421 protein-coding genes, 5 tRNA genes, 2 other RNA genes, 8 pseudogenes, 1 riboswitch and 1 other annotated feature are annotated in these 445,921 nt (G+C 55.0%); of the genes and pseudogenes, 173 read left to right on the top strand and 263 right to left on the bottom strand.

Annotated features, from left to right (window positions below; all coding sequences use genetic code 11):
- Positions 1–158: 158 nt before the first annotated feature.
- Positions 159–329: pseudogene (locus NUX24_RS05485) on the bottom strand (nucleotide pyrophosphohydrolase); the annotation flags it as partial.
- The gene (locus NUX24_RS05480; RefSeq protein WP_211137603.1) at positions 295–1,158 is read right to left on the bottom strand and encodes an HNH endonuclease; all 864 of its coding nucleotides are present in this window, start codon (positions 1,156–1,158) and stop codon (positions 295–297) included. The gene NUX24_RS05480 and the pseudogene NUX24_RS05485, both read right to left, overlap by 35 nt.
- 648 nt (positions 1,159–1,806) lie before the next feature.
- Here NUX24_RS05480 and NUX24_RS05475 point away from each other — a divergent pair.
- Positions 1,807–2,076 carry a hypothetical protein gene (locus NUX24_RS05475; RefSeq protein ID WP_211137604.1) on the top strand — a complete coding sequence of 90 codons (270 nt, stop codon included), beginning with the start codon at positions 1,807–1,809 and terminating at the stop codon, positions 2,074–2,076.
- A 165-nt stretch (positions 2,077–2,241) separates the two neighbouring features.
- Here the strand turns inward: NUX24_RS05475 and NUX24_RS05470 are convergent, their stop codons facing one another.
- A complete protein-coding gene (locus tag NUX24_RS05470) occupies positions 2,242–2,442 on the bottom strand; it encodes a hypothetical protein (protein ID WP_211137605.1) in 201 nt (66 codons plus the stop codon).
- 101 nt (positions 2,443–2,543) lie between these two features.
- Here NUX24_RS05470 and NUX24_RS05465 point away from each other — a divergent pair, with 101 nt between their 5' ends.
- Complete coding sequence (locus NUX24_RS05465; protein ID WP_213751274.1) at positions 2,544–2,906, top strand: hypothetical protein; 363 nt, start codon at positions 2,544–2,546, stop codon at positions 2,904–2,906.
- A gap of 349 nt (positions 2,907–3,255) precedes the next feature.
- On the opposite strand, the gene NUX24_RS05460 is transcribed toward NUX24_RS05465, so the two are convergent.
- The 4 genes from NUX24_RS05460 to NUX24_RS05445 all read right to left on the bottom strand — a co-directional run bounded on the left by NUX24_RS05460 (position 3,256) and on the right by NUX24_RS05445 (position 4,926).
- Positions 3,256–3,699, bottom strand: a complete 444-nt coding sequence (locus NUX24_RS05460) for a hypothetical protein (RefSeq protein ID WP_211137607.1) — start codon at positions 3,697–3,699, stop codon at positions 3,256–3,258.
- Positions 3,700–3,771: 72 nt separating this feature from the next.
- On the bottom strand, positions 3,772–4,233 hold the full coding sequence (locus tag NUX24_RS05455) for a lysis protein (RefSeq protein ID WP_211137608.1): 462 nt from the start codon (positions 4,231–4,233) through the stop codon (positions 3,772–3,774).
- On the bottom strand, positions 4,230–4,724 hold the full coding sequence (locus NUX24_RS05450; protein ID WP_257830168.1) for a lysozyme: 495 nt from the start codon (positions 4,722–4,724) through the stop codon (positions 4,230–4,232). Before NUX24_RS05450 ends, NUX24_RS05455 begins: the two co-directional genes overlap by 4 nt.
- Positions 4,702–4,926, bottom strand: a complete 225-nt coding sequence (locus NUX24_RS05445; protein WP_014884012.1) for a class II holin family protein — start codon at positions 4,924–4,926, stop codon at positions 4,702–4,704. The genes NUX24_RS05450 and NUX24_RS05445 overlap by 23 nt, the downstream gene beginning before the upstream one ends.
- A 241-nt stretch (positions 4,927–5,167) precedes the next feature.
- Between NUX24_RS05445 and NUX24_RS05440 the strand changes: the two genes are divergently transcribed.
- Positions 5,168–5,452: a hypothetical protein gene (locus NUX24_RS05440; protein WP_257830167.1), complete on the top strand. Its 285-nt coding sequence runs from the start codon at positions 5,168–5,170 to the stop codon at positions 5,450–5,452.
- Between the two features lie 42 nt (positions 5,453–5,494).
- Here the strand turns inward: NUX24_RS05440 and NUX24_RS05435 are convergent, their stop codons facing one another.
- The 11 genes from NUX24_RS05435 to NUX24_RS05380 all read right to left on the bottom strand — a co-directional run bounded on the left by NUX24_RS05435 (position 5,495) and on the right by NUX24_RS05380 (position 12,112).
- On the bottom strand, positions 5,495–5,686 hold the full coding sequence (locus NUX24_RS05435; RefSeq protein ID WP_257830166.1) for a hypothetical protein: 192 nt from the start codon (positions 5,684–5,686) through the stop codon (positions 5,495–5,497).
- Positions 5,687–5,879: 193 nt separating this feature from the next.
- Positions 5,880–6,713, bottom strand: a complete 834-nt coding sequence (locus NUX24_RS05430; protein ID WP_257830165.1) for an antitermination protein — start codon at positions 6,711–6,713, stop codon at positions 5,880–5,882.
- On the bottom strand, positions 6,713–6,850 hold the full coding sequence (locus NUX24_RS05425; RefSeq protein WP_000801961.1) for a YlcG family protein: 138 nt from the start codon (positions 6,848–6,850) through the stop codon (positions 6,713–6,715). Before NUX24_RS05425 ends, NUX24_RS05430 begins: the two co-directional genes overlap by 1 nt.
- Positions 6,847–7,203, bottom strand: coding sequence for a RusA family crossover junction endodeoxyribonuclease (locus NUX24_RS05420; protein ID WP_047363575.1), 357 nt, complete (start codon positions 7,201–7,203; stop codon positions 6,847–6,849). Before NUX24_RS05420 ends, NUX24_RS05425 begins: the two co-directional genes overlap by 4 nt.
- Positions 7,200–7,481 carry a DUF1364 family protein gene (locus NUX24_RS05415; RefSeq protein WP_032642058.1) on the bottom strand — a complete coding sequence of 94 codons (282 nt, stop codon included), beginning with the start codon at positions 7,479–7,481 and terminating at the stop codon, positions 7,200–7,202. The genes NUX24_RS05420 and NUX24_RS05415 overlap by 4 nt, the downstream gene beginning before the upstream one ends.
- Positions 7,482–7,483: 2 nt before the next feature.
- The gene (locus NUX24_RS05410; RefSeq protein WP_071957454.1) at positions 7,484–7,684 is read right to left on the bottom strand and encodes a hypothetical protein; all 201 of its coding nucleotides are present in this window, start codon (positions 7,682–7,684) and stop codon (positions 7,484–7,486) included.
- Positions 7,685–7,689: 5 nt separating this feature from the next.
- Positions 7,690–8,292 (bottom strand): DUF1367 family protein, encoded by a 603-nt coding sequence (locus tag NUX24_RS05405; protein ID WP_257830164.1) that lies wholly within the window; start codon positions 8,290–8,292, stop codon positions 7,690–7,692.
- 389 nt (positions 8,293–8,681) lie between these two features.
- Positions 8,682–8,906 (bottom strand): DinI family protein, encoded by a 225-nt coding sequence (locus NUX24_RS05395; RefSeq protein ID WP_059294633.1) that lies wholly within the window; start codon positions 8,904–8,906, stop codon positions 8,682–8,684.
- Between the two features lie 358 nt (positions 8,907–9,264).
- Positions 9,265–10,125 (bottom strand): SMP-30/gluconolactonase/LRE family protein, encoded by an 861-nt coding sequence (locus NUX24_RS05390; protein WP_072255650.1) that lies wholly within the window; start codon positions 10,123–10,125, stop codon positions 9,265–9,267.
- Positions 10,126–10,226: 101 nt separating this feature from the next.
- Positions 10,227–10,700: a DMT family transporter gene (locus NUX24_RS05385; protein WP_149323846.1), complete on the bottom strand. Its 474-nt coding sequence runs from the start codon at positions 10,698–10,700 to the stop codon at positions 10,227–10,229.
- 14 nt (positions 10,701–10,714) lie between these two features.
- Positions 10,715–12,112 carry an amidohydrolase family protein gene (locus NUX24_RS05380; protein ID WP_149323847.1) on the bottom strand — a complete coding sequence of 466 codons (1,398 nt, stop codon included), beginning with the start codon at positions 12,110–12,112 and terminating at the stop codon, positions 10,715–10,717.
- A gap of 130 nt (positions 12,113–12,242) precedes the next feature.
- Between NUX24_RS05380 and NUX24_RS05375 the strand changes: the two genes are divergently transcribed.
- Positions 12,243–13,160: a LysR family transcriptional regulator gene (locus tag NUX24_RS05375; protein WP_059294509.1), complete on the top strand. Its 918-nt coding sequence runs from the start codon at positions 12,243–12,245 to the stop codon at positions 13,158–13,160.
- Between the two features lie 696 nt (positions 13,161–13,856).
- On the opposite strand, the gene NUX24_RS05370 is transcribed toward NUX24_RS05375, so the two are convergent.
- The 5 genes from NUX24_RS05370 to NUX24_RS05350 all read right to left on the bottom strand — a co-directional run bounded on the left by NUX24_RS05370 (position 13,857) and on the right by NUX24_RS05350 (position 17,049).
- Positions 13,857–14,306: a carboxymuconolactone decarboxylase family protein gene (locus tag NUX24_RS05370; protein ID WP_014832179.1), complete on the bottom strand. Its 450-nt coding sequence runs from the start codon at positions 14,304–14,306 to the stop codon at positions 13,857–13,859.
- 276 nt (positions 14,307–14,582) lie between these two features.
- Positions 14,583–15,269: a replication protein P gene (locus tag NUX24_RS05365; RefSeq protein WP_045343100.1), complete on the bottom strand. Its 687-nt coding sequence runs from the start codon at positions 15,267–15,269 to the stop codon at positions 14,583–14,585.
- The gene (locus tag NUX24_RS05360; protein WP_045343098.1) at positions 15,266–16,183 is read right to left on the bottom strand and encodes a replication protein; all 918 of its coding nucleotides are present in this window, start codon (positions 16,181–16,183) and stop codon (positions 15,266–15,268) included. Before NUX24_RS05360 ends, NUX24_RS05365 begins: the two co-directional genes overlap by 4 nt.
- Positions 16,184–16,267: 84 nt before the next feature.
- A complete protein-coding gene (locus NUX24_RS05355; RefSeq protein WP_149323850.1) occupies positions 16,268–16,819 on the bottom strand; it encodes a toxin YdaT family protein in 552 nt (183 codons plus the stop codon).
- Positions 16,820–16,821: 2 nt separating this feature from the next.
- Positions 16,822–17,049: a helix-turn-helix domain-containing protein gene (locus NUX24_RS05350; RefSeq protein ID WP_257830163.1), complete on the bottom strand. Its 228-nt coding sequence runs from the start codon at positions 17,047–17,049 to the stop codon at positions 16,822–16,824.
- A 72-nt stretch (positions 17,050–17,121) separates the two neighbouring features.
- On the opposite strand from NUX24_RS05350, the gene NUX24_RS05345 reads away from it, so the two are divergent.
- The 10 genes and pseudogenes from NUX24_RS05345 to ttcA all read left to right on the top strand — a co-directional run bounded on the left by NUX24_RS05345 (position 17,122) and on the right by ttcA (position 26,401).
- On the top strand, positions 17,122–17,535 hold the full coding sequence (locus tag NUX24_RS05345; protein ID WP_073397240.1) for a helix-turn-helix domain-containing protein: 414 nt from the start codon (positions 17,122–17,124) through the stop codon (positions 17,533–17,535).
- A 122-nt stretch (positions 17,536–17,657) separates the two neighbouring features.
- The gene (locus tag NUX24_RS05340) at positions 17,658–18,599 is read left to right on the top strand and encodes a hypothetical protein (protein ID WP_257830162.1); all 942 of its coding nucleotides are present in this window, start codon (positions 17,658–17,660) and stop codon (positions 18,597–18,599) included.
- A gap of 321 nt (positions 18,600–18,920) precedes the next feature.
- Positions 18,921–19,076: pseudogene (locus tag NUX24_RS05335) on the top strand (hypothetical protein); the annotation flags it as partial.
- Positions 19,069–19,233: a YdaE family protein gene (locus NUX24_RS05330; protein ID WP_065102426.1), complete on the top strand. Its 165-nt coding sequence runs from the start codon at positions 19,069–19,071 to the stop codon at positions 19,231–19,233. The pseudogene NUX24_RS05335 and the gene NUX24_RS05330, both read left to right, overlap by 8 nt.
- A 140-nt stretch (positions 19,234–19,373) precedes the next feature.
- A complete protein-coding gene (locus NUX24_RS05325) occupies positions 19,374–22,511 on the top strand; it encodes a RecE family exodeoxyribonuclease (protein WP_257830161.1) in 3,138 nt (1,045 codons plus the stop codon).
- Positions 22,512–22,520: 9 nt separating this feature from the next.
- On the top strand, positions 22,521–23,606 hold the full coding sequence (locus NUX24_RS05320) for a RecT family recombinase (protein WP_257830160.1): 1,086 nt from the start codon (positions 22,521–22,523) through the stop codon (positions 23,604–23,606).
- 38 nt (positions 23,607–23,644) lie between these two features.
- Positions 23,645–23,887, top strand: coding sequence for a DUF4060 family protein (locus NUX24_RS05315; protein WP_020882485.1), 243 nt, complete (start codon positions 23,645–23,647; stop codon positions 23,885–23,887).
- A 76-nt stretch (positions 23,888–23,963) separates the two neighbouring features.
- Positions 23,964–24,176: an excisionase family protein gene (gene xisR / locus NUX24_RS05310; protein WP_014884030.1), complete on the top strand. Its 213-nt coding sequence runs from the start codon at positions 23,964–23,966 to the stop codon at positions 24,174–24,176.
- A gap of 1 nt (position 24,177) precedes the next feature.
- Positions 24,178–25,416 (top strand): site-specific integrase, encoded by a 1,239-nt coding sequence (locus NUX24_RS05305; RefSeq protein ID WP_257830159.1) that lies wholly within the window; start codon positions 24,178–24,180, stop codon positions 25,414–25,416.
- Positions 25,417–25,465: 49 nt separating this feature from the next.
- Positions 25,466–26,401 carry a tRNA 2-thiocytidine(32) synthetase TtcA gene (gene ttcA / locus NUX24_RS05300; protein WP_047741809.1) on the top strand — a complete coding sequence of 312 codons (936 nt, stop codon included), beginning with the start codon at positions 25,466–25,468 and terminating at the stop codon, positions 26,399–26,401.
- A gap of 42 nt (positions 26,402–26,443) precedes the next feature.
- Here ttcA and dbpA read toward each other — a convergent pair whose 3' ends face one another.
- From dbpA to NUX24_RS05285, 4 genes are all read right to left on the bottom strand, one after another.
- Positions 26,444–27,817, bottom strand: coding sequence for an ATP-dependent RNA helicase DbpA (dbpA, locus tag NUX24_RS05295; RefSeq protein WP_257830158.1), 1,374 nt, complete (start codon positions 27,815–27,817; stop codon positions 26,444–26,446).
- A 27-nt stretch (positions 27,818–27,844) separates the two neighbouring features.
- Complete coding sequence (locus tag NUX24_RS21825; protein ID WP_305089335.1) at positions 27,845–28,018, bottom strand: hypothetical protein; 174 nt, start codon at positions 28,016–28,018, stop codon at positions 27,845–27,847.
- 282 nt (positions 28,019–28,300) lie between these two features.
- Positions 28,301–29,284: a zinc transporter ZntB gene (gene zntB, locus NUX24_RS05290; RefSeq protein ID WP_257830157.1), complete on the bottom strand. Its 984-nt coding sequence runs from the start codon at positions 29,282–29,284 to the stop codon at positions 28,301–28,303.
- 155 nt (positions 29,285–29,439) lie between these two features.
- The gene (locus NUX24_RS05285; RefSeq protein WP_257830156.1) at positions 29,440–30,582 is read right to left on the bottom strand and encodes a methyl-accepting chemotaxis protein; all 1,143 of its coding nucleotides are present in this window, start codon (positions 30,580–30,582) and stop codon (positions 29,440–29,442) included.
- Positions 30,583–31,038: 456 nt separating this feature from the next.
- On the opposite strand from NUX24_RS05285, the gene NUX24_RS05280 reads away from it, so the two are divergent.
- The 4 genes from NUX24_RS05280 (at position 31,039) to NUX24_RS05265 (ending at position 35,489) form a co-directional block, all read left to right on the top strand.
- Positions 31,039–33,168, top strand: coding sequence for a bifunctional diguanylate cyclase/phosphodiesterase (locus NUX24_RS05280; RefSeq protein ID WP_257830155.1), 2,130 nt, complete (start codon positions 31,039–31,041; stop codon positions 33,166–33,168).
- A gap of 92 nt (positions 33,169–33,260) precedes the next feature.
- Entirely contained in the window at positions 33,261–34,493 is a 1,233-nt protein-coding gene (locus NUX24_RS05275; protein ID WP_257830154.1) for a sensor domain-containing diguanylate cyclase, read from the top strand.
- Between the two features lie 74 nt (positions 34,494–34,567).
- Positions 34,568–34,708: an Ecr family regulatory small membrane protein gene (locus tag NUX24_RS05270; protein ID WP_021240268.1), complete on the top strand. Its 141-nt coding sequence runs from the start codon at positions 34,568–34,570 to the stop codon at positions 34,706–34,708.
- 217 nt (positions 34,709–34,925) lie between these two features.
- Positions 34,926–35,489 carry a DJ-1/PfpI family protein gene (locus NUX24_RS05265; protein ID WP_033145709.1) on the top strand — a complete coding sequence of 188 codons (564 nt, stop codon included), beginning with the start codon at positions 34,926–34,928 and terminating at the stop codon, positions 35,487–35,489.
- Positions 35,490–35,554: 65 nt separating this feature from the next.
- On the opposite strand, the gene NUX24_RS05260 is transcribed toward NUX24_RS05265, so the two are convergent.
- Complete coding sequence (locus tag NUX24_RS05260) at positions 35,555–37,171, bottom strand: ABC transporter substrate-binding protein (protein WP_047647590.1); 1,617 nt, start codon at positions 37,169–37,171, stop codon at positions 35,555–35,557.
- A gap of 185 nt (positions 37,172–37,356) precedes the next feature.
- Between NUX24_RS05260 and mpaA the strand changes: the two genes are divergently transcribed.
- Positions 37,357–38,070, top strand: a complete 714-nt coding sequence (gene mpaA / locus NUX24_RS05255; RefSeq protein WP_257830153.1) for a murein tripeptide amidase MpaA — start codon at positions 37,357–37,359, stop codon at positions 38,068–38,070.
- Here mpaA and ycjG read toward each other — a convergent pair.
- Entirely contained in the window at positions 38,061–39,026 is a 966-nt protein-coding gene (ycjG, locus tag NUX24_RS05250; RefSeq protein ID WP_214575917.1) for an L-Ala-D/L-Glu epimerase, read from the bottom strand. The genes mpaA and ycjG overlap by 10 nt on opposite strands.
- Before the next feature lie 107 nt (positions 39,027–39,133).
- On the opposite strand from ycjG, the gene tpx reads away from it, so the two are divergent.
- Entirely contained in the window at positions 39,134–39,640 is a 507-nt protein-coding gene (gene tpx, locus NUX24_RS05245) for a thiol peroxidase (protein WP_023335907.1), read from the top strand.
- A gap of 275 nt (positions 39,641–39,915) precedes the next feature.
- Positions 39,916–41,124 (top strand): aldose 1-epimerase family protein, encoded by a 1,209-nt coding sequence (locus tag NUX24_RS05240; protein WP_257830152.1) that lies wholly within the window; start codon positions 39,916–39,918, stop codon positions 41,122–41,124.
- Positions 41,125–41,160: 36 nt separating this feature from the next.
- Here the strand turns inward: NUX24_RS05240 and tyrR are convergent, their stop codons facing one another.
- The 3 genes from tyrR to NUX24_RS05225 form a co-directional block, all read right to left on the bottom strand.
- On the bottom strand, positions 41,161–42,702 hold the full coding sequence (gene tyrR, locus NUX24_RS05235; protein ID WP_257830151.1) for a transcriptional regulator TyrR: 1,542 nt from the start codon (positions 42,700–42,702) through the stop codon (positions 41,161–41,163).
- 112 nt (positions 42,703–42,814) lie between these two features.
- A complete protein-coding gene (locus NUX24_RS05230; protein WP_045400123.1) occupies positions 42,815–43,867 on the bottom strand; it encodes a YcjF family protein in 1,053 nt (350 codons plus the stop codon).
- Entirely contained in the window at positions 43,864–45,261 is a 1,398-nt protein-coding gene (locus NUX24_RS05225; RefSeq protein WP_214575919.1) for a YcjX family protein, read from the bottom strand. Before NUX24_RS05225 ends, NUX24_RS05230 begins: the two co-directional genes overlap by 4 nt.
- 155 nt (positions 45,262–45,416) lie before the next feature.
- On the opposite strand from NUX24_RS05225, the gene NUX24_RS05220 reads away from it, so the two are divergent.
- Positions 45,417–46,427 carry a LacI family DNA-binding transcriptional regulator gene (locus NUX24_RS05220; RefSeq protein WP_047651088.1) on the top strand — a complete coding sequence of 337 codons (1,011 nt, stop codon included), beginning with the start codon at positions 45,417–45,419 and terminating at the stop codon, positions 46,425–46,427.
- Positions 46,428–46,461: 34 nt separating this feature from the next.
- Here NUX24_RS05220 and NUX24_RS05215 read toward each other — a convergent pair whose 3' ends face one another.
- The 15 genes from NUX24_RS05215 to pspA form a co-directional block, all read right to left on the bottom strand.
- Positions 46,462–47,376, bottom strand: coding sequence for an OmpG family monomeric porin (locus NUX24_RS05215; RefSeq protein ID WP_257830150.1), 915 nt, complete (start codon positions 47,374–47,376; stop codon positions 46,462–46,464).
- 66 nt (positions 47,377–47,442) lie between these two features.
- Positions 47,443–48,525, bottom strand: a complete 1,083-nt coding sequence (locus NUX24_RS05210) for an ABC transporter ATP-binding protein (RefSeq protein ID WP_126328699.1) — start codon at positions 48,523–48,525, stop codon at positions 47,443–47,445.
- Between the two features lie 13 nt (positions 48,526–48,538).
- The gene (gene pgmB / locus NUX24_RS05205; protein WP_047651091.1) at positions 48,539–49,204 is read right to left on the bottom strand and encodes a beta-phosphoglucomutase; all 666 of its coding nucleotides are present in this window, start codon (positions 49,202–49,204) and stop codon (positions 48,539–48,541) included.
- Complete coding sequence (locus tag NUX24_RS05200; RefSeq protein ID WP_257830149.1) at positions 49,194–51,473, bottom strand: glycoside hydrolase family 65 protein; 2,280 nt, start codon at positions 51,471–51,473, stop codon at positions 49,194–49,196. The genes pgmB and NUX24_RS05200 overlap by 11 nt, the downstream gene beginning before the upstream one ends.
- Positions 51,467–52,525, bottom strand: a complete 1,059-nt coding sequence (locus NUX24_RS05195; RefSeq protein ID WP_257830148.1) for a Gfo/Idh/MocA family protein — start codon at positions 52,523–52,525, stop codon at positions 51,467–51,469. The genes NUX24_RS05200 and NUX24_RS05195 overlap by 7 nt, the downstream gene beginning before the upstream one ends.
- Positions 52,526–52,536: 11 nt before the next feature.
- On the bottom strand, positions 52,537–53,325 hold the full coding sequence (locus tag NUX24_RS05190) for a sugar phosphate isomerase/epimerase (protein WP_257830147.1): 789 nt from the start codon (positions 53,323–53,325) through the stop codon (positions 52,537–52,539).
- A gap of 17 nt (positions 53,326–53,342) precedes the next feature.
- Positions 53,343–54,395 carry a zinc-binding alcohol dehydrogenase gene (locus NUX24_RS05185; protein WP_257830146.1) on the bottom strand — a complete coding sequence of 351 codons (1,053 nt, stop codon included), beginning with the start codon at positions 54,393–54,395 and terminating at the stop codon, positions 53,343–53,345.
- Between the two features lie 28 nt (positions 54,396–54,423).
- Positions 54,424–55,266 (bottom strand): carbohydrate ABC transporter permease, encoded by an 843-nt coding sequence (locus tag NUX24_RS05180; RefSeq protein WP_257830145.1) that lies wholly within the window; start codon positions 55,264–55,266, stop codon positions 54,424–54,426.
- On the bottom strand, positions 55,253–56,134 hold the full coding sequence (locus NUX24_RS05175; protein WP_257830144.1) for a carbohydrate ABC transporter permease: 882 nt from the start codon (positions 56,132–56,134) through the stop codon (positions 55,253–55,255). Before NUX24_RS05175 ends, NUX24_RS05180 begins: the two co-directional genes overlap by 14 nt.
- 22 nt (positions 56,135–56,156) lie before the next feature.
- On the bottom strand, positions 56,157–57,449 hold the full coding sequence (locus NUX24_RS05170) for an ABC transporter substrate-binding protein (protein WP_214575929.1): 1,293 nt from the start codon (positions 57,447–57,449) through the stop codon (positions 56,157–56,159).
- A 14-nt stretch (positions 57,450–57,463) separates the two neighbouring features.
- The gene (locus NUX24_RS05165) at positions 57,464–59,161 is read right to left on the bottom strand and encodes a sugar phosphorylase (RefSeq protein WP_308280934.1); all 1,698 of its coding nucleotides are present in this window, start codon (positions 59,159–59,161) and stop codon (positions 57,464–57,466) included.
- 197 nt (positions 59,162–59,358) lie between these two features.
- Positions 59,359–59,583, bottom strand: coding sequence for a phage shock protein PspD (pspD, locus tag NUX24_RS05160; protein WP_023312043.1), 225 nt, complete (start codon positions 59,581–59,583; stop codon positions 59,359–59,361).
- Positions 59,584–59,595: 12 nt separating this feature from the next.
- Entirely contained in the window at positions 59,596–59,955 is a 360-nt protein-coding gene (gene pspC / locus NUX24_RS05155; RefSeq protein WP_047651099.1) for an envelope stress response membrane protein PspC, read from the bottom strand.
- Positions 59,955–60,179: an envelope stress response membrane protein PspB gene (gene pspB / locus NUX24_RS05150; RefSeq protein ID WP_023312045.1), complete on the bottom strand. Its 225-nt coding sequence runs from the start codon at positions 60,177–60,179 to the stop codon at positions 59,955–59,957. Before pspB ends, pspC begins: the two co-directional genes overlap by 1 nt.
- 49 nt (positions 60,180–60,228) lie before the next feature.
- A complete protein-coding gene (pspA, locus tag NUX24_RS05145) occupies positions 60,229–60,897 on the bottom strand; it encodes a phage shock protein PspA (protein ID WP_033145729.1) in 669 nt (222 codons plus the stop codon).
- Positions 60,898–61,063: 166 nt separating this feature from the next.
- On the opposite strand from pspA, the gene pspF reads away from it, so the two are divergent.
- The 7 genes from pspF to NUX24_RS05110 all read left to right on the top strand — a co-directional run bounded on the left by pspF (position 61,064) and on the right by NUX24_RS05110 (position 68,512).
- A complete protein-coding gene (pspF, locus tag NUX24_RS05140; RefSeq protein WP_047651101.1) occupies positions 61,064–62,041 on the top strand; it encodes a phage shock protein operon transcriptional activator in 978 nt (325 codons plus the stop codon).
- Between the two features lie 88 nt (positions 62,042–62,129).
- Positions 62,130–63,770: an ABC transporter substrate-binding protein SapA gene (gene sapA / locus NUX24_RS05135; protein ID WP_257830142.1), complete on the top strand. Its 1,641-nt coding sequence runs from the start codon at positions 62,130–62,132 to the stop codon at positions 63,768–63,770.
- Entirely contained in the window at positions 63,767–64,732 is a 966-nt protein-coding gene (gene sapB / locus NUX24_RS05130) for a putrescine export ABC transporter permease SapB (RefSeq protein ID WP_047651103.1), read from the top strand. The genes sapA and sapB overlap by 4 nt, the downstream gene beginning before the upstream one ends.
- A complete protein-coding gene (gene sapC, locus NUX24_RS05125) occupies positions 64,719–65,609 on the top strand; it encodes a putrescine export ABC transporter permease SapC (protein WP_032656751.1) in 891 nt (296 codons plus the stop codon). The genes sapB and sapC overlap by 14 nt, the downstream gene beginning before the upstream one ends.
- Positions 65,609–66,601 (top strand): putrescine export ABC transporter ATP-binding protein SapD, encoded by a 993-nt coding sequence (sapD, locus tag NUX24_RS05120; RefSeq protein WP_008501228.1) that lies wholly within the window; start codon positions 65,609–65,611, stop codon positions 66,599–66,601. The genes sapC and sapD overlap by 1 nt, the downstream gene beginning before the upstream one ends.
- A 1-nt stretch (position 66,602) precedes the next feature.
- Complete coding sequence (gene sapF / locus NUX24_RS05115; RefSeq protein ID WP_023312051.1) at positions 66,603–67,409, top strand: putrescine export ABC transporter ATP-binding protein SapF; 807 nt, start codon at positions 66,603–66,605, stop codon at positions 67,407–67,409.
- 161 nt (positions 67,410–67,570) lie between these two features.
- The gene (locus tag NUX24_RS05110; RefSeq protein ID WP_257830141.1) at positions 67,571–68,512 is read left to right on the top strand and encodes an ATP-grasp fold amidoligase family protein; all 942 of its coding nucleotides are present in this window, start codon (positions 67,571–67,573) and stop codon (positions 68,510–68,512) included.
- Here the strand turns inward: NUX24_RS05110 and NUX24_RS05105 are convergent.
- A complete protein-coding gene (locus NUX24_RS05105) occupies positions 68,493–69,557 on the bottom strand; it encodes an ATP-binding protein (RefSeq protein WP_257830140.1) in 1,065 nt (354 codons plus the stop codon). The two genes, NUX24_RS05110 and NUX24_RS05105, sit on opposite strands and share 20 nt — an antisense overlap.
- Positions 69,554–70,258 (bottom strand): response regulator, encoded by a 705-nt coding sequence (locus tag NUX24_RS05100; RefSeq protein WP_047651105.1) that lies wholly within the window; start codon positions 70,256–70,258, stop codon positions 69,554–69,556. Before NUX24_RS05100 ends, NUX24_RS05105 begins: the two co-directional genes overlap by 4 nt.
- A gap of 247 nt (positions 70,259–70,505) precedes the next feature.
- Here NUX24_RS05100 and NUX24_RS05095 point away from each other — a divergent pair, with 247 nt between their 5' ends.
- The 9 genes from NUX24_RS05095 to osmB all read left to right on the top strand — a co-directional run bounded on the left by NUX24_RS05095 (position 70,506) and on the right by osmB (position 82,352).
- Positions 70,506–70,916, top strand: a complete 411-nt coding sequence (locus tag NUX24_RS05095; RefSeq protein ID WP_257830139.1) for a transporter — start codon at positions 70,506–70,508, stop codon at positions 70,914–70,916.
- A 95-nt stretch (positions 70,917–71,011) separates the two neighbouring features.
- Positions 71,012–74,107: a multidrug efflux RND transporter permease subunit gene (locus NUX24_RS05090; protein ID WP_257830138.1), complete on the top strand. Its 3,096-nt coding sequence runs from the start codon at positions 71,012–71,014 to the stop codon at positions 74,105–74,107.
- Positions 74,108–74,377: 270 nt separating this feature from the next.
- Positions 74,378–75,166, top strand: a complete 789-nt coding sequence (gene fabI, locus NUX24_RS05085) for an enoyl-ACP reductase FabI (protein WP_003856831.1) — start codon at positions 74,378–74,380, stop codon at positions 75,164–75,166.
- Between the two features lie 153 nt (positions 75,167–75,319).
- Complete coding sequence (locus NUX24_RS05080) at positions 75,320–76,306, top strand: CMD domain-containing protein (RefSeq protein ID WP_257830137.1); 987 nt, start codon at positions 75,320–75,322, stop codon at positions 76,304–76,306.
- A gap of 88 nt (positions 76,307–76,394) precedes the next feature.
- A complete protein-coding gene (locus NUX24_RS05075; protein ID WP_257830136.1) occupies positions 76,395–78,329 on the top strand; it encodes an exoribonuclease II in 1,935 nt (644 codons plus the stop codon).
- Positions 78,330–78,652: 323 nt separating this feature from the next.
- A complete protein-coding gene (gene pdeR / locus NUX24_RS05070; protein WP_047651108.1) occupies positions 78,653–80,644 on the top strand; it encodes a cyclic di-GMP phosphodiesterase in 1,992 nt (663 codons plus the stop codon).
- A 247-nt stretch (positions 80,645–80,891) separates the two neighbouring features.
- Entirely contained in the window at positions 80,892–81,074 is a 183-nt protein-coding gene (locus NUX24_RS05065) for a hypothetical protein (protein ID WP_024907126.1), read from the top strand.
- Positions 81,075–81,117: 43 nt separating this feature from the next.
- Positions 81,118–81,870, top strand: coding sequence for a DNA-binding transcriptional regulator YciT (locus tag NUX24_RS05060; protein WP_257830135.1), 753 nt, complete (start codon positions 81,118–81,120; stop codon positions 81,868–81,870).
- Positions 81,871–82,133: 263 nt separating this feature from the next.
- On the top strand, positions 82,134–82,352 hold the full coding sequence (osmB, locus tag NUX24_RS05055; protein ID WP_008501216.1) for an osmotically-inducible lipoprotein OsmB: 219 nt from the start codon (positions 82,134–82,136) through the stop codon (positions 82,350–82,352).
- A 105-nt stretch (positions 82,353–82,457) separates the two neighbouring features.
- Here osmB and yciH read toward each other — a convergent pair whose 3' ends face one another.
- The 5 genes from yciH to pgpB all read right to left on the bottom strand — a co-directional run bounded on the left by yciH (position 82,458) and on the right by pgpB (position 86,107).
- Positions 82,458–82,784, bottom strand: coding sequence for a stress response translation initiation inhibitor YciH (gene yciH, locus NUX24_RS05050; protein WP_257830134.1), 327 nt, complete (start codon positions 82,782–82,784; stop codon positions 82,458–82,460).
- Entirely contained in the window at positions 82,784–83,521 is a 738-nt protein-coding gene (pyrF, locus tag NUX24_RS05045) for an orotidine-5'-phosphate decarboxylase (protein ID WP_047651188.1), read from the bottom strand. The genes yciH and pyrF overlap by 1 nt, the downstream gene beginning before the upstream one ends.
- 185 nt (positions 83,522–83,706) lie before the next feature.
- Positions 83,707–84,876 carry a lipopolysaccharide assembly protein LapB gene (lapB, locus tag NUX24_RS05040; protein WP_023335944.1) on the bottom strand — a complete coding sequence of 390 codons (1,170 nt, stop codon included), beginning with the start codon at positions 84,874–84,876 and terminating at the stop codon, positions 83,707–83,709.
- 6 nt (positions 84,877–84,882) lie between these two features.
- Positions 84,883–85,191, bottom strand: coding sequence for a LapA family protein (locus tag NUX24_RS05035; RefSeq protein WP_023312067.1), 309 nt, complete (start codon positions 85,189–85,191; stop codon positions 84,883–84,885).
- Positions 85,192–85,339: 148 nt separating this feature from the next.
- A complete protein-coding gene (gene pgpB / locus NUX24_RS05030) occupies positions 85,340–86,107 on the bottom strand; it encodes a phosphatidylglycerophosphatase B (RefSeq protein WP_032656731.1) in 768 nt (255 codons plus the stop codon).
- A 197-nt stretch (positions 86,108–86,304) separates the two neighbouring features.
- Between pgpB and ribA the strand changes: the two genes are divergently transcribed.
- Positions 86,305–86,895: a GTP cyclohydrolase II gene (ribA, locus tag NUX24_RS05025; RefSeq protein ID WP_008501210.1), complete on the top strand. Its 591-nt coding sequence runs from the start codon at positions 86,305–86,307 to the stop codon at positions 86,893–86,895.
- A 37-nt stretch (positions 86,896–86,932) separates the two neighbouring features.
- Here the strand turns inward: ribA and acnA are convergent, their stop codons facing one another.
- From acnA to topA, 5 genes are all read right to left on the bottom strand, one after another.
- Positions 86,933–89,608, bottom strand: coding sequence for an aconitate hydratase AcnA (gene acnA / locus NUX24_RS05020; RefSeq protein ID WP_257830133.1), 2,676 nt, complete (start codon positions 89,606–89,608; stop codon positions 86,933–86,935).
- A gap of 161 nt (positions 89,609–89,769) precedes the next feature.
- Positions 89,770–89,868, bottom strand: coding sequence for a small membrane protein YmiC (gene ymiC / locus NUX24_RS05015; RefSeq protein ID WP_032623144.1), 99 nt, complete (start codon positions 89,866–89,868; stop codon positions 89,770–89,772).
- 311 nt (positions 89,869–90,179) lie between these two features.
- On the bottom strand, positions 90,180–90,320 hold the full coding sequence (locus tag NUX24_RS05005; protein ID WP_213327741.1) for a YmiA family putative membrane protein: 141 nt from the start codon (positions 90,318–90,320) through the stop codon (positions 90,180–90,182).
- 338 nt (positions 90,321–90,658) lie between these two features.
- The gene (gene cysB, locus NUX24_RS05000; RefSeq protein ID WP_008502814.1) at positions 90,659–91,633 is read right to left on the bottom strand and encodes an HTH-type transcriptional regulator CysB; all 975 of its coding nucleotides are present in this window, start codon (positions 91,631–91,633) and stop codon (positions 90,659–90,661) included.
- Positions 91,634–91,820: 187 nt separating this feature from the next.
- The gene (topA, locus tag NUX24_RS04995) at positions 91,821–94,418 is read right to left on the bottom strand and encodes a type I DNA topoisomerase (protein ID WP_047651111.1); all 2,598 of its coding nucleotides are present in this window, start codon (positions 94,416–94,418) and stop codon (positions 91,821–91,823) included.
- Positions 94,419–94,817: 399 nt separating this feature from the next.
- On the opposite strand from topA, the gene NUX24_RS04990 reads away from it, so the two are divergent.
- Positions 94,818–95,069 carry a YciN family protein gene (locus tag NUX24_RS04990; RefSeq protein WP_023312072.1) on the top strand — a complete coding sequence of 84 codons (252 nt, stop codon included), beginning with the start codon at positions 94,818–94,820 and terminating at the stop codon, positions 95,067–95,069.
- Positions 95,070–95,103: 34 nt separating this feature from the next.
- On the opposite strand, the gene sohB is transcribed toward NUX24_RS04990, so the two are convergent.
- Complete coding sequence (sohB, locus tag NUX24_RS04985) at positions 95,104–96,150, bottom strand: protease SohB (RefSeq protein ID WP_126328718.1); 1,047 nt, start codon at positions 96,148–96,150, stop codon at positions 95,104–95,106.
- A 251-nt stretch (positions 96,151–96,401) separates the two neighbouring features.
- Between sohB and NUX24_RS04980 the strand changes: the two genes are divergently transcribed.
- Positions 96,402–97,163, top strand: a complete 762-nt coding sequence (locus tag NUX24_RS04980) for a YciK family oxidoreductase (protein WP_047651113.1) — start codon at positions 96,402–96,404, stop codon at positions 97,161–97,163.
- The gene (cobO, locus tag NUX24_RS04975; RefSeq protein WP_023312075.1) at positions 97,160–97,750 is read left to right on the top strand and encodes a cob(I)yrinic acid a,c-diamide adenosyltransferase; all 591 of its coding nucleotides are present in this window, start codon (positions 97,160–97,162) and stop codon (positions 97,748–97,750) included. Before NUX24_RS04980 ends, cobO begins: the two co-directional genes overlap by 4 nt.
- A 35-nt stretch (positions 97,751–97,785) precedes the next feature.
- On the opposite strand, the gene rluB is transcribed toward cobO, so the two are convergent.
- The 3 genes from rluB to rnm all read right to left on the bottom strand — a co-directional run bounded on the left by rluB (position 97,786) and on the right by rnm (position 100,256).
- Positions 97,786–98,661 carry a 23S rRNA pseudouridine(2605) synthase RluB gene (gene rluB / locus NUX24_RS04970; RefSeq protein ID WP_023312076.1) on the bottom strand — a complete coding sequence of 292 codons (876 nt, stop codon included), beginning with the start codon at positions 98,659–98,661 and terminating at the stop codon, positions 97,786–97,788.
- 96 nt (positions 98,662–98,757) lie between these two features.
- Positions 98,758–99,378, bottom strand: coding sequence for an L-threonylcarbamoyladenylate synthase (locus NUX24_RS04965; RefSeq protein WP_003856793.1), 621 nt, complete (start codon positions 99,376–99,378; stop codon positions 98,758–98,760).
- On the bottom strand, positions 99,375–100,256 hold the full coding sequence (gene rnm / locus NUX24_RS04960) for an RNase AM (RefSeq protein WP_134866108.1): 882 nt from the start codon (positions 100,254–100,256) through the stop codon (positions 99,375–99,377). The genes NUX24_RS04965 and rnm overlap by 4 nt, the downstream gene beginning before the upstream one ends.
- Before the next feature lie 139 nt (positions 100,257–100,395).
- On the opposite strand from rnm, the gene trpL reads away from it, so the two are divergent.
- The 9 genes from trpL to NUX24_RS04915 all read left to right on the top strand — a co-directional run bounded on the left by trpL (position 100,396) and on the right by NUX24_RS04915 (position 109,154).
- A complete protein-coding gene (trpL, locus tag NUX24_RS04955; protein WP_071524153.1) occupies positions 100,396–100,440 on the top strand; it encodes a trp operon leader peptide in 45 nt (14 codons plus the stop codon).
- Positions 100,417–100,510, top strand: a sequence feature (Trp leader region). Its footprint overlaps the gene before it by 24 nt.
- A gap of 23 nt (positions 100,511–100,533) precedes the next feature.
- Complete coding sequence (locus NUX24_RS04950) at positions 100,534–102,096, top strand: anthranilate synthase component 1 (protein ID WP_047651116.1); 1,563 nt, start codon at positions 100,534–100,536, stop codon at positions 102,094–102,096.
- On the top strand, positions 102,096–103,691 hold the full coding sequence (gene trpD, locus NUX24_RS04945; RefSeq protein WP_257830132.1) for a bifunctional anthranilate synthase glutamate amidotransferase component TrpG/anthranilate phosphoribosyltransferase TrpD: 1,596 nt from the start codon (positions 102,096–102,098) through the stop codon (positions 103,689–103,691). The genes NUX24_RS04950 and trpD overlap by 1 nt, the downstream gene beginning before the upstream one ends.
- 3 nt (positions 103,692–103,694) lie before the next feature.
- Positions 103,695–105,053 carry a bifunctional indole-3-glycerol-phosphate synthase TrpC/phosphoribosylanthranilate isomerase TrpF gene (trpCF, locus tag NUX24_RS04940; RefSeq protein WP_047651118.1) on the top strand — a complete coding sequence of 453 codons (1,359 nt, stop codon included), beginning with the start codon at positions 103,695–103,697 and terminating at the stop codon, positions 105,051–105,053.
- A 10-nt stretch (positions 105,054–105,063) separates the two neighbouring features.
- Positions 105,064–106,257 carry a tryptophan synthase subunit beta gene (gene trpB / locus NUX24_RS04935; protein WP_257830131.1) on the top strand — a complete coding sequence of 398 codons (1,194 nt, stop codon included), beginning with the start codon at positions 105,064–105,066 and terminating at the stop codon, positions 106,255–106,257.
- Positions 106,257–107,066, top strand: coding sequence for a tryptophan synthase subunit alpha (gene trpA / locus NUX24_RS04930; RefSeq protein ID WP_257830130.1), 810 nt, complete (start codon positions 106,257–106,259; stop codon positions 107,064–107,066). The genes trpB and trpA overlap by 1 nt, the downstream gene beginning before the upstream one ends.
- 181 nt (positions 107,067–107,247) lie before the next feature.
- Complete coding sequence (gene yedE, locus NUX24_RS04925; protein ID WP_257830129.1) at positions 107,248–108,459, top strand: selenium metabolism membrane protein YedE/FdhT; 1,212 nt, start codon at positions 107,248–107,250, stop codon at positions 108,457–108,459.
- Positions 108,456–108,689: a sulfurtransferase-like selenium metabolism protein YedF gene (yedF, locus tag NUX24_RS04920; RefSeq protein WP_003856774.1), complete on the top strand. Its 234-nt coding sequence runs from the start codon at positions 108,456–108,458 to the stop codon at positions 108,687–108,689. Before yedE ends, yedF begins: the two co-directional genes overlap by 4 nt.
- A 126-nt stretch (positions 108,690–108,815) precedes the next feature.
- Positions 108,816–109,154: a hypothetical protein gene (locus NUX24_RS04915; RefSeq protein WP_032666617.1), complete on the top strand. Its 339-nt coding sequence runs from the start codon at positions 108,816–108,818 to the stop codon at positions 109,152–109,154.
- Between the two features lie 46 nt (positions 109,155–109,200).
- Here the strand turns inward: NUX24_RS04915 and ompW are convergent, their stop codons facing one another.
- On the bottom strand, positions 109,201–109,833 hold the full coding sequence (gene ompW, locus NUX24_RS04910; protein WP_023312086.1) for an outer membrane protein OmpW: 633 nt from the start codon (positions 109,831–109,833) through the stop codon (positions 109,201–109,203).
- A gap of 282 nt (positions 109,834–110,115) precedes the next feature.
- On the opposite strand from ompW, the gene NUX24_RS04905 reads away from it, so the two are divergent.
- The 4 genes from NUX24_RS04905 to yciA all read left to right on the top strand — a co-directional run bounded on the left by NUX24_RS04905 (position 110,116) and on the right by yciA (position 112,384).
- Positions 110,116–110,520 carry a YkgJ family cysteine cluster protein gene (locus NUX24_RS04905; RefSeq protein ID WP_047651122.1) on the top strand — a complete coding sequence of 135 codons (405 nt, stop codon included), beginning with the start codon at positions 110,116–110,118 and terminating at the stop codon, positions 110,518–110,520.
- Positions 110,521–110,545: 25 nt separating this feature from the next.
- Positions 110,546–111,289: a YciC family protein gene (locus NUX24_RS04900; protein WP_047651123.1), complete on the top strand. Its 744-nt coding sequence runs from the start codon at positions 110,546–110,548 to the stop codon at positions 111,287–111,289.
- 55 nt (positions 111,290–111,344) lie between these two features.
- A complete protein-coding gene (locus NUX24_RS04895; protein WP_023312088.1) occupies positions 111,345–111,884 on the top strand; it encodes a septation protein A in 540 nt (179 codons plus the stop codon).
- Between the two features lie 104 nt (positions 111,885–111,988).
- Positions 111,989–112,384 (top strand): acyl-CoA thioester hydrolase YciA, encoded by a 396-nt coding sequence (gene yciA / locus NUX24_RS04890; RefSeq protein WP_008502796.1) that lies wholly within the window; start codon positions 111,989–111,991, stop codon positions 112,382–112,384.
- A gap of 38 nt (positions 112,385–112,422) precedes the next feature.
- Here yciA and tonB read toward each other — a convergent pair whose 3' ends face one another.
- Complete coding sequence (gene tonB / locus NUX24_RS04885) at positions 112,423–113,145, bottom strand: TonB system transport protein TonB (protein WP_257830179.1); 723 nt, start codon at positions 113,143–113,145, stop codon at positions 112,423–112,425.
- A 220-nt stretch (positions 113,146–113,365) separates the two neighbouring features.
- On the opposite strand from tonB, the gene NUX24_RS04880 reads away from it, so the two are divergent.
- Both NUX24_RS04880 and NUX24_RS04875 read left to right on the top strand, forming a co-directional pair.
- A complete protein-coding gene (locus NUX24_RS04880) occupies positions 113,366–113,662 on the top strand; it encodes a YciI family protein (RefSeq protein WP_023327637.1) in 297 nt (98 codons plus the stop codon).
- Positions 113,663–113,770: 108 nt separating this feature from the next.
- Positions 113,771–115,987: a phosphoglycerol transferase I gene (locus NUX24_RS04875; protein ID WP_257830128.1), complete on the top strand. Its 2,217-nt coding sequence runs from the start codon at positions 113,771–113,773 to the stop codon at positions 115,985–115,987.
- A 45-nt stretch (positions 115,988–116,032) separates the two neighbouring features.
- On the opposite strand, the gene leuE is transcribed toward NUX24_RS04875, so the two are convergent.
- Positions 116,033–116,668 carry a leucine efflux protein LeuE gene (gene leuE / locus NUX24_RS04870; RefSeq protein ID WP_023312092.1) on the bottom strand — a complete coding sequence of 212 codons (636 nt, stop codon included), beginning with the start codon at positions 116,666–116,668 and terminating at the stop codon, positions 116,033–116,035.
- A gap of 109 nt (positions 116,669–116,777) precedes the next feature.
- Positions 116,778–116,951, bottom strand: a complete 174-nt coding sequence (locus NUX24_RS04865; RefSeq protein ID WP_086379783.1) for a YciY family protein — start codon at positions 116,949–116,951, stop codon at positions 116,778–116,780.
- A gap of 157 nt (positions 116,952–117,108) precedes the next feature.
- Here NUX24_RS04865 and cls point away from each other — a divergent pair, with 157 nt between their 5' ends.
- Together cls and NUX24_RS04855 are read left to right on the top strand one after the other, a co-directional pair.
- On the top strand, positions 117,109–118,569 hold the full coding sequence (gene cls, locus NUX24_RS04860) for a cardiolipin synthase (protein ID WP_028013424.1): 1,461 nt from the start codon (positions 117,109–117,111) through the stop codon (positions 118,567–118,569).
- Positions 118,570–118,602: 33 nt separating this feature from the next.
- Positions 118,603–118,932, top strand: coding sequence for an HI1450 family dsDNA-mimic protein (locus tag NUX24_RS04855; protein WP_006810881.1), 330 nt, complete (start codon positions 118,603–118,605; stop codon positions 118,930–118,932).
- 31 nt (positions 118,933–118,963) lie between these two features.
- Here NUX24_RS04855 and NUX24_RS04850 read toward each other — a convergent pair whose 3' ends face one another.
- From NUX24_RS04850 to NUX24_RS04820, 7 genes are all read right to left on the bottom strand, one after another.
- A complete protein-coding gene (locus NUX24_RS04850; protein WP_047651155.1) occupies positions 118,964–119,833 on the bottom strand; it encodes an ion transporter in 870 nt (289 codons plus the stop codon).
- Between the two features lie 14 nt (positions 119,834–119,847).
- Positions 119,848–120,852 carry a murein tripeptide/oligopeptide ABC transporter ATP-binding protein OppF gene (oppF, locus tag NUX24_RS04845; protein WP_023312094.1) on the bottom strand — a complete coding sequence of 335 codons (1,005 nt, stop codon included), beginning with the start codon at positions 120,850–120,852 and terminating at the stop codon, positions 119,848–119,850.
- Positions 120,849–121,862: an ABC transporter ATP-binding protein gene (locus tag NUX24_RS04840; RefSeq protein WP_023312095.1), complete on the bottom strand. Its 1,014-nt coding sequence runs from the start codon at positions 121,860–121,862 to the stop codon at positions 120,849–120,851. The genes oppF and NUX24_RS04840 overlap by 4 nt, the downstream gene beginning before the upstream one ends.
- 11 nt (positions 121,863–121,873) lie before the next feature.
- The gene (oppC, locus tag NUX24_RS04835) at positions 121,874–122,782 is read right to left on the bottom strand and encodes an oligopeptide ABC transporter permease OppC (RefSeq protein WP_023312096.1); all 909 of its coding nucleotides are present in this window, start codon (positions 122,780–122,782) and stop codon (positions 121,874–121,876) included.
- Positions 122,783–122,796: 14 nt separating this feature from the next.
- Positions 122,797–123,717, bottom strand: a complete 921-nt coding sequence (gene oppB / locus NUX24_RS04830) for an oligopeptide ABC transporter permease OppB (protein ID WP_257830127.1) — start codon at positions 123,715–123,717, stop codon at positions 122,797–122,799.
- Between the two features lie 84 nt (positions 123,718–123,801).
- Positions 123,802–125,433, bottom strand: a complete 1,632-nt coding sequence (oppA, locus tag NUX24_RS04825) for an oligopeptide ABC transporter substrate-binding protein OppA (protein ID WP_126328756.1) — start codon at positions 125,431–125,433, stop codon at positions 123,802–123,804.
- Between the two features lie 771 nt (positions 125,434–126,204).
- Positions 126,205–126,852: a YchE family NAAT transporter gene (locus NUX24_RS04820; RefSeq protein ID WP_021240330.1), complete on the bottom strand. Its 648-nt coding sequence runs from the start codon at positions 126,850–126,852 to the stop codon at positions 126,205–126,207.
- Positions 126,853–127,330: 478 nt separating this feature from the next.
- Here NUX24_RS04820 and adhE point away from each other — a divergent pair, with 478 nt between their 5' ends.
- On the top strand, positions 127,331–130,009 hold the full coding sequence (gene adhE / locus NUX24_RS04815; RefSeq protein WP_047651158.1) for a bifunctional acetaldehyde-CoA/alcohol dehydrogenase: 2,679 nt from the start codon (positions 127,331–127,333) through the stop codon (positions 130,007–130,009).
- A gap of 67 nt (positions 130,010–130,076) precedes the next feature.
- Here adhE and tdk read toward each other — a convergent pair whose 3' ends face one another.
- Positions 130,077–130,691, bottom strand: a complete 615-nt coding sequence (tdk, locus tag NUX24_RS04810) for a thymidine kinase (protein ID WP_047651159.1) — start codon at positions 130,689–130,691, stop codon at positions 130,077–130,079.
- A 549-nt stretch (positions 130,692–131,240) separates the two neighbouring features.
- On the opposite strand from tdk, the gene hns reads away from it, so the two are divergent.
- Positions 131,241–131,654, top strand: a complete 414-nt coding sequence (hns, locus tag NUX24_RS04805) for a histone-like nucleoid-structuring protein H-NS (RefSeq protein WP_008502781.1) — start codon at positions 131,241–131,243, stop codon at positions 131,652–131,654.
- Positions 131,655–131,855: 201 nt separating this feature from the next.
- Here the strand turns inward: hns and galU are convergent, their stop codons facing one another.
- The 3 genes from galU to rssA form a co-directional block, all read right to left on the bottom strand.
- On the bottom strand, positions 131,856–132,764 hold the full coding sequence (galU, locus tag NUX24_RS04800; protein ID WP_047651160.1) for a UTP--glucose-1-phosphate uridylyltransferase GalU: 909 nt from the start codon (positions 132,762–132,764) through the stop codon (positions 131,856–131,858).
- Positions 132,765–132,964: 200 nt separating this feature from the next.
- Positions 132,965–133,978 (bottom strand): two-component system response regulator RssB, encoded by a 1,014-nt coding sequence (rssB, locus tag NUX24_RS04795; protein ID WP_047651161.1) that lies wholly within the window; start codon positions 133,976–133,978, stop codon positions 132,965–132,967.
- A gap of 91 nt (positions 133,979–134,069) precedes the next feature.
- A complete protein-coding gene (gene rssA, locus NUX24_RS04790; protein WP_029741684.1) occupies positions 134,070–134,972 on the bottom strand; it encodes a patatin-like phospholipase RssA in 903 nt (300 codons plus the stop codon).
- Between the two features lie 114 nt (positions 134,973–135,086).
- Between rssA and NUX24_RS04785 the strand changes: the two genes are divergently transcribed.
- From NUX24_RS04785 to NUX24_RS04760, 6 genes are all read left to right on the top strand, one after another.
- Positions 135,087–135,545 (top strand): YchJ family protein, encoded by a 459-nt coding sequence (locus NUX24_RS04785; RefSeq protein ID WP_047651163.1) that lies wholly within the window; start codon positions 135,087–135,089, stop codon positions 135,543–135,545.
- A gap of 46 nt (positions 135,546–135,591) precedes the next feature.
- Positions 135,592–136,434 carry a formyltetrahydrofolate deformylase gene (purU, locus tag NUX24_RS04780; protein ID WP_023312104.1) on the top strand — a complete coding sequence of 281 codons (843 nt, stop codon included), beginning with the start codon at positions 135,592–135,594 and terminating at the stop codon, positions 136,432–136,434.
- Between the two features lie 156 nt (positions 136,435–136,590).
- Positions 136,591–136,675, top strand: a tRNA-Tyr gene (locus NUX24_RS04775).
- 35 nt (positions 136,676–136,710) lie between these two features.
- Positions 136,711–136,795, top strand: a tRNA-Tyr gene (locus tag NUX24_RS04770).
- 45 nt (positions 136,796–136,840) lie between these two features.
- A non-coding RNA gene (locus tag NUX24_RS04765) (RtT sRNA) lies at positions 136,841–136,971 on the top strand.
- 45 nt (positions 136,972–137,016) lie between these two features.
- A non-coding RNA gene (locus NUX24_RS04760) (RtT sRNA) lies at positions 137,017–137,147 on the top strand.
- 108 nt (positions 137,148–137,255) lie between these two features.
- Here the strand turns inward: NUX24_RS04760 and NUX24_RS04755 are convergent.
- The gene (locus NUX24_RS04755; RefSeq protein WP_257830126.1) at positions 137,256–137,699 is read right to left on the bottom strand and encodes an Lrp/AsnC family transcriptional regulator; all 444 of its coding nucleotides are present in this window, start codon (positions 137,697–137,699) and stop codon (positions 137,256–137,258) included.
- Between the two features lie 107 nt (positions 137,700–137,806).
- Here NUX24_RS04755 and NUX24_RS04750 point away from each other — a divergent pair, with 107 nt between their 5' ends.
- Entirely contained in the window at positions 137,807–138,703 is an 897-nt protein-coding gene (locus tag NUX24_RS04750; protein ID WP_257830178.1) for a DMT family transporter, read from the top strand.
- On the opposite strand, the gene narI is transcribed toward NUX24_RS04750, so the two are convergent.
- From narI to NUX24_RS04725, 5 genes are all read right to left on the bottom strand, one after another.
- The gene (narI, locus tag NUX24_RS04745) at positions 138,700–139,377 is read right to left on the bottom strand and encodes a respiratory nitrate reductase subunit gamma (protein ID WP_115875462.1); all 678 of its coding nucleotides are present in this window, start codon (positions 139,375–139,377) and stop codon (positions 138,700–138,702) included. The two genes, NUX24_RS04750 and narI, sit on opposite strands and share 4 nt — an antisense overlap.
- Positions 139,377–140,087, bottom strand: coding sequence for a nitrate reductase molybdenum cofactor assembly chaperone (gene narJ / locus NUX24_RS04740; protein ID WP_257830125.1), 711 nt, complete (start codon positions 140,085–140,087; stop codon positions 139,377–139,379). The genes narI and narJ overlap by 1 nt, the downstream gene beginning before the upstream one ends.
- Positions 140,084–141,619 carry a nitrate reductase subunit beta gene (narH, locus tag NUX24_RS04735; RefSeq protein WP_257830124.1) on the bottom strand — a complete coding sequence of 512 codons (1,536 nt, stop codon included), beginning with the start codon at positions 141,617–141,619 and terminating at the stop codon, positions 140,084–140,086. The genes narJ and narH overlap by 4 nt, the downstream gene beginning before the upstream one ends.
- Positions 141,616–145,359, bottom strand: a complete 3,744-nt coding sequence (locus NUX24_RS04730) for a nitrate reductase subunit alpha (protein ID WP_047651169.1) — start codon at positions 145,357–145,359, stop codon at positions 141,616–141,618. The genes narH and NUX24_RS04730 overlap by 4 nt, the downstream gene beginning before the upstream one ends.
- Positions 145,360–145,740: 381 nt before the next feature.
- The gene (locus NUX24_RS04725) at positions 145,741–147,138 is read right to left on the bottom strand and encodes a NarK family nitrate/nitrite MFS transporter (protein WP_149323982.1); all 1,398 of its coding nucleotides are present in this window, start codon (positions 147,136–147,138) and stop codon (positions 145,741–145,743) included.
- A gap of 309 nt (positions 147,139–147,447) precedes the next feature.
- Between NUX24_RS04725 and narX the strand changes: the two genes are divergently transcribed.
- Together narX and narL are read left to right on the top strand one after the other, a co-directional pair.
- Positions 147,448–149,244: a nitrate/nitrite two-component system sensor histidine kinase NarX gene (gene narX / locus NUX24_RS04720; RefSeq protein WP_257830123.1), complete on the top strand. Its 1,797-nt coding sequence runs from the start codon at positions 147,448–147,450 to the stop codon at positions 149,242–149,244.
- The gene (narL, locus tag NUX24_RS04715) at positions 149,237–149,887 is read left to right on the top strand and encodes a two-component system response regulator NarL (RefSeq protein ID WP_008499531.1); all 651 of its coding nucleotides are present in this window, start codon (positions 149,237–149,239) and stop codon (positions 149,885–149,887) included. The genes narX and narL overlap by 8 nt, the downstream gene beginning before the upstream one ends.
- A 3-nt stretch (positions 149,888–149,890) precedes the next feature.
- Here narL and NUX24_RS04710 read toward each other — a convergent pair whose 3' ends face one another.
- From NUX24_RS04710 to nasR, 7 genes are all read right to left on the bottom strand, one after another.
- Positions 149,891–151,297 (bottom strand): YchO/YchP family invasin, encoded by a 1,407-nt coding sequence (locus tag NUX24_RS04710; protein ID WP_257830122.1) that lies wholly within the window; start codon positions 151,295–151,297, stop codon positions 149,891–149,893.
- A gap of 47 nt (positions 151,298–151,344) precedes the next feature.
- Positions 151,345–153,870: a nitrate reductase gene (locus NUX24_RS04705; RefSeq protein WP_257830121.1), complete on the bottom strand. Its 2,526-nt coding sequence runs from the start codon at positions 153,868–153,870 to the stop codon at positions 151,345–151,347.
- The gene (gene nirB, locus NUX24_RS04700) at positions 153,867–157,853 is read right to left on the bottom strand and encodes a nitrite reductase large subunit NirB (protein ID WP_257830120.1); all 3,987 of its coding nucleotides are present in this window, start codon (positions 157,851–157,853) and stop codon (positions 153,867–153,869) included. The genes NUX24_RS04705 and nirB overlap by 4 nt, the downstream gene beginning before the upstream one ends.
- Before the next feature lie 13 nt (positions 157,854–157,866).
- The gene (locus NUX24_RS04695; RefSeq protein WP_257830119.1) at positions 157,867–158,655 is read right to left on the bottom strand and encodes an ABC transporter ATP-binding protein; all 789 of its coding nucleotides are present in this window, start codon (positions 158,653–158,655) and stop codon (positions 157,867–157,869) included.
- A 9-nt stretch (positions 158,656–158,664) separates the two neighbouring features.
- Entirely contained in the window at positions 158,665–159,543 is an 879-nt protein-coding gene (gene ntrB / locus NUX24_RS04690) for a nitrate ABC transporter permease (RefSeq protein ID WP_257830118.1), read from the bottom strand.
- A 2-nt stretch (positions 159,544–159,545) separates the two neighbouring features.
- Positions 159,546–160,793 carry a CmpA/NrtA family ABC transporter substrate-binding protein gene (locus NUX24_RS04685; protein ID WP_257830117.1) on the bottom strand — a complete coding sequence of 416 codons (1,248 nt, stop codon included), beginning with the start codon at positions 160,791–160,793 and terminating at the stop codon, positions 159,546–159,548.
- A 227-nt stretch (positions 160,794–161,020) separates the two neighbouring features.
- Positions 161,021–162,205 (bottom strand): nitrate regulatory protein NasR, encoded by a 1,185-nt coding sequence (gene nasR / locus NUX24_RS04680; RefSeq protein WP_257830116.1) that lies wholly within the window; start codon positions 162,203–162,205, stop codon positions 161,021–161,023.
- Between the two features lie 72 nt (positions 162,206–162,277).
- On the opposite strand from nasR, the gene NUX24_RS04675 reads away from it, so the two are divergent.
- The 3 genes from NUX24_RS04675 to NUX24_RS04665 all read left to right on the top strand — a co-directional run bounded on the left by NUX24_RS04675 (position 162,278) and on the right by NUX24_RS04665 (position 164,955).
- A complete protein-coding gene (locus tag NUX24_RS04675; RefSeq protein ID WP_126328771.1) occupies positions 162,278–162,631 on the top strand; it encodes a DsrE/DsrF/TusD sulfur relay family protein in 354 nt (117 codons plus the stop codon).
- Positions 162,632–162,737: 106 nt separating this feature from the next.
- Positions 162,738–164,522 (top strand): methyl-accepting chemotaxis protein, encoded by a 1,785-nt coding sequence (locus tag NUX24_RS04670; RefSeq protein ID WP_047651178.1) that lies wholly within the window; start codon positions 162,738–162,740, stop codon positions 164,520–164,522.
- Positions 164,523–164,715: 193 nt separating this feature from the next.
- Positions 164,716–164,955, top strand: coding sequence for a DUF1883 domain-containing protein (locus NUX24_RS04665; protein ID WP_010432930.1), 240 nt, complete (start codon positions 164,716–164,718; stop codon positions 164,953–164,955).
- A gap of 30 nt (positions 164,956–164,985) precedes the next feature.
- Here the strand turns inward: NUX24_RS04665 and NUX24_RS04660 are convergent, their stop codons facing one another.
- Together NUX24_RS04660 and chaB are read right to left on the bottom strand one after the other, a co-directional pair.
- Positions 164,986–165,681, bottom strand: coding sequence for a gamma-glutamylcyclotransferase (locus NUX24_RS04660; protein ID WP_126328772.1), 696 nt, complete (start codon positions 165,679–165,681; stop codon positions 164,986–164,988).
- A 178-nt stretch (positions 165,682–165,859) separates the two neighbouring features.
- The gene (gene chaB, locus NUX24_RS04655) at positions 165,860–166,090 is read right to left on the bottom strand and encodes a putative cation transport regulator ChaB (RefSeq protein ID WP_023312121.1); all 231 of its coding nucleotides are present in this window, start codon (positions 166,088–166,090) and stop codon (positions 165,860–165,862) included.
- A gap of 270 nt (positions 166,091–166,360) precedes the next feature.
- On the opposite strand from chaB, the gene chaA reads away from it, so the two are divergent.
- Positions 166,361–167,461 carry a sodium-potassium/proton antiporter ChaA gene (chaA, locus tag NUX24_RS04650; protein ID WP_023312122.1) on the top strand — a complete coding sequence of 367 codons (1,101 nt, stop codon included), beginning with the start codon at positions 166,361–166,363 and terminating at the stop codon, positions 167,459–167,461.
- 88 nt (positions 167,462–167,549) lie between these two features.
- Here chaA and kdsA read toward each other — a convergent pair whose 3' ends face one another.
- The 6 genes and pseudogenes from kdsA to hemA all read right to left on the bottom strand — a co-directional run bounded on the left by kdsA (position 167,550) and on the right by hemA (position 172,594).
- Entirely contained in the window at positions 167,550–168,404 is an 855-nt protein-coding gene (gene kdsA, locus NUX24_RS04645; RefSeq protein ID WP_029741601.1) for a 3-deoxy-8-phosphooctulonate synthase, read from the bottom strand.
- Positions 168,405–168,440: 36 nt separating this feature from the next.
- Positions 168,441–169,250 carry an invasion regulator SirB1 gene (gene sirB1 / locus NUX24_RS04640; protein ID WP_023312124.1) on the bottom strand — a complete coding sequence of 270 codons (810 nt, stop codon included), beginning with the start codon at positions 169,248–169,250 and terminating at the stop codon, positions 168,441–168,443.
- Between the two features lie 41 nt (positions 169,251–169,291).
- Positions 169,292–169,381: pseudogene (locus NUX24_RS04635) on the bottom strand (siroheme synthase); the annotation flags it as partial.
- 2 nt (positions 169,382–169,383) lie between these two features.
- Entirely contained in the window at positions 169,384–170,214 is an 831-nt protein-coding gene (prmC, locus tag NUX24_RS04630) for a peptide chain release factor N(5)-glutamine methyltransferase (protein ID WP_126328773.1), read from the bottom strand.
- Positions 170,214–171,296, bottom strand: coding sequence for a peptide chain release factor 1 (prfA, locus tag NUX24_RS04625; protein ID WP_021240360.1), 1,083 nt, complete (start codon positions 171,294–171,296; stop codon positions 170,214–170,216). Before prfA ends, prmC begins: the two co-directional genes overlap by 1 nt.
- Positions 171,297–171,337: 41 nt before the next feature.
- Positions 171,338–172,594, bottom strand: coding sequence for a glutamyl-tRNA reductase (hemA, locus tag NUX24_RS04620; protein WP_023335999.1), 1,257 nt, complete (start codon positions 172,592–172,594; stop codon positions 171,338–171,340).
- 201 nt (positions 172,595–172,795) lie between these two features.
- On the opposite strand from hemA, the gene lolB reads away from it, so the two are divergent.
- The 4 genes from lolB (at position 172,796) to dauA (ending at position 177,150) form a co-directional block, all read left to right on the top strand.
- On the top strand, positions 172,796–173,407 hold the full coding sequence (gene lolB, locus NUX24_RS04615; RefSeq protein ID WP_047651182.1) for a lipoprotein insertase outer membrane protein LolB: 612 nt from the start codon (positions 172,796–172,798) through the stop codon (positions 173,405–173,407).
- Positions 173,404–174,273, top strand: a complete 870-nt coding sequence (ispE, locus tag NUX24_RS04610; RefSeq protein WP_257830115.1) for a 4-(cytidine 5'-diphospho)-2-C-methyl-D-erythritol kinase — start codon at positions 173,404–173,406, stop codon at positions 174,271–174,273. The genes lolB and ispE overlap by 4 nt, the downstream gene beginning before the upstream one ends.
- A 125-nt stretch (positions 174,274–174,398) precedes the next feature.
- Positions 174,399–175,346: a ribose-phosphate diphosphokinase gene (gene prs / locus NUX24_RS04605; protein ID WP_003856663.1), complete on the top strand. Its 948-nt coding sequence runs from the start codon at positions 174,399–174,401 to the stop codon at positions 175,344–175,346.
- A gap of 124 nt (positions 175,347–175,470) precedes the next feature.
- Positions 175,471–177,150, top strand: coding sequence for a C4-dicarboxylic acid transporter DauA (gene dauA / locus NUX24_RS04600; RefSeq protein WP_257830114.1), 1,680 nt, complete (start codon positions 175,471–175,473; stop codon positions 177,148–177,150).
- On the opposite strand, the gene NUX24_RS04595 is transcribed toward dauA, so the two are convergent.
- Positions 177,136–178,194, bottom strand: a complete 1,059-nt coding sequence (locus tag NUX24_RS04595; protein WP_257830113.1) for a MerR family transcriptional regulator — start codon at positions 178,192–178,194, stop codon at positions 177,136–177,138. The genes dauA and NUX24_RS04595 overlap by 15 nt on opposite strands.
- 120 nt (positions 178,195–178,314) lie before the next feature.
- Entirely contained in the window at positions 178,315–178,590 is a 276-nt protein-coding gene (gene ychH, locus NUX24_RS04590) for a stress-induced protein YchH (protein ID WP_023312132.1), read from the bottom strand.
- Between the two features lie 274 nt (positions 178,591–178,864).
- Here ychH and pth point away from each other — a divergent pair, with 274 nt between their 5' ends.
- Both pth and ychF read left to right on the top strand, forming a co-directional pair.
- Positions 178,865–179,449: an aminoacyl-tRNA hydrolase gene (pth, locus tag NUX24_RS04585; protein ID WP_023336005.1), complete on the top strand. Its 585-nt coding sequence runs from the start codon at positions 178,865–178,867 to the stop codon at positions 179,447–179,449.
- A gap of 126 nt (positions 179,450–179,575) precedes the next feature.
- Positions 179,576–180,670, top strand: a complete 1,095-nt coding sequence (ychF, locus tag NUX24_RS04580) for a redox-regulated ATPase YchF (RefSeq protein ID WP_010432886.1) — start codon at positions 179,576–179,578, stop codon at positions 180,668–180,670.
- Between the two features lie 59 nt (positions 180,671–180,729).
- Here ychF and NUX24_RS04575 read toward each other — a convergent pair.
- The 44 genes and pseudogenes from NUX24_RS04575 to NUX24_RS04370 form a co-directional block, all read right to left on the bottom strand.
- A pseudogene (locus tag NUX24_RS04575) lies at positions 180,730–181,017 on the bottom strand (YciI family protein); the annotation flags it as partial.
- A 99-nt stretch (positions 181,018–181,116) separates the two neighbouring features.
- A complete protein-coding gene (locus NUX24_RS04570) occupies positions 181,117–181,482 on the bottom strand; it encodes a hypothetical protein (protein ID WP_257830112.1) in 366 nt (121 codons plus the stop codon).
- A 16-nt stretch (positions 181,483–181,498) separates the two neighbouring features.
- Positions 181,499–181,879: a hypothetical protein gene (locus NUX24_RS04565; protein WP_257830111.1), complete on the bottom strand. Its 381-nt coding sequence runs from the start codon at positions 181,877–181,879 to the stop codon at positions 181,499–181,501.
- Positions 181,880–181,963: 84 nt separating this feature from the next.
- Entirely contained in the window at positions 181,964–182,440 is a 477-nt protein-coding gene (locus tag NUX24_RS04560) for a hypothetical protein (RefSeq protein ID WP_257830110.1), read from the bottom strand.
- Positions 182,441–182,466: 26 nt separating this feature from the next.
- On the bottom strand, positions 182,467–182,949 hold the full coding sequence (locus tag NUX24_RS04555; protein ID WP_257830109.1) for a hypothetical protein: 483 nt from the start codon (positions 182,947–182,949) through the stop codon (positions 182,467–182,469).
- A gap of 466 nt (positions 182,950–183,415) precedes the next feature.
- Positions 183,416–183,631: pseudogene (locus tag NUX24_RS21895) on the bottom strand (RHS protein); the annotation flags it as partial.
- 855 nt (positions 183,632–184,486) lie between these two features.
- Positions 184,487–184,915, bottom strand: coding sequence for a hypothetical protein (locus NUX24_RS04550; RefSeq protein WP_257830108.1), 429 nt, complete (start codon positions 184,913–184,915; stop codon positions 184,487–184,489).
- Positions 184,916–184,975: 60 nt separating this feature from the next.
- Positions 184,976–185,044: pseudogene (locus NUX24_RS21890) on the bottom strand (type IV secretion protein Rhs); the annotation flags it as partial.
- A gap of 367 nt (positions 185,045–185,411) precedes the next feature.
- A complete protein-coding gene (locus NUX24_RS04545; protein ID WP_257830177.1) occupies positions 185,412–185,732 on the bottom strand; it encodes a hypothetical protein in 321 nt (106 codons plus the stop codon).
- A 5-nt stretch (positions 185,733–185,737) separates the two neighbouring features.
- On the bottom strand, positions 185,738–190,138 hold the full coding sequence (locus NUX24_RS04540; RefSeq protein WP_257830107.1) for an RHS repeat-associated core domain-containing protein: 4,401 nt from the start codon (positions 190,136–190,138) through the stop codon (positions 185,738–185,740).
- A gap of 3 nt (positions 190,139–190,141) precedes the next feature.
- Positions 190,142–190,582, bottom strand: a complete 441-nt coding sequence (locus tag NUX24_RS04535) for a DUF1795 domain-containing protein (RefSeq protein ID WP_257830106.1) — start codon at positions 190,580–190,582, stop codon at positions 190,142–190,144.
- Between the two features lie 75 nt (positions 190,583–190,657).
- Positions 190,658–191,035 (bottom strand): hypothetical protein, encoded by a 378-nt coding sequence (locus tag NUX24_RS04530; protein ID WP_257830105.1) that lies wholly within the window; start codon positions 191,033–191,035, stop codon positions 190,658–190,660.
- Positions 191,036–191,160: 125 nt separating this feature from the next.
- Complete coding sequence (locus NUX24_RS04525) at positions 191,161–191,601, bottom strand: hypothetical protein (RefSeq protein ID WP_257830104.1); 441 nt, start codon at positions 191,599–191,601, stop codon at positions 191,161–191,163.
- A 135-nt stretch (positions 191,602–191,736) separates the two neighbouring features.
- Positions 191,737–192,291 carry a hypothetical protein gene (locus tag NUX24_RS04520; RefSeq protein WP_257830103.1) on the bottom strand — a complete coding sequence of 185 codons (555 nt, stop codon included), beginning with the start codon at positions 192,289–192,291 and terminating at the stop codon, positions 191,737–191,739.
- Positions 192,292–192,367: 76 nt separating this feature from the next.
- The gene (locus tag NUX24_RS04515; protein WP_257830102.1) at positions 192,368–192,862 is read right to left on the bottom strand and encodes a hypothetical protein; all 495 of its coding nucleotides are present in this window, start codon (positions 192,860–192,862) and stop codon (positions 192,368–192,370) included.
- Positions 192,855–194,777 carry a type VI secretion system Vgr family protein gene (locus NUX24_RS04510; protein WP_257830101.1) on the bottom strand — a complete coding sequence of 641 codons (1,923 nt, stop codon included), beginning with the start codon at positions 194,775–194,777 and terminating at the stop codon, positions 192,855–192,857. The genes NUX24_RS04515 and NUX24_RS04510 overlap by 8 nt, the downstream gene beginning before the upstream one ends.
- A gap of 59 nt (positions 194,778–194,836) precedes the next feature.
- On the bottom strand, positions 194,837–195,274 hold the full coding sequence (locus NUX24_RS04505) for a hypothetical protein (RefSeq protein ID WP_257830100.1): 438 nt from the start codon (positions 195,272–195,274) through the stop codon (positions 194,837–194,839).
- Positions 195,275–195,619: 345 nt separating this feature from the next.
- Positions 195,620–196,000 (bottom strand): immunity protein Tsi6 family protein, encoded by a 381-nt coding sequence (locus NUX24_RS04500; RefSeq protein ID WP_257830099.1) that lies wholly within the window; start codon positions 195,998–196,000, stop codon positions 195,620–195,622.
- Positions 195,993–197,255: a polymorphic toxin type 46 domain-containing protein gene (locus NUX24_RS04495; RefSeq protein WP_257830098.1), complete on the bottom strand. Its 1,263-nt coding sequence runs from the start codon at positions 197,253–197,255 to the stop codon at positions 195,993–195,995. Before NUX24_RS04495 ends, NUX24_RS04500 begins: the two co-directional genes overlap by 8 nt.
- Positions 197,256–197,257: 2 nt before the next feature.
- The gene (locus tag NUX24_RS04490; protein WP_257830097.1) at positions 197,258–198,052 is read right to left on the bottom strand and encodes a DcrB-related protein; all 795 of its coding nucleotides are present in this window, start codon (positions 198,050–198,052) and stop codon (positions 197,258–197,260) included.
- A gap of 11 nt (positions 198,053–198,063) precedes the next feature.
- Positions 198,064–199,992, bottom strand: a complete 1,929-nt coding sequence (locus tag NUX24_RS04485; RefSeq protein ID WP_257830096.1) for a type VI secretion system Vgr family protein — start codon at positions 199,990–199,992, stop codon at positions 198,064–198,066.
- Positions 199,993–200,080: 88 nt separating this feature from the next.
- Entirely contained in the window at positions 200,081–200,512 is a 432-nt protein-coding gene (locus tag NUX24_RS04480; RefSeq protein ID WP_257830095.1) for a hypothetical protein, read from the bottom strand.
- Positions 200,496–201,299, bottom strand: a complete 804-nt coding sequence (locus NUX24_RS04475) for a hypothetical protein (RefSeq protein ID WP_052119558.1) — start codon at positions 201,297–201,299, stop codon at positions 200,496–200,498. Before NUX24_RS04475 ends, NUX24_RS04480 begins: the two co-directional genes overlap by 17 nt.
- 20 nt (positions 201,300–201,319) lie before the next feature.
- The gene (locus tag NUX24_RS04470) at positions 201,320–202,738 is read right to left on the bottom strand and encodes a serine/threonine-protein kinase (RefSeq protein WP_257830094.1); all 1,419 of its coding nucleotides are present in this window, start codon (positions 202,736–202,738) and stop codon (positions 201,320–201,322) included.
- A 24-nt stretch (positions 202,739–202,762) separates the two neighbouring features.
- A complete protein-coding gene (gene tssH, locus NUX24_RS04465) occupies positions 202,763–205,378 on the bottom strand; it encodes a type VI secretion system ATPase TssH (RefSeq protein ID WP_257830093.1) in 2,616 nt (871 codons plus the stop codon).
- A 38-nt stretch (positions 205,379–205,416) separates the two neighbouring features.
- On the bottom strand, positions 205,417–206,460 hold the full coding sequence (tssG, locus tag NUX24_RS04460; RefSeq protein WP_257830092.1) for a type VI secretion system baseplate subunit TssG: 1,044 nt from the start codon (positions 206,458–206,460) through the stop codon (positions 205,417–205,419).
- Positions 206,457–208,328 (bottom strand): type VI secretion system baseplate subunit TssF, encoded by a 1,872-nt coding sequence (gene tssF, locus NUX24_RS04455; RefSeq protein ID WP_257830091.1) that lies wholly within the window; start codon positions 208,326–208,328, stop codon positions 206,457–206,459. The genes tssG and tssF overlap by 4 nt, the downstream gene beginning before the upstream one ends.
- A 2-nt stretch (positions 208,329–208,330) precedes the next feature.
- Entirely contained in the window at positions 208,331–208,894 is a 564-nt protein-coding gene (tssE, locus tag NUX24_RS04450) for a type VI secretion system baseplate subunit TssE (RefSeq protein ID WP_047652264.1), read from the bottom strand.
- Positions 208,887–209,699: a type VI secretion system accessory protein TagJ gene (locus tag NUX24_RS04445; RefSeq protein WP_257830090.1), complete on the bottom strand. Its 813-nt coding sequence runs from the start codon at positions 209,697–209,699 to the stop codon at positions 208,887–208,889. Before NUX24_RS04445 ends, tssE begins: the two co-directional genes overlap by 8 nt.
- A gap of 9 nt (positions 209,700–209,708) precedes the next feature.
- Positions 209,709–210,707, bottom strand: coding sequence for a hypothetical protein (locus tag NUX24_RS04440; RefSeq protein ID WP_257830089.1), 999 nt, complete (start codon positions 210,705–210,707; stop codon positions 209,709–209,711).
- A 16-nt stretch (positions 210,708–210,723) separates the two neighbouring features.
- Positions 210,724–211,521, bottom strand: a complete 798-nt coding sequence (locus NUX24_RS04435; RefSeq protein ID WP_023336024.1) for a PP2C family serine/threonine-protein phosphatase — start codon at positions 211,519–211,521, stop codon at positions 210,724–210,726.
- The gene (gene tagH, locus NUX24_RS04430) at positions 211,518–213,281 is read right to left on the bottom strand and encodes a type VI secretion system-associated FHA domain protein TagH (RefSeq protein WP_257830088.1); all 1,764 of its coding nucleotides are present in this window, start codon (positions 213,279–213,281) and stop codon (positions 211,518–211,520) included. The genes NUX24_RS04435 and tagH overlap by 4 nt, the downstream gene beginning before the upstream one ends.
- A gap of 87 nt (positions 213,282–213,368) precedes the next feature.
- Positions 213,369–213,785 carry a hypothetical protein gene (locus NUX24_RS04425; protein WP_257830087.1) on the bottom strand — a complete coding sequence of 139 codons (417 nt, stop codon included), beginning with the start codon at positions 213,783–213,785 and terminating at the stop codon, positions 213,369–213,371.
- The gene (locus NUX24_RS04420) at positions 213,779–214,768 is read right to left on the bottom strand and encodes a hypothetical protein (protein WP_047652270.1); all 990 of its coding nucleotides are present in this window, start codon (positions 214,766–214,768) and stop codon (positions 213,779–213,781) included. The genes NUX24_RS04425 and NUX24_RS04420 overlap by 7 nt, the downstream gene beginning before the upstream one ends.
- A gap of 246 nt (positions 214,769–215,014) precedes the next feature.
- Positions 215,015–215,497, bottom strand: coding sequence for a type VI secretion system tube protein Hcp (locus NUX24_RS04415; RefSeq protein WP_008502640.1), 483 nt, complete (start codon positions 215,495–215,497; stop codon positions 215,015–215,017).
- 345 nt (positions 215,498–215,842) lie between these two features.
- Positions 215,843–217,342, bottom strand: a complete 1,500-nt coding sequence (gene tssC, locus NUX24_RS04410; RefSeq protein WP_023336028.1) for a type VI secretion system contractile sheath large subunit — start codon at positions 217,340–217,342, stop codon at positions 215,843–215,845.
- Between the two features lie 3 nt (positions 217,343–217,345).
- Positions 217,346–217,870, bottom strand: a complete 525-nt coding sequence (gene tssB / locus NUX24_RS04405) for a type VI secretion system contractile sheath small subunit (protein ID WP_008502644.1) — start codon at positions 217,868–217,870, stop codon at positions 217,346–217,348.
- Positions 217,871–217,945: 75 nt separating this feature from the next.
- Positions 217,946–218,962, bottom strand: a complete 1,017-nt coding sequence (gene tssA, locus NUX24_RS04400) for a type VI secretion system protein TssA (RefSeq protein ID WP_047652272.1) — start codon at positions 218,960–218,962, stop codon at positions 217,946–217,948.
- Positions 218,963–218,973: 11 nt separating this feature from the next.
- Positions 218,974–219,690 carry a type VI secretion system-associated protein TagF gene (gene tagF / locus NUX24_RS04395; protein WP_023312158.1) on the bottom strand — a complete coding sequence of 239 codons (717 nt, stop codon included), beginning with the start codon at positions 219,688–219,690 and terminating at the stop codon, positions 218,974–218,976.
- 16 nt (positions 219,691–219,706) lie between these two features.
- On the bottom strand, positions 219,707–223,327 hold the full coding sequence (gene tssM, locus NUX24_RS04390) for a type VI secretion system membrane subunit TssM (protein WP_257830086.1): 3,621 nt from the start codon (positions 223,325–223,327) through the stop codon (positions 219,707–219,709).
- A gap of 2 nt (positions 223,328–223,329) precedes the next feature.
- Positions 223,330–224,568 (bottom strand): DotU family type VI secretion system protein, encoded by a 1,239-nt coding sequence (locus tag NUX24_RS04385; protein WP_033145801.1) that lies wholly within the window; start codon positions 224,566–224,568, stop codon positions 223,330–223,332.
- Between the two features lie 17 nt (positions 224,569–224,585).
- Positions 224,586–225,929 (bottom strand): type VI secretion system baseplate subunit TssK, encoded by a 1,344-nt coding sequence (gene tssK, locus NUX24_RS04380; protein ID WP_214576421.1) that lies wholly within the window; start codon positions 225,927–225,929, stop codon positions 224,586–224,588.
- Positions 225,930–225,957: 28 nt separating this feature from the next.
- Positions 225,958–226,461 (bottom strand): type VI secretion system lipoprotein TssJ, encoded by a 504-nt coding sequence (gene tssJ, locus NUX24_RS04375; protein WP_047652274.1) that lies wholly within the window; start codon positions 226,459–226,461, stop codon positions 225,958–225,960.
- Positions 226,462–226,484: 23 nt separating this feature from the next.
- Positions 226,485–226,979, bottom strand: a complete 495-nt coding sequence (locus tag NUX24_RS04370) for a hypothetical protein (protein WP_032658425.1) — start codon at positions 226,977–226,979, stop codon at positions 226,485–226,487.
- 1,002 nt (positions 226,980–227,981) lie between these two features.
- Between NUX24_RS04370 and NUX24_RS04365 the strand changes: the two genes are divergently transcribed.
- Positions 227,982–230,270 carry an FdhF/YdeP family oxidoreductase gene (locus tag NUX24_RS04365; RefSeq protein WP_257830085.1) on the top strand — a complete coding sequence of 763 codons (2,289 nt, stop codon included), beginning with the start codon at positions 227,982–227,984 and terminating at the stop codon, positions 230,268–230,270.
- A gap of 22 nt (positions 230,271–230,292) precedes the next feature.
- Positions 230,293–231,189 (top strand): LysR family transcriptional regulator, encoded by an 897-nt coding sequence (locus tag NUX24_RS04360; protein WP_257830176.1) that lies wholly within the window; start codon positions 230,293–230,295, stop codon positions 231,187–231,189.
- Here the strand turns inward: NUX24_RS04360 and NUX24_RS04355 are convergent.
- Positions 231,168–231,926 (bottom strand): phosphate/phosphite/phosphonate ABC transporter substrate-binding protein, encoded by a 759-nt coding sequence (locus NUX24_RS04355; protein WP_257830084.1) that lies wholly within the window; start codon positions 231,924–231,926, stop codon positions 231,168–231,170. The two genes, NUX24_RS04360 and NUX24_RS04355, sit on opposite strands and share 22 nt — an antisense overlap.
- Positions 231,919–232,890, bottom strand: coding sequence for a fatty acid desaturase (locus tag NUX24_RS04350; protein WP_257830083.1), 972 nt, complete (start codon positions 232,888–232,890; stop codon positions 231,919–231,921). The genes NUX24_RS04355 and NUX24_RS04350 overlap by 8 nt, the downstream gene beginning before the upstream one ends.
- A gap of 149 nt (positions 232,891–233,039) precedes the next feature.
- On the opposite strand from NUX24_RS04350, the gene NUX24_RS04345 reads away from it, so the two are divergent.
- The gene (locus tag NUX24_RS04345; RefSeq protein ID WP_257830082.1) at positions 233,040–234,020 is read left to right on the top strand and encodes a GlxA family transcriptional regulator; all 981 of its coding nucleotides are present in this window, start codon (positions 233,040–233,042) and stop codon (positions 234,018–234,020) included.
- Positions 234,021–234,098: 78 nt separating this feature from the next.
- Positions 234,099–235,109, top strand: a complete 1,011-nt coding sequence (gene gap / locus NUX24_RS04340) for a type I glyceraldehyde-3-phosphate dehydrogenase (protein ID WP_126330083.1) — start codon at positions 234,099–234,101, stop codon at positions 235,107–235,109.
- Between the two features lie 40 nt (positions 235,110–235,149).
- Here gap and NUX24_RS04335 read toward each other — a convergent pair whose 3' ends face one another.
- Positions 235,150–236,337, bottom strand: a complete 1,188-nt coding sequence (locus NUX24_RS04335) for an MFS transporter (RefSeq protein WP_214576428.1) — start codon at positions 236,335–236,337, stop codon at positions 235,150–235,152.
- 115 nt (positions 236,338–236,452) lie between these two features.
- Between NUX24_RS04335 and NUX24_RS04330 the strand changes: the two genes are divergently transcribed.
- Positions 236,453–237,409, top strand: coding sequence for an AraC family transcriptional regulator (locus NUX24_RS04330; RefSeq protein WP_214576429.1), 957 nt, complete (start codon positions 236,453–236,455; stop codon positions 237,407–237,409).
- A gap of 102 nt (positions 237,410–237,511) precedes the next feature.
- The gene (locus NUX24_RS04325) at positions 237,512–239,197 is read left to right on the top strand and encodes an alpha,alpha-trehalase (protein WP_257830081.1); all 1,686 of its coding nucleotides are present in this window, start codon (positions 237,512–237,514) and stop codon (positions 239,195–239,197) included.
- A 62-nt stretch (positions 239,198–239,259) separates the two neighbouring features.
- On the opposite strand, the gene NUX24_RS04320 is transcribed toward NUX24_RS04325, so the two are convergent.
- Together NUX24_RS04320 and NUX24_RS04315 are read right to left on the bottom strand one after the other, a co-directional pair.
- Positions 239,260–241,362: a TonB-dependent siderophore receptor gene (locus tag NUX24_RS04320; protein ID WP_257830080.1), complete on the bottom strand. Its 2,103-nt coding sequence runs from the start codon at positions 241,360–241,362 to the stop codon at positions 239,260–239,262.
- Positions 241,363–241,475: 113 nt separating this feature from the next.
- Positions 241,476–241,730: a GlsB/YeaQ/YmgE family stress response membrane protein gene (locus tag NUX24_RS04315; RefSeq protein ID WP_257830079.1), complete on the bottom strand. Its 255-nt coding sequence runs from the start codon at positions 241,728–241,730 to the stop codon at positions 241,476–241,478.
- A gap of 207 nt (positions 241,731–241,937) precedes the next feature.
- Here NUX24_RS04315 and NUX24_RS04310 point away from each other — a divergent pair, with 207 nt between their 5' ends.
- The gene (locus NUX24_RS04310) at positions 241,938–242,669 is read left to right on the top strand and encodes a flagellar brake protein (RefSeq protein ID WP_023312174.1); all 732 of its coding nucleotides are present in this window, start codon (positions 241,938–241,940) and stop codon (positions 242,667–242,669) included.
- A 37-nt stretch (positions 242,670–242,706) separates the two neighbouring features.
- Here NUX24_RS04310 and emtA read toward each other — a convergent pair whose 3' ends face one another.
- On the bottom strand, positions 242,707–243,318 hold the full coding sequence (emtA, locus tag NUX24_RS04305; protein ID WP_047652285.1) for a membrane-bound lytic murein transglycosylase EmtA: 612 nt from the start codon (positions 243,316–243,318) through the stop codon (positions 242,707–242,709).
- A 107-nt stretch (positions 243,319–243,425) separates the two neighbouring features.
- Between emtA and ldcA the strand changes: the two genes are divergently transcribed.
- Both ldcA and NUX24_RS04295 read left to right on the top strand, forming a co-directional pair.
- Complete coding sequence (gene ldcA / locus NUX24_RS04300; protein WP_257830078.1) at positions 243,426–244,340, top strand: muramoyltetrapeptide carboxypeptidase; 915 nt, start codon at positions 243,426–243,428, stop codon at positions 244,338–244,340.
- 97 nt (positions 244,341–244,437) lie between these two features.
- Positions 244,438–246,171, top strand: a complete 1,734-nt coding sequence (locus NUX24_RS04295; RefSeq protein WP_126330095.1) for a potassium/proton antiporter — start codon at positions 244,438–244,440, stop codon at positions 246,169–246,171.
- 43 nt (positions 246,172–246,214) lie between these two features.
- Here the strand turns inward: NUX24_RS04295 and dadX are convergent, their stop codons facing one another.
- Both dadX and NUX24_RS04285 read right to left on the bottom strand, forming a co-directional pair.
- The gene (gene dadX, locus NUX24_RS04290) at positions 246,215–247,285 is read right to left on the bottom strand and encodes a catabolic alanine racemase DadX (RefSeq protein ID WP_257830077.1); all 1,071 of its coding nucleotides are present in this window, start codon (positions 247,283–247,285) and stop codon (positions 246,215–246,217) included.
- A 9-nt stretch (positions 247,286–247,294) separates the two neighbouring features.
- Positions 247,295–248,593 carry a D-amino acid dehydrogenase gene (locus NUX24_RS04285; protein WP_032658462.1) on the bottom strand — a complete coding sequence of 433 codons (1,299 nt, stop codon included), beginning with the start codon at positions 248,591–248,593 and terminating at the stop codon, positions 247,295–247,297.
- A gap of 321 nt (positions 248,594–248,914) precedes the next feature.
- Here NUX24_RS04285 and NUX24_RS04280 point away from each other — a divergent pair, with 321 nt between their 5' ends.
- Entirely contained in the window at positions 248,915–250,447 is a 1,533-nt protein-coding gene (locus NUX24_RS04280; RefSeq protein WP_100170101.1) for a SpoVR family protein, read from the top strand.
- A 72-nt stretch (positions 250,448–250,519) separates the two neighbouring features.
- Here the strand turns inward: NUX24_RS04280 and fadR are convergent, their stop codons facing one another.
- Positions 250,520–251,239, bottom strand: coding sequence for a fatty acid metabolism transcriptional regulator FadR (fadR, locus tag NUX24_RS04275; protein ID WP_023312180.1), 720 nt, complete (start codon positions 251,237–251,239; stop codon positions 250,520–250,522).
- Between the two features lie 200 nt (positions 251,240–251,439).
- Between fadR and nhaB the strand changes: the two genes are divergently transcribed.
- Both nhaB and dsbB read left to right on the top strand, forming a co-directional pair.
- On the top strand, positions 251,440–252,978 hold the full coding sequence (gene nhaB, locus NUX24_RS04270) for a Na(+)/H(+) antiporter NhaB (protein WP_047652290.1): 1,539 nt from the start codon (positions 251,440–251,442) through the stop codon (positions 252,976–252,978).
- A 143-nt stretch (positions 252,979–253,121) separates the two neighbouring features.
- A complete protein-coding gene (dsbB, locus tag NUX24_RS04265; protein ID WP_047652291.1) occupies positions 253,122–253,652 on the top strand; it encodes a disulfide bond formation protein DsbB in 531 nt (176 codons plus the stop codon).
- Between the two features lie 124 nt (positions 253,653–253,776).
- On the opposite strand, the gene NUX24_RS04260 is transcribed toward dsbB, so the two are convergent.
- The 3 genes from NUX24_RS04260 to NUX24_RS04250 all read right to left on the bottom strand — a co-directional run bounded on the left by NUX24_RS04260 (position 253,777) and on the right by NUX24_RS04250 (position 255,293).
- Positions 253,777–254,217 carry a YcgN family cysteine cluster protein gene (locus NUX24_RS04260; protein ID WP_047652292.1) on the bottom strand — a complete coding sequence of 147 codons (441 nt, stop codon included), beginning with the start codon at positions 254,215–254,217 and terminating at the stop codon, positions 253,777–253,779.
- A 93-nt stretch (positions 254,218–254,310) separates the two neighbouring features.
- Positions 254,311–254,970, bottom strand: a complete 660-nt coding sequence (locus tag NUX24_RS04255) for a fumarylacetoacetate hydrolase family protein (protein ID WP_126330103.1) — start codon at positions 254,968–254,970, stop codon at positions 254,311–254,313.
- Positions 254,971–255,017: 47 nt separating this feature from the next.
- On the bottom strand, positions 255,018–255,293 hold the full coding sequence (locus NUX24_RS04250) for a YcgL domain-containing protein (protein ID WP_029742143.1): 276 nt from the start codon (positions 255,291–255,293) through the stop codon (positions 255,018–255,020).
- A 123-nt stretch (positions 255,294–255,416) separates the two neighbouring features.
- Between NUX24_RS04250 and minC the strand changes: the two genes are divergently transcribed.
- Genes minC through minE form a run of 3 tightly spaced genes read left to right on the top strand, consistent with a single transcriptional unit; the run spans position 255,417 to position 257,233 of the window.
- Positions 255,417–256,124 carry a septum site-determining protein MinC gene (gene minC, locus NUX24_RS04245; protein WP_023312186.1) on the top strand — a complete coding sequence of 236 codons (708 nt, stop codon included), beginning with the start codon at positions 255,417–255,419 and terminating at the stop codon, positions 256,122–256,124.
- 23 nt (positions 256,125–256,147) lie between these two features.
- The gene (gene minD / locus NUX24_RS04240; RefSeq protein ID WP_029742160.1) at positions 256,148–256,960 is read left to right on the top strand and encodes a septum site-determining protein MinD; all 813 of its coding nucleotides are present in this window, start codon (positions 256,148–256,150) and stop codon (positions 256,958–256,960) included.
- Positions 256,961–256,963: 3 nt separating this feature from the next.
- On the top strand, positions 256,964–257,233 hold the full coding sequence (minE, locus tag NUX24_RS04235) for a cell division topological specificity factor MinE (RefSeq protein WP_008500504.1): 270 nt from the start codon (positions 256,964–256,966) through the stop codon (positions 257,231–257,233).
- A gap of 75 nt (positions 257,234–257,308) precedes the next feature.
- On the opposite strand, the gene rnd is transcribed toward minE, so the two are convergent.
- From rnd to NUX24_RS04210, 5 genes are all read right to left on the bottom strand, one after another.
- On the bottom strand, positions 257,309–258,436 hold the full coding sequence (gene rnd / locus NUX24_RS04230; protein ID WP_214576435.1) for a ribonuclease D: 1,128 nt from the start codon (positions 258,434–258,436) through the stop codon (positions 257,309–257,311).
- Between the two features lie 71 nt (positions 258,437–258,507).
- Positions 258,508–260,193 carry a long-chain-fatty-acid--CoA ligase FadD gene (gene fadD, locus NUX24_RS04225; RefSeq protein WP_075204798.1) on the bottom strand — a complete coding sequence of 562 codons (1,686 nt, stop codon included), beginning with the start codon at positions 260,191–260,193 and terminating at the stop codon, positions 258,508–258,510.
- A 203-nt stretch (positions 260,194–260,396) separates the two neighbouring features.
- A complete protein-coding gene (locus NUX24_RS04220) occupies positions 260,397–260,978 on the bottom strand; it encodes a Slp family lipoprotein (RefSeq protein ID WP_047173205.1) in 582 nt (193 codons plus the stop codon).
- Between the two features lie 37 nt (positions 260,979–261,015).
- On the bottom strand, positions 261,016–261,711 hold the full coding sequence (tsaB, locus tag NUX24_RS04215; RefSeq protein WP_257830076.1) for a tRNA (adenosine(37)-N6)-threonylcarbamoyltransferase complex dimerization subunit type 1 TsaB: 696 nt from the start codon (positions 261,709–261,711) through the stop codon (positions 261,016–261,018).
- Between the two features lie 66 nt (positions 261,712–261,777).
- Positions 261,778–263,688 (bottom strand): ATP-dependent DNA helicase, encoded by a 1,911-nt coding sequence (locus tag NUX24_RS04210; protein ID WP_257830075.1) that lies wholly within the window; start codon positions 263,686–263,688, stop codon positions 261,778–261,780.
- A gap of 134 nt (positions 263,689–263,822) precedes the next feature.
- Between NUX24_RS04210 and NUX24_RS04205 the strand changes: the two genes are divergently transcribed.
- A complete protein-coding gene (locus NUX24_RS04205) occupies positions 263,823–264,167 on the top strand; it encodes a RidA family protein (protein ID WP_257830074.1) in 345 nt (114 codons plus the stop codon).
- Positions 264,168–264,173: 6 nt separating this feature from the next.
- Here NUX24_RS04205 and NUX24_RS04200 read toward each other — a convergent pair whose 3' ends face one another.
- A complete protein-coding gene (locus NUX24_RS04200) occupies positions 264,174–264,365 on the bottom strand; it encodes a YoaH family protein (protein WP_033145823.1) in 192 nt (63 codons plus the stop codon).
- A gap of 61 nt (positions 264,366–264,426) precedes the next feature.
- Here NUX24_RS04200 and pabB point away from each other — a divergent pair, with 61 nt between their 5' ends.
- The 4 genes from pabB to NUX24_RS04180 all read left to right on the top strand — a co-directional run bounded on the left by pabB (position 264,427) and on the right by NUX24_RS04180 (position 269,615).
- Positions 264,427–265,752: an aminodeoxychorismate synthase component 1 gene (gene pabB, locus NUX24_RS04195; protein WP_257830175.1), complete on the top strand. Its 1,326-nt coding sequence runs from the start codon at positions 264,427–264,429 to the stop codon at positions 265,750–265,752.
- A 6-nt stretch (positions 265,753–265,758) separates the two neighbouring features.
- Positions 265,759–266,337 (top strand): CoA pyrophosphatase, encoded by a 579-nt coding sequence (locus tag NUX24_RS04190; protein ID WP_047652298.1) that lies wholly within the window; start codon positions 265,759–265,761, stop codon positions 266,335–266,337.
- A gap of 184 nt (positions 266,338–266,521) precedes the next feature.
- Entirely contained in the window at positions 266,522–267,886 is a 1,365-nt protein-coding gene (gene sdaA, locus NUX24_RS04185; protein WP_257830073.1) for an L-serine ammonia-lyase, read from the top strand.
- Between the two features lie 130 nt (positions 267,887–268,016).
- Positions 268,017–269,615 (top strand): cyclic diguanylate phosphodiesterase, encoded by a 1,599-nt coding sequence (locus NUX24_RS04180; protein WP_257830072.1) that lies wholly within the window; start codon positions 268,017–268,019, stop codon positions 269,613–269,615.
- 6 nt (positions 269,616–269,621) lie between these two features.
- Here the strand turns inward: NUX24_RS04180 and yoaE are convergent, their stop codons facing one another.
- Positions 269,622–271,181 carry a CNNM family cation transport protein YoaE gene (gene yoaE / locus NUX24_RS04175; protein ID WP_033145827.1) on the bottom strand — a complete coding sequence of 520 codons (1,560 nt, stop codon included), beginning with the start codon at positions 271,179–271,181 and terminating at the stop codon, positions 269,622–269,624.
- Positions 271,169–271,327 (bottom strand): hypothetical protein, encoded by a 159-nt coding sequence (locus NUX24_RS21885; protein ID WP_372587060.1) that lies wholly within the window; start codon positions 271,325–271,327, stop codon positions 271,169–271,171. Before NUX24_RS21885 ends, yoaE begins: the two co-directional genes overlap by 13 nt.
- 317 nt (positions 271,328–271,644) lie before the next feature.
- Here NUX24_RS21885 and manX point away from each other — a divergent pair, with 317 nt between their 5' ends.
- The 5 genes from manX to mntP all read left to right on the top strand — a co-directional run bounded on the left by manX (position 271,645) and on the right by mntP (position 275,799).
- Positions 271,645–272,610, top strand: a complete 966-nt coding sequence (gene manX / locus NUX24_RS04170; RefSeq protein ID WP_032658500.1) for a PTS mannose transporter subunit IIAB — start codon at positions 271,645–271,647, stop codon at positions 272,608–272,610.
- A 46-nt stretch (positions 272,611–272,656) separates the two neighbouring features.
- Entirely contained in the window at positions 272,657–273,457 is an 801-nt protein-coding gene (gene manY, locus NUX24_RS04165; RefSeq protein WP_008500490.1) for a PTS mannose transporter subunit IIC, read from the top strand.
- A gap of 12 nt (positions 273,458–273,469) precedes the next feature.
- Positions 273,470–274,321: a PTS mannose transporter subunit IID gene (locus tag NUX24_RS04160; RefSeq protein ID WP_006810994.1), complete on the top strand. Its 852-nt coding sequence runs from the start codon at positions 273,470–273,472 to the stop codon at positions 274,319–274,321.
- A gap of 54 nt (positions 274,322–274,375) precedes the next feature.
- Positions 274,376–274,834 carry a DUF986 family protein gene (locus tag NUX24_RS04155; RefSeq protein WP_045404374.1) on the top strand — a complete coding sequence of 153 codons (459 nt, stop codon included), beginning with the start codon at positions 274,376–274,378 and terminating at the stop codon, positions 274,832–274,834.
- 198 nt (positions 274,835–275,032) lie between these two features.
- Positions 275,033–275,161, top strand: a riboswitch (yybP-ykoY riboswitch).
- A gap of 71 nt (positions 275,162–275,232) precedes the next feature.
- Complete coding sequence (gene mntP, locus NUX24_RS04150; RefSeq protein ID WP_047652722.1) at positions 275,233–275,799, top strand: manganese efflux pump MntP; 567 nt, start codon at positions 275,233–275,235, stop codon at positions 275,797–275,799.
- On the opposite strand, the gene rlmA is transcribed toward mntP, so the two are convergent.
- The 7 genes and pseudogenes from rlmA to mgrB all read right to left on the bottom strand — a co-directional run bounded on the left by rlmA (position 275,796) and on the right by mgrB (position 281,028).
- Positions 275,796–276,611: a 23S rRNA (guanine(745)-N(1))-methyltransferase gene (rlmA, locus tag NUX24_RS04145; protein ID WP_257830071.1), complete on the bottom strand. Its 816-nt coding sequence runs from the start codon at positions 276,609–276,611 to the stop codon at positions 275,796–275,798. The genes mntP and rlmA overlap by 4 nt on opposite strands.
- 65 nt (positions 276,612–276,676) lie before the next feature.
- The gene (gene ftsI / locus NUX24_RS04140) at positions 276,677–278,395 is read right to left on the bottom strand and encodes a peptidoglycan glycosyltransferase FtsI (protein WP_214576443.1); all 1,719 of its coding nucleotides are present in this window, start codon (positions 278,393–278,395) and stop codon (positions 276,677–276,679) included.
- Between the two features lie 219 nt (positions 278,396–278,614).
- Positions 278,615–278,824: a transcription antiterminator/RNA stability regulator CspE gene (gene cspE, locus NUX24_RS04135; protein WP_001062678.1), complete on the bottom strand. Its 210-nt coding sequence runs from the start codon at positions 278,822–278,824 to the stop codon at positions 278,615–278,617.
- A gap of 13 nt (positions 278,825–278,837) precedes the next feature.
- Positions 278,838–278,982 (bottom strand): annotated as a pseudogene (locus tag NUX24_RS04130) (DUF2627 domain-containing protein).
- Between the two features lie 525 nt (positions 278,983–279,507).
- Positions 279,508–280,497 (bottom strand): MBL fold metallo-hydrolase, encoded by a 990-nt coding sequence (locus NUX24_RS04125; protein ID WP_257830070.1) that lies wholly within the window; start codon positions 280,495–280,497, stop codon positions 279,508–279,510.
- A gap of 22 nt (positions 280,498–280,519) precedes the next feature.
- A complete protein-coding gene (locus NUX24_RS04120) occupies positions 280,520–280,810 on the bottom strand; it encodes a YebO family protein (RefSeq protein ID WP_008500484.1) in 291 nt (96 codons plus the stop codon).
- Positions 280,811–280,884: 74 nt separating this feature from the next.
- Positions 280,885–281,028 (bottom strand): PhoP/PhoQ regulator MgrB, encoded by a 144-nt coding sequence (gene mgrB, locus NUX24_RS04115; protein WP_006175995.1) that lies wholly within the window; start codon positions 281,026–281,028, stop codon positions 280,885–280,887.
- A gap of 161 nt (positions 281,029–281,189) precedes the next feature.
- On the opposite strand from mgrB, the gene NUX24_RS04110 reads away from it, so the two are divergent.
- Positions 281,190–281,429: a YobH family protein gene (locus NUX24_RS04110; protein ID WP_023312207.1), complete on the top strand. Its 240-nt coding sequence runs from the start codon at positions 281,190–281,192 to the stop codon at positions 281,427–281,429.
- 68 nt (positions 281,430–281,497) lie between these two features.
- Here NUX24_RS04110 and kdgR read toward each other — a convergent pair whose 3' ends face one another.
- Positions 281,498–282,289, bottom strand: a complete 792-nt coding sequence (gene kdgR / locus NUX24_RS04105; protein ID WP_257830069.1) for a DNA-binding transcriptional regulator KdgR — start codon at positions 282,287–282,289, stop codon at positions 281,498–281,500.
- A 179-nt stretch (positions 282,290–282,468) separates the two neighbouring features.
- Between kdgR and NUX24_RS04100 the strand changes: the two genes are divergently transcribed.
- A complete protein-coding gene (locus tag NUX24_RS04100; protein WP_257830068.1) occupies positions 282,469–283,842 on the top strand; it encodes an MFS transporter in 1,374 nt (457 codons plus the stop codon).
- A gap of 50 nt (positions 283,843–283,892) precedes the next feature.
- Here NUX24_RS04100 and htpX read toward each other — a convergent pair whose 3' ends face one another.
- From htpX to NUX24_RS04080, 4 genes are all read right to left on the bottom strand, one after another.
- Positions 283,893–284,774, bottom strand: a complete 882-nt coding sequence (gene htpX / locus NUX24_RS04095) for a protease HtpX (RefSeq protein WP_014884290.1) — start codon at positions 284,772–284,774, stop codon at positions 283,893–283,895.
- Positions 284,775–284,967: 193 nt separating this feature from the next.
- Positions 284,968–287,016: a carboxy terminal-processing peptidase gene (gene prc, locus NUX24_RS04090; RefSeq protein WP_029741991.1), complete on the bottom strand. Its 2,049-nt coding sequence runs from the start codon at positions 287,014–287,016 to the stop codon at positions 284,968–284,970.
- Positions 287,017–287,035: 19 nt separating this feature from the next.
- Positions 287,036–287,722: an RNA chaperone ProQ gene (proQ, locus tag NUX24_RS04085; RefSeq protein WP_014884292.1), complete on the bottom strand. Its 687-nt coding sequence runs from the start codon at positions 287,720–287,722 to the stop codon at positions 287,036–287,038.
- 96 nt (positions 287,723–287,818) lie between these two features.
- Entirely contained in the window at positions 287,819–288,316 is a 498-nt protein-coding gene (locus tag NUX24_RS04080; RefSeq protein ID WP_047652307.1) for a GAF domain-containing protein, read from the bottom strand.
- 132 nt (positions 288,317–288,448) lie between these two features.
- On the opposite strand from NUX24_RS04080, the gene yebS reads away from it, so the two are divergent.
- The 4 genes from yebS to NUX24_RS04060 all read left to right on the top strand — a co-directional run bounded on the left by yebS (position 288,449) and on the right by NUX24_RS04060 (position 294,200).
- Positions 288,449–289,732, top strand: a complete 1,284-nt coding sequence (gene yebS, locus NUX24_RS04075) for a membrane integrity lipid transport subunit YebS (protein WP_023312213.1) — start codon at positions 288,449–288,451, stop codon at positions 289,730–289,732.
- The gene (locus NUX24_RS04070) at positions 289,701–292,334 is read left to right on the top strand and encodes a PqiB family protein (RefSeq protein ID WP_047652308.1); all 2,634 of its coding nucleotides are present in this window, start codon (positions 289,701–289,703) and stop codon (positions 292,332–292,334) included. Before yebS ends, NUX24_RS04070 begins: the two co-directional genes overlap by 32 nt.
- A 77-nt stretch (positions 292,335–292,411) precedes the next feature.
- Positions 292,412–293,854, top strand: coding sequence for a 16S rRNA (cytosine(1407)-C(5))-methyltransferase RsmF (gene rsmF, locus NUX24_RS04065; RefSeq protein WP_374693100.1), 1,443 nt, complete (start codon positions 292,412–292,414; stop codon positions 293,852–293,854).
- A gap of 106 nt (positions 293,855–293,960) precedes the next feature.
- Positions 293,961–294,200: a YebV family protein gene (locus NUX24_RS04060; protein WP_008500472.1), complete on the top strand. Its 240-nt coding sequence runs from the start codon at positions 293,961–293,963 to the stop codon at positions 294,198–294,200.
- Positions 294,201–294,234: 34 nt separating this feature from the next.
- Here the strand turns inward: NUX24_RS04060 and pphA are convergent, their stop codons facing one another.
- Complete coding sequence (gene pphA / locus NUX24_RS04055) at positions 294,235–294,879, bottom strand: protein-serine/threonine phosphatase (protein ID WP_257830066.1); 645 nt, start codon at positions 294,877–294,879, stop codon at positions 294,235–294,237.
- A gap of 166 nt (positions 294,880–295,045) precedes the next feature.
- Between pphA and NUX24_RS04050 the strand changes: the two genes are divergently transcribed.
- The gene (locus NUX24_RS04050) at positions 295,046–295,987 is read left to right on the top strand and encodes a VirK/YbjX family protein (RefSeq protein ID WP_257830065.1); all 942 of its coding nucleotides are present in this window, start codon (positions 295,046–295,048) and stop codon (positions 295,985–295,987) included.
- 175 nt (positions 295,988–296,162) lie between these two features.
- Complete coding sequence (locus NUX24_RS04045; protein WP_257830064.1) at positions 296,163–297,059, top strand: benzoate transporter; 897 nt, start codon at positions 296,163–296,165, stop codon at positions 297,057–297,059.
- A 440-nt stretch (positions 297,060–297,499) separates the two neighbouring features.
- Here the strand turns inward: NUX24_RS04045 and NUX24_RS04040 are convergent, their stop codons facing one another.
- The 3 genes from NUX24_RS04040 to yobA are packed head-to-tail and all read right to left on the bottom strand — an operon-like array spanning position 297,500 to position 299,097.
- Positions 297,500–297,838 carry a YebY family protein gene (locus NUX24_RS04040; RefSeq protein WP_257830063.1) on the bottom strand — a complete coding sequence of 113 codons (339 nt, stop codon included), beginning with the start codon at positions 297,836–297,838 and terminating at the stop codon, positions 297,500–297,502.
- Between the two features lie 16 nt (positions 297,839–297,854).
- Positions 297,855–298,724, bottom strand: coding sequence for a copper homeostasis membrane protein CopD (gene copD / locus NUX24_RS04035; RefSeq protein WP_257830062.1), 870 nt, complete (start codon positions 298,722–298,724; stop codon positions 297,855–297,857).
- 1 nt (position 298,725) lies between these two features.
- Entirely contained in the window at positions 298,726–299,097 is a 372-nt protein-coding gene (gene yobA, locus NUX24_RS04030) for a CopC domain-containing protein YobA (RefSeq protein WP_257830061.1), read from the bottom strand.
- A gap of 137 nt (positions 299,098–299,234) precedes the next feature.
- On the opposite strand from yobA, the gene NUX24_RS04025 reads away from it, so the two are divergent.
- The 3 genes from NUX24_RS04025 to exoX all read left to right on the top strand — a co-directional run bounded on the left by NUX24_RS04025 (position 299,235) and on the right by exoX (position 300,913).
- Positions 299,235–299,465, top strand: a complete 231-nt coding sequence (locus NUX24_RS04025; RefSeq protein WP_008500465.1) for a DNA polymerase III subunit theta — start codon at positions 299,235–299,237, stop codon at positions 299,463–299,465.
- Positions 299,466–299,575: 110 nt separating this feature from the next.
- Positions 299,576–300,226, top strand: a complete 651-nt coding sequence (locus tag NUX24_RS04020; RefSeq protein WP_126330137.1) for a carbon-nitrogen hydrolase family protein — start codon at positions 299,576–299,578, stop codon at positions 300,224–300,226.
- A 24-nt stretch (positions 300,227–300,250) separates the two neighbouring features.
- Positions 300,251–300,913 carry an exodeoxyribonuclease X gene (gene exoX / locus NUX24_RS04015; RefSeq protein WP_257830060.1) on the top strand — a complete coding sequence of 221 codons (663 nt, stop codon included), beginning with the start codon at positions 300,251–300,253 and terminating at the stop codon, positions 300,911–300,913.
- Here exoX and ptrB read toward each other — a convergent pair.
- On the bottom strand, positions 300,910–302,970 hold the full coding sequence (ptrB, locus tag NUX24_RS04010; protein ID WP_257830059.1) for an oligopeptidase B: 2,061 nt from the start codon (positions 302,968–302,970) through the stop codon (positions 300,910–300,912). The two genes, exoX and ptrB, sit on opposite strands and share 4 nt — an antisense overlap.
- Before the next feature lie 85 nt (positions 302,971–303,055).
- Positions 303,056–303,703 carry a tellurite resistance TerB family protein gene (locus tag NUX24_RS04005; protein ID WP_257830058.1) on the bottom strand — a complete coding sequence of 216 codons (648 nt, stop codon included), beginning with the start codon at positions 303,701–303,703 and terminating at the stop codon, positions 303,056–303,058.
- A 170-nt stretch (positions 303,704–303,873) separates the two neighbouring features.
- Between NUX24_RS04005 and purT the strand changes: the two genes are divergently transcribed.
- Entirely contained in the window at positions 303,874–305,052 is a 1,179-nt protein-coding gene (gene purT / locus NUX24_RS04000; RefSeq protein ID WP_257830057.1) for a formate-dependent phosphoribosylglycinamide formyltransferase, read from the top strand.
- 41 nt (positions 305,053–305,093) lie between these two features.
- Here purT and kdgA read toward each other — a convergent pair whose 3' ends face one another.
- From kdgA to zwf, 3 genes are all read right to left on the bottom strand, one after another.
- Positions 305,094–305,735: a bifunctional 4-hydroxy-2-oxoglutarate aldolase/2-dehydro-3-deoxy-phosphogluconate aldolase gene (gene kdgA / locus NUX24_RS03995; RefSeq protein ID WP_257830056.1), complete on the bottom strand. Its 642-nt coding sequence runs from the start codon at positions 305,733–305,735 to the stop codon at positions 305,094–305,096.
- A gap of 39 nt (positions 305,736–305,774) precedes the next feature.
- Complete coding sequence (gene edd / locus NUX24_RS03990) at positions 305,775–307,586, bottom strand: phosphogluconate dehydratase (RefSeq protein WP_047652320.1); 1,812 nt, start codon at positions 307,584–307,586, stop codon at positions 305,775–305,777.
- Between the two features lie 232 nt (positions 307,587–307,818).
- Complete coding sequence (zwf, locus tag NUX24_RS03985) at positions 307,819–309,294, bottom strand: glucose-6-phosphate dehydrogenase (RefSeq protein ID WP_023312228.1); 1,476 nt, start codon at positions 309,292–309,294, stop codon at positions 307,819–307,821.
- Positions 309,295–309,650: 356 nt separating this feature from the next.
- Here zwf and NUX24_RS03980 point away from each other — a divergent pair, with 356 nt between their 5' ends.
- Together NUX24_RS03980 and pyk are read left to right on the top strand one after the other, a co-directional pair.
- A complete protein-coding gene (locus NUX24_RS03980) occupies positions 309,651–310,520 on the top strand; it encodes a MurR/RpiR family transcriptional regulator (RefSeq protein ID WP_023312229.1) in 870 nt (289 codons plus the stop codon).
- 139 nt (positions 310,521–310,659) lie between these two features.
- Positions 310,660–312,102 (top strand): pyruvate kinase, encoded by a 1,443-nt coding sequence (pyk, locus tag NUX24_RS03975; RefSeq protein ID WP_257830055.1) that lies wholly within the window; start codon positions 310,660–310,662, stop codon positions 312,100–312,102.
- 45 nt (positions 312,103–312,147) lie between these two features.
- On the opposite strand, the gene lpxM is transcribed toward pyk, so the two are convergent.
- The 3 genes from lpxM to znuA all read right to left on the bottom strand — a co-directional run bounded on the left by lpxM (position 312,148) and on the right by znuA (position 315,520).
- The gene (gene lpxM, locus NUX24_RS03970; RefSeq protein WP_257830054.1) at positions 312,148–313,119 is read right to left on the bottom strand and encodes a lauroyl-Kdo(2)-lipid IV(A) myristoyltransferase; all 972 of its coding nucleotides are present in this window, start codon (positions 313,117–313,119) and stop codon (positions 312,148–312,150) included.
- A 121-nt stretch (positions 313,120–313,240) separates the two neighbouring features.
- Entirely contained in the window at positions 313,241–314,560 is a 1,320-nt protein-coding gene (mepM, locus tag NUX24_RS03965; protein WP_045326742.1) for a murein DD-endopeptidase MepM, read from the bottom strand.
- A 15-nt stretch (positions 314,561–314,575) separates the two neighbouring features.
- A complete protein-coding gene (znuA, locus tag NUX24_RS03960; protein ID WP_126330301.1) occupies positions 314,576–315,520 on the bottom strand; it encodes a zinc ABC transporter substrate-binding protein ZnuA in 945 nt (314 codons plus the stop codon).
- Between the two features lie 77 nt (positions 315,521–315,597).
- Here znuA and znuC point away from each other — a divergent pair, with 77 nt between their 5' ends.
- Complete coding sequence (gene znuC, locus NUX24_RS03955) at positions 315,598–316,353, top strand: zinc ABC transporter ATP-binding protein ZnuC (RefSeq protein WP_023312233.1); 756 nt, start codon at positions 315,598–315,600, stop codon at positions 316,351–316,353.
- Positions 316,350–317,135: a zinc ABC transporter permease subunit ZnuB gene (znuB, locus tag NUX24_RS03950; RefSeq protein WP_126330153.1), complete on the top strand. Its 786-nt coding sequence runs from the start codon at positions 316,350–316,352 to the stop codon at positions 317,133–317,135. Before znuC ends, znuB begins: the two co-directional genes overlap by 4 nt.
- 59 nt (positions 317,136–317,194) lie before the next feature.
- On the opposite strand, the gene ruvB is transcribed toward znuB, so the two are convergent.
- From ruvB to aspS, 6 genes are all read right to left on the bottom strand, one after another.
- Positions 317,195–318,205, bottom strand: coding sequence for a Holliday junction branch migration DNA helicase RuvB (gene ruvB / locus NUX24_RS03945; RefSeq protein WP_023312235.1), 1,011 nt, complete (start codon positions 318,203–318,205; stop codon positions 317,195–317,197).
- An 8-nt stretch (positions 318,206–318,213) separates the two neighbouring features.
- Positions 318,214–318,828, bottom strand: a complete 615-nt coding sequence (gene ruvA, locus NUX24_RS03940; protein WP_023617042.1) for a Holliday junction branch migration protein RuvA — start codon at positions 318,826–318,828, stop codon at positions 318,214–318,216.
- Between the two features lie 80 nt (positions 318,829–318,908).
- Positions 318,909–319,430 (bottom strand): crossover junction endodeoxyribonuclease RuvC, encoded by a 522-nt coding sequence (gene ruvC, locus NUX24_RS03935; RefSeq protein WP_003859749.1) that lies wholly within the window; start codon positions 319,428–319,430, stop codon positions 318,909–318,911.
- 34 nt (positions 319,431–319,464) lie between these two features.
- A complete protein-coding gene (locus NUX24_RS03930; protein WP_008500447.1) occupies positions 319,465–320,205 on the bottom strand; it encodes a YebC/PmpR family DNA-binding transcriptional regulator in 741 nt (246 codons plus the stop codon).
- 27 nt (positions 320,206–320,232) lie between these two features.
- Positions 320,233–320,676 (bottom strand): dihydroneopterin triphosphate diphosphatase, encoded by a 444-nt coding sequence (gene nudB, locus NUX24_RS03925; protein WP_047652324.1) that lies wholly within the window; start codon positions 320,674–320,676, stop codon positions 320,233–320,235.
- Position 320,677: 1 nt separating this feature from the next.
- Positions 320,678–322,450 (bottom strand): aspartate--tRNA ligase, encoded by a 1,773-nt coding sequence (aspS, locus tag NUX24_RS03920; RefSeq protein ID WP_257830053.1) that lies wholly within the window; start codon positions 322,448–322,450, stop codon positions 320,678–320,680.
- Positions 322,451–322,713: 263 nt separating this feature from the next.
- Here aspS and NUX24_RS03915 point away from each other — a divergent pair, with 263 nt between their 5' ends.
- From NUX24_RS03915 to cmoB, 5 genes are read left to right on the top strand one after another with little or no spacing between them, the layout of a single operon-like run.
- Positions 322,714–323,280, top strand: coding sequence for a hydrolase (locus tag NUX24_RS03915; protein WP_257830052.1), 567 nt, complete (start codon positions 322,714–322,716; stop codon positions 323,278–323,280).
- The gene (locus NUX24_RS03910; protein WP_257830051.1) at positions 323,277–324,095 is read left to right on the top strand and encodes a DUF72 domain-containing protein; all 819 of its coding nucleotides are present in this window, start codon (positions 323,277–323,279) and stop codon (positions 324,093–324,095) included. The genes NUX24_RS03915 and NUX24_RS03910 overlap by 4 nt, the downstream gene beginning before the upstream one ends.
- Positions 324,096–324,146: 51 nt before the next feature.
- Positions 324,147–324,542, top strand: coding sequence for an MAPEG family protein (locus NUX24_RS03905; protein ID WP_021240443.1), 396 nt, complete (start codon positions 324,147–324,149; stop codon positions 324,540–324,542).
- Positions 324,543–324,582: 40 nt separating this feature from the next.
- Entirely contained in the window at positions 324,583–325,326 is a 744-nt protein-coding gene (gene cmoA / locus NUX24_RS03900; RefSeq protein WP_193806461.1) for a carboxy-S-adenosyl-L-methionine synthase CmoA, read from the top strand.
- Positions 325,323–326,294 carry a tRNA 5-methoxyuridine(34)/uridine 5-oxyacetic acid(34) synthase CmoB gene (gene cmoB, locus NUX24_RS03895; RefSeq protein ID WP_045887969.1) on the top strand — a complete coding sequence of 324 codons (972 nt, stop codon included), beginning with the start codon at positions 325,323–325,325 and terminating at the stop codon, positions 326,292–326,294. Before cmoA ends, cmoB begins: the two co-directional genes overlap by 4 nt.
- A 175-nt stretch (positions 326,295–326,469) precedes the next feature.
- Here cmoB and cutC read toward each other — a convergent pair whose 3' ends face one another.
- Complete coding sequence (gene cutC / locus NUX24_RS03890) at positions 326,470–327,213, bottom strand: copper homeostasis protein CutC (protein WP_045355966.1); 744 nt, start codon at positions 327,211–327,213, stop codon at positions 326,470–326,472.
- Positions 327,214–327,291: 78 nt separating this feature from the next.
- Positions 327,292–327,852: a VOC family protein gene (locus NUX24_RS03885; RefSeq protein WP_257830050.1), complete on the bottom strand. Its 561-nt coding sequence runs from the start codon at positions 327,850–327,852 to the stop codon at positions 327,292–327,294.
- A 240-nt stretch (positions 327,853–328,092) separates the two neighbouring features.
- Here NUX24_RS03885 and argS point away from each other — a divergent pair, with 240 nt between their 5' ends.
- The gene (argS, locus tag NUX24_RS03880; protein ID WP_045404452.1) at positions 328,093–329,826 is read left to right on the top strand and encodes an arginine--tRNA ligase; all 1,734 of its coding nucleotides are present in this window, start codon (positions 328,093–328,095) and stop codon (positions 329,824–329,826) included.
- A gap of 35 nt (positions 329,827–329,861) precedes the next feature.
- Here the strand turns inward: argS and NUX24_RS03875 are convergent, their stop codons facing one another.
- The 5 genes from NUX24_RS03875 to flhB all read right to left on the bottom strand — a co-directional run bounded on the left by NUX24_RS03875 (position 329,862) and on the right by flhB (position 336,463).
- Positions 329,862–331,001, bottom strand: coding sequence for a glycoside hydrolase family 105 protein (locus NUX24_RS03875; RefSeq protein WP_257830174.1), 1,140 nt, complete (start codon positions 330,999–331,001; stop codon positions 329,862–329,864).
- A gap of 4 nt (positions 331,002–331,005) precedes the next feature.
- Complete coding sequence (locus NUX24_RS03870) at positions 331,006–332,589, bottom strand: MFS transporter (RefSeq protein WP_257830049.1); 1,584 nt, start codon at positions 332,587–332,589, stop codon at positions 331,006–331,008.
- A 262-nt stretch (positions 332,590–332,851) separates the two neighbouring features.
- Positions 332,852–333,244: a flagellar protein FlhE gene (locus NUX24_RS03865; protein WP_047652334.1), complete on the bottom strand. Its 393-nt coding sequence runs from the start codon at positions 333,242–333,244 to the stop codon at positions 332,852–332,854.
- On the bottom strand, positions 333,244–335,322 hold the full coding sequence (gene flhA / locus NUX24_RS03860; protein WP_193806452.1) for a flagellar biosynthesis protein FlhA: 2,079 nt from the start codon (positions 335,320–335,322) through the stop codon (positions 333,244–333,246). Before flhA ends, NUX24_RS03865 begins: the two co-directional genes overlap by 1 nt.
- Entirely contained in the window at positions 335,315–336,463 is a 1,149-nt protein-coding gene (gene flhB, locus NUX24_RS03855; protein ID WP_047652336.1) for a flagellar biosynthesis protein FlhB, read from the bottom strand. The genes flhA and flhB overlap by 8 nt, the downstream gene beginning before the upstream one ends.
- A 467-nt stretch (positions 336,464–336,930) precedes the next feature.
- Between flhB and NUX24_RS03850 the strand changes: the two genes are divergently transcribed.
- The 4 genes from NUX24_RS03850 to NUX24_RS03835 all read left to right on the top strand — a co-directional run bounded on the left by NUX24_RS03850 (position 336,931) and on the right by NUX24_RS03835 (position 342,096).
- Positions 336,931–337,545 (top strand): fimbrial protein, encoded by a 615-nt coding sequence (locus NUX24_RS03850; RefSeq protein WP_308280933.1) that lies wholly within the window; start codon positions 336,931–336,933, stop codon positions 337,543–337,545.
- A gap of 137 nt (positions 337,546–337,682) precedes the next feature.
- Entirely contained in the window at positions 337,683–338,375 is a 693-nt protein-coding gene (locus tag NUX24_RS03845; RefSeq protein WP_257830048.1) for a molecular chaperone, read from the top strand.
- Positions 338,376–338,384: 9 nt separating this feature from the next.
- A complete protein-coding gene (locus NUX24_RS03840) occupies positions 338,385–340,925 on the top strand; it encodes a fimbria/pilus outer membrane usher protein (protein ID WP_257830047.1) in 2,541 nt (846 codons plus the stop codon).
- A 4-nt stretch (positions 340,926–340,929) separates the two neighbouring features.
- Entirely contained in the window at positions 340,930–342,096 is a 1,167-nt protein-coding gene (locus NUX24_RS03835) for a fimbrial protein (RefSeq protein ID WP_257830046.1), read from the top strand.
- A gap of 48 nt (positions 342,097–342,144) precedes the next feature.
- Here the strand turns inward: NUX24_RS03835 and cheZ are convergent, their stop codons facing one another.
- From cheZ to NUX24_RS03780, 11 genes are all read right to left on the bottom strand, one after another.
- Positions 342,145–342,789, bottom strand: coding sequence for a protein phosphatase CheZ (gene cheZ / locus NUX24_RS03830; protein ID WP_023312251.1), 645 nt, complete (start codon positions 342,787–342,789; stop codon positions 342,145–342,147).
- A gap of 10 nt (positions 342,790–342,799) precedes the next feature.
- Positions 342,800–343,189 (bottom strand): chemotaxis response regulator CheY, encoded by a 390-nt coding sequence (cheY, locus tag NUX24_RS03825; RefSeq protein ID WP_008500431.1) that lies wholly within the window; start codon positions 343,187–343,189, stop codon positions 342,800–342,802.
- Between the two features lie 17 nt (positions 343,190–343,206).
- Entirely contained in the window at positions 343,207–344,256 is a 1,050-nt protein-coding gene (locus NUX24_RS03820; RefSeq protein ID WP_008500430.1) for a chemotaxis response regulator protein-glutamate methylesterase, read from the bottom strand.
- Positions 344,253–345,119: a protein-glutamate O-methyltransferase CheR gene (gene cheR / locus NUX24_RS03815; protein WP_014884342.1), complete on the bottom strand. Its 867-nt coding sequence runs from the start codon at positions 345,117–345,119 to the stop codon at positions 344,253–344,255. Before cheR ends, NUX24_RS03820 begins: the two co-directional genes overlap by 4 nt.
- A gap of 19 nt (positions 345,120–345,138) precedes the next feature.
- Positions 345,139–346,740 carry a methyl-accepting chemotaxis protein IV gene (gene tap / locus NUX24_RS03810; protein WP_257830045.1) on the bottom strand — a complete coding sequence of 534 codons (1,602 nt, stop codon included), beginning with the start codon at positions 346,738–346,740 and terminating at the stop codon, positions 345,139–345,141.
- Between the two features lie 44 nt (positions 346,741–346,784).
- Positions 346,785–348,452 (bottom strand): methyl-accepting chemotaxis protein II, encoded by a 1,668-nt coding sequence (gene tar, locus NUX24_RS03805; RefSeq protein ID WP_257830044.1) that lies wholly within the window; start codon positions 348,450–348,452, stop codon positions 346,785–346,787.
- Between the two features lie 84 nt (positions 348,453–348,536).
- Positions 348,537–349,499 (bottom strand): spore coat U domain-containing protein, encoded by a 963-nt coding sequence (locus NUX24_RS03800; RefSeq protein ID WP_257830043.1) that lies wholly within the window; start codon positions 349,497–349,499, stop codon positions 348,537–348,539.
- Positions 349,496–351,880, bottom strand: a complete 2,385-nt coding sequence (locus tag NUX24_RS03795; protein ID WP_257830042.1) for a fimbria/pilus outer membrane usher protein — start codon at positions 351,878–351,880, stop codon at positions 349,496–349,498. The genes NUX24_RS03800 and NUX24_RS03795 overlap by 4 nt, the downstream gene beginning before the upstream one ends.
- Positions 351,856–352,611, bottom strand: coding sequence for a molecular chaperone (locus NUX24_RS03790; RefSeq protein WP_214576499.1), 756 nt, complete (start codon positions 352,609–352,611; stop codon positions 351,856–351,858). Before NUX24_RS03790 ends, NUX24_RS03795 begins: the two co-directional genes overlap by 25 nt.
- Before the next feature lie 16 nt (positions 352,612–352,627).
- A complete protein-coding gene (locus tag NUX24_RS03785) occupies positions 352,628–353,176 on the bottom strand; it encodes a spore coat U domain-containing protein (RefSeq protein WP_058841407.1) in 549 nt (182 codons plus the stop codon).
- Positions 353,177–353,188: 12 nt separating this feature from the next.
- The gene (locus NUX24_RS03780; protein WP_045404424.1) at positions 353,189–353,761 is read right to left on the bottom strand and encodes a spore coat protein U domain-containing protein; all 573 of its coding nucleotides are present in this window, start codon (positions 353,759–353,761) and stop codon (positions 353,189–353,191) included.
- A 429-nt stretch (positions 353,762–354,190) separates the two neighbouring features.
- Here NUX24_RS03780 and NUX24_RS03775 point away from each other — a divergent pair, with 429 nt between their 5' ends.
- Positions 354,191–355,456: a dicarboxylate/amino acid:cation symporter gene (locus NUX24_RS03775; protein ID WP_033145875.1), complete on the top strand. Its 1,266-nt coding sequence runs from the start codon at positions 354,191–354,193 to the stop codon at positions 355,454–355,456.
- 104 nt (positions 355,457–355,560) lie between these two features.
- On the opposite strand, the gene cheW is transcribed toward NUX24_RS03775, so the two are convergent.
- The 6 genes from cheW to flhD form a co-directional block, all read right to left on the bottom strand.
- A complete protein-coding gene (gene cheW, locus NUX24_RS03770) occupies positions 355,561–356,064 on the bottom strand; it encodes a chemotaxis protein CheW (protein ID WP_023312262.1) in 504 nt (167 codons plus the stop codon).
- A gap of 19 nt (positions 356,065–356,083) precedes the next feature.
- Positions 356,084–358,120, bottom strand: coding sequence for a chemotaxis protein CheA (gene cheA / locus NUX24_RS03765; protein WP_257830041.1), 2,037 nt, complete (start codon positions 358,118–358,120; stop codon positions 356,084–356,086).
- 4 nt (positions 358,121–358,124) lie between these two features.
- Complete coding sequence (gene motB / locus NUX24_RS03760) at positions 358,125–359,054, bottom strand: flagellar motor protein MotB (protein ID WP_257830040.1); 930 nt, start codon at positions 359,052–359,054, stop codon at positions 358,125–358,127.
- Positions 359,051–359,938, bottom strand: a complete 888-nt coding sequence (gene motA, locus NUX24_RS03755) for a flagellar motor stator protein MotA (RefSeq protein ID WP_008500417.1) — start codon at positions 359,936–359,938, stop codon at positions 359,051–359,053. The genes motB and motA overlap by 4 nt, the downstream gene beginning before the upstream one ends.
- Before the next feature lie 123 nt (positions 359,939–360,061).
- On the bottom strand, positions 360,062–360,640 hold the full coding sequence (flhC, locus tag NUX24_RS03750; protein ID WP_013096051.1) for a flagellar transcriptional regulator FlhC: 579 nt from the start codon (positions 360,638–360,640) through the stop codon (positions 360,062–360,064).
- A 2-nt stretch (positions 360,641–360,642) separates the two neighbouring features.
- Positions 360,643–360,993, bottom strand: coding sequence for a flagellar transcriptional regulator FlhD (gene flhD / locus NUX24_RS03745; protein WP_008500415.1), 351 nt, complete (start codon positions 360,991–360,993; stop codon positions 360,643–360,645).
- A gap of 794 nt (positions 360,994–361,787) precedes the next feature.
- Here flhD and uspC point away from each other — a divergent pair.
- A complete protein-coding gene (gene uspC / locus NUX24_RS03740) occupies positions 361,788–362,216 on the top strand; it encodes a universal stress protein UspC (RefSeq protein ID WP_033145878.1) in 429 nt (142 codons plus the stop codon).
- Between the two features lie 15 nt (positions 362,217–362,231).
- Here uspC and otsA read toward each other — a convergent pair whose 3' ends face one another.
- From otsA to araF, 5 genes are all read right to left on the bottom strand, one after another.
- On the bottom strand, positions 362,232–363,656 hold the full coding sequence (gene otsA / locus NUX24_RS03735) for an alpha,alpha-trehalose-phosphate synthase (protein WP_126330189.1): 1,425 nt from the start codon (positions 363,654–363,656) through the stop codon (positions 362,232–362,234).
- Entirely contained in the window at positions 363,631–364,434 is an 804-nt protein-coding gene (gene otsB, locus NUX24_RS03730; RefSeq protein ID WP_257830039.1) for a trehalose-phosphatase, read from the bottom strand. Before otsB ends, otsA begins: the two co-directional genes overlap by 26 nt.
- Positions 364,435–364,610: 176 nt before the next feature.
- Complete coding sequence (gene araH, locus NUX24_RS03725; protein WP_023312268.1) at positions 364,611–365,597, bottom strand: L-arabinose ABC transporter permease AraH; 987 nt, start codon at positions 365,595–365,597, stop codon at positions 364,611–364,613.
- Positions 365,598–365,611: 14 nt separating this feature from the next.
- The gene (gene araG / locus NUX24_RS03720) at positions 365,612–367,126 is read right to left on the bottom strand and encodes an L-arabinose ABC transporter ATP-binding protein AraG (RefSeq protein ID WP_257830038.1); all 1,515 of its coding nucleotides are present in this window, start codon (positions 367,124–367,126) and stop codon (positions 365,612–365,614) included.
- 69 nt (positions 367,127–367,195) lie between these two features.
- Complete coding sequence (gene araF, locus NUX24_RS03715; RefSeq protein ID WP_003859687.1) at positions 367,196–368,185, bottom strand: arabinose ABC transporter substrate-binding protein AraF; 990 nt, start codon at positions 368,183–368,185, stop codon at positions 367,196–367,198.
- Between the two features lie 787 nt (positions 368,186–368,972).
- On the opposite strand from araF, the gene NUX24_RS03710 reads away from it, so the two are divergent.
- Positions 368,973–369,476, top strand: a complete 504-nt coding sequence (locus NUX24_RS03710) for a non-heme ferritin-like protein (protein ID WP_047652355.1) — start codon at positions 368,973–368,975, stop codon at positions 369,474–369,476.
- A 591-nt stretch (positions 369,477–370,067) separates the two neighbouring features.
- Entirely contained in the window at positions 370,068–371,411 is a 1,344-nt protein-coding gene (locus tag NUX24_RS03705; RefSeq protein ID WP_257830037.1) for an anaerobic C4-dicarboxylate transporter, read from the top strand.
- A 42-nt stretch (positions 371,412–371,453) separates the two neighbouring features.
- Here NUX24_RS03705 and NUX24_RS03700 read toward each other — a convergent pair whose 3' ends face one another.
- Together NUX24_RS03700 and azuC are read right to left on the bottom strand one after the other, a co-directional pair.
- A complete protein-coding gene (locus NUX24_RS03700) occupies positions 371,454–371,705 on the bottom strand; it encodes a DUF2766 family protein (protein ID WP_008500405.1) in 252 nt (83 codons plus the stop codon).
- Positions 371,706–371,812: 107 nt separating this feature from the next.
- A complete protein-coding gene (gene azuC / locus NUX24_RS03695; protein ID WP_014884364.1) occupies positions 371,813–371,896 on the bottom strand; it encodes a stress response protein AzuC in 84 nt (27 codons plus the stop codon).
- Positions 371,897–372,130: 234 nt separating this feature from the next.
- Between azuC and NUX24_RS03690 the strand changes: the two genes are divergently transcribed.
- The 3 genes from NUX24_RS03690 (at position 372,131) to tyrP (ending at position 374,634) form a co-directional block, all read left to right on the top strand.
- Positions 372,131–372,469 carry a YecR-like lipofamily protein gene (locus NUX24_RS03690; protein WP_257830036.1) on the top strand — a complete coding sequence of 113 codons (339 nt, stop codon included), beginning with the start codon at positions 372,131–372,133 and terminating at the stop codon, positions 372,467–372,469.
- Between the two features lie 204 nt (positions 372,470–372,673).
- A complete protein-coding gene (gene ftnA / locus NUX24_RS03685) occupies positions 372,674–373,171 on the top strand; it encodes a non-heme ferritin (protein ID WP_023336146.1) in 498 nt (165 codons plus the stop codon).
- Between the two features lie 251 nt (positions 373,172–373,422).
- Positions 373,423–374,634: a tyrosine transporter TyrP gene (tyrP, locus tag NUX24_RS03680; RefSeq protein ID WP_257830035.1), complete on the top strand. Its 1,212-nt coding sequence runs from the start codon at positions 373,423–373,425 to the stop codon at positions 374,632–374,634.
- A 30-nt stretch (positions 374,635–374,664) separates the two neighbouring features.
- Here tyrP and NUX24_RS03675 read toward each other — a convergent pair whose 3' ends face one another.
- Positions 374,665–375,333, bottom strand: coding sequence for a YecA family protein (locus NUX24_RS03675; protein ID WP_047652366.1), 669 nt, complete (start codon positions 375,331–375,333; stop codon positions 374,665–374,667).
- Positions 375,334–375,758: 425 nt separating this feature from the next.
- On the opposite strand from NUX24_RS03675, the gene NUX24_RS03670 reads away from it, so the two are divergent.
- The 5 genes from NUX24_RS03670 to NUX24_RS03650 all read left to right on the top strand — a co-directional run bounded on the left by NUX24_RS03670 (position 375,759) and on the right by NUX24_RS03650 (position 380,765).
- A complete protein-coding gene (locus tag NUX24_RS03670) occupies positions 375,759–376,880 on the top strand; it encodes a branched-chain amino acid ABC transporter substrate-binding protein (RefSeq protein WP_257830034.1) in 1,122 nt (373 codons plus the stop codon).
- Positions 376,881–376,979: 99 nt separating this feature from the next.
- Entirely contained in the window at positions 376,980–377,894 is a 915-nt protein-coding gene (locus tag NUX24_RS03665; RefSeq protein ID WP_257830033.1) for a branched-chain amino acid ABC transporter permease LivH, read from the top strand.
- Positions 377,895–377,905: 11 nt separating this feature from the next.
- Positions 377,906–379,180, top strand: a complete 1,275-nt coding sequence (gene livM, locus NUX24_RS03660) for a high-affinity branched-chain amino acid ABC transporter permease LivM (RefSeq protein ID WP_257830172.1) — start codon at positions 377,906–377,908, stop codon at positions 379,178–379,180.
- Positions 379,177–380,052, top strand: coding sequence for an ATP-binding cassette domain-containing protein (locus NUX24_RS03655; protein ID WP_257830032.1), 876 nt, complete (start codon positions 379,177–379,179; stop codon positions 380,050–380,052). The genes livM and NUX24_RS03655 overlap by 4 nt, the downstream gene beginning before the upstream one ends.
- Complete coding sequence (locus NUX24_RS03650; RefSeq protein ID WP_257830031.1) at positions 380,049–380,765, top strand: ABC transporter ATP-binding protein; 717 nt, start codon at positions 380,049–380,051, stop codon at positions 380,763–380,765. Before NUX24_RS03655 ends, NUX24_RS03650 begins: the two co-directional genes overlap by 4 nt.
- Before the next feature lie 82 nt (positions 380,766–380,847).
- Here NUX24_RS03650 and NUX24_RS03645 read toward each other — a convergent pair.
- The 6 genes from NUX24_RS03645 to uvrY form a co-directional block, all read right to left on the bottom strand.
- Positions 380,848–380,934: transfer RNA gene (locus NUX24_RS03645), tRNA-Leu, on the bottom strand.
- A 12-nt stretch (positions 380,935–380,946) separates the two neighbouring features.
- A tRNA-Cys gene (locus NUX24_RS03640) sits at positions 380,947–381,020 on the bottom strand.
- 46 nt (positions 381,021–381,066) lie between these two features.
- Positions 381,067–381,142 (bottom strand) — tRNA-Gly (locus tag NUX24_RS03635).
- Positions 381,143–381,294: 152 nt separating this feature from the next.
- A complete protein-coding gene (gene pgsA / locus NUX24_RS03630) occupies positions 381,295–381,843 on the bottom strand; it encodes a CDP-diacylglycerol--glycerol-3-phosphate 3-phosphatidyltransferase (RefSeq protein ID WP_028019572.1) in 549 nt (182 codons plus the stop codon).
- Between the two features lie 56 nt (positions 381,844–381,899).
- Positions 381,900–383,732 (bottom strand): excinuclease ABC subunit UvrC, encoded by a 1,833-nt coding sequence (gene uvrC, locus NUX24_RS03625; protein WP_126330206.1) that lies wholly within the window; start codon positions 383,730–383,732, stop codon positions 381,900–381,902.
- Positions 383,729–384,385, bottom strand: a complete 657-nt coding sequence (gene uvrY / locus NUX24_RS03620; RefSeq protein ID WP_013096026.1) for a UvrY/SirA/GacA family response regulator transcription factor — start codon at positions 384,383–384,385, stop codon at positions 383,729–383,731. The genes uvrC and uvrY overlap by 4 nt, the downstream gene beginning before the upstream one ends.
- A 466-nt stretch (positions 384,386–384,851) precedes the next feature.
- Here uvrY and NUX24_RS03615 point away from each other — a divergent pair, with 466 nt between their 5' ends.
- The gene (locus NUX24_RS03615; RefSeq protein WP_008500345.1) at positions 384,852–385,076 is read left to right on the top strand and encodes a DUF2594 family protein; all 225 of its coding nucleotides are present in this window, start codon (positions 384,852–384,854) and stop codon (positions 385,074–385,076) included.
- Between the two features lie 66 nt (positions 385,077–385,142).
- Here the strand turns inward: NUX24_RS03615 and sdiA are convergent, their stop codons facing one another.
- From sdiA to NUX24_RS03545, 14 genes are all read right to left on the bottom strand, one after another.
- Positions 385,143–385,865: a transcriptional regulator SdiA gene (gene sdiA, locus NUX24_RS03610; protein ID WP_257830030.1), complete on the bottom strand. Its 723-nt coding sequence runs from the start codon at positions 385,863–385,865 to the stop codon at positions 385,143–385,145.
- Between the two features lie 221 nt (positions 385,866–386,086).
- A complete protein-coding gene (gene tcyN / locus NUX24_RS03605) occupies positions 386,087–386,839 on the bottom strand; it encodes an L-cystine ABC transporter ATP-binding protein TcyN (protein WP_252040214.1) in 753 nt (250 codons plus the stop codon).
- A complete protein-coding gene (gene tcyL, locus NUX24_RS03600; RefSeq protein WP_014884380.1) occupies positions 386,836–387,504 on the bottom strand; it encodes a cystine ABC transporter permease in 669 nt (222 codons plus the stop codon). The genes tcyN and tcyL overlap by 4 nt, the downstream gene beginning before the upstream one ends.
- A 21-nt stretch (positions 387,505–387,525) precedes the next feature.
- Complete coding sequence (dcyD, locus tag NUX24_RS03595) at positions 387,526–388,512, bottom strand: D-cysteine desulfhydrase (protein WP_214576519.1); 987 nt, start codon at positions 388,510–388,512, stop codon at positions 387,526–387,528.
- Positions 388,513–388,619: 107 nt separating this feature from the next.
- The gene (gene tcyJ / locus NUX24_RS03590; protein ID WP_047652374.1) at positions 388,620–389,420 is read right to left on the bottom strand and encodes a cystine ABC transporter substrate-binding protein; all 801 of its coding nucleotides are present in this window, start codon (positions 389,418–389,420) and stop codon (positions 388,620–388,622) included.
- An 86-nt stretch (positions 389,421–389,506) separates the two neighbouring features.
- A complete protein-coding gene (gene fliZ, locus NUX24_RS03585; protein ID WP_008500339.1) occupies positions 389,507–390,058 on the bottom strand; it encodes a flagella biosynthesis regulatory protein FliZ in 552 nt (183 codons plus the stop codon).
- 54 nt (positions 390,059–390,112) lie between these two features.
- Positions 390,113–390,832, bottom strand: coding sequence for an RNA polymerase sigma factor FliA (locus NUX24_RS03580; RefSeq protein WP_014170714.1), 720 nt, complete (start codon positions 390,830–390,832; stop codon positions 390,113–390,115).
- A 101-nt stretch (positions 390,833–390,933) separates the two neighbouring features.
- The gene (locus NUX24_RS03575) at positions 390,934–392,058 is read right to left on the bottom strand and encodes an FkbM family methyltransferase (protein WP_214576521.1); all 1,125 of its coding nucleotides are present in this window, start codon (positions 392,056–392,058) and stop codon (positions 390,934–390,936) included.
- A gap of 22 nt (positions 392,059–392,080) precedes the next feature.
- Positions 392,081–393,196, bottom strand: coding sequence for a Gfo/Idh/MocA family protein (locus NUX24_RS03570; RefSeq protein WP_126330214.1), 1,116 nt, complete (start codon positions 393,194–393,196; stop codon positions 392,081–392,083).
- Positions 393,197–393,206: 10 nt separating this feature from the next.
- A complete protein-coding gene (locus NUX24_RS03565) occupies positions 393,207–394,373 on the bottom strand; it encodes an acetyl-CoA carboxylase biotin carboxylase subunit family protein (protein ID WP_047652377.1) in 1,167 nt (388 codons plus the stop codon).
- The gene (locus NUX24_RS03560) at positions 394,370–395,530 is read right to left on the bottom strand and encodes a DegT/DnrJ/EryC1/StrS aminotransferase family protein (RefSeq protein WP_047652378.1); all 1,161 of its coding nucleotides are present in this window, start codon (positions 395,528–395,530) and stop codon (positions 394,370–394,372) included. The genes NUX24_RS03565 and NUX24_RS03560 overlap by 4 nt, the downstream gene beginning before the upstream one ends.
- 64 nt (positions 395,531–395,594) lie before the next feature.
- Positions 395,595–398,936, bottom strand: coding sequence for a bifunctional class I SAM-dependent methyltransferase/glycosyltransferase (locus NUX24_RS03555; protein ID WP_257830171.1), 3,342 nt, complete (start codon positions 398,934–398,936; stop codon positions 395,595–395,597).
- A 45-nt stretch (positions 398,937–398,981) separates the two neighbouring features.
- Positions 398,982–400,376, bottom strand: a complete 1,395-nt coding sequence (locus NUX24_RS03550) for a hypothetical protein (RefSeq protein ID WP_257830029.1) — start codon at positions 400,374–400,376, stop codon at positions 398,982–398,984.
- Between the two features lie 202 nt (positions 400,377–400,578).
- Positions 400,579–401,415, bottom strand: a complete 837-nt coding sequence (locus tag NUX24_RS03545) for a flagellin (RefSeq protein WP_047652381.1) — start codon at positions 401,413–401,415, stop codon at positions 400,579–400,581.
- 353 nt (positions 401,416–401,768) lie between these two features.
- On the opposite strand from NUX24_RS03545, the gene fliD reads away from it, so the two are divergent.
- The 4 genes from fliD to amyA all read left to right on the top strand — a co-directional run bounded on the left by fliD (position 401,769) and on the right by amyA (position 405,524).
- Positions 401,769–403,187, top strand: a complete 1,419-nt coding sequence (fliD, locus tag NUX24_RS03540; protein WP_126330222.1) for a flagellar filament capping protein FliD — start codon at positions 401,769–401,771, stop codon at positions 403,185–403,187.
- Between the two features lie 13 nt (positions 403,188–403,200).
- Complete coding sequence (gene fliS, locus NUX24_RS03535) at positions 403,201–403,605, top strand: flagellar export chaperone FliS (RefSeq protein WP_023325565.1); 405 nt, start codon at positions 403,201–403,203, stop codon at positions 403,603–403,605.
- 5 nt (positions 403,606–403,610) lie between these two features.
- Positions 403,611–403,973 (top strand): flagella biosynthesis regulatory protein FliT, encoded by a 363-nt coding sequence (fliT, locus tag NUX24_RS03530; protein WP_047652383.1) that lies wholly within the window; start codon positions 403,611–403,613, stop codon positions 403,971–403,973.
- A 63-nt stretch (positions 403,974–404,036) separates the two neighbouring features.
- Positions 404,037–405,524, top strand: coding sequence for an alpha-amylase (amyA, locus tag NUX24_RS03525; RefSeq protein WP_257830170.1), 1,488 nt, complete (start codon positions 404,037–404,039; stop codon positions 405,522–405,524).
- Between the two features lie 102 nt (positions 405,525–405,626).
- Here the strand turns inward: amyA and yedD are convergent, their stop codons facing one another.
- Together yedD and fliE are read right to left on the bottom strand one after the other, a co-directional pair.
- Positions 405,627–406,040 (bottom strand): lipoprotein YedD, encoded by a 414-nt coding sequence (gene yedD / locus NUX24_RS03520; RefSeq protein ID WP_023312299.1) that lies wholly within the window; start codon positions 406,038–406,040, stop codon positions 405,627–405,629.
- Between the two features lie 74 nt (positions 406,041–406,114).
- Complete coding sequence (fliE, locus tag NUX24_RS03515) at positions 406,115–406,429, bottom strand: flagellar hook-basal body complex protein FliE (RefSeq protein WP_008500329.1); 315 nt, start codon at positions 406,427–406,429, stop codon at positions 406,115–406,117.
- A 228-nt stretch (positions 406,430–406,657) separates the two neighbouring features.
- Here fliE and fliF point away from each other — a divergent pair, with 228 nt between their 5' ends.
- From fliF to rcsA, 14 genes and pseudogenes are all read left to right on the top strand, one after another.
- Entirely contained in the window at positions 406,658–408,337 is a 1,680-nt protein-coding gene (fliF, locus tag NUX24_RS03510) for a flagellar basal-body MS-ring/collar protein FliF (RefSeq protein WP_193806396.1), read from the top strand.
- Complete coding sequence (fliG, locus tag NUX24_RS03505) at positions 408,330–409,328, top strand: flagellar motor switch protein FliG (RefSeq protein WP_023312301.1); 999 nt, start codon at positions 408,330–408,332, stop codon at positions 409,326–409,328. The genes fliF and fliG overlap by 8 nt, the downstream gene beginning before the upstream one ends.
- Positions 409,321–410,028, top strand: a complete 708-nt coding sequence (fliH, locus tag NUX24_RS03500; protein ID WP_023312302.1) for a flagellar assembly protein FliH — start codon at positions 409,321–409,323, stop codon at positions 410,026–410,028. Before fliG ends, fliH begins: the two co-directional genes overlap by 8 nt.
- Complete coding sequence (gene fliI, locus NUX24_RS03495) at positions 410,028–411,398, top strand: flagellar protein export ATPase FliI (RefSeq protein ID WP_023336182.1); 1,371 nt, start codon at positions 410,028–410,030, stop codon at positions 411,396–411,398. Before fliH ends, fliI begins: the two co-directional genes overlap by 1 nt.
- Before the next feature lie 21 nt (positions 411,399–411,419).
- Positions 411,420–411,863: a flagellar export protein FliJ gene (gene fliJ, locus NUX24_RS03490; protein WP_023312304.1), complete on the top strand. Its 444-nt coding sequence runs from the start codon at positions 411,420–411,422 to the stop codon at positions 411,861–411,863.
- Positions 411,860–413,095 (top strand): flagellar hook length control protein FliK, encoded by a 1,236-nt coding sequence (gene fliK / locus NUX24_RS03485; protein ID WP_257830028.1) that lies wholly within the window; start codon positions 411,860–411,862, stop codon positions 413,093–413,095. The genes fliJ and fliK overlap by 4 nt, the downstream gene beginning before the upstream one ends.
- 106 nt (positions 413,096–413,201) lie before the next feature.
- The gene (gene fliL, locus NUX24_RS03480; protein WP_023312306.1) at positions 413,202–413,672 is read left to right on the top strand and encodes a flagellar basal body-associated protein FliL; all 471 of its coding nucleotides are present in this window, start codon (positions 413,202–413,204) and stop codon (positions 413,670–413,672) included.
- 4 nt (positions 413,673–413,676) lie between these two features.
- A complete protein-coding gene (gene fliM, locus NUX24_RS03475) occupies positions 413,677–414,681 on the top strand; it encodes a flagellar motor switch protein FliM (RefSeq protein ID WP_023312307.1) in 1,005 nt (334 codons plus the stop codon).
- A complete protein-coding gene (fliN, locus tag NUX24_RS03470; RefSeq protein WP_023312308.1) occupies positions 414,678–415,091 on the top strand; it encodes a flagellar motor switch protein FliN in 414 nt (137 codons plus the stop codon). Before fliM ends, fliN begins: the two co-directional genes overlap by 4 nt.
- 2 nt (positions 415,092–415,093) lie before the next feature.
- Positions 415,094–415,468 carry a flagellar biosynthetic protein FliO gene (fliO, locus tag NUX24_RS03465; protein ID WP_047652385.1) on the top strand — a complete coding sequence of 125 codons (375 nt, stop codon included), beginning with the start codon at positions 415,094–415,096 and terminating at the stop codon, positions 415,466–415,468.
- Entirely contained in the window at positions 415,468–416,205 is a 738-nt protein-coding gene (fliP, locus tag NUX24_RS03460; RefSeq protein ID WP_024909733.1) for a flagellar type III secretion system pore protein FliP, read from the top strand. Before fliO ends, fliP begins: the two co-directional genes overlap by 1 nt.
- A 9-nt stretch (positions 416,206–416,214) precedes the next feature.
- Positions 416,215–416,484 carry a flagellar biosynthesis protein FliQ gene (gene fliQ / locus NUX24_RS03455; RefSeq protein WP_008500315.1) on the top strand — a complete coding sequence of 90 codons (270 nt, stop codon included), beginning with the start codon at positions 416,215–416,217 and terminating at the stop codon, positions 416,482–416,484.
- Between the two features lie 7 nt (positions 416,485–416,491).
- A pseudogene (fliR, locus tag NUX24_RS03450) lies at positions 416,492–417,293 on the top strand (flagellar biosynthetic protein FliR).
- 278 nt (positions 417,294–417,571) lie between these two features.
- Positions 417,572–418,195, top strand: a complete 624-nt coding sequence (rcsA, locus tag NUX24_RS03445) for a transcriptional regulator RcsA (protein ID WP_008500313.1) — start codon at positions 417,572–417,574, stop codon at positions 418,193–418,195.
- A 101-nt stretch (positions 418,196–418,296) separates the two neighbouring features.
- Here the strand turns inward: rcsA and dsrB are convergent, their stop codons facing one another.
- On the bottom strand, positions 418,297–418,485 hold the full coding sequence (gene dsrB / locus NUX24_RS03440; RefSeq protein ID WP_013097741.1) for a protein DsrB: 189 nt from the start codon (positions 418,483–418,485) through the stop codon (positions 418,297–418,299).
- Positions 418,486–418,614: 129 nt separating this feature from the next.
- Here dsrB and yodD point away from each other — a divergent pair, with 129 nt between their 5' ends.
- Both yodD and NUX24_RS03430 read left to right on the top strand, forming a co-directional pair.
- Positions 418,615–418,842 carry a YodD family peroxide/acid resistance protein gene (gene yodD, locus NUX24_RS03435; protein WP_008500310.1) on the top strand — a complete coding sequence of 76 codons (228 nt, stop codon included), beginning with the start codon at positions 418,615–418,617 and terminating at the stop codon, positions 418,840–418,842.
- A 301-nt stretch (positions 418,843–419,143) separates the two neighbouring features.
- Complete coding sequence (locus NUX24_RS03430) at positions 419,144–419,944, top strand: mannosyl-3-phosphoglycerate phosphatase-related protein (protein WP_257830027.1); 801 nt, start codon at positions 419,144–419,146, stop codon at positions 419,942–419,944.
- On the opposite strand, the gene dgcQ is transcribed toward NUX24_RS03430, so the two are convergent.
- The 3 genes from dgcQ to NUX24_RS03415 all read right to left on the bottom strand — a co-directional run bounded on the left by dgcQ (position 419,929) and on the right by NUX24_RS03415 (position 422,874).
- Complete coding sequence (gene dgcQ, locus NUX24_RS03425; protein WP_047652388.1) at positions 419,929–421,629, bottom strand: cellulose biosynthesis regulator diguanylate cyclase DgcQ; 1,701 nt, start codon at positions 421,627–421,629, stop codon at positions 419,929–419,931. The genes NUX24_RS03430 and dgcQ overlap by 16 nt on opposite strands.
- Before the next feature lie 72 nt (positions 421,630–421,701).
- Positions 421,702–421,884, bottom strand: a complete 183-nt coding sequence (locus NUX24_RS03420; protein WP_023312315.1) for a YodC family protein — start codon at positions 421,882–421,884, stop codon at positions 421,702–421,704.
- 78 nt (positions 421,885–421,962) lie between these two features.
- The gene (locus NUX24_RS03415; protein WP_257830026.1) at positions 421,963–422,874 is read right to left on the bottom strand and encodes a DUF808 domain-containing protein; all 912 of its coding nucleotides are present in this window, start codon (positions 422,872–422,874) and stop codon (positions 421,963–421,965) included.
- A gap of 178 nt (positions 422,875–423,052) precedes the next feature.
- On the opposite strand from NUX24_RS03415, the gene yedA reads away from it, so the two are divergent.
- Complete coding sequence (gene yedA, locus NUX24_RS03410) at positions 423,053–423,967, top strand: drug/metabolite exporter YedA (protein WP_257830025.1); 915 nt, start codon at positions 423,053–423,055, stop codon at positions 423,965–423,967.
- On the opposite strand, the gene NUX24_RS03405 is transcribed toward yedA, so the two are convergent.
- The 3 genes from NUX24_RS03405 to NUX24_RS03395 all read right to left on the bottom strand — a co-directional run bounded on the left by NUX24_RS03405 (position 423,939) and on the right by NUX24_RS03395 (position 426,589).
- Positions 423,939–424,430, bottom strand: a complete 492-nt coding sequence (locus NUX24_RS03405) for a very short patch repair endonuclease (RefSeq protein ID WP_257830024.1) — start codon at positions 424,428–424,430, stop codon at positions 423,939–423,941. The genes yedA and NUX24_RS03405 overlap by 29 nt on opposite strands.
- The gene (locus NUX24_RS03400) at positions 424,411–425,826 is read right to left on the bottom strand and encodes a DNA cytosine methyltransferase (protein ID WP_308280932.1); all 1,416 of its coding nucleotides are present in this window, start codon (positions 425,824–425,826) and stop codon (positions 424,411–424,413) included. Before NUX24_RS03400 ends, NUX24_RS03405 begins: the two co-directional genes overlap by 20 nt.
- Positions 425,827–425,887: 61 nt before the next feature.
- Entirely contained in the window at positions 425,888–426,589 is a 702-nt protein-coding gene (locus tag NUX24_RS03395; RefSeq protein WP_257830022.1) for a phosphohydrolase, read from the bottom strand.
- Between the two features lie 284 nt (positions 426,590–426,873).
- On the opposite strand from NUX24_RS03395, the gene ompC reads away from it, so the two are divergent.
- Entirely contained in the window at positions 426,874–428,040 is a 1,167-nt protein-coding gene (ompC, locus tag NUX24_RS03390) for a porin OmpC (protein ID WP_214576533.1), read from the top strand.
- 57 nt (positions 428,041–428,097) lie between these two features.
- Here the strand turns inward: ompC and NUX24_RS03385 are convergent, their stop codons facing one another.
- Positions 428,098–428,961: an N-acetylmuramic acid 6-phosphate etherase gene (locus tag NUX24_RS03385; RefSeq protein ID WP_257830021.1), complete on the bottom strand. Its 864-nt coding sequence runs from the start codon at positions 428,959–428,961 to the stop codon at positions 428,098–428,100.
- A 164-nt stretch (positions 428,962–429,125) separates the two neighbouring features.
- On the opposite strand from NUX24_RS03385, the gene NUX24_RS03380 reads away from it, so the two are divergent.
- On the top strand, positions 429,126–430,742 hold the full coding sequence (locus NUX24_RS03380; RefSeq protein WP_029742130.1) for a sensor histidine kinase: 1,617 nt from the start codon (positions 429,126–429,128) through the stop codon (positions 430,740–430,742).
- Positions 430,739–431,458 carry a two-component system response regulator DcuR gene (dcuR, locus tag NUX24_RS03375; protein WP_032658686.1) on the top strand — a complete coding sequence of 240 codons (720 nt, stop codon included), beginning with the start codon at positions 430,739–430,741 and terminating at the stop codon, positions 431,456–431,458. The genes NUX24_RS03380 and dcuR overlap by 4 nt, the downstream gene beginning before the upstream one ends.
- On the opposite strand, the gene NUX24_RS03370 is transcribed toward dcuR, so the two are convergent.
- Positions 431,439–432,401, bottom strand: a complete 963-nt coding sequence (locus tag NUX24_RS03370; protein ID WP_257830020.1) for an FAD:protein FMN transferase — start codon at positions 432,399–432,401, stop codon at positions 431,439–431,441. The genes dcuR and NUX24_RS03370 overlap by 20 nt on opposite strands.
- A 94-nt stretch (positions 432,402–432,495) precedes the next feature.
- On the bottom strand, positions 432,496–435,276 hold the full coding sequence (locus NUX24_RS03365; protein WP_257830019.1) for a flavocytochrome c: 2,781 nt from the start codon (positions 435,274–435,276) through the stop codon (positions 432,496–432,498).
- 604 nt (positions 435,277–435,880) lie between these two features.
- Between NUX24_RS03365 and NUX24_RS03360 the strand changes: the two genes are divergently transcribed.
- From NUX24_RS03360 to NUX24_RS03345, 4 genes are all read left to right on the top strand, one after another.
- Positions 435,881–437,389: an anion permease gene (locus NUX24_RS03360; protein WP_257830018.1), complete on the top strand. Its 1,509-nt coding sequence runs from the start codon at positions 435,881–435,883 to the stop codon at positions 437,387–437,389.
- A gap of 55 nt (positions 437,390–437,444) precedes the next feature.
- Positions 437,445–439,094, top strand: a complete 1,650-nt coding sequence (gene fumA / locus NUX24_RS03355; protein WP_126330248.1) for a class I fumarate hydratase FumA — start codon at positions 437,445–437,447, stop codon at positions 439,092–439,094.
- A 283-nt stretch (positions 439,095–439,377) separates the two neighbouring features.
- Positions 439,378–440,691: an MFS transporter gene (locus NUX24_RS03350; protein ID WP_257830017.1), complete on the top strand. Its 1,314-nt coding sequence runs from the start codon at positions 439,378–439,380 to the stop codon at positions 440,689–440,691.
- Entirely contained in the window at positions 440,688–441,476 is a 789-nt protein-coding gene (locus NUX24_RS03345) for a substrate-binding domain-containing protein (protein WP_257830016.1), read from the top strand. The genes NUX24_RS03350 and NUX24_RS03345 overlap by 4 nt, the downstream gene beginning before the upstream one ends.
- Here the strand turns inward: NUX24_RS03345 and NUX24_RS03340 are convergent.
- The 3 genes from NUX24_RS03340 to NUX24_RS03330 form a co-directional block, all read right to left on the bottom strand.
- Positions 441,451–442,350, bottom strand: coding sequence for a LysR family transcriptional regulator (locus tag NUX24_RS03340; RefSeq protein ID WP_047652402.1), 900 nt, complete (start codon positions 442,348–442,350; stop codon positions 441,451–441,453). The genes NUX24_RS03345 and NUX24_RS03340 overlap by 26 nt on opposite strands.
- Before the next feature lie 92 nt (positions 442,351–442,442).
- A complete protein-coding gene (locus tag NUX24_RS03335) occupies positions 442,443–443,972 on the bottom strand; it encodes a cryptochrome/photolyase family protein (RefSeq protein WP_257830015.1) in 1,530 nt (509 codons plus the stop codon).
- On the bottom strand, positions 443,969–444,115 hold the full coding sequence (locus NUX24_RS03330; RefSeq protein WP_071789391.1) for a DUF2256 domain-containing protein: 147 nt from the start codon (positions 444,113–444,115) through the stop codon (positions 443,969–443,971). Before NUX24_RS03330 ends, NUX24_RS03335 begins: the two co-directional genes overlap by 4 nt.
- A gap of 215 nt (positions 444,116–444,330) precedes the next feature.
- On the opposite strand from NUX24_RS03330, the gene mtfA reads away from it, so the two are divergent.
- Positions 444,331–445,128: a DgsA anti-repressor MtfA gene (gene mtfA / locus NUX24_RS03325; RefSeq protein WP_047652404.1), complete on the top strand. Its 798-nt coding sequence runs from the start codon at positions 444,331–444,333 to the stop codon at positions 445,126–445,128.
- Here the strand turns inward: mtfA and NUX24_RS03320 are convergent.
- Positions 445,125–445,921 (bottom strand): MFS transporter (locus NUX24_RS03320; protein ID WP_257830011.1); only part of this gene is annotated, 797 nt, incomplete at its 5' end. The two genes, mtfA and NUX24_RS03320, sit on opposite strands and share 4 nt — an antisense overlap.

Raw genomic sequence — 445,921 nt, 5'->3', positions numbered from 1 at the left:
CGCGATCAATAACCTGTTTGACTGCTTCAATTTTAAACTCTTCGGGATAACGTTTACCGCTCATGGGCACCTCTCTTTAAGTCATCTTAAATGACTCCGAAGTGTCTGTTAAACCCGTGGCGATTCACCTCTTCAGCTCTTAACTGCTGCTTTTGAGTTAAAGATCGACTCTCTTCCTCAGTTAGCCACTGAAAAATTTCAACTAACTCTCCGGCCTCTACAGACATAGCCATCGATAAGTTTTTGGGAGAATGAAACTTGTCCCAGTCTCGTTCAGAAGCAAATTCTGCGAGATTATGTTGAAGCTTGGTCAGCTCGTTGCTCTTCATAAATTTTCTTGAGTCCATCAATCGTTAACCATGGCCGGCGGCGATGAAGCATCCTGTGACAGTTTGCACAAACTATAGCCAGGTCTTCAAGCTTTGTTTCTTGGTTGTCGTCACGCAAACTCAAGGGACTCTTGTGGTGGCACTCGGCAAATCCTTGGCCTAGTTCGCCATAGGTATTTTTGAAGTCAACTGAACATATTTCACATGCCAGCTTTCCAGTCTTTTCGAACACCGACTGTTTCTTTTTCTTTACTAAAGAAGGATCTCGTTCTCGGGAAAGATGAAGCCGGAGGATAGGCCGCCCCTCACTACCGGTTACTGGCAGTTCTTCTTCCGTATCTTCAACCTTGACCAAAGAAAGGTCCGAGATGGTTTCTATGCTCGATGCTTGTGTGACTGAACCCTGCCTACATGCTGAATATCGTACAGCCTCAACAAAATCAGGATTAAAAAATTCGGTTCCAAAAAAAACATCCGTGCCGTACGTGGTTACATTATCGAAGTCAAAGCGGTGTGGATAATCATCATCTGGCCACACCTTTTGTTGAGAGGTGTAATAGGATTTACTAACTTTAGCCAGGGTGATGCTTTGGACCGCACCTCGAAATTTTTCAAGGTCATTTTTGCTGACACGCGAAAAACCCTTGGGCGGTGGTCCTTCTGCCTTTAACCAAGAAATGGAGTAAACGAATGCAACCAGATCGCCTTCGGATACCTTTTCGATTGTTTCTTTCTTTGTTTCCTTAACACCCCAGACCTTCTGATCTAGCCCAATTCTAAAGTTCTTCTTCGAATGTGGTTTATCAGAGACGTATATGACCCAGATCATACCTTAGACCTATGCAATAATGTTCATAGGGGCATTGTAACGCTCAGAAGACTAAGATAAAAATGATTAGATACAAATATATGGGTGTAAGCCATGTCAACATTTACTTTCAACAGCGAACTTCAACAAGAAAGCGAGTCTGCCTACCGGCATTGGCTGAACGATAATCCTAATGGGTTCGTAGTCAACACGCTCAAACACTCGAAAGGGCTCGGCACTCGCACTGATGCTCGGTTTACGCGAATACACAGGGTGACCTGTAAAAGCATTAATCCTCATAAGCGTAAAGAGGATACAACAGGATTTACTACTGGGCGGTATCAGAAAATCTGCGCACTAAGTCTTGAGGAAGCTTGCAATGAAGCCATGCGCACTTCAGGATTAAAAATAATCAAATTTTGTCCATGCGTATGACTTACCTCATGTTTTTTTCATTCTTCTCACTAACTCATTGCATTAAGCTTTGTAATTATTAATCCTTAACAAGGTGCTAGGTTCGGCAGTTGTCGGAGGCCATAAAGTTGCTGTCTTTGCGCTGTGCCCCGCCCGAATTGCCGCTTACGTGGCGATTAAATCGATGAGGTACTCGCGACAGAACATTCTTGTTTGTCGGTAAGTGACATATTTTATCCAAAAAAGGAGATATCAATGAAAGTGATTGCAAATATGTTGGTAGTAGTGCATGGAAATGGAGTTCATACTATTTTGCATAAGGAGATTGATACTCCCCTGATTCCAGTGACTGGCATGGAGTATGAAGACTCAACTTTCAACAATCCTGTCAAAATCATCTCGGTAACATGTAATTTTGATGAGCATTATTACTACGTTACACTACCTGCTATTGAATGCCACAGCGAAGATGCAGCCAAGGATTATGTAGATATGACGCTGCTCCATGGTTGGGAAAAACCATAATTTTTTCATGATTGAAACTGCCCAACATTGCGCTTGCAGCAACTATCATAATTCTTAATAACTGTTTTACTTCAGCAGGCGCTTTCATTAGCGCCTATTAAAGATCACACTAAACCCATATTTCCCTATGGTCCCGCACATAACTAAACAACTTCATTCAACCCATTATTTCTCGGCTGGCACACCGGTAGTGGTAGACGGTAACTGCACGCGCTTCACATCGGCTGGAGCAAAATACAGCCACTCGCCCGTCTCTGTCGCCAGCGGAACAAAGCCATTAACAAGCTCAGTCTGACTCCTGGTCATCTTTCCGGTGTAGGTTTCGCCTGTTTGGGTAGTGAGGGTGATTTGGTAGATGTCGGACATTGAGAGCTTCTTTCTCCGCAGGTGGGGATATCGCCATTACGATGAGACAGCACATGGTGATGGCAATAATATGTTATCCTTGGCAAAACCAAGGAGGTGGTATGTTTTCCTTTCTCAACACATTCAAACGGCTCATAAGCAAGCAGCAGACGGCGCTGACCGTCGAGCAAGAGTATTCAGATGTACAGCTTCTTCAGTGGGCTACTGGGTGCATGTTAGAAGGTTTGCCAGACCAGTTTTACGAGGCAAGGATTTCCTGTTTCCGTAATATTGACAATGAAGGACGCACCGCAATCGCTTCAATACATGACGTCAAGTTGACTATCGAAAGCGAATACACTTCTTTCTCTCCACCCGATAATCTTTACGCCACACACTGCATAGAGAAAATTCTTGCTGGAAAAAACTGGAGCCAAGCCACCATAACTTTCACCCCACAAACTACACGATTCATGTGGGAATAAAAAAACGCCCTGAGGCGGTTAAACTTTGTTGAATGCTACGCACTGTATCCAGAGGTTTTCTCTCAAACCCTATTTTTCAGCCATTAAGGACTCGAATATTTCAGATGAGGATAGTCCGCCATCGCAACTGTAGACTTCACCATACGAATACGCCGGTAAGTGATCCCATGTGGTTGCATCGTAAGCATTCCATGAAAAAAACCATTGCTCTTTCTCTTTCATAACCCCTCCATATCAGGAGGAGTTATTGTGCATTATCACAGGCACTCAGTGAATGCCTGCTGTAATGCCAAGTAGTTGAAATCATGGGCTACTAGCTTCAAGCCAAAGGAGCCCCTTGATATTTGATTCACCCCTTCAGCTTCTTTGCTTTCACTTCTGATGCCCACCTCTTTAGTTCACCAGGTTCAGCATGATGCTCAATCACGAGCATATCAATACCCTCCCCGAGGGTTTTAGTTAAGGTTTCAATCTCTACTAGTTGAGGAATAATGACCAAAAATACTTTTTCCGGGAAAGTTCTATGTGATTTAACACTCCCAATCCAGCTAGCCGAAAACTCGATGCCTTCAAGTTTTATTATTTTAGCTTTGCTATCACACAATCTATCCGCAAGGTCATTGCCCAAAGCTTCACTGAGAAATTGACTGTTAGCTGTTTGCATGGATGGGAAAAGCACCCTAACGTTACTATTAGCTAGTTTTGCTAATTTTAATGCATGGTCAAACCCCAATCTGTGGTTATCAATTGCAGCCGAATAATCATTAACACCCTGAACCAAATAAAATCCCATATGCCCTCCATAGATTTTACAAAATGATGGGGGCATCGAATGGCTGTTTCAAGGGTATTTTTTATTATCCACCTACTTCAAGCACTGCTGCTTAATGTAATCCTGCAACCCAGCAATCATTTTCCTGCTGGTTTCGATTCGCTCTCTGAGGGTGAAATAATCCCGTTCAGCGGACTGAGTAAGTCTGGCGGTGGAAGCATCATCCATGCCGGGGGAGACGGTCGCTCCATTCTCGGTACATCTAGCGTTGAGCTGCAACCGCTTACGGCCAGCAATGACATCGCTATGCAGACGCTCAATGGTTTCTTTCGCATCAGCCAGTTCTCCGGTGTATTTTGCATCGAGCGCAGCAACATCGCGCTGGCGGGTCTGCATATCTTTAATGAGGGCGTTCGCCATACTTAGCTGTTTAGTGGCCCTATCGCGCTGGTTTTTATAAGCGATGGCATTGCCGCGGTAGTGGCTAACCGCCCATGTCATGGAAACCAGCAGACAGATAACGGCAGCGCAGATGATGGCTGTTATTCGACTCATTTCTGGCCCCACTCGCAAACTTTACGCTCAATCTCACGCCGAGTGATCAGCCCCTTCCACTGCTTTCCACCGGCATACGTCCAGCGCTGCAGTTCTTTGCATGTACCCGGAACGTCGCCGGAATTTAATTTTTTCAGCAGCGTCGATCTGCTAAACGCTCCAGCTCCTACGTTGTAGGTGAAAGAGTAAAGTGCGGCACGAGTGGTTTCGGGAATATGGACTTTAATCAGCGGGTCGATAGCTGCAGCTACCTTGCGCAAGTCGGATTGAAGCAAAGCATCACATTCTTTATCGGTGTATCTGTGACCACGGCGAATGTCAGCGCTGGTATGCCCATCGCACACAGTCCAGACACCAACGACGTCTTGATAAGCGTAATAGCGTCTTCCTTCAAGTCCATCCGCATTGCCCAGCATCACAGCTGCAATAGTGATTGCGCTGGCTCCGCCAACAACGGCGCCCACCAGCTTATTTCGGAGTGTCGGGTTCATCTCGGCTCCTGCTGCGGCGGTTGTCTTCGCGGATTTTGAAATAGAGATTCGTCAGATACGTCAGTACAGCGATGATGATGCCCACCAGCACGCCGATAGCGTTCCACTGTTCGGGACTGTAGGCATTCAGCATGCCGTTTAGGATGCTACCGGCTGAAGCGCCGTAAGCAGCACCGGTGGTTAGTTTGTCCATGCGATACATACTCTCACCTCGCGTAGTTAGCGGGTGCTGTGTGTTTGAAAAGGGTCAGTCAGTCGGGACGATTTAACAAGAAGGCTTGTCGATGATGGTTCCCGGAGCCTGAAATCAAAAAGCCAGCGACAGGCTGGCAATCTGAGGGTAAGGCAATGAGCAGGGTATTATTTAGAAGCAAGAGACCTTTAAGCTAGCTAAACAGATGGCATTTGTGTAAAAAGATGGCATCAATCAGCAGGTGTTCATCGTGAAATACATTCGGCTAGTTTTAAAGCTCATAACAGCATCACTATATGTGTTTCTGGTTGTTTTTGGCTCTGGATTTGTAGGTTCGAGTACGGCCAATGCAATCAATCTTGAAACGCTTAACCTAAATTATTCATTAATCGCAAAGGACTCGGCGGTATACGCAACCTGCGCAACCGGTGCGACCTTAGTTGTTCCGCCTGCCCTATATTTAATCCAGCATTATGTCTGGCCAGTGTTGAAGTTTATCGGCTTGAAGATTCGCTACTTCTTCCATGGATACTAAAAGCCTCGCACAGTAACGAGGCTTCACTTAATTTTTATCCTGTTACAGCTTTGGCTCTTCAATACGTTCGCTTAGCACTTCGACCTCTCCATTGTTGGCGAGATCATCTCCACGAGTCACATACCATGCGCCGTAAATAGTTTCATCCGACTCTAAATCGTCGATTTTTTCGTGCACGTAGTAAGCGATCTGCCTGCTACCATTGTACTGAATCCAGTAATAGCCTTCTCTCATTATTCCTCCCCTCTCCGATATAGAAAGTATAAGAGGCAATGAATAGTGATGGTTTTAGAAATTCTTAAATCGCTATTAAGCAAAAAGCCCCACGGGGTTAACCGCAGGGCTTTAATCGAAGGCAATAACCCATCGTTAGAGCAAAATTACCACAGATTCGGGAAAAGTAAATAGCTCACGATAAATTCACACCCTATTTTGTTATCCTCTTGAGCTGTGCTTCTGCCCACGCCTCTTCGATATCAAACTTCGTAATTAGCTGATCGTAAAATGGCTTAACAGACTTCTTCCAGGTATCGAGGCTGATTGCATCCGTTATCTGGCACATCGCGGCGTAAGCCTCAGTTGATGGAATTCGTTCATACCCGCGCCCGCTGCAGCGCTTACAATCGGTCAGAACCGGAACGCCCTGCCGTTCTGTAAGAGCCTGATTAACGGCTTTCCCGCGTCCATGGCAATCTTTACAGGCGCAACTAACAACCTTCTTACCCTTACACTGAGGGCATAGAACGCGCGCTACCTCCCTGACCTGCCTCCGAACCTGATACTCAGAAGGTCGAATATCTTCGACACCCATACTCAGCGACATCTTCCCGAATTTCTTCTCTTTTGCCGGAGTGTGGGACTTCATGCTGAAAACCTCAGCGTCAATAAACCCTGCCCCTTTGCAGCCATCGCACTGTTTCACGCTGGCGGCGCTGCGAGAATAATCCTCAAAAGCGAAGGCGGCCAGTTGGCGCATTACCAGTGGCTTAACCGCATCGTCCAGCTTGCGCAGTGCAGCAACCCGGTCGCACTTGGTCAGTGCGTACTGGGCCAGCAATTCGATCGCCCTTGCCCGATCGTTGTAACTGATGCCCATCTTGCCGAGGAAGGCACTGTATCCCATGGCGGCGCGTTCCTGCGTCATGCCCATAGCGGCCATGATATCCGTTCCGCTTAATGAGTCTGACGCCGTAGCGCGCGGAGAGTCGCTAATAAGCGTCGACTTGGCGAAGTGGTATTTCACGGTGTTTTCGAGGTTCATTAGGCTGCTCCTGCTGAATGATAGATACGAACAAAATTACGAAGAATGCGGTAATCCACCAGCACCGATCCCCGGTAGCGGTAAATGCGAAGGCGCTGCCAGCGCGCCCGGAGTATCTCAAGCGTTTCTGGCTTCATCTGGCCTCCTCGATAATGATCTGCCCTGTTTCTCCCCAGATTTTGGTAACCCGTCCGTCCCAGACATGGCTATCCTCGTCAAACACTGCATCCAGCAAAGCTTTTTCCAGGTTGTCTTTGTCCGGCTTTTGTTGATGAGGCTGGCCGACATATTGCGCCCGCTTTGTCTTGCTCCAGCTCTTTGGCATGGGGATGACAAACGTGACGTGATATCCGGACTCTGGCAGGCGGATGCCCAACAGCCTGACCTGTTCTTTGTATGCCCAGTACGCTGCTGTTGCTGGCCGTTTATGCCATCGGTCACGCTGAGTCATTCGGGGCTTGCCAATCGGCGTAATTTCGTAAATTTTCATGCGGGCACCACCAGCCCGCGGCGGGCAACTTCAATCACTGTCAGAACAATCGCACGGTCCATAAGATGCCGGCGCTCTTCCCTGTTCAGCTTATTCCCGTTATCAATGCTGTCATGACAGCAAACGCAGAGCGCAGCTGTCGCACAGTCATCAGTTTTTAATCCCATGCCTTTTCCTTCGTTCCGGTGTGCCACCTGCGTTCCCCATGCTCCACAAAGAACACAACGCTCAATCTGCCCGACGGCGGCGAGCCATTTTTTGCTGCGATAAATAGCCATGCTCACCCCCACATCCGGTTTCGCCAGCGGCTATCAGGGCGCGCTGGTGTATTTGAGGTTGGAAGGAATGCACTGACAGTCCAGGTCACGTAATCCGGGTTAAGGCTACGCTCAACTCGTACCCCGCGCGCTTTGTAACGCTTAACCAGTTCGTCGGCCTGTTCGGTGCTGCAGTCGGTATGATGGAACCAAGAATATTTCATACCCGTCACCCCACGAAGCCAAGCAGCTGCGCGGCGACATTTTCTGCCTCATCACAACTGCGGAATGAACGGGACAGGACCCACCGCCAGAGGACATCGAGCGCAGCTTTATAGAGCTGCTGAAACTCGAGTTCGTCCATGTTGGCGAATGAGATGCTACGAGGATGCTTTTTGAGTGTTCCGTCTGGGAGCTGAATGGCATCAAAGTGCCCTGCCTCGACGATCACCCAAGAGCGGTAAGCATCGAAGGATTTGCACAGGCTAATGCCATTCGTGACGCGCCGGGAAGCAACCTGCTCAAGATACTGCTCAGCAGCATCGATCAGCGCGCCCTCATTCCCGCCGTAAGATGCCAGGAACTTGGCGTAGCCGCAGATCAGCTTCCGCTCGTTACTCGAGATAGCCCCGCCGGTTGGTTCCCAGTATTCAAAACCGAGATTGAGAAGCGCGAAAAAGCGCCGGTGAAATGCCGGGTTTCGTACCCGCCTGAACTCGGCAACAAGAACATCGCCGAGCCGAGTTTTGGATTGCAGGATATCGCTGGTCTCGGGCGTAGCCGGGATCAGTATTCCTGAATGGTGTTTGATAAGTTGTAATTCTAGCGCCATAGTTCTCTCCGTGGCGCATCAGGTAAAGGTTGTTCAGGCCTATGAAAGAATAATATCAGACGGTGGTGTAATTCGGTACCCAAGCCGTTTTGCAAATTGCATAAACCCGTTAAGAGTGAATATTTCTTCCTCTTCGAGTAACGGTCGTAATGAAACTATTCCATTTACTCGATAAACCAGATATCTCCCTTCCGCCGGGAAGCTATAGATAACTGCTTTATCGGCCCTTCTGACCACGTCGTACCATTGATCATCTGCATTAAAGGCATCTGCACTACACACTATTTTCCCCCAGAGCGACTTATTGACGCGGTAAACAGTAATCGGGAACAGCCAGGGGAACGCGAACAGCGATACTCTTTGAAACTGCTCCAGTGAAATTCACGCGATTAATAAAACCACTCGTCCGCGCTTTCCCAGGTCTCCCGCACGATATGTTCGACCTCTTTCTTGTCGCCCCCGAAAACAGTCAAACCATCACTACTGGCACGCCTAATCGTAAGCTGGCATTCATCGAACTGTTTACTGAGTCTCTTGAGCAGTTCTGACTCGAGCGCAGGTATAGCTCCATCAGGAAGTTTCTTCATGCGATCAATAGTTAACTCAATTTTCATTTTTCCCTCCGCAATGAATTACTGTATGTATATACAGTATATTTATAAACATATCTCACGGATTTTGCAACGGTTTAAAAGCACGCATGTAGATAACTGGAATTAAGTACCGTCTAAACAAACTACAGGCTACTTCTGGAAAGGAGACTTAAAAATTGTGGACTGAAGGTCTGAGGGCGTAAGAAAGAATGAAGTTTAATTTGCAGTAAGACTCGCAAGCGTCGTGTCATAACATGAAAGTTACTAAATCTACTTAAGCCAATATCTGAATAAAATGGGATGTCCGCTTTATGCCAGAAGCGGACGCTAACGACAGTACTTGTGATTAAGGCACGTTTACGGATGAAGGGCAAGACTGTTACATTTCATATGTTGAAAACCGACTCTCAGGTAAACCGGAAAATACTGCTGAGTTAGCCTTTAACAACGCGCCATCATGTTTTGATGGTTCAGGAAGGCCCACGCTTGCGCTAGTGCAATAAAGCGTTGTGAATTCTTCACCTGCCAGGGTGGGACAGGTGCTCTGGATTCCGGGGGAAGGCAGTATAGCATCAGTCGTTCCATCGGGCTTGTAACGGACAAGACGATTTCCTCCCCATTCGGCATTCCATAAATAGCCCATTGCATCCACACATGACCCATCAGGCGCCCCTTTACCCTCTGTTTCTGTAAACACTCGCTGGTTGTTTAGAGAGGGGTAGTCGCAACAGAATATACGGCCCTGCATAGAGTCGCTGTAATACATTGTGCCGCCGTCAGGGCTGAAACAAATACTGTTGGGGATAGCCACCCTTGGTAGGGAAAGTGTCTCGATACTCATTTTTACCGAATTGAGTCTGTGAAATTGACCGACGGCTTTAACAGGATAACTATCATCCATGGTTCCAAATATAAAATTACCAAAACGGTCGCACCGACCATCACCTATACGAGTGCCCGAATCCCCTGGAGAGTCTGCAACTTTAGTGAAACTACCTGTACTGAGTTCATAGAAGCCAAGCCGGGATGCAAGCCCCATCAATAGCACATCATCTTTTTCGGTAAAAGCAAAGGATCCTAGTCGTTCAGGTAGAGACCATCGCATCACAATACCTGATCCCTCCTCTAAGGCGAGAAGTTCACTGCCTTCGATGTCGGTCCAATAAACTCTGCGTGTTCTTTCACACCAGAGGGGGCACTCACCTAGCGAATTCCTGACATTAGCTGCAATTGAAAACATTTTTTCTCCAGTGTGGAAACAGTACGTGTTGCGTTTAGAAAAATATATAAGGACGTCTGCAACAGGGCTGACGCCCTCAACGAGCAAGTCATTTCATTCTTTTAATTCATGAAACGTTCAGAAAGTCGATCGCCAAATAGCATAATGGCGAGACCGGCCAGCATGATCAGCATACCTCCCAGTTTTAGCAACGAGACTGGCCGCCTTACCGCGCCCAGTAGGCCAAAATGGTCGATCACTTGAGATGAGAGTAGCTGTCCGACAATCGCCAGCCCGAGCAGGGCTGAAAAACCGATTTTCGGTGCCAGTACAACATAACTAAATAATGCACAGGCACCGATCAGTCCGCCCGCCAGGCTCCATACAGGCTGAGAAGGAATGGCGGCAAGTGAGGTGAATAACCCTCCTCGCAGCAATGAGTAAATTCCGAGGCTGAACGCCCCCGCCGTAAAGGAAAACAACGCGGCGGTGACTGGATCCCCGCCGAGCCCTTTTGCAAGCTGACTGTTCAGTGTCGTCTGCAGGGTAATACCCAGACCTGCTGCAAAAGCTATTACGTAATAAATCGCGCTCATGCTGTTCGTCTCTGTCAGTTTGACTGAATAATCGGCAGGAATTTTTCCGCAAAGATGTCTGGCTCATACCCTGCCGCCGCAAAAAGGTGTTCGCGTGATTCATCAATGGCTGCGCGAAGGCGCTCGCTGTCCACACCCAGCACTTTGCCGTTCTGCTTGACGATGCGCCCGCCAATCATCACGGTATCGATGTTGCTGCGTTCAGCAGCATGCACCACCGTGCCAAACGCATTCCCGTTTGGATAGAGATTGAGGTCAGCCACGTTAATCAGGATCAGGTCGGCCTGTTTGCCTGGCGTCAGGCTACCCACTTTATCCTGTAGCCCAGCACAGGTCGCACCATCGACGGTCGCCGACTTCAGCAACTGCGCTGCCGGGAGCGTTGCTAGTGAATGCCCTGAATCACAACAGTGCTGCTTATGCATACCCATTACTCGCTGCAGATAGAACGCCACGCGCATTTCCATAAACATATCTGTGCTGTAAGACGTTTCGTTATCCACGCTCAGGCCAGGATTGATGCCATGGCGCTGTGCGGCCTCAATGGCAAACATCCCGCTTTCAATGCCATAGTGCGAATCTGAGCGCGGACAGACGTTCACCCGTACGCCGGCTTCACGCAGGATTTCCCAACCCTCATCTGGCAGTGCGGTACAGTGGTTGAATATATTGTCCGAGCCCAGCAGGCCCTGCTGATGCAGTGATTTAAGCTCTGAAGCCATTTCAGCACCAAAGAATTCAGTGATGATAGGTAGCCCGAGTCGACGGGCTTCGTACCATAATTCCGGCTCAAGCTGTGCCATGACTGCGAGAGACACCAGGCTTTCAGGGTTGTTCCGGAAATACTTATCCTGCAGTCTTTGCCAATTACCCGGCCAGTGTGCTCTGTCCCATTCTCCTGATACCGGGGCACCTGAGGCATGAATGGCACGAATGCCTGAATCAAGCAGGGCCTCCACGGCGGCGTCCGAGTGTTCAGCAGTGCGGCTGTTGTGCGAATTATCAATGATGGTGGTGATACCTGCATCAATGGCACCGAGAGCAGTCAGCAGGTTACCGACATAAATGTCAGACGGGCGATAGTATTTCGCAAACGAAAAATGCGTGGCGTTGCTGTAGTCGTCCAGACAAGTGGCATTCGGGTTGATGCGGCGCAACTGTCCTTCCCAAGAGTGGCGATGAGAATCCACCATGCCCGGCATAGCAATCATGTTCGTGGCATCAATGATATGTGCATCCTGTACGTCAAGATTCTTTCCCACCGCGGTTATGTTTGAGCCCGTGATAAGAATATCACCGCGTTCAATGTTACCGATGCTTTCATCCATGCTCAGCACCGTTGCACCACGAATCAAGGTGGCTGGCGGTGTTATAGTGTGTTTTTTAACAATATTTCTGATGTAATCGGTCATTATCGTTGCCTCATTCCTGAATGATGGGGAAACGATACGTCATGGCATTTAACCCAAAAAGATGCTTAAACTGTTTTCATAATTCATAATTCACGAACAATAAAATTCACACTTTGCGCGGAGTAGGACAATGGATCGGATACAGGCGATGCAGGTTTTTTTACGTGTAGCTGAAGCCGGAAGCTTTGTACGCGCAGCAGAAACACTGTCGCTACCTTCATCCACCGTCACCAGCACGATTAAAAATCTTGAGAAGTATCTGCAGGTGCGTCTGCTTAATCGGACGACAAGACGAGTGAGCCTCACCCCTGAAGGCCTGCAGTACCTTGCCCAGTGCCGTGAGATCTTGTCGTTAATTGAACACACGGAATCCAGCCTGACCAATTCTATCAGGCGACCTCAGGGTCGATTACGGGTGGATATGCCAGGTGGGATCGCTCAGTTCATCGTGATGCCAAATCTTAAAGACTTCTACCGGCTCTATCCGGATATCTATCTGATGATTGGCGTAAGCGACCGGCAAGTTGACCTTGTACAAGAAGGCGTGGATTGTGTTATCAGAACCGGCGAATTAACCGACTCCACGTTGGTTGCCCGTCCGCTTGGAAGGTTTCGCTGGATAACATGCGCCTCTCCAGAGTACCTCAGTAAATACGGGATTCCCGGAACACCTGATGAGTTGATAAAGCATCGGGCGATCCATTACTTTTCCGCTTCGGGAAGACGAAAGAATGAACTGCGTTTTAGGCGCGGTACTGAGATGCTTTCCGTCCCAGTTAAAGGTGATGCGGCCGTTAACGAAACGGGGCTTTATATCAAACTGTGTCTTGAAGGTTTCGGGCTTGCGCAGCTTGCTGAGAATATTGTCTCTGAACATCTGCAGAGGGGAACGCTGGTAGAGGTTCTGGTTGAATGGCAGCCGGCTTCAGTCCCGGTTACCTTGCTTTACCCGCATCAGCGCTTCCTTTCTCCCACAGTCCGAGCATTTTCTGACTGGATAGCCAAGATTTTCACAGATGGCGCTGGAGATATAAATTCCTCGTTGTAATGAATCAGCATAAGCGGGAGGAAACTTTGTGAAACATCCACGTATAACTGATTAAAGAGAGGAAAAATTCTCCTTCTGTCATATGTACGAATTCAGCCCCGGGTACAGATTCAGGGAACTCGTTTCACCGGACAGCCATTCCGGTGCAGGCTCCTGTAAATCCCTAATCTACATAGTTAAGCCTGCATCCCCTTTCCCCTTACGATGTTAATTCTGTCAACACATTCCCTTAATGCTTTAACTTGCTCCGTAGAGAGCTCAGATTCATCAATTGTGGCCAGAAGTGCGTTGAGGGAGCGCTCAATATCGTTTTTAGTCAATCGTAAACAGATAACCTTAACCCAACGTGGCGAGAACTTGCTGAGGCCGATTGCTCTTGTGACACGTAGTTTCATGAGATGCCTCTTAACCGCCAGTGGTGGCGATTTGAAACTCGTTTATAACACACGTGGAGAAGACTTATGTGACTATTTCGCCTTAGAAATTTCTAAGGGTCGTTTAGCCAGGGTAATCAGGCTTTCAGTAAACGCCTAAATTGGTTTTCCAGCATGTCACACAAGCGCCTCGTCATAACCCGATGCGGCTTATCAAGTGAAGGTAGTTTTTACGGTCATGCACAGGCTGGGATGTCATTTGTGTGCCAGAAGCAGACTTTAATATAGCTCCAGAGTCCCTTATGGGAGCTATTTACATCTGTCAAGCTTTAGCAAGCGGCTTCATTCGAAAACTAATACCCATACGATTAATGGCATTCATGGTGGCAATAACAATGGTAAGTTCAACCAAATCTTTTTCACCGAATACAGAAAGCGCTGCGGAATATGCTTCATCGGAAGCATGTGTTTCACTAACACGGGTAACTTCTTCCGCCCATGAGAGGGCAGCTTGCTCTATATCCGAGAATAAATAGGTAGCTTCTCGCCAGACAGGCACCAATACAATCTTTTCGACGGACATGCCACTCTTGATAAGATCGCGAGTATGTATATCTATGCAGTGTGCACAACCATTGATCTGGGAAACTCTTAAAAAAATTAAATGGATCAGCTCGGCAGGTAAACCTGTACCAGTAGTGGCGTAATGATGGAGCGCTGCTATAGCCTTGCCACCTTTATCGGAAACTTGAAACCAGTTTGGACGCTTCATCGTTATTTCCACCTTTTTGAGTTGTTTAAAATAAAAAGATGCCTCACAGAATCGCTACGACTGAATGACAGAATTTAAATTAGTACGTCTGCTCAGACGTTGTAATCTTAACCATTGATGTCATAGATAAAAGAGACAAAAAATGAGTAAAACGGTAGGACAATTATGGGATACCTCATGCAGTAAAACTGGATAACAATTTTTAAAAGCAATCCCTGAGTGTTGATAAAATCCACGGTAGAGTCCGCTTCTCGCTCATAACAGACCATTTCCTCACTATGCCCTGCCATCTGCTTTCATCCGCTGATATTTAGCTTTCAAAAGCTCCGCCGGTGTCGGCCCTTTCGGATCAACTGGCGCAGCCAACGCCCGACGAATAGGCGGAATCGGCTTTCCGGCCAGCACCCGCTTTTCCCACATACCCAGTATTTCTCCAGCTTCACGCTCAAGCTCTTTGTTGCTCAGTTGGCCATCAGTTCCGCGGCGACGCAGCTCAAGGCAGATGTGGTAATAAACCGGCTTCGGCCACGGATATTGCTCGCTGCTCGGGTACCGAAACACCAGCTTGCGCCACTTCCAGTATTCGGCCATCACATCAGCGACGGTGATCCCCAGCACGCAGCGCCCTTCCCTGCACCACTTGATGAACTGGCCTGGCGAAGGCAGGTATGGGCGTTCCTGACGGCGCACCATGCGCATGCCGGCTTCAACCTGCTCCAGAGTGGTGATACCGTTTTCTTTGAAGGCCAGCACCCACTGACGGCGGATCTCGTTCACGTCTTCCTGGCTGCGATTAACCAAGCTTGCCGGGAACGCGGCTGCCAGCTGTACGAACAGCCTGTTGATAATCTGAGCCACCTGCTGCGTTTGTTCGCGTTCGGTGTACTGCTCAGGCATGTTGTGCGCCACGCGGCGAGCCTGTTCCCTGTCAAAATTGCGAATGCTCTCGGCAAGATTTTTCATTCCAGCACCCCGTCAATCCAGTCGGTGTTATGCAGGTCAACGCCGCCCCGCGATGACTTTGCCGCCCCGGTTGCGCGCAGCCGTTTGGTTGTGAGTTGATCCCACTGCTTGCGCAAACTCGAAGGGCTCAGGATATTGTCTTTCCAGAATTCATCCCTGTTGGCCCACTGGAACAGGTCGCAGATTTCGTAGTGAGTACGATTGTCCTGAACACGCATCAGCCTGATGGTGTTTGCCCATTCAGCCCAGTTTGGTTCGGATAGCGAAGCGTTGACGGTGAGAAGCCTTTCGTAAATCCAGCGAGCGGCCTTGAGGTCGTCAGCGGATCCCCATGATTTACCTGCAGGGGTGTATATCCCGGCGGCAGCTTCAGGATGGCGAGAGAGAAACTTTTGAGTTTTCTGGTTTCGGGATTCGTCAGAATTCCGAGACGAGGATATTTTAATATTGTTTTTGTTATAGTCTTGGGTGTCTACCGTTTCCGGGAAGGTTTTTCCCGTTTTCGGTAACACTTTTCCCGATTTCGGGAAGACTTTTCCCGTTTTCGGTTTGTCTAAAACCCAGGCGGAAAGGTCAGTATTTATACCGACAGTTTTCATCACTCCCTGCTTTTGACTGAAGATAATTTTGCGTTCTGCGAGCGATTTGAGCGCATCAGAAACATGCGAATCACTCAGCCCTGTAAGCTCAGCGATCACCGTGTTCGTAACGCGGTCCTGTTTCTTGTTCCAGCCGTAGGTAAGCCAGATCACCGCCTCAAAACACTGCCACTCCCGGCCTGACATTCTCAGACGAGGCTTGAGCTGTTGGATTTCGTTAGCGACCTTGGTATACCCGTTCGACAGGTCGGCCATACGACCTCCCGGTTGTTCGGTTCTGTGGGGGAAATTGATAATTTCAGCTGTGTTTGACATACTTAGCTCCGCAATTACACTCCGTTTTTGCACCTGAAAGTCGGTTCTGTTAGCGCAGACCGGCTTTCGCCTTTTCTGAAGTCTTCACATTGCCCCCAGCATGGTTGTGACCATCGCCAGCAGCGGCGCAGTAAGGTCCGGATCGACACGGAACATCTCAAAAATCCCCTCTCCTAACTCCTTCAGCTTTTCCTTCTTCGGTGCATCGAGCATCAGAGCTTGCTTCGCCTCACTTACCTCTTTTTCTAATCTGGCCATCCGGTAGGCAAAGGAGTCGTTTTTAACGACGCGGTCGCGGTACCGAAGCGGTAATACAGACATGATCGCGGGCACCAACTGTTCGACGTTCTTTCGGTAAGATGCGGAGTCTTCTTTGTTGTCCAGCCAGCGGAACAGCTTCACGTTCCAGACATCGGCCTGGCCTGAGAAGTCCACGCCATTAAGCTGAAGTTCTTCTGCAGCGTCTTGGATTTGAAGCGCAACAGATACGCGCCCTTCTACCGCTGCCCACGCCCGGACTGCAGAACAAATATCGCGGTGATCAATATCCTGCTCTGCCGATTCGCTTTGATGACACGGGAATATCATTGGATTAGAGGAAGCTCTGCTACTCTGTTGAAATGAAACAGCTTGCATTGTTAAGACTCCTGTTTAGGTAAACCATCAGTTGGGTTTGGATAGAGGTCGGGGCGCAGCTCGTGGGGAGTTACGCCTGTCATTTTGAAAATCGGGAAGATATAACTTGGTGGGACGATCCCTTGGTCACGATTCTTCCAATGACTTACAGACATACTCGTCACACCAAGCGCGATGCTGAGCTTTCTGGCTGAGCCAGCGGCTTTAATTGCTTTATCGAGTGCGGACATGTGCTTCTCCTGCTTATTGATAGCAGAAGTAAACCACAGATTTATACATCATGCAAACTATGGATTTATTGTGTGTATAAACCAAATATTTACAATGAACCTATGAGAAAAGAAGAACCCAACCTCGTTCTGGTAGAGCGCCTTACTGAGATCACTGATCGCGGCGTTACAAAAGCAGACATGGCACGAATAGCTGGAGTCACCCCTCAGGCCGTAAACGGCTGGTTCAAAAAAGGTGTGATTAGTAAGAAATCGGCACTGGCCATAGCCGACGCTGTAGGCATTTCTGTCGCATGGCTACTTGGTGAGGACGTTGGAGAAAAAGACGGACTTAAGCCAGACGAACAGCGCTTGCTGGAGCTCTACCGCCAGTTACCCGAAGAAGAGCAGCAGAACATGCTCCGCATATTCGCGATTCGCCTGAAAGAACTGGATGACCTGTATGAGAAGTACATGAAGGGGCGGATCCGGTCGCAGGAGGATTGATAACCGGCAAACGTACAATTGACTCTTACAATCGAGAAGCGGTAGGGATTTCCATCCGGCATCAAGCATTGTGTCGGGGTAAAAAGTAAATTTACTGTATATGCGATCAGGTGAGTGCCATAATGGATGCAGGCAGCAATTCGGAAACTAATGATATGAAGTTCAGGATAGTATACGACGGACCAGCATTGGAGACGCACGAAATGAACGTGCGTGACCTTGCCCCTGCACTCCTATCCCTGTCAGATGCATTAGAGGAAGCCGGAAAAACCGTTTATGGTAACAAGACCGTTGTTTCAGTAAAGGTTAATGCATCATTCAGAGCTGGCTCATTTGGAATAGATCTGATTGCCTCATCGACATCTTGGTTCAAACAGGCAGTTGATTTCTTTTCGGGCGATTCCGTAACAGCCGCCGCTAATCTTATTGCTTTAATTGGTTTTTGCCCTGGTCCCAGAGAAAAAATTTGCAAGGGTCTGATCCAATTAGTTAAATGGATCGGACCAAGAGAAATTAAAAAGTTACACAATCTGCCTGATAGCAACATTGAAGTCTTTGTTGATGACGAAAGTGAAATTTTCGATAGCAAAGTAATCGAACTGTTTAGAAACATTAAACTTCGTTCTTCATTGCAAGAAGTTATATGCAAGCCGCTAGAGCAGGAAGGTATCGACAGTTTTGCTTCCACTGTCGATGATGGACTGACGTTCATGACGATCGATAAACAAGAGGCGCATTATTTCAAAGTTGAGCTTCCTGCTGAATCAATAATCTCGGAGTCCACGGTAGAGAAAGCCCTTCAGATTAAGAACATTTCTTTTAATGAAGGCAGCCGATGGAGATTTTCGGATGGAGCCAGTAGCTTTTTGGCTGAGATTAAAGACCAGAAGTTTATCAGTGATATTGATAACAACACCCTAAACTTTTCTAAAGGCGATATGTTGCTTGTTGACCTAAAGGTAACCCAATACATGATTGGTGATACTATAAAAACCTCATTCGAAATTGAGCATGTAAAAAAACAGCTGAATCCACAGAGACAAATAGACCTCCCATTCGAATAAATGCATCCGGCCACTGCGCCGGTTTTTTTCTACCCTCCCCCTTCAACTCTTCCGCCAAACTAACGCCCAGAACGCTCCATCCCGACCTTTCCGTCGGGATTTTTTTGCCTGCGATTCGGCAGACACGTCACGAAAACCAGCAATATAAACCTCAGATTTACAATTGCCATTAACCTTTAGTTGACACACGCATAAACCAGTGATTTAATCTAACTAACCAAGACGCACCACGAACCACCAAGGCAGGACGCCCACGAAGTAGCCGCCGACGGCATACGAATAGTCGGATGAGGTGGAGAGATTAACGCGCATCAGGTGTAAACGTTCCGCTGGCCGGCGATAAGGCAAACGAGGGTGAGAATGATTGATTTCGCACGCAAACCAGGACGGCAGCAGGCAGTAAAGCTGAACTTCATCGAGGTGATTCTTCGCCGCTTGTGCTACTTGCTGGCGCAAAAGGGGAATCCAGATGTGTGACTCAACAAAATGCGGGTACTGCGGCAAGCCGGTTGAACCGGAGGAAGTAGTCAAAAGTACCCTTCTCTATCGCAACGGCTCACAGCTGGCGCGCAAAGAAAAGGAATACTGCTCTGAACGTTGTGCTTCGTACGACCAGATGGCGCACGAGGCATAACGTAAAAGCCGCGCAAGGCGGCCCGTACGTCCGGTGCTCCCGACCAAAGTTACACCGGAAAACTACTTAAAAAACCAAAGTTCACCAAATGGGCGCTATCTCTGGCCCGGGGATCTTACATCCAAAAAAGAGGATCTCACATGGAATTTTTCTATGTAGTTAAGGCTACGCAGAAATCTGGCAAAGAAGACGCAGTGATTTGGTTCACTGCGAAATCAGAAGCCCGTGCAAACCTGCAGCTCGATGTTGAGCTGGAAGATGCTGGTATTGAAACCGGACGCGGTAAGGATTACGCCAAACCAGTTCGCACCGATTTCCCTGTTTACAACGATCTGCCTGAAGAAAGCACCGTGGATTACACCTGGTGCAAACGCTACGAACTCCAGGACGATGGACGCACCTGGCTACCAAAGGCTGGCGCTGAGTCTACTGAAGCCGTTGACAACATTGCCGCACCGGAACCGACCGTTAAAGTCGAAACTATCGTCGAGAGTGTCCCGCTTGAAAACCGCACTCCAGCGGTTCGTTTTGCCGTCCACCTGACCAGCGACAAATACCAGTCATACATCACTAAAGAGCAGCAGCTGGCTGCCAGCGAAATGTCACTGGATGAACGCAACACCTATCTCCAGAACCTGCTGCTGGCGAAGAGCGACATCCCTGAAGTTGCCGAACTCAGCCTGAACGCTGAGTGGAAACTGGTTCAGGCGATTAAGCAGGTATTCGCGCCAGATGAAGCGCACGAAACTGAAATTATCGCTGCATTCATGGCTGACTGGGCGAGAGCAGATGCCGGCGACCGCAATCAGTTAGTTGAAGAGTGGAGAAGCGGAAAGCTTTCTCTTCTCGAATCAGAAAGCACTAACGACATCGATGTTACAACCGGTCAGGATCCAGAACCTGAAAACGGTCTTCAGATTGACGAGAATGATGACGAAACCACTCGTTATCCAGTCGTGCGTATGCCGTTCCGGAAGCAGCTACTCGCCCAGTTCACCGCCAATGAACTGCGCCACCACTTAACCCGCGAAGAGTACGAAGCTATCAGCGCGCTGGAGATGGACACTGACAACAGCTATGTCCAGAACCTGCTGCTGGCGGCAGAAAACTGCGAAGAGGTGAAGGGTTACGATACCAAAGACCTTTGGCGCTATACCGACGCCATTCGCAAGGTGTTCAGCCAGGAGAAGCGCCACGAACTCGCTTTGGTTCTCCGTTTCACCAGAATCTGGGCGGCGACTAATTATATTGACCGCGGCATTCTCGTTCGCGAGTGGGCAGCGGGTAATCGCATCAGTAATGTTCAGCGCACCGATTCTGGTACTAATGCCGACGGTGGCTATGTAACGGATCGCGGCGAAGGTGCGCACCACACTCTGGACACTCTCGATCTTGAAATTGCCTGTGCCCTACTGCCTATGGACTTCCACCACTTCGAAATTCCTTCGAGCGTATTACGACGTGCCAAAGAAATCGTGGCTAAGAAAGAAGAACCATGGAAATCATGGAGCGCCATCTTGCGTAATCAGCCGGGCGTACTAGCGGTGAACCGTGCGGCAATCTTCAATCTGATCCGCATCGCACCAGAAAACATTCATCACACGCCAGCGGCTCATCTTGAGTTTGTGAATAAAACCATGACGGCTGAGTTTAACTCTGCTGTGGAGGTACTGCCGTTGCCTACTCCTGCAGTTGAGACTGAAGCCCCTGTTGAACAACCGCAGGTTGAAAATCTCGGCAGTGGAGTGTTCTCCATCGATGGCCTGATGGGTGGAAATACCGCCCCGGTCATCGATATCCCCTCAAATGAAGTCGAAAAAACGGAAAACACAGCGGAGACCACCAACGATGTGCAGATGGAAACGGCTAAGCCAGAGAAAAACGAAGATCTTGGTTCGGTACCACCGTGCGAGAGCACTGATGCAGTTAGTTCGCAGACAGATTCCGTAGCGTTGGAAGAGCAGCAGTCAGAGCCAGTAATCGAATACCCGGCTTACTTCGAGCCTGGCCGCTACGAAGGTCTGCCGAATGAGGTTTATCACGCAGCAAACGGTATTAGCTCAACCCAGGTAAAAGATGCCCGCGTCAGCCTGATGTACTTCAACGCGCGCCATGTGGCTAAAACTATCCCGCGCACAGCATCCAAAGTGCTGGACATGGGAAACCTGGTGCACGCCCTTGCATTGCAGCCGGAAAACCTCGAAGTAGAGTTCAGCGTAGAACCGGAGATCCCTGAAGGTGCGTTTACGACCACCGCAACTCTGCGTGAGTTCATCGACACGTACAACGCCAGCCTGCCGGCACTACTAAGCGCTGACGAGATTAAAGCGTTGCTTGAAGAACATAACGCATCCCTTCCTGCTCCAGTGCCGCTTGGCGCGAGCCTGGAAGAAACGGCTCAAAGCTATATGGCTCTCCCAGCTGAGTACCAGCGTATTGAAGAAGGCCAGAAGCAGACAGCAACAGCAATGAAGGCATGCATTAAAGAGTACAACGCCACCCTGCCCGTGCCGGTTAAAACCAGCGGCAGCCGTGATGCGCTACTCGAGCAATTAGCGATCATCAATCCAGACCTGATGGCGCAAGAAGCGCAGAAACCGTTGCCGCTGAAAGTCTCCGGCAGCAAAGCAGACATGATCCAGGCAGTTAAGTCGGTTAAGCCCGATGCCATCTTTGCCGACGAACTGCTGGATGCCTGGCGCGACAACACTGGCGAAAAGATTCTGGTTACCCGCCAGCAGCTGGCCACAGCGCGGGCAATTCAGTCCGCACTACTGGCGCACCCGACCGCTGGCATGCTGCTGACACATCCAAGCCGCGCCGTTGAAGTGAGCTATTTCGGTTTCGATGACGAAACCGGATTAGAAGTGCGTGTACGCCCTGACCTGGAGATTGAACTGGACGGCGTGCGCATCGGTGCGGACCTGAAAACCATCAGCATGTGGAATGTGAAGCAGGAAAGCCTGCGGGCCAGGCTGCACCGGGAAATCATTGACCGGGACTACCACCTCAGCGCGGCAATGTATTGCGAGACCGCGGCGCTGGACCAATTCTTCTGGATTTTCGTCAACAAAGACGAGAACTACCACTGGATCGCCATCATCGAGGCGTCAACCGAACTGCTGGAACTGGGCATGCTCGAGTACCGCAAAACAATGCGCGCCATCGCAACCGGATTCGACACGGGCGAATGGCCAGCGCCGATCACTACCGATTACACCGATGAACTGAACGACTTCGACCTGCGCCGCCTCGAAGTGCTGCGCGCTCAGGCTTAAGGGGGATTTATGCATAACACAAACGTTACCGTTGCTGACCAGAACACAGTTATTAACTCCAATGTGGCTCTGTTCGATTCCCAGTATCTGAACGCCATCAGCACATTTGCGCAGATTATGGCCCAGGGCACCGCTACTGTTCCTAAGCACCTGCAGGGCAATCAGGCCGACTGCATGGCTGTAGCGATGCAATCGGCACAGTGGCAGATGAATCCCTTTGCCGTGGCGCAGAAGACGCACCTGATTAACGGTGTGCTCGGGTATGAAGCACAGCTCGTTAATGCCGTCATTTCACGTAGCGGCGTGCTGGCCAGCCGGTTTGAATATGAATGGTACGGGCCATGGGAAAAGGTCGTTGGAAAATTCCACATCCGTAAAGGCGACAAAGGCGAGTACCGCGTCCCGGGCTGGACCCTGGCTGACGAAGCCGGGATCGGCATTATTATCCGCGCAACCCTGAAAGGTGAAGATCAGCCAAGGGAACTCGATTTGCTGCTGGCTCAGGCCCGTACCCGAAATTCTACCCTCTGGGCTGACGACCCTCGCCAGCAACTGGCGTACCTGGCCGTCAAACGCTGGGCGAGGCTGTTCTGCCCGGATGTGATTCTGGGCGTCTACACCCCGGATGAACTCGATGATCGCCGTGAAGAACGAGAGGTAAACCCCGTACCGGCGCAGCACGTAAGCCTTGCAGACATTTCAGGTGACAACGTCACTACCACTCAAACGGCTCAGGAATCAGCTCAAAACATCGATGCACTTGCTGATGATTTTCGTGATCGCATCGAGGCGGCTCAGGATGTGGATAGCGCTAAAGCTCTGCGCGCAGATATTGAAACCGTCAAAGCAACGCTGGGTTCTGCCCTGTTCACTGAGCTGAAAAACAAGGCCGTGAAGCGTTATTACCTGGTTGATGCACGGAACAAAGTCGAAGCAGCCATCAATTCCTTGCCACCTTCAGATGAGCCCGATGCAGCTGAGCGGTTCGCAGAAGTAGAGCGCGTTCTTGCATCGTCGAAACGCCATCTGGGCGACGAACTGCATGGTCAGTTCAGCATCACCCTGGCGGATATGAAACCGGAATACGTGGACTAACGAGATCGGGAGGGGAAACCCTCCCTCAAGGAGAAGAAATGCGACTGATTAATCGAGGCAGTAAGCAATCCCCTTTGGCTCGCCAGGCATGTGAAATCGCACTCGCAGCCCACCAGCAAAGATATGGTGACTATGGGCGCAGCAAGATGAAAGAGACCTATACGGTAAGAGTGGAAGGCGTGAAGGTCTGGGTTGAAGTGGTCAACTGCAAGGCAAGCTACGTGGCCACAGCAATGACCGGCATGCGCCGACTGCGTTCCCTGCCCGGCCAGGCAAACTGAAACTGAAACTGAAACTGAAATATCAACGACTACAGACCGGCATATCTATACTCATGCCGGTTACCTGAGGTGAACCATGTCGCAGGTAATTTTTAACGAAGAATGGGTTGTTGGCGCAAGACTCACAGAAAAAACAGGCCTGACCGAACGACAGATTGAGAAGTATCGCCAGGGCTGTTGGGTGGAAGGTGTCCATTTTAAACGGGTATCCCCATCTGGAGAAAAAACCTTGCGTGGCACAACCTGGTATAACTATCCGAGAATTAATCAGTTAATAAGGGATGCGTAAGATGGCAGCTTTGCCTACAGGTGTCGAAATCAGAAACAATAAGATTTGTATCTGGTTTATGTACCGGGGAAAGCGTTGCCGCGAAATTCTCAAAGGTTGGATTAACACCCCGGCGAACATCAAAAAAGCCGGGAATCTTCGGGCTGTGATCGTTAGTGAGATCAACCTTGGAGAGTTTGATTACCACCAGCGCTTTCCTTCATCGTCCAGAGCGAAAAAAACCGTAACCACTGTTTCAGTTCAAACCTTTTCAGAGCTGTGTGAACTGTGGACGAGCATTAAAGAAACCGAAATTAGCGCGAATACCATGCGTAAGACTCGCTCACAACTCGGTACGTTAATGCACATCATTAACGGAGATACGCCTGTTTCAACTATACGCCACAGTGACATTCTTAAATACAGGAAGGAGCTCTTGAACGGTGAGACACTTTACCTGGCAAATCCCAGAAGTAACAAACAGGGACGCACTGTGCGTACCGTGAACAACTATATATCGCTTCTGTGTTCCCTTCTTCGGTTTGCACACAAATCTGGCTTTATCAGTGGCAAACCCTTTGAAGGGATCAAGAAACTACACAAAGGGAAAGTAAAACCGGATCCTTTAACGAAGCAGGAGTTTAGTTTGCTTGCGGCATCCGAGCGTGGCCAAAGCCTCAATATGTGGACGTTCGCAGTTTATACTGGTGTCCGTCATGGAGAGCTTGCAGCTCTTGCCTGGGAAGATATCGACTGGGAAAAAGGTACGGCTCATATACAGCGCAACCTTAATGCGCTAGGAATGTTCGTCCCACCAAAAACCGATGCAGGTGATCGAGTTATCACTCTATTAGAGCCAGCACTAGAGGCCTTGAAGGCACAGCGTACGCTGACCTCGTTTCAGCCCAAAACCGAGATTGTGTTTCATCACCGAGAGTATGGTGCGATGGAATATCAGAACCTGCGGTTTGTTTTCATGCCCAAGATGCGCAAGGGCATACAGAAGGCCTACTACTCTTTATCGAGTATCGGCTCCAGATTTAAGGCAGCTGTAAAACGTGCTGGTATTCGCCGCCGGAATCCGTACCATACGCGGCATACTTTTGCCTGCTGGCTTTTATCTGCCGGCGCTAACCCGTCTTTCATAGCCAGCCAGATGGGGCATGAAAACGCGCAAATGGTTTATGAAGTCTACGGTGCGTGGATTGAAGAAATGAATGGCGAACAGGTGCTGATGCTTAACGATAAGCTGGCACGCTGAAAAATTTTTGCCCCTATTATGCCCCTATTGGCTCCGAAGGTAGTAATAAATGCAAGAAAATCAATCAAATACAAAGAAAGAGCAATACAACCTGAATAAACTGCAAAAGCGACTGCGCCGTAACGTGGGCGAAGCCATTGCAGACTTCAACATGATTGAAGAAGGCGACCGCATCATGGTTTGCCTGTCAGGGGGTAAAGACAGCTATACCATGCTGGAGATCCTGCGTAATCTTCAGCAAAGCGCACCGGTGAAATTTTCCCTGGTGGCGGTCAACCTTGACCAGAAACAGCCGGGCTTCCCGGAGCACATTCTGCCGGAATACCTCGAAAAGCTGGGCGTTGAGTATAAAATCGTCGAAGAAAATACCTACGGCATTGTGAAAGAGAAGATCCCGGAAGGGAAAACCACCTGCTCACTCTGTTCTCGTCTGCGCCGCGGCATTCTGTATCGTACCGCGACGGAGCTGGGCGCGACCAAAATTGCGCTGGGCCATCACCGCGACGATATCCTGCAAACGCTGTTCCTCAATATGTTCTACGGCGGCAAGATGAAAGGCATGCCGCCTAAGCTGATGAGCGATGACGGCAAGCACATTGTGATCCGCCCTCTCGCCTATTGCCGCGAAAAAGACATTGAGCGTTTTTCTCAGGCTAAAGGTTTCCCGATCATTCCATGTAACCTGTGCGGCTCTCAGCCGAACCTGCAGCGTCAGGTAATTGGCGACATGCTGCGCGACTGGGATAAGCGTTATCCAGGGCGTATCGAAACCATGTTCAGCGCGATGCAAAACGTTGTCCCTTCCCATCTCGCGGATGTGGAGCTGTTCGACTTTAAAGGCATCAACCACGAGTCAGAAGTCGTGAACGGCGGGGACCTGGCGTTTGATCGGGAAGATATTCCCATGCAGCCAGCGGGCTGGCAGCCGGAAGAAGATGACAATCAGTTTGAAGAGCTGCGTCTGAACGTGCTTGAAGTGAAGTAAGCGATTAGCGTCTCAGAAGGACCTTCTGAGACGCTCCATTCGTTATTTCAGCAGACGTACGCGACAGGTTTTACCCTTAATTTTCCCGTTTTGCAGCTGCTTCCATGCCTTATGGGCAACCGCCTGGCGAACCGCTACGTAGACATGCGCCGGATGGACCGCAATCTTGCCGATATCCGCCCCGTCCAGACCCACATCCCCGGTCAGCGCCCCTAATACGTCACCTGGACGCATCTTGGCTTTTTTACCGCCATCAATGCACAGCGTCGCCATTTCAGCCTCCAGCGGCACAAGGCTGGCGCTGGCCGGTGCATTCATCCAGTTCAGCTTAATCTGCAGCATCTCAGAGAGAATATTGGCGCGCTGCGCCTCTTCCGGTGCGCAGAAGCTGATCGCCAGACCGCTGTTTCCCGCACGCGCGGTACGGCCAATACGGTGCACGTGCACTTCAGGGTCCCACGCCAGCTCATAGTTCACCACCAGCTCAAGGGATTTAATGTCCAGACCGCGCGCAGCGACGTCGGTTGCAACAAGAACGCGGGCGCTGCCGTTAGCGAAGCGGACCAGCGTCTGATCGCGATCGCGCTGCTCCAGATCGCCATGCAGCGACAATGCGCTCTGGCCGGCGGCATTCAGGGCATCACAGACCGACTGACAGTCTTTTTTGGTATTACAGAACACCACGCAGGACGCAGGCTGATGCTGACTCAGCAGTTTCTGCAGCAGCGAAATTTTCCCCTGCTGCGAAGTTTCAAAGAACTGCTGCTCGATAGCAGGCAGCGCATCTACGCTGTCGATTTCAATGGTGAGCGGATTTTTCTGCACGCGCCCGCTGATGGCGGCGATGGCCTCCGGCCAGGTCGCGGAGAACAGCAGCGTCTGACGACCGGCCGGGGCGAAACGGATCACCTCGTCAATCGCATCGCTGAAGCCCATATCCAGCATCCTGTCTGCCTCATCCATCACCAGCGTTTGTAACGCATCCAGCGAGACGGTGGCTTTTTGCAGGTGATCCAGCAGGCGGCCGGGCGTTGCGACAATGATGTGCGGCGCATGCTGGAGTGAATCACGCTGCGCGCCGAACGGCTGTCCGCCGCAGAGGGTTAAAATCTTGGTGTTGGGCAGGAAACGCGCCAGGCGACGCAGTTCACCCGCGACCTGGTCTGCCAGTTCGCGGGTCGGGCACAGCACCAGAGACTGGGTCTGAAATAGCGCCACATCGATATGCTGCAACAGGCCAAGGCCAAATGCCGCCGTTTTCCCGCTGCCCGTTTTCGCCTGCACGCGCACGTCACGGCCCTCAAGGATGGCTGGCAACGCGGCCGCCTGAACAGGCGTCATCGTGAGGTAACCCAACTCGTTGAGGTTATCGAGTTGGGCGGCGGGCAGAACATTCAGGGTAGAAAAAGCGGTCACAGTAGTCTCTCGTGGTCATCTTTGCGGTCAGATGGCGCGTATCCTCGCAGATCTCGCGGTTCGATGCGACAATTTAATCGGTTCTTGATCGGGCGGCGGGTCGGGCATCGGCTGCGGACGCGGGATGGGATCGGGCATTGGCACCGGATCGGTGGGGACGGGATCGGATTGACGCGATTGTTGCAGTAGCAGAGCGTTCAGGATGCTCATCATTTTCTCCAGAATTTGCTGTCGTCCCTTTTAGGGTAGACGCTGAGAATCAGGAGGCAAAAAAAAGCCGACTATGAAGTCGGCGTCGTACGAATCAATTGTGCTATGCAGTAATTCAAAAAAGGAAGTAAGACAATATGGAGCGCAACGCCCATCGCTTGACGTTGCATTCACCTGCGGGAGTCATATTGCACCTTACGGGGTAGATGTTTATTGACTTCGCTCAATTAAAAGAGCGTTTTGATCCCGTTGAAAGCTGAAAAAAGCGTAAATTTACAGCCATTTACTACGATGCAACCACCATGCAACACCACCAATCAAAACAACTAACATCACGCAAAAGGCGGTAAAGCCGTAGCGATAAGCACCACCCGGAATTCCCCCCAGATTCACGCCAAACAGCCCGGTAAGAAACGTGCTGGGTAAAAACACCATCGCCATCAGGGACATCGTATAGGTTCTTCTCGCCAGCGACTCCTGCATCACCTGCGCGATTTCGTCCGCCATCACCGCCGTTCTGGCAATACAGGAATCAATCTCGTCCAGCCCGCGCCCCAACCTGTCGGCAATATCCTGCATTCTGCGTCGCTGATCGTCATTCATCCACGCGAGCCTTTCGCTGGCAAGACGCGCGTAAACGTCGCGCTGCGGCGTCATGTAGCGGCGCATCACAATCAGCTGCTTACGCAATAAGGCCAGAAAACCGCGGGGCGGGATCTGCTGATCGAGCAGGTTATCTTCCAGGTCGATGATTTTGTCGTGCAGTTCTTCAATAAATTCACTCGCATGATCGGTCAGCGCGTCACAGACGTCCACCAGCCAGCTGCCGCAGTCGACAGGCCCGGTGCCCTCTTTCAGATCGTTGACGATGTCATCCAGCGCCAGAACCTTTCGCTGGCGGGTCGACACAATGAGCCCGTCGTCCATGTAGACCCGCATCGCAACCAGCTGATCCGGGCGTTCATCCGTGCTGCCGTTAATGCAGCGCAGGGTGATCAGCGTCCCGTCACCCATTCGACTCACGCGGGGCCGCAGGCTTTCACCCGCCAGCGCATCGCGCACGTTATTGGGCAGGAGCGGCGTCGAGGCCAGCCAGTCAGCGCTGTCCGGGTGGGTGTAGTTCAGATGTAGCCAGCAGGGATGCGCACTATCGATCGCATCATTATCTTCCAGCGGTCGCGCACCGCCGCGACCATCCAGCACCCACGAAAAAACTGCGTCCGGAACGTTAAGTTCAGATCCTTTAATGCTTTCCACAGCGCCTCCACCTTTTTAGCTCTTTCGGTGTCAGTCTAGCTTTCATCAGGGGTTAAGCAACAACTATGTATCCCATCGCGCTGAAATCGCTCAGGAATTGTACATACCAGGCGGAGGCGTAAAAAAAGCCTGGCATGCCAGGCTTTGAGGTGCTGTCAGAGAGAGTGCTCTGGCCGCTGGAGGAAGGATGGCGAGCCGCCAGGTGATGCGGACAAGGATGACCGATCGAGCCTGAAATTACGCGTTCGGGTCTGCAGCTCAATCACCTGATTACGCAGTACATCAGACGAACCGTTGAGCTCCTCTGCCATTGCCACGTTACTTTGCGTAACCCGCTCCAGCTCCGATAGCGCCAGGGTAATCTGAGAAATGCCTTTCTCCTGCTCTGAGGTTGACGCGGAAATATCGTCCATTAAGCGGCTGACATTTCCCGAGCCGGTCACGATTTCATGCATGTTTTTCTCTGCCTGTGACACAACGCTGGCTCCCTGCGTGACGTTACTGCTGGTGACTTCAATCAGCGTTTTGATATTCTTCGCGGCTTCCGCGCTGCGGTGTGCCAGGTTTCTTACCTCTTCCGCGACCACAGAAAAACCCTTGCCATGATCGCCCGCCCTTGCCGCCTCAACGGCCGCGTTGAGCGCCAGAATATTCGTCTGGAACGCAATGCCGTCAATGAGCGAAATAATCTCCGTCATCTGCTGCGCGCATTCGGTAATGGACTGCATATTGCTGGCGACCTGCCCCATCAGCTCGCCGCCCTTGCGCGCCTGTAACGTCGCCACATTTGCCTGCTCGCTCGCCAGGCGGGTGTTATCGGCATTGTTTTTAGTGCTCGCGGCCATTTGCTCCATGCTGGCTGCGGTTTGCACCAAAGACGCAGACTGCTGCTCGGTTTTCACCGATAGCTGAGCGCTACGTGCCGAGAGTTGATCCGATAAGGTCATGGCGGTTTGTGATGATGCCCTGATCTCACGCACCAGCGTCGCAATATTGCCGGAAAGGCTGTTTATCCCGGGAATGAGTCGGCCCGCACAGTTATTGCCAAATTCAGGGATAGAGACGCCAAGGTTGCCTGCGGTTACCTCTTCAATACTTTTCTTCACCGTATTGATCGGCGTCACAAGATACTTCGTCATATAGACCCAGAGCAAAAATAGCGCAACGAAATTGATGACATTAAGCGAAATAAAGAGAGACGTATTGCTGGAAAATAGAACAACGACACCTGCACTTACCAAAAAAAGAGAGAAAAGGAACCCGATAATAAAGGTCCTTACACTAATATTTTTTAGCATGATAATACCCACGTTTTATATTTTGGTCGGCACTTAGACTTATAGCATTGGCCCGGAAGTTTTTCATCGCAAACGACGCTTGTTTTTTGTTTCGCCGTTAGCATCCTGAGATTTACGTTAAGTCAGATAAAAAGAGCGTATTAGTGAAAATGTTCTGCTCAGCATGCTGTGATACTGGTCTCCCGCCATCTTAAGCGATAGTATCGCCCGCGGTGAGACGACACGATCGCCTTCATATTTAAGGAGCTTTGCTACTGTTATTGGTTCTTGTTTAGCAATGCTTAATATATTAACAAGAGAATATATTTTATATTCTTAATAAGTTTTAGAGTATTAATATGACTGGTCATTTTTCACGATAAATAACTAATATGGTTTGAATGCGCATGTTCGTTGCCCGATAAAGATGTACCCGGCAGGCGAAATCGGTAACCCTCTCAGGCGTGGGATTGCATAATGCTCAATATATCGTGGGACCCTGTGTTAATCGCTATCTCTTATCTGGTGGCGTTTATCGCCTCCTTTGTGGCGCTGGACAGCGCCGGCAAGATCCCCCTCTCCAGCCGAAAGGCTGCCCTGTTCTGGCGCATTGCCGGTGGGGTCACGCTGGGCATTGGCATTTGGTCGATGCACTTTATCGGCATGCTGTCGATGCAAATGCCCATGATGATGAGCTACGACCTCTGGTTAACCCTTGCGTCACTGGGCGTCGCGGTGGTTGCATCGGCCACGGCACTTAATATTGCCGTCGCGGGCCAAAAACTGTCTCCCTTTCGACTGATCTTTGCTACGGCGATCCTGAGCGCTGGCGTGGTGTCTATGCACTACATCGGTATGGCGGCCCTGATGCTGGATGGCAGCATCATCTGGGATCGCCGCCTCGTGGGGTTGTCCGTGGTTATTGCCGTTGTTGCCTCCGGCACGGCGCTGTGGCTGGCTTTCCGTCTTCGGGATAAACGCAAAGGCGTCTTTATCAATCGCATTCTCGCGGCCTTCGTCATGGGTGCCGCCATTTGTGCGATGCACTATACCGGCATGAGTGCCGCTCAGTTTCAGGAAATGGCGCACACCCTGCCGGGCGGCATCGGCGAGCTGGGGTTATCCATCTGGGTTTCGGTCACCACGCTCTGCCTGCTCGGGGTGATGTTAATCATTTCACTTATCGACTCTCACCGGCGCACTAACCGGCTGACGGATAATCTGCAGCAGCTCAACCGCCAGCTTGAGCTACAGGCGCGTTTTGACGCGCTCACCGGGCTCGCAAACCGCCACCAGATGGATCTCCGCATGCAGGATTGTCTGCGCAGCGCGCTGCTGAGCAAGAAGCCATTTGCGGTGATTTTCCTGAACGTCGATCTCTTCAAACGCGTTAACGATACGTGGGGTCACAGCGTCGGTGATGAGCTATTGATCACGGTCGCGCAGCGCATCACGGCCCGGCTCACGCGTGAGATGACTCTGGCAAGGCTGGGTGGCGACGCCTTTATCCTGCTGGTGCCGGAATGTGACGACGACAGGCTCAACGTCCTGCTCACCGCGTTGCTCGAGGATGTGCGACGCCCTCTGTCTGTCTGCGGGCATACGTTAAGCACGACGATCAGCGCAGGCGTCAGCCTCTATCCGCAGGATGGCGAAACGCTGCATGAGCTGAAGCTCAAGGCGGATGCAGCCTTACATCGCGTCAAGGAAGATGGCCGCAACGGCTGGGCGATTTACCGGGCCGAGATGTCAACGGCGATCCCGGCGAAACCCGGTTTCCTGCAGGAGCTCTCTCAGGCGCTTGAACGCGATCAGTTTGAACTGTGGTACCAGCCAACCTGGCATGCGGGAGAAAAAACCATTCACGGTTTTGAAGCCCTTCTGCGCTGGCGGCATCCTGAGCAAGGCGTTGTGCTGCCTAATCTGTTTATCCCCACGCTGGAACAGACGGGCTTAATTATTCCGGTAGGTAACTGGGCCATTGAAGCGGCATGCCGACAGCTTCATTTCTGGACTGAACAAGGTTTCAGCCAGTGGACGCTGTCGCTCAACCTATCCCCCATCCAGTTTGAACAGCCGGACATTTTCCAGATCATCTCGTCGATGCTGGAAAAATATAGCCTGTCTCCGTCCCGGCTGATCCTGGAGGTAACGGAAAGCACCGCGCTTAAAAATCTCGACCGCAGCATTGAGTTACTCAACGCGTTTAATCACGCGGGGATCGTCGTCTCGATTGATGATTTTGGTACGGGCTATTCCAACCTTCTGATGCTGAGCGTGCTTCCGGCAAAAGAGCTCAAGATCGACAGAAGCTTTGTCACGTCGATGCTGGAAAATGAAAAAAGCTACAAGCTGGTTGAAACTATTATCAGTATCGCCCGGACCATGGAGATGAATGTGGTGGCAGAAGGGATCGAGACGGAAGAACAGCAGGCGGTTCTCACCCGTCTCGGCTGCGATTACCTGCAGGGATATCTTTTCTCCCGGCCCTTACCCGCCGAACAGGTACCGTGGCTACTGCTGCAGATAAACTCAGACAAACAGATTATACCCATTAATAAAATTCAAACGGATCCCGCATTTATTTCTCAAAAAAATCATGCCTGACGGGGTTAAGTGGAGTATGTTTCAAAGGATTGCACGCGAGTCAATTCTGTCATGATTGTCAGGCACATGTTGTCGATGAACAGGAAACGCCTATGTCGCAACCTTGTTTTGATGCGTTGAATGTAATTAAAACACCCGTGTGGCTCGTTTCACCCGTGTCGGAAAAGATCGTTTTTGCGAATGTGGCAGCAACGCAGATCATGGGAGATAAAACGCTCAATGACCTGCGAAAAGGGATTTATTCAGCCAGTGCGCAAACCGTCCTGTCGATGTATGTATCTGAACTGAAAACAGAGCAGGAGATCGTCGAAATCTGGACAACGAACCGGGATGGACAGGATACGCCGTTAAGCTGTCGCCTCTCGCTTGCCCACTACGTGCCCTGGGGAGATGTGATCGTTTTCGAGGGCGTCTCCCAACCAATACTCTCAGGATTGAAGGCCAGCCGTTCCGCCACCTACCGGCGGAAAAAGCAGGGTTTTTATGCGCGCTTTTTTCTGACCAACAGCGCCCCGATGCTGCTAATCGATCCGGCCCGCGACGGTCAAATCGTCGATGCGAATCTGGCCGCGCTCAATTTTTATGGTTATTCACATGATGACATGTGCAGTAAGCATACCTGGGAAATCAATACGCTGGGGCGAGATGTGATGCCCATTATGACTGCAATTGCCGCGCTGCCCGGCGGTCATAAGCCGCTCAATTTTGTTCACCGCCTTGCCGATGGATCCACCCGCCACGTTCAGACGTATGCCGGGCCCATTGAGATCTACGGCGACAAGCTGATGCTGTGCATCATCCACGATATCACCGAGCAAAAAAGGCTGGAGCAGGAGCTGGAACATGCGGCGTTGCGTGACTCCATGACGGGGTTACTCAACCGGCGCCAGTTCTACGCGATTACCGATCAAAGCAGCCTGAATAAACTTCCTGCGCAGCAGCAATTTAGCCTACTACTGGTGGATACAGACCTTTTCAAAAACATTAATGACCTGTTCGGCCATCTGAAAGGCGATGAGGTGCTTATCGCCCTTTCCCGGACGCTGGAAGCCTGTAGTCGGGAGGGCGACATGGTGTTCCGCTGGGGTGGCGAAGAGTTCGTTATCCTGCTGCCGCGCACCTCTCTCGACACCGCGTTGCAGATTGCCGAGTCAGTCCGCGCAGCCGTTGCCCGCATTACGATTCCAGGCTTGCCACGGTTCACCGTCAGCATCGGCGTAGCGCGGCACAATCAGGGTGAAAGTATTGACGAGCTGTTTAAGCGTGTGGACGATGCGCTGTATCGCGCTAAAAATGACGGCCGCAATAAAGTCCTTGCTGCATGAAACTGGAGTATCCGGAAAAGCCCCGCTACAATGCCCACCTCGAATGAATTAGCGTCAGGTGGGTAAAAGCCGCAATGGGAAAAACAGAAATAATACTCACCTTAATTATTTTACTCCTTATTATATTTGGCTTCTGGTTTATTTTTAGCGGAGAGATCTGGTATCTGGTCGAGTTTCTTGAAAATAGCCTTTACCCGACCTTCGACGCACCGTAACGCACGTTTAATCGCTTGTTTCACCTACCGAATATGTCAGGTATCTGCTTCCCTTACAGCCGCGTAAAATACGCGGCGTTATCCTCCAACAACGTTGATAACGAATCACTTATTCATTTGCTTATGTTGCCCGTGCTCTGACGGGCTTTTTTATTTCCGGCAATTCAGCCAGGCCAGGCTATATCTTAATCATCTTTATTGATAGAGGTGAGGAAAGATGAGCAAGAAGATCCTGATGCTGGTTGGCGATTACGCCGAAGATTACGAAACCATGGTGCCTTTTCAGGCTTTGCAGATGATTGGCCATCAGGTGGATGCGGTCTGCCCCGACAAACCGAAGGGCGACTACATCATGACGGCAATCCATGACTTTGACGGTGCCCAGACCTATAGCGAAAAGCCCGGTCACCGGTTTACCCTCAACGCCGATTTTTCCGCCGTTAAGGAGCAGGACTACGACGCGCTGCTCATCCCCGGTGGGAGAGCGCCCGAGTATCTGCGGCTAAATGAGGACGTGTTAAAGCTGGTGCAGGCATTTGACGCCGCGCGTAAGCCGATTGCTGCGGTGTGCCACGGCCCGCAGCTGCTTGCTGCCGCGGGCATCCTGAAAGGACGAACCTGTAGCGCCTACCCTGCCTGCGCGCCTGAAGTACGTCTCAGCGGGGGACACTACGCCGCTATCGGCATCGATCAGGCCCATGTTGACGGCAACCTGGTGACGGCTCCCGCCTGGCCCGCGCATCCGCAGTGGCTGGCGAAGTTTAACGCGCTATTAGAATAACAACGGATGAAGCGTTACCGCGTTTTGCAGACCTGGCGCGAGAGTGCGCCAGGTCTCATAAAACATCAGTGCTTCTCGATATACATCGTCCGGCTATACGCCACGTCTTCTGGGTTATTAATCGGATACCCTTTCACCCACGGTTTAATAAGACGACCGTTGGTGTACTGGTAAATGGGTGCGATAGGCGCTTTCTCCATGAGGATTTTCTCCGCCATGTTGTAGTCCGTATTACGCGCTTTCGCCGTGGTTTCCAGCGTCGCCTGGTGGATAATTTTATCGTAGGCCGGCTCATTGAAACGCGAGATATTACCGCTGTGGGTTGAGGTCAGCAGAGACAGGAAGGTCGACGGCTCGTTGTAATCGCCTACCCATGACGCGCGGATCACATCAAAATTGCCGGTATTACGGCTGTCGATATAGGTTTTCCACTCCTGGTTTTGCAGTTTGACGTCCACACCGAGATTTTTCTTCCACATAGACGCCACCGCAATGGCGATTTTCTGGTGGTTTTCCGAGGTGTTGTACAGCAGGGTCAACTTCAGCGGACGCTGAGGACCGTAACCGGCGGCCTGGAGCAACGTTTTCGCCTGAGCGTTCAGCTCCTGCTGGGACATCTGCTCGAACGGAGAAGGTTCAGGGGTGAAACCCGCCGTCACGTCAGGGGTGAAATGCCAGGCCGGCTTCTCGCCTGTACCTAATACCTTTTCTGCCATAATGCGGCGATCGATAGTCATGCTCAGCGCAAGACGCACCCGGGCATCGGCCGTCGGACCCTTTTGCGTGTTAAACGCATAGTAATAGGTCCCGAGCTGAGGCGGCGTATACACCTGTCCCGGAATGTCCTTCAGGAGCTTCTGATACATGTTTTTCGGGAACGATTCGGTGATATCAATATCTCCCGCCAGATAGCGCTTAGTGGCGGACGATTCCTGATTAATCGGAATGAAAGTCACTTTTTGCAGGACAGTTTTCGCATTGTCCCAGTAGTGTGTATTCGGTACGACAACCAGTTTTTCATTCACCACGCGGTCGTTCAGGACGTACGCGCCGTTACCCACCAGAGCGCCCGGACGCGTCCACTCTTTCCCGCTTTCAACGTTCGCTTTTTGCACCGGATAGAAGGCAAAGTTCGCCGTCAGGTTGCTAAACCACGGGAGCGGTTTATCCAGCTGGACGCGTAAGGTTCTGGCATCCACCGCCGTCACGCCCAGGGTATCTGGCGCCGCTTTGCCATCAATAATGGCCTGCGCGTTGTTGATGCCTGCCAGCGCCGCAAACCAGGCAAACGGAGAGGTGGTTTTCGGGTCAACCAGACGCTGCCAGCTGTAGACAAAATCCTGCGCGGTGACGGGCGTACCGTCAGACCATTTCGCGTTATCGCGCAGGGTGAACGTCCAGATACGGTTATCGTTGCTCTGCCAGCGAGTCGCCACGCCCGGGGTCAGCTCCCCTTTTTCGTTCTGATTCACCAGCCCTTCGAAAAGATCGCGAATCACCTGAATCTCGGGTAATCCCACCGCTTTTGCCGGATCGAGCGAAGCCGGCTCGTCTTTAATATGCCTGACCAGCTCCTGTTTTTGCGCCAGTACCGTGCCCTGGGGCACATCAGCAGCGTACGAGAGTGTAGAGAGTCCGCACAGGTACAGTGCAGCGCAAAGACGCGAAACAGGATGCTTCATAAGATCCCCTTTGATGAATTCAGGTAACAAGCAGATGCGTAATTATTTGTTTCGAAAAAGAGAAATGCAAATACCTTACGCCCGAATAGTGATTTAAGGCAATTCTCAAGCGTTACGGAAACTATTTGATTAACAGCGGGTTTTGCACAACACTGCCAGTAGAGACTTCTTTATCAGGATTTCGTATGGCAACCACCCGACCACGCGCGGAGCGCGGCGCCTTTCCGCCGGGCGCTGAGCAATATGGCCGCTCATTTTTAGGCGCATCGCTGATCTGGTTCCCAGCGCCCGATGCCGATCGCAACAGCGGTTTGATCATTGCCGGCACGCACGGAGATGAGAACTCGTCCATGGTCACGCTTTCCTGCGCGCTGCGGACGCTGACGCCTTCATTGCGACGTCACCACGTCATTCTTGCCGTCAATCCGGACGGCTGTCAGCTTGGATTACGGGCGAATGCGAGGGGCGTTGACGTGAACCGTAATTTCCCGGCGGCAAACTGGCGCGCCGGCGAAACGGTTTATCGCTGGAACAGCTCCGCCGAGGAGCGGGACGTGGTGCTGCTGACGGGAGACAAGCCCGGCTCCGAGCCGGAAACGCAGGCGCTGTGCCAGCTTATCCATAAGATCCACCCCGCCTGGGTTGTCTCCTTCCACGATCCGCTGGCCTGTATTGAAGATCCGCGTCACTCCGACCTGGGCGCTTGGCTGGCGCAGGCTTTTGCCCTGCCGCTCGTCACCAGCGTGGGCTATGAAACACCCGGATCGTTCGGTAGCTGGTGCGCCGATTTGAGCCTGCCCTGCATCACCGCTGAATTCCCGCCAATTTCCTCCGACGAAGCCAGCGAAAAATACTTAAACGCGATGATGGAGCTACTGCGCTGGCAGCCTCAAAGATGAAGCACGCCGCTGGTAAAATTAAGCGCCGGTGAAACGTCAACCGCCAGCCACGTCGGGCCATCCAGATCGGCGAAACGGACCTGATTGACCAGCGGCAGCGCCGCGCCGATCGCCCGGGATGTGCAGAGCATGCATCCCAGCATCAGGGAAAAGCCCTGCGCCTGCGCTTCCGCCGCCAGGGCCAGCGCTTCTGTCAGCCCGCCGGTCTTGTCGAGCTTGATATTGACCATCTCATAGCTGCCCTTAAGCGCGCTCAAATTCTCGCGGGTATGACAGCTTTCATCCGCACAGACGGGCAGCGGATGGATAAAATTCTTCAGCGCCGCATCATCCTTCGCTGGCAGAGGCTGTTCCAGCATCGCCACGCCCAGGTCGGCCAACAGCTGGCATCGGGCGGCAAGCCCCTCGGGATGCCACGACTCGTTGGCGTCAACAATCAGCGTGGCCGAGGGAACCGCCGAGCGAATGGCGACCATCCGCTCGCTGATCAGGCGATCGTCGAGCTTCACTTTTAACAGCGTGGCCCCGGCGTCATAGAGCGCTTTTGCGCTGGCGGCCATCTGCTCCGGCTCACCGATCACGACCGTTTGCGCCGTCACGACGGACTCCGGCAGCGCCACACCCAGCAAGGACGTCAGCGATTGTTGCTGCCTGGCGGCCTCAAGGCTCCATAGCGCGCAGTCGATGGCATTACGCGCTGCCCCGGCGGGTAAACGCTGCTGTAACGCCTCGCGCGTGAGCCCCTTTTGCAGGTCAGGCACCAGGGTCATGATATGCGCCATCACCGACGCGACACTTTCTCCATAGCGCGGGTAAGGCGTACATTCCCCGACGCCTTTAACCCCCTCCTCTTCGATTTCAACCACGACCACGCTGGCTTCACTTCGGCTGCCGCGGGAGATCACAAACGGGGTATGCAATGGCCAGGCTTCTTCATAGACCTTAACGCTTCTCATCACTGACTCCTTGCGGCCCGGAAAGGCGAAAAATTTGGTTTGCCGTGTTATCCGCTGATGGCATACACTAGCCCCGACGTTAACTATATGTAAACAGGAAGATATCTATGTCACAACTCGTTCATTTCCAGGGCAACCCGGTTGCTGTTGCAGGTTCCATTCCGCAGGCTGGCAGCAAAGCGCAGGCTTTTACTCTGGTGGCTAAAGATCTGTCTGACGTCACACTGGCTCAGTTTGCGGGTAAACGCAAAGTACTGAACATTTTCCCAAGCATTGATACCGGCGTTTGTGCCGCGTCCGTGCGTAAATTCAACCAGCTGGCGACTGAAATGGACAACACCGTTGTGCTGTGCATTTCCGCTGACCTGCCGTTTGCCCAGTCCCGTTTCTGCGGTGCCGAAGGCCTGAGCAACGTTATTACCCTCTCCACCCTGCGCAGCGCAGATTTCCTCGAGAAATACGGCGTCAGCATCGCGGAAGGCCCACTGAAAGGTCTGGCAGCACGTGCCGTACTGGTTCTGGATGAAAACGATACCGTTGTCTTCAGCGAACTGGTTAACGAAATCACCACCGAGCCGGACTACACTGCCGCGCTGGACGTGCTGAAAGCATAATAAGTACTTAGCATTCTATACAACTTAATCTCAACCTCGCCGCGGCGGGGTTTTTTATTGCCTTAAAGCTGAATCGTTAAAGCTAAAATGAACACAAATCACATTAATCATGCAATAACTAAGACAATATGTAACGCTATCGTGATCAATAGCGCATAATAATCGTTAAAATTCTCTATTTTCGACCGCAGTGAAGCACATCACATTTCCCTTTTTGCCTAAACATTAGATTTGCTTACGAAAGAAAATAATCGTTTCAGCAAAAAGGATAAAATATGAAGATTAAATTCGCTTTTACGCTCCTTGCGGTACTGATTTCTGGCCATGCAGCGGCCAAAACCTGGGTGCTGACAAGCGCTGAAAGCAGCGTAGAGAAGGGAAACTGGAAGATTTCCAGTGATGAGCTGAAAGTTAAAGATCAAACGTTCAGCATTGAGCAAAAAGTCTTACACGGTGGTAAACAGGAAGGCAGCAAAGTCATCATAATTAGCAGCAAAGATGGCCTGACGATTACCCTGAGCCCGACTCGCGGGATGAACCTTCTGCATGTAGAAGGCTTTGGAACCCGACTGGGGTGGAATTCGCCCGTTAAAGAGGTCGTTAATCCGTCATATATCAATCTTGAGAGCCGCAACGGTCTCGGCTGGCTGGATGGTTTCAACGAGATGATGGTGCGCTGTGGCTATGAGTGGACAGGACACCCGGTCACTGCGGATGGGCAAATTTACACCCTGCACGGCAGGGCCGGTAATACCCCCGTTTCGCAGGTCGAGGTTGAAATCGCCGATGCTGCTCCGCATGAGATCCGCGTTCGGGGTTTGATCAAAGAGAGCACGTTTAAAAAATCGGATCTGCAAACCATGACCGAACTGCGCTACGTTCCCGGAACCAACCAGTTCAGCCTGCATGATGTTCTGACCAACCATGCGGATTACCCTCATGATTACCAAATCATCTATCACAGCAACTTCGGCACGCCGATCCTCGAAGAAGGCGCGCGTTTCCTTGCGCCGGCGGCGAGCGTGAGCCCGTTCAATGACTACGCCAAAGCGGGCGTTAACGACTGGCAAACCTATGCCGGGCCGACAAAAGGCTTTGATGAGATGGTCTTTAACATTAAACCGCTCGCGGACAATAACCACGAAACGCTTGCAGCGGTGGTCAATAAAGCCGGAGATAAAGGCGCGTCAATCCAGTTTGATACCCGCCAGCTGCCCGTGCTGACCTTGTGGAAGAACACCGACACGCTGAAGCAGGGCTACGTCACGGGCATTGAGCCAGGCACCAGCTACGCCTACCCCGTTACGATTGAACGCGAGCAGAAGCGGGTTAAGCAGCTGCAGCCCGGTGCCAGCGCGCAGTTTGACTTGACCTATACTCTGCTGCACAGCCCGCAGCAGGTGAAAGAGGTCGAAAACAGGATTGCGTCGATTCAGGGAGAGACAAAAACAGAAATCGTTAACACGCCGATGGCGAAGGAATAACCATAAAGCAAAAAGCCTCTTTACAGAGGCTTTTTGTTATTCGTCACCTTTCTTATGATTCAATCCATACTCACGCAGCTTGTTCGCGATCGCGGTATGCGAGACGCCAAGACGTTTTGCCAGCTTGCGGGTGCTGGGATAACTGCGGTACAGCTGCGTCAGCACGGAGCGCTCAAAACGGCTGGTGATTTCATCCAGCGAACCCTCCATCGCCTCTTCGCCGACCGATACCGTCCCCGCGTCGTAATCAGGCAACAGAATATCCTGCGGACGCAGTTCATAACCTTCCAGCTGGGTCAGCGCTCGATAAACGGCGTTTTTAAGCTGGCGAATGTTGCCCGGCCAGCCGTAGCGCATGAGCACCGTGCCGAGATCGGCAGACAGCTTCGGACGCGGCACCCCCTGCTCGTCGGCAAAGCGGGCGACGAACAGCTCCGTTAGCGGTATGATGTCCTGTGGACAATCGCGCAGCGGGGGAATATTCAGCGTCAGGACGTTGAGGCGGTAATAGAGATCCTCGCGGAAGATCCCCTTTTGCACCAGCTCCACCAGATTCTTCTGGGTGGCGCAAATGACGCGCACGTCCACATGCACTTCGTGATCCTCGCCGACGCGGCGGAAGGTTCCGTCGTTCAGGAAACGCAGCAGCTTAGCCTGCATGCGCGGCGACATTTCGCCGATTTCGTCCAGCAGCACGGAGCCACCGTTAGCCTGCTCGAAGAACCCTTTCTTGCCTTCCGGCGCGTGGCCAAACAGCTCGCTTTCAACGGCATCTTCCGGAATTGAGGCGCAGTTAAGTGCCAGATAAGGCTTGGCCGCACGCGGGCTCGCCAGGTGCACCGCGTGAGCCAGCAGGTCTTTCCCGGTGCCGGTGTCCCCGGTAATCAGCAGCGGTGCGGTCAGGCTTGCGAGCTTGCGCGCCTGATCAACCACATGGCGCATTTTCGGGCTAACGGCAATAATCTGGCTGAACGCGCCAACATCCTGGCTGGAAATGTTTTGCAGCTGGCGACCCATGCGTAACGTCGAGCGCAGCATGATCACCGCGCCAGTCAATACTCGGGTATTCCCTTCCCCTTTCAGATAGACCGGCGTGATCTCCATCAGGAAGTTCTGCCCGTTAATCACCACGTGCTCGCTAAGCGTGTTCTGCGGATTGCTGTCCAGCCAGCGCTGGAAGTTAAAACCGGGGATCAGCTGCGCGGCATTATGATTGCTGAGCTTCTCCTGGCTCTGCGCGAAAAGCTGGCAGCTCGCGTGGTTAACGCGCTCAACTTTGCTTTTCAAATCCAGGGAGAGGAACGGCTCTGGCATGGCTTCCAGCAGCGCGCTCAGCGCCAGGTGCTCACGCTCAGAGGGCATCCAGGGAATGGTGCGTACATCCGTAACGCCAGCGATACGGCGGATTTCCGCCATCAGGCTGCTGAAGGTATTAAATTCAATTTCGGCAAAATTGAGGTAAATTCGCCCGACAGGATCGATCTCAATGCCACGTAAATCAATGCTACGTAAAACAAGAAGATCGAGTAACTCGCGGGTCAGACCGAGACGGTCTTCACAGAAGACTTCAAGACGCATGGGAAATTCACCGTTTTAAGCCAATAACAGTAAAATGATATGTCAGAACACGGTGATCGGGAAGATGGCTGTCAACAAATATTGACAGCCAGCACGATAAGTGAACAAAACCTCACGGAGCCGGTTTTTTATTGAGCGTCTCTTTGAGCTGGCCGATCAGCTCGCGCCTGAAATCCCCCAGCCGGGGCTTATCGCCGTCAATCCACGGCAGCGGACGGCAAACTTCCATCGCTTTAATCCCCAAACGCGCCGTCAACAATCCCGCGCCGATACCCTGGGCGGCTCGAGCAGAAAGACGCGCCGCCAGATCCTGCGACATCCAGTCCATGCCCACTTCGCGCACCAGCTCACTCGCCCCGGCAAACGCGATATTGAGCAGGACCAGCTTGAACAGCCTGAGCCGACTGTAATAACCCAGCTCTATGCCGTACAGGTTCGCGATACGGTTGATCAGGCGCAGGTTACGCCAGGCGATAAAGGCCATATCGACCAGCGCCAGCGGGCTGACGGCAATCATCAGGGTAGATTCCGCCGCAGAACGGCTAATCTCGCGTCGCGCCTGGGCATCCAGCACCGGCTGAACCATATGGGAGTAGAGCGTCACCACTTCCCGGTCATTCTGGGTTTCATGGATGGCGGCGTACCAGCGCTGAAGCGCCGGATGCGACTGATCGATGCCGGCCTGGCTGGCCAGCTTTTCACAGAACGCGCGGCCTTTGCCGGTGCCGTGGCTGTGGAGCAGATCCCGCGCTTCATCACGCTCGTGCGCGCGCTGGCGCAAACGCCAGAGCCGCCGCCACTCGGTGGCAACCGACCCGATGCCCGCCCCAACAATCAGCGCGCCCGCGGCACATCCGCCCAGCGCGACCCAGTCCTGAGTTTGCCAGGCATTCATCGTCCACTGCACGCCCTGCCCAACCACGCTTACGCCAAACAGCGCCAGCCCGGCGGTGACCATCCTGCGCCACAGGCTGCGCTTTGGACGCAGGGCAGCTTCAACAACCGCCTCTGCCGGACCTTCCTCGACGCCGGGCTCCTCTGTCAGGGCCGGAGCAAAGTTATCAGCCTGCGTGCCGCTGAACGTCTGCGCGGTTTTAAACGCCTCCTGAGGATCCTGCTCAAGCGTTCCGGTAAAGTCTATGCGCGGTTTTAACGGTTCCGTCATCGCAATTTATCTCCAATCAAAAACTCCAGCGCCGCATCCAGACGGATGTGTGGTAATGGCCGATCGACGCTCATTGCCTGCGGGCGGAAGGCTTCAAACTGGAAGCCCTGATTCTGCCAGAAAGCCTGACCCGGCAGCCGCGCAGGCACTTCGCCCGGATAGACGGTAAGCGGTTCACCGTCGCTGAGCCGGTTCCCGCGTAATGCCGGTATTTTCTCGCCGTTAAGGTCAATCAGCCCGCTTTGCGTTGCCTGCACGGACGCGAGCCCAAGGCAATCCATGGCGATCCCTTCGAAGGCGGCGTTTTGCCAGGCGTCCTGCACCAGCTGCTGCAGCAGCGATACCATATTGGCATGCTGGTCGACCGTAACGTGATCGGCCTTGGTGGCCGCAAAAAGCAGTTTGTCGATCACCGGTGAGAACAGACGGCGAAACAGCGTCCGCTGCCCGTAGTGAAAACTTTGCATCAGCTGCGTCAGCGCCAGGCGCATATCGTTGAAGGCCTGCGGCCCGCTGTTGAGCGGCTGCAGACAATCCACCAGCACAATCTGACGGTCAAATTGCAAGAAATGGTTTTTATAGAATCCCTTGACCACTTTTTCACAGTAGTAATTGTAACGCTCGCGCAGCATCCCGGCGTTTGTGTGCCTGTCGGCCTGCGCCAGCTTCGACTCGCCCACCCCATCCACGTCCGGCCAGGGGAAGAACTGAAGCGCAGGCGCGCCCGCTAAATCACCCGGCAGGACAAAGCGACCCGGCTGAATGAAGTGCAACCCTTCCTGCTTGCACTGGTGCAGATACGCCGTCCAGGCTTCGGCAATGGCCGCCAGACGGTTTTCATCGGCCGGCGCAAGCGGGTCCAGGCCTTCGCAAAGCTGTCGCCATTTGGCCGACCACCCGGCGCGCTGCCCCTGCAACAAGCCCGTCATCTGACGGGACCAGCTGAGGTAATCCTGCGCCAGCATCGGCAGGTCGAGCAGCCATTCACCCGGGTAATCGACGATTTCAAGGTACAGCGTAGAGGTATCCTTGAAGTGGCGCATCAGGGATTCATTGGAGCGAAAGCGCAGCGCGAGGCGAATTTCACTGACTCCTCGCGTCGGCGTCGGCCACGTGGGCGGATCGCCATAGAGCTGCGCCAGCCCTTCGTCATAGGTAAAACGTGGAATACCAAAATCACGCTGAGGGACGCGCTTCACGCCCAGCAGGCGTTCTTCCCGCACCGCGCTAAGCAGCGGCAGACGTGCCCCGGCGTGCAGGTTCAGGAGCTGGTTTACCATCGCGGTGATAAACGCCGTCTTACCGCTGCGGCTCAGCCCCGTCACGGCCAGACGCAGATGACGGTCAACGCCACGGTTCACCAGTGAATTGATTTCGTTTTTAAGTCGCTTCATCGCCGTCCTTCGTTGCCTGGAAGCCTTGAATGCATGGCTTCAGAATACAATAAATGGGGGCAGATCGTTGATTATCAATTCTTATTTATTGCTATTGCCGTTTTCTCTCCAGTAAGATGAACGGCATTGCTGTCAGTCCGGAGTGAGTAAGGTGTATGTCACCCACCATCTATGATATCGCACGGGTTGCGGGCGTATCGAAATCAACCGTTTCCCGCGTTCTGAATAAACAAACGAATATTTCTCCCGAAGCGCGTGAAAAAGTGCTGAAGGCGATTGACGAATTAAATTATCAGCCCAACAAATTGGCCCGAGCCCTGACCTCTTCAGGCTTCGATGCCATTATGGTTATTTCGACCCGTTCAACCAAAACCACTGCCGGTAATCCTTTTTTCTCCGATGTCCTGCATGCCATTACGGCAAAAGCGGAAGAAGAAGGCTTTGACGTTATTTTACAGACCTCAAAAAGCAGCGAAGACGATCTGCTGAAATGCGTGAGTAAAATAAAACAGAAGATGATCAAAGGGATCATAATGCTGAGTTCACCGGCAAATGAATCCTTTTTCACCACGCTGGATGCGTATGGCGTACCGGTAGTGGTTATCGGCAAAGTTGAAGGTGAGTTTCAGAATATCTATTCCGTCGACACGGATAATTTCCATGACAGCGCCACGCTGACGGAAACCTTTATTAAAAACGGACGCCGTAAAATTGCCTGTCTGCATGCCCCGCTTGATTATCATGTTTCGATCGATCGCCTTGCGGGCTATAAAGCCAGTCTGGAAAAGCACCATATTGCCCTTAATCCGGACTGGATCAGGGACGGCGGTTATACCCATGAGAGTGCGCTTACGGCGGCTCTGGAACTGTTGTCTTCACCCACGCCACCTGATGCGGTATTCGCTACCGACAGCATGAAGTTACTTAGCCTCTATCGCGCGGCGGATGAGTTGAATCTGATGATCCCTGAGCAGGTGGTGATAGCCGGATACAGTGATCCGATGCTGTCTCTCATTTTAACGCCCGCACCTGGCGGCTTTGATATCCCCACCCGTAAGCTGGGGGAAGAGAGCTGCGATCTTCTTTTCAGGCGTATTGCGGGGCATCCCGCCCCGCAAAAAGTGCTGGTTGATACCCACTTTTTGTTGGCCGCATCCCTTCGATAAAACCAGGGGCGAAGTGCCCCTGGCGCGCCGTCGGTCAGAACGCGTAGTTTACGCCAACCCCCGCATAGTGGAAGCGGTCGCTCTCGCCTTCATCGTGGTTTTCCCACTCATACGCGTATTCAAGCGTCATGGATAAACCATTGTTGAAATCGTAAGCGTAGAGGAGACCCAGTCGGTTAAAATCGTGTCCTTCACGCTCAGGATCGTCCTGCCAGTCCCAGTTCGACCAGCGATCGAGCCCCAGGCGGGTATAAGGCGTTAAGGTGGTCTGGCCTAACGAAATGGGCAGATAGGCACGAATTTCCTGAGTAGAAAACTCGCCGTTATTACGAGAACTGTCCATATTGAAACCGCGCTCTAAATAGTAATTCACTTTAGCCGCAAAGGTTTCGTTAATGGTCCAGGTAAAGCCCGTTTCGGTTTCAACGCGGCTGTCAGCATAGCCGGTTTTTTGCAGATCGTTAGCAAACTGATACAGGGCAAACCAGCCGCCAAAACGCCAGTCGTCGGTTAATTTAATATCCCAGTCAGGCTGAACTTTATAGCGCTGCATATTAGCGCTGCCGTCTTTGGCGCCGTGTTCATCTTTAAAGTGATAACCATAATTCCGGAAACCGCCGGTCAGACCGAAGGTAAAATCATCGGTTCCGATAAAGCGATAGCGTAATTGAAATTCAGGACGATCAAAATAGGTTCCACGGGTCATACTGCTGTAATCAACCGGCCCCTCCTGATACATCGCCAGCGAAATAGTCCACGCATCCCAGGTTGCATTAAACCACACGGAAGGTTCATATAATCCATCTTTATCGTCGCCCTGCCCCTCAACGTTTTCGATTTCATACATTGCGCCAATATTAAATTCCCAATGTTTAGCTGCCTCTGATGCTTGTGCACAGCTAACTCCTGCGCACAGCACGAGCGCAGCACTTCTTAGTAGAGTACTCATTTAATTTTCCCTTTATAAGTAACAAACAAAAAAACCGGAAATTTGCATTTCCGGCGAACACCTTTCTTATCTAATAGCCGCTTCGGTTTCAGCATCGAAGAAATGGCACTTATTCATATCGAACTGGATATCGATATTATCCCCAGCGGCATAATCATTCGCCGCGCCAGCGCGAACCACCAGTTCATGACCGCCAACGCTGGCGTAAAGCATGAACTCCGCGCCGGTCAGTTCGGCTACGCTGACTTTCGCTGCGATATGCTTACCGCTGCTCTGCAGAGTGAGAATATCTTCCGGGCGGATCCCAAAGACCACGGCTTTGCGCTGATACCCTGCGGCATTCAGTGAAGCGAGCTTGTCCTCTGGAATCTTCAGACGCAGCGTTTCCGTGACGAAATAGCGATCGTCGATAGCGCCGCGAATGAAGTTCATGGCTGGCGATCCAATAAACCCGGCAACAAACATGTTTGCCGGTTCGTTGTAGACCTGCTTCGGAGCGCCGACCTGCTGAATAATGCCGTCTTTTAAGATCACGATGCGGGTCGCCATGGTCATGGCTTCCGTCTGGTCGTGGGTCACGTAAATCATCGTGGTGTTGAGCTTCTGGTGCAGCTTGCTGATTTCAGCCCGCATCTGCACGCGAAGCTTGGCATCGAGGTTGGAGAGCGGTTCATCCATCAGGAACACGCCCGCTTCGCGCACGATCGCCCTGCCCAACGCCACGCGCTGTCGCTGGCCGCCGGACAGCGCGCCCGGTTTACGCTTGAGGTACTCGCGTAATCCGAGGATCTGTGCCGCCCAGTTAACGCGCTCGTCGATAACCACTGGCGCAATTTTTTGCATCTTCAGGCCAAACGCCATGTTGTCGTAGACCGTCATATGCGGATAAAGCGCATAGTTCTGGAACACCATCGCGATATCACGAGACTTGGCGGGCACGTCATTCATGCATACCCCGTCAATAATCAGTTCACCCGCACTGATCTCCTCCAGACCGGCAATCATGCGCAGCGTCGTGGATTTGCCGCAGCCCGAAGGCCCGACGAAGACGATGAACTCCTTGTCTTCGATTTCGAGATTGAAATCCTTAACCACGTGGACCTGGTTATCATAGATTTTCTGAATGTGTTTCAGGGACAGTTGAGCCATTGTTAATTCCTTATCAATACGTCCGGGATGCCCAAAACTCGGTCAGGCATTTCCAGGTCAGTTCCCGCGTTGAATGAAGTTGTAAACCCGCATGGTTCAGGCCACATCCAATCCCAACCGATAGCATTCCCGCCGCGTTGATCGCCTCAACGCCTGCAGGTGCATCTTCGATACCTATAGCCGCGTCAGGACGCACATTCAGGCCTGCACAGGCGGCAAGGAAGATCTCCGGGTCTGGCTTTGAGCGGCAAATACGGGAAGCATCGGCGCAAAAATCGAAGGCCTGATGAATGCCCAGCGCATGCAGAATCCCCGGGGCATTCAGGGAAACGGAGGCGAGCCCAATTTTGACTTTCGCCGCACGGATATCCGCCAGCACGTCGCGAATACCGGGAAGCAGTGAATCCTCCGTCAGCGACGCCAGAGACTGGACATAGAGCGCGTTTTTCTTGGTCGCCAGCGCGAGGCGCTGCTCATCGCTAAACGTCCCCTCTTTCCCGCCATGCTTCAGGATGCGCTGAAGGGAATCCATGCGGCTAATGCCCTTCAGCTGTTCGTTAAATGCTTCGTCGAAGGTGATGCCGATTTCATCCGCCACTGCACGCCAGGCCAGAAAATGGAGGTGTGCGGTATCGGTGATCACACCGTCCAGATCGAATACAACAGCCTTAAGCGTCATAGTGCCCCTCCGTGGTAGCGGTCCCATTAACAGGTGCAAGAAAATCCTTATAAGCGCAAACTGTCCGCCCCGAAACGTGTAGCTTCTTGCCCCACAGCGTCAGCGCGGCAGGTGCCGAAGCTTCAATGGTTAACACTTCGTTTTCATAGGTGAAGTGCAGCGTTGCGTTCCGCCAGCGCAGGGGGAATGCCAGTTTTTGCCAGTGAGCTGGCAGTTTCGGCGCAAGATGCAGCTCCCCTTCTACAATCTGCACACCGGCAAAGCCCTGAATGACGCCGGACCAGATAGCGCCGGTCGCAGCGGCGTGAATTCCGTCATCGCAGCTGTGCGGGTCGTCCCCAAGATCGATGGCGACGCCATCGCGCCAGAAGGCGTAGGCACCCTCGGTGTCACCACAGCGGGCAGTCACAATGCCGTGAATGGCCTTGCTCAGCGAAGAGTCATGGATCGTGCGGGGCTCGTAGAACGCCAGATTGGCGGCGCACTGCTGCGGGGTAAACCGCTCCGGCAACAGGTAGGTAAGCATCACAACATCAGCCTGCTTAAGGATCTGCATGTCGTTGACTTCCGCGCGGGAATAATCGAGCAGAATGGTCTGCTTCCCTGCTTTTGCTTTATAGCGGCTGAGATCAATGGCGGGTTTCGCCATGAAGGTATCATCCTGCGGGATCACACCGTCTGAATTGGCCTCCGGCAGCCATAAGCGCGTCAGGAACCGTGTCGCTTTCTGCGTAAAACCTTTATCCTCGCGCCCAAACATCGTCATAAACTGGCGAGCGCAGGCAACGTTGTGCCAGGCCAGATAGTTGGTATAAGCGTTGTTGTTCACATGCTCGGTATATTCGTCCGGTCCGATGACGTCATGGATTTCGAGGCGACCATTGATTTCCGTTGCGCGGCCCATCCAGAACGCGGCGGTTTCCATCAGCAGCGTCAGGCCTTCGTTTCGCATAAAGGCATCATCGTGCGTCGCCTGCCAGTAAGCGACGACGGCCCAGGCAATGTCCGCCACGATGTGGTGTTCCGCCAGCGCGGAGGCCACCTTCTGGCGCGTGCCGGTTCGGATGTTGATAGCCGCGAACTCTGGCGTCTCTTCCAGGCCGCTGGCGGCACTTTCCCATGGGAACAACGCGCCGGGCCAGCCGTTGCGTCGGGCTTTTTCCCGCGCCCCGGCCAGGTTGAGCCAACGATAGCGCAGCAGGCTACGGGCGGTTTGGGGGCGAGTGAAGAGATGGAAAGGCAGCAGGAAAACTTCGGTATCCCAGAAGACGTGGCCTTTATACCCCTCTCCCGTCAGCCCTTTTGCAGCGATACTGCTTCGCTCATCATGGGCTGGCGTCATGGTCGTCAAATGCCAGACGGCGTAATCCAGCGCCATCTGATCCTGATGTTCCGTAGAGTCCACCTCCACCCGAGCGTCACGCCAGACCGCTTTCCAGGCATACGCCGAACTCTCAATCAACGCGTCGTAGCCTCTTGCCGCACAGACCTTAAGATCGGCCAGCGCATTGCGGGCGAAAGACGCCTGCGACAGTGCTTTATCACTGCGATGTGCCACCCAGACGATCTTCTCCAGCGTGACAGTGTCACCCTTCGCAACATTCAGCGAATGATGAACGCTGAGACGACGATTTTTGGCGGTGAAACAGCTGTCGCTCTTCGCTGAGAGCTGACAATACGCTGAAACAATTATCTCAGACGTGCGGTCCTGCGTTTCATACACGCCCTGCATATATTGCTGGTCGAACACTCTGACCGACACTTCATCCAGGTGCTGTCTGCCGCTGTTCGTTTGCGTTGCGTCAATGCCGGTTTGCAGCACGGCCTGCGTGGCGGCATCGAGCGGTGTAATCGAAAGCTGCATGGCCACTAAGGGCAACTGGTCCATCGACACGAAACGACGGCTCTCCAGACGATAGCGTTTCCCGTCAGGCGAGCGCCAGACGACGCTGCGACGAAGCTCGCCATTGGCAAACGCCAGCTCGCGCTGCCACTCGAGGATTTCGCCTGACAGGAGCGTGAAATTGACGCCATCCAGCTCAACATCGATACCGATGATATCCGGCAGATTGATCAGCTCAGTGGTCTCGTTGCGACCGGCACGATGATAGAGGCCCGCAAGATACATGCCTCGGGTTTGCTGGGTGTAATCTTCTTCGTGCGCAGCGCGGATCCCCATGTAGCCATTACCGCAGGCCATGATGGAGGCGTATTTATTCAGGCTGTGTGGACAAAAGCCCGGGTCGGTTAATACAGACACGTTTAGCATAACGTCACGCTTTCCCCTGTTTCTGCTGATTCATACAGCGCGGCGACGAGCTGCTGGATAACCAGCCCCTGCTCCGCATCAGCGATCATGACGGGCTCTCCCTGCACATGCCGTAGGAAGGCATCCATACTGCGCATATGACGCCGATCGTCAGCCTCTTCACGCTGCGTGAGGGTGACTAAAGTACCGGCTTCGTCGTTGTAGATGTGCGCCGGGAACAGCATGGCGCCCGCCTTTTCACCGCAAAATGCGACATTCATGATGGATTGTTCGCGGATATTGAGCGCAAACGACGTGTCCAGACGCAGAATGCCGCCGTTGCAAAATTCAATGGTGCCAAACAGGGCATCTTCAACGGTAAACTGCGAGGGATCCCACGCACCAAACTGACCGCTGCTTTTACGATTTCCCAGCCTCTGGAAGCTGTGTGCCGTCACCCGTTTTACCGCCGGGAACCCCAGCACGTACATCGCGGCATCGAGCATATGGATGCCGATATCAATCAGCGGCCCACCGCCCTGAAGCGTTTTGTTGGTAAAGACGCCCCAGCCGGGAACCCCGCAGCGGCGTAGCGCCTGCGCCGTGGTGTAATAAATTTCGCCCAGTTCCCCCTTCATCACAGCCTCACGCAGCAGTTGCGTATCAAGAGCAAAACGATGGTGAAAATCATACGCCAGCACTTTTCCCGCCTTGCGCGCGGCCATGCGCATCCGATCGGCCTCCTGCGGCGTCATGGCAGGCGGTTTTTCACACATCACGTGGCAGCCTGCTTCCAGCGCTGCCGTGACGTGCCCGAAATGGAACCGGTTAGGCGAACAGACGCTCACCACATCCGGCTTAACCGCCTCGAGCATCTCTCGCGTATCCTGCCATACCGAGGAAATACCATGACGTTCCGCAAACGCCCGAGCCTGTTCAGGATGGCTGTCCATGACAGCCACCATCTGAACATCACTGCGCGTGGCGTAATACGAGGCATGCACTTTATCCGCGACCTGCCCGGCGCCAATGATGGCGACGCGCAGAGGCGAAGGTGTAGAAGCACTCATCACGCTCGTCATCCTTAGCATTTACGCAAGTAAGTGAGCGAGTCCCGGTATGCCTTAGCCGGATCCTCGGCGCGAACACGGCACTCATACACCACGTAACCCCGGTAGTTATCCGCACGCAGCCGATCGAAAAGGCTGGCAAAATCGAGGCTGCCGCTGCCCGGCTGGTAGCGGTGGTTATCTGCGATGTGCACATGGCCAAGCAGATCGCGGTGCTGATGCAGCGCATCCGTCAGCGAGTCTTCTTCGATGTTCATATGATAGAAATCGCCGATGATCTGCACGTGCGTCAGGCCGTTCTCTTCGATATAGCGACGCGCGTCAGCCAGGGTGTTGATCATGTGATCCTGATAGCGGTTCAGCGGCTCCAGGTAGACGGTTGTTCCGGTGCGCGCCGCCACCTCATCCAGCCAGCGCAGGGAGGCGCTTACGGCTTTGCGGTCACCGTCCAGGCTGCGTGGGGAGGTCATTGGCGGCAGACGGAAGGTAAACATTCCCCAGGCAGCAGGCACGATAATGCCCTTGCCGCCCACTTCAGCCAGCGCTTCCAGAATGCGTTCAATCTGCTTTAACCCGTTCAGACGACGTTCTTCGATGAAGTCGCCGATCCAGCCATCGTATCCGCCGCAAGCGGTCGTAACCGGCAGACCGGTGGCCTTAATCGCCGCTTTAACCTCGGCGAGGTTCTCCACCAGCAGCTTGCCGTCAATTTCATAACCATCAAAACCCATCGCTTTGATGTACTGGAATTTCTCCATGATATTGACCGGGAAAAAGGCCTGATTTTGTGTTGCGATTTTCATGTTTTGCTTTCCTTAGCTTAAAAAGTGACGCCCATTTTGATGCTCAGTTCCGGATGCTGATCGACATACTTCATGTAGCTTTCCGGGCTGGTGGTGAAGGTGACGACCGGGTCGATGAGATCTTCACAATTCAGATAGCCGTTCATCAGCATTTCCCAGCAGGTCTCTTCAATACGTTTGCGGTTCCAGCGCGGGTAATCCGGGTTGGGTTCGCTGCAGGCACGGGAGAAGACAATCTTCGCGTTATTGAAATGCGCCTCGCGGCCAAGGTTAAAACCTTCCGCGAACGGTTTCGCGAAGGCTACGTAGGAGATGGTGCCGCCATAGGCCAGCCCGCGCAGCGCGGACTGCAGGGCATCTGCAAAGCCGCTGGTTTCGATGATCACATCCGCGCCCTGCTTCCCGGTCAGCTTTTTGATTTCCAGACCGACATCGGTGCCGATTGGGTTCAGACAGTGGTCTGCCCCATGACGACGGGCGATGTCACAGCGGTGTTCGATAGGGTCGACGCCGATGACAATTGCCGCACCGGCTTTTTTGGCCAGCTGGATCGCAATCTGCCCAATCGCACCCAGCCCCACCACAACCACAAAATCGCCGACCCGCACGTTGGCATCACGCACGCCGCTCATGGCGAACTGCGCCGGATCGTAGCAAACGGCGTTTTTCCAGGAGGCGCCCTGCGGCATTTTGCGCAGCTTGTAGTTATTCACCGCGTTAACGATCACCGTTTCCTGCAGCGGTGCGTAGCAGCAGACGCTGTCGCCGATCTGGTATTCAGTGACGTCTGCACCACATTCAATAATGTCGCCAACCACCATATTGCCCAGCTGGAACTTACCGAATTCGATCCCGCGGGCCGTCCCCTCTTCACGCGGGGTAAACATCTGCCACTCCGCATTGAACTCTTCGTCAATAAACGGACTGGCGGCGCGGAAATCCACCACTTCGGTACCGTGTTTCGGCGCGCCAAAGCGGGCGCGAATTTTCACTTCATGGACCGCAACCGGACGATCTTCATATTCCACCAGCGCCGCTACACGAGGCGCTGTCGCAACTAATTTTTTCATGACTGACTCCTTGTTAAAATTGGCCGCCTCAGCCCTTCACGCCGCCGGCGGTCAAACCACTTTTAATAAAACGTTCAGACAGGGCGTACATGATGACCACCGGAAGCGCCGTCACCAGCGATGCCGCCATCATGCGACCCCAGATATAATCTGGCGTGCTAAAGAGCGTGTTCAGCCCGACCGGCAAGGTGAAATGGCTGGCGCTGGACAGGAAAATGGACGCAAACAGGTAGTCGTTCCACGCCACCATGAAGCAGTAGACAAACACCGATACAAGCCCGGAAATCGCCAGCGGCACGGTGATGCGAAAGATGATTTGCAGGCGGTTGAGGCCGTCCATCATCGCGGCTTCTTCGATTTCGTCCGGGATGGTGTCGAAATAGCTGCGCAGCATGAACACCGCTGTCGGTAACGTCTGCGTCACCATGGTGATAATCAGCGCCAGCTCGGTGTCGTAGATCCCAAGGGCAGTGATGATTTTGAACAGCGGTACCACCAGCAAGATCCCGGAGAACATGTAAACGGTGTAAAAGCTCGCGTTGATCGTCGTGCGGCCCTTAAAACGCAGTTTGGACAAGGCGTAAGCCCCCAGCGTGCCGAGAAATACGGCAATCACCGAGGAGGTCAGCGACACCACCATGCTGTTTTTGAAATAGTCCACGAACGGGAAAATCAGTGGGTTAAAGATGTCGACGTAATGCTGCAGCGTCCACGCCTGCGGCAAAATGGTCGGGTTAAGCGATATCGCCTCTTTCGCGCTTTTGAATGACGTCATCAGCATCACGAAGAACGGGAATAGCGTAATGACCAGGAACACCGCCAGACCGAGGTAGAAACCAATACGGCTCAATACGCGTTTATTTGTTGGCATTGAGGTTTACCCTTTTTCTGGTCAGCAGAATCACCGCGAAGATGATCACGAACAGCACAACGGATATCGCCGCAGCCTTACCCAAATCGTTGAAAGCGAATGCCGTTTTGTAGAGGTAGACGCCCAAAATATCGACCTTGGTCGTCAACAGGTAGACATCCGCAAACATGTAGAACATCCAGATAGTGCGGAGCGTCACCACCGTTGCCAGCACTGGCATAATCGCGGGCAGCGTAACGATTCGAAAACGCTGCCAGGCATTCGCGCCGTCCATTTCCGCCGCTTCATACAGCGACTTATCAATGGTCTGCAAAATCGCGAGGAACGAAATGAACGCGTACGGGAAGTAGCGCCAGATGGCGAACAACACCACCAGCACAAAGCTGCTGCCAGGATTGTCGAACCACAGGGGTGCCTGGTCATACAGATGCAGCAGGTCAACGCCCAGATAGTTCACAATGCCGTAGCCGTTGTTGAACATGTATTTCCACGCAAACACCAGCGAAATTGACGGGGTGACGTAGGACAAAATCACCAGTGAACGTGCCGTTTTCCGCAGACGGAATTCACGGTTAAAGAAGATCGCAACCGCCAGCCCCAACCCCGTGCTGCCGATCACCACCAGCGCGGTGTACCAGAACGTCATCCACAGCGAGTGCCAGAACGCAGCATCCCCCAGGATGCGGATGTAGTTATCCAGCCCGACGAACACCGCATCAATACGCGGGTTGAGCGGCAGACGTAAGAAACTGATTTCAATATTGGAAATCATTGGCCAGGCCACCAGGCCCCCCAGCAAGATCAGGCTGGGGGCCAACAGCAGCATGGCGAAAGGCATATCTGAACGACCAGAAAACAACGTCTTCATAATTTCCTTCCGCAGAGCGCTCCTATCGTTGTGAAATCAGATCGGTCAGACGCTTCTGGCTGTTACTAAGCGTGTTGCTGAGATCTTTTTTCCCCACCGTGACGTTATGCACCATGGAACTGATGATGCCGGACCCGGTAACATCGCCCATGCGCGTGAAGTTTTTGTCCCCCACCGCGCCAAACACCTGCACATTCGGGAACTGCGCAATCAGTTCGTAAGGCAGTTGCCCAAACGCTTTAATCACATCGTTGTTTTTCCAGGTATCGGTGCCCACCACCAGCTTGTTCACCGGCAGTGCCGCGCCGGGCGACATCATGACCCAGTCGGTTGCGTTTTGAGCCTGCTCCATCCAGGTCACAAACTTTTCAGCCGCCTGAGTCTCATCTTCGGTTTGACCGGTGGTAATCGTCAGCGACGTGACCATGCCGTAAACAGCAGAAGAGGTTTCAGTTGGGACGACGAAGCCCAGGTTTGCAGGGTTTCCGTCCTGGAATACCGCCGGCAGGATGTAGGTGGAGTAAACCGCCATCGGCGCAGAACCGTTCATGAAGGCATCTTTGATCTCCATGACGTCGTTTGAACCCGGCATGGTGGTCGCGGCCAGATCTTTGTAAAACGCCAGAGCTTTTGCCATTTCAGGGGTATCGATGTCGACGTTCCCTTTGGCATCAAAAACGTTCGCGCCGCCGGAAAGCGCAAACTGGGAGAATGCCTGCTCCGTCATCACGCTTTCCGCGGTAGGCAGCGCAATGCCGTAATGCTTTTTGGCCGGGTCGTTAAGGCTCTGGCTGGCTTTCAGCAGCTGCGCCCAGTTATGCGGCTCCTGAATACCCGCCGCAGCCAGCGCATCTTTGTGATACCAGACGCCCGATAGCCAGGCGCTGACTGGCACCCCCGTCCAGGCAGAACCGTCTTCCGTACGAACCACGCGCAAGATGCCGTCATAGAAGGTATCCTTGCCTACCGCGTTAATGGCTTCGGCGATGGCTTTGCGATCCAGCAGCTGTTCCTTGTCCATAACTTTCGCGTAGTCATGGCTGACTTCAATCACCTCTGGCAGCGCGCCCGTTCTGGCGAGCGTAATAACCTTGGTGTTGTAAGCATCCTCTTCTACCGGCACCTGTTTCACCGTGATGCCGGGGTTCTCTTTCTCGAACTTTTCGATAAGCTTCGTGATAACCGCCTGGCGCTCCTGCTCAACTGACGAGTGCATAAACTCAATGGTGACAGCTGACTTTTTGTCGTCCTTGCACCCTGATAACAAGGCGCACGAAACCAGTGCTGATATCAGCACAATTCTGGGCATTTTCATTTTTAAGGTCCTTTTTAGTTTTCTTTAATCCACAACACCTGCCATGGATATAGGGTCAGCGTTTTATCCGTAATATCTTTCCCGGAAATCAACTCCGTTCCGGAATGAATATCGGATTCCACCGTTTGAATGCCGTCACTGAAATTAAACAGCGCCGTTACTTTCTCACCACAATCCGCCACGCGAACGATTTTTAAAACATGTTCACCTGGCGCACTGAAATAAGCCTCGCTGTCAGGATGGAATGCCTTTTCCGCCCGACGCAGCGCAATTAACTGGCTTAACGAGCGATAGACCTGAGAGCGTAGGCTATTTTTATCTTCAAGCTCGCCATCAATTTGTCCTGCAGTGTATTTCTCACGATTAATCGCACGGTTGTATCCCAGGCGTTCAACACCTGCATAATCATTACGGGAACCGAGAATGCTCTGGATATAAACCGCGGGCACGCCGGGGAAGCTTAAAAGGACGGCATGCGCCAGAATAAACCGGGCAATCCGTTGGCTATCAAGACTGTCACGCGGACTTAAAGCATCCAGATAGGTCACATTAATTTCATAAGGACTGCGTGTGCCATCCGGGTTATTTTTCCAGTTAACCAACGCGCCTTCAGCCTGAAGTTTTTCCACAAGCGAGAGGATTTCCGACTCGGGTAAAATTCCGCGTAATGGATTCAGACCAATCCCGTCATGCGAGGCCAGGAAGTTAAACCAGGTGGTTTTCGTGGAAGGCAACGTCAGCGACGCTGCCCACTGGCTCAGCGTACGGACGTCCTGAGAATGTACCGCATGCAGCACCAGCGGAGGCAAAGAGAACTGATAAACCATCTGCGCTTCATTTTCGCCGTCACCGAAGTAAGCAACGTTATCTTTATGCGGAACGTTCGTCTCGGTAATAATCAACGTTCCAGGGGCGACAGCCTCGGTAATGGCGCGGAAAAGCTGGATGAGCTGATGGGTTTGCTCAAGGTGGATGCAGTTTGTTCCGGGTATTTTCCACATAAAGCCCACCGCATCCAGACGAATGTATCGCGCCCCTTCAATCAGGTAATGCAGCAGCACGTCGACCATCGCGATCAGCACCTGCGGAGAGGCGAAATTGAGATCGACCTGGTCCTCGCTGAAGGTGGTCCACAGGTGTCGCACGCTGCCATCATGCAGCGTGAAAGGCGTAAGAAGCGGTAAGGCACGCGGACGCGTCACCGCGGATAAGTCTGTTTCAGGATCGACAGAAATAAAGAAATCTTCATATCCTGGCATTTGCTTCAGGTAAATAGCGAACCATTTGCTTTTGGCTGACATATGGTTGCATACGAAATCGAACATTAAACTGGCTGACTGTTTTAATTCGGCAACATCTCGCCACGTTCCGGTTTCCGGTGCAACCTCGTGATAATCGATAACAGAAAACCCGTCGTCTGAAGACCATGGATAAAAAGGCAAGAGATGGACATGAGAAAAAGAGTGATCAAGCCACCTGTTATAAAAACGTGTAAAAACCGGTAGCGCCTTCTCCCCTTTCGCTGAAAACTGATCGGCATAGGTAATCAGGACAACGTCTTTTTCATCCCAACCCGTTTTACGTTTTTCCGTAATAACAGAAGCGGCATTTCCAATATTTTCCAGCAGCACATTAAGATGGGCATCAGAAAACGTTTCCCCGTAAACAAGATTAATGAGTTCTTTAATTTTTGTATTCATTTCATTTTCCATGGTAGCGGTCCCACGGAGTGGCAATCTACTCCCATGAAAAATATCTGTCAACGGACCAGGAAAGAGAAAAAGGTGATTGCAAAGCAGCTCAGCGCAATATTGTGAGCTGCCGCAAAGAAAGAACGGGGAAAAGAGGAAATGCGGTTAACCGTCGCCAGTCCCTCCCCCGTCAGGGAAAGGGCTAACGCCAGCAGGAATTATTGGGATAAGTAGCGGCGAGAAAGCCGTTTTGCCACCTTTTGCAGCAGCGGTTCGAGCGCCACGGCCAGCACCATTCTGACCGGTTTGCGGGCAACGGATTTAATTGCCCAACCCGCCACACCTGCCGGGCCGAACCGTAACGCGGTCAGCAGGACCAGTTTACCTGCGATTTTCAGGCCGGGTTTTACCTTCTGACCGGCCTGTTGCCAGTGTTGTTTCATCTCATCTCTCTCTTAAAGCTGACGAAAGCGACTTCTCAGCGTAAAGGTATCCGACGTGACATAGCGTTCCATTTCCCGTAGCCGCTTCTCACCGGCGGCGAGTTGCTCATCAACGGCATTGAGAAGATCGCTGCTGGTCGGGGCTCCCTCCGCTGCCAGTTCTCCGTCCGGCATTGGGTCAAGGACAAACGACAGGACGATGTATGCCACCAGGGTAATAAACGCCAGGCCAAAGAAGATCGATAGCACCGCGACCACGCGGACCAGTTTTACCGGAACATCAAGATAGTGAGCCAGCCCGGCACAAACGCCGCGCACCATGCCCTGCTGTGGAATTCGCCACAGCTTTTTGTTCAGATTCAGTCCAGACATTAACGGTCCCTCCAGTTTGGATGCTCAGCATCCAGGATGGCTTCCAGCGCCTGAATGCGCTCGCGCATTTTGTTCGCCTCGTCGGAAAGCTGCACCAGACGCTGTTGTTCACTCTGGGAGAGTTCGCCCCGAGAAGAACGGTTGCTGTAGTGCAGCCATAGCCAAATCGGCAAAACGAACAGCACGAAAATTGTCAGGGGAATGGCCAGAAAAAGCGCGCTCATGTGTACTCCTTGTCTTATGAGGCGGCACGCTCAGGTGCCGCAGGAATTATTATTGGTTGTCTTGCTTCATTTTGGCTTTCAGTGCCGCCAGCTGCTCGCTGATTTCATCATCAGCCTTCAGATCGGCGAACTGTTGATCCAGCGACTTCTGCTTGCCGATGCCGTGGCTTTCAGCTTCCGCTTCCATGTGGTCGATACGACGTTCAAACGATTCAAAACGCGCCATCGCTTCATCAAGCTTACCGCTGTCCAGCTGACGACGCACGTCGCGGGAAGAGCTTGCCGCCTGGTGACGCAGGGTCAGCGCCTGCTGACGCGCGCGGGTTTCGTTAAGTTTATTTTCAAGCTCACCAATCTCTTTCTTCATACGGGTGAGCGTGTCATCCACCAGCGTGACTTCATGCTCGAGCGTCGCGACCATATCGGCCAGCTTCTGTTTTTCGATCAGCGCCGCACGGGCCAGATCCTCTTTGTCTTTACGCAGCGCCAGTTCCGCTTTTTCCTGCCATTCGTTCAGCTGTGCGGTTGCCTGTTCAATACGACGCGTAAGCTGTTTTTTCTCCGCCAGCGCGCGGGCGGAGGTTGAACGCACTTCAACCAGCGTGTCTTCCATCTCCTGAATCATCAGGCGTACCAGCTTCTGCGGATCTTCCGCTTTCTCAAGCAGTGAGTTGATGTTGGCGTTCACGATGTCGGCAAAACGAGAAAAAATACCCATAATCAAATCCTCATAGTTCGGTTATCGGGCTATGCCCTGCTGTACAGATAATACAAACATCATGCCAGGTTTTTATCTTATTGATTTTCCTGAACCTGATTGATTTTTACGCGATGAAGAACTATTCTTCCCTGGTGAATATCGCTAAGGAGTGGTTAATTTCATCATGCCCGGATACAAAGACAATTTACTCGGCGAAGCAAACAGCTTTCTCGAAGTGCTGGAACAGGTCTCTCGGCTGGCGCCGCTCAATAAACCGGTGCTGATCATCGGTGAACGCGGAACGGGGAAAGAGCTGATAGCCAACCGTCTGCATTACCTCTCCGGGCGCTGGGATGGCCCCTTCATTTCCCTTAACTGCGCGGCGCTGAATGAAAACCTGCTCGACACCGAGCTCTTCGGCCATGAAGCGGGCGCGTTTACCGGTGCCCAGAAACGCCATCCCGGACGCTTTGAGCGCGCTGACGGCGGTACGCTGTTTCTGGATGAGCTGGCCACCGCGCCCATGCTGGTGCAGGAAAAACTGCTGCGCGTGATTGAGTACGGCGAGCTGGAGCGCGTCGGCGGTAGCCAGCCGCTGCAGGTTAACGTGCGCCTGGTGTGCGCCACGAACGCCAACCTGCCGGAGATGGTGGCGGAGGAGAAATTCCGTGCCGACCTGCTTGACCGCCTGGCCTTTGACGTCGTTCAGCTTCCTCCCCTGCGCGAGCGCAGAAGCGACATCATGCTGCTGGCAGATCAGTTTGCGATTCAGATGTGCCGCGAGCTCGGCCTGCCGCTGTTCCCCGGCTTCAGCGATTATGCGCAGGAGACGCTGCTGGCTTACCACTGGCCGGGAAATATCCGCGAACTGAAAAACGTCGTGGAGCGTTCCGTCTATCGCCACGGCAGCAGCGAGACGGAGCTGGACAATATCATTATCGATCCTTTTCAGCGCAGCGCAGCGCCACTGTCCGCACCAGCGTCTTCAGGCGATGTTCCTACTCTCCCCCTTGATTTACGCCAGTTTCAAAACGATCAGGAGAAACAGCTGCTGGAGCAAAGCCTGAAGACGGCAAAATATAACCAGAAACGGGCGGCTGAACTGCTGGGTCTGACCTACCATCAATTGAGGGCATTGCTCAAAAAGCATCAAATGCGCTGACAATATCAGCACTTACCTGCAGACATTTTTACGAAGCAGGCGTAAGTGCGATACACTTTGCAGATCGAACCTAAAAACCTTAAAAATTATGCGTCTGGTTTTATCGTCCTTTTTTGCACTTGGTCTGTTTAGCAGCCAGGCCTTTGCCGCGCCCGGGCAAACTCCCCAGCCTGACATTCGTGACAGCGGCTTTGTCTATTGCGTAAGCGGCCAGGTGGACACCTTCAACCCGCAAAAAGCGGGCAGCGGCCTGATCGTGGATACCCTGGCCGCACAGCTTTACGACCGTCTGCTTGATGTTGACCCATACACCTACCGTCTGGTGCCTGAGCTGGCGGAAAGCTGGGAAGTGCTGGATAACGGCGCAACCTACCGTTTTCACCTGCGCGATGACGTCGCGTTTCAGCGCACGCCGTGGTTTACCCCCACGCGCAGGCTGAATGCGGATGACGTGGTCTTCACCTTCCAGCGCATCTTTAACCGCAACCATCCGTGGCATTACGTTAACGGCAGCAACTTCCCCTATTTCGACAGCCTGCAGTTTGCCGACACCGTCAAAAGCGTGCGCAAGCTCGATAACCGGACGGTTGAATTTACGCTGACGCGCCCGGATGCCTCCTTCCTCTGGCACCTGGCAACCCACTATGCGTCGGTCATGTCCGCTGAATACGCGGCGAACCTGACGAAAAAAGATCGTCAGGAGTTACTCGATCGTCAGCCGGTCGGCACCGGTCCGTTCCAGCTGGCCGAATACCGCGCCGGGCAGTATATTCGTCTGCAGCGCCATGAGCATTTCTGGCGCGGCACCCCGCTGATGCCGCAGGTGGTAGTGGATCTCGGCTCTGGCGGGACAGGACGTCTGTCAAAACTGCTCACGGGTGAATGCGACGTGCTCGCCTGGCCCGCGGCCAGCCAGCTTACCATTTTGCGCGACGATCCGCGCCTGCGGCTGACGTTACGTCCCGGAATGAATATCGCTTATCTCGCCTTTAACACGGATAAGCCGCCGTTGAATAACCCTGCCGTACGTCACGCTCTGGCGCTGGCGATTAATAACCAGCGTTTAATGCAGTCGATCTACTACGGCACGGCGGAAACCGCCGCCTCAATTTTACCGCGCGCCTCGTGGGCCTATGACGGTGAAGCTAAAATTACGGAATACAATCCGGCAAAAGCACGTGAACAGCTGAAGGCGCTGGGGGCGGAAAACCTCACGCTGCAGCTTTGGGTGCCAACCAGCTCTCAGGCGTGGAACCCGAGCCCGCTCAAGACCGCCGAACTGCTGCAGGCAGATATGGCGCAGGTGGGCGTCAAAGTGATCATCGTACCGGTTGAGGGCCGTTTCCAGGAGGCGCGCCTGATGGACATGAATCATGATTTAACCCTGACCGGCTGGGCGACCGACAGTAACGATCCGGACAGTTTCTTCAGGCCGCTGCTAAGCTGTGCGGCGATTAATTCGCAGACCAACTACGCCCACTGGTGTAACCGGGAGTTTGACGCCGTGCTGCAAAAAGCGCTGGCTTCCCAGCAGCTGGCCTCACGCATCGACGCCTATGATGAAGCGCAGAAGATCCTTGCCCAGGAACTGCCGGTGCTGCCGCTGGCATCTTCCCTGCGTCTTCAGGCCTATCGTTATGATATTAAAGGCCTGGTGCTGAGTCCGTTCGGCAACGCCTCGTTTGCAGGCGTGTCGAGAGAAAAAGAACAAGAGGTGAAAAAACCATGATTATTTTTACCTTACGTCGGCTCCTTTTGCTGCTGGTGACGCTCTTTTTCCTGAACTTTGTCGGCTTCAGCCTGAGCTATTTCACGCCCCACGCCCCGCTCCAGGGGTCGTCGCTGTGGGATGCCTGGCTGTTCTGGTTTAACGGGCTGCTGCACTGGGATTTCGGCGTGTCCAGCATTAACGGCCAGCTGATTTCCGAGCAGTTGAAAGAGGTTTTCCCGGCCACGATGGAGCTGTGCATTCTGGCCTTCGGCTTTGCCCTGATGGTCGGTATCCCGGTGGGTATGCTGGCCGGGATCTATCGCAACAAATGGCAGGATAAGTTTATCAGCGCCCTCGCCCTGTTAGGCTTCTCCATCCCGGTATTCTGGCTGGCGCTGCTGCTGACGCTGTTCTTCTCGCTGACGATGGGCTGGCTGCCGGTTTCGGGTCGCTTTGACCTGCTCTATACGGTTAAAACGGTGACGGGTTTTGCCATCATTGACGCGTGGCTGTCCGATTCGGTGTGGCGCCATGAGATGATTGTCAGCGCCGTGCGCCATATGGTATTGCCGGTGCTGACGCTGGCGGTTGCGCCAACAACCGAAGTGATCCGCCTGATGCGCCTGAGCACCATTGAGGTATTTGACCAGAACTACGTCAAAGCCGCCGCCACGCGCGGGTTGTCCCGTCTGACCATACTGCGCCGCAACGTCCTGCACAACGCGCTGCCGCCGGTTATTCCGCGTCTGGGATTACAGTTTTCCACCATGCTGACGCTGGCCATGATCACCGAGATGGTCTTCAGCTGGCCTGGCCTGGGGCGATGGCTGATTAACGCCATCCGCCAGCAGGACTACGCCGCGATTTCTGCGGGCGTGATGGTGATTGGTTCGCTGGTGATTATTGTTAACGTGTTGTCCGATATTCTGGGTGCCATGGCTAACCCATTGAAGCATAAGGAATGGTATGCCTTACGATAGCGTATACAGTGAAAAGCGCACGCCTGGCGTGCTGCGTACCGTGTGGCGTAAATTCTATGGTGACACCACGGCGATGATCGGCCTTTACGGCTGCGCCGGCCTGGTGTTGCTTTGCGTCTTTGGCTCGTGGTTTGCGCCGTACGGCATCGACCAGCAGTTCCTTGGCTATCAGCTGCTGCCGCCGTCCTGGTCGCGCTACGGTGAAGTCTCTTTCTTCCTGGGAACGGACGACCTCGGACGTGACGTGTTGAGCCGCCTGCTGAGCGGTGCAGCCCCGACGGTGGGCGGCGCATTTGTGGTAACGCTCGCGGCAACGATCTGCGGGCTGGCGCTCGGTATTTTTGCGGGATCCACCCATGGCCTGCGTTCGGCGGTCCTTAACCACATTCTGGATACGCTGCTGTCGATTCCATCCCTGCTGCTGGCGATCATCGTTGTTGCCTTTGCCGGTCCGCACCTGTCGCATGCCATGTTCGCCGTCTGGCTGGCTATCCTGCCCCGCATCGTGCGCTCGGTTTACAGCATGGTGCATGATGAATTGGAAAAAGAGTACGTCGTTGCCGCGCGTCTGGACGGCGCGACAACCTTTAACATTCTGTGGTTTGCCGTGCTGCCCAACATCGCCGCCGGGCTGGTCACCGAGATCACCCGCGCTCTGTCGATGGCGATCCTGGACATCGCGGCGCTCGGCTTTCTCGACCTCGGTGCACAGCTGCCGTCGCCCGAATGGGGTGCGATGCTCGGCGACGCGCTGGAGTTGATCTACGTGGCACCGTGGACGGTCATGCTGCCGGGGGCGGCCATTATGGTGAGCGTGCTGCTTATCAACCTGCTGGGCGACGGTATTCGCCGTGCAATTAACGCGGGGGTGCAATAATGCCGCTTCTTGATATTCGCAACCTCACCATCGAATTCAAAACCGGTGAAGGCTGGGTTAAAGCCGTCGATCGCATCAGCATCACCCTTGCGGAGGGTGAAATACGCGGGCTGGTGGGGGAATCCGGCTCGGGAAAAAGCCTGATTGCCAAAGCTATCTGCGGCGTGGCGAAAGACAACTGGCGCGTGACGGCAGACCGTATGCGTTTTGACGATATCGATCTGCTGCGCCTTTCCCCCCGCGAGCGGCGTAAGCTGGTCGGGCATAACGTCTCAATGATTTTCCAGGAGCCGCAGTCCTGTCTCGACCCGTCCGAACGCGTGGGTAAACAGCTCATGCAGAACATCCCCGGCTGGACCTACAAAGGCCGCTGGTGGCAACGCGTTGGCTGGCGCAAGCGTCGTGCCATCGAGCTTTTACACCGCGTCGGGATCAAAGATCACAAAGATGCGATGCGCAGCTTCCCCTATGAGCTGACCGACGGCGAATGTCAGAAAGTGATGATTGCCATCGCGCTGGCAAATCAGCCGCGTTTGCTGATTGCGGATGAACCGACGAACGCGATGGAACCCACCACGCAGGCGCAAATCTTCCGCCTGCTGTCGCGTCTCAACCAGAATAACAACACCACCATTTTGCTGATCAGCCATGACCTGCAAATGCTCAGCAAATGGGCGGATAAAATTGACGTCATGTACTGCGGGCAAACGGTCGAAACCGCGCCGAGTGAAGACCTGATCACCGCGCCGCACCACCCGTATACGCAGGCGCTAATCCGCGCTATTCCGGATTTTGGCAGCGCGATGCCGCATAAAAGCCGCCTGAATACCCTGCCGGGGGCGATTCCGCTGCTGGAATCCCTGCCGATAGGCTGTCGTCTGGGGCCGCGGTGCCCCTACGCTCAGCGTAAATGTATCGAGACGCCACGCCTGACCGGGGCCAAAAATCATCTATACGCCTGTCATTTCCCGCTGAACATGGAGAGAGAGTGAAATGGTCGAAACCTTACTGGAAGTCCGCAACCTGAGTAAGACCTTTCGCTACCGCACGGGGCTGTTTCATCGTCAAACTGTCGACGCGGTGAAGCCGCTGAGCTTTACGCTGCGTGAAAAACAGACTCTGGCGATCATCGGCGAGAACGGTTCCGGGAAATCCACCCTGGCGAAAATGCTCGCCGGCATGGTTGAACCGACTGCAGGCGAAGTGTTGATTGACGATCATCCTCTGACGTTCGGCGATTACTCTTTCCGCAGCCAGCGCATCCGCATGATCTTCCAGGATCCGTCTACCTCGCTTAACCCGCGCCAGCGCATTTCGCAGATCCTCGATTTTCCGCTGCGTCTGAACACAGACCTGGAGCCGGAGGCGCGCCGTAAGCGCGTATTTGAAACCCTGCGTATGGTTGGGCTGTTACCGGATCACGAAAGCTACTACCCGCATATGCTGGCCCCCGGCCAGAAACAGCGCCTGGGACTGGCGCGCGCGTTGATTTTGCGGCCAAAAGTGATCATTGCGGATGAAGCGCTTGCCTCGCTGGATATGTCGATGCGCTCGCAGCTGATTAACCTGATGCTGGAATTGCAGGAAAAACAGGGGATCTCGTATATCTACGTCACCCAACATCTGGGAATGATGAAGCACATCAGCGATCAGGTGATGGTCATGCACCAGGGCGAAGTTGTCGAGCGCGGCAGTACGGCGGATGTGATGGCCTCCCCGCTGCATGAGCTGACAAAACGGCTGATTGCCGGTCATTTCGGTGAAGCATTGACCGCCGATGCGTGGAGAAAGGACCGCTAAGCGCGACGCTCAACACAAATCACCCCACTAAAATAAGGATTAAATAGCCTGCGTGCGCTATTTAATCCTTTAATTTTTCGTCTCCATCCCTGCTCCATATTTTAAGCAATATCAATCAACAGTTCTTCTCCAGAATATCCGGACATTACGGAGGAGAAGAAATGAACACCGCCACTTACGTTCTAAAATACACAGAGTATCTCATTAGAAAATGCCGTTCATTTTTAATGACGGACCTGCACTTTCATACCGTGAGGCTTAAGAGAACATCCGGTAAAACCCCTGACATTAACTCGCCCACGACGTTGAGTGAAAAAATATGTCATCGCCTGATCTATGACCATAATAACTTCTACACGATGCTTGCCGATAAACTCGCCGTTCGGGCATACGTTTCCTCCAGAACAACGCGCGTAAAAACGGTGCCATTAATTGGCGTTTATACCAGGCCGTCGCAGATTGATTTTTCAGTTCTTCCTGATAAATTCGTCCTTAAGTGCAACCATGACAGCGGCAGCACAATAATATGTATAAACAAAGCGCAATTTAATGAAAAAGAAGCGTGTAAAAAGCTGAGCCTCGCGTTAAAGAAAAATCTTTACTACACCACGCGCGAATGGCAGTACAAAAACATTACGCCGAGTATACTTTGCGAGCCGTTCGTCGATCTCTTCGACGATGCTGACAGAAACACAACGCCCGAAATGCTGAGGATCCACTGTTTTCATGGCGTTGCCCACTATGTAGAAGCAGATTTTACGGATGATAACGGCAAAGGGTTTATCAACGTTTATGACAGGCACTGGAACTTACAACCCTTCCAGATGGAATATCCCAATACTTCAGCAGATCCAGGCGAACCGGTCTTGTTCCGACAGGCATTGCTGGCGTCCCAGGAGCTGGCGGATGGAATTGACTACTGCCGCGTTGACCTGATGCTAAAGAAAGATGAAATCTATTTCAGTGAAATAACCCTGAGCCCGAGACGCGGTAAACTGACGATTACCCCGCAGGAATGGGATGCTAAGTTAGGAAAAATATGGCATTTATCGCCGGCAGGTGCATTTGACCTGCCGCTGAAGCTCACGAGTCGGGCCAGGTGAGCTTAAATATCGAGTGGTTTTGCGTCGATAAGGTATAGGTAACATCGCCACCATGAGCCAGCATGATGGCTTTTACCACCGACAAGCCCAAACCACAGCCTTCCGGGTTCACATGTCTGGCGCCATTATCGCGCTGAAAGGGCTGAAACAGGAAATCATGAAACTCTCTGGGGATGCCCGGTCCCCCGTCCTGAATAAGGATATAATTGCCTTTATCAGAAACGCCATTTTTCACGATGAGCATCCGCGAGGTTGAATAGTGTAAGGCATTATCAAATAAAACGGTCAGACACTGATTGATGCGTAATGGGTCGAATACGCATTGCTGCTCCCTCAGGTCTGTATTGATGGTAAACGCCTTACGGCTGAACTCGGGCATGAACGTATCGAGTGCGTTCTGTATTGTCCCTTTGAGATCCGTTCGGGACGGATATAACGTATATCCCGCCCCGCCGTCCGAGCTGATAACCCGCAGATCTTCAATCAGACGGGTTAACCCTTCCGTCTGTTTGAGAAGATTATTAAACAGCACCGGGTCCGGGATGAAAACGCCGTCAACCAACCCCTGAAGCCGTCCGCGTAGAATCGTGACCGGGGTTCTCAGCTCATGCGCAATAGCGGCATTCCAGGATTTCCTCTGAATATCCAGCGTCTGTAATTTTTCCGCCATTTCATTGAAATCCGTCACCAGGTGATTGATTTCACCCAGCCGGGAACTGGTGCAGAATGCCCGGGCGTCCAGATCGCCCTGAGAAATCTTTTTCAGGCTGGACGCTACCGCGTTTAGCGGGGTGAGTATTCGCGATGAAAGTTTGACCGTGAAAAAGAGAGCGATAATCAGACTGATCGTTGTCGCGGTCCCAATCCATACCCAGTCCCACATCGTCATCTGCTCGTCATCGCCCGCAGCAGCGCCGCCCGGGAGATGATCCAGAATAAAGGAGTAAAAAAACCAGGAGCCGAGTATGGCGATGGCAATGATCGTAAACGTCAGCAACAGCATATACGTTAAGATTTGACGACTCAGGACAGACTCTTTGTTCATTTCTTTTCCCCAAGCCGGTAACCCATGCCTCTGATGCTCTCGGGAACACCGTAAAGGCCTGCAAGCTCCAGTTTTTTACGCAACTTGCTCATATGGCTGTCGACCGTTCTGTCGAGCGTATCCCCTTCCGGCAGACACGCGTTGAGTAGCTCTTCGCGGGAGCAGACCTTTCGCGGGTATCTCACCAGGTATGTGAGCAATTTAAATTCGGTCGTCGTTAATACCGGGGAGACAACCTCTGCTCCCACGGTGACTTCCACGTAGAAGTCATCCGGATAGACCGTAATAAACGGCGTTCTGAGCGGCTGGGAACCTGCCTGCTGAAGCGCGGGTTTTGTCCTGCGCAGCACCGCCTCAACCCGGGCGACAACTTCAGAAGGATTGAAAGGTTTGATCACGTAATCATCCGCGCCCAGCCTCAGCCCCATGAGCTTATCGACATCCTGATCGAGAGCGGAAACCATGATGACGGGGACAACGCTTTCCTGACGAAGCGTCGTAAGTACGCTCCAGCCGTCACATACGGGCAGGTGAATGTCCAGCAATATGAGATCCGGTTTATGGAGACGATTGAGCGCTATGGCCTGTTCGCCCTGTCTGGCTCGGAGCGTTTTCATTCCCGAACGCTCTAAGTAGCTCATCAGTATATCGGCGATTTCGTCTTCATCTTCAACAACAAGGATCAGCGTATTTTTGTTCATATTATCTCCGCGGGTGAAATCCCTTTAAGCACGCTATCAGATATCTTTAGCACAATAAGACACAGCCTCCGGGAAAAAGTGCCGTAATCACGAAAATTTCCCCGCTGATTTAAATTCCCGGTTATTTCTCCACACAGCCTACACATTCCGTCAATAAAGACTCGACAATGCGCGTTCAAAATCGCTATTGGGGCATAACCCGTTGTGCATTGCGCGCTGCAAATTACCACTGTTTCTTAAAGATTTTATGAAGTTGGCTGAAATAATGAACATGGAACTTTCTAAATATTTCTCTCCTAAAAAGCTGGGCATATATTCCCTGTTCCTGCTGCTGTCGTGGGGATTACTTTATACCTGGCTGGTACTGGTACACAAAATGGATGAAAAAGTCGCCTCAACGCTGCTCTCTTCACCCATTATTTATGGCTGCATCGCATTGTCGGTGGTCTCTCTGATCATCCAAAATAAAGCTGGCGCGTTGACTGAGCTGCTTGTCATCGCCTTCTGGCTAATAGTTATTTTTGTTTATCTCATTATTACGTTCACCGTGCTGTTAAACACAATGCCCGATATTGAGGATCTGCTCTTTTACTACGAGTGTTATTTGATCATTTTTTTTGGCGGAGCGCCGCTGTACCTGATTATGAGAATGATTTGAGCCTTTGCTCCACACGTTCTCCACAAACCGCCCATTTCCGCTAAACAGGTGCGCGGTAGACTTTCTACCTCACTCTTTTGCACAAAAATAACCCAATGCCTCATTTTTTTATTGAACGCCCCGTTTTTGCCTGGGTAGTGGCGCTGTTTATCGTCCTGACGGGTCTCCTGTCTATTCCCCGTTTACCGGTTGCGCAGTATCCGGCGGTGGCACCGCCGGGAATCATTATTTCCGTCAGTTACCCGGGGGCCAGCCCCGATATCATGAATACGTCGGTGGTGTCGTTAATAGAGCGCGAAATCTCTGGAGTCGATAACTTGCTTTATTTCGAATCCACCAGTGACACAACCGGTTCGGCATCGATTACCGTCACGTTTAAACCGGGTACGGACATCAAGCTGGCGCAGATGGATCTGCAGAATCAGATTAAGATCGTCGAGCCTCGTCTACCTCAGGCGGTAAGGCAAAACGGCATTAACGTCGAGGCCGCTAATTCTGGATTTTTAATGATGGTGGGGCTGAAGTCCGCGACGGGTCAATTTGAGGAAGCCGATTTAAGCGACTATTTTGCCAGAAACGTCAGTGACGAGCTTCGTCGCGTGCCCGGCGTAGGGAAAGTTCAGCTGTTTGGCGGCGAAAAAGCGCTGCGCATCTGGTTGGATCCCATGAAGCTCCACGGCTACGGGCTTTCGGTGAGCGATGTTCTTACCGCCGTTGGCCAGCAAAATGCCCTTGTTTCGCCCGGTAAAACGGGAGATGAGCCAGCGTCTGCAGGACAAGGGGTAACGTATCCCATCACCGTAAAGGGACAGCTCTCCTCGGTAGAGGCGTTCAGCAATATCACCCTGAAATCTGACGCATCCGGCGCCCGCCTGAAATTGTCCGACGTTGCGCGGGTTGAATCTGGCCTGCAAAGCTACGCCTTTGGTATCCGTGAAAATGGTGTACCCGCAACGGCGGCGGCAATCCAGCTCTCGCCTGGCGCCAATGCGATGAGTACGGCTTCCGGCGTACGGGCGCGCATCGACGAGCTTTCCCGGGTGTTACCTGAAGGAATGGCGTTTACGGTTCCCTTCGATACCGCGCCGTTTGTGAAACTTTCTATCATGAAGGTTGTTCAGACATTTGTAGAAGCGATGGTTCTGGTCTTCCTGGTTATGCTGCTGTTTCTGCACAAGATACGCTGCACGCTTATCCCGGCGATTGTTGCTCCCGTCGCACTACTTGGCACCTTCACGGTGATGTTACTGAGCGGCTACTCCATCAATATTCTGACGATGTTCGGCATGGTGCTGGCGATAGGGATTATCGTTGATGATGCCATCGTGGTCGTTGAAAACGTTGAACGGCTGATGGAGGAAAAATGCCTCTCCCCGCGTGACGCCACGCGGCAAGCCATGCAGGAAATCACCCCGGCGATTATAGGCATCACGCTGGTGCTTACCGCCGTCTTTATCCCCATGGGGTTTGCGGAAGGATCCGTTGGGATTATCTACCGACAATTTTGTATTTCCATGGCGGTTTCCATACTGCTGTCCGCGTTTCTTGCCCTGACGCTGACGCCGGCCCTGTGCGCAACGTTACTCAAGCCGCATAAGGCAGAAAAGAGCGGAGGCGGAAGGTTCGCAGTCGGGTTTAACGCGCGCTTCCGTTCGCTCACCGCCTGTTATGAAGCCGGGCTGGGTGCCGTTCTGAAGCGAACCGGGCGTATGCTGCTCCTGTACGCTGCGCTTTGTGCTGCGCTGTTTCTGGGATTGTCTTCGTTACCGTCGTCTTTTCTGCCGGACGAAGATCAGGGCTACTTTATGTCCTCCATCCAGCTGCCTTCTGATGCCACGATGCAGCGTACCCTCAACGTGGTTAAAAAATTTGAAGAGGAAAGTGCGGCCCGGCCGGATATTGAAAGCAACATTATGATCCTGGGGTTTGGATTTTCAGGTTCAGGACCAAATTCGGCTATGGCCTTCACTACGCTGAAAGACTGGAAAGATCGGCAGGGCTCGACGGCCCAGAACGAAGCCGACCATATACAGGCCAGCATGGCGAACGTCTCTGATGCCGTCACGATGAGCCTGCTCCCGCCAGCCATTTCGGATATGGGCACCTCGTCGGGCTTCACCTGGTACGTGCAGGACAGAGCGGGACAGGGCTACGAGGCGTTAAAGCGCGCTGCCGACGCGCTGGTCCTGCAGGCCAACCAGCGCCCTGAACTGAGTGACGTGTATATAGACGGGCTTCCGGAAGGAACAAGCCTTGCGCTCCAGGTGGACAGAGAAAAGGCGGAAGCGATGGGCGTCTCATTTGATGAAATCAACCAGACGCTCTCCGTCACCCTGGGCTCAAATTACGTCAATGACTATACGAATAACGGCCGCGTTCAGCAGGTGATTATTCAGGCCGATGCGCCATACCGAATGCAGCCTGAGCAGATACTGGCATTATCAGTGAAAAACCGGATGGGACAGATGGTGCCGGTATCAACGTTTGCCACGCTTTCCTGGAACGTTGCGCCGCAGCAGCTGACGCGTTATCAGGGATATTCGGCTATTCGCATTACCGGAAATGCGGCGCCGGGAGCATCCAGCGGCACCGCAATGAAGGTTATGGAGAGTTTGTCCAGAGATTTACCTCAGGGCATGGCTGGCGAGTGGGCCGGGAGTTCATTGCAGGAGAGAAAATCGGAATCTCAGCTTCCGGGCCTTATCGTGCTGTCGATACTGGTCGTGTTTATGGTGCTGGCCGCCCTGTATGAGAGCTGGTCTATTCCATTTGCGGTCATGCTGGTCGTTCCGCTGGGTCTTATCGGCGCGGTGATCGCGGTGTCCGCCGCCGGCATGACGAATGACGTTTTCTTCAAGGTTGGCCTGATTACGCTTATCGGCCTGTCGGCCAAGAACGCCATTCTGATTGTTGAATTTGCCAGGCAGCTCCATCGCCAGGGGCAGCCCCTGCTGGCGGCAACCGTTCATGCCGCCGGCCAGCGCCTGCGCCCCATTCTGATGACGTCGTTAGCCTTCACCTTAGGGGTTGTTCCGTTGATGCTGGCCCGTGGGGCGAGCGACAGTACGCAACATGCCATCGGTACCGGCGTATTTGGCGGCATGATTAGCGGTACGCTTCTCGCCATTTTCTTCGTGCCGGTTTTCTTTATCGTCATCGCGCGCTTCATCGACAACCTCAGGAAAGCGTGAATCCCCGTGCGGGATCGCGCTTCCTCGCTGGTTGGATGAGGTGAAGCTGTTGCCGGGTGATATACTGGACGAATGCTGAAATTTTGAGCCCCCGCGAGTCCGCGGCGCTTTCTTCGGGGCAGGCGTATTCGGAGAAGAGCGAGAAATATCGTGACACAAGGGGCTGTGAGTGGGCTATAATTTCGAGCTAATTTCGAATGATTTTGAAATACTGCCTGTAACGCCATGAATTACAAGGCAAAATTAGCAATGAATATAAGGATTAAAGCTATGGGTTTTCTTTCCGGTAAGCGCATTCTGGTGACTGGCGTTGCCAGCAAACTGTCCATCGCATACGGCATCGCACAGGCAATGCATCGCGAAGGCGCTGAGCTGGCGTTCACCTACCAGAACGACAAGCTGAAAGGCCGTGTTGAAGAGTTTGCCGCGCAGCTGGGTTCCAGCATTGTTCTGGAATGTGACGTTGCACAAGACGAAAGCATCGACGGCATGTTTGCTGAACTGGCAAAAGCATGGCCGAAATTCGACGGTTTCGTTCACTCCATTGGCTTCGCTCCTGGCGACCAGCTGGACGGCGACTACGTGAACGCGGTTACCCGTGATGGCTTCAAAATCGCTCACGACATCAGCTCCTACAGCTTCGTTGCGATGGCGAAATCCTGCCGCGCGATGCTGAACCCGGGCGCAGCCCTGCTGACCCTGTCCTACCTGGGCGCTGAGCGTGCTATCCCTAACTACAACGTTATGGGTCTGGCAAAAGCCTCTCTGGAAGCCAACGTACGCTACATGGCGAACGCAATGGGCCCTGAAGGCGTGCGCGTTAACGCCATCTCTGCAGGTCCTATCCGCACCCTGGCAGCTTCCGGTATTAAAGATTTCCGTAAAATGCTGGCACACTGCGAAGCGGTTACCCCGATTCGTCGTACCGTTACCATTGAAGATGTGGGTAACTCTGCAGCATTCCTGTGCTCTGACCTTTCCGCTGGTATCTCCGGTGAAGTGGTTCACGTTGACGGCGGCTTCAACATCGCTGCAATGAACGAGCTGGAAATTAAATAAGCTGTGACTCTCTTCCCGCACGGGAAGAGAGTTTTCCCCCTGCACCGCCCCTTCGTTATTCCGTTCTGCTATTTGTTATCACCTAACAATATTTTTCCCTTTATCTGCGTTACGCCAGGATATTGATCGCCATTTTGAGATCAAGGAACGCACATGGAACAACGCCGTTTTTCCGGCAAAGGCCACTGGTATCACGAGACCCAGTCGAACCACGCGCAGACAGATGTTCTGCCTCTGGTGCCCGAAGCCGCTAACGTCGACGATCGTTTTTTGCTCGATTTAGCCCTGCCTGATGAGATTGTCGCCGCCTGTTCTGGCTGGCTTACCCCTGCCAGAGCCTTATGCCACAAGCTGTTTCCGCTCTCAATTCCCGTGAACCGTCTGCATACGCTCAGCGCCTACGATCGGCTCAGCACCGCGCTAACGGTCGCCCAGGCCTGTGGCGTTCAGCGGCTCTGTAACCATTACGCCGCCCTCCTCGCCCCGCTTCCCGGCCCGGACTCCTCGCGCGAAAGTAACCGACGTCTGGCGCAAATTACGCAGTATGCCCGCCAGCTTTCCAGCTCCCCTGATGTTATTGATGACAAAGCGCAGAACCAGCTTGATGAGGTTGGTCTGTCAATCTATGACATTGTGGTGATTAACCAGATTATCGGCTTTATCGGCTTTCAGGCGCGCGTGGTCGCGATTTTTCAGGCGCTGTTGGGACACCCCGTTCGCTGGTTGCCGGGCCATCATATTCAGCCGCACACCCTGCCCGCGAGCCACGCCGCCTGGGTGCCGCTGTTGTCCGTCGTCGAGCTGCGCTATGCGAGCGCGCATCAGCTTGAGTCGCTGTCTCGCTGGCAGGCAGAACCCGCGCTGGAGGCGCTGACGCCGGTCCTTTGCCACGAGCCGTCGCTGCTCGACCTGACCGGAGAGATCCTGTTAAACACCCGCGAAGCGATCCCGCTGACGTCCCCCGCGCTTTCGGCGGCGGTCGAACTGCTGACGCGCTCTCCGGACCGCTTCAGCGCCGCGCAGTTTACCCCGCTCACGGATCAGGGACTCCCCGGCGAACATGCCATCACGCTGCTTACCCGAAGCGCGTTTGACGGCTGGCTCAATCGTTTGAAAGTCGCGTTTGGTAAAGAGGAATAACCATACTAATTACCCAAAGAGCGCTTGCTGAGACAGTGAGAATCGCGTAAAACTGTCAGCCGCTCAATGGCTACGAAAATAGAACATTATGTTTCAGGACAACCCGCTGCTAGCGCAGCTTAAACAGCAACTGCATTCCCAGACGCCGCGTGCAGAAGGGGTCGTAAAAGCCACGGAAAAGGGCTTTGGCTTCCTTGAGGTTGACGCGCAGAAAAGCTACTTCATTCCGCCTCCGCAGATGAAGAAAGTGATGCATGGCGATCGCGTCATGGCCGTCATTCATACCGAGAAGGACCGCGAGTCTGCCGAGCCGGAAGAACTGATCGAACCGTTCCTGACCCGTTTTGTGGGTAAGGTGCAGAGAAAAGACGATCGTCTTTCCATCGTGCCGGATCATCCCCTGCTGAAAGATGCCATTCCCTGCCGCGCCGCCCGTGGCGTTGAGCATGATTTTAAAGAAGGTGACTGGGCCGTAGCAGAAATGCGCCGTCATCCTCTGAAAGGCGATCGCGGTTTTTATGCTGAGCTGACCCAGTTCATCACCTTTGGCGCCGACCATTTCGTGCCATGGTGGGTCACGCTGGCACGCCACAATCTTGAAAAAGAAGCGCCGAACGGCGTAGCGACCGAGATGCATGACGAAGGTCTGACGCGCCGCGATCTCACCGCGCTGGAGTTTGTCACCATCGACAGCGCCAGCACGGAAGATATGGATGACGCGCTGTATGCTGAAGAGAGCGCCGATGGCAAACTGCATCTGACCGTCGCCATTGCCGATCCAACCGCCTGGATTGCCGAAGGCAGCAAGCTTGATGACGCGGCGAAAATCCGTGCGTTCACCAACTACCTGCCGGGCTTCAACATTCCGATGCTGCCGCGCGAATTGTCAGACGATCTCTGCTCGCTGCGTCCAAATGAAGTGCGCCCGGTCCTTGCCTGCCGCATGACTATCGCCGCAGATGGCGCGATTGAAAACGATATCGAGTTCTTTGCCGCCACCATCGAATCGAAAGCCAAGCTGGCCTACGATAACGTCTCCGACTGGCTTGAAAATACCGGTAGCTGGAAACCTGAATCCGACGCCATTGCCGCGCAAATCCGTCTGCTGCATCGCATCTGCCTGAACCGCGGCGAGTGGCGTAAAACCCATGCGCTGGTGTTTAAAGATCGTCCGGATTATCGCTTTGTTCTGGGCGAGAAAGGCGAAGTGCTGGACATCGTGGCCGAACCGCGACGCATTGCGAACCGCATCGTTGAAGAGGCGATGATTTCCGCCAACATCTGCGCCGCACGCGTGCTGCGCGACAAGTTGGGCTTTGGCATTTACAACGTCCACACCGGGTTTGATCCGGCGAATACCGAAGCGCTGGCGGCCCTGCTGAAGAATCACGATGTGCACGTCGATCCGGAAGAAGTGCTGACGCTGCCGGGCTTCTGCAAGCTTCGCCGCGAACTGGACGCGCAGCCGTCGGGTTTCCTGGACAGCCGCATTCGTCGCTTCCAGTCCTTCGCTGAAATCAGCACCGAGCCTGGCCCGCACTTTGGTCTTGGCCTCGAAGCTTACGCCACCTGGACATCGCCGATCCGTAAGTATGGCGATATGGTTAACCACCGTCTGCTGAAAGCGATTATCAAAGGTGAAACCATTGCCCGTCCTCAGGAGGACACCACGCTGCAGATGGCCGATCGTCGCCGTCTGAACCGCATGGCCGAGCGTGACGTTGGAGACTGGCTGTACGCACGCTTCCTGCAGGATAAAGCCGGTACGGATACCCGTTTCGCCGCAGAGATCATCGATATTAGCCGCGGGGGTATGCGTGTCCGTCTGGTCGATAACGGTGCTGTCGCGTTTATTCCTGCGCCGTTCCTGCATGCTGTTCGTGACGAAATGGTCTGTAGCCAGGAAAACGGTACCGTGCAAATTAAAGGTGAAACAGTTTACAAAGTCACCGACGTGATTGACGTTACTATCGCCGAAGTTCGCATGGAAACCCGCAGTATTATCGCGCGTCCTGTCGCCTGATAACCGGTTCAATTGTCGGTCATTTCCTCTGCGGAAAGGCCGACAATTTTTCTTTTTATCCCCGCCACAAAATCATTATTTTTCCTTACTATTTTCAGTATCCCTTCGCCCAAACCCGCCATAATTATCTACAGTAAAAGAGTGTTGTTATATTCGGTTATGTGAATTTCTATACGCTCCGTACCTTTTTTAACCTGACTCGTTTTATTATAAGAAAGCAGGGAAAAACAACAGGTTCACTTCGGTTTTGCCGCTGTTTCTCAACGGAAAAGTCGACAGCAAATGAATAATTTGTGCGCTTATGAACAGCTGCGGGAGAAAACATGATGGACGATCTGGAGCAGAATTTGCTGTTTCGCTACATGGGCACTCACAGCCCGTGGTGGCGCCTGTCAGCTGACAGCAACGCTCTGCACCTTTCCACCAGCGAAAATGCCGATGTCACTCAGGTCGTGGCGCTGGACGATGAACAGGCCGATCTCATCCGTCATTTAACCGTTATTACCTCCAGCATTTCCATGACGCTCTCGTTATTCGGGGAAGACCTCCCGGTTCATCTTGTGGGCCGTAAGATTACCCGCAACGAGTGGGCAGGCACCGCTTCCGCCTGGAACGATACGCCCTCCGTGGCGCGCGATCTGGCTCAGGGGCTCTCTTTCGCGGAGCAGGTTGTATCAGAGGCCAACTCCGTCATTGTTATTCTCGATAAGCACGGCAATATTCAGCGTTTTAACCGGCTTAGCGAAGAGTACACCGGCCTGAAAGAGCAGGAAGTGATTGGTCAGAACGTGTTTAAGCTGTTTATGAGCCGCAGCGAAGCGGCAGCCTCAAAGCGCAATATTACCGGTTTTTTTCGCAACGGCAGCTCCTACGAAGTCGAACGCTGGATCAAAACGCGTAAGGGTCAGCGGCTGTTTCTGTTCAGAAACAAATTCGTCCACAGCGGCAGCGGTAAAAATGAAATTTTCCTTATCTGTTCCGGGACCGATATTACCGAGGAGCGCCGCGCTCAGGAGCGGCTGCGCGTGCTGGCCAATACCGATACCATCACCGGCTTGCCAAACCGCAATGCGATCCACGACCTGATTTCTGACGCCATCGCCAGCCGCGGCGATACGCAGGTTGGCGTCGTGTATCTCGATCTGGATAACTTTAAAAAGATCAACGACGCTTACGGGCATATGTTTGGCGATCAGCTTTTGCAGGCTGTCGCTCTCGCGATTTTGAGCTGTCTGGATGAGGAACAGGTTCTTGCGCGTCTTGGCGGCGATGAATTTATCGTCATGGCCACCAATACCTCTCAGGGCTCTCTGGAGGCGATGGCGTCACGCATTTTAACCCGTCTTCGTCAGCCGTTCCGAATCGGTCTGATTGAGATTTATACCGGCTGCTCTCTGGGTATCGCCCTCGCACCACAGCACGGGAACGACCGGGAAAGCGTCATTCGAAACGCCGATACCGCCATGTACACCGCCAAAGAGAACGGCCGGGGCACGTTTTGCGTCTTCTCACCCGAGATGAACCAGCGCGTGTTTGAATATCTCTGGCTGGATACCAACCTGCGTAAGGCATTGGATAACGATCAACTGCTGATCCACTATCAGCCGAAAATAACCTGGCGCGGGGAAGTCAGAAGCCTTGAAGCGCTGGTCCGCTGGCAATCACCAGAACGCGGCCTGATCGCGCCGCTGGAGTTTATCTCTTATGCCGAAGAGTCGGGTCTAATTGTGCCGCTGGGCCGCTGGGTGATGCTTGATGTGGTTCGCCAGGTGGCAAAATGGCGCGATAAGGGAATAAACCTGCGCGTGGCGGTGAACGTCTCTGCACGCCAGCTGGCCGACCAGACCATCTTCAGCGACTTAAAGCAGGCGCTGAAGGATCTGAATTTTGAATACTGCCCGGTCGACGTCGAGTTGACCGAAAGCTGTCTTATCGAGAATGAAGAGCTGGCGCTGTCCGTGATCCAGCAGTTCAGCCGACTCGGGGCGCAAATTCATCTGGATGATTTCGGTACCGGCTACTCTTCCCTTTCTCAGCTGGCCCGCTTCCCTATCGATGCCATTAAACTCGATCAGGCTTTTGTCAGGGATATTCATAAGCAATCCATTTCACAGTCGCTGGTGCGCGCTATCGTCGCGGTGGCGCAGGCGTTAAATCTACAGGTGATTGCTGAAGGGGTGGAAAATGCAAAAGAAGACGCCTTTCTGACCAAGAACGGCGTCAATGAGCGGCAGGGTTTTCTGTTTGCTAAGCCGATGCCCGCTGCCGCATTCGAGCGATGGCTAAAACGATATCAAGCGCGAAATCAACGTTAACTGGCTTTACGCAGGCCCGCCGCGTGATAGCGATTTTGCAGGGTCACCAGTCGCTGCCCCCCCGTGAGGCCGCAGCATCATCCAGACCGTGTGACGCTCCGCCTCGCAATAACCTGACATCTGCATGAAGGGGATTAAATTTATCACTTACGTTTATGTAATTTAGTTATTGTATTTTTTCCCTTCTCTTTTGATCCTAATTTCTGCATCATTGAAAATATTAACTTTTCGCGCCTGGGGTGAGATTATGTCGACTATTGACGCACAAGCTGTAGCACAACGAATTGATACCGTGCTGGATATCCTGGTGGCGGGCGATTATCACTCTGCTATCCGGAATCTCGAGATCCTGAAGTCTGAACTTCTTGCTCAGAATGGTGCTGACAATGCGCCAGAAAACAGACAGCCAAAAGCGCCGTGGGAAGTTTAACCCCACCGTCTCCGACCTCGTTTCGCTTTATTAAATGGATGCTATGAATTCCCGACAACAACTCATTTTGCAGATGGTCATCGATCAGGGACGCGTAAGCGTAGTCGATCTCGCTAAAACCACCGGCGTTTCTGAAGTCACCATCCGTCAGGATCTTAATCTGCTGGAAAAACAGAGCTATCTGCGTCGCGCGCACGGATATGCTGTCCCGCTGGACAGTGACGACGTTGAGACGCGCATGATGAATAACTACGCGCTCAAACGTGAACTGGCGGAATTTGCCGCGTCCCTGGTGAACAACGGCGAAACCGTCTTTATTGAAAACGGCAGCAGTAATGCCCTTCTGGCGCGCACGCTTGCCGATCAAAAAGACGTTACCATCATCACCGTCAGCAGCTATATCGCGCACTTGCTCAAAGAGACGCGCTGTGAGGTGATTCTGCTCGGCGGTATTTACCAGAAAAAAAGTGAAAGCATGGTAGGCCCGCTGACCCGTCAGTATGTTCAGCAGGTTCATTTCAGCAAGGCCTTTATCGGGATTGACGGCTGGCAGCCGGAAACAGGTTTTACCGGCCGGGATATGATGCGCTCCGACGTGGTGAATGCCGTGCTGGAAAAAGAGTGTGAAGCCATTGTGCTCACCGACAGCTCTAAATTTGGCGCCGTTCACCCATACACGATGGGCCCGGTTTCACGCTTTAGCCGCGTGATTACCGACGAAAGATTGAGCGACGCGCACCGTAGTAAACTGGAGAATGACGGGCTGATCGTCAATATTATTAAAACGACCGCCTGAGTCCCCTCCGCGCCCGAATTTCGGGCGCATACGCCCTTCTTTCTCTGAGATGATTCCTGGTACTTCTTTAAGAGTTTTTACCTGTTTAACCTGCATTAAAGTCGTAAAATTAATGTTAGCGATATAACAGGAAGTGACTATCACCTGCGTGATTACGTAACGCCTGCGCGACCAGCTTTCACGGAAAACAGAATTAAGTATTCGATTCGTCTATACTTAACGTGTACATCTTTCCGTGAATCGATAATTCAGGAGAAAGTATTATGACCTTAACCAGCAAAAAATTAGCCGCCGCTGTTCTGGCAATCACTGTAGCAATGTCCCTGAGCGCGTGCTCTAACTGGTCTAAACGTGACCGTAACACCGCTATTGGTGCCGGTGCCGGTGCTCTCGGTGGTGCAGTATTAACGGATGGTAGTACGCTGGGTACATTAGGTGGCGCTGCTGTCGGTGGTATTATCGGTCACCAGGTTGGCAAATAATTATTATCTAAGCCTTCCCCGGTATTGCGATATTTGAACGCATTTCAGGTCTGACATACGCACGTATATAATACGAGCCACGGCATTTGCCGTGGCTCATTTATTTTAACCGCCTGCCAGTTTGACTTTCATACATTTGGCTTCCAGCAGAGATTTTATTAAATCGCGCTTGTCTCCCTGGATTTCAATAATGCCGTCTTTCACGGCGCCGCCGCAGCCACATTTCTTTTTCAACTCGGCCGCCAGCTTTGCAAGTTCAGCATCATCCAGGTCAATGCCGGAGATGAGGCAAACCCCTTTCCCTTTTCGTCCACTGGTTTGACGCTGGATCCGAACGATGCCGTCCCCCTTAGGACGTTCCACTTTCGCTTTCGGCTCGTCTATACGCCCGCTATCGGTTGAATAGACCAGACGGCTGTTGGAATCGGTCATTAGGCCCCCTTTTTCAGCGATGCGTTGATAGCCTTAAGCGTCTCAGCCGGGTTGGCAGACTGCGTCACCGGACGCCCGATGACCATGTAGTCAACGCCAGCAGCCAGCGCCTGCTCAGGCGTCATAATACGGCGCTGATCGCCGACTTCGCTGCCTGCAGGACGGATACCCGGCGTAACCAGTTTAAAATCCTGGCCCAGCGCTGATTTGAAACGTACCGCTTCCTGCGCGGAGCAGACGACGCCATCCAGGCCGCAATGCTGCGTCAGACGCGCGAGACGTTCGGCATGCTCGGCGGGTGACAACGTCACGCCCAGGTCGCGAAGATCGTTTTCGTCCATACTGGTCAGCACCGTGACCGCAATCAGCAACGGTGCATCTTTACCGAACGGCAGAAGCGCCTCACGGGCAGCCGTCATCATTCTTGCCCCACCCGATGCGTGGACGTTGACCATCCATACGCCCAGCTCTGCGGCTGCGGCAACCGCATGCGCCGTGGTATTCGGGATATCGTGGAATTTCAGGTCGAGGAAAACGTCAAAGCCGCGCTGCTGAAGATCGCGAACGATTTGCGGTCCAAACAGCGTGAACATCTCTTTGCCAACTTTCAGACGGCAGTCGCGAGGGTCGATGCCGTCGACAAACGCCAGTGCAGCGTCACGCTGATTGTAATCAAGCGCAACAACAACAGGAGAATCCGTAATTACGCGGGAAGTGGAGGATGTAACAGACGTCATGACCAGCCCTTTTCGTCTATGGGCGCGCAGCGGCGCGGAACAGATAAACGGCGAGCATTCTACCTGCCGACGCCGCAAATTGACAGGATCCATTTACGCGCCTGCCAGGCTGGCAAACCGCACGGAGTTTAGGACATCGGATAAACCATCAGTATGTTGTAACTAAAATGGAGCGTTTTAAAAAATTACTGCCCGTCCAGACCGCGGATTGGCTTGATGGTGGACCAGGCGCGGCAGGAAGGACAGTGCCAGTAGAGCGTATACGCGGTAAAACCACACTTCTGGCAACGATAGCGCGGCTTGCTGCGCACCTGCTCGCCAACCATATCGCGCAGCACCATCAGGCTCTCTTTGGCTCGCCCTTCTTCTGCGTCGTTCAGGTGGTAATCCATCAGCTTGTGGAATACCCGCATGGTTGGATGGCGCTGCAGCTGGCGCGTAATATAAACCTGCGCGGTGTCGCTTCCCTCATACTGCTCAACAACGTCAGAGAGCATCAGTTCAGCGGTGGCGCCGGTATTCTCTTCCACGCAGCGACGCAGGAACGCTACCCACTCTTCCTGCTTGTCGAGCTGTTGATAGCAGGTTTGCAGCATTTCCAGCGTTTCACTGACCAGCTCTTTGTCCTGGTCGATAACCCGCAGCAGGCTTTCAACGGCTTTGGCGTAGTCGCCATTCGCCATAAAGACGCGCCCCATCATGATGGAGATGCGCGCGCTATTGCGGTCCGCGGCGGCGCCTTTCTTCAGCAGCGCCATGGCTTTATCCATGTCGTCGTTGCCCATTTGCTGAAGAGCAAGCTCACAGTAGAAATGGGCGATCTCAACGCGCTGCTTATCTTTACCCAGCTTCACCAGACGTTCAGCGGTATCAATGGCTTTCTGCCAGTCGCTGGTGGCCTGATAAATCTGCAGGAGCTGCTGCAGCGCGCCGATGCGAAAATCTGTTTCATCCACCAGCTGTGCGAACATATCTTCAGCGCGATCGTACAACCCCGCGGCCATGTAATCCCGCCCCAGCTGTTGCACCGCCAGGAGACGTTGATCGTAGGTCAGCGAGGCGCTTTCCATCAGAGTCTGGTGAATACGTATGGCGCGATCGACCTCGCCGCGCGAGCGGAACAGGTTGCCCAGGGTGAGATGCGCTTCAACCGTCCCCGTATCCTCTTTCAGCATATCGAGGAACAGATCTACCGCTTTGTCCTGCTGATTACTCAGGAGGAAGTTCACCCCCGCAACGTAGTCGCGGGAGAGTCGGTTGGCCTCATCCTGTTTTGTTTGTTGCGCACTTCTGCGGCCCATATACCAGCCATAGGCTGCGGCTACAGGCAAAAGCAGAAACAACAACTCCAGCATAGTCGATTATTCCTTCACGACCGGCACACCAGAGCTTTCCGGGATGTCAGACGCAGGGGCAATATTATTTTCGAGTCGCTTAATTTTACGTTCAGCGCGCGCAAGAGAAACACGGACTTTCAGCCAAAACAGACCGCAAACCAGCCAGCCAATGGCAAAGCCGGCAGCAAATAGGACCGCCAGCAGGCTCGAGACGCGATACTCACCCTGAGCCAGCAGATAGTTAAACGTCACCTGCTGATCGTTTTGTGCACCCAACGTGACTGAAATGACAAAAATCGCCAATACCAGTAAGAAAATGAGTAAATATTTCACATTACTTCCCGTTATGTGGTTCAAGCGAATAAAGTGTGTTCAACTCACCGCAATCAGCCTTATAAACTACCATTTTAGCGACGAGCGCGAAACGGAAAAAGTGACGCGCAGGTCATGGATCTATGGGCAAAATGCGGAATATCAACCGTCAGGCGTCTGTCTGGTCCCTTTCGGCTATTTCTTCTTTCTCTTCTGGCGGTGGCGTTAGCGGGCCGCAGAATCGTTCAGTGAGCCAGGTCGCCATCATAATCAGCAGCCATGAGATGAGCGTGGCGACGACCAGGTCGCGCGGCCAGTGCATCCCCAGCAGCAGGCGGCTGCCCATAACCCCCGTCGCCCAGACCAGTAAAATCACGATAGTGATCGTTCGACGCCTTGGCCAAAGCAGCCCAACCCCCAGCAACGCCCAGCTGGCCGCAAACATGGTGTGACCGGAAGGAAACGCGAACCCGGTCTCTTTCTGCCAGTGTTTACGTAAGAATTTCGGGATATCCTGCTGTTCCGCAAGCTGTTCTTTCACCAGCGCGCCGCGATCTTTACGCTTTAAATTGTAGAACTCATCCACCGGAACATGATGCGTTTTTTCCAGCCAGACGACAAAAGGACGCGGTTCCTGAACGCGATCTTTAACCCAGGACTTCACGCCCTGACCGACAAGGATAGCGCCCCCGAGTATCGCAAAGAGCATCAGCGCCGCGCGCAAGCGAAAGCGCAGGCACCACAGAAACCAGGCGCAGAGGAGTACGTGGGTAATAATCCCCCACGGCTGGGTGACCGTTTCCGTTATCCAGTATAACGTTTTCAGCCACGTGGCGTTCTGCCCGGGCTGCCACATCCAGCCTGAAAGCCATACGGCCAGAGGCATAATCAGTAAAATGGCCGCACCTGCTGCCGTACGTCTGGCGATTGAAAGCATGTCTTCTCCTTTTTCGCTAAGCGTCACAATCATAACCGAAATTAATCCTCCGGGTGGATATGTCGGATCGTGCGTTTAACGTTCATATAGCATGGTGCCCATTAGGCGAACCTGCTGAGCTTGTGGCAAAATGAACTGATACAGAAAGCAAAACAGGGCAAAGGCACGAAACGTGTCAGCCTACTCTGGAGAATCACATGCAGCTTAAACGTGTGGCAGAAGCCAAACTGCCAACCCCATGGGGCGATTTCCTGATGGTGGGTTTTGAAGAACTGGCAACCGGACAGGATCATGTCGCGCTGGTGTATGGCGACATTTCAGGGCAGACGCCGGTGCTGTCCCGCGTCCATTCAGAGTGTCTCACCGGCGACGCGCTGTTCAGCCTGCGCTGTGATTGTGGTTTCCAGCTGGAAGCCGCCCTGTCTCATATTGCAGAAGAAGGCCGAGGTGTGCTGCTTTATCACCGTCAGGAAGGTCGTAATATTGGTCTGCTGAACAAAATCCGCGCCTACGCGCTTCAGGACCAGGGCTACGATACGGTTGAAGCAAACCATCAGCTTGGCTTTGCCGCTGACGAACGCGACTTCACCTTGTGCGCCGATATGTTCAAGCTGCTGGGCGTGGACGAAGTTCGACTGCTGACCAATAACCCGAAAAAAGTGGAGATCCTGACCGAAGCGGGGATCAACATCGTCGAGCGCGTACCGCTGATTGTCGGCCGTAACCCGAAAAACGCCCACTACCTTGATACCAAAGCCGCCAAAATGGGCCATCTGCTGAAAGAGTGATGCTAAAAAGCCCGGCACGAGTGCCGGGCTCGTTTCATCAATCCAGCATCTTACGAATCACATAATGTAAAATGCCGTCGTTCTGGTAATAGGTCAGCTCGGTTGCCGTATCAATACGGCACCGGCAATCCAGCACCTCGGTTTTCCCGTCTGCCCGCGTTAACTTCACCGGCACCGTTTTCCCCGGCTGCAGGTTTTGCAGACCGCTAATCTCAATCTGCTCTTCCCCGGTCAGTCCCAGCGTTTTACGGGTCACGCCCTGCGGGAACTCAAGCGGCAGGATCCCCATGCCGATCAGGTTCGAGCGGTGAATACGTTCGAACGATTCGGCGATGACCACGCGAACGCCAAGCAGACGCGGACCTTTCGCCGCCCAGTCGCGGCTGGAGCCGGAACCGTACTCTTTCCCGGCGATCACCGCCAGCGGCGTACCTTCCTGTTGATATTTGACCGCCGCATCATAAATCGAAACCACTTCCGTCCCCGGCAGATGGCGCGTCATGCCCCCTTCCACGCCCGGTACCATTTCGTTACGAATGCGTATGTTGGCAAAGGTCCCGCGCATCATGACCTCATGGTTGCCGCGACGCGAGCCGTAGGAGTTAAAATCGCGGCGTTCGACGCCCCGGCTCTGCAGATAACGGCCTGCCGGGCTATCGGCTTTGATACTCCCCGCCGGAGAGATATGGTCGGTCGTGACGGAATCTCCCAGCATCGCCAGGATGCGCGCGCCGTGAATATCCTTAAGCGGTGCCGGCTCGGCCAGCATCTCATCAAAGAACGGCGACAGACGAATATAGGTCGAGTCATCCTGCCAGCCGTAGGTATCCGAGCCCACGACGTTGATGGTTTTCCACTCCGGCGTGCCTTCAAAGACCTCCGCATACTCTTTGCGGAACATCTCGGTTGAGACCTTTTCAACGGCCAGCGCGATTTCACGCGAAGATGGCCAGATATCTTTCAGGTAGACAGGATCGTTCTTGCGATCGTGACCAATCGGATCGGTCGCCAGGTTGATATTCATGTTCCCTGCCAGGGCATACGCCACAACCAGCGGCGGCGAGGCAAGCCAGTTGGTTTTCACCAGCGGGTGGATACGCCCTTCAAAGTTTCGGTTACCGGACAGAACCGCGCCTACCGTCAGGTCACCCTGCTTGATCGCCGTTTCAATGGGTTCAGGCAGCGGGCCGGAGTTACCAATACAGGTCGTACAGCCGTAGCCCACGAGGTTAAAGCCCAGTTCGTCAAGGTACGGCGTCAGTTTGGCCTGCGCCAGGTAATCCGATACCACTTTGGAACCCGGTGCCAGCGAGGCCTTGACCCATGGCTGAGGTTTTAGCCCAAGCTCTACCGCCTTTTTAGCCAGCAGACCGGCCGCCATTAATACGCTGGGGTTCGAGGTGTTGGTGCAGGAGGTAATGGCCGCAATAACAACCGCGCCATCCGGGAGCTGATATTGATGTCCATTCAGAACATAGTCGACCGGACGGTGATCTTTCTGCGCCACGTTCACTTCCAGGGCATTGCTGGCGGCAAAGGCTTTTGGCACGTCACTCAGCGCAACCCGATCCTGCGGACGTTTCGGTCCGGCGAGGCTCGCCTCGACGCTTCCCATATCGAGTTCAAGGGTGCTGGTGAAGACCGGTTCATCGCCCGGGTTTCGCCACATGCCCTGCGCTTTGGTATAGGCCTCCACCAGCGCGACCTGCTCTTCGCTGCGCCCGCTAAGGCGCATGTATTCCAGCGTGACGTCATCGATGGGGAAAAAGCCGCAGGTTGCACCGTATTCCGGCGCCATATTGGCAATAGTGGCACGGTCGGCCAGCGGCAGCGAATCCAGTCCGTCACCGTAGAATTCTACAAACTTGCCCACCACACCATGCTTACGCAGCATCTGGGTGACGGTGAGCACCAGATCGGTGGCGGTAATGCCTTCAGACAGCTTGCCGGTGAGCTTGAAGCCCACCACGTCAGGGATAAGCATGGACACCGGCTGGCCGAGCATGGCCGCTTCCGCTTCGATACCCCCAACGCCCCAGCCCAGCACGCCCAGACCGTTGATCATGGTGGTATGGGAGTCCGTGCCCACCAGCGTGTCCGGATAGGCGACCCACTCTTTATCCTGCAATTCACTCCAGACGGCTTTACCCAGATATTCAAGGTTCACCTGGTGACAAATACCGGTACCCGGCGGGACCACGCTAAACCGGCTAAACGCCTGCTGCCCCCACTTCAGAAACACGTAGCGCTCGTGGTTGCGCTCCATCTCCAGACGCACGTTCTCGCCAAAGGCGTCGTCATCACCAAAGCGGTCAACGGTTACGGAGTGGTCAATGACGAGGTCAACGGGGGAAAGCGGATTCACTTTTGCCGTATCTCCGCCGAGACGCTTAACGGCCTCGCGCATCGCGGCTAAATCAACGACGGCAGGAACACCGGTAAAGTCCTGCATCAGCACCCTGGCCGGGCGGTAGGCGATTTCTCTGTCGGCATGGGCATTTTCGAGCCACCCTGCCAGCGCCTGGATATCATCGAGGGTGACAGAGTCACCGTCCTGCCAGCGCAATAGGTTTTCCAGTAAAACTTTCAATGACTTGGGTAAACGCGAAATGTCCCCAAGCGTTCTGGCAGCCAGCGGCAGGCTGTAGTAATGCCAGGTTTTATTTTCTGCCTGTAACGTATCCTTACTGGCTTCGCGTAGGGTTAACGACATAAGCTCCTCCTTAATCACAGAGATGCCCCGACAATCATCAGGGCCGTAATTAAAGATAACACAAAGATGTCGTAACGTTTTGATAACAACCCAAATTGATAAATTTAGGATTGGTCCAGAAAGGAAAAACAAAAAACCCCGCCGTAGCGAGGTTTTACAATTTAGTGGAGGGCCAACCAGATGAGCTGGCTCCAGAACAGAATCGACACGGTAAAAACGCCGATCCATGACCAGTATTTGTGAGACGTCATGTTATTCATCATAGGGACACCAGGCATTATTTATTAAAAGTTCCGAGGTAAGTCCTCAGTGCTATATTGCTGATGTGTATTTATTAAAGAGTACAAAAGTGCAGAGTCGATATTCAGACTATTTGCATCATTACGCAATTAACTAAATTATTGTTTTTTGGGTTCGTCTTCTGCGAACACATCAATAAACGCTTGCTGCTGCGGCGTCAGTTTCCAGGACGCGGGTACAACGGTCGCAGGAGCTTTACGCCCTCTGTGGCCATTGTCACGATGCTGACACATCTGTTTTACCGAAGCTGTACGTACCGTCACTGCCATATTTAACCCCAATATTTCCAGGCCAGGAGAGCAACCACCACCCAAAACAGGGTAGAGACGAGAAAGACCGCCAGCCAGGCTTTACGCTTGAGCGCAGGATCCCTTTGCGGTTCTTCACTTCCTGAAGGCATTGCTAACCTCATACAATCGATATCGCTTATCATTTAGGACCAAACAATTGGTACAATTAATCATCTGTTGAGATAAATCCTAAAGAAACTTTAGCCGAAAAGCCAGTGAATTTACGCACCGGGAGGTATGAAATATTCAATCTTTTGACCAGAAATAAATAATTGAAAAGAAAAATTTGCGAAGGCGTAAATTAGTTTCTACTTTTGTCGCCAATTCACGACATTATAACCATGCGGATTAAATGGATAATGACATTATATGACAGGGGATACGTAGATGATGATAATTCTAATTTAGCTTTGAGGCGTTATTTCGGTATCTTTCCGTAAGGGAAAGATACCGGGTGTGATTATTTTTCGGGGAGTTTGATGTCTTTAAACATCTCTTCAATATCTTCATTTGAGCGTAATGCCACGGCGGTATCCACCACGTCACGCGTTAAATGAGGGGCAAAGCGCTGAATAAAATCATACATATAGCTGCGCAGGAAGGTGCTGCGACGGAAGCCAATCTTTGTGGTGCTATGACTGAAAACATCATGCGCATCAAGACGCACCAGGTCAGGGTCTGACACCGGATCCACCGCCATGCTGGCAATAACGCCCACTCCCAGACCAAGCCGCACATAGGTCTTAATCACGTCGGCATCCGTCGCGGTAAAGACAATGCGCGGCGTTAACCCTGCCCGGTTAAAGGCCGTATCAAGCTCGGACCGTCCGGTAAAGCCAAACGTATACGTTACCAGCGGATATTGCGCCAGCTCTTCGATAGTGACCGACCCTTTACCCGCCAGGGGGTGATCGGGGGTCACCACAATAGAGCGGTTCCAGTGATAGCATGGAAGCATCACCAGATCGTCATACAGGTGGAGCGCTTCCGTGGCGATGGCAAAGTCTGCATTACCCTTGGAGACGGCTTCAGCAATTTGCGTTGGCGAGCCCTGGTGCATATGCAAAGAGACGCGAGGATAACGCTCGATAAAGCCTTTGATAACGCCGGGTAGCGCATAGCGCGCCTGGGTATGCGTCGTGGCAATATACAGCGAGCCTTTATCCGGCCAGGTGTGTTCCCCTGCCACCGACTTAATCGCATCGACTTTGGAGAGGACTTCCCGCGCAATGCGGATGATTTCCTGCCCCGCAGGCGTCACCTGAGTGAGATGCTTACCGCTGCGGGCAAATATCTGGATACCTAACTCGTCCTCCAGCATACGAACTTGTTTGCTGATGCCCGGTTGCGAGGTATACAACCCCTCGGCGGTAGAAGAGACGTTAAGGTTATGATTCACCACCTCAACGATATAACGAAGCTGCTGTAATTTCATGCCAGACCATCCGATTTAGCGCATGCGGTCAATCGCTTAAGACGATTTAATAATAAGAAACTGGTTAACTATAACCACTATATCATTTATAGCCTGACTGTATAGTACGGAACAAAAAATAATAACAAGGCAATAAAAAAGGGCCGGAAATCCGGCCCTTTTACAGGTAAGTTACGGTAAGGGAAGATTATTTCTTGCCTTCAACCCATTTGCCATCAACAAAGAAGGCTGACCACCCGGTCGCTTTACCCTCTTTCTCGGCCGCAACATACTGCTGCTTAGTTTTACGGCTAAACCGTACCACGGTTTTGTTGCCTTCCGGATCCTGCTGAGGCGCATCGGCCAGATAACGCAGTTTTTCAGGAAGACGATCGCGGAAGCGATGCAGCTCTTCCACCAGCGGCGCGCGCGTTTCACGCGATTTCGGGAAGGTGTTGGCGGCCAGGAAGACACCTGCGGCACCATCACGCAGCACGAAGTACGCGTCGGATTTCTCGCACGGAAGTTCTGGCAGTGGAACCGGATCTTCCTTCGGAGGAGCCACTTCGCCGTTACGCAGAATTTTGCGCGTGTTTTTACACTCGTCGTTGGTACAGGCCATGTACTTACCGAAACGCCCCATTTTCAGGTGCATTTCAGAGCCACACTTCTCGCACTCCACAATCGGGCCGTCATAGCCTTTAATGCGGAACTCACCCTCTTCGATCTCATACCCGTCACACGTTGGGTTATTACCGCAAACGTGCAGCTTACGTTTTGGATCGATCAGGTAGCTGTCCATTGCCGTGCCGCATTTTTTGCAGCGGCGTTTGGCACGCAGAGCGTTAGTTTCCGCATCGTCACCTTCCAGCACGTTGAGAACTTCGTTCTCAGGCACCAGGTTGATGGTGGTTTTGCAGCGCTCTTTTGGTGACAGCGCATAGCCGGAGCAGCCAAGGAACACGCCCGTGGTTGCGGTGCGGATCCCCATCTTGCGGCCGCAGGTTGGACAGTCGATGCTGGTCAGAACCATCTGGTTAGGCAGCATACCGCCCTCTTCAGGGTCTTTTTCCGCTTTTTCAAGCTGGTCGGTAAAGTCACTGAAGAAGCTGTCGAGGACCTTTTTCCATTCCGCCTGATGGCTGGCAACCTGGTCGAGGCTGTCTTCCATTTGCGCGGTGAAATCGTAGTTCATCAACTCGCGGAAGTTTGCTTCCAGACGGTCAGTGACGATCTCACCCATTTTTTCCGCATAGAAACGGCGGTTTTCAACGCGCACGTAGCCACGGTCCTGAATGGTCGAGATGATGGACGCGTAGGTCGATGGACGACCAATACCGCGTTTTTCCAGTTCTTTCACCAGGGACGCTTCACTGAAGCGCGCAGGCGGCTTGGTGAAGTGCTGGGCAGGCACGAGGTCAACCAGCGAGAGCTCATCCCCTTTGTTTACCGCCGGCAGCGTTCGGTCTTCATCACCTTTACGCAGCGCTGGCATCACCTTCGTCCAGCCGTCGAAACGCAGGATACGACCGCGCGCTTTGAGACGGAACTCGCCCGCGCCAACGGTCAGCGTGGTGGAGTCATACTGCGCTGGCGTCATCTGGCACGCCACGAACTGGCGCCAGATCAGCTGATACAGTTTCTGCGCGTCGGCTTCCATGTCTTTCAGCGATTCCGCTAACACCGAGACGTCAGAAGGACGAATCGCTTCGTGCGCTTCCTGAGAGTTCTCTTTGCTGGCGAACTGGTTAGCGCTTTCCGGCAGGTATTTCTTACCGAAATTGTCGCTGATGTAGCCGCGGACCATGTTGACCGCGTCCTGGCTCAGGTTGGTTGAGTCGGTACGCATATAGGTGATGTAGCCCGCTTCATACAGGCGCTGCGCCATCATCATCGTCTTCTTCACGCCATACCCCAGACGCGTGCTTGCAGCCTGTTGCAGCGTGGAGGTAATAAACGGCGCACCCGGCTTGCTGCTGGTCGGTTTGTCTTCACGTTCCAGCACCTGATAACGTGCTTTTTCCAGCAGCGCGACGGCGGCCATGGTCTGGTCGCGGTTTTCCGGACGGAAAGGCTTGTCGTTGTGATGGCTCACCTGCAGTGGCAGAGCGTCACCGCCCGGCGTGGTCACATTGGCATCGACTTCCCAGAACTCTTCCGGCACGAAGGCTTTAATTTCGCGCTCACGCTCAACGACCAGACGCACGGCGACGGACTGCACACGCCCTGCGGACAGGCCACGGGCAATCTTCTTCCACAGCAGTGGAGAGACCATGTAGCCCACAACGCGGTCCATAAAGCGACGTGCCTGCTGTGCGTTTACGCGGTCAATGTTCAGTTCGCCCGGCTTCTCAAATGCCTGACGAATCGCATTCTTCGTAATTTCGTTAAACACTACACGGCTGTAGCGTTTGTCATCACCACCGATCACTTCCCGCAGGTGCCACGCAATGGCTTCCCCTTCGCGGTCAAGGTCGGTTGCGAGATAGATGTGGTCTGCTTTTTCAGCAAGCTGCTTCAGCTCGTTAACGACTTTTTCTTTCCCGGGCAGCACTTCATATTGTGCATCCCAGTTATGCCATGGGTTTACACCCATGCGGTTGACAAGCGCGCTACGTTCATCCTTTTTAGGCTTTTTAGCCCCTTTGGTGGAGGTAGAGTCTGCGCTCTTTTTGCTGGCTGAGCCACTGGTCGGCAAATCGCGGATATGACCGACGCTGGACTTAACCACGTAGTCATTACCCAGATACTTATTGATCGTTTTGGCTTTTGCCGGGGACTCAACGATGACGAGAGCTTTACCCATATTCACCTTTACCTAATTTAATTCTTCCAGGAATACGCCGCACGTTGATTTCCCTTCCGCTGACGACGCGCCAATGATATTGCGACTGCGTCAGGAGATATCAACCCCTTTGACTTACCGGACGTTAATGAGAATACGCCCAGGTGATTGAGTTTTCGGGTATTTTTCTCACATCTCGTGTAATTCGTGACGAATTCCCGGTTGAATGTCAAGCAATTCTGTTGCCAGAATGACGAAAGCGCACACTCTACCTGATAAAATTCGTTACGCAACTTTATTAGCATGCAAAAGCAGATCCCGCCAGCCAGGACCCTGCACCTTATCCCCTCACATTACAGGGAAAATTTGCCCCCAAAGCGCCCTCGTCGTAGACTATTGTCACTGTTTAAGGAGTGGATTATGCAGAATACGACCCAACCTATTGACCGAGCCTCTCTGCTTATCGAAGCAAACAAGCTTATCCGTGACCATGAAGATACGCTGGCGGGCATTGAAGCCACCGGCGTAGAGCAGCGTAATGGTGTGCTGATTTTCAGCGGCGAATACTTCCTTGACGAACAGGGTTTACCGACCCCGAAAAGCACCGCCGTGTTTAACATGTTTAAATACCTGGCGCATACGCTTTCCGAGAAATATCACCTGGTCGATTAATGCAAAACGCGAGGCATATGCCTCGCGTTTTTGTTTACAGCAACGGTTTTTGTCCGCGCTGTAGCCAGCGCAGCAGCAGGCGGTCCGCGCTTTCTGCGGCACTGTTGGTAAAGCGGTCAAGGAGTCGCTTACGCTGGGTAAAGCGCACGCCCACCAGTTCCCGGCCTTCCATCAGATTGAGCAGCAGATCGTCGCTGGTTCCGACTTCATCCACCAGCCCTTTCTCCTGCGCCTGGACGCCGTACCAGTGCTCGCCCGTCGCGACCTGTTCAATATCGAGCGTTGGGCGCATACGGTGTACAAAATCTTTAAAGAGATGATGCGTTTCGTTGAGATCTTCGCGGAATTTTTGGCGCCCTTCTTCCGTGTTTTCCCCCAGCAGCGTCAGGGTACGTTTGTACTGACCCGCCGTGTGAAGTTCGATATCAATCTCTTTATTTTTCAGGAAGCGGTTGAAGTTCGGAATTTGCGCGACCACGCCGATCGAGCCAATAATGGAGAACGGCGCGGCAACAATTTTGTCCGCCACGCAGGCCATCATGTAGCCACCGCTCGCCGCCACTTTATCCACCGCCACGGTCAGCGGGATCTGTTTTTCACGCAGGCGCTGCAGCTGTGAGGCGGCCAGTCCGTAACCGTGAACCACCCCGCCCGGGCTTTCAAGGCGCACGACAACCTGATCCTGCGGTGTCGCCACGGCCAGAACGGCAGTCACTTCTTCCCGCAGAGAAGACACTTCATGCGCATCCATACTGCCTTTAAAATCGAGCACATAGACGCGTGGCGTGGCCTTATCCTGCGGCGCATTGAGCTTTGCTTTTGCCTTTGCCGCTTTGGCTTCCTGTTTATGCTTTTTCTTCTGCGCTTTCTGCCAGAGTTTCTGTTGATGACTATCAAGCAGCGCCAGAGACATCTCTTCCTGCATCTCTTTATACTGCTCGCTCAGGCGGGTGATGCGTAACTCCCCACGCTGACGCTTGCGCTGCGTCAGGTTGACAATCAGAACGGCTACCACCGCAATGGCAACCACCACCGTCGCGATTTTGGCCAAAAACAACCCATATTGAGAAAGTAATTCCACGCGTTCCACCTTGATTTAACCACGAATCTTTCACGGCAGTGTACAACAGCCCTGCTCATGCGTCTCGCTCGTGACATTACCTCTGCGAGCCGCCTTCAGGAATCCCCGGACTGGAGTTTAAATATTTGCAAATTGTTAATTTTACAGTAATGCGTCCTGTAGACTGATTGAATTATCAGGCGAATTCGGGCATAAAGCCGAAAAGTCATTATAAAGGCGCCATTGCGTCACCGGTCGCCTGAGGAGTCACCGTGCATTATCAACCGCAAAAAAATCTGCTGCAAAACCGGATTATTCTTGTCACCGGTGCCAGCGACGGGATTGGCCGCGAGGCGGCCCTGACATACGCCGAATATGGCGCCAACGTCATTCTGATCGGGCGCAACGAAGAAAAACTGAAAAACGTCGCTCAGGAGATTGAGGCCGTATGCGGCACGCCGGCCCCGTGGTATACGCTCGATTTACTGGCCTGCACGCCCGCGGAGTGCCAGGAATTAGCCCAGCGCATCAGCGCTCACTATCCGAGACTCGACGGCGTGCTGCATAACGCCGGTTTGTTAGGTGAAGTGCGTCCGATGGATGAACAGGATCCGGATATCTGGCAGCAGGTGATGCAGGTTAACGTCAACGGCACGTTTTTCCTCACGCAGGCATTGCTTCCTTTATTACTCAAATCCGAGTCTGGCTCACTGGTCTTTACCTCCTCCAGCGTAGGTCGCGAGGGGCGCGCAAACTGGGGTGCTTATGCCGTATCAAAATTCGCCACCGAAGGCATGATGCAGGTGCTGGCGGAGGAGTATCAGAGCCGTCATCTTCGCGTGAACTGCATCAACCCGGGCGGTACGCGCACCAAAATGCGCGCCAGCGCGTTCCCGAGCGAAGATCCGCAGAAGCTGAAAACCCCGGCAGACATTATGCCGCTCTATCTCTGGCTGATGGGCGACGACAGCCGCCGCAAGACCGGGATGACCTTTGATGCCCAGCCGGGCCGTAAACCGGGAATTTCGCAATGAGTGAAGAACGTCATCAGCAGCGCCAGCAGCGTCTGAAAGAACAGGTCGATGCGCGGGTCGCGGCAGCCCAGGACGAACGTGGGATCGTCATCGTTTTTACCGGCAATGGAAAAGGGAAAACCACCGCCGCATTCGGCACGGCGACACGCGCCGTCGGTCACGGGCAAAAAGTGGGCGTGATCCAGTTTATCAAAGGCGAATGGCCCAACGGTGAGCGAAATTTGCTTGAGCCTCACGGCGTTGAGTTTCAGGTGATGGCGACCGGGTTTACGTGGGATACCCAGAACCGGGAAACGGACACCGCCGCCTGTCTCGCCGTCTGGGAGCATGCAAAGAGAATGCTGGCCGATCCCTCGCTGAATATGGTTCTGCTGGATGAGATCACCTATATGGTCGCCTACGACTACCTGCCGCTGGAAGCCGTGCTGGATGCTCTGAAGAATCGTCCTGTACACCAGACGGTTATCGTCACGGGGCGCGGGTGTCATCGGGATATTCTGGAGATGGCCGATACCGTCAGCGAGCTGCGTCCGGTCAAACACGCGTTTGATGCAGGTATCAAAGCGCAAATTGGCATTGATTACTAAAGAAAAAAGCCCGGTGCGTTGACCGGGCTTTTATATTAACCGTTGTTGTTACGGCTGCCGGAGCGGCGGCTGCTGCTCACCTGGCTGTGTCGCTTCACCGCGCGACGGATCTGATTCGCCTTCATGCGACGACGATCTTTTTCCACCGCCACTTTTGAGGTGGTTTCCGGCGTCAGGCCGACAAGCTCACGCAGGTAGTTGGTTTGGGTCAGATCCAGTTCGGTATACCCACCGCGCGGCAGACCTTTCGGCAACAGAATGTCGCCGTAACGGACGCGGATCAGGCGGCTAACCTGCACGCCTACCGCTTCCCAGAGACGACGCACCTCGCGGTTACGGCCTTCGGTCAGGGTCACGTTGTACCACTGGTTAATGCCTTCCCCACCGGTAAACTTGATGGTTTTGAACGCCGCAGGACCGTCTTCCAGCTGAACGCCACGCGACAGATCGCGCAGTTTATTCTCATCAACCTGGCCAAATACGCGCACCGCGTATTCACGTTCCACTTCACGGCTTGGGTGCATCAGACGGTTTGCCAGTTCACCATCGGTGGTAAACAGCAGCAGACCGCAGGTGTTCACGTCCAGACGACCAACGGCAATCCAGCGAGCGCCACGCAGTTTAGGCAGACGGTCAAACACCGTCGGACGACCTTCCGGGTCGTTGCGGGTGCACAGCTCGCCTTCCGGCTTGTAGTAAGCCAGCACGCGGCAGATCTGTTCAGCGGACTCTTTCACGGAGATAAGATGACCGTCGATGCGGATCTTCAGCCCCGGTACGATTTCTACGCGGTCACCCAGCGTGGCGATTTTACCGTCCACACTCACGCGGCCCGCTTCAATAATGGCTTCGATTTCACGGCGTGAACCGTGGCCGGCACGCGCCAGCACTTTCTGTAACTTCTCGCTCATTGAGCTTCCTCAGGTGTCGCCTTCACAGGCGTCGAATCAGGTCAAAAGAGGGCTGAGCCCTGCTTTGATGGCCGCGTAGTATATCTGCTTATACCCTTACAAGAAAGGCTTTACGTCACCCACGCCTTCACGAATCACTTCCGGTGCATCTTCGGTTAAGTCGACCACGGTGGTCGGCTGCTGGCCGAGATAGCCGCCGTGAATAATCAGCTCGACCACCTTCTCCAGACGATCTTTGATCTCTTCCGGGTCGGACTCGGTAAACTCGCTGCCCGGCAGCATCAGTGAGGTAGAAAGCATCGGTTCGCCGAGGGTTTCCAGCAACGCCTGCGCAATCGGGTTAGACGGCACGCGCATGCCTATGGTTTTACGTTTTTCCTGCAGCAGTCGACGCGGTACTTCCTTCGTGCCCTTCAGGATGAAGGTGTAGTTGCCCGGCGTGTTGTTCTTAATCAGACGAAACGCCACGTTATCGACATAAGCATAGGTCGACAGCTCAGAGAGATCGCGGCACATCAGGGTAAAGTTATGGCCGTCCGGCAGCTGGCGAATACGGCAAATGCGCTCCATTGCCCCTTTATCTTCAATTTTGCAGCCCAGCGCGTAGCCTGAATCGGTCGGGTAGACAATCACGCCGCCTTTGCGGACGATCTCCACGGCCTGGTTAATCAAACGTGGCTGCGGGTTATCTGGATGGATATAGAAAAACTGACTCATACTTCCCTCTCTTCAATTTGCTGCGGCTGTTCCCAGAGCTGCCAGACCGGCTCAACGCCAGCGGGCAGCCAGAGCTTGCGCCCCAGTTCGATCCACGCGCAGGGCTGATGGAAATCAGAGCCCTGTGACCCAAGAAGGCCGAACTGGCGGGCATACGTCGCGAGCTGCGCGCGCTCGTTGGGCGCCTGCTGACACTGGGCGACTTCCATCGCCTCGCCACCGCATTCGGCAAAGTGTGCCAGCAGCCTTTTCAGCCATTTAGCAGAAAGATTATACCGCCCCGGATGGGCCAGCACGGCCTTACCGCCAGAATGATGAATCACATCAATAGCTTGTTTTATTGTACACCACTGTGGTGGAACGTATCCGGTTTTCCCGCGCGCCAGATACTTTTTAAAGACATCCGCCATGTTCGTCGCTTTGCCGGCTTCAACCAGAAAACGGGCGAAATGACCGCGGGTGACCGCCCCGCCGTTCGCCATCTTTTGCGCGCCTTCCAGCGCGCCCGGAATATGCGCCTTTTCCAGACGCTCGCCGATCATCTCTGCGCGCTGATTGCGGCGCGTTTTTTGTTCTTGCAAAAATGCCGTAAGTGCCGGATGGTCTATATCGATATTCAGGCCAACAATATGAATCTCATGATTTTCCCAGACGGTCGAGATCTCGACGCCGGACACCAGATTCAGCGCCAGCCCGCTGCGGGCAATCTCGGCGCGCGCCGCCGGAATGGCATCTGTCGTATCGTGATCGGTTATCGCCAGCGTGCCGACGCGCATTTCAACGGCGCGATGAACCAGGGCTTCGGGTGTCAGCAGGCCGTCAGAGGCCTGAGTATGGCTATGTAAATCATAAATAATGGCGTAGGTGGTATCGCTCAAAGCACTTCCCGTAACAGGTTGGAGACATCCGAAAACACCATGATACCGACTTAACGCGAAATTCTGAAATCAAGGGTTGACAACTGGCCATCGAACTAGTTAACTAGTACGCAAGTTCACACGAGAAAGGTATCTGAAAATGACAGCACATTTCGCTCTTCACGGCTGGTGGCGCACTTCCTGATCTTCGGGCAGTGTCACGCGTCTGCGAAATGCAAACAGATACCCGCCCGCTACCCAGCGGGCTTTTTTTTGAACAAAATATGAGAACAACAACATGCAAACAGCCAAACCTCATCTCGAACTGTTGACCTGCGAGGCGGCCTATCGCCACAACCCGACCGCGCTGTTTCATCAGGTGTGCGGGGCTCGTCCGGCAACGCTGCTGCTTGAGTCTGCGGATATCGACAGCAAGGACGATCTCAAAAGCCTGCTGCTGGTCGACAGCGCGCTGCGCATTACCGCTTTAGGTGACACTGTCACCATCAAGGCATTATCAGACAATGGCGCATCGCTGCTGCCGCTGCTGGATGCCGCTCTGCCGTCAGGCATTGAAAATGAACGTCACCCGGAAATGCGTATTCTGCATTTCCCGCCGGTGAGCCAGCTGCTGGACGAAGACGCGCGCCTCTGCTCCCTGTCCGTTTTCGATGCCTTCCGCCTGCTGCAGAACCTCGTCACCGTGCCGGAAGACGAGCGAGAGGCGATGTTCTTCGGCGGGCTGTTTGCTTACGACCTGGTTGCCGGTTTTGAAGATTTGCCGGAAACCGAGCAGGGTAATCGCTGCCCGGACTATTGCTTTTATCTGGCCGAAACCCTGCTGGTGATCGACCATCAGAAACAATACACCCGCATTCAGGCCAGCCTGTTTACGCCTTCAACTGCTGAGAAAGACCGTCTTGAGCATCGTATCGCTCAACTGCAGCAGCAGATGACGGAAGCGCCGCCCGCGCTGCCGGTGCAGCGTGTAGAGAAAATGACCTGCGACGTTAACCAGACCGACGATCAGTACGGCGCCGTGGTTCGCCAGATGCAAAAAGCGATTCGCGCCGGGGAAATTTTCCAGGTCGTGCCGTCCCGTCGCTTCTCACTGCCCTGCCCGTCTCCGCTGGCAGCCTACGACGTGCTGAAGAAAAGCAATCCCAGCCCGTACATGTTCTTTATGCAGGACAACGAATTCACGCTGTTCGGCGCCTCGCCGGAAAGCTCGCTGAAATATGACGCCACCAGCCGTCAGATTGAGATCTACCCGATTGCCGGTACCCGTCCGCGCGGACGTCGCGCCGATGGCTCGCTGGACCGGGATCTGGACAGCCGCATCGAGCTGGAGATGCGTACCGACCACAAAGAACTCTCCGAGCACCTGATGCTGGTTGACCTGGCGCGTAACGATCTGGCACGCATTTGTACTCCCGGCAGCCGCTACGTGGCGGACCTGACCAAAGTCGACCGCTATTCGTTCGTGATGCACCTCGTCTCCCGCGTGGTCGGCGAGCTGCGCCACGATCTGGACGTGCTGCACGCCTATCGCGCCTGTATGAACATGGGCACCCTCAGCGGCGCGCCGAAAGTACGCGCCATGCAGCTGATTGCCGCCGCCGAAGGACGCCGTCGCGGCAGCTACGGCGGCGCGGTGGGTTACTTCACCGCCCACGGCGATCTCGATACCTGCATCGTAATCCGCTCCGCCTATGTCGAAGACGGGATTGCCACCGTCCAGGCGGGTGCCGGGATTGTTCTTGATTCCGTTCCGCAGTCTGAAGCTGACGAAACGCGCAGTAAAGCCCGAGCGGTCCTTCGCGCCATTGCTACCGCACACCATGCACAGGAGATTTTCTGATGGCTGACATTCTGCTGCTCGATAATATCGACTCCTTTACCTACAACCTGGCAGATCAGCTGCGTGCGAATGGCCATAACGTCGTTATCTATCGCAACCACGTTCCGGCCCAGACCCTGATTGACCGCCTGGCCACCATGCAAAACCCTGTGCTGATGCTCTCCCCGGGGCCAGGCGCACCGAGCGAAGCGGGCTGTATGCCGGAGCTGCTGACCCGTATGCGCGGCAAGCTGCCGATAATCGGCATCTGCCTCGGCCATCAGGCGATTGTGGAAGCCTACGGCGGCTACGTCGGACAGGCGGGTGAGATCCTGCACGGTAAGGCGTCCAGCATTGAACATGACGGCCAGGCAATGTTTGCCGGGCTGCCGAATCCGCTCCCGGTCGCGCGCTACCACTCGCTGGTCGGCAGCAATATTCCCGCCGGGCTGACGATCAACGCCTCGTTTGAAGGGATGGTAATGGCGGTACGTCACGACGCGGATCGCGTTTGCGGGATGCAGTTCCATCCGGAATCGATCCTGACCTCCCATGGCGCCCGTCTGCTCGAGCAGACGCTGGACTGGGCGTTGCAGAAGCTGGAGCAGACCAACACCCTGCAGCCGATTCTGGAAAAACTCTACCAGGCGCAGACCCTGAGCCAGCAGGAGAGCCATCAGCTCTTCTCCGCCGTGGTTCGCGGTGAGCTGAAGCCTGAGCAGCTGGCGGCGGCGCTGGTGAGCATGAAAGTGCGCGGCGAAAGCCCGCAGGAAATCGCCGGTGCCGCCACGGCCCTGCTGGAAAATGCCGCCCCGTTCCCCCGCCCGGACTATCAGTTTGCGGATATCGTCGGTACCGGCGGTGACGGCAGTAACAGCATCAATATCTCCACCGCCAGCGCCTTCGTGGCGGCGGCGTGTGGGTTGAAGGTCGCGAAGCACGGTAACCGCAGCGTTTCCAGCCGGTCAGGCTCGTCCGATTTGCTCGCGGCATTCGGCATTAATCTCGATATGAACGCCGAGCGTTCCCGCGAAGCGCTGGATGACCTGGGCGTCTGCTTCCTGTTTGCGCCGAAGTATCACACCGGTTTCCGCCATGCGATGCCGGTTCGTCAGCAGCTTAAAACCCGCACGCTGTTTAACGTGCTTGGCCCGCTGATTAACCCGGCCCACCCGCCGCTGGCGCTGATTGGCGTTTACAGCCCTGAGCTGGTGCTGCCGATTGCCGAGACGCTGCGCGTGCTGGGTTACCAACGTGCCGCCGTGGTGCACAGCGGCGGCATGGACGAAGTGTCACTGCATGCGCCGACGCTGGTTGCCGAACTGCGCAACGGTGAAATCCTCAGCTATCAGCTGGAGGCTGCCGACTTCGGCCTTGCTCCATACCATCAGGAAGCGCTGGCTGGCGGTACGCCGGAAGAAAACCGTGACATTCTCACGCGCTTATTACAAGGTAAAGGAGAGGTCGCCCATGAGGCCGCCGTTGCTGCCAACGTCGCCATGCTGATGCGTTTGCACGGTGAGGAAGACCTGAAGGCCAACGTTCAAAAAGTTCTGGATGTACTGCGCTCCGGTGCAGCTTACGATCGCGTTACCGCACTTGCGGCAAGAGGGTAAAGAATGCAGACCGTTTTAGCGAAAATCGTTGCCGATAAGGCCATCTGGGTGGAAGCCCGCAAGCAACAGCAGCCGCTTGCCAGTTTCCAGAATGACGTCGTCCCGAGCAGCCGTCGTTTCTATGACGCCCTGCGGGGTACGCGCACCGCGTTTATTCTTGAGTGCAAAAAAGCGTCCCCGTCCAAAGGCGTTATTCGTGACGATTTCGACCCGGCACGTATTGCCGGCATTTATAAGCATCACGCGTCAGCCATCTCCGTGCTGACGGATGAGAAATATTTTCAGGGCAGCTTCGATTTTCTGCCGATCGTCAGCGGCATCGCGCCGCAGCCGATCCTGTGCAAAGACTTTATTATCGACCCTTATCAGATTTGGCTGGCGCGCTTTTACCAGGCCGACGCCTGCCTGCTTATGCTCTCGGTGCTCGACGACGAGCAGTATCGCCAGCTTTCCGCCGTGGCGCACAGCCTGAACATGGGCGTGCTGACCGAAGTGAGCAACGAAGAGGAGCTGGAACGCGCGATTGCGCTGGAAGCCAAAGTGGTCGGCATTAACAACCGCGATCTGCGTGACCTGTCGATTGACCTTAACCGTACGCGCCAGCTGGCGCCGCGTCTGGGGTCTGGTGTTACGGTGATCAGCGAATCCGGTATTAACAGCTACGCTCAGGTGCGCGAGCTGAGCCACTTCGCCAACGGATTCCTGATTGGCTCCGCCATGATGGAACATGACGATCTCAATGCGGCTGTGCGTCGCGTGCTGCTGGGTGAAAACAAAGTCTGCGGCTTAACCCGCGAACAGGATGCTCAGGCCGCGTATGAAGCCGGGGCGATTTACGGCGGGCTGATCTTTGTGGACTCCTCTCCTCGCGCGGTCAGCGAAGAACAGGCGCGCAAGGTCATCGCCGCGGCTCCGCTCAGCTACGTGGGCGTTTTCCGCAACGCAGATATTGCAGACGTTGCGGCGAAAGCCGACGCGTTATCCCTGAGCGCGGTGCAGCTCCACGGCGATGAAGACCAGAGCTATATCGATGCCCTGCGCGCCGCGCTGGCACCGCAGGTGCAGATCTGGAAAGCGCAACGCGTTGACGATACGTTGCCCCCGCGTAACCTGAACCACGTGGACAAATACGTCCTCGATAACGGCCAGGGCGGTACCGGCCAGCGTTTTGACTGGTCGCTGCTGAACGGCGAAAAGCTTGACAACGTTCTGCTGGCGGGCGGATTAAGCCCGGATAACTGCGTAGAAGCCGCCAAAACCGGTTGCGCAGGCCTCGATTTCAATTCAGGCGTAGAGTCCCAACCGGGTATCAAAGATGCCAGCAAGCTGGCCTCGGTTTTTAAAACTCTGCGTGCATATTAAGGAAGAGAAGATGACGACATTACTTAACCCGTATTTTGGTGAGTTCGGCGGGATGTACGTCCCGCAAATCCTGATGCCCGCGCTGCGCCAGCTGGAAGAAGCGTTTGTCAGCGCGCAGAAGGATCCGGCGTTTCAGGCGGAATTTACCGACCTGCTGAAAAATTACGCCGGTCGTCCAACCGCGCTGACCAAATGCCGCAACCTGACGGAAGGCACCAAAACCACGCTGTATCTGAAGCGTGAAGACCTGCTGCACGGCGGCGCGCATAAAACTAACCAGGTGCTGGGCCAGGCGCTGCTCGCGAAGCGTATGGGCAAAACCGAAATCATCGCCGAAACCGGTGCGGGCCAGCACGGCGTGGCCTCTGCGCTTGCCAGCGCCCTGCTCGGTCTGAAATGCCGCATCTATATGGGGGCGAAAGACGTTGAGCGCCAGTCTCCGAACGTCTTCCGCATGCGTCTGATGGGAGCAGAAGTGATCCCGGTGCACAGTGGCTCCGCAACGCTGAAGGATGCCTGTAACGAAGCGCTGCGCGACTGGTCTGGCAGCTATGAAACCGCGCACTATATGCTCGGTACCGCGGCGGGCCCGCACCCGTTCCCGACTATCGTGCGCGAATTCCAGCGCATGATCGGTGAAGAGACCAAAGCGCAGATCCTCGATAAAGAGGGTCGCCTGCCAGATGCGGTGATCGCCTGCGTTGGCGGCGGATCTAACGCCATCGGCATGTTCGCAGACTTTATCGACGACACCAGCGTGGGTCTGATTGGCGTCGAGCCAGCCGGTCACGGCATTGAATCGGGTGAACACGGCGCGCCGCTGAAGCATGGCCGCGTGGGGATCTACTTCGGGATGAAATCCCCGATGATGCAGACCGATGAAGGCCAGATTGAAGAATCTTATTCTATCTCTGCCGGCCTCGACTTCCCGTCCGTCGGACCGCAGCACGCCTATCTGAACAGCACCGGTCGTGCGGACTATGTCTCCATTACCGATGACGAAGCGCTGGAAGCGTTCAAAACGCTGTGCCGCAGCGAAGGGATCATCCCGGCGCTGGAATCTTCCCACGCCCTGGCGCACGCGCTGAAAATGATGAAAGACAATCCGGAAAAAGAGCAGCTGCTGGTGGTGAACCTTTCCGGCCGCGGTGACAAAGATATCTTCACCGTTCACGATATTCTGAAAGCACGAGGGGAAATCTGATGGAACGCTACGATAACGTATTTGCAGAGCTGAAATCCCGCCAGGAAGGCGCGTTCGTTCCCTTCGTCACCCTGGGCGACCCGGGCCCGGAACAGTCGCTGAAGATTATCGACACCCTGATTGAAGCCGGCGCCGACGCGCTGGAGCTGGGTATTCCGTTCTCAGACCCGCTGGCAGATGGCCCGACCATCCAGAATGCGACGCTGCGCGCATTTGCCTCCGGTGTGACGCCGACCCAGTGCTTCGAGATGCTGGCGGCGATACGCCAGAAGCACCCGACCATTCCGATTGGCCTGCTGATGTACGCCAACCTGGTGTTCAACCGCGGTATCGATGAGTTTTACGCCGAGTGCGCACGCGTGGGCGTCGACTCTGTTCTGGTCGCCGACGTGCCGGTTGAAGAGTCCGCACCGTTCCGTCAGGCGGCCATGCGCCATAACGTCGCCCCGATTTTCATCTGCCCGCCGAACGCCGATGACGAACTGCTGCGCCAGATTGCCTCTTACGGACGCGGATATACCTACCTGCTCTCCCGCGCGGGCGTAACCGGTGCCGAGAATAAAGCGGCGTTGCCTCTGTATCATCTGGTTGAGAAGCTGGCCGAGTACCATGCCGCGCCTCCGCTGCAGGGCTTCGGGATCTCTTCTCCGGATCAGGTCACCGCGGCAATTGACGCGAAGGCTGCAGGTGCCATCTCCGGCTCCGCGATTGTGAAGATCATCGAGAAGAACGTGGACAAGCCAGAGCAGATGCTGGCCGAGCTGAAAGCGTTCGTAACGTCAATGAAAGCGGCGACGCGTAAAGCTTGACCCCTCTACCGTCTGGCATCCCTGCCAGACGGTTCCCCCTCCTTCCCCACCTTCTACAACGGATTACCTCAAAATTGATCCCGTCGATATTTTCGGCGTTAATGGCTTTCCATTCTGGCGTGCAAGCGTATGATCTGGACTCTTTTTTATCTCTAATCCTTCTGAGTTCAGAGGCTTATTCATGTCATGGCAATACTTCAAACAGACTTACCTGGTTAAGTTCTGGTCACCTGTCCCGGCCGTTATCGCGGCAGGCATTCTCTCTACCTACTATTTCGGCATTACCGGCACCTTCTGGGCCGTGACCGGCGAGTTCACCCGCTGGGGTGGTCAATTGCTACAGCTCGCAGGCGTACATGCCGAGGAGTGGGGTTACTTTAAACTCATCCATCTGGACGGCACACCGCTCACCCGCATCGACGGGATGATGATCGTCGGCATGTTCGGCGGCTGTTTCGCGGCGGCGCTGTGGGCAAACAACGTTAAGTTGCGGATGCCCAAAAGCCGCATTCGTATAATGCAGGCGGTAGTCGGCGGTATCATTGCCGGGTTTGGCGCCCGTCTGGCGATGGGCTGTAACCTGGCCGCTTTCTTTACGGGGATTCCTCAGTTTTCGCTTCACGCCTGGTTCTTTGCTGTCGCCACGGCCATCGGCTCTTACTTCGGTGCAAAATTCACCCTGCTACCGCTGTTCCGCATTCCGGTGAAAATGACAAAAGTCAGCGCAGCGTCTCCGTTAACCCAGAAGCCGGACCAGGCGCATCGTCGTTTCCGCCTCGGTATGCTGGTCTTTTTGGCTATGGTCGCCTGGGCGCTTTGCACTGCGATGAATCAGCCCAAACTCGGCCTGGCGATGCTATTCGGCGTGGGTTTTGGTCTGCTCATTGAACGCGCGCAGATCTGCTTTACCTCCGCGTTTCGCGATATGTGGATCACCGGCCGTACGATGATGGCAAAGGCGATTATCGCCGGGATGGCGGTCAGCGCCATCGGCATCTTCAGCTATGTTCAACTGGGCGTCGAACCGAAAATCATGTGGGCTGGCCCTAACGCCGTGATCGGCGGCCTGCTGTTTGGCTTCGGGATCGTGCTGGCTGGCGGGTGTGAAACCGGCTGGATGTACCGCGCCGTCGAAGGCCAGGTGCACTACTGGTGGGTGGGTCTGGGAAATGTTATCGGCTCGACGATCCTGGCGTACTTCTGGGACGATCTTTCCCCGGCGCTCGCCACGAGCTGGGACAAGGTCAACCTGCTGAGCACCTTCGGGCCCCTCGGCGGCCTGCTGGTCACCTACGCCCTGCTGCTGGTGGCTTTTTTACTGGTTGTCGCACAGGAAAAACGCTTCTTCCGTCGCGCAAGTGTTAAAACAGAAACCCAGGAGAATGCTGCATGAAAGAGATCGTGCCCGATTACCGTCTGGATATGGTCGGTGAGCCCTGCCCTTATCCGGCTGTTGCCACGCTTGAAGCCCTACCGCAGCTCAAAAAAGGGGAAATTCTGGAGGTGGTCAGCGACTGTCCGCAGTCCATCAACAATATTCCGCTGGATGCGAAAAACCACGGCTACACGGTGCTGGATATCCAGCAGGATGGCCCGACCATTCGCTATCTGATTCAAAAATAATCGCTAAGGGCCTCGTCGGAGGCCTTTATCGCATTGAATTATAAGACATCTTGATCCACGGCAAAAACGCGATTTTTAACTTAAGTAAAATCTCATTTCCCTTTTGAAGGAGGTTTTCGCGGTTTGATGTATTTACGAGCTTTACTGGTTTTCGCCTTATTGATTCCCTTCCATGCGCTGTCCCTGAATTTCTCTTCCACCTTCCTGCGCCTTAATTGTCCGCAAAGAGGACTTGTCGAGGTCATTCTGCACGTCTATGACCATACCCAGGAACGATGGCGCGGTCATTTTGAAACCGGCGCGGGACATAAACGTGCGGGTGATACCGAAATTATCCCGTTTGCCAACGGCGATATTCTCTTCCATTCCCTGTCCAGCGACGCTTTCAGCTATTTATATGATGGGGAAAAAATCCTGAGGCACTGCGTAAAGCTTGATGAGCGGCCGGTTTATCCGTCGTTTTGAAGTGAGCAAAGCAAACTGGCCACCCTGTGGCCAGTTTGACGGGGGATCAGAAACGATAACCCGCAGAGAACATAAACACCCACGGATCCAGGCGAGTATTGATACTTTGCTGCTGACCGCCCGCCTTGAAGCGTACGTCCGTATCAATATCCATGTACCAGACCGAGGCGTTGATCAGCCAGTCGCGGTTAATCAGATAGTCCAGACCGACCTGCCCCGCCATACCCCATGAATCTTTCAGGCTGAGATCGGTCAGACCGGCCTCTTTACCGGTATCGTTAAACTTCTCGTCAAAGAAGGTGGTGTAGTTTACACCGGCGCCAATATAAGGACGCACCTTGCTGCTGGCATCGCCAAAGTACCATTGCGCCATCAGCGTTGGCGGTAAATGGTGAACCGTAGCGATATCACCCGTTGCGCCCAGACCTACGCGATGACGGAACGGCGTTGCAGCCAGAAGCTCAACACCAACGTTTTCCGTCGCCATATAGGTGAACGTTAACCCTAACTGGGTGTTATTACTGACGTTAAAACCGCCCATACCCAGCACGTTATCCGATCCTTCAGTCGGGCGAACCGTAGCCGAACCGGCACGAATAAAGAATTCGCCTGCTTCATGCGCATACGCGCCGCCAGAGAGACTGCTTAATACAAGGGCTGCCACCGCTAATTTTTTCATATCCGCTCCATCGTTGTGGTTTTAATCGCGGATGAGAATATACTCACAAATGAGTAATAAGTGATCTGCCACAGATCACATTAAAACCAGTAAGTTAACATTCATTGATCTGGGTTAATTTTTTGTGGCGTACCGAAAAGCAATAAGTTGTTTCCATGTCAATTTTTGGCATTTCACGGTTACAAAATTTTCCCTTTTCCCCCTCTTGCTCTTCCTCTGACGGCTGGATAATTTATCGCTCTCACAAGTTGATTTGATGCGTTCTTCTTTAGCAGGTGTGCCATGAGTGATATCAACCCGTGCATGACGTGCGGAGCCTGTTGTGCGTATTTTCGAGTCTCTTTCTACTGGGCCGAAGCCAGCGATGGCGGCGGTACCGTTCCGGTTCATCTTACTGAGCCGTTAACGCCCTTTCTGCGCTGCATGAGCGGCACAAACCAAAAGCAGGCCCGCTGCGTGGCGCTACAGGGTGAGCCCGGAGTCTCTACCCGGTGTTCTATCTATGATGACCGGCCCAGCCCATGCCGGGAATTTGCCATGTCGGGGGAAGATGGCCAGGTCAACGAAGCCTGCAATCGGGCCCGGGCGCGCGTTGGATTACCACCGCTTTACAAAGATATGCTTTTCCATACAAGCCTTGATGCTGCCACAGCAGGTGCATCCGGTGTACAATTGCCGGCTAATTAACACCTGCAATACTCAAGGAGAGTGCATGTCTATCACGGCGAAGTCTGTCTACCGTGACACGGGAAACTTTTTCCGCAATCAGTTCATTACCTTTTTACTGATCGCGTTGCTTTGCGCCTTTATCACGGTGGTGCTGGGCCATGCCTTCTCACCGAGTGAAGAACAGATTGCCAGCCTGAGCCAGGGCGACCATCTTGCGGGTAGCGTGGGGTTGTTTGAGCTGGTGCAAAACATGACGCCGGAACAGCAACAAATCCTGCTGCGCGCTTCTGCCGCGTCAACGTTCTCAGGCCTGATTGGTAATGCGGTTCTGGCGGGCGGCGTTTTGCTGATGATTCAGCTGGTATCGGCGGGTCACCGGGTCAGCGCCTTACGAGCGATTGGTGCCAGCGCGCCGGTCTTACCTAAGCTGTTTATTCTGATCTTTTTAACCACCCTGCTGGTGCAGATGGGGATTATGCTGGTCGTGGTGCCGGGTGTATTACTGGCTATCGTGCTCTCATTTGCCCCGGTGATGGTTGTGCAGGATAAGATGGGGATTTTTACCGCAATGCGCAGCAGCATCAGGCTGGCATGGGCGAATATGCGTCTGGTGGCGCCCGCCGTGATCGGCTGGCTGCTCGCCAAAACGCTCCTGCTGTTGTTTGCACCGAATTTTGCGGTATTAACGCCAAACGTTGGCGCCGTGGTGGCGAATACGCTGAGCAACCTGATTTCAGCGATACTGCTGGTCTATCTGTTCCGCCTGTATATGTTAATTCGTCAGTAATCCTGAGGCGGGGGCATCGCAGCCTCCCGCCCCGCTCAGAAGATGGAATCACAGAATGAAGCAGTTTCTTGATTTTTTACCGCTCGTGGTCTTTTTTGCTTTTTATAAACTGTACGACATTTATGCCGCGACCACTGCGCTGATCGTTGCAACGGCTGTGGTGCTGATCTACAGCTGGGTTCGCTATCGTAAAGTCGAAAAAATGGCGCTGATCACCTTCGTCCTGGTCGCCGTATTCGGTGGGCTTACTCTGTTCTTCCACAATGATGAATTTATCAAGTGGAAAGTGACCGTCATTTACGCGCTGTTTGCGGGCGCATTGTTAATCAGCCAGTGGGTCATGAAAAAGCCGCTGATCCAGCGCATGCTCGGCAAAGAGCTGACGCTGCCTCAGGAAGTCTGGTCCCGTCTGAATATCGCCTGGGCGGTCTTCTTTATTCTCTGTGGTCTTGCCAATATTTATATTGCCTTCTGGCTGCCGCAGAATATCTGGGTCAACTTCAAGGTCTTCGGCCTGACCGCGCTGACGCTTATCTTCACGCTATTAAGCGGCGTATACATCTATCGCCACATGCCGCAGGACGACAAGCACTGATTAATGACTGACCAGAACGTCAACGACAGGCGTTCTGGTCTATTCTCTCCGCTGTGAAATCATAGTAGCATCCCGCCTGAAGTCTTCCGTTACGAGTTAAAACAATGACAACAACTAACGCCCCGCAGGGCGAACTGGTTTTACGCACACTGGCAATGCCCGCTGACACCAATGCCAATGGCGATATTTTTGGCGGCTGGCTGATGTCGCAGATGGATATGGGCGGCGCAATTCTGGCAAAAGAGATTGCCCACGGGCGCGTGGTGACTGTGCGAGTGGACGGCATGACCTTCCTGCGCCCGGTTGCGGTGGGAGATGTGGTTTGCTGCTACGCACGCTGCGTCAAACGCGGCAACACCTCTATTTCAATCAACATCGAAGTATGGGTTAAGAAAGTCTCTTCGGAACCCATTGGGCAGCGTTATAAGGCCACCGAAGCGCTGTTTATTTATGTTGCAGTGGATAGCGAGGGTAAACCTCGTCAACTTCCGCAGGCCTGATTGACAGGCAAAAAAAAGCCTCCATCAGGAGGCTTTTTTTATTCCATTTGCGCCCCGCCGTTCAGGCGGAAAACAATATTCACAATCAGTCCGTTGCCCGGTTTCCCGGCCTCATAGCGCCATCTGCGCATCGCCGATTTCACTTCGCGCTCAAACATATTAGAAGGCTGAGCGGACAATATTTCCACGTTATCCACGCGGCCATCGGCAGTAACGTCAAATTTAACCCGTACGCGGCCTTCAATACGTAAGGCCTGCGCTCGCGCCGGATACTGAGGCTGGTTGCGACTCAGCGCGCGCGGACCCGCAGGGGCACTGACTGTCGGCTTAGGCGCGGCTGCGGTGTTATTCATCACCGGACGCGAAGGCGCCGCATTCTCCACCGTCTGGGTCGCGCGCGGTTCAACCGGACGTTCCTCGCGTTTCGGACGCTCCTCAACCTTCTTCACCGGCTTTGGCTTCGGCTTAGGTTTTGGCTTCGGTTCAGGCTTGTGGATTACCACCGGCGCTTCCTTCGGTGGAGGCGGAACAGGCTCGGGCTCAGGCTCTGGTTCAGCCACCGGCTGCGGTGGTGGAGGTGCAACCTGCGGCGGTTCGAGATCCGCTGGCGATACCATCGTCACCGAAATCGGCTGCGCGGGCGCGGGCATTTCAATAACCTGATGAACCGAGGTATACAGCAAACCCGCCACAACGGCACCGTGAATCACGACAGAAAGCAGCGTCGGCCAGGGAAAGCGGCGAGGTAAATCAAGGGTCATCGAAGTCATAATCATCAACGTTAAAAAACCGAACACTGATTTTAAATGCAAATAGCAATCATATTCAATAAGACACTTTGTTCTGACGCAACTTTAGCGCATGAGAGGCCAAAAAAGGCGCATTCAGATCAGGGTATTAACATTGTTTTTATTTTACATTGCAGTCGTTTGCCCTTTCACATACCGTAACTGACACTTTTACCGGTTAAGGAGCTTCGCCGTGTTTTACGTGATTTACTCTGAAGATGTTGCTGATTCGCTCGAAAAACGCCAGTCTGTGCGCCCTGCGCATCTGGCACGTTTGCAGCTGCTCCAGGATGAAGGCCGTTTACTGACCGCCGGCCCCATGCCCGCAGTAGACAGCAACGATCCGGGCGCCGCCGGTTTTGCCGGCTCCACTGTGATTGCTGAGTTTGAATCCCAGGAAGCCGCTCAGGCATGGGCTGACGCAGATCCGTATGTTGCAGCGGGTGTGTATGCGAAAGTGACGGTCAGACCGTACAAGAAAGTGTTTTAAATCAATCGGGTAAATGTAGGGTAACAAACTAACGTTGCATTGCCCTACTACCTTTTTGAATGAAAAAAGATATAATCCATTCATCTCTTTTACTTAGAAAGTTTTGTTATGGATTATATCTTATTAGTATTATTATTGGCCGTTTGTTTTGCTAATGCTGCATTTATCAGAATCAAATCGATTGTGGTGGTAATTGCATTACTTATATTTGCTTTCTGGTATATATCAAATATGTTTACCGGAAATGGTGTAAATGATGCAGTTTATTATCATCTGAGAAGTGATGTTCACGGGACGTCTATTGATGATATATTGCCTAAAGTTTTTGCAGCCAGCATATTTATTTTGATTTCTATGGCGATATTATTTGCGTCGTTCAAATTTCGAAAAAAATTACCACGACACAATGTCACATTCTTTAACTTTTTATTTATTACATCCCTTTCACTTTTCGTTTTTCAATCTAATGCAACCCAAAATATATACAATTCGCTTCAGAATTTGTCCTATGGGAATGGGGTGAAAGTGGCCAGGCAGTATAACAGCATTGATTACAAGATGAATAAAAAGTACAATTATGTTTTTATTTATGCTGAGAGCCTTGAACGCTCACTGAGAAACATTGATGGCATCAATTATATTCCACAAATAAGTAAACTTGCAGATCAATATCTTGAATTCACTGACATACGTCAAATTCCGGGTATGGGGTGGACAATGGCAGGAATGGTCAATACCCAATGTGCTATCCCACTAGTCCTCCCTCAGGGTAATTCAGCGAATAATATGTCTCATTTCTTGGGTGGGGCTGATTGCATTGCAACGCATTTGAAAAAAAATGGATACACTACGGAATTTATACGTGGGAGTGATAAAGAATTTGCTGGAGGGGATAAGTTCTTTTCTCAGCATGGCTGGATTTATCAACATGATAAACAATATTTGCTTAATCATCTCGTAGTAAATCAAAATGAAATTAGTGGATGGGGTGTTCATGATGATTCGCTCATTGACCATGTATATAATGAATTTGAAAAGTTATCGACCTCAAAAAATAACTTTCTCCTCTCATTCTTAACCGTCAATACTCATCCGCCAGCAGGTACCTATTTATCTGCTTGCGATGGATATATTAATGCTGCCATCAGTAACCCTATGTTTAAATCAGCAAGTTGTTCTGATTATCTTGTTGGTACATTTATTAAAAAAATCATCAACTCAAACCATTTTGACAATACAATCATTGTTCTTGTTTCAGATCATTTGATGATGGCTAACGCTGCCAGTAAAGAGCTTGACAGCATTCAGGACAAGCGCAGGAACAATTTTATTATTATAAAAAAAGGAATTAAACCCACTAAAATCGCCAAACCAGGAACATTACTGGATGTCTGGCCGACTATACTTGACGTCTCTTCGGCTGATAAACCTGATTTTGGATTTGGTCACAGTTTACTTCGCAATGAGAAAAGCCAGATATTACAATCATGGGAAAATTCTAAAAACATTAGTGATTATCTAGGGTTTTCGTCTTCACTATGGAATTACCCTTCCCTAAATGACAAATTCTCATTTAAAGATGGCAAATTGACAATTGGCCAACAAGAATATAAATGGCCTCTCTTCGGATCCGCTGACAAGAATAAAAACATCAAGAGCATTTATTTTGAAGCCTTTGCCTTAAACGCGCAAAGAATTACTGCCGAAGATAACATTCTTTTTTATATAAATGATTGTTCAGTAACATCGAAAAGTAAACAAGGATTATGTGGTTATGAACTAACACATAATAGTACGACACAGTACCAAATAAATGAAAGCGGTATTTTCAATAGAAGAGAACTTAACGTTGCATCTCCTTTGTTTTCTGAGGGACTTATCGGTATTTCGTCTGGGCCACTTAATGTCCAGACAGGCATTAATGATAATATTCAAGAGCAAACCATGCCATATGGGGTTAATTTTTACAAACTGGAAGGAGAAAATAATAAACTTAAACTCCTCGCCAATTTTAACACATGCAATAACGTTCCAGTTGATGTGAATGCAGTAAAAAACTTGATTGGTAAAGACAGTTCGACTCTCATCATTGCTTCAAATGAGTCTGTTTTTTGTATACCTTATGAAACCAGACCATCAGTTAATGAATTATTGCGCTCGAATGCGGCTACTCACCTGACCCCCAGACAGCAAATTATAGGAACTTATACTAAAAATGATACTAAATTCATTTTAGGGAGCCCTGATATCCCATTAGATGTGTTTATAAACAAAACAAATTATAAGCTGAACGAATTATGTACCATTTTCAAAGACTGTAGCTAATTTTTATAATCTGTTGAAAGGCTCCCTCAGGAGCCTTTCAAACCATCAATGCAATGATGCCAACCTCGCCGCAAACCCGACAAACAGCAGCCCTATCAGCCCATTCCCCAGCTTTGCCAGTTTCTTTTTTGTTTTCAGATAACGCGTGACAAACGCACCTGAGAAGATCAGGAAACTCATATACATGAAGCTTATCAACTCCAGCGTCGTCGCGAGGATCAGGAAAGAGGTGCCGGTGCTCTGCGCATTCACGTCAATGAACTGAACGAAGAACGATACGTAGAACAGAATCGCTTTGGGATTGGTCAGGCTTAATACCAGCGAACGTTTCATGATCATACTGGCCGGTTCAGGGCCGCTCTCATGCGCGTTTTTCTGGCGGTTCACCACCGACCAGAGCATTTTGCCGCCCAGCCAGAGCAGATAGAAAGCTCCGAGATAGCGCACGATATTAAACAGTACCGGCGTGGTCTGGATTAATGCCGCGACGCCCGCCCAGGCCAGAAACATCAGCACCGCATCGCCAATAAATACGCCCGTAGCGGCAAGATACCCTTTTTTAACGCCGTGACCGATCCCGGTTTTTAGCACAAACAGGGTATTCGGCCCTGGCACCAGCACGATAAAAAACGCGCCGACAACATACGTCCAGAAATTCAGTACGCCAAACTCCGCAAACACTTCTCCCTCCTTTTGCTCAATACAACAGGAATATCGCTGCAAATACGCTATTCCTAAAAAATCAGACGCTATAAAATCAGCGGGCACCGGTTACGGTGCCCTCATGGATTCAGATATCCTGGACTGCGAACAGCAACGCATTACGATGCCGGGTCAATCCACATTTTCTGATGGCGTGAATACGCATATTGCGGCGGGATTGTGCTTCCAGCCAACGAGCCTTGCGACGACTCACCTGTCGCAACATGCGCCAGCGCCCTACTTCTGTTCTACTGCGCTTCATGTCTACAACTCTTTCTCTAACACTTTTTCTCTAAAAGAAAGGCCATTATAAACCCAACCCGGCAGCAAACCAGCGCTTTTACCTGGCGTTTTTATTTGCCAGATGAATCCTGATGCGTACACTCATAACAATACGCTTTCAAAAGGATTTTTTACCTATGACAACCTTCTACACCGTGGTGAGTTGGCTGGTCATTCTGGGATACTGGCTGTTAATCGCGGGTGTGACATTACGCATCCTGATGAAGCGCAGAGCCGTACCCTCTGCCATGGCCTGGCTTCTGATCATTTATATCCTCCCGCTGGTGGGAATTATTGCCTATCTCTCTTTCGGTGAGCTTCATCTGGGTAAACGCCGCGCCGAGCGCGCCCGTGCCATGTGGCCCTCCACCGCGAAGTGGCTGAACGACCTCAAAGCCTGCAAACATATATTTGCCGAGGAGAACAGCAGCGTCGCCTCCTCACTGTTTAAGCTGTGCGAGCGCCGCCAGGGGATTGGAGGCGTTAAGGGCAATCAACTGCAGCTGCTGACCTCGTCCGACGACGTCATGCAGGCGTTAATCCGCGATATTCAGCTGGCTCGCCATAATATCGAGATGGTTTTTTATATCTGGCAGCCCGGCGGGATGGCTGATCAGGTCGCTGAGTCGCTGATGGCCGCCGCGCGGCGCGGCATTCATTGCCGCCTGATGCTCGACTCCGCGGGTAGCGTGGCATTTTTCCGTAGCCCCTGGGCCGGCATGATGCGTAATGCCGGGATCGAAGTGGTTGAAGCGCTGAAGGTGAATCTCCTGCGCGTGTTTCTGCGCCGGATGGATCTCCGTCAGCATCGCAAAATGGTCATGATCGATAACTATATTGCCTACACCGGCAGTATGAATATGGTTGATCCGCGCTTCTTCAAGCAGGACTCGGGCGTAGGTCAATGGGTTGATTTGATGGCGCGAATGGAAGGTCCGATTGCCACCTCGATGGGCATCGTTTATTCCTGCGACTGGGAGATTGAAACCGGCAAGCGTATCCTGCCGCCACCGCCGGACGGCAATATTATGCCGTTTGAAGAGGCCAGCGGTCACACCATTCATACCATTGCTTCAGGGCCGGGCTTCCCGGAGGACTTAATTCATCAGGCGCTGCTGACGGCAACCTACTCGGCGCGTGAATATCTGATCATGACGACGCCCTACTTTGTCCCCAGCGACGACCTCCTGCACGCGATTTGTACCGCCGCGCAGCGCGGTGTCGATGTCAGCATCATTTTGCCTCGCAAAAATGACTCCCTACTGGTGGGCTGGGCCAGCCGGGCATTCTTCAGCGAACTGCTGGCCGCAGGTGTAAAAATTTACCAGTTTGAAGGCGGATTGCTCCACACCAAGAGCGTTCTCGTCGACGGTGAGCTGAGCCTGGTGGGCACGGTCAACCTGGATATGCGCAGCCTGTGGCTTAACTTTGAAATCACGCTGGTCATTGATGATGCCGGCTTTGGCGGCGATCTCGCGGCGGTGCAGGATGATTATATCTCCCGCTCGCGGCTACTGGATGCCAGACTGTGGGTAAAACGTCCGCTGTGGCAGAGAATTGCCGAACGACTGTTTTACTTCTTTAGTCCGTTGCTGTAAAACGTGCCCAACGATGTTAAACAGGTAGTCATCATGGAAATGGATCTGAACAATCGCCTGACCGAAGACGAAACGCTCGAGCAGGCCTATGACATTTTTCTCGAACTGGCGGTTGATAACCTCGATCCCGCAGACGTGATCCTCTTCAATCTGCAGTTCGAAGAACGCGGCGGCGCCGAATTGTTCGACCCTTCAGAAGACTGGGCTGAGCATGTGGATTTCGACCTGAATCCGGACTTCTTTGCCGAAGTGGTGATTGGGCTGGCCGATGAAGACGGCGGCGAAATTAACGATATTTTCGCGCGCGTTCTGCTCTGTCGAGAGAAAGACCACAAGCTGTGCCATATTCTCTGGCGCGAATAATAAAAAAGGCTGCGATTGCAGCCTTTTTTATTTACTCCGGTAATTTACTGCCGCAGCGGTGACAAAACCGCGCGTCGTGTTCATGTTCGCCCTGCTGGCAATGAGGACACTTGCGCTGCTGCTTGCGGCTCTGAAAGGCGCTGCTCATGTGTGTGGTAATAAGTCCCGTCGGGATCGCAATGACCGAATAGCCAATCAAAATCAACACAGATGCCACGATGCGGCCCAGTGGCGTATGGGGCGTGATATCACCGTAACCCACGGTCGTGACGGTCACAATGGCCCAGTAGACGGACGCATTGAGCGTCGTAAAGCCATATTTGGGCCCTTCTATTAAATACATCAGCGCGCCAAAAACAATCATGACGATGGCAATAAAGGAGTAGAACAAAATAAGCTGATGCCGGGCGCTGACGATTGCGCTCCAGAACACGCGCAATGATGGCATAAAGCGCAGTAATTTTAGAATACGTAAGACGCGAATCACGCGCATCGCTCGCCAGGCAAAGACATAGCTCAGGCTGATTTCCGGCCACAGCCACATGACGTAGAGCGGTAGAATGGTGGCTAAATCAATAAATCCCCAGAAGCTGAAAACATATCGGGCCGGGTTGGGCCAGGCTATTACCCGGAGGAGATATTCAGCGGTAAAAACCAGGGTAATCGCCAGCTCAAGCCAGACAAAGATATGCCATTCGTCAAAGGTCAGGTGGTATTGCGTCCCGGCACCCGATTCAATAAAGATGACAACCACGCTGAGGAGCGCAAATAAACCGCACAGACCTTCGAAGCGTCGTCCGGATACCGTTTCAGGATCGAATAAAAAATGATATAGCCGCCGACGGGCTGACGTGAATAAACGCGACACAGTAACCTCGCAAAAAATAAGGGCTGACATCATGTCAGCCCTTGCGATTATAACGGGTCTACTTTCAGGCAGGAAACCGCATGTCGGAAACTGCCTTCGAGAACCGGTCGCGTTTTTGCACATTCCGGCCCGGCCATTGGGCAGCGCGTGCGGAAGACGCAGCCTGACGGTGGGTTAATCGGTGAGGGTAATTCCCCTTCCAGAAGCTGGATGGTTTTATTCTTTTCCAGATCCGGATCGGGGATCGGCACCGCGGACATCAGCGCTCTGGTGTATGGGTGCAATGGATTATGGTATACCTCGTCATAGGTGCCCAGCTCCACGGCATGCCCCAGATACATCACCAGCACGCGGTCAGAAATGTGTTTCACCACGGCCAGGTCATGCGCGATAAAGATCAGCGACAGCCCCATTTCGCGCTGCAGCTTCTGCAGCAGGTTAACCACCTGCGCCTGAATGGACACGTCCAGCGCGGAAACCGGCTCATCACAAATAATCAGCTTCGGTTCGAGGATCAGCGCACGGGCAATACCAATACGCTGGCACTGACCGCCGGAGAACTCATGCGGATAGCGGTTGATGAGGTTTGGCAACAGGCCGACTTTCATCATCATTGCCTTAACGCGATCGCGCACTTCCTGACGAGACATCTTTGGATGATAGGTCCGCAGCGGCTCGGCAATAATCTCGCCGATGGTCATACGCGGGTTTAATGATGCCAGCGGATCCTGGAAAATCATCTGGATATCGCTGCGCACCTCGCGCCACTCGTCGGGCTTCATGCCCAGCAGATCTTTACCCAGCCAGGCCACTTTACCGTCGGTGGCTTTGACCAGACCGATAATGGCTCGCGCAAAGGTCGATTTCCCGCAGCCGGATTCACCCACCACGCCAAGGGTTTCCCCTTCGTACAGGCGCAGCGTGACGCCATCCACCGCTTTCAGGGTCTTCGGCGGCTGCCAGAACCACTGTTTGCCGTCTTTAATATCGAAATGCACCTTAAGATCGGCAATTTCGAGCAGCACGTTGCGTTTTTCATCTAATGCGTTCATACCAGCTCCTCCTGCGGCTTAAAGCAGGCGCGCAGACGGCCTGGTGCAAACTCTTCCAGCGGCGGAGCGCTGTTGCAGATTTCCATCGCGTGCGGGCAGCGCGGCTGGAATGGACAGCCTTTCGGCAGACGCAGCAGGTTTGGCGGGTTGCCCGGAATGGTGAGCAGGGATTCCCCTTCCGCATCCAAACGCGGCACCGCATTCAACAGACCAATCGAGTACGGGTGCGCAGGCTGATAGAAGACATCGCGCGCTTTGCCGTATTCCATGGTTCGACCGGCGTACATCACCAGCACTTTGTCGCAGATGCCGGCCACCACGCCCAGGTCGTGGGTGATCATGATAATCGCCGTGTTGAACTCGCGCTTAAGCTCGTTCAACAGGGTCATGATTTGCGCCTGAACGGTAACGTCCAGCGCGGTGGTAGGTTCATCGGCAATCAGCAGCTTAGGCCTGCACAGCAGCGCCATCGCAATCATCACGCGCTGACGCATACCGCCAGAAAACTCGTGCGGGAACATGCGCATACGCTTACGCGCTTCCGGCATTTTCACCGCATCGAGCATTTTGACCGACTCTTCAAAAGCTTCGGCTTTGCCCAGGCCTTTGTGCAGCATCAGGACTTCCATCAGCTGCTCGCCGACGCGCATATACGGGTTCAGCGAGGTCATAGGATCCTGGAAAATCATCGAGATCTGCTCAGCGCGCAGCTTGTTCAGCTCGTGTTCTGGCAGGTTAAGGATTTCACGACCGTTGAATTTCGCGGAACCGCCAATCACGCCGTTTGCGGCCAGCAGGCCCATCAGCGCAAAGGCTGTCTGGGATTTTCCTGAACCGGATTCCCCTACGATCCCCAGCGTTTCACCCGCGCGCAGGTTGAAGTTGAGATCGTTGACGGCGGTAACATCCCCGTCCGGCGTTTTAAAGGTCACGCGGAGGTCTTTCACATCCAGCAGAAGATTATTCTGCTGTTGCGCCTGTGGCGCAGTGGCCGTTTCAATAATTGTCATGACGGCGCTCCTTAACGGTCTTTCGGGTCGAGGGCATCACGCAGGCCATCGCCGATAAAGTTAAAACAAAACAGGGTGACGACCAGGAAACCCGCCGGATAAAGCAGCAGCCACGGTGAAACTTCCATCGAGTTTGCGCCATCGCTCAGCAGCGCGCCCCAGCTGCTCAGAGGCTCTTGTGTACCGAGACCCAGGAAGCTCAGGAAAGATTCAAACAGGATCATGCTTGGTACCAGCAGTGAGGCATAAACCACCACCACGCCCAGCACGTTAGGAACGATATGGCGAACCACGATATTCCCGGTGGACACACCGCCAACCTGTGCAGCTTCGATAAACTCTTTGCGTTTGAGGCTCAGCGTCTGGCCGCGAACAATACGCGCCATATCCAGCCAGGAAACCATCCCGATAGCCACGAAGATCAGCAGGATATTCTGGCCGAAGAAGGTCACCAGCAGTATGACGAAGAACATAAACGGGAAGGAGTTCAGGATTTCCAGCAGACGCATCATTACCGAGTCTATTTTGCCGCCGAGGTAGCCGGAAAGTGAACCATAGAGCGTACCCACGATCACCGCGACCAGCGCGGCAGCAATACCGACCATCAGCGAGATACGGCCACCGATAGCGACACGCACCAGCAGGTCGCGTCCCGAGGAGTCCGTGCCAAAATAGTGGCCTGATTCCATATCCGGCGCGCTGGACATCATGCCCCAGTCGGTGTCGAAATAGGTAAATTGCGACAGCATCGGCGCCAGGGTCACAAACAGCGCGATGATCACCAGAACAACCAGACTGGCAACCGCTGCACGGTTGTGCATAAAGCGACGGCGCGCATCCTGCCAGAGGCTACGACCTTCTACTTCCAGTTTTTCACTGAAGTTTTCCAGCGCCTCGCTGTTTTTCTTACTCAACATCATGGCGTGCTCCAGCGTTAGTAACGAATTTTCGGGTCGATGACGGCGTACAGCACATCGACAATAGCGTTAAAGAGAATGGTCAGCGCACCGACGAGAATGGTCAGGCTCAGCACCAGCGAATAGTCGCGGTTGAGCGCGCCGTTAACGAACAGCTGACCAATGCCAGGCAGGCCGTAGATTGTTTCGATAACCATAGAGCCGGTGATGATCCCAACGAATGCCGGTCCCATATAGGAGAGCACGGGCAACAGCGCCGGTTTGAGCGCGTGGCGGAAGATAATCCGACGCATCGGCAGCCCTTTAGCGCGCGCGGTACGAATGAAGTTCGAGTGCAGCACTTCGATCATTGAACCACGGGTGATACGCGCGATACTGGCGATGTACGCCAAAGATAATGCCACCATTGGCAAAATCATGAACTTCAATGCCCCGCCGTTCCAGCCGCCGCCAGGCAGCCACTTCAGCGTGATGGAAAATATCATCACCAGTAATGGCGCGACAACGAAGCTGGGTATCACTACCCCGGTCATTGCCACCCCCATTACGGCATAATCCCATTTGGTATTTTGTCTGAGCGCGGCGATAACGCCTGCGGTGACCCCGAAAACGATGGCCAGAATGAATGCCGCAGCACCCAACTTAGCCGAAACCGGGAAGCTGGACGCGACCAGGTCGTTAACGGAATAGTCTTTATATTTAAATGACGGTCCAAAATCACCGTGGGCCAGCTGCTTCAGGTAATTGAAGTACTGGGTGGAGATAGGATCGTTCAAGTGGTATTTCGCTTCGATATTCGCCATGACTTCAGGCGGCAGCGTACGCTCACCGGTAAATGGACTGCCCGGCGCAAGACGCATCATGAAGAAGGAAATCGTGATGAGAATAAATAGCGTTGGAATCGCTTCAAGACAGCGACGTAGGATAAATTTCAACATTGCCCGTACCTTCTGGCGTGTGCCTATATTATGTGACGTTGGTTAGACACCGTGGGGCGAGCATGCCCGCCCCACTCATTGCCATTAATGCTTGATAATATACAAGTTTTTAACGTAGATATTATCCATCGGGTCTTTACCGGTATACCCACCTACCCACGGTTTCACCAGACGGGCGTTAACGTAGTAGTAAACCGGAACGATCGCGGAATCTTTATCCAGCTGCTGCTCGGCTTGAGAGTACAGTTCTTTACGCTGTGCTTCGTCAGTGGTTTTCAGCGTGTCGGCGATCAGCTTGTCGAACGCCGGGCTCTTATAGTGAGCGGTGTTGTTCGAGCTGTCGCTCAGCATGGTGTTCAGGAAGGAGGTCGGTTCGTTATAGTCCGCACACCAGCCAGCACGAGCCACATCAAAGGTGCCCTGATGACGGCTGTCGAGGAAGGTTTTCCACTCCTGGTTCTCCAGCTTCACGTTCGCGCCCAGGTTCTTTTTCCAGATTGAGGCAACGGCGATAGCCAGTTTTTTGTGCAGATCGGAAGTGTTGTAGAGCAGGCTGAAGGTCAGCGGCTTATCTGCAGTGTAGCCCGCTTCGGCCAGCAGTTTCTTCGCTTCCGCGTTACGCTGTTCCTGAGTCTGTTTGAACCACTCTGGCTCGGTCAGTTTTGCGCCATCGGTGTATGGAGGGGTATAGCTGTACGCTGGCAGATCGCCCTGGTTTTTCACTTTGTTCACGATGATATCGCGATCCAGTGCCAGCTTCAGCGCGGTACGGACACGTACGTCGGTGAACGGTGCTTTCTGGTTGTTGATTTCATAGTAATAGGTGCACAGGTACGGATCGACGTGAACTTCTTTAGGGATCTCTTTTTTCAGTTTCTGGAACAGTTCAATCGGCATGTTGTTATAGGTCATGTCGATTTCACCGCTGCGGTAGCGGTTAACGTCAGTCACTTCGGACGAAATTGGCAGATAGGTAACCTGATTAATAACGGTTTTAGCGTTGTCCCAATACTGCGGGTTACGCTCAAGCACCATACGCTCGTTGACCACCCAGTCTTTCAGCTTATAGGCACCGTTGGTCACGATATTGGCAGGCTGGGTCCATTTTTCACCAAATTTTTCCACGGCGGATTTTGGTACCGGAGAAACGGACGGGTGAACCAGCAGCTTATAGAAGTACGGAACAGGTTCGCTCAACGTCACTTCAAAGGTATTGGCATCGATCGCTTTTACGCCCAGATCGGTTACAGGTTTTTTGCCCGCGATGATGTCATCAATATTGGCGATGTGGCCATATTGCAGGTAGCTCGCATACGGAGAGGCGGTGGTTGGATTCGCCAGACGCTGCCAGCTGTAAACGAAATCTTCGGCTGTGACCGGTGTACCGTCGGACCATTTCGCATCTTTACGCAGATGGAAGGTCCAGACTTTGAAATCTTTGTTTTCCCATTTTTCTGCTACACCCGGCGCCGGGTGGCCGTCTACGTCTGTCACCAGCAGGCCTTCGAACAGGTCGCGGTTAACGTTAGACTCAGGAACACCTTCAATTTTGTGCGGGTCGAGAGACTGAACTTCCGCACCGTTGTTACGCACCAGCGTCTGTTTCTCCGCCAGTTGAACACCTGCAGGAACGTCCGCAGCCATTGCAGCGTTGCCCGCGATTAGCGCAGTTAAAATCCCCGCCGCTACCAGATTTTTTTTTGTGATGATGGACATTGTGTTGGTACTCCACTCATTATAATGACTGGCCTTCGCCAGCTGTGTAATCCCCTGTTGGGGCCTGTACAGCGCAGGAGTTTTTTTTTGCTGCTGTCAGGTTCTTCTTTTACTGCTTGCTATCACCGACTTTTTTATTACTGACCGCTCGTATGGCCGTCTTGCGTCGATTCTTAACAGGCCTCCCCTGTTTGAGACCTGCGATGGATATCTGAGAAGAGAACCATATGAAAATAATTCTCATCTGCTTGTTTTATGCTGCAAAATATTAGGCCGGAAAGTATCAAATGGCGTAAACGCGCGCCAATACATTTTGCAAATTTGTTAAGCAATTCTCTTTTACGGTGAGTACCGCATCGTTGAGGGCAGCCCTGCCAGACATCGAACATCGACAAAAAAGCATGATATTCAACAAGATAGAGAAAATTTTCTCTACACGCGCGTCGCTGCGCTATCATCGAGTGATTTTGTACAAAAATTTAACAACTGGTTATTATTTAGCACATTCATCTAGGTGAATGTTGAATTTACTAATATCATTTCGGTTATCTCTCAGCAAGCCCCAGAGTATCATGTGAGTAAAATAACAGATCGATCGAAGGTTTTCTGCGCAGGCGGGTTTGGCGGGAATTAATAACTTATTGAAATACAAGCAATGAACATTATTAGTAGAATTTATTATGATATGTGAGCATTTCAACTTTAGTTATAGGATTTACCGATAATGACGTAAAAAAACGGAGCCGTGGCTCCGTTCTTTCATACGAAATATCAGTGCAGCAAACCGGGGAAAATGCTTTTAATTCCCGTAACGATGAATTCAATCCCTAACGCCATCAACAGCAGGCCCATAATACGCGTTATGACGTTAATGCCCGTCTGCCCCAACAGGCGCACCAGCCAGGGCGCCATGCGGAATACCCCCCAACAGCAGAGCGCGAAAATGGCAATGGCGACGGAAAAACCAATCAGGTGCATCAAGCTATGGTAACGCGTGCCCCAGACAATGGTTGAACTGATGGCGCCAGGGCCAGCCATGAGCGGTAAGGCCAGCGGCACCACGCCAATACTTTCGCGGATGGCGGTTTCTGACTTCTCCTGTTTGTTCTGTTTATCCTCGCCCAGCTTACCGCTGATCATGGACATCGCGATGGTCACGACCAGGATCCCCCCCGCTATGCGGAAAGAGTCAATCGAAATCCCGAAGAGCTGGAGAATGGCATCCCCAAGAAAAAGGGAGGTGAGCAATATGATAGCCACTGACAGGTTAGCGGTGAGGTTGGTCTTATTCCTGGCCGCCGCCGTCTGGTAACTCGTCATACTAATGAAGACAGGAATGATCCCCACCGGGTTGACCAGGGCAAACAAACCAATAAAAAATTTAAAATACGTTGGAAAATCAAAGAGCGTTTGGATCACGTTTTGCTCCGCTTATACACATGCCCGGGACTGACAATTTGTCATGAGAAATCGCGCTGAAGATACCCTTTTTATTAGCATACTTCACTCGAAATCTGTGGCAAAACGTTATCATTTCAGGATGTTAAACATATGTATAATCAATGATAGCGCTGCTTCCATTACTTACGTAATTATTTAACACTTGAAAAATCTCAACGAAATAACCCTGCTGAAAGGTATCAGCTTGGGGGAAAATTGACGCAGATCATGATTTCCGTACTCAGAAGTGAGTAATCTTGGTTACGCCCCCAGGGAGATCACCTGACAAAAAGGGATGATGCTAAGGTAAGGCTCTTTTAGTAAATTAGTGTGCTGACGCAGAAAGTAACTCTTTGTTTTACTTTATGTTACGCAAGTCGTATCGGCTCTGTCTATACTGTGTGACGTATCGAGCGCTGGTTTACTAAAAGAGTTTAAACATTATCAGGAGAGCATTATGGCTGTTACTAATATCGCTGAACTGAACGCCCTCGTCGAGCGCGTTAAAAAAGCCCAGCGTGAATATGCCAATTTCACCCAAGAACAGGTTGATAAAATCTTCCGCGCGGCCGCACTGGCTGCTGCAGATGCTCGAATCCCTCTCGCTAAAATGGCCGTTGCCGAATCCGGTATGGGTATCGTAGAAGATAAAGTGATCAAAAACCACTTTGCTTCTGAGTATATCTACAACGCCTATAAAGATGAGAAAACCTGTGGCGTGCTGTCTGAAGACGACACCTTCGGTACCATCACCATCGCTGAACCTATCGGCATCATCTGCGGTATTGTTCCGACCACTAACCCAACGTCTACAGCTATCTTCAAATCACTGATTAGCCTGAAGACCCGTAACGCAATCATCTTCTCTCCACACCCACGTGCGAAAGACGCGACCAACAAAGCTGCAGATATTGTCCTGCAGGCGGCGATCGCTGCTGGCGCACCAAAAGATCTGATTGGCTGGATCGACCAACCTTCCGTTGAGCTCTCCAATGCGCTGATGCACCACCCGGACATTAACCTGATTCTGGCGACCGGTGGTCCAGGCATGGTTAAAGCCGCATACAGCTCCGGTAAACCTGCGATCGGTGTGGGCGCCGGTAACACCCCTGTTGTTATCGACGAAACCGCTGACATCAAACGTGCCGTTGCGTCTGTACTGATGTCTAAAACCTTCGATAACGGCGTGATCTGTGCATCTGAACAGTCTGTTGTTGTTGTCGATTCCGTGTACGACGCTGTTCGTGAACGTTTCGCCAGCCACGGCGGCTACCTGCTGCAGGGCAAAGAGCTGAAAGCGGTTCAGGACATTATCCTGAAAAATGGCGCATTGAACGCTGCTATCGTAGGTCAGCCGGCTTACAAAATTGCTGAGCTCGCAGGCTTTACCGTTCCGGCAACCACCAAAATTCTGATCGGTGAAGTGAAAGTTGTCGACGAAAGCGAGCCGTTTGCACATGAAAAACTGTCTCCAACGCTTGCCATGTACCGTGCGAAAGATTTCGAAGACGCGGTAGAGAAAGCCGAGAAACTGGTTGCCATGGGCGGTATCGGTCACACGTCTTGTCTGTACACCGACCAGGACAACCAGCCAGAACGCGTTGCTCACTTCGGTCAGATGATGAAAACTGCACGTATCCTGATTAACACCCCTGCTTCTCAGGGTGGTATCGGTGACCTGTACAACTTCAAACTCGCACCTTCCCTGACTCTGGGTTGTGGTTCCTGGGGTGGTAACTCCATCTCTGAAAACGTTGGTCCAAAACACCTGATCAACAAGAAAACCGTTGCTAAGCGAGCTGAAAACATGTTGTGGCACAAACTTCCGAAATCTATCTACTTCCGCCGTGGCTCACTGCCAATCGCGCTGGATGAAGTGATTACTGATGGCCACAAACGTGCGCTCATCGTGACTGACCGTTTCCTGTTCAACAACGGCTACGCTGACCAGATCACCTCTGTGCTGAAAGCGGCCGGCGTTGAAACTGAAGTGTTCTTTGAAGTTGAAGCTGACCCTACCCTGAGCGTTGTGCGTAAAGGTGCTGAGCTGGCTAACTCCTTCAAACCAGATGTGATTATTGCACTGGGTGGTGGTTCCCCAATGGACGCCGCGAAAATCATGTGGGTCATGTACGAGCACCCTGAAACCCACTTCGAAGAACTGGCGCTGCGCTTTATGGATATCCGTAAACGTATCTACAAGTTCCCGAAAATGGGCGTAAAAGCGAAAATGATCGCGGTAACAACCACTTCCGGTACCGGTTCAGAAGTTACGCCATTCGCGGTAGTAACGGACGATGCAACAGGTCAGAAATATCCACTGGCTGACTATGCACTGACCCCAGACATGGCTATCGTTGATGCGAACCTGGTTATGGAGATGCCGAAGTCACTGTGTGCGTTCGGTGGTCTGGATGCGGTAACTCACGCCCTGGAAGCTTACGTTTCTGTGCTGGCATCTGAGTTCTCTGACGGTCAGGCTCTGCAGGCGTTGAAACTGCTGAAGGAAAACCTGCCAGCGTCCTACAACGAAGGGGCTAAAAACCCGGTAGCACGTGAACGCGTTCACAGCGCAGCAACCATCGCCGGTATCGCGTTTGCGAACGCCTTCCTGGGTGTTTGCCACTCTATGGCGCACAAACTGGGTTCTCAGTTCCACATTCCTCACGGTCTGGCGAACGCCCTGTTGATCAGCAACGTTATCCGTTATAACGCTAACGACAACCCAACCAAGCAGACTGCTTTCAGCCAGTACGACCGTCCGCAAGCGCGTCGTCGTTATGCTGAAATCGCAGACCACCTTGGTCTGAGCGCACCGGGCGACCGTACTGCCGCGAAGATTGAGAAACTGCTGGCATGGCTGGAAAGCCTGAAAGCTGAGCTGGGTATTCCTAAATCTATCCGTGAAGCAGGCGTTCAGGAAGCTGACTTCCTCGCTCATGTCGATAAGCTGTCTGAAGATGCATTCGATGACCAGTGTACTGGTGCTAACCCGCGCTACCCACTGATCTCCGAGCTGAAGCAGATTCTGCTGGATACCTACTACGGTCGTGAATTCAAAGAAGGTGACGTTGCCGCTGTGAAAACAGAAGTTCCTGTCATCAAAGCTGACAAGAAAGCGAAGAAAAGCGCTTAATTGACCGCAGCAGATGAAAAACCCGCCTTATGGCGGGTTTTTTTATGCCTGAATAATGAGGCGGATGTTATTTTCTGTTGTCGTGCTGAATCGCCGTCAGCGAGCCTACAGCTAGCGCTTCTTTATAATGCTTACGACAGACCGAAACATAGCGTTCATTACCGCCTATCACCACCTGCTCACCATCTGCATAAGGTTTCCCGGCCTGGTCGAGGCGAAGCACCATGCTGGCTTTGCGACCGCAGAAGCAGATTGTTTTCAATTCGACAAGCTTATCCGACCAGGCGAGCAAATACTGGCTACCGGCAAAGAGCTCACCGCGGAAATCAGTACGCAGGCCGTAACACAGCACGGGAATATCGAGCTCATCGACCACCTCTGAAAGGGCATGAACCTGTTCACGCGTCAGGAACTGGCACTCATCTACCAGAACACAGTGAATGGGCTTAACAGCGTGTTCTGTGCGAATGTCCTCAAACAGATCGGTTTTCGGGTTAAACAGTCTGGCAGGCGACGAGAGCCCTATTCTGGAACTTACCTTCCCTGCGCCAAAGCGATCGTCAATTTCAGCCGTATAAACAACGCTACGCATCCCCCGCTCCTGGTAATTGTACGAGGATTGCAGCAACGCGGTGGATTTCCCGGCATTCATAGCCGAATAGTAGAAATAAAGTTGTGCCATTGGCCGTAAAACCCCAATCAATGTGTAATATTCCCGATGATTCATTGTACCATAATTTGTCTGGTCATAAGCGATGTAGCACGCAGGGGAAGCGTTTCAGCGCGGAGTTCACAACCTTCTTTTTGTGAAAATAGCCCGTTAAAACATGAAGTAAACCCCTTCAATCCGGCCAATATGTTATATGTTCACCCAAACATAACACTGCTTTTTATAGTGGAATCCCCGTTCTTTAAAATTCACTATTTATTAACTATTTCAGTCTTAACATCACGGCGCGGAACTAATACAAAAGGCTGATACTTCTCCGCCGCAACTATAATTCCTGCGGTAAATGTCACAAAAAAAAGAGGCAATCGGCCGGGTTCAGCCGGGTTAGCTGATAACAAACGAGACTGTGGGGTGATGAAATTTAAGTTAGCGTAATTAATAATAGCGGCATTATTTAGTATTTTTTGAATTCCTTACATTCCTGGCTATTGCACAACTGAATTTATGGCTCTATTATTAGGTCAACAAACCACCCCCCATTATAAGTTTGAGATTACTACAATGAGCGAAGCACTTAAAATTCTGAACAACATCCGTACTCTTCGTGCGCAGGCAAGAGAATGCACCCTCGAAACGCTTGAAGAAATGCTGGAAAAATTAGAAGTTGTAGTTAATGAACGTCGTGAAGAAGAAAGCGCAGCAGCTGCTGAAATCGAAGAACGCACTCGTAAACTGCAGCAATATCGTGAAATGCTGATTGCTGATGGTATCGATCCAAATGAATTGCTGAACAGCATGGCTGCAGCTAAAACCGGTACTAAAGCCAAGCGTGCTGCACGTCCTGCTAAATATAGCTACGTTGACGAGAACGGCGAAACTAAAACCTGGACTGGCCAGGGCCGCACTCCTGCTGTTATCAAGAAAGCCATGGACGAACAAGGTAAACAGCTGGACGACTTCCTGATCAAGGATTAATCCTGCAGTATTCAGAAAAATCCCGCGTAATGCGGGATTTTTTTTAACCTAAATTTGGCGCAAACATCCCCTTACATTCTGTCATAAAGCATTATTTGGCAATTTTAATAACTGTACTTAGAGACAGGTTTCAGAAGTGTTTAGGGCATAAAAAAACCGGTGGGCAGCGCCTCACCGGTTTCGGACATATGTAACCGTGGCTTATTTCTTAATACCTACGTTCTCTTTCAGCCAGGTTTTAAATTCTTCACCAAGAGTATTATGGCGAATACCATATTCAACAAACGCCTGCATATAACCAAGCTTATTACCGCAGTCATGGCTCTTACCTTTCATATGGTAGGCCTCAACGGTCTCTTTCTCGATTAGCATATCAATGGCATCCGTCAGCTGAATCTCATCACCCGCTCCTGGAGGCGTTTTAGCCAGCAGAGGCCAGATTTCAGCGCTCAGGACATAGCGACCTACGACGGCCAGGTTTGAAGGCGCTACGTCGGCTTTAGGCTTCTCTACCACGCCAACCATTGGCACGCTTTCGCCCGGCTCAAGGTTAACGCCTTTGCAGTCAACCACACCGTATGCCGTCACGTCTTCAACAGGCTCAACCATAATCTGGCTGCTACCGGTTTCGTCGAAACGTTTGATCATCTCTGCCAGGTTATCCTGGGAAAGATCGGATTCGTATTCGTCCAGAATTACGTCAGGCAGAATTACCGCTACAGGCTCATCACCTACAACAGGATGTGCACACATAACAGCGTGGCCCAGACCTTTAGCCAGGCCCTGACGAACCTGCATAATGGTAACGTGTGGCGGGCAAATAGACTGAACTTCTTCTAACAGCTGACGCTTAACACGTTTTTCCAGCATGGCTTCAAGTTCAAAGCTTGTATCGAAATGGTTTTCGATAGAGTTTTTAGATGAATGCGTAACCAGCACAATTTCAGTGATGCCGGCTGCGATACATTCATTAACGACATACTGGATTAATGGCTTATCAACCAGAGGCAGCATCTCTTTAGGAATTGCCTTAGTTGCTGGTAACATCCTGGTCCCCAATCCCGCTACCGGGATGACGGCCTTTCTGACTTTCGAATTTAGGGCAGCCATTCAAATTCTCCTGAGCTGTTCAAGTTTTGAACTTTTATGCAATAAATAACGCGTTGAGTATATCAGCCTCGCCCCGCAGTCCGGGTCTGAAAAGAACGCGTTGCCGATCAATTAGGACAAATACGCATGAATCTGGGCAGCGATAGTAGCACTCCGCGTAAAACACAGGTAAAGCAATCTTAAAATTAAGATCCAATTGCTTATTCCGTGGACAACATTAAGCGTAGCCGTCCCCCTGCGCCCCAAATTTGGCACTGCCAGGAGGAACAGCGGTGGCTAATTTGATTAAGATAAGCCGTGCCCAATGTCCCAAGCGGCACACCGTTACTCACCTCAATATGATGTTCACCGGTATTCAGTGAAGCGTTGAGACCTGCTGAGACGAGGATCAGATTTTTTAAACCGCTGTGGTAATAGCCGACCAGCAGCGGGAACTGTCCAGGTAAATTGGCCTGACGAAAAAGCTGGTTTACCTGTTTGAGTAAACTGCCTAACTCCGGCAGCCGTTGTCCCTGATGCGATAACTGTTCCTGCAACAAACCATTAAATAGCGCGCGAAGAAGCAATGCGGCTAATACGCCATTATCCCCCGCACGGGTGACATCCAGAGAATAAAACGCAAGGTCGGAATCAGATAATGGTGCGATATCCAGCACGAGTCCCGGCTGGTCAGCCGCCACCAGCTGGCGATAATTTACGCGGCAATGTGAAATAGTTTGCTGTACAGGCGGCTGAAGTTCTTGCAACAGTTTCGCCGCAGCTGGAGGATCACTCACCAGGGCATCCCAGTCCTGGAAAAGACGCTCCTCTTCCTCTACCCGGGAATTAAACATATTCGGATAAAGGCACGCTAAGACCGTTTCTCGCAGCCGGTTCAGATCCTTGACCGGTTTAAGCAGAATATCCTGGACGCCAAGACGCAATGCTTTGGCGATATCCGCCATATTCTCTGTGGCAGAGATCACCAGAATCGGCGTCTGGTTACCTTCGTTACGCAGATGTTCAACCAGCTTCAGCCCATTCATGCGCGGCATCGCAATGTCGCAAATCATCAAATCGGGCGTAACGCTGATCATTTTTTCCAGGGCGTCGATACCATCTTCAGCCAGTGAAGTAATGGCTCCCAGCGATGATAACCACGAATCCAGTAGCGATCGGAAAACGGGCTCGTCTTCAACAATCAAAATGTGTTTTCCGGCCAATGGCTGCGTCATGGTTCCTCCCCTGGCTGACAGTAACTAAATAGTGGCATGCGATCGGCACTATCGCCTGTCAGATTTTGCTGAAGTAGTCAAAAAAAGGTGCTTAACGTGCGGTCTGCACAAAAGGCAACAATTCGTCCATTTTCTTTTCGACGGCTAACGAGCCCGCTGCGATGGCGGCCTCAGCCCGATGGAAATCAAGAGTAGAGATTTGCGGACAGTACGGCTGAATAAGAATATCCGGAGGGTCGCCTGCCATACGATTGCGCTTGAGGCGATTCTCCAGAACCTGGATTGACGTGGTCATGATTTCTATCGCCGTCGGCGCGGCAACCGAGCGTCGCGCGGCCATACGCCCGATTCGGCCGCGCAGGCGCTCATGCCAGGCCAGTTTCTCGCCCTCGGCATCTTCGCTCTGGAGATTGACCGGCATGAGGTCCTGTTGCATCAGGTGGGCGTCGTGCTGCAGGTCGACGGCAATCACGATATCCGCCCCCATTGCACGAGTCAGAGAGATGGGAACCGGGTTCACGACGCCCCCGTCGACAAGCCAGTAACCGTTGTGTGGAACTGGCGCCATTAGCCCCGGCATGCTGCAGGAGGCGCGCACGGCAAGATGGATATCCCCTTCGGTTAACCACAGTTCGCGTCCCGTGCTGAGGTTCGTCGCGACGGCGCCGAAGGGCATCTGACAATCAGTGAAGTCTTCGAGAGGCATAACCTGACGGAACTGGTTAAAGACGCGTTCGCCGCGCAACAGCCCGCCACGCTGCCACGAGAGGTCCATCAGACGCAGGACGTCCCAGTAGCTGAAGGAACGCACCCATGTCTCAAGTTCAGGAAGCTTCCCGCACGCGTAAGCGGAGCCGACAAGCGATCCTATTGAACAACCCGCGACAATATCTACGTCAATGCCCATCTTGTTTAAGGCATTAATCACGCCGATGTGTGACCATCCCCGGGCTGCACCTGAGCCCAGCGCCAGTCCAATTTTTACCTTTCTCATTAGCCCTGTTTTACTTCCCCTGGATTCCTGACATAGCGTCAACGCAACAGCTCAGTTAACATAGTGCTACCCGAAGCGTTTTACGCCTTTATTTTTTGTTCCAGGAAGAGAATCGTGTCTCAACTCTGCCCTTGTGGTAGCGCTCTGGAGTATAGCCTATGTTGCCAGCGATATCTGTCTGGCGATCAGGTTGCACCAGACCCGTCACACCTCATGCGTTCACGTTACACTGCTTTTGTGATCAAAGACGCAGACTACCTGATTAAAACCTGGCATCCCTCCTGCCACGCTGCCGAATTCAGACAGGACATCGAAGCCGGCTTCGCGAACACGCAGTGGCTCGGCCTCACCGTCTATGAATCCGCAACGGGCAGTCATGTTGATGAAGGTTACGTTAGCTTTGTCGCCCGTTTTAACGAGAATAATAAACCGGGGGCCATTATCGAGCGTTCCCGGTTCTTAAAGGAAAGCGGGCAGTGGTATTATATTGACGGAACGCGCCCACAGTTTGGTCGTAACGATCCCTGCCCGTGTGGTTCAGGTAAAAAATTTAAAAAGTGTTGCGGGCAGTAATGCCTGACAACCCAGACTTCGCAAATACAAACAGGATTTCCCGGCGATGCAATCATTACAACGTAAAGTTCTGCGCACCATCTGTCCCGATCAAAAAGGGCTGATCGCACGAATTACCAACATTTGCTACAAACATGAACTGAATATCGTGCAGAACAACGAGTTCGTTGACCACCGTACCGGCCGCTTCTTTATGCGTACTGAACTCGAGGGTATTTTCAACGACACCACCCTGCTTGCCGATCTCGACAGCGCGCTTCCGGAAGGCTCCGTGCGCGAACTGACCCCAGCCGGTCGACGCCGCATCGTGATCCTGGTGACCAAAGAAGCACACTGTCTTGGCGACCTGCTGATGAAAGCAAACTACGGCGGTCTGGACGTGGAAATAGCTGCCGTTATTGGCAACCATGAGACGCTGCGCACGCTGGTCGAGCGTTTTGATATTCCGTTTGAGCTGGTCAGCCATGAAGGCCATACCCGCGAAGAGCACGACGATCTGATGGCGCAGGCCATTGAAGCGCATAACCCGGACTACGTGGTGCTGGCGAAATACATGCGCGTGTTAACGCCATCCTTCGTGGCGCGTTTCCCGAACAAGATCATCAACATTCATCACTCGTTCCTGCCGGCCTTTATTGGTGCGCGTCCCTACCACCAGGCCTACGAGCGCGGCGTGAAGATCATCGGGGCGACAGCTCACTACGTAAATGACAACCTGGACGAAGGTCCAATCATCATGCAGGACGTGATTCACGTGGACCATACCTACACGGCCGAGGACATGATGCGTGCAGGGCGTGACGTTGAGAAGAACGTGCTCAGTCGCGCTCTGTATCAGGTGCTGGCGCAGCGTGTCTTTGTCTACGGCAACAGAACCATCATTCTTTAATCTTTCGGAAAATGAATTGATTAGCTTTGCGCCTTTACGGATAAAAAGCAGGCAAACAGCTTCATTTACCTAAAGGAATGCTTTACAGGGGCGTCTCATTTGATATGATGCGCCCCGCTTCCAGCAGGAAGCAGGCCAGTAAAAGCATTACCCCGTGGTGGGGTTCCCGAGCGGCCAAAGGGAGCAGACTGTAAATCTGCCGTCATCGACTTCGAAGGTTCGAATCCTTCCCCCACCACCATCTCTCAGCACGACCTCAAAATTTGAATTACCCCTGGTGGGGTTCCCGAGCGGCCAAAGGGAGCAGACTGTAAATCTGCCGTCATCGACTTCGAAGGTTCGAATCCTTCCCCCACCACCATCACTTTCAAACAACTCCAAACCTTACGTGCGCACCATGCATCATGCATTTCCGTAACGGGGAAGGATGAGAAGCTTCGATTAAGGTTCGATTCGAGCGTAGCGAGAAAGCGTTGCCGCAGGCAACGACCCGAAGGGCGAGGCGCAACGCGCCGAGTAATCCTTCCCCCACCACCATCACTTTCAAACAACTCCAAACCTTACGTGCGCACCATGCATCATGCATTTCCGTAACGGGGAAGGATGAGAAGCTTCGATTAAGGTTCGATTCGAGCGTAGCGAGAAAGCGTTGCCGCAGGCAACGACCCGAAGGGCGAGGCGCAACGCGCCGAGTAATCCTTCCCCCACCACCATCACTTTCAAATAACTCCAAACCTCCTTTTTGCACCAGACACCATGCATTTCCGTAACGGGCAAGCCTTCGTAGGCGCGGCCGCCACCCGGCGACAGAAGCCAGAAGCCTACATCGGCGGCAAACGGCGTCTGACCGGCGAACTTTTCACAATTGACGTATTGCACTGGGCATGCTCCGCCAGGCCGTCCAGCAGCACATCCAGCTGCTCTATCGAGCGCACCACCAGCCTAATCACAAAGCAATCTTCCCCGGTGACTTTGTCGCTCTCTATACACTCCGGCATCGCCTGAATGTATTTATCCACCTTATGCAACAACCCCGGCAAAGGCCGCACGCGCACCAGCGCCTGCAGCGTATACCCCAGCGCCGCCAGATTCACCCGTGCGCCATACCCCTGAATCACACCGCGCTCTTCAAGCCTCTTCAGGCGTTCTGCCGTGCTGGGGGAAGTCAGACCGATGCGTCCGCTGAGCACCTTCAAAGACATGCGCGCATCTTCGACCAGACAGGCTAAAATTTGTCGGTCGATATCATCGAGAAGGCATTCCATCCTTTTCACCTAATTTTTAAAAGTGATTTCTTCCTTCAACCTTATATCACTCCTGTAAAACCCGACAGCGATTTTCGACAATATGCACATCAATCAGGAGGTGGATGATGCGTGATTTCCATAAAGGCGTCTGGCAAATGAGCCTGGCGATGTTAATTTCCGGCTCTATCGGTGCGTTTGTTTTACTCAGCGGTCTGCCGGTGACGGAAGTGGTGTTCTGGCGCTGTCTTATCGGGGCAATGGCGCTTTTTATTTTTATCCGGATGAGTCAAAAGCCCTTTAGCCCCCTCACCCGCCCCACGCTGCTGCTGGCTATTCTCGGCGGCGTAGCGCTCGTGGTGAACTGGCTGCTGCTCTTCGCGGCCTATGAACGGATCTCGATTGGTCTTTCGACCGTGGTCTATAACACTCAGCCGTTTATGCTGGTCCTGATGGGGATGTTTTTAGGCGAGCGCGTCAGCCTGGTGAAATGGGGCTGGCTATTCCTCGCCTTTGGCGGCGTGGTGATCTTGCTCTCCAGCGAGCTGACCGGCGCGCACGGCGGTGAATGGCTCGCCGGAATCGGTCTGGCGATGGCCGCGGCTTTCTTCTACGCGGTCACGGCCATTATTGCCCGCAAACTCAGATCCGTTGCGCCGCAGCATATTGCCTTTATCCAGGTGCTGACGGGCGTCGTGATGCTTTTGCCGTTTGCCAGCATGCCGTCATTTTCCGGTGATTTCCCCTGGCCTACCCTGCTGACGCTGGGCATCGTCCATACCGGCATTATGTACCAGCTGCTCTACAGCGCGATCCAGAAGCTGCCTACGCCCATTACCGGCTCCCTGTCGTTTATCTATCCGGTGGTGGCGATCGTTGTCGATAATCTGGTGTTCGGACACTCGCTGAACCTGACCCAGCTGGCGGGCGGCGCGCTGATCCTGTTTGCTGCCGCGGGCAATAACCTGGGCTGGGGCGAAAAAAAACCCCGCGAGTGCGGGGTTGGTATCAAAACGACGAATTAGCGGCGGGCGCGCACAATCTGGTATTTGCGCGTCAGGTACTCCACCGGCGCGCTCCAGATATGCACCAGACGAGAGAACGGGAACAGCACAAACAGCGTCATACCCAGCACAAGGTGAACGCGGAAGATAAACGCCACGCCGTCCAGGTGCTCAGACGCTCCGCCGTGGAAGGTCACCACGGACTGCGCCCAGCCGACCAGCTTCATCATTTCGCTGCCGTCCATATGCTGCGCCGAGAACGGAATGGTCAGCAGGCCCAGCGCACACTGCACCATCAGCAGGGAGAGGATCAGAATGTCCGCTGCGGTCGTGGTCGCACGCACGCGCGGGCTGAACAGACGACGTTTCAGCAACAACAGGCCGCCTACCAGGGTCATCACGCCGCAGGCACCGCCGGCGATCATCGCCATCTTCTGCTTCACCTCGATCGGCAGCCACGCTTCATACATCCAGTGCGGCGTCAGCATCCCCAGGAAGTGACCGGCAAAAATCCCCAGAATACCGATGTGGAACAGGTTAGAGCCCACATGCATCCCTTTGCGATCCAGCATCTGGCTGGAGGCAGCACGCCAGGTGTACTGGCCGTAGTCATAGCGCAGCCAGCTTCCCACCAGGAACACGGTGCCCGCGATATACGGGTAAATGTCAAAGAAGAACATATTCAGGAAGTGCATTAGTGCCGTCCTCCGTTAGAGATATTCAAATATTGCGGGGCAACCGCGCCGGCAAAGCGACGCTGGTGAGCGGAGATTTCAGACTCGCCGCAGTTCTGGTCAGCAAAGAATTTCACCTGCTCTTCTTCCCAGACCGCATCCAGCGCCTGTGGGGTATCGTCGCGGGCTTCATCCGCGATTTTCTCCGCCACTTTTTCACTGTCGACCGCGGCGTTGGCCAGCTTCACCAGCAGATCGAACAGCACCGCATAGCGGCTCCCCCGCTGCTGAAGACGCGCGCCGAGCAGCGCCAGGATCGGAGCGATATCCTGCAGACCGCCCAGCGCCTCCTCTTTCGGCAGCTGCGCCAGGTACTCCAGATAGAGCGGCAGATGGTCCGGCAGTTCGCGGCTGTCGAGCTGCAGGCCGTGCTGTTCATACTGGGCCATCAGGTCCACCATCGCCTGACCGCGGTCACGGGACTCACCGTGAACGTGTTCAAACAGCAGCAGCGAGGTCGCACGCCCCCGGTCAAACAGCTGGCTGTAGTCCGACTGGGCATCCAGAAGGTCGCGCGCCAGCAGATCGCGGAGGAAAACGCCAAGCCGCTGGGCATCGTCTTTATCCAGGTTTTCAGATGACGCGAGTGCATCAAAGAGTTCCTGCTGATGCTGCGCAAGCGCAGCATCCGGGTACTCGAGCAGACGCGAAACAATGACGAGTTCAATCATTGGTGCGGCTCCGTTTTGCTGGTCACATCCATGGCATCGATGCGGCGGCTGTTGAACAGGTTGAATTTGCTGTCTGACCCGTGGCAACCGTCACCAAAGGTAAAGCCACAGCCATTTTTTTCCGGGAAGGCTTCGCGGGCCAGCTCGCGGTGGCTGCTCGGCACCACGAATCGGTCTTCGTAGTTCGCAATCGCCAGATAGCGGTACATCTCCTGCGCCTGCGCTTCGGTCAGACCGACCTCTTTCAGCGCGCGGGTATCGGTCACACCGTCTACGGTTTCAGCACGTTTGAAGTGGCGCATCGCCAGCATACGCTTCAGCGCGAGCAGGACCGGCTGGGTGTCCCCTGCGGTCAACAGGTTCGCCAGGTACTGAACCGGGATACGCAGGCTTTCAACGTCCGGCAGGATGCCGTTGCTGCCCAGCTCGCCCGCGTCAGCCGCGGACTGAATCGGCGACAGCGGCGGCACGTACCAGACCATCGGCAGGGTGCGGTATTCCGGGTGCAGCGGCAGCGCGAGCTTCCAGTCCATCGCCATTTTGTACACCGGTGACTGCTGCGCCGCATCAATCACGCTCTGCGGCACGCCGTCCTTTAACGCCTGCTCAATCACCTTCGGATCGTTCGGATCGAGGAACACGTCCAGCTGACGCTGATACAGATCTTTCTCGTGCTCGGTGCTGGCGGCGTTTTCAATCGCGTCCGCGTCATACAGCAGCACGCCGAGGTAGCGAATACGGCCTACGCAGCTTTCTGAGCAGACGGTCGGCATTCCGGCTTCGATACGCGGGTAGCAGAAAATGCACTTCTCAGACTTGCCGCTCTTCCAGTTGAAGTAGATTTTTTTGTACGGGCAGCCGGTGATGCACATTCGCCAGCCGCGGCACTTGTCCTGGTCGATCAGCACGATGCCGTCTTCTTCACGCTTGTAGATGGCGCCGCTCGGGCAGGTCGCCACGCACGCCGGGTTGAGGCAGTGCTCGCACAGGCGCGGCAGATACATCATGAAGGTGTTTTCGAACTGGCCGTACATCGCCTTCTGCATGTTCTCGAAGTTCTGGTCTTTGGCGCGTTTCTCGAACTCGCCGCCCAGAATCTCTTCCCAGTTTGGACCGCTGGTAATTTTGTCCATGCGCTGACCGGTGATCAGCGAGCGAGGACGGGCGATCGGCTGGTGCTTGCTTTCCGGCGCGTTGTGCAGGTTCTGGTAGTCGTAGTCAAACGGCTCGTAGTAATCGTCGATGCCCGGCAGGTGCGGGTTAGCGAAGATTTTACCCAGCAGCATCGCGCGGTTACCCATGCGCGGCTGCAGCTTGCCGTTGATTTTACGGATCCAGCCGCCCTTCCACTTCTCCTGGTTTTCCCAGTCGGTCGGGAAGCCGGTGCCCGGCTTGCTTTCCACGTTGTTGAACCAGGCGTACTCCATACCTTCACGGCTGGTCCAGACGTTTTTACAGGTGACCGAGCAGGTATGACAGCCGATGCATTTATCCAGATTCAGCACCATGCCGACTTGTGAACGAATTTTCATTTTACGCTCTCCTGTACCTGGTCATTACCTTCGCCGTCTAACCAGTTAATATTCTTCATCTTACGTACCACCACGAACTCATCGCGGTTCGATCCTACGGTGCCGTAGTAGTTAAAGCCGTAGGCCAGCTGCGCATAGCCGCCGATCATGTGGGTCGGCTTCGGCGTAATGCGGGTCACAGAGTTGTGGATCCCGCCGCGCTGCTCGGTAATTTCTGACCCCGGCAGGTTAACGATACGTTCCTGCGCGTGGTACATCATGGTCATCCCGGCCGGTACGCGCTGGCTCACCACCGCGCGCGCCGTCAGGGCACCGTTGCTGTTGAACACTTCGATCCAGTCGTTATCTTCGATCCCCAGGTCTTTGGCGTCCGTTTCGCTCATCCAGACAATCGGACCGCCGCGAGACAGGGTCAGCATCAGCAGGTTGTCGCTGTAGGTGGAGTGGATACCCCACTTCTGGTGCGGCGTCAGGAAGTTAAGCGCCTTCTCAGGATTACCGTTCGATTTCGCGCCCATCACGGCTTTCACAGAGCGGGTGTCGATTGGCGGACGGTAGACCAACAGGCTTTCACCGAAGTCGCGCATCCACTGGTGATCCTGATACAGCGACTGACGGCCTGACAGGGTGCGCCATGGGATCAGCTCATGAACGTTGGTGTAGCCCGCGTTATAGGACACGTGCTCATCTTCCAGGCCTGACCAGGTAGGGCTGGAGATAATCTTGCGCGGCTGCGCCTGAATATCGCGGAAGCGGATTTTCTCTTCCTCTTTATTCGTCGCCAGGTGCGTATGGTCGCGACCGGTGAACTCGCTCAGCGCCGCCCAGGCTTTGACGGCAACGTGGCCGTTGGTTTCCGGGGCCAGGGTCAGGATCATCTCTGCCGCATCAATCGCCGTGTTCAGCATGGGCTGGCCTTTCGCCGGGCCGTCCGCTTTGGTGTAGTTGAGCTTGCGCAGCAGATCCATTTCGCTCTGGGTGTTCCAGGCGATCCCTTTCCCGCCGTTACCGATTTTCTCCATCAGCGGGCCGATAGAGGTAAAGCGCTCGTAGGTTGCCGGGTAGTCGCGTTCAACCGGAATAATGTGCGGTGCGGTCACGCCCGGGATCAGGTCGCATTCACCTTTTTTCCAGTCCTTCACGTCCAGCGGCTGCGCCAGTTCGGCGGCGGAGTCGTGCTGGATTGGGAGCGTCACCACGTCGGTCTCTTTGCCGAGGTGCCCAACGCAGACTTCGGAGAATTTCTTCGCGATGTCTTTGTAGATATCCCAGTCGCTTTTCGATTCCCACGCCGGGTCAACGGCCGCAGACAGCGGATGAATAAACGGATGCATATCCGAGGTATTCATGTCGTCTTTTTCGTACCAGGTCGCGGTTGGCAGCACGATGTCGGAGTACAGGCAGGTGCTGGACAGACGGAAGTCGAGCGTCACCACCAGATCCAGCTTGCCGTCGAGACCGTTGTCTTTCCACTCCACCTCTTCCGGCTTCACGCCGCCCTGCTTGCCGAGATCTTTCCCCTGGATACCGTTTTCGGTACCGAGCAGGTATTTCAGCATGTACTCGTGGCCTTTGCCGGACGAGCCCAGCAGGTTGGAACGCCAGATGAACAGGTTACGCGGATGGTTTTTACCGTTCTCCGGCTGTTCAGCAGCGAAGCGGATGGAGCCATCCTTCAGGGATTTCACGGTGTAATCCACCGGTGACATGCCCGCCTGCTTCGCCGCTTCCGCAATGCGCAGCGGGTTAGTGCCCAGCTGCGGCGCAGACGGCAGCCAGCCCATGCGCTCGGCGCGCACGTTGAAGTCAATCAGGTGGCCGCTGTAGCGGGATTTATCCGCCATCGGCGACAGCAGCTCCTGCGCGGTGACCGTCTCGTAGCGCCACTGGCTGGAGTGGTTATAGAAGTAGGAGGTGCTGTTCATATGGCGTGCCGGACGCTGCCAGTCGAGGGCAAACGCCAGCGGCTGCCAGCCGGTCTGCGGACGCAGTTTTTCCTGGCCGACGTAGTGCGCCCAGCCGCCGCCGCTCTGACCGACGCAGCCGCAGAAGATCAGCATGTTGATCAGACCGCGATAGTTCATATCGAGGTGATACCAGTGGTTCAGACCCGCGCCGACGATGATCATCGAACGGCCGTGCGTTTTGTCCGCGTTTTCAGCGAACTCACGGGCGATACGGGTAATATGCGCGCGTGGCACGCCGGTGATCTGCTCCGCCCATGCCGGGGTGTAGGCCTTCACGTCGTCATAGCCGGTTGCGCAGTTTTCATCGCCCAGACCGCGCTCCAGACCGTAGTTCGCCATGGTCAGGTCATAAACGGTGGTGACCAGCGCGGTAGAACCGTCGGCCAGCTGCAGGCGCTTAACCGGCAGCTTGTGCATCAGAACGTTTTTCAGTTCGACCTTGTTGAAGTGCTCGGAACCTTCACCGCCGAAGTACGGGAACCCGACCTCGGCGATCTCGTCCTGGCTGCCCAGCATGCTCAGGCGAAGCTCCGTCTCTTCGCCGGTGGTGCCGTTGCGTTGCTCAAGGTTCCACTTGCCCTTCTCGCCCCAGCGGAAGCCGATAGAGCCGTTTGGCGCCACCAGCTCGCCGTTGCTGTTATACGCAACGGTTTTCCACTCAGGGTTATTTTCCTGGCCCAGCGAATCCACCAGATCGGCCGCGCGCAGCGTGCGGCCCGCGGCATAGTAGCCCTCACGCTCTTCCAGCATCACCAGCATCGGCATGTCGGTGTAGCGGCGAACGTAGTCGGTGAAGTACTGGCTTGGCTTATCGAGGTGGAATTCACGCAGCATGACGTGTCCCATCGCCATCGCCATCGCGGCGTCGGTACCCTGTTTCGGCGCCAGCCACAGATCGCAAAGCTTGGCGATTTCCGCGTAATCAGGGGTGACCGCCACGGTTTTAGTGCCTTTGTAACGGACTTCGGTAAAGAAGTGCGCGTCCGGCGTGCGGGTCTGAGGAACGTTTGAGCCCCAGGCGATGATGTAGCTGGAGTTGTACCAGTCCGCAGACTCCGGCACGTCGGTCTGCTCGCCCCAGGTCTGCGGAGACGCAGGCGGCAGGTCGCAGTACCAGTCGTAGAAGCTCAGGCAGGTACCGCCGATCAGCGACAGATAGCGCGCCCCGGAGGCGTAAGAGACCATCGACATCGCCGGGATAGGCGAGAAGCCCGCCACGCGGTCAGGACCGTAGGTTTTAACGGTGTAGACGTTGGAGGCGGCAATCAGCTCGTTTACCTCTTTCCATGAGGAGCGAACGAAACCACCGCGACCGCGAGCCTGCTTGAAGCTTTTTGCTTTGTCAGCGTCTTCAATGATGGACGCCCAGGCATCAACCGGATCGCTGTGCTGCGCTTTCGCCTCACGCCACATTTTCATCAGGCGCTTACGCATCAGCGGGTATTTCAGACGGTTGGCGCTGTAGAGATACCAGGAGTAGCTGGCACCGCGCGGGCAGCCGCGCGGTTCGTGGTTTGGCATATCCGGGCGGGTGCGCGGATAGTCGGTCTGCTGCATTTCCCAGGTCACCAGACCGTTTTTAACGAAAATCTTCCAGCTACATGAGCCAGTACAGTTCACGCCGTGGGTCGAACGGACGACTTTGTCATGCTGCCAGCGCTGGCGGTAACCGTCTTCCCAGTCCCGGTTGGTATCCAGAACCTGGCCGTGCCCATCGGCAAAAGTTTCACCCTTCTGTTTGAAGTAGCGAAACCGGTCCAAAAATTTGCTCATCGGGTATCTCCTGTGTGGAGCCTGTGGCTCTCTAAATCGACATTGCTGATTTGCAGCGAAGGTAACGCCCTGAAAGAGGGGGAGAATTGATAACGATCAAGACGAGGAGGGACTTTCAGGCGAGGGGTTACACCCAATACCACCAAAGCGGTATCTTCAAAAATTTCATATCATCATGAAATATATAATTATTTTTATTTTATCGTACAAAAAGCAAGTCAAAATTTAACCTCTCAGGTATTAAGGGGTAGACCCACCTGCAAAGCGATGGCGATCGCAATGTCGCCGCAGGCGTCTGCCGTAAAAGCCGTAAGTATGTTGTAACTATTATTCAGGCTAAAAAAAACGCGGCCCGAAGGCCGCGTAAACGGATAATCACACTTACTTATTTTTCTTGGTATTTCGGCCATATACCAGCCACGTAATCACAACGCAGGCGATATAGAAGACGAGGAAGACTTTCATGGCACCGGCCGGAGAGCCGGTCAGGTCCAGAGAGATACCGAACGCTTTCGGGATAAAGAAGCCGCCAATCGCGCCGATGGCAGAGATAAAGCCCAGCGCCGCGGCCGTATCCGTCGCCGCTTCGCGCATGGCCTGCTCTTCGCTCCCGCCCTGCGCCTTCACGCGATCCATCGTCAGCTTACGGAAGATCACGGAGATCATCTGGAAGGTAGACGCACTCCCGAGCCCGGCCGTCAGGAACAGCACCATAAACACGCCGAAGAAGGCGATGAAGTTACCGCCCTGTCCGTCAGCGGGCAGCGTCAGGAACAGCAGCGCGCAGAAGACCGCCATCACGACGAAGTTCACCAGCGTCACGCGGGTACCGCCGAGACGGTCAGAGACCATACCGCCCAGCGAACGCGCCAGGGCACCGATAAACGGTCCGAAGAAGGCGAATTGCAGGATCTGAATCTCCGGAAACTGGGTTTTCGACAGCATCGCGAAGCCCGCCGAGAAGCCGATAAACGAACCGAAGGTGGCCAGATACAGCAGTGCCATCACCCAGAGGTGTCCGCGCTTCAGCACCGGCAGCTGTTCGCTCAGCGACGCCTTCGACGCGGACAGGTCGTTCATAAAGAACCAGGCTGCGAGGGTGAAGACCACCAGGAAAGGTACCCAGATCCAGGCGGCGTTCTGCAGATAGAGGGAAGAACCATCCGCCTGCTCAACTCCACCGCCGCCAAAGGCCGCGAAAATAGAAACGGAGATCGCCAGCGGGGCAATGAGCTGCATCACGCTGACGCCCATGTTCCCCAGGCCGCCGTTAATGCCCAGCGCACCGCCCTGCTTCGCTTTCGGGAAGAAGAAGCTGATGTTCGCCATGCTGGAGGCGAAGTTCGCGCCCGCAAAACCGCACAGCAGGGAGATAATCACGAACACGCTGAACGGCGTAGAGGTATCCTGCACCGCGAAGCCGAGCCAGACGCAGGGAACGATCATGATACCCGTACTGAACGCCGTCCAGCGACGACCGCCAAACACCGGCACCATAAACGCGTAAGGTACCCGCAGCAGCGCGCCTGACAGTGACGGCAGCGCGGTCAGCATGAACAGCTGATCGGTCGTAAACGTAAACCCGACTTTGGGCAGGTTGACCGCCACCGCGCTAAACAACATCCATACGCAAAACGCTAATAACAAACACGGCACGGAAATCCACAGATTCCGGCTTGCTACACGATGGCCGCGCTGTTGCCAGAACGCCGGATCCTCTGGACGCCAGTCTGTAATAACGGCACCCTTTTCCCTTTCGGGAGCGGATGAGTGACTCATAGACACCTCTGATTCTCGAATGATGCTGCAAACATTAGGGTTTTAGGGCGGCGGTAAGTTGATATAAATCAAAGGAAAAGTGGGAGGATTTGCGGCGTAAAATAAAGCCTCACCCTTAGTGAGTAGGCTAATTCGGTGAAAAAGACGTGGTTTTTCACGGCACTGACGATTCCAGACTACCCCCACCTCCTTCCCCCTACTCCGTTGGCAATTTAGGGGTAATCCTTTATTGGTATGGGTATACTCCAGGGTATGCACCAGAATAGCGCCATTCCTGCAAGCAGGCCACGTCAGGAGCACGCCACCTCTATGTTAAAAAGATGTTTATCTCCGCTGACGCTCGTGAATCAGCTCGCTCTGATTGTTTTGCTGTCCACCGCCATCGGCGTGACCGGCATGGCGATCTCCGGCTGGCTGGTACAGGGAGTACAGGGTAATGCGCATGCCATCAACGAGGCAGGCTCGCTACGCATGCAGAGTTATCGCCTGCTGGCGTCGGTTCCCCTGACGCAGGACGATCGGCCCCTGATTGATGAAATGGAGCGCACGGTCTTCAGCCCCGAACTGGAAAACGCCGCCATCCGCGCCGGTCAGCAATCCCAGCTTAAAGCCCTTCAGGGCTACTGGCACACCCAGCTGCAGCCAGGGCTGAAACAGGCGCGCAGCACGGAAACCGTTGCGCAGGACGTGGCGGGGTTCGTCTCACGCATCGATGCGCTGGTCTCCTCTTTCGACCAAACCACAGAATTACGCATTGACCGGGTGGTGATGGTGCACCGCGCCATGGCGCTGTTTATGGGGCTGCTGCTGATCTTCACCATCGTCTGGCTCCGCGCGCGGCTGCTGAACCCGTGGAAACAGCTGCTGGCGATGGCCCGCGCGGTGACCGCACGCGATTTTACCCAGCGCACGCACATCAGTGGGCGCAACGAGATGGCCATGCTCGGCCAGGCGCTCAACACCATGTCGGCAGAGCTCTCCGAGAGCTACTCGGTGCTGGAACAGCGCGTTCAGGAAAAAACGGCCGGGCTGGAGCAGAAAAACGAGATCCTTTCCTTCCTGTGGCAGGCCAACCGTCGTCTGCACATGCAGGTACCGCTATGCGAACGTCTCTCTCCGGTGCTGAACGGCCTGCAAAATATGACCCTGCTTCACGACCTTGAGCTGCGCGTCTACGACGTGGAAGACGAAGATAACCATCAGGAATTTACCTGTCAGTCGGATATGTCCTGCGATGACAAAGGCTGCCATCTTTGCCCTCGCGGCCTGCCGCCGCTGACGTCCGGCGGCACCACCCTGAAGTGGCGCCTGACCGACAGCCACACCCAGTACGGTATTCTGCTGGCAACGCTGCCAGCCGGGCGTCACCTGAGCCACGACCAGCAGCAGCTGGTTGATACGCTGGTCGAACAGCTAACGGCCACGCTGGCGCTCGACAGGCATCAGGAAAAGCAGCAGCAGCTGATCGTCATGGAAGAGCGCGCGACCATCGCCCGCGAGCTTCACGACTCGATCGCCCAGTCGCTCTCATGTATGAAAATGCAGGTGAGCTGCCTGCAGATGCAGGATGCAGAGATGCCCGAAAGTAACAAGCAGCTGCTTAGCCAGATCCGCAACGAGCTGAACACCTCCTGGATACAGCTTCGCGAGCTGCTGACTACCTTCCGTCTGCAGCTGACCGAGCCGGGCCTGCGTCCGGCGCTGGAGGCCAGCTGTCACGAATTTAGCGCCCGGCTGGGGTTCCCGGTGAAGCTGGACTACCAGCTGCCGCCGCGGTTTGTCCCCTCCCACCAGGCCATACATGTACTGCAGATCGCCCGTGAAGCGCTGAGCAACGTGCTCAAGCATTCCGGCGCGACGGCGGTAACGGTCACCGTCAGCCAGCACAGCAATCAGGTGAAGCTTACGGTTCACGACAACGGCCACGGCGTGCCGGAAAATGCCGAACGCACTAACCACTATGGTTTAATTATTATGCGAGACCGCGCCCAAAGCCTGCGCGGTGATTGCCAGGTTCGCCGGAGAGAGACGGGTGGCACGGAAGTCGTGGTCACCTTTATTCCCGAGAAACCGCTTACAACTGCTCAAGGAGAAACCCATGACTAATCAGGAACCGGCATCCATCCTGCTGATCGACGACCATCCGATGCTGCGTACTGGCGTGAAACAGCTGGTCAGCATGGCGCCCGATATCACGGTGGTTGGCGAAGCCAGCAACGGTGAACAGGGTATTGAGCTTGCCGAATCCCTCGATCCCGACCTGATCCTGCTCGATCTGAATATGCCCGGCATGAACGGTCTGGAAACCCTCGACAAGCTGCGGGAAAAATCGCTTTCCGGGCGCATCGTTGTCTTTAGCGTGTCAAACCATGAAGAGGATGTGGTCACGGCGCTGAAGCGCGGCGCGGATGGTTATCTACTCAAGGATATGGAGCCGGAAGACTTGCTTAAGGCGCTGCAGCAGGCGGCGGCGGGCGAGATGGTTCTCAGCGAAGCCTTAACGCCGGTGCTGGCCGCCAGCCTGCGCGCCAATCGCGCCACCTCTGACCGCGACGTCAGTCAGTTAACCCCGCGCGAGCGCGATATTCTCAAACTCATTGCCCAGGGGCTGCCGAACAAAATGATCGCCCGCCGCCTGGACATCACCGAAAGCACGGTCAAAGTACACGTGAAGCATATGCTGAAGAAAATGAAGCTCAAATCCCGCGTTGAAGCTGCGGTGTGGGTGCATCAGGAACGCATTTTTTAAGGATTACTCCTCCGGCAGAAGCTTCCAGCGCGGGTCGTTGTCCGGTAACGCGACCAGCGGCTGCACGACGGTCAGCACGATCTCATTGGACGAGACGCGCTGGCCTTTCTCATCTTCCACCACCGCCGACAGGTGCCAGCGGTTTGTCGCCCCTTCACTGTCATCCCAGGCAGGCATAATCACGCTCCAGCCGTCGCTGCTGTTGCTTTTGGGCGGCGACGTCAGGCTCAGCGCCTGCGTATCCCCCTGCCAGTGGATCTGACGAATGCCGTGCGTGCTGCGAACCTGAAGCTTCAGCATAACGGTCTCGCCCCCTTTCAGATCCCACGGCGGCGTCGCCAGCCAGACGGACAGCGTTTTACGCTGGCGGAACTCCATCACCGGCAGGCTATTGCGCTCCGGCGAGTCGTAGCGGCTTCCGCGCAGGGAGCGCGTGGCGGCGACTTCACCGGCGGAAAGCTGCTTCAACAGCGGCACGCCAAAGCGATAGTTGACCTTCAGCCCGAGGTTATTCTGGCTCGCGCCACTTTCGCCCTGCTTGTGCGCGGCGGTCAGGGTGACCAGCGGAACGGGGGTATAGTTAAGCCCCAGATTCACCGCCACCGGATTGTGATAGCCGGTTCCGCTGTTGAAGAGATCGACGTTATCGCCGAAGTATTGCTCGAAGCTCACGCTGGTATTCAGATGATGGAACCACGGCAGCCAGGCTTTCGCGGTGACGTCATAGCCGCGCGCCATCCGCTGCTCCTGGACGTCGGAGCGATCGCGCCAGCCGGCAAAGGGCTGATAATAGTTGGCTGACAGGCGCAGATTTTCCCCCCACGCTTCTGCGCCCAGCCCGGCACGCTGCAGGTTTTCATCCAGCAGGTTATCGTAAAACGTGTTGTAACCCAGCAGCCATTTTCCCGCCACCCAGCGCTGGCCTATACCAGCGTTACTGACCAGGCCATCCGTCTGCTGGGTCAGGCCAAGCTGGCTCCAGCTCAGATAGCGGTTGTTATCGTTCCAGGGGATAAACCAGCTCCCGCTGCTGCCGTTAAATTTGCCATCGTTATCCACCAGCAAGTTCACGCTGGCGTTCCCCCAGGGCGAAAGCCAGGACTCAATCTGCTGGTTCACTTCGCCGCTCACCGCGTCGCGCACCTGGCCAAACGCAAACTGACGCGCCTGCTCGCCCGTTGTCAGGCCGTTGTCGGTCATGCTGGCCTCACCGAAGGCTTTCGCCATTTCGGCCAGGTGTTTTTCCCCCTCGCCCGTTGGGGCGGCCATACCGAGGTCAGGCAAACTATCCCCGTTATTATCGAAGGGATTTTGCGCCTGATGCATAAAGGAATTCGGCGCACCGTGAACGGCTCCGACCGTAACAAGGGAGAGTAATAACAGCAAACGAATGCGGGACGATACAGCCATCAACGTCGTAAATAAGAACCTGTGTTTATGAATAAACTCCTATTATGTTAACGCGATAAGACTTGAAATGCAGTTCTGGCGGACATTTCAGGATTATCCTGAAACAGCCCTTTCAGCTCCGGCACGCAGGAACCACAGTTCGTACCACAGCGCAGCGTCGCCCCCAGCGCGGTGACGGAATCACATCCGCCGACGATCGCCTCCCGTATCGCATTCTCCCCGACGCTGAAACAGCTGCAGATGATGCGTCCCGGATCAGCCGCCTTCCCGACGCTCTGTCCGTTCAACAAGGCATGGCGTTCTGCGAGAAGCACGGGTGGGGAATGAAAAGCGGCTTCAATCACCGCATGCGCCAGCGCCGGTAACGCGGTGCCCTCCCAGAAGCCCAGCATCAGCCGGCCTTCATGCCAGGCCAGCACGCTGCTGCGTTCACCGGTTTGCGCAACCTGCAGCTGCCAGCCCTGAGCGCTGGCGTATTCCATTACCCACGGCAGCAGCGGCTGATCGCCCGCCACCGTCAGGCGTGAGGCTTTACGCCACCAGTAAGCCGAAGAGGGCATTTCCGGCCATTCCCGGGCATAGAGTTCCCCCTGCCAGGCGGGCTGCCAGGGCAGGATCCTGACGGCGGTTTGTTTACTCTCCGGCTGGCCCGAAACCGGATCGCAGCGCCCTTCCACCAGCGCATTCACCTTTCCCTGGCGGGCAAACCCGGCGTTCCAGTGCATCGGGGCAAACGCCTCGCCTTCCCGTATCCCGTCGCTGACGCACACTCTTGCCACCATCACGCCGCGCGGAGAGCTGATGCGCGCCAGCTGGCCGTCGCACAGGGAAAAGCGAACGGCGTCTGCGGGGCAAATCTCAACAATCGGTTCGGCAATATGCTGCATCAGCCTCGCCACGTATCCCGTTCGGGTCATGGTATGCCACTGATCGCGGATGCGCCCCGAGTTGAGAATCAGCGGGTATAACGCGCTGACCGTCGCGCCGTGCGACAGAGGGTTAACGGGAACGATGTTTCGGCACGGGAAATCCCCCGTCGGCCACTGCCAGGGCTCAAGCTGCTCCCACTCCTCACGGGTTAGCGCAGCCAGTTCATGAAGATTCAACGCCCGCGCGCCGTCATTTTCAAAGGCCGTCAGCGCCGCATGTTCGCAAAAAATCTCGTGCGGATGTTGCCAGGTAAAGGCCTCGCCGTAGCCCAGCCGTTTCGCCATCTGCGCGACGATCCACCAGTCCGGCTTCGCCTCGCCCGGCGCGGGCAGAAACGCGCGCTGGCGCGAAATGCGGCGCTCGGAATTGGTCACCGTGCCGTCCTTCTCTCCCCAGCCCAGCGCCGGAAAACGGATATGGGCGAACCGGCTGGTGTCGGTATCGTTCATCACCTCAGAGATCATCACCAGCGGGCAGCTCGCCAACGCCTGACACACCGCGTGGCTGTCCGGCAGCGACACGGCGGGGTTAGTGCCCATGATCCACACCGCCTTCACCTCGCCGCGGGCAATGGCGTCAAACAGCTCCACCGCCATCAGGCCCGGCGTCTGCGCCAGCCGTTCTGTTCCCCAGAAACGCGCCACCCGCGAGAGGTCGTCCGGCTCAAAGTTCATGTGCGCCGCCAGCTGGTTCGCCAGCCCGCCCACTTCCCGTCCGCCCATCGCGTTTGGCTGTCCGGTCAGCGAAAACGGGCCGCAGCCCGGACGGTTGAACTTCCCGCTGGCAAGATGAACGTTAATGATGGCGTTACACTTGTCGCTGCCGCTGGCGGACTGGTTGATCCCCATCGTGTAGAGCGTAATCGCGCGATGCGCGGTGACAAACCAGTCGTAAAAGGTAGCAATCTCCTCTGACGGAAGGTCGCAAAACGCCGCCACGCGGGCAATCGGCCACTCCTCATCACCCTGGATCAGATTGAGTAACCCGACAAACAGCCCGGCGTCGCTGCCGGGGGCGAGCGCCAGATGCAGATCGGCTATATCGCAGGTGGCGGTGCGGCGCGGGTCAATCACCACCACCTTCATCTGGGGATTGCTGTGCTTTGCCTGCACCAGCCGCTGATACAGCACCGGATGCGTCCAGGCCGCGTTCGAGCCAGCCAGCACCACCAGATCGCTGTTTTCCACATCCTCATAGCTGCACGGCACCACGTCTTCACCAAATGCGCGCTTGTAGCCCACCACCGCCGAGGACATGCAGAGCCGGGAGTTGGTATCGATGTTTGCCGCACCGATAAACCCTTTCATCAGCTTGTTGGCGGCATAGTAATCCTCGGTCAACAGCTGGCCGGAGGCGTAAAACGCCACCGCCTGTGGCCCCCATTTATCGATAATCTCCCGCAGGCGCTCCCCTGCCGCGCTCAGCGCCTGCGCCCAGTCCATCTCAAGGCCGTCAACGACCGGGCGCAAAAGCCGCCCCTGTAAGCCCGTCGTCTCCCCCAGGGCCGATCCTTTCACGCACAGGCGGCCCAGGTTCGCAGGATGGGTTTCATCTCCCCGAACGCTGACCGCTTCACCTTCCACGCGGGCGACCACGCCGCAGCCCACCCCGCAATAGGGGCACGTTGTCCGGGTTTCCGTCATGAGGCCTCCGCACGCATCACCAGGGCATCATTTCCAACCCACACTTTGCCATTTTCAATTTTCACTGGCCAGGCGCGCACCGCGGGTTCGCCGTTCTCAACCTGACAGCCGTCGCGCAGGCGAATGCGCTGCTTATAGAGCGGTGAAATCACCACCGGCTCGCCCGCCACATCGCCAAGAATGCCACGGGAAAGCACGTTCGCATCGCCGCCCGGCTCCCGATCGTCGAGGGCGTAAACGGTTTTGCCAAAGCGGAAGAGCGCAATCGGCTTACGTCCAAGCCGCGCGCCGATGCCCGCCTGCTCGGGGATATCGTCGATGCCGCAAATTTCCTGCCAGCGCTTGCTTTCATCCGGCGCGGTGTCGTTCACCGTCGTGCGGAACAGCGCCAGGCGGTTGGGATCGCTGAGCGTGGTCTGCCATTCGCACTGGTAGGTTTCCACCACCCGGGCCATCTCCTGCTCCAGCTCGTGGGCGATGCCGAGGCTGTCGTTGAGGATCACCTCCCGCAGATAGTCGAGACCGCCTTCCAGGTTGTCCATCCAGGTGCTGGTGCGCTGCAGGCGATCCGCCGTGCGGATGTAAAACATCAGGAAACGGTCGACGGTGCGGATCAGCGTTTCGTCGTCCAGATCGCTGGCGAAGAGATCCGCGTGGCGCGGCTTCATCCCGCCGTTGCCGCACAGGTAGAGATTCCAGCCCTTATCGGTGGCGATGACCCCCACGTCTTTACTCTGCGCCTCGGCGCACTCGCGGGTGCAGCCTGAGACCGCCATTTTGATTTTGTGCGGCGCGCGCAGGCCCTTGTAGCGGTGCTCCAGCCGGACCGCGAGGCCGGTGGAGTCCTGCACGCCGTAGCGGCACCAGGTCGACCCGACGCAGGATTTCACCGTGCGCAGGGATTTCCCGTAGGCGTGTCCGGTTTCAAAACCGGCCTCCACCAGCGCCTGCCAGATTTCTGGCAGCTGTTCGAGGGTGGCGCCAAACAGGTCGATACGCTGTCCGCCGGTGATTTTGCTGTACAGGCTGTAGCGTTTCGCAATCTGCCCGATGGCAATCAGCCCGTCGGCCGTCACTTCCCCTGCGGGCATGCGAGGCACGATGGAGTATGTGCCGTCCTTCTGGATGTTGGCGAAGTAGCGGTCGTTGGTGTCCTGCAGCGGCAGGTGCGCCGGTTTCAGCAGATACTCGTTCCAGCAGGAGGCGAGTACCGACCCCACCAGAGGCTTGCAGATCTCGCATCCGTGCCCCTGTCCGTAGCGGCTAATCAACTGGTCGAAAGTGCGGATATGGTTGACCCGCACGAGGTGGTATATCTCCTGGCGCGAGTACGGGAAGTGCTCGCAAATGTCCTTTTTCACCTCCACGCCCTGCTCCGCAAGCTGGAACTCCATCACCTGCTTCACCAGCGCGCTACATCCCCCGCAGCCGGTCGCCGCTTTGGTGCACTGCTTAACGGCGCCGATATCCGCCGCGCCCGCGCTCACCGCCCGGCAGATGTCGCCCTTACTGACGTTATGACACGAACAGATCTGCGCGCTTTCCGGCAGCGCCGCCACGCCCAGCGCTTTTGGCGCGCTGCCTGACGACGCGGGTAAAATGAGCGTTTCCGGCTCTTTCGGTAGGGCTATCCCGTTGAGCATCATCTGCACCAGCGTGGCGTACTCGCTGGCATCGCCCACCAGCACGCCGCCGAGCAGCGTTTTACCGTCGTGGCTGACCACGATTTTCTTGTAGACTTGCTGCGGACCGTGCGTCCACTGGTAGCTCAGCGCCCCCGGGGTGCGCCCGTGCGCGTCGCCGAACGAGGCCACGTCCACGCCGAGCAGCTTGAGCTTAGTACTCATATCCGCGCCGGTGAAGGTTTTATCCTCTCCCGCCAGCGCGGCGGCGGCTACTCGCGCCATCTGATAGCCGGGCGCGACCAGTCCGAAGATTTTCCCCTCCCACAGGGCGCATTCGCCGATGGCCAGCACGTCCGGATCGGAGGTCTGGCAGCCGTCGTCAATGCAGATCCCGCCGCGTTCGCCGATAGCCAGCCCGCTGCTGCGCGCCAGCGCGTCCTGCGGACGGATGCCCGCCGAAAAGACCACCATGTCCGTTTCCAGCTGTTCGCCATCGGCAAAGCGCAGCACCAGCCCGCCGTCCGCGGTGGCGATCTCCGTCGTGGCTTTACTGGTGTGAACGCCGACGCCCAGCGCCTCGATTTTCTTGCGCAGCATCGCCGCGCCATCGCTGTCGAGCTGAACCGCCATCAGGTTGGGCGCAAACTCCACCACGTGGGTTTCCAGCCCGAGCTGCTTCAGGGCATTCGCCGCCTCCAGTCCGAGCAGGCCGCCGCCGATCACCACGCCGCGGCGCGAGCCCGCCGCATGTGCAGCAATGCTGTCCAGGTCGTCAAGGGTGCGGTAGACAAAACAGCCCGGCAAATCGTTGCCCGGCACGGGCGGAACGAACGGGTATGAGCCGGTCGCCAGCACCAGCTTGTCCCAGTGGGTCTCATGCCCGCTGGCGGTGCGCACCACGCGCGCGTCGCGATCGATAGCGACGATCTGCTGCGACAGGCGCAGCTCAATGCCGCTGTCGGCAAAGAAATACCCCTCAACCAGCGAGAGCGACGCCGCGCTGCGGCCGCCAAAATATTCCGACAAATGCACGCGGTCGTAGGCGGCATAGCGCTCCTCGCCAAAGACGACGATCTGATACTGCTGATGCAGATTGTGCTTAACGCAGTCTTCGAGGAAATGATGGCCGACCATACCGTGCCCAACCACCACCAGAGTAGGTTTTGTCATAGCATTCTGTCCTGCAACCTGCGGTTGCGTAGTGAAACGATCGAACAGCCAGTCCGCGTGGGCGGGCGTGGCCGTTGCCAGTAAATCGGTAAACGTTGCCGCGCTGCGGCAGTCGCCCATCAGCAGCGCGCCAGCCAGCGCCCCCTGATGGATCAATAAACGACGATAGTGGCGGGTCAGCGGATCCCATGCGCTCCAGACCACGTCGCCCTCCTGCTCCGCCGCGCGGCCGAGGCTGAACAGCTCCACGCCCGTCACCTTCAGGCGCATCCCGCTGTCGGTCAGGGTAAACGGCGCGGTGGCGTCCCCGGCCAGCCGCGCGGCGAGGATTTCCGCCTGCGCCAGGCAGGGGGCGACCAGGCCAAACGTCTGCCCGTCAATTTCGCAGCACTCGCCGATGGCGTAGACGTTTGGTTCGGAGGTTTGCATCTGGTGATCCACCACGATGCCGCGCGCGCAGCGAATGCCGCTGGCCTGCGCCAGCGCGACGCTGGGCTGCACGCCGGTCGCCAGCACCACGCGCAAGGCGGCGACACGGCGTCCGTTGAGCAGCGTCACGCTATTTCCGCTCACCGCTGAGATGCCCGAGGCGAGCTCACAGCGCACGCCCCGCGCCGCCAGAGCCTCTTCCAGCAGCATTCCCGCCTGCCGATCAAGCTGCTGCTCCATCAGCCACGGACCGCGATGAACAAGCGTGACGTTGTCACCTGATCGCGCCAGCGCCGCCGCCGTCTCAACCCCGAGCACGCCACCGCCCAGCACCACCGCCGGACCGGCGATCGCCCGAATGGCCCGCGTATCCTCCAGGGTGCGGAACGTGAACACATGCGGCGCATCGCAGCCGGGGATTGGCGGAATAAAGGGCGTTGATCCGGTGGCAAACACCAGCGCATCCCAGCCCAGCGTGCGGGCGGTGGTTTGCACTTCCCGCGCGTCCACGTTCACGGCGATCGCCTTTTCACCCCGCAGCACCGTCACGCCGCGCGACTGGTACCAGTCGTCATCCTGAAGGGAGATGTCTGCAGCCTGCTTTTCACCGCCCAGCACCGGCGAAAGCAGGATGCGGTTATAGGCATGCTCCGGCTCGTCACCGATGACGGTGATAGCGAAACGACCGGCAGCACGCCCGGTGAGCGAGGCAATCAGCCGCGTGGCCGCCATGCCATTTCCGATAATGACCAGTCGCATCAAAGCCCCCTCATTACGCCGCTTTCGGCTGCTTTTCATAGAGGAAATGAAGGATCTGCTGGCGCATGTGGTGATAGCGGCTGTCGTCGGCAAGCTGCACCCGGTTGCGCGGGCGCGGCAGATCGACGCGCAGGATCTCCCCGACGGTGGCCGCCGGGCCGTTGGTCATCATCAGCACGCGATCGGAGAGCAGCACCGCCTCGTCCACGTCGTGGGTAATGAGCACGATCGTGGTGTTCAGCGCCTGCTGGATCTGCATCACCGAGTCCTGCAGATGCGCGCGCGTCAGGGCATCGAGCGCGCCGAAGGGTTCATCCATCAGCAGGACTTTCGGCTTCATCGCCAGCGCGCGGGCAATACCGACGCGCTGCTTCATGCCGCCGGAGATCTCTCCCGGGCGCTTGTGCAGGGCGTGCCCCATCTGCACGCGGTCGAGATTGTGTTCAATCCACTCCCGGCGCTCCGCCTTGCTCATGCTGTGGCGGAACACGTGATCGACCGCCAGGGCCACGTTGTCAAAGCAGGTGAGCCACGGCAGCAGCGAATGGTTCTGGAAGACCACGGCGCGCTCCGGACCCGGCCCGGCGATTTCGCGGTTGTCGCAAATCAGCCCGCCTTCCGTCGGCAGGGTAATACCGGCGATGAGGTTCAGCAGCGTCGATTTGCCGCAGCCGGAGTGTCCAATCAGGCTGACGGTTTCGCCCTCTTGGATATCAAAAGAGACGTTCTGCAGCGCCAGAAACTCGCCGCTGGCGGTGGAAAAACGCTGGCTCACGGCCTGGACCTGAATTAATGGTTTCATGTTCGCTCCTTATTTTTCCTGCCAGCTAAAGCGACGGGCGATCAGCATCAGCCCCTGCTCCAGCAGCAGCCCGACCACGCCAATGATGACGATGGCGATGAGAATGTTTTCGACGTTGAGGTTGTTCCACTCGTTCCAGATCCAGAAGCCGATCCCTAAACCTCCGGTCAGCATCTCGGCGGCGACGATCACCAGCCAGGCGATGCCGATGGAGAGACGCACCCCGGTCAGCACCGCGGGCAGCACCGCCGGGAAGAGAATGCGGCGCATGATGGTCCACTCGGAAAGCTGCAGCACCCGGGCCACGTTGAGGTAGTCCTGCGGAATGCGGCGCACGCCTTCGGCGGTGTTGATCACCATCGGCCAGATGGAGCAGATAAAAATGGTCCAGCTCGACGCGGGCTCCGCTTTCTGGAACAGCAGCAGGCCGATGGGCAGCCAGGCCAGCGGGCTAACCGGGCGTAACAGCGCGATCAGCGGGCCGAACATGCGAGAGAAAAAGGTGAAGCGGCCAATCAGGAAGCCGAGCGGGATCCCGACGAGCGCGGCCAGGCCAAAGCCCACCGCCACGCGCTGTAATGAGGCGAGCACGTTCCAGCCGATGCCCATATCGTTAGGCCCGTCGCGATAAAACGGATCGGCGAACAGGGTGATGGCGGAATCGAGCGTGCTGAGCGGCGTCGGGAAACCTTTGCTGTTAATCGCCGCCAGCTGCCAGAGCACGGCCAGCAGTCCCAGACCGAGAAACGCCGGGATGATGCGCTGAAGGATCGCGTTAATCCGACGCGCAAACGTCGGCGTACGGCGGCGAACCTGCACCGGAGGCAGGACACTCACCTCCCCACTCTCCGGCGTCTCGTGTGAATTCGTCTTTTGCAGATGCTGCATAATCAGGCCCCTTTACGGTGAATGGCGAAACGGCTGGCGTATCCTTCCGGGTCGGTACCGTTCCAGACAGTGCCGTCCATCAATGTGCTGCTGCGCAGTGGTGAAGTCGGTGTGGTAATGCCCCCCACCGCCGCGGCGGCATCCTGCCAGACCGCCGTCTGGTTAATGCGCTGCGCGATGCCCGCGTAGTCCGGTGCGGATTTGAGCAAGCCCCAGCGGCGGAACTGGGTTAAGAACCACATGCCGTCGGAGAGATACGGGTAGCTGACGGCCCCCTCGTTGAAGAAGCGGATCGGGTGCGCGTCCTGCCAGCGCTGGCCCAGGCCGTTATCGTACTCGCCGAGCATGCGTCCGGTGAGATACTGTTCCTTGCAGTTGAGCCACGCCCGGCGGGAGAGGATCTGCGCGGTCTCGCGTTTGTTTTCCGGGGAGGCTTCGATCCAGCGCGCCGCCTCCATCACGGCGCTCACCAGCGCCCGCGCGGTGTGCGGGTTTTTCTCCACCCAGTCGCGGCGCGTACCGAGTATTTTTTCCGGATGATCGGCCCAGATGGACTGCGACGTGGCGGCGGTAAAACCGATGCGGTCGTTGATGGCCCGGGCGTTCCACGGCTCGCCGACGCAAAAGCCGACCATGTTGCCAATGCGCATGTTCATCACCATCTGCGGCGGCGGCACCACCACCGTGCGCACGTCGTCAAAGGGGTTAATGCCCGCGCTGGCCAGCCAGTAGTAGAGCCACATGGCGTGCGTCCCGGTCGGGAATGTGTGCGCGAAGGTATAGGTGCCGGGCGCCTGCTGCCCAATCAGCTTTTTCAGCCCGTCCAGGTCGCGAACGCCCTTCTCCGCCAGATCGCTTGAAAGCGTAATCGCCTGGCCGTTCTGATTGAGCGTCATCAGGTTCGCCATCTGCTGCGGCTTGCCGGCGATGCCCAGCTCCAGGCCGTACAGCAGGCCGTAGAGAATGTGCGCGGCGTCGAGCTCGCCCGCCACCAGCTTGTCGCGCACCGCCGCCCAGCTCGCCTCTTTGGTGGGCACGATGGTAATACCGTATTTTTTATCAAAGCCTTTCAGCGCCGCGATAACCACCGGGGCGCAGTCGGTCAGCGGGATAAACCCAATGCGCACCGTTTCCTGCTCAGGATTATCCGAGCCTGCCGCCCATGCGGCCTGCATGACACCCGGTAACAGCATTGCGCCACTCGCCAGCACGCTGGCCTGCAAAAAACGCCGTCTCGACAAATCCGCCATGACCACTCCTGAAAAAAACCAAAAAAAAAGCGCCCACGATGCCGAAGCACCAGTGGACGCCTTTATCCCGAAGACGCATGCGCCGCCGTTGGCGCATCGTCAAAAATGGTTAATCTGATAATGCAAAGTGAATGCCAGGTTTTAACCCACTGTTTCCGGCGTGCTAACCGAATTCCCCTCGCCTGCACGCACCTTAATCAGGCACAAAATGCCCGCTGACCGTGCAGCTACTCCTTTGGTATTACCTGCCATAAATTCTTCACCATCAGCAGCGCGCGGGCGATATCCACCATCCTTTGGTTCTTGTCCATCGCCATTTTGCGCAGCGCCGTCCAGGCCTGTTCCTCACTCATATTCTGGTGGGTCATCAGCACGCTTTTCGCTTTATCAATGACTTTGCGCTCTTCAAGCGTGTCGCGCAGCGATGCAAGCTGGCGCGAGAGCTGTTCTATCTCGCGCGCCTGCTGGCGCACCAGGGTGAGCAACGGTTTTTCCGGATACTGTATCAGCGGATCGTCCCGCTCATCGGCGGGAGGCACGTACGCATCGTTACGGTAAATACGCTCCTCCACCGCCGTCATCAGATCGGCGATGAGCGTCTCCTCCAGCGTGCGCAGATGCTCAAGGCGCGCGGTTTGCAGAGCAAACCAGGCCAGAGCGGTAAGGCCATCATCCGCGGCAGGCTGGCGGGTACAGGCTACGCGCCGGAGTTGCTCCGTTTCACGATCGGGCTGGCAGTGCAGGGAAAAGGTGGTCTGGACGTCAGCATGGCTGTGCGAAAGAAAGATCTCAAAGCAGGCCTGCTGCCCGTCGATGCGGTCAACCAGCCTCTGGCGAGTCACATCATCGAAAAAGCCCTGCGTGAAGCCAATCGCCCCCAGCGCCCGCTCCTGTCCCGCCAGCTCTTTCCCCTGCATCAGGCTATAAAGGGCAACAAAACGCCCGGCGATTTGCGGATCGTCAATGCTGTCATTGAGCTGCGGCACGATACTGAGCAGATGGCGAAGCATTCGGGAGTAGTGTTCCATCGCCTGCGGCGCCGTTACCGTTTGCTGAATAACACCGTCGCGCAGCGCGGGAAGCATATCAAGGCTCTGAAGCGCGCCGCCGATACGTTCACAGACGCTACTTCCCGCTATCGGCGACTGTTTTTCAAGAATGGCATAAAGTGCAGCGAGGTTTTCATCCACCAGCGCCCGGCTGGCTTTGCATTCGGGGGCGTAAAGCTTACCCTGTGAGCAGAGCCAGACGTTGGACGCCCCACGCTCGCACTGTAACATGTGCACCAGTTGGCTAATGCCGTGCACAAGTACGCCCAGCTGTGCCAGCTTGCTGAGCTGCTCCCGGCGCATCATCCTTGCGCGCTCGAGCCATTCGGCAGCGCCTGGCGAAATGCCAGCCATTAATGTCATGCTTACTCTCCAGAATAGCGAAACTCGGGAAAGCTAAGCAATATTCGTGCCTTTCTAAGAACAGGAGTCAACATGCAAAATATTGTGATCGTCGCCAACGGTGCGGCTTACGGCAGCGAATCCCTTTTCAACAGCCTGCGCCTGGCGATTGCGCTGCGTGAAAAAGAGAGTGGCCTGGCGTTACGACTCTTTTTGATGTCGGACGCGGTCACCGCGGGGCTGAAAGGTCAAAAACCGGCAGAAGGCTATAACATTCAGCAGATGCTGGAGATCCTCACCGCGCAAAACGTGCCGGTGAAGCTGTGCAAGACCTGCACCGACGGCCGCGGCATTACCGGTCTGCCGCTGATTGATGGCGTAGAAATCGGTACGCTGGTTGAGCTGGCCGAGTGGACGCTGTCCGCCGATAAAGTATTAACTTTTTAATAATAAACCCGTAAAAATATTATTTTCTTATGGACGCGGTTTCAGCATCAAGTTTACCTGCGGGGTTGCCGATAGGCATGGAAACAACACAGCAGGTATTTCACTTATGTTCAGATCGATTCGTGCACGCATCATCGCGACGACGGCAGGCTGTCTGGTCGTCGCCCTTCTCCTTAACACCGTTATCAACTTCCAGGTCACGCGCCAGGATAACCAGCAGTCCCAGCGCGATATTCTGACCAGCACCAGCGCCAGCCATAACATGGCGATTGCCGACTGGGTAAAAAGCAAGATGTCGGTGATCGCCTCCGCGCAGACCGTTGCGCTGAGTGACGACCCGGTTCCGGTGTTTAAACAGCTTGCGCAGGCGGGTGGATTCACCAACGTCTATGTTGGCTACGCCAGCAAAACGGCGAAATTCTCTGAACCGGCGGGCGTTCCGGCGGACTATGACCCCACTATTCGCCCGTGGTATCAGCAGGTGGTCAGCACGGACGGTCCGGTTGTCACCGCGCCCTACGTTGACGCGGGGACCGGTAAACTGGTGGTCACCTTTGCGGTGCCGGTGAAAGAAAATGGCACGCTAAAAGCGGTGGTGGCGGGCGATGTGGCGATGGACAGCGTGGTGGCTAACGTGCGCGGGATCCATCCAACCCCGGCCAGCAGCGGGCTGCTTCTGAACAGCGACGGCAGCGTGATTGCCGCTAACGATCCGGCCCTCACACTGAAACCGTTTGGTGAGACGATCAAAGGCATTGATTTTGCTGCGCTGAAAAGCGGTAACCTCGTCGACGGAACGCTGAACGACGCTGAAAAAACCTTCGTGGCGACAGCCGTGCCGGGCACAAACTGGCTGTTAGTCGTCGCGCTCGACAGCGGTGACGCCACCTCCGGCATGCGTTCCCTGCTTAAAGCCTCGGGGATTTCGCTGGTGATCCTCGCACTGCTGAGCGGCGCCATTGTGCATTTCCTGATTGCCCGCCTGCTCAAGCGTTTGTCCGACATTCGCGACGCGATGCACAACATTGCTAACGGGACTAACGATCTGTCCCAGCGCCTGCCGGACAGCGGCGAAGATGAGGTTGCGCAGATTGCGCAGGCCTTTAACGCCTTCAGCGATAAGCTGTCGGTAGTGATGGTGCAGCTCCGTGACGCCAGCGAATCGGTGAAAAACGCCGCGCAGGAGATTGCCGCAGGTAACCAGGATCTTTCCGGACGTACCGAGCAGGCGGCATCCAGCCTGCGCGAGACGGCCAGCGCCGTGGAGCAGATCACCGCCTCCGTGACCCAGTCGAATGAATCGGCGGCAGAAGCGAACGATCAGGCGAGCAAAGCCTCAGCGGCCGCGGCGCGCGGCGGCGAGGTGGTATCGCAGGCGATCAGCACCATGCAGTCTATTGAAGTCGCGTCGGCAAAAATTGGCGATATCACCAGCGTGATTGACGGCATTGCTTTCCAGACCAACATTCTGGCGCTGAACGCCTCCGTCGAGGCGGCGCGTGCGGGTGAGCAGGGGCGCGGGTTTGCCGTCGTAGCAGGCGAAGTGCGTAACCTGGCGAGCCGTAGCGCTCAGGCGGCGAAAGAGATCAAATCCCTGATCGATTCCACCACCGACAGCGTGGCGACCGGCTCCCGCTACGTGCATCTGGCAGGGGAAAGCATGGATGAGATCCGCTCCAGCATCGGAAGCGTCTCAGGCATCATGCGCGAAATCTCCATCGCCACCAGCGAGCAGATGAAAGGGATTCATGAGATCAACCACGCGGTGACCCATCTCGACAGAATGGTTCAGCAGAACGCCGAACTGGTGGTGGAATCCGCCGCCGCCGCGGGTGCCCTGCAGAGCCAGGCGGGCGACCTTGCTGAAACAGCCGGGCATTTCCGCATTTAATCTTCTTCCGGAGCGCGTTTAGCGGGTAAAACGCGCGCCAGCCTAAATTTTGAGGAATTTTGTCATTTTTGTTTAATCGTTATGCCATTTTTTGATCAAAATCAGCATCCCACCCCCTCCCCTTTGGTGTTATGCCATGAGTGAATTGTGAACAATATCACGCTCGGGATGGGCAAAATCGACGGGGTAAAAAATGGCACTGGTGAAGACAAGTTTGAAACTGTTTGGCGGGGATACGGTCGTGGTACGTTGCTCAGAACGCTGCCGCATTCATCTCATGAGTTCAAAAGCGCAGAAGCAATCGCAGGCGGATATTCTGACGGTGCAGGATGACAAGGCGTGGCTGACCGTGCCTTATACTGGCACCTGGGATGTGCTGATCGACAGCCACAGCCAGTCGCTGGAGCATTCGGTTAGCTACGTTGCCGCATAAAACGAACGCCCGGTTTAGCCGGGCGTTTTTTCAGGCAAAACCCGGACGTAGCGGGTTATTAAGCAGGTTCCCTTCCAGCAGCGCCTTCACCTTCGCCACCAGCTCATTCAGACAATCGTCCTGCATCCCGAGGCGGGTCAATTCCTGATCGAGGGAGAAGAGATACTGCGCGTTGGTGCCCAGCGGCCCGCTCGCGGCGGCAATCAACGGGGCAATCACCTGCGTGCGGGTATCCGCTTCATACAGCGGATGGCGCGGGTCCATAATAAACACCAGCGCATTGACGGTGCGTCCGTCGTCCAGTTCCAGCTTGCACCAGCTCGGCATATAGCAGCCGGTGATCATCTCGCGCTTCCAGAGCAGCGTAAGCTCCTCTTCCAGCGTGGCATCAGGCAGGCGATACGCCACGCCCGTGGTGCGCCCGCCCTCTTTCAGTGCAAGCATGCGCCCCGGCTGGCACGCGCTACCGCGTCCGGCCGTCAGGCGCAGGCAAAATGCGCGATGCCAGCCAGGCAGCGTTCCCGTTGCCGATTCGACAAATTCGAGCGCCGGGTTCCACATCAGGGAGCCGTAGCCAAAAATCCATACCGGGCCATCATCCGGGCGGCAGGCAAGCGTGGCAGCGAGCGACGCCGCACGTTGTTCAGCTGACCAGAGAAGCGATTCCTCAATAGCACCAAATGCCGTCTTACAATCTGCCTTCATTAAGAAATCACGCGTTAACACTTTACACCTCCGCCACTGCATGCTTCCTTGCGACATCTGTAATTCGCCTTCCCGGCATTTTTTTGCTGGTCATTTTGCCAGCAGTTAAATAACGATAAGCAATTAGCGGACCAGTTGCAATACAACGGAAGTTCAACCGCCTGAAAAGTCAAAATGAAGGCAGCGAATCATTTCACGGCTATTTCTTTTTATGCCATTTATCGTCGTCTCCTTTCTCATATTCATGTTTTACTGCGGCCCAGGCGACCTTGTGGGCCGTCTCTTCACGGCTGGCATCATCCCGGCGATCGTCCTTGTCTTTGTACTGATCCCAGGCGCTGTTAAACGCCTCTTTGTAGATATCCTGCGCGTGAGCGGGCAGCACGTTTTGCACGTTATCCGGTAATTCACGTTTCGCTTTATAGGGCATCACTAACCTCTCTTTTGGTTAAAGAGATAAGTGTGGACGACGATACGCCATGGTGCCACCCGACAATAATTTATGAATACATTACATTTTTAATTTATTGTTATTTAATGATTAATAAATAAAAACACCGCATTATAGACATCAAGAATGAAAATAATGACAAAGGGTAAAATTAAGTAAAAAATAAAGGGTATTTAACAGAGATCTGTTAGTTTAATGACCTCAAAAATCTATCTATAATTACAAGCACCTGCATTGATGGAGAAGCACATGACAGCAACACACGAGGCGGTAAAGACCCGCCACAAGGAGACGTCACTCATTTTCCCGGTTCTGGCACTGGCTGTGCTGCTCTTCTGGGGAAGCAGTCAGTCACTGCCAGTGGTGGTTGGTATCAATATTCTTGCCCTGGTCGGCATCTTAACCAGCGCATTTAGCGTTGTTCGCCATGCGGACGTCCTGGCCCACCGTCTGGGCGAGCCGTACGGATCGTTAATTCTCAGCCTTTCCGTTGTTATTCTCGAAGTCAGCCTGATTTCCGCGCTTATGGCGACCGGCGATGCCGCGCCGACGCTGATGCGCGACACGCTCTACTCGATCATTATGATAGTGACGGGCGGCCTGGTGGGCTTCTCTCTGCTGCTGGGCGGGCGCAAATTTGCGACCCAGTATATGAACCTGTTCGGCATTAAACAGTATCTGATCGCCCTCTTCCCGCTGGCGATTATCGTGCTGGTCTTCCCGATGGCGCTGCCGGGTGCAAACTTCTCCACCGGTCAGGCGCTGCTGGTCGCCCTGATTTCCGCCGCGATGTACGGCGTGTTCCTGTTGATTCAGACCAAAACGCACCAGAGCCTGTTTGTGTACGAGCATGAAGATGACGGCGACGATGATGACCCGCACCACGGCAAGCCGTCGGCCCACAGCAGCGCATGGCATACGGTTTGGCTGATCGTACATCTGATTGCGGTGATTGCCGTCACCAAGATGAACGCTAACCCGCTGGAGACGCTGTTAACCGAGCTGAATGCGCCGGTGGCGTTTACCGGCTTCCTGGTGGCCCTGCTGATTCTGTCGCCGGAAGGGCTGGGCGCGCTGAAAGCGGTGTTGAATAATCAGGTGCAGCGCGCAATGAACCTGTTCTTCGGCTCCGTACTGGCGACGATTTCACTCACCGTCCCGGTGGTAACGCTGATTGCCTTTATGACGGGCAACGAGCTGCAGTTTGCGCTGGGCGCGCCGGAGATGATTGTGATGGTCGCCTCGTTGCTGCTGTGCCAGATTTCGTTCTCAACCGGGCGTACCAACGTGCTGAACGGCGCGGCGCATATGGCCCTGTTTATTGCGTATCTGATGACGATATTTGCGTAATTTTATCCGGTGCGGGCTGAGGCCCTCACTCCAACCCTCTCCCACAGGGAGAGGGAAAACAAAAAACCCGCCGAAGCGGGTTTTTTTATTAGTTGCTGGTATCCAGCTCGTCGAAGCTCTTCACCAGATCGTCAATCGCTTTGATCTGCTTCAGGAACGGCTCCAGCTTGTCCAGCGGCAGCGCGGATGGGCCGTCGCATTTCGCGTTAGCCGGATCCGGGTGCGCTTCAATGAACAGGCCTGCCAGACCAGTCGCCATGCCGGCGCGCGCCAGCTCGGTCACCTGGGCGCGACGGCCGCCGGACGCGGCGCCGAACGGGTCGCGGCATTGCAGAGCGTGGGTCACGTCGAAAATCACCGGAGACTGGCCGGAGACATTTTTCATCACGCTGAAGCCCAGCATGTCGACAACCAGGTTGTCGTAGCCGAAGTTTGCGCCACGGTCGCACAGGATCACCTTGTCGTTGCCACCTTCGATAAACTTATCGACGATGTTACCCATCTGCCCAGGGCTTACAAACTGTGGTTTCTTCACGTTGATAACGGCACCAGTTTTCGCCATCGCCGCAACCAGGTCGGTCTGGCGAGCCAGGAATGCCGGGAGCTGAATCACGTCCACCACGTCTGCCACCGGTTGCGCCTGAGAGGCTTCATGCACGTCGGTGATCACTTTCACGCCAAAGGTCTGCTTCAGCTCCTGGAAAATCTTCATCCCTTCTTCCAGGCCCGGGCCACGGTAAGAGTTGATGGAGGAGCGGTTGGCTTTGTCAAAAGAGGCCTTAAACACGTACGGGATGCCCAGCTTCTGGGTCACGGTCACGTAGTGTTCGCAGATACGCATGGCGAGATCGCGGGATTCCAGCACGTTCATGCCGCCAAACAGTACGAACGGCAGGTCATTTGCTACCTTGATATCACCAATGCTAACCACTTTTTGTTTCATAGGATCGCCTTATTCAGGTGTGAATCGGAATTAAGATTAATGCAGTGTAATTTGTTTGTGCGAGATCGCGTTGATCTGCGCACGAATCATTTCGCTAATGGGGTCTTCCGGACACTGCTCGACGAAATAATTCAAATCGTTCAGCGCCACGTGCTCACAGTCGAGCTGCGCGTAGATCAGCCCGCGATCGCGAATTTCGTACGGATCTTCCGGGTTGAACTGCAGCAGCACTTCGCTGGCGCGCAACGCCAGCTCCATCTGACGCTCTTCCATTAACGCAGACTTCAGCGTATCCAGCAGCTTGCGGATCACTTCTGCGTTATCCGCCTCGTCGAGATCTTCGTTGAAGAGTTCAGCCACCGGGCTGATATTGCCTTTCAGCCACACGTCCAGCGTATGTTCATCCAGCGTGTCGCCGTTGAAAGGATTAATGAGCCACATTTCGCCGTCCAGCCACTCTGCACGCAGGATCATCTGCGTCGGGAAAATGACCGGGACCAGCGGAATATCCAGACGGTGCGCGACCCACAGCAAAATAGAGCCCAGCGCCACGGCGCTGCCCTGACGATTTTTTAAGACCTGGTCCAGCCATAACGCGTCAGACAGGCGATACACGCCCCGCGTGTCGCAGAAACCCCATTCGCCGTAGAAAAGCTCCAGCAGCTTCTCTAATTGCCAGTCTTGCGGGCGAGCCTGATTAATCTCTTCACGCGCCAGGCTGACCAGATTCTCCAGCTCATCGTAGACAAACTGCGACGTAAAATCGTCGCGAATCATCTCAGAAATCAGGATCATGCCATCGCAAAGCGGCACTTTATTAAATTCGAAATCGGCTAAGGACCTCATGACTTACCCCAGTAACGACTGAGCGAACAATGACGCTCAGGCGCGATAAAACTCAAAACGATGTAGATGATAACGCCAAACAGCTTTTCAGTCAGCCATGCGCCTTTATCAGTAAATGGCAGATAGCCTGTTTTCATGGCCACTGCCCCAGCGTCAGGCGTTCGTTGCCGCCGTAGTCGCGGCAGGTTTCGACAGCGGCGTAGCCAGCTTGCGTAAACAGTGCACGCACGGCTTCTCCCTGCGTCCAGCCATGCTCCACCAGCAGCCAGCCGCCGGGAAGCAAATGTTTACGTGACGTTGTCACAATGTGATCGAGATCGGCTAATCCCGCGTTGGCGGCCACGAGCGCCGTCAGCGGTTCGAAGCGCACGTCTCCCTGGGCAAGGTGCGGGTCATTTTCGTCGATGTAGGGAGGATTGCTGACAATCATCGCAAATGAGCGATTCTCCAGCGCGTTGAACCAGCTGCTATGCAGCACCGTCACGTTGCCGAGCCCGAGACGTTGCACGTTACGCTGCGCCAGCGCCACCGCATCGGGCATTACATCCACCGCCGTCACCGTACAGTCGGGCCGCTCGGTAGCGAGCGCCAGCGCGATAGCCCCGGTGCCGGTACCAAGATCGAGAATGCTGCAGGCCGCCGCAGGTAAACGCGCCAGCGCCTGCTCCACCAGACACTCGGTGTCCGGACGCGGGATCAGCGTCGCCGCCGAGACGTACAGCGGTAACGACCAGAACTCACGCTCACCGACAAGGTGCGCCACCGGCTCGCCGGTTTTACGGCGAGCAAGCAGCCCGGCGAGCTGCGCTTCCTGTTCCGCGGTCAGTTCGGTTTCGCCAAAAGCCAGCAGATACGTGCGGGCTTTACCCGCCACATGCTCAAGCAAAATCTCGGCGTCGCGTTTCGGGCTTTCGCTTTCTGAAAGCTCACCGGCAGCCTCGCGTAACCAGCGCTGAAAATCCATTATTCCTGCTCGGACAGCGCCGCCAGCTGGTCGGCCTGGTATTCCTGCACGATAGGCTCAATCAGCATATCCAGCTTGCCTTCCATCACTTCGTCCAGACGGTACAGCGTCAGGTTGATGCGGTGGTCGGTTACGCGGCCCTGCGGGAAGTTGTAGGTGCGGTTACGGTCGCTGCGATCGCCGCTGCCCAGCAGGTTACGGCGCGTAGACGCTTCCGCCTGCTGGCGTTTCGCCATTTCGGCTGCGTGGATACGCGCGCCCAGCACGGACAACGCTTTAGCTTTGTTTTTGTGCTGGGAACGCTCGTCCTGACATTCGACGACGATGCCGGTCGGCAGGTGGGTAATACGGATAGCGGAATCGGTGGTGTTAACGTGCTGACCGCCCGCGCCAGAGGAGCGGAACGTATCAATACGCAGGTCCGCCGGATTGATGTCCGGCAGTTCAGCTTCCGGCAGCTCCGGCATCACCGCAACCGTACAGGCGGAGGTGTGAATGCGGCCCTGAGATTCGGTAGCCGGTACGCGCTGCACGCGGTGACCGCCGGATTCAAACTTGAGACGACCGTACACGCCGTCGCCGCTGATCTTGGCGATAACCTCTTTGTAGCCACCATGTTCGCCTTCGTTGGCGCTCATGATCTCCACGCGCCAGCGACGCGATTCGGCGTAGCGGCTGTACATGCGGAACAGATCCCCGGCAAACAGCGCCGCTTCGTCACCGCCGGTACCGGCGCGCACTTCCACAAACGCGTTACGCTCATCGTCCGGATCTTTCGGCAGCAGAAGCACCTGAAGCTGCTGCTCCATCTCTTCAGAACGCGCTTTCGCATCCTGCAACTCTTCCTGCGCCATCTCGCGCATTTCAGGATCGTCGAGCATCATCTGCGCGGTTTCGATATCTTCCTGAACCTGTCGCCAGTCGGTAAAGCATTTAGAAACATCACTTAACTGCGCGTATTCACGCGAGAGCGCGCGAAAACGTTCCTGGTCCGCAATGGTCCCGGCATCCCCGAGCAGCGCCTGTACTTCTTCATGGCGCTCGTGCAGAGCTTCCAGTTTAGCGACGATAGAAGGCTTCATAGGCGTAAGTGCACCTTGTCTTAGAAAATGGGTATAGGGCGCTATTCCAGCCCGAGGCTGTTGCGCAGAATAGTCAGGCGTTCATCATCCCCGTCACGGGCGGCCTGCTGAAGAGATTTGGTTGGTGCATGGATCAGGCGGTTGGTCAGTTTCCACGCCAGGTCCTGCATAATCGCATTTGCGTCGCCGCCCTGTTCAAGGGCTGCTAACGCTTTGGCAGTCAGGTCATCACGCACCTGTTCCGCCTGCCCGCGGTACTCGCGGATGGTCTCGCTGACGCTTTGCGCGCGCAGCCAGGCCATAAACTCACTGGTTTCCTGCTCGACAATGGTTTCCGCCTGAACCGCCGCCGCTTTACGCTGAGCAAGGTTGTGCGAAATGATGCTTTGCAGGTCATCCACGCTGTAGAGATAGGCGTTAGGCAGCTTGCCCACTTCCGGCTCAACATCGCGCGGGACGGCGATATCCACCAGCAGCATCGGCTGATTACGGCGGGACTTCAGCGCACGCTCCACCATCCCTTTCCCGATAATCGGCAGCGGGCTGGCGGTAGAGCTGATAATAATGTCCGCCTCTTTCAGGCGTTCATCGATGTCGCTCAGGGCTACCACCTCTGCACCCACTTCATCCGCCAGCACCTGCGCGCGTTCGCGAGTGCGGTTAGCGATAATCATCTTTTTCACTTTATGCTCGCGCAGATGGCGCGCCACAAGTTCGATGGTTTCGCCCGCCCCCACCAGCATCACGGTGACGGTAGAAAGGGATTCAAAGATTTGGCGTGCAAGGGTGCAGGCCGCGAAAGCAACAGAAACCGCACTGGCACCAATGTCGGTTTCGGTTCGCACACGCTTCGCCACGGAGAACGACTTCTGGAACATGCGCTCCAGCTCGCTGGCCTTCAGATGTCCTTTTTGCGAATCCGCAAAGGCTTTTTTTACCTGACCCAGAATTTGCGGCTCGCCCAGCACCAGCGAATCCAGACCGCTGGCGACGCGCATCAGATGGCTGACGGCATCGTTGTCCTGATGCCAGTACAGGCTGTTGCGCAGCTCGTCTTCATTGAGATTGTGGTAATCACATAGCCAGCGGATCAGCGCTTCGTGCAGGTTGTCCTGCTCTTCCACGCTTAAATACAGCTCGGTACGGTTGCACGTCGAGAGCACCACGCCACCCTGCACCATAGGCTGTGCAAGAAGGCTATCCAACGCCAGGTCAAGCGTATCCGGCGAAAACGTTACGCGTTCTCGCAGCGAAACCGGAGCCGTTTTGTGGTTGATGCCGAGTGCTAATAGGGTCATGTTGAGCGGGAGTAGTACCAGCGTTAATAAGGTTAGCAGAACGCATCATACAGGATGCGGGAGATCAATAAAAGGGACAGCCCCCTTTCGGAGTAATAGGTTACACAACCCTTTGAGATAATTTGAACGTAGACGGTAGCCCCCTTCGACGCTAGCATTAACAGTTATAACTGCAACGTATCTCAAGGATTTGTCCTCATTATGACCCGACTGATTCGCCTGCTGCCGCTGGCAGCACTGGTTCTGACCGCCTGTACCGTCACCCAACCAAAAGGCCCGGGCAAAAGCCCTGATTCACCGCAGTGGCGTCAGCACCAGCAGGACGTCCGTAATTTGAACCAGTACCAGACCCGCGGCGCTTTCGCTTATCTCTCTGACGAACAGAAGGTTTATGCCCGCTTTTTCTGGCAGCAGACCGGTCAGGACAATTACCGCCTGCTGCTGCTGAACCCGCTGGGCAGCACCGAACTGGAGCTTATCGCCAAGCCGGGTGAAGCGCAGATCACCGATAACAAAGGCCAGCACTATACCGCGACCGATGCCGAAGAGATGATTGGCAAGCTGACCGGGATGCCTATCCCGCTCAACAGCCTGCGCCAGTGGATCCTTGGTCTGCCGGGTGATGCCACCGACTACACCCTGGACGATCAATATCGTCTGAGCCAGGTGAACTACACCCAGAACGGCAAAACCTGGAAAGTGGTGTACAGCGCCTATGACAGTAAGAGTAAACCGTCGCTGCCATCGAATATGGAACTGACCCAGGGCAGCCAGCGCATCAAGCTGAAAATGGACAACTGGATCGTTAAATGATGACCCACTGGCCCTCTCCGGCAAAGCTGAACCTGTTTTTATACATTACCGGCCAGCGTGCTGACGGTTATCACACCCTGCAGACGCTGTTTCAGTTTATTGACTATGGCGACACGATCTCCATTGAACTGCGCCAGGACGGGCAGATTTGCCTGCTAACGCCGGTCGAAGGCGTGGCGCATGAGGACAACCTGATCGTGCGCGCCGCGCGTCTGATGATGAAAGCCGCGGCGGAATCAGGACGTCTGCCCGCGGGAAGCGGTGCGGATATCCGTATCGAGAAGCGCCTGCCGATGGGCGGCGGTCTGGGGGGCGGCTCATCCAATGCAGCCACCGTGCTGGTTGCGCTGAACCACCTCTGGGGCTGCGGGCTGTCGCAGGACGAACTGGCAGCCCTGGGCCTGACGCTGGGGGCGGATGTTCCGGTGTTTGTGCGCGGTCATGCGGCCTTTGCCGAGGGCGTGGGGGAAATCCTCTCCCCGGCTGAACCGCCGGAGAAGTGGTATCTGGTTGCCCATCCTGGCGTGAGCATTCCGACCCCGGTCATCTTTAAAGATCCTGACCTGAAAAGGAATACCCCGATTCGGTCAATAGAAACGTTATTAAATTGTGAATTCAGCAACGATTGCGAGGATATCGCAAGAAAACGTTTTCGCGAGGTTGATGCGGTGCTTTCCTGGCTGTTAGAATACGCGCCGTCGCGCCTGACTGGTACAGGGGCCTGTGTCTTTGCTGAATTTGACACCGAATCCGCCGCTCGTCAGGTGCTTGAGCAAGCGCCGGTTTGGCTGCATGGTTTTGTAGCACGCGGGATGAACACCTCCCCCCTACAGCAGGCCATTCTGGCGCAGACTGAGTTTCGGTGACAACGTCACCCTGTTCCAGACGTTGCATCGCGCTCTTTAATACACCGCCTGGATAGCCTTCGCCTGGCCCGCACAGTTTGCGGCGAACGCTATCCACCACTGGACGCATGCCTGAGGTTCTTCTCGTGCCTGATATGAAGCTTTTTGCTGGTAACGCCACCCCGGAACTAGCACAACGTATTGCCAACCGCCTGTACACTTCCCTCGGCGACGCCGCCGTAGGTCGCTTTAGCGACGGCGAAGTCAGCGTACAAATTAATGAAAATGTACGCGGTGGTGATATTTTCATCATCCAGTCCACCTGTGCTCCAACGAACGACAACCTGATGGAACTGGTTGTTATGGTCGACGCCCTGCGTCGCGCTTCCGCAGGCCGTATCACTGCTGTAATCCCTTACTTCGGCTATGCCCGCCAGGACCGTCGCGTCCGTTCCGCGCGTGTGCCAATTACCGCTAAAGTTGTCGCTGACTTCCTGTCCAGCGTCGGCGTTGACCGCGTACTGACCGTTGACCTGCACGCTGAGCAGATCCAGGGCTTCTTCGACGTTCCGGTTGATAACGTATTCGGCAGCCCAATCCTGCTGGAAGACATGCTGCAGCTGAACCTGGATAACCCAATCGTGGTTTCTCCGGACATCGGCGGCGTGGTACGTGCCCGTGCTATCGCTAAGCTGCTGAACGATACCGACATGGCAATCATCGATAAACGCCGTCCGCGCGCAAACGTTTCTCAGGTGATGCACATCATCGGGGACGTTGCTGGCCGTGACTGCGTTCTGGTTGATGACATGATCGATACCGGCGGTACGCTGTGTAAAGCCGCTGAAGCGCTGAAAGAGCGTGGTGCCAAGCGCGTATTCGCTTACGCGACTCACCCGATCTTCTCCGGTAACGCGGTAAACAACCTGCGCAACTCCGTCATTGACGAAGTGGTGGTATGCGATACCATTCCACTGAGCGACGAGATCAAAGCACTGCCAAACGTGCGTACGTTGACCCTGTCCGGGATGCTGGCCGAAGCGATTCGTCGTATCAGCAACGAAGAATCCATCTCAGCAATGTTCGAACACTAATCGAACACGGCCGAAAAACCCGCTGCGGCGGGTTTTTTTGTCTCCGGGTTTTATTTGTATGATTAATGCCTCCTTCACCTGCCATTCATATGACAGATGATGCGCATACGGATGATAGATAATTGTGAAAAACGTAGCCTCCTCACATGTTCTGCCCTTTCGCGCCCTCATCGACGCCTGCTGGAAAGAGAAGTACACCTCGTCACGCTTTGTCCGTGACCTGATTGCCGGGATCACCGTCGGCATTATCGCTATCCCGCTGGCGATGGCGCTGGCGATTGGCAGCGGCGTTGCGCCGCAGTACGGTCTGTACACCTCGGCCATTGCCGGGATAGTCATTGCCCTGACGGGCGGTTCGCGCTTCAGCGTCTCCGGCCCGACCGCCGCCTTCGTGGTGATCCTCTACCCGGTTTCGCAGCAGTTTGGTCTGGCAGGCCTGCTGGTCGCCACCCTGATGTCCGGCGTCTTTTTGATTTTGTTTGGTCTGGCCCGCTTTGGTCGCCTGATTGAATATATTCCCCTTTCCGTGACGCTGGGGTTCACCTCGGGGATTGGTATCACCATCGGAACCATGCAGATCAAGGATTTCCTCGGCCTGCAAATGGCTCACGTTCCTGAACACTATCTGCAAAAAGTGGGGGCGCTGTTTATGGCGCTGCCGACGACCAATCTGGGCGATGCCGCCATCGGGATTGTGACGCTGGGCACGCTGATCGTCTGGCCTCGCCTCGGTATTCGTCTACCGGGCCATCTGCCCGCGCTGCTGCTGGGCTGCGCGGTAATGGCTATCGTTAATATGTTCGGTGGTCACGTCGCGACTATCGGCTCGCAGTTCCACTATGTTCTGGCGGACGGCTCACAGGGTAGCGGCATTCCGCAACTGCTACCGCAGCTGGTGCTGCCGTGGGACATGCCCGGCTCCAGCTTCACCCTAAGCTGGGATTCCCTGCGCGCCCTGCTTCCCGCCGCGTTCTCTATGGCAATGCTGGGGGCGATTGAATCCCTGCTCTGCGCCGTTGTTCTGGACGGCATGACCGGCACCAAGCACAAAGCCAACAGCGAACTGGTCGGTCAGGGATTGGGCAACCTCGTCGCGCCGTTCTTCGGCGGTATTACCGCAACGGCAGCCATCGCCCGCTCTGCGGCCAACGTGCGCGCGGGGGCAACGTCACCCGTTTCGGCGGTTATCCATTCCGTGCTGGTGATCCTTGCCCTGCTAATCCTCGCCCCGCTGCTCTCCTGGCTACCGCTTTCCGCCATGGCCGCCCTGCTGCTGATGGTGGCCTGGAACATGAGCGAGGCGCACAAGGTGGTGAACCTGCTGCGTCGCGCGCCGAAAGACGACATCATCGTGATGCTGATCTGCATGTCGCTGACCGTGCTGTTCGATATGGTTATCGCCATCAGCGTCGGGATCGTGCTGGCTTCCCTGCTGTTTATGCGCCGCATCGCGCAGATGACGCGCCTTTCCCCGGTTAACGTCGAGGTGCCTGACGATGTGCTGGTGCTGCGCGTGATTGGCCCGCTGTTCTTCGCCGCGGCGGAAGGTCTGTTCAGCGATCTGGAGTCCCGCATCGCGGGCAAACGGGTTGTGGTGCTGAAATGGGATGCCGTACCGGTGCTGGATGCCGGCGGCCTGGATGCCTTCCAGCGCTTTGTGAAACGTCTGCCGGAAGGCTGCGAGCTTCGGGTGAGTAACCTGGAATTCCAGCCTCTGCGCACCATGGCGCGCGCGGGCGTGCAGCCGATCCCTGGCCGACTCTCCTTCTACCCTAACCGTGAAGCCGCGTTAGCGGATCTGTGAGTGACCTGATGCAGAGAAACGTCTCTGCATCATCACCCCGATCGCCTGCTGGAGCCATGCAAGCACGGCAGGCGTCATCCAGGTTCCTTTCATCAGGTGCGGTTCCTGCTGCATGGCAGCGCGAAACTTTTGCTGAGTTTCCGGGTTCTTGCCCGCGTAAGACTGGAACAATGCCAGCCAGTTTTCAGCCAGCTTTTGCGCCTCCTCCGAGGCGGGATCGGTATTTTCCCGCTGAGCCTGATGCAGTTTCGCCACCAGCGGCGGCCACTCCATCATACGGTCAAAGTAGTGTGCACGGGTAAAGGCTATCTCTTCGGCAGTGAGATACTTCTCCCATATGCAGAGCTTAGACTCCGCAAACGCGCGCGTGATGTAATCCGTCATCTCCGGCGTGATGCCGGTCTGCGCCTGCATCTGCGGTTCAACGCTGTGCATCTCGTTCAGCCGGGTGAGAAACTCCGGCTTGCCCGCCGTGTCTTGCTCCAGGCGTTCCATCCAGCGCGTCGCCAGATCCATCGCCCGCACGTCCGTAGCGGGTATGCGCTGCTCCAGTAGCGTGTTGGCCTCTGCAACCAGCCCTGACCAGATAGCCGCCAGCGCATCCTTCTGCACCGCAAACGGCAACTGCTGTAACTCTTCTTTGCTAAACCAGCGATCGTACATATTCATTAACTCCAGAGTCTGTAGCCAGGATTCCAGATCCGGCGTCGCATCGTCGAGAAGCCCGGTTCGCAGCTCCACCAGCCGGTCGCGCAGCGTATGTATGCTGCGCAGCTGTTTATCCAGCAGCGTGATTTGCGCATCGAGTAGCTCGGTTAACGACAGCGACTCCTGTTCCAGGAAATCCCTGATTTCAGCAAGTTCCAGCCCTGCTTTTGCCAGCGCCTGGATCATATGCAGACGCTGGACATCCGCCAGGTTGTATAGCCGGTAACCTGCCGCGCTTCTGGCAGAAGGCAGCAACAACCCTGTTTGCTCATAGTGGTGCAATGTCCGCACGGTGATCCCGGCGCGTTTCGCCAGCTCACCCACCTGAATCAACATAACTGCTCCTTTTTCTTTGCCAGTGGCGCCACTCTGGAGCCTTACGTTACGTGAGGGTCAACCCTTGATGCAAAAAAAAACGACTCCCTCGGGAGCCGTTTCGGCGTTCTTTATCAGGCACTAGCTGTGCTTATGCTGATCGCGACGACAGCGTTTGTCGTAGTGGCGCACCCACCAGTATTTATCGCAGACCTCCTCATGTCCGCTCACGCGCGCCCCGGCGAGCCACAATACCGCACCAACGAAGATGCTCAATATCGCGCCATGCGCGAAGTATTGCGGGAGGTCAATCTGAGGTAACTGGTTTAAAATGGAATAACCTACGCCGGCTACCATCACGAACAGCCCCAACCCCATCAGCACGTTACCGAGTAACGAAGCGTTTTTGCGTTTCATGTGTCACCTCCGGAACTTTGGGTTGTCAGGGGAAAAGCCCCTAATCCTTGTGTGTAAAGTATAGACAACGCCCCTTTTATGAGTTGCGTGAATGATCACAATTACAGATAAGTCCCAAACAAAAGTTTACAAATAAGACTTTGAACAGCTTGAAATTCTAATTGTTCAAATAAGTAATTATTCGTATTTCGCTGCGACGATCGCAGAATTTTGTCAAGCGGCGCGCCAGACAGTAAACTACGCGCCAGATCTGGAACCCATTAGGAATTGAATCGTGACGATTAAACTGATTGTCGGCCTCGCCAACCCGGGCGCAGAATATGCGGCCACCCGCCACAACGCCGGGGCATGGTACGTCGATCTGCTGGCCGAGCGGTTACGTGCTCCCCTGCGTGAAGAACCTAAATTCTTCGGGTATACCTCACGTATTAACCTTGCTGGCGCGGATGTTCGTTTACTGGTGCCCACCACCTTTATGAACCTGAGCGGTAAAGCGGTGGCGGCAATGGCAACGTTTTATCGCATCAATCCGGATGAAATTCTGGTCGCCCACGATGAGCTGGATCTCCCGCCCGGCGTGGCAAAATTCAAGCTGGGCGGCGGGCACGGCGGCCACAACGGTCTTAAAGACATCATCAGCAAGCTGGGCAATAACCCGAATTTCCACCGTTTGCGCGTTGGAATAGGCCATCCGGGCGATAAAAACAAAGTTGTCGGTTTCGTACTCGGTAAGCCCCCGGTTTCTGAGCAGAAACTAATTGACGAGGCGGTAGACGAAGCGGCGCGCTGCACCGAAATCTGGCTGAAAGATGGGTTAACCAAAGCGACAAACCGCTTACACGCTTTCAAAGCGCAATAATCCGCCCGATCCGGCTTTTTTACCGCGCGTCATGCGGGTTACGTGTATAATAGGCGTAGTTATTTACTTTTCATCAGTCGGTTATCGTTAACGGATTGATTATCAAGATATTAAGGTGATTTAGAAATGGGATTCAAATGCGGTATCGTCGGTCTGCCAAACGTGGGCAAATCCACCCTGTTTAACGCGCTTACCAAAGCGGGTATCGAAGCGGCGAACTTCCCGTTCTGTACCATCGAACCTAACACCGGCGTTGTGCCAATGCCTGACCCGCGTCTGGACCAGCTCGCGGAAATCGTGAAGCCGCAGCGCATTCTGCCAACCACCATGGAATTCGTGGACATCGCGGGCCTGGTAAAAGGCGCATCCAAAGGTGAAGGCCTGGGTAACCAGTTCCTGACCAACATCCGTGAAACCGAAGCGATCGGCCACGTTGTGCGCTGCTTCGAGAACGACAACATCATCCACGTAAACAACAAAGTGGATCCGGCTGACGACATCGACGTTATCAACACCGAGCTGGCGCTCTCTGACCTCGACACCTGCGAACGCGCTATTCACCGCGTGCAGAAGAAAGCCAAAGGCGGCGACAAGGACGCGAAAGCGGAACTGGCTGCGCTGGAAAAATGTCTGCCACAGCTGGAAAACGCGGGCATGCTGCGCGCGCTGAAAAACCTGACTGAAGAAGACAAGGCGGCGATCAAATACCTGAGCTTCCTGACCCTGAAGCCAACCATGTACATCGCCAATGTTAACGAAGACGGTTTCGAGAACAACCCGTACCTGGACAAAGTGCGTGAAATCGCGGCGGCTGAAGGTTCTGTGGTTGTGGCGGTTTGCGCTGCCGTTGAATCCGATATTGCCGAGCTGGACGACGCTGACCGTGAAGAGTTCATGGCCGAGCTGGGTCTGGAAGAGCCGGGCCTGAACCGCGTAATTCGCGCAGGCTATGAGCTGCTGAACCTGCAGACCTACTTCACCGCTGGCGTGAAGGAAGTGCGTGCATGGACGATTCCTGTAGGTGCGACTGCACCTCAGGCGGCCGGTAAGATCCACACCGACTTCGAGAAAGGCTTTATTCGTGCGCAGACTATCGCGTTTGAAGACTTCATAACCTACAAGGGTGAGCAAGGCGCGAAAGAAGCAGGCAAGATGCGTGCGGAAGGGAAAGATTACATCGTTAAAGATGGCGATGTGATGAACTTCCTGTTTAACGTTTGATTTGTTTTGAATGAAAAAAATCCACGCTTTGGCGTGGATTTTTTTATTGCGGGGTAAAACACATTTTCCAGGAGTTCTGTTTTCATGCTGGGTTCAAAAGGAATGATCTCAATTGTCGCAAGCTTTAACTTCTGAAAAGGATCCTCGCGTAAGCGCTCTTCAAGAGAGGCAAGACTCTCGCACTTAGCGAAAATGATACCGCCGTTTCTTGGGATCCGTCTACCTGATGCCAGAAATACCCCCTCTGCTTACCCTTTTTTAAGCCACTCAGCATGAGCAGGTATCGCTGCGTCAATCTCTTCGAGTGGTTTGATATAGGTTAAAATGACAATGTAAACCGTGCTCATCCTTTGCCTCTTAGCTCTGTTTTAAACCGCTTGTTGGAACTGCTTATGCAGTCCTCTTTTGCCACCGGTTATTGTTATCATTTTTTGGCGCTTTTGATCTTAATACGCAGGGCCCGATAGAGACAACGCGTTACGCTTCATATCCCAGGAATAAAACCAATCATGCCAGCCGTTTTGCTTTTTCGCATAGCTACAGACCACAACCACTTCCTTTGACAGGTTGAAAGTTAAGTAATAGAAAGCTGCGCCTTCAGGAGGTGCAGTCCAAAATAGTTTTTCACCCTGCGCATTGAAGATGGTCAAAACGGTTGGTAGTGGCTTTGACTCGCTTAACGCAAAGACTAACTGGCGTGTCGAGTCGACCATTGCATAGTCTAAAAATGTCATACTAACCAGTATGTTACTTTCACCACATGCCCATTGAAGCAGGTCATTTTCTTTAATGCAAATGAGATTTTCAATCATTGGTAAATCTCAACTTTTAAAGTTTGAACTGTTTCAAATCACCGTCAAAAAGCCCCACAAGATATACCCGGTATCGGGCTGGCTGCACTTCTTTATACGTTAATACAGTAGAAAACTCTTTTAAACACTTTGAACATGTGTTTTTCAAAACATATAATTGGCTTTCATCATAGCTAAATTCATTATGATCACTAACAAGTTTCACACCTCTCATTTTCTTAACCAAAAAGCATTTTACCTCTTCAGTGAGCGTGTCAAACTCATATGAGTTTACGATGGAATAAACTATTACACCCTCGCATTCAGGGCATGTTATTTTTGCGCCAGAATCTATAAAGTCATTATCAATGCCATCCAGCACTAATATCTTCCTCTTCAGTCGATTAGTTAATTTCATTTTTATTGAGCCTTTAAGTTATTAATAGAAAAAGTAAGGCGAGAAGAAAACGAGGGATTTTATTAATTAATAACATTATTTATGTTAAACATTCCATTCGATATAAATACCACAATCGAAGCTTTTTTCATTAGACTGTACAACAATACTTCCCCATTCATGCGCCCATTGAAATCCATATGGGGGATTGGTAATTTTAAGCTTAGGCTTTGAGATTATTTCACTCTCAACCCATGCTGTCAAACGCTGCTGCTCATCCGATAAATTACTCAGGCTTGCCCTTTTATCCCAATCATTTAGCGTTTTATAAAAACTTCCATCCTTACTAGTAAGGAATAATGATGGGGTAAAAGAAAATGCTGAAGGCCTTAGTTCCAAAATGAAAATTTGATCTTTCCATTTAATATTATCGATAGCGAAATAAAAAGAACCTATTTTAGTCAATGGTGAGAAAAACTTGTAAAATGCGGAATTTTTAAAAGTATCAACATCTTTTAATTCGATTGGGTAGTTGTTAATTGCTACAAATCCAGTACGAACATCAAGTTTCATTTCTAACATATCTAAACAACCTTGCCTGGAAGTGACTACGTTATATTCCAAACTATATATATCCCATGATTAAATGACTTTGTCTCATATGAGACTGAAACCCGCCCCCACTCAAAGTTCCACCTAATGATGTCTTTTTCCGTGGTATCAGGCGTGTCCAGGTTTAGTGATTCTTTCAGCCAATCAGACAGGCTTTTCACTGATTCATTTAGCATGTGAATATTAGTTCGAGCGTTCCAATCATTTAATGCGTTATAGTATTGACTGTTTTTATCAACAAGATGAAGCATAAAAGGAAAACCATAGCACACTGGGCGTATATTAACTTGAAATCTTTTGTCGAAAAACGCTACTGAGTCAACAAGGTAGTGATTTGGCATGGTTTTCTTTACAGCTTTGTGTTTTGCTAATTCGCGGTATAAATCACACTTACAAAAGCCTTCTTCAGTATCAATTTCCAAAGATAGATCATCAAGATTTAGTTCACCTGTAATCGGTTTAAATTTTAATTCAATCATGTTGCCCTGCTTTACTTTTGATTGTGTGACAAGATCTTAATGATATAATCGACTCAACATGATAACATCCATATGAGGAGAATTTTCCGTGTGCAAATTACATTTATTATAATAATTTACAATGACATCCGCACAACAATAAAGTCTTATTGCCAATGGTACAGTAAGTCAATCCACATTTCTTTTTCCCCAGCTATAACTTTTATGCCATCTCTATTTTGTTTTACATACTGCATGTACGTTTCATAAATAGCTCTTATTATCACCGTTTTTTCAGAGCGAGATCCTTCAATCAAAGTCATGAGTTTTTCTAAATAAATTGATGAATCCACTCTTTCGTTGAAAAAAAACTGAGATAATCGAGTACTTCATTATATGAATCGTAATTCATGATAGGCATTCCTGACTTCATACACTGATTTGTTTGGCACATTCAATTCTGGGGATATCCTGATAGCTGCGTCTAGCTTTCCAGCAGCAGCTTACCTCAGGCTCTGTTCATCCCTCCCAGCGCATCTCCCTTCGATATACACTATCAGCTCGGGCGTGCCGTTGGGCTGGCAGTGGAACCAGAAGATCTCTGGGGCATTAACGTCGTCAGTCTGTGCCAGCGGGCCATCACTGTCTGGTCGCAGTATACTTAGGTAATCGGCACGTCCCCGTGCACCTCCTGCAGCAGGCGGTTATGGGTAATTTTCTCAATCGCCCCTTCGAACGGATTATCATCAGCGGCGAACAGGTTTTGAGTAAAGTTAAAAGAAGGAAATCAGCGTAATGCGTGATATATAAAATAAAATCGGTAATTAATATATTTCTAATATCCCTCATAGAAGAGGGTAAGGATTGGGACGAGTCAAGAGTCATTTACCCTTCCCCATGCATCAACCTGTTCACCCTCCATAAAAAACAAACATATTAAACAACCTGGAAAAAATTAATTCCCCGCATAACTATTTGTTAGCAAATATAAAAGTAAATATCACGTATCAAATCTCCATCCGCTTCATCAACGGTTCTTATTTTGACTTTATTAAAATCAGCTAAAATACCTTTCACTGGCACATCAGGCTTTGATAAGTCATCATGAAATGCTTCCTGTTGACTTTCCTGAACATATTTTTATTAAAAAAACAAGATTTTTCGTAACTCTTCTTCTGTCATCGCTTTTACTACGGAATTATACTAACACATAAAAAATATTATCTCCTGATACCGATGGTAGTAGTATAACCTTAGTAAAATAATACGTAATATTAAATAAAAACCATCTTGCCATTTATTTATTTAATATTTTATTGCCATACATTGAACAACTGCTTCCATATTTCCTGTTCCTCATGAGTAGGGATTCTATAATCTTGAGTTTTTCGCCTATATTTCATAAAAAATGAGTCTATAGCTCGAATAGCCACCATTTTATCTTTACGACAATCATCTAAAATAGATTGCATATCCTGCAGGCAATTATAATCAAGAATATATTTTTGAAAAAATAGCTCCAGGAAATCTAACACTTCATTATAAGATTGTAAATTTATCATGGTTCCTTTGGCAGAATATCAATCTTGTCGAAATTAATAACTCTATTTTCAGCATGCAGCTGTTGAAGATTACCTTGGCCGTATTCAGGGTATGCCTTAGTAAACGGTTCAAGTGGTGCTCCAGGTCTATCACCGAACATTCTCGGGGTTCGCACTTGCGGAACACCATTTTCATATAATTGAAGCGTATCAAACTCAGCTCTAAGACGTCCATCACTCAATGATTTATCCAAAGGATCAAGTGGATTCAATTTATCTGCTCCTTTGATCTGGAATGCATCTCTTACTATGCGACCGGAGTCTAATTTATCAAAACCAAAATAAGTGACTGGGGCGGATTTGGATTCAAATGTTTTAGGCACCCATGCGTTAATCGAACCGTCATCCTCAAGATACCTCATATAGCGATAGGCTGTAGATGGCATTGTAGCGCTTGGCCCCGCTGGACCAACATAGAAATCAGGTTTCGTTTTACCGCTACACTCACGGCTCAACCCCCAATGATCCACCCACCCCAACGCATTCGGCGCATACTGGTAAAGGTTTATCCCCCCGCCTCGGATCCTGATGCTGGCGTAAACGCTCTACCGGTCAGCGAAGACTCCCACATTTATCAATAATGCCCCTCTGCGTAAGCCATTTTAGGCATTGTAGTTGTTATATTTTTTATTGTTAAAAGTGAATTCGGTACGCAGGTTCTCATCGAGACAACACGTTATGATCCATATCATAGAAATAAAACCAATCATACTAGCCAGTTTGTTAAACTGTGAAACCACATACAACAACTACTTCCTTTGACTAGTTGGATTTTAAGTAAAAAAGCGCCTTCAGCCGGTGAAACAAAAATAACTTTGGCTCTGTACTTAGAAGACCATAAAATGGTTGATAAGTGACCTCCAACGTTTATTTTACGATAAATTATCTTTCCTCTATATGGTATGTATCTTTATCAGTCCAATATATAACCTTATATTTACCAAAGTTGATGTTTTGCTCTTTGTAATACTCCATTACTTCGGATGGATACCAACCATATCCAAATAAAAAAAGAGCTCCTTCGTCAACTAACAGTCTTATTATCCTTTGCTTATCCTGGTCGTCAATTACAGGCAAAACCATAAACTCATCTTTTAATGAAAAACCTATCGCCTGCATTTTCCTAATTAACTCCCGTCCCAGGGCACGTATTTTTACACTAGCCCCAGCCACATCAATAACAATAATCGAATTATCTGGCATCTTATTCAATTTATACTCACCCTTATGGCTACTGGAGTTGATGTTGGTACGGAATTTATCACCATTTCTGGAGCCCCGCCAGGTAAATGTTGGCCCGGACCTAAGAAATAATCATTACCACTTAATGGGCTCCGCGGCTGCATATTAGAGATACCGCCAATTTTTCTTATATTAAATCCTTCATTTAAAGACCCCGGATATAAACCCATGTCTTTTTCAATTTTTGAAGCAAGAGATTTAGATATAGTTACATCTCCGTCTTCAATACCATTAAAATATTTCAAGGCCCCTTTTTTGTCTGTAATAAATGTACCATCTCGACCGATTGCAGGATATTGGTCCCAACTTTTTGGAATAATATTATATCCTACATCATCTTTTAGCATTTTAGCTTGGCGCGCTCTTGCTCTTTCAGCTTTACATAATCCAAGCGGGTCAATATATTTGAGAGGGTTTGGCGCATACTGGTAAAGGTTTATCCCCCCCGCCAGCCCTATCGGGTCCTGCTGCGTAAACCGTCCGCAGTCCGGATCATAATACCGGAACAGATTGTAGTGCAGCCCTGTCTCACGGTCCAGGTATTGCCCCTGCACGCGCAGGTTCTGAGAATATCCTGATAACTGCGTCTCGCTTTCCCGCAGCAGCTTGCCCCAGGCGCTGTTGAACCCTTCCCAGCGCACCTGCCCTTCGATATCCGTCATCCGCTCCGGCGTGCCGTTGGGCTGGCAGTGGAACCAGAATATCTCCGGAGCATCAACGCCATCAATACGTGCCAGCGGATCGTAGCTGTCCTGATCGCTGTAGACGTAGGTCAGCGGCACATCCCCGTGCACCTCCTGCAGCAGACGGAACCCTTCCCAGACAAACTGGGTGGTGACCGGCTTACCGGTTGGCTGTCCGCCCAGCATCTGGCGTCGCGTTTTGCTGATGCGTCGCCCGAGCGGATCGTAGCGGAAGCTGACCTGCGTCTGCGGTTTATTGCGGTCCCGCGGCTGGCTGATGTCCTCCGTCAGGCGATGTTCGCCGTCGTAGCGGTAGTGCCAGCGGGTCTGGCCGTTATCTTTCTCCACGGTGCGGCCGTGGATGTCATAGCGCCAGCGAATGCCGTTCAGCTGCGTCAGGCGGTTGTGCGTGACCTTCTCAGCAGATCCTTCGAGAGGGTTACCTGCAGCATCCCAGCGCCACTGCTCCTGGCCAGGCAGCGTGCCGTCCTGAACGAGCAGGCGCCCCGCGCTGTCGTACTGCCAGCGGTACCAGCTGAACGGGTTATCGTCCCGCTCTTCCCGCACCAGGTTATTGCGATAGTCGTAATCCCAGCGGCGGGACCAGCGGCGCGGCGACGGGCGCTGGGCGTTGCCGGTAAAGACGTCCCGGCGATGCAGTCGGCCAAGACGATCGTATTCGCTGCGGGTGGTCAGCAGCCCCTGAGTGCGGCTGGTCTCGCGGTGGAGTTCGTCGCGGGTAAAATCGGAGACCGACAGCTTATCCAGAGCAATGCTGAGCAGATGCCCGCTGCCGTAGTAAAACTGCTTCAGCTCGCGGCCGTCGGGCAGCGTAATAGAGGTCCGGTTGCCCAGCGCGTCATACTCCCACGCCAGCTCGCCGTGCTCGCCCGCTTCGCGCGTGACGCGACCGAGCGCGTCATACTCAAAGGCGAGCTCCTGCTCTGCTTCGGTGGTCCACGCGTCGGCTGCAAGCGCAGGATGCAGCCCAATCCGGCTTAACAGCCCGGACGGCGTGTAGTGATAGCGGGTCTGCCCCTCCGGCGTGGTGCGGGCGACCAGCTGGCCGCTCGCGCTCCAGGCGAAGGCGTGGGTGATGGCCTCCGGATGACCGGCGGCGAACGTGCGCGCTATCGTGCGCCCGCAGGCGTCGTAGCGATACTGCGAGGCTAAGCCATCGAGCCCCACCTCTTCCAGCAGCAGCGAGTCCGCGCCCCAGCGGAACTGATATGCTTCGCCGTTTTCGTTTTCCAGGGCAATCAGACGCCCGCGGCTGTCCCAGCGGCGGCGTACCTCTTCACCCTGCGTATTACGGGTGGCGGTTAAGCGCCCTGCCTCATCGTATCTGAACTCACTCTCTTTACCGTCGGCGCCCGCATGCTTCACCGGCAGGCCACGTTCGTTCCATTTGAGCGATTCCGTCCAGCCTTCCGGGCGATCGAGCTGCACCGGACGCCCTGCAGCGTCGTAGCGATATCGCGTCTCTTCCCCGTCGGCGCCAGTCTCGGCCACCAGCCAGCCCAGCGGATGGTAGCGGTAGCGGGTAATACGCCCGGAACAGTCCGTCGAACGAACGATCTGCCCGGCCTCGTTGTACTCCTGGTAGCGGCTGTTTCCGGCGGCATCGACCTCTTCAACGACCTGGCCGAACGCGTCCCGGCGCAGATGCGTGGTCTGCCCCATCGGATCCACCACGCGCTTCAGCCCGTGATGTTCGTCGTACCAGAACCGGGTGGCGCTGCCGTCGGCTTCGATAATGGCCGCAGGAAGCGCGCGGTGCTCCAGCCAGGCGGTGGTGCGGGTATTGCCGTCGGCGTCGATCTCCTGCACCCGGTTGCCCATTTCGTCGTAGACGAAGGTAACGGCATTGCCGAGCGGATCGATGCGGCGCGTCAGAAGCTCGTTCTCGTCCCACTCGTAGCGCCAGTTTTCACCGCGCTCGTCAACGTAGCGGACAATCAGATTTTGCGCGTTCCAGTAGTGGCGGCGCGTTTGACCGTCGTAGTGCTCAACGGTCGTCAGCCCGGCGGCTAAATCGTAGCTAAAGCGGCAGCCGTCACCGGTGCTGGTGCGGTTTTCCACCACGCGCCAGTGGTCGAATTTTTTCCAGCGGTATTCGCTCTCCAGACCGCCCGGCATCCGGTGCCAGACCATCAGCCCGTGCTCGTTATAGCGGTATTCACGCGTCACCACGCCGGAGGCATCCGTCGCGCTCGCCAGCTGGCCGCGCGCGTCGTAGCCCCACTTCATCAGCGGCCAGGTTTGGCTGCCGTCGAAATGGCTGGCAGCGGTCACGCGCTGCGGGAAACGTTCGTCGTCATAGCGCAGGGTGACGTCGATTGCCCGCGGCTCGTCGTGAAGACCGACCAGTCTGCCGTGCTCGTCCCACTCCGTCAGCAGCGCGTTACCGTATTCGTCGCTGAGAGAGGCCAGACGCAGGATGGATGGATTCGCCCGGGTCGGTTTATACAAACGCCACACCGCGCCGTCATCGTCGGCAATCGCCACGTCGCCGTTCTCATTACGGCGGATAATGATGCCTTCGCTGATGCTGTAAAACGCGCGGTCGACCGGCGGTAGCTCGAAGCTCAGCTCGCGCCCGGTCTCGTCGAACCAGGTGGCGTTGTCTTCTTCCAGAGCCAGATAGCTGTCAAAGGTCGTTGCCCAGCCCAGGCCGAACAGCCCTTCGCGGGTGGTCAGGCTGTTGTAGCTGCGCTGCCAGCGAAGCGGGAAGCGCCCCGGCAGCGAGAAATCGAGCTCGTCGTCGTCATTCAGCACCTTCACGCCGGTGGCGGCGTGAACCGGGTGCGAGGAGCCAAACACGGCATTCACCGCCATATCGGCCAGCATCCCGCCGCCGGCTGCCGCCAGCGCACAGGGCATGTTTTTCAGGATCTTGCCCGGACGCCCGCGGAGCAGGGAGAGCGCAATCATCCCCAGCGCCAGACCCGGCATTTTACCGCTTTTGATATCGCGGACCGTGAGCGTGTCCCCGCCGATGATCACGTTCGGGGAGACGTCGTCGGAAACGGTGCCCTCGCAGGTGGTGCGATCTTTCGCACGCACCGCGGGCTGCCCGTTGATAAAGACGCTTTTAGAGCCTTCCGCCAGATACTGCGGCCCGGAGTGCTTTTCGCACGCCACCTTGTCTTCTTCCAGCGGCGAGGTTCCCGCAGCGGCAGAGGCCACGCTCGGCTGCCACATTTCGCTGCCAAACTGTCCAGCGGCGGAAAGCAGCATGCCCGCGTAATCGGCAAAGCTGCCCGGCGACTGCGGCTCAGGAGACGGCGTATCGGCGGGCGTCAGCGTGCCTGCCGCCCGCGCGGCGGGGATTGCGTTGGTGAGAACGTTACTGGAACCGGTAGTGATTTTACCCGCAGGCGACGGCGGGAAAAGCGCATTGCCTAACCCCTCAGCGGCGTTGCTGATATCGTCGGTGATCCCCGCCACGTTCGCCAGCACGCCACCGATAATCCCGCTTAACAGACAGCTGGATCCAATTGCCGCCACGCCCGCTGCGGCCGCCCCTGCGCCCAGCAATGGCGCCGCTACGGTTGCTGCTGCGCCTACCGCCGCGCCGATCACCGCATAGGCGGCACCTTCCGCCACAATGCTGGTGATGTCAGCAAAAATGCTGGAGTGAATAATCTCGTCGCCCTTTCGGGCCGCGTTGTTATCGCTCATGCCTTACACATTCCGGTGGTCGTTTAGCGTCAGACTCTGCTTAAGCGCGCTCCAGCGCACCTCGTCCTCTTCGGTAAAGGCTCTGAGTGCCGAGAGGGTAAAAATCATCAATACCGGTTTGCACGGCGTCTGCACGGCCAGCTGTTTTTGCCACAGGCGCTGCCCGTTACGGTCAAAGGTGGTCTCAACTTCCAGCCCGTTAATTTTTCCGTCAGGCCCGGCTTTTACGTTCCGGAATTCGCTCTGGGCAATTTCGCCCATCTGCGGACGCAGCACATCCCACTGGCGGTGGAACTCTTGTTCATAGTCGCTGCCATCGGGGATAACGCCGCGACTGACCACCACGGACAGCCCGCTTTCGTCATCGCGAATAATATTCATGCTGTTATCCTGCCAGGCAGCAGGAAAAAGGGAAAACGAACCTTCCTGGAGGGTGTATTTCATAAGTGAACTCGGGATGATTAATATTGTGAGAAACAAAAAGGCCAATCCATGCTGGCCCTTTGGCTGGCTGTTTTATTATTTACGCCATTGACCTGACTGTTCGACTAAAACCTGGCTGCCTTTGCTGACAACCAATTTCGCGGGTGCATAAGCCACGGTATAAACGATCTCGCCATTCTTGTACGTTGAGCCGATTATTTTACCTGCGGAGTCGTGCAATGTTTTTCCCTTTAAGGAGATCGTACTGTTATCACTTTTGCGCACGCCGAGATAAACCATCTGATCACATTCGCTATCGAAATGGCCGCACCTGTTTATCAGCGAAATAGCGAACTTTTCGGTATCCAGTTTTCTGGTTTCAGCGTTATGAACCGAAGCGGCTTTACGTAACGTATAACGCTGCGGAGCATAATAATTTCCATTTTGAGGAGGAGTAGCTAAACGCCATTCCATTTCACTCCCCTTTATTTCCAGAACAGCACGTCCGCCTGTGCCGCCAAACGATGAGTTGAATTCAATATTGGCACGATTGCCATCGATCGTACCGGTAAGATTACGCTCATCATCTTTCGGGCAATCTATGCGGTTTCCTCTCTGGAGATATAGCAATAAGACCCGGTGATACGGTTGCCTGATTCAGCTAACCGCAGGGTTAACGTCGAGTCGCTCCCGAATTCTCCAGCCCACTCCCCGTCAAACGCTAGGCCTGACTGGCTGTTCGTTGCAAAATGCATCGCATTGAATCTGGCGGCCCACTGCTGAATATCGGCATTTATAACCGGGCTATTATCAGAAGACTGGTAATGAATAACGTCCGACTCCGGAACCACCCAGGCCGCAAAGATTTTGCCGTCAGGATTGATGACCAGCGCGGACGCATTCTCCTGGTAGAGATCCTTTAGCCAGCCTTCAACAAACAATCCGCCACCTGTGGTGGTATGCGGTTCACCAAAGACATCAAAGTTATCAATAAAGGTCTGGTAATGATTTCCCAGCAACGCCCTGAGATTATCTGTCACTTCGCTGTCGTTAACGATGCGGCTAACCGTATCGAGCTTATTGTATTACGATAATACAAGCGCCGATGACGTTTCAAAGACGCCTGTCCATAAAGCGGTGAACAATACGGCTGCCAGATATTTCTTGGTCATAAATTATTCTTGAGAATCGTTATTGTAATTCATCGTTATTTTTATAACGTTGCCGCCTTTTATCTCAAAAGAGAGCAGTTTTTTATCCAATTCGTAGGTAATCCACTGCTCCCCCGCATCATTGTCGACCTGACCGGTACCGTATGCGCTGTTCAGTTCCTGTCTCGTTGAACCCACATGGACACCACGCGGCGTTGCGAAGTCTTCAGCAGTCAGTGTAATTTGAGACACGATATAATCATCAACGCTTCTTTCCGCTTTATCCCACCAGAGATTGGAAGTGAATATTTCTACTCCAGCGTTTTGATGCTGAAAGAATTTATATTGGACTCCATCAAAAGGAACCTCACCGGTAAAACTGCCTTCCACCGGCACGTCAATTTTACGGGCAATATCAGACGTCCATCTGTCGCCCAGGGCGACAGGCTGGTCTTTGATCTGTACGGAAAAATCCTGTTTAGTCAGAATGGATGGCTTACCTTGAGCGAAAACCACATTGTTGCCAGGACAGGTAAACATCAGGACCGAACAAAGAAATATTGGCGTATGTTTTTTCACGTTAATCGTCATTTATTGAATGTGTATGGCAATTATCACCCTGAAGAAACCGTCAGGACATGAGGGCATGTATTTCTTAGTCGGCGCTAATGATGACTGAACCCAGACAGTGAGGATTTTTCACGGTGAAACTGAAACTCACATTTTGTCCATTCATATCTTTTCGGGCTGTATAGCTGGTCACTTCGTTCTCCGAATGGCCGCGCGGATAATCAGTTAACCTCAGCTGCGGATAGCGCTTTTTAACGGTATCAAGCGTTATGCATTGACCTGAGGATGAAAAATTCAGTAAAGGCGCCATGCCATCGTTATCATTGCTTAAACGTAACCCAATTGCGGTTATGTTCGTTCCATCAGCGAGTTTGATATCGTCGGCATTGTAGAAATTGATATATTCATTTTGCCTGGTCATTTTAAACGATAACGGCGCATTACTAAGGGTTGTAACGGATAACGTCTTAAGCGATGCACTCATCCCGGAAATGAACATCCAAAGATCCTTTTTCTGCGCATCTCCTCCAGCCATTCCCGTCGTTAGTAACGCGATAAGCACCGCACCTGCTTTACTCATCTTTGGCCGTAAATTTCGCCTGCACCGCCGCATCAATATCCCCTTTATGTCCGGAACCCGGCGCCGTGGTGCCCGGTTTTGTACCAGAGGTATTCAGATGCAGCTTACCGCCCGTGGTGATATAACCATCCCCTTCCACGAAGAAGTTAAACTCTTTGCCGATCAGGTTAATCTTGCCGTTAGCATTCAGCTCAATGGCGCTCTCACCAGAGACCAGCCGCAGCTTCGTCCCGGAAGCAATGATGTACTGCTCCACCGCCGCATCCAGCTTGCCTTTACCCGTCAGGATCTCGGTGCCACCCTTCACGGCCTGAGTATGGTTCGCTTCCACGCGATGGAGTTCATTTTTCTTCACGTAATGGCTGCGCGCCCCGCCGACGCTGTGCGTTTCATCGTTTTTAACGCTGGTGTCCATGTTGCGCTCGGCCTGGATCCACACCTGCTCTGCGCCCGCTTTATCCTCAAACCGCAGGGCGTTGGCATTGTCGACGGAACCGTCTTTCGTGCGGCTCATAAAGCCCATCTGCGTCGCCGCGGCCGGCAGCGCCCACGGCGGCATGCTCGCGTCGTTGTACACGCGGCCGGTAATAATCGGACGATCCGGGTCGCCGTTGATAAAGTCCACCACCACCTCATCGCCGACGCGCGGGATCTGCACCCCGCCGTAGCCCTGGCCCGCCCACGCGCTCGACACGCGCACCCAGCAGGAGCTGGTGTCATCGCCCTTCGCCAGGCGGTCCCAGTGGAACTTGACCTTCACGCGACCGTATTTGTCCGTCCAGATACTCTCGCCGTTCGGGCCCACCACCTTCGCGGTCTGCGGGCCGTAGGTGCGCGGCCACGCCGTGGACTGCGCCGGGCGGTAGACCACCGCCGACGGGATGACCGTAAAATCGGTGCGGTGAAGGGTTTCCCCCTCGCCGCTGGCGTAGCGGTTCTCTTCGAAGTGGTAACCCGCCGCCGTCACCAGATACTCCCCGTTGTCGCTGAAGAACGGCGCGTTGGTTAACGTGAAGGTGTGCCCGGGCGCAATCCCTGCCGCCGTCGCGGTGGCCTGAATCTGCTGATGTTCAACCTGCCAGCGCTCCTGACGGATGCGGGCATAGAACTCCCCGTGCCCTTTGTCCACAAAGCGGCCCGGCCAGTCGTACACGTCAATGCTGCCCGGCTTCGGCGACGCCGGGTTCTGCTGGGCCTGGAACAGCCACGCGTTCGGCTTGCGGAAGTCATAGTCGTCGAGGCTGTAAATCCCCGGCGTCACGCTGTCCTCCAGCGCCCACTGGCTGATGCCCTCTTCGTCCGTACTGCCTCCTGACGGCGTCTGGTGGTAAGGAATGACCTCATAGCCGCTGAACGGCTGATGCTGCGTCGCGGCGTCGGTGAGTACCAGGGTGTGCTTGTCCGCCTCGTGGCGGAAGTGATACGCAATCCCCTCCAGCTCCATCAGGCGGCTGATGAAGTCCAGGCTCGACTCCTGATACTGCACGCAGTAGTCCCACACCCGGTAGCTGCCGGTGAGTTTGTCCTCAACGTTAACCTGATGCTCGCCCAGCAGGATTTTGACAATCTGCGGCACCGTCTGCCCCTGGAAGATGCGCAGGTTACGGTCGCGCTTCATCGGCCACAGGTCCGGCTCCACCGTCAGCTGGTACACCGCATAGCGGGTGCCCGTCAGCTCAACGGCGCTGACCGCCACGCGGGTAATCTTGCCGTTAACATAGCGGGACGTCAGCAGGCTCTGCGTCGGGATGGTCACCGTGACCGGCTGGCCCAGCAGCTTGCTGCGGTCGATGCGCGCGTCCGTGCCGAGCACGGTCAGCGTCAGCGCGAACGACTCGGACATCGCCTCGCGGCCCGTCAGTTTCCAGAACAGAAGCCCCTCCACCGGGAGCTGAACGGTAATTCGGTTGAGCATAATCTTTATTCCACTATGGACTAATCTCGGTGTTCATTGAGATATTTTTTAAATCGTGCTTATTTAAGCCATAAACCTGAAAACATAAGGACGCTACCCAGGGAAACGACGCTTTTAGCAACGATAAGTAAGCCAGGCGCAACGACGCGTGTTATAGACGATATTGCTTCATAATTTTCAGCATTGTATTTTTTGTGCCCTCCTGTAATCCCGGAAAAGATCGTGCAGAGCAGCACAACGGTAACTTTCAATCCCCATACGCACAGGAAAGACATGGAAAAGATAATCGAATATTGTTTCGCCGTTGCGACGGAGAATAATGACATTGACTGAGCGAACCATTTCAACGTAAAGCCAATAACGATCGTAGCCAGTAGCACCAGAACGAACATCAACCCAGCCAGGAACCATTGTTTTTTGCCGAACAAATCTTTTCCATTCCAGATAAGCGCTAGTGCCCAAACCAGAAAGAGAAGAAAGAAAAACCAATGCATCATAACATTCCACATTTATATATCATGCCATTTTCGGCATCCATCTAACCTATTCGCATCAGACTGTTTTGCCAAACCAAACCCAATAAGCGCACTAACAGCACGATCTCGCAATTCTGCTAGTGAGATGTTACATAATGGTGTTAAGTCCCATTATTTTTTGTGTATCGCAATCAAAAGATGATTCTAATAGTTTATCATTATATTTATACTGCATTTTCTGCTGACCTGAAAGACTGCTAACAGGTAAGTACTTACGATATCTATCTACATATTTTAACAACACATTCAAATTAGCATGTGAATCAATCACCATTCACCAATAATAAAATATATTTAACATGAACCCTAAAATTCATCAGGGTATTTCATTTTAAGATTTTGTTGTTTTATTCTGTAATTGGCATCAACCTCATGCGGGAGCCTAACCTTTAATCCTCGGCGGATTTGATCAACAATAAACCAGGCATCCGACAACCTTTCAAAAAACAACTCATCCGAATTATCAAACTCCTTCGCTGCATACATACCGAACGTCATCTTCCATAACTTCGCCTTATCCTTTTCCTTGCCTTCGATTAAATCCCGTAGAAATAACAATTGTTGCACAATAGAGTCGTACATTTGTAAAAGCGGGGAATTAGGATTGAGATTTTTGACCTCAGCACATCTCTTCTTTGCTAAAGTTAATGCTTTTTCAACATAATTTAGAGCTGTCATGCTATTCATTATATGGAGTCCAGATATCACGCTTAGTGGTGAACCATTGTATCCCACCTCCTTCTGTCTGGAAAGGTTTGTCTGGTACAGACCACGTGTCCAAGGCTGGTGTGGCACTACTTCGAAGCATTTCTACTTTTTGTTGCGCCTGATAAGCTTTTACTTCTTTAGGAACAATTAACCCCGTACCCCTGACCTGTCCTTCTGGGTTAATTCCAAGTTTTGTGGCAGGGGTCGATTCATCAAGTGAATACCAGTTTCCTTGCCAATTCCCCGGGGATTGATTCTGATAAGCTATTTTCCCTTTATTAATTGTTTCAATAGTCACTCTCTGCTCAAGATCTATACCGCTGCGATAAGCTGGTATTTTACTTTCTTCAACACCCTGAGAACGCATAAAATCATCAACAATTTTTTGATTTGCACGGATATTAATATCTCTGTTGAGATCGCCCGTGCGTCCAAATTTTTCATTAAGTTCAGCTCTTCGGGCCGAAATATTTGGCTTAACCGGTTCGAGAACAGGCTTACCAGCCCGCCACGCATCAAACCGTGCCCCGCCTTTAATGCCAGCCCCGCCGCCGATAACGGAGCCGATCAACATCCCCCATTTCTGACCGTCGCTACCTTCGCCACACAGCATTCCACCCGCGTAGCCACCAATAGTCCCACCGCCCATCGCACCGAGGGTGCTCAGAAGTGCGATTGCCGGACTGGCCAGCACCGCCATGGCTCCGGCACCAACGGCGAGCATCGTCCAGTTCACCCATTCCGGGATTTCAGGACTTATTTCATCGGTCTGGACCTTGCTTCCGCCGATGATAACATTACGCGATCCCTGGCTAATCTCAGCGCTGCATGTCAACTTATCGCCCGTGCGAGAGGCGGGAAAGTTGTTGATGTAAACTTTTATCGAACCTTCCGCAACCCGTTGCAGGCTACCGCTGTGCTCATCACACTCTCCGGCTGACAGATGAGCGCGGATAGCCTTTCGGCTGTTGATAAAGACATTGGGTGAACCTTCTTTTAGCGTACCGGTAGTATGGCGTGGAGCCCATGACATACTGCCGAGGAGCTCACCCAAGCCACCCGCAGCACACGCCCCAGCCGCAACGGCGGAAACAGCAACCAGCGCGGTCCCTCCGGTGACGACTACGGCAGCTGCACCCAGAATTGCCCCACCAACCAATCCTGCGATCATCCAGCCTTTTGAGGCTGTATGAGCAATCTCATCATCTACGCGAGCGGCCAGACATTCGGACATAACTATTCGGCTCGCTGTGCCATCAGATACCCACGTATCCGATCGGGTGTATTAAGTTGGTCAGAACCAGAGACCTGGCGGCATACGGAAAGCTGTGAAAGCAAGTGATGTGATTTGTCTGAGGAAGCCGTCCAGAGCGCGTAACGAAGAGGTTGGCTGTCCGGAACGGGTGCAATACTGAGTGGTTTACCCTGCTTTTCAAAAAGCAAATATTGCCCCTCTTTCGCCCGCTGAAGCGAAAGATGTCCATACAGTTCTTGAATGTTTTCAAAGACACTCAATACCTTACTCTCACTATCAAGCGCAAAAAATGGCCCCTGGCTATCGGCAGCAAGCATTTCCCGGGTTTCAGTCTGAGCCGGTTTGTGGAACTTAATACTGCAGATAATTTCCTGATATTGATTATGATAATAATCGCTAAACTCGCCCGGGCAAGTACCGATATAACACACCATCTTTTGGCCGCCAGGATGGTCACCGAGCAAAATAACGGTCTGCCTCTGGAAAATGATCGCATTATCATTTTTGAATTGATAAAAAAGCTCAACCGCCGGGAGACCATCAACAGAGGTCATCTGAGAGGATTCGAGACGAAAGTCGGGCACCGTAATTTCCAGTTCACGTACCAGCCGTGTTGCCGCATCATGGACTTTGTCTTCGTTTTTAGCACTCGCACGAGAAACAACAAAAGTAAACTCGCTGGCTCCGTTATCACTCAGGGTAAATAAATTCATGGTTCTGTCTTTAAATACATCGGGTAAAGCAAGGGATGCTTCCTGAAGAATATATTCAGCCATTCGGGTTACTCTTACTTATTGCCATTAATAACAAAAAAACTATCCACTTCCTGCTGGATTTCACCCTGAAGGGATGCGCCAGGAGGATCGATAACGTTTCGTCCATCATCAGGATTCAAATGCAATTCACCGGAAAGCGTATTAATTTGCGCATTCTGTTTCGCAGTAAAGTTAAAGTTATTACCAATGATATGGACGCTGCCGTCTTTTGATAGCTCGATGGCGCTTTCACCACATTCCAGTCTCAGCGTATTTCCTGCGGAAAGGATAAAATTATTAACGACTTTATCGTTTCGACTGTTCCCCGTCAGGCATACCACATCACCTTTAATCCCTGATTTCTGATTTTTCGCTACCCGTAAGGTTTCATCTTCGCCAACAAACTGGGTTCGATTTTTTTCAGTAGAATGTGTTTCGTCGTTTTTGACGTTAATATCAAGATTGCGCTCGGCCTGGATCCACACCTGCTCTGCACCCGCTTTATCCTCAAACCGCAGGGCGTTGGCGTTGTCCACGGAACCGTCTTTTGTGCGGCTCATAAAGCCCATCTGCGTCGCCGCAGCCGGCAGCGCCCACGGCGGCATGCTCGCGTCGTTGTACACGCGCCCGGTAATGATCGGACGGTCCGGGTCGCCGTTGATAAAGTCCACCACCACCTCGTCGCCGACGCGCGGGATTTGCACCCCGCCGTAGCCCTGGCCCGCCCACGCGCTCGACACGCGCACCCAGCAGGAGCTGGTGTCATCGCCCTTCGCCAGACGGTCCCAGTGGAACTTCACCTTCACGCGACCGTATTTGTCCGTCCAGATACTCTCGCCGTTCGGCCCCACCACCTTCGCGGTCTGCGGGCCGTAGGTGCGCGGCCACGCCGTGGACTGCGCCGGGCGGTACACCACCGCCGACGGGATGACCGTAAAATCGGTGCGGTGAAGGGTTTCCCCCTCGCCGCTGGCGTAGCGGTTCTCTTCGAAGTGGTAACCCGCCGCCGTCACCAGATACTCACCGTTGTCGCTGAAGAACGGCGCGTTGGTTAACGTGAAGATGTGCCCGGGCGCAATCCCTGCCGCCGTCGCGGTGGCCTGAATCTGCTGATGCTCCACCTGCCAGCGCTCCTGACGGATACGGGCATAGAACTCCCCGTGGCCTTTGTCCACAAAGCGACCCGGCCAGTCGTACACGTCGATGCTGCCCGGCTTCGGCGACGCCGGGTTCTGCTGGGCCTGGAACAGCCACGCGTTCGGCTTGCGGAAGTCATAGTCGTCGAGGCTGTAAATCCCCGGCGTCACGCTGTCCTCCAGCGCCCACTGGCTGATGCCCTCTTCGTCCGTACTGCCTCCTGACGGCGTCTGGTGGTAAGGAATGACCTCATAGCCGCTGAACGGCTGATGCTGCGTCGCGGCGTCGGTGAGTACCAGGGTGTGCTTGTCCGCCTCGTGGCGGAAGTGATACGCAATCCCCTCCAGCTCCATCAGGCGGCTGATGAAGTCCAGGCTCGACTCCTGATACTGCACGCAGTAGTCCCACACCCGGTAGCTGCCGGTGAGTTTGTCCTCAACGTTAACCTGATGCTCGCCCAGCAGGATTTTGACAATCTGCGGCACCGTCTGCCCCTGGAAGATGCGCAGGTTACGGTCGCGCTTCATCGGCCACAGGTCCGGCTCCACCGTCAGCTGGTACACCGCATAGCGGGTGCCCGTCAGCTCAACGGCGCTGACCGCCACGCGGGTAATCTTGCCGTTAACATAGCGGGACGTCAGCAGGCTCTGCGTCGGGATGGTCACCGTGACCGGCTGGCCCAGCAGCTTGCTGCGGTCGATGCGCGCGTCCGTGCCGAGCACGGTCAGCGTCAGCGCGAACGACTCGGACATCGCCTCGCGGCCCGTCAGTTTCCAGAACAGAAGCCCCTCCACCGGGAGCTGAACGGTAATTCGGTTGAGCATAATCGTTAATCCATATGGCTTATGCGATACAAAGGATTTCGGTAACAAACCTGCCGTGCTGAATACTCTTCAAACCCAGGTCTTTAATTTATGCAGGCTGTTTTTTTAAAATATAAATCAGCGAATAAATCTTTAAAAATTCCGACAACACAAACAACCCCAAATTTAGCCAAACATTCGAAACACCAAACATGCTTACTAATACAGGGAATAGTGGCACTGAAAATCTGAACGAGATGAGGCGGAAAACTTCCTGAAACAGTGCAAATTTAATTGCGTAGGTCTTTCTTTTAAAGAAAAACCAGGCTGATGCAATAAGCGATAGTAAAAGAATCAGATCTAAAATGAAAAAGAGCGTTACCAGTCCGTCGCCTGAGACATCGTTCGTCAGGCTGTTAAAAGCCATAATATCTGAAATAAACGGAACTCTATCCTGCCGCAGTGCATTAATGCAGTAAAGTAAGACCGCCAGAACATCCATACATCCCCAGAAATACCATAACTTACTTTTTAAACTCATAATCTTCTTCTCTTACTCCTGGGATCCAATGCCATGATTTACCGCCAATAGCCCAGGCATCATCCCCTTCCTGATACTTTTGGTAAATAGAGCGCTTTTCTCCATAACGTCTGATGACAGACTGTTCAGAGAGTAATGCCCGCGAAGTGCTATCCAACTCTGCGGGTAAAGGGGTCCATTGTTGAATTTTGTCACGTGAGGTATTCATATAATCTTTACCGTCCGATCCAAAAACTCGCCCCTCATCCCCCATGCTAGTTAAACGGTTTATCACCATTACCAGAACATTTTTCGTGCCATGATAATCATTGTCTACCGTTTTCCAGTATCCCGGACCATAGTGAGCCGTTACAGGAACAAATGTATCTCTCGTTGGCGCGGGTTTTCCGAACAGAGCAACATTATTACGATAACGCTCAAGGACATAATTTATATAAGCAGAGTTATAACGCGTTTCATCAACACAAAATAACTCTCCTGATTCTGATATGAAAAAAGGATAAGTCGCCTTTGTCCGTTGCCGCCGGTCAATTAACACTACTGCACCCGTGTCAATTAAGCGCTCGATCTTATTAAGATTTTGTGCATACAGCGGATCAAAAACCGCGTTAGGATTAAATTCGTAGCGATGTCGTAACGTCAAACCCTCTATGCTGTGGAAAGGATTAGACACCCCACGTACCACAACAAACTCGCGTCCTACATCGCTCCGGGCATAAACAGGAGAGACAATCTTTTCAAATTCCTTTGGATGAAGCCTTTGGTTTCGAAGATCGTACACTTCCATAAAATCTCCTGTTTATCTATTTACGGATTCACCAGCCAGGTGCCCGGCTTGGTAATATCCAGCGTCTGGCCACGCGTTCTTCCATTGCCCTGCAGTTCAATCTTCACCTCACCGGCCGGCAGCTTGAGCGATGCATAGCCGTTGGTCGCCGGACGCAGCGCTTTTGGCTCGCCGTTCACTTTCAGCGTTTCGCCGTCGAGGATGCGGATATAGACCAGCGCAATAGGGCTCTCCACAGGCGGCGGAGTCTGCTGGGCCGTCGCCTGCTCGTTAACCTTCGCCGTTTCCGGCTTCACGTCCAGCGCGTTTGCGGCGGTCTCAGTCGGACGCGTCTCTGCCGGCGCCTGTGCAGCCTGCTCGGGAGCATCATTACCGCTGCTGAACAGCATCGCCCCGGCGACAATACCCACCAGCACGCCTGCGGCAACCATGCCCGGGATCTTGTAGCGGCGCCAGTCGAGCAGCGAAGCCGGTTTTTCGTCTTCGACCGGAACCAGCATCGTGCCGGGCTTTTTCGCCGTCAGCACGTCGTTAATCCCGGCGACCGGCATCTCAATCAGCGCGGCGAACTCGTCGATTGACTGCGGACGGTCCTCCATGTGCAGCGCCAGCGCCCGGTCGATGGCCTGCAGCAGCGGAATGGAATAGCCCTGCGGCATGATTTCCACCAGCGGTTTGCAGGTATCCTGAATAGAGCGCACCACGCTGACCGGCGGCGGAGAACCCACAATCAGGGTACGCAGCACCGCGCCGAGGGCGTAAATATCCGTCCACGGGCCCTGCTCGCTTTCGTTGTCGTCGGTGTACTGCTCAATTGGCGCAAAGCCCGGGCGCAGCATGGTTTCCGTTTCGTCGGAGAGGTTACCGATGGTGCGGCGCGCGGAGCCGAAATCAAGCAGCACCGGCAGGCCGTTATCCTGGATCTGAATGTTATCCAGCGAGATGTCGCGGTGCAGGTAGCCTTCGTTGTGGATGGTCTTGATCGCACCAAACAGCATCGGCAGCGTGCGGCGGATCCAGGCCTCGTTAATCAGCTCCGGCTTTTCTTCGCGCAGGCGCGAAAGCGTGGTGCCGCTGTAAAATAGCGTCCCCATGTAGGCCGTGTCGTTTTGCACCCAGAAACGCAGAACGTGCAGCAGGTTCGGGTGGTTAAAGCGTGCCAGCAGACGGGCTTCCTGAATAAAGCTGTTCAGGCCTGCGGAAAACGCCTTGCCAAAGCGCTCGCTGCGCAGCACAAGGGTCATGTCGTCGCCGCGCACGGCGAGCGAGGAAGGCATAAATTCTTTGATAGCGATAGTGCGTTCGAGCTGGTGATCCCACGCGCGATAGACGATGCCAAAACCGCCGCCGCCGATCACCTCTTTGATTTCAAACTCGTTGAAGCGGTACCCGACCGGGAGCGCGTTTGGGACAGTCCGATTGTTATCATTATCCGTCATCTTTTACAGTTCTCTTGATGATTATTACGCGGCAAACTGACAGTGAAACTCGCCCTGCTCGCAGGTGACGTGCAGACGTCGGTACTGCTCGTCGCTGCGGCTGGCGGTAAGTAAGATCTGGCTCATCTGAGGCAGCAAGGTGTTGGTCAGAATAGCATCCACCATGCGGCCGCCGGACTCCACCTCGGTACAGCGCTGAACAATCTGTTCCACCACGCTGTCGTCAAACTCAGAAATAATGCTGTGATTCTCTTCCAGACGACGCTGAATGCGCTTGAGCTGCAGGCGAACAATCTGCCCCAGCATCTCGTCGCTGAGCGGGTAGTACGGCACCACCAGAAGGCGGCCCAGCAGCGCCGGTGGGAAGACCTCCAGCAGCGGCTGGCGCAGAGCGCCGCTTAACGCGTCAGGCTCCGGCATCAGCTCCGGATCGGCGCACATAGCGCTAATCAGCTCGGTGCCCACGTTGGAGGTCAGAATAATGATGGTGTTACGGAAATCGATGTGGCGCCCCTCGCCGTCTTCCATCCAGCCTTTATCAAAGACCTGGAAGAAGATCTCGTGGACGTCCGGGTGCGCTTTTTCAATTTCGTCCAGCAGCACCACGCTGTACGGGCGGCGGCGGACGGCCTCGGTTAACACCCCGCCTTCACCATACCCTACGTACCCCGGAGGCGCACCTTTTAAGGTGGAAACGGTGTGCGCTTCCTGGAACTCGCTCATGTTGATGGTGATAACGTTCTGCTCGCCGCCGTAGAGGGATTCGGCGAGCGCCAGCGCGGTTTCAGTTTTACCGACGCCGGACGGGCCGCACAGCATAAAGACGCCCACCGGTTTGTTGGGATCGTCCAGCTTCGCCCGCGAGGTTTTCACGCGGCGGGCAATGAGATCCAGGCCGTGACGCTGGCCGATAACGCGCTGGTTCAGCGTGTCGGCGAGGTTGAGCACCGCGTCGATCTCGTTTTTCACCATCCGGCCCAGCGGGATCCCGGTCCAGTCAGAGACCACCGCGGCAACCACGTTTTCATCCACCGCCGCAAACAGCAGCGGTTCATCGCCCTGCAGGGCGTTCAGCGCCTGCTGCTGTTCCGCCAGCTGGCCGCGCAGCTCAGCGCTATCTTCCTCACCCGCCGCGAACAGCGCCGCGTGCAGGCGAATGATCTCCTGCACCAGGCTGCGCTCTTCTTCCCAGCGCCGGGACAGGGCTTCGCGTTTTGCTTCATACGCGTCGCGATCGGCGAGTAAAGCTGTCACGCGATCGGCATCACCGGCCCCCACGCGCGCTTCGCGTTCAGCAATCTCAATTTCCACATCCAGCGCGGCAAGGTGGCGCAGGCAGTCTTCCAGCTGCGCAGGGGGGGCGCTCTGGCTAACCGCGACGCGGGCGCAGGCGGTGTCGAGCAGCGCAACGGCTTTGTCCGGCAGCTGACGCGCCGGGATGTAACGATGCGAAAGCTTCACCGCCGCGCTGACCGCTTCGTCGAGCAGCAGGACCTGGTGATGCGTCTCCAGCGGCGACACGGTGCTGCGCAGCATCAGAATGGCTTTCGCTTCGTCCGGCTCGTGAACCTGCACCGTCTGGAAACGGCGGGTCAGCGCCGGGTCTTTCTCGATGTATTTTTTGTATTCCGCCCAGGTGGTGGCGCCGATGGTGCGCAGCTGGCCGCGCGCCAGCGCGGGCTTCAGCAGGTTCGCCGCGTCACCGGTCCCCTGCTGGCCGCCTGCGCCAATCAGGGTGTGGATCTCATCGATAAACAGAATAATCGGCGTGGCGCTGGACTGGACTTCGTTAATGAGCGCCTGCAGACGGGCCTCGAACTCGCCTTTCATGCCGGCGCCCGCCTGCAGCATGCCAATATCCAGCAGCCACAGCTGAATATTTTGCAGCGGCTCCGGCACGTCGCCATCGGCGATACGCAGCGCCAGCCCTTCCACCACCGCCGTTTTCCCGACCCCGGCTTCCCCGGTCAGCAGCGGGTTGTTCTGGCGGCGACGCATCAGGATATCCACCATCTGGCGGATCTCCTCGTCGCGCCCGACAACCGGGTCAATCTTCCCTTCGCGGGCGCGGGCGGTCAGGTCCTGGCCGTACTGGGCCAGCGTCCCCTGCGCCGCCGGTACCGCACCCGCCGGTGCGTCTGCGGCGGCAGCGGCCTGCTGCGTCTCTTTGCTGTTGGCGCAGATAGCGTCGAACTGCTCAATCAGCACCTCGACGTTAAGGCGGGTGAACTGCGCCGAGATGCTTTTCAGCACGTTAGCCAGGTTCCAGGTTTTGAGCAGGCCGATCAGCAAATGGCCGCCGCGAATACGGCTGACGCCAAACTTCAGCGATCCAAACACCCAGGCGCGCTCCACGGCACTGTCGATATGCTCGGAGAGATCGGAAACGGAACTGGCGCCACGCGGAAGGACATCCAGCGCGGCAACGATATCGCGGGTCAGCTGCTGTTCATCGAGGGCAAAGTGGCGGATGACCTGCTGCAGATCGCCATCCTGCTGCTGCATCAGTTGATGCAGCCAGTGCACCAGCTCAACGTACGGGTTACCGCGCAGCTTGCAGAACGCAGTGGCGCTTTCCAGAGAGGCAAATAACAGCGTATCCAGTTTGCCGAAAAGCACGGCACGGCTAATTTCTGACATGTTAGTTTCCATTAACAATGATTCGGTATACGGAAGGATTACCGCTCTGCGCGATACACCAGATCGCCACGCGGGACGGGCTGCGGCTGAAGGCCCAGCCAGGTGTTATAGCCTAATCGCCCATTGCTGCCGAGCGTGGTGCCCTGCACCGCGTCTTCACGCAGGATCACCCGCGTTTCCCATTCAAACTCCACCCCGGCGTACTGACGCACCCAGTCGCGCAGCTCGGTGACCCACGCTTCCCCCGGCAGAAAACGGTTGTACTCCTCCGCGCTCAGCGGGCCAATCTCGATGCGAAACTTATGCTGCACGTCGCGGACGGCGACGCCGAGAAAGGCGGACTCCCCCATGCGCGGCATGCGGCGCCCTGCTCCCAGCTGCGCCTGCTCGCGCGTGGAAAGCGGCATCCACTGCGGCACGTTGCTGACCAGTTTGACCGGCGCCTTAAAATAGCTGCGCAGGATCTTCTCCAGCCCCTCCGGATCCCGCCCGTGCCGGGTCAGGTGTCCGGCGTGGGTAAATCGCGCGTGCGAGCTCAGGCTGCCTTTGTTCATCTGCCCCGGCTGGCCCATGCCAATCAGCGACGCCAGGTACCCCTCAAAGCGCCTGTTATCGGCGCGATCCAGAGAGACCGCCGGCTGCGCATCCGCCCAGGCGCGGTAAAACAGCAGCGTCAGGCGATGATGGAACAGGTCGGCAAACGCGCTGAGGCTGGTGTCCTGATGATGATAAATACGCTCGCGGGCGTATTCGGTCATGTGGACCGGCAGCGGGCCGTTCGGGCCAAACAGGCCGAAGCTGAGGACAGATACCTCATGCAGCCCGCTCTCCTCCCGCTGGCGGACCTGAGCCAGCGTCGACGGCGCAAAGCTCATCGACGGCTGCTGGCCGATGCGCAGCGGTTCAAATTTCGGCAGCGGCGCGCGTCCCAGCGGGTAGCGCTCGCCGCCCTGGGCATCAATGCGCCTTAACAGCTGAAACAGATCGTAGCGCCAGGGCGTCTCACGGACTCCGTGCCAGAACGCGTCCGGCAGCCGGGTCAGGCGATGCACGCGCAGCGGTGCAGTGGCAGCGTCACTCATATCAGCGCCCTTTTACCCATGCGCGGCGCCCAGTAGCCAATCTCGCCGCGCTGCTGACTCTTCAGGGTGAATTCCGTAAAGCTGTTGATGGATACCAGGCGGGCAAAGAGACGCTCCATCACGCTGCCAAAGAGCCACGGGCTGGCGCCGGAAAAGGCTCGCTCATCCACCATCAGGGTAATGCCGATCCCGCGGGCGAAAACGACCGGGCCGGGTTCAGGCACGCGGCGGTGAACCGGCTCCAGCACGCAGTGGCGTACCCCATCCACCTGCCGCGCAACGGGCGTTTCTGCCAGGTTGGCGTACAGCCCTAACAGCTGGCGCAGCGCGGCCGCGCCGTCTTCGTTTTCGCTGTCCATCAGGCTGAGATAGTTCATCTGCAGTTGGCTGATGAGCCGCCAGGTGCTGAACCCTTCCGCCAGCGCCGGACGCGGTGGCGTCGGCCCTTTACGCAGGGTGAGGGATTTCACCGGCATGGAGTCGGCCACAATGAACTGCCCGAGCTCCTGCTGCAGCATCAGCGGCAGATCGCGGCTGGTGCAGAGCACCTCGGCAGAGATATAGCGCAGGTTTTCCTGCCACGGAGCGTGCTGTTCATCCACCAGCGAAACAAACACCTCTGAACCGATGTAACCGGTGCGGGTACCGTAGCGCAGGGCGTGCTCGGACAGCACGCGCTGTTCGCGGCGCAGGGAGAAATAGGCCCCGTAGTTGCCCGCATCGCCGCTCCAGGTGCTCCAGAATGGACGAAACGTCTGGTCATCGCGCTGGCCGTCCGCGCTGCCATAGATTTTTTTGACCGCGTAAATTTCATAATCCAGCGGACGAATGTTATCGACCACCAGATGGTATTCATGCTGGCCTTCATTCAGCTTCTGACGCGCCGCGACCTTTGGGAAAAGGTTGATGACCGGCGTACAGTGCAGCGCCAGATGGCTGGCATCGACCACCCGCTCCAGCTGTTCATCCGACTTATCCAGCAGAATGAAGATGTCGAAGGCTTTTTCGCCTTCACAGCGCTGGATAAGCTTGCACAGACCGCTCAGGCTAATGAAGCGGAAGCGGGCCGGAAACGCAAAGTACTCCTGCAGCAGGCGATAGCCGTCAAAGTTGCGCAGATCGTCCGGAAGCAGAGCCTGGTCAGGATCAAAGCCCTCCTGGCGCAGCGCGTCAGAGGCCAGCAGCTGTCGCTGCGGCTGCGGGCTGACCGTCTGACAGACGATCCCGGCGTGGTGCTCCATCACCAGCTCCAGCAGCTTCAGCGCTTCAATATCCGGACCGCCCAGGAAGAATTCCAGACGGTCGAAATCCAGGTGCCCGAGGTTTTGCGGGCCGTCGCAGGCGATGCGGATCCGCAAGGCGCTGCCGATCCCCCGCTGGCTCAGCCCCAGCTGCGCCAGCGGCAGATCGGCTGGCACGCCGCCCAGTTCGACCTTGTCGATTTTCAGCGGCAGCAGGTTGACCTCGTGCGCCGTGGTATAGCTGCAGGTCACGCCGGTTTTTTTCAGCGCCAGGCTGTCCATCATGGTGCCGCGCGGCACAATGAAGCCCTTGCTCAGGTCGCCCCGGCTGCTGTCGGGCTCAATCTCCGCGATCGCCATCGACGGCGTGGGCGCGAGATAGTTAGGCGCAATCATCTCCAGCAGACGCTGGGAGAAGCGCGGAAACTCCGCGTCCATTTTCATCTGCACGCGGGAGGTCAGGAAGGCGAAGCCCTCCATCAGACGTTCGGTATACGGGTCCGCCACTTCGATGCCGCGCATGCCCAGCCGTCCGGCGACTTTTGGGTAGCGTTCGGCAAACTCGGCCCCCATTTCGCGCAGGTAGGCCAGCTCGCGGTTGTAATATTCGAGCAGTTTACTTTCCATGATTACCCCGCATCTTTCAGTTCAAAATGGCCGTTTTCCAGATCGACATCGGTACGAAACAGAAACTCCAGCGGGTACGGTACGCACCATAAACGCCCTTTGATCTCGATGGAGAGCACGTTGTGCAGATCCAGCGAGGAGGTATCCGACACGCAGCGGACCTGCAGCCCCTGCGGCAAAATGCGCGGCTCAAAATTGATGATGGCCTCGGTGAGCTTGCGCTGGATATCGTGCCATTCGATATCCGACATTCTCTTTCCGGCCAGCGGCGCGACGCCGAAGTTGACCACCGAGCGGTTCACGTGCGGCAAGGCGCTCAAGTCGCCGGAGGCATCGTGGTTAATGGTATTAAACAGCCACTGCAGATCGCGCAGCACGTTGCGGCGCAGGGCGGCGTGGGTGATCAGATTGCTGTTGGCCGACTCGCGCTTTTTGTCCGGGTCGTTATCGGTGAGACGATCCAGCAGCGAGGGCTGCATTTTGTCGCGCGCCCCCACCTTCTCCTGCTTGCTGCGGGCTTGCCAGCCGCTGCGCAGCAGATCGCCTTCGCCAGCGGGATTACTCATCGGCTCCATCCGTCGCAAACGTCACGAGGCTTAAGGACAGCAGCGGGTATTCGCTTTGATCGCTCAGCCAGGCTTTCTGGCCCCTGCCTTCGTAAAGGGTGCCATCTTCGTCGAGCGGCTGCCACTCTGTGGTGCGGCCCAGCTTGACCGCATCAGTGGCATCGGCAGCAAACGGGTAACGCGCCGGGATCTGACACACCTGCTCCGTCCCGTCCGTCAGGCGCACCAGCGCGTGACGCCAGACCAGATCGGTCACGCTGGCGGGCGCCTGGAAACGGATCTCCGCGATGGCGCTGAACGGCAGCCAGAAATAACGGCCGTTCACGATGGTTTCGCAGACCGGGCCGAGACGGGCATCGCCATCCATCAGCCACTCGAAAGCCTGCGTTTCCTCGTTTTCGAGGATAATCTGGCCGGCAGTAGCCTCAGCCCGATCGAGGGCTTCCAGACGCAGCGCCCGGGCGCGCTCGCCCTCCTCGCTCAGCGCCGCGGCCAGGGTCGTCAGCCACGGCCACTGGGTTTCTGGCATGGCCGGACGCGCCTGTCCCGCCATCACCTGGGCGCGCTGCAGCTCGCCCTGAATGGATTGCTCCAGCAGCGTGACGGTGGGCTTCGCCTGCGGCTTCAGCGCCAGCCAGCTTTTCAGCTGGGTCAGCGCGCGCGTCCAGTTGCCGCTGAGGGTTAAAAACTGCACGAACGCGGCGCGGAGGTCGGCATCCGCCGGACGGGCTTTGATTTCAGCTTCAAGGCGCGCCAGCGCATCGCTGAGCGACTCGCCCGCCAGGTGTTGATAGAGCGTATTCATAGCCATTCCTTAATTCGCCGCGCGCCATGCGCCGATGGCCGGGTCGCGCAGCTGAGGACGCAGGGTGTCAATCAGGACAATATTCAGCGGCGTGCCGGGTGCAACCCAGGCGCTCCAGGTTTTTTTCACCGCCGCAATACGCGCCTGCAGTTTTGCATCGTCGCTGGCGATTTCGCGGGAAATCTCCACCGCTACGGTGCCGTTGCTTTTCCAGCTGTTCAGGGCGCTATCGTAAGGCAGGATCATCCAGCTCTGGTCGCTGTTTGGGGTGCTGAATACCATGCGCTCTTTGTTGACGGAGGTGATCAGCGCGTTTTCAGGATCGGCGCTTTGATTCAGCCCGGTCACCGGGAAGCCGTGGATGTAGGTCACCGCCATCTCTTTCTGTCCGCCGTTGCGGGACTGCGAAACCACGGTGTGTCCGCTCAGCCAGCTGCCGTTACCGCAGCGGGTAGTGTCAGAATCCGGAATAAAGAGCGCCGGAGCGGAAGCGCCACCTTCCCAGAAGGTGCGCAGGTGGCAGCCGTCCTGCAGGGTAAATTCCTGCCACGGCGTGCGGTCAGCGGCAACCGTGCGGGAAGCCACGTTCTGGTCCGGCGGCAGCAGCGCGCCGCTGGCTGCGGTTGCGGTGACGGTCGCAGCAGGCGCGGCCTGCTCCTGTTTCACCACCAGCGCCCAGTCCTGCGCTTTTCCTGCCGTACCCTGCGCCAGCGTGGTACCCGCCGGATCGTTGAGCGTCCAGCTAAGCTTATTTACTTTGCTGCACTGGTGTTCCAGCAGGGAGCCAAGGCGCGGCACAAAGTTCTCCAGCACGGAGACGTCTTTCTTGCCGTTCGCCACAATGCGCAGCGCCACCTCAGGCTTACACCAGCTCTGCGGCGTGTTGTCTTTAATGTTGTCGATCCAGATATCCAGCTTCTGCGCAGGAGACTGCACGATGCGGAAATTCTCAGCCTGCGCGGTGGAGGTGACCGCCAGAAGTGCCAAACCCGATAGCCAAAGTTTCATATCGTTCCTTGTGTGTCTAATCAGTTCCGCAGGGAAGAAATTGTGCTGCGTCAGAGAGGGTGTGCAGCAAAGTGGTGTCCTGAGGGTTGCCCATCCATACCGCCAGGGCAGTATAGTTATCCTGAGCATTCCCCTCCTGTTCGCCATTCTTTTGAATGATTTGGTTCATTAAGGTCAGCCACTCCTGCGGCGTATTGACCATATGCAGCGACTGCTTCATTTGCTCTTCGCTGACGCCGTGCCAGAACCCGTCGGTGCAGAGTAAGAATGCATCGCCGTCTTCAACCTGCACCACGTCGCTGTAGCTCGCTTCCGGCCCGCCGTTTTCTATTCCCAGCGCCAGATAGAGCAGGTTGCTGTTGAGATCGTCGGTCTGGTGCCCGGCGTCTTTCATCTGCTGCACCAGGCTGTGGTCGGTGGTCACATGCCACAGCCATCCCCGGCGAAACAGGTACAGGCGGCTGTCTCCGGCGTGCGCCCAGTAGGCCAGGCCGTAATCACGGTCAATGAACAGGCTGACCAGCGTCGTGCCCATCCGGCGATAGTCCTGAACGGCCTGCTGTTCGCTGAGGATAGTGCGGTTAGCCGTCTGCACGTAGTCGCGGATGTGCTGCGCATTGAGATGTTTGTCGCCATCGAAGCGGGAGATAATGCTGTTGCGGGCCAGCTCTGCAGCCACCTCACCGCCCGGCAGGCCCGCGATGCCGTCGCAGACGACAAAGCAGGCTGAACGTTCCCCTATGGTTTCTCCCGTCTGGTCCTGGTTGCTGGCGCGCGTCCCCTGGCGGGAGAGAGAAGCCGTTGCGATATTCATTTGTCTTCCGATCCGCTCTGTGAGTCTTTGTACTGATTCACCTCCATGTCGTACGCATGAAGGAAGGCCTCGCCGAACAGGGTGTGGAAGTCATCCTCAATTTCGCCAGCCGTCTCGCCATAGCTGCGAACAAAATAGTCCCACAGGGCGGCTTTGCGGCTGCCCGGCAGCGCCAGACGCGAGGTCATCCCGTTCTGCTTCGCCTGCTCTTCCAGCTGTTCCGGATTAAAGGACTGCAGCATCGCGGCAATGATGGCGCGGATACCGGAGATCATGCCCAGCTGGTGCGCCTGCAGATCGATCAGCGCGTCGCGCACGGATTTGGTCGGCGGCATAAAGCCCGGCATCGGGGTGCCGAACATCTGGATCAGCACGGTTTTGCCGGTCGGCAGCAGCTTGAACGGGTTGTTGGCATCGTCCAGCACCATGGTCATGTCGGCCTTCACGCCCCGCTTGAGGATGGAGCGCGAGGAGAGCAGCGCCACGGTCCCCTGAGAGAACATGCCGAGGATCTGCCCGAGCTGACGCATATTTTCACGGTCAAACTGCGGGACAGGCTGCATTTCGCTCAGACCCATGCCTTCCAGCAGCGCCTCCAGCAGCTCGCCCTGCAGCACTTCGCCCTTCTCACCGCTGTTTGCTGCGGCGGCTGGGGCGGCGGCGTTATTGACCGGGTCAATGCGCAGACGGCCTTTCGGTGCCTGAGCGCTGCTGCGCGCCACAGCCTGCGGCGTAGGCATGGTGAAGCCAGCGTAATCTGGTCGCGCGGGCTCTTCTTCAGCACGCGGTTCTTCCTGCGGCTCAGGCGCGAACAGCGGAGAATCGGCCAGCACGTCCTCTTCCTGCTCGGGTTCAGGCACTGGCGCAGGCTTTTCGGCAATAATGTCATCCGGATGGGTTAATGGCGCGCCGCCCATCAGCCCGAGCGGGTCGTCATTACGCGCTGCTGGCGCGCTGGCCTTACCGCCAAACAGGGCCAGCGGATCGAGCTCGTCCGTCGCCTCGTCTTCTGGCTTCACGGGGCTATTCTCGCCCGGCGGCACCAGCGTTGACGGGGTGACGTCGTCAAAAATACTCTCTTTTTTGAACAACGCTTCGTCGCTGAACAGCGTGTCCGGGTCAACGTTCTTACGCTCGAGCTTTGGATCGCTGTCGTTAAACATCGCCAGCGGATCTTCCGCGTTACGCTCCGGGGCCGCAGGCTGGGAGAACGGATCGTGCGATGCAGCAGGCTGCGGTTTTGTACGGTTGCTGGAGATGCTGTCGGAGATGGAGAACTCCTGCATCAGGCTATCCCAGATTTCCGTTGGCACGGCGGTCGGCTCGGCCTTCCCGCGCGGTGTGGCGCTCGCCGGCTTCGGTTGCGGAGCGGGCGCGGACGCGGCTGCCGGACGCGCCTGCTGATGCATACTGGCCGCCATACGGCTCACGGGCTGGGTATCGTGGATCAGTTCGGTGACTTCGATACGGTAGTCATCAATACCGAGAATGTCGCCATCCTGCAGCTCAACCTGACGCCCTCGCTCCAGCGGAATGTCATTTAATACCACGCGGGTGACGCTGCCACGGTTGGTCACGCGGCATTCGCCCTGGGCGTCAACGTGAACAATGGCCTGCAGGCGAGAGATGGTGCGGTCATTGTCCGGCAACACCAGATTGTTATCCGTACCGCGCCCAATGGTGCCGCCCGGGGCGTAAAAATCACAGCTGCTTTGCGGCGGCTGATGACCGGGTTTCGTAGAAAGAATCGTGAATCGCATGGCGTATTCCTGCTGGTATGATTAGCGCTCAAACGCTGCCGCTCTCGGGGCGAGAACGGCGGCGTTTGAGAAATTGAATATCAAAAACTATTTAATGAAGGTAATAAAATAAAATCCAACAATGAGCCATAGAGTGAATATTAACGCCTGTAACTTATAACGGCGATGTAATTTTAGCATCCAACCAATTCTTTCTTCAGGTAACGACTGTACATATTTATAAGCATCTTCCTGAACAAGCCTTTCACGCGTGAATTTCATTTCAACGCCTTTATAAAGGCGGACAAACCAGATTATTTTTTGATAATTGGCCAGCGAACCAAAAAAAGAAGCATAGTTGGTTACAAGATCCAGATCATATCCCTTGCGCCGATAGTCTGAAAGTAACTGATTATAATCAGCCTCGTGTTTTTTGAAATAACGAGAACTGAACAGATCCATAATTACAACAACCAGCAATAAAACCACGATAAGAAATAATGATAAATTCTCTATATTCACCATATTTTATCCATCATATACTCAGTCGCTCCGCCCGCTATCTCGCCACCAACGTATCCACCAGCAGCAGCCCCAACAATGGAGCAGGCGAGCAGTCCTACGCCCCCCGTCGCAACACCAAGCGCAACGCAGACACCAGCACCTGCCATTGCTCCGTATTTACCACCGTAAATACCCCCTGCCAGGCTTGCACCAAAGCTGCTGTATTTTTTCACAGCGACTTTAGAGCAACTCTGCTCTCGTCCTACGGTGCAGGCATTGTAAACTTCATTAGTGGTATTTGCACCTGCAAAACCTATTGCAAGCCACCCTCCCGCTTTAAGAAAACGAGCGGCCTTAGAGGCATTATCGATATAAGTTGAATAACCACGAATAGAGGCGACCCCGGCTGTACTCCATTCATGTACAATGGATCTGCTTGACAAGCCTAATGCATGCTTCAATTCGTTATAGGGTTTCATCTTTAAGGTCAGTCGGGACAATTTGTTTAATAAACCATCCAACTCAGAAAAGAGGCGCTGACGCTCAACAAAAAACTGTTGGCTTATCAATGTCCCTTGTGCTCTGTACTGATTCTGGTAAGCCAATTCAATGGATTTAAGTTTTTTTTCTATTTCACTAAAATATTTTTCACCTGCATCAGCAACGACACCAAGGGACTTATCCATAAAATTAGTGACTGCAGCTATGGTACTAAAATGTTGATTAAAGAAATTCGCTTCACCAGAGTTAAGATCGGCCAGAGCACCGTTGACTTTCTTTTTAGCGAGCTGTAATTGCATAAGCTGCACAGAATTATTACTTCCCGGCGGATCAAGAATCAACATCTGCCCAGGTTTTGACCACTGCGCATCACTATTAACCTGCATGAAATAACGTGCAGCATCACTATTTGGATCGTTGAATAAAAGCCTTGCCTGGAAATCCAGGGTTCCGGGCTGCTGAACAATACAATATCCCGGATTAACTAATGACTGACTAGCCATATTCATTCCCTTTGATTTTTACAAAAACGCTCACAAATAAGCATACACATTTAAATAAAAACGGAGTTGAATTAGTATCCAAAGGTTGACACTTTCTTAAAAACATCAACATTTGAAAACGCTCCTATTCTATTCTGGCTAGCGATAATTCGCCTCTAGAATTTACACTGAGAATAAAGCGAGCCGCATATCGAACAAATGAATTAATCATAATGACCGGGGAAAACTCCCCGGTCACATACGCAGTTACGCTTCTTTGTTTTCTTTGATGTTCCAGCCAGCGCTGCTTTCAGCACCTTTACCACCAGACGTGGTCTGCTCCCAGTACTGCTGTTTCACTTTCGCAGCCTGGAATGCATAGGTCACACCAACGGTATCGCCGTTGTCTGCACCGGTGTACTGAACAGAGGTGACCAGCACATCTTCCAGCGTGATGCGGGAGTATTCCACCTGCTGGCCGCCGGCTTTACAGACGGACAGCTCAACTTTGGTCAGGTGTTTACCGCTGGCGCAGTGTTTCAGGATAGCGGTGGTGGATTTGTCGATCAGCGCGTTAACGTGCAGGTCGTTAAAGTTAACTTTACCGGCACCGCCGCCACCGCCAACGCTCATATTACCTGGCTGGGAAGCACCCCAGGAGAAGGAGGTAATATCAGTCCAGCCGGTGTGGTTAGAATCTTTAGATTCGCCCGTAACACCCTCGACCTTCAGAAACATATCAATAGCCATAATATCTACTCTTCGTGGATGAACAATATTGCTTTCGAAAAAGCACTTATATGGCAAACAGGAAAGCATGGGGCTGAATAAAACCGTCCATATTTTACCTCTGCCTCATATCAAATGACCCGTGTCATTTGACAGTCTTACATTCCCCCTGAATGAACGGAAAGAATGTGAAGCCTTTACTACCGGGCGTTATTCTGGAATCGAATAAGCCCGGCATTACCGGGGATTAATTTTTGAATTCTTACGGACAGTGATGTTTGAGGAAAACTGAATAACCACCGCAGCGGTATTTTCCCCCTCACCCCCACCCTCTCCCTCAGGGGAGAGGGGGCGTCCGTGTCTTCATCACGCGTCTTTCGTCTTCAGAGACGGCAGTTTAGAAACCAGACGCAGGGAAACGGTCAGACCTTCCAGCTGGTAGTGAGGACGCAGGAAGAACTTCGCGGCGTAGTAGCCCGGGTTGTCTTCAATCTCCTGCACCTGCACTTCCGCTGCGGCCAGCGGTTTACGGGACTTGGTCTCCTGAGAGGAGTTCGCCGGGTCACCGTCGACGTAGTTCATGACCCAGTCGTTCAGCCAGCGCTCCATCTCTTCGCGCTCGCGGAAGGAGCCGATTTTGTCGCGCACGATGCACTTCAGGTAGTGCGCAAAGCGGCAGCAGGCGAACAGGTACGGCAGACGAGAGGCCAGACGCGCGTTGGCGGTGGCATCCGGGTCGTGGTACTCGGCCGGTTTCTGCAGCGACTGCGCGCCGATGAAGGCGGCAAAGTCGGAGTTTTTGCGGTGAACCAGCGGCATAAATCCGTTTTTCGCCAGCTCGGCTTCACGACGATCGCTGATGGCGATCTCGGTCGGACACTTCATGTCCACGCCGCCGTCATCGCTCGGGAAGGTGTGGCACGGCAGGTTTTCCACCGCCCCGCCGGACTCCACGCCGCGAATTGAGGTGCACCAGCCGTACTCTTTGAAGGAGCGGTTGATGTTGGCGGCCATCGCGTACGCGGCGTTCGCCCAGGAGTAGCTGTTGTGGTTCGCGCCGTCGGTCTGCTCCTCAAAGTCAAAGCTGTCGACCGGGTTGGTGCGAATGCCGTACGGCAGGCGCGACAGGAAGCGCGGCATCACCAGGCCCAGATAGCGGGCATCTTCGGATTCACGCAGCGAACGCCAGGCGGCGTATTCGGTGTTCTGGAAGATCTTGGTCAGGTCGCGCGGGTTAGCCAGCTCCTGCCAGGACTCCATCTGCATCACGCCCGGTGCGGTACCGGTGATAAACGGACAGTGCGCCGCCGAGCCGATGCGCGCCATTTCGCCCAGTAGCTCAACGTCCTGCGGGCTGTGGTCGAAGTAGTAGTCGCCCACGATGCAGCCAAACGGCTCGCCGCCGAACTGACCGTACTCCTGCTCGTAGATTTTCTTGAAGATCGGGCTCTGGTCCCAGCCCACGCCCTTGAAGCGCTTCAGGGTGCGGCCCAGCTCCTGCTTGGAGATGCTCATAAAGCGAATCTTCAGCATCTCGTCAGTTTCAGTGTTGTTCACCAGATAGCTCAGACCGCGCCAGGCGCTCTCCAGCTTCTGAAACTCGTCGTGGTGAATGATCTGATTCACCTGCTGCGACAGCTGCTCGTCGATACCGGCGATCAGGTTCTGAATGGTGCGGTAGGTGTCGTTCGAGAAGGTGACGGTATTTTCCAGCGCCTGCTGCGCCAGCGTTTTGACCGCGCTTTCTACGGCTGAACGGGCCTGATCGGTTTTCGGGCGGAACTCTTTGTTCAGCAGCGCGCTGAATTCATCCTGGCTGAACGCCTGACCCGCCTGCTGCTCGTGTTGTTGAGTCTGGTTGCTCATCGATTATTCCTCGCTACCTTTCGCGCTTTCGTCATTTTTCGGCAACTGGCTCAGGGATTTGAGCAGCGTCGGATCCTGCAGAATTTTAGCGATCAGCTCTTCCGCACCGTTTTTGCCGTCCATATAGGTCAGCAGGTTGGAGAGCTGGGTACGCGCTTCCAGCAGCTTGTTCAGCGGCTCGACCTTGCGGGCCACCGCATCCGGCAGGAAGTCGTCCATGCTGTCAAAGGTCAGATCCACGTTGAGCTTACCTTCGCCGGTCAGGGTGTTATCCACCTGGAACGCCACGCGCGGCTTCAGCGCCTTCATGCGTTCGTCAAAGTTGTCGATGTCGATTTCGAGGAATTTACGCTCGTCGACGGCCGGCAGATTTTCCACCGGTTTGCCGACCAGATCGGCCATGACGCCCATCACAAACGGCAGCTGAATTTTACGTTCTGCACCGTAGATCTCTACGTCGTACTCGATCTGCACGCGGGGGGCACGGTTACGTGCGATGAATTTCTGCCCACTGTTACTCATTGCCATGATGTTCTCCATCAAAGATGCGCGGTGAAGGTAAAACGACAGGCTCCATGCCTGACGTCATAATGCCTGGACGCGCTATTCGCGGCGCCCAAAGATGTTTTCCAGTTGGTTAACGCCGTCTGGCGCCAGGTCGCGAATAATGTCCATAAAGTTAAGTTCTGACAGCCGCTGCACCCGTTCAATCATCAGCGGTGCGGGGTGGCTCGGTTCGTACTGCGCAAAATACTGCTTCGCTTTTTCCAGCATCAGCTGCGCGTCGGCGCGGCTGGTGACCTGCACGCTGCGCCAGTCGGTGACCGGCTGAGCGGGCTGCGCTGCCGCCGACTGCTGCTCGGCCTGTGGTTCAGCCTGCGCCTCACGGTTCGGCAGCAGCTTGCTGATGTCGGTTACCTGACACGCGCTGGCGACCAGTCCGACTGTTTTCAGCAGCTGCTCCATCTCGGGCACGCCGCTTTCACCGAGATGCCCGGTGAGCAGCTCGCGAATCGCCAGCAGACGTTCGTTAATGACGATAACCGCTTCGGTTCCCGGCTGGTCGCCGCGGGCCAGCTCGTCAATCAGCCGTGGACGACCGCCGGGATAGTCCGGGCATTCCGTCTTGCTGCCGTCCAGCAGGGCCTGAGCATCCCGGAGCGAAATTTCATCGCCGTTTGAACGCAGAAGCGAGGCGTTTCGCACGGCGACGGTGAGGTCTGATTTATCGCTCAGCCCCGCCAGGGCATTAATGCGATAGAACGGATCGGTTTCGCCATACTCTTCCAGCAGCGGATAGAGCGTCTCCCAGTAACGGGCGATCGCCTCCTGCACCAGCAATAATCCGTCCGCGTAGCCCGCCAGCCCGCGGCGGCGCGTCCAGGCATGGGTTAACGCCAGCAGTACGCGAAGATCTTTGGTGCGGGTCAGCAGGCTGGTGGCGTATTTTTCCACCGTGTTCCAGTCAGCGGGCTCTGCCGGGATAATGGTGTCGCCAAACTGCTGTTCCGCCTTCCCAAGACTTGCCTGATTCATCGCCTGGAAGTCGGCGTCGTACTCCAGGTTTTCGCCGCAGGGTTTTTCGGGACTGATTGGCGCGAGAAATTCTTCGATATTCATGAGATCCCTGCTTATTCAAACATGGGCGGATAGAGACCGTGACGCCCCGGACGGGCGCCCCCTGCCGGGTCGAACAGCAGGGTGAAAAGCTGCCCGGTAAAGTTACCGCTGTGCACGTGGGTGTACAGCGGGTAGCCGTCGCAGCGGTTGGTCCACCAGTAGCTGGTCTGACGCAGCGGATCAAAACACTCGGCCGCCTGAGGCCAGCCCAGCGTGCTCTGGCCGTCCTCGTCATAACCAATCACATCAAGGATGTCGGATCGCTTTTGCGGCTCGACGGGCTGCGGTGCCGGGATAGTCATCAGCATCTCATCCAGCTGCGAGGCGGAAAAACTGTTGCGCACCGCGTGCAGCCCCAGGCGCCCAATCTGCTGGTACCAGCTTTCGGCCTGGCTGAGCAGGCTGGTCGACCACTCTGACGGGGCGAAGCTCAGCTGAAGGCAAACCGGGTACTGGCGGCCAACGCTGTCGCGGCCGGGCAGCAGACAGCCCATCTGGATCATCTGGCTGCCCAGCATGGGCGGTACCACAAAATTCCAGACTGGCGCTTTGTGAAACTGGCGCTCGCCGCTGCGCTGCTCTTCCTGCTGCCAGGCCAGCAGACCGACCTGGAACCAGTGTGACCACTGGCGCTGTAAAGTGTCAGGAAAGCGACGCTGCAAAAAATCTCCGGCGCTGGGTAATTTGCCATACCAGCTGTAGCGGTTCATCGCAGGGGTATTCGTCATACGGCTGTCCTTGCGGTTATGGGCATGAGAAACGGGGAAGCTGGAACGGGTTACGAATGCTGTTTGGCGCAAACTCCAGCGTGACCTGATGTCCGTCGACGCTGAAGGTGGCCTGACGGCTCAGGCTACCCGCGCCCGGGCTGGTGCTCGCTTTATCGAAGAAGCGGTTGAGCGCCCAGGCGCCGTTGGTGACCAGCGTCGCCGTGCTGCCGTTCGCCAGCCCCAGCTGCATGCGTACCTGGTTGGTGCCGCCCGGCCCCGGCCAGTTCATGATCTGTACGGCCTGCGGACCGTGGCTGTAGCGCAGCAGCTGGCCGTCAACGTCCAGCGTCAGGTTCAGAATGGTGTTATCCATTCGCACGGTGCGAACCGTCACCTTGAAGGACGGCGTCGTGGCGCCATTAGCAAAGAAGGCGTCGCGAATCGACTGGGCCTGCTGGAACGGTCTCAGCAGCCCTTCGCTTCCCGGCAGCGTTTTCCCGTCGATGCCCGGCATAAAGCGCCAGTTTGCCTGCGTGGTATCCACTTTATTGGTCAGATTGTCGCGGAAGAAAGCGTCCATCAGCCCGGTTCCCGGCGCAAACATGCGCGCGAGATCGTCAGGCGTAACCTCGGTGCTGGCGCTGCGCACCAGCGGGTAACGGCCGGCGATTGCCTGACGGCAGAATCCGCCCACCTCAACGTTAATCCGCTTCCGCACGTTTTCGAGGTCGCGGCGCTGGGTATCGCTGCTGGCGCCCACCGCCATATTGCTGAACATGGTTTGCAGCCCGCCCGGCAGGCGACCGGCGCTGGCCTGCAGGCGGCTGATCGCCTCTCCGCCCGGTGCCGGCATGCCGCTGTTGGCCGCGTCCTGGACGGCGGTCAGGTAGCGATAAAGCTCATCCACCTGCTTGAGAAAATCATCAAACACGATGGTCTTCCCGCCCTTCTCCAGCGGCTGCGCCAGCTCAATCATCGGCGCGTAGTGGTCGGTGACCAGCTGTTCCGGCGCCTGGGTGACCACGGCGGCCTGGGTCGGCGCAGCGTCATTGTTGCTGAACAGCGCTTCCAGCGTGCGGGTGGCGCGGTTGCTCTGCGCCTGCGCTTTATCCGCATCTTCCGGCGCTGGCGCATTGCGTGACAGCGTCAGGACCTGGCTCAGGTTCTGCACCAGACGGCGCAGCGGCGAGTTTGCGCCGGAGAGCAGGCGCGCGGTGTTGATGCGCTGGGAGAGATCGGCGCTGTTATTGAGCTGAATGTCGGCGAGGAAGCGATCCCAGTTAGCGATAAAGTCGCGCATGTAGAGCTGGCGCACGGCGTTATCGATCTGCTGTTTATCTTCCTGCGCCGTCGCGGCCCCCAGCACCCAGGCGTCGTCCTCGTGCAGGGCGGTGGTTACGCTGTCAATCTGGCCGTTAAAGCTTTTCCAGTAACCGTCCGGCGTATACAGACCCGGTACGCCTTCGCTTACCGGCTTGCCGCTTTTGCGTGAAAACACCAGCTCGCTCTGCGGTCCGCCCAGGTCGGAAAGGGAGACCGGCTTCAGGTTCTCATCATGTTCCAGCAGGCGTTTGAGGCGGCCATAGACGCGCGTGGAGAGCGGCTGCTGGCCGATCATCGCTCTTTCGCGGGCCACCAGAGATTCATCCTGCGCGTACGGCGAGGCCTGAATTTTCGGTTCCAGCAGCTGCGTCAGGTGCCATTCAAGCTGCTGTAGTTGCGCCTTCGTGACGTTCTGCGGCAGATTTCGCTGCAGGTTGAGCATCACCCACGAATGCAGGAATTTGCCATCGTAGTGCTTCGGCTGATACAGCATCTGATAGGCTTTCAGCGCTTCATAGCTGTATTCCACATCGCTGCCGTTGTCGTTGCGAAGCCAGGTGGTGATGTGCATGGCGACGGCAGGCAACAGCATCTGATCCAGCGCTTTCTGGTACAGCGACTGGGAGGCGTCGCTGACATCATCTCCGCGGTAGAGCCCCATACGGCGGGATACGGGCGGATCGTTCACATCAAACGCGTCGCTTTTCGGCAGGTCCACCAGACCGTTCAGCAGCGGCAGCAGATCGAACAGGTCACGCTGGGTCTGGTTCTGCAGCGCTTTGCTCTGCTGGTCCAGCAGCGGCACCTTCGCATCTACCTCTTCCAGATAGGCCTTATTTTTGGCATAGCTGGTCAGCCACAAACCACCGAGGATGACCAGCAGGGCCAGCAGCGCCGCGTAGCCGGACCAGATCACCGCCCGGTTGCGCAGCTCCCACCAGCGGTTTTCGCCCGCGATCCCGGCTTCCTGGAAAATGACGTTTTGCAGCAGGTTCTTAATGAAGAAACTCTGACCTTTTGCCCCCGGGATCGGCGCTTCTTTGCTGACCGAATCCCAGTTATCCGCCTCACCCCCTTCCGGCAGCGACAGCGCGCGGTTCAGTTCGCCCATCACGCGGTCGAACGGCATGCCTTCCTGCGTCCCGCTGGCGAAGTAGATCCCGCGCGGAGAGAACTCGGTTTCAAAGTTGGAGCGGGCGAAGACCGTGCTCAGGTAATCCGCCAGCAGCGGACGTAGCGCGGCGAACTCCTGTGGGAAGAGATACGCTTCGGCGCGGGTTTTCGCGTCGTGCTCTTTCAGCATGGTTTCCGGCAGCCCGGCATCGAGGCGCTGCTGCAGCAGAGAAAACTCCTGCTGGAAGTTGCCCATCAGGTCGTAATCGGCGTGTTTGGTTTGCTCCCACGGCAGGGTAAAGCCCCAGATCTGGTCGCGCTGCGCTTTGTCGTAGTCGGCAAACCAGGCGCGGAAGCCTTTAAGCAGGTCGGCCTTGGTCACCATCACGTAGACCGGGAAGCGAATACCCAGCTGTTCATGCAGCTCGGACAGACGCTGGCGCAGGTTCACCGCCTGCTGGCGGGACGCCTCGGCGGACTGGGTGAGCAGGTCAGAAATGCTGATGGTGATGATGACGCCGTTGATCGGCTGGCGGCGGCGATACTTACGCAGCAGGTTGATGAACTCCAGCCATTCGCCGGCGTCCTGCACCTGCTCGCTCTCCTGGGTGGTATAGCGGCCCGCCGTGTCCAGCAGCACCGCCTCATTGGTAAACCACCAGTCGCAGTTACGCGTGCCGCCAATGCCCCGCAGCGCGGTCTTACCGAAGCGATCGGCCAGCGGGAACTGCAGCCCGGAGTTAACCAGCGCCGTGGTTTTACCGGAGCCCGGCGCGCCGATAATGACGTACCACGGCAGCTGATAGAGATATTGCGTGCTGAAGCGCTGCGTCCACTGGGCGCCCTGGCCCGCTTTGCTGAAGTGAGCTTTTTTAAGCATCTGCGCGGCTTCATCAAAGCGGCTGGCGAGGATCTGCTCCTCGCTGTTCAGTCGCTTCTGCGGATCCGCCGCTTCCGGGCTGGCGGTATTCTCTTTGAGCTTGTCCATCAGCTTGCGGTTCAGCCAGGCATTGTACAGGCGCGGCAGAATGTGGCCCTGTGCCCAGAGCAGATAGACCACGGCAATGCTGATAATACGGTTCTGTTCAGACTCAAGCGGTCGGGTGTCCACGATGGACAACAGGGGACCAATCATCCAGATCACCGCCGCAAGCGCCGTTACGCCGAGGAAGCTCCACAGAATGCGGTTGGTTAAAATGGAAAGAAGTGTAGTCAGCATCCTTAGTTTCCTTGCGGCAATCCGTTCAGCTCAGCCTGAGTGTTTTCAGGCGACACCAGCAGAGTAATTTCCACACGGCGGTTACGGGCGCGATTTTCAGGCGTCGTGTTCGGCGCCACCGGGTTAATCTCGCCCCGCCCTTCCGCTTTCACGCGGCCAGGCTGAGAGAGGCTTCCCTGCAGCATTTTCTGTACCGAGCGGGCGCGTTCCAGAGAGAGTTCATAGTTAGAAGCAAAGCGCGCGCTACGGATCGGCACGTTGTCGCTGTAGCCCACCACCAGAATTTTGCCGCTGACGTTATTCATCGCCTGCGCAATACGGTTGATGACCGGTTCATAGCGGTCACGCACAACGGTTGAGGCAGAGGCAAACAGCCCGTCGCCCTTCAGGATCACGACGCTGCGATCCGCTTCGTCCTTCACCGCGACCAGGCCAGCCTCGATTTCAGGCTTCAGGAAGCCGCGCAGGTTCAGCACCGCCGGAAGCTGACGGGCCGGCTGCTGAATAGTGGTTTCCGGCAGCTGGGACTGGTAAATCTTCGCCAGCACCGGGTTGGTGTTATCGCCAAGGCGCCAGTTAAGCACGATATAAAACAGACAGGCGATAAACCCGGCCAGCGCCACGCAGGCCCACAGGGGAACCATCGGCCGCCAGAGCTTGCGCAGCACCGGACGATCTTCCGGATGGGGAGAAAGCGGCGGCGGATAGCTGCCGCGCACGCCGCGGATCATCTGCCACAGCCGCTGCTTGATGGTTTCAAGCTGGGTGCGGCCATTATCCAGCACCCGATAGCGTCCTTCGAAGCCCAGCAGCAGGCAGTAGTTGATCATCTCCAGCAGCAGGATATGCTCGCGCGGGTTCTGCGACAGGCGCGCCAGCAGCTGGAAGAACTTCTCGCCGCCCCAGGTTTCGTTATGGAACGTCACCAGCAGACCATTGCTTGACCAGACGCCGCTGCTGCCCCAGGGGGTAAGCGCGGCAGCCTCATCGAGCGCCGTACACAGGCAGTAGCGTGCCCCGACGATCACTTCGTAGGGCAGCCCCGCCTGCTGGCAGCGGACTTCGAAACGGCGAATTTCATCGATCAGGCGCTGGCGCAGCGCCACCTGATCGTCATGGGAGACCGAATGACGGATCTGCGGAATCGCATTGAGCAGCGGATTGGCGGCCGCCACCAGCTGATTGTTGCTACTGGCCCCGGTAAACGCGGCATCGCTGCCGGTGTCCTGTCGTTCCTGCATATTAAGCGCTCGCTTTATTATTCTGTCGGGCTACGGATGGCCCAAAACTCCATATCCAGCCCCGGGAACTCCCCTGCAAGGTGCAGGGCGAATGCGCCGGACTTATCCATCTCGTGCCACAGCTCGCTGCCCTTCTCCAGTTCAAAGTAGCTGTAGCCGGCATGCCACGGGATCTGCGGCGGCGCGACCGGCATGGCGCGCAGCATAATGCCCGGCAGCTGAAGCTGAACCAGATCGCGGATTTTCGAGACCGGCGCAACCTTCATCTGCGCCGGGAAATGTGTTTGCAGGTGTTCGCCTGGCACATTGGCTTTTACCGCCAGCACGAAGCCGAACTCGCGCACCATGCTGGTTTCAGGCACCGTGGCGATGTTCAGGCCGTGGGAGCGTTCGTTAAGCGGCAGCTGAATCGCGTGGTCTTCCATCACCAGCGACAGCCCCTGACGCAGCATCAGCATCAGCTTGCTGAAGCAGTTAGCCAGATCGTCATGATCGTAAATCGGCAGCACGCTTTCGGCGGTACGCTGGGACGTCCAGGTGGCGAGCTCGGTCGCAAACGGCAGCCAGCTGCGCCAGAGCGTTTCCGGATGCAGCAGCGGGAGGGTTTTTAAATGAGAAACCTCGCCCAGATGACGGTTAACCAGCGACAGCAGCGTGAACTCAATCAGTTCGGAGGTGTTAAAGCGGCCGGGCTGGCGTAAACGACCGCCAATCTGCTGGCTGCGCTGCACCAGCAGGCCGTGCAGATCGTTGATCATGCTGTAGATCTGCGGGCTGTTGTTGGCGTTGAGCATCGGCGGGATGTAGCTGTTATCGAGCCGCACGTGGTTGTCGTTACGTTTCTCCGTCACAAACGCCACGCCGATGGCGGTCCATTCCGCCGTGAGGTCTTTTTCCAGCATCAGGGTCAGACGCAGACGGCCAAACTGGACGGTGGCATCCCCCACCGACATGGCGTTGTCGTCTTCCACCTCTTGCTCGAAAGCGATGAAGCGCGCCAGCGAGGCCGGCTCTTCGCTAAAAATCACCTCTTCTCTCTCGCCACGACGAACCGGCAGCGCGAGCACCACCTTTTCGTTGGTGAGATTGTCCGGAATTTTCAGCGGTACAGGACCGTTGCGCCCGTTACGGACCTGGAAAAAGGTGCCGTCCGGCAGCAGGCCACTGCAGTAGCTCAGGGCAACGCATCCCTGACGCAGCATCGCTTCATCCAGTTCAACGTCAAGAAAGCCCCAGAGATACGACCGCTGCAGCGCGCCCCATTCACGAACATGGTTGAGCAGATAGCTTTCAGTCCGCTGAAAATGGTGTGGACGCAGGAACATGCCTTCGGTCCAGACGACCTTTTCTGCTTTCGTCATGATGATGTGTTTCCTGTGTTGAAGCGCGTTACTGGCTGATGACCCGAATGCCGTTCACGTCGAGAAAAACGTTGGCCTGAAGTTCATCCGCGGACCATTTCCAGAACTGGTAGATATGATTTTCGCCAGGCACGGGCAGAGGGAGTGAAACGCGCCATTTTTTGCCATCCAGCACCTGATACTCCGCCATCACGCCGATGTAGCGGGCCTCCGGAGAGCTTTGTCCGCTGAGGGTTTTGGACAGCTGTCCCGGCATCAGGAAGAACACGTCGCTGTTCAGCAGATTCGCGCCAAGCGTGGCTGACGCGTTGTTCTGCAGGGAGTAGAAGTCGCTGGACATGAAATCCGCATCGGATTTCAGCAACAACACCCGGACCTTAAGCGGCGCAGATTCATTGATTTGTGGATGAGCCTGAAACTGCAGATTGTAGCGGGAGGGGTCGCTGTGTGAAGACGACGTACAGCCACTGACCAGGGCAAAAATCACCGCGTAAAAGAATAACCACAGCTTATGAAAATTTTTATTATTCATAAAAATGCGCTCATGCAAGCCGTTTAGTTCAGGATCCAGGTACCGTTAGCGCTGTCTTTGCAGGCTTTGCTGTTGCCGTCGACGTCGACACAGGTCGCTTTTTTACGCGCCTTCGGACGAATAGCCTGTTTACGCACGGCGGCGTCGTACAGGTCGGCCTTGATCACGGCGCGCATCGGGACGTAACCAATCAGCTGATCGTTACCTTCATCGGCAAGCGCCATCCAGTAGTGTTCAACCTGCCCCAGCACCACGTAGGTTTTTCCGGTCTCGAGATTACGGATAACTTTGCCGCCGAAGTCAGGACGGCTCATCAGGGAGGCCGGATACATGGCGCGATACGGTTCGTTGACCGGGTTGAACTCCGCCGGCGGCGTGACAGCGTGACGGTGGGTTAAGGTTACGCCGTTGACCTGGCTGGTCTCGATCGTATCGTCGTTGATCACAGGTTTCTGCGGCGCTTTACAGCCCGCCACCGCCATTACAAACAGAAGTGAAAACAGTACGCGCATTTTCATATGCTTTTCCGTAGCGATATTTTGATGATGAAGATAAGGGAGTGAAGTTTGACTTAAGTGCTATTGTTAAAATAGCCAGGATATTTTCGGGGCGTTACTATTTTAAGGGCATAGCTACCGCACGAGCCCTTCAGAATAAGGCCCAGTATCTTCCTGACATATTTTGACAAACGGTAAACAAGTTTACATGAGCTTCGCCTCAATTCAATATTTACCGCTACGTAACTGTTGGTAAATGAAGCAGTCGGAAAATTATAGGATTAATCCTATGAAAAAAGCCGATACGACCTACATGCTGTTATTTTTCCACCACATTACAACGCAAATTATTGTATTATAAAGAAAAAGAACAAAAGAGAACCACTTTTATTAACGCAATACTGCTATTATCGCCACTACCATAATTAGTAGAATTCGCGTATTGGTGAGGTCAGCAGAATATATGAAAGATGAATTATTTGTTGCACTAACAGGGTATCTTTAATATTGAATGCACCCGACAACGTGAATGTGGCTATTTCACTTATGTTGCACGACGTTAATTTTACGCCTCAAAATAACTTTATATTTCGCGTTGTGATAATTACCCTGTCAGGCATAAATTATATCCATTAATCATTAAGCCTGCGTTAACCATCCTGACATTATCGCAGCCAAAAATGCTCGCAATAGCCCGCCAGCTGCGAACCGTGTTTATTGCTGCCGCCCACAGCCTTCATTCGAAATTTTATTGCTGCTACATCCTCTCCTGCTCGCCCCATCTATCTTGCCTACCGGGCGATAGATAAGATTTATTATTAAAATGATAAAAAATCGTTATAATTTCTTTAAATATTTAAACATCAGAACCGATAAATAACTGTAATAAAAAGAATTTAAGATAAGGCATTTTTCCGCACCGTATGCGCGTAGCCATCCGGTCGTCATTGCTTTCGCTTATTGTCCTTTGCAGCGCTTTTATGGGGTTCAGACGTTGTGTGACCGAACAAATCAGGAGTGGGTATGAATAAGAAAAGACGCTCGGTGCCGGGTATCAGACACTATGACGGTCCTGCCGGAGGCTGGGGCGCGTTAAAAGCGACGGCCATCGCGGTACGTACCCAAATGGATACCCTTGATGCTCCCGCCACGCTGCTGCGCACCAACCAGCCTGACGGTTTTGACTGCCCGGGCTGCGCGTGGCCGGATAAAGAACACAAGTCGACCTTCCAGTTCTGCGAGAACGGTGCCAAAGCGGTGACCTGGGAAGCCACCAGCAAACGCGTTACCCCCGCGTTTCTGGCCGAAAACAGCGTCTCCTCGCTGCTGGCAAAATCGGACTTTGAGCTGGAAGGCTACGGTCGACTGACGCATCCCCTGCGCTATGACCGGGCGAGCGATACCTTCCGGCCCGTCGCCTGGGAAGAGGCGTTTGAACGCATCGGCGAAGTACTGCGCGGGCTCGAACCGGACCAGGTCGAGTTCTATACCTCCGGACGCGCCTCTAACGAAGCGGCGTATCTGTTCCAGCTCTTCGCTCGCGAATACGGCACCAATAACTTCCCCGACTGCTCGAATATGTGCCACGAGGCCACCAGCGTCGGTTTGCCGCGTTCGATTGGCATCGGGAAAGGCACCGTCTCGCTGGACGACTTCGACAATACCGAGCTGGTGATCTCCATCGGCCACAACCCCGGCACCAACCATCCGCGTATGATGGGGACCCTCCACGAGCTGGCCCGTCGCAACGTGCCGATTATCGTCTTTAACCCGCTGCGCGAGCGCGCCCTCGAACGCTTTGCCGATCCGCAAAGCGTGATTGAAATGGCGACCTACGGCTCCACGGATATCGCTTCGACCTATTTCCAGGTGAAGGCCGGGGGCGATGCCGCCGCGCTGAAAGGCATAGCCAAACATCTACTGGAAATGGAGGCCGAACGCGGTGACGTGCTGGATCACGCATTTATTGCCGAACACACCCAGGGCATTGAGGACTTCGCCGCCGATATCGCGCAAACCCGCTGGGACGAGATCGAGCGCGAGTCGGGCCTGAGCCAGGCGGCGCTCAAAAAGGTGGCCGACGCCTATGCGAAATCAAATGCCACCATCATTACCTACGGGATGGGGATTACCCAGCACAATAAAGGTACGGCAAACGTTCGCCTGATCGCCGACCTGCTGCTGCTGCGCGGGAATATCGGCAAGCCCGGCGCGGGTATCTGCCCCCTGCGCGGCCACTCTAACGTTCAGGGGAACCGCACCGTCGGGATCAGCGAGAAGCCTACCCCGGCCTTCCTGAACCGTCTGAAGGACGTTTTAGGCTTTGAGCCGCCGTCTCACCACGGACACGATGCGGTGCAGGCCACGCAGGCGATGATCGACGGCCACGCGAAGGCGCTCATCTGCCTTGGGGGTAATTTTGCGGTGGCGATGCCCGATCACGAGCGGGGTTTTCCGGCGATGGGTAACCTGGATTTGAGCGTGCACGTCGGGACCAAGCTCAACCGTACCCATCTGCTGGTGGGCAAAGAGACCTTTATCTTTCCGTGCCTCGGCCGCACCGAGCTGGATCTCCAGGCCACCGGTCGTCAGTCCATTACCGTCGAAGACTCCATGTCGATGGTGCATGCCTCGTCCGGTAAGCTGAAGCCCGCCTCGCCGTTACTCCTCTCGGAACCGGCTATCGTCGCCGGCATGGCGAAAGCCACGCTGCCGGAAACCCGCGTGGACTGGCTGACGCTGGTTGAGGATTACGATCGGATCCGCGATCTGATCGAGCGGACCATTCCGGGGTTTGAGAACTACAACGCGCGGATCCGCGTTCCCGGCGGCTTCCGCATGCCGCTGCCGCCAACGCAGCGTATCTGGCCAACGGCGACGGGAAAAGCGATGTTCTCGGTGTTCGACGGCGTTCACGAGAACGCCAGCGGCGAAGGTGAGCACGTTCTGCGCCTTATCACGCTGCGCAGCCACGATCAGTACAACACCACCATTTACGCTCTGGACGATCGCTACCGCGGCGTGTTTGGCCGCCGCGACGTGCTGTTTATGAACGAAGACGATATGGCGCAGTCAGGCCTGGAGCACGGCGACCGCGTCGATATCGAAACCGCCCTCCCCGGCAGCGTCCAGCGTCTGAAGGACATTACCGTGGTGGCGTACAACATCGCGCCGGGCACCGTCGGCGCCTATTACCCGGAGGCCAACGTGCTGGTGCCGCTGGATTATCTGGATAAGGACAGCGGTACGCCGTCGTATAAATCCGTTCCGGTTCGCATCACCCTGCGCTCGAAAGAGATCCGCATGCTGTAAGGCTGTCCGCGCAGAGAGAATGATGGATATTAAACAGTTAAAATATTTAATCGCACTCGACGAGACCCGCCACTTTGGTAAAGCGGCCTCGCAGTGCAACGTCACCCAGCCGACCCTCTCCATGCGCATCCGCAGCCTGGAAGAGGAGCTGGGGCTGGTGCTGATTGTGCGCGGGCAGCGCTTTGAAGGGTTTACGCCGGAGGGTGAACGCATCCTCGCGTGGGCCCGCGCCCTGCTGGCCGCGCATGACGGGCTACAGGCGGAAGCCGCGCTGTGTAAAGGCCAGGTGGTAGGCGAATTACGTCTGGGAATGGTGCCGCTGGCGAGCGTGGATCCGATGATCTTTATTCGTCTGCTGACGCAAAAATACCCGGAGCTGACCTACAGCCTCTATTCCATGTCCTCAGCGCAGATTGCCGACGGCGTCAGCCGCAACCAGCTTGAGCTGGGAATTTGCTACCTCAACAGCATCGACACCAGCCTGTTTGACATTATCCAGCTGCCAAAAACGAAGATGGGCCTGCTGCACGACGTCCGCCATTTTCAGCTCAGCCAGGCAACGCTGACCTGGCACGACCTGACGGATTTTCCGCTGGGGTTCCTGACCAAAGGGATGCACTACCGGGCGCATATGGAGGCCAGCTTTAAGTCTGCAGGCATCGAACCGACGTCCGTTTTCGAGAGCGACTCGACGTTTCAGATCATCCAGGCGGTTCAGAGCGGCGTGTGCTGCGCCGTCATGCCGCTGAACAACGGGCTGGAGGTACTGAACGGTAATTTCAGGATTGTCCCCATCGCCGATGCGAACATTGAGGCTCCCGTCGGCCTGATTATGCGCAGGCAGAAGCCCGTCTCCTCGCTGGCGCTGCGCTGTTTTACCGACGCGCAGGCGATTTATCACGCCAACAATGAAGCGTAGGCCTGACGCGTCACCTCGCTAAAACCGCCGATCAGCACCGCGTCGCGCACCTCCCGGTATTCCGGCGCATCCACCAGCTCGTGAAGCGCATCGCGAATGGCGTTAAGCGTTTCAGGGGAGGTGTTATGCGAGGTGATCAGCGGCAGTCCGGGCGTCAGCGGTGTGCGGTCAATGACCGCCAGCCCCGCAAGCCGTTCCGGCTCATGGCGCTGCAGCAGTGCCCAGGTCACGCAGTCGATGGCCGCAATATCCCCCGCCCCGCGTTTCACATCAGTCAGCGACTGGCGATGGCTGCCGCTGAAGGACGTTTGCGCGAAAAAGGGACTGCCGCTCGCCAGGGGAGCCACTATTTTTCGCAGCGCATTGTAGCCGGACTGGGAATCCGGGGAATTACAGACCGCCCGGCGTCCGCGAAAATCCGCCAGCGTGAGGTGCCGATCCTCCTCGCGCACCGCCAGAAAGCTGCGGTACTGGATCCCTTCGCAGCCCGGTGCCGCGTAGTGAAAACAGCCGACCACCTGCACGTCCGGGAGCTGCGTGACCAGCGGATAACCGCAGGTCTGGCTGAGGATAAGCGCAGTCTGTTGCCAGTGGCTCAGCAGGTCAGACTCCGGCCAGCCGGGGTCGCGATCGACGGAAACACCGCGCGCAGCCAGCAGCCCCTTTACCGCCAGCCATAGCGCGCGGGTATCGGCGCGATCCACGGCATACATGGGAAACGCCAGCAGGTTACTCATACCCTTCCCCCTGTTGTCTTGCGGGATGAACGGTGACGTCGACGGGCCTGGCCCAGAACTGACGCAGCCATTCACCATAGCCCCTGACGAGAAAACCGTGGTTTCGCTCCCGGTACGCCTCCCGGTTTTGCTGGTAGATGGCCTTCAGCCCGTACCAGGGAATGCCCGGCAGATCGTGATGTACTGAATGGTAGTTGAGATTCAAAAACAGTACCCGCCAGAATAACCCGGCCTCGTTAATGACGGAGCGCGCCAGCGGATCGTCCGCCGCGCGATGTTCGAAAAACGATCGCACCTTGGTCATCGCCAGCGCCGGATAGCTGACGGCCAGAACGAACCAGACGGGTGAAAAACCGACGTGCGTCATCCAGGCGAAGAGAGTCGCAAGCAGCGTGATGTGAACCAGCCACATCGTCATCGCCCGCAGATGAAGATGACGAAACGCCGTCGAGGCGCTGCCCAGCGTCTGCAGGATATCCAGCAGCGGCGCCAGCAGAAGCCGCCCGGCAAAGGTATTTCGGGCCCGGATCAGGCGCTTCTGCCAGGGGGAAAAGCGCGCCCAGCTCGCCTCGGTAAAATAGTACGACTCCGGGTCATCCACCGGATGGGTCAGGCTATGGTGCCGATGATGGGCCAGATGGGAATCCCGGTACAGGCCGTACGGATACCAGACCGCCAGCGGGAGCGTGCCGAACAGCTGGTTAAGCCAGGCGAAACGCGTGGGGTGCCCGTGGATCAGCTCATGCTGCAGCGACATGTACCAGGCGGTAAACCAGATGAGCAGCAGCGTGGCGGGCAGCAGGCCGAGCGTTTGCCAGAACGCCAGCGTGGCAAACCAGCCCGCATAAATCGTGAACATTACCAGCCAGGTAGGCAGTTCGCTTCGCCATAAAAAACCCGATGCAAGGTGGCGGATTTGTTCGCGTTGTTGCGGATGTAAATAGAGGGAGCTTCTTTGACTCATTCCTTCAGACGCCGTTTCGCCAGAGATAATTCTCTGACGATCGGGGATAACGCCTGAAATAACAAAGAACTTAAATCGCTTTGCTTTGCCAGAAACGTGGGGGTCATGCGTTTCTTGACTTATTCTGTAATAAATGTACTTTTCAGGACATGAAAAAGATTCTGATTATTGTTCCCGACGGCGGCATGCTGTTTGAAGCCGCCGGTATCGCCGATATACTGATGCAGGCCAACCGGCTGCATCCGGAAGGGCTTGCGCAGCCGCGCTACCGGATTATCATCGCCACCACGCAGCCTCACCAGGTGATCCACGGCCAGTCCGGCCTGAATTTGCTGGCGGACTATCGTCTGCCGGAGCTGGATCCGCGCGAACCGCTGGACACCATTATCATCACCGGACGCGGCATGAACGAGCAGGAGAGCACGGCGGTGGTGGACTGGCTGCATCTCGCTGCGCCGCATGCCCGGCGGGTAGCCTCTATCTGCGGCGGCGCGATGCTGCTGGCCCAGACCGGCCTGCTGGACGGTCGTCGCGCCACCACCCACTGGCGGCTGCTGGAGACGATGCAAGCCCAGTATCCGTCAATCCAGGTCGAAGGCGGCCCGCTGTACATTCAGGATGGCCCCATATGGACCTCCGGCGGCGTGAGCTCCGGGTTCGATCTGACCCTGGCGCTGGTGGAGGACGACTACGGATTTACCCTCGCCCGCGACGTGGCGCAGGATATGGTGATGTATCTGCGCCGTCCCGGCGGCCAGCTGCAGTTCAGCCGTTACAGCCTGCAGCCGCCCGGTGCATCGGGCCCGATAAGCGAACTGCAAGCCTGGATCCTGCAGAACCTCACCGCCGACCTGTGCGTGGAAAATCTGGCCGAGAAAGCGGCAATGAGCCCGCGTAATTTCACCCGCGTGTTTACCCGCGACGCGGGCGTCTCTCCGGCCCGTTACGTGACCGAAGCACGTCTGGCCGCGGCCCGCCAGTTGCTTGAGCAGACCCATGACTCCCTTGAGCGCGTTGCCGAACAAAGCGGGTTTGGCACCAGCATTAACCTGCGCCGCATCTTTGAGAAACAGCTTCACCTCACCCCCGGCGAGTACCGCCAGCGCTTCCACTGCCGCAAGATGGCGTAATCTGATCCTTTTTTGTCGTTTACGCCAACCGGCCCGACGCCTACAGTGACTCCAGACAACAGAGATAAGGAGTGCACCATGGTTAAGGTCGGTATTAACGGTTTCGGCCGTATCGGACGTAATTTCCTGCGCGCGGCGCTGGGCAACCCGGATCTGCAGATTGTGGCCATTAACGATCTGACGGACAGTAAAACCCTCGCCCACCTGCTGAAACATGATTCCCTTCTGGGCAAACTTCCCGCCCCGGTGGAAGCGGCAGACGGCGCGCTGCAGGTCGACGGGCAGCGAATCGCCGTATTTAGCGAACGCGATCCGGCGAATATCCCGTGGCGTGATGCCGGGGTAGACGTGGTGATTGAGGCCACCGGCTTCTTTACCGAGCGGGAAAAAGCGGCGGTGCATATTACCCACGGCGGCGCTAAGCGCGTCATCATTTCCGCTCCCGGGAAGAACGACGACCTGACGATTGTGATGGGGGTCAACCATGACCAGTACGATCCCGCCCGACACGCGGTGGTGAGCAACGGGAGTTGCACCACAAACGGTCTGGCGCCGGCCGCTCAGGTGCTGCATCAGCAGTTCGGGATTGAGCATGGCCTGATGAATACCACGCATGCCTACACCAACAGCCAGGCGCTGCATGACCAACCGGAGAAAGATCTGCGCGGCGCGCGCGCGGCGGCGCTGTCGATTGTGCCTTACTCAAGCGGCGCGGCAAAAGCGCTGGGGAAAGTGATCCCCTCCCTTGACGGCAAGCTGACCGGGTACTCCCTGCGCGTGCCGGTGCCGGTGGTGTCGATTGTGGATTTAACGGTAACGCTGAGCCGTAACGTAACCGCCGAAGAGGTGAATGACGCGTTCCGCAACGCGGCCGCCAGCGGGCCGCTGAAAGGCATTCTCGGATACAGCGATGAACCGCTGGTCTCCAGCGATTACCAGGGCGACCCACGCTCCTCAATTATCGACGGGCTTTCCACGCTGGTGATTGGCGGGAACATGGTGAAGATCCTGGCGTGGTATGACAACGAGTGGGGCTTCTCTAACCGCCTGGTGGATCTGGCGGTGTGGATGGATAAGAAAGGGCTGTAAGCCCGTAGCCGGGTGGCGTTCGCGCTCACCCGGCAATAATTCACTCTGCTTTCACTTTCACGCCCATAAACACAATCACCATCGCCGTTACCAGCAAAAGACCGCTGCCCGCGAATACCCCGCTGGCGCCGTTGAGATCAAATACCGCGCCGCCCCCGGCCGCACCGGCACTGATTGCCAGCTGAATTGAGGCCACCAGCAGCCCGCCTGCACTTTCGGCTTCATCCGGAACGGTGGTAGCAAGCCAGGTTGACCAGCCCACCGGAACCAGGCCAAATGCAAAGCCCCACAGCGCGACCAGGAACCCGTCCAGCATCGCCAGATGACCAAAGGCGACCATCATGAGCGCGAGAACGCCCATCGCGAACGGCACCAGCGCCAGCGTCAGGCGCAGATTACGTGCCAGCAGATGCCCTGCAACGGATGTGCCGACAAAGTTGGCCAGACCAAAGCCCAGCAGGATCAGCGAAATGGTCTCCACGCTCGCCTGCCCCACCGTTTCCAGGAACGGGCGCAGGTAGGTAAAGAAGGCGAAATGGCCGCTGAAGATCAGGATGGTCGCCAGCATGCCGCCGATCATCCCCGGACGACGCAGCACGCGGAACAGCGTACTCAGGCTGCCGCTGCTCTCCGGCTTCATGGACGGCAGCACCCAGAGCTGCCACAGCAGCGCCAGCATGCTCGGAAGAATGCAGAGCACAAAGACGTTGCGCCAGCCAATCAGGCTGCCCAGATAGCTGCCCAGCGGCGCCGCGACCACCGTGGCAATTGATACGCTGGAGAAGATCACCGCCAGCGCCTTAGGCACTTTATCCGCCGGAACCAGACGCATCGTTGTGGCCGTCGACATCGCCCAGAATCCCCCGATGGCTACCCCCAGCAGCAAGCGCCCCATGAGCAGGACGTGCAGGTTGGGCGCAAAGGCCACCAGCAGGCTGGAGATAATTTGCAGGACCGAGAAAAACATCAGCACCCAGCGGCGGTCGATACTTTTGGTCGCCGGGGTGATCAGCAACCCGGTGACCAGCGCCACCAGCGCGGTGGCGGTGACGGCCTGTCCGGCCATTCCCTCACTTACGCCCAGGCTCGCGGCCATGGGCGTTAACAAGCTGGCGGGCAGAAATTCTGCCGTAATCAAACCAAATACCCCCAGCCCCAGTGAATAGACGGCCCGCCAGGCGGGTTTTGCAGGCGCTACCGCCTCGCTCGCCGCGACACATGAACTCATCTGTTGATCTCCCGTTATAAAAATGTGACTACTGTCGCAAAAGAATAGAAGGTTCACCCTGGACGATCTATGACATATAATCTCCACTTATTGATTATTCGTCCGGAGTTGTGCCATGACCGTACAGTCACCCGATCTGATCAGCGAACTTTTACGCGGCATGCGTCTGTCAGGCGTGAAATACCGGCGGATTGAAGCCAGCGCGCCGTTTGGCGTCGCGTTTCATCAGGCGCCCGGCCGGGCACAGTTTCATTTTGTGAGCCACGGTAGCGCCCTGCTGCGCATGGAGAGCGGTGCAACGTTCGAACTGAGCGGTGGCGACGCCCTCTTTATTCCCGGCGGGAATTCTCATGCTTTGCTCTCTGACGAGCAGGCCACCATTACGCCCATCAACGCCTTCCCGAGCGAGCCTATCTGCAGCTCGGTGTGTGCTATCACCTGCGAGCCCTGCCCGGAAAGCGAGAACACCCTCATCTTTAGCGGGTGCATGGATTTTGAGCTGGGCGGGATGCAGCCGCTAATCAAGGCGATGCCGGAAGTGATGATGGTCAGCCGGCTGATGTCCACCTGGCCGGAAATTCATCCGCTGCTGGCGGCGATGGAGCGGGAATCCGCGGCGCGTCAGGCAGGGTATGCCGGGATCCTTGCGCGCCTTGCCGACGTGGTGGCGGCATTAATCGTGCGCGGCTGGGTTGAAGGCGGGTGTGGTAAAGCCACCGGCTGGGTGCAGGTTCTGCGCGACCCGCGCCTGAGCCGGGCCATTTACGCCATGCACCAGCAGCCCGGCCTGAACTGGAGCGTGGCGGATCTGGCAAAAGAAGCGGGCACGTCCCGCTCCGTGTTTGCCGAACGGTTTCTGGCCGCGACGGGAACCACCCCGGCAAAATATCTCAGCGAGCTGAGGATGCGGCTGGCGATTCAGTACATTCGGCATGAAAATCAACCCATTGAAACCGTCGCGCTGCGGCTGGGATACGGCTCTCTGGCGGCCTTCAGCCGGGCATTCAAGCGCATCATCGGACATGCGCCGGGCACGCTGCGGGAAGCCAGCCAGACGCCGGAAGAGGTCTGACGGGCAAGCAATTATTAACGCGAAGCGGGCAATATTCGTCTAAGGTTTTCAGGTGATTGACAACAGCGGTCACGCTGTTTAGTGAAGACAGGAGACGAACTAATGATAAGACCTCGTACAATACGCCCCGCGTTTTTGCCCCTTGCGCTAGGCGGCGCGCTGTTCGGCGTAACGACTTTCGGTTATGCCGACGATACCCCCGCAGCCCAGACAACCTCACCCGATATTTTGCTGGGCCCTCTGTTTAACGATGTGCAAAGCGCCAAACTGTTTCCCGATCAGAAAACCTTTGCTGATGCCGTCCCCAAAAGCGACCCGCTGATGATTCTGGCGGATTACCGGATGCAGCACACGCAGTCCAGCTTTGACTTACGCCACTTTGTCGAGATGAACTTTACGCTCCCTGCGGAAGGGGAAAAATATGTTCCGCCTGCTGGACAAAGTTTACGTGAGCACATTGACGATCTCTGGCCCGTACTGACGCGCACCACGGATAAAGCCAGCAACAAATGGGATTCCCTGCTGCCGTTACCCAAACCTTACGTTGTGCCCGGCGGACGTTTCCGCGAGGTCTACTACTGGGACAGCTATTTCACCATGCTGGGCCTGGCCGAGAGCGATCACTGGGACAAAATCAGCGACATGGTGGATAACTTTGCGTATGAGATTGATACCTTCGGCCACATTCCCAACGGCAACCGCAGCTATTACCTGAGCCGCTCCCAGCCGCCGTTTTTCTCAATGATGGTTGAACTGCTGGCAACCCACGACAGCGATGCGCTGAAGAAGTACCGTCCGCAGATGGAGAAAGAGTATGCCTACTGGATGGACGGCGTCGACGCCCTTCAGCCGGGGCAGGCTAACAAACGCGTGGTGAAGCTGGATGACGGCGCGATCCTCAACCGCTACTGGGACGACCGCGATACCCCGCGCCCGGAGTCATGGCTTGACGATGTGAATACCGCCAAAAGTAACCCTAACCGACCGGCAACCGAGATCTACCGCGATTTGCGTTCCGCCGCGGCCTCGGGCTGGGACTTTAGCTCCCGCTGGATGGACGATCCGCAAAAGCTCGGCACCATCCGGACCACCAGCATTGTCCCCGTGGACCTGAACGCCCTGATGTTCAAGATGGAAAAACTGCTGGCGCGGGCAAGCCAGGAGAGTGGCGACGCCGCCAGCGCAAGCAAATACGAGGCGCTGGCAACGGCCCGTCAGAAAGCCATCGAGAGCCACCTGTGGAATGATAAAGAGGGCTGGTACGCGGATTACGATCTGAAGAGCAAGAAGGTACGCAATCAGCTCACGGCGGCCGCCCTGTTCCCGCTTTACGTGAAGGCGGCAGCACAGGATCGGGCCGATAAAGTCGCTGCGGCAACCTCGTCACGCCTGCTGAAGCCGGGCGGTATTGCGACCACCACCGTAAACAGCGGCCAGCAGTGGGATGCGCCAAACGGCTGGGCCCCGCTGCAGTGGGTGGCGGCGGAAGGGTTGCAGAATTACGGACAGGAGAAGGTCTCGATGGATGTGACCTGGCGCTTCCTGAAGAACGTTCAGCACACTTATGACCGGGAAAAGAAACTGGTCGAGAAGTATGACGTGTCGACCACCGGTACGGGCGGCGGCGGCGGAGAGTATCCGCTGCAGGACGGCTTCGGCTGGAGCAACGGCGTGACGCTGAAGATGTTGGATCGCGTCTGTCCAAAAGCAAAACCGTGCGACAGCGTGCCGGAGAATCAGCCTGCGGCGAATGAGGAGGCTGCGCCGGTGAAAGCTGCGGCGCAGTAAGGGTATTGCCGGGTGGCGGCTACGCCTTACCCGGCCTACATTTTGAACTCACAGGGAGTGACTTAGATACTATAGCTCGCCCCTAACTGATACGTCCTGTCACGCCCAATCCAGCAGTTGGTCGCATCGTAGCAGGTGAGCGTCTCTTTATTGGTGATGTTCTGCGCGCTGGCCTTAAGCGTTAGCCCTGCCAGCGAGGGCAGGATTTCGCCCATCCGGTACGAGGCCGCCAGATCGTACTGCGTGGTGCCGCCCAGTTTACCCGCATCGTTTGCCGGAGAGATTTCCATCGGCCCGGTGTAGCGTGCGCCAGCTCCCAGCATCAGTCCTTTCAGCGGCGTGTTCTCAAAGGTGTAATCACCCCAGAGGTTGAAGGCATTCTCCGGCACCTGCGTTGGGCGTTTACCTTTGTACTTGTCATCTTCCCGGTTGATCGCGTGGGTGTACGCATAGTTGGCAATCAGCGTCAGGTTGTCCGTCGGACGGCTGATGGCGGAGAGCTCTGCCCCTTTGGATTCCACTTCACCGGTCTGACGATAGTTCAGGAAGCCCGGATCGGAGGTGACGACATTTTTCTGGCGGATGTTAAACACCGAGGCGGTAAAGGTGGTGGCGTAGTCGGCCAGCAGATATTTCACCCCGCCTTCCACCTGCCTGCTGGTTGTCGGTTTGACGTCTTTCGCCACGAGCGTACCCTGCGGTGACACCGGCGCAAAACCTTCTGAATAGCTGATAAACGGCGAAATCCCGTTATCGAAGGCGTAAAGCGCGCCCAGGCGTTTGGTGACGCGGTCCTGCGATACCCAGGCTTTATCGCCGTTTTGCAGGTAGTTGGTGGTAACGGAGCGGTAATCGTCATAGCGCAGGCTGCCCAGCAGGTTGAGGCCGCCAAACTCTACCTGATCCTGCAGGTAATAGCCGTTTTGCTGGTAGCTGAGACGGTTTTTCTGGGCGGTATAAAGCCCCAGCGCGCTTTCCTGGATCTGCGAATAGTCTGGGTGACGCATATCGATACCCGGCGTGGCCGACGCGTAGCGATAGTGGAAATGGGAGTTCAGCTTCTGATAGTCGAACCCGGCCAGCAGATGGTGTTTCCAGTCGCCCAGCGCAACGGTTTTAGTCACCTGGTTGTCGATGTTGAAGCTCTTAAGGTCTTCATCGGTAGTGTAAGCAAAGCGGTTAAGCTGGTACACCTCGCTTCCCGTGCCCGTCGCATAGACGCTGCGCTGGTGGGTATCGACGTCGAAATAGCGCGCTTTCTGATTAAAGCCCCAGCCGCTGTCAAACTCATGTTCAAAGCTGTAGCCCAACATCCACTGACGCTGCTTAAATCCGCTCCATTCGTCTCCGGCATAATCGCGCTTGCCTGCATATTTCGAGTGCAGGTAGGCGAGCGGCAGCGGGTTAGACGGCGTCAGGCTCGGGGTGTTTTGCGCCAGCGCGTCCAGGGTGAGGCGGGTTTTGCTGTCCGGCTGCCAGGTGACGGACGGCGCAACCAGGTAGTTTTCATACCGGGTGGTGTGCGGCTGATCGTCGTTTTCCGTGGCTTTGCCCAGCAGACGGTAGTTCCAGTCGCTGTCGGCAATCTGCCCGGTTGAATCAAGATAGCCCTCTTTCAGATTACGGTTTCCGGTGTTAACGCCGATTTCGGTTCTGGCTTCCCGCTGCGGTTTTTTACTTTGAATATTCACCAGCCCGCCCGGCGAACCGCCGCCGTAAAGGACCGATGAAGGGCCTTTCAGGATATCAACGCTGTCAATCAGCAGCGGATCGATGCGCGCTTTGGTATTACCGGTGACGTTATAGGGCAGCTGCAGCCCGTTATAAAACTCCTGGTCGACGGTAAAGCCACGAATTTTATACTCGCTCATGTAGGAGGTATTCCCCCGCACCTCGGTTGAGACGCCCGGGGCATAGCGCAGAATTTCATTCACCGAATTCGCGTGACGCTTTTCAATTTCCGGCGCAGAGAGGGTCGTGATGACCTGCGGCGTTTTACTTTCGGCAACGGCCGATTTCGTGGCGCTGTTCGTCCAGGCCGGCAGCGCGCTGCCCTGCTCTGAGTCCGTGACGACGATGGTGGATTCTTCGGCGTACGCCGGGACCTGCAATGCCAGCGTGACGGCCCCTGCCAGAGCGCAAAGCGTAAAACGTGAGGTATTCATAATGTCGTCTTGTTGTTGGATGCAATACGGAACGACAATTATTATCATTTAGATTAACAAATCAATACTCCGGCAAAAAAAACGGCCCTCCGCAGAGAGCCGTTTACGTCAATTTATGCTCGTCGCAGTAACCTGAATATGCACAGCACCACAATGGCACCCACGACAGCGACCAGAAAACTGTGCAGGTCGAAACCACTTATGTTGCCTCCAAAGCCAAACATCGTCGCCAGCCAGCCGCCCACAACCGCACCAACGACCCCGAGTACACAGGTCAAAATAAAGCCGCCGCCATCGTTTCCCGGCATGATCAGTTTAGCGATAGCGCCAGCAATAAGACCAAAGATAATCCAGGCGATGATACCCATAGCGATGCCCTCTTGCAGGTTTAACGCGTGCGCAGAAAACCTTCTGCACAGCTAACTTAAGTATAGGTCATCGCCGGAAAACCATTTTCATCTCACCGACTTATCTTTGCTTAAACAGGCAAAAAAACTCACCGGTTTGTATTAAGTTTCATTGCAGATTGCCGATAACGCTAAGACAGTCCGTCATCTATCAAGGAGCCATCCGGCGTGAGTCATTACAGTGAGCAGTTCCTCAAGCAAAATCCGCTGGCTGTATTAGGGGTATTACGCGACCTGCAAAAAGGTGAAGTGCCGCTGCGCATCAGCTGGTCGAATAATCAGTTCATCAGCAAGATCCTTGACGCCTCGCAGGATCGGCTGGTGATTGATTTAGGCAGTCAGGAGTATGAAAACCGCGCAGCGCTGAAAGCGGAGAATATCGCGGTGATGGCCGAAACGCAGGGTGCCAAAGTGGAATTTGTCCTGTCGCGGCTGGAACTGAGCGAATATCAGGGACTGCCGGCTTTTGTTACCCCGCTTCCGACCAATCTCTGGTTTGTTCAGCGTCGTGAATATTTCCGCATCAGCGCCCCGCTTCACCCCGCCTATTTTTGTAAGGCCAAAATGCCGGACAAAAAAGAGATCCGCTTCCGCCTCTTCGATCTGTCGCTCGGCGGCATGGGCGCGCTGATGGATACGCCGAAACCGGACGGGCTGGTAGAGGGCATGCGGTTTACGCAAATTGAACTGGATATGGGAGGCTGGGGTCGCTTTTATTTCGATGCACAGCTAATTGCGATTAGCGACCGCACCGTCGTGGACAGTAAAAATGAAACTATCACCACGCCGCGTCTGAGCTTCCGTTTCCTCAACGTCGGGCCCGGCGCAGAGCGTGAGCTTCAGCGCATTATCTACTCCCTGGAGCGTGAGGCGCGGGAACGCGCAAATAAGGTCCTGTGAAGAAATCGGGCAGCGTGACCGCCGCCCGTCTGCGGCATTACATGGCATCCATCGCTTTCTGTACTTTCCAGATATAACGAGGCGCCTGTGGTGCCGGGTGATTTTTCGCCACATGTTCAAAGAATTCGTCTTTGTCCATGTCGTTAATCTCTTCTATCGCCTCTTTGCGGTCAGAGGAGAAGGTTCTGAGCAACGCGCCGGCACCGTTAACGTAAGACACCACCAGCGCGTACTGCATCACCTCTGGATCCTTAATCCCCTTCAGCACGCCATGCTCCATAATGCTCAGATAGGCCGTGCCCATTGAAATGTTGCGTTCCGGGTTTTTCAGCTCGCTGGTCGACGGCTGGCCGCTCCAGCCCATGTAGCGGTAAACCTCTCTCCCCGCCGTTGACGCTTTAAGCTGCATCAGCCCCACCGCATTGGATTTGCTGACAAGCGTCGGATTACCGCCGGACTCCACCGCAATGATCGCCGTGATGAGACGCGGGCTGACGCCCCAGGCCTTCCCGGCTTGCTCACTGATCGGCATCCACTGCATGGCCCGTTTCACCGGCACTTCCGGGTTCCAGGGCGGGTTTTGATAATCATGTTTGGTACTACAGCCAGCGAGCAACACAATCAAAAAAGCAAACCATCTCAATTTCACGTCATCTATCCTTATAGCCGGTCATCGCGGTGCGCCGCCTCTTGAAGCAGGCAGCGTATAAGCGGCATGATATAGACAATTAGTTTCTCATTCAGCAAGGAATTGCCATGTCTCAGTTTCATCTCATCGCGCCGTCGGGCTACTGCATTAACCAGGACGCGGCGCAGCGGGGCGTTCAGCGTTTGCTGGAATCTGGCCATCAGGTAGAAAATCAGACGATTATCCCCCGCCGCCAGCAGCGTTTTGCCGGCACCGAAGCGCAGAGGCTGAATGATATCAATAGTCTGGTGAGCCTGACCGGCGAAAACCGGATTGTGCTTGCGGTGCGCGGTGGATATGGTGCGAGCCGGTTGCTGGAGAGCATTGACTGGCAGGGGCTGGCGCTGCGCCAGCAGCAGGATCCGCTGCTGATTTGCGGCCACAGCGATTTCACCGTCATCCAGCTTGGGCTGCTGGCCCTGCATAACGTCATCACCTTCAGCGGCCCGATGCTGGCGGGTAACTTCGGCGCCCCGGAGCTGGATGCGTTTACCGTGGAACATTTCTGGCGCGCGCTGCGCAATTCCACCTACAGCGTGGAGTGGCAAGGCAACGGACCGCACTGGGAATGTGAAGGCCAGCTCTGGGGCGGCAACCTGGCGATGCTGGTCTCGCTCATCGGCACGCCGTGGATGCCGCACATCGAGGACGGCATTCTGGTGCTGGAAGATATCAACGAACATCCGTTCCGCGTCGAGCGCATGCTGTTGCAGCTCTATCATGCCGGTATTCTTGAACGCCAGTCCGCGATTGTGCTTGGCAGCTTCAGCGGCTCTGCCCCGAATGACTATGACGCGGGTTACTCCCTTGAGACCATGATCGACTTCGTTCGTTCGCGGCTGGATATTCCGGTCATAACCGGTCTCGATTTTGGCCACGAGCAGCAAACCGTGACCCTGGCGCTGGGGGCGCACGCCACACTGATCCATAATGATTCCGGCAGCCGGCTGACCATCAGCGGTCATCCTGTCATAAAGGCATAAAAAAGCCGTTATACCCCCTTAATAAAACGCTGTTGCCGTTGTTAATATGTTAGGGTTTTAGTAACAGCGTTAACATTGAGGTGGGAGTAAGAGAACATTGGATGCCGCAGCGATAATCAGCCTTTTCATTTTGGGTTCCGTCCTTGTAACCAGCAGTATTTTATTAAGTTCATTTTCATCGCGTCTCGGCATACCTATTCTTGTCATTTTCCTCGCCATCGGCATGCTGGCCGGCATTGATGGCATTGGCGGTATCCCATTCGATAACTACCCCTTCGCCTACATGGTGAGTAACCTCGCGCTGGCGGTGATCTTACTGGACGGCGGGATGCGCACCCAGGCGAGCTCCTTCCGCGTGGCCTTAGGGCCCGCGCTGTCGCTCGCCACGGTTGGCGTGCTGATAACCTCCGGCCTCACCGGAATGATGGCCGCGTGGCTTTTCCATCTTAATATCATGGAAGGTTTGCTGATTGGCGCGATCGTGGGCTCAACCGATGCGGCAGCGGTGTTTTCCCTGCTCGGCGGAAAAGGGCTTAACGAACGTGTCGGCTCCACGCTTGAGATTGAATCCGGCAGTAACGATCCGATGGCGGTATTTCTCACCATTACGCTTATCGAGATGATTCAGCAGCATGAAAGCGGCCTGAGCTGGATGTTTGCGTTACATATTCTGCAGCAGTTCGGCCTGGGGATTGTCATCGGACTGGCGGGGGGCTATCTACTACAGCAGACGATCAACCGTATCTCGCTGCCCGCGGGGCTTTACCCCCTGCTGGCGCTGAGCGGCGGCATTCTCATTTTTGCCGTCACCACCGCAGTGGACGGCAGCGGTATTCTTGCGGTCTATCTCTGCGGGTTCCTGATGGGCAACCGCCCTATTCGCAACCGCCATGCCATTTTGCAGAACTTCGACGGCCTGGCGTGGCTGGCGCAAATCGGCATGTTTCTGGTGCTGGGCCTGCTGGTCACGCCATCGGATCTGCTGCCGATCGCCGTTCCGGCGCTGCTGCTGTCCGCGTGGATGATCTTCTTCGCCCGTCCGCTGTCGGTATTTGCAGGCCTGCTGCCGTTTCGCGGCTTCAACCTGCGCGAGCGGGTTTTTATTAGCTGGGTGGGCCTGCGCGGCGCGGTGCCGATTATCCTTGCTGTGTTCCCTATGATGGCCGGTCTGGATAACGCGCGGCTGTTCTTTAACGTGGCGTTCTTCGTGGTGCTGATTTCCCTGCTGTTCCAGGGAACCTCGCTCGGATGGGCGGCGAAAAAAGCCAAAGTGGTGGTCCCGCCGGTGGGCTGGCCGGTCTCCCGCGTGGGGCTCGATATTCACCCGGAGAACCCGTGGGAACAGTTTGTCTATCAGCTGAGCGCGGATAAATGGTGCGTGGGAGCCTCGCTGCGCGATTTGCACATGCCGACCGAAACGCGCATTGCCGCCCTGTTCCGCGATAATGTCCTGCTGCACCCTACCGGCAGCACCCGCCTGCGCGAAGGGGATATTCTCTGCGTGATTGGTCGCGAGCGCGACCTGCCCGCACTGGGCAAGCTGTTCAGCCAGTCGCCTCCGGTGGCGCTGGACCAGCGCTTCTTCGGCGATTTTATTCTGGAAGCCAGCGCCAAATTTGCGGATGTGGCGCTGATTTACGGTCTGGATGAAGGTGCTGAAGACGGCGATAACCCGCAAACGCTGGGTGAAATCATCCAGCAGCGGCTTGGCGCTGCGCCGGTCGTGGGCGATCAGGTGGAGTTTGCCGGGATGATCTGGACCGTTGCCGAAAAAGAAGATAACGCGGTGCGGAAAGTCGGTTTGAGGCCGATGGATGAGGAAGTGGAGTAGTTTTTTTGCCGGGTGGCGCTAACGCTTACCCGGCGAAGATAGGTTACACCGTCACAACCGGCACTCTTGGTGCCAGCGCGCACATCAATTCGTACCCCACCGTGCCCGCCGCGGCAGCCACGTCATCAATTTTGATTTCGTTGCCCCACAGTTCGACAGGGGAACCAATGCCCGCCTGCGGGCATGGCGTCAGGTCAACGGCCAGCATATCCATAGATACGGTGCCCACCGTTCCGGTGCGAACCCCATCGACCCACACCGGCGTGCCGGTCGGCGCGATGCGCGGGTAGCCGTCGGCATAACCGCCCGCCACGATGCCAATCCGCTGCTCGCCCTTTGCCCGGTAGCGGCTGCCGTAGCCCACCGTGTCCCCGGCCTTCAGCGTCTGCACGCCAATGATTTCACTGCGCAGGGTCATGACCGGCTTCAGGCCGCTGTTGGCGATATCCTGCCACTGACCAGAGGGAGACGCACCGTACAGAACGATCCCCGGACGCACCCAGTTATAGTGCGCCTCGGGATGCCAAAGCGTGGCCGCCGAGTTCGACAGCGAGCGCGGGCAGTCCAGCCCTTCTGCCGCCTGCTCAATGCGGACCATGGCATCGGCAATACCGTCGGTTTTTTCCGCGTCGGCAAAATGCGCCATCAGCGTCATTTCGCCCACGTTCTTCATGGCGCGCAGCTGCTGCCAGACCGTATGCACCCGCTCAGGCTGAAAGCCCAGGCGGTTCATGCCGCTGTTCACTTTGAGATAGATATCCAGCGGAGCGTGGAGCTTCGCATCCTGGATCGCCTTAATCTGCCAGTTGCTGTGAACGCTGGTGGTCAGCCGGTACTTATCCAGCAGCGGCAGATCGTCCGCATGGAAGAAGCCTTCCAGCAGTAGAATCGGCCCTTTCCAGCCGCGCTCGCGCAGCAGAATGGCCTCTTCCAGATTCAGGAGCGCAAAGCCGTCGGTTGCGCTCAGCGCGCTCCAGATACGGTCGATACCGTGGCCATAGGCATTCGCTTTCACCACCGACCAGACGCGCGCGCCGGGGGCCGCCCGACGAACAATTTGCAGATTATCCTTCAGGGCCTGCAGGTTGAGCTGGGCCAGAACAGGACGGGACATGACAACTCCTTAGCTATGCGCGCCGTGCAGGTGCTGTGGACGCGAAGGCGTAAACCCCGATTGATAGCGCGCGGCGCTTAAATCGTCAAACGGAATTGCCGGCGTGCGACCGGAAATCAGGTCGCTCAGCAGTTGGCCCGATCCGCAAGCCATCGTCCAGCCGAGCGTGCCGTGTCCGGTATTGGTCCACAGGTTTTTGAACGGCGTGCGGCCCACGATCGGCGTGCCGTCCGGGGTCATCGGACGCAGGCCGGTCCAGAACGTCGCCTGCTCAACAAAACCTCCGCGCGGGAAGAGATCGCCCACGACCATCTCCAGCGTTTCACGACGCGGCTGCAGCAATTCGGTGTTGAAGCCAACAATCTCCGCCATGCCGCCTACACGAATACGGTTATCGAAGCGGGTAATGGCGATTTTGTAGGTTTCGTCCAGAATGGTTGACACCGGCGCGCCGCTCTCTTCTTTCACCGGAATGGTCAGCGAGTAGCCCTTCAGCGGATAAACCGGAATGTCGAGAATGCCTTTCAGCATGGCGGTGGAGTAAGAACCAAACGCCATCACGTAGGCATCGGCTTTGATCACCTCGTCGCCGCACTTCACGCCGTAAATTTTTTCGCCTTCCGACAGCAGCTTGTCGACAGAGGTGTTGAAGCGGAACTTCACCCCCGCCTGCTCGCACATCTGCGCCAGACGTTGCGTAAAGAGCTGGCAGTCGCCGGTTTCGTCATTCGGCAGGCGCAGGCCGCCGGTCAGCTTATGCGCCACTTCCGCCAGCGCCGGTTCAACCTGGCCAAGCTGGCTGGCTTCCAGCAGCTGGTACGGTACGCCGGCATCTTCCAGCACGGCGATATCGCGGGTGGCGTTTTCGTACTGTTGCTCGGTGCGGAACAGCTGCAGCGTCCCGCCCTGACGGCCTTCGTACTCAATTCCCGTCGACGCGCGCAGCGCTTTTAGACAGTCGCGACTGTATTCCGCCAGGCGCACCATGCGCCCTTTGTTCTCCATGTAGTGGCGGGTGTCGCAGTTGCGCAGCATCTGCCACATCCACTTCAGCTGGAACTGCGTGCCGTCAAGGCTGATGGCCAGCGGCGCGTGGCGCTGGAACATCCATTTAATCGCTTTCAGCGGAACGCCCGGCGCAGCCCACGGTGCCGCATACCCCGGAGAGATTTGCCCGGCGTTCGCCGCGCTGGTTTCAAGCGCCGGACCGGATTCACGATCGATAACGGTTACGTCATGTCCCGCCTGACTTAAATACCAGGCGCTGGTTACCCCAACGACACCACTTCCCAGTATGACAACACGCATAGCCACTCCATTATGTGCAAAAGAACAATCTTCTAATTACAGATTGATAACCTAGTTGAAAATATTATTCAACATACGACTTTTTTATGGTGACTTACCTCACACATCCCCCAGCATCAGGGGATAGTGCTAATTTGGGATCTCCTGCTGCGCGTTATTTTTAACCAGCATAATATGCTGATACATGCCGTTTTTTTGCCGTATCAAAAACGCGAAATCGCAAAGAAAAAATTTCTGCCCCAGCACGCTTTTTAACACGTTGATCTATGCTTGAAAGGAGGCTCTCCAGACAGAGAGAGCACCCACAACGAGGGCGCGCTAATGGCTACTATTGATTCCCTGAACAAGGACAACACACGTCTGAGCGATGGACCCGACTGGACCTTCGAGCTGCTGGATGTTTACCTCGCCGAAATCGACCGGGTCGCAAAGCTGTATCGTCTGGATACCTATCCCCATCAGATTGAAGTCATTACGTCCGAACAGATGATGGACGCCTACTCCAGCGTCGGGATGCCGATCAACTATCCGCACTGGTCGTTTGGTAAAAAATTTATTGAAACGGAGCGGCTGTATAAGCACGGCCAGCAGGGGCTGGCGTATGAGATTGTGATTAACTCCAATCCGTGTATTGCCTATTTAATGGAAGAGAACACCATTACCATGCAGGCGCTGGTGATGGCGCATGCCTGCTACGGGCATAACTCTTTTTTCAAGAATAACTACCTGTTCCGCAGCTGGACGGACGCCAGCTCCATCGTCGATTACCTGATCTTCGCCCGTAAATACATTACCGACTGCGAAGAGCGCTACGGCGTGGACGAAGTGGAAAAACTGCTCGACTCCTGCCACGCGCTGATGAACTACGGCGTGGATCGCTACAAACGTCCGCAGAAAATCTCCCTGCAGGAGGAGAAAGCCCGGCAGAAAAGCCGCGAAGAGTACCTGCAAAGCCAGGTAAACATGCTGTGGCGTACCCTGCCGAAGCGTGAGGAGGAAAAAACGATCGCCGAAGCGCGTCGCTATCCGTCTGAGCCGCAGGAAAACCTGCTCTATTTTATGGAGAAGAACGCCCCGCTGCTGGAGCCGTGGCAGCGTGAGATCCTGCGCATAGTGCGCAAGGTGAGCCAGTATTTTTACCCGCAAAAGCAGACGCAGGTGATGAACGAAGGCTGGGCGACCTTCTGGCACTACACTATTCTCAACCATCTGTACGACGAGGGAAAAGTGACCGAGCGGTTCATGATGGAATTCCTCCACAGCCATACCAACGTGGTGTTCCAGCCGCCCTACAACAGCCCGTGGTACAGCGGAATAAACCCGTATGCGCTTGGCTTCGCCATGTTCCAGGACATTAAGCGCATCTGCCAGTCGCCGACGGAAGAAGACAAGTACTGGTTCCCGGATATCGCCGGTTCTGACTGGCTGGAAACGCTGCACTTTGCGATGCGCGACTTTAAGGACGAGAGCTTCATCAGCCAGTTTATGTCGCCGAAGATCATGCGTGATTTCCGCTTCTTCACCGTGCTGGACGACGACCGCAACAACTATCTGGAGATCTCCGCAATCCACAACGAAGAGGGGTACCGTGAGATCCGCTCTCGCCTCTCTTCCCAGTACAACCTGAGCAACCTTGAGCCCAATATTCAGGTGTGGAACGTGGATTTGCGCGGTGACCGCTCCCTGACGCTGCGCTATATCCCGCACAACCGCGCGCCGCTGGATAAAGGACGTAAAGAGGTGCTAAAGCACGTGCATCGCCTGTGGGGGTTTGACGTGCAGCTGGAGCAGCAGAATGAAGACGGGAGCGTCGAGCTGCTGGACCGCTGCCCGGCGCGGTTGAATACGCTGTAGTGTCTGTTGTGCCGGGCAAGGCGTAGCCGCCACCCGACGAAAAAAAACCTCTCGTATGAGAGGTTTTTTCTTTTAGCGGGTCTGAATCGCTAAATCACCCGGCAGCGTTTTCTGCATACGGTGCCAGATTTCACCGGAATCGTGACCGTAGCGGCGCACCGTCTCATAAACCTGATCGTGCAGGCCTTCGGTACAGAGCTTGCTCAGCTTATGGTAGAAGCCCAGCGCCAGGCTACGCGCTTCCGGATTGGCAAAGTAGTGGCGGCCAATGCGAGTGTAAAGCCCTTTCATACCGTTGAGGATCAGGCCGTACACCGGGTTGCCGGAGGCAAACGCCAGGCCGCGAAACACGTTGTAATCGAGCGTGGCAAAAGCATCGGCATGATCTTCCACCTCGTTCGCTGTGGCCAGCACCGCAAGGGCATCTTCCGGATGCTGACGGAAAGCGGTACGAATAAAAATCGTCGCGATGTTGGTGCGAACGGAGAGCAGATTATCAATGAGCTGCGGCACGCTTTCATGGTCAAGACGCGCCAGCGTTTCAAGAATGTTTAGCCCGGAGGTTTCCCAGAAGTTGTTCACTTTCGTAGGCTTACCGTGCTGGATCGTCAACCAGCCATCGCGCGCCAGCCGCTGAAGCACTTCACGCAGCGTGGTGCGAGTGACGCCAATCAGTTCAGAGAGTTCGCGTTCAGCCGGAAGAATGGACCCCGCAGGGAAACGATTATTCCAGATGCTTTCAATGATGTACTCTTCCGCGAAACCCGCCGGGCTCTGCGCCTTAATGACCATAGTGAGATTTCCATTACACAGCTTTAGCAAATTGGACTCATCATACCAGAGGCACGCAGTGGCAGGTAGCGCGGCAAAGAGAGAAAAGAGGGATCGCCGTTTCATTTTTGTGAAATTTACAATGCCGCCTTAGCCGCCTCCGGGCCGCGATTTTTGCGTATACTGATGTTTTGTCTTACTTGACGGGAAGGACGTCTGTTGTGGAAATTTCTTTTGGGCGCGCGCTATGGCGCAATTTTTTAGGTCAGTCTCCTGACTGGTATAAACTGATACTGCTGGTTTTCCTGGTCGTTAATCCCATCGTTTTTATTGTGAATCCCTTTATCGCCGGCTGGCTGCTGGTGGCGGAGTTTATCTTCACCCTGGCCATGGCGCTAAAATGTTATCCCCTGCTGCCGGGCGGATTGCTGGCGTTTGAGGCCGTCGTCATCGGTATGACCAGCGCCGGGCATGTCAAAGCAGAGCTGGCGTCAAATCTCGAAGTGCTTTTGCTGCTTATGTTTATGGTGGCGGGCATCTACTTTATGAAACAGCTGCTGCTGTTCATCTTCACGCGCCTGCTGCTCAGCATTCCGTCAAAAATGTTCCTCTCGCTGGCGTTTTGCCTTGCCGCCGCCTTCCTGTCGGCCTTCCTGGATGCGCTGACGGTCGTTGCGGTAGTGATCAGCGTCGCGGTTGGGTTTTACGGTATTTATCACCGCGTGGCTTCCTCTCGCCCTAATGAGGACCTGCAGGATGACAGCCACGTCGAGGCGCATAATCGTGACGTGCTGGAACAATTCCGCGCGTTTCTGCGCAGCCTGATGATGCATGCCGGCGTGGGTACCGCCCTGGGCGGCGTGATGACCATGGTGGGCGAGCCGCAAAACCTGATCATTGCCAAAGCGGCGGGCTGGCACTTCGGTGAGTTCTTCCTGAGAATGGCGCCGGTGAGCGTACCGGTGCTGATCTGCGGGCTGGCGACCTGTCTGCTGGTGGAGAAGTTTCGCCTCTTCGGCTACGGGGCGCAGCTCCCGGAGCCGGTACGTCAGGAACTGCATAAATTCGATCTGCAGAGCCGAAGCCAGCGGACGCGCCAGGAGACGCTACGACTGATTGCTCAGGGGATCATCGGCGTCTGGCTTATCGCAGCGCTGGCGTTCCATCTTGCAGAAGTGGGGCTGATTGGGCTGTCAGTCATCATTCTCGCCACCACCTTTACCGGCGTGACGGACGAACATGCCATCGGCAAGGCGTTTACCGAAGCCCTGCCGTTTACCGCCCTGCTGGCGGTGTTCTTTGCCGTCGTGGCGGTGATTATCGACCAGCACCTGTTCGCGCCGATTATTGCCTTTGTATTACAGGCATCACCGGATGCTCAGCTCTCGCTGTTTTACCTGTTTAACGGCCTGCTCTCGTCGATCTCAGATAACGTCTTTGTCGGGACGGTCTACATCAACGAGGCCAAAGCGGCCATGGAGCAAGGCGTTATCAGCGCCGGACAGTTTGAGCTGCTGGCCGTGGCGATCAATACCGGCACCAACCTGCCGTCGGTAGCGACGCCAAATGGCCAGGCCGCCTTCCTGTTTCTGCTGACCTCCGCCCTCGCGCCGCTCATACGTCTTTCTTATGGCAGGATGGTGTGGATGGCGCTGCCCTATACGCTGGTGCTCACGATCGTCGGATTGCTTTGCGTCAAAATTACCCTCATTCCCTGTACGCAATGGCTGGTACAAGCGGGTATACTTGCGGCGCAGTAAACTATGCATCTCGGGCAGTTCGCTGCCCGTTTGCCTTTTCGCACGATAAACATCCAATTACGTTTTATTTCGCCAGGTACAGGTGGCGCGAAAAACGAATTCGTTTACACTGCGCTTTCTAAGCATGTTCCAGGGAAATGATTATGTTGAGATTTTTAAACCAGTGCTCCCGCGGTCGCGGAGCGTGGTTGTTAATGGCCCTGACCGCCTTTGCGCTGGAAATGGTCGCGCTGTGGTTCCAGCACGTAATGGGTCTTAAACCTTGCGTGCTGTGTATTTATGAACGCTGCGCGCTGTTCGGCATTATGGGGGCAGGCCTGGTGGGTGCAATCGCCCCTAAATCGCCGCTTCGCTATGCCGCTATTGCCATCTGGATTTACAGCGCCTGGAAAGGGATTGAACTCTCCTGGCAGCACACCATGATGCAATTGCATCCTTCACCGTTTATGACCTGTGATTTTGCCGCCCGCTTCCCGAGCTGGCTGCCGCTGGACAAATGGCTGCCGCAGGTGTTTGTCGCATCCGGTGACTGCTCCGTTCGTCAGTGGGAATTCCTGACGCTGGAGATGCCGCAGTGGCTGGTGGGCATTTTTGCCGCCTACTTCGTCGTGGCGCTGCTGGTGCTGATTGCCCAGCCTTTCAAACCGAAGAAACGCGATTTGTTCGGAAGGTAAACGCAAAACGGCAACCAAGGTTGCCGTTTTTAGCGTTTGCGCCCTCTCCCGTGGTAGAGGTTGGGATGAGGGCATCAGGCCGCACAAGCACAATAAAAAACCCACCTCGGCGGTTTTTTTAATCTCAACGGGTCGGGTGGTTCATGATGTGGTCTTCCCAGTCACGCACCTCGGACTCTTTCACCGCGATGTGGCGCACAGAGATACGTTCGCCGTGCATCGCCGCTTTTGACCCGGTCAGCAGCGGGTGCCAGTTCGGTAAATCTTTGCCTTCCGCCAGCAGGCGATACGCACAGGTATGCGGCAGCCATTCAAACGTCGGCAGATTATCCCGGGTTAACTTGATGCAGTCAGGCTCAAATTCAAACCGACGCTCATAGTTGCGGCACTGGCAGGTTTTAATGTTTAACTGCTTGCAGGCAACGTTGGTGAAGTAGATTTCATCCGTATCTTCATCCATCAGCTTGTGCAGGCAGCACTGCCCGCAGCCGTCGCACAATGATTCCCATTCCGCGTCAGTCATGTCGTCGAGAGTTTTGCTTTGCCAGAAAGGGATGTCGTTCATCAGGATGTCCACACGTCAAAAGAAAGCGCACCTTATAACGAGTCTGGCACGTTGTTGCAAGTTTTGCCGCCCTCTTCAGGCGGCAAGATGGGGTTACAGCACGCGGGTTTTCAGCGACAGGCCGTTAAAACCGACCTCAAGCTCGTCACCGCTGAGTAGCGGACCAACGCCTTCTGGGGTTCCGGTCAGGATCACATCGCCTGGTTTAAGGGTAAAGAAGCGGCTCATGTAGGCGATCAGCGGCACAATCTTGTGGATCATGTCCGCGGTGGTGCCCTGCTGGCGGATCTCGCCGTTAACCTTCAGGCTGAGCGGCGTGTCCTGCGGATCGCCGGTAAATTCGCTTACCGGCACAAACGCCGAGATCGGGCAGGAATTATCAAACCCTTTGGCTTTTTCCCACGGCTGCCCGGCTTTCTTCATTTTGCTCTGAACGTCACGCAGGGTCAGATCCAGCGCCACGCCGTATCCGGCAATCGCTTTCTGAACATGTTCTTCTGAGGCCTGGCGCAGCGTCGCGCCGATCAGCACGGCAAGTTCCACTTCGTGATGCACTGAACCCAGCCCCTGCGGCAGCGCCAGCGGCTGGCGGATATCGCAAAGCGCCGTTTCAGGCTTAATAAACAGGACCGGCTCTTCTGGCGTCGCGCTGCCCATCTCCTGAATATGTTTTGCATAGTTGCTGCCTACGCAAACCACTTTGCTGACGGGATAATCCAGTAATGCACCTTGCCAGTTATGATGTTGATACATGGTCGACCCCTAAACGGTTGATGTGTTGTGCCCAAAAGCAGTTGAGACTATTTTTTGCCGTTCGCCTCAAGATGCTGTTTTAATAAATTCTCGGGTGGCGGTGGAAGCTGTAAATAATAGCCCTGCTCGGCTAAGGCCGTTTTCACTTTATCCAGATCGGCATTAATCAGTTTCTTACGACCATCAAGCGGCAGCAGCATCGCCAGCTGTGGTCGGCCAAAGTTCTTCATTAATTCTTCAGGCACGCGTGAAAAATCGTCTTTCTTTTCGACATAAAGATAGGTCTGGTCACGGCTTGTACTTCTGTAGATCACACAAAACATGTTTTTACTCTGAATTAATGGGTGGTTGCTTGCCTCAATATACTCCTGACTATAACATGCCTGATACTCTTCGGAATATCGCAGCGAGTGGTTGCGGTTAATAGCAAATTGAGTAAGGCCAGGATGTCAAACACGCCCATCGAGCTTAAAGGCAGTAGCTTCACCTTATCAGTGGTACATTTGCATGATGCAAAACCCGAGGTTATTCGTCAGGCGTTAGAAGACAAAATCGCCCAGGCTCCCGCCTTTCTAAAGCACGCCCCTGTTGTTATCAACGTCAGCGGTCTTGAGGCTCCGGTTAACTGGAAGCTTCTCCAGCAGGCCGTCTCCTCGACCGGACTGCGTATCGTGGGCATCAGCGGCTGCAAAGATACTGAGCTGAAAGCGGAAATTGAGCGTGCGGGGCTGCCCCTTCTGAATGAGGGCAAAGAAAAAGCCTCGCGTGCGGCACCCGTTGCCGTGCAAACGCCCCCTCCTGCGGTTCAAAACGTTACTACCGTCACAAAAACGCGAATGATTGATGTGCCGGTTCGTTCCGGTCAGCGCATTTATGCACCAAACTGTGATCTGATTGTTACAAGCCACGTCAGCGCTGGCGCTGAGCTGATTGCAGATGGCAATATTCACGTATACGGTATGATGCGTGGACGTGCGCTCGCCGGTGCAAGTGGCGATCGAGATGCGCAAATATTTTGTACTCACCTGACGGCGGAACTGGTGTCCATCGCAGGTGAATATTGGCTGAGCGACAAGATCCCAGCCGAATTTTATGGCAAAGCGGCTCGCCTGCTTCTGGCAGACGACGCGTTGACCGTTCAACCGTTGAATTGATCCCTTTTTAACAAGGAATTTCTATGGCACGCATTATTGTTGTTACTTCGGGTAAAGGAGGCGTTGGCAAGACCACCTCCAGCGCGGCCATCGCTACTGGTTTGGCCCAGAAGGGAAAGAAAACCATCGTTATCGACTTCGATATCGGTCTGCGTAACCTCGACCTCATCATGGGATGTGAGCGTCGCGTCGTGTATGACTTCGTGAACGTCATTCAGGGCGATGCCACGCTGAACCAGGCGATGATCAAAGACAAGCGCACCGAGAACCTCTACATTCTCCCGGCTTCTCAGACGCGTGACAAAGACGCCCTGACCCGCGAAGGTGTGGAAAAGGTGCTCGACGATCTGAAAAAAATGGATTTCGACTTCATTGTCTGCGACTCCCCTGCGGGCATCGAAACCGGTGCCCTGATGGCGCTCTACTTCGCTGATGAAGCGATCATTACTACCAACCCTGAAGTTTCATCCGTGCGTGACTCAGACCGCATTCTGGGGATCCTCGCCTCTAAATCCCGTCGTGCGGAAAATGGCGAAGACCCGATTAAAGAACACCTGCTGCTCACTCGCTACAACCCGGGCCGCGTGAACAAAGGTGACATGCTGAGCATGGAAGACGTGCTGGAGATCCTGCGCATTAAGCTGGTGGGCGTTATCCCGGAAGATCAGTCCGTGTTACGCGCCTCTAACCAGGGCGAGCCAGTGATCCTTGATACATTGGCAGATGCAGGTAAAGCTTACGCCGATACCGTTGACCGTCTGCTGGGAGAAGAACGTCCTTTCCGCTTCATTGAAGAAGAGAAGAAAGGTTTCCTCAAACGCCTGTTCGGAGGATAAGTTATGGCATTACTGGACTTTTTTCTCTCGCGGAAAAAGAACACCGCCAACATCGCAAAAGAACGTCTGCAAATTATCGTTGCGGAGCGTCGTCGTAGCGACGCCGAGCCTCACTACCTGCCGCAGCTGCGCAAGGACATCCTGGAAGTGATCTGTAAGTACGTGCAGATTGACCCGGAGATGGTCACGGTGCAGCTGGAACAAAAAGACGGGGATATTTCGATTCTGGAGCTGAACGTTACGCTCCCGGAAGCGGAAGAGTCGCGTCCGTAGGTTTGTGTTTTCATCGCCCCGGTAAGCGCAGCGCCACCGGGGAAATATGCCGGGTATATCGCCCGGCATATTTTTTTATCGCGGATAACCGTCCAGCAGCGTATTCAGGCGATCGGCCATCAATTCCCCGCGCCAGCCCGCCATCATCTCCGGCACGCCACTCTGCGGCTTCAGCTTCCAGTGCCAGTTCAGCAGCTGGTTAATCTGACGACGTGAGGCGAGCAGTTCCGCGCTCAGTTTGCTTTCGGTTGCAACAGCCTGCACCAGCGCTTTGATATCCTTAAACGCTTTGCGATAGCCCGGCATGTCCATCAGGTTCAGCAGCGGTTCCGGCAGCGCATCTTCCGGCAGCTCCTGCGCTTTGGCGACCAGCGCCAGCAGGGTTTTACCGTGGAAGCGGATCTCGCTGCCCGACAACCCAATGCTGTCAAGCTCGCCCAGGCTGCCTGGCATATAGCGCGCCACCGCCCAGAGATGTTCTTCGCGGACGACGAAGTTAACGGCCAGATCGCGCTCGCGCGCTTTACGCAAGCGCCAGTCTGCCAGCAGCTGCAGGCATGCCAGCTGACGCGTGCGCAGCTGCCAGGCGTTGGTGATATCGCGCCAGGCCTCTTTCGGGTCAACCACTTCCTGACGACGCTGCTGGGTCATACGGCACTCGTCCAGCGCTGCAGCGAGCCAGCCGGAGGCTTCCGCCTCTTTCATCAGCTGTCCGGCAATCGGCAGCAGGTAAAACACGTCTGCCGCCGCATACTCCAGCTGACGCTCGGTAAGCGGACGCGCCAGCCAGTCTGTACGGGATTCGCTTTTATCCAGCGTCAGGCCCGTATACTCCTCCACCATGGCAGCAAAGCCCCATGAGAGCGGACGATTGCTGAATGCCGCGAGGATCTGCGTGTCAATCAGCGGCTGGGGCATGATGCCAAAGGTGTTCAGAAAGACTTCCAGATCTTCACTGCCTGCGTGCAGGTATTTCGTCACGGCGGTATCAAGCAGCAGGTCACGCATCGGCGTCCAGTCGGTAATGCCGAGAGGGTCAATCAGCGAGACGTGTTTACCGTCGTACATCTGAATCAAACCCAGCTGCGGATAATAGGTCCGGGTACGGACAAACTCGGTATCCAGGGCAATGGCAGGAAAGTCGCGCGTTACTTCGCACAGCGAAGCCAGCTCGTCGTTGGTCGTGATCATCTGGTAATTCAAAACGGGTTCTCTTTTGTTTGCGCCCATAAAAAACGCCGGCTTAACCGGCGTCTGGGCGATTAGCGTGAAGCTCAGGCCTTATTGTCTACTTTGCCACGGGCTTCGTCACGTAATTCTCGTCGTAATATCTTTCCGACGTTGGATTTCGGCAGCTCATCGCGGAATTCCACCAGCTTCGGCACTTTATAGCCCGTCAGCTGACGACGGCAGAACGTTACCAGCGCCTCCTCCGTCAGGGAAGGATCTTTCTTGACCACAAATATCTTCACCGCTTCACCGCTGCTGCCGGAAGGGACGCCGACCGCCGCCACTTCGAGCACGCCGCTGTGCTGCATAACCACGTCTTCGATCTCATTCGGATAGACGTTGAAGCCGGAGACCAGAATCATATCTTTCTTGCGATCGACGATGCGAAGGAAGCCTTCTTCATCCATTACCGCAATATCACCGGTGTGCAGCCAGCCGTCTTTGATGATTTCGTCGGTCGCGTCGGGACGCTGCCAGTAGCCCAGCATCACCTGCGGACCTCTGACGCACAGCTCACCCGGCTCACCCGGCGCGACTTCGTTATCGTTATCATCGACGAGTTTCGCCTCCGTGGAAGGAACCGGCAGGCCAATGCTTCCACTGTGATAGTCGATGTCATGCGGGTTGACGCTGACCAGCGGCGCGCATTCCGTCAGCCCATAGCCCTCCAGCAGATACTGGCCGGTGAGCTTCACCCAGCGCTCGGCCACCGCCTGCTGAACCGGCATGCCGCCGCCCGCAGAGAGATGCAGCGTGGAGAAATCCAGCTGCTGGAACTCTTTGTTGTTAAGCAGCGCGTTAAACAGGGTATTAACCCCGGTCATGGCGGTGAAGGGATACTTCGCCAGCTCTTTCACCAGGCCCGGGATATCGCGCGGGTTGGTGATGAGGATGTTCTGACCACCCAGTTCAATAAACAGCAGGCAGTTCATGGTCAGCGCAAAGATGTGATACAGCGGAAGCGCGGTGATCACCACCTCTTTGCCCGGATGCAGCAGCGGCCCGTAGGTGGCGTTCACCTGTTCAAGGTTTGCCAGCATATTGCGGTGGGTAAGCATGGCCCCTTTGGCGACGCCGGTAGTCCCGCCGGTGTATTGCAGAAACGCAAGATCTTCCGCGACCACTTCGGGTTTCACATACTGCATACGGTAGCCCGCATGCAGCGCGCGGCGGAAGGAGATGGCGTCCGGCAGGTGGTATTTTGGCACCAGGCGCTTGACGTATTTGACGACAAAGTTAACCAGCGTGCCTTTGGCGGTAGAGAGCTGATCCCCCATGCGCGTCAGGATGACGTGTTTAACCTGGGTTTTGTCGACCACTTTTTCCAGCGTATGGGCGAAGTTGGACACAATGACAATCGCGGCCGCACCGCTGTCGTTCAACTGATGCTCCAGCTCGCGCGGGGTGTACAGCGGATTGACGTTGACGACAATCATCCCGGCTCGCAGGATACCGAACAACGCCACCGGGTATTGCAGCAGGTTTGGCATCATCAGCGCGACGCGGTCCCCTTTTTGCAGCCCTAGCCCTTCCTGCAGATACGCCGCAAACGCGCGGCTACGCTCCTCAAGCTTACGGAACGTCATCACCTCGCCCATATTCACGAATGCGGGCTGGTCCGCGTAGCGCCTTACCGAGTGCTCAAATAATTCCACCAGGGATTGATAACGGTCAGGATTGATCTCAGCAGGAACATCTGCGGGATAACGGTTAAGCCAAACCTTCTTCAATGCATCACCTCTGAAATGAGTGTTCGTCGTCATCACAACCCCGATAATAAACAGTTTGTTAACATTATATTAACTCAGCGTACCAGTTTATTAATTGTTCAGATTTAAGGTTGCGAAGCGCGTCACTCTTTTTTTTCGTTTTATCCGTAAAAAAACAGAGACAGCGGCTGAGCCGCTGTCTCTTTTCTAACAATAACAGTAATTTACTCAGTAACGATCGTCTGAACCTGTGCTGGTCCCGGGTTATACCAACCCCAGCCCGGGTAGCCGTAACGATAAGGATGTGGACCCCACATCCACGGATCCATCGGCTGAGGCGGCATGACTACCTGCTGTGCCAGCCGCCAGCGTTTATACCCGTTGACCTGCATGGTCATAAATTTATACGGCGTACTGCCGATTTTGCCCTGCACCGCGCCGGTAATCGGCCCGACGACGGTCACCAGCTGTCCGCGAAAATCGACCGGATCGAGGAAACCACTGACGTCCGCGTAGATACGCCCGCGAGAGGCCTCGCCCAGTACAGGCCGCGCGCCGCTGTCCAGCGGAACGGTGGCGATCTCGAGACGGGTTTTCCCCTGCTGGTTTTGTACGTCGATGACCTTACCGCCAAAGCGCGCTTCCTGACCGACGTACAGCTCAGGGGCATTCATCACCCGAACCAGATCCTGCTGTGGCGTCGGGCTGCTGCCCTTAATCGCATCAGGAACGGAAACGCATCCGCTCAGTGCTATGGCTACTGCGCCTGCCATAATAAGGCGTACTACTTTAGTCTGAACCGCCATGATGCGACTCCTTTTTCTCAGTTCCTGTTACTGAGATTCACTCGCGGCCCGGAAGTTTCTTCCACGCGACGGTGTTTCGCAAATAAACCGGCTCCGCCTGTTCAACGGCCACGGTTTTTCCTGCCGCGAGCAGCTGGCAGGCAATAGGAAGCATATCTTCCGCAGCCGGCAGCAGCATGTTGCCGTCTACCAGCGTCAAACCGGTGTCGTTTGCCATGTCTGGCCACGCCGGCCAGCCGGTGCCGACGGTTGCCCACTCGCCGGAGAGCTGTTGCAGCCGCTCAGTGACCGCTTCCGGCTTAAGCACGGCTTCCGTCTCTTCACCGTGCCACACGCCCTGCTCGTCGCGGGTGTATTCGGCCCAGTAAACTTCGCCCATGCGGGCATCAATCGCGGCCAGAACGCGCGTTGCCCCGGTCATGCGCCATGCGCCCTGCGCCATGGTGGCGAGGGTTGAGACGCCGATCATCGGCAGTTCGGCGCCCAGCGCCAGCCCCTGCGCAATGCCGATCCCGATACGTACGCCCGTAAAGCTGCCGGGGCCGCGGCCAAAGGCCAGCGCATCGAGGTCGGTTAAGGAGGTGTTGCCCTGGGTTAAAATGGCTTTTACCAGGGGCAGAATGCGTTGGGTGTGTTCCCGGGGGCACTCTTCGAAATGAGCAGAAACAGCACCGTCGTTCAACAGAGCGACAGAGCAAGCCTCTGTCGCGGTATCAATAGCCAGAATTCGCATCAGTCGTCGCGCTCTCGCAAGGGTCAGTCACAAAATGGCGCGCATCTTAGCACACTCCGGGGTAAATTACTCCGCCGTTGGGTTTGCCAGGAAGCGCACCGCGCGTTTTATGTCCCGCGTCCGCGGCGCGGGCGGCAGGCTTGCGAGGAAAGTCGCCCCGTAAGGACGCATCACCAGCCGGTTATCGCAAATGACCAGCACTCCGCGATCGGTGACGTCGCGGATTAATCGCCCTACCCCCTGCTTGAGGGTTATCACCGCGTCCGGGAGCTGTACCTCGTCAAACGGATCGCCCCCGCGCAGACGGCAGTCTTCCATGCGCGCCTTCAGCAGCGGATCGTCCGGAGAGGTAAACGGCAGCTTATCAATGATCACCAGCGAGAGCGTATCCCCCCGCACATCGACCCCTTCCCAGAAGCTGTTGGTTGCTACCAGCAGGGCATTGCCGGCGCTGACAAACTGCTGTAACAGCTGGCCTTTGCTGGTTTCACCCTGCAGGAGCACCGGCAGCGTCATGGTGGCGCGGAACTGCTCGGCGAGGTCACGCATCATGGCGTGAGAGGTGCAGAGCATAAAGCAGCGGCCGTTGTTGGCCTCGATCATCGGTTTTAACATCGCGGCCAGATGGCGAGCGGCACCCGGCTGGTTTGGCAGCGGCAGATTACGAGGCACGCAGAGCAGCGCCTGTTTTTCGTAATCGAACGGGCTGGGCAGAAGCAGGGATTCCGCATCCTCAATGCCAAGACGTTCCGTGAAGTGATGCAGATCGTCATTCACCGACAGGGTTGCCGAGGTGAAGATCCAGCTTCCCGGTTTTTGCGCCATCACCTCTTTAAATTTATCCGCCACCGTCAGCGGCGTGAGCGCCAGCGTGAAGTGCCGGGAGGTGCACTCATACCAGTAGCTGAACCCCGGCTGGTTAATCTCTTTCAGCCGTTTGAGCCGCCCGCGATAGAGCGTGGCGCGTTCGAAGGCCGCATCCAGCAGCGCGGAGCGGCCAAGCGACAGTTTTGCCACGTCGTAGCAGAGTTCGAGGGCATCATCGAGCAGCAGCAGCGCGCGCTGGATGTTTTTGTCCGCCAGCAGCTCGCGCAGGTTACCGCGATAGCCCGGCTCGCCGAGCTGCAAGCGGAAATCCTGCGCGCTCTGCGCCAGACGGTCGGCGCACTTCTGCAGCTGCTGGGTATCTTTGAGTTCGGTCCGGTAGGCAATGGTGAAATCTTTCGCCAGATCCTGAAGCTGGCGGCTGGAAAGCGACTGGCCGAAATACTGGCTGGCGATGTCCGGAAGCTGGTGGGCTTCGTCGAAGATCATCACGTCCGCCTCCGGGATCAGCTCGCCGAAACCGCTGTCTTTGACCACCATATCCGCGAGAAAAAGGTGATGGTTTACCACCACCACGTCGGCGTCCATGGCAGTTTTGCGGGCTTTCACCACAAAGCAGTCTTTATACAGCGGGCAGTCGCTGCCGAGGCAGTTATCGTTGGTGCTGGTCACCAGCGGCCAGGCCGGGGAATCTTCCGGCACGCTCGCGCAGGTGCTGATATCGCCCTCTTCGGTCTGGTTCGCCCAGGCGCGAAGGATAATAACGTCGCTAAGGGTTTGCACCGGCAGGTCGCCGCCCGCCAGCGCCTGCTGCTCAAGACGTTCCAGGCAGAGATAGTTGGAGCGCCCCTTCAGCAGGGCCAGACGCCCCTTGTATTTCAGCGCTTTCGCCACCGTGGGCAAATCGCGGCTGTAGAGCTGATCCTGCAGCGCCTTCGATCCGGTGGAAATAATCACCTTCTTCTTCGCGCGCAGCGCCGGTGCAAGGTAAGCATACGTTTTACCCGTGCCGGTTCCGGCTTCGACCACCAGCGGCTGAGCCTTATCGATGGCGCGTGCAACGGCGTGCGCCATCTGGCGCTGAGGCTCACGGGGTTTAAAGCCGGGGATAGCCTGCGCTAATTGACCTTCAGGGGAAAAATCGTCTGCCACGGTGTTCTCTCACTGTATTTTTGCACAGGGGATTATGTCAGCCCATCCTCTCCTGTGCCACCCCAAATAGTGACGACGCGAGAACAATATGGCAGTCTTGCCGCCTGACGACGAAAAATAACGAGGAAACGTTTATGACAATTGTGCGCATTGATGCCGAAGCCCGCTGGTCTGATGTAGTGATCCATAACCAGACGCTCTATTACACCGGCGTACCGGCTAACCTGGACGCGGATGCGTTCGAGCAGATGGCTAACACCCTGGCGCAGATTGATGCGGTGCTGGAAAAACAGGGCAGCGACAAATCCCGCATTCTGGATGCGACGATTTTCCTGGCAAACAAAGAGGATTTCGCGGCGATGAACAAAGCCTGGGATGCATGGGTAGTGGCGGGTCACGCGCCTGTACGCTGTACCGTACAGGCCACGCTGATGAAACCGGAATATAAGGTAGAGATTAAGATTATCGCGGCGGTGTAAGCCCGATTACTCTTCTGGATCTTCATCTTCATCTTCGAAACGCGCTACGATCCGCTCGCCGGAATGACTGGCGCGAATCTCCTCGGCGACAACGGTAATCGCCTGTCCGCTGCTCATCCCCTGGGACATCAGTTCCTGAATTCGCTCAACCGCTTTCTGCTGCTGTTCATGGCTCAGAGAAGGTAAACCTGCAAACATCGTCAACTCCTGCTAAATTATTCGCGCTAATTATTTCACGCTGCCCGGTAGTATGCCACACATGAACATGCGCTTCCCCACTGTTATGACCTTGCCCTGGCGTGCAGACGCCGCTGAATTCTGGTTTGCCCGCCTGAGCCATCTGCCGTTTGCGATGCTGCTGCATTCCGGCCATGCGGACCATCCCTACAGCCGCTTCGACATTCTGGTGGCCGATCCGCTGAAGACGCTGACAACCGATGATCTGTCACTGGCGGACGATCCGCTGCTGCAGCTGCAGCAGGCCATTAACGCGCTAGGCTTATCTGCCGCGCCGAATCCGGATCTCCCTTTTCAGGGGGGCGCGCTGGGCCTGTTTGGTTACGATTTGGGTCGCCGTTTCGAAACGCTGCCGGAGCATGCGCAGGCTGATATTTCCCTGCCAGACATGGCCGTGGGGCTGTATGACTGGGCGTTAATTGTCGATCACCTGAAAAAAACGGTTTCCCTGCTGAGCCATCATGACGTACAGGCGCGTCGGGCCTGGCTGGAGGCGCGACGGCCTGCACCGGCACAGACGGTTACGTTGACCTCTGGCTGGCGCTCAAATATGAGCGCAGCGGAGTATGCCGAAAAATTCGCCCGCGTTCAGGCGTATCTGCAAAGCGGTGATTGCTATCAGGTTAACCTCGCCCAGCGTTTCCAGGCAACGTATCAGGGAGACGAGTGGCAGGCATTTACCCGCCTTAACGCCAGCAATAAGGCACCGTTCAGCGCATTTGTCCGTCTGGAACAGGGGGCCATACTCAGCCTGTCACCCGAGCGCTTTATTCATCTGGCCGAGGGCACGATTCAAACCCGTCCGATTAAAGGCACGTTACCGCGTCTTGCGGATCCCGACGCCGATCGCAAGCAGGCAGAAAAGCTTGCCGCCTCGCCGAAAGACCGCGCCGAGAACCTGATGATTGTCGACCTGATGCGTAACGATATTGGCCGCGTCGCTGAACCGGGCAGCGTGCGCGTGCCAGAACTTTTTGTCGTCGAGCCTTTCCCGGCGGTGCATCATCTGGTCAGCACCATTACCGCGCGGCTGCCTGATTCGCGCACCGCCTGCGATCTGCTCCGCGCCGCGTTTCCGGGGGGCTCCATCACCGGCGCGCCGAAGGTACGAGCGATGGAGATCATTGATGAGCTGGAGCCGCACCGCCGCAACGCCTGGTGCGGCAGCATCGGCTATATCAGCCTGTGCGGCACCATGGATACCAGCATTACCATTCGCACGCTGACGGCCTGCGACGGAAACCTTTACTGTTCGGCCGGGGGCGGCATTGTTGCCGACAGCCGGGTCGAAGCGGAATATCAGGAAACCTTTGATAAAGTTAACCGTATCCTGAAACAACTGGAGTAATCACGGGTGGAAAAAGAGAACCTGACGCTGGACGACTTTTTATCTCGTTTTCAGCTATTACGACCGCAGGTTAACCGCGAGGCGCTCAATCAGAGACAGGCGGCCGTGCTGATCCCGGTAGTGCGTCGCGCGCAGCCGGGCCTGCTGCTCACCCAGCGTTCTCCCCATTTACGTAAGCACGCGGGTCAGGTCGCCTTTCCGGGTGGCGCGGTAGACAGCTCCGACGCCTCGCTGATTGCCGCCGCGCTGCGCGAAGCGCAGGAAGAGGTTGCCATTCCACCGGAAGCGGTTGAGGTCATCGGCGTGCTGCCGCCCGTCGACAGCGTTACCGGTTTTCAGGTCACGCCGGTGGTGGGCATTATCCCGCCGGGCCTGCAGTATCACGCCAGCGTCGATGAAGTCTCTGCGGTGTTTGAAATGCCGCTTGATGAAGCCCTTCGACTGAGTCGTTACCACCCGCTGGATATTCAGCGTCGTGGGCATGACCATCGGGTCTGGTTATCCTGGTATCAGCATTATTTTGTCTGGGGCATGACGGCGGGCATCATTCGTGAACTGGCGCTGCAAATCGGCCTGAAACCTTGACTATACTTTACATTCCATCCTTTTTCGCAGGTTTGCGATCCGCGTCGCGCTATTAGCAAAACCCATCGTTAACCATTAGTTTAATTCATGTGAATAGTTAAGCCGAGGTCGGTGTTCCCTCTTACACTATGCGCAGTTATAACATCGTTACTGGAACCCCGGTAACCCTGTCAGGAGTGTGAAAGTGATTAGTATATTCGACATGTTCAAAGTGGGAATTGGCCCTTCGTCTTCCCATACTGTTGGCCCGATGAAGGCCGGTAAACAGTTCGTCGATGATCTGGTCGAAAAAGGATTACTGGAAAGCGTTACCCGTGTCGCCGTGGATGTTTACGGCTCGCTGTCATTAACGGGTAAAGGCCACCACACCGATATCGCCATTATTATGGGTCTGGCAGGCAATATGCCGGATACCGTTGATATTGATGCCATCCCGGCATTCATCCGCGACGTGGAAGCACGTGGCCGCCTGCTGCTGGCAAACGGCCAGCAGGAAGTCGATTTCCCGCAGGATGACGGCATGCGTTTCCGTAGCGACAACCTGCCGCTGCATGAAAACGGCATGACCATTCACGCTTACAGCGGTGAAAAAGAGATTTACAGCAAAACGTACTACTCCATCGGCGGTGGCTTCATCGTGGATGAAGAGCATTTTGGCAAAGACAGCGTCGGCGACGTCAGCGTACCGTACCCGTTCAAATCGGCTACCGAAATGCTTGGCTACTGCAAAGAGACCGGTCTTTCACTGTCCGGCATGGTGATGCAGAACGAACTGGCCCTGCACAGCAAAAAGGAGATTGAAGACTATTTTGCGAACGTCTGGCAAACCATGCGCGCCTGTATCGACCGCGGGATGAACACCGAAGGCGTTCTGCCGGGCCCACTGCGCGTGCCGCGTCGTGCCTCTGCCCTGCGCCGTATGCTGGTGACCACGGACAAGTTCTCCAACGACCCGATGAACGTGGTTGACTGGGTAAACATGTTTGCCCTGGCGGTTAACGAAGAGAACGCCGCCGGAGGCCGCGTCGTGACGGCGCCAACCAACGGTGCGTGCGGTATCGTTCCGGCAGTGCTGGCCTACTACGATCACTTTATTGAGCCCGTGACGCCGGACATCTATATCCGCTATTTCCTGGCGGCAGGTGCCATTGGTGCGCTGTACAAAATGAACGCCTCCATCTCCGGTGCGGAAGTGGGCTGTCAGGGTGAAGTGGGCGTTGCCTGCTCCATGGCGGCAGCGGGTCTGGCAGAGCTGCTGGGCGCAAGCCCTGAGCAGGTCTGCGTGGCGGCGGAAATCGGTATGGAACATAACCTCGGTCTGACCTGTGACCCGGTCGCGGGCCAGGTTCAGGTGCCGTGCATCGAGCGTAACGCGATTGCCTCCGTGAAAGCGATCAACGCCTCACGTATGGCGATGCGCCGCACCAGCGAACCTCGCGTATCGCTGGATAAGGTGATTGAAACCATGTACGAAACCGGCAAGGACATGAACGCGAAATACCGCGAGACGTCCCGCGGTGGCCTGGCCATTAAGGTGCAGTGCGACTAATACTGCCTTTCGCCCATCTGCAACGGATGGGCGAATTTCCCTTTTCTTTCTCGTCTCCTTCAGCTTTCCCCACTACACTTTTACTGTTGCGTCCGGCTTTTGTGGCTGGTGGCTTATCAGGCGACCGTTCATGCAAACTGCACAAACGATCATTAAAAACTATCGCCGAAAACGCGTTATCGTCTGTGTCACGGTTGCGTTCCTCACGCTCATCCTGACGTTAGGCATTCGCTTTATTTCACAGCGCAATGTTAACCAACAGCGGATCCTCGATTTTACCAGCCACACCGTCCGCGCCCTTGATAACATACTGCTTTCTCTGGAGAACCGCCGCAGCGTGCTGCAGCCTCTGGTGGGGCAGCCCTGCCTGCAGGCGCACCTGGCGCTGCGAAAGCAGGCCGCCATTTTGCAGACGGTACGCTCCATCGCCCTGATTAACGAGGGTATCCTGTATTGCTCAAGTATTTTCGGGAGCCGCAACGTGCCCGTTCGCGACTTCCTGAAGGAATTACCCGCCAGCACGGCAAAGCTGATTTTATCGAGCGATCAGTGGCTGCTTAAGGGTAGCCCGATATTGATCCAGTGGTATCCCGTCTCTCAGGACGGTGAAGCAGGCATTATCGAGATCATCAATATCGACCTGATCGCAAAAATGATCCTGGAGCCCCAGCGCCCGCTCATCAATGACGTGGCGCTGACCGTAGGCGATCGCTTTCTGCGCTATGGACAACGCGTCAGCGACAGCCTGACGTTTGATGAGGAGGGCTCTCTTTTCCAGCAATCGTCAACCCGAAATCCTTTTACCATTACGGTCAGCGGACCAGGCCCTGGAGAATTAGCCTTAAAAAGCCTGCCAGCCCAGCTGCCTCTCGGGCTGATGCTCAGCCTGCTGCTTGGCTATCTCGCCTGGCTGGCAACGGCAAACCGGATGAGCTTTACGCGGGAGATCGATATGGGCATTGCGGCGCGGGAATTCGAGCTTTTCTGCCAGCCGCTGGTGAATGCCCGTACCCAGGCGTGCACCGGCGTAGAGATCCTGCTGCGCTGGAATAACCCCCGTCAGGGTTGGATCACCCCGGAGGTGTTTATCCCTCTGGCAGAAGAACATAACCAGATTGTCCCCCTGACCCGCTATGTCATCGCCGAAACGGTGCGCCAGATAGGCTACTTCCCCGCCAGCGCTAGTTTTCACATCGGTATTAACGTCGCCGCCAGCCATTTCCGTCGCGCGGCGTTGATACAGGACCTGAACCGCCTCTGGTTCAGCGCTAGTCCGCGCCAGCAGCTGGTGATTGAACTCACGGAACGAGATGCGCTGCTGGATGCGGATTATCGCATCGTGCGCGAACTGCATCGCAAAGGGGTGAAGCTCGCCATCGACGATTTTGGTACCGGGAACAGCTCCCTCTCCTGGCTTGAAAAGCTGCACCCGGACGTGCTGAAAATCGACCAGTCGTTTACCACCGCCATCGGTACCGACGCCGTGAACTCGACGGTGACGGATATGATTATTGCGCTGGGACAGCGGCTGAATATTGAACTGGTGGCTGAAGGGGTCGAGACGGAGGAGCAGGCGCGCTATTTGCGCCGCCATGGCGTACCTGTTCTGCAGGGGTTTTTCTATGCGCGGCCCATGCCGCTACGGGATTTTCCGAAGTGGCTGGCGGGAAGCGCGTCCCCGCCAGCGCATCATAACGGGCACATCGTGCCCTTAATGCCGCTGCGCTAAGCCGGCTTACTCATCTTCGTCGTGGGCTGATTGTTCTTTAACAATGCGAACCATATCAACGCGATAGTCGTTGGCTTCAACGATCGTAATGTGCAGCGGCGCCAGCTCGATCACATCGCCGACGCGCGGGATCTGGCCGTTAACGGCGATAACCAGACCGGCAACGGTCGCGATGTCTTCTTCATCGTTAATCACGTTTTCCAGCCCCAGCGTGTGCGAGAGCGCGTGCAGGTCGGTGGTACCTTTAACCAGCCAGCCTTCACCGTCTGCAACGATCTCTGGCGTTTCGTCGGCATCCGGGAATTCACCGGCAATCGCTTCAAGCACGTCCAGCGGCGTCACCAGCCCCTGCACCACGCCAAACTCGTTGGTGACGATAACAAAGCTACCGCGCGCGCGGCGCAGCACCCCGAGCAGGTTGATCGGATCCAGCGTTTCCGGCACGACAATCGCAGGCGACGCCGCAGCAACGGCTTCCACGTTGACGCCCTCTTCCAGGGCCACCAGCATCTCTTTCGCCCGCACGACGCCTATGATCTCATCCAGCTCTCCGCGACACACCGGGAACAGGCTGTGCGGAGAAGAGAGCAGCTGCTGGCGAATTTCATCGACGCTCAGGTTTGCATCGACCCAGCTGATTTCCCCGCGCGGCGTCATGATGCCGCGCAGCGAACGGGAGGCCAGGGAGAGCACGCCGTTGATCATGTAGCGCTCTTGTTCCACAAACGCCCCTTCCGGGACCGGAACCGGGTTATGGTTTTCGGAATCAGACTGAACGTTCACCTGACGACGACCGCCCATCAGGCGCAGAATCGCGTCTGCAGTACGGGCACGCAGCGGCTGATTCGACTGCTGCTTAATAAAGTTACGGCGCGCAATCTGGTTGAACAGCTCGATCAGAATCGAGAAGCCAATCGCGGCGTACAGGTAGCCTTTCGGAATATGGAAGCCAAAACCTTCCGCCACCAGGCTCAGACCAATCATCAGCAGGAAGCTCAGACACAGCACGACCACCGTTGGATGCTGGTTGACGAAGCGCGTCAGCGGCTTCGAGGCCAGCAGCATGACCGCCATCGCAATGACGACAGCCGCCATCATTACCGGCAGATGATTCACCATGCCGACCGCCGTGATCACCGCATCCAGCGAAAAGACCGCATCAAGCACCACAATCTGCAGCACCACCACCCAGAAGCTGGCATAGCCTTTACCGTGCCCATCATCGTGCTGACGGTTTTCCAGCCGCTCGTGTAGCTCTGTCGTCGCTTTGAAAAGCAGGAATATCCCCCCGATCAGCATGATTAAATCACGCCCGGAGAAGGTGTAATCCATGACGGAGAACAGCGGTTTGGTCAGCGTGACCATCCAGGAGATGACGGAGAGCAGCCCCAGTCGCATAACCAGCGCCAGCGAGAGACCAATCAGACGCGCTTTATCACGCTGTTTTGGCGGCAGTTTGTCCGCAAGAATGGCGATAAACACCAGGTTATCAATGCCGAGAACAATCTCCAGCACCACCAGCGTGAGCAATCCCACCCAGATTGACGGGTCCATTAAGAATTCCATGACAAGCTCCTGCTAAAGGAATGACGAAACGGTGCCCCACTCAACGTGGGCAAAACAGAGGTAGATAAAGTCGATACGTGGCGAGGATCGCCGGTGAATAAGGCGCGAAATGGCCTGGCAGATGACTGACGTCGGTGACGGTCCATATAGTGGGCTGTAGCCCTATACTCCTGAACAATTAAACGGAGGCTAAACATATCAGAGACAATGTGTTTTTAGCAAAGATTTACGTTCCTTTGCAAAGTTCTGTAACACAGCGGCTTTACGCTACGGATAAATCTGTAACGCGTGGCTAAATTACGGATCTTCATCACATAAATTATTTTTTCACTATCTAAAATAATTCGCGGAAGTCTTAGTTTTTTTGAACTCTAACCCTTAACTGAATCGATTCGGTTCGCCAATACGATTCTCAGTACGACTGCCTGGCAGACGTATTAATGATAATAAAAGGAGGTAGCAAGTGACCATTGCTATTGTCATAGGCACACATGGTTGGGCTGCTGAGCAGCTACTCAAAACGGCAGAGATGCTGTTGGGCGAGCAGGAAAACGTCGGCTGGATCGATTTCGTTCCCGGTGAAAACGCCGAGACGCTGATAGAGAAGTACAACGCTCAACTCGCGAAGCTGGATACCAGCAAAGGCGTGCTGTTTCTCGTTGATACATGGGGCGGCAGCCCGTTCAATGCCGCCAGCCGCATTGTCGTCGATAAAGAGCATTATGAAGTTGTCGCCGGGGTTAATATTCCCATGCTGGTGGAAACCTTCATGGCGCGCGACGACAATCCGGCGTTCGATGAGCTGGTGGCGCTGGCCGTTGAAACCGGTCGCGAAGGGGTAAAAGCCCTGAAGGCGCAGCCGGTTGAAAAACCTGCCCCTGCGCCTGCAGCGGCACCAAAAGCGGCAGCACCGGCAAAACCGATGGGTCCGAACGATTACATGGTCATCGGCCTGGCGCGTATTGATGACCGCTTAATTCACGGCCAGGTCGCCACGCGCTGGACCAAAGAGACCAACGTTCGACGCATTATCGTGGTCAGCGACGAAGTTGCCGCCGATACCGTTCGTAAAACCCTTCTGACTCAGGTTGCTCCTCCTGGCGTTACCGCGCACGTGGTGGACGTCGCCAAGATGATCCGCGTTTACAACAACCCGAAATACGCGGGTGAACGCGTGATGCTCCTGTTCACTAACCCGACAGACGTTGAGCGCATTGTTGAAGGCGGCGTGAAAATCACCTCCGTGAACATTGGTGGTATGGCCTTCCGTCAGGGCAAAACGCAGGTCAACAACGCCATTTCAGTCGATGCGAAAGATATCGAAGCATTCAACAAGCTGAATGCACGCGGTATTGAGCTGGAAGCCCGTAAGGTTTCCACGGACCAGAAACTGAAAATGATGGATTTGATCGGCAAAGTTGGGAAATAAGCCCGCGCCGGTTCTCATATAAAGTTTATGTAATAGGAGAAGTGCAATGGAGATTACCACTCTTCAGATTGTGCTGGTGTTCGTCGTCGCATGTATTGCGGGTATGGAATCCGTACTTGATGAATTTCAGTTCCACCGCCCTCTGGTGGCCTGTACGCTGATTGGGGCCGTTCTGGGTGACATGAAAACCGGTATCATCATCGGTGGTACCCTGGAAATGATCGCCCTGGGCTGGATGAACATCGGCGCGGCGGTTGCGCCCGATGCCGCTCTGGCCTCTATCATTTCGACCGTTCTGGTTATTGCCGGCCACCAGAGTATTGGTGCCGGTATCGCCCTGGCGATCCCGCTGGCTGCAGCAGGCCAGGTTCTGACCATCATCGTTCGTACTATCACCGTTGCCTTCCAGCACGCGGCGGATAAGGCGGCCGAAAACGGCAACCTCACGGCACTGTCGTGGATCCACGTTTCATCCCTGTTCCTGCAGGCGATGCGTATCGCAATCCCGGCTGTTATCGTGGCGATCTCTGTTGGTACCAGTGAAGTGCAGAGCATGCTGAACGCCATTCCAGAAGTGGTCACCGGCGGTCTGAACATCGCGGGCGGTATGATCGTGGTCGTCGGTTATGCGATGGTCATCAACATGATGCGCGCAGGCTACCTGATGCCGTTCTTCTACCTCGGCTTCGTGACCGCTGCCTTCACTAACTTCAACCTGGTAGCACTGGGCGTGATTGGTGCGGTGATGGCGATTCTCTACATCCAGCTCAGCCCGAAATATAACCGCGTCGCGGGTGCCCCAGCGCAGGCTGCTGGTAACAACGATCTCGATAACGAACTGGACTAACAGGTGAGCGAAATGGTTGATATGACAAAAACTACCACCGAGAAAAAACTCACTCCGGGTGATATTCGTGGCGTGTTCATCCGTTCTAACCTGTTTCAGGGTTCATGGAACTTCGAACGTATGCAGGCGCTGGGCTTCTGCTTCTCCATGGTACCGGCAATCAAACGCCTGTACCCGGAAAACAATGAAGCGCGCCGTCAGGCGATCAAGCGTCACCTGGAATTCTTTAACACCCATCCTTACGTAGCGGCTCCGGTTCTGGGCGTAACGCTGGCGATGGAAGAACAGCGTGCGAACGGCGCAGAGATTGACGATGGTGCCATCAACGGTATCAAAGTCGGCCTGATGGGTCCGCTGGCCGGTGTCGGTGACCCTATCTTCTGGGGTACCGTGCGTCCGGTCTTCGCGGCGCTGGGTGCCGGTATCGCGATGAGCGGCAGCCTGCTTGGCCCGCTGCTGTTCTTCATCCTGTTCAACGCCGTGCGCCTGCTGACCCGTTACTACGGTGTGGCCTACGGTTACCGTAAAGGGGTGGACATCGTTAAGGACATGGGCGGCGGCTTCCTGCAGAAACTGACTGAGGGGGCGTCAATCCTCGGCCTGTTTGTCATGGGGGCGCTGGTTAACAAGTGGACGCACGTGAACATCCCGCTGGTGGTATCGACCATCACCGGTCAGGATGGCCAGACGCGCGTCACCACCGTGCAGACGATTCTGGACCAGCTGATGCCTGGCCTGGTACCGCTGCTGTTGACCTTTGCCTGCATGTGGCTGCTGCGTAAGAAAGTCAACCCGCTGTGGATTATCGTTGGCTTCTTCGTCATCGGTATCGCGGGCTACGCTGTCGGCCTGCTGGGTCTGTAAGTTTCAATGCTATAGACCGGGGGCTTGCCCCCGGTTTTTTTATCTGGAGGATGAATGACTGTCACGGACATCGTACTGGTTTTATTTATTGCTGCCCTTCTGGCTTACGCGATCTATGACGAATTCATCATGCCCCGCCGTCACGGCGAGACGCTGCTCTCCCTTCCCCTTCTGCGACGCGGGCGCGTGGATGCGTTTATCTTCGCGGGTCTCATCGTTATTCTTATTTACAATAACGTCACCAGTCATGGTGCAATATTAACCACATGGTTATTATGTGCGCTGGCATTAATGGCGGTTTATCTGTTCTGGATCCGCACGCCGAAAATCATTTTTAAATCCCGCGGATTTTTCTTCGCCAATGTGTGGATAGAATATAACCGTATTAAAGAGATGAATTTATCCGAAGACGGTGTGCTGGTGATGCAATTAGAACAACGCCGCTTGCTTATTCGGGTGAAGAATATCGACGACCTGGAAAAGATCTACAAGTTACTCGTTAAAACTCAATGAGTTAAATATATAGCAATGGCTATATTCTGTGTTTATCTTGCGCAAGAAATATAGCCAAAGCTATATCCCTTTCGTTAATTTATTCTCTATTTGTTAACGATACTCTCACGCTTAAAGACAAATGAAAATCGTTATCACCAAGCATTTTAAATAATGCCTCTTCGTTGTTGTTTTATATTCTCAAAATATGTTAAGGTTGCGCCCGTCGTTGGGGAGTAGCCGATTTCCTGTTCTCAGGAAATGTACGTGTCAACATACTCGTTGAAAAACGTGGCGCGTACGGTTCGCTGACAGCACATCTTGTGTGCGGCGCGATCAGGCGAGACCATAGATACATCAACTGCTGTTTACTGGGGGCAGTGATGTGTCATATGGATATCCCCGGTCTGGACGCTGTTATGAATATCTCCGCTACGATCCTCCTCGCTTTTGGCATGTCCATGGACGCATTTGCTGCTTCCATCGGAAAAGGCGCCACGCTCCACAAACCTAAGTTCTCAGAAGCCCTGCGTACCGGCCTCATTTTTGGTGCTATCGAAACGCTTACGCCGCTTATCGGCTGGGGATTTGGCATGCTCGCCAGCCAGTTCGTACTGGAGTGGAACCACTGGATTGCCTTCGTACTGCTGGTGTTTCTCGGTAGCCGAATGGTGATTGAAGGTTTCCGCGGCGGTGATGATGAAGACGAGGAGCCGCAGCACCGCCACGGATTCTGGCTGCTGGTCACCACGGCGATTGCCACCAGCCTTGATGCGATGGCCGTCGGTGTCGGTCTGGCATTCCTGCAGGTCAATATTATCGCCACCGCGCTGGCCATCGGCTGCGCAACGCTGATTATGTCCACGCTGGGCATGATGGTCGGACGGTTTATCGGCCCGCTGCTGGGTAAACGCGCCGAGATCCTGGGGGGAATTGTGCTGATTGGCATTGGCGCCCAGATCCTCTGGGCACATTTCGCCGGTTAATCTTCGCGCTGCCAGACGTGGATACTGAAATCCGTCTGGCAGTTAAATGTAGAGTGTGTAGCTAGCGCTTCCCATACTTCTGGTTTCGCCCGCCATGCGAACGGCGTCATCTGCAGCAGCGCGGTGGCCTCTTCGCCTTTCAGCGTCATTTCATACGCCACGGTTTGCTCCTGCTTAAGGGTAAAACCGGACAGCTGTTCAGAGTGAGGGGCATGCAGTCGCACTTCGTCGTAGATCAGCCCTTTCAGCTCCATCAGATGACGCGGACCCGGCGTTACGGTGACTACCCATCCGCCCGGTTTCACCACGCGAGCCAGCTCTTCCGCCTTGCAGGGTGCGTAAATGCGGATAACCGCATCCATGCTGGCATCGTCAAACGGCAGCCGGTGGCTGGATGCCACGCAGAACGTCACGTCAGCGTAACGCTTTGCCGCCGCGCGAATGGCCACTTTCGACACGTCCAGACCGAATGTCAACGCGCCCTTCTCACGGGCGATCCCGGCAAACCGTGCTGTGTAGTACCCTTCCCCGCAGCCGATATCGAGCATGGCGGTGGCTGAACCCGGCAGAATGTCATTCAGCAACTGCGCGACGGTCTCCCGCAGCGGAAAATAGTGCCCGGCATCCAGAAACGCGCGACGCGCCTGCATCATCTCTGCACTGTCGCCTGGATCGCGGGAGCGCTTATGCTGCACGGGCAGAAGATTCACGTAGCCTTCTTTTGCCACATCAAACTGATGCCCCTGCGGACAGGTATAGCTTTTATCTGAGTGCGTCAGGGGGGCGTGGCAAAGAGGACAGCTGAAGGACATGGTGACTCCGGAGCATAATCAAAGGGCGAAGTGTACCGCTATTCGCCCTGGTTATAAACGCCCGGTTAACGCATAACGATAAGGTGATCGGAGCCCGCCGGTAACCCGTCAGGTTTCACATTCTCCAGACGCAGCACGTTTCCCATAATCTCGCTGAAGACAGGCGCGGAGACGGCCCCGCCGTAGTAGGCCCCATTTTGCGGATCGTTAATCACCACCACCAGAGCGAAGCGTGGATCGCTGGCGGGCGCAACGCCGGCCGTATAGGCGACGTATTTATCGACGTACTTCCCGCTGTCGTCAATTTTCTTCGCCGTACCGGTTTTCACCGCCACCCGGTAATCACGAACGGCGGCCTTAACGCCCCCGCCGCCGGGCAGCGCAACGCTCTCCATCATGTGCTCCACCTCGTGCGCAATCTCTTCCGGCATGACGCGGCGCCCGATAACGGGTGGATCGATACGCGTAATCGAGAGAGGTCGCTCAAGCCCGAAGCCGCCAATCGTGGCGTAGACGTGCGCCAGCTGGAGCGGCGTCACCATCAGCCCGTAGCCGAAGGCAAAGGTCGCACGATCGAGCTGGCTCCAGTATTTACGATTTGGCAACAGCCCCGCGCTCTCGCCCGTTAAGCCAAGCCCCGTATTCGTGCCAAACCCAAAGTTTCGATAGGTATCAATAAGATGCTGGACAGGCATTGCCAGGGACAGGCGGGACACGCCGGTGTCGCTCGATTTTTGCAGGATCCCGGTCATCGTCAGTTCAGGATAATAGCCCACGTCGCGGATACGATGCCCGTCAAGGGTATACGGGTGAGTGTCAATCACGCTGTCCGGCTGGACCAGCCCCTGCTGCAGGGCCGTCATCAGCACCAGCGGCTTGACCGTCGAACCGGGTTCGAACGTATCGCTGATGGCGCGATTACGAAAATCGTTTATCGTCGCGCCTTCCCGATTATTGGGGTTGAAATCCGGATAGCTCGCCATGGCGAGTATTTCCCCGGTTGGGATATTAATTAATACCGATGCCCCAGACTCGGCCTTGTTCCAGACCACGGCGTTATCGAGCGCATCTTCGGTGATGGTTTGCAGCCGCTCGTCAATACTTAAGTGGATGTTATGCGCCGGTGCAGGCGCCACTTCCGTCAGGTTTTCAACCACGCGACCGTAGCGGTCTTCCCTTACCTGCCGCACGCCCGGCTTACCGGTCAGCTGAGCGTTAAAGCTTTTTTCCACGCCTTCAATGCCCTGCCCGTCAATATTGGTGAAGCCAATCAGGTTCGCTGCCACATGGCCAGCAGGATAAAAACGGCGGGATTCATCGCGTAAATTAATGCCGGGCAGATTCAGCTTATCGATCCACTTCGCCTGTGCGGGATCGACCTGACGGGCAAGATAAATAAAACGCCCCTGCGGGTTGGCGTTGATTCGTGCCGAGAGTGTGCCCAGGGAGAGATGCAGCGCGTTTGCCAGCGCCTGCCAGCGTTCGTCAATGCCAACGCCCCCTTTTGCCAGCACCGTTTTAGGATCGGCCCAGACGGCCCGGACGGGCACACTCACCGCCAGGGGGCGACCTTCGCGATCCATTATCATGCCGCGCGGCGCATCAATCGCCAACTGGCGGAGGGAGCGCATATCTTCCTGCTTCACCAGATTGTCAGGCTTGATGATTTGCAGCCAGGCAACGCGGCCCAGCAAAAAAGCCAGACTACAAAAAATAGCTAAACAGAGCAGCACAAAACGCGCCGGCGTGAAATTTCCAGCGGTCGTTATCAATTTCTTCTTCACCTGAACCCCAGGACTGTTAAACAACGCCCTGATTTAACGGGAAAATATGGGTTTAAGGTGGCAAAACAGTGCTACTAACCTCGCAGCTTTGCAACAAGTTACTAACAAGACCGCGAATGGTAATATTTTGAAAGATAAAGGACATAAAAAAGCCCCGCGTTATGCGAGGCTTTATGTCTGAGATTGAAGTGCCAGGCGCTTCAGTCAGCAGCGGTTCGATCAGATAGCAGTTACGTTAACTGCAGCTGGGCCTTTCTGGCCGTCCTGAATTTCGAACTCAACGTTCTGGCCTTCAGCCAGAGTTTTGAAGCCGTTACCCTGGATTGCAGAGAAGTGTACGAACACGTCTTTGCTGCCGTCAGCAGGAGTAATGAAACCAAAACCTTTAGACTCGTTGAACCACTTAACTTGACCTTTAATCTTTGCCATTTTGCAAAATTCCTTAGAGTGTTTTCTTAGCCCGCAGGCATTAACTGAGATAAAACTGAGACATTACTGCATGAGGCACTAATATAAGGTTCGGCAGAGAAGCGGTATTCAACGACAACGTGTTTACTCAGGACTTCTTTACTGAAAATGCCACACATAAACAGAACTGTACCTCGTTTGACCCAAAACGTGTTATCACACACTATGTTTAATATGGCAAGCCATTTTTAAACATGTCTCGATCCGCCGCACAAATTCGAACAGTGCCTGTCAGGTTTTGCACAATTATGCGCATCACTTACAGACAGCTCTGCTGCGTAACAAAGACCCAGCGTTGCTTTCACAAGCGCTGTAATCTAAGACTTTTTTAACATAGCTCAATCATTACGAAGCGTCCAGCAACCGGGAAAAGAAATCTTACGTCCTGATTGGGTTAGAACAATTTGTGAAAACTTATGCTTAAATCATTGTAACGCGACCAAATTGTTTCAGAGAAAAAACACTGTTAATAACCCGCCGCGAACTGTATTAAAATGCACCAACTAATAAACAGTGTTATGCACCAAAATAATGAAATTTTTATGACTCTGCATCAAAAGAAGGCAAGCAAAACGTTTCGATAAAAATAAAACATTCCTTCACGGGTTTACAAACAGAATATATGCACTACTTTATCGCTTCGTTTATAAGGATAAATATTCACCAACTTTCAGTATCCTGAAAGAATGATTAACTGGTGCTAAATTATCTAGCGCTTCAGTTAACTCTCGCACAGGTTCATCGAGGGCTTCATCTGCCAGTTCAAACACGCCCCAGTGAATGGGAAACGCCAGAGGACAGCCCAGCTGCTGCCACAATGCCACCGCAGATTGCGGATCCATATGATGGACAGCCATGAACCATCGAGGGGCATAGGCACCAATCGGTAACGCGGCAGCATCGATATGGCCCAGGCGTTCTGGTATCAACAGCAGTTCAGGCGAATACCCCGTATCTCCGCTGAACCAGAAACGATGATGTCGACCTTCCATAACCCAGCCACACCATAATGAGCGATTGCGGTTCCATGGCGTGCGCATACTCCAGTGCTGTGCCGGTACGGCAGTCAGCGTCATCCCCTGCCAGGTGAAGCTCTGCCACCAGTCGAGCTCAACCACGCGTTTAGCCCCCCGGCGGCGAAACCAGTCGGCCAGGCCCAGCGGAACAAAAACACTGACGTCGGGAAAGCGTTTGAGAATACGGCGAATGGTCGCATCATCAAGATGATCGTAATGATTATGGGAGATGACGACCGCATCAAGCTGATTGAGTTGATCGACTGACAGCGCGGGAGGCGTTTTGCGCTGGGGTCCCAGGAAAGGCAGCGGAGAAGCGCGCCGTGAAAACACCGGATCGGTAAGGATGATATTGCCGTCCAGCTGCATCATCACGCTCGCGTGTCCCAGCCACCACACCCCATCTTCATGAGGTTGTGTAAGCTCAACCGGTTGCCACCACTGTTGGATAAAGTCTTCATAACCCAGCGCGGGTGGCTTCGGTAAACCGGCTTCTTTACGCGCTTTACGCCAACGGTCAAGGTCGCCGGGTTGATGTCCGACAGGATCGGTATTACGAAAACCGTTCGGGGTGTGATGTTTCAGGGAGGGGTCATACCAGGGATTTTTCCAGACCACAGCCACCTCCCGGACAAAAAGATTAACGCTCAGCCACCAGGCGGATAAAGTCGTCTTCGTCTTTGTTATCTTCAGCGACCGCGTCTTTCGGCGCGTCTTTCTCTTCCGGTTCGTTAGCCTCACACAGACGGCGCAGCAGCGCATTCTGACGTTTTTGCTGATCGAGCAGCGCTTCCAGTAGTTCAATCTGCTCGTTAGTACGGGAGCTGGCGCGGTTCACAAAAAACCAAATGACCAGGCCCACAAGCAGAACAACCAAAGAAATCATCAGGGATGCCATATTCAGCAGCCCTGAATTCAGTAACTCACCCATTTCACCACCTCAATAAAAACGTCTATTTTACCACTGGCGCGAAGGAAGGAAATCACCTTGAGAAAAAATGCGTATTACCACGGAATAAACTTATTAATTGCGCAAACGCCGCTAAAAAACTGTACATCCTGATCGCACATCACATTGATCGTCTGCGTCCATAACACCACGCATGCTATCAGCACGATAATCAGAATTACCCAGCGTATTTTTTTCACTCCAGACTCCGTCTAAAAACCTGATGTAACAAGGTTATCATGCTTATCTTAAACAGGGACTAACTGTACCGCCATCGCGCTTTTTTCAGAATCCTGCACTTGTTTCATGGTGTAAACCGTTTACGCTAGCATTATGATAACAACGACAAAAGAGGTTAATGATGCGCTTCATCATTCGAACAATTATTGCTCTGGCCATCGTCTGGATTGGCCTTCTGCTCACGGGTTACGGTGTGCTAGTGGGAAGCACCGAAAACGCAGCCGGGTTAGGGATTCAGTGTAAATATTTAACGGCACAGGGCGTCAGCACTGCGCAATATCTGCATACTGACAGCGGGATCGTTGGCTTGACCAACTGTCCGGTCCTGCGTAAGACATCCGTCGTGATTGATAATGGCTAATCGGCCGGTGATATGGCTGATATAAAAAACGCCGCAAGAGATGCGGCGTTTTTTTATGCGAGCAGAGATTAAAACGGGTAGTCGTGATAGCCCATTTGTTCAGAAATCTTTCGTGCGGCAGTGTGCAGAATAGCCACATATTCATGCAGGCGCTCTTCGGAGAAGCGTAAGGTTGGGAAGGAGATACTCAAGCCTGCGATCACCACCCCAAAGCGGTCAAACACCGGAACGCCGATGCAGCGCAGCCCCTCTTCCTGCTCTTCGTTATCTTCGCCATACCCCTGCTCGCGTACGCGATCGAGCACCGTTAACAGCGTGTCCGTGCTGGTAATGGTTCGTGAAGTACTTTGCTTGTATTCCACGCCTTCGAGGATCTGCTTCACTTCCTCACGATCGCGCCACGCCAGCAGAACCTTACCAATCGCGGTGCTGTACAGCGGGTTGCGACGACCAATGCGCGAGTACATGCGCAGATTGTACATGGAGTCGATTTTATGGATGTACACAATGCTGTCTTCATCCAGCGCACCGAGATGGATTGTCTCTTTGGTCAAGCGAGAGATTTCACGCATCTGAATATCAGCGCTGCGGATCAGGTCAACATTTTGTAGCGCACGGGCACCCAGCTCAAACAGCTTCAGCGTCAGAGAGTATTTTTCAGATTCGCCTTCCTGGGCTACGTAGCCCAGCGACTTCATGGTTTGCAAAAAGCGATATACGGTGCTTTTAGACATCATGACGCGCTGCGACAACTCTGTAATACCTATTTCACGCTCTTCCCCCAGCGCCTGTAAGATGCCAAACACCTTCAGCACGGAAGAAACAGAATCTGGCTGTTTATCCAAATCCGCAATAGCCATTTACCACCTCATAGAGAGTGTTTTATAAAAATCAGAACCGGTTTTTATTATAAGTTCCCGTCATGTCACCTGCAATCAATCCGCGTTTACTTCGTTACAAATCTGCGACATATCGCGGCTGTAACAATGCTAAAATAGTTATCCTGAGAATAATTTCACACTGAGCTTTTTTAATCCTAATGGAAAAAACCCTTTCCGATGGCCTGCCATTACCCCAGCGGTACGGCGCTATAGCGACCATCATTATCGGTATCTCAATGGCCGTCCTTGACGGCGCAATCGCGAACGTTGCCCTGCCAACCATCGCCAGCGACCTGCACGCCTCTCCCGCCAGTTCGATATGGATCGTCAACGCCTATCAGATTGCGATTGTGGTTTCCCTGCTCTCGTTCTCTTTCCTGGGCGATATGTTCGGTTACCGTCGGGTGTATCAGTGCGGTCTGGTGGTTTTCACCTTCACGTCGTTGTTATGCGCCCTTTCAGATTCACTGCATACCCTGACGCTTGCCCGCATTGCGCAGGGGTTTGGCGGCGCGGCGCTCATGAGCGTAAACACGGCGTTGATCCGCTTAATTTATCCGCAGCGTCATCTGGGGCGCGGCATGGGAATAAACTCGTTTATTGTCGCCGTCTCTTCCGCCGCCGGGCCAACCATTGCGGCGGCGATCCTTTCCGTTGCGTCATGGCAATGGCTGTTCGCCATTAACGTGCCTCTTGGTATCGTCGCTATATTCTTTGCCCTGCGCTTTCTACCCGCTAACGGCCCTAAAAGCACCATGCCGCGCTTCGATGTGGCGAGTGCGGTGATGAATGCCCTGACCTTTGGCCTGCTGATTACGGCGCTGAGCGGCTTTGCGCAGGGACAGTCTCCGATGCTTACCGGCGCGGAGCTCATCGCCCTGCTGGCGATCGGCTTCTTCTTTGTTCGCCGTCAACTCACTCTCCCCGTGCCTTTACTGCCAGTCGATCTGCTGCGTATTCCCCTCTTTTCCCTCTCCATTTGCACGTCCGTCTGCTCGTTTTGCGCCCAGATGCTGGCCCTGGTTTCTCTGCCCTTCTTTCTGCAGAGCGTGGTCGGCCGTTCAGAAGTGGAAACCGGCCTGCTGTTAACCCCCTGGCCGCTGGCGACAATGGTGATGGCGCCGCTGGCAGGTTACTTAATTGAACGCGTCCATGCCGGTTTATTGGGAGCGTTGGGGCTGGCGGTGATGGCGACAGGCCTTTTCGCGCTTGCTCTGCTACCGTCATCGCCAACGGATCTGGACATCATCTGGCGCATGATCCTGTGCGGCGCGGGGTTTGGCCTGTTCCAGTCCCCTAACAACCACACCATTATCACCTCCGCCCCGCGCCATCGCAGCGGAGGTGCCAGCGGCATGCTGGGGACCGCACGCCTTCTGGGACAAAGCAGCGGCGCAGCGCTGGTCGCCCTGATGTTTAACCTTGCCGGGCAAAACGGCAACCATGTTGCGCTTCTCACCGCAGGTGCCCTTGCTTCCCTCGCGGCGGTCATCAGCGGCCTGCGGGTGACCCAGCCCAGGGTTCAGGCATAAAAAAAGCCGGGCGGAGTATTCTCCTGCCCGGCTTATTAGGGTTCTTAGCGTTACTTCAGGTATTCCCCACTGCGCAGCGCTTCGATACGTTTATCCAGCGGTGGGTGAGACATAAACAGCTCGCTCAGCGATTTGGATTTACCGTTAATGCAGAAGGCCATCATGCTGTTCGCTTCCTGCGGCTCGTAGCTGGTTTTCAGACGCTGCAGGGCGGCAATCATCTTCTCACGACCAACCAGCTTCGCCGAGCCGGCATCCGCGTGGAATTCACGGTGGCGGGAGAACCACATGGTGATGATGCTGGCCAGAATACCGAATACCAGCTCCAGAACCATCGACACGGCAAAGTAAATCAGCGGGTTGCCGTTGCTCTCTTCGCCTTCGTCACGGTTGCCACCCATAAAACCTGCCGCGATCTGCGCCAGAATACGGGAGATGAAGATCACGAAGGTGTTCACCACGCCCTGAATCAGGGTCATGGTCACCATGTCACCGTTTGCGATATGGCTGATTTCGTGGGCAATAACCGCTTCGGCCTCGTCACGGCTCATGTTTTGCAGCAAACCTGTGCTGACGGCAACCAGTGACGCATCGCGACGGGCGCCCGTGGCGAAAGCGTTGATGTCCGGTGCATGATAAATCGCTACCTGCGGCATGGCGATCCCGGCCTGGCGGGATTGCTGAGCCACCGTATTCATCAGCCACTGTTCCATGTCGTTACGCGGTTGTTCAATAACCTCACCACCCACCGATTTCAGTGCCATCCACTTCGACATCAGCAGGGAGATGAACGAGCCACCAAAACCAAACAGCAGCGCCATAATCAACAGACCCTGAACGCTGCTCGACTGAATTCCTGTCAGGCTTAGCACGAGCCCGAAAACCACCATAACCGCCAGGTTGGTGAGCAGGAAGAGCGCGATTCGCATCATAATTTTCTTTTTACCTCAGTTTAACAAAACGCACTATGCGATTACCCACATCGTATGGGTATTGCGGCTATTTTCAAGCATCCGGCGGGCGTAAGTCACCAGAAAGACACAACTTTACACAATTGGAAATCTGGCTGACGGAAGGATGCAGAACAAAAAGAAACAGGCACAATTTCTTGTGCCTGTTGGGAGGTTATTTTGCCGGAGCGGGCTGTACGGCAGGTTTCTCTTTTTCCTGATTCGCCAGGTCGAGAGCGATATGCACCGTCTCGTCCAGATACGGATCCGGCTCCTGGTAATCTTTTGGCAGATCGTCCAGTTTCTTAAGCAGAGGCTTACCTTCGCGCTTGAAGCGATCGTTGATACGCGCCAGGCGGGTTGCATCGTCTTCGTTGTTCTCTTTCTCACGCTGAGCGTAGTTAAGAGAAACGATATTCCGCTTATCTTTCAGGGCATTGAATCGTGCAATGTCCTTCATGATGTACTGGAACTCCGGATCTTTCGCGATACGGTCGTTATGCGCTTTCAGCAGTTCAGGGCCAAATTGCGTCATATCACCCGCTTTCACGTAGGTCGCGGCATTGATGCTGTCCCACGGCAAGGCGTTATCTTCAAACTTCTCGCCGGTTTCGGTCTCTTCCGTGCCTGTCGGCATCATGATGTCCGGCGTTACACCCTTACGCTGCGTACTCCCGCCGTTCACGCGGTAGAATTTCTGAATGGTGTACTGAACCGAGCCCAGCGCAGGCCATTCCGGACGCAGCATCTGATCGTAAATACGATTCAGAGAGCGATACTGCTGAACGGTACCTTTCCCGAAGGTTGGCTCACCGACGATCAGCGCGCGACCATAGTCCTGCATTGCAGCGGCAAAGATTTCAGACGCGGAAGCACTGAAGCGGTCAACCAGGACCACCAGCGGGCCTTTGTAGTAGACCACACCGTCGTTGTCGGCATCTTCACGCACTTTACCGTTGTTATCGCGCACCTGAACCACAGGACCAGATGGAATGAACAGACCGGAGAGTGAAACCGCTTCCGTCAGCGCCCCGCCGCCGTTACTGCGCAGGTCGATGATAATGCTGCTGACGTTCTGCTTTTCAAGCTTCTGCAGCTGAACCTTCACATCGTCAGTCAGCCCCACGTAGAAGCCAGGAATATCCAGAACACCCACCTTCTCTTTACCCACGGTTTTCACCGACATTTTCACCGCGCGGTCTTCCAGACGGATACGCTCGCGGGTCAGGGTAACGATACGGGTTTTGGTGCCTTTACCGGCAGGCAGAATTTCCAGACGAACCTTGCTGCCTTTCGGACCTTTGATCAGCGCAACCACGTCATCGAGACGCCAGCCGATCACGTCGACCATGTTCTGGCCTGTTTGTCCTACACCCACAATTCGATCGCCTACGCTAATCGCTTTGCTTTTGGATGCCGGGCCACCCGCGACCATGGAATTGATCACCGTATAATCATCGTCCATCTGCAGCACCGCGCCGATACCTTCCAGAGACAGGCTCATCTCGGTATTGAACTGTTCGGTGTTGCGTGGAGAGAGATAGTTGGTGTGCGGATCGATTTCGTGCGCAAAGGCGGTCATCGCGAGTGAGAAAACATCCTCACTGTTGGTCTGCGCCAGACGACGAATGGCAAATTTGTAACGACGCGTCAGCGTGTCACGGATCTCTTTTTCGTCTTTGCCGGTCAGCTTAAGACTCAGTTCGTCGTATTTAACTTTACCGTCCCACAGCGCGTTCAACTCGGCTTCATCTTTCGGCCAGGGTGCTTTACTGCGATCCAGATTAAAGGTGTCAGTACCGGTGAAGTCCATCGGACGTTCCAGCACTTTCAGCGCGTACTGATAGCGTTCAAAGCGGCGCTTTTGCGACAGGTTGTAGAGATCGTAGAACAGATCCAGCTTGCCTGAACGCAACTCGTCACCCACCTCGGATTTGCGCTTAGCGAACTGCTCGACATCGCTGGCGAGCAAAACGTTATGGCTGTAATCCAGCAAGTTCAGATAGCGGTCAAAGATTTTGGCCGAAAAGGCCTGATCGAGATCGAACTGACGATAGTGCGAGCGGGTAAAACGTGAGGTCACGCGCTCGCTCACCGTCGCGTGCTGCGTCTCTTCCTTGAGCACCGGAATTTGATCAACACGCGTGATATCGTCCACTGCAAAAGCGTGACCTGTTATAGCAAACAGGCCCGCCAGCGCGGTGAGCTTAAAAAAAGTGTTCATGCCAGGCTTGGCCTCCGTTTCAGAACAACAAGTGTTCTGCGCGTACAATCATTGACATACCAGAAGTCAGCTGTACACGAACGCCATCTTTGGTGATTTCCAGTACGGTGGCGTCCATAGCATTGTTACCCGCTTTAACCTTCAGTGCCTGACCTACGCTCAGGGCGTTAATGTCAGAAACCGGCGTATGGCGCGGCTCTTCACGAGGGGCACGCGGGGCTTTTGCTGCTGGTTTGTCTGCACGCGGTTTGCGATCGTTATTATCGTGACGACGCGGCGCAGGGCGTGGTTTACGCTCACGACGAGGCGCTTCTTCCTGGCCGTTTGCCGCTGCGGCTTCGCGTTTTTTCGCCTGCTGTTCTGCACGTTGTGCCTGAACGCGTGCTTTGGCTTCTTCAAGCTGCTTACGCGCGTGCTCAACGTGCTGCTCGTCCAGCTCACCACACGGGTTGCCGTCGAGATCCACGCGGGTCGCGCCAGGTTTGATACCGTACAGGTAACGCCAGCTCGAAGTATAAAGACGTAAGGCGGAACGCAGCTGAGTTTTGCTGAGGTTCATTTCCCCTTCAACACGCGCCACCAGATCCTGAAAAATACCGACTTTCAGGGGACGAGCTTCACCTTCCGCGCTGAAGCACTGCGGGAAACGCTCGGCCAGAAATGCGATAACTTCTTTACTGCTATTCAACTTAGGTTGATTTTCCATGAAATTTCCTGATTACAACGGACGTTGCCAACAAGCGCAGGCATGAACAGGCGTCATTATAATGACGCTATCAGTAAATGCTACGTTATCCGTTGATTATCCTGCGACGCTCGCAAAGAATTTTTGATAATCGGTTGCAGCGAGTACGTTTTCCAGATTCGCCACCAGCTCGCGCAGCCCCTGTTCGTCCTCGGTTGTAAAGCGACTGAAGACCGTGCTGTCGATATCCAGAACGCCAATAATCTGATTTTTGACCACCAGCGGCAGAACGATTTCAGAATTACTGGCGGCATCACAGGCAATGTGTCCGTCAAACGCATGAACGTCTTCCACACGCTGTACCTGATTCTCGGCCACCGCCGTGCCGCATACGCCACGCCCTACCGGAATACGCACGCAGGCCAGTTTGCCCTGGAACGGGCCGAGCACCAGCGTGTCACCTTCAAGGAGGTAAAAGCCTGCCCAGTTCACGTCAGAGAGACGTTCAAACAGCAATGCGCTAGTATTTGCCAGAGTGGCTAAGAAGCTGGTCTCACCCGCCATCAATGCCTTAAAATCGCGGTTAAGATCCGCGTAGAATTCTGTTTTGTTCATTATTCAATCACTTAGTTGTCTTACAAATTTACCGCATAGCCTATTAAAATAAGCATTAAATGCGCTCATGCTCAAGATGAATCCGTTCATGAGTTATTATAACTTTCAACAATACTTATTTGTGCGCAGCTGATGGCCTTAAAAACAACCAAAATTACGCCGACAAGAAAGATAACTGTCCATACGGTAAGCGAAGCTTTGCCACGTGCACATTATCAGCGTTGCCCCCAGTGCGATACGCTTTTTATGTTGCCGAAGATGAAATCGCACCAAAGTGCCTTTTGTCCGCGATGCGACGCCAAAATTCGCGATGGCCGCGACTGGTCGTTGACCCGCCTCGCCGCCATGGCCGTCACCATGCTGCTGCTGATGCCCTTCGCCTGGAGCGAACCGCTGCTAAAGCTCTACCTGCTTGGCGTACGTATTGACGCCAACGTGCTGCAGGGTATCTGGCAGATGACCCGTCAGGGGGATCCCATCACCGCTGCCATGGTGCTGTTCTGTACCGTTGGCGCGCCGCTGGTGCTGGTCGCCGCCATTGCCTATCTTTGGTTTGGCAATATTCTCGGCATGAATCTTCGGCCGGTACTGCTGATGCTGGATAAGCTCAAAGAGTGGGTGATGCTGGATATTTATCTGGTGGGCGTGGGCGTTGCGTCAATAAAGGTGCAGGACTACGCCTTTTTGCAGCCCGGCATCGGACTCTTTGCTTTCATCAGCCTGGTGTTGCTGAGCATACTGACGCTTATCCACCTGAACGTTGAACAGCTCTGGGAGCGATTTTACCCTCAGCGCCCCGCCACGCGTCCTGATGAAAATCTGCGCGTCTGTCTGGGATGTCACTATACCGGCTTGCCCGACGCGCGTGGGCGCTGCCCGCGTTGCCACATTCCGTTGAGACTGCGGCGCAACAACAGCCTGCAAAAATGCTGGGCCGCGCTGATCGCCTCCCTGGTGTTTCTGATCCCAGCCAACATGCTGCCGATTTCCATCATTTACGTGAATGGCGGGCGTCAGGAGGATACTATCCTCTCCGGGATTATCTCCCTTGCACACAGTAATGTCGGGGTGGCTGCGATCGTTTTTATTGCCAGTATTCTGGTTCCCTTTACCAAAGTGGTGGTGATGTTTACCCTGCTCATTAGCATTCACTTTAAATGTGAACAAGGCTTACGGACCCGCATTCTGCTGCTGCGGTTCGTCACCTGGATTGGCCGCTGGTCAATGTTAGATCTGTTCGTAATTTCGCTGATGATGTCGCTCATCAATCGCGACCAGCTACTTGCTTTTACAATGGGACCCGCGGCTTTTTATTTCGGCTCTGCGGTGATATTGACTATTCTTGCTGTGGAATGGCTGGATAGCCGCTTACTTTGGGATGCACATGAGTCAGGAAACCCCCGCTTCGCCGACTGAAGCGAGAATTAAAACAAAACGCCGCATTTCGCCATTCTGGTTGCTGCCCGTCATCGCCCTGATGATTGCAGGCTGGCTTATCTGGACGAGCTATGAAGATCGCGGGAGTACCGTCACCATTGATTTCCAGACCGCCGACGGCATCGTCGCCGGGCGAACGCCCGTTCGCTTCCAGGGGGTTGAAGTGGGTACGGTTCAGGACATCTCCCTTGGAAAAGGGCTGAACAAGATTCAGGTGCGGGTCAGTATTAAATCTGACATGCAGGATGCCCTGCGCAGCGAAACGCAGTTCTGGCTGGTCACGCCAAAAGCGTCTCTGGCCGGCGTGTCAGGGCTGGATGCGCTCGTGGGCGGTAACTATATTGGCATGATGCCGGGTAAAGGCGAGCCGCAGGATCACTTTGTTGCCCTGGATACACAGCCCAAGTACCGCCTCAACAACGGCGATTTAATGATCCATCTGCAGGCGCCGGATCTCGGTTCTCTGAACAGTGGCTCGCTGGTCTATTTCCGCAAAATCCCGGTTGGCCGCGTGTATGATTACGCGATCAACCCGAATAAACAGGGCGTCACCATCGACGTGCTGATCGAGCGTCGCTTCACCAATCTGGTGAAAAAAGGCAGCCGCTTCTGGAACGTCTCCGGCGTGGATGCGGACGTCAGCCTGAGCGGTGCGAAAGTGAAGCTGGAAAGTCTGGCCGCGCTGGTGAATGGTGCCATTGCCTTTGACTCCCCGGAAAACTCAAGCCCTGCCACCGCGGATGACTCATTTGGATTGTACGCTGACCTGGCGCACAGCCAGCGCGGCGTGATCGTCAAACTCGCCCTGCCCGATGCTAAGGGGCTAAAAGCGGGTTCAACGCCGCTGATGTATCAGGGGTTGCAGGTTGGTCAGCTCACCAAAATGACGCTCAACCCGGGCGGCTCGGTCACCGGCGAAATGACGGTCGATCCGAGCGTGGTCGATCTCCTGCGCGAGAAAACACGTATCGAAATGCGCAGTCCAAAGCTCTCCCTGAACGATGCCAGCCTCAGCACGCTGTTGACCGGCAATACGTTTGAGCTCATCCCCGGCGAAGGTGAGCCCAGCAATAGCTTCGTGATTGCCCCGGCAGATAAATCCCTGCTGCAAAAGCCGGGCGTAGTGACCGTCACGCTGAATGCGCCAGAAAGTTACGGAATCGAAGCCGGTCAGCCGTTAATTTTACACGGCGTGCAGGTCGGCCAGGTGCTGGAGCGTAAGCTCTCCGCGAATGGCGTGACCTTCTCGGTCGCCATCGATCCGCAGTACAGCGACCTGGTGCACGGTGACAGCAAATTCGTGGTGAACAGTCGCGTCGATGTGAAGGTGGGACTGGACGGCGTGGAGTTCCTCGGCGCCAGCGCCAGTGAATGGGTTAACGGCGGCATCCGCATTCTGCCTGGCGATAAAGGCCCCGTTCGCGACAGCTATCCGCTGTATGCCAACCTGGAGAAAGCGGTTGAAAACAGCCTCAGCGATCTCCCTACCACCACGCTGACATTAAGCGCCGAGACGCTGCCGGACGTACAGGCAGGATCCGTGGTGCTGTATCGCAAGTTTGAAGTTGGGGAAGTGATCACCGTTCGCCCGCGTGCGGACGCGTTTGATATCGAACTGCATATCAAGCCGGAGTACCGCAAGCTGCTGACGCCAAACAGCGTCTTCTGGGCCGAAGGCGGCGCGAAAGTTCAGCTTAACGGTAACGGGCTGACCGTGCAGGCCTCCCCGCTCTCACGCGCGCTGCGCGGAGCTATTAGCTTCGATAACCTCAGCGGCGCGGGCGCGAACCTGCGTAAAGGCGATAAGCGTATTCTCTTCCCGTCCGAAACCGCCGCACGTGCCGTGGGTGGACAGATTACCCTGCACGCGTTTGATGCCGGCAAGCTGGCGGAAGGTATGCCAATCCGCTATCTCGGCATTGATATCGGGCAGATCCAGAAGCTGACGCTGATTACCTCGCGCAACGAGGTGCAGGCCACCGCCGTGCTGTACCCGGAATATGTGCAGACCTTCGCCCGCACGGGTTCGCGCTTCTCGGTGGTCACGCCGCAGATCTCGGCCGCGGGCGTTGAGCATCTCGACACCATTTTGCAGCCTTACATCAACGTGGAGCCGGGCCAGGGCAATGCCCGTCGTGATTTCGAGCTGCAGGAAGCCACGATCACCGACTCGCGCTACCTTGGCGGCCTGAGCATCGTGGTGGAAGTGCCGGAAGCAGGCTCGCTGAGCATCGGCACCCCGGTACTGTTCCGCGGCATTGAGGTGGGTACGGTCACGGGTCTGACGCTCGGTACGCTCTCCGACCGCGTGATGGTGGCGTTACGCATCAGCGAGCGTTACCAGCACCTGGTCCGTAATAACTCGGTATTCTGGCTGGCATCCGGCTATTCGCTGGACTTTGGCCTGACGGGAGGCGTGGTGAAAACCGGCACCTTTAACCAGTTCATTCGCGGCGGTATCGCGTTTGCCACGCCGCCGGGCACGCCGCTGGCGCCGAAAGCGCAGCCGGGTAAACACTTCCTGCTGCTCGAAAGCGAACCGAAAGAGTGGCGCGAATGGGGAACCGCCCTGCCGCGTTAATCTGAAAGGCTCCGGTGTCAACGCACCGGAGCCTTTATGTTACACTGCGCACCTGAACTTTTCCCTGTGGTGTGCCCGTGGCTCAAAACTCCGTATTTCTTCCTGAACAATTCCTGGCGCAGATGCGCGAGGCGCTTCCTTCTCACCTGTCGTTAGACGATTTTATCGCCGCCTGCCAGCGTCCGTTACGCCGGAGTATTCGCGTCAACACGCTGAAAATCAGCGTCGATGATTTTCTGGCGCTGGTCTCGCCGTACGGCTGGCAGCTTACGCCGGTACCGTGGTGCGCTGAGGGGTTCTGGATCGAACGCGATGACGAAGCCTCCCTACCGCTGGGCAGTACCGCTGAACATCTGAGCGGTTTGTTCTATATTCAGGAAGCCAGCTCGATGCTGCCGGTTGCCGCCCTGTTTGCCGATGGCAATGCGCCTGAGCGCGTGATGGATGTTGCCGCGGCGCCCGGCTCAAAAACCACGCAAATTGCCGCCCGGATGGGTAACCACGGGGCGATCCTCGCCAACGAGTTTTCCGCCAGCCGCGTGAAGGTGTTGCATGCCAACATCAGCCGCTGCGGTATTCATAATGTTGCCCTGACGCACTTTGACGGACGCGTGTTTGGCGCCGCTCTACCGGAAGCCTTCGATGCCATTCTGCTGGACGCGCCCTGCTCCGGCGAAGGGGTGGTGCGTAAAGATCCCGACGCGTTAAAGAACTGGTCAGTTGAGAGCAACCTTGAGATCGCCGCCACGCAGCGAGAGCTGATCGAGAGCGCATTTCACGCCCTGCGCCCAGGCGGCACGCTGGTCTATTCAACGTGTACCTTAAACCGCGATGAAAACGAAGACGTCTGCCTGTGGCTGAAAGCGAACTACCCGGAGGCAGTTGAGTTCCTGCCGCTTAACGACCTGTTCGCCTCGGCACAGGAGGCGGTCACGCCGGAGGGTTTCCTCCACGTGTTCCCGCAGATTTACGACTGCGAAGGGTTCTTTGTGGCGCGTTTGCGTAAAACGCAGGCGGTTGCTCCCCTGCCCGCGCCTAAATTCAAGGTCGGCAACTTCCCGTTTTCCCCTCTTAAAGGTCGCGATGCAGCACAGCTTGAAGCCGCCGCTAAAAAGGTTGGGCTGGTATGGGATGAGAGCCTGCACCCCTGGATGCGTGATAAAGAGATCTGGCTGTTCCCGGCACAGATCGAGCCGCTCATCGGAAAGGTCCGTTTTTCACGAATAGGGATCCGCCTGGCGGAAGTGCATAACAAAGGCTATCGCTGGCAGCATGAGGCCGTTATCGCCCTTGCCGGATGCGAGAATACCTTTACCCTGACGCATAAGGAAGCAGAGGAGTGGTACCGTGGCCGCGATGTCTATCCGGACAGCACGCCATCTGACGATGAAGTGATAGTGACGTATCAGGGATATCCGCTGGGGCTGGCAAAAAAGGTCGGCTCAAGGCTGAAAAACACTTATCCGCGCGAGCTGGTTCGGGACGGTCGGCTGTTTACCGGTAACGATCGCACGGATTGATAAAAAGCGCATTTTTTTACTGGCGATTTTGCTCTCTTTGTCTACGATCAAAAATGGGTGGCCGCACTGGTCATACCAGATTTTGACAACCGACCCGGAGAGCACTATGACGAAAACCAGCGTGCGTATTGGCGCTTTTGAGATCGACGACGCAGAGCTGCGCGGCGAAGCACAAGGCGATCGAACGTTAAGTATTCCCTGCAAATCCGACCCGGATTTGTGCATGCAGCTCGATGCATGGGATGCAGACACCAGCGTCCCGGCAATACTTGATGGCGAACATTCTGTCCTTTACCGTGAGCATTACGATAGTAAAACCGATGCCTGGGTCATGCGTCTTGCCTGACCTAAAAAGAACCCGCCCGAAGGCGGGTTATTTATTACTGCAGCTGCGCCAGCGTGAAGTAACCGTCGAAAACTGCCCCCGTATCAATGTAGTGAAGATTATTAAAATCATACCTTCTGTCGAGGGGCGTATGCCCAAACCAGAAATGATCCGCGCCGCTGATGCCCTCTCCTTTGCCCACCATAAATCCCATCAGCCTGTCGCGGTTCCATAAAACGCGCTGGGGACTAACCGGTTTTTGCCACCGGTATTCCGCGGCCGGATAATCAGCATGGGCTATCACATTCAGACCGTTCGCACAGGTTATCTCGATGATATGCGGTAAATCGCGACAGGCATCAAGCAACGACAGGGCCAGCTGTTGCTGGTCGCGTTCAAGATGCGAAAACCATATTCCGCCATTCATCGTCCAGAGTGAAAAATCGTTATTATCCAGACTGTCGAGAGCCATTTGCTCATGGTTTCCCCGCACGGCACGAAACCATTTTTCATGAATTAACTGCAGGCATTTAACGCTATCAGGGCCACGATCGATCACATCCCCGACTGAAATAAGTAGATCCTCATATGGGTTAAAATGACGGCGTTTAAGCTCATCCATAAGCCACTGGTAACAACCGTGTATATCGCTGACAACCCAGACGTGACGCCACATCCCACCTTCAATTCGCTGATACATAGAACCTCCTTTAAACAGTATAGCCGCCGCAGAAAAGGCGACAGACAGGCGCGGTCGTCACGAAGTGAAACAAACGGTAAACCAAACAGAAATAAAGATCCTCGCGCTATTAATCCCTTTTTATTGGCTCTTTAGAATAAGGGTATAAAAAAAGAGGGGTCATCACGTGTCTAATACGCACCTGCATAACGATGTTTTTTATCCGCATCGCACAAATATTATTTCCGAGCTGGTGAACGGCAAACGCGTGCCGGGGCCGATCTGGCGCAAACGCGAATATCGCCTGAAGTTCCTTTTACGCTCGCTTCTGTTCTGGTCTTCCACCCATCGCATGCTCGAAGCCCTTTCGGGGCGCGACGATTTTGACAGACTGCTGGCCTCTCAAATTACGTTGCCCAGCAAGACCCACCGACAGTATCTGATGCGCGGCCTGACGGCTAACGATCGCGCCGACGCTATCGTCAACCATTACTCCTGGATTGATAGCCTGACAGAGAGCGGTCTCGCTCAGGCCCTGAGCAGCCCACAGGAGCAAGCCGTTGTGCAGTTCCATGCCAAAGACGGTGTAACCTATACGGTCAATGCATCCTCTGCCGGGAAAGCCGAGCGCGAAGGCGAAAGCACGCTGTGGCTACGCGACAACGAGGATACGCTGCTGGCTAGCCTGACCTTTAGCGTCGCGCGCAGTAACGGTCAGCAAGTCATGGTCATTGGCGGGCTTCAGGGACCCCGTCGCTGCGTATCGCGAGACGTTATTAAACAGGCCACCCGCGCCTGTCATGGCCTGTTTCCTAAGCGCGTGTTAATGGAAGTTCTTTTTCAGCTGGCTGCACAGTCATCTGTCCGGGCGATTTTTGCCGTAAGCGACGAGGGGCACGTTTTCCGCGCCTTGCGATATCGCCTGAGCAAAGGCCGCCATTTCCACGCCAGCTACGATGAATTTTGGGCATCACTAGACGGTAAAAAGCTTTCGGCCTTCTGCTGGCAGCTGCCGCTGCAGATGGAGCGTAAATCGCTTGAAGAGATTGCCAGTAAAAAACGTGCCGAATACCGCCGTCGCTTTGAGCTGCTCGATGAAATAGAGGCATCCGTTAAGTCCCATTTTTAAGCCTGGCTGGCGCCTTCGCCCACTGCATAGCGGATGCATTCTGTTTAAAAGAGGAATGATAAAGCAGTGCACTCTTGCGCAGGGCGAGTGCGCTCAGTTAGCATTGCGCGAAATGATACCGGCGAATGCGTTGGGAAAAGCGCACTGTGGGCGCAAAAAATGAGGGACTTCGGTAATGATCTATGACTGCTTCTTATATTACGATGAAGATATGCTTCTCGAAATCAGGCTGAACACGCTCGCGGACGTTGTCGATCGCTTCGTTATCGTTGAGTCAACGCATACCTTTACCGGTAAAAAGAGGCAACTGCATTTTAACATTAATAAATACAGTCAGTTTAAAGATAAAATTATCTACGTTGTGCATGATAAAGAACCGATTACGAAAGCCGCTGAAGAATCTCATCCGGCCCGAGAAGTGATTCCGGGTCTGCCAGAGGGTATGGTGGTGGATGCGTGGGCAAATGAAGCCGCGCAGAGGAATGCCATCATGCAGGGTTTGACGCATGCCAACGATGATGATTTGATTTTAGTTTCCGATGTCGATGAGATATTTTCACCCCAGGTGGTAGCATCGATAAATCCCAAAAAGCTCTGCACCACTATTTATCAGAATTTCTATAATTATCAGTTCAACCTGCAGGTTTTTAATACTGACAACACGCCAAGAAAATGCAAATTACCGAGAGCCACACAATATAAAAATCTCGTTAGTTTCTTTGGCGGCGAACCTGAATCATTCAGGAATCTTAAACGCACCCGAAGCGTTAAAAACTGGTCCTGGCTAAAGTGGAACTGGTTCAAGATTAACAACAGCATCATTGAAAATGGTGGCTGGCATTTCTCTTGGGTAATGACACCCGAGCGCATCTCAGAAAAAATGTCGACCATATCCCATACTGAATACGATCTTCCTGAGTTTAACAACCCGGAACACATCATGAAGGTCATTAAAAACGCGGAAGATATCTGGGGGCGCGACAGGACGTTAATCAAGCAAGAGCTAACGGTTGAAAACTTCCCGGAGTACATTGTCCGCCACAAAGACAAATTCAGCGCGTTCATTATTTAACTTACGGGTTGCCCTTTCGCACCGCAGAGGGCATTTGCTCAGCGGTCGCTCTACCACAAAATTTTAACAAAGATCCCAAAAAACCCTGGACGCACGCGGTCATGAGTATGTTATGGTTTAGACAGGATATGGAATGTTCGAGAAAGTTTCGGGTAAGTTAGAGTCAACACCGAACAATGCTTTGAAAAACATACAGATAAAAAGAGACCGAATACGATTCCTGTATTCGGTCCAGGGAAATGGCTCTTGGGAGAGAGCCGTGCGCTAAAAGTTGGCATTAATGCAGGCTAAGTCGCCTTGCCTTTTAAGAATAGATGACGACGCCAGGTTTTCCAGTCCACAGCTAAAGCGGTCGGAAAAAAAGCGCCAGAGCATCATTAAAAGTGAAAAACCGCAGTGCTTTCGCAAGCATCTGCGGTTTTTTATTGGAAACCCGAACGTTAGCAGAGCTTGTCGGCGCGCTCAATAAACGGTGCCAGACTCATTTTTTGTCCCGGATGCGACGGGTAATCGATTTGAATAATGCTAATCGGCTGGCCGCTGCTCTTGCCGCTGGCTACCTGCTGCTCTGCGGTATCATTCAGCGGGTATTGCACCAGCGTGCTCGGGTTGATGGCATACAGCGCATGACCAGGACGGCAGGTCAGCATCACCTCTTCGCGATTGAACGCCCATTTCTCCTTACCCACTTCAAAACGGCTGACGGTGATAACCTGCGGTGCGGCAAGCGCGCTTCCCGTACAGGCCAGCAATATGAGAGAAAGTACTGTCTTTTTCATATGATATTTAACCTTGTCAGAAGGGTTCCCAGGTGGCGAACAGACTGACCGTTGCCAGCACCAGCGCTCCCAGCACCACTTCTGCCTGTGTCATCCTGATAAAAATCTGTTGTGCTCGTCCGCTCTCCGGACGAAACCGTGGCACCAGAAAATACCGATTTGCCAGCGCAATTACCACCATCAACGCCACCAGCGCACATTTGAACAATAAAAACCGCACGTAGCCAGCCTGCCAGGGAATATCGAGGCCCAGTATCATGAGCGTATTTATCACGCCGGTGAGCAGCACGCCCGCGACGGCGTAATGGCCCACGCTCGAAAAGCGCATCATGGTATAAATGGCGGCATTCTGCCAGCGCCCTTTCGCCAGGCGCATGCAGAACAGCAGAGGCAGTAATCCGCCGAGCCAGGTGGCGGCGCAGATCAGGTGAAAAGCATAATTAAGACGCTGCAGCGCCCCCATCGGACCGTCGTTCATCGCCGCGTGCCCTACCCCAGCCAGCAGGATAAGCTGTCCCATTGCGAGCAGCAGCAGCCGCGAACCTTTTAGCGGTGCGAGCCATGCTGCGCCGACCGTTATCGCAGCGAGTATAATTTGCCACAGCCAGACGCCGCCAAAACGGGTTCCCATCACGCTGAACCAGACCTGTGGCGCAAACACATCTCCCCAGCCGTTGCCCATCAATCCGCCCTGCAGCATAAACATCAGGACCGCAGCCGCCAGGCTCGCTGAGGCCGCCACTTTCTGCTGCGACTGGAAGCGCCGGGACATCAGACGGTGGAGAGAGGAAGGCGCAAACCAGACGCTGTAAAGCGCGTTGCCAAACACCAGCATCAGCGCCCCGAAATGGATAAAGCGCAACCCGATAAAACACAGCGCCAGCATGCTATTTCACGCTAAAGTGATAGCTGCCTTTGGTTTTATGGCCGTCTACGGAGACCACGTGCCAGTCCACCTGGTAAGTTCCTGCTACCAGCGTTTGTTCCAGCGGCACGGTGAGTTGAGCTTTGTTCTTTTCGTCGCGCGTGGCGGTTCCCGTTTTGATGACCTGCTTTTGTGCATCCGTCACCACCACACCGCTAAATCCCGGTTCGATGCCTTCTGAAAAATTCAGCGTAAGTGCCTGCGGAGCGCTCACCACGCTGTCCGCTGCCGGGCTCTGCTGTTTAAGATGTGCATGTGCCAGCACGGAGGGCGCCATCATTGTCGAGGCTACGAAAACCAGTGCGCATACCGCGCGGGAGGTGGAGAAACCCATCGCAATCATTCCTTTTTGTTATGTCTGTATGCTAAAGAATAACGCTGTATAATAAACGAGTCGAGGATCATCCTGCCTCCGCTTGTCATCGTCGTGCAATCGCGGTAACGTTGCCGCCGCAGAAAAAGGAGAAGGTAATGAAGATCAATCTGGCCGCCCTTCCGCAGGACGAGATGGATAAAGTGAATGTCGATCTCGCTGCCGCTGGCGTCGCGTTCAAAGAGCGTTACAACATGCCCGTCGTGGCTGAAGTCGTGGAACGGGAACAGCCCGCCCATCTGCGCGACTGGTTTCGCGAAAGACTCATCGCCCACCGCCTTGCCTCGGTCAACCTCTCCCGTTTACCGTACGAGCCTAAAGTTAAATAAGCTTAACGAGTCGTTACATTTCCTTACGCGGAATCTGGCAGGATAAGAAAACCCTGATTATTTTAGGTGTATTCTTAAATCTCTGCGACTCAGTGTATAAGGAAGTCACGATGTCACATTGGAATATAGCGGCAGCCCAGTATGGCGGGCTGCATCAGACTGTAGATGACCATGTTAAGCACCACCTGCGCTTCATCGCCGAAGCAGCACGGCAGCGGTGTGATCTGCTGGTTTTCCCTGAACTCTCATTAACGGGCTCTGGCGCTCCGACGCTACCTCCCCCACCCGATGACGCGCAGCTGGAGCCGCTGCTTAATGCAGCACATTTTTACCAGATTACCGTCATTGCAGGACTCCCTCTGGAACAGGATGGGCAGCGCCAGAAAGGCCTGGTGCTGTTTTCGCCTGCTCGCCATCGCATTTTGCGCTATCCGCAAGGGCGCGGAGCCAGCCTGGTGCCGGGGGACAAGCACCTTAGCATCCTTGATGCACATCCCGATTCTCCCAATCTCGATCCCAGAGCAACGCTTGTTACCAGCTGCCAGTCGGTGGGGGATAATCGCTGGCGGCAGTCCATCAGTAACCTGCAGCGCTTCGCGCATAAATATGCCATTGCGGTGCTGATGGCGAACGCCTGCGGCGGCAGCGCGCTGTGGGATGAAAAAGGCCAGCTGATCGTGCGCGCGGATAAGGGCGAGCTTCTGGTGACCGGCACGCTCGGCGGAGAGGGTTGGCAAGGCGATATCATTCCTTTAGGCTAGGCGTTTTAAGCTCAGGAGTTTTCAATGCTGCGCGTCATCGATACCGAAACTTGCGATCTTCAGGGCGGAATAGTGGAAGTGGCCTCTGTCGACGTGGTTGATGGTAAAATCGTCAACCCCATGAGCCATCTGGTGCGTCCCGATCGCCCCATCAGCCCTCAGGCGATGGCTATCCATCGCATTACCGAATCGATGGTGGCGGATAAGCCGTGGATCGAAGAGATCATTCCCCACTACTACGGTAGCCCGTGGTACGTCGCGCATAACGCCAGCTTTGACCGCCGGGTGTTGCCTGAAATGCCGGGGGAATGGATTTGCACCATGAAGCTGGCGCGTCGTCTCTGGCCGGGGATTAAATACAGCAACATGGCGCTGTACAAGTCCCGCAAGCTCAGCGTCCGTACCCCTGAGGGGCTTCACCATCACCGCGCGCTGTATGACTGCTATATCACCGCCGCGCTGCTGATTGATATTATGAATATCTCTGGCTGGACACCGGATGATATGGCGACGATCACCGGACGTCCCGCGCTGCTGACCACATTTACCTTTGGTAAATATCGCGGAAAGCCGGTGTCCGAGGTGGCGGATAAAGATCCGGGCTATTTGCGCTGGCTGTATAACAACCTCGACAGAATGAGCCCGGAGCTGCACTTAACGCTGAAACATTATCTGGGCGATGCTTAACGCTCTGCACGGCCTGGCAGCGTTTCCTGCGCCAGGCCTATTAAAAAGGCATATTCCAGGGCAACGCCTTCGTACGATTTAAATCGGCCCGATTTACCCCCGTGTCCGGAATCCATGTCGGTACACAGCAGCAGCAGGTTGTCATCGGTTTTCAGCTCTCGCAGTTTCGCTACCCATTTTGCCGGCTCCCAGTATTGCACCTGAGAATCATGCAAACCGGTGGTGACCAGCATATGCGGGTAGGCTTGCGCCTCCACGTTATCGTACGGGCTGTACTCTTTCATATAGCGGTAGTACATCTCATCCTGCGGATTTCCCCACTCCTCAAACTCCCCGGTGGTAAGGGGAATGGATTCATCGAGCATAGTCGTGACCACATCGACAAACGGTACCTGCGCGACAATCCCCTTAAAGCGATCGGGACGCTGGTTGATGACCGCCCCCATCAGCATGCCGCCCGCGCTGCCCCCCATGCCAAAGCATAGCTGCGGAGCGCCGTAGCCCTGCTCAATCAGCGCATCGCAGACGTCAAGGTAGTCATTGAAGGTGTTTTTCTTTTTCAGGAATTTCCCGTCTTCATACCAGTGCTGGCCCAGCTCACCGCCTCCGCGAATGTGGGCGATGGCGAAAACAAAGCCGCGATCGAGCAGGCTTAATCGGCTGCTGCTAAAATCGGCGTCCATGCTGGAGCCATACGAGCCATAGCCGTACACCAGGATCGGGTTTTTGCCTTTCTGGAAATGGCCTTTGTGATAGACCAGCGAGACCGGGACCTCAACGCCATCGCGAGCGGTAACCCACAGGTGCTCGCTGCGGTAGTTTTCGGACTCAAACCCTTTGACCTCGGTCTGTTTAATCACTTGCCGCTGCCCGGTATCCATATCCAGCTCAAACAAGGTGTCCGGCGTGGTCATGGAGGAGTAGCCGTAGCGCAACCGCGACGATTCGGGTTCAGGGTTGAAACCAATCCACGTCACGTAGGCCGGGTCATCGAACGCAATCCCCACCACTTCCCGGGTTTTACGGTTGATTTGCCGGATACTGGTCAGCCCGCGCTGACGCTCTTCCACCACCAGCCAGTCGGTAAAGAGGGTGAACCCTTCCAGCATCACCTGATCCCGCGCGGGGATAAGCACCTCCCACTTGCGCTCATCGCGCACTTTGGTTTTATAGAGACCAAAGTTTTTGCCCTCGCGATTGGAGCGCAAATAAAAGCTGTGCTGGAAGTGATCCAGGCTGTACTCGTGATCCTTACGGCGCGGCAGGAAACAGAGCGGCTGGGCGTCCGGCAGTTCGGCATCCAGCAGCAGGACTTCCGACGTCGTCGCGCTGGCAAGGAAGATAATCACATAGTGGCGTGAGGAAGTTTTATGCAGGCTGACATAAAACGTTTCGTCTTTCTCTTCGTAAACCAGCTCGTCGTCAGCGGAGTCCGTTCCCACGGTATGTCGCCACACCTGGTAAGGGAGCAGCGTTGACGCGTGCTTTTTGACGTAGTAAACCGTCTCGGAATCATTCGCCCAGACAAAATCCGGGGAGACGTTTTCTAGCATTTCCGGATACCAGTTGCCGGTGTCCAGATTGCGAAACCGCAGGCCGTACTGGCGACGGGAGAGGTAATCCTCCGCCAGCGCCATCACCGCGTTGTCAGGCGAAATGGACATGCCGCCCAGGGTATAAAACTCGCTGTGGGCGGCGCGCTGGTTGGCATCCAGGAGAATATCCCACGCATCCCATTCGGCGCTTAACACCGACTGACGCTGGTAGATAGGATACTCATTGCCGGGCTCGTAAATATGGCGATAGCGATAGCCATTTTTGGTCCAGGGCGCGGAGATATCGCGCTGGGGAATACGCTGCACCATTTCATTCAGCAGCTGGTCCTGAAGCGTCTGCTGGCTGGACATGACCTTGCGGCCATAGTCGTTTTCCTCGTGCAGGTAGTCGAGTACCTCTGGCCGGGAGCGAGAATCGTCCCGTAGCCAGTAATAGTTGTCTATACGCGTATCGCCATGCGTGGTGATCGCATAAGGAGTACGTCGGGCTTTCGGTGGCATGTCATCATTCTTTTTCGTTTTACACCCTATAAGGTTGGCAAAACCCACGCATGATGCAAGCGAAACAGGGTCGCAACGGCGAGAACTATCCCTGTAACGCCTGTTTTTGCTCCCGGATGTCCCGCTCAATGCCTTCACGCACGTCTTGTGGGATCTTTAACGCATCGCCCAGGGCGTTCAGGTAGCTCCGCTCCATAAAGTGATCGATATCGATGGCGGCACAGCTGAGGAAATAGAGTTCAAGCGCCTCTTCCTCATTTTTCACGCTTTGCGCCAGACGCTGCGGCTCCAGAGTCTGCTCGATGGCCTGCGCCACCAGCGTTCTGCCCTTCTCTTCAACGCCGGCCTCGCGCAGCTGCTGCTCGATTGCCGCTCGCTCTTTATCGTCAATATGCCCGTCACTTTTCGCGGCAAAAACCAGCGCAAGAATGAGCCGCTCGGTACGCAGATCCAGCGGCGAGGTGTGCTCGCCGTAATGCGGTTCATCGCTGTGCGCGGTCCTAACCCTGTCCTTGTATTTATTCCACAGCACGGTGCCCGCGATGGCGCCCCCACCGGCCAGCAGTGCGCCTGTCCCATACTTTGCCAGCAGCTTGCGCGAGGATTTATTCGCGACCAGCAGGCCTGCCAGCCCTCCGAGCGCCCCGGGTACCAGCAGTTTGCTGAGGTCCCGTTCGCCAGACGATGTTTTCTGCCCTAACAGGGATTGCAATTGATTTAACCAGCCAGACATGGTTTCCCTCACTTAACGGTGAACATGTTCCACAGCGTAAGCGAGCGGGCGTCAGGAAATGTCTGGACGGGCTAAAGAAGCGCAAATTTCTGCCCCCTCGTTTAGCCGAGCACAAGACAGACGCAAACGTTTTCGTTTATACTGCCCGCAACTTTTTCAGGGGGATTGTTATGATTCGTTTAGGAACTGCGCTGCGACCTGCAGCGACGCGAGTGATGCTGTTGGGATCGGGCGAGCTGGGAAAAGAGGTCGCCATCGAGTGCCAGCGTTTAGGTGTGGAAGTCATTGCCGTAGACCGTTACGCCGACGCCCCAGCCATGCACGTCGCCCATCGTTCTTATGTGATTAACATGCTGGATGGCGATGCTCTTCGCGAGCTGATTACGCGCGAGAAACCTGATTTTGTCGTGCCGGAAATTGAAGCTATTGCCACCGATACGCTGATCGCCCTGGAGCAGGAAGGCCAGCGCGTGGTGCCCTGCGCGAAAGCCGCAAAGCTGACCATGAACCGCGAAGGCATTCGTCGCCTGGCGGCGGAAGAGCTGGAATTGCCCACCTCGAGCTATCGTTTTGCTGGCGATAAGGCCGCGTTTCTGCAGGCCGTCGAGGAGATTGGCTACCCGTGCATCGTTAAGCCGGTGATGAGTTCCTCCGGGAAAGGACAAAGCTTTATTCGCGACAGCGGCAACCTGGATAACGCGTGGGATTATGCCCAGCAGGGTGGCCGCGCGGGAGCCGGACGCGTGATCGTCGAAGGCGTCGTGAAGTTTGATTTCGAAATCACCCTGCTGACCGTCAGCGCCGTTGACGGCGTCCATTTCTGCGACCCGATTGGCCACCGTCAGGAAGATGGCGATTACCGCGAATCCTGGCAGCCGCAGCAGATGAGCGCCCTGGCGCTGGAGCGTGCTCAGGAGATCGCCCGTAAAACCGTCCTGGCGCTGGGCGGCTATGGCCTGTTCGGCGTGGAGCTGTTTGTGTGCGGTGATGAGGTGATTTTCAGCGAAGTCTCCCCTCGCCCGCATGACACCGGCATGGTCACGCTGATTTCGCAAGATCTCTCCGAATTCGCCCTGCACGTGCGCGCCTTCCTCGGCCTGCCCGTCGGCGGTGTTCGTCAGTATGGCCCTGCCGCCTCGGCGGTGATCCTGCCGCAGTTAACCAGCCAGAACGTCACGTTTGATAACGTCGACGGGGCGGTGGGTGCCGGGTTGCAGGTACGTTTGTTCGGCAAGCCGGAGATCGACGGAACTCGCCGTCTTGGCGTGGGATTAGCCACCGGGGATAACGTTGACGACGCCGTGGCGAGAGCGAAAGCGGCCGCTGCGAGCGTCAAGGTAGAGGGATAAAAAAACGGGCCAAAAGGCCCGTTTTTCATGCTGCGATTAACTTACTGTTTCGCGCCTTCAACCGCTTCGCGAGCCAGTTTGGTAATGCGATCCCAGTCGCCCGCTTCCAGCGCATCCGCCGGAACCAGCCATGAACCGCCGATGCACAGCACGCTTTTCAGCGCCAGGTAGTCACGGTAGTTGGCAGGAGAGATACCGCCCGTCGGGCAGAAGCGTACCTGAGAGAAGGGACCCGCAATCGCCTGCAGCGCTTTGGTGCCGCCATTTGCTTCAGCCGGGAAGAATTTGAACTCTTTCAGACCGTAATCCATGCCCAGCATCAGTTCAGAGACGGTGCTGATGCCAGGGATCAGCGGAATGGTACCTTCGGTGGCGGCTTTCAGCAGCTGCTCGGTCAGGCCCGGGCTGATGGCAAACTGTGCGCCCGCTTCGGTCACTTCAGCCAGCTGTTTTGCGTTCGTTACGGTACCCGCACCGATGATGGCGTCCGGCACTTCTTTGGCAATCGCACGAATAGCATCCATCGCGCAGGCGGTGCGCAGGGTCACTTCCAGAACGCGAACGCCGCCCGCTACCAGCGCTTTCGCCATCGGTACAGCGTGCTCCAGCTTGTTTACCACGATAACCGGCACGACAGGGCCAGTGGTCAGGATTGCTTCTGCACTTGTTTTCCAGTTTTTCATCAGAGTTTTCTCTCGCCAGATCGTTAAAATCAAGTCGTCTTAAAACGTAATACAGGTTGCGCCCTGCTCCGCACCGGAGAGTTTCTCACGCAGCGCGCTGAACATTTCGCGTCCGGTCCCCACGCGCGATGCGCTCAGGTCAGGAATATGAGGCTGACGTGCCGCCAGCTCGGATTCATCCACCAGCAGGGTTAACTCGCCCGTCTGGCCGTTCACGCGGATCATGTCACCGTCGCGTACTTTCGCCAGCAAACCGCCGTCGTAGGCTTCAGGCGTCACGTGGATGGCTGAAGGCACTTTACCGGATGCCCCGGAGAGGCGTCCATCGGTGACTAGCGCAATTTTGAAACGGCGGTCCAATAATACACCAAGTGGTGGCATAAGTTTATGTAATTCTGGCATCCCGTTGGCTTTAGGCCCCTGGTGACGCACCACCACCACGCAGTCTTTATCAAGAAGACCGGCGTCAAAGGCAGGTAATACGTCATGCTGGCTTTCAAACACTACCGCCGGCGCTTCGATAATCTGGTTCTCTTCCGGTACGGCAGAGGTCTTCATCACCGCGCGGCCGAGGTTGCCGCTCAGCACTTTGGTGCCGCCGTGAGGAGAGAACGGTTTGTCGATGGTGGCAATCACCTGCGCATCAAGAGAGGCGCTCGCCCCTTCACGCCAGTCCAGCTCGCCGTTGTTCAGCCACGGCTCCTGGGTGTAGCGCTGCAGGCCAAAGCCCGCCACGGTATTCACGTCTTCATGCAGCAGTCCGCCTTTCAGCAGCTCGCGCATCAGCAGCGGTACGCCGCCTGCGGCCTGGAAGTGGTTAATATCCGCCGGACCGTTCGGGTACAGGCGCGCCATCAGCGGCACCACGGAAGAGATCTCGGAGAAGTCATCCCAGTTAATCAGAATGCCCGCCGCACGCGCCATGGCAACCAGATGCATGGTGTGGTTGGTTGACCCCCCGGTTGCCAGCAGCGCGACAATCCCGTTGACGATGACTTTTTCGTCAACCATTTTACCCATCGGCATCCATTCGTTGCCGTTGCCGGTCAGACGCGTAACCTGACGGGCCGCGGCCTCGGTCAGCGCCTTGCGCAGCGGCGCATCCGGCTGGATAAAGGACGAGCCCGGAAGCTGCATCCCCATAAACTCCACCACCATCTGGTTAGTGTTAGCCGTACCGTAGAACGTACAGGTCCCCGGCGCATGATAGGACGCGGCTTCCGCCTCCAGCAGCGCCTGACGGTCTGCTTTCCCTTCCGCATACAGCTGGCGAATACGCACTTTTTCTTTGTTCGGCAGACCGCTCGCCATTGGGCCGGACGGGACGAAGATCGCAGGCAGATGCCCAAACGACAGCGCCGCCATCACCAGGCCCGGGACAATCTTGTCGCACACGCCGAGGTACAGCGCGCCATCAAACATGTTGTGTGACAGGCCCACCGCGGCAGACATCGCAATCACTTCGCGGCTCAGCAGGGACAGCTCCATGCCGTCCTGCCCCTGCGTCACGCCGTCACACATGGCAGGTACGCCGCCCGCCACCTGGCCCACCGCATTCACGCTGTGCAGCGCGTTGCGGATGATATCGGGATAGACCTCATACGGCTGGTGGGCGGAAAGCATATCGTTATAGGAGGTAATGATGGCGATATTGTTACGCAACATGCTTTTCAGCGACGCTTTATCATCAGGCTGGCAGGCGGCGAAGCCGTGCGCCAGGTTCCCGCAGGCCAGCTGAGATCGGTGGACGGTGCTGCTCTTTGCCTGTTCAATCCGGGCGAGGTAGGCCGAACGGGTCTCTTTCGAGCGCTCGATAATGCGCTGTGTTACGCGTAACAATGTCGGATTCATAAAAGCTCCTCTAAATTATCTGTCCGGCTCGGGAGTTTACAAAGTCGCTGGCAGTTGTTAACAACGCTGAAACGCTTGCTGTCCGGAGCTCAGGGGCAAAATCACTTCCGGCAGTGTAATAAAAAAAGCTCCGCGGGTGAATCCACGCGGAGCTTAAAAGTTGAAAATTGTGCCACTAGCTGTGTTAGATCATGTTACCGGTAAAATAACACTTTCGAGCTAGAGGATTATCTTACTCAAACTCGTTCCAGGAGCGGCCATCGCGGGTGATCATCGCCACCGACGCGACAGGTCCCCATGTACCCGCCTGATACGGTTTTGGCGCATCCTGATCGGCAGCCCAGGCTTCGGTGATGGAGTCGACCCATTTCCACGCCTCTTCCACCTCATCGCGGCGCACAAACAGCGCCTGGATACCGCGCATGGTTTCCAGCAGCAGACGCTCGTAAGCATCGGCCAGGTGCGTCTGGTTGAAGGTTTCGGAGTAGCTCAGATCCAGCTTGGTGGTCTGCAGGTTGTGTTTATGATCCAGCCCCGGCACTTTGTTGAGGATCTGGATATCCACTCCCTCGTCCGGCTGAAGACGAATGGTCAGTTTGTTCTGCGGCAGTTCCTGCCAGGACTCTTTGAACAGGTTCAATTCCGGGTTTTTGAAGTAAACAACCACTTCGGAACATTTGGCCGGCAGACGTTTACCGGTGCGCAGGTAGAACGGAACGCCCGCCCAACGCCAGTCGTCGATATCCACGCGTATCGCCACGAACGTCTCGGTGTTGCTGGACTTGTTCGCGCCCTCTTCTTCCAGGTAGCCCGGCACTTTTTTGCCTTGCGCAAACCCGGCGGTGTACTGGCCGCGGACGGTCTTCTCACGCACGTTGGAGCGGTCGATGCGGCGCAGTGACTTCAGCACTTTCACTTTTGCGTCACGGATGCTGTCAGCCGTCAGGTCAGACGGTGGAGACATGGCAATCATGCACAGAATTTGCAGCAGGTGGTTCTGGATCATGTCGCGCATCTGACCGGCCTGGTCAAAGTAACCCCAGCGACCTTCAATCCCGACCTCTTCCGCCACGGTGATTTCCACGTGGTCGATAGTGCGGTTGTCCCAGTTATTCACAAACAGGGAGTTAGCGAAACGCAGCGCCAGCAGGTTCAGTACCGTCTCTTTACCGAGATAGTGGTCGATACGGTAGACCTGGCACTCTTCAAAGAACTCGCCCACCTGGTCGTTGATTTCACGGGAGGTTGCCAGCGACGTCCCTAGCGGCTTCTCCATCACGACGCGCGCCGGTTTGGCGTTCAGTTTGGCTTCGCCCAGACCTTTGCAGATGGCGCCGAAGGTGCTTGGCGGCATGGCGAAATAGTTAATGGTGACACGGTTTTTCTGATCCAGCATCGCGCCTAAGCGGGTAAACGCGCTGACGTCATTGACGTCCAGGTTGCAGAAATCGAGGCGTCCACTCAGGGTATCCCACAAACTTTCATCAATTTTTTCTTTCATGAAAGTTTCGAGCGCCTCGCGGACGACTTTGGTATAAGCGTCCTTGTCCCAGTCAGCGCGCCCGACACCCAGAATACGGGTATCCGGATGAATTTGGCCCGCTTTCTCCAGTTGATACAGGGAAGGCAGCAATTTTCGGCGTGCAAGATCGCCTTTCGCGCCGAAAATGACCAGGTCACATGCCTGGGCTGTTTGCGTTACCGCCATGTCATTCTCCTCAGTTGGATCACCTGGTACTTCTGCCAGGTATCGTTGTAATTTTATTACAATGCACTGTACTGCTTTTACGTCATTCCCGAAACCATTAGCGCTTATCGTCGCGTGCGATACCGCGATTTTTCACCATCTGGATGATTACGACGACGTAATGACGCAACAACCGTCGTTTATTTGCGCAACAGGGTCACAGCAAAACCCGACACCGATCAAGTAATGAAAAAAAACAACAACATTATCTTGTCGATTGTTACCCTTAATGGAAGCCACAAGGGTAATATCGGCTAAATCGAATCACGATTTCATCAATTTATGAAATCGTTTACACCCATGAGCGTCCTGTTAACATGAACATGCTGGAAAAAATCCAGTTTCAACTGGAACACCTTAGCAAATCCGAGCGAAAAGTGGCCGAGGTCATTCTCGCCTCCCCCGCTCAGGCGATTCATTCAAGCATCGCCGCTCTGGCACAGGAAGCGGGTGTTAGCGAACCGACGGTCAATCGCTTTTGCCGCAGCCTCGAAACGCGCGGCTTTCCTGATTTTAAACTGCATCTGGCACAAAGTCTGGCTAACGGCACCCCATATGTTAATCGTAATGTGGATGAAGACGACAGCGTTGATGCCTATACCGCGAAAATTTTTGAATCGGCCATGGCTTCGCTTGACCACGTGCGCCAGTCTCTGGACATGAGTTCCGTGAATCGCGCGGTGGATTTACTCACCCAGGCCAAGCGGATTGCGTTCTTTGGTCTCGGGTCGTCGGCAGCCGTGGCGCATGACGCCATGAACAAATTTTTCCGCTTTAACGTCCCGGTTATTTATTCCGATGACATTGTGCTGCAACGCATGAGCTGTATGAATTGCAGTGAAGATGACGTCGTGGTACTGATTTCGCACACTGGCCGCACCAAGAGTCAGGTAGAGCTGGCTCAGCTGGCCCGTGAAAACGATGCCATGGTGATTGCCCTCACCACGGCAGGCACGCCGCTGGCCCGTGAGGCGACGCTGGCGATCACCCTCGACGTGCCGGAAGACACCGACATTTATATGCCGATGGTTTCCCGTCTGGCGCAGCTCACCGTGATTGACGTGCTGGCAACCGGTTTTACCTTACGCCGGGGCGCAAAATTCCGGGATAACTTGAAGCGGGTCAAGGAAGCGCTGAAGGAATCGCGTTTTGATAAAGAATTACTTATAAAGAGCGATGTTCCCTGATAGTTGATAACGAAGACGTAACCATAATTACGATGTAACGATTTACGGCATTCGGTCCACTCTCCGCTGCCTTGCAGCAGATGAAGGCCGATTCAATGTTCACGCAACACCAAAGTTGTTTCAGTCAACGGAGTATTACATGTCCAGAAGGCTTCGCAGAACCAAGATCGTAACCACCTTAGGCCCGGCCACCGATCGCGATAATAATCTTGAGAAAATTATCGCCGCCGGCGCCAACGTGGTGCGCATGAACTTCTCTCACGGTACGCCAGAAGACCATAAGTTACGTGCCGATAAAGTGCGTGAAATCGCAGCCAAACTGGGCCGCCACGTTGCTATCCTCGGCGATTTGCAAGGTCCAAAAATCCGCGTATCAACCTTTAAAGAGGGTAAAGTTTTCCTCAATATCGGCGACAAATTCCTGCTTGATGCCAACCTGGGCAAAGGCGAAGGCGATAAAGAGAGAGTCGGTATCGACTATAAAGGCCTGCCGGCTGACGTGGTACCTGGCGATATCCTGCTGCTCGACGACGGTCGCGTACAGCTGAAGGTGCTGGAAGTTCAGGGCATGAAAGTGTTCACCGAAGTCACCGTGGGCGGCCCGCTCTCCAACAATAAAGGCATCAACAAACTGGGTGGCGGCCTCTCTGCAGAAGCGCTTACCGATAAAGACAAAGCGGACATCGTGACGGCTGCGCTGATCGGCGTTGACTACCTGGCTGTATCCTTCCCGCGCTGCGGCGAAGATCTGAACTATGCGCGTCGCCTGGCACGGGATGCAGGCTGCGATGCTAAAATCGTCGCGAAAGTTGAACGCGCCGAAGCCGTTTGCGATCAGGATGCCATGGACGATGTGATCCTCGCCTCTGACGTGGTGATGGTTGCGCGCGGTGACCTGGGCGTGGAAATTGGCGACCCTGAGCTGGTCGGTATCCAGAAAGCGCTCATTCGTCGCGCACGTCAGCTGAACCGCGCGGTGATCACCGCCACGCAGATGATGGAATCGATGATCACCAACCCAATGCCAACCCGTGCAGAAGTTATGGACGTGGCTAACGCCGTGCTGGACGGCACCGATGCGGTGATGCTCTCTGCGGAAACCGCTGCGGGCCAGTATCCGGCAGAAACCGTGGCCGCCATGGCGCGCGTCTGCCTGGGCGCTGAAAAGATCCCAAGCATCAACGTCTCTAAACACCGTCTGGACGTGCAGTTCGACAACGTGGAAGAAGCGATTGCGATGTCTGCGATGTACGCGGCAAACCACCTGAAGGGCGTTACCGCGATCATCACCATGACCGAATCTGGCCGCACCGCGCTGATGACCTCTCGTATCAGCTCTGGCCTGCCGATCTTCGCCATGTCCCGTCACGAACGCACCCTGAACCTGACGGCGCTGTACCGCGGCGTGACGCCGGTTCACTTCGACAGCACCAGTGACGGCGTAACTGCGGCGCACGATGCCGTAAACCTGCTGCGCGACAAAGGCTATCTGGTGTCCGGTGATATTGTCATTGTGACCCAGGGCGACGTGATGAGCACCATCGGCTCAACAAACACCACGCGCGTCATGACCGTCGAGTAATAACGCCTATGTTAAAAAGCCCTCTCCAGATGGAGAGGGCTTTTTTTATTTCTTCGGATAAAGCTCTTTGCGTTTATAGGGCTCTGTTTCACCTGGCTTACGCGTTTTCAGCAGCTTCAGGATCCACGTGTACTGTTCGGCATGCGGCCCCACCAGGATTTCCACTTCTTCGTTCATTCGACGCGCGATCGTGTGGTCGTCCGCGGTCAGCAGATCGTCCATCGGCGGACGAACCTCAATACTCAGGCGATGCGTTTTACCATCATACACCGGAAACAGCGGGATCACGCGGGCACGACAGACTTTCATCAGGCGACCGATCGCGGGAAGCGTTGCTTTGTAGGTCGCAAAGAAATCGACAAACTCGCTGTGTTCAGGGCCGTGGTCCTGATCCGGCAGATAGTAGCCCCAGTAACCCTGACGCACCGACTGAATGAAGGGTTTAATGCCATCGTTACGCGCGTGCAAACGTCCGCCAAAACGACGACGCACGGTACTCCAGACAAAATCGTAGATTTTATTTCCCTGGTTATGGAACATCGCCGCCATTTTCTGGCCCTGAGACGCCATCAGCATCGCCGGAATATCAACGCCCCAGCCGTGGGGGACAAGGAAAATGACTTTCTCGTCGTTGCGGCGCATCTCCTCGATGATGTCCAGCCCTTTCCAGTCAACACGATCGACGATTTTATCCGGCCCTTTCAGCGCCAGTTCAGCCATCATCGCCATGGCCTGCGGCGCGGTGGTGTACATCTCATCAATGATTGCCTCGCGCTCGGCGTCGCTTTTCTCAGGAAAACAGTAATAGAGGTTGATCTGCGCGCGACGGCGGGCGCTCTTGCCTAAACGCCCGGCCAGACGGCCAATTTTCCCCAAAACGGGATCGCGAACGGAAGCAGGCAGTAACGCCATCCCCGCAAAGGCGTAGACACCAAGCCAGGCGCCCCAGTTGCGCGGATGGCGGAAGGATTTTTCAAACTCAGGAATGTATTCAATATTGTTTTTTTTGGTTTCCATGCTGGATCCAGGGTCTGATGACGCAAAATTTTATTCAGATAGTGTAGCGAGGCAGTCGTCCACGCACAAAAGAAAAAGCCGGCGTCAGTGTGCGCCGGCTTTTTTAACAAAAACAGAGGACTTAGTTTAAGCTCAGCTGCGGTATCACCTCTTTCACCTGCGCCAGATAATCAGTACGATCTTTACCTGTCAGGCCTTCGGTGCGCGGCAGTTTCGCCGTCAGCGGGTTCACTGCCTGTTGGTTGATCCACACTTCATAGTGCAGGTGCGGGCCGGTAGAGCGTCCGGTATTGCCGGAGATCGCGATACGGTCACCACGCTTCACCTTCTGGCCCGGCTTCACCAGCAGCTTACGCAGGTGCATGTAGCGGGTCGTATACGTACGGCCATGACGTACCGCGACATAATATCCGGCGGCACCGCTACGCTTGGCCACCACCACTTCGCCATCCCCTACCGCCAGTACCGGTGTGCCCTGCGGCATAGCAAAGTCAACGCCACGGTGCGGCGCGACGCGCCCGGTTACCGGGTTCAGACGACGCGGGTTAAAGTTCGAGGAGACGCGGAACTGTTTTGCCGTCGGGAAGCGCAGGAAGCCTTTCGCAAGGCCCGTACCGCTGCGGTCGTAGAACTTACCGTCTTCGGCACGAATCGCGTAGTAATCTTTGCCTTCGGAGCGCAGACGTACGCCCAGCAGCTGGCTTTGCTCGCGCTTGCCGTCCAGCATTTCGCGGGACATCAGGACGGAGAACTCATCGCCCTTCTTCAGCTTGCGGAAATCCATCTGCCACTGCATGGCTTTGATCACCGAGCTGATTTCAGCGCTGGTCAGGCCCGCATCGCGCGCGCTGGAGACAAAGCTCGCGCCCACGGTGCCTTTCAGAACGCTGTTAACCCAGTCGCCCTTCTGCATTTCACTGGTCATCTTGAAACCGTTTGCAGTGCGATCGTAGGTGCGGGTTTCGCGGCGGGACATTTCCCAGGTCAGACGCTGTAGATCGCCATCCGCCGTTAGTGTCCAGGAGAGCTGTTGTCCGATTTTCAGGTTACGAAGATCTTTATCCGCAGCCGCCAGCTGGCTGATATTACCCATGTCGATGCCGTACTGGTTCAGCACGCTGCTCAGCGTGTCCCCGGTAGAGACAACATATTCGTGGATACCCGCTTCGTTCTCGGTTTTATCGTCCAGCTCATCCTGCGGGATGGCTTCATCTTCCTGAGCCGCCTGGTCAATAGGCTCACTGGCTTCAGGCAGCAAAGAACGGATTTCGCTCTTTTCAAGCTCAATGGTTTTGATGATAGGGGCAGAACTCGGGTGGTAAACATAGGGCCGCCAGACGGCGACCGCTAAGGTGAGAACTGTAAGCGACCCCAGCATAACGCGGTGGGGTCGAGGCAGATTGTTAAATGCCAGGGCGACAGAGCGGGCTATCTGTTGCACGTATTCACTTCCTCGTTATTCTCCTTTCAGGCAGCTCGCATACTGGTTCGCCAGTTGGCTGAGGAACTGCGAATAGCTCGCTTTGCTCAACTGGATATTCGTACCTAGCGGGTCAAGGGTTCCCATGCGCACGGATGTTCCCCTGGCCACGGCTTCTACGACCGCTGGCCTGAACTGTGGCTCAGCAAAAACGCATGTCGCTTTTTGCTCAACCAACTGTGTTCTGATTTCATGTAAACGCTGCGCACCAGGCTGAATTTCAGGGTTGACGGTGAAGTGGCCCAGCGGGGTCAAACCGTAATGTTTTTCGTAATAGCCGTAGGCGTCATGAAAAACGAAATACCCTTTTCCTTTCAACGGTGCGAGCTCATTACCTACCTGCTTATCGGTTGCGGCTAATTGTGCCTCAAAATCCTTCAGGTTGGCGTCTAGTTTGGCTCGACTTTGCGGCATAAGTTCCACTAATTTGTCATGGATTGCAACCGCTGAAAGCCGCGCTATCTCTGGGGATAACCAAAGATGCATGTTGTACTCGCCGTGATGGTGATCTTCATCACCTTTTTCACCGTCTGCGGCATGATGGTCATGTTCGTCTCCGTCGTCATCAGCCCCTTTCATGAGTAACGGTTTCACGCCGGGGAGGTCGGCAATAGCAACCTGTTTTTCACCCGCCACCTGTTTTGCTGACTTCTGCATGAACGCTTCCATTTCAGGACCAATCCAGACAACTAAGTCCGCGTTTTGTAAGCGTTTTACATCTGACGGGCGCAGGGAATAGTCATGCTCAGAAGCACCATCAGGGAGCAGAACCTGGGTCTCCGTTACGCCGTCGGCAATGGCGGACGCGATGAATCCAAGTGGCTTAAGCGAAGCGACAACCGCAGCGTTAACATCTTGTGCGGTTGTCCCCCAAAGGGCAGCAGATAATGCTGCGAAAAGAAGCGTATTTTTATGTAACATAATGCGACTAATCATCGTAGTGAATGCGTGGAATGTGATATTATAACATTCGTTGACTTCTTCAAGCTTAAAATGACATGACGACATTGGTTTCTCTTGAAAATATTTCGGTCTCATTTGGCCAGCGCCGCGTCCTCTCTGACGTGTCGCTCGATCTGAAGCCCGGCAAAATTCTGACGCTGCTCGGCCCCAATGGCGCAGGCAAATCCACCCTGGTGCGCGTGGTGCTGGGTCTGGTCGCACCCGATGAAGGCGTGATTAAGCGCGAGGAAAAATTGCGTATTGGCTATGTGCCGCAAAAACTTCACCTCGACGCCACGCTGCCGCTGACGGTCAGCCGTTTCCTTCGTCTGCGCCCCGGCACTCGTAAAGCCGATATTCTTCCGGCGCTGAAACGCGTGCAGGCGGGCCATCTTGTCGATGCGCCGCTGCAAAAACTGTCCGGCGGTGAAACTCAGCGTGTTTTACTTGCCCGCGCGCTGCTGAGCAGCCCGCAGCTTCTGGTACTGGATGAACCGACTCAGGGTGTGGATGTGAATGGTCAGGTTGCGCTTTATGATTTGATCGACCAGCTGCGCCGGGAGCTTGATTGCGCAGTGCTGATGGTGTCTCACGATCTCCATCTGGTGATGGCAAAAACCGACGAAGTGCTGTGTCTCAACCACCATATCTGCTGCTCCGGTACGCCTGAAGTGGTGTCAATGCACCCGGAGTTTATCTCCATGTTCGGCCCACGCGGCGCTGAACAGCTGGGTATTTACCGCCATCATCATAATCATCGCCATGATTTGCAGGGACGAATCGTACTGCGTCGGGGAAATGGACACTCATGATTGAACTGTTACTGCCCGGCTGGCTGGCCGGGATTATGCTTGCCTGCGCCGCGGGCCCGCTCGGCTCGTTTGTTGTCTGGCGCAGAATGTCCTATTTTGGCGATACCCTGGCGCATGCGTCCCTGCTGGGCGTTGCCTTTGGTCTGCTGCTGGATGTAAACCCCTTCTACGCGGTGATTGTGGTCACGCTGCTGCTGGCGGCCGGTCTGGTCTGGCTGGAGAAGCGCCCTCACCTCGCTATTGATACGCTGCTTGGTATTATGGCGCACAGTGCCCTGTCGCTGGGCCTGGTGGTGGTCAGCCTGATGTCGAACATCCGCGTGGATCTGATGGCTTATCTGTTCGGTGACCTGCTGGCCGTGACGCCGGAGGATCTCATCGCTATCGCCATAGGCGTCGTGGTGGTACTCGCTATTCTGCTCTGGCAGTGGCGGAATTTACTGGCAATGACCGTCAGTCCGGATCTGGCGTTTGTCGACGGCGTGAAGCTGCAGCGCGTAAAACTGCTGTTGATGCTGGTGACGGCGTTAACGATTGGCGTCGCAATGAAGTTTGTCGGCGCGCTGATTATTACGTCGCTGCTGATCATCCCTGCCGCCACGGCGCGTCGTTTTGCCCGTACGCCAGAGCAGATGGCCGGCGTGGCCGTGATTATCGGAATGATTGCGGTAACGGGGGGGTTAACCTTCTCGGCGTTCTACGACACGCCTGCGGGGCCGTCTGTGGTGCTTAGTGCAGCGGTGCTGTTTATCCTCAGTATGATGAAGAAGACAGCGAATTAACATGGAGGGCGCTGATGCCCTCACTCTGCCCCTCTCCCACCGGGAGAGGGAATTAAGGATTACGGCATCGCGGGCGGCGTAATGCCGAAATGATTCCACGCCCGCACCGTTGCCATACGTCCACGCGGGGTGCGCTGCAGGAAACCCTGCTGGATCAGATACGGCTCCAGCACATCTTCAATCGTCTCACGCTCTTCCCCAATAGCCGCAGCCAGGTTATCCAACCCGACCGGGCCGCCAAAGAACTTATCCAGCACCGCCAGCAGCAGTTTACGGTCCATATAGTCAAAGCCTTCGGCATCGACGTTAAGCATATCCAGCGCCTGGGCAGCGATCTCGGCGGAAATCGAGCCATCGTGCTTCACCTCGGCAAAGTCACGCACGCGGCGCAGCAGGCGGTTGGCGATACGCGGCGTACCGCGGGAACGCTTCGCCACTTCAAACGCGCCCTCTTCGCTCATTTCGAGCCCCATATAGCGGGCGCTGCGGCCAACGATGTGCTGGAGGTCCGCCACCTGGTAAAACTCAAGACGCTGCACGATGCCGAAACGATCGCGCAGCGGAGAGGTCAACGACCCGGCGCGGGTGGTGGCGCCAATCAGGGTAAACGGCGGCAGATCGATTTTGATGGAGCGCGCGGCCGGGCCTTCACCGATCATGATATCCAGCTGGTAATCTTCCATCGCCGGATAGAGCACTTCCTCCACCACCGGTGACAGACGGTGGATCTCATCGATAAACAGCACGTCATGCGGTTCGAGGTTGGTCAGCATCGCCGCGAGATCGCCCGCCTTCTCCAGCACGGGGCCGGATGTAGTGCGCAGGTTGACGCCCATTTCATTGGCGACGATATTCGCCAGCGTGGTTTTCCCTAAACCGGGAGGGCCAAAAATCAGCAGGTGATCGAGCGCATCGCCGCGCAGCTTTGCCGCCTGGATGAAAATCTCCATCTGGGAACGAACCTGCGGCTGGCCGATATACTCATCAAGCAGTTTTGGGCGAATCGCGCGATCCACCACGTCATCTGCCTGAATAGTGCCTGCCGACACCAGGCGGTCTGCTTCAATCATCCTTTACCTCACAATGCAGCGCGCAGCGCTTCACGAATCAGGGTTTCACTGCTGGCGTCCGGTTTGGCAATTTTGCTCACCATGCGGCTGGCCTCCTGAGGTTTATAGCCCAGCGCCACCAGCGCGGCAACCGCTTCCTGCTCGGCGTCATCATCCGTCGCTGGCGCGCCAGGAGAGGTCAGTACTAAATCAGCTGCCGGAGTGAACAGATCGCCATGCAGACCTTTAAAGCGGTCTTTCATTTCGACAATCAGGCGCTCGGCGGTTTTCTTACCAATGCCCGGGAGCTTAATCAGCGCCGCCGGATCTTCACGCTCAACGGCATTCACAAACTGTGGTGCCGACATGCCGGACAAAATCGCCAGCGCCAGCTTCGGACCGACGCCGTTGGTTTTAATCAGCTCGCGGAACAGGGTCCGTTCCTGCTTGTTATTGAAGCCGTACAGCAGCTGGGCATCTTCACGCACCACAAACTGGGTAAAGACAATCGCCTCTTTGCCCGCGTCCGGCAGCTCGTAGAAGCAGGTCATCGGCATATGGACTTCATAGCCCACGCCACCCACTTCCAGCAGCACTAACGGGGGTTGTTTTTCAATGATGATGCCTCTGAGTCTGCCTATCACGTGACGCTCCTGCCTTCTGGGAGAAATTAACTGCCGACATAATAAAAAAAGGCTGGATGTTTATCCAGCCTGATTTCTGATTATCGTAACCTGCCTCGCGCCAGATTGAGCCGCGACTCGCTCATTTGCATCGCGTTCTGGCTGACGTGACAGTGGGTAATCGCAATCGCCAGCGCATCCGCGGCGTCGGCCTGCGGGTTCGCGGGAAGCTTCAGCAAGGTACGCACCATATGCTGCACCTGGCTTTTTTCCGCGCTCCCAATCCCCACCACCGTCTGCTTAACCTGACGCGCCGCGTATTCGAATACCGGCAAATCCTGGTTCACGGCAGCGACGATGGCGACCCCGCGCGCCTGACCGAGCTTTAGCGCCGAATCGGCGTTTTTCGCCATAAAGACCTGCTCGATGGCGAAGTAGTCCGGCTGAAACTGGGTGATGATCTCCGACACGCCCGCATAAATGAGCTTCAGGCGCGAAGGAAGATCGTCCACTTTGGTGCGAATACAGCCGCTGCCCAGGTAGGTTAGCTGGCGTCCCACCTGACGGATAACGCCATAACCGGTGACGCGTGAGCCTGGGTCAATCCCGAGAATAATCGACATCACGCGTCTCCTGTAACGGATTTATACGCTCTCATTAGAGAGTCGCTGCAACCTCATCAGAGATTTCACCGTTGTGGTACACTTCCTGCACGTCGTCGCAGTCTTCGAGCATGTCGATCAGACGCAGCAGTTTCGGTGCCGTTTCCGCATCCATGTCCGCTTTGGTGGACGGGATCATGGACACTTCAGCGTTGTCCGCTTTCAGGCCAGCCGCTTCCAGCGCGTCGCGCACGGCACCCATCTCTTCCCACGCGGTATAAACGTCGATAGCGCCGTCATCGAAGGTCACTACGTCTTCCGCACCGGCTTCCAGCGCCGCTTCCATGATCGCATCTTCGTCGCCTTTCTCGAAGGAGATGACGCCTTTTTTGCTGAACAGGTAAGCAACGGAACCGTCAGTACCCAGGTTGCCACCGGTTTTGGTGAACGCGTGGCGCACTTCCGCAACGGTACGGTTACGGTTATCGGACAGACATTCAACCATCACCGCAGTACCGCCAGGGCCGTAACCTTCATAAATGATAGTTTCCATGTTCGCGTCTTCATCACCGCCCACGCCACGTGCGATTGCACGGTTCAGGGTGTCACGCGTCATGTTGTTTGACAGCGCTTTATCAACCGCCGCGCGCAGACGCGGGTTAGAAGCCGGGTCGCCGCCGCCCAGACGCGCTGCTGTCACCAGCTCGCGAATGATTTTGGTAAAGATCTTACCGCGCTTGGCATCCTGTGCCGCTTTGCGGTGTTTGGTGTTGGCCCACTTACTATGACCTGCCATAAAAATATCCTCAAAGAGCGCGCCTTTTCAGGCAGCGTTAATTACAAATTCTTCAATCGCCTGCCGGTTGCTCCACGACTTGGTCAGTGCGGCGGCATCCGCCGCATTCACCCAGCGGTAGGTCAGGTGTTCGGTAAACACGATCTCCCGTTCATGGGGGAGCGCGAGACAGAACCACGATTCCGTATTGCGCTCGGTACCCGGCGCGTAGCGATGACGTAAATGGCTAAAAATTTCGAACTCCACCGTGCGCTGACAGTCCTTCAGGGTCAGTTGCTCGCGGACAACGTCAATGGCGACCTCTTCCTTTACTTCACGCGCGGCGGCCTGCGGCGCGGTCTCCCCCTCTTCCAGACTGCCGGTAACCGACTGCCAGAATTCAGGGTCATCGCGCCGCTGCAACATCAGCACCCGCTTCGTGTCTTCTGCATAAATGACCACCAGGACCGAAACGGGGAGCTTATATGTCATATCAGTTTTTCTCTTCCTTCTTCACCACCTCAATGCCCAGCTCAGCCAGTGCGGCCGGGTTGGCAAAGCTTGGCGCTTCGGTCATCAGACACGCTGCGGCAGTGGTTTTCGGGAAGGCAATAACATCACGAATGTTATCGGTGCCGGTCAGCAGCATGGTCAGTCGGTCAAGACCGAAGGCCAGACCCGCGTGCGGCGGCGTACCGTATTTCAGGGCGTCCAGCAGGAAGCCAAACTTCTCGCGCTGCTCCTGCTCGTTGATGCCCAGAATGCCGAACACGGTCTGCTGCATTTCACCGCTGTGAATACGCACGGAACCGCCGCCCACTTCGTAACCGTTGATGACCATGTCATAAGCGTTGGCGACAGCATCTTCCGGTGCCGCTTTCAGCTCTGCCGCCGTCATCTCTTTCGGGGAGGTGAACGGGTGGTGCATTGCAGTCAGGCCGCCTTCACCGTCGTCTTCAAACATTGGGAAGTCGATAACCCACAGCGGGGCCCATTTGTTTTCGTCGGTCAGGCTCAGGTCTTTGCCGAGCTTCAGACGCAGCGCGCCCATCGCATCCGCCACGACTTTCTTATTGTCTGCGCCGAAGAAGATCATGTCGCCGTCCTGCGCGCCGGTGCGCTCAAGGATCGCTTCCACGATGTCCGCGTTCAGGAATTTCGCTACCGGGCTGGTGATGCCTTCCAGACCTTTCGCGCGCTCGGTCACTTTAATATAGGCCAGACCTTTCGCGCCGTAGATCTTGATGAAGTTGCCGTAATCGTCGATCTGCTTGCGGCTCAGTGCTGCACCACCCGGTACACACAGAGCCGCTACGCGGCCTTTAGGATCGTTAGCCGGGCCAGCGAAGACGGCAAACTCAACGCCTTTCACCAGATCTGCTACGTCCACCAGCTCCATCGGGTTACGCAGGTCGGGTTTGTCAGAGCCGTAACGACGCTCGGCTTCAGCGAAGGTCATGATAGGGAAATCGCCCAGCTCAACGCCTTTCACGTCGTTCCACAGGCTACGCACCAGAGCTTCCATCACTTCACGCACCTGCTCGGCGGTCATGAAGGAGGTTTCCACATCGATCTGGGTAAATTCTGGCTGACGGTCAGCGCGCAGATCTTCGTCGCGGAAGCATTTAACGATCTGATAGTAGCGATCGAAGCCGGACATCATCAGCAGCTGTTTGAACAGCTGTGGAGACTGCGGCAGCGCGTAGAATTTGCCTTTATGAACGCGGGATGGGACCAGGTAATCGCGCGCGCCTTCCGGCGTGGCTTTGGTCAGCATCGGGGTTTCGATATCGAGGAAACCGTGGTCATCCATAAAGCGACGCACCAGGCTGGTGATTTTTGCACGGGTTTTCAGGCGCTGAGCCATTTCCGGACGACGCAGATCCAGGTAGCGGTATTTCAGACGCGCTTCTTCAGTGTTGACGTGGTTGGAGTCCAGCGGCAGCGCTTCCGCACGGTTAATGATCGTCAGATCGGACGCCAGCACTTCAATGGCACCCGTCGCCATGTCGGCGTTGACGTTTTTCTCGTCGCGCGCACGCACGGTGCCGGTAACCTGAATGCAGAACTCATTACGCAGCTCAGAGGCCAGCTTCAACGCATCTGCGCGATCCGGATCGAAGAACACCTGAACGATACCTTCGCGGTCGCGCATATCGATAAAGATAAGGCTACCAAGATCACGACGACGATTGACCCAACCACACAGGGTTACCTGCTGTCCGACGTGGGACTGACGCAGCTGCCCGCAATATTCTGTACGCATGAGATATCCCTTAATTAGCCGCAGGCTAAATGTCGCCTGGTATGCAGGCTACTATGTCGCAGCTTTCTGTATGTCACAACTGGATGAAAAAAGGCGGCTATTATACTGGAAATTCCGCCGGACGATAAGAGCGAACCACGGCCTGGCGGTCGTTTGCTGCACTCTTATTGCGCATTCTCACAAAAATTAACAAAATTATCCGCCCAGGAACAGGCCATCACGTCGTATGGTGTCTGGAAGTGATTCATTTAACGGGAGTAACGATGTTAACACTTGATGCCAGTAAAACCGCGCTTGTCGTGATTGATTTACAGGAAGGCATTCTGCCCTTCGCTGGCGGCCCGCATACCGCGGATGATGTGCTCAACCGCGCAGCTCGCCTGGCGGAAACATGTCGTGCCAGCGGTGCGCCTGTGGCCATGGTGCGCGTCGGCTGGTCTGCTGATTACGCCGAAGCGTTAAAACAGCCCGTTGATGCCCAGGCTCCTGCACGCGCCCTGCCGGAAAACTGGTGGACGTACCCGGCCTCGCTGGGTAAACGCGACAGCGATATTGAAGTGACCAAACGTCAGTGGGGCGCATTCTACGGCACCGATCTTGAACTGCAGCTCCGCCGTCGCGGCATCGACACCATCATCCTGTGCGGCATTTCCACTAATATCGGCGTGGAATCTACCGCCCGCAACGCGTGGGAGCTGGGCTTTAACCTGGTGATCGCCGAAGATGCCTGCAGCGCGGCTTCCGCGGAACAGCATCAGGGCAGCATGACCCATATCTTCCCGCGCATCGGCCGCGTGCGCAGCACTGATGAGATTGTCAGCGCGCTATGATGTACGTAGGCCTGCCCCAGTGGTCGCACCCGAAATGGGTGCGACTTGGCATCACCAGCCTTGAGGAGTATGCCCGGCACTTCAACTGTGTCGAGGGTAACACCACCCTGTATGCGCTCCCGAAAGCCGAGATTGTTGCACGCTGGCGAGAGCAAACGACCGATGACTTCTGCTTCTGCTTTAAGTTTCCGGCCACCATTTCCCACCAGGCCGCGCTGCGCAACTGCGGGGATTTGACCGAAGAGTTTTTTACGCGCATGTCGCCGCTGGCGAACCGCATCGGTCAGTACTGGATCCAGCTACCCGCCACGTTTGGCCCGCGCGATTTGCCTGCGCTCTGGCAGTTCCTTGATGCCCTGCCCCGCGAATTCACCTACGGCGTTGAAGTCAGGCATCCTGAATTTTTTGCCAAGGGCGAAGCGGAAAAAGCGCTCAATCGCGGCCTGCTCGAGCGTTCCGTTAACCGGGTGATCCTCGATAGCCGCCCGGTGCACAGCGCTGTCCCCCATAGCGAAGCCATCGTTGAGGCTCAGCGTAAAAAACCGAAAGTGCCGGTTCACGCCATCGTGACCGCGCATAACCCAATGGTCAGGTATATCGGCAGCGATAACATGCAGCAAAACCAGGCAATGTTCGCCGTCTGGCTGCAAACGTTAGCGAAGTGGGAACACACCACTACGCCGTATCTCTTTTTGCATACGCCGGATATCGCCCAGGCGCCCGAACTGGTCGATGCTCTGTGGCAGGCCTTGCAGGCTGCGGTGCCGTCCGTGGGCAGCGCCCCTTCCATCCCACAACAATCTTCTCTTTTCTGATATCACCCCCTATCATAGTGAAGTGCCATCTGCCAAAAACAGGGAGTTTGTATGGTCAGCGCGCTGTATGCGGTGTTAGGTGCATTACTGCTGATTAAGTTTTCATTTGATGTTGTGCGCCTCAGAACGCTGTACCGCGTCTCTTACGGTGACGGCGGATTTTCCGAGCTACAAAGCGCTATCCGCATTCATGGCAACGCGGTCGAATACATCCCCGCAGCCTTAATCCTGCTGCTGTTTATGGAGATGAATGGCGCAGAAACCTGGATGGTGCACATCTGTGGCTTGCTTCTTATTGCTGGCCGCCTGATGCACTATTACGGTTTTCACCACCGCTTAATCCGCTGGCGTCGTTCCGGCATGAGTGCGACCTGGTGTTCGCTTTTGCTGATGGTGCTGGCTAACCTGTGGTATATGCCGTGGGAGTTGGTTTTCTCCCTCCATTAGCGCACAATACGCCACTTTATTTTTCCCGGATTTTTACGTTATGTCAGATCGCGACACGCTTTTTTCCGCGCCTATCGCCAGCCTGGGCGACTGGACCTTCGATGAACGGGTAGCCGAAGTCTTCCCGGATATGATCCAGCGCTCTGTTCCCGGTTATTCCAATATTATCTCTATGATCGGCATGCTGGCTGAGCGCTTCGTTCAACCCGGCACGCAGGTCTATGACCTGGGCTGCTCGCTCGGCGCGGCAACGCTGTCGGTTCGTCGTAACGTTCACCACGAAGGCTGCCGAATCATCGCCGTCGATAACTCCCCGGCCATGGTTGAGCGCTGCCGTCGCCATATTGACGCGTATAAAGCCCCTGTTCCGGTAGACGTGGTGGAAGGCGATATCCGCGAGATTGAGATCAATAACGCGTCGATGGTGGTGCTGAATTTCACCCTGCAGTTCCTGGTGCCTGATGACCGCCAGCTGCTGCTCGACAAAATTTATCAGGGGCTGAATCCCGGCGGCGCGCTGGTGCTCTCGGAGAAATTCAGCTTCGAAGATGCCGAGGTTGGCGAACTGCTGTTTAATATGCACCACGATTTCAAACGGGCGAACGGCTACAGCGAGCTGGAGATCAGCCAGAAGCGCAGCATGCTCGAAAACGTGATGCTGACGGATTCCGTAGAAACCCACAAAGCGCGTCTGAGCAAAGCCGGATTTGAGCACAGCGAACTGTGGTTCCAGTGCTTTAACTTTGGCTCTCTGGTGGCGCTGAAAGCGGGAGAGTCCGCATGATCGAATTCAGTAATTTCTATCAGCTGATTGCCAAAAACCAGCTCTCCCACTGGCTGGAAACCTTGCCCGCGCAGATTGCCGCCTGGCAGCGCGATCAGCAGCACGGCCTGTTAAAGCAGTGGTCAAACGCGGTGGAGTATCTGCCCGAACTGACCCCGCATCGTCTGGATCTTCTGCACAGCGTCACCGCCGAGAGCGAAGAGCCGCTCCCGGCCGGACAGATCAACCGCATCGAAACGCTGATGCGTAACCTGATGCCGTGGCGTAAAGGGCCGTTTTCACTTTACGGCGTGAACATCAATACCGAATGGCGCTCGGACTGGAAATGGGATCGCGTTCTGCCTCACCTTTCCGACCTGACCGGGCGCACCATTCTGGACGTCGGCTGCGGCAGCGGCTATCACATGTGGCGCATGATTGGCGCAGGGGCGCATCTGGCGGTAGGTATTGACCCGATGCAGCTGTTCCTGTGCCAGTTTGAAGCGGTGCGCAAGCTGCTGGGTAACGACCAGCGCGCGCACCTGCTGCCGCTGGGCATCGAACAGCTCCCTGCCCTTAAAGCCTTTGATACCGTCTTCTCCATGGGCGTGCTGTACCACCGTCGTTCCCCGCTTGAACACCTGTGGCAACTGAAGGATCAGCTGGTCAGCGGGGGCGAGCTGGTGCTGGAAACGCTGGTAATTGAAGGCGATGAACATGCCGTTCTGGTCCCGGGCGATCGCTACGCGCAGATGCGCAACGTTTACTTCATCCCTTCCGCGCTGGCGCTGAAGAACTGGCTGGAGAAGTGCGGGTTTGTGGATGTGCGGATTGCCGACGTCAGCGTGACCTCGCTCGAGGAACAGCGCCGCACCGACTGGATGATCACCGAATCGCTGGAGCAGTTCCTCGACCCGGCCGACCACAGCAAAACCATCGAAGGCTATCCGGCTCCGATGCGTGCGGTGTTGATTGCGACCAAGCCGTAGTCCTTTAGCCGGGTGGCGGCTACGTCTTACCCGGCCTACGCACGATTTTGCAGGCCCGGTAAGCGAAGTGCCACCGGGCGCAGGAGAAAAAAAGGCCCCTGTTGAAATTGCAGGGGCCTGGTACAAGCAAGCATCATATTGGGCGACATGATGCGCGGTAAAAATCGGTACGTTGCTACACGTGATGGCGCTCAATCAGCGACTTCATTTCCGCAACCGACTCTCCCTCTACGCCATAGCGTGAATACTCATCCGCTTCAGCATCCGTCGACATTGACAATCCTGTATTGCGATAACGCATGGGCGAAGGTATCCATTTACCCGCGGAGCTGTGCAGCTCTTCTACCCCGGCGTTTAAAAACCGTTCCAGATTGCTGGCGCGGACTCCCGCACCCGCCATTATTATTGGAACACCGGAATGTGCTTTTAGTTCCGTAATTAATTGCAGTCCTTTTTCAGCTGACGCCTGCTGACCCGATGTCAGGATGCGCGCCACGCCAAGTTCTCCAAGCGTTTCAAAGGCCTGAAGCGGATCTTTACACATATCAAATGCGCGATGAAAAGTGACTGCCAGCCCCTGCGCGGCGCTCATAATCTGACGCATGCGCGGTATATCGATATTGCCGTCTTCATCCAGCAGGCCGGTCACCAGGCCAGGAAACCCCAGGTCCCGAACGAGCGCGATATCATCAAGCATGGCACTGAACTCGCCCGCCGTGTAACAAAAATCACCACCGCGCGGACGAATAATCGGGTGAACGGGAATGGTGACGGCCTGACGTGCAGACTTCAACACGCCGTATGACGGCGTCAGCCCGCCCTCTTTGGGTGCCGCACACAGTTCAATGCGGTCAGCCCCGTGCTTTTGCGCGGTCACGGCACACTCCACGCTGTAACAACAAATCTCCAGCAGCGCCATTTAATCCTCCTGAAACTCCACTAAACGAAACACCATGACACGCCGTCCGTTTTCAGTCCCGGCGTGAACTCACATCTCTTACGCTTCGCTGGCAACGATCTGCTCAATGGTCCACGGATGAAACTTCACCGTGACCTGTCCGTCAGTGACGGCCAGCGTCGGATTAGGTAACCGCTCGCGCTCGCCTTTGGGTGAACTCGTCTTCACAAAAATTCCCGGCTGGCTTAAGCCTTCGTCAGAAAGGAGGGCCAGCGCGCGCGCGTTCAACATCTCCGGCTCACCCGGCAGGACAATTTCGATATGTTCCCAGCCTTCGTGCGGATAGCGTTTCTCGCCCGGCCACGGCAGTTCAACCACGGTGAATTGCCAGTGCGCCACGTTGACCGGCTGATGCAGTTTGAACAGGCAAATAGGGCGACCGTTAATGATGTTCTCGGACAGCAACTCGCCGCACCGTTCGAACCCGCGACGCCAGCGCTCGGCGGTGGCATTCTGATGACAGCGCAAAGAGATGTGATCGGCCTCAAGCGGCGCGATATCCAGACCGAGACGGGTGGCAAGTTCTGTGAACGCCTGGGTAAAGCGCGGTAAATCTGCGGAAATATCATGCAGTTCGTCAATGGATTGCCAGTTCGCCATAAGTCACTCTCTTTTCATGTCGCAAAGCCGCTAATTTACTCTGTTGCCCTGTTTTGACCAACCGCAGAATCCGGTTTTTTGCGACTGCATGATTATGCACACCTTCACCGCCTGGATTCTGAGCAATCTTCAGGCCCCGCAATGCTGACGCCAGAGGGCATTTGCAGTATACTCCCGCCCTAAATTCTTTAACTGGCGCGGGCGGTTGTAAGCCCGCATCCAAAAACGTAAGGTATCCAGGTGAATATTCAGGCTCTTCTCTCCGAAAAAGTCAGTCAGGCACTGATTGCCGCAGGCGCGCCTGCGGATTGCGAACCGCAGGTTCGTCAGTCAGCAAAAGTACAGTTTGGCGACTATCAGGCTAATGGCGTGATGGCAGTGGCTAAAAAACTGGGCATGCCGCCGCGACAGCTCGCTGAGCAGGTACTGACGCATCTGGATCTTTCCGGCATTGCCAGCAAAACCGAAATCGCCGGCCCGGGCTTCATCAATATCTTCCTGGAACCTGCGTTCCTGGCAAGCCACGTTGACGCAGCGCTGAAATCTGACCGTCTGGGTGTTTCCCAGCCGGAGGCGCAGACCGTCGTGATCGACTACTCTGCCCCGAACGTGGCGAAAGAGATGCACGTTGGCCACCTGCGTTCCACTATCATCGGTGATGCCGCGGTGCGCACGCTCGAGTTCCTCGGTCACAAGGTGATCCGCGCGAACCACGTGGGCGACTGGGGCACCCAGTTCGGCATGCTGATTGCTTACCTGGAAAAACAGCAGCAGGAAAACGCGGGTGAAATGGCGCTGGCGGACCTGGAAGGGTTCTACCGCGAAGCCAAAAAACACTACGACGAAGACGAAGCCTTTGCCGAGCGCGCGCGCAGCTACGTGGTTAAACTGCAGGGCGGCGACCAATACTTCCTCGAGATGTGGCGCAAGCTGGTTGATATCACCATGTCTCAGAACCAGCTGACCTATAACCGTCTGAACGTTACCCTGACCCGTGACGACGTGATGGGTGAAAGTCTCTATAACCCAATGCTGCCCGGCATTGTGGCTGACCTGAAAGCGAAAAACCTGGCGGTAGAGAGCGAAGGCGCAACGGTGGTGTTCCTTGATGAGTACAAAAACAAGGAAGGCGAACCGATGGGCGTGATCATCCAGAAAAAGGATGGCGGCTATCTCTACACCACGACAGACATCGCCTGCGCGAAATACCGTTACGAAACGCTGCATGCCGACCGCGTGCTGTACTACATCGACTCCCGTCAGCACCAGCACCTGATGCAGGCGTGGACCATCGTGCGTAAAGCCGGTTACGTGCCGGATTGCGTGCCGCTTGAACACCACATGTTCGGCATGATGCTGGGTAAAGATGGCAAGCCGTTCAAAACCCGTGCGGGCGGAACCGTGAAGCTGTCCGACCTGCTGGACGAAGCGCTGGAGCGCGCCCGCCGTCTGGTGGCCGAGAAGAACCCGGACATGCCTGCCGACGAGCTGGAAAAACTGGCCAACGCCGTGGGTATCGGTGCGGTGAAATACGCGGATCTCTCCAAGAACCGTACCACCGACTATATCTTCGACTGGGATAACATGCTGGCGTTTGAAGGCAACACGGCGCCTTACATGCAGTATGCCTACACCCGCGTGCTCTCGGTGTTCCGTAAGGCGAACATTGATGAAAACGTACTGGCGAATGCGACAGTGACCATCACGGAAGATCGTGAAGCACAGCTGGCGGCGCGCCTGCTGCAGTTTGAAGAGACGCTGACGGTTGTCGCGCGTGACGGCACGCCGCACGTGATGTGTGCTTACCTGTACGATCTGGCGGGTCTGTTCTCCGGCTTCTACGAACACTGCCCTATTCTGTCTGCGGAAAACGAATCGGTCCGCAACAGCCGCCTGAAGCTGGCGCAGCTCACGGCGAAGACCCTGAAGCTGGGTCTGGATACCCTGGGTATCGAAACCGTAGAACGCATGTAATACAAAAAACCCGGCAAGCGCCGGGTTTTTTCTTATCAGAAATACTTCCGTAAATATTCCGTCAAACAGAGAATCGCCATCGCCTGTCCGTACGGCATAGACGTCAGCGGGATCTGGCGATAAAACTCAAGATCGCTGCCCATGCCCGTGCCGAACGACGTTTGCAACAGCTCGCCTTCCGGCGAAATATTTTTGACGATACCGCGAATCGCTTTTTCTGCCACTTCGGCATACTCCGCGCCAACGTAGCGCTTGCGCACGGCTTTCAGAATGCCGTAGGCAAACCCTGCCGTGGCGGACGCCTCAAGATAAGAATGTGGATCGTCGAGCAGCGTATGCCATAGCCCGCTGTCGTCCTGATATTTCGCCAGCGCGGCAATCTGCGCATTCAATACCTGCACCAGGTAGCGGCGCACCGCGTTGCTTTCCGGCAGATCCACCAGCTCAAGGAAGTCCGGGATGACGATGGTGAGCCAGCTGTTGCCGCGCGCCCAGCGGGCACGGGCAAAGTTATGATTACCGTCATAGCTCCAGCCGTGGAACCACAGCCCGGTCTCCCGGTCCATCAGGTTCTGCACGTGCAGCAGGAACTGATAGACCGCCTCTTCAACGTACTCCGGCTTATTGAGCAGCTTGCCGATTTTCGCCAGCGGCAGCACCGTCATCATCAGCGTGTCATCCCACATCTGTTGATGGTTTTCTTCCGCCAGGGTGATGTGCTGCATCCCGCCGTGTTCCGTGCGCGGCATCTCGGCCATCGCCCATTCCGCCCAGCTTTCCAGCCACGGCAGCCAGGCCTGATTTTTGGTCTCTTCGTAGCGATAAGCCAGCGTAAGGAACGGCGACATGGTATTCACGTTTTTGGTGGTCGCGCCTTCCGCAAAGCGGTCGGCAAACCAGCTGTCGATAATGTCTCGCATACCTTCATCGCCGGTCTGGCAGTAATACTGCCAGATACCGTACAGGCCAACGCCGTGCGTCCACTCCCATCCGGCCCAGCCTTTGGTGTCGATCACGCGCCCGTCGTCCAGCCGCAGCAAAAATTCACCCGTTTTATCTTGGATATTGACCAGACTATGCGTCACCTTTTGAATCAGCGATTTCAGCTCGTCCCGGGCGATAAAGCGCTCTGGCTGACGCAGTAACGGGCTATGTTTGACAGGCCAAACTTTCATCATCTTAACCTCTGTTGTATGTCGAATTCAGTACCGCGCGATCCTTCAGCGAAGGTGCCGCTGGCTTGTTGCGATTCAGATAGCCGATGTTGTTATTGCCCCACAGTGACTCATAAGGCATACCGGCCAGCATCTCGACGGTGGCGCGGGCGTGTGGCGTCGCTGACTCAGGCATCGCATGACCACACTCACGCATTTTCGCGGTCTCCTCGCGCAGCGTGCTGTGGGTCTGCAAATTGAGCCTGAAGCGCAGGGAAACGAGGAAGCCGCAGAACAGCACCAGGATGGTGCCCACGCTCAGGATCGTCAAAATGGTGTGGCTCACTTCCGCAGGCTGCACTTTCTGACCGCTGACAAAGCCGGACATCTGCATCACAATGCCCACCAGCATCACCGCACCGGCCTGTGAGGCCTTACGGGTCAGGGTCATGATGCCCGCGAAGATCCCTTCGCGGCGCTGGCCGGTGATCGCTTCATCCACGTCAGCAATGTACGTGTAGGTATTCCATGGCACATAGTTGATACCGCCGCGCCCCAGCCCAGCCACCGCAGAGATCAGCAACAGCAGAGCGTAAACGTCGCTCAGGCCCGCGTAATAGAGCACGGCGTAGGAAATTGACGCCAGGCCAAACAGCACCACCACCATGCGGTAGGACGGCGCAGGCCCGAAGCGGATACACAGCGGGATCATGGCGATAACCGCAAGGAACTGGAAGATGGCCATCGTGCCCAGCAAACTGGACGCCACTGACGCTTCCTGCATCAGCACGAACACCACGTAGTAGGTGAATACCGCGTTAAACACGTCCTGCGCGATATAGCCGCCGAGGTACATGCCCAGATGCTGACGGAAAATCTTGATGCGCAGCGTGGAGCTGAGCTCAACGATCAGGCGGTTGAGGCTCTGCCCCAGCGTCAGCTTCTTCTTCTCTTCTTCAGCACGCAGCGCCGCTTCAGACCACTCTTCGCGCGGGCGTTCCCAGGTGAAGCACCAGACGAAGGTCAGCATCAGCGCGCAGAGCACGGAGAAGACCAGGCTTGCGTAGAAGAAGGAAACCGCGTTGTCTTTCCCGAACCAGGTCAACAGGATCCCCGGCAGGAAGGAAGCCAGAATGGCGGACATCTGGGCCATAGCGATACGCGCCCCGGAGAACTTGGTTTTCTGCTTAAAGTCATCGGTCATTTCCGGCACCAGCGTTTCGTACGGCACCAGAATCATGGTGTAAACAATATCAAACACCAGATAGGTCAGCAGGTAGTACCCGAAGCTCATGTCCCCAACCCACATCAGCGAGTAGCTGAACACGCACGGGATCCCCAGCAGGATAAAGAACTTACGACGGCCAAAGCGCTTGCCGAGCCAAGTCGTACCAAAGTTATCGGTTAAAAAGCCCATCAACGGGCTAACGACGGCATCCAGCACCCTTGCCGCTGCAAAGATGAACGTTGCTTCGATCGGTGAAAGCCCGCAGAAGGTGGTATAAAAATATAAAAGCCAGGCCGCCGTCAGGGCCGTGGTACCCGCCCCGAGAAAATCGCCTGACCCGTAAGCAAGATAATTCGCGAGTCCAATTTTACGTGTTTTCATTGCCGTCAGCCCTAATCAGTTTCAGGAGACTCCCTGCAAACGCGCTTCGTCCGGGAGCTTTTATACGGCTACAGTAAATGCATCGACCTGTTGATACCTTTCTGTTTCTGCCACTCCAGAGAGGGTGTATGGCAAAAATACAAAGGGTAGGGTCACGCGCGTCACTGATTTATAAAACAGCGTTTCTATTTGATCAAAAGGAGAGGTCAGTTTTGAGAGCCAGCCATCAGAATGTCCTGATGGCTGGTGAAAAGGCAGGGTGTTAGCGATAGTTCACGATGACGGAATTACTCTGGACTTTCAGCGCCGGGATTAAGCGCCCCCCGCCCGGCACTTCCCAGATGAAACGCAAAGGTTCAATGGCCGGTACGCCGTTGAACGCCTGCGTCGTGCCATTTTCACCGTCGATTTCCGTGCAGCGCGTCTGAGAGCAGAGGCGCACTCGCAGGCCTGCGGGTGTTGGGCCAATCAGCCGGTAATTCCAGACCACAAGGCCCATCAGACCGGAAACCTCTTCAGCAGGTGCCAGCGGGTTAGATGACATGGCAACACCCCGGTTGCTGAGGGTCACTCCCATGCTGCTTGCCTGCCACGTGCCCTCCCCAGCAGCCTGCGCCACCAAAGGGAAAAGCAAAATCCAGATCCATTTACCCATTATTTTCCTCCAATCGTCGCGGTCATGCGGATATGACGGTTATCCGACAGCTCCAGATTCGACAGCACGACCAGCTGGTTCAGGCTACGACGCAGGAAGCGCGACAGCAGCGGACGTAGCGCATGGTTCACCAGCAGCACCGGCGGCGCCCCCAGCATCTCCTGACGCGTCAGCGCCTCCTGCGTTTGCGCCAGCAGACGATCCGCCAGGCCCGGCTCCAGGCCGCCCCCGCCCTGCAGGGCCTGCAGCAGCAGGCGTTCAAGCGGCGTATCGAGGCCAATGACCTGCACCTCTCCGGTTCCCGGGAACCACTGCTGGGTGATCGCGCGGCCCAGCGCAACGCGTACCACCGCCGTCAGCTCGTGCGGATCGTTTTGGATCGGCGCATGCTCGGCAAGGGTTTCGAGAATGGTGCGCATATCGCGGATCGGCACTTTCTCTTCGAGCAGGTTTTGCAGCACCTTGTGCAGCGTGGTTAAGGTCAGCACGCCCGGGACCAGGTCTTCCGTCAGCTTCGGCATCTCCTGCGTGACGCGGTCCAGCAGCTGCTGCGCTTCCTGACGGCCAAACAGCTCTGCAGAGAATTGCCCGATCAGGTGATTAAGATGGGTTGCCACCACGGTACTGGCTTCAACAACCGTATACCCCTGGATCTGCGCCTGCTCTTTCAGCGCACTTTCAATCCAGATAGCGGCCAGGCCAAAGGCCGGATCGATGGTTTGCTCGCCCGGCAGGGTGCCTGCGGCGGTACCCGGGTTAATCGCCAGCCAGCGGCCCGGATAGGCATCACCGCTGCCGATTTCGACCCCTTTCATGAGAATGCGATAGCGCGCGGGCGGCAGGTCCATATTGTCGCGGATGTGTACAACCGGCGGCAGGAAGCCCATATCCTGCGCGAATTTTTTACGGATACTGCGGATACGGCCAAGCAGCTCGCCATCCTGCTGGAAATCGACCATCGGGATCAGGCGATAGCCAACTTCCATTCCCAGGGAATCTTCCAGCTGAACGTCGTTCCAGGTCGCTTCGACGGCCTGGGTATTCTCCGGCATTTTTACCTGAACAGGTTCCGCTGCCGGTTTGATTTCACGGCCACGCATCCACCAGGCAAGCCCCAGCAGACCCGCCGTAAACAGCAGGAAGACGAGGTTTGGCATACCCGGCACCAGACCGAGCAAACCCAGAACCGCAGCGGCCAGCAGCATCACGCGCGGGTTGCTGAAGAGCTGGCCCACCATCTGCTCGCCAACGTCCTGGTCGGTACTCACGCGGGTCACAATCACACCCGCCGCCGTGGAGATAACCAGCGCCGGGATCTGCGCGACCAGACCGTCACCAATGGTCAGCAGCGTATAGCTTTCCGCCGCGTGGCCCATGTCCATCCCGTGCTGCAATACCCCCACCAGCAGGCCGCCGACCACGTTAATCACCATGATCAGAATGCCCGCGATGGCGTCACCGCGCACAAACTTACTCGCACCGTCCATGGAGCCGTAGAAGTCCGCCTCCTGCGTCACTTCCGAACGGCGTTTTTTGGCTTCATCTTCGGCGATAAGGCCGGCGTTCAGGTCGGCGTCGATCGCCATCTGTTTGCCCGGCATCCCGTCCAGCACAAAACGCGCGCCCACTTCCGCGATACGCCCTGCACCTTTGGTGATAACCATAAAGTTGATGATAACGAGGATAACGAACACCACGATACCGATAGCGAAATTGCCGCCCACCAGGAAGTGGCCGAACGCCTCCACCACTTTACCTGCCGCTGCCGCACCGGTGTGACCTTCCATCAGGATGATACGCGTGGACGCGACGTTCAGCGCCAGTCGCAGCAAGGTGGTAAACAGCAGAATGGTCGGGAATGCGGCGAACTCCAGGGTACGCTGGGTGAACATCGCCACCAGCAGCACCATAATCGACAGCGCGATATTGAAAGTGAAAAGCAGATCGAGGATGAATGCCGGGAGCGGCAGTACCATCATCGACAGAATTAGCAGGATCAGAATCGGTCCGGCAAGGATCTGCCATTGGGTCGATTTCAGGTTGCCGGGCAGGCGCAACATTGCCACCAGATTAGCCATCAGTGTCCTTCTCGTTCATAAAATCCAGCGCTGCAGGCACCGGAAGGTTCTCAGGTTTCACAGGCCGCTGACCGCCAGCCAGACGCCAGCGCTTCAACTGCCACACCCAGGCCAGCACTTCCGCCACCGCGGCGTAGAGTTGTCCCGGGATCTGTTGTCCAATGTCCGCATGGCGGTACAGGGCACGCGCCAGCGGAGGGGCTTCGAGGATCGGCACGCGGTTTTCAGTGCCAATTTCCCGGATGCGCAGTGCGATCAGTCCGGCCCCTTTCGCGACGACCTTCGGCGCGCTCATTTTGTTTTCGTCATAGCGCAGCGCAACGGAATAGTGCGTCGGGTTGGTGACGATGACGTCGGCCTTCGGCACATCTTCCATCATGCGGCGACGGGCGGCGGCACGCTGCATCTGGCGGATGCGCCCTTTTACGTGCGGGTCACCTTCCATCTGCTTATATTCGTCACGGATATCCTGACGCGACATACGCAGCTTTTTGAAGTGGGTATAAAGCTGGAAGATCACGTCAAAACCCACCATCGGGATAATGCTGAGCACCACCAGCAGCGCGCAGAGCCCAACCAGATTCAGCGCGTTGCTCATCGCGGTGAGAGGCGATTCGCTGATAAGACGCATCATTTCCGGCCAGTGGTACCAGAGGTAAAACCCCGCAGAACTGCCCATCAGCACCGATTTGAGAACGGCTTTAAGCAGCTCAGCCCCGGTCTGCGCAGAGAACATTTTCGCAATACCCGACAGCGGGTTCAGTTTGGAAAATTTTGGCTGCAGCGATTTGGCACTGAAAACCAGACCGCCGAGCATCACCGGTGAGACCAGCGCGACCAGCACGACCCCGGTAATCAGGGGCAACAGTGCGACCATGGCCCCTTTGATAAGCTGAATAATCTGGCTGAGGATCAGATTCGGATCGTTGACCATGCTGTGGTCAAAACGTAAGCCGGTGGACAACATTCCCGCCAGCTTGCGGGCGAGCGACTCCCCGCCCCACCAGATAATGCACACCCCTACGATAAGGATCAGCAGGGAGGTTAATTCTCGGGATCGGGGGATCTGCCCTTCCTCACGCGCCTTTTCTAGTCGGTGGGGTGTGGGGGCTTCCGTTTTGTCGTCGTTCTCTTCTGCCACAGTGCATGCTCAGCCCATTACGTCACGGGTATCATGCCAGCACAGCCTTTGATCAATGGGCTGATAAACCCCTATAACCGGGTCTTTTTATCCAGTTTAAGCCCACACTCCGCACGTTGGGTGAGAGAAGAGCGAACAAGTAATAACCGAAAAATAGAGTCCAGCTTTTGTGATCCGCTTCATATTACAAAATGAATTAAGCGCAGTTCAAAAGAACGTTTACTCTAAAAAAAATTTCGAAAGGAAATTAACATAGCCGTCAATTTTAACTACCTGGTATTGCAGGAATGATATAAATATGTAAATTCAATAATTCAGGGAAATTTAAACCACATAATTCATTACCACACACAATCCAAAAATGAATTAATGCATATAACATTAGCCCTGAAACTCACTTACCAGTAGAATATTAAATGTTATAATTTCACGCGGCGTAATATACTTTTCACTAGAAAGCAAAATTTATGCCAGACATTTCTTTTTTACGTAAAGGGAAAATTAAGATGGATTTCAAAAAGAATATTATTGCGGGCTTAGCCCTTGCAATACTGTCGATGAATAGCTTCGCCGCAGAAATGAATGCCGGCACTATTCACTTCACGGGTGAAATTATCGAATCAAGCTGCACGATTCAGGGTGACAATGATACGGACAGTACTGTCCTGCTGGGTACCTATCCAATATCATTGTTTACTGCTGTTGGGACGGAAAGTGCACTTATGCCATTCTCCATCACGCTTGCCAACTGCCCATTGCAAAGCGATGGGCTTCCGGCTGTACAGCTGACCTTTAACGGCCCAACAACCCTGACCAAGGCCAAAACGCTGCTGGACGTCAGTAAAATTACCACCACGGGCGATACCGCGGCCACCGGTATCGGCGTTGCCGTCAGCCTGGCGGGTAAAGATGATAAGCTCATCACGATGGACGGCGCCGAAGGGCAGGTCTATATCGAACTGGCGTCAAAACCCGAAGATACGATTAAAGCTGATTTTAATGCTCGCTATAAATCATTTGCAACTGCGGTTACGGCCGGTCCGGCAGACGCTGATATGACGGTAAATATTCTTTACCGTTAATAAATGCATTACTGACATTCATGATATAAATAGATTTAGGCCTCATGACGTTTAAGGAGTCATGATCTGATATTAGTCCGAATCCGTATTCGGACTAATATCATTTCGCCTCACCCTCCTTTATTAAAGGTTTCACTATGCGCATATCACTCCATGTCTTATTATGTATTCCTGTCATCGCAAGCACTTTTTGTCACGCAGCAGGTATTCAGATAGGTCGCACACGCATAATCTACGATGCCGCGAAAAAGGAAGTTGCCCTGCCCTTACAAAATAATGATAAAGAGCTTCCATGGTTAATACAGTCTTGGACGGATACGGGTGATGGTAAAACGCACGGACCGTTTATCGTGACACCGCCTCTCTTTCGACTCGATCCGCAAAAAGAGCAAAGCCTGCGCATTACCTGGAACGGGACAGCCTTATCCGGGGATAAAGAATCTTTGTTCTATATGAACGTGCGAACCGTCCCTGCCACGGCTACGGATGAGGATGACAAAAACGTCCTGCGGTTAATCTATAAAACGCGTCTGAAACTGTTCTGGCGTCCTGTCGGACTGAGCGGTACGCCCTCTGAATCCTGCAAAAACCTGCGATTTGCTCGTCATGGTCAGCAACTCACCGTCATCAACGCAGGGGCGTTCTACAGCGTCTTTGATTCACTTGCGCTGGGTGCGCACAAAGTGGAAAAAGCCGACATGGTTGCCCCTAAATCCCGCGCTGACATTCCTCTCCCTGGCAATGCTCAGGGGACGAGTGTCACCTGGCGCTGCATAACCGATTACGGCAATGCTTCAGAAAAATACACCACCCCCCTGGCGCAGGATTAAAAGACCTCGATGATGACAGGACGTAATGAGTTGTCATACGAGCGGCGCTTCAGACTGAATCCGCTTCTTCGCTGCCTTGGCGGTGTCTTGCTCATCGCGAGCTTCTCGACGCTGGCCCGTGAGTATCGTTTCTCTCCCTCATCGCTTGAAGGAGACATGCTGGCTCAGCAGGATATCGACCTTTCACTCTTTTCAAAGTCGAATGCTCAGCTACCCGGCACCTATTCTTCACGAGTGCAGGTGAACGAACGCCGCCTCAGCACCACCAATATCGCTTACGTCAGTTCCCCGGAAGGGTCACTGATACCGCAGCTCACACCGGATATGCTGCGGGCATGGGGGATTGCTATCGATCGGTATCCCGCCTTGCTTGCGTTACCCGCAAATAAGGCTTTGCCTGAAGATATCAGCAACTATATCCCTCTGGCCTCCGCGCGGCTTGAGTTTTCAACCATGACATTAGCGTTGAGTATTCCTCAGGCCGCGTTAAGTGGTACCAGTCGCGATTACATCGATCCTTCGCGCTGGGACGACGGTGTCCCCGTGTTGTTCAGTGACTACGCTTTCTCAGGATCAAAAAATAAGGAGAGCGGTGACAACAGCGCCACCAGTCAGTATCTGAATTTGCGCACAGGCGCCAACCTGGGAGGCTGGCGAGTGCGCAACTATTCAACGTGGAGCAATTCTGACAGTGAAAACCTGTGGGAAAACATCAATACCTTCCTGCAGCATGACGTTGACGCCCTCAAGGCGCAGTTCACGGCCGGGGAAAGCAACACGCGGGGCGAGGTATTTGATAGCTTACAGTACCGGGGCGTCAACCTTGCGTCAGATGAAGAGATGCTTCCCTATAGCCAACGCGGCTATGCCCCTGTCATACGCGGCATCGCAAGTTCAAATGCTAAAGTCTCGGTGCGCCAGAATGGCTATCTCATCTATCAGCAAAACGTCGCGCCGGGTGAGTTCGAGATCAACGATCTCTACTCCACGACCAACAGCGGCGATCTGGACGTTACGGTGAAAGAGGCTGACGGCACCGAGCATCACTTTACGCAGCCCTACTCCAGTATTGCGGTTATGCTGCGGCCTGGGCGTATGAAGTACGAAATGACGGCAGGCCGTTATCGTGCTGAAAGCGGGAGCGATCAAAAGGAACCCGACTTTTTCCAGGGAAGCATGATTTACGGTTTAAATAACCTTTTCACCTGGTTTGGAGGGCTGACGCTCTCGAAAGACTATAACGCAGCCAATACCGGTACCGGTATGGCGCTCGGGCCGCTGGGCTCGCTGTCCGCTGACGTTACCCTGGCCGATACCCGCCTGGACGATAACAGCCAGCATACCGGCCAGTCATGGCGTTTGCTTTATACCGGTAAACTGGATTCGACCGATACCAACTTCAGCCTCGGCAGCTACCGATACACCAGCCGCGGATATTACAGCTTTGTCGACGCCAACCAAATGCGTGACGGCCACGAAGACGATCTGCTGTTTCGTTACAATAAACGCAACCGCATTCAGGCCAGCATTAGCCAAACCGTTGCTGGGGCGAGTCTGTATCTTAACGGTTATCAGCAGGACTATTGGGGCACCACTAAAAAAGAGCGCAGCCTGTCGTTTGGATTTAATACCGTTGTTGCCGGCACGAGTTATCACATGGCCTATACGTACAGCAAAACCAACGACGAAGAGTCTGACAGGATGGTCTCTTTGGGATTTAGCATTCCTCTCGCCAGATGGCTGCCACGCGCCTGGAGTAGCTATAACATCAGCAATACTAAAAATGGCTATACGCGGCAAAACGTGGGCCTCAGCGGCACGCTGCTGGACGACGAGCGTTTGAGCTACTCGTTGCAGCAGAGCCATTCCAACCACGACGGGGAGGATATCAGCAGCGTCTATGGCAGCTACCGTTCGCAATACGCCAACCTGACCGCCGGATATTACGCCTCCACTGATGACTCTCAGCAGCTTAATTACGGCATTAGCGGCGGTATTGTTGCCCATCCTGAGGGAGTCACGCTGGCTCAGCCTCTGGGCAGCCAGTTTGCTATCGTCAACGCCAACGACGCGTCCGGCGTCCGTTTCCTGAACCAGCGTGGTATTCAGACCGACTGGCAGGGTAACGCAGTCATTCCATCGCTCACTCCGTACCAGGAGAACAATATTCGTATTGATACCTCGAGCCTGCCGGAAAATGTAGACACCAGCGATACCGCTATCACCGTCATTCCCTCGCGCAACGCGGCGGTGTTGGCCAGGTTTGACGCTCACACAGGCTATCGGATGTTGGTCACCCTGAAGCGTCCAAACGGCCTCCCCGTTCCTTTCGGCGCCATCGCGACCAGTAGCGCCCCGGTGATAAGCGGCATTGTCGATGATACCGGTACCGTCTATCTGGCAGGCCTTGGTGATACCGCACAGCTCACCGTGAAATGGGGCAACGGCAAGGGCCAACAGTGCCGCGCCAGCATTACGCAACAGTCAGCCAACCAAACCGAAAGCCCTAACGGTATTCGCTCGGTTAGCGAGCTTTGTCAGCAGGAATAAGCACATGAGAAATATACTCAAGAAACAGGCCGTCTGGGCTTCATTGGCAACGGCACTGAGCCTGACCGCAACCTGCCCGTGCAGGGGTGCGGTGACTTTACTTCATAACTGCTTCGGTGCACCGCAAGCCTACACCACGTCGTTCGATCATGAGTTTTCGTCCAGCGAAAATATAGCCAATCATGACTATGATGTGCCTAATCATCTGGTCGGCAATGGCCCGGTGATAGTGGCCAACTGCGACTGTCCCGGAAATATGTTTTCATCGAGCATGGTCTATGAAAAAACGTTTGCCGGGAGTCCGCTGAGTCCGGGAACAAACGGATACGGCTATTTGACCGAAAAGATTGATGCCGATATCACCGCCTACGCGGATGCAATCAACTCTCCGGACGGCACTTCATTGACCCCGATAGCTGTCAATGAATACCCGACGTCCAGAAGTAATATGCGTAACACGACCGAGAATGCACTCGCCAAAACGGAGGGAGATGCCAACGTTTGCAGTAGTGACAGCCAGCCGGGTAATGCCGCTACAGAAAAGCGTAATTTCCGCTGGAACGTCGTTGCGATCCTGCTTCATATTAAAAAACCCATCCTGGGTGAAGAGGTGATCCCTTCGACGATCGTCGCGCAAAACTATTCCTGTCTTTATTTCGGCTCGGGGGGAAGCTGCGATCCAGGGCAGGCTGACCAGGTCTCTGATATCTGGTTTGGCGGCACACTATCTGCGCCGCTAAGCTGCATCATCAACGCCGGCAGCACCATTGAGGTGGAGTTTGGCGGCATTGTCAGCAAGCAATTCGTCATCAAGGGGCAACCGCCAAAACGTTATGCCCTCAAAAACGTTGATATTGCCTATCACTGTGATGATAACGCAGTGGGAAACACGGACCGGATAAAGCTTACGCTCACAGCAGATCAGGGCGTGGTGGACAGCAGTACGCCGTACATTGCAAAACTTCTGGACAGGGACGATCTCGGGGTGCGTGTATATGATGAAAACAGTCAGAACGTTGCGCTGGACGGTACCTATGAGTTTCCGGTGACGATGGACGAGCAGGGAAACGGTGTGGTCAAAATTCAGGCTGCGCCGGTCGGCACAACGAATGCCCCCCCGGCCCCGGGCCGCTTTGAAGGTAACGTGACGGTGAAGATGGACCTTCGATAATTGAATTACCCTCAGGTTGACGCCGCAGCCTGAGGGTAATCAGAACAATCAGAAGCCGAGGCTGTCCAGCAGGTCGTCAACCTGATCCTGGCTCGCCACAACGCCCGCCTTGCTGGCGTCGAGCTGTGGACCATTGAGCAGGCTTTCGTTCTCGCGTTTTGGACGGGCTGCTGGTTCCGGAATGTTCTCCAGCAGAACCATCAGCAGCTGACGCTCAATCTCCTGGATAACATCCATCATACGCTTGATCACCTGACCGGTCAGGTCCTGGAAATCCTGCGCCATCATGATGTCCAGCAACTGGGCGTTGGTGAAGCTGGTGTGGCCCGGCACATCACCCAGGTACTGACGGGTATCCGTCACCAGCTCGCGGGCATCCGCCAGCTCGATAGGGTTCTCAAACCACTCGTCCCAGCGTTTGCTCAGGGCTTTCGCCCCCTTTTCCATCGCATCCTGGTGCGGCTGTGATGCTTCAACGCTGTTCAGCGCACGCTCCGCGGCCTGAGCGGTCATCTGCACGACATAGTCCAGACGATCGCGGGCATCAGGAATAGCTTCCGCGGCTTCGGCAATGGCCTGATCCAGCCCCAGCTCGCGCAGGCTGTCACGCAGCATGCGCGTCAGGCTGCCGATGCGGACGATGATGTCGCTCGGCGAGTGTTCTTCAACGGGTTTCATAGCAGGTTGCAACATTTCCATCACCTCACATGCCGAGTTTCTCGAAGATCTTACCGAGCTTCTCTTCCAGGGTTGCCGCCGTGAATGGCTTCACCACATAGCCGCTTGCGCCCGCCTGTGCAGCGGCGATGATGTTCTCTTTTTTTGCTTCTGCGGTAACCATCAGAACCGGCATAGACGCCATTCCGGCATCGGCACGAATGGTTTTCAGCAGTTCCAGACCGTCCATGTTAGGCATGTTCCAGTCGGAGATAACAAAACCAAACCCGCCAGCCTGCAGTTTGTTCAGCGCATCAACGCCGTCTTCTGCTTCTTCAACGTTGTTGAAGCCCAGCTCTTTCAGCAGGTTGCGCACGATACGACGCATGGTGGAAAAGTCATCCACAACCAAAAACTTAAGCTCTTTATCCGCCATAAAATAATACTCCTGAGTCAAATACGTATTGCCTGTCCGGCACTGATTTTCGCCAGCATCTGCTGGCTTACCTGGCTAAGATCGACCACTTCGCTCACGCCACCCATATTGATGGCCTCGCGCGGCATGCCGAACACCACACAACTTGCTTCATTCTGCGCAATCGTCCAGGCGCCAGCCTGGTGCATTGCAAGCATTCCGGCGGCACCATCGTTGCCCATCCCCGTCAGGATCACCCCAACGGCGTTGCGCCCCGCATGTTTCGCCACCGAATGAAACAGCACATCCACCGACGGACGGTGCCGGTTGACCGGCGGTCCGTCATGAATTTTGATTTGATAGTTAGCACCGCTGCGCGCCAGCTCCATATGCTTGTCGCCCGGGGCGATATAGGCATGTCCCGGGAGCACGCGCTCGCCGTCTTCCGCCTCTTTCACGCTGATCTGGCACAGCTTGTTCAGGCGTTCGGCGAACGAACGGGTAAAGCCTGGCGGCATATGCTGCGTGATCAGAATACCAGGACTTGAAAGCGGCAATGGCTGGAGTACATGACGAATTGCCTCTGTTCCTCCGGTTGACGCCCCAATGACCAGCAGTTTTTCCGAGCTGAGCAAGGGACCGGCCTTCAGGGTCGCAGGCGCAGCCATCGGCGTGTGGGCGGCAAGCTTCGCACGCGACGCGGTGCGGATCTTCTCGGCGATCATTTCGCTGTACGCCAGCATCCCTTCGCGAATGCCGAGCTGAGGTTTGGTGACAAAATCCACCGCCCCCAGCTCCAGCGCGCGCAGGGTAATTTCCGATCCTTTTCCGGTCAGGGAGGAGACCATTACCACCGGCATAGGCCGAAGCCGCATTAATTTTTCGAGGAAATCTATGCCATCCATGCGCGGCATCTCGACATCCAGCGTTAGCACGTCGGGGTTATATTTTTTAATTAAATCCCGCGCTACCAGAGGATCGGGCGCAGTGGCCACCATCTCCATGTCGCTGTGGCTATTGATAATTTCAGTCATGATCTGACGCATCAGCGCTGAATCATCGACAGACAACACCCTGATTTTACTCATGCTTTTTCCTTACTCAGCGCATACACCGTTTGCCCACGCAGGCTAAACTCACGCGCGAGGTTGCTGAAGTTTTCCGAGTGCCCGGCAAACAGTAAACCGTCAGGCTTGAGCAACGGAACAAACCGACGCAGAATGTCCTGTTGCGTCGTTTTATCAAAATAGATCATGACGTTACGGCAAAAAATGGCGTCGAACGGCCCCGGCACGTTGTACTGCTTATCCAGCAGGTTAACGGGCGCGAATTCGACGCAGTTCGCCAGCTCCTGGCGTACGCGCACCAGGCCTTCATGCGGGCCCGTGCCGCGCATGAAATAACGCTGCAGCTGCTGCGGCGACAGCGTTTTCAGTTCATCCTGGCGATAAACGCCGTTACGCGCCTTCTCCAGCACCTCGGTATCGATATCGCTGGCGTAGACCTTCCAGCGTCCGGGTGCCATGCCCAGGGTGTCGGCAAGGGTGATCGCCAGCGAGTACGGCTCTTCACCCGTCGAGGCGGCAGCGCTCCATACGCGATACTCCCCGGTGCGACGGCGGGCGTGCTCGGCCAGAACCGGGAAGTGGTGAGCTTCACGGAAAAACGCCGTCAGGTTGGTGGTTAACGAGTTAATAAAAGCCTGCCACTCTGCGCTGTTCTGGTTCGCCTCGAGCATGCTCAGATAGCGGCCAAAATCATCCAGCCCCAGCGTACGCAAGCGCCGCACCAGACGGTTGTAGACCATGTCCCGCTTATGATCCGCAAGCACGATCCCCGCACGCTGGTAGATTAACTGACATATCCGACGAAAATGCGCGTCGGACAGCGCGAGGCGCTGTGTCATCTGCAACAATAATGACGTTTGCCCAGGGGGCATTGGTGATGTCATAGCGCCTTCTTAATTACATTCAGGATACAACTGGCACGGCCTGCGACCGCCCGACTTCTGTTACTGCTTCAACGTGCTCTTTCACATTAAACACCGCGACCAGTCCGGTCAGACGATCCGCCTGGCTGGCCAGTTGATCGGTTGCCGCTGCCGCTTCCTCAACTAACGAGGCGTTCTGTTGCGTCACCTGATCCATCTGGCTGACAGCCTGGGCAACCTGCTCAATCCCGCGACGCTGTTCGTCCGACGCCGAGGCGATCTCGCCCATGATGTCGTTGACCCGCGTCACGGAGGTGACGATCTCGTGCATGGTTTTCGCCGCCGTATCCACAAGGGTTGAGCCCTGCTGAACGCGCGAGACCGACTCTTCGATCAGCACCTTAATCTCTTTCGCCGCGTTGGCGCTGCGGCTCGCCAGGTTACGCACTTCCCCCGCCACCACCGCAAATCCGCGCCCTTGCTCACCGGCGCGCGCCGCTTCCACGGCGGCATTCAGCGCCAGAATGTTGGTCTGGAACGCGATACCGTCAATCACGCTGATGATGTCACCAATTTTCTGCGAGCTGGTGGCAATCTCCTGCATGGTGCTGGCGACATGGGACGCCTGGTCCCCGCCTTTCTTTGCCGTCATCGCCGCCTGTTTTGACAGGTCAGACGCCTGACGCGCGTTATCGGCGTTCTGACCTACCGTCGCGGTCAGTTGCTCCATGCTGGCCGCCGTCTGCGCCAGCGAGGCCGCCTGCTGCTCGGTGCGGGACGAGAGATCGTTGTTACCCGCTGCAATCTCAGAGATCCCGGTGTGCATGGCATAACTGCCCTGCCGCACGTCGCTCACCGTTTCCCGCAGCGATCCCTGCATCGCCTTCAGGCTGGCAAAGATCGCCGAAATTTCGTTCTTGCCGAACACCGCCACCGGACGCGCCAGGTCCCCTTTCGCAATACTGTCGAAGTGGCTGCTGATAATGGCCAGCGGCTGCACAATCATTCTGCGCGACCAGAGCAGCGCGGCACCGGTCAGCAACCCTGCCACAATCACCACCACGGCAAAGATGACGCCCGACATGTGATAGCTTTGGCGGCTCTGGTCACCGGCACGTTGAACAGACTGGTTAATATCCTGCTGCCATGCGTTAAAGCTGCCGTCAAACGCCGCCTGCGAGGCCTGAACCGGTGCGGTCATAAAGTCCGAAAGCTGGTTGTTCTCAAGCCACGTCGCCTGGTGGTCCAGATCGCTGTACCACTGCTCAAAGTTCGTCTTCATGGCGGTCTTCAGCGCCTTCTCTTTCTCGCTGTCGGCGGCCTGCGCCGTAAAGGCTTTAAACTGTGCGTCAGCCTGTTTCAGGCTGTCGCGCGCGTTGGCCATCAGCGCTTTAATGTCATCCGGCGGATAACTCAGCGCGGTTAAGGTTCCCGCCTTGTTCAGCGCAGTGCTTGCCTGCAACAGCACGGCACGCGTTTGTGCCAGTGCGGAGCGCTGCTGATTACTCGCCTCAACTTCCTGCAAATTCTGATAGCCATCGCGAAACGCCCAAAAAGACAACCCGTTACTGCCAACCTGCAACACACCGCAAAGGATCAGAATCAAAAACAGTGTGGTCGAGATACGAATACGATTTAACATCCACGCTCCCATCAAGCGGCAAGCAGCCGCGGTTTAATTGTCAGTCAAAATGTTTCCCAGTTTTCATCTTGTCCGGTCGTCGCGGTACGCGTACGGAGTGCAGCCTGTTCAGCGGCTGGCGCGCGATACGTTGCCTGCGGGGTGACCGTGTTTCCAGCGAGTGAAGCGAGACGAAACGCCGAGACGGCCATCTTGAGACGGCTCGCCTGGTCTTCCAGGGCAGCGGCCGCCGCAGCGGACTCCTGCACCAGCGCGGCGTTTTGCTGTGTCACGCGATCCATTTCCGATACCGCCAGGGCAACCTGGTCGATACCACGACTCTGCTCATCGGACGCAGAGGCGATTTCACCCATGATGTCCGTCACGCGGGTGACGGCATTCACGATGTCATTCATGGTCTCACCGGCGCTTTCCACCAGCACGGAGCCGGTATCCACGCGGGAGACGGAATCTTCAATCAGGGACTTGATCTCTTTGGCCGCGTTGGCGCTGCGGCTGGCCAGGTTGCGCACTTCTCCGGCCACCACGGCAAACCCGCGCCCCTGTTCGCCCGCGCGCGCCGCTTCCACGGCGGCGTTCAGCGCCAGAATGTTGGTCTGGAAGGCAATGCCGTCGATAACGCTGATGATGTCGGCGATTTTCTTCGAGCTGTCGGCGATTTCGTGCATGGTTTTCACCACGCCATCCACCACGCGGCCGCCGCGCTGCGCCGTCTCGGAGGCGCTTTCCGCCAGCTGAGACGCCTGGCGGGCGTTATCGGCGTTCTGCTTCACGGTCGCGGTGAGCTGCTCCATGCTGGCGGCCGTCTCTTCCAGGGCGGAAGCCTGCTGCTCGGTACGGGATGAGAGATCGTTATTCCCCATCGCAATTTCGCTGGTGCCGGTGTAGATAGCCTCCGACCCGTTGCGCACGTTGGCGACGGTTTCGATTAACGAACGCTGCATATGGTCAACGCTGTTTGCCAGCTCGGTGATCTCATTGCGCCCGGAAACGGTCAGCGTTTTGGTCAGGTCACCGCCGGCAATTTCACGAATGTGGGCAATGACGCGGCCGAGAGGGTTCAGCAGGATATGGCGAATGCCGTACCAGACCGCAACCAGCACAATAACCAGCGCCAGCGCCAGCACCGCCATCTGCCATTTCGCAAAGCGGTAGTCATTCTGGCTTGCCGTAAAGGCCGAGTGATAGAGATCGCCACTGGCCTTCGCGTATTCCCCCAGCGCTACGCCGAGCGCGTTTTGCATCCCCTGCGTCGGCTGCGCGAAATAGGCGTCCATATTGCCGCTCTCCAGGAACTGAATCAGCTCTGCCAGACCGGCATGGTAAGCGTTGTATTTTTTGTCAATGTTCTGGCTCACCTGCTCCATCGCAGGCTGTGGGGTAATCTTTTTAAAGGCGTCGTAATGTTTAGCGGCGTCAGCGAGGGTGGCACGGGCATTTTTCAACAGATCGGTTTTGGCGCTGCTCTGCTGATTGTTGGGGTCCATCATCATGCGCGCGGACGAGCGGCTCAGGTTGATACGCGTTTGCAGCATCAGATCCCACGTCGACGTGAGTTCACTCTGCTGCAGGCGGAGATCGTTCGAGGCCGCGAAGCTGTCCTGGTTCTGTTTTAATGACGAGAAAAAAAGCCCGCCGGAGATGAGCTGAAGAAGTGCGAAAATGACCAGCACCATCATGAGCATTGTGACAACGCGGATACGGTTCAACATACAACACCTTCTCATAGATTTATTAACGGTGTTATCGGCACAGCCCACAGGAACTTTACATTTGCGAAAGGGAAAAGCGCGGGGTTAAAACGCCACGTCGACAATCAGCGTGTCGGTGTAGGTTCCGGCGGGCGGCGTGGCCTGATTGGTCAGGACCTTCGCGGTGTAGTTGTAGGTGCGCAGTAGACCGTCAGTGCTGACCAGGGACGATACCGCGCTGGACCAGCGCTCGCTGCCGCTGCCGCCCCAGCGGTTACCGGTGGCTTCCTTATAGATGTCGTAGCTCATGGTATTGCTGCCGCTCACCATCCGTCGCACGTTGTTCAGCGCGTTGGCACCGTTATTAATGCCGATGGTATACGAACTTCCTTTGGTACAGGTGACGGCAATCGCCTGCGAGACGGTGGGGAAACTTTGTACCAGCGGCGCGCTGTTGAAGCTCACATCTGGCGTGGTCATGGCGCTGCAGTCGTTGGTGACGGTCATATCCAGCAGGATGCTGGTTGTCGCGGTTCCCGTCTGATTGATTGAGCAAAGGCCGAGCGCGCCCACGGAGCACACGCTGTAGTTAATGCTGAAGGTTAACTGCACCTGATATGGCCCGGCAGTCACGTTTTGCCCGGCGACGGTGCGGAAATAGAGCGGAATGTTGTACTGCTTTGACCCCAGCAACCCCAGCAGGGTATTCCCGCTCCAGGTATACGATTTACTTATCTGTACCTCGCTGCTGCTCGCGCATCCCGATAACCCGCACAGCCGGGTGGGGATCACGTCGGTGATGGCCGCGTTATCCGTGCGTTTCATCGTGGCCCGGCTGCTGCCCGAAACCGATGCCGCGGTGTAGGTCAGCGTTACCGAGTCGCTGGTCAGCAGATTCAGTACGGCATCGCAGGCCACCACCAGCGTGCCGGTGGTTTGAACTTCCCCGCTTCCGCCGAGCGCGAACGAGGTGACGCTGCCAAACGACGCATTAACCGTGCTGACGGTACACGCCGCCCAGCCGCCGCCGGAGAACAGCAGCAGGATCAACAGCAGCAGGCGCGTCATGGCTCCTCCCGACAAACCAGCGGCCCGTAGGTTTTCAGCTTGTGCTCCGGATTGGCCCCCACGGTCAGGGTAGTCTTGCAGCGCCTCCCGTCAGGTGCGATCACCTCCAGCGGGTTCACGTCGCTGAGATTTTCCAGCCAGGCGATGCCGTCATACCCCACCACCGCATTGCTGCGCGAGGCGCGTCGAACCTGGCTTCCCACCGGCAACGCCTTCCCGTTCGTATCATGCAGAATGACGCTTGCCACCCGCTCCTGCTCCATCGGGAAATCGACCAGATAGCCGCTGTGACGGCGGATTGCGATCCGGCGCTCGGTCTCTTTCAGACGGGTATCCGCCGGCAGATTCAGGGTATCAATCCGGTAGCTGGCCGGGTAATACGCCGACACCCCGCTCACCAGCAGGTAGCCGTTACTATTGGTTTTACCGACGGGCTGGTTCTCATAGCTGACGGGCACGTCCGGGTGGCCGTCGGTGCTGATGACCACAAACGCATCGTTAATCTTATTCGCCGCAAACAGCTCGCCGTCCATAAGCACAATGGCGCCCATCGCCTCGCCCCACCAGGTCATGGTATCCCTTTCGCCATAGCCGCCACCCTGCAGCTCGATATTGTTATTGCGCCACCCCAGCGTACCCTGTTGATAATCACTGGATCTTGACTGGTTGGCCCAGGCCATGTTCCAGCTGAACCCACCGTCAGAAGGCATGGAGTGGTTGTAGTTAATGCGCTGGGTACTGCCGGCATCCGGGGTGTTTTCAACGGTGACGGCAGCGCTGTCGCGCGCCCCCAGCGGCACCTGCAGCGACAGCGCGACCGTCCAGTCTCCCCGCTGCCGATCCCGGCTGCCGGCCAGGTAAATGCTGCTCGCCCCCCACAGGTTGCGGCTCCAGGAGAGATTGAGCAGCTCGGTTTTTTGGCTGTCAAAACTCTCCACGCCGATCCAGGCCGCACCGATGTTGCCGTACCGTCCCAGATTGAAGGTCAGCGAATACTGGTCCGTGTTACGACTAAAGCTGGCGATGGGCTTATCGTTTTCGTCATACACCGTCGGCTGGTCGTAGAGGGCCAGATTGCCAAAGCCGCGATCGCGACGGGTGTGCTGGGTGGCGACGCTAAACTCGCTGGTACTGTACTGGTAACCCCAGTTGATTTGCCCGCCCGCATCACCGCGCATGCGGCTCTGCGAGTAAGAGGTATTCACCACGCCAAACTGGCCGAGTTTTATCACCGTCCCCGCGCCGCCCAGCGCCAGCTCCTGCGCCGCTTCCGCGTGGCCCTCCAGCGTAAGCCAGTCCGTCACCCCGTAGCGATACGAGCCGCTGCCTGCCGCCGAGCCGTAGTCAAAATTCTTGATACCGTAATTACGCCGCAGGCTGCCGAGCGTCACGGCGCCGTCGCTCAGCCCTTGTTTAAGCAGGTCGCTGGTGACGTAAAACGGGAGCGTGGTGCTCACCTGGCGCCCCAGCGCATCCGTTGTGACCAGTACCGCATCCCCGGCGCCGTTGATATAGGGCAGATTAGTCAGGGTGAAGGGGCCCGGCTGAAGCTGGGTCGAACCGGAGCGATAGCCGTTGATAAAGAGATCGACCGAGGTGGGTACCGCGGCTTCCCCCGCGAACTCGGGCAGCGGCCATGTCACCAGGTCAGGACGCAGGGAGAAATCCCGCCCGATGCTTATCCCTCCCATCCGCACGCTGGAGCTCCAGCTCAGCGCATCGCTGATGACATCCCCGGCGCTCCAGCTCATCGCGTCATCTTCGTTGGTGAACAGCAGGGTCGTGTCATAGCGGACATACCCTTCCTGCTGTCCGTCGTTACCGGTGAAATTTTCCCGCGCGTAACCGGTCGAGGAAAACGAGCCGTTTTCGTTGAAGTAGCGGAACTCATGCCAGATCGACGCCTGACCGCCGATATGTTCCGTGTGGTTGGTGTAGAGATCGTAATTCAGCAGTGCGCCGCGCCCGTAGTGCGGTTTGGCCTGCGCCGCTTGCGCGCTGAAAGGCGTCACGCGGGCCGTCACCCAGTCGCGGGGAACGGTCAGCAGCAGGCGCTGCGCGGCGCTGTCGTACTCCACCCGAACCTGAGCAAGCGAGGAGAGATTTACCTCTCCGGTGGGAACATGCGCCGGGGGCAGCCCCGCGCGCAGCAAATCGGCGCTTGAGATAAAGAAAGCGCCTTTACGCTGCGTCACGGGCACGACCAGTCCGGTATCATAGTGATTGACCACGATGGCCAGCTGGAAAACCGCTTCATCATTTATCGCCTGCGCCTGGGGAGGCGGCGGTAAACTGTCGTCGCCGGGCCCGGCCAGAGTCGCGGAACTGACGAATAGCAGTAACATCATCGCCGGCTTCAGTTGACGGGCGTCGACTGCCATTGTTCGTCCCTGGCATTAATCTGCGCGCTCATCCGCTCTGGCTGACGAACGCCAGCGGGTATAGGCCAGCTGCGGGTGCTGCCCGGCAGGACGTAACCCAGCAATCCTTCCGCCACCGTACGTTTCTGACCTCCCTGCTCCAGCGCCACCTGGCTCAGCCTGACGTGGACATCCCCCCGATTTTTAACCTCCAGCGCAGGCTTACCCTCCGCCTGCGTCACCCGCCAGCTCAGGTTTTGGGTCTCCGCCAGCGCGTGATGCGCGCCCTCTTTGATGGTCGGGATCCCCTGCCCATATACGAACAGAGGGATGGAGTAACGCATCTGCAATTTCAGGCCGATGGCGGGTTCGGCTTTGGCATCTGGCTGGGGGATTTCATCGACGATAATGCGATAGGCCTGTTCGACCCCTGCGGGAACCGAAGCCTGTTTGATAAGGCGAATAAGCTGCTTGCTGCCTGTGCCAATCGTGACGATGGGCGGGCTGGCGACCACGTCCTGCTGCGCGGTATAGCGCTCGTGTCCGTCCTCCTGCTTCCAGCGCACGATGCGAACCTGCATCGTCGTGGCGCTGTTTCCCTGGTTCTGGATCCACAGTTCCGTGGCGTTGGCGTCTGCAGCAAGCCAGGGATCGATCGGCCAGAGCAGGATGGTGGCCGCCGCCTGCGCCTGGCCAGCACCGGCCATTCCCAACGCGCCCGCCAGACAAACCGGTCTGAAAAATGGCTTCATCAACACTCTCCCTTTATTACCATGACAAGGTCACGGTGAGCTGATCGGAATAGGTTCCCGCCGGGCTAAACCCGGTCAGTAGCGCCACGCCAAAAAGCGGCAGCGCGATGTTATTGCTGTTGGTATAGGTCACCGCTATCGCCTGGTTGACGCCAATTTCGCTGTTCGCGGCCAGCGAGCTGCTGCTGTAGAGCCGGTATGGCACCACGTCGGCGCCGTTAGCGCGCTTCATGCGGCGAACGGATGAATAATTTTGACCGCCATTAATGCTCATGCTCAGCGCCACGCCTGGCGTACAGGCGATGGACAACGCCCCGTTTGGCACAAAGCTGGTGCTCACCGGCGCGCTCTCGACGCCGTTATGGCTGCCAAAGTCCAGCGTACCGAGAAGCCCTCCGCTACCGGTGGCCACCGCGCATCCCGGTACAATCGTCGCGCTGACCTTAAACGACTGGGATGTCACCGCATCCGCCGTGGGCATCATGAGCAATCCGACGATCAGCGCGAAAAAAGGCTGCACGCGTCCCTCTGCGCGTTTGCGCAGACCTGTGAGAGATGCCTTCATGGCGGTTCGGGACTAGTAGGTGACGCTGACGTTAATCGTGTCGGTGTAGGTTCCCGGAACGACCGTCACGCTGTTACCGCCGCCGGTAATCCGTCCGTAGAGGGTGTAACTGTCCACCCCTCCGGCCGTAGAGGCGATCGGCAGCGCGGCGTTATTGGCAATCACGGTGTTAAACCCGCTGTCGCTGTACAGGCTGTAAGCCACGCCCTGTGCCGCGTTGGCCGTATTCACCAGATAGCGTTCAGGCGTGCCCGGCGAACCGACAACGGAGCCGGGCGCGGTGGAGTGGGTATTACCGGTGATCGCGACCGTATAGCTGGCGGTCGTGCATTGAATGGTGAAGGTGTTTCCGCCGCTGGCGCCGCTCAGCTGCGTCGTAAGCGTGGAGAAGGTAGCCGGATGGGTACCGAAATCGAGCGTACCGAAGTTGATGCCACTTTGCGCGGGCGATCCGTTTATCAGACACCCGTTTGTCAGCGTCAGCGTCGCGCCTATAGTGCCGCTGCTGGTGACGGCCAGCGCCTGATGGGCCATTGTCGCAGTCAGTAAGGTGCCTGCGCCGATCAAAAGGAGTTTTCTTTTCATTTACCACCCTCCAGAAGACGTCTCCGTTCCCTTGCCACATTTTATTTTTGTCGTTCAAGATGTTAGCCCCGCTTAACGTTCCTCTGAGGGGGTTACTGAGAATTTAGTTTACGGATATCGCTTCGACCACCTGCCCCTTAACGCATAAGGCATATGTCTTATTGACTAAATTTTATTATAAATAACAGTAAGTTAAATAAATTCAGGCAGCGTTTTTTTTATATCAGGGGAGAATATATCCATTAAAGTGTGACGACGATCACAATATATCGTCAGCGTATTAACAACAAAATTAATAAAACTTAAAAAGGAGTTGTATCCCCCTACACTTTGCGTCAATTTATGTGCCGAATAATTTCCCGCATCGTAATAAAAAATTTATATGTATTGATGCGGGCTACATCTGAAGCGCATAGAGGGTCTTTTTTCGTGGCAAGTGCAAACAAACTCACACTCTTCATCGTGATATTCATGCTGGCGGGTATTCTTTCAGGGGCAGCAATTCATGAGTATGCATCTGCGGATGCCATCAAAGCCTGGTCGGATAATATTACCCTTCTGACCGATATTTTCCTCCGCCTGATCAAAATGGTCATTGCACCGTTGGTCTTCAGCACGCTCACCGTCGGCATTATGAAGCTGGGCGAAACCTCCACCATTGGCCGCGTTGGCGGCAAAGCGATGGTGTGGTTTATCAGCTCATCCGTGCTCTCTATTCTGGTTGGCCTGTTCATCGTCACGCTGGAGCATCCGGGAAGCGGTCTGAACCTGACGGTTCCGACAGAAGCTGTGGATACCGGCCTGGCCGTGGGCGGCATGACGCTGAAAGCGTTCCTGTCGCACACCATTCCGACCAGTATCGCGGGGGCGATGTCGAACAATGAGATCCTGCAGATTGTGGTGTTCTCAATGTTCTTCGGCATCGGCGGCGCGTCGCTGGGGCAGAAATTCAACGCGCCGCTGGTGGCCGCGCTGGATGTGGTTTCCCACATTATGCTGAAGGTCACAGGTTACGTGATGTACGTTGCGCCGCTGGCCATTTTCGCGGCGATTTCATCCGTTATTGCCACGCAGGGTCTGGGCATTCTGCTGAACTACGCCTCCTTTATTGGCGGCTACTATGTTGCCATTCTTCTCACCTGCATGGTGCTGCTGGCCGTGGGTTACATGGTGCTGAAAAAAGAGGTGTTTCGCCTGGTGAGCATGCTGAAAGATCCGGTTCTGGTGGCGTTTACCACCAGCAGCTCTGAAGCCGCCTACCCGAAAACGCTGGAGCAGCTGGAGCGTTTTGGCTGCTCGCGCAACATCGCCTCTTTCGTTCTGCCGATTGGCTACTCCTTCAACCTAGTGGGTTCGATGGTGTACTGCTCATTCGCCTCAATGTTTATCGCGCAGGCGTACAACATTCATCTGAGCTTCTCGGAGGTGACGGTGCTGATGCTGACTCTGATGCTGGCGTCGAAAGGGATTGCGGGCGTACCGCGTTCTTCACTGGTGGTGCTGGCAGCAACCATTCCGAGCTTTAATATTCCGGTGGCGGGGATTCTGCTGCTGATGGGGATCGACCACTTCCTGGATATGGGCCGTTCCGCAATTAACGTGCTGGGGAATGGGATCGCAACCGCGATGCTGTCGCAGAATGAAGGCGCGCGGGAAGCAGAAGCAGAAGCTGAGCTGGTAAAGCAGGAAGCGTAAGGTGAAAAAAAGGGTGAGGCCTGATGCCCTCACCCCTGCCCTCTCCCACAGGGAGAGGGAGCAAACACAAAAAACGGCAACCTGGGTTGCCGTTTTGCATTTACCTACGCTACGTGACTCGCGGCGATATCCAGCAGCGCCATCTCATCGCTGTTCAGCAGCTTCTCAATGTTCACCAGAATCAGCATACGCTCGCCGAGCGCGCCCAGTCCGGTCAGGTATTCGGTCGACAGCGTGACCGCAAACTCCGGTGCAGGACGAATTTGGTCAGAGGTCAGGGAAAGCACATCAGATACGCCATCCACCACGATACCTACCACGCGCTGCCCCAGATTCAGAACGATCACCACGGTATTGTCGTCGTAGTCAACGTCGCCCTGGCTGAACTTCACGCGCAGGTCCACGATTGGCACAATGACGCCACGCAGGTTGGTGACACCTTTAATAAATGCAGGCGTGTTAGCGATGCGGGTAACCTGGTCGTAACCACGAATTTCCTGCACTTTCAGGATATCGATGCCGTACTCCTCATCGCCTAAAGTGAATACCAGGAATTCCTGCCCTGATGGCTCGCCCGCCAGTTTCGTTACATTACTCATACCGGTCATGTTATTACCTTCTACTTAATCAGGCGGCTGTGTACGCCACACGTTGTTCACGATTTAATCCCTGAAGCGCCGACACATCGACGATCAGCGCCACGCTACCATCACCCAGAATGGTGGCGGCAGAAATACCCGGCACTTTGCGGTAGTTGCTTTCGAGGTTCTTCACTACCACCTGGTGCTGGCCAATCAGCTGATCGACCAGCAGCGCGTAGCGGCGGCCCGCGCTTTGCAGGATCACAACGATGCCCTGCGTGGCCTCTGTCTTCGCCCCGTCCACTTCGAACACTTTCCACAGTTCCACCAGCGGCAGGTACTCACCGCGCACTTCGAGCACGCGTTCGCCGCCCGCCAGCGGATGCAGATCTTCTTCACGCGGCTGCAGGGACTCCATCACGGCGTTCAGCGGCAGGATAAAGACTTCGTCCGCCACTTTGACTGACATGCCGTCGAGGATCGCCAGCGTCAGCGGCAGCAGGATGCGAATGGTGGTGCCGGAACCCTGTTTAGACTGGATCTCAACGTGGCCGCCCATCTCCTGGATGTTACGTTTCACCACGTCCATGCCTACGCCGCGTCCGGACACGTCGGTCACCTGCTCCGCGGTAGAGAAGCCCGGCGCGAAGATCAGCATGCCCACTTCTTCGTCGGTCATGTTGTCATTGACCGCCATCCCCTGCGAAATCGCTTTTGCCAGGATGCGCTCGCGGTTAAGCCCCGCGCCGTCATCGGTCACTTCGATGCAGATGTTCCCGCCCTGGTGTTCCGCAGAGAGGATCAGGTTACCGACCGGGGATTTTCCGGCGGCAATGCGGTTTTCCGGCAGTTCGATACCGTGGTCGAGGCTGTTACGCACCAGGTGCGTTAACGGGTCGATAATGCGCTCGATCAGGCTCTTATCCAGTTCGGTTGAGCTGCCCATCAGGGTCAGTTCAATCTGTTTATTCAGCTTGCTTGCAAGGTCGCGAACCAGACGCGGGAAGCGGCTGAAGACATATTCCATCGGCATCATACGAATGGACATGACCGATTCCTGCAGGTCGCGGGCGTTACGCTGCAGCTGACCCATGCTGGTGATCAGATCGCCGTGCGTGACCGGGTCCAGTTCGTTAGAACGCTGGGCCAGCATCGACTGGGTGATCACCAGTTCTCCAACCAGGTTAATCAGCTGGTCGACCTTCTCAACGGCAACGCGGATGCTGGTTGACTCGCTGGAGCGGGCGGCAGGTTTTTCACCACGTGCAGGTGCCGCGGCCTCTTTTGGCACGGCCTTCAGCGCCGGAGCCGCAGGAGCCACAGCCGGTGCGGCGGCCTGAGCGACAACGGCCACCTCTTCCGTAGCGGCAGGTGCGTCAACCTCAGCCGTTTCGGTTTCGAAGGCGATCTGGTCAGCTTCAATCACAAAGCACAGTACCGCCACGATATCGTCCTGGCCAATACCGTCATCAAGCGTCGCGGCAAGGCTGTCTTTGCCTTTGACCACGTTGCTTAATTTCGCCAGGTTACCCAGCTCTTCTTCCAGCAGGTTAACTTCATTCTCTTTGAGGCGTGACAGCACAACGCGCAGTTTGCCCGCTTGTGCAGCGGCTGGCGCGGCCTCGTCGGAAGCAACCGCATCGACAACGCTCAGTTTCGCCGCAGGGACAACGGCTGCAGCGACCTCACCTTTTGCTTCCAGGGCGAGCTGGCGCAGCGCATTGCAGATGTATTCAAAGCTGGCGGCATCAGGCTCTGCCGAACTTTTATAGGCGTCGAGCTGTTCCTGCATAATATCTTTGGTTTCCAAAAACAGGTTGATAATGTCGGTATTGAGCTGCATCTCACCGCGTCGTGCTTCATCAAGCAGGTTTTCCATTAAATGGGTCGTTTCCTGCAGGATGGTAAATCCAAACGTTCCGGCTCCGCCTTTAATAGAGTGCGCCGCACGGAAGATGGCATTGAGCTGCTCGGAGTCCGGTGCTTCGGGCACCAAATCGAGCAAGTGTTGCTCCATATCGGCCAACAATTCGTCGGCTTCATCAAAGAATGTCTGGTAAAAATCGCTAATATCCATGCTCACGCTATCACCTCGGATTGGCTGGTGGCGATGTTGGAACGGCAGCCGAAGGAACGGCCCCAGGCTGTTTTAAATCGTCCAGTGACTCATTCTGACTTTCGGCGTTTTCATGCAGGATGGCCTGCTCCGCCTGCTGGTTCAGCACTAAAAGACTGATACGACGGTTGATGGCATCATCCGGCCCGCGGTCGGAAACGCGCATGGTTGCGGCCATGCCGACTACGCGCAGTACCTTGCCATCATCAAGCCCACCTACCACCAGCTCGCGACGCGAGGCGTTGGCACGATCGGCAGAAAGCTCCCAGTTGCTGTATCCCTTCTCCCCACTGGCGTACGGGAAATCATCCGTGTGTCCTGACAGGCTGATTCGGTTAGGAATGCCGTTCAGCACCGGAGCAATAGCACGCAGAATGTCGCGCATGTACGGTTCAACTTCCGCACTTCCGGTTTTAAACATTGGTCGGTTCTGGCTGTCGATAATCTGAATACGCAGCCCTTCCTGCACCAGGTCGATCTTCAGATGCGGGCGCAGCGCGCGCAGTTTCGGATCCGCTTCAATCAGCTGATCGAGATCGCCACGCAGTTTCTTCAGGCGCGCCTGCTCCATCTTTCTTTTCAGCTCGTCGATGTTCGGCTCTTTTTTCACCTCACCCTTCTGCTGGGTGTAATCATCGCCGCCGCCCGGGATCGGGCTGTCGCTGTTAGAGATTCGCGGCCCACCGGTTACCGCCGTTGCCAGCGGCGTGCGGAAATATTCGGCAATCTGGATCAGTTCTTTTGGGCTGGAGATGGAGATCAGCCACATCACCAGAAAGAACGCCATCATTGCGGTCATAAAGTCGGCGTACGCAATTTTCCACGAGCCGTGTGCGCCATGCCCGCCGACCTTGTGCTTGCGTTTTTTTACGATGACGATCGGATGGGACTGGTTTTTCATGCGTCCTCAGTTGTCGTCTGTTGGTTTGGGTTTTTCACCGCACGCACGTGTTCTTCAAGCTCGATAAACGACGGACGCTCGCTGGAGTAAAGCGTTTTACGGCCAAACTCAACCGCGATCGGTGGCGCGTAACCGTTGAGATTAGAGAGCAGCGTGATCTTCACGCACTGCATCATTTTGGTGGTTTCCGCGCTCTTCTGGCGCAGAACGCTCGCCAGCGGAGAGATAAAGCCGTACGCCAGCAAAATACCGAGAAAAGTTCCCACCATCGCGTGGGCAATCAGCGCGCCCAGCTCGGCTGCCGGACGGTCTGCCGAGGCCAGGGCGTGAACCACGCCCATTACCGCGGCAACGATACCGAATGCCGGAAGCGAGTCGCCGACCAGCGCCAGGCTGTTGGCCGGCACTTCAGATTCGCTTTCGTGGGTTTCGATCTCTTCATCCATCAGCGCTTCGATTTCGAAGGTATTCATGTTGCCGCTGATGATCAGTCGCAGATAGTCGACGATGAAATCCAGCATCATGGCGTCAGCAAGAATGCGCGGATAGCTGGCAAAAATTTCGCTCTCTTTCGGGTTTTCAATATCCCGTTCAAGGGAGAACATGCCCTGCTGACGCGACTTCGCCATCAGGCGATAGAGCAGTGCCAGCAGATCCATATACATGCTTTTGGTGTATTTCGAGCGACGGAACAGCAACGGAATCGCTTTCAGCGTGCCCTTGATCGATTTACCGTTGTTGCCAACGATAAAAGCCCCTACCCCTGCGCCGCCGATGATAATAAGTTCAGCCGGTTGATAGAGTGCTCCAAGGTGCCCGCCGGTCATCATGTAACCGCCGAAAACTGTACCGAGAACTACCAGGTAACCTAATAAGATAAGCACGACATCATCCTTCCGCTAGTGACTATGGCAAGGACGTCCAGCTCGCAGCGTTTACCGTTTGCGGGGTAAAAAAAAGCAGCGGTAATTGCTTACCGCTGCTGGAATTTTTCCCACACGTTCGGGTTAAACAGCTTGTTCGATCTGTTCATCCAGCAGTTGTGGAATAATATCGGCAGCATCCCGGGAAAGTTTACGTCTTTTTACTGCGCGGGATGGAGGCTGACATAAACTACAGGCGAAGCTGCCTGCAGGTTGATGAGCATGGGTAATAAAATTGCCGTCGCAGCAGTTGCAGCGCGACAGTTCAAGCATTCCGCTCTCAACAAAACGCACCAGCGTCCATGCGCGGGTCAGCGCCAGCAGAGGGCCTTCTTCCTGCTGTGGGCATTGTTCAAGGTAAAGTTTGTACGCTTTGATCACGGCGTCAACGCCGCTACACAAACCGGTTTTGAGAAGATACTGCCAGGCATTACAGAACATAGAAGCATGAATATTCTGCTCCCACGTCATAAACCAGTCGGTAGAAAACGGCAGCATGCCTTTCGGCGGGGGACTACCACGTAACTCTTTGTACAGTTTGATGAGACGACCACGGCTCAGTTGAGTCTCGCTTTCCAGCATTTGTAAACGAGCACCCAGTGTAATCAGCTCCATGGCCAACTGTATGTCACGCGCTTCCTGAACAATGCTTTTCTCGCTCATTGCTAGGCCCTTTTCTTACGGGCTACGTCATCAGGCTGGCTGATTTCGTTAAGCAAGCGAGTGGAAAGAAGAATACCGGTATGGATCTGTTGAAGATCGTCCACACGGGATTCCTGCGTCAGACGCGTTATTGTCTGTGAATCATCGAAACGGAACTGGCAAACCAGTTGATTCGTTTCAGCCAGTTTAACCATCTGCGGGAGGGTTAAACCGCCCAGCATGGTTGCCATTTCTTCGTTAATACCCAGACGAAACATCGCGGACGCCTTGTCCTGACTAATCAAACGCTGCGCGAGCAGTAAATACGACAAATTGATGTCATAGATATGTTTTAGCAACTCGGATGTATGCATTGTTCCCATCCCGAATAACCAACTATTATTTTTATGCGGAAAGACCGCACCCCGTGATGTCGCCGGGAAATCACCCGGTATAAAAAAGAAAAGGCTAAATGCATAGTTGAATTTAGGTTTGTATTCACTGAAACCGTAAGAGAGAAACCGCGAATGCGTCTCTTACATGATTTATCATTTCTTACAAATAACTAAGATTTTTCCTAATTCGACGCAAACTCTACTCGTCAGTTTTGACACATACAATCCAGCCACCCTCAAATTTAAAAAAAATGTGATCCACGTCACACAATTTAAGTGAATATGACCCATAAATCCATCAGTATGACTTGTAATTTGTTCAATATTTAGCCAATCGGTACTGTTTTGTATTCTTAATTGACGAATACTCATGCAGAAGGGTGATCCAAACTGGCATGCAACGTGCTTTTCCTGCGGTAAGCGCCGCGCGGAAACATTTACATCAGGCCCCTTTCCTGGAAACATTTTTCTTACCGTGAAAAAACATATAGTTATGCAGGCAGTACAAAAAAGATGTTTCATAACGTGATCATTCGAAATGAGTTTGTAACGGATCAAAACGATTTAACCGTCAAAGCGTGGAATTGTGTGATTTACGTTAAGTTGTTAATTTTTTTCATTTAGGCGCATTTTTCAGTTATTCTTCTTATAAGAATAATTAATGAATAATTATGATAAGCTTCACACTAATGTCGTAATCTGCTCTTGCAGAACCGGAGATTTCGCGGTAAAGGTGGTTAAACGCTGTCTTTGAGACATCTAAGGAGTGCGCCATGAGTTACTCCCATCTTCTTGTTTCCGTTGCAGTTTCCCCCGAAAGCCATCAACTCGTCGCCCGGGCAGTTTCCATTGCCAGACCTCACAATGCACGCATCAGCCTCATTACGCTCGCCGCAGAGCCAGAGATGTATAATCAGCTGGCCGCCCCCATGCTGGAGGATATTCGTGAGGTTCTTCAGGAAGAGACGCAGCAATTTCTGCGAGAATTAGTGGAAAAGGCACAATATCCCGTTTATGAAACCGTTATTGCGACCGGGGAACTCAATGCCCATATTCTCGATATGTGTCGCAGACAAAATATTGATTTAGTGATTTGCGGGAACCATAACCACAGCTTTTTATCGCGCGCAGCCTGTGCGGCGAAATCTATTGTTGCGTCAAGCCAGGTTGATGTGCTGTTAGTACCGCTTGGGGGGCATTAACCCCCCAGCAGAAAATCATGCGAGTTTAGGGAAGGTCGCGATCTTTTTTTGCAGATTGCACTCATGACTTTGCGGAACGATATCCCGGAGATCCTGAATAAAACGCGCCTGCCAGTGGTTAATATCGTTCTTCCGGATCGTCTCCATCATGTCAGCATGGCGGGAAATACGTTCCGTGAGCGGCATTGTCAGGGCACGATTCAGCGCATTCGCCACGTCATCCCTGTCGTAAGGGTTAACGATGAGCGCCGACGTGAGCTCATTTGCGGCCCCGGCAAACTGGGAAAGCACAAGAACACCCGGGTCGGCAGGATCCTGCGCCGCCACGTACTCTTTCGCCACCAGGTTCATCCCGTCGCGCAACGGCGTGACCAGCCCAACGTCCGCATAGCGGAAGACCTTCATCAGGATCTTACGGTCAAAATGCTGATTCAGGTAAAACAGCGGCGTCCAGCCCAGCTGGCCGTAGCGGCCATTAATGCGCCCTGCTTCTGTCTCCAGCTGATGACGAATATCCTGATAAGCCTGAACCTCACCGCGCGACGTCGGCGCGATCTGGGTATAGCGAATTTTCCCGTGATGCTGCGGGTATTTATCCAGCAGCGTTTCATACGCGAGGAAGCGTTCCGGCAGCCCTTTGGAATAATCAAGACGTTCTACCGAGAAGATATTTTTCACGTGCTTGAGTTCATTCTTAAGCTGCGCCAGCTTCGGCGGCAGCGGGCCAGAAGCCTGCTCCGCGATTTCGTCAGGTTCAATCCCTATAGGATAGACCTCGGTGTGGAAAGTTTTCCCCCACGCCGTATGGGTTTTCCCGCCCTTGGTCACCAGACGCGCTTTACCTGACACGGAATCAAGGAACGCGAGGCGGTCATTTTCGGTCTGGAAGCCGAGCAAATCGTAATCGCACAGCGCTTCCAGCAGCTCTTCATGCGGCGGCAGCGCGGTAAAAATTTCCGGCGTCGGGAACGGGATATGCAGGAAGAAACCAATGCGGTTATTCACCCCCCTCTTTCGCAGCTCTCTCGCGAAGGGTAACAGGTGATAATCGTGGATCCATAAAATATCGTCTTCTTCTATTAATGGCAGCAGTTTATCCGCCAGCAGCGCATTCACGCGCGAGTAGCCTTCGAAGGATTCACGCTGGAATTTTACCAGGTCAAGACGATAGTGAAACGCAGGCCACAGGACGGCATTTGAGAACTGCGAGTAATACTCGTCATAGTCTTTCTCTTTCAATGCAAATGAAGCCCACGTAATGTTTCCGCGCGTTACCTTTTTCAGCGGTTTCTCTTCTTCACTGATTTCTCCACTCCAGCCAAACCACAGCCCGCCAGCGGCTTTTAAGGCACCTAACACCCCTACCGCCAGGCCACCTGCACTGGCTTTTTTATCGTCAGGCGGTGCGATTCGGTTAGAGACGACGACTAAGCGACCCATAATGGTTTCCCCCTTTGCTTTGCGCTATTTGTTGTTGTTGCTGGTTAGCGATGTCAGATATCCACTGCCAGACGCTGGCGACATCCGCCAGTCGCCATTCGGCAACCGTGTCACCAGGCCCCACCTTGACGGCGATCCCTCCGGCCTGATTCACTACGCGAAACCCGGCCTCGTCGGTCAAGTCATCCCCAATGAAAACGGGCGTTCGCCCTTTAAAAGGCGGCGACGCCATAAACGCGGCGATGGCCGCGCCTTTATTAATCCCTTTCGGTTTTAACTCCACCACGCATTTGCCGGGCTGCAACGCCAGCTGTGGATGCGCATCTGCAACCTTCTGAGCAAGCGCAAGCACGGCCTCCTCATGCTGCGGCGCCTGACGATAATGCAGGGCAAAGGCCATGCCTTTGGCTTCCAGCTCGGTGCCGGGCAGTTCGGCCAGCGCTGCAGAGAGCTGCTTATGCAGCGTTTGCGTGAGTGCGTCGGGGAGTGAAACGATATGCGTGTGATCATGGATGTCGCGGCGCTCCGCTCCGTGTACACCGGCCAGCGGAAAGTGGTAAGGACTGGCGAGCGTATCCAGCTCGGCCATTGAGCGCCCTGATATCAATGCCAGTGCTCCCTCGTTCATGAGCGAGAGCTGATGCAAATCCTGTAACACCGCATCCGGAATAGACACCTGGTCAGGGTGCGGTTTTATCCCGGCGAGCGTGCCGTCGAGATCAAAAAAGAAAGCATAGTGTCCGGGCAGTACAGGCGGTGCGGTTAACATGTCAGCCACCCTTTTCCTCCTTACGGTTTACGAGAGGTAAACGCCTTTACCTCTTTCATAGCCATGTAAGTATAGACAGTGTGACGTCGCTCGCCATTTGACAACCGCCACGCCAGTTTTACTGGCGGGGCGGTTAAGGGGTCAGCTATGGTTATAAGTTGAGCAATAAAAGACGGGAAAAAGGGTTACACGGTACGCTTCGCTTTTTGCTTGTAACGGTCGAAAATCACGGCTGCCAGCAGGATCAGGCCACGCACGACGTACTGCGAGAACGGCGAAATATTCAGCAGGTTCATGGCGTTCTCCACCGTCCCTAAAATCAGTATACCGGCCACCACATATGAGATTTTTCCGATGCCGCCCTTGAGGGAAACGCCCCCTAAAACGCAGGCCGAAATGACGATCAGCTCGTAACCAATAGAGGTCATCGGCTGGCCGCTGGTCATACGCGAAGCCAGAATGATCCCCGCGGCGGCAGAAACCAGCCCTGAGAGCACGAAGATAATAATCTTGGTGCGCACCACCGGCACCCCGGCCAGACGGGCGGCCTCCTCGTTACCGCCAATCGCCAGCGTATTGCGGCCAAAGGTGGTCCGGTTGAGCAGGAAGCCGAACAGGATCAGGCAGGCCACGGTCAGCCAGATTGGCGCAGGCAGACCCAGCCAGTTGGCGTAACCCAGGGTAAAGAAGCGCTCGTCTTCAATCCCCACCGCTTTACCGTCGGAGATGATATAGGCTAGCCCGCGGACAATTTGCATCGTAGCGAGCGTGGTGATCAGGGCATTAATCTTCAGGCGTGCGATAACAAAACCGTTCACCAGACCGCTGATGACGCCGAGTAGCAGACCAGCCAGAACGCCAATCCACAGGCTCTCGGTCATGTTGATCACCACTGCCGTCGTGACGCCCGCACAGGCAATAACCGACGCCACCGACAGGTCAAAATCGCCGGAGGCCAGGCAGAATAGCATCCCGCAGGCCACCATCCCGGACATGGAAATGGCCAGCCCCAGCCCTTTCATATTAATAAAGGTGGCAAAATTAGGGACAAAGATCGCGCAGGCGAGGAACAGCGCGGCAAAGACCACCAGCATGCCGTACTGATCCCAGATACGCCCAAAACTCAGCGCCGACTTCGACTTCGGCGCTCCGGATGTAGTAACAGAGGACATCATTAACTCCTTACTCAGGCGACAGCCTGGCTGACTTTAGGCATGGCGAGGTTCAACGCCTGTTGTTCATTCGCCTGTTCATGAAGTAATTCACCGGCAATTTCGCCTTCACGCATCACCACAATGCGGTCGGCCACGCCAAGCACCTCCGGCAGATCGCTGGAGGCGAAGAGCACCGCCACGCCGCGTTTTGCCAGCTCATAGATCACGTTATAAATTTCGTGTTTTGCCCCCACATCGATACCGCGCGTCGGCTCGTCCAGCAAAATGACCTTCATGTCTTCCGACAGCCAGCGGCCTAAAATCGCCTTCTGCTGGTTTCCGCCTGACAGATTCATGATCAGCTGTTCCGGACCCGGCGTTTTGATGTTAAGCGAGCGAATATGGTGGTCGGCGTTGCTCGACTCCCAGCCATCGTTTATCAGGCAGCCTGCGCGAATAAACTTGCGGCGAGCGGAAATATTGATGTTGTCGCGAACCGAATGCACCGGAATAATCCCCTCGGCTTTACGGTCTTCCGGGCAGAGCATCATGCCCGCCCTGATCGCGTGAGCCGGTTTCTGGATATCGACCCGTTCACCGTCAATAGAAACCTGCCCTTCGGTAATGCGGGTACCGCCGAACAGGCCTTTCATTAATTCACTGCGCCCCGCCCCCACCAGACCAAACAGCCCGACAATTTCGCCGCTGCGAACCGATAACGAAATCGGCGTGCGCACGCCCGGCGCTTTGACGCTGTCCAGACGCAGGCGTTCAGGGCCGTACTGGCGCGGCTGCCAGTGATAAATATCCCCCAGATCGCGCCCGACCATCGCCTGAACAAGCTGGTCATGGTTAACCTGCTGCATATCAGTAAAGGTGCGCACATAGCGCCCATCTTTAAAGACGGTGATGGCGTCACTCAGGGCAAATATCTCTTCCATGCGGTGCGAGACATATAAAATCGTACGGCCTTCTTGACGCAATTCGCGGATCACGCGGAACAGATTTTCAATTTCACGCGCAGAGAGCGAACTGGTGGGCTCATCGAAGGCGATAATTCTGGCGTTACGCGCCAGCGCCTTGGCAATTTCAACCATCTGCCACTGGCCGATGGAAAGATATTTCAGCGGCGTCTGGGGATCGACGTCCAGACCCAGGTGTTTAAGCTGCAGCCCCGCTTCATAATTAAGTAGCGAACGATTTACCACGCCGCCTTTGTGCGGAAGCTGACCTAAATAGATGTTTTCCGCCACGGTCATCTCGGGAATGAGGTGCAGCTCCTGATAGATGATCGCAACCCCGGCATTGAGCGCCGCCGTGGTATCGGCAAACGCCACCTCTTCGCCGCGAATGGCCAGCGTGCCGGTCGTAGGCGCGTAGTTGCCGCTGAGGATCTTCAACAGCGTGGATTTCCCCGCGCCGTTTTCCCCCATCAGGGCGTGGACCTGGCCGGCATAGCAGTCGAAGCTGATATGGGTCAGCGCGTTAACACCGGGGAAAGTTTTCCCGATGCCGCGAAAAGAGAGATACGGATCAGACTGTCGCATAACGTCTCCGTGATTCCTGTAGTGTGTACGTCTGGCCCCTCACGATGCGAGGGGCACAATCACAGCGTATTACTTACCGCCCAGCCCTTTTTTCGCCAGCTCCTCTTTGAAGTTGTCGCGGGTAATCAGCACCACGTCGGTCACTTCGGTAAATTTCGGCGGTTCGGCCCCTTTGGTTACCCAGTTGTAGAGCATCTCACTGGATTTGTAACCGTGAACGTCCGGGCTCGGCAGCAGAGAACCGTAGAAGCCGGTAGCCTGCGCTTTAGACAGCTCGCTGACGGCGTCAACGCCGTTGATGCCAATCCCGATCACGTCAGGCGCTTTGAAGCCCTGGCCTTCCGTCGCGCGTACTCCGCCGAGCACGGTGTTGTCGTTCATGCCGACCACCAGCCAGTGTTTGACCTCCGGATGCTGGACCAGCATAGAGTTCGCGGCGTCGAATGCGCCCGGGATATCGTTGGATTTGGTTGGGACTTTATAGATCTGTTTTTCCGGGAAGCCGGCCGCTTTCAGCGCGTCCATTGAACCGGTAGTACGACGACGGGCGGTGTCCAGCTCGTCAGCGGTGATAGCCATTACCGCGGTCTCTTTGACATCCCAGCCGCGCTTTTGCATCTCTTTATAGAGCTCCTGGCCCTGGCGTTCGCCGATTTTGGTCGCCGCCATCATGACCAGCGGGACGGTGTCCATCGGCTTGCCTTTGGCGTTAACGAACTGATCGTCAACCGCGATGACCTTCATGTCGTAACCGCGCGCTTTCGCCGCGATTGCCGATCCCAGCTTTGGATCCGGGGTACAGATAACGAAACCTTTTGCACCGCTGGCCGCCAGGCTGTCGATGGCGTTCAGGGTTTTTTCGCCGTCAGGCACGGCGATTTTAATGACTTCAAAACCTAAATCTTTCCCGGCTTTATCTGCGAATTTCCACTCAGTCTGGAACCAGGGCTCTTCGGGCTGTTTTACCAAAAAACCGAGTTTTAAATTCTCAGCGATAGCGGATTGTGACATAACGGCAGCCAGACCGATGGCCGCCAGCGCTTTAGTAAATTTGTGCATGGTAAACTCCAGCTTTAGCATTCTTTTCTGTAGGGAATAAGTGCGTGCTTCTTATTTAATCGGACTTAAAACAAGGCATTAGCGCTTACCTCGTCATAAGCGTTATTGCTGGTGATAGTTTTAGCGGGAAATTAATCATCCATAAGAGAGCCCCATCACACCGCAGAATTACAGTAATTGCGTACATAAATTCAGCGAAAAATGACATAAAAAAGACAGGATTTGTCAGACAAATAGAAGGCGGTTAAGCAGAATTATCCATAAGATTAGCCAAGATATCCCTGATGCCCCTCAGCGGGCAAAGCGGCACCTGGCGTTAAACGGGTTCAACATGTTTTTCATCACGAATGTACAATGCACCTGAAAAACGTTATTCCGCAGAATTTGATTTAGCGCAATTTTATTGACACATCATATATTCGAAACGATTAAACCGTATTTCTGTTTTTCACGGAGTAATATTCCAACTTAATATTCCCGAAAGAGTAACAGTGCACCATCACGGTAAAACCCATTGATTATTAGCACCTTAAATACCCCCCTATTCATGGCTAGCTAATTTTATTTCTGTACTATATTAAACTTTGTAATGTATGGTAAACACAGCCTAATTAAGAGTTTTCTTAGACCATAGACAAGGGTATGCTTATTTATATCGAACACAGGAAGTGAATTTCGGTCGATTTCGCTCACGGCAGAATGTCTATATCTGCTTTTATCTTCGTATTTGCCTGGCGCTCAGGTTAAGCAACGGACATCACGTCCCACAGTCAATAAGGATATGAGTATGGCTACCCAAACGATGATGCAAAAACTTAACGCGCAGATGAACCTTGAGTTCTACGCCTCGAATCTGCACCTTCACTTAAGCGCGTGGTGTGCCGAGAATAGTCTCACGGGATCTGCCACCTTCTTTCGCTCGCAGGCGCAAAGTAACGTCACGCATATGATGCGTGTCTTTAACTTTCTGAAAGCCGCAGGGGCAAATCCTGTCGTCAAAGCCCTTGATGGGATAAACGAAAACTACTCTTGCCTGGAAGAACTGTTCCAGAAAACGCTTGAAGAGTACGAGCAACGCTGCAGCACGCTCAGCAAACTGGCCGATGAAGCCAAAGCGCAGCAGGACATTACGACGCTCAGATTCTTACGCGATATGGACAAAGAGCAGCAGCAGGATGGCATGCTGCTGAAGACGCTGGCGGATGAGATCCATCACGCGCAGCAGGCGGGTTTATGTCCTGAGCAGACCGACCGTCATCTGCTCGACATTGTGTCGGTGCAGCAACACTGAGTTTTTTAATCTGCTCCAACCGGGCTGAGGGTTTCCCAAGAATTTATTAACCTGAAGCGATTAATTTTGTTTCAGGTAAGTGAATAACTGACAGCGATGTCCTGGTTCGGCTGTAAATCGCCGAAGCGTTTCCGTAAGGCCGGGGCGAGGCGCAGGGATGCGCCGAGAGGGTGTGGCCTGCAGGGATGCAGGCTCATGCCCGACCCGATAGCCTGAAGGAATAAGCTGAGGGCACCGCGAAGCGGCGATTTACCGCCGGGAGCCCGGGTCGCCAGGGCGGCGGCGATTGAGCCGCCCTGGCACGTTCACCGGTCATGTCGTTAAAGAGTAGCAAGGAACATGAAGTGAACGGAATGACCACCACAGCCGTATGTTCCCCCTCACCCCAGCCCTCTCCCTCAAGGGAGAGGGAGTCGTCCGTGCAGGCATTGTTTTGTGGGGATCCCTCCTCCCACCTGAGGCAGGATTCCTTTTCCCATCTCCAACCATCTGCTTTTGCTGACATTTAACAAATCAGATCTGGCTCCCAATGATTAACCACACAACGTGTGATGATTTATTTAGTTACATAATCATTGACGAGGGAGCATCATGATCACCATTGAGTTTTTTGTCATTCTCCTCTGCCTGCTGACGGGTACGCGTTTCGGCGGTATGGGGCTTGGGTTAATCAGCGGTATTGGTCTTTTTATTTTATGTTTTGTCTTTGGTCTGCAACCGGGTAAACCGCCGGTTGACGTTATGCTGACCATTCTTGCGGTAATTGGCTGTGCGGCTACGCTGCAGACTGCGGGCGGCCTCAACGTCATGATGCAGTTTGCTGAACGTCTACTGCGCAAACACCCGCAGCACATCACCCTGCTCGCCCCTTTCACCACATGGATGCTGACCTTTCTGTGCGGCACCGGACATGTGGTCTACACCATGTTCCCCATCATTGCGGATATCGCCCTGAAAAAAGGGATCCGCCCGGAGCGCCCCATGGCCGTGGCATCGGTGGCATCACAGATGGCGATTACGGCATCCCCCGTTTCCGTTGCCGTTGTGTCGCTGGTGTCTATCCTGGCGGCCCAGCATGGGATCGGCCACGCGTGGGGGATCCTGGAAATTCTCGCCGTGTCGGTTCCCGCTTCGCTTTTCGGCGTAGCCATTGCGGCCCTGTGGAGCTTACGCCGTGGGAAAGATTTGGCGGACGACATTGAGTTTCAGGAAAAGCTGAAAGATCCTAAGCAGCGCGAGTTTATCTATGGCGGAACGGAGACGCTAATGAATCAGCGTTTCCCTAAACAGGCCTACTGGTCCACGTGGATTTTCTTTGCCGGCATTGCCGTGGTCGTTCTGCTGGGCGCCTTCCCTGAGCTGCGCCCCGCCTTTGAGCTAAAAGGCAAAATGACGGCGCTGTCGATGAACCTTGTCATCCAGATGATGATGTTAATTGCAGGCGCCGTGATGCTGATGGCCTGTAAGGTCAACGCGTCGGCTATTTCCAACGGCGCGGTGTTCAAGGCTGGTATGGTCGCGATCTTCTCAGTATTTGGCGTGGCGTGGATGAGCGATACCTTTTTCCAGGCGCATCTCGACGAATTAAAGCTGGCGCTGGAAGGCGTGGTGAAGAGCCACCCGTGGACGTATGCCATTGTGCTGTTTCTGGTGTCAAAACTGGTGAACAGTCAGGCGGCGGCGCTGACGGCCGTTGCGCCTATGGGCCTCATGCTCGGCATCGACCCGAAAATGCTGATCGCCTTTTTCCCGGCGTCCTACGGCTATTTTGTCCTGCCGACCTATCCCAGCGATTTGGCCTGCATCGGCTTTGACCGGTCAGGCACGACCCGCATCGGCAAATTTATCATCAACCACAGCTTCATTTTGCCAGGGCTGATTGGGGTAAGCTGCGCGTGCGCGGCGAGCTACTTGCTGGTCCAGACGTTCTTCTGACCGCATAAAAGGGCGACACGTCCCGTCGCCCCTTTCCCTGCTTCAGTGGGACTCACCCTGCGGCGTGAATCGCAGTTCAATCAGCGCGATGGCTTTCTGGATCGCACGAAGCGTAACCGGGTCCGCGGCTGCGGGATGGCTGGCGAAATCGATGTTTTTCAGCTGGGTAGACATCTTCTCGCGCACTTCAACCGGCGCAATCACGTCCAGAACATCAAGAATTTGTTTGATAACCAGCTGGCAGGCGACAACGTCAGAGACCAGTTCCTGATCGGCGCTCAGGTTTTGTGACATGGGGTTTTCTCCTTATTTAAAGGCCGCCATAGTAGCAAACACGCCCCCTGACATCTTCCCTTCATCGCCTGCAGGTACAAAAAAACCCGCCGAAGCAGGTTTTTTTATCAGAACATGGCGCCTGGCGGCACGTCTTTGAACGTGCGGCAGTAATTGGCCCACATGCTTTTCAGGATTTTGCGCAGTTTCACGATGATGCTCCATTAACTTGTTATACAACTTTATTGTCAACGTGCTTATAATATGACCATCATCACAAAAATCAATCATTTTGTGATACTCATCACATTTTCATAAGGGATTGGCTTGATAGCACTCCCCTCTGACCCGTTGCGAAGAGTGAGGGCAGATTGTCCGGCTATTCCAGGCATTGCAGCGGGCATCTGCGGGTACGATAACGTATTTCCATCCACTCAGAGCGAACCATGAAAAGAGTCATTGTAGCCGGCACACTCCTGCTGCTCGCGGGATGCAGTATTAACCGCCAGGCTGAAGTCAGCAGCCTCGACGCGCCGAACGGCATCGTCCGCCTCGATTACGGCCAGGCAGTGCTGCAAAATGCGTATTCCGATGAGTATGTGAATAACGGCACGGCGGCAAAAGCGTGTCAAAGCATGGGGTATGCCACCGCCTCAGCCTATGGTCAGCCCATCAAAACCTGCACCCTGACGAGCGGCTCTTTGTGTCTGAACGAGAGCGTGACTATCCAGTATAAATGTATGGGTTACGCCATTAACCCTAAGTCAAATAATCCCTGGTATTAATCAACGCTGCCAGCGTTTGCTGGCAGTGTATTTCATTACGAACAAAAACAATTCTCATTAATAAATTATAAAAATCGCCAATGCGTTTTATTCCCATTCGTATTTTAAATAAATAAAATAAAAATTTTACGTTTTGCAAATAATTAAATAACAACTTATAGTGTCGCTCATCGTGAACCAGAAATAATAACCCGGAGCGTCACCATGCTGAAAACTGAAATGATCGACAAGCTCAACGCGCAAATGAACCTCGAGCTTTTTTCATCCCTCCTCTACCAGCAGATGAGCGCCTGGTGCAGCTACCACAGCTTCGAAGGTGCGGCCGCGTTTCTGCGTCGTCACGCTCAGGAAGAGATGACCCACATGCAACGTCTGTTTGATTATCTGACGGATACGGGCAGCCTGCCGCGCATTGAAACCGTGACATCACCTTTCGCTGAGTATAATTCTCTCGATGAACTTTTCCGCGCTACCTATGAGCACGAGCAGCTGATTACGCAGAAAATTAACGAACTGGTTCATGCGGCAATGACCAGCCAGGATTATCCAACCTTTAATTTCCTGCAGTGGTACGTCGCTGAACAACACGAAGAAGAGAAGCTGTTTAAATCTGTGCTGGATAAACTATCTCTGGTAGGGAAATCCGGCGAAGGTCTTTACTTTATTGATAAAGAACTTTCCACGCTAGATACTCAAAATTAATTTCTACGCGGTGCCGGTTTCCGGCACCGCGTTAATTTACCTTCCCTCCCCCGCATCGAAATACCCATTTTATTCCCTGTACGCCCTGTTTACGTCACGCCTGAGCGTCGCCCCACGTGATAGAATTGCCGGCAGCGCGATACGTAAACTTTTCATTACACCACTTGTAACGGTGATTTGACGAGTTACGGCTTTTCCCTTACTCTGCGCCGCAGATTTTGTTGCGGTTAAGAAGCGTTGTAGAGGAAAGCGTGAAAAACAGAACCCTGGGAAGTATTTTTATCGTCGCCGGAACGACAATTGGCGCAGGAATGCTGGCCATGCCCCTGGCGGCCGCGGGCGTGGGATTTGGCATGACCCTGCTGCTGCTGGGCACGCTTTGGGCACTAATGTGCTACACCGCCCTGCTGCTGCTTGAGGTTTACCAGCACGTGCCCGCCGACACCGGTCTGGGTTCGCTGGCGGCGCGCTATCTGGGACGCTATGGCCAGTGGATAACCGGCTTTAGCATGATGTTTCTGATGTACGCCCTGACCGCCGCCTATATTAGCGGTGCCGGAGAGCTCATCGCCTCCAGCGTCAACGACTGGTTTGGCTCTGAAATTACCCCTGCGACGGGCGCTATCTTCTTTGCGCTCATCGGCGGCGGCGTGGTCTGCGTGGGGACATCGCTGGTCGATCTGTTTAACCGCTTTCTGTTCAGCGCCAAAATTCTCTTCCTGATTATCATGCTGGTGCTGCTGGCGCCGCACGTGCATAAGGTCAACCTGCTGACGCTGCCGCTGGAAAAAGGGCTGGCGCTTTCCGCGATCCCGGTCATTTTCACCTCGTTTGGCTTCCACGGCAGCGTACCGAGCATCGTCAGCTATATGAATGGCGATATCCGCAAGCTGCGCCGCGTCTTTGTTATCGGCAGTGCCATTCCGCTGATCGCCTATATTTTCTGGCAGCTGGTGACGCTGGGCAGCATTGACTCCACAACCTTTCTTGGCCTGATGGCGCAACACGCAGGCCTGAACGGTTTTTTGCTGGCGCTGCGCGAGGTTGTTACCTCCCCGCACGTGGAGCTGGCGGTACACCTGTTTGCCGACCTGGCGCTGGCAACCTCGTTTCTGGGCGTGGCGCTCGGTCTGTTTGATTACCTGGCCGACCTGTTCCAGCGTCGCAACACCGCGGCCGGACGGTTGCAGACGGGGGCCATCACCTTCCTGCCGCCGCTCGCTTTTGCGCTGTTTTACCCACGCGGGTTTGTGATGGCGCTGGGCTACGCAGGGGTGGCGCTCTCTATCCTTGCCCTGCTGCTCCCTTCCCTGCTGGCGTGGAAAAGCCGCCAGCAGCATCCTCAGCAAGGGTATCGCGTGGCGGGAGGAAAACCGCTGCTGTGCGTTGTGTTTGGCTGCGGGGTGGTGATTATTCTGGTGCAGGTACTGATTGCAGCCGGGATGCTGCCGGAAGTGGGTTAAAAAAAGGGGCTATCATCAGCCCCTTTTTTATCAGTGCAAACAGCAGCTCTTAAACTTCTTCCCGCTGCCGCAAGGACACGGATCGTTACGCCCGACCTTCGTGCCGTTCACCGTCGGCTTCTTCGCTTCCGGCTGCTGCGGGTTGTTTACCCAGTAGTTATACAGGCGCAGCGCCGCAGGCTGGATGCTTTCGATGCTGGCGATGTACTCCTCTTCGGACAGTTCATCCAGCTTCTCGCTGTTCTCTTCCGTCCCGTGCAGGGCAATCACGTCAAGATCGGCCTTAAGGGCTTCCGGCAAGGCTGACCAGTCCGTCAGCGCCACGCCGCGCATATAGCCATAGCACCACTCTTCCACCACGGTATAGCTCTCACCGTCCACGTCGTTATAACCGAACATCGGTTCAAACTGATCCGGGTACTCGCTCAGGCGCTCGGCAATATCGTTCATGTGCTTAAAGCAGAGATCGATAAAACGGTTCATCTCACGATCGTTTTTCCAGCGCGGAATGTACTTCTCGCCACCCCACACCGCCACCAGCCAGGCATCTGGCTCAACGACAACAGGACCGGAAAGCACTGCGGTAAGCATGCCGTCCAGTTCGGACACGTCAATCACGGACGCGTCATCATGACCGTAAGACATTAACGTCTCTTCAAGCCACGCCATCTCGCTTTCATTCAATGGGCCTTCAGTCATCGCTGATACTCCTGCAAAAAAGGAAACGATCCTAACACATATCTCACGCCTCTCCGGGCTGAAGTTTAGGTCTTTATTGCTGCAAAAACGTGCAAACCGTGACCTTTGCACAACTTATGGGCTTTATTGTTAACGATATGTGATCTCCGCTGTAATTTCTTCTCCTCCCGCAAGGCGGCATAACGCGGCGCTCTATACTCAAACATGTCGCAAGCTCGTCAATGGGTTAACCATTCTGGCAACGTTTTTGCTTAACGTTCTTCGTGCGCCTCTGTGCAGGGAAATCTCGCCGTAATATGCAGGATGCCATCTGTATTTTGTTCGTTTAGTGCATTTTGTTCTTGCTCGTGTTTCGGATTGGCTGCGCCGTCGGGCGTTCGGGTTTACGCCGTGGTGCAAAAACCTCTTTGCTAAGGAACATAATAATGTCGCTGAAATTTATCAGAACTCCTCTTTCTCTTGTGTTGGCCGGTTGCCTGGTGACGGCGTTTTCCGCCCGGGCAGATATTGTGATTGGCGTGGCCGGGCCGTTTACGGGTCCCAATGCGACCTATGGCGATCAGTACTGGCACGGCGCAACGCAGGCCGCTGAAGACATTAATGCCGCAGGCGGCATTAACGGCGAGAAGATCAAACTGGTTCAGGGGGATGACGCCTGCGAGCCCAAGCAGGCCGTGGCCGTTGCCAACCGTTTAGTTGACCAGGATAAAGTCAACGCCGTGGTCGGCCATTTCTGCTCCTCTTCCACCATGCCCGCCTCCGAGGTGTATAGCGATGCGGGCATTATCGCCATCACCCCAGGCTCGACTAACCCGCTGATCACCGAACGCGGCATGAGCGACATGTTCCGCATGTGCGGCCGCGATGACCAGCAGGGTCAGGTTGCCAGCGACTTCATCATCGACAAGCTAAAAGCCAAACGCGTGGTCATCATTCACGATAAAGACACCTATGGTCAGGGTCTGGCTGACGCCACCAAAGCGGCGCTGGCGAAACGCGGGGTTCAGGATGTGATGTATGAAGGGTTATCCCGCGGTGAAAAAGACTTTAACGCGCTGGTGACCAAGATCGGCGCGCAAAAACCGGACATCGTATTCTTCGGTGGCTGTCACCCGGAAGCCGGCCCGCTGGTTCGCCAGATGCGTGAACAGGGCGTGCAGGCGAAATTCTTCTCCGGCGACTGTATTGTCAACGAGGAGATGGTGACCGCCGCGGGTGGCCCGCAATATACCAACGGCATTTACATGACCTTCGGTAAAGATCCGCGCCTTATCCCGGACGGTAAAGCGGTTATCGAGAAATTCCGCGCTGGTAAATTCGAGCCGGAAGGTTACACCCTCTACTCCTATGCCTCCGTACAGGCCATAGCCGCGGCCTTCAAGGCCACCGGCGGCAAGGACTCTGCCAAAGCCAGCGAATGGCTGAAAGCCAATTCCGTCGACACGGTGATGGGCAAAAAAGCCTGGGACAGCAAAGGCGATCTGAAAGTGTCTGACTACGTGGTTTACCAGTGGGACGACAAAGGAAAATATAAGGAAGTGCAGTAACGGGACGGAGTCACGCTCAACGTCGGCGGGTTTGCCCGCCGGCGCGTAATAAACATCAGGCTGCGCGCTTCGCGCAGCCTATAAAACGAGCGCGCTAAGATGAGTACATTCTTCCTGCAACAGTTAATCAATGGTTTAACGCTGGGCTCCGTCTACGGTTTAATCGCTATCGGCTACACCATGGTGTACGGCATTATTGGGATGATCAATTTCGCCCACGGCGAAGTGTATATGATTTCCGCCTATCTCTGCGCCATCGGCCTGGCGCTGCTCTCGTTCTTCGGTCTGCAGTCGTTCCCGCTGCTGATCCTTGGGACGCTGGTGTTCACCATCGTGGTCACCGGAGTGTACGGCTGGACAATCGAACGTATCGCCTACAAGCCGCTGCGCAACTCCACGCGCCTGGCACCGCTGATCTCCGCCATCGGGATGTCTCTTATTCTGCAAAACTACGCGCAGCTGAGCCAGGGTCCGCGTCAGCAAGGAGTGCCGACCATGCTGGATGGCGTCATTCGCCTGCATCTGGGCGACGGGTTCGTGCAGATAACCTACACCAAAGTGTTTATTCTGGTTGCCTCGTTGGCCGGCATGCTGGTGCTCACCTGGATTATCAACCATACCCGGCTGGGCCGGATGTGCCGCGCGGTACAGCAGGATCGTAAGATGGCCTCCATTCTGGGCATTAACACCGACCGGATTATTTCGCTGGTCTTTGTCATCGGCGCGGCGATGGCCGGTCTGGCCGGGGTGTTGATCACCATGAATTACGGCACCTTTGATTTCTACGTCGGGTTCGTCATCGGCATTAAAGCCTTTACTGCAGCGGTACTCGGCGGCATCGGCTCCCTCCCCGGCGCCATGCTCGGTGGCCTTATCCTGGGCGTGGCGGAAGCCCAGTTCTCGGGCATGGTGAATTCGGACTATAAAGACGTCTTCTCATTCGGCCTGCTGGTCATGATCCTTATTTTCCGTCCCCAGGGGCTGCTTGGGCGCCCGATTGTGGCCAAAGTGTGAGGGAGAGAATGATGACATCACACGGTTTTTCACTTAAACGCTGCATCCAGGACGCGATTTTTTCCGGGCTGATTGCACTGATTATTTTCGGCCCCATTGCGGGCGTGGTGCTGGACGGATACAGCTTTAACTTCGCCGGGCAGCGACTGGCCTGGATGGTCGGCATCGTCATGCTCGGGCGTTTTCTGTTGAGCGCTTTTTTAGGTACCGCCGCGGGTGCCCGTTTTCAGGCGCGCTTCGAAGTCGATAGCGCGGGCGTATATGTCCGGCAGCCGGAATATAAAAGCCGCATGCGCTGGATTATTCCTCTGGTGATTGCACTTGCGATTTGCTTTCCATTTGTCGCCACGAAATATGTACTGACCGTCGCCATTCTCGGGCTGATCTACGTGCTTCTCGGCCTGGGACTGAATATCGTCGTGGGTCTGGCCGGCCTGCTGGATCTGGGATATGTCGCTTTCTATGCCATTGGGGCGTACGGTCTGGCGCTGGGATACCAGTATCTCGGCTTAGGTTTCTGGAGCATGCTGCCGCTGGCGGCCATCATGGCCGCCGCCGCAGGCGCCCTGCTCGGTTTCCCGGTACTGCGCATGCACGGTGACTACCTGGCCATCGTCACCCTCGGGTTCGGGGAGATCATTCGCCTGATACTGAACAACTGGTTGACCTTCACCGGCGGTCCAAACGGCGTCTCGGCCCCTCCCCCCACCTTTTTCGGTCTGGAATTTGGACGACGCGCGAAAGAAGGCGGCGTGCCCTTCCACGAATTTTTCCACCTGACCTACAACCCGAACATGAAGTTTATTTTTATCTACGCGGTACTGTTCCTGGTGGTGATGCTGGTGCTCTATATCAAGCACCGCCTGACGCGGATGCCGATTGGTCGGGCGTGGGAAGCCCTGCGTGAAGACGAAATAGCGTGCCGATCAATGGGGTTAAATCATGTTCTGGTTAAGCTGTCGGCCTTTACGCTGGGCGCCTCGACCGCGGGCATTGCCGGAGTATTCTTCGCCACCTATCAGGGGTTCGTGAATCCCACCTCCTTTACCTTCTTTGAATCGGCGCTGATCCTCGCCATTGTGGTGCTGGGCGGTATGGGCTCTACGCTAGGCGTGGTGCTTGCCGCCTTTGTGCTCACGGTCACGCCGGAACTGCTGCGCAGTTTTGCCGAGTACCGCGTCCTGCTGTTTGGCATGCTCATGGTGGTGATGATGATCTGGCGTCCACGCGGTTTGATCCGCATTAACCGCAGCGGGTTTGCCGTGCGTAAGGGCGTCGCGCCATGAACGGAACGATATTGCGCGTTGAACATCTGATGATGCACTTCGGCGGGATTAAGGCGCTAAACGACGTCAATCTGGACGTACAGCGCGACTCAATTACCGCCCTGATTGGTCCAAACGGGGCGGGAAAAACTACCGTGTTTAACTGTCTGACGGGCTTCTACAGAGCCTCCGGCGGCAACATTTTATTTAATACCCGCCATAACACGACAAACGTTATTCAGGTGCTCGGACAAAAATTCCAGCCGGGTGACTGGATTAACCCCGCGCAGTTCGGGCAGCGTCTGTTCTACAAAATGTTCGGCGGAACGCATCTGGTCAACCGTGCAGGGCTGGCGCGCACGTTTCAAAATATCCGTCTTTTTCGCGAGATGTCGGTCGTGGAAAACCTGCTGGTCGCGCAGCATATGCGCGTTAACCGCAATCTTCTCGCCGGGATCTTAAATACGCCGGCATACCGGCGGGCGGAAAGCGACGCCCTGGACAGGGCCTTCTACTGGCTGGAAGTGGTGGATCTGGTGGAGTGCGCCAATCGCCTGGCGGGAGAGATGTCGTACGGCCAGCAGCGGCGACTGGAAATTGCGCGAGCAATGTGCACCGGGCCGGAAATGATCTGTCTGGATGAACCCGCCGCCGGGCTTAACCCGGTTGAAACGCATAAGCTCAGCAGCATTATTCGCTTTTTGCGGGATCACCATGACATCACGGTATTACTGATTGAGCATGATATGGGGATGGTGATGGAAATTTCGGACGACATTATCGTGCTCGACCACGGCGATGTCATCGCCAGAGGTAAACCCGAGCAGATCCAGCATGACGAAAAGGTCATTGCCGCCTATCTGGGCACGGACGAAAGCGAGGTCACCCTATGAGCGAACCGCTGCTGGCATTTCGCGAGGTGGATGTGTTTTACGGCGTCATTCAGGCGCTGAAGCAGGTCTCACTCGAGGTGAATAAGGGGGAAACCGTGGCGCTGATTGGCGCAAACGGCGCGGGCAAATCGACATTGCTGATGTCTATCTTCGGCCAGCCCCGTATCTGCAGCGGGCAGATCCTGTTTAGTGGTGAAGATATCAGCCATAAATCCACCCACTACGTCGCGTCCGGCGGCATTGCGCAGGCGCCGGAAGGCAGACGAATCTTCCCGGATATGACCGTTGAAGAGAACCTGCTGATGGGGACCATCCCCATCGGCAACCAGTTTGCGGCTGAAGATATGCAAACCATGTTTGACCTCTTCCCTCGCCTTAAAGAGCGGCGCAAGCAGCGCGCGATGACCATGTCCGGTGGGGAACAGCAGATGCTGGCGATCGCCCGGGCGCTGATGAGCCGTCCTAAGCTGCTGCTGCTGGATGAACCCAGCCTGGGCTTAGCCCCGATTGTGGTGAAACAGATCTTCCAGACGCTGCGCGAGCTGGCCCGCAACGGCATGACCATCTTTCTGGTGGAGCAGAATGCGCATCACGCGCTGAAGCTTTCCGACCGTGGGTATGTGATGGTGAACGGACAGATCCGGTTGAGCGGCAGCGGCGAAGAGCTGCTGGGAAATCAGGAGGTGAGGAAGGCGTATTTGGGCGGGGTTTGACTGGCGGATTTCAGGCACAAAAAAACCACCTTTCGGTGGTTTCACGACACTGCTTATTGCTTTGATTATTCTTTGTTTCCCATGGTACCCGGAGTGGGACTTGAACCCACACAGCGCGAACGCCGAGGGATTTTAAATCCCTTGTGTCTACCGATTCCACCATCCGGGCTCGGGAAGAAAGTGGAGGCGCGTTCCGGAGTCGAACCGGACTAGACGGATTTGCAATCCGCTACATAACCGCTTTGCTAACGCGCCGTAAAACTTTTCAAACTGACACCCGCTACTGCGCATGTCTTTAATCTGGAGCGGGAAACGAGACTCGAACTCGCGACCCCGACCTTGGCAAGGTCGTGCTCTACCAACTGAGCTATTCCCGCATGTCATCAAGTAAACATCTAACCACTTGATTTCATTATCGTCCGGCTTGCTGTGCCGCCGTTCGATGCGTTGCATTCTACTGATATGACGTTATGAGTCAACGTTATTTTTTGTATCCCCGGATCGTTTGCTGAAAATTACGGCGAAACGATCACTGATCAAGCAAATCCCCGCGCGCAGCGTTCAAATATTGCAGCATTGACCACAACGTCAGCACTGCCGCCACCCACAGGAGGCCAATCCCCGCCCACTCAACCCAGGCGTTCGGACGCCAGAGCATCCAGACCAGCGCCGCCATCTGCGCCGTCGTTTTGACTTTACCAATCCAGGAGACCGCCACGCTGCTGCGTTTCCCCAGTTCCGCCATCCACTCGCGCAGCGCAGAGATAATGATCTCGCGGCCGATCATGGTTGCCGCAGGCAGCGTCACCCACCAGGTATGATAGTGCTCGGCCACGAGCACCATGGCGATCGCGACCATCACTTTGTCCGCCACCGGATCGAGGAAGGCGCCGAAACGGGTGCTTTGATTCCAGCGGCGCGCCAGGTAGCCATCAAACCAGTCTGTTACCGCTGCGATAAGGAAGATCAACGCGCAGGCAAAGGGTGCCCAGACAACCGGCAGGTAAAATGCCAGTACAAAGAACGGGATGAGTACAACACGAAAGAGAGTGAGCAACGTAGGGATATTAAATTGCATAATGACGGTAACTGTTTGTTGTCAGTAAAATTTAGCTCTATGTTGCTACAGAGCCCTCAATGTTTCAACGAGTAGTAGATCTTTTCTGCCAGCCCTTGCGAAATACCCGGCACTTTTGCAATTTCCTCCATGCTGGCGTTGAGTAATCCTTGCAATCCGCCCATATATTTCAGCAGCATCTGGCGACGTTTTGGCCCCACGCCTTCAATCGTTTCCAGGCTACTGGTGTTTTTCACCTTCGCCCGTTTTTTGCGGTGACCGCTGATGGCATGATCGTGTGATTCATCGCGAATATGCTGGATGACGTGCAGCGCCGGGGAGTCCGGCGGCAGGCTGAAGCCCTCACCTTCCGGCTCGAAGAACAGTGTCTCCAGACCGGCCTTACGATCGGCCCCTTTTGCGACACCCAGCAGCAGCGGATGGTTTTTGTCCCAGCTGACATCAAGCGATTCAAATACCGCTTTCGCCTGGCCGAGCTGCCCTTTCCCGCCGTCAATCAGGATCACATCCGGGATTTTGCTCTCTTCTATGGCTTTACCATAGCGACGACGCAGCACCTGATTCATGGCAGCATAGTCATCGCCCGGCGTGATCCCGGTGATGTTATAGCGGCGATACTCGGCGCGCAGTGGGCCATTCGCATCAAACACCACGCAAGACGCCACCGTCTGTTCCCCCATCGTGTGACTGATGTCGAAACACTCCATCCGTTTCACTTCCGGAAGCTTCAGTAGCGCCGCCAGGGCCGCTAAGCGCTGGTGCACCGTCGACTGCTGCGACAGCTTAGTGGTGAGTGCCGTCGCTGCGTTGGTTCGTGCCAGCTTCAGATAACGCGCACGATCGCCGCGCGGTTTGGTCTGTACATTGACCCGACGGCCCGCCAGTTCAGAGAGCGAATCGGCCAGCAGGGTTTTATCGTCAAGGTTAAAATCGAGCAGGATCTCAGAAGGCAGCGTGCGCATCTGGCTTCCCTGCAGATAGAACTGGCCGACAAAGGTTTCCACCACTTCACCCAGTTCGGTACCGCCGGGCACTTTCGGGAAATAGCTGCGGCTGCCGAGCACTTTGCCCTGGCGAATAAACAGCACGTGCACGCAGGCCATCCCGGCGTCAAAGGCTACGCCGATAACGTCGAGATCGTCACCGGTATTCGAGACAAACTGTTTCTCAGTGACTCTGCGCACCGCCTGAATTTGGTCGCGGATACGCGCGGCCTCTTCGAACTCGAGTGCGGCGCTGGCTTTTTCCATCCGCGCGATCAGCTGCGTTAAGACCTGATCGTCTTTTCCGGCTAAGAACAGGCGCACATAATCCACCTGCTGGGCATACTCTTCTTCGCTTACCAGCCCTTCCACGCAGGGCCCCAGGCAGCGTCCAATCTGGTACTGCAGGCACGGGCGCGAGCGGTTACGGTAAACGCTGTTTTCACACTGGCGGATCGGGAAGATTTTTTGCAGCAGCGCCAGCGTTTCACGCACGGCATAGCCGTTAGGGAACGGCCCGAAGTATTCGCCCTTAGCGTGTTTTGCACCGCGGTGCATGGCGAGGCGCGGATGGGTGTCGCCGCTCAGAAAAATAAACGGGTAGGATTTATCATCACGCAACAGGACGTTATAGCGAGGCTGGTAGAGCTTAATATAATTGTGCTCAAGCAGCAGCGCTTCTGTCTCGGTGTGCGTGACGGTGACATCAATATTCTGAATGAGTGAGACCAGCGCTTCGGTCTTACGGGAGGCCAGGTTACTGCGAAAATAGCTGGAGAGGCGTTTTTTAAGATCTTTTGCCTTCCCCACGTAGATAACCGTACCGCCAGCGTCATACATGCGATAGACGCCAGGCTGGCTGGTTACGGTTTTCAGAAATGCTTTTGAATCGAACACATCACTCACTGACTTAACAACGTCTCCGCATTACACAAACCGTGCCGAATGGCCAGGTGCGTCAGTTCAACGTCGCCATGAATGTTCAGTTTACTGAACATCCGGTAACGATAGCTGTTCACCGTTTTCGGGCTAAGATTCAGCTGTTCCGAGATCTCATTTACCTTCTGACCTTTGGTGATCATCAGCATAATCTGTAATTCACGCTCGGACAAACTGGCAAACGGTGATTCGGTTTTCTCGGGCTCGATCTGACTCAGCGCCATCTGCTGGGCAATGTCGGAAGCTATGTAGCGCTGTCCGGCAAACACGGAACGGATTGCATTGACGACTTCCTGCGGCGCAGCACCTTTACTCAGGTAGCCCGCTGCACCCGCCTGCATCACTTTCGCGGGCAGTGGGTTTTCGGTATGCACGGTCAGCATGATGACTTTGGTATCAACAAAGGTACGCGCGATTTTGCGTGTTGCTTCAAGACCACCGATACCGGGCATGTTCATATCCATCAGTACCACATCGGCCGAGTTTGTGCGGCACCATTTTACCGCATCTTCGCCGCAGCACGCTTCACCGGCAACTTTAATACCTTTAATATCTTCAAGAATGCGTCGTATCCCTGCGCGCACCAGTTCGTGGTCATCAACAAGAAGGACGTTGATCAAAGGAAATGTCTCCAGAATAGGGATAACGCTACTGAGTGATAATTTGGTTTATATTAACGGTTTTCCTCGCAAGATTAAAACGTTAAAAAACCGGCTATTCGATTTTGCTCTCGTTTTTGGAAATTAGGCTGTACAGTCCGTGGAAAGAGAGACCATGCATTCAGGGCTTTTGCAGCTTTTTTTAAGCATCTGTATTCAAAAAGTTACAAAAAACTTGCAGGCTTTTCCTGCAAAAAAACAGATCTCAAATTTTTGTAACAATAATTAACGGCAAGCGAGCCGGGCATAAACAATTAATAGCCTTTAACGGCGGTTAAGTTTACCGGTACGTTCTGTTTACGCAATTAAACATCCACGTAAAAGTACAAAAAACAACCACTGCATTTTTTGCTTCAGCTTGTGGTATACTCCGCCGCCTTGACTTTCGTCGTCGCGCTTTAGCGCCGTTTAATAATGAGGAAAATAAATGAGCACACCTGAATTTGCCACTGCGGAGAATAACCAGGAACTGGCACAGGAAGTAAACTGCCTGAAAGCATTGCTAACGTTGATGCTGCAGGCGATGGGCCAGGCTGATGCCGGTCGTGTGATCATTAAAATGGAAAAACAAATCGCGGAGATGGAAGACCAGGCTGAATCTGCGGTATTTGCTAACACCGTTAAGCAAATCAAACAAGCCTACCGCCAGTAACAAAAAACGGCTGGATGCAGTGCATTCAGCCGCTCCCTCGTCTGTCACGCAGAACGTATTATCCTGTCAGATCAGCCCCGTTGCCGCCGCGTAACACGCAATCTGGGTTTTGTTAGGCGCATTGAATTTCTTCTGCATATTTTTCTGATGGAAGTTAACGGTATTCTCAGAGATAGAGAGAATGATCGCTATTTCCGCTGACGTCTTCCCTTCCGCAGTCCATTTCAGAATTTCGCGCTCGCGTTTGCTGAATTTCATTTCGGGTGGCATGACCATCTCATCTTCAAAACGCACCAGAGAAGTTAAGGCCATTTGCACCAGCATTTGCAACCGCAGTTCTATTTCCTCACGGGCAAAAGGCCCTTCCAGTACACTAGTACGAGAAACAGACAGGAAGCCGAGCGCATGATTAGGCAGCATCAGGCACTGCGTTATTCCCGCGCGTAAACCGTGGTCCTGGGCGCTATGCCATAATTCCTGCGCCTCGGCAAATAATGCGTCTGTCCAGGGTAAATGACCCTGGATGAAATTTTCCGCTTTTAAAACCGGATCGATAGCGAAATAGTTCGCGGATTGATATTGCGCCATCCACGGCTTTGGATAAGTGGTCTGCAAAGAGATTTTAGGGCGCGTAAAGGGCACAGGATGTCGCACGCAGAGCGCGTAATAATCGAATTCCAGCGCCTGAGTTTGCTGCTCTAACTCCCGATATACCTCATCGGCACTCGTCAATTCCTGAAACCGGAGGGAGCAATCCCGTCGCCAGGTGAAAAAGTCTGAATCCTTCATACTTACTAAATGAAGCCTCTGAAAAAATAATCATTATTATGGTGAATATAACCTAACACATAAAACTTTTTTCTAACTACAAAATATCGGCAATAGCACAATTAACTTTGCTATTGATAAGGTTTTTCCGAGCTGGATGGAATAAAAAAACAAACGACTGCCCCCGAAGGGAGAATAATTTGCTCCAGCCTAAATTTCTGGAGCAAATTAGTGCGAAAATGCTACTGCATAAGGAATTTTTCAAGGAACTGACGGGTTCGCGGCTGTTGAGGGTTAGCGAACAGGCTTTTCGCCGGCCCCTGCTCCACAATCCGCCCCTGATCCATGAAGATGGCTCTGTCAGCAACATCGCGTGCAAAGCTCATTTCGTGCGTCACGATCACCATCGTCCGTTTTTCCTGCGCCAGCTGGCGAATGGTGTTCAGCACCTCACCCACCAGTTCAGGATCGAGCGCAGAGGTCGGTTCATCAAAGAGGATCACGTCAGGGCGCATAGCCAGCGCGCGCGCTATCGCCACACGCTGCTGTTGTCCGCCAGACAGACGGCGCGGATAGCTGGTCTCTTTCCCCGCCAGCCCAACTTTGGCGAGCAGTTCACGAGCCCGCGCAGTCGCTTCCTCTTTTGACTCACCTTTAACGATAACCGGCCCTTCGATGATGTTCTCCAGCACCGTACGGTGCGGGAAGAGGTTAAAGTTCTGGAAAACGAAGCCGACATGCTGGCGCAGGCGGCGAATTAACCCTTTCTGCTGGCTGATGGATTTTCCTGTATCAATCGTTATGTCCCCTACCCGAATGGTGCCGCCTTCCGGCTGTTCTAGCAGGTTAATACTGCGCAGCAGCGTCGTCTTTCCCGAACCGCTCGGTCCGATAATCGCCACCACTTCACCCTGCTCGACTTCAAGATCGATCCCGTGGAGCACCGTTTGACCGTGGAATTTTTTCACCAGGTTTTTGACGTCGATAGCACTCATTTTGGATCACGCTCCTGGCGGTTAAGCTGGTTTTCGAAGTAGTTTTGCAGAGCAGACAGCACCGTCGCCATCACCCAGTAAATCAGCGAGGCGGCCAGATACATGGTAAAGACTTCAAGCGTGCGCGAAGTAATGAGCTGCGCCTGACGGAACAGTTCCGGTACCTGAATCGTTGCCGCCAGGGACGTATCTTTCACCAGGCTAATGAAGCTGTTACTCAGCGGTGGAAGCGCCACGCGTGCCGCTTGCGGCAGAATGGCCCGACGCAGCGTCTGCCATGGCGTCATCCCGATACTGGCCGCCGCTTCCCACTGCCCTTTGTCAATGGAGGAGATCGCTGCTCGCAGGGTTTCTGACGTGTACGCCGCGGTATTGAGCGACAGACCAATCATCGCTGCCGGAATCGGATCCAGCTCGATACCAAACTGCGGCAATCCGTAGTAGATCATAAAGAGCTGGGCGATAAGCGGCGTGCCGCGAAATACGGAGATATAAAAGCGCGCCAGCCAGCGTACCGGCAGGATAGGTGACATGCGCATTAATGCCAGCACAAATCCCAGCACCAGCCCGAAGAACATCCCGCCGATACTGAGCTGTAACGTAAATACCGCACCTTTCAGCAGATACGGCAGAGAATCAATAACCAGTTGAATACTTTCTTGCATTATTATTTTTCGACCTGATTTTTAGACATGAGGATGATAGGCAAACAGCGCAGGCGCCCCGCCGGTATGGACAAATAAAATCGGCCCTTCATCCTTAAAGCGTTTCTGCGCAATGCCGTCAATCAGTCCGGCCATCGCTTTGCCGGTATAGACCGGATCGAGCAGTATCCCCTCGAGGCGCGCCAGCAGCTTCACCGCTTCCATGCCCTCTTCGTTAGGCGTACCGTAACCCGGCGCAAAATAGTCGTCCCAGAGCAGAATATCGGCCTTTGCCTTCAGCTCGAGCTGCGCGGCTACCGCCTGCTGTAATGTAACCACTTTTGGCTTCTGTTCCGCGACGCTGCGGGACACCGTCACGCCAATCAGCTCGACGTCCGGCAGCAGTTGTTCCAGCCCCACCGCCAGCCCGGCATGCGTGCCCGCACTCCCGGACGCGACAACCACGGAGGAGAGGCTCACCGCGCCCTCGCACTGCTGCGCGATTTCCAGCGCACTTTCTACATACCCCAGCGCGCCCAGGGCGTTCGAACCGCCGACGGGGATAACGTAGGGGCGGAAACCCTGCGCTTCCAGACGCGTCGCCAGCTCGTCGAGCTGCGCGGCCGGGTCGGTCAACGCATCGACCATCTCAACCTGCACGTTAAACAGGTCCAGCAGCAGGCGGTTACCGTTGGTGAGATAGTTTTCTGCCCGCGTGCCAATCGGGTTTTCCAGCAATGCCACGCAGTGGAGTCCGAGCTTTGCCGCCACTGCCGCCGTCTGACGAACGTGGTTGGACTGGATAGCCCCGGCGGTAATGAGCGTATCCGCGCCTTCGCGCAGTGCGTCAGCCGCCAGAAACTCCAGCTTGCGCAGCTTATTGCCCCCCATCGCCATCGGCGTCACGTCATCACGCTTAATAAAAATATCGCGGCCTAAATAATCAGAAAATCGCGGCAGGTACTCCAGCGGCGTTGGCGCGCCGATAAACTCCAGGCGGGGAAAGCGCGTTAAATTCTGTAGTGGCATGGGTTCTCCGGTAACTCAGACAAAATGTGATATTTTTCATTATGCACGCAGACGCGTAAGAAATAAAAAAGGCGCTTTTAAAAGCGCCTTTTTTTACGTCAAAAGACTTATTTGGTGACGTCTGCACCGAACCACTTCTCGGAGAGCGCCTTCAGGCTGCCGTCTTTTTGCATGTCAGCAATCGCGGAATCAATCGCTTTGACCAGGTCTTCGTTACCTTTACGAACGGCCACGCCTGATTCCTGACGAGAGAACGCATCACCCGCTACCGCCAGCGTATTGTTGGTTTTCTTCACCAGATCCAGCGCGGCCAGGCGGTCAACCAGAATGGCGTCGATACGGCCCACGCGCAGATCCTGGTATTTCGTCGGGTCATCATCATAGGTACGGATATCCACGCCCTGCACGTTCTGGCGCAGCCACTCTTCGTAGTTGGTACCCAGACCGACACCGACTTTCTTCCCTTTCAGATCCGCAGCCGTTTTGATGGAGCCTTCGTTGCCTTTCTTCACCAGCGCCTGAATACCGGACACGGTGTACGGCGTAGAGAAGTCATATTTCTTCTTACGCTCGTCAGAAATGGTTACCTGATTAATCACCACATCAATACGTTTGGAATCCAGCGACGCCAGCATACCGTCCCATTTGGTCGGTTTCAGTGACGCTTTAACGCCGAGGTGCTTCGCCAGCTCTTCAGCAAACTCCACTTCAAAACCGGTCAGCTTACCGTCATCGCCCTGGAAGCTGAACGGAGGATAGGTTCCTTCCAGCCCGACCAGCAGCGTACCGCGCTCTTTTACTTTATTCAGCAGGTTTTCTGCGGCGAACGTTTTCACGCTCATGCCCGCAACCAGCGCAACGGCCATAACACCCATCAGCGCCTGACGACCCAGAAGTGCAAATTTCATAAATACCCCGATATAGTGGAATTTTTACGTAGTGTAGAGAAATCGCCTGCCACGTCAAAGGCGACTGCGCTACATCTTATTCTTTTTTAATATATATCAGAAGTTGTTCCGGCGTGGGCTTTCTGCTTTATGGCACCCGGCATTTGTACCTTGTATTGCGCATACTTGCGCAGCGCAATCCGGTAGTTGTTGGTGCTGGTCGCAGGCAGCCACGGCTCCAGATTTTCATCCAGATAACCGGTTTTCAGCAGATCGCGAGAAATATTGTTTACGGTCAGATGTTGCCCAAGGCGGCGCAGGCGAACGACATATTCGCGAACGGTGCCGTGGCTCATCTCCGTTTGTTCAAACAGGAACTGCTTGAAGCCGATAATATCGAAGAAGTCGCTTTGCTCTTTGCAGTGGAGATCACCACAGAAACGGCAAAGCGCCACCCACTCTTTTTGCTCTTCGAGCCATGCTGCTTCGTCCATCAACGTGTCGAGGCGCGAAATCGCGATCTTATTGACGATTTCGCCCCGGCGAACCAGCGTGATACGATCGAGTAACTTGTTACAGTGGGCGCAATGCGTCTGGCTGTGTTTAAAGTCTTTCAGGTAGCGGCTTAAAGGCCGTCTTTTAGATTGCTGCACCGTCATGATAACTCCTGGTTGTCAATACGTTGTGCGGCATTTTTAAGGTGAATCAATCACCTATAACTTACCCAGCTTGGTTCGTAAGCGTTTAATGGCCTGGCTGTGCAGCTGGCTCACCCGCGACTCTCCCACCTCCAGAACAGCGCCAATCTCTTTGAGGTTAAGCTCTTCCTGGTAATAAAGGGTCAACACCAGCTGTTCGCGTTCAGGCAGAGCTTCAATAGCCTCCATGACGCGCTGGCGTAAATTCCCTTCCATTAAATGGTGTAACGGGTTTTCCTGCTGGTGCTCGTCCGTCACCAGCTCGATGCTATCGCCATGCTCTTCTCGCCACTCGTCATAAGAGAAGAGTTGGCTATTATTGGTATCGAGCAACATCTGACGATACTCTTCAACAGCAATGCCAAGACGTTCCGCCACTTCGGTTTCCGTTGCGTTACGTCCCAGTTCCTGTTCCAGCTGCCCCATCGCATGCGCCACTTCGCGCGCGTTGCGGCGAACGCTGCGCGGCACCCAGTCGCGGCTGCGCAGCTCGTCCAGCATCGCACCACGAATACGCTGAACTGCGTAAGTCGTAAATGCCGTTCCTTGCAGAGCGTCGTATCGGTCAACTGCATTCAATAACCCGATACCGCCCGCCTGTAGCAGATCGTCGAGTTCCACGCTCGCCGGCAAGCGCACCTGGAGGCGCAATGCTTCGTGACGCACCAGCGGGACATAACGCTGCCACAGCGAGTGTTTATCCATTACACCTTCAGCGGTATAGAGTGAATTCACGATAAACAGCCCTGCGTTAGTTGAGTTATCGGCATGATTATCCGATTCTGGAGGGCAATCAATTGGATGAATAATGGGTGAAATGGGCGTTTATTTGCCTATTACTGTAATAACCTCGATTTCGGCACAGCATATAAAACCAGTTCAAAAGCAAGTTCCGGATGGTGGCCACGAAGATAAAAATGGTAATCAGCGCTGAGTGATTGAATATATTGTGGAATAGTCAGAAGATCTTCCGGCTTATGATAAAGACTAATCGCTAATAGTGGGTGCCAGGCGCGAATGGTGCCCGCGGCGCCCTGGAGTGCTTTGAGCTCTGCACCTTCGACATCCATTTTTATGAAAGTGGCTTTACCGCCCTGCAAGATATTATCAATGCTATCGAGCTCAATCGTAACCGTATCGCTGCTTTGCTCCACAAGCCGCGAAGAGAGCGCATTTCCAGATTGAAAAGAGAGCACGGTTTTATTCTCCCATACCCCTTTTTGCACTGGCTGGCAGAATGGCCATTGTCGGGTATTATCACAAAGCTGAGAAAAATTACCGGCATCTGGTTCGAAACCGACAATTTTCTCCGGGATCTCAACGCCCTGATGGGCAACTTCCTGCATAAACGCGCCGATGCTATCACCATTGTAGGCACCACAATCAATGAACACTTCGTTATTCTGCAGGCGGAGTATATCGGCAGGAAAATAGTGGACTGGCTCGTATACTGCCTGGTAATAGCCGCGGGTTGCGCTGAGACGCTGTTTAAGGAACGCGACCAGCGTTTCTCTTGAACGTTCGTCCGCGAGGCCGGCATAGACGGCTTCAAGGGTATCGCTATGCTCGTCACAAAACGACTGTGTATACCACAGCGTGGTGCTGACTCCGATAAAGGCAGGATCGTAAACCAGCACGTTTGCGCCGCCGCGACGTAATTCCTGTTGCAATGCATCACGGACGTATTGCAGCGCAACGATACAGTTAAATTTACCGGGTTGTTCGATAAGGTCTTCAATTGCCACCACCGGCAGGCCATGGAAGGTCATGCCTTCAGTGATGTATTGTCGGTTTAACGCTACCTTATCGAGAGGCATATTTTCCCGGAACATAAATTCCGCGGTCATCTGCCCAAGGCAACCGGCTCCATAGAGAACCAGCGGAAGTCCGTTGGCGCGCATGTCGCGGATGCCCTTGAAGAAATGATTATCGTAGCCCTGTATCTGTTCGAGTAATGTCATGTAGTCCTCAGCTCAACCTTTATTAGCGATGTAAATTGACTTTGGCAGACGTCACGGCGCTCTGCTGCGCTTTTTCGAGAAACTCGAGACCGCGAACGGCCGTATCACAACTGAAGCTATATTCCGTAGGTTCACCGCGTAAACTAGCGGCGATGTCGGCGTAGTAGTTAGCGAATGCCTCAATGAATCCGGCAGGATGCCCGGCTTTAAAACGACAATAGCGAGGCTGATTAGCCACCTTGTTGTCCCCTGCCGTTCGATCAATCAGACGCACGTTGCCATGCCGATCGGCGAGTCGGAGATATTCTGGCTCCATTTGCAGCCATTCTGCGCTGCCTTCTGACCCATATATACGGATTCGCAAACCATTGCGGTAACCGAGCGCTGCCTTGCCGTACCAGTAGTTACAGACCATGTCGTCGCTATAGCGGGAGATCAGGTTAATCGTATCGATAACGTCCGATACGCGGGCAAAGGTGCTGTTGATCGCATAGACATCTTCGGCTTGCTTATCCGTCAGAAACTCCACCAGCTGGTGCACATGGACACCCAGGTCGAGCGAAACAGTAGGAATATCCCCATCAACTCGTCGCCATTCCTGAGGCTGAGGCACACTGCCATCCTCGCGGCTGCGAATAAACCCTTCCTGGGGCATTTCAACCATAACATGCTGAATTTTGCCCAACTCGCCGCTAAGCAGACGATTACGCAATTCGCGAACCATGGGATAACCGGTGTAGTTATAGGTGACGTACAGTTGTCCTTTCATCTCGAAGACTCGCCGGGCGATATCCCTCGCGTCGCCTACACTTGCAACCATCGCTTTTTCACTGATCACCGGCAGGCCATACTCCAGACAGGCCAGGATAATTTCACGGTGTGAGGGTGTGGGCGTCAGTATGACGACAGCATCCATCTGCGCATGTTGTTCTTCAAGCAATGTGACTGCGCTGGAGTAAATGGCCTCGTCTTTAACCCCCCAAGCTCGACCCGTCTGCTGGTTCAGCGACGTATCGCGGCTAAAGCAGCCCGTTGTAAGCTGAAAATGCCCGTCCATTTGACTAGCGATGTTGTGAGTGAGACCGATGGCAGAATTGATCCCACCGCCGATAAACCCGAGAGACAGAGGCCTGTGCATAATCCGGTCCTTACAATGAATTAAATGAGAAATAGTTTTTTAGCTGCGGCGTGTAGCGTGCCATGGCATTGAGTTCGGTAAATTCAGCAAAAACCAGTCCGGCACGATCCTCTGGTGCTGGTCCGAGTTCATCGCCCGGCTTTTTCAGCGGGATAGTTTGAATGATCGTGGCTGGTAGCGGAGCGTAGCTGAAGCCAAAAAATCGGCTCTGCCGTTCGCAAGAGACCGTATGGCGCGCAACGTATCGCTGGCGCGCCGGTCGCCGATTCGGGAACGCACTCTCCCCACCGATAAAGGGCAACACAAATTCACGGCAATAATCTACGCCCGTCGAGAGTTCAATCAATTTCGAGTAGAGATCGCCTGGGCATCGGCGGGTGACTTCAATCAACCAAAAATCCTGTTCGTCAGCGATGAGTTGCGTGTGCAACAAACCATCCACCAGAGCTAAATCACTGACAATGGCCTGCATACACTCGCTGATGCGGTCGCGCATCAGCTCGCTGAGATTGACGCTCAAGCAACTGCTATTTACCTGCCACGGATAGACCGTGCAAAACTCATCAACAAAAAATTCGCAGACAATTTGCCCATTGCGAATAAAAGCAGAATGGCTATATAGGGCTCCCTGGCAGAATGTTTCAATGACACACTGCCCTCCCGGCGATGCAGAGCAGGCGATTTTTACCGCCTCATCCAACTCTGACGGCTGATGAATAAGTGAAATCCCCATACCACTGTAAGCATCAACAGGTTTAACCAGCAGCGGGAATGCTAGCAAGTGCGCGTCCTGCGGGCTTCTTACAGCCCGCGGTATTGGGTAGCCTTGGGCGCTGGCCCATTTTCTGAAGCGATCTTTCAAAAAGAGAAGATCGCTGACTTCGGGTGAGTCGAAGCCTGGAAGGCCAAGCTCATCCGCCACACGGCAACCTGAAAGATAGGACACATCGGTTACGCCGGGGGATAGCGCAGTAATTTTTTCATTACGGGCAATCGCCAGTACGGCTTTGCTATCGGCATAATTTTGCACGCAGGTCGCGTTGGCATATTTCATACCTGCATCCTGAGCTTTGCCGCTACAGGCGAGCGTACGAAAACCCGCCGCTTTTATGGCCTGTTGTAACGGCAGTGAGGCAAAACCCGCATCCAGGATCATTGCAGTGCGCATCACGGTCATACTACGAGCCCCGCGTATATTGCCGACTCGTTAGACGGTACCTCACCAGACAGAGATGCGCGTCTAAGAGCATTCACTACGCGATCTTGATCCTCTGGCGTTAATCCGGGATAAATTGGAAGGCACAGCACCTTGTCGGCGATATCATTGGCAACAGGCAGATGCTCTTCAGCAGAAGAAGGAAACCCTCTGTACATCGCAAAAGAACTAATTAACGGATAGAAATAGCGGCGAGTCAGAATGCCGTCAGCTTTAAATAATGTATAAACATCATCGCGACTCATGCCAAATTTCGGCTCAATGAGCACCGGGAAATATGCATGGTTCCAGCTCACATCGTCTGGCACGTCGACAAACGTTAATCCTTCCAGTCCTTTTAACAGCTCGCGATAGCGTTGATGAATCGCTTTGCGTTCTTCCAGAGCTTTATCAATATGCTTAAGTTGTAGAAGACCAAATGCCGCTTCCACTTCATTCATTTTGGCGTTTATACCTGGTGCAACGATGCGGGTCTCACCGGCAAAACCAAAGTTCTTTAGATAGTCGATGCGCTGTTTAGTTTTAAGATCCTGGGAAATGATCGCCCCCCCTTCAAAGGTATTAAAAACTTTGGTGGCATGGAAGCTGAGTACCGACAAATCACCATGGTTTAGAATGCTGATATCATTTTTTCGAACATTAAACGCATGCGCGGCATCATAAATTACCCGTAAGCCATAGACGTCAGCAATTTTCTGTATTTTGTCGATGTCGCAAGGGATACCATAACAATGGACCGGCAAAATGGCCGTGGTATTTGGCGTAATTAATTCTTCGATGCAATCCGGGTTAATATTATAGGTTCGTGGATCAATATCAGCGAAGACAGGCGTTAAGCCATTCCACAGCAAACTGTGTGAGGTCGCCACAAAGGAATACGGCGTAGTGATTACCTCTCCGCTCAGACGCAATGCCTGAAATGCCGTCAACAGCGCCAGCGTACCGTTAGCGAATAGAGAAAGGTGTTTAACGCCAAGGTATTGCGCAAGAGCCTCTTCCAGCTGCTGGTGGAAAGGCCCGCCATTTGTCAGAGTCTTGTTTTGCCAGATTTTCTCCAGATAAGGAATAAACTCCTCCAAAGGGGGCAAAAATGGACTGGTTACGTAAATTTCATTCATAGCGTACCTCGGTATTGATACCGTTAAATTTTGCCCAACTGGCAGCCTGATAATCGATTGCCATTCACGAACGCTCCTCGGCAATGAGAAACGGATGTGGCATTTCTCCCCGACAATAGATTTCCCATGCTTCACGCAGCGCCCGCTCAAAATTTTCGGCAACATTAAAATCTGGCAAGGGATTAACCGGGATCCTATCCCGCATCCCCAGACGTATTTCAGCTAACGCTGGAATATGTTGACGCCAGCCAATTGCCTTATAAATATAATCATCCTCATCATCAGCGATAAACTGTTCCAGCCCGTAAGAACGCATAATATCTACTCCCTGCTGGCAGGGTATGGTCGGGCCATTCATTGTAATTGTCGGAACGCCCATCCAGGCTCCATGATGCGTCGTTGTTCCGCCGCTGTAGGGGTAGGCATCAAGTAAAATATCGATTTCATGGTGCAGAGCCAGGTATTCGTCCAGTTCGACCAGACCACGGAAAAGTAATCTGTCTTGCGAAACTCCACGCTGTTTAAAGCGCTTCGTCATGGCAGAGATCATTTCGGCATCGGTCATATTACCGATTAAGAGACGACTTTCAGGGTAGCCGTGCAAAATTGAAGCCCACGTATTCAGAACCTGGTCATTTATTTTTTTTGACCGGTTGAAGCTTCCAAACGTGATAAAACCATTGTGCAGCGCAGGTAAGGGGTTAATATCGGGGCTTCGCGGGTGAGGTTCGAAACTCTTACGCGTCGCCACGAACATCGCATTTTCCACCAGCTGTTTTTCAAGGGCCGGAGACTGTGCCAGGCTCGCCGAAAGCAGAATATAATCCATCTCTTTCATCCCGGTGGTGCCAGGGTATCCTATCCATGTAATCTGGATCGGTGCCGGGCGCAGAGCGAAGACCGGTAGCCGGTTATAAGCGGTATGGCCCGATAAATCGAACAGAATATCAATCCCATCTTCTGCGATCAGTTTCGCCAGCTCAATATCGCTGATAGCATCAACCTGGCGCCAAAGGGTAGCGCTCTGACGCAGGTGGCGATAAACGTCATCCTCTTCCAGGAAAAGCGTGTTATAGGCAACCAAATCATATTTTTCGCGATTAATGGCGTCCCAGTATGGCAGCAGGAAATTTGCCACCGGATGTTTACGCAAATCTCCGGAAACAAAACCGAGCCGAAGTTTGCGCTGAGGTTCCAGGGAATTAGTTAGCGTCAGCTTTACCCCGGTCTCTTCAGCCCAGGACGCCGTACGACGGCCAAACTCGATATGCTTTTCCAGCAGCTCTTCAGCCTTCACGCTAGCGTCATGACTCATCACAAAAAGTAAATTGCTGAAGTAACCAAAATTGTAATTACTGAGCTCAACAGCCTTTTCCATAAAATAGCGCGCTTCTGCCATTTTATGGTTGTCACTCAGGACAATGCCGGTGAGTCCAAGCGAACTTGGGCCGGGATGCTGAAAACGCATAATTTCCCTACAGCATTTTTCTGCCAACGACATATCGCCGTAAGCATGGTGCAGCGATGCCATACTGAGCCAGTAATCAATATTTTTTTTATTCAGGCGCAGTAAAGTACGGACAATCAGCCGCGAACCGTAAAACTCACGCTTGCGCTGAAGTACCGTGGCGAGATCATAATAGATATCAAGGCTGGAAAAATAATATCCCATTAGCGTACAAAGCGATGCCAGAGCGTCATCCCAGGCAGAGGTTAAGACGCACGTTTTTGAGTAGCAGCGAAGCACATGAATATTGTCGGGTTTTTTCTCCATCAATGCGCGAGCGTACTCCCGGGCTTCTTTAGATCGCCCTTCCTGAATGAGACTGTTCGCTCGTGCATAAATGGCATCGACGTCAGGATCGGCTAATTCGGATTCGGCGTTGCCCTTCAGCAACAATCCCCCCTGTGCCTTGTCGACGCTCAATAATAACAGCAGCGAAAGCTGCGATTTGAGTACGTCGAGCATGCCCGCACGCAGAAAACACTGCAGATTTTTTTTCCATGCCTCCGGAGAGCCCGTCAGCAGCCCTTTAATTTTCAGCGACGAGTAGTGTTGCCAGTTTGCCTGCCCTGCTCTGTTCATATCGTACTGAAGATAACGCCACTCGTCGGGCGTTAAGGAGACCCACTCTCCCCACAAATTCATGATGCGGATGGCATCCAACGGCTGTTCGGAAGGCAGCACCCCCACCGGTGCCAGCTCATCGTTTTGCGCAGCGTTATAGGGGCCAGGAGCCGCACTCCAAAAGAGGCCGTCCGCGCCTGTCATAAACAGCGTTGTGAGGGCATCCAGGACCGTATCCTGATAATCCTCCTGCGTTTCAGGGGCGTGGCAGTTGAGCAGTAGCTGCTCGAAACTTAAGGACATCGGCCAGACATTACCCAGCAATTCCATGATGCGGATAATAACGGCGTTGTCGGTGCGAATGATTCGACCGTTACTGTTCCTGAATTGATGCGGTGCTTTTGCGGGATCCATTTCGACCGGCACAAAGCTTCCGGCCCAGTGCAGGTTTCTAAGCTGATTAAGATCCGGTTTGATGGGAGGCTGGTGGCTATTCAGGTGACACAGCAGAGTAAAGCGTTCTGAGCGCTGCACGGCATAGTCAAGATACTGCTGTGCCATTGTTCTGCTGGCTCCGGCACTGACGGCCTCGAGCAGTTCTTCAATTGTCGGATTATAATAGCTTCCTAGCTCTGACTGCGGAAGGATATCGCCCAGATACTGCAGACCCACCTGTTCCGCCTGTGAACAGAAGGCAGCCAAAGTACATGCCCCGTCAGTCGGGGTTAAGAAGGCGAGAATCAGTGCGTTGTCGTCCATTTTTTCAGCACGTAGGACTTCGTTCTTGAGCGCGCTTTCCTCCAGTGTTAATAGCATAAAACTCAGCATGGCACGGGCAGAAGCCAGCAGATCGCTGCCCGCTTCTGCCCGTTCAAGATGAAAGCGTAGCGCTTCACCCAACGCGAGACGCGCTGAACTTCCCGGCAGCACAGACCATTTTATGGCGATAACACCATTTATGGATAAATGCGCGTGACACCACTGCAAGAGTGCTTCTCGCTCGCTTTTGCCCAGAAAAGCAAAACTCTGGTGGACAATGATGTAATCAAACTCGCCGGGATCGACCGCAAGCAAATCCCCTAACCCTGCCTCAAACAGTTCAACATTCTGACAACCCAGCCCTGCAACCAACTGCTTCCCCTTCAGGATCGCCTGTCCATCAATATCCACACCAATAGCTATACTCTCCGGGTGAGCCCAGGCGTGCATAATGAGGCTCGTTGCTGATCCACAACCAATCTCCATGACATGAGCAAATGCAGGAACCGGCGTGGCCAGGAGATTAAGTGCCGCAGCAGCATAAAGGGTCTCAGGGCTGACCCGTTGGTTGGGATACATTGTCGTCACGTTTATTCCAGATTCTCGTTATTACAGGGCCAGTGTTTAGCGTTGGTATTTACCGATAAGTGTTGATTTAAACTCCTGATAGGGGCCCTCTGCCTTCATCGCCACCCAGCAAAACGCCTCATCCACAGCGGGGCTACCCAGTACTGCGCAACGCTCAGCACGGGTAATCGAATGCTGGTCTTGTGGCGAAAGGCTATCCAGGCACGCAAAGAGTGCGACCTGTTCCAGGCCCGGCGCACAGTTGCCGCTGGTAAGGTTAACGTCGATAAAGTGTGCGGCCCGATCGAGATAGCGTTGTGCGATGCCGCAAGGTCTGGCGTAGATAAAACCGGCAAAGACCTCTTCCCAGAACGGTGAGTCTTCGGTTTGTAACAACAGTAGCGACGCGTCGGGCTCGGCCCAGGGTTTACGCGCAAGCACATTTGAATTAATGGCAATAACAGATGTATTAAAAGTGCTCAGAGCATGGCGCAGGAAAACAATGCGACGCGCAGCGCTGATCACTGAGGTGTCCGTATTGCTGCCGATCGTCTCATGGCTGGCAGAGAGATTGAGCTCGGGAAATTGTTCCCGAAGCGCCAGCAGACTTTCTTTTATCTCATTGCTACCATTGAAAACGTGAACGTGAACATCCAGGACGTCGCGATTGGTTTCATAGAGGGAGTAAAGCGTCGGTACGGCGTGTTCGAAATATTCTTCGCGAGTGCAGGTTAGCAATACCGTCGTTTTGGTCTCTGAGGTTTTTACAATCCAGTTTTCCCAGGCCCCCTTCACCGCTACGTACTCGCTCGCTTTAAGCGATCTAAAATCAATGTAAGAATCCGGAATGCCTCCAAGCCGGTAGATGCCGCAAGTAATCATCAACAGGGCCATAGGGTCTTCGCCGATTAATGCAGCGTCTGCCGTCAGGGCCTGGATAACAACCATCGCCTGGTTGAAATCATTTTCAATTAAACAGATTAACAGCAGGATTTTCAGCACAGGTGCCGAATTGCTGACCAGCGAAAGGTTGTTGTTTATTAAGAATAGTGCTGAGCTGATTTCATTTACGCGAAACAGTAGCTGAATGGCGGCGACAAGATAATGAATATTACTGTCGGCGTTTAATGCCGAGACAACATATTCGGTCAGCTGTGCACATTGGGATGAAGATAATATCTGTTTATCGCCAGTACGGGACTCATCAAGCGCACTGTTGGCCAGCACGATGGCACATAGCATGTCTTTTAATGCCGCATCTTTTTCAGCATCCAGCCCCGTTTCGGCCGCGCGAATCATCGGTTGGAGAGCGGTAAAATTAGTGCTTTTAAAACTGAAAATTTCGGCCGTAATGTTGGCAGGCATAATATCGGCTTCTGGCAGATCAATGAATCGGGTAAACACATTCCGATAAAACTGACGCATAGCCCGGCTACGTGCGAATTCACTCATCTTATAACTCTTCGGTAAACTGTCGTCAGACGACCAGAACAGGAGATTTTAGGCAGAGTAACACTGTGTCTCAGGAGTGATGGCGGGAAAACGCTGATAAATGCAGCCTTATTTTACAGATTACCACCCGGTGATTTTACGGAACAATAGTGAAAAAAAAGGCTGCTGTTTCCAGCAACCTTTTTTAAATATTTGGCGTCTATTAACGCAGCAGGGACAGCATAGCCTGTGGAACCTGGTTTGCCTGAGACAGCACGGAAGTACCAGCCTGCTGCAGGATCTGCGCGCGAGACATGTTAGAAACTTCAGTTGCATAGTCAGCGTCCTGGATACGGGACTGAGCAGCAGACAGGTTAGTGATAGAGTTGTTCAGGTTGTTGATGGTAGATTCGAAACGGTTCTGAATCGCACCCATGTTAGAACGCGCGGTATCAATTTTGGAGATAGCGTTGTCTGCAGCAGTGATGAACGCTTTTGCAGTGCTGTTATCGGTGATAGTACCGGTCAGTCCAGTGTCGAGGCTGGTTGCTTTTGCGTTGATCAGTGCGCCAGTGGTGATAGCGATGCTATCAGTTGCGCCAGTACCTGCACCAACCTGGATGTTCAGGGAAGCTGTCTGGCTACCGTCCAGCAGTTTTTTGCCGTTGAAGTTAGCAGCGCCAGCGATACGATCGATTTCACCCAGGCGCTGAGTGATTTCAGTGCTGATTGAGGTGTAGTCAGTAGTACCGTTAGTGTCGTTCGCAGCCTGAACAGCCAGCTCACGGATACGCTGTAAGTTGGAGTTGATCTCGTTCAGGTTACCTTCAGCGGTCTGAACCAGAGAGATACCGTCGTTAGCGTTACGTGCAGCCTGAGTCATCCCTTTGATCTGAGAGTTCATGCGGTTTGCAATTGCCTGACCAGCAGCGTCATCTTTAGAGCTGTTGATACGCAGACCGGAAGACAGACGCTCGATAGCGGTGCCCAGAGAAGACTGAGATTTGTTCAGGTTGTTCTGAGTGGTCAGGGACAACAGGTTAGTATTGATAACTGCCATAATTTTAATTCCTTCAAAAATGGTTTCTAGGGTCGGTGCCTAACACTCACGGCGTCTCTCACCGTCAACAAGGTTATCGACGCCCTTGAAGCAGACTTTAGAAAATATCGAAGAAAAAAAATAACATTTTGTTTTATAACAATTTATTTAGCAGTAATGGCACTAAGAATACCAACCAGTTGTAAAATGTTAAGGCTAGTTGCTTTATTTTTACCCTCCTCAATAACGACCTGTCAGACGTTAAAAGCGAAATAATGAACGCTTATTGCGCGATTATTTTTTAAAACTCGCCGTAAACTTTTTGCAAGATGGGCCGATAAACGACTGAAACATCCATTGAAAAGGAACATTACATGGCGACTATCAGTAATCTCGGGGTGGGCGTGCCCGGCCTGTCGGATCTGTACGATAAGCTGCAGGCAGCAGAAGAGACTAAATTAACGGCGATTGCCAAACAAAAGACTACTTACGACGCGCAAATCACCGGTTACGGAAAATTACAAAGCGCCCTGACCACCCTGCAAACCGCAGCAGCAAAGCTGGCAAAGACGGATACCTGGAACTCTACGTCCGTTTCCAGCACCAACACCGCATTCTCCGCTATCAGTACCTCCAGCGCTAACGTTGGCGACGTTACTATTAATGTCGGTAAGATCGCGAAAGGCCAGGTTCTGACGACTACTCCCGGCACCATTGATAGCAACACAAAGCAGTTGGGGGGGGCAACGGGTTCCAATAGCCGAACCATTACCATCACCCAAGCAGGAGCTGACAGCAAACCACTGACGGTAACGCTCGCCGATGGCGATACTTCACTGAACGGGATTGCAAAAGCTATCAATGCGGCCAACGGCAACGTATCAGCAAGCGTGGTGAAAGCCGATGACGGCGACTACCGTCTGATGCTGACCTCAAAAACCACGGGTACCGATTCCGATATGACGGTATCGGTGACCGGGGACGATACGCTGAACGCCGTCATCGGCAGCGCCGCGCTGAGTGTGCAGGTTAAGTCACAAAATGCCGTCATTAACGTGAACGGTATTCAAATTGTTCGCCAGAGCAATACCATTACTGACGCTCTGCCTGGCGTAACATTAACCCTGAAAGCCCCGAGCACGGCAGATGAAACTCTGACGGTAGCCCGCTCTACCGACGATAACAAAAAAGCCATTACGGACTGGGTTAATGCCTATAACTCTCTGCAGTCTACCATCGCTTCTCTGACCAAATACGAGCCGCCTGCAGTGGGTGCAACCGCCCAGTCTTCGAACAACGGCGTGTTAATGGGTGACAGCACTATCCGCGGAGTACAATCCGATCTTCGTGCTTTATTGACCAATGTACAAAGTGGATCCTATGCCATCATGGCTCAACTTGGCATCACTCAGGACCCGGTCAAAGGCGCAGATGGTGCGATTGGCAACCTAAAAATTGATGATAAAAAATTAACCAAGATCCTCACCGACGATCCGGCTGGTGTGCAGGCCTATTTTGTGGGTGACGGAAAACAAACCGGTTTCGCCACACAAATGAATAACACCTTGACCGATATGCTGAGCACCTCTATCGGTAAAGAGGGTGTGATTCAGAATGCGAAGGACGGTATTAACGCCACGCTCAAATCCATCGGCAAACGTTACGACGCGATGGAGTTAACCATTGAAGCCACGATGGCGCGTTATAAAAAGCAATTTAACGATTTGGATAAGCTGGTCACTAAATTCAATGGCACGGCCACTTATTTAAACCAACAGTTCAGCAGTAAGTAATAAAGGAACCGATATGTATAGCAAATCTGGTGTACAAGCCTATCAACAGGTAGGTCTTGAATCTGCTGTCTTGAGTGCCAGCCCGCACCAGTTGGTAGTCATGCTGTTCGACGGTATCCATAGCGCGCTTATTCGGGCGCGCCTTTTCCTTGAGCAGGGAGATATCCCAGCGAAAGGAGAGGCCCTGTCTAAGGCCATTAATATTATCGAAAATGGCCTTAAGGCTGGGTTAAATATGGATGTGGGGGGGGAACTCCCCCGCAACCTTTCTGCGCTTTATGACTATATGGTACGCCGTTTGTTACATGCCAACCTGCGCAATGACATCGAGGCAATTACCGAAGTCGAGGCTCTGCTGCTCAATATTTCTGACGCCTGGAAGCAAATCGGCCCGGGTTATTCTCCCAAGCAGGATTAACAGTAATGAACAACTCCAGCTTATCCCTAAAAAAGTGGCATGCTCTTAATGCGCTTAGTAATACCATGCTAAGCCTTGCTCAATCCGGGAAATGGGATGAGCTTATTGACCAGGAAGTTGCGTACGTTTCGCTGGTTGAAGAGATCAGCACGACCCCATTTCCGCCGGACAGTAAGTCTGTTCAGGACCAGGCTATGGTGATACTGAATCAGGTGCTTCAGAATGAAATCATTCTTAAAGAGTTGCTACAGGAAAGGATGAGCGAGCTAAGCGGCCTTATTGCGCAAACCAACAAGCAAAAAAACGTAAACGTGACCTACGGTAGGCTTTCTGGCAACATTTTATTTCCCGGAGAGATGAATCAATAATACACATTAGCGATTCATCATCCATACTCCAGAAGTCTGCCAACGGCTTCTGGAGCAAGGATGATGAAAAACCCCACCCTGTTACAATGCTTTCACTGGTATTACCCCGCAGGCGGTGAATTGTGGCGAGAAGTCGCGGCATTAGCCCCCAACCTTAACGAAATCGGCATCAACATGATCTGGCTGCCGCCCGCGTATAAAGGCGCATCAGGCGGGTATTCTGTCGGCTATGACTCCTATGACCTGTTCGATCTGGGCGAGTTTGACCAGAAAGGCAGTATCGCCACCAAATACGGCGACAAAGCGCAGCTGCTGGAGGCCATCGACGCCCTCAAGAGCAACGACATTGCCGTGCTGCTGGACGTGGTGGTCAACCACAAAATGGGCGCTGATGAAAAAGAGCCTGTGCGCGTGCAGCGCGTGAACGAGCAGGATCGAACGCAGATCGACGATGAGGTCATCGAGTGCGAAGCCTGGACCCGCTACACCTTCCCTGTCCGCGCCGGGCAATATTCCCAGTTCATCTGGGACTACAAATGCTTCAGCGGCGTCGACCACATTGAAAACCCCGATGAAGACGGCATCTTTAAAATCGTCAACGACTACACCGGCGAAGGCTGGAACGATCAGGTTGATGATGAGATGGGTAACTTCGACTATCTGATGGGCGAAAATATCGACTTTCGCAATCACGCCGTGACCGAGGAGATCAAATACTGGGCCCGCTGGGTCATGGAACAGACGGGCTGCGACGGTTTTCGTCTGGACGCCGTCAAGCATATTCCCGCCTGGTTCTACAAAGAGTGGATTGAGCACGTTCAGGAAGTCGCCGACCAGCCGCTGTTTATCGTCGCGGAATACTGGTCCCATGAGGTGGATAAACTTCAGGCCTATATTGACCAGGTCGAAGGCAAAACCATGCTCTTTGATGCTCCTCTGCAGATGAAATTCCACGAGGCGTCACGTCAGGGCCGGGATTACGACATGAGCCAAATCTTCACCGGCACCCTGGTAGAAGCCGATCCGTTTCATGCTGTCACCCTCGTCGCGAACCACGACACCCAGCCTTTGCAGGCGCTGGAAGCCCCGGTCGAAGCCTGGTTTAAACCGCTGGCGTACGCGCTGATCCTGCTGCGAGAAAATGGCGTGCCGAGCGTCTTTTATCCGGATCTTTTCGGCGCCAGCTATGACGACGCGGGAGGAGACGGTGAAACGTACCATATTGATATGCCGGTCATTGAGCAGCTTCACGAGCTGATCCTCGCTCGACAGCGTTTTGCCCACGGCGTGCAAACGCTGTTTTTTGACCATCCTAACTGCATCGCCTTCAGCCGCAGCGGCACGGATGACGATCCCGGCTGCGTGGTGGTGCTGTCGAACGGGGACGACGGCGAGAAAGTGATTTGTCTTGGGGAAAACTACGGCAACAAAACGTGGCGGGATTTTCTCGGCAATCGCGAAGAAACCATCACCACGGCGGCGGATGGCGAAGGGACGTTTACCTGTAATGGGGGAAGCGTCAGCGTTTGGGTAATAGAGGATGCGCTGTAGAACGTGAAACGTGCGGCCTGATGCCCTCACCCCGTCCCTCTCCCACGGGGAGAGGGCGCAAACACCAAAAACGGCAACGAGGTTGCCGTTTTGCTTTTACCCTTAGGGCAGCTTACTCTCCAGCGGATTCTTGCTCAGGTAATCGGCACACTCAACCGTTGGGCGATCGACCTTCTGCAGCTCCAGCCCGTCGTACTCAAGCGTCGAGCCATCACGCTCCAGCGGATAGATATCCAGCTTACGCGTCACGTTGTAATAACTGTCTGAACGCAGCATGATTTTACCCGGCACGGCAATCACGCGCTGCCACTGACGGCAGTCCAGCGTATCGCCCTCTTCCGTCACCACCAGCGTGGCAATCGCCTTCGGGCTGACCATGTTGCTCTGGGGCCCTTTCGACTGCCAGTATCCCGCCAGATGCGCCGGGACAGGATGCTTGATCACGTCGTTATAGTTATCGACCTGAACGCACCCGGTCAGTGCCAGCAGCGCGCCAGCAATTGCTATTTTTTTCATCATCTTTCCTGCATTCGAAGAAAAAAATATTGTGGCATTAAAGCGCTGCGGCTGCCAGCGAAGATCGACAGGTCTTAAACCTGCATCCCCATGACTTCCTGATAGGCCGACACCAGCTTGTTACGCACCTGGATCCCCATCTGCAGGGAAACCGAGGCTTTTTGCAGATCGGTCATGACATCATTCAGCGCCACGCCCGGCTCACCGAGGGTGAACTTTTCAGCCTGAGTGCGTGCTGCGGTCTGGGTATCACTGATACGGTCAAGAGCGGCATGCAGTTGCCCCGCGAAGCTGATGCTCGGCTGCTGATCTGCCACATTCTGATTACGGGCCGTCATCGCCGTTGCCTGCAACTGACTGATTACCCCTTCAATGCCCTGTATAGCCATGACTCTCCCCTGGATGGTTTTTTACGCGGTCAAGACTAACAGCTTGTCAATAAGATAATGGCGGTAAATAGCATGAAAAAACCAGGTTATTTGACGCATAGAAAATCACGAATCATCAAATAATGGCAGGGCCATCAATATGGAACTTTTGTCGTGTTTGCCGACCCGGGAGTCAGTTTTGTTTCTCTACACGAATAACGTAAACCACCAGGATTTAAGAGGTGCGCAATGAGTGCAACAGCATCGACAGCGCCGCAGAATAAATCACTCGAGTGGATGAACCGCCTTCGCGCGAATCCTAAAATCCCGTTGATCGTGGCAGGCGCTGCCGCAATTGCGATCCTTGTAGCGATGGTCCTGTGGGCGAAAAGCCCTGATTACCGGACGCTCTACAGCAACCTTTCCGATCAGGATGGCGGCGCCATCGTCACCCAGCTTACCCAGATGAACATTCCTTATCGCTTTGCCGATAATGGCGGTGCGCTGGAGGTCCCGGCTGATAAGGTGCACGAACTGCGTCTGCGTCTGGCTCAGCAGGGGCTGCCGAAAGGCGGCGCGGTGGGCTTTGAGCTGCTGGATCAGGAAAAATTCGGTATCAGCCAGTTCAGCGAGCAGGTGAACTACCAGCGTGCGCTGGAAGGTGAACTGGCCCGCACCATTGAAACATTAGGCCCGGTGAAGAGTGCCCGCGTGCACCTGGCGATGCCTAAACCTTCTTTATTTGTCCGTGAACAGAAATCACCTTCAGCTTCCGTTACCGTGAACCTTGAGCCTGGCCGCGCGCTGGACGAAGGGCAAATCAGCGCGGTGACGCATCTCGTCTCCAGCGCTGTCGCCGGTCTGCCGCCGGGTAACGTGACGCTGGTTGACCAAAGCGGTCACCTGCTGACGCAATCCAATACCGCCGGTCGCGATCTGAATGATGCGCAGCTGAAGTATGCCGCCGATGTCGAAAACCGTCTCCAGCGCCGAATTGAAGCCATCCTCGGCCCAGTCGTGGGTAATAGCAACGTACACGCGCAGGTTACCGCGCAGATCGACTTCGCGAATAAAGAACAAACTGAAGAACAATACAGCCCGAACGGCGATGCGGCTCAGGCGGTGATGCGTTCACGCCAGATCAATTCGAACGAACAGATCGGCGGTGCCTACCCGGGCGGCGTGCCGGGCGCGCTGTCTAACCAACCTGCCCCGGCTAACGCGGCACCGATCTCTACGCCGCCGGCCAATCAGCAGAACGGTCAGCAAAATAATCAGCAGACCACCTCAACGACCAATAACGCCGGTCCGCGCACCAGCAGCCGTAACGAAACCACGAACTACGAAGTGGATCGGACGATTCGCCACACTAAACTGAACGTTGGCGATATTCAGCGTCTTTCCGTTGCGGTAGTGGTGAACTACAAAACGCTGGCGGACGGCAAACCGCTGCCGTTGACTGCCGAGCAGATGAAGCAGATTGAAAACCTGACCCGTGAAGCGATGGGTTATTCCGAGAAGCGCGGCGATACCCTCAACGTGGTGAACTCACCGTTCAACTCGGTTGATGAGACCGGCGGTGAACTGCCGTTCTGGCAACAGCAGGCGTTTATCGACCAGCTGATGTCCGCAGGACGCTGGCTGCTGGTGCTGATTGTCGCGTGGCTGCTGTGGCGTAAGGGCGTTCGTCCGCAGCTCCAGCGCCGTGCTGAAGCCGAAAAAGCGGCTCGCGAGCAGATGTCTGCGCGTCAGGAAACGGAAGAAGCGGTTGAAGTTCGCCTCAGCAAAGATGAACAGATGCAGCAGCGTCGTGCTAACCAGCGCATGGGCGCTGAGGTCATGAGCCAGCGCATTCGCGAAATGTCAGATAACGATCCGCGCGTCGTGGCGCTGGTCATCCGCCAGTGGATGGGTAACGAACATGAGTAATACGCTTACGGGCACCGATAAAAGCGTCATCCTGCTGATGACCATTGGCGAAGATCGTGCGGCAGAGGTGTTTAAACACCTCTCCCAGCGAGAAGTGCAAATTCTCAGTGCGGCCATGGCCAACGTGCGTCAGATCTCCAACAAGCAGCTAACTGAAGTGCTGGCAGAGTTTGAACAGGAAGCTGAACAGTTTGCCGCGCTCAACATCAACGCCAACGACTACCTGCGCTCCGTGCTGGTCAAGGCGCTGGGCGAAGAGCGTGCCTCCAGCCTGCTGGAAGATATTCTGGAAACGCGCGATACCGCCAGCGGTATCGAAACGCTCAACTTTATGGAGCCGCAGAGTGCCGCCGACCTTATCCGCGACGAGCACCCGCAGATTATCGCCACAATCCTTGTTCACCTCAAACGTGGCCAGGCGGCAGATATTCTGGCGCTGTTCGAAGAGCGCCTGCGTCACGATGTGATGCTGCGTATCGCGACCTTCGGCGGCGTCCAGCCGGCCGCGCTGGCGGAGCTGACCGAAGTGCTGAACAACCTGCTCGACGGCCAGAACCTCAAGCGCAGCAAAATGGGCGGCGTGAGAACGGCGGCTGAAATCATCAACCTGATGAAAACGCAGCAGGAAGAGGCCGTCATTACGGCGGTTCGCGAATTCGACGGCGAGCTGGCACAGAAAATCATCGACGAGATGTTCCTGTTCGAAAACCTTGTGGAAGTGGACGACCGCAGCATCCAGCGCCTGCTCCAGGAAGTGGATTCCGAGTCGCTGCTTATCGCCCTCAAAGGCGCCGAGCAGCCGCTGCGCGAGAAGTTCCTGCGCAACATGTCTCAGCGTGCGGCCGATATCCTGCGCGACGACCTTGCCAACCGCGGCCCGGTTCGTCTGTCTCAGGTGGAAAACGAACAGAAAGCCATTCTGCTTATTGTTCGTCGTCTGGCGGAAACCGGCGAGATGGTGATTGGCAGCGGAGACGACACCTATGTCTAATGAGCTGCCCTGGAAGCGCTGGACGCCGGACGATCTGGCGCCTCCCCTCTCCGAGTTCACGCCGGCCGTCATCGCAACCGAAGAGCTTGACCCGGACGTCGAGCAGCCCGAGCTGACCGAAGAGGAGCAGCAGGCCCAGATGCTGGCGCAGCTGCAAATGCAGGCGCACGAGCAGGGCTATAACGCCGGTCTGAACGAAGGACGCCAGAAAGGCCACGAGCAGGGGTATCAGGAAGGTCTGGCGAAAGGGTTAGAGCACGGTATCGATCAGGCGCGCCAGCAGCAGGCGCCGATCCATGCCCGCATGCAGCAGCTGGTCAGCGAGTTCCAGCACACCCTGGACGCGCTGGACAGCGTGATTGCCTCGCGACTGATGCAGATGGCGCTGGAAGCCGCGCGTCAGGTCATCGGCCAGACGCCCGTGGTGGATAACACTGCGCTTATCAAACAAATTCAGGGGCTGCTTCAGCAGGAGCCGCTGTTCAGCGGGAAGCCGCAGCTGCGCGTCCATCCGGACGACCTGCAGCGCGTTGAAGAGAGCCTGGGCGCGACGCTTAACCTGCACGGCTGGCGTCTGCGCGGCGATCCGTCGCTACATCACGGCGGCTGCAAAGTCTCTGCCGATGAAGGCGATCTGGATGCCAGCGTCGCCACCCGCTGGCAGGAACTGTGCCGCCTGGCGGCACCGGGAGTCGTCTGATGACCGCGCGCCTCACCCGCTGGCTCACCACGCTCGACAACTTTGAGACGAAGATGGCGCAACTGCCATCTGTTCGTCGTTATGGGCGACTGACGCGCGCCACCGGTCTGGTTCTCGAAGCCACCGGCCTGCAGCTTCCGCTCGGCGCGACATGCGTCATTGAGCGTCAGGATGGTCTGGAAACGCGTGAAGTTGAAAGCGAAGTGGTCGGATTTAACGGCCAGCGCCTGTTCCTGATGCCGCTTGAAGAGGTGGAAGGCATTCTGCCCGGCGCGCGAGTGTATGCCAAAAACATTTCTGGCGATGGGCTGCAAAGCGGGAAACAGCTGCCGCTTGGCCCTGCTCTGCTGGGCCGCGTGCTGGACGGCAGCGGGAAACCGCTCGACGGACTGCCCTCACCGGACACCACCGAAACCGGCGCGCTGATCACCCAGCCGTTCAACCCCCTGCAGCGTACCCCTATCGAGCATGTGCTGGACACCGGCGTGCGCCCGATTAACGCCCTGCTGACCGTGGGACGTGGACAACGTATGGGCCTGTTCGCCGGCTCAGGCGTGGGCAAATCCGTCCTGCTCGGCATGATGGCGCGCTACACCCAGGCAGACGTGATCGTCGTGGGGCTGATCGGTGAACGTGGTCGTGAAGTAAAAGACTTTATTGAAAATATTCTGGGTGCGGAAGGCCGCGCCCGCTCGGTGGTGATCGCCGCCCCGGCAGACGTGTCGCCGCTGCTGCGCATGCAGGGTGCCGCGTATGCCACCCGTATCGCCGAAGATTTTCGTGACCGCGGCAAGCACGTGCTGCTGATCATGGATTCCCTGACCCGTTACGCGATGGCGCAGCGTGAAATCGCGCTGGCCATCGGTGAGCCACCGGCGACCAAAGGCTACCCGCCTTCGGTCTTCGCTAAACTCCCTGCGCTGGTGGAACGCGCGGGGAACGGCATCAGCGGCGGCGGATCCATCACCGCGTTCTATACGGTACTGACGGAAGGCGATGACCAGCAGGACCCGATTGCCGACTCCGCGCGCGCGATCCTTGACGGTCATATTGTGCTGTCGCGTCGTCTGGCCGAAGCCGGACACTATCCGGCCATCGATATTGAAGCCTCTATCAGCCGCGCAATGACGGCGCTGATAACCGAGAAGCACTACGCCCGCGTGCGTAACTTCAAACAACTGCTTTCCAGCTTCCAGCGCAACCGCGATCTGGTCAGCGTGGGGGCGTATGCCAAAGGCAGCGACCCGATGCTCGACAAGGCGATTAGCCTGTGGCCGCAGCTGGAAGCATTTTTGCAACAAGGCATTTTTGAACGCGCCGACTGGGAAGATTCAATTCAGGCACTGGAGCTGATTTTCCCGCAGGTGTAACACAGGTGGAGGGCGAAGGTCATGGCGCAAAACAGCGCGTTATCAACGCTGAAAGATCTGGCTGAAAAAGAAGTTGATGATGCCGCATTGCAGCTAGGGGCAATGCGACGCGGGTGCCAGCAGGCTGAAGAACAGTTGAAGATGTTAATCGACTATCAGCATGAATATCGCACCAACCTCAATACCGATATGACACAGGGCATTGGAAGCCAGCGCTGGATTAACTATCAGCAGTTTATCCAGACGCTGGAGAAGGCGATAGATCAGCATCGCCAGCAGCTTAACCAGTGGACCCAGAAAGTCGATACCGCGCTGAATTTCTGGCGCGAGAAGAAGCAGCGACTGCAGGCCTGGCAGACTTTACAGGACCGACAGATCGCGGCAACGACCCTGGCGGAAAACCGTCTGGATCAGAAGAAAATGGATGAGTTTGCCCAGCGCGCATCAATGAGGAAACCGGAATGATCACACTGCAACAACTGCTGATGAGCGACAGCGACCTGTCAGGCGGCATGCAAACAGGGAAAGGCACCGACGGTGCACAGGACTTTCTCTCTCTGCTGGCGGGCGCCCTCTCGGACGCAACGGGCAAGGGCAAAGATGCGCCGCTGACCCTGGCTGACCTGAAAGCCGCCGGCAGTAAACTGTCAAAAGTGGCTCAGGACGCCAAAGGGGATATCACCCTGCAGGCCAAAATCGCCGACCTGCTCTCGCGCCAGTCCGCGCTGAACGGCGATGAAACGTCGCCCGTCACGTCGCTTGATACGCTGGTTTCCGGGCTGGTACCGCTGTCTAAGGGCGACGCGCTGAAGACGCTCAATGCGGCGAACGGCAAAGATGACGGTAAAAGCGATCTGAGCGAAGAAGAGCTGGCCGGATTAAGCGCGCTGATGGCGATGCTACCGCACCAGCAGCAAACTACCGCCTCTCGCGCGGCAGGCAATGACGGCGTTTCCGCCACCTCGACGCTCAATTCCGCGGCGCTTTCGCAAAACGGCGCGGGCCAACCATCCCTGAACGCGGCTACGGGAAGCCACGATAAAGCGCAGCTTTCTGGGTCTTATCAGAGCCAGGTGAAAAATAACGACCCGGCCCTGCAGGGCAACGCGCCTGCTACACCGGCCGTGGCCGCGTCGGCAGAAAAGCAGGAGCTCGCCAGTTCGTCCTCTTCATCATCACTAACGGCCACCCTGGCCCCTATTATGTCCAGCCATGCGACCAGTCAGACGGCCGCCACCGTCGCCTCCGCGCCGGTGTTAAGCCAGCCTCTGGGGACCCACGAATGGCAGCAGTCCCTGAGCCAGCACATCACCCTGTTCACTAAGCAGGGCCAGCAGACGGCAGAGCTGCGCCTGCACCCGGAAGATCTGGGTCAGGTGCAAATTTCGCTTAAGCTGGATGATAACCAGGCGCAGCTGCAGATGGTCTCTGCGCACAGCCATGTTCGTGCGGCACTGGAAGCCGCGCTGCCGGTACTGCGGACCTCACTGGCGGAAAACGGCATTCAGCTTGCCCAGAGCAGCGTCAGCAGCGAGAGCTTCGCCGGGCAGCAGCAGTCCTCATCCCAGCAGCAGCACCAGGCTTCGCGTTCCGGCAACACCGGCAGTTTTAATGAAGAGAGCGATGAGTTACTGCCTGTTCCTGCCGCCATGCAGTCCGCAGCGCGCGGTAACAGTGCCGTAGACATCTTCGCCTAAACGCCAGAGGTAGCGTGATTATCCCCGTCTTTTCCACGCTTTGACGACAGCAGGACACGGGATAATCACCTTATTAAGCTGTACCGAAACAGGAAGCTCGTATCAGATGACTGACTCCGCTATCACCAAAAAAAGTAAGCGTTCCATCTGGATCCCGCTGCTGGTGTTGATCACGCTCGCCGCCTGCGCTACCGCGGGCTATAGTTACTGGCGTATGCAGCAGGAACCGACCACCGCTGCAGCCAAAGCTGAAGCACCTCCTCCGCCGGCTCCAGTGTTCTTCCCGCTGGATACCTTCACCGTCAATCTGGGTGATGCGGATCGCGTGCTTTACGTTGGCATTACGCTGCGCCTGAAAGATGAAGCCACCCGTTCACGTCTGAACGATTACCTTCCTGAAGTGCGTAGCCGCCTTCTGCTGCTGTTCTCTCGTCAGGACGCTTCGGCGCTGGCTACCGATGTGGGTAAGCAAAAGCTGGTCGACGCCATTAAACAAACGCTGGCGACCCCGCTGGTAAACGGCCAACCTAAGCAGGAAGTCACTGACGTTCTGTATACAGCATTCATTCTGCGGTAACGACATGGGCGACAGTATTCTTTCTCAGGCAGAAATCGATGCGCTGCTCAACGGCGACAGCGATAACAATGATGATCCGCAACCGGGTATTGGCGGCGATAGCGATATTCGTCCCTATGACCCGAATACCCAGCGTCGCGTGGTACGTGAACGTCTGCAGGCGCTGGAGATCATTAACGAACGTTTTGCACGTCAGTTCCGTATGGGGCTGTTTAACCTGCTGCGTCGTAGCCCGGATATCACGGTCGGTGCGATCCGCATTCAGCCGTACCATGAGTTTGCCCGCAACCTGCCGGTGCCGACCAACCTTAACCTGATTCATCTGAAGCCGCTGCGCGGCACCGGCCTGGTGGTGTTTTCGCCAAGCCTGGTGTTTATCGCGGTGGATAACCTGTTCGGCGGCGACGGGCGTTTCCCGACCAAAGTAGAAGGTCGCGAATTCACCCACACCGAACAGCGCGTCATTAACCGCATGCTGAAGCTGGCGCTGGAGTCTTATAGCGACGCGTGGAAAGCGATTAACCCGCTGGAAGTGGAGTACGTCCGTTCTGAGATGCAGGTGAAATTTACCAATATCACCACCTCCCCGAACGATATTGTCGTTAACACCCCGTTCCACGTGGAGATCGGTAACCTGACCGGCGAGTTCAACATCTGCCTGCCGTTCAGCATGATCGAACCGCTGCGCGAGCTGCTGGTTAACCCGCCGCTGGAGAACTCCCGCAACGAAGACCAGAACTGGCGTGAAAACCTGGTCCGCCAGGTCCAGCATTCGCAGCTTGAACTGGTGGCGAGCTTCGCCGATATCCCGCTGCGGTTATCTCAGATCCTGAAATTACAACCCGGTGATGTTTTGCCGATAGAAAAACCCGACCGCATTATTGCCCATGTGGATGGTGTCCCCGTGCTGACAAGCCAGTACGGCACGATTAACGGTCAGTATGCGTTACGCGTTGAGCACTTGATCAACCCGATTTTGAATTCGCTGAATGAGGAACAGCCCAAATGAGTGACATGAACAATCCGTCCGATGAGAACAGCGGAGCACTGGACGATCTGTGGGCTGACGCGTTAAACGAGCAAAAAGCACCCCCGGCCAAAAGTGCAGCGGATGCCGTATTCCAGCAGCTCGGCGGCGGTGACGTCAGCGGCACGCTGCAGGACATCGACCTGATTATGGATATCCCGGTTAAGCTGACCGTTGAGCTGGGACGCACCCGCATGACCATTAAAGAGCTGCTGCGCCTGACGCAGGGTTCCGTGGTGGCCCTTGACGGTCTGGCCGGCGAGCCGCTGGATATTCTGATCAACGGCTATCTGATTGCCCAGGGTGAAGTGGTGGTGGTTGCCGATAAATACGGCGTACGCATCACCGACATTATTACCCCGTCTGAACGTATGCGTCGTCTGAGCCGTTAAGCATGAAAACCCAGGCAACAATATCACAGCCTTCTGCCGTTCCCGGCTCGCCTCTGCTCCAGGTGAGCGGGGCATTGTTCGGTATTATTGCCTTTATTCTTATCGCCGCCTGGCTGGCGAAGCGCTTTGGCCTGGCGGGTAAAACCGCCGGTGCCCGCGGCCTGAAGGTCAGCGCGAGCACCACGCTGGGGCCACGCGAGCGCGTGGTCATCGTCGAGGTAGACGATGCGCGTCTGGTTTTGGGCGTAACGGCCTCAAACATCAGCGTATTACACAAGCTGCCGCCCGCCCCTGCTGTGGTGGACGAGCGCGCAGAGGCCCCTGCGGATTTTCAGTCCGTCATGAAGAGTTTGCTTAAGCGTTCCGGGAGATCCTGATGCGCCGTTTGTTATCCCTGACGCTTGCGGGCGTTGGCCTGTTTGCTCCCGCGGTCTATGCACAGCTGCCCGGTCTGGTCTCTACCCCTCTCGCAGGCGGCGGACAAAGCTGGTCGCTTCCGGTGCAGACGCTGGTATTCATCACCTCGCTGACGTTTATTCCGGCTATCCTGCTGATGATGACCAGCTTCACCCGCATCATCATCGTCTTTGGTCTGCTGCGAAACGCGCTGGGAACCCCTTCAGCCCCACCAAACCAGGTTCTGCTGGGGCTGGCGCTGTTTTTGACTTTTTTCATTATGTCGCCGGTTATCGACAAGATTTATACCGACGCCTATCAGCCGTTCAGCGAAGACAAAATCTCCATGCAGGAGGCGCTGGATAAAGGCGCGCAGCCGCTGCGGGAATTTATGCTGCGCCAGACCCGCGAAGCCGACCTGGCCCTCTTTGCCCGCCTGTCCAACACCGGCGAGCTGCAGGGACCGGAATCAGTGCCAATGCGTATTCTTCTGCCCGCCTATGTCACCAGCGAGCTGAAAACCGCATTCCAGATTGGCTTTACCATCTTTATTCCGTTCCTGATTATCGATCTCGTGATCGCCAGCGTCCTGATGGCGCTCGGGATGATGATGGTGCCGCCCGCGACCATTGCCCTGCCCTTTAAGATCATGCTCTTTGTGCTGGTCGACGGCTGGCAGCTGCTGGTCAGTTCGCTGGCGCAGAGTTTCTACAGTTAAGGAACGGCAATGACACCCGAATCGGTCATGATGATGGGCACGGAAGCGATGAAAATCGCGATTGCCGTTGCCGCGCCGCTGCTGCTTGTCGCGCTGGTTACCGGTCTGATTATCAGTATCCTGCAGGCCGCCACGCAGATTAACGAAATGACGCTGTCGTTCATCCCGAAAATCATCGCCGTGTTCGTGGCGATTATCGTGGCCGGGCCGTGGATGCTGAACCTGTTGCTGGACTATATGCGCAACCTGTTTACCAATCTGCCGTACATCATCGGCTGACCTGACGATGCTTCACTTCACCAGCGACCAGTGGGTTCAGTGGCTCGGCGTCTACTTCTGGCCGATGCTGCGCATCATGGCGCTGATCTCCACCGCCCCCATTCTCAGTGAGAAATCGATACCCAAGCGCGTCAAGGTGGGGCTGGGCATCATCATTTCCATTATCGTCGCGCCCTCTCTTCCCCCCGTGGATATTCCGATCTTCTCGGCGAATGCAGTGTGGGTGGCCTTGCAGCAGGTGATGATTGGCGTCGCCGTCGGCTTTACCATGCAGCTCGCCTTTGCCGCGGTGCGTACCGCAGGGGAACTGATCGGCCTGCAGATGGGGCTATCGTTCGCCACGTTTGTCGATCCCGGTAGTCATCTCAATATGCCCGTGCTGGCGCGCATTATCGATCTGCTCGCCATGCTGCTGTTCCTGTCGTTCAACGGTCATCTCTGGCTTATCTCCATGCTGGTGGATACGTTCCATACGCTGCCGATTGGCGAAAATCCGGTGAACAGCAACGCTTTCCTGGCGCTCACCCGAGCGGCGGGGCTAATCTTCCTGAACGGGCTGATGCTGGCACTGCCGATCATCACCCTGCTGCTGACCGTCAACCTGGCGTTAGGTTTACTCAACCGAATGGCGCCGCAGCTTTCAGTGTTTGTCATTGGTTTTCCGCTGACGCTGACGGTTGGGATTTTATTAATGTCATTACTGATGCCACTTATCGCTCCCTTCTGTGAACATTTATTCGGCGAGATATTCAACCTGTTAGCGGATATTGTCAGCGAGCTGCCAAGTAAATAATAACCCTCACGGTTGATATTGTCTTTCTGAGGATATTCCTAAAATACAACGCGTAAAACATCTTCCAGGATATATCTGACGCGGTTTAATTGTTTCTAACCATCTCACAATACTTAATATTTACTTTACTTTAAGAAGATTCCTGGCAAATTATACGTAACTTTACGGGATAGTGAGTCCGCCTGAAAGTCTTTGTCATGCTCACAGGTTTATTATTTTTTTCCATCCCGTATGGCTGTTTTGAGCTCTCAGGCAGATGGTGAATTATCGTTACGCATTGAGTGAGGGTATGCCATGTCAACGATCATTATGGATTTATGCAGCTACACCCGGCTAGGGTTAACCGGGTACCTGGCAAGCAGAGGGGTAAGAAAGAGAGACATCAACGATGCACACACCGTTGACGAACTCGCAGCCGCTTGTGACGAACTAAAACCAGGCGTGGTGTTTATTAATGAGGACTGTTTCATTCACGATCCAGCCAACAGTCAGCACATTAAGCAAATCATTAATCAGCATCCAAAAACCCTGTTTATTGTTTTTATGGCGATCGCGAATATCCATTTCGATGAGTATTTGTTGGTCCGTAAAAATTTATTGATCAGTTCTAAATCGATTAAACCCGAGTCGCTGGATGACATTCTGGGTGATTATTTGAATAAAGAAGTTAAAAATGTAGGAGCGGTTAACTTACCCACCCTATCATTAAGCAGGACTGAATCAAGTATGCTGCGAATGTGGATGGCGGGACAAGGAACTATTCAGATCTCTGACCAGATGAATATTAAAGCGAAAACCGTTTCGTCACACAAAGGAAATATTAAAAGGAAAATTAAAACGCATAATAAGCAAGTGATCTACCACGTGGTACGCCTGACCGATAATGTGACGAACGGGATTTTCGTCAACATGCGTTAGTCGCTTAAGACCTGTGCACCCTACCTTTGATCTCTGGCCTGGCCAGAGATTTTTGCTTCTGCAGAGTGTGTCGGGCACGCGCTGTGCTACCCGACGCCGTGCTACTCCGCCTTCTCGACAAAAATGCCGTCCGGATGCCCCAGTTCGTTAAAAAACCAGATGCCGAGCGGGTAGTCTTCAAGCGATACCAGGTACATTGTGCCTTCGCTAAACTCTTCAATTGCCAGCACTACACCCGGGCGGCGCGGCCCTCCGTCCGTTTTAACGGTTACCCGATCGTTGACCTTCATACGTTCCTCCTCTGGTTTTGAGCCAGTGTAGAACAAAACGCAAAAACGCACATCGCCGCCCGGCGTGATTGGCGTTTTTATGCACAGTCTATACTTACCGTTGGACACGGTTGAATGAGGAACCCCGTAATGAAGACCGATAAAGAGTACAGCGACACCATCAAGCGCGAAGTCGAGGTGGATGTCGATGCCCTGCTGGCCGCCATCAATGAGATCAGTGAGTCAGAAGTCCGCCGGTCGGACGATAATTCGGACCGCGTCATTGTCAACGGAAGGGATTATCACACCTATCGCGAGCTGGCGGAGGCCTTCGAGCTTGATATTCACGACTTTAGCGTGTCTGAAGCCAATCGGTAGGGCGAAAAAAAGCCCGGTCATGGGGATGACCGGGATCAAAACTTGCTTATGCAAGAAGCACTTGAAAATTCGTTACACCAGGAAATCTGATGTACATGCCACACTATCCCCAACGAATTTGGCTGACAAGCATATATTCTTACGATGAATATAATATTTTTAACACAATGCTTTCCGTTATGAGCAATAACACGCGCCGAATGCGGGTTTGCCAGGGGCATCCCTCTTTTCTCCGGTTTTCGCCTTAATTATTTTTTAGGAATTTTCTTAGATCGAGACGCATCTGTTACCAGGAGTCGCTATGCCTTCACTGCAGGATACATTGCTGATTTTCTCTGACCTGGATGGTTCACTGCTGGATATTCACACCTATGAGTGGCAACCCGCCATGCCCTGGCTGGACAGGCTGCTGGATAATCAGGTTCCGGTCATTCTTTGCAGCAGCAAGACCGCGGCAGAGATGCTCGATCTCCAGCTGGATCTGGGGCTTGAAGGCTTGCCTTTTATTGCCGAGAGCGGCGCGGTGATTCAGCCTGACGTGCGCTGGAAGAAGGTTCAGCGCCAGATCAGGGGGATGACGCACCGGGATATTCGCCCGCGAATCGAGCAAATCCGCCTGCAGGCGGGCTATAAATTCACCACTTTTGACGATGTGGATGATCATGTTATCAGCGAGTGGACCGGCCTGACGCGCTACCGTTCGGCGCTTGCCCGCAAGCATGAAGCGTCCGTCACGCTCATCTGGCGGGATACTGACGAGAAACTGGTCCAGTTTGAAGAGGAACTGGCGAATGTCGGCCTGAAATGCCTGCAGGGCGCGCGCTTCTGGCATGTTCTGGACGCCCGCTGCGGCAAAGACGTTGCGGTGAACTGGCTGATTGAGCAATATCGCGAGCAGGAAGAGATTGAACCCACCACGCTGGGGCTCGGCGACGGTCCCAATGATGCGCCGCTGCTCGACAGCGTTGACTTCGCGGTGGTGATTAAGGGCATTAACCGCCAGGGCATCACGCTACGGGACGATAATCCCGCCCGGGTTTATCACACCCGGCAGCCCGGCCCGGCGGGCTGGCAGGAGGGGCTGGATCACTTCCTGTCCTGATCCCGCCAGACGACACGGTTACGCCCGCTCTGTTTGGCCTGATACAGCCGGGCGTCCGCCACGGACTGCAACTGTTCAAACTCGTAGTTACCCGCTTCATCCGCGCTGCTGACCCCCAGCGACGCGCTGACGCGCAGGGTCGTGCTCTTCTTCACCAGGATCTCCTTACTGTTGATCCGGCAACGTATACGGTCCGCGACGCTTCTCGCCTCCTCCAGACCGATCCCCGGCAGGACGATGCAAAATTCTTCCCCGCCTACGCGCCCTGCCACATCATTCTTGCGTAGCGCGCTGGCAATCAGTCCTGCCGTGTGGGAGAGCACTTTATCCCCGGCCTGATGGCCGAAGCGGTCGTTGATGTTTTTAAAACAGTCGAGATCGATCTGAATCACAGAGAACGGCAGCGACTGCTGGCGACAGGTTTCCGCCAGCAATTTTGCCCGGTCGAACAGCGCGCCGCGATTATTCAGCCGCGTAAGCGGATCATGCCAGGCCTGCCACTGGAGCGAGTGCTGAAGCGTGTACATGTTACTCACCATGCGGCGGATCACCAGCCACGAGATCAATAGCATGGCGGTAAAGAGCGCCCACAGTAGCGCCAGCACGATGCTGATGCTGCCGAAGTCGTCCTGTACCCCTTCGTGCAGGGTGTGGATCCGCAGGACGACGCCGTCGAAGTGATCGAGCCGTTCCCAGCTGACAAAACGGCTTCCGAGGCGGATCCCGCCGCCGGTAGCGTGCTCAATCGCCTGCGCAATCTGCGCCGTTTCACGTTCGTCAAAATGGTTAACCACGTTTCCCGTACGGGCAGAGGTGGCAATCATATTGAGCCGGGTATCGTACAGCTGATACTCCCCTTCCGTTCGGTCTTCCGTCGCATCGGCCAGCAGGCGCTGCATCGTGCTAAGCGTAAAATCCATCGCCACGACGCCATACCAGTAATGATCGAAATAGATGGGAACGCTGGCGGTGATCGTACGTTCATCATTGGTCCAGGATGACGGGGTAGAGATAAACCAGCGCACCGCGCGAGCGCGATTGTTCCGCTCTGACTGCTGGGTAAACCAGGGCTGCGTGACCAGATGGTAATAGCGGGAGGTAATATCCCCCGCCTGGTCCGGCGTATCCGTGGAAAGGAAAAAACCGGCACGAGAGACGTAGATCACCCGCGCTTCCGTTTGTGCTCTCGACGACGCCAGCCTGAGAAGATACCCCACTTCGAGCGCGGCAGAAATTTCATGACTGATGCGCTCAGCGTCCCGATTCAGAAGCGTGGTTTTATCCACGAACACATCCGAGACCCCGTTTATGGGAAGCGTGCGCTTTTTATCAACGGCAATCTGCCAGGTTGGAAGCATGCGGACGGTATTAAAGCGTGATACCGCATCCTGTAAGACTTCAAAGGCCAGCGGCGTCTCGATCGCATCATGCATGCCCTGACGGAAAAACAGCATCCTGTCCACGCTGTTCTGCAGCTGCCGGTCCAGAGAACTGGCCACCGTATCCAGATGATTGCGCTGGCTGGAGATGTAGGCCTCTTCCAGTACCACCACTTCACGCCAGGTCAGTAGAGTGGAAAATACCAGAACCACCAGAAAACAGAGATTAACAATCAACCCCGGATTGCTACGCTTATGCAGCCACTGCAAAAAAGATTGTCTTACAACAAAGGTATCGCGCTGCACACACACTCCCTGATCGCTGCTTTCACCCGGTACTTGAGATAAAAACGCCCGGCAAAGCCGGGCGTTATGTGATTAAGCCTTGTCCCGCTGGTGCTGCCCGTCCCCCGGCTGAAGCTCATCTTCACGAAATGCTTCCCGCTTGATGCCATAGCCATCGTGCCACCGGCATTCCACCATTCCGCTGGAATAGCCGGTCACAATCATACGTGGGCCGCCCTTCTTAGGCTTAACTTCATCACTGACCAAAAAGACCATACCTGCCTCCTGTATCAGGGTGAAACTGTTTCAATTTAGACGAGGAATGGTCTTTTTGCATCCCACAGCGGGTAACAATTAGTGCGACGTGCCGCGTATTTTTTCAACCAGCTTCACCACCGCAACCACGATAGCGCCAATGATAAAGCCCAGCACCAGATTCAGCAGCGTGGGCAGAATTGCGGCGACAAGAGCCCCCTGCGCCGAGGAGAAATGTTCGATAGCATGGTGCAGCGGCGCGATACCGTGAACCACGATCCCGCCGCCCACGAGAAACATCGCCAGCGTGCCTACCACCGACAAACTCTTCATCAGCCACGGGGCCAGTACCAGCAGGCTTTTGCCGATGCCTCTTGCCACCGCGCTCGTTTTCTCTTCCAGCCAGTAGCCAATATCGTCCAGCTTGACGATCAGTCCCACCAGGCCGTACACGCCCACGGTGACCAGAATCGCGATGCCGGAGAGGATCAGGACCTGATTCAGGAGCGGCGCGTCAGACACGATGCCCAGCGTGATGGCGACAATCTCTGCAGACAGGATAAAGTCGGTCCGAATAGCGCCTTTGACCTTATCGCGCTCGAAGGTTTTCGGATCCTGCGCGGCCAGCGCTTCAAGACGCTGCTGGCGCACCTCCGGCGTATCTCTCTGCTTGCGCGCGCTAAAGGAGTGCAGCACCTTCTCCACACCCTCGAAGCAGAGAAACGCCCCGCCAATCATCAGCAGCGGCGTGATGGCCCAGGGAATAAACGCGCTGATCAGCAGCGCCAGCGGCACCAGAATCACCTTGTTCAGGAAGGAGCCTTTCGCCACGCCCCACACCACCGGCAGTTCACGGTTAGCCCTCACCCCACTCACCTGCTGGGCGTTAAGCGATAAATCATCGCCCAGCACGCCTGCGGTTTTCTTCGCCGCCAGTTTCCCCATCACTGAAATGTCGTCCAGTAAGGTGGCAATATCATCCAGCAATGTTAATAAGCTACTTCCTGCCAAAATCGTAATCCTTCATTTTTTGGTAATTAAGTGAATAGTATGGAGCAAAAGCGCAAACCCGGAAACACCCACCTCGCGTCAACAAAAAATTCACATCAGCTACACAATTAAAGGGCTCGCCAGCGCGATAGTTTTCGCGTTTACTATCAGCGACCTTTTTATTTCGTCGTGAGGGATTATGCGTTTCCGGCAATTGCTACCGCTCATCGGGGCACTCTTTTCGCTGTACATCATCTGGGGTTCAACCTACTTTGTTATTCGCATCGGCGTGGAGAGCTGGCCGCCGCTGATGATGGCGGGCATTCGCTTCCTCTCGGCGGGCATCCTGCTGCTGGCCTTCCTGCTCCTGCGCGGGAATAAGCTTCCCCCGCTGCGCCCGCTGCTGAATGCCGCCCTGATCGGCCTGCTGCTGCTGGCGGTGGGAAATGGCTTTGTAACGATTGCCGAACACCAGAACGTACCGTCCGGGATCGCCGCAGTGGTCGTTGCCACCGTACCGCTGTTTACCCTCTGCTTTAGCCGCCTTTTTGGTATCCGCACCCGCAAGCTGGAATGGCTGGGGATTGGTATTGGCCTTGCCGGCATCATTCTGCTGAACAGCGGCGGTAACCTGAGCGGGAATCCGTGGGGCGCAATCATCATCCTGATTGGCTCGATGAGCTGGGCGTTTGGCTCCGTCTACGGTTCGCGTATCGAACTGCCGACCGGCATGATGGCGGGCGCGATTGAGATGCTCGCCGCAGGGATTGTACTGCTGCTCGCCTCCACGCTGACGGGAGAAAAGCTGACGACCCTGCCGCCGCTGTCGGGCTTTCTGGCGGTAGGCTACCTGGCGCTGTTTGGTTCTATCATCGCCATTAACGCCTATATGTTCCTGATCCGCAATGTCTCCCCGGCCGTCGCGACCAGCTACGCCTACGTCAACCCGGTCGTGGCCGTGCTGCTCGGAACAGGACTGGGGGGAGAAACGCTCTCACCTGTGGAATGGATTGCTCTTGGGATCATCGTGTTTGCCGTCGTGCTGGTCACCCTGGGCAAATATTTACTGCCCGCAAAACCGGTGGTCACGCCTTGCGAGGTGCAGAAACCTTAAGCAGGTGAATACCCTGCGTGTCGATCTGCGCGGTCTGGCCGCCGCTGCAGATCCACTCTTCCAGCCGTTCGCTCAGATCGGTATCATTCAGCTTTAATCTGCCTCTCAGCGCACACTCCCAGACGATCAGCACCCGCCAGCCCTGCGCAATCAGCGCGGTGAGATCCCGGCTGTCACGCTCGACGTTCTTGCCAATTTTATCCAGCCAGAAATCGGTACGCGTCGCGGGGACTTTAAACAGGTAGCAGTCGTGGTGATGCCAGAAACAGCCGTGGGTAAAGATGATGCACTGCCAGGCGTCGATGACGAAATCGGGGCGACCCGCAAGCGCGGGATCCTGCACGCGGAAATCAAACCCCGCCTGCGTCAGCAGCCCGGCCAGGCGCTTTTCGATGGCGGTGTCACGGGTGCCGATGGCGCGCATATTTTTGCTGCGCGTGGCCTTATCGTGAACATCCGTCATTGACGGCCTCACCCTGACGGAGTGCCACCGCCTGTCTGATGCGCGAGGCGAGCAGTTTTGCCACGGCCGCGAACGCTGGAACCACCACCGAGTTACCAAACTGGCGGTAGGCCTGGGTATCCGAAACCGGAATGCGGAAGCGGTAACCCTGCGGGGTTTCAAATCCCATCAACCGGGCGCATTCCCGCGGCGTTAAGCGTCGCGGACGGTGACGCTGGTTGTGCGGATCGTCGAAATCTTTTTCACCCAGCGCCTTGTCCCAGCCTCTGTCGATCAGGATCTCTGCCCCATCCTTATAGTAGCGAGCGGACAGCGTACGGGTCACGCTGTGCGGATCGTTGGGGTTTACCATCCCAAAACCGAAGCCGTTGCCCTTCGCCTGATGCTTCTTGGCATAGCGGTAGAGGTATTTCCACAGCACCGGGGTAAGAATAAATTTCGCGTCAACGACAGGTTCCAGCAGGTCGGCAACGGTAGGACGCCGCGCGGGATACAGAGACGGGATATCCCGAAGGGTAAAATCCCCCTTGAGATTGAGATCGCGGCGGAACCCCACCATCACGATACGTTCGCGATGCTGGGGCAGGAAATGTTTTCCATCAATGATTTTGGGATCGTCCGCGCCCATATCCTGTGAATCAGCCACGTCATACCCCAGCTCGTCCAGGGTCTGCATGATAATGCGGAAGGTTTTTCCGCCGTCGTGGCTCTTTAGATTTTTGACGTTTTCCAGCACAAAGATGGCCGGGCGGCAGGCGTCAATGATGCGCGCCACATCAAAAAACAGCGTTCCCTGGGTATCGCAGGCGAAGCCGTGGGCGCGTCCAAGGGCATTCTTTTTGGAGACACCGGCCAGCGAGAAGGGCTGACACGGGAAGCCGGCCAGCAGCACGTCATGCGCCGGGATCGTCTGGCGAATGTGCTCGGCGGCGTGTTCATCCGTTACGCCGCTTTTATGGCTCAGGGTGACATCGCGGATGTCCGCGTTGAAATGGTGCTCGTTCGGATCGCAGTACCAGTTAGCCTTGTAGGTTCGGACGGCATGTTTGTTCCACTCGCTGGTAAACACGCACTGTCCGCCGATAGCTTCAAAACCGTGTCGGATACCGCCGATACCGGCGAACAGATCGATAAAGCGGAAGGCATAGTTCGGATGCGCGGCAGGAGGACGCGGAAGCAGGTTTTGCAGATAACGAAACTCGCCTTCGCTCAGGCGACGCCCTGCGCGTTCGCTTGTCAGAAGACGCTTAAGGATCGCCGGGCTCCAGTGGCTCTCGCCGTGCGCCACCAGCAGATTGGCCAGCGTTTTAGCATCATAGATATCCAACAGCTGGCGCAGCAACGCCTGCACCGTTGCCGTTGATTTCTCAGCCTGCTCGGGCGCGGGCTCTGTCACTGATCGATTTTCCTGCATTCTTTTAACCGGAGAGTAAAGACTGGGAACAGATTACCACAGTTCAGTTGCGCAAACTGCGACGGAAGCGGCTCAACACCTGGCTATCCAGCCCGATGCAGTCGCCGTGTAATTCGGCACTGAGTTTCGCCATAAACTGGATCAGGAAATCGGCATTGTGGCGAGCCAGCTCGCGGCCCATTTCCGTTTGCATTGTATCAGGCAATCGCAGCAGCTTGGTCTGAAAATGGTCGAGGGCAAACGCACGGTCGTCAAGGATACGCGCATCGGCAAAGGGATCGTCTGCATCAAAAAGCGGCACGCCCAGCGCGCCCGAGACGGCAAAAACCCGCGCCAGGCCGATAGCGCCTAACGCTTCCAGCCGGTCAGCGTCCTGCACGATTTTGGCTTCCATGCTCTGCGGCGCAATCCCGGCGCTGAAGCTGTGCGCCTCAATCGCGTGCGCGACGGCGGCGATATGCTCTGGTGGAAAGTCCGGGAAGTCGCGGCGCAGAATGTCACACGTTTTAAGTGCGGCGAGCCGTGACGACTGGCTGCGTTCGGGATGGTTTTTCGGCAGGCTGACAATATCGTGGAAATAGCATGCGGTCAGGATCACCAGCGGCTCCACCGCCTGGCGATCCATGATTTTTTGCGCCGTCATCCAGACCCGACGAAAATGCGAAATATCATGTGCGGTATCGTCGGTGCTGTGGTTTTCCTCAAGCCAGCGCTCAAATCGCTGCTGCCACCGGGCAAATTCCATCGTCATATCCTGTTGTTTAAAAGAGACTCAATTATAACATAGCCGAATTAAATCAATCTAAAAATAGAACCACGAAATACTTAATAATAATTACACCGTATAAATTCAATGAATTAATTCACCAGAAAAATAAAGAGATTACCAGAAATATTTGGCAATATTTCATAGGATTTAATTACATTTATTTTTGAAACTAAATTACACTTCCTGGAATAGTATCAAGCCTGTAATTGCGGAGGGTGATTACATATATTCATATAAATTATGACTGAAGGGAATATATAATGAAAAGAAAAGTTTTGGCAATTGTGGTACCCGCGTTATTAATGGCAGGCGCAGCCAATGCGGCTGAAATGTACAACAAAAACGGCAACAAAGTTGACCTGTACGGCAAAGTCGATGCGCGCCACACCTTCTCTGACAACGCTGGCGACGACGGCGACGAAACCTATGTACAGATTGGTTTCAAAGGCGAAACCCAGATCGCTAACGACCTGATCGGCTACGGTCAGTGGGAATACAAAACCTTCGCTAACGATACCGAAGGCGCGGGTGACAAATCATTTAACCGCCTGGCATATGCTGGTCTGAAATATGGCGAATACGGTTCATTTGATTATGGCCGTAATTACGGCGTCGTGTACGACGTTGAAGCCTGGACCGATATGCTGCCTGTATTTGGCGGTGACTCTTACACCTGGACCGATAACTTTATGAACGGTCGTGCTAACGGTCTGGCAACCTATCGTAACCAGGATTTCTTCGGTCTGGCTGAGGGTCTGAATTTCGCGCTGCAGTATCAGGGTGCGAATGAAGGTCAGGATGCAACAGAAGATCAGGAAGGCACGAAAAACGGCCATGATGATGTTCGTTTCCAGAACGGCGACGGCTTCGGCATGTCTACCACCTATGATTTTGACTTCGGTCTGAGCCTGGGTGCGGCATATTCATCTTCCGACCGCACGAACAAACAGGTTGCATACGGTGCAGGTAACTACAACCGCTACAGCCCATATGCAGGGGGCGAACGCGCTGAAGCCTGGACCATTGGCGCAAAATATGATGCGCAGGGTGTTTACCTGGCCATGATGTATGCGGAAACCCGCAACATGACGCCGTATGGTAATTTTGGTATCGCCAACCAGACTCAGAACTTTGAAGCCGTAGCGCAGTACCAGTTCGACTTCGGCCTGCGTCCGTCTCTGGCATGGGTTTACTCCAAAGGTAAAGACATTGGCGGCAATGATTACAACCCAGGTAATAGTTACGACTATGTTGATCAGGATCTGGTGAATTATGTCGATGTCGGTATGACCTACAGCTTTAACAAAAACTTCTCGACTTACGTTGATTATAAAATCAACCTGCTGGACAACGATGAAAGCTTCTACGAAGCCAATGGCATCTCAACTGATGACATCGTTGGCGTAGGCATGACCTACCAGTTCTAATTCCCCAAAATACCAAAGGCCGCAATTGCGGCCTTTTTTATTTCTTCACTATCTCTACTACGGTGCTTCCTGCAGCGCCACGCGGATAAAACCGTTATTCTGCGCCAGCAGCTCATGGGCTTTCCAGGCATCCAAACCTGTCAGCACCATCAATACCGCCGTTTTACAGTTATGGTTACAGCTCTCCAGCGCAGTTTTTGCCTCCGTCCGGCTGCATCCCCCCGCTTCCATCACAATGGCGATTTGCCGTTCAGCCCATTTGGTCGCGCTTGCCTCAAGATCCACGCGCAGGTTGCTGTAAACCCGTCCGGTTCGGACGGCCAGCCCGGTGGCAATCATCGAGAGGATCATTTTTTGCGCGATCCCCGCTTTGGTGTTGATATAGCCTGCGACGACGTCGGCCCCCAGCTCCGGAGCGATAACCATGCTTGCCAGCTGCGCGGCTTCGCTTTGCGCATCACCGGTAACAACGGCGACCGGTGAACCCAGCGACCACGCATGGCGCATTGCCCCCCAGACCCACGGCGTTTTTCCGCTGACGGTCACGGCCAGCATCATATCGCGTTCACCAAACTTGATGGCCTGCAGATCGGCAACGCCGCGCTCGTAGCTCCCTTCCCCTTCTTGTGCCGTAACGGCCATCACAGGGGTTTTGCCCGGCGCATATTCATCGGCAACCTGTTGCGCAATGCGCCCCGACGGCCCCGCGCCAACAACGATCAGGCGACCGCCGTGGCTGATCGTCGCGGCAGCGTTGTCGACCACGCGGGCAATAGTATCTAAACAGGGGGTAATCGCAGCAGAAATGAGTGCATCATCCTGGTGAATGACTTTCAGCATGTCCAGCGTGGACAATCTATCAATATTCATCGTGCTGGCGTGCCGTCTTTCCTTGACCGAACCGGTAAGCATAACGCTCATAAACAGCCTCCTTATTATGAGTACCCACACACTATAAAGTGTTTTATATAGATGACCTGCGAGGAGGGTCACGAAAAGAGGACCAAATCCACGCCTTTACATGGCTTTAAGAAAAGCGCGTCATCGGCGATAATTACCCCTTTCTTAATCATCGCGGAGTGTTGATGAGCGATTTGCAGCCTTTCCTTACGACGCGCAAGCGCCCCATGAAGCTGAACACCCTGGTCACGCTGATGGTATGCGCGATTATTGCCTCTGTGCTGCTGGTGGTTTTTGCGCTCTACTCCGTGCAAATCACCCGGGCGACCCGCGATGATGTTAAAGATACGGCTCTGGGTATCGCCAGAACGCTGGCCAACAGCCCGGAGATCCAGCGCGGCCTGATGCAGCCACCGCAGGCGGATATCATTCAGCCCATCGCCAAAGCCGTCACCCAACGCAACGATCTGCTGCTCACCGTGGTGACCGACATGCGGGGGATTCGCTACTCGCACCCGAACGAAGCCCTCATCGGCCTGCACTTTATAGGTAACGACCTGGAGCCTGCGCTGGAAGGTAAAGAGAATGTCTCCGTAAACCGTGGCGCCCTCGCGGAAGCGCTTCGCGTCTTCACTCCCGTTTACGACAGCCAGCACGACCAGATCGGCGTGGTGGTGGTCGGTATCTCCCTCAAAAAAGTGGAAGATCAGATTGCCCGCGGGCGGCTAAACGCCGTCTGGACCATTTTGTTCAGTATTTTTATGAGCTCGATGGCGATTTGGGGTCTGGTGCGGGTACTGAAACGCATCCTGTTCGGGCTCGAACCTTACGAAATTTCCGCCTTGTTCGAACAGCGTCAGGCAATGCTGCAGTCGCTTCGCGAGGGGGTACTGGCCGTCGATATTCACGGGCGCGTGACGATGATCAACCAGACCGCCAGAGAAATATTGCTTCTCCCATCCGGCAAGCAGACCGAAAACGCCAGCGCGCCCCTGCTGGCCAGCCTGCGCGAAGTTTCAAAGACGGGCGTCGCGCGTCAGGATCAGGAGATCAGCTGTAACGGGCGTCTATTGCTCTGCAACATGGTGCCCGTTAAAAGTCAGGATCGGGTGATCGGCGCCATTACCACCTTCCGTGATAAAACGGAAATCAGCCAGCTGATGCAGCGTATTGATGGCATGGTTAACTACGTCGACGCCCTGCGCAGCCATACGCACGAGTTTATGAATAAACTGCATGTGATCCTGGGCCTGCTGCACATGAAGCGCTACGACAAGCTGGAAGAGTACATCATCCAGACGGCACATAATTACCAGACGGATATCGGTACGATACAGAGCAAGGTAAAATCCCCGGTTATTGCCGGGTTCCTGCTGGGTAAAATCAATCGGGCGAAAGAAGCGGGCGTCACCCTGACGCTGGCGGATGAATGCCAGATACCGGATACCGCGAGCGAAGAGCAGGTCGCGGTGCTGATCACCGTGCTGGGTAACCTCATTGAAAACGCGCTCGACGCGATGGAAGGACAGCAGGAAGGTGAGATCGGCCTGCTGCTGCATTATCAGAACGGCTGGCTCAGCTGCGAAGTCAGCGACGATGGCCCCGGCATTGATCCCGCTCAGCTGGAGGCTATTTTTACAAAGGGCTTCTCAACAAAAGGTGAAAACCGCGGCGTTGGGCTGTTCCTTGCTCGCCAGCAAATTCAGAACCTCGGCGGCGATATCACCGTCGAGTCTGAGCCAGGCGTATTTACCCAATTTTTTGTTCACATCCCCTGGGATAGCGAGAGGAATATCGCGTGATAAATGTATTAATTGTCGATGATGACGCCATGGTAGCCGACCTCAACCGTCTGTATGTCAACCGTGTTGAAGGTTTTAGCTGCTGCGGCGTCGCCTCCACGCTAAACCAGGCCGAGGCCATCATTAATAACCCCGGGCAGCCTGTCGATCTGGTGCTGCTGGATGTCTATATGCAGCAGGATAACGGGCTGGATCTGCTGCCCGTGATTCGCGCATCCGGTCGCCCAATCGATGTGATTATGATCTCGTCGGCTGCCGACGCCGCCACGATCCAGACCTCCATTCACTACGGCGTGGTGGATTATCTGATCAAGCCGTTCCAGTTCCCGCGCTTTGAAGAGGCGCTGAACGGCTGGAAGGCAAAGCATAGCCTGATGGGTTCGCACCAGTATTATGAACAGGCCGACGTCGACCGGCTGATCCACGGCGGGGCGCCGGAACTGGCGGACAGTAAAAAGCTGCCGAAGGGGTTAACGCCGCAAACGCTGCGCACGATTTGCCAGTGGATTGACGCTCACCCGGAGACGGAATTTTCTACCGATGACCTGGCAAACGCCGTCAATATTTCCCGCGTGTCCTGTCGCAAATACCTGATTTGGCTCGCGCAAATCAACATTCTGTTCACCAGCATTCACTACGGTGCCACCGGGCGTCCGGTGTATCGCTACCGTCTCCAGCCGGAGCAGACCGGCCTGCTCAAGCAATACTGTCAGTAACGCGGTAGTCGTTATCCAGCAGTGTAAAACGGAAGTGGTGTGCTGAAGAGAACACCACTTCTTTTGTTTTGGTCACAAAAATCGCTTCAATATCGGGGCGAGAGCGCAGCGCAGCACAGCCCTTCTCTACCCCCATGCCGTACATCAGCGTGGTCCAGATATCGCCGTCGATGGAGTCCTTCGAAACAATCGTCACGCTGTCCAGCTCGTTGTCCAGCGGATACCCGGTGCGCGGATCGAGAATATGGTGATAGCGCTTGCCGTTTTGCTCAAAGTAGCGCTCGTACGTTCCCGACGTCACGACGGAGAGGTTCTCTACGGTCATCGTGCCGATCAGCGCGTCACCGGCGAACGGTTTTTTCAGCCCCACGCTCCAGCCCCCTTCCGGTGAGCCTAACGTCTGAATGTTTCCACCGAGGTTGATAAGCCCCAGCTCGGCGCCCTCTTTATGCAGGTAATCACGCACCCTGTCGGCGATATAGCCTTTGGCAATGGCCCCCAAATCGATCTCCATCCCCGCTCTGGTCAGAAACACGCTGCTGCTGGCCTCATCAAGGAGAACATCCTCTGGGCGGGTTATCGCCAGGAGCGACGCGATTTCATCGGCAGGCGGAACGCTGTCCCCCTGAAAGCCAATTTTCCAGCGCTTCACCAGCGGACCTATCGCCAGATTAAAGGCGCTGTCCCTGAACAGGCTTGCCGCTTTTGCACAGCGGATCAGCTCAAAAACCGACCGGCTGACGGTAACCGGATGCTGACCCGCCGCATGGTTAATGTCCATCACCTGCGAGTGCGCGCGGTTAACCGTAAGCAGATCTTCATACTGTTTGATCAGGCGAAACACGCGGGACGCGAGGGCTTCGTCGTGGGAGAAGAGTTTCAGGAGAATGGGCGAGCCCATCAGGACGGCGGAGTAGCTGTAAACGCGATGGCTATCAGGCATAGCATGAGTCCTCAGATGTAGCCCCGGCAGGCACCGTGCCGCCGGGGAAAATGCCGGATAGCGCTGCGCGTATCCGGCCTACAACACAGGGGTCTTACTGCTTTTTCGAACGCATAGCCGCCTGATGTCCTGCAAGCGTACCAAAAATAATGATATCTGCCACTGCGTTACCGCCGATACGGTTAGCACCGTGGATCCCGCCAACCACTTCACCGGCCGCAAACGCGCCTGGCAGCACGTTGTGGTTGCTGTCCAGCACGCAGGTTTCGGTGTTGATGGTCACGCCGCCCATGGTGTGGTGCACGCCCGGCGCAATCTGAATGGCGTAGAACGGCCCTTCGTTGATAGGCGCGCGCAGCGCGGTGGTACGACCAAAATCGTCATCGTGCTGTTTCTCAACGAAACCGTTGTAACGTTCCAGGGTCGCCAGGAAAGCGTGGTGATCCATACCGAGCGCTTCCGCCAGAGCTTTTGGCGAGCTGGCGCTGGTCACGAAACCTTTGGCGATGTACTCATCCGCGGCTTTGTTTTTGGCACGTACGTGCTCGTCAAAGACGATGTAAGCGTATTTCTCCGGCAGCGCGATGATTGATGCCGAGACCTTATCGCGGGTCGACATTTCGTTATAGAAGCGCTCCCCTTTCTGATTGACCAGAATCGCCCCGCCGCCGCGAATGGATTCGGAAATCAGGTACGAGGTGTTCTGCTCAACGGTTGGGTGAATTTGAATTTCGCCCATATCCACGGTACCCGCCCCGATGCGCTCCAGCAGCGCGATACCGCCGCCGGTTGCCCCTTTGTGGTTGGTGGTGACGAACCCTTCCAGATCCGGACGGTATTTCACCACCATCTGGCTGTTGGCGCTGAAGCCGCCGGTGGCGACAATCACGCTTTTGGTTGCCACGGTGACGGTTTCGTTCTCTTCGGTGGTCAGACATACGCCGGTCACTTCGCCGTTCTCGAAGATGATGTCGCTAACGGAGGTATCCAGCATCACCTCGATGTTGCGTTTGTTGACGTTACGCACCAGGCCGCTGATCAGATAGCCGCCTACTGCTGAACCGTCTTTTGGACGGTGAGTACGGTCGATGCTCATCCCTCCGGTGGTGGTGATGTCGTTCAGCATGATGCCGCGCGTTGCCAGCCACTCAATTGCCTGCGGCGCGTTTTCGACGAAGCGACGCAGCAGTTCCGGGTTGTTCTTGTTGCCGCCGCCTTTCAGGCTTTCCTGATAGAACAGCTCTTTGCTGTCCTGAATGCCCTTCACGCGCTGGAAGCGGGTTTCGGCGGCGTTCATACCGGCAGAGGCTTTAATGGTGTTCCCGCCGATAGTCGGCATTTTCTCGACAATCAGCACGCTCGCGCCTTCGTCGTGAGCCTGGATCGCTGCCGCCAGACCGGCGCCGCCGCTGCCCACAACGACCACGTCCACGCTGCGGGTTTCGTTCGGATCAACGCCCTCTTCCGCGGCCAGCGCTTTGCTGGATTTCAGCATCGCTTTCGAGACCGCTTTCTTCACCGCCTCGCTCTGGCTGGTGGCGCCGGTGATGGCATCCACGTGCGGGGTGTTGGCATCCAGAATGCGGGTACGGATCTCTTCAAAGCTGGTCACAAACTCAACGTCTTCGCTCGGGCCGGAGGCCAGCTCGATGTCCGCAATGCGGTCGGTCTCCAGGCTGACGTTGATCACCAGCTCGTTAGCGTCATCCTGCACTTTCTCAGCAAAGGTACCCGGTTTGAATTTGGATTCGCCCATGCTCATGTCGCGGATCATCGCTTCTACCAGTGAGAAGCGCCACAGCGGTTCAGGAATGTTCAGCGCCTCGCGCTGGGTGCTGTCCATAAACAGCTCAAGGCTTTCGCCCGCTGCAATGCGATCGGTCCAGTCAGGGTACGCAATGGTCGCACGACCCACGGCAATCAGGTCGTAACCGTGGTCCAGCGCTTCATTCACATCAGAAGCATTCACCACGCCGCCCACGCCCATGACCGGAACCTGCGCCAGCGTTTCAGAACGCATCGCGCAGTATTTTTCGATAAGCGGGGTGGGATCCTGGGTGTCGACAATAGAAGGACGCAGGGTCGCGCCGACGGAGAAGTGCAGATAGTCCACGCCGCGCGCCGCCAGTTTTTCCAGCAGGTACATGGTGTCGTCAAAGCGGATGCCCGGGACTTCCATCTCTTCAGGGGAGAAGCGGTAGCCAATAATAAACGCGTCGTCCGCGTACTGGCGCACCATTTTGTGGGTAATGTCCAGCACGGCCAGCGGGAACTTCGCGCGGTTATCGCGGCTGCCGCCCCACTCGTCGTCGCGCTGGTTTGAATTCGGTGAGTAGAACTGCTGAATCAGATAGGTGTTCGCCCCGTGGATTTCCACGCCGTCGAAACCGGCCTGGATGGCGCGACGCACCGCCTCACCAAACTTGCCGATCATGCCTTCCACTTCTTCAGCGGTCAGAGCAACCGGCGTTGCGGCACCTTCACGCGGCGCGGCTACGGCGCTCGGGCCAACCGGGGTACGGCCACCAATCAGTTTTGGGTCGACCATGCGGCCGCCGTGGTAGATCTGCAGCAGCGCCTTAGAACCTTTGGATTTAATGGCCTCCGCGATTTTCGCCAGCCCGGCAATTTTCTCATCATTATCAATACCGATGGCCCCCGGGAAGGCGAGACCGAGATCGTCGACGAAGCAACACTCCACAATGATGGTGCCAATGCTGCCGGAACGGGCCCGATAGTACTCCACCAGCTCGCTGGTGACGGTGCCGTCAAAATAGCCGGTACAGGTTGTCATAGGGGCCATTAACAAACGGTTTTTCAGTTCAGTACCATTCGGTAATGTGAAGGGGCTAAGAATGCGTTCGTTAGTGCTCATAATAGAAACTCCAAACTTTTAAAAATTAAGAATTCGTTATCGGATTGATTTTTTATTTCGTCGTTATTTGCCGATGTCATGATATTAATATAATGATTTTTTTAGTTTCTAAAGTTATTACGTTAGTTAAAAAACTATTTAATCCCTTCGATAACACAAATAACACATTGGTGTTAGCGATTGTAATTCAGCCATTCACAATAATTTAAAATTCGTTAAATGATTAATGGTAAAACCAATTCACCAAAGCGAGAAAATAATAAATAAAAACAACGAATTACAAACACACCAAAATCTAACCTGTTAAAAAAATGATAAAAAATACGCGAAAAACAGGCAATAACCACATACGCCAGAGTGGTTATTAATAAAAGCATAAAAATAACGCTGCAATTCTATTTTTTTGATCGCGATCAATAGTTATGGCATTCAAAAGCGCAATATAAAAACATCATCATTTTTTAATTTAGCGCACACAAAAACGCGTTAAATCGCTATTACTGAAAAAACACGAAAGCACCTTTAATAACTAAAAAAAGCAAAGAAACTTAAGAAAGTGTTTTTTCAGTGCGACCGAATTTTTGACAACTTAAGACGTGAAACTATGAATACAAAAACTGCTGTAACGCCCCCTGTGGCGAACCAGGCATCAAATGGAAACGCAAAACGATTGCTGATGATGGCGCTACCCGTCATCGTCGCCGTACTGCTGCTGTTTGTTCCCGTTCCTGAAGGCTTGCCGCCTTACGCATGGCACTACTTCGCCATTTTTGTCGGCGTGATCGTCGGTCTGATCTTCGAACCGCTGCCGGGTGCGGTGATCGGCCTGACAGGCGTGGTCGCCATTGCCCTGTGCAGCCAGTGGGTGCTGTTCAGCCCCGATCAGCTGGCTGATCCGAAATTCAAGATGGCGGGCGCCTCCTTTAAGTGGGCGGTGAGCGGGTTTGGTAACTCTACCGTCTGGCTGATTTTCGGTGCCTTTATGTTCGCCGCAGGCTATGACAAAACCCGCTTCGGCCGCCGTCTGGCGCTGATTCTGGTGAAGTACCTCGGCCGTCGCAGCCTCACGCTCGGTTACGCAATTACGTTTGCTGACCTGCTGCTGGCACCGTTCACCCCGTCCAACACCGCGCGCAGCGGCGGAACCATCTACCCGATTATCGCTAACCTGCCGCCGCTGTACGGTTCAAAACCCAACGACCCAAGCGCGCGTAAGATTGGTTCGTACCTGATGTGGGTGGCGATCACCGCGGCCTGTATCACCAGCTCAATGTTCCTCTCCGCCCTCGCGCCAAACCTGCTGGCCCTGGCGCTGGTGAAAAGTACGGTTGGGATTGATATCTCCTGGGGCACCTGGTTCCTCGCCTTCCTGCCGCTGGGTATCCTGCTGATTCTGACCATGCCGCTGCTGGCCTACTGGTTCTACCCACCTGAAGTCAAAGTGAATAACGAAGTGCCGCTGTGGGCGACCCGCGAGCTGGAAAAACTCGGCAAACTGTCCCGCAACGAAATTCTGCTGCTGGTGTTCGTGTGCTGTGCGCTGCTGATGTGGATCTTCGCCGCCGCGTGGATTGAGCCTGCCATGGCGGCCCTGCTTATCGTCGGTCTGATGCTGTGGACCGGCGTGCTGGAGTGGAACGATATCACCGGTAACAAGGCCGCATGGAACACCTTCGTCTGGTTCGCCACCCTGGTGGCACTGGCGGATGGCCTCTCCTCCACCGGCTTTATCAGCTGGTTAGGTAAAGAAGGCGGCCTGCTGATGAGCGGTATCTCTCCGGGCGTAGCGACCATCGTCCTGCTGCTGGCGTTCTACCTGCTGCACTACCTGTTTGCCAGCACCACCGCGCACACCACGGCGCTGCTGCCGGCGATGCTGACCATCGCCTCCACCATTCCGGGCATGAATATGGAAGTGTTCGTTCTGCTGATGGTGACCTCGCTGGGCGTGATGGGGATCATCACCCCGTACGGTACTGGCCCAAGCCCGATTTACTACGGTAGCGGCTACCTGCCAACCAAAGACTACTGGCGCCTCGGCACCATCTTCGGTGCCATCTTCCTGGCGGCCCTGCTGCTGATTGGCTATCCGTGGATGTCCATGATGTTCTAATTCCTGACCGCCGGACTTCTCATCCGGCGGTTTTATTTTTGTGGAGCAATACGCTATGTCAAACAAACCGTTTATCTACCAGAACCCCTTCCCTCTTTCCCATGACGACACCGAATACTACCTGCTGACCAAAGAGCACGTTTCCGTTGCCGAATTCGACGGTCAGGAAGTGCTGAAAGTGGAGCCGGAAGCCCTGACCCTGCTGGCGCAGCAGGCCTTCCACGATGCCGCGTTTATGCTGCGTCCTTCCCATCAGAAGCAGGTTGCCGCGATCCTGAACGACCCGGAGGCCAGCCAGAACGACAAATACGTTGCCCTGCAGTTCCTGCGTAACTCTGAAATCGCGGCCAAAGGCGTGCTGCCAACCTGCCAGGATACCGGCACCGCGATCATCATGGGTAAAAAAGGCCAGCGCGTCTGGACCGGCGGCGGTGACGAAGCGGCGCTGAGCCAGGGCGTGTATAACACCTACATTGAAGATAACCTGCGCTATTCGCAGAATGCGGCGCTGGACATGTATAAAGAGGTGAATACCGGCACCAACCTGCCCGCGCAGATCGATCTCTACAGCGTGGACGGGGACGAATACAAATTCCTGTGCATGGCAAAAGGCGGCGGTTCTGCCAACAAAACCTACCTCTATCAGGAAACCAAAGCGCTGATCACCCCGGCGAAGCTGAAAAACTACCTGGTTGAGAAGATGCGCACCCTGGGCACTGCGGCCTGCCCGCCTTACCATATCGCATTTGTGATTGGCGGTACGTCAGCGGAAGCCACGCTGAAAACCGTGAAGCTCGCCTCCACGCGCTACTACGACGCGCTGCCGACGGAAGGTAATGAACACGGCCAGGCGTTCCGCGACGTTCAGCTCGAACAGGAACTGCTCCAGGAAGCGCAGAACCTTGGCCTCGGCGCGCAGTTCGGCGGTAAATACTTCGCCCACGATATCCGCGTGATCCGCCTGCCGCGCCACGGCGCCTCTTGCCCAATCGGCATGGGCGTCTCCTGCTCCGCAGACCGCAACATCAAAGCGAAAATCAACCGCGACGGGATCTGGATTGAGAAGCTGGAACACAACCCGGGCCAGTATATTCCTGAATCACTGCGCCAGCAGGGGGAAGGCGACGTGGTGAGCATCAATCTGGACAAGCCGATGAATGAGATCCTGGCGCAGCTTTCCGCGCACCCGGTTTCTACCCGCCTGTCGCTGAACGGGACCATCATCGTGGCGCGCGATATTGCCCACGCGAAGCTGAAAGAGCTGCTCGACAACGGTGAAGAACTGCCGCAGTACGTTAAAGACCATCCGATCTACTACGCAGGCCCGGCCAAAACGCCGGAAGGCTACGCGTCTGGCTCGCTCGGCCCGACCACGGCGGGCCGTATGGACTCGTATGTGGACTTACTGCAATCCCACGGCGCGAGCATGATTATGCTGGCAAAAGGCAACCGCAGCCAGCAGGTGACGGACGCCTGCCATAAGCACGGCGGTTTCTACCTGGGCAGCATTGGCGGCCCGGCAGCGGTATTGGCGCAAAACAGCATTAAGAGCCTGGAATGCGTCGCGTATCCGGAGCTGGGAATGGAAGCCATCTGGAAAATTGAAGTCGAGAACTTCCCGGCGTTTATCCTGGTGGATGACAAAGGCAACGATTTCTTCCAGCAGATCCAGAACAAACAGTGTGCGGGTTGTTCACAGCGCTAGGTTGAGACAGGCCGGGTGGCAGCAACGCTGCCCGGCAGTCGCAGACAGACATGCTCCTGCGTCATGTCACAAAACCGTGATATCAGCCACTTAGCAAAAAGTGGTGAATAAAAAATCAATTAATTGTTAAGTTATTGTTGTCATTAATTGTATTTATCTCGCGAAGGCTATTCATGCAAAACGTGCATCAGCCGATGCGGCATTTGCGCTTATCTATTTCCTCATCCTGATCCAGTTTTCAAAAACAGACGCGTAAAACGTCAACAATAAACTGGAGATAACCATGTTTTCCTCAACCTCACCTGCAACCGTACGCTCGAAAGCGGGCGCCATACTCCGCGTGACGTCCGGCAACTTTCTTGAGCAGTTCGATTTCTTTCTGTTCGGCTTCTATGCCACCTACATCGCCCACACGTTCTTCCCGGCGAGCAGTGAATTTGCGTCGCTGATGATGACCTTCGCCGTCTTCGGCGCGGGCTTCTTGATGCGTCCAATAGGCGCCATCGTGCTTGGCGCGTATATCGACAAGGTGGGGCGCAGAAAGGGGCTAATCGTCACGCTTTCCATCATGGCGGCGGGGACGTTCCTGATCGTGCTTATCCCCTCTTATCAAAGCATCGGTCTGTGGGCGCCGCTGCTGGTGCTGACGGGCCGTCTGCTGCAGGGCTTTTCCGCCGGTGCGGAGCTTGGAGGCGTCTCGGTTTATCTGGCTGAAATCGCCACGCCGGGCCGCAAAGGGTTTTACACCAGCTGGCAGTCCGGCAGCCAGCAGGTCGCCATTATGGTCGCCGCGGCGATGGGCTTTGCCCTGAATGCCCTGATGGAGGACAGCGCCATTCGCGAATGGGGCTGGCGCATCCCGTTCCTGTTCGGCTGTTTAATCGTGCCGTTTATCTTTTTCCTGCGCCGCAAGCTGGAGGAGACGGAAGAGTTCAGCGCGCGCCGCCATCATCTCGAGATGCGCCAGGTCTTTAAAACGCTGCTTGGCAACTGGCAGGTGGTGGTCGCAGGCATGCTGATGGTGGCGATGACCACCACCGCGTTCTACCTGATCACCGTCTACGCCCCCACCTTTGGCAAAAAGGTGCTGATGCTCAGCGCCTCGGACAGCCTGCTGGTCACGCTGCTGGTGGCGATTTCTAACTTCATCTGGCTGCCGGTGGGCGGCGCGCTGTCGGATCGCTTCGGGCGCAAGCCGGTGCTGATTGCCATGGCCCTGCTGGCGCTGGCGACCAGCTACCCTGCGCTGACGCTGCTGGCGAGCGCCCCCAGCTTCTCCATGATGCTGAGCGTGCTGCTGTGGCTCTCCTTCCTCTACGGCCTGTATAACGGCGCGATGATCCCGGCCCTGACGGAGATTATGCCTGCTGAAGTGCGCGTGGCGGGGTTCTCTCTGGCTTACAGCCTGGCAACGGCGGTCTTTGGCGGCTTTACCCCGGTAATGTCCACCGCGCTGATCGAATACACCGGTGACAAAGCCTCGCCTGGCTACTGGATGAGTTTCGCCGCCGTGTGTGCCCTGCTGGCCACGCTCTACCTCTACCGCCGCCGCGCGGTATCGCTGCAAAACACCGTCAAGTCACAGGGGGCAGTATGAAACGCACCTATCGCTTTACCGCCAGCGCGCTGGTGCTGACGCTCCTGAGCGTGAATGCCTGTGCTCAGGACGTGAAGGTCATGATTTCAGGCGGCTTCAAGGCCGCCCTGGAAAAGCTGGCCCCGGACTATGAACGACAGACCGGGGATAAAATCGTGATTATCCCCGGCCCCTCAATGGGCGCTACGCCGCAGGCGATCCCAAACCGACTGGCGCGCGGCGAGAAAGCCGACGTGGTGATTATGGTGGGCGATGCGCTGGAGAAGCTCGAAAAAGCCGGCCAGACCCAGCCGGGTTCGCGAACCGAACTCGCGGACTCCCCCGTCGGCATGGTGGTGAAAAAAGGGGCGGATGTCCCTGATATCAGCAGCGAGGCGGCTCTGCGTAAAACGCTGCTGCAGGCCAGCTCCATCGCCTACTCTGACAGCGCCAGCGGCAGGTATGTCAGCCAGACGTTGTTCAAAAAAATGGGGATTGAAAAAGAGGTGGCAGGTAAAGCGACAATGGTCGAGCGTATCCCGGTCGCCTCAGAAGTGGCGAAAGGAAAATACGCCGTCGGTTTCCAGCAGGTGAGCGAGCTGCTGCCGGTTCAGGGCGTCACCTTTATCGGAAAAATCCCGGATAATCTGCAGTACATCACGCGCTTCGCGGGTGCGGTCACCCGTCACGCAGAACATCCCGCGGAGGGGAAAGCGCTGCTGACCTATCTCGCCTCACCGCCCTCCAGGGCCGTCATCCAGAAGACGGGGATGATCCCCGTTACGTCCGGCGATACTGCTCGGTGATCTGCTTTTCCAGTTCAGCCGCAATGTAGGACTGGATGCGCCCCCGGCGCCGGATAAGCCCCACGGTGCGTTTCACTTCCGGCGCCACCAGCGGCAGATGCGTCAGCAGCGTGTGCTCTGACGTCGGCATCGACATGGCGGGAACGGCAGCAATGCCGATCCCCGCCTCTACCATACCGAGCATGGTGGTAACGTGGCGCGTTTCGCAGACGCTGGGGCGTTCGGGAACGATATCCCCCAGCATCCGATCGAGCAGGTTACGGTTACCTGACGTTTTATCGAGGGAGATATAATCCTGCTGGTAAAAGGCCTGCCACGTCAGATGACTCTTCTGCGCCAGCGGGTGATCCTTTCGGCACGCCGCAACATAGACATCCTCCACCAGCGGGAAAAATTCGATTTCGGACGGCAGGTTTCCTGCGAAGCTGATGCCAAAATCCGCCTGGCTTCGGGCCACGGCGTCAATCACATTCCCCGCGCTGCTGTCGATGAGCTTAATGCGAACGCGCGGATAGCGAGACTGAAAGCGACGGATCACATCGGGCATAAAGTAACAGGCCGCGGAAGGGACCGTAGCAACCGTGATCAGTCCCGTCCGCTCTTCGCTGACCTTATCGACATCCGCCAGCATTGACTCAACGTTGTCGAGCAGCTGCGCGGAGCGTTCAGCAAAGTTTTGCCCGTATAGCGTTAAGGCCACGCGGCGAGTGGTACGGTCAAACAGCCGGTTTCCCAGCGCGGCTTCCAGCTTTTCAATCCGGCGGCTCAGCGCCGACTGGGATAAGCAGATAGATTCAGCAGCGACACGGAAGTTACCGTATTCCACTAACGCTCTGAAAGCATAAAGATCGTTAAGGTCAAAATTCACGGGCATAGCGTCTGGATGTCCTGTCAGGGAATACGCAACAAAGTCAAAAATAATAGCGTCTTATTGACCCACCGCAACCGGCGCGGTGTTGAAATACGTCAGAGCTCGTTGAGATGCAGGCGAATATACCCGGCGCGATCGGCAATGGCCTGCCGCTCCTCTTCCTTCATGTCCGCAAGCTGTTTAAAGACAATGCCCAGGCGGGGATTGTTACCCAGACGCGCCTGGTTGCGCGCAAAGAAATCCCAGTAAAGGGCATTGAAGGGGCACGCCAGCTCTCCGGTACGCTGGTTATGTTGATACCGGCACCCCTGACAGTAGTTACTCATCTTATGAATATACGACGCGCTCGAGACGTAGGGTTTACTGGCCAGCAATCCGCCATCGCCAAACTGGCTCATGCCGAGGGTATTGGGCAGCTCCACCCATTCAAAGGCATCAATATAGACCCCCAGATACCATTCATGAACCGCCTGCGGCGACAGGCCGCTGAGCAGGCTAAAGTTTCCGATGACCATCAGGCGCTGGATATGGTGGGCGTAAGCCTCGGTGAGCGACTGTCCAACGGCATGCGCCAGGCAGCGCATCTGCGTCCTGCCGGTCCAGAACCAGTCCGGCAGCGGGGCGTGCTGGTCTAAGGCATTCAGTTCCCGATAGCCCGGCATCTGCGACCAGTAAATCCCGCGCACGTATTCCCGCCAGCCGAGAATTTGTCGAATAAACCCTTCAACGGCTGGCAGCGGCGCATGGCCCGAACGCCATGCCTGCTCGGCGGCTGCCACCACTTCCCGCGGATTAAGCATTTTGGTATTCAGCGCGAATGAAATTAACGAGTGGAAAAGAAAAGGCTCCTCCGCGTGCATCGCGTCCTGCCAGGCGCCGAACTGGGGGAGCACGTGAGCGATAAATTCATCCAGCCTTGCTTTGGCTTCCGAACGATTGAGCGGCCAGCGAAAATTCCCGGCCTGCGGTTCGCCGAAGGTGTTTACGCCGCAGCGTTGGATCTCCGCCCATAAGGCTGAATAATCGTGGCTGGGACGCGCGTCCTCCGGCGCGGGCGGCTCGCCGGACCAGCGTTTGCGGTTTTCAGCATCGAAATTCCATTTTCCCCCTTCCGGCTCGCCTTCTGTGGTTAACAGTATGCCGTGCTGACGACGCATTTCCCGGTAAAAGTACTCCATTCGCCAGCTTTTGCGCGTCGCAAAGAACGCCCTCACCTGTCCACGGGTGGTGAAGAAATGCTCGCTGCTGACGCAGGCCGTTTCGACGGACGCCGCTTTCGCCCACGCCTGCAGCTGCGTATCCAGGCGCCATTCGTCGGGCTCCTGCCATATCACCCTGTCGGCGCCGTAATGCACGACCAGCGCGTTGAGATTGTCTTCCAGCGCGCCGCGGTTTGAGCCGTCAGAAAGCCGGACATACCTCACCCGATGCCCCTTCTCTTTTAACGCAGAGGCAAACGCGCGCATGGCGGCAAAAATGGCGATCACTTTCTGGGCGTGATGAAGCACGTACGCGGTTTCTGCCCGCAGCTCCAGCATCACGTAAACGACATTTGGATTACAGGCATCAAACCAGCTGTGGTGCGGATTAAGCTGATCGCCCAGGATCAGGCGCAGTTCGGTCAACGGTGGCTCCTGCGACAGCGCTCCGAACAGTATTTAACCTCATCCCAGCATTTCGCCCATTTTTTGCGCCACGTCATGGGCCGCTGGCAGTGCGCGCACGCCCGGCTGGGCAGGTTCTGCTTGTTACCTTTGAAATCGCTCATCTTTTCAATACCGCACTGATTTCTTCACTAAACCTGTGGATTCACGCTACGACAGACTTCACAAAATGAAGGTGATGCCCGTAAACCGCTACCCACCGCTACGTACGAATGATAGTTTATTCAGGCTGGAATTGTCGCAGTGAGCGATTTTCTGGCATCTTAACCGAACCTGACTTTCCCATTTTTGTTCAAGTGACGAGTTTGCGAGCAAAGCGATGATAAAGTGGCCCTGGAAAACAAATGAAGCAGGCCGGGATATGGCGCTGCCATGGGATGACGCGCTGACGATCCCGGTTCTGGCTAACCTAAACCCGGATGAACAAGCGAAACTGGTTCAGCTGGCGGATCGTTTTTTACAGCAAAAACGCCTGGTTCCACTGCAGGGTTTCGAACTCGATCCCCTGAAAAACGCGCGCATCGCCCTGCTTTTCTGTCTGCCGGTGCTGGAATTGGGTATCGAGTGGCTGGATGGCTTCCACGAAGTGCTGATCTATCCGGCCCCCTTTATCGTCGATGACGAGTGGGAAGATGACATCGGGCTGGTGCACAACCAGCGCGTGGTGCAGTCCGGACAAAGCTGGCAGCAGGGGCCGATTATCCTCAACTGGCTCGACATTCAGGACTCGTTCGATGCGTCCGGTTTTAATCTGGTTATCCATGAAGTGGCGCACAAGCTGGACACCCGCAACGGCGATCGCGCCAGCGGTGTCCCTCTTATCCCGCTTCGTGAAGTGGCCGGATGGGAGCACGACCTGCATGCGGCGATGGAGAATATCCAGGATGAGATAGACCTGGTCGGCGAAAGCGCGGCCAGCATTGACGCCTATGCGGCAACCGACCCGGCCGAGTGCTTTGCGGTGCTCTCGGAGTATTTCTTCAGCGCGCCCGAGCTCTTCGCGCCCCGTTTCCCGGCGCTGTGGCAGCGTTTCTGCCAGTTTTATCAGCAGGATCCCCTGCAGCGTCTGCGGCAAAATGAGGAGTCTGGCGGCCATTCCTCCCGCCAGATCCATTAAGGCTTTTCAGAAGGGGTCCGCTCGGTTGACCGTACCCCTATGCTCAACGCTAAAAACAGCACTGCCATTCCCCATGCGGCCAGCGTCAAAAACTGCTCGCCGTAAAAGCGCGTCACCACAGGCACCAGCAGCGCGCTGACGCCGTAGCCTAACGTGTGGCTGGTGGCGATGACGCCCGCCCCTTTCCCGGTGGTCAGCCTGTCGTTCAGCAGAAGCTGGTAGCCCGGCGTGGCCATCGCCGCCCCGAGTGAAGTGATAACAATTCCCACGTAGAACAGCGTTAAACCGGCGACGGTCATCAGCCCAAGCCCTGCGACCATCAGCACCGCCGCGATGCAGAGCAACGTCACCGGAGTGAAATGCTGCGGGCGGACCACCAGAAACTGCGCCGCGAGCGTGGCCAGCGCGGCCAGGCTCAGCAGAAGCGCAACATGATGGCTGATCTCCCGGGCGTTGCCCCCCAGCAGAGGGCTAAGATGCGGTGACAGGCCAAGCTGCATCAGGCTGACCAGCGCCGCCAGCAGCAGCGCCAGCAGCAGGAACGGCAGCATCGAGGCCTGCAGCCGGGTCGCCTGGTGTGCGACCGGCGGCAGCGGCGGGTCTGCGGCTTCGCGAAGCACCAGCAGCAGCGCGATTAACGGCGCGATCGCCATCAGCCAGAGCGGCGCCACCGGGCTGACGCTGAGCATCAGCGCCGCCAGCGGCGGGCCGAGCAAACGTCCGCAGCTGAGGCCGGAGCTTATCGTCGCCAGCGCCGCCATTCTCTTCTCCAGCCCCGCGCGCTGAATCGCCC

It is taken from the genome of Enterobacter sp. HG048, from assembly GCF_024702055.1.
Classification (GTDB): domain Bacteria; phylum Pseudomonadota; class Gammaproteobacteria; order Enterobacterales; family Enterobacteriaceae; genus Enterobacter; species Enterobacter dykesii.
The sequence above is the reverse complement of the archived record's forward strand: the minus strand, read 5'-3'. Positions and strand labels throughout refer to the sequence as shown.

What these genes read in the sequence shown, in the direction of transcription:
- NUX24_RS05480 (WP_211137603.1), bottom strand. Translation starts at nt 1,158, where the DNA reads ATGATCTGGGTCATATACGTCTCTGATAAACCACATTCGAAGAAGAAC.
- NUX24_RS05475 (WP_211137604.1), top strand. Translation starts at nt 1,807, where the DNA reads ATGAAAGTGATTGCAAATATGTTGGTAGTAGTGCATGGAAATGGAGTT.
- NUX24_RS05470 (WP_211137605.1), bottom strand. Translation starts at nt 2,442, where the DNA reads ATGTCCGACATCTACCAAATCACCCTCACTACCCAAACAGGCGAAACC.
- NUX24_RS05465 (WP_213751274.1), top strand. Translation starts at nt 2,544, where the DNA reads ATGTTTTCCTTTCTCAACACATTCAAACGGCTCATAAGCAAGCAGCAG.
- NUX24_RS05460 (WP_211137607.1), bottom strand. Translation starts at nt 3,699, where the DNA reads ATGGGATTTTATTTGGTTCAGGGTGTTAATGATTATTCGGCTGCAATT.
- NUX24_RS05455 (WP_211137608.1), bottom strand. Translation starts at nt 4,233, where the DNA reads ATGAGTCGAATAACAGCCATCATCTGCGCTGCCGTTATCTGTCTGCTG.
- NUX24_RS05450 (WP_257830168.1), bottom strand. Translation starts at nt 4,724, where the DNA reads ATGAACCCGACACTCCGAAATAAGCTGGTGGGCGCCGTTGTTGGCGGA.
- NUX24_RS05445 (WP_014884012.1), bottom strand. Translation starts at nt 4,926, where the DNA reads ATGTATCGCATGGACAAACTAACCACCGGTGCTGCTTACGGCGCTTCA.
- NUX24_RS05435 (WP_257830166.1), bottom strand. Translation starts at nt 5,686, where the DNA reads ATGAGAGAAGGCTATTACTGGATTCAGTACAATGGTAGCAGGCAGATC.
- NUX24_RS05430 (WP_257830165.1), bottom strand. Translation starts at nt 6,713, where the DNA reads ATGAACCTCGAAAACACCGTGAAATACCACTTCGCCAAGTCGACGCTT.
- NUX24_RS05425 (WP_000801961.1), bottom strand. Translation starts at nt 6,850, where the DNA reads ATGAAGCCAGAAACGCTTGAGATACTCCGGGCGCGCTGGCAGCGCCTT.
- NUX24_RS05420 (WP_047363575.1), bottom strand. Translation starts at nt 7,203, where the DNA reads ATGAAAATTTACGAAATTACGCCGATTGGCAAGCCCCGAATGACTCAG.
- NUX24_RS05415 (WP_032642058.1), bottom strand. Translation starts at nt 7,481, where the DNA reads ATGGCTATTTATCGCAGCAAAAAATGGCTCGCCGCCGTCGGGCAGATT.
- NUX24_RS05410 (WP_071957454.1), bottom strand. Translation starts at nt 7,684, where the DNA reads ATGAAATATTCTTGGTTCCATCATACCGACTGCAGCACCGAACAGGCC.
- NUX24_RS05405 (WP_257830164.1), bottom strand. Translation starts at nt 8,292, where the DNA reads ATGGCGCTAGAATTACAACTTATCAAACACCATTCAGGAATACTGATC.
- NUX24_RS05395 (WP_059294633.1), bottom strand. Translation starts at nt 8,906, where the DNA reads ATGAAAATTGAGTTAACTATTGATCGCATGAAGAAACTTCCTGATGGA.
- NUX24_RS05390 (WP_072255650.1), bottom strand. Translation starts at nt 10,125, where the DNA reads ATGTTTTCAATTGCAGCTAATGTCAGGAATTCGCTAGGTGAGTGCCCC.
- NUX24_RS05385 (WP_149323846.1), bottom strand. Translation starts at nt 10,700, where the DNA reads ATGAGCGCGATTTATTACGTAATAGCTTTTGCAGCAGGTCTGGGTATT.
- NUX24_RS05380 (WP_149323847.1), bottom strand. Translation starts at nt 12,112, where the DNA reads ATGACCGATTACATCAGAAATATTGTTAAAAAACACACTATAACACCG.
- NUX24_RS05375 (WP_059294509.1), top strand. Translation starts at nt 12,243, where the DNA reads ATGGATCGGATACAGGCGATGCAGGTTTTTTTACGTGTAGCTGAAGCC.
- NUX24_RS05370 (WP_014832179.1), bottom strand. Translation starts at nt 14,306, where the DNA reads ATGAAGCGTCCAAACTGGTTTCAAGTTTCCGATAAAGGTGGCAAGGCT.
- NUX24_RS05365 (WP_045343100.1), bottom strand. Translation starts at nt 15,269, where the DNA reads ATGAAAAATCTTGCCGAGAGCATTCGCAATTTTGACAGGGAACAGGCT.
- NUX24_RS05360 (WP_045343098.1), bottom strand. Translation starts at nt 16,183, where the DNA reads ATGTCAAACACAGCTGAAATTATCAATTTCCCCCACAGAACCGAACAA.
- NUX24_RS05355 (WP_149323850.1), bottom strand. Translation starts at nt 16,819, where the DNA reads ATGCAAGCTGTTTCATTTCAACAGAGTAGCAGAGCTTCCTCTAATCCA.
- NUX24_RS05350 (WP_257830163.1), bottom strand. Translation starts at nt 17,049, where the DNA reads ATGTCCGCACTCGATAAAGCAATTAAAGCCGCTGGCTCAGCCAGAAAG.
- NUX24_RS05340 (WP_257830162.1), top strand. Translation starts at nt 17,658, where the DNA reads ATGGATGCAGGCAGCAATTCGGAAACTAATGATATGAAGTTCAGGATA.
- NUX24_RS05330 (WP_065102426.1), top strand. Translation starts at nt 19,069, where the DNA reads ATGTGTGACTCAACAAAATGCGGGTACTGCGGCAAGCCGGTTGAACCG.
- NUX24_RS05325 (WP_257830161.1), top strand. Translation starts at nt 19,374, where the DNA reads ATGGAATTTTTCTATGTAGTTAAGGCTACGCAGAAATCTGGCAAAGAA.
- NUX24_RS05320 (WP_257830160.1), top strand. Translation starts at nt 22,521, where the DNA reads ATGCATAACACAAACGTTACCGTTGCTGACCAGAACACAGTTATTAAC.
- NUX24_RS05315 (WP_020882485.1), top strand. Translation starts at nt 23,645, where the DNA reads ATGCGACTGATTAATCGAGGCAGTAAGCAATCCCCTTTGGCTCGCCAG.
- xisR (WP_014884030.1), top strand. Translation starts at nt 23,964, where the DNA reads ATGTCGCAGGTAATTTTTAACGAAGAATGGGTTGTTGGCGCAAGACTC.
- NUX24_RS05305 (WP_257830159.1), top strand. Translation starts at nt 24,178, where the DNA reads ATGGCAGCTTTGCCTACAGGTGTCGAAATCAGAAACAATAAGATTTGT.
- ttcA (WP_047741809.1), top strand. Translation starts at nt 25,466, where the DNA reads ATGCAAGAAAATCAATCAAATACAAAGAAAGAGCAATACAACCTGAAT.
- NUX24_RS05285 (WP_257830156.1), bottom strand. Translation starts at nt 30,582, where the DNA reads ATGCTAAAAAATATTAGTGTAAGGACCTTTATTATCGGGTTCCTTTTC.
- NUX24_RS05280 (WP_257830155.1), top strand. Translation starts at nt 31,039, where the DNA reads ATGCTCAATATATCGTGGGACCCTGTGTTAATCGCTATCTCTTATCTG.
- NUX24_RS05275 (WP_257830154.1), top strand. Translation starts at nt 33,261, where the DNA reads ATGTCGCAACCTTGTTTTGATGCGTTGAATGTAATTAAAACACCCGTG.
- NUX24_RS05270 (WP_021240268.1), top strand. Translation starts at nt 34,568, where the DNA reads ATGGGAAAAACAGAAATAATACTCACCTTAATTATTTTACTCCTTATT.
- NUX24_RS05265 (WP_033145709.1), top strand. Translation starts at nt 34,926, where the DNA reads ATGAGCAAGAAGATCCTGATGCTGGTTGGCGATTACGCCGAAGATTAC.
- NUX24_RS05260 (WP_047647590.1), bottom strand. Translation starts at nt 37,171, where the DNA reads ATGAAGCATCCTGTTTCGCGTCTTTGCGCTGCACTGTACCTGTGCGGA.
- mpaA (WP_257830153.1), top strand. Translation starts at nt 37,357, where the DNA reads ATGGCAACCACCCGACCACGCGCGGAGCGCGGCGCCTTTCCGCCGGGC.
- ycjG (WP_214575917.1), bottom strand. Translation starts at nt 39,026, where the DNA reads ATGAGAAGCGTTAAGGTCTATGAAGAAGCCTGGCCATTGCATACCCCG.
- tpx (WP_023335907.1), top strand. Translation starts at nt 39,134, where the DNA reads ATGTCACAACTCGTTCATTTCCAGGGCAACCCGGTTGCTGTTGCAGGT.
- NUX24_RS05240 (WP_257830152.1), top strand. Translation starts at nt 39,916, where the DNA reads ATGAAGATTAAATTCGCTTTTACGCTCCTTGCGGTACTGATTTCTGGC.
- tyrR (WP_257830151.1), bottom strand. Translation starts at nt 42,702, where the DNA reads ATGCGTCTTGAAGTCTTCTGTGAAGACCGTCTCGGTCTGACCCGCGAG.
- NUX24_RS05230 (WP_045400123.1), bottom strand. Translation starts at nt 43,867, where the DNA reads ATGACGGAACCGTTAAAACCGCGCATAGACTTTACCGGAACGCTTGAG.
- NUX24_RS05225 (WP_214575919.1), bottom strand. Translation starts at nt 45,261, where the DNA reads ATGAAGCGACTTAAAAACGAAATCAATTCACTGGTGAACCGTGGCGTT.
- NUX24_RS05220 (WP_047651088.1), top strand. Translation starts at nt 45,417, where the DNA reads ATGTCACCCACCATCTATGATATCGCACGGGTTGCGGGCGTATCGAAA.
- NUX24_RS05215 (WP_257830150.1), bottom strand. Translation starts at nt 47,376, where the DNA reads ATGAGTACTCTACTAAGAAGTGCTGCGCTCGTGCTGTGCGCAGGAGTT.
- NUX24_RS05210 (WP_126328699.1), bottom strand. Translation starts at nt 48,525, where the DNA reads ATGGCTCAACTGTCCCTGAAACACATTCAGAAAATCTATGATAACCAG.
- pgmB (WP_047651091.1), bottom strand. Translation starts at nt 49,204, where the DNA reads ATGACGCTTAAGGCTGTTGTATTCGATCTGGACGGTGTGATCACCGAT.
- NUX24_RS05200 (WP_257830149.1), bottom strand. Translation starts at nt 51,473, where the DNA reads ATGCTAAACGTGTCTGTATTAACCGACCCGGGCTTTTGTCCACACAGC.
- NUX24_RS05190 (WP_257830147.1), bottom strand. Translation starts at nt 53,325, where the DNA reads ATGAAAATCGCAACACAAAATCAGGCCTTTTTCCCGGTCAATATCATG.
- NUX24_RS05185 (WP_257830146.1), bottom strand. Translation starts at nt 54,395, where the DNA reads ATGAAAAAATTAGTTGCGACAGCGCCTCGTGTAGCGGCGCTGGTGGAA.
- NUX24_RS05180 (WP_257830145.1), bottom strand. Translation starts at nt 55,266, where the DNA reads ATGCCAACAAATAAACGCGTATTGAGCCGTATTGGTTTCTACCTCGGT.
- NUX24_RS05175 (WP_257830144.1), bottom strand. Translation starts at nt 56,134, where the DNA reads ATGAAGACGTTGTTTTCTGGTCGTTCAGATATGCCTTTCGCCATGCTG.
- NUX24_RS05170 (WP_214575929.1), bottom strand. Translation starts at nt 57,449, where the DNA reads ATGAAAATGCCCAGAATTGTGCTGATATCAGCACTGGTTTCGTGCGCC.
- NUX24_RS05165 (WP_308280934.1), bottom strand. Translation starts at nt 59,161, where the DNA reads ATGGAAAATGAAATGAATACAAAAATTAAAGAACTCATTAATCTTGTT.
- pspD (WP_023312043.1), bottom strand. Translation starts at nt 59,583, where the DNA reads ATGAAACAACACTGGCAACAGGCCGGTCAGAAGGTAAAACCCGGCCTG.
- pspC (WP_047651099.1), bottom strand. Translation starts at nt 59,955, where the DNA reads ATGTCTGGACTGAATCTGAACAAAAAGCTGTGGCGAATTCCACAGCAG.
- pspB (WP_023312045.1), bottom strand. Translation starts at nt 60,179, where the DNA reads ATGAGCGCGCTTTTTCTGGCCATTCCCCTGACAATTTTCGTGCTGTTC.
- pspA (WP_033145729.1), bottom strand. Translation starts at nt 60,897, where the DNA reads ATGGGTATTTTTTCTCGTTTTGCCGACATCGTGAACGCCAACATCAAC.
- pspF (WP_047651101.1), top strand. Translation starts at nt 61,064, where the DNA reads ATGCCCGGATACAAAGACAATTTACTCGGCGAAGCAAACAGCTTTCTC.
- sapA (WP_257830142.1), top strand. Translation starts at nt 62,130, where the DNA reads ATGCGTCTGGTTTTATCGTCCTTTTTTGCACTTGGTCTGTTTAGCAGC.
- sapB (WP_047651103.1), top strand. Translation starts at nt 63,767, where the DNA reads ATGATTATTTTTACCTTACGTCGGCTCCTTTTGCTGCTGGTGACGCTC.
- sapC (WP_032656751.1), top strand. Translation starts at nt 64,719, where the DNA reads ATGCCTTACGATAGCGTATACAGTGAAAAGCGCACGCCTGGCGTGCTG.
- sapD (WP_008501228.1), top strand. Translation starts at nt 65,609, where the DNA reads ATGCCGCTTCTTGATATTCGCAACCTCACCATCGAATTCAAAACCGGT.
- sapF (WP_023312051.1), top strand. Translation starts at nt 66,603, where the DNA reads ATGGTCGAAACCTTACTGGAAGTCCGCAACCTGAGTAAGACCTTTCGC.
- NUX24_RS05110 (WP_257830141.1), top strand. Translation starts at nt 67,571, where the DNA reads ATGAACACCGCCACTTACGTTCTAAAATACACAGAGTATCTCATTAGA.
- NUX24_RS05105 (WP_257830140.1), bottom strand. Translation starts at nt 69,557, where the DNA reads ATGAACAAAGAGTCTGTCCTGAGTCGTCAAATCTTAACGTATATGCTG.
- NUX24_RS05100 (WP_047651105.1), bottom strand. Translation starts at nt 70,258, where the DNA reads ATGAACAAAAATACGCTGATCCTTGTTGTTGAAGATGAAGACGAAATC.
- NUX24_RS05095 (WP_257830139.1), top strand. Translation starts at nt 70,506, where the DNA reads ATGAAGTTGGCTGAAATAATGAACATGGAACTTTCTAAATATTTCTCT.
- NUX24_RS05090 (WP_257830138.1), top strand. Translation starts at nt 71,012, where the DNA reads ATGCCTCATTTTTTTATTGAACGCCCCGTTTTTGCCTGGGTAGTGGCG.
- fabI (WP_003856831.1), top strand. Translation starts at nt 74,378, where the DNA reads ATGGGTTTTCTTTCCGGTAAGCGCATTCTGGTGACTGGCGTTGCCAGC.
- NUX24_RS05080 (WP_257830137.1), top strand. Translation starts at nt 75,320, where the DNA reads ATGGAACAACGCCGTTTTTCCGGCAAAGGCCACTGGTATCACGAGACC.
- NUX24_RS05075 (WP_257830136.1), top strand. Translation starts at nt 76,395, where the DNA reads ATGTTTCAGGACAACCCGCTGCTAGCGCAGCTTAAACAGCAACTGCAT.
- pdeR (WP_047651108.1), top strand. Translation starts at nt 78,653, where the DNA reads ATGATGGACGATCTGGAGCAGAATTTGCTGTTTCGCTACATGGGCACT.
- NUX24_RS05065 (WP_024907126.1), top strand. Translation starts at nt 80,892, where the DNA reads ATGTCGACTATTGACGCACAAGCTGTAGCACAACGAATTGATACCGTG.
- NUX24_RS05060 (WP_257830135.1), top strand. Translation starts at nt 81,118, where the DNA reads ATGAATTCCCGACAACAACTCATTTTGCAGATGGTCATCGATCAGGGA.
- osmB (WP_008501216.1), top strand. Translation starts at nt 82,134, where the DNA reads ATGACCTTAACCAGCAAAAAATTAGCCGCCGCTGTTCTGGCAATCACT.
- yciH (WP_257830134.1), bottom strand. Translation starts at nt 82,784, where the DNA reads ATGACCGATTCCAACAGCCGTCTGGTCTATTCAACCGATAGCGGGCGT.
- pyrF (WP_047651188.1), bottom strand. Translation starts at nt 83,521, where the DNA reads ATGACGTCTGTTACATCCTCCACTTCCCGCGTAATTACGGATTCTCCT.
- lapB (WP_023335944.1), bottom strand. Translation starts at nt 84,876, where the DNA reads ATGCTGGAGTTGTTGTTTCTGCTTTTGCCTGTAGCCGCAGCCTATGGC.
- pgpB (WP_032656731.1), bottom strand. Translation starts at nt 86,107, where the DNA reads ATGCTTTCAATCGCCAGACGTACGGCAGCAGGTGCGGCCATTTTACTG.
- ribA (WP_008501210.1), top strand. Translation starts at nt 86,305, where the DNA reads ATGCAGCTTAAACGTGTGGCAGAAGCCAAACTGCCAACCCCATGGGGC.
- acnA (WP_257830133.1), bottom strand. Translation starts at nt 89,608, where the DNA reads ATGTCGTTAACCCTACGCGAAGCCAGTAAGGATACGTTACAGGCAGAA.
- ymiC (WP_032623144.1), bottom strand. Translation starts at nt 89,868, where the DNA reads ATGAATAACATGACGTCTCACAAATACTGGTCATGGATCGGCGTTTTT.
- NUX24_RS05005 (WP_213327741.1), bottom strand. Translation starts at nt 90,320, where the DNA reads ATGAGGTTAGCAATGCCTTCAGGAAGTGAAGAACCGCAAAGGGATCCT.
- cysB (WP_008502814.1), bottom strand. Translation starts at nt 91,633, where the DNA reads ATGAAATTACAGCAGCTTCGTTATATCGTTGAGGTGGTGAATCATAAC.
- topA (WP_047651111.1), bottom strand. Translation starts at nt 94,418, where the DNA reads ATGGGTAAAGCTCTCGTCATCGTTGAGTCCCCGGCAAAAGCCAAAACG.
- NUX24_RS04990 (WP_023312072.1), top strand. Translation starts at nt 94,818, where the DNA reads ATGCAGAATACGACCCAACCTATTGACCGAGCCTCTCTGCTTATCGAA.
- cobO (WP_023312075.1), top strand. Translation starts at nt 97,160, where the DNA reads ATGAGTGAAGAACGTCATCAGCAGCGCCAGCAGCGTCTGAAAGAACAG.
- rluB (WP_023312076.1), bottom strand. Translation starts at nt 98,661, where the DNA reads ATGAGCGAGAAGTTACAGAAAGTGCTGGCGCGTGCCGGCCACGGTTCA.
- NUX24_RS04965 (WP_003856793.1), bottom strand. Translation starts at nt 99,378, where the DNA reads ATGAGTCAGTTTTTCTATATCCATCCAGATAACCCGCAGCCACGTTTG.
- NUX24_RS04950 (WP_047651116.1), top strand. Translation starts at nt 100,534, where the DNA reads ATGCAAACAGCCAAACCTCATCTCGAACTGTTGACCTGCGAGGCGGCC.
- trpD (WP_257830132.1), top strand. Translation starts at nt 102,096, where the DNA reads ATGGCTGACATTCTGCTGCTCGATAATATCGACTCCTTTACCTACAAC.
- trpCF (WP_047651118.1), top strand. Translation starts at nt 103,695, where the DNA reads ATGCAGACCGTTTTAGCGAAAATCGTTGCCGATAAGGCCATCTGGGTG.
- trpB (WP_257830131.1), top strand. Translation starts at nt 105,064, where the DNA reads ATGACGACATTACTTAACCCGTATTTTGGTGAGTTCGGCGGGATGTAC.
- trpA (WP_257830130.1), top strand. Translation starts at nt 106,257, where the DNA reads ATGGAACGCTACGATAACGTATTTGCAGAGCTGAAATCCCGCCAGGAA.
- yedE (WP_257830129.1), top strand. Translation starts at nt 107,248, where the DNA reads ATGTCATGGCAATACTTCAAACAGACTTACCTGGTTAAGTTCTGGTCA.
- yedF (WP_003856774.1), top strand. Translation starts at nt 108,456, where the DNA reads ATGAAAGAGATCGTGCCCGATTACCGTCTGGATATGGTCGGTGAGCCC.
- NUX24_RS04915 (WP_032666617.1), top strand. Translation starts at nt 108,816, where the DNA reads ATGTATTTACGAGCTTTACTGGTTTTCGCCTTATTGATTCCCTTCCAT.
- ompW (WP_023312086.1), bottom strand. Translation starts at nt 109,833, where the DNA reads ATGAAAAAATTAGCGGTGGCAGCCCTTGTATTAAGCAGTCTCTCTGGC.
- NUX24_RS04905 (WP_047651122.1), top strand. Translation starts at nt 110,116, where the DNA reads ATGAGTGATATCAACCCGTGCATGACGTGCGGAGCCTGTTGTGCGTAT.
- NUX24_RS04900 (WP_047651123.1), top strand. Translation starts at nt 110,546, where the DNA reads ATGTCTATCACGGCGAAGTCTGTCTACCGTGACACGGGAAACTTTTTC.
- NUX24_RS04895 (WP_023312088.1), top strand. Translation starts at nt 111,345, where the DNA reads ATGAAGCAGTTTCTTGATTTTTTACCGCTCGTGGTCTTTTTTGCTTTT.
- yciA (WP_008502796.1), top strand. Translation starts at nt 111,989, where the DNA reads ATGACAACAACTAACGCCCCGCAGGGCGAACTGGTTTTACGCACACTG.
- tonB (WP_257830179.1), bottom strand. Translation starts at nt 113,145, where the DNA reads ATGACCCTTGATTTACCTCGCCGCTTTCCCTGGCCGACGCTGCTTTCT.
- NUX24_RS04875 (WP_257830128.1), top strand. Translation starts at nt 113,771, where the DNA reads ATGGATTATATCTTATTAGTATTATTATTGGCCGTTTGTTTTGCTAAT.
- NUX24_RS04865 (WP_086379783.1), bottom strand. Translation starts at nt 116,951, where the DNA reads ATGAAGCGCAGTAGAACAGAAGTAGGGCGCTGGCGCATGTTGCGACAG.
- cls (WP_028013424.1), top strand. Translation starts at nt 117,109, where the DNA reads ATGACAACCTTCTACACCGTGGTGAGTTGGCTGGTCATTCTGGGATAC.
- NUX24_RS04855 (WP_006810881.1), top strand. Translation starts at nt 118,603, where the DNA reads ATGGAAATGGATCTGAACAATCGCCTGACCGAAGACGAAACGCTCGAG.
- NUX24_RS04850 (WP_047651155.1), bottom strand. Translation starts at nt 119,833, where the DNA reads ATGATGTCAGCCCTTATTTTTTGCGAGGTTACTGTGTCGCGTTTATTC.
- oppF (WP_023312094.1), bottom strand. Translation starts at nt 120,852, where the DNA reads ATGAACGCATTAGATGAAAAACGCAACGTGCTGCTCGAAATTGCCGAT.
- NUX24_RS04840 (WP_023312095.1), bottom strand. Translation starts at nt 121,862, where the DNA reads ATGACAATTATTGAAACGGCCACTGCGCCACAGGCGCAACAGCAGAAT.
- oppC (WP_023312096.1), bottom strand. Translation starts at nt 122,782, where the DNA reads ATGATGTTGAGTAAGAAAAACAGCGAGGCGCTGGAAAACTTCAGTGAA.
- oppB (WP_257830127.1), bottom strand. Translation starts at nt 123,717, where the DNA reads ATGTTGAAATTTATCCTACGTCGCTGTCTTGAAGCGATTCCAACGCTA.
- oppA (WP_126328756.1), bottom strand. Translation starts at nt 125,433, where the DNA reads ATGTCCATCATCACAAAAAAAAATCTGGTAGCGGCGGGGATTTTAACT.
- adhE (WP_047651158.1), top strand. Translation starts at nt 127,331, where the DNA reads ATGGCTGTTACTAATATCGCTGAACTGAACGCCCTCGTCGAGCGCGTT.
- tdk (WP_047651159.1), bottom strand. Translation starts at nt 130,691, where the DNA reads ATGGCACAACTTTATTTCTACTATTCGGCTATGAATGCCGGGAAATCC.
- hns (WP_008502781.1), top strand. Translation starts at nt 131,241, where the DNA reads ATGAGCGAAGCACTTAAAATTCTGAACAACATCCGTACTCTTCGTGCG.
- galU (WP_047651160.1), bottom strand. Translation starts at nt 132,764, where the DNA reads ATGGCTGCCCTAAATTCGAAAGTCAGAAAGGCCGTCATCCCGGTAGCG.
- rssB (WP_047651161.1), bottom strand. Translation starts at nt 133,978, where the DNA reads ATGACGCAGCCATTGGCCGGAAAACACATTTTGATTGTTGAAGACGAG.
- rssA (WP_029741684.1), bottom strand. Translation starts at nt 134,972, where the DNA reads ATGAGAAAGGTAAAAATTGGACTGGCGCTGGGCTCAGGTGCAGCCCGG.
- purU (WP_023312104.1), top strand. Translation starts at nt 135,592, where the DNA reads ATGCAATCATTACAACGTAAAGTTCTGCGCACCATCTGTCCCGATCAA.
- NUX24_RS04755 (WP_257830126.1), bottom strand. Translation starts at nt 137,699, where the DNA reads ATGGAATGCCTTCTCGATGATATCGACCGACAAATTTTAGCCTGTCTG.
- NUX24_RS04750 (WP_257830178.1), top strand. Translation starts at nt 137,807, where the DNA reads ATGCGTGATTTCCATAAAGGCGTCTGGCAAATGAGCCTGGCGATGTTA.
- narI (WP_115875462.1), bottom strand. Translation starts at nt 139,377, where the DNA reads ATGCACTTCCTGAATATGTTCTTCTTTGACATTTACCCGTATATCGCG.
- narJ (WP_257830125.1), bottom strand. Translation starts at nt 140,087, where the DNA reads ATGATTGAACTCGTCATTGTTTCGCGTCTGCTCGAGTACCCGGATGCT.
- narH (WP_257830124.1), bottom strand. Translation starts at nt 141,619, where the DNA reads ATGAAAATTCGTTCACAAGTCGGCATGGTGCTGAATCTGGATAAATGC.
- NUX24_RS04730 (WP_047651169.1), bottom strand. Translation starts at nt 145,359, where the DNA reads ATGAGCAAATTTTTGGACCGGTTTCGCTACTTCAAACAGAAGGGTGAA.
- NUX24_RS04725 (WP_149323982.1), bottom strand. Translation starts at nt 147,138, where the DNA reads ATGAGTCACTCATCCGCTCCCGAAAGGGAAAAGGGTGCCGTTATTACA.
- narX (WP_257830123.1), top strand. Translation starts at nt 147,448, where the DNA reads ATGTTAAAAAGATGTTTATCTCCGCTGACGCTCGTGAATCAGCTCGCT.
- narL (WP_008499531.1), top strand. Translation starts at nt 149,237, where the DNA reads ATGACTAATCAGGAACCGGCATCCATCCTGCTGATCGACGACCATCCG.
- NUX24_RS04710 (WP_257830122.1), bottom strand. Translation starts at nt 151,297, where the DNA reads ATGGCTGTATCGTCCCGCATTCGTTTGCTGTTATTACTCTCCCTTGTT.
- NUX24_RS04705 (WP_257830121.1), bottom strand. Translation starts at nt 153,870, where the DNA reads ATGACGGAAACCCGGACAACGTGCCCCTATTGCGGGGTGGGCTGCGGC.
- nirB (WP_257830120.1), bottom strand. Translation starts at nt 157,853, where the DNA reads ATGCGACTGGTCATTATCGGAAATGGCATGGCGGCCACGCGGCTGATT.
- NUX24_RS04695 (WP_257830119.1), bottom strand. Translation starts at nt 158,655, where the DNA reads ATGAAACCATTAATTCAGGTCCAGGCCGTGAGCCAGCGTTTTTCCACC.
- ntrB (WP_257830118.1), bottom strand. Translation starts at nt 159,543, where the DNA reads ATGCAGCATCTGCAAAAGACGAATTCACACGAGACGCCGGAGAGTGGG.
- NUX24_RS04685 (WP_257830117.1), bottom strand. Translation starts at nt 160,793, where the DNA reads ATGGCGGATTTGTCGAGACGGCGTTTTTTGCAGGCCAGCGTGCTGGCG.
- nasR (WP_257830116.1), bottom strand. Translation starts at nt 162,205, where the DNA reads ATGACATTAATGGCTGGCATTTCGCCAGGCGCTGCCGAATGGCTCGAG.
- NUX24_RS04675 (WP_126328771.1), top strand. Translation starts at nt 162,278, where the DNA reads ATGCAAAATATTGTGATCGTCGCCAACGGTGCGGCTTACGGCAGCGAA.
- NUX24_RS04670 (WP_047651178.1), top strand. Translation starts at nt 162,738, where the DNA reads ATGTTCAGATCGATTCGTGCACGCATCATCGCGACGACGGCAGGCTGT.
- NUX24_RS04665 (WP_010432930.1), top strand. Translation starts at nt 164,716, where the DNA reads ATGGCACTGGTGAAGACAAGTTTGAAACTGTTTGGCGGGGATACGGTC.
- chaB (WP_023312121.1), bottom strand. Translation starts at nt 166,090, where the DNA reads ATGCCCTATAAAGCGAAACGTGAATTACCGGATAACGTGCAAAACGTG.
- chaA (WP_023312122.1), top strand. Translation starts at nt 166,361, where the DNA reads ATGACAGCAACACACGAGGCGGTAAAGACCCGCCACAAGGAGACGTCA.
- kdsA (WP_029741601.1), bottom strand. Translation starts at nt 168,404, where the DNA reads ATGAAACAAAAAGTGGTTAGCATTGGTGATATCAAGGTAGCAAATGAC.
- sirB1 (WP_023312124.1), bottom strand. Translation starts at nt 169,250, where the DNA reads ATGAGGTCCTTAGCCGATTTCGAATTTAATAAAGTGCCGCTTTGCGAT.
- prmC (WP_126328773.1), bottom strand. Translation starts at nt 170,214, where the DNA reads ATGGATTTTCAGCGCTGGTTACGCGAGGCTGCCGGTGAGCTTTCAGAA.
- prfA (WP_021240360.1), bottom strand. Translation starts at nt 171,296, where the DNA reads ATGAAGCCTTCTATCGTCGCTAAACTGGAAGCTCTGCACGAGCGCCAT.
- hemA (WP_023335999.1), bottom strand. Translation starts at nt 172,594, where the DNA reads ATGACCCTATTAGCACTCGGCATCAACCACAAAACGGCTCCGGTTTCG.
- lolB (WP_047651182.1), top strand. Translation starts at nt 172,796, where the DNA reads ATGACCCGACTGATTCGCCTGCTGCCGCTGGCAGCACTGGTTCTGACC.
- ispE (WP_257830115.1), top strand. Translation starts at nt 173,404, where the DNA reads ATGATGACCCACTGGCCCTCTCCGGCAAAGCTGAACCTGTTTTTATAC.
- NUX24_RS04595 (WP_257830113.1), bottom strand. Translation starts at nt 178,194, where the DNA reads ATGTTGATTCAGGTGGGTGAGCTGGCGAAACGCGCCGGGATCACCGTG.
- ychH (WP_023312132.1), bottom strand. Translation starts at nt 178,590, where the DNA reads ATGAAACGCAAAAACGCTTCGTTACTCGGTAACGTGCTGATGGGGTTG.
- ychF (WP_010432886.1), top strand. Translation starts at nt 179,576, where the DNA reads ATGGGATTCAAATGCGGTATCGTCGGTCTGCCAAACGTGGGCAAATCC.
- NUX24_RS04570 (WP_257830112.1), bottom strand. Translation starts at nt 181,482, where the DNA reads ATGATTGAAAATCTCATTTGCATTAAAGAAAATGACCTGCTTCAATGG.
- NUX24_RS04565 (WP_257830111.1), bottom strand. Translation starts at nt 181,879, where the DNA reads ATGAAATTAACTAATCGACTGAAGAGGAAGATATTAGTGCTGGATGGC.
- NUX24_RS04560 (WP_257830110.1), bottom strand. Translation starts at nt 182,440, where the DNA reads ATGTTAGAAATGAAACTTGATGTTCGTACTGGATTTGTAGCAATTAAC.
- NUX24_RS04555 (WP_257830109.1), bottom strand. Translation starts at nt 182,949, where the DNA reads ATGATTGAATTAAAATTTAAACCGATTACAGGTGAACTAAATCTTGAT.
- NUX24_RS04550 (WP_257830108.1), bottom strand. Translation starts at nt 184,915, where the DNA reads ATGCCATCTACAGCCTATCGCTATATGAGGTATCTTGAGGATGACGGT.
- NUX24_RS04545 (WP_257830177.1), bottom strand. Translation starts at nt 185,732, where the DNA reads ATGCCAGATAATTCGATTATTGTTATTGATGTGGCTGGGGCTAGTGTA.
- NUX24_RS04540 (WP_257830107.1), bottom strand. Translation starts at nt 190,138, where the DNA reads ATGAGCGATAACAACGCGGCCCGAAAGGGCGACGAGATTATTCACTCC.
- NUX24_RS04535 (WP_257830106.1), bottom strand. Translation starts at nt 190,582, where the DNA reads ATGAAATACACCCTCCAGGAAGGTTCGTTTTCCCTTTTTCCTGCTGCC.
- NUX24_RS04530 (WP_257830105.1), bottom strand. Translation starts at nt 191,035, where the DNA reads ATGGAATGGCGTTTAGCTACTCCTCCTCAAAATGGAAATTATTATGCT.
- NUX24_RS04515 (WP_257830102.1), bottom strand. Translation starts at nt 192,862, where the DNA reads ATGAGTAAAGCAGGTGCGGTGCTTATCGCGTTACTAACGACGGGAATG.
- NUX24_RS04510 (WP_257830101.1), bottom strand. Translation starts at nt 194,777, where the DNA reads ATGCTCAACCGAATTACCGTTCAGCTCCCGGTGGAGGGGCTTCTGTTC.
- NUX24_RS04505 (WP_257830100.1), bottom strand. Translation starts at nt 195,274, where the DNA reads ATGATGCATTGGTTTTTCTTTCTTCTCTTTCTGGTTTGGGCACTAGCG.
- NUX24_RS04500 (WP_257830099.1), bottom strand. Translation starts at nt 196,000, where the DNA reads ATGAATAGCATGACAGCTCTAAATTATGTTGAAAAAGCATTAACTTTA.
- NUX24_RS04495 (WP_257830098.1), bottom strand. Translation starts at nt 197,255, where the DNA reads ATGTCCGAATGTCTGGCCGCTCGCGTAGATGATGAGATTGCTCATACA.
- NUX24_RS04490 (WP_257830097.1), bottom strand. Translation starts at nt 198,052, where the DNA reads ATGGCTGAATATATTCTTCAGGAAGCATCCCTTGCTTTACCCGATGTA.
- NUX24_RS04485 (WP_257830096.1), bottom strand. Translation starts at nt 199,992, where the DNA reads ATGCTCAACCGAATTACCGTTCAGCTCCCGGTGGAGGGGCTTCTGTTC.
- NUX24_RS04480 (WP_257830095.1), bottom strand. Translation starts at nt 200,512, where the DNA reads ATGAGTTTAAAAAGTAAGTTATGGTATTTCTGGGGATGTATGGATGTT.
- NUX24_RS04475 (WP_052119558.1), bottom strand. Translation starts at nt 201,299, where the DNA reads ATGGAAGTGTACGATCTTCGAAACCAAAGGCTTCATCCAAAGGAATTT.
- NUX24_RS04470 (WP_257830094.1), bottom strand. Translation starts at nt 202,738, where the DNA reads ATGACGGATAATGATAACAATCGGACTGTCCCAAACGCGCTCCCGGTC.
- tssH (WP_257830093.1), bottom strand. Translation starts at nt 205,378, where the DNA reads ATGTCAGAAATTAGCCGTGCCGTGCTTTTCGGCAAACTGGATACGCTG.
- tssG (WP_257830092.1), bottom strand. Translation starts at nt 206,460, where the DNA reads ATGAGTGACGCTGCCACTGCACCGCTGCGCGTGCATCGCCTGACCCGG.
- tssF (WP_257830091.1), bottom strand. Translation starts at nt 208,328, where the DNA reads ATGGAAAGTAAACTGCTCGAATATTACAACCGCGAGCTGGCCTACCTG.
- tssE (WP_047652264.1), bottom strand. Translation starts at nt 208,894, where the DNA reads ATGAGTAATCCCGCTGGCGAAGGCGATCTGCTGCGCAGCGGCTGGCAA.
- NUX24_RS04445 (WP_257830090.1), bottom strand. Translation starts at nt 209,699, where the DNA reads ATGAATACGCTCTATCAACACCTGGCGGGCGAGTCGCTCAGCGATGCG.
- NUX24_RS04440 (WP_257830089.1), bottom strand. Translation starts at nt 210,707, where the DNA reads ATGAAACTTTGGCTATCGGGTTTGGCACTTCTGGCGGTCACCTCCACC.
- NUX24_RS04435 (WP_023336024.1), bottom strand. Translation starts at nt 211,521, where the DNA reads ATGAATATCGCAACGGCTTCTCTCTCCCGCCAGGGGACGCGCGCCAGC.
- tagH (WP_257830088.1), bottom strand. Translation starts at nt 213,281, where the DNA reads ATGCGATTCACGATTCTTTCTACGAAACCCGGTCATCAGCCGCCGCAA.
- NUX24_RS04425 (WP_257830087.1), bottom strand. Translation starts at nt 213,785, where the DNA reads ATGGTGAATATAGAGAATTTATCATTATTTCTTATCGTGGTTTTATTG.
- NUX24_RS04420 (WP_047652270.1), bottom strand. Translation starts at nt 214,768, where the DNA reads ATGGCTAGTCAGTCATTAGTTAATCCGGGATATTGTATTGTTCAGCAG.
- NUX24_RS04415 (WP_008502640.1), bottom strand. Translation starts at nt 215,497, where the DNA reads ATGGCTATTGATATGTTTCTGAAGGTCGAGGGTGTTACGGGCGAATCT.
- tssC (WP_023336028.1), bottom strand. Translation starts at nt 217,342, where the DNA reads ATGAGCAACCAGACTCAACAACACGAGCAGCAGGCGGGTCAGGCGTTC.
- tssB (WP_008502644.1), bottom strand. Translation starts at nt 217,870, where the DNA reads ATGGCAATGAGTAACAGTGGGCAGAAATTCATCGCACGTAACCGTGCC.
- tssA (WP_047652272.1), bottom strand. Translation starts at nt 218,962, where the DNA reads ATGAATATCGAAGAATTTCTCGCGCCAATCAGTCCCGAAAAACCCTGC.
- tagF (WP_023312158.1), bottom strand. Translation starts at nt 219,690, where the DNA reads ATGACGAATACCCCTGCGATGAACCGCTACAGCTGGTATGGCAAATTA.
- tssM (WP_257830086.1), bottom strand. Translation starts at nt 223,327, where the DNA reads ATGCTGACTACACTTCTTTCCATTTTAACCAACCGCATTCTGTGGAGC.
- NUX24_RS04385 (WP_033145801.1), bottom strand. Translation starts at nt 224,568, where the DNA reads ATGCAGGAACGACAGGACACCGGCAGCGATGCCGCGTTTACCGGGGCC.
- tssK (WP_214576421.1), bottom strand. Translation starts at nt 225,929, where the DNA reads ATGACGAAAGCAGAAAAGGTCGTCTGGACCGAAGGCATGTTCCTGCGT.
- tssJ (WP_047652274.1), bottom strand. Translation starts at nt 226,461, where the DNA reads ATGAATAATAAAAATTTTCATAAGCTGTGGTTATTCTTTTACGCGGTG.
- NUX24_RS04370 (WP_032658425.1), bottom strand. Translation starts at nt 226,979, where the DNA reads ATGAAAATGCGCGTACTGTTTTCACTTCTGTTTGTAATGGCGGTGGCG.
- NUX24_RS04365 (WP_257830085.1), top strand. Translation starts at nt 227,982, where the DNA reads ATGAATAAGAAAAGACGCTCGGTGCCGGGTATCAGACACTATGACGGT.
- NUX24_RS04360 (WP_257830176.1), top strand. Translation starts at nt 230,293, where the DNA reads ATGGATATTAAACAGTTAAAATATTTAATCGCACTCGACGAGACCCGC.
- NUX24_RS04355 (WP_257830084.1), bottom strand. Translation starts at nt 231,926, where the DNA reads ATGAGTAACCTGCTGGCGTTTCCCATGTATGCCGTGGATCGCGCCGAT.
- NUX24_RS04350 (WP_257830083.1), bottom strand. Translation starts at nt 232,890, where the DNA reads ATGAGTCAAAGAAGCTCCCTCTATTTACATCCGCAACAACGCGAACAA.
- NUX24_RS04345 (WP_257830082.1), top strand. Translation starts at nt 233,040, where the DNA reads ATGAAAAAGATTCTGATTATTGTTCCCGACGGCGGCATGCTGTTTGAA.
- gap (WP_126330083.1), top strand. Translation starts at nt 234,099, where the DNA reads ATGGTTAAGGTCGGTATTAACGGTTTCGGCCGTATCGGACGTAATTTC.
- NUX24_RS04335 (WP_214576428.1), bottom strand. Translation starts at nt 236,337, where the DNA reads ATGAGTTCATGTGTCGCGGCGAGCGAGGCGGTAGCGCCTGCAAAACCC.
- NUX24_RS04330 (WP_214576429.1), top strand. Translation starts at nt 236,453, where the DNA reads ATGACCGTACAGTCACCCGATCTGATCAGCGAACTTTTACGCGGCATG.
- NUX24_RS04325 (WP_257830081.1), top strand. Translation starts at nt 237,512, where the DNA reads ATGATAAGACCTCGTACAATACGCCCCGCGTTTTTGCCCCTTGCGCTA.
- NUX24_RS04320 (WP_257830080.1), bottom strand. Translation starts at nt 241,362, where the DNA reads ATGAATACCTCACGTTTTACGCTTTGCGCTCTGGCAGGGGCCGTCACG.
- NUX24_RS04315 (WP_257830079.1), bottom strand. Translation starts at nt 241,730, where the DNA reads ATGGGTATCATCGCCTGGATTATCTTTGGTCTTATTGCTGGCGCTATC.
- ldcA (WP_257830078.1), top strand. Translation starts at nt 243,426, where the DNA reads ATGTCTCAGTTTCATCTCATCGCGCCGTCGGGCTACTGCATTAACCAG.
- dadX (WP_257830077.1), bottom strand. Translation starts at nt 247,285, where the DNA reads ATGTCCCGTCCTGTTCTGGCCCAGCTCAACCTGCAGGCCCTGAAGGAT.
- NUX24_RS04285 (WP_032658462.1), bottom strand. Translation starts at nt 248,593, where the DNA reads ATGCGTGTTGTCATACTGGGAAGTGGTGTCGTTGGGGTAACCAGCGCC.
- NUX24_RS04280 (WP_100170101.1), top strand. Translation starts at nt 248,915, where the DNA reads ATGGCTACTATTGATTCCCTGAACAAGGACAACACACGTCTGAGCGAT.
- fadR (WP_023312180.1), bottom strand. Translation starts at nt 251,239, where the DNA reads ATGGTCATTAAGGCGCAGAGCCCGGCGGGTTTCGCGGAAGAGTACATC.
- dsbB (WP_047652291.1), top strand. Translation starts at nt 253,122, where the DNA reads ATGTTGAGATTTTTAAACCAGTGCTCCCGCGGTCGCGGAGCGTGGTTG.
- NUX24_RS04260 (WP_047652292.1), bottom strand. Translation starts at nt 254,217, where the DNA reads ATGAACGACATCCCTTTCTGGCAAAGCAAAACTCTCGACGACATGACT.
- NUX24_RS04255 (WP_126330103.1), bottom strand. Translation starts at nt 254,970, where the DNA reads ATGTATCAACATCATAACTGGCAAGGTGCATTACTGGATTATCCCGTC.
- NUX24_RS04250 (WP_029742143.1), bottom strand. Translation starts at nt 255,293, where the DNA reads ATGTTTTGTGTGATCTACAGAAGTACAAGCCGTGACCAGACCTATCTT.
- minC (WP_023312186.1), top strand. Translation starts at nt 255,417, where the DNA reads ATGTCAAACACGCCCATCGAGCTTAAAGGCAGTAGCTTCACCTTATCA.
- minD (WP_029742160.1), top strand. Translation starts at nt 256,148, where the DNA reads ATGGCACGCATTATTGTTGTTACTTCGGGTAAAGGAGGCGTTGGCAAG.
- minE (WP_008500504.1), top strand. Translation starts at nt 256,964, where the DNA reads ATGGCATTACTGGACTTTTTTCTCTCGCGGAAAAAGAACACCGCCAAC.
- NUX24_RS04220 (WP_047173205.1), bottom strand. Translation starts at nt 260,978, where the DNA reads ATGGCGGTTCAGACTAAAGTAGTACGCCTTATTATGGCAGGCGCAGTA.
- tsaB (WP_257830076.1), bottom strand. Translation starts at nt 261,711, where the DNA reads ATGCGAATTCTGGCTATTGATACCGCGACAGAGGCTTGCTCTGTCGCT.
- NUX24_RS04205 (WP_257830074.1), top strand. Translation starts at nt 263,823, where the DNA reads ATGACAATTGTGCGCATTGATGCCGAAGCCCGCTGGTCTGATGTAGTG.
- NUX24_RS04200 (WP_033145823.1), bottom strand. Translation starts at nt 264,365, where the DNA reads ATGTTTGCAGGTTTACCTTCTCTGAGCCATGAACAGCAGCAGAAAGCG.
- pabB (WP_257830175.1), top strand. Translation starts at nt 264,427, where the DNA reads ATGAACATGCGCTTCCCCACTGTTATGACCTTGCCCTGGCGTGCAGAC.
- NUX24_RS04180 (WP_257830072.1), top strand. Translation starts at nt 268,017, where the DNA reads ATGCAAACTGCACAAACGATCATTAAAAACTATCGCCGAAAACGCGTT.
- yoaE (WP_033145827.1), bottom strand. Translation starts at nt 271,181, where the DNA reads ATGGAATTCTTAATGGACCCGTCAATCTGGGTGGGATTGCTCACGCTG.
- NUX24_RS21885 (WP_372587060.1), bottom strand. Translation starts at nt 271,327, where the DNA reads ATGGACCGTCACCGACGTCAGTCATCTGCCAGGCCATTTCGCGCCTTA.
- manY (WP_008500490.1), top strand. Translation starts at nt 272,657, where the DNA reads ATGGAGATTACCACTCTTCAGATTGTGCTGGTGTTCGTCGTCGCATGT.
- NUX24_RS04160 (WP_006810994.1), top strand. Translation starts at nt 273,470, where the DNA reads ATGGTTGATATGACAAAAACTACCACCGAGAAAAAACTCACTCCGGGT.
- NUX24_RS04155 (WP_045404374.1), top strand. Translation starts at nt 274,376, where the DNA reads ATGACTGTCACGGACATCGTACTGGTTTTATTTATTGCTGCCCTTCTG.
- mntP (WP_047652722.1), top strand. Translation starts at nt 275,233, where the DNA reads ATGAATATCTCCGCTACGATCCTCCTCGCTTTTGGCATGTCCATGGAC.
- rlmA (WP_257830071.1), bottom strand. Translation starts at nt 276,611, where the DNA reads ATGTCCTTCAGCTGTCCTCTTTGCCACGCCCCCCTGACGCACTCAGAT.
- cspE (WP_001062678.1), bottom strand. Translation starts at nt 278,824, where the DNA reads ATGGCAAAGATTAAAGGTCAAGTTAAGTGGTTCAACGAGTCTAAAGGT.
- NUX24_RS04120 (WP_008500484.1), bottom strand. Translation starts at nt 280,810, where the DNA reads ATGGGTGAGTTACTGAATTCAGGGCTGCTGAATATGGCATCCCTGATG.
- NUX24_RS04110 (WP_023312207.1), top strand. Translation starts at nt 281,190, where the DNA reads ATGCGCTTCATCATTCGAACAATTATTGCTCTGGCCATCGTCTGGATT.
- kdgR (WP_257830069.1), bottom strand. Translation starts at nt 282,289, where the DNA reads ATGGCTATTGCGGATTTGGATAAACAGCCAGATTCTGTTTCTTCCGTG.
- NUX24_RS04100 (WP_257830068.1), top strand. Translation starts at nt 282,469, where the DNA reads ATGGAAAAAACCCTTTCCGATGGCCTGCCATTACCCCAGCGGTACGGC.
- htpX (WP_014884290.1), bottom strand. Translation starts at nt 284,774, where the DNA reads ATGATGCGAATCGCGCTCTTCCTGCTCACCAACCTGGCGGTTATGGTG.
- prc (WP_029741991.1), bottom strand. Translation starts at nt 287,016, where the DNA reads ATGAACACTTTTTTTAAGCTCACCGCGCTGGCGGGCCTGTTTGCTATA.
- proQ (WP_014884292.1), bottom strand. Translation starts at nt 287,722, where the DNA reads ATGGAAAATCAACCTAAGTTGAATAGCAGTAAAGAAGTTATCGCATTT.
- NUX24_RS04080 (WP_047652307.1), bottom strand. Translation starts at nt 288,316, where the DNA reads ATGAACAAAACAGAATTCTACGCGGATCTTAACCGCGATTTTAAGGCA.
- yebS (WP_023312213.1), top strand. Translation starts at nt 288,449, where the DNA reads ATGGCCTTAAAAACAACCAAAATTACGCCGACAAGAAAGATAACTGTC.
- NUX24_RS04070 (WP_047652308.1), top strand. Translation starts at nt 289,701, where the DNA reads ATGAGTCAGGAAACCCCCGCTTCGCCGACTGAAGCGAGAATTAAAACA.
- NUX24_RS04060 (WP_008500472.1), top strand. Translation starts at nt 293,961, where the DNA reads ATGACGAAAACCAGCGTGCGTATTGGCGCTTTTGAGATCGACGACGCA.
- pphA (WP_257830066.1), bottom strand. Translation starts at nt 294,879, where the DNA reads ATGTATCAGCGAATTGAAGGTGGGATGTGGCGTCACGTCTGGGTTGTC.
- NUX24_RS04045 (WP_257830064.1), top strand. Translation starts at nt 296,163, where the DNA reads ATGATCTATGACTGCTTCTTATATTACGATGAAGATATGCTTCTCGAA.
- NUX24_RS04040 (WP_257830063.1), bottom strand. Translation starts at nt 297,838, where the DNA reads ATGAAAAAGACAGTACTTTCTCTCATATTGCTGGCCTGTACGGGAAGC.
- copD (WP_257830062.1), bottom strand. Translation starts at nt 298,724, where the DNA reads ATGCTGGCGCTGTGTTTTATCGGGTTGCGCTTTATCCATTTCGGGGCG.
- yobA (WP_257830061.1), bottom strand. Translation starts at nt 299,097, where the DNA reads ATGGGTTTCTCCACCTCCCGCGCGGTATGCGCACTGGTTTTCGTAGCC.
- NUX24_RS04025 (WP_008500465.1), top strand. Translation starts at nt 299,235, where the DNA reads ATGAAGATCAATCTGGCCGCCCTTCCGCAGGACGAGATGGATAAAGTG.
- NUX24_RS04020 (WP_126330137.1), top strand. Translation starts at nt 299,576, where the DNA reads ATGTCACATTGGAATATAGCGGCAGCCCAGTATGGCGGGCTGCATCAG.
- exoX (WP_257830060.1), top strand. Translation starts at nt 300,251, where the DNA reads ATGCTGCGCGTCATCGATACCGAAACTTGCGATCTTCAGGGCGGAATA.
- ptrB (WP_257830059.1), bottom strand. Translation starts at nt 302,970, where the DNA reads ATGCCACCGAAAGCCCGACGTACTCCTTATGCGATCACCACGCATGGC.
- NUX24_RS04005 (WP_257830058.1), bottom strand. Translation starts at nt 303,703, where the DNA reads ATGTCTGGCTGGTTAAATCAATTGCAATCCCTGTTAGGGCAGAAAACA.
- purT (WP_257830057.1), top strand. Translation starts at nt 303,874, where the DNA reads ATGATTCGTTTAGGAACTGCGCTGCGACCTGCAGCGACGCGAGTGATG.
- kdgA (WP_257830056.1), bottom strand. Translation starts at nt 305,735, where the DNA reads ATGAAAAACTGGAAAACAAGTGCAGAAGCAATCCTGACCACTGGCCCT.
- edd (WP_047652320.1), bottom strand. Translation starts at nt 307,586, where the DNA reads ATGAATCCGACATTGTTACGCGTAACACAGCGCATTATCGAGCGCTCG.
- zwf (WP_023312228.1), bottom strand. Translation starts at nt 309,294, where the DNA reads ATGGCGGTAACGCAAACAGCCCAGGCATGTGACCTGGTCATTTTCGGC.
- NUX24_RS03980 (WP_023312229.1), top strand. Translation starts at nt 309,651, where the DNA reads ATGAACATGCTGGAAAAAATCCAGTTTCAACTGGAACACCTTAGCAAA.
- pyk (WP_257830055.1), top strand. Translation starts at nt 310,660, where the DNA reads ATGTCCAGAAGGCTTCGCAGAACCAAGATCGTAACCACCTTAGGCCCG.
- lpxM (WP_257830054.1), bottom strand. Translation starts at nt 313,119, where the DNA reads ATGGAAACCAAAAAAAACAATATTGAATACATTCCTGAGTTTGAAAAA.
- znuA (WP_126330301.1), bottom strand. Translation starts at nt 315,520, where the DNA reads ATGTTACATAAAAATACGCTTCTTTTCGCAGCATTATCTGCTGCCCTT.
- znuC (WP_023312233.1), top strand. Translation starts at nt 315,598, where the DNA reads ATGACGACATTGGTTTCTCTTGAAAATATTTCGGTCTCATTTGGCCAG.
- znuB (WP_126330153.1), top strand. Translation starts at nt 316,350, where the DNA reads ATGATTGAACTGTTACTGCCCGGCTGGCTGGCCGGGATTATGCTTGCC.
- ruvB (WP_023312235.1), bottom strand. Translation starts at nt 318,205, where the DNA reads ATGATTGAAGCAGACCGCCTGGTGTCGGCAGGCACTATTCAGGCAGAT.
- ruvC (WP_003859749.1), bottom strand. Translation starts at nt 319,430, where the DNA reads ATGTCGATTATTCTCGGGATTGACCCAGGCTCACGCGTCACCGGTTAT.
- NUX24_RS03930 (WP_008500447.1), bottom strand. Translation starts at nt 320,205, where the DNA reads ATGGCAGGTCATAGTAAGTGGGCCAACACCAAACACCGCAAAGCGGCA.
- nudB (WP_047652324.1), bottom strand. Translation starts at nt 320,676, where the DNA reads ATGACATATAAGCTCCCCGTTTCGGTCCTGGTGGTCATTTATGCAGAA.
- aspS (WP_257830053.1), bottom strand. Translation starts at nt 322,450, where the DNA reads ATGCGTACAGAATATTGCGGGCAGCTGCGTCAGTCCCACGTCGGACAG.
- NUX24_RS03915 (WP_257830052.1), top strand. Translation starts at nt 322,714, where the DNA reads ATGTTAACACTTGATGCCAGTAAAACCGCGCTTGTCGTGATTGATTTA.
- NUX24_RS03910 (WP_257830051.1), top strand. Translation starts at nt 323,277, where the DNA reads ATGATGTACGTAGGCCTGCCCCAGTGGTCGCACCCGAAATGGGTGCGA.
- NUX24_RS03905 (WP_021240443.1), top strand. Translation starts at nt 324,147, where the DNA reads ATGGTCAGCGCGCTGTATGCGGTGTTAGGTGCATTACTGCTGATTAAG.
- cmoA (WP_193806461.1), top strand. Translation starts at nt 324,583, where the DNA reads ATGTCAGATCGCGACACGCTTTTTTCCGCGCCTATCGCCAGCCTGGGC.
- cmoB (WP_045887969.1), top strand. Translation starts at nt 325,323, where the DNA reads ATGATCGAATTCAGTAATTTCTATCAGCTGATTGCCAAAAACCAGCTC.
- cutC (WP_045355966.1), bottom strand. Translation starts at nt 327,213, where the DNA reads ATGGCGCTGCTGGAGATTTGTTGTTACAGCGTGGAGTGTGCCGTGACC.
- NUX24_RS03885 (WP_257830050.1), bottom strand. Translation starts at nt 327,852, where the DNA reads ATGGCGAACTGGCAATCCATTGACGAACTGCATGATATTTCCGCAGAT.
- NUX24_RS03875 (WP_257830174.1), bottom strand. Translation starts at nt 331,001, where the DNA reads ATGAAAGTTTGGCCTGTCAAACATAGCCCGTTACTGCGTCAGCCAGAG.
- NUX24_RS03870 (WP_257830049.1), bottom strand. Translation starts at nt 332,589, where the DNA reads ATGAAAACACGTAAAATTGGACTCGCGAATTATCTTGCTTACGGGTCA.
- NUX24_RS03865 (WP_047652334.1), bottom strand. Translation starts at nt 333,244, where the DNA reads ATGGGTAAATGGATCTGGATTTTGCTTTTCCCTTTGGTGGCGCAGGCT.
- flhA (WP_193806452.1), bottom strand. Translation starts at nt 335,322, where the DNA reads ATGGCTAATCTGGTGGCAATGTTGCGCCTGCCCGGCAACCTGAAATCG.
- NUX24_RS03850 (WP_308280933.1), top strand. Translation starts at nt 336,931, where the DNA reads ATGCCAGACATTTCTTTTTTACGTAAAGGGAAAATTAAGATGGATTTC.
- NUX24_RS03845 (WP_257830048.1), top strand. Translation starts at nt 337,683, where the DNA reads ATGCGCATATCACTCCATGTCTTATTATGTATTCCTGTCATCGCAAGC.
- NUX24_RS03840 (WP_257830047.1), top strand. Translation starts at nt 338,385, where the DNA reads ATGATGACAGGACGTAATGAGTTGTCATACGAGCGGCGCTTCAGACTG.
- NUX24_RS03835 (WP_257830046.1), top strand. Translation starts at nt 340,930, where the DNA reads ATGAGAAATATACTCAAGAAACAGGCCGTCTGGGCTTCATTGGCAACG.
- cheZ (WP_023312251.1), bottom strand. Translation starts at nt 342,789, where the DNA reads ATGTTGCAACCTGCTATGAAACCCGTTGAAGAACACTCGCCGAGCGAC.
- cheY (WP_008500431.1), bottom strand. Translation starts at nt 343,189, where the DNA reads ATGGCGGATAAAGAGCTTAAGTTTTTGGTTGTGGATGACTTTTCCACC.
- NUX24_RS03820 (WP_008500430.1), bottom strand. Translation starts at nt 344,256, where the DNA reads ATGAGTAAAATCAGGGTGTTGTCTGTCGATGATTCAGCGCTGATGCGT.
- cheR (WP_014884342.1), bottom strand. Translation starts at nt 345,119, where the DNA reads ATGACATCACCAATGCCCCCTGGGCAAACGTCATTATTGTTGCAGATG.
- tap (WP_257830045.1), bottom strand. Translation starts at nt 346,740, where the DNA reads ATGTTAAATCGTATTCGTATCTCGACCACACTGTTTTTGATTCTGATC.
- tar (WP_257830044.1), bottom strand. Translation starts at nt 348,452, where the DNA reads ATGTTGAACCGTATCCGCGTTGTCACAATGCTCATGATGGTGCTGGTC.
- NUX24_RS03800 (WP_257830043.1), bottom strand. Translation starts at nt 349,499, where the DNA reads ATGACGCGCCTGCTGCTGTTGATCCTGCTGCTGTTCTCCGGCGGCGGC.
- NUX24_RS03795 (WP_257830042.1), bottom strand. Translation starts at nt 351,880, where the DNA reads ATGGCAGTCGACGCCCGTCAACTGAAGCCGGCGATGATGTTACTGCTA.
- NUX24_RS03790 (WP_214576499.1), bottom strand. Translation starts at nt 352,611, where the DNA reads ATGAAGCCATTTTTCAGACCGGTTTGTCTGGCGGGCGCGTTGGGAATG.
- NUX24_RS03785 (WP_058841407.1), bottom strand. Translation starts at nt 353,176, where the DNA reads ATGAAGGCATCTCTCACAGGTCTGCGCAAACGCGCAGAGGGACGCGTG.
- NUX24_RS03780 (WP_045404424.1), bottom strand. Translation starts at nt 353,761, where the DNA reads ATGAAAAGAAAACTCCTTTTGATCGGCGCAGGCACCTTACTGACTGCG.
- cheW (WP_023312262.1), bottom strand. Translation starts at nt 356,064, where the DNA reads ATGACCGGTATGAGTAATGTAACGAAACTGGCGGGCGAGCCATCAGGG.
- motB (WP_257830040.1), bottom strand. Translation starts at nt 359,054, where the DNA reads ATGAAAAACCAGTCCCATCCGATCGTCATCGTAAAAAAACGCAAGCAC.
- flhC (WP_013096051.1), bottom strand. Translation starts at nt 360,640, where the DNA reads ATGAGCGAGAAAAGCATTGTTCAGGAAGCGCGTGACATACAGTTGGCC.
- flhD (WP_008500415.1), bottom strand. Translation starts at nt 360,993, where the DNA reads ATGCATACATCCGAGTTGCTAAAACATATCTATGACATCAATTTGTCG.
- uspC (WP_033145878.1), top strand. Translation starts at nt 361,788, where the DNA reads ATGAGTTACTCCCATCTTCTTGTTTCCGTTGCAGTTTCCCCCGAAAGC.
- otsA (WP_126330189.1), bottom strand. Translation starts at nt 363,656, where the DNA reads ATGGGTCGCTTAGTCGTCGTCTCTAACCGAATCGCACCGCCTGACGAT.
- araH (WP_023312268.1), bottom strand. Translation starts at nt 365,597, where the DNA reads ATGTCCTCTGTTACTACATCCGGAGCGCCGAAGTCGAAGTCGGCGCTG.
- araG (WP_257830038.1), bottom strand. Translation starts at nt 367,126, where the DNA reads ATGCGACAGTCTGATCCGTATCTCTCTTTTCGCGGCATCGGGAAAACT.
- araF (WP_003859687.1), bottom strand. Translation starts at nt 368,185, where the DNA reads ATGCACAAATTTACTAAAGCGCTGGCGGCCATCGGTCTGGCTGCCGTT.
- NUX24_RS03710 (WP_047652355.1), top strand. Translation starts at nt 368,973, where the DNA reads ATGGCTACCCAAACGATGATGCAAAAACTTAACGCGCAGATGAACCTT.
- NUX24_RS03705 (WP_257830037.1), top strand. Translation starts at nt 370,068, where the DNA reads ATGATCACCATTGAGTTTTTTGTCATTCTCCTCTGCCTGCTGACGGGT.
- NUX24_RS03700 (WP_008500405.1), bottom strand. Translation starts at nt 371,705, where the DNA reads ATGTCACAAAACCTGAGCGCCGATCAGGAACTGGTCTCTGACGTTGTC.
- NUX24_RS03690 (WP_257830036.1), top strand. Translation starts at nt 372,131, where the DNA reads ATGAAAAGAGTCATTGTAGCCGGCACACTCCTGCTGCTCGCGGGATGC.
- ftnA (WP_023336146.1), top strand. Translation starts at nt 372,674, where the DNA reads ATGCTGAAAACTGAAATGATCGACAAGCTCAACGCGCAAATGAACCTC.
- NUX24_RS03675 (WP_047652366.1), bottom strand. Translation starts at nt 375,333, where the DNA reads ATGACTGAAGGCCCATTGAATGAAAGCGAGATGGCGTGGCTTGAAGAG.
- NUX24_RS03670 (WP_257830034.1), top strand. Translation starts at nt 375,759, where the DNA reads ATGTCGCTGAAATTTATCAGAACTCCTCTTTCTCTTGTGTTGGCCGGT.
- NUX24_RS03665 (WP_257830033.1), top strand. Translation starts at nt 376,980, where the DNA reads ATGAGTACATTCTTCCTGCAACAGTTAATCAATGGTTTAACGCTGGGC.
- livM (WP_257830172.1), top strand. Translation starts at nt 377,906, where the DNA reads ATGACATCACACGGTTTTTCACTTAAACGCTGCATCCAGGACGCGATT.
- NUX24_RS03655 (WP_257830032.1), top strand. Translation starts at nt 379,177, where the DNA reads ATGAACGGAACGATATTGCGCGTTGAACATCTGATGATGCACTTCGGC.
- NUX24_RS03650 (WP_257830031.1), top strand. Translation starts at nt 380,049, where the DNA reads ATGAGCGAACCGCTGCTGGCATTTCGCGAGGTGGATGTGTTTTACGGC.
- pgsA (WP_028019572.1), bottom strand. Translation starts at nt 381,843, where the DNA reads ATGCAATTTAATATCCCTACGTTGCTCACTCTCTTTCGTGTTGTACTC.
- NUX24_RS03615 (WP_008500345.1), top strand. Translation starts at nt 384,852, where the DNA reads ATGAGCACACCTGAATTTGCCACTGCGGAGAATAACCAGGAACTGGCA.
- sdiA (WP_257830030.1), bottom strand. Translation starts at nt 385,865, where the DNA reads ATGAAGGATTCAGACTTTTTCACCTGGCGACGGGATTGCTCCCTCCGG.
- tcyN (WP_252040214.1), bottom strand. Translation starts at nt 386,839, where the DNA reads ATGAGTGCTATCGACGTCAAAAACCTGGTGAAAAAATTCCACGGTCAA.
- tcyL (WP_014884380.1), bottom strand. Translation starts at nt 387,504, where the DNA reads ATGCAAGAAAGTATTCAACTGGTTATTGATTCTCTGCCGTATCTGCTG.
- dcyD (WP_214576519.1), bottom strand. Translation starts at nt 388,512, where the DNA reads ATGCCACTACAGAATTTAACGCGCTTTCCCCGCCTGGAGTTTATCGGC.
- tcyJ (WP_047652374.1), bottom strand. Translation starts at nt 389,420, where the DNA reads ATGAAATTTGCACTTCTGGGTCGTCAGGCGCTGATGGGTGTTATGGCC.
- fliZ (WP_008500339.1), bottom strand. Translation starts at nt 390,058, where the DNA reads ATGACGGTGCAGCAATCTAAAAGACGGCCTTTAAGCCGCTACCTGAAA.
- NUX24_RS03575 (WP_214576521.1), bottom strand. Translation starts at nt 392,058, where the DNA reads ATGACATTACTCGAACAGATACAGGGCTACGATAATCATTTCTTCAAG.
- NUX24_RS03570 (WP_126330214.1), bottom strand. Translation starts at nt 393,196, where the DNA reads ATGCACAGGCCTCTGTCTCTCGGGTTTATCGGCGGTGGGATCAATTCT.
- NUX24_RS03565 (WP_047652377.1), bottom strand. Translation starts at nt 394,373, where the DNA reads ATGACCGTGATGCGCACTGCAATGATCCTGGATGCGGGTTTTGCCTCA.
- NUX24_RS03560 (WP_047652378.1), bottom strand. Translation starts at nt 395,530, where the DNA reads ATGAATGAAATTTACGTAACCAGTCCATTTTTGCCCCCTTTGGAGGAG.
- NUX24_RS03555 (WP_257830171.1), bottom strand. Translation starts at nt 398,936, where the DNA reads ATGTATCCCAACCAACGGGTCAGCCCTGAGACCCTTTATGCTGCTGCG.
- NUX24_RS03550 (WP_257830029.1), bottom strand. Translation starts at nt 400,376, where the DNA reads ATGAGTGAATTCGCACGTAGCCGGGCTATGCGTCAGTTTTATCGGAAT.
- NUX24_RS03545 (WP_047652381.1), bottom strand. Translation starts at nt 401,415, where the DNA reads ATGGCAGTTATCAATACTAACCTGTTGTCCCTGACCACTCAGAACAAC.
- fliD (WP_126330222.1), top strand. Translation starts at nt 401,769, where the DNA reads ATGGCGACTATCAGTAATCTCGGGGTGGGCGTGCCCGGCCTGTCGGAT.
- fliS (WP_023325565.1), top strand. Translation starts at nt 403,201, where the DNA reads ATGTATAGCAAATCTGGTGTACAAGCCTATCAACAGGTAGGTCTTGAA.
- fliT (WP_047652383.1), top strand. Translation starts at nt 403,611, where the DNA reads ATGAACAACTCCAGCTTATCCCTAAAAAAGTGGCATGCTCTTAATGCG.
- amyA (WP_257830170.1), top strand. Translation starts at nt 404,037, where the DNA reads ATGAAAAACCCCACCCTGTTACAATGCTTTCACTGGTATTACCCCGCA.
- yedD (WP_023312299.1), bottom strand. Translation starts at nt 406,040, where the DNA reads ATGAAAAAAATAGCAATTGCTGGCGCGCTGCTGGCACTGACCGGGTGC.
- fliE (WP_008500329.1), bottom strand. Translation starts at nt 406,429, where the DNA reads ATGGCTATACAGGGCATTGAAGGGGTAATCAGTCAGTTGCAGGCAACG.
- fliF (WP_193806396.1), top strand. Translation starts at nt 406,658, where the DNA reads ATGAGTGCAACAGCATCGACAGCGCCGCAGAATAAATCACTCGAGTGG.
- fliG (WP_023312301.1), top strand. Translation starts at nt 408,330, where the DNA reads ATGAGTAATACGCTTACGGGCACCGATAAAAGCGTCATCCTGCTGATG.
- fliH (WP_023312302.1), top strand. Translation starts at nt 409,321, where the DNA reads ATGTCTAATGAGCTGCCCTGGAAGCGCTGGACGCCGGACGATCTGGCG.
- fliI (WP_023336182.1), top strand. Translation starts at nt 410,028, where the DNA reads ATGACCGCGCGCCTCACCCGCTGGCTCACCACGCTCGACAACTTTGAG.
- fliJ (WP_023312304.1), top strand. Translation starts at nt 411,420, where the DNA reads ATGGCGCAAAACAGCGCGTTATCAACGCTGAAAGATCTGGCTGAAAAA.
- fliK (WP_257830028.1), top strand. Translation starts at nt 411,860, where the DNA reads ATGATCACACTGCAACAACTGCTGATGAGCGACAGCGACCTGTCAGGC.
- fliL (WP_023312306.1), top strand. Translation starts at nt 413,202, where the DNA reads ATGACTGACTCCGCTATCACCAAAAAAAGTAAGCGTTCCATCTGGATC.
- fliM (WP_023312307.1), top strand. Translation starts at nt 413,677, where the DNA reads ATGGGCGACAGTATTCTTTCTCAGGCAGAAATCGATGCGCTGCTCAAC.
- fliN (WP_023312308.1), top strand. Translation starts at nt 414,678, where the DNA reads ATGAGTGACATGAACAATCCGTCCGATGAGAACAGCGGAGCACTGGAC.
- fliO (WP_047652385.1), top strand. Translation starts at nt 415,094, where the DNA reads ATGAAAACCCAGGCAACAATATCACAGCCTTCTGCCGTTCCCGGCTCG.
- fliP (WP_024909733.1), top strand. Translation starts at nt 415,468, where the DNA reads ATGCGCCGTTTGTTATCCCTGACGCTTGCGGGCGTTGGCCTGTTTGCT.
- fliQ (WP_008500315.1), top strand. Translation starts at nt 416,215, where the DNA reads ATGACACCCGAATCGGTCATGATGATGGGCACGGAAGCGATGAAAATC.
- rcsA (WP_008500313.1), top strand. Translation starts at nt 417,572, where the DNA reads ATGTCAACGATCATTATGGATTTATGCAGCTACACCCGGCTAGGGTTA.
- dsrB (WP_013097741.1), bottom strand. Translation starts at nt 418,485, where the DNA reads ATGAAGGTCAACGATCGGGTAACCGTTAAAACGGACGGAGGGCCGCGC.
- yodD (WP_008500310.1), top strand. Translation starts at nt 418,615, where the DNA reads ATGAAGACCGATAAAGAGTACAGCGACACCATCAAGCGCGAAGTCGAG.
- NUX24_RS03430 (WP_257830027.1), top strand. Translation starts at nt 419,144, where the DNA reads ATGCCTTCACTGCAGGATACATTGCTGATTTTCTCTGACCTGGATGGT.
- NUX24_RS03420 (WP_023312315.1), bottom strand. Translation starts at nt 421,884, where the DNA reads ATGGTCTTTTTGGTCAGTGATGAAGTTAAGCCTAAGAAGGGCGGCCCA.
- yedA (WP_257830025.1), top strand. Translation starts at nt 423,053, where the DNA reads ATGCGTTTCCGGCAATTGCTACCGCTCATCGGGGCACTCTTTTCGCTG.
- NUX24_RS03405 (WP_257830024.1), bottom strand. Translation starts at nt 424,430, where the DNA reads ATGACGGATGTTCACGATAAGGCCACGCGCAGCAAAAATATGCGCGCC.
- NUX24_RS03395 (WP_257830022.1), bottom strand. Translation starts at nt 426,589, where the DNA reads ATGGAATTTGCCCGGTGGCAGCAGCGATTTGAGCGCTGGCTTGAGGAA.
- ompC (WP_214576533.1), top strand. Translation starts at nt 426,874, where the DNA reads ATGAAAAGAAAAGTTTTGGCAATTGTGGTACCCGCGTTATTAATGGCA.
- NUX24_RS03385 (WP_257830021.1), bottom strand. Translation starts at nt 428,961, where the DNA reads ATGAGCGTTATGCTTACCGGTTCGGTCAAGGAAAGACGGCACGCCAGC.
- NUX24_RS03380 (WP_029742130.1), top strand. Translation starts at nt 429,126, where the DNA reads ATGAGCGATTTGCAGCCTTTCCTTACGACGCGCAAGCGCCCCATGAAG.
- NUX24_RS03370 (WP_257830020.1), bottom strand. Translation starts at nt 432,401, where the DNA reads ATGCCTGATAGCCATCGCGTTTACAGCTACTCCGCCGTCCTGATGGGC.
- NUX24_RS03365 (WP_257830019.1), bottom strand. Translation starts at nt 435,276, where the DNA reads ATGAGCACTAACGAACGCATTCTTAGCCCCTTCACATTACCGAATGGT.
- NUX24_RS03360 (WP_257830018.1), top strand. Translation starts at nt 435,881, where the DNA reads ATGAATACAAAAACTGCTGTAACGCCCCCTGTGGCGAACCAGGCATCA.
- fumA (WP_126330248.1), top strand. Translation starts at nt 437,445, where the DNA reads ATGTCAAACAAACCGTTTATCTACCAGAACCCCTTCCCTCTTTCCCAT.
- NUX24_RS03350 (WP_257830017.1), top strand. Translation starts at nt 439,378, where the DNA reads ATGTTTTCCTCAACCTCACCTGCAACCGTACGCTCGAAAGCGGGCGCC.
- NUX24_RS03345 (WP_257830016.1), top strand. Translation starts at nt 440,688, where the DNA reads ATGAAACGCACCTATCGCTTTACCGCCAGCGCGCTGGTGCTGACGCTC.
- NUX24_RS03340 (WP_047652402.1), bottom strand. Translation starts at nt 442,350, where the DNA reads ATGCCCGTGAATTTTGACCTTAACGATCTTTATGCTTTCAGAGCGTTA.
- NUX24_RS03330 (WP_071789391.1), bottom strand. Translation starts at nt 444,115, where the DNA reads ATGAGCGATTTCAAAGGTAACAAGCAGAACCTGCCCAGCCGGGCGTGC.
- mtfA (WP_047652404.1), top strand. Translation starts at nt 444,331, where the DNA reads ATGATAAAGTGGCCCTGGAAAACAAATGAAGCAGGCCGGGATATGGCG.